The sequence below is a fragment of the Enterobacter sp. DC4 genome, from assembly GCF_000568095.1.
GTDB lineage: Bacteria > Pseudomonadota > Gammaproteobacteria > Enterobacterales > Enterobacteriaceae > Enterobacter > Enterobacter pseudoroggenkampii.
Window position 1 is genome coordinate 1 of sequence record NZ_AZUB01000002.1, and the last position, 454,240, is coordinate 454,240.

The window sequence follows — 454,240 nt, forward strand, 5'->3', positions numbered from 1 at the left end:
GGTCTCCGCTAATAAATTTTGTTGTTTTGTCCGTTGGGGTATTGGTTCTACGTAATTATATTTTTCAAGCGATAGCTAAAATTAATTTAAAAAATATTAATATTTAAATCAGTGAGATGGAAAATGAAAATCTTACATTTGTCGACAGGTGATAGCAAAGGTGCATTCTATGGCGCTTATCGTACACATACAAACCTTAAAAAATATAATCATGACTCTGTAATGTGTGTATTAGATAAAACATCAAATGACCCTGATGTTATCGAATTATCACAAACTAAAAGAAAGATATTTAGTTTTATAAATAAATTACTTCGCCGTTTGATAGTTAATCGTGATATAAATGAAGATAAAACCTATCTAATATATAATACAACATTCAGCGTTAATGACATATTTAAGAAATACACACAAAAGCCTGATTTGATAATTGTATACTATGTAGCTGATTTTCTCTCTGATAAGGATCTGCACAAAATACAAAGATATTATCAATGTCCAATCGCTTTCTACCTTATGGATGCAGGGATGATCACTGGTGGTTGCCATTATCCGTGGCAATGTGAAGGCTTTAAAAGTGAATGTAAAAATTGTCCTGCAATGCTGTATCCTAAACTTATAAAAATGCCACAGCGTGTGCTCAATAACAGAAAAAAATATTATTCAGAAATGGACTGTTTTTACTTATCTGCAAGTAAATGGCTAGATGAGCGCTGTTCGATGAGTGCAATAAAAGCCAGGCACGGAATGAAAAAAGCGCTGATTGGCATTGATGAAACTATTTTTACTCCACGACCGGCACACATAGCAAGTAAGCATCTCGGCATTAGCATTCCGGAAAAAAATCGGGTTATTTTTTTAGGAGCCCAGTCATTAAATGATCCAAGAAAAGGCGTTAAGTATGTTCAGCAATCGCTAGAATATATTAAAAAAACTTATCCAGAACTTTTGGAAAATGTAACTATTTTAACTGTTGGCGCCCAGTCTCAAAATATGATTATAGAAGATGTATCATTAGTCAATATTGATTTTGTCCATGATAAGACTAAATATCCATATCTATATAACATTGCTGATGGATTCATTTGTTCCTCCGTTGAGGATGCAGGACCGATGATGATAAACGAAGCTTTAATGTCCGGCACGCCTGTTATTTCATTTAAAATTGGTGTGGCCGAAGATCTTATTATTAACGGGGAAAATGGTTTTCTTGCTGACAACATTAGTGCTAATGCACTGGCAGATGCTATAGTTAATTTTTTAAAAATATCTGTTTCTGAATTAACAGTAATGAAAAATTCCAGCAGAAATGTAGCTCAAAAAAAATGCTCATCATTATCACAAGTAGAAGCAATTGAGTCATTGCTAACAGGTACATTAAATTAAAAACAATCCATTTATGTGCAATGAACTTTAAAGAGAAAAAAGTTAATCAAATAAGGTTGGTATATGATAGGTTATAAATTACGTATAAAATTGATTAGCCTTATTTTTCTTGCATCGAAGTGTAAAAGAAAATTAAATGCGCTTTGTTTTAATATGATAACTGGGCATAAATTCAAAACGGTTGGGAAAAACTTTAAACTCAATGTTAAGCCTTATAATAAGAATAAAGATGGTGACACCAGATGGATAGATGGGCGAATCGGCGACAATTGTTGGATTGAGGCTGTATATTATTACGGTGAGCAATGTCTAGATCCACGAATGAATATTGGCAAACGATTATGCTTAAGTGATAATGTTCATATTTCATGCGCTGATGAAATAACTCTTGGCGATGATATACTTATTGGGAGTAAAGTATACATTGGAGATCACAGCCATGGAAGTTATAAAAAAGATCATTATGAATTTGCTCCTCCTGCCACAAAAATTTTAGGAGATGCAGCAGCTGTAAAAATCGGGAATTGTTGTTGGATTGGTGATAATGCCGTTATTTTGGCAGGAAGTGAAATATCTGATGGCAGTGTGATTGCTGCTAATTCAGTTGTTAAAGGATTGAAAGTTAGTAAACCAAGTTTAATTGGTGGGATCCCCGCTAAAGTTCTTAAGGTATTTTAACATGAATGTTTTTATCAGTATCTGTATACCGTCATATAATCGCGCAGAATTTTTAGAGCCTTTATTGGAAAGCATATATAACCAAGATTATGCTATTAATAATACAGACTTTGAGGTGATTCTTTGTGAAGATAAGTCTCCACAAAGGGAACAAATAGCTCATATTGTTGAAGAATATAAAATAAAAAACAATAGAACAAACTTACATCTTAATTTAAATAAAGATAATCTTGGTTATGATAAAAACTTAAAAAATTGCATAAGTTCTGCTACTGGTAAATATTGTATGATTATGGGTAATGACGATCTTCTGGCAGAAGGAGCATTATCAAAAATCGTTAGTGTCTTGAAAGCTAATCCTGAAATCGTATTGGCTACTCGTGCTTATGGCTGGTTTAAGGAAAACCCGAATGAATTATGTGATACCGTCCGTCATTTAACACAAGATACATTATTCCAACCTGGTGCTGAGGCCATTAAATTTTTCTTCCGAAGAGTTGGTGTAATTTCCGGTTTTATTGTTAACGCTGAAAAAGCAAATAAATTATCTTGTGATAAATTTGATGGCCGTTTGTATTATCAAATGTATCTTGCTGGAATGCTCATGGCTGAAGGACAGGGTTACTATTTCAGCGATGTTATTACTTTATCCCGAGATACAGAGGCTCCAGATTTTGGGAATGCAGGAACAGAAAAAGGCATTTTCACCCCGGGTGGTTATAAACCTGAGGGGCGAATACATATGGTTGAGGGACTTCTCCTCATCGCAAAACATATCGAAGATGCAACAAAAATAGATGGGGTTTATGATGGGATTAAAAAGGACTTGGCCAACTATTTCTATCCTTATATCCGCGATCAACTTAATCTACCATTTTTAGTCTATTTAAAAATGATAAATAGCTTCCGTAAAATCGGATTCTCAAATGAAAAGTTTTTCTATATACATGCCTTTTTGGGGTATATCTTGAAACGGAGAGGCTATGATGCATTAATAAAATACATTCGTAGTAAAAATGGCGGCACACCGCGTCTCGGTATTTAACCTTACAAAATTAAAATAGTAGTTATATGAATATATTCTTTGCTGCGATATTATGTATTAATTTATTTTCTCCATACATCAGTTCATGGATGGTCGGAATCTTGCCATTTCCTCCTGGTGCCATCCTTAGAGATGTGTTGAACGCACTGTTTGTATTATCTGTACTTTTGCGTTTTGTCATTGATAGAAAAAAATCTCCTGTATCACTGATTTTTACCATCTTTGTATGGATAGCATTAATTTCATGGGTTGCAGCATTGATTATTTTTTCATCTGACAAAGTACAAGCAATAATGGGGGCTAGAAGTTATATTTTATTCCCCGCAGTCTTCATCTCTTTAGCAATATTGAACGTATCGTACCCAGAATCGTTAAATGTTAAAAAAATTGTTGTCTATATTATCCTTTTAATGTCTGCTGTTGCCGTCATATCGATTATCGATGTGTTAATGAAAGGTGAGTTAGTTAAATTACTTGGTTATAATGAGCATTATGCTGGTGATCAATTAAATCTTATTAACAGCTATGATGGAATGATTCGGGCCACTGGTGGCTTTAGCGATGCACTGAATTTCGGATATATGTTGGCGCTAGGTATCTTGTTATGTATGGAGTGTTTTTCGCAAGGATATAAAAGGACATGGATGCTAATTGCTAGCTTGGTTATTTTTACTGCAATCTGTATGACCCTAACAAGAGGGGCTATCCTCGTTGCGGTTATCATCTATGCTTTTTACATTATTTCAAATCGAAAGATGCTACTAAGCGGTATTACGTTATTTGTCATCTTTATACCTATTCTGGTCGTGTCCACAAATATCTTTGACAATTATATTGATACCTTAGTGGGCAGGTTTACAGACTCCTCGCAGAGTTCTCGTGGATCGACACAGGGACGAATAGATATGGCGATAAATTCATTGAGTTATCTTTCAGAGCATCCATCAGGTATAGGCTTAGGCACACAAGGTTCTGGAAATATGCTTTCAGAAAAAGATAATAGACTGAATACTGATAACTACTTTTTCTGGATGGCACTCGAAACTGGTATTGTTGGTTTATTTATAAATATGTTCTATATGGCAAGCCAATTTTATTCTTCGGTTTTTTTGGATAAAAAATATGGTTCACATCGAAACTATACTCATTTAAGAATCTATTTTTTGCTTGGAGTCGCTTTCTTTATAAGTGCTGCGTTAAGTTCTGCCCCTTCATCATCAACTTTTTCAATTTTTTATTGGTCGGTTCTTGCATTAATACCTTTTCTTAACCTAACCAACAACAGGTTCAATACTAATGAATAATAAAAAAATATTTATGGATGTTAGTTGGTCTAACATGGGCGGGATTGGGCGTTTTACTGATGAGATCGCTAAAAGACTCCCGGATATATCTCTCAAAAAAATATATAAAAAATGTGCTTCTCCTATAGCTCCCTTGGGTTTGGCTATTAATATTGCCTTACTTAATAAAGCCGATTTGATTTTTCTTCCTGGCTATATACCTCCTTTATTCTCCTCAAAACGGTATATTGTGACAATTCATGATTTAAATCATCTCGATATAGATGATAACTCATCTTTTTTTAAAAAATTATTTTATAATTATTTTATTAAGCGCGGATGTCATAAAGCCTATAAGATTTTCACGGTTTCTGAATTTTCTAAAGAAAGAATAGTAAAGTGGTCAGGTGTTGAACCGGATAAAATTATAACTGTATTTAATGGCGTTTCTGAGGAATTTAATATCGATGTCCGACCAATGGAACTTGGATATGAATATCTATTATGCATTGGAAATAGGAAAACTCATAAGAATGAGCACCGTATAATTTCCGCTTTTGCTAAAGCTGAAATTAATCCTTCTATTAAGCTCGTTTTTTCAGGAAATCCTAGCGATAATTTAGAAAAACTAATAATAGAGTATGGGTTAGGTGAGCGTGTTAATTTTTTGGGGTTTATTTCCGACAATGACTTACCATCATTATATAAAGGCTCGAAAGGGTTAGTTTTCCCTTCATTATATGAAGGATTTGGATTACCAGTAGTTGAGGCTATGGCTTGTGGTATCCCCGTATTAACTTCAACTACTTCATCCTTGCCAGAGGTCGCAGGAAACGCTGCTATACTGGTAGAACCTACTTCGGTAGAGGCTATTACAGATGGCATTACAAAATTAGTTAATGATTCGATACTACGCGAGCAATTAATCTCTGAAGGCCTTATTCGTGCCCAAAAGTTTACTTGGCAAAACGTTATAAATAAGATCGAAATGGCATTTAAAGAGGCATGCAATGAAACTAAATGAGGCGAAAATATCTCTTGTCCATGAATGGTTATTAAGCTACGCGGGTTCTGAACAGGTCTCATCAGCGATATTACATGCTTTTCCTGAAGCTGAACTTTTTTCAGTTGTTGATTTCTTAACAGAAGAACAAAGAAAGAATTTTCTGGGAAAACATGCAACGACATCATTTATTCAAAAGTTACCAAAAGCTAAAAAATACTATCAAAAATACCTTCCATTGATGCCTTTAGCTATTGAACAGTTGGATCTTTCTGAAGCAGATATTATCATTAGTAGTGCTCATTCTGTTGCGAAAGGAGTTATTACAGGGCCAGATCAACTACATATTAGCTATGTTCATTCTCCAATCAGATATGCATGGGATTTACAGCATCAATATCTGCGAGAGTCTGGTCTGAATACTGGCGTTAAAGGGTGGTTAGCTAAATGGTTTCTTCACAAAATACGGATTTGGGATTATCGTACAGCTCATGGAGTTGATCACTTTATTGCTAATTCACAATACATCGCGCGTAGAATAAAAAAAGTATACGGACGAGACGCTTCTGTAATATATCCACCTGTAGATGTTGAAAATTTTGAAGTAAATAACGAAAAGCAGGATTATTACTTTACTGCCTCTCGTATGGTTCCGTATAAGCGTATTGATCTCATTGTCGAAGCTTTCAGCCAAATGCCAGATAAGAAATTGATAGTTATTGGTGATGGACCTGAAATGAAAAAAATACAAAGCAAGGTAAAAGATAATATAACTTTGCTTGGATACCAGCCATTTTCTGTTTTAAAAGAACATATGCAGAATGCGAAAGCGTTTGTGTTTGCAGCAGAAGAAGATTTTGGAATAATTCCTGTTGAAGCTCAGGCCTGTGGGACACCAGTCATTGCATTTGGCAAAGGTGGTGCTTTGGAAACTGTTCGACCGGTGGGTATCGAAAATCCAACAGGTATTTTCTTTAAGCAACAGACAGTTACTTCATTGCAGGACGCAATCGATGAGTTTGAGAAGACACAATCACTATTCACACCTACTGCATGTAGAGAAAATGCCGAAAGATTTTCGCGTGCAAGATTTGATCAGGAATTCAGAAACTTTGTAGAAGAAAAGTGGAGTCTTTTCTCTACAGAGAAAATTATTAAACGTTAATAATGGTTTATTAAATGTCTAAATTAGTACCAGTAATTATGGCGGGGGGGACGGGTAGTCGCTTGTGGCCACTTTCGCGTGAACATCATCCGAAACAGTTTTTAACTGTAGAGGGTGAATATTCGATGTTACAAAATACCATCAGACGGCTGTCTCCACTTTTAGCTAGTGATCCAGTTGTCATCTGTAACGACAAACATCGCTTCCTCGTTGCTGAACAACTTCGTGCGCTTGATAAACTAGCTAATAATATTATTCTTGAGCCTGTTGGGCGTAACACAGCGCCTGCTATTGCCCTTGCCGCCTTTTGTGCTCTCCAAAATTCAGATGTGGAAGATCCGCTCTTGCTGATTCTGGCTGCGGATCACGTCATCCAGGATGAGAAAGCCTTTATCGGGGCTATTAATCATGCTGAATCTCTGGCTGCTCTCGGTAAGTTAGTCACGTTCGGTATAGTCCCAACACATGCTGAAACGGGTTATGGCTATATTCGTAGAGGTGATGCAATTGGGGGCGATGCATTTGCTGTAGCGGAATTTGTTGAAAAACCAGATTATGATACCGCACGTGATTATATCGAATCAGGGCAATATTACTGGAATAGCGGAATGTTTTTATTCAGTGCAAAATCTTATCTGCATGAATTAAAACATCTATCACCCGATATATATGATGCTTGCCAGAAAGCTGTAGGATATATCAACCCGGATCTGGATTTTATTCGTATCGATAAAGAGGCCTTTACTGCATGCCCAAGTGATTCCATAGACTATGCAGTCATGGAACATACACAGCATGCAGTGGTTGTACCAATGGATGCCGGCTGGTCAGATGTCGGATCGTGGTCTTCATTATGGGATATATCAAAAAAAGATCAGCAAAAGAATGTTTTGCACGGAGATGTGTTTGCACACTGCAGTGAAGGTAACTACATATATTCCGAAAACGCCTTTATTAGCACAATTGGTGTAAATAATTTAGTTATTGTTCAGACCTCTGATGCTTTATTGGTAGCCAATAAAGATTCAGTACAAGATGTTAAAAAAATTGTTGATTATCTAAAAGATAATAACAGAAAAGAGCATGTACAGCATTTAGAAGTGTTTCGCCCGTGGGGCAAATATACTGTAATTGACAATGGTGTTAATTACCTGGTCCGACGTATAAATGTTAAACCGGGTGAAAAATTTGTCGCACAACTGCATAAGCATAGAGCAGAACACTGGATAGTCGTGTCGGGTACCGCTCGTGTTACAAAAGGCGAAAAGACTTTTTTAGTTTCAGAAAATGAATCAACGTTTATACCCGTTAATACTATCCATGCACTTGAAAACGCTGGCGTAATCCCGTTAGAGCTTATTGAAATCCAGTCAGGAAATTACCTTGGCGAGGATGATATTATTCGCATGGAAACGCGTTTTGGATATTCAGAGTGAGAGATAAATGAACCAGGTTTATAATAGTCGAGATATTATCAAAAATTCAGGCATCGCTTTTGGAACTAGCGGTGCCCGTGGTCTTGTTAGCGATTTTACACCTGAAGTTTGTGCTGCTTTTACTGTTTCATTCCTGACCGTAATGCAGCAACAGTTCTCGTTCGATACAATAGCACTTGCAATTGATAATAGACCAAGCAGTTACCAAATGGCTCAGGCTTGTGCCGCGGCGCTAAAGGGCAAAGGAATTGATACTGTATTCTATGGGGTTGTACCTACTCCAGCCTTGGCTTATCAATCTATGTCAGATTATGTGCCTGCGATCATGGTCACGGGTAGTCATATCCCGTTTGATCGCAATGGCCTAAAGTTTTATAGACCTGACGGTGAAATTACTAAAGAGGATGAAAATGCTATTGTTCAAGCTGAAGCTTCGTTCGGATACATTAAGACAGAAGAGTTATTGACTTCCTCGCTTGCCGCTGAAAATTATATCGCACGATATACCTCGTTATTTTCAACACCATTCCTGAAAAATAAACGTATTGGCATTTATGAGCATTCAAGTGCGGGCCGGGATCTTTATAAGCCTTTGTTTAATGCTTTAGGTGCTACTGTTATCAGTTTAGCCAGAAGTGATGAATTTGTTCCCATTGATACTGAAGCAGTAAGTGAAGATGATAGTCGTAAGGCAATAAAATGGGCAAAGGAATTACAACTAGATGCAATATTTTCTACTGATGGAGATGGTGACAGGCCTCTTATCTCAGATGAAAATGGAAATTGGTTACGGGGTGATGTTTTAGGCTTATTATGTTCACTGGAATTAACCGCGGATGCTGTAGCGGTTCCTGTGAGTTGTAATAGTATCATTTCTTCACATAATTACTTTAAGCATGTGATGCGAACCAAAATTGGTTCTCCTTATGTTATTGCTGCATTTGCTGAGCTAGCTGCAAATTATGATTGTGTTGTAGGTTTTGAAGCTAATGGTGGTTTTTTATTGGGCAGTGATGTCTTTATTAACCAGCACTTGCTTAGAGCGTTACCAACTCGTGATGCAGTCCTCCCTGCTATTATGCTACTTTACAGAGCAAAAGATAATGGCATTGGTGAACTTGTTTCACAACTGCCAGCACGTTATACCCATTCCAATAGATTACAGAATGTAGATTCTGTAACAAGCGTGTCATTAATTAATTTGGGACTATCAGACCACGTTAAGTTTATGGAGTATATCGGATTAAATGATTGTCAGATATTGAACTCAGATATTACTGATGGGTTTCGAATTACATTGGACAATAATAGTATTGTACACTTGCGCCCTTCAGGCAATGCTCCTGAGCTACGTTGTTATGCAGAGGCTGACACTCAAGATGCAGCATACAAACTTGTTGAAACTGTCCTTGCTAATATCGAAAAGCAGGTTGGGTAAAATCTTCAAATATAGTAAACCTTAAGCGTTTATCTTGTGAACGCTTAACTAGGCTATTTGGTACCCATTTAGAGGGCGTGAGTTTAATGGATAGTATTGATAACAAGTATAATCCACAGTTATGTAAGATATTATTGGCTATTTCAGATTTATTTTTTTTCAATGTAGCGTTGTGGCTATCTTTAGGGTGCGTATATTTAATTTTTAATGAGGTTCATCGTTTTATTCCGCAAGAACAATTAGACTCGCGCTTCTTTTCCCATTTCTTACTTTCAATCGTCTGTGTAGGATGGTTTTGGATACGTTTGCGTCATTACACTTATCGCAAACCATTCTGGTATGAATTAAAAGAAATTATTCGAACTATTGTGATTTTTGCCGTGTTTGACTTGGCGCTTATTGCGTTTACAAAATGGCAGTTTTCTCGTTATGTTTGGGTATTTTGCTGGTCGTTTGCGCTGATTTTGGTACCCTTTTTCCGTGTACTCACAAAGCACTTGCTCAATAAATTAGGCATCTGGAAAAAAACAACCGTCATTCTTGGCAGTGGTGAAAATGCGATCGGCGCATACAATGCCTTGCAGAGTGAAGAGATGATGGGTTTTAATGTTGTGGCTTTCTTTGATGCTGATGCTGCAACGTCTGAAGTTTGCTCTCTACCTGTAATACAAGATGCAGAGAAAATTTGGAGTTTAAATCGCACCGGAGATATTCATTATATACTTGCCTATGAATATACCGAGCTTGATAAAACACAATTATGGCTTCGTGAGTTATCTAAACACCATTGTCGTTCAGTTACAGTTGTGCCTTCTTTCCGCGGATTGCCCTTATATAATACCGATATGTCCTTCATTTTTAGCCATGAAGTGATGTTATTGAGGATACAAAACAATCTTGCCAAAAGGACCTCTCGTTTTCTTAAGCGTACTTTCGATATTGTTTGCTCTTCATTAATATTGTTAGTCGCATCACCACTCATGATTTACCTGTGGTACAAAGTGACACGTGATGGTGGGCCAGCCATTTATGGTCATCAGCGCGTAGGGCGAAACGGTAAGTTATTCCCGTGCTACAAATTCCGCTCAATGGTGATGAATTCTCAGGAAGTGTTAAAAGAGCTTCTGGATAGCGATCCGGAGGCGAGGGCTGAGTGGGAAAAAGATTTTAAATTAAAGAATGATCCACGTATTACCGCTGTGGGACGTTTTATTCGTAAAACCAGCCTTGATGAATTACCGCAATTATTTAATGTGCTTAAAGGCGAAATGAGCCTTGTCGGCCCACGGCCTATTATTTCTGATGAGTTGGAGCGGTACTGTGATGATGTTGACTATTATCTGATGGCGAAGCCAGGCATGACGGGCTTATGGCAGGTGAGTGGCCGTAATGACGTAGATTATGATACACGCGTCTATTTTGATGCATGGTACGTCAAGAACTGGACACTATGGAATGACATAGCCATTTTGTTTAAAACGGTGAAGGTTGTTTTACATCGCGATGGCGCATACTGAGATCCTCAGTCGATACTTTACTAGAAAATATGCTGTTTTGTGATGAGTGCATCAATTGCTACCCTCTTACCTCTCCCTTGAGTTAACATGTTTTTTACTTAACCCGTCGCTTTCATTCCGGCGGGGTATCCACACCTGACAGGAGTATGTAATGTCCAAGCAACAGATCGGCGTTGTCGGTATGGCAGTGATGGGGCGCAACCTGGCGCTCAACATCGAAAGCCGTGGTTATACCGTCTCCGTTTTCAACCGCTCCCGTGATAAGACCGAAGAAGTGATTGCCGAGAATCCAGGCAAAAAACTGGTTCCTTTCTATACGGTGAAAGAGTTTGTTGAGTCTCTGGAAACGCCTCGTCGTATCCTGTTAATGGTGAAAGCAGGCGCAGGCACCGATGCCGCTATCGACTCCCTGAAGCCTTACCTTGAAAAAGGTGACATCATCATTGATGGCGGTAACACCTTCTTCCAGGACACCATTCGTCGTAACCGTGAACTGTCCGCAGAAGGCTTCAACTTCATCGGTACCGGTGTTTCCGGTGGTGAAGAGGGCGCGCTGAAAGGCCCATCCATCATGCCTGGCGGCCAGAAAGATGCATACGAACTGGTTGCGCCTATCCTGACCAAAATCGCAGCCGTGGCTGAAGATGGTGAGCCTTGCGTAACCTATATCGGTGCGGACGGTGCAGGTCACTATGTGAAAATGGTGCACAACGGTATCGAATACGGCGACATGCAGCTGATCGCTGAAGCTTATTCACTGCTGAAAGGCGGTCTGAACCTCTCTAACGAAGAGCTGGCTGAAACCTTCACCGAGTGGAACAAAGGCGAGCTTAACAGCTACCTGATCGACATCACCAAAGATATCTTCACGAAGAAAGATGAAGAGGGTAAATACCTGGTTGATGTGATTCTGGATGAAGCAGCAAACAAAGGTACCGGTAAATGGACCAGCCAGAGCTCTCTGGACTTGGGCGAACCGCTGTCTCTGATCACCGAATCTGTCTTCGCGCGTTACATCTCTTCTCTGAAAGAGCAGCGCGTTGCGGCATCTAAAGTGTTGTCTGGCCCACAGGCTAAACCAGCAGGTGATAAAGCAGAATTCGTTGAAAAAGTGCGTCGTGCCCTGTACCTGGGTAAAATCGTTTCTTACGCGCAGGGCTTCTCTCAGCTGCGTGCGGCGTCAGACGAGAACAACTGGGATCTGAACTACGGTGAGATCGCGAAGATCTTCCGTGCGGGTTGCATCATTCGTGCGCAGTTCCTGCAGAAAATCACCGATGCCTATGCTGAAAACGCCGGTATCGCTAACCTGCTGCTGGCACCGTACTTCAAGAAGATTGCGGACGAGTATCAGCAGGCGCTGCGTGATGTAGTTGCCTATGCTGTTCAGAACGGTATTCCGGTTCCAACCTTCTCTGCTGCAGTAGCCTACTACGACAGCTACCGTGCTGCCGTTCTGCCTGCTAACCTGATTCAGGCACAGCGTGACTACTTCGGTGCGCATACCTACAAGCGTACCGATAAAGAAGGTGTATTCCATACCGAATGGATGGAATAAGTAAACTGACTCGCTGTCATCAAAACCCGGAGCCTGTCTCCGGGTTTTTTTTATGCAAAAAATGTCGCGTGTTATTCGAAGTAGTCTGAATCTCGCCCCGCTCGTCGTGATTACTCCGGGTTTGCCTTGACAGCTCAGTTTGCCAGGAGGTACAAAGCCCAACAGTTATGTTTATCGCGATGGTCAGGTGGCCATCAGTACAGTTAACTCATAGAAGTCATTAGCGAATGAAAATAACAATTTCCGGAACAGGGTATGTCGGTCTCTCTAACGGCATTCTGATTGCTCAAAACCACGAAGTGGTTGCACTGGATATCGTGCAGGCCAAAGTGGACATGCTTAATCAGAAAAAATCGCCGATTGTCGACAAAGAAATCCAGGACTATCTCAGCAATAAGCCGCTGAATTTCCGCGCCACGACTGACAAAGAAGATGCATATCGCGATGCGGATTACGTCATCATTGCGACGCCTACTGACTACGATCCCAAAACCAACTACTTCAACACCTCAACCGTCGAAGCGGTGATCAAAGACGTTATCGCGATCAACCCTCGTGCGGTAATGGTCATTAAGTCAACGATTCCTGTTGGTTTCACGAAATCCATCAAAGAGAAGTTTGGTATTGAAAATATCTTCTTCTCGCCGGAGTTCCTGCGCGAGGGGAGAGCACTTTACGATAACCTGCATCCTTCGCGTATTGTTATTGGCGAACGCTCTGAGCGTGCTGAGCGCTTTGCCGCGCTGCTTCAGGAAGGGGCCCTGAAGAAAGATATTCAGGTGTTGTTTACCGACTCCACTGAAGCTGAGGCGATTAAGCTCTTCGCGAATACCTATCTGGCAATGCGAGTAGCTTATTTCAATGAACTCGACAGCTACGCAGAAAGCCTTGGACTGAATACTCGCCAGATTATTGAAGGGGTGTGCCTCGATCCGCGCATTGGCAACCACTACAACAACCCTTCATTTGGCTACGGTGGCTATTGCCTGCCAAAAGACACTAAGCAACTGCTGGCAAACTATCAGGCGGTGCCGAATAACCTGATATCGGCGATTGTTGATGCCAACCGTACGCGTAAAGACTTCATCTCCGATTCTATCCTTGCACGTCAGCCGAAAGTGGTCGGTGTGTACCGTCTGATCATGAAGAGTGGTTCCGATAACTTCCGTGCCTCTTCCATTCAGGGGATCATGAAGCGTATCAAGGCGAAAGGCGTTGAGGTTATTATCTATGAACCTGCCATGTCGGAAGATCAGTTCTTCAATTCACGGGTGATCCGCGATCTGGACGCCTTTAAGAAAGAAGCCGATGTCATCATTTCAAACCGCATGGCGGAAGAGCTGGCTGACGTGGCGGATAAGGTTTATACCCGCGATCTGTTCGGTAGCGACTGATTCTCAGCTTTACCCTGTAAAAAACCCGGCTGAATTGCCGGGTTTTTTATTTTCAGACCTTGTAGAAATCGCGATACCAGTCAACGAAGTTCTTTACTCCGTCTTTGACTGAGGTTTGCGGTTTAAATCCGATCGCATCATAAAGTGGCCGGGTATCGGCGCTGGTTTCCAGAACATCTCCTGGCTGAAGAGGCAGCATATTTTTCTCGGCTTTTTTACCCAGAGCCTCTTCCAGAGCGGTGATGTAATCCATCAGTTCTACCGGTGAACTGTTACCAATGTTGTAAACCCGATAAGGCGCTGAGCTGGTCGCAGGTGAGCCGGCCTCAACGGTCCAGTTTGTGTCAGGCTGGGGAATAACATCCTGCAGGCGAATAATCGCTTCAGCGATGTCATCAATATACGTGAAGTCGCGCTTCATCTTACCGTAGTTATAGACATCAATGCTTTTGCCCTCAATCATCGCCTTTGTAAACTTAAACAGGGCCATGTCCGGGCGTCCCCACGGACCGTAAACTGTGAAGAAACGCAGGCCGGTGGTTGGCAGATTGTAAAGATGCGAGTAAGTATGCGCCATGAGCTCATTGGCTTTTTTGGTCGCGGCATAGAGTGATACCGGGTGATCCACGGAATCGTCAGTCGAGAAGGGCATCTTGCGGTTGAGGCCATATACGGAGCTGGATGAGGCATACAGCAGATGCTGAACGTTGTTATGGCGGCAGCCTTCCAGTACGTTGAGATGGCCGATAAGGTTGGCGTCCGCGTACGCGTGAGGGTTTTCAAGGGAGTAGCGCACACCCGCTTGAGCGGCCAGATGAATCACACGATCAAACTTCTCACCGGCGAAAAGCGTGGCCATACCTTCCCGGTCAGCTAATTCCAGCTTGTGGAAGGTGAAACCCTCAGAGTTTAGCAGTTCCAGGCGTGCCAGCTTCAGGTTGACATCGTAGTATTCATTAAGGTTATCAATACCGACAACCTGATGACTGGCCTCCAGGAGGCGTTTACTGACATTTGCACCGATAAAACCAGCTGCACCCGTTACCAGAAATTTCATCTCTTCCCTCATAGCCTATATTCTTACAGATGCCATAGCGCATCACATGGCCTCTATGATAGCGCGAAGGGGGGTAAGTTACATAACCGATCTTTCCGATATAACTCATCGGATTCTTATAGAAAAATCCGCAGTAATAGATAAACTATGCAAACATAATTATGTTTCCCCTTTTTCTTCAGTTAGGGATTGTATGACGCAAAACAACAATAGCCAGGTCAGCCGAAGCAACGACCCTGAGCAAATTGATTTACTTGATTTAGTGTTACAGCTGTGGCGTGGGAAGTGGATGATAGCAACGTTTGTTGTTGTTTTTATTGCCCTGGCCGTGGGATATCTTTCAGTTGCTAAGGAAAAGTGGACCTCAAGCGCGATCATTGCCCAACCTGATGCAGCGCAGATAGCGACCTACTCAAACGCATTGAACATCCTCTACGGCAGCGCTGCTCCTTCAATGCTGGACATTCAAACGCGCGCGATTGACCGTTTTAACGCCTCTTTCTCTGCGTTATCCCAGGCGCTGGACAACCAGGATGTGCCTGAAAAACTGACCATTGAGCCTGCTGTTAAAGGGCAGCCGCTGCCGTTAAGCGTCTCCTATGCCAGTACATCAGCTGAAGCGGCGCAAAAGCAGCTGGCGCAGTACATCCAGCAGATTGATGAACAGACGGCAAAAGAACTTGCCCTTGACCTCAAGGACAATATCAAGGAGCAGATTAAAACCCTGAACGATTCTCTGGTTAACCAGGAGAAGGTCGCTCAGGAGCAGAAAGATCTGCGTATTAAACAGATTGCAGAAGCATTGAAGAATGCTGAAGCGGCGAAAATCTCCTCGCCACAGATTCAGCAAACCCAGGATGTCACCCAGGAAACGATGTTCCTGCTGGGAAGTGAAGGGCTGAAATCGATGATAGACAATGAAGCGTCGCGCCCGCTGATCTTCTCTACCGCATATTACCAGACCAAACGAAACCTGCTGGACATCCAGAATCTGAACGTAAACCCGGACACAATCCACGTTTACCGTTACGTCATGAAGCCGGATCTTCCTGTTCGCCGTGACAGCCCGAAAAAAGCCGTGATTCTGGTTCTTGCCGTTCTGCTGGGTGGAATGATTGGTTCAGGTGTGGTACTTGGCCGTAACGCCTTACGAAACTACAAACCAAAAGCCTGATTTGCAGATAAAAAAAACCGGGGAATATCCCCGGTTTTTTTTATTTATGACGTTTGCGAAGATTTTCAATCACCGCTGTCAAATCCAGCTTCTGATCCTGCAGCAGCACCAGCAGGTGATACATCAAATCAGACGCTTCATTCGTCAGTTCCTCGCGGTCATGCACCGTCGCGGCCAGCGCGGTCTCAACGCCTTCTTCACCCACCTTCTGCGCAATACGCTTGGTCCCGCTGGCGTACAGCTTCGCAGTATAAGAACTCTCCGGATCCGCCGTTTTACGCTCTGCCAGCAACTGTTCCAGTTGATACAGGAACAACCACTGGTGGCTCGTTTCACCGAAGCAGCTGCTGGTGCCCTTATGGCAGGTCGGTCCGATTGGGTTTGCCAGCACCAGCAGGGTATCGTTATCGCAGTCAGGCGTTATGCTGACCACATTCAGGAAATGACCCGAGGTTTCCCCTTTGGTCCACAAACGTTGTTTCGTGCGCGAGAAAAACGTGACTTTGCCGCTGTCGATCGTTTTTGCCAGCGCGTCCTGGTTCATATACCCCAGCATCAGCACTTCGCCTGAGACGGCATGCTGGACAACTACCGGCAGTAATCCGTCCGTTTTTTTCCAGTCCAGCTGCGCCTGTTGTTGCTCTGTTAACATACCCTGATCTCCACGCCCTGGTCGGCCAGGTACGTTTTTAACTCACCAATATTAATAATCTGTTTGTGGAAAACGGATGCGGCCAGCGCACCGTCCACGTTGGCATCGCGGAAGGCTTCGAGGAAGTGTTCCATGGTACCCGCGCCGCCGGAGGCGATCAGCGGAACGTGGCAGACCGCACGGACTTTTTTCAGCTGCTCGAGGTCATACCCGTTACGTACGCCATCCTGGTTCATCATGTTGAGGACAATCTCGCCCGCGCCACGCTTCTGCACTTCCTGCACCCAGTCGAGCGTTTCCCACTGCGTCACGCGCGTACGGCTTTCATCTCCGGTGTACTGGTTGACGTGATATTTGCCCGTTGCGGCGTCATACCAGGTGTCGATCCCAACCACAATACACTGCACGCCAAAACGATCGGCAAGACGGGTGATCAGCTCCGGATCGGCCAGGGCAGGGGAATTGATGGAAATCTTGTCGGCACCAAATGAGAGAATTTTGGCGGCGTCGTCTGCGGATTTAATCCCGCCCGCCACGCAGAACGGAATATCGATCACTTCCGCCACGCGCGCCACCCAGCTTTTGTCGACCACGCGTCCATCGCTGGAGGCGGTGATATCATAAAAGACCAGCTCGTCTGCCCCTTCATCGGCATAGCGTTTTGCCAGCGGGACGATGTCGCCAATGATCTCGTGGTTGCGGAACTGCACGCCTTTCACGACCTGACCATCGCGTACGTCCAGGCAAGGGATTATCCGTTTTGCCAGCATTGAATCGCCTCCGTCACAGTAAATTTACCTTCCAGCAGGGCTCGGCCCACAATCACGCCCTGTACGCCCGTTCCACGCAGCGCGGCAATATCGTTTAAATCACCAATTCCGCCAGAAGACTGGAAGGCTACCTGCGGATAACGCGTACAGACCTCTTCATACAGCGAGACGTTGGAGCCCGCCAGCGTACCGTCGCGAGAGATGTCCGTGCACAGCACGTGCTTCAGGCCAACGGGGAGATACATCTCGACCAGCGCTTCCAGCGTCACGCCGGAGTTTTCCTGCCAGCCGCTGACCGCCACCTGCTTATTACCCTGTTCATCAATGCGCACGTCCAGCGCCAGCACCAGAGCGTCGGCGCCAAAGCGGCGGAACCAGCCTTTTACAATCTCAGGCTCTTTCACGGCGGTTGAACCGACCACCACGCGCGCTACGCCCGCGTCCAGCAGCGCCGCAACGTCATCTTCCGTACGCACGCCGCCGCCGACCTGTACCGGCACATCAACACCGGCGACCAGATTTTTCAGCAGGGGGATCTGGCGTTTTGCCGGATCTTTCGCGCCCGTCAAATCCACCAGATGCAGCACCTGCGCACCCTGGGCGGCATAATCCTGCAGACGCGGCAGCGGGTCGTTTCCGTAGTCTCGCTGCTGGCCATAATCGCCCTGGTGGAGACGAACAACCGTGCCGTCAATTAAATCTAAAGCGGGAATAATCATCACATCTCCAGGAAGTTTTTCAGCAGCTGCGCGCCTGCGGCGCCAGAGCGCTCCGGGTGAAACTGCACGCCGAAGAAATTGTCTTTCTGTACGGCCGCGGTAAACGCCTCGCCGTAGGTGCACTGGGCGATCGTATTTACGTTCACCGGCATGGCGTAGCTGTGTACGAAGTAAAAATACGCGCCGTCTTCAATGCCGCGAAAAAGCCTGTCGCCCGCTTTGGCGTACACGCGGTTCCAGCCCATATGCGGCAGAGGCAGACCGTGGTCGGTCATCTTCGGCACGTCTTCGTCGATGATGCCCAGCAGGTCAACGCCGTTGCTCTCTTCGCTGCGGCGGCCCAGGATCTGCATACCCAGGCAAATGCCCAGCACCGGTTGGGTACAGGCTTTGATCAGATCGACCAGCTCGCGCTCGCGAATCTGATCCATCGCGGCCTGCGCAGTGCCTACGCCCGGCAGAAATAATTTGTCGGCACGCAGCACCACGTCCGGGTCACGGCTCACCACCGGCTCATAGCCGTGGCGAGCAATGGCCGATTTTACGGAGTTCAGGTTGGCGCATCCGGTATCCAGAATCACCACGTTCATTACAGCACTCCTTTTGATGAGGGCAGGGCGTCACCTTCCACGCGAATTGCCTGACGCAGCGTGCGGCCGAAGGCCTTGAAGAGACTCTCTACGCGGTGGTGGTCGTTCTTGCCTTTGGTCTTCAGGTGCAGCGTCAGGCCCATGGTGTAGGACAATGAACGGAAGAAGTGCTCCACCATTTCGGTGCTCAGATCGCCCACGCGCTGGTAATTGAAGTCTGCTTTATATTCCAGGTGCGGGCGTCCGGAGATATCCATCGCACAGCGCGCCAGACACTCGTCCATCGGCAGGACAAAGCCAAAACGGTTGATGCCGCGTTTATCACCGAGCGCCAGCTTGAGGGCTTCACCCAGCGCCAGGCCGGTATCTTCCACGGTGTGGTGATCGTCAATATAAAGATCGCCTTTTACCGTGATCTCCATGCGGAAACCGCCGTGGGTGGCAATCTGGTCCAGCATGTGGTCGAAGAAACCCACGCCGGTGTGGATCTTGCAGCCGCCTTCGCGGTCCAGCCAGACCTTCACATCAATCTGCGTCTCTTTGGTGTTACGTTCAACGTGCGAGTAGCGGTCACGTTTTGTCAGCTGTTCGCCAATCATCGCCCAGTTAAGGTTGTTGCGGTCGTAGCGAAGCCCCGCGATGCCCATGTTTTCCGCGAGCGTAATATCGGTGATGCGATCGCCGATGACATAGCTGTTGGCCTTATCCAGCACATCCTCCGCCAGATAGCGCTCGACCAGCTTCACCTTTGGCTTACGGCAGTCACACTCGTCGGCCGGCATGTGAGGGCAAATCAGTACCTCATCAAATATCACACCCTGAGAGGTCAGAACCTGCATCATCAGATTATGCGGGCCGTCAAAGTCTGCCTGCGGGAAGCTGTCGGTACCCAGACCGTCCTGGTTGGTGATCATCACCAGCTTGTATCCGGCTTTTTGCAGCTTAAGCAGCACCGGGATTACGTCAGGTTCAAACGCCAGCTTGTCGAATCGGTCGACCTGAAAATCAGCTGGTGGCTCCGAAATAAGGGTGCCGTCACGATCGATGAAAAGGATCTTCTGGGTCATACTTTCTCCGCTTTCAGGGCGTCAATCACGCGCTGGCTCTCTGCACGGGTGCCGACGGTAATGCGCAGGCATCCGCTCAGAGAAGGTTGTTTATTCTGGTCTCGTAAGATAATGCCCTGATCCCATAAAGATTTAAATACGGCGCTGGAAGCGGTAAAGCGTACCAGGATGTAGTTGGTTTCCGAGTCGAACACCTGCTCCACACACGGGATATTTTTCAGGGCCGTCACCAGATACTGACGCTCTTCCAGAATTTGCGCCACGCGTTCACGCATGGCGTTGATGCCCTGCGGTGCCAGCGCCTGTGCGGCAATGTCGGCAACCGGCGTGGAGAGCGGGTACGGAGCGATCACCTTCAGCAGTAGGTCGATGACCTCTTTATTGGCCAGCGTAAAGCCGCAGCGCAGGCCCGCGAGGGCGAAAGCCTTCGACAGCGTACGCAGCACCACCAGGTGCGGATACTCTTCAATCCAGCCTGCCAGCGTCGCCTGCGGGCAGAACTCGATGTAGGCTTCGTCGGCCACCACCAGGGCTTTACCGCGCGTCATCTCCAGCAGGGTGCGGATATCCTGCGGGTTGATAATCTGTCCGGTGGGGTTGTTCGGGCTACAGACAAACACGACTTTTACGCCGTCAAGATTGTCGGCAATGCCCTGCAGATCCAGCTGCCAGTTCTCCAGTGAGAGCACGTTGCGGCACGCCACCCCGAAGGTTTCCGCGCTGACGCTGTACATGCCGTAGGTCGGCTGGCAGTACATCACCGCGTCTTTGCCCGGCTCGCAGAAGGCGCGGATCAGCAGTTCAATGCCTTCATCCGCGCCGCGGCTGACCAGCACCTGCTCCGGCTTCACGCCCGCGTACTGCGCGTAGTTTTCAATCACCGCTTTTGGCTGACACTCCGGATAGCGGTTCAGCGTTTGCTGCGACAGCTCAAACTGCACCGCCGTTGGATATTCGTTGGCGTTCAGCCAGACATCCCCTTTACCGCCCAGACGACGCGCAGACTGATAGGGCGTCAGGCGACGGACATTTTCGCGGGCTAATTCTTCAATGTTCATGCTTGCTCCTTCAGGGCTGCAACGCGCAGCGTAACGGCATTTTTGTGGGCGGTCAGGCGCTCGGCGGCGGCCAGGGTTTCAATAGTAGACGCCAGTGACGCAAACCCGTCGCGGGAGAGCTCCTGCACGGTCATGCGTTTCTGGAAATCCGCCAGGCCCAGGCTGGAACAGGTTGAGGTATAGCCATACGTTGGCAGCACGTGGTTGGTGCCGGAGGCGTAATCGCCCGCAGACTCCGGTGACCAGTCGCCGAGGAACACTGAGCCCGCGCTGGTAATGCTGTCGACCAGATCGCGCGCATTGCGGGTCTGAATAATCAGGTGCTCCGGGCCGTACTGGTTAGAAATGGCAATGCACTGGTCCAGGTCGCGCGCCACAATCAGGCGGCTGGCCGCTAACGCCTGGCGTGCCGTGTCGGCGCGGGGCAGATCGGCAAGCTGACGCTCCACGGCTTCGCCTACGCGTTTTGCCATATCGGCATCTGGCGTCAGCAGGATGACCTGCGAGTCCGGGCCGTGTTCCGCCTGGGAAAGCAGGTCAGACGCCACGAAGTCCGGCGTGGCGCCGCTGTCGGCAATCACCAGCACCTCAGACGGGCCGGCAGGCATATCGATGGCCGCACCGTCCAGACGCTGGCTGACCTGGCGCTTAGCTTCGGTCACGTACGCATTGCCAGGGCCAAAGATTTTGTCGACCTTGGGAATGGATTCTGTGCCGAACGCCAGGGCGGAAATCGCCTGCGCGCCGCCCACCTTATAGACCGCCTGCACGCCGCACAGCTTCGCCGCATACAGAATCTCGTCGGCAATCGGTGGCGGTGAGCAAAGCACCACTTTCTGACACCCGGCAATGCGCGCGGGTGTCGCCAGCATCAGTACGGTGGAGAAAAGCGGGGCAGAGCCGCCGGGAATATAGAGACCGACGGACGCAACCGGGCGGGTTACCTGCTGGCAACGTACGCCGGGCAGGGTTTCCACATCTACGGTCTGCAGCTTTTGCGCGGTGTGGAAGGTATCAATATTTTTCACCGCAACGGCCATCGCCTGCTTGATGTCGTCGCCCAGACGATCGCTGGCATCAATGATTTCCTGCTCGGTTACCTGTAATGCGCCGACTTCCGTCTTATCAAACTTTGCGCTGTATTCCCGCAGTGCGTCATCGCCACGGGCTTTGACGTTATCCAGGATCTCCGCCACGGTGCGTGAGATGCTCTCTGAGGCGGAAATCGCCGGACGCATCAGCAGCTCGCGCTGCTGTGCGTCGCTACAGGTATTCCAGTCGATGATTGTGTTAAAGCTCATGGCCATTACTCCATCATCTTCTCAATCGGCAGCACCAGGATGGAGCTTGCGCCCAGCGCCTTCAGTTTCTCCATGGTTTCCCAGAACAGGGTTTCGCTGCTCACCATGTGCATCGCCACGCGCTGCTGATCGCCCGCCAGCGGCAGGATGGTTGGACGCTCGGCGCCAGGCAGCAGGGCAATCACTTCATCCAGACGCTCGGTCGGGGCGTGCATCATGATGTACTTGGACTCACGCGCCTGAATCACGCCCTGAATACGGGTCAGCAGTTTGTCGATCAGCTGCTGCTTAGCGTCGGCCATCTCGCCGTCACGCTGAATCAGGCACGCTTTGGAGCGGTAGATCACTTCCACTTCGCGCAGACCGTTCGCTTCCAGCGTCGCGCCGGTAGAGACCAGGTCACAGATAGCGTCCGCCAGACCCGCTCGCGGGGCCACTTCAACAGAGCCGTTCAGCAGACAGGATTTAAACTGCACGCCTTTCTGATCCAGATAACGCTTTAACAGGTGAGGGTAGGAGGTGGCGATACGTTTGCCGTTCAGCGCGGCCGGACCGTCCCAGGCTTCATCAACCGGCGTCGCCAGCGACAGGCGGCAGCCGCCGAAGTCCAGACGACGCAGGGTGAAGTAACGTGGGTCTTCGCCCTGCGCGCGGCGGGTTAGCAGCTCTTCTTCCAGCACGTTTTCCCCGATGATGCCGAGGTCAACGACGCCATCCATGACCAGGCCGGGAATATCGTCATCACGCACGCGCAGAATGTCGATGGGCATGTTTTCAGCCAGAGCAATCAGGCGCTGGGTGTGCAGGTTAATTTTAATCCCGCAGCGGGCCAGCAGTTCGCGTGAATCGTCACTTAAACGGCCTGATTTTTGAATAGCTATGCGTAAACGTGAGTTATCTAACATTCTTTATTCCTCGTTAACCTGTTTTAACCTGTCTGAATTCGGTCCAAAAAAAAGCCCCCGGAAGAAGATCTTCCGGGGGCTTTCTCATGCGTTCATGCACCACTGGAAGATCCAAACGTCTTCCAGCACACATCGCCTGAAAGACTAGTCAGGATGATGGTGATGATGGTGGTGTTTAAATTGAACGCGTGTCATATAAATTCTCGATGAATGCTTATTCATTTGATGTCTTTTAACGTAAACCAGTTGTACGACATATTGCAAGGGCTTTTTTTGATCATTAATTCATTTCATATTGATGCTATGAATTGTGTGTTCTGCCGGGCTGGCGTAGCCTTATAAAAGACGAGTGAGAGTCAGGAGAATTCGCATGAAAAAGGTCGCGATTGTCGGTTTAGGATGGCTGGGAATGCCGCTGGCGATGTCATTAGCCGCGAAAGGCTGGCAGGTGACCGGGAGCAAAACCACGGCGGATGGGGTAGAGGCAGCGCGCATGTGCGGTATTGATGGCGTTGAACTGCGTCTTGAACCGGAACTGGTGTGTGATGCTGACGACCTGGACACGCTGATGAACGTCGATGCGCTGGTGATCACTCTCCCCGCACGGCGCAGTGGCCCGGGCGAGTCGTTTTATCTGCAGGCGATGCAGGAGATTGTCGACAGCGCGCTGGCGCATCATGTTCCGCGCATCATTTTTACCAGCTCGACCTCGGTCTATGGTGAGGTTGAGGGCGTGGTGAAAGAAAATTCCGAGCGCCGTCCCGTTACGGCCAGCGGTCAGGTTCTGAAAGAGCTGGAAGACTGGCTGCATAATCTTCCCGGCACGCAGGTTGATATCGTACGTCTGGCGGGGCTGGTGGGCCCTGGCCGTCATCCGGGACGCTTTTTCGCCGGGAAGTCTGCGCCAGATGGCCAGCATGTTGTCAATCTTGTGCATCTTGACGATGTTGTTGCCGCGATTGAGCTACTCTTACAGGCTCCGAAAGGTGGACACATCTATAATATATGTGCACCGTCTCATCCGGCGCGCAGCACGTTTTACCCGCTGATGGCACGTCAGCTGGGCCTGGCGCCGCCGGTCTTTGGTGAGGCAAAGGATGACAGTAAAGGCAAAATTGTTGATGGCAATCGCATTTGTCATGAGCTGGGGTTTGAGTATCAGTATCCCGATCCGCTGGTGATGCCCATGGAATAAGTCCCGCAGCGGAGACGATCGCACACCAGAAGGGGGCGAGCATGAAACCGCTGCTGGATGTTCTTATTATTCTGGATGCACTGGAAAAAGAGGGGAGCTTTGCCGCTGCGTCGGCAAAGCTCTACAAAACCCCATCTGCGTTGAGCTATACCGTTCAAAAACTGGAAAGCGATCTCAATATCCAGATCCTCGATCGCTCCGGGCACCGCGCGCGGTTTACCCGTACCGGGCAAATGCTGCTGGAAAAGGGACGCGAAGTCCTCCACACCGTTCGTGAACTCGAAAAACAGGCCGTAAAACTCCATCAGGGCTGGGAAAACGAGCTGGTGATTGGTGTGGATGATACCTTTCCCTTTTCTCTCCTGACGCCGCTGATTGAGGCCTTCTATCAACACCACAGCGTGACGCGGCTGATCTTTATCAACGGCGTGCTGGGAGGCTCCTGGGATGCCTTAACTCAGGGCAGGGCGGATATTTTTGTCGGTGCACTCCACGAGCCTCCCCAGTTGAGCGAGTTTGGTTTTGCGCGTCTGGGCGTGCTGGAGCAGGTGTTCGCCGTAGCGCCCCATCATCCGCTGGCTCAGGAGCCTGAGCCGCTTAACCGCCGCGTGATTAAAGGCTACCGCGCGATTGTGGTGGGGGACAGCTCTCGTCCGGAATGTGCGGTTTCCTCGCAGCTGCTTGACGAGCAGGAGGCCATCACCGTTTTCGACTTTAAAACCAAGCTGGAGCTGCAAATCAGCGGCCTGGGCTGCGGCTATTTACCCCGCTATCTGGCACAGCGGTACATTGACAGCGGTGCGCTTGTTGAAAAACAGGTACTTGCTCAAAACAGCCATGAATCGGTGTGGGTGGGCTGGAATGAACAGACCTCCGGGCTGGCCAGCGCCTGGTGGCGGGACGAAATTTTAGCAAATAGTGCTATCGCCGCTGTATATGCTCAGGGCAGTGTCGAGAAATCAGCCAGTTAGGAAAAAGAAAATTACCCGCTGCGTTGCAAAGTATTGCCTTTTGTATCCGATGTGGGGCAAAATGCCGCCGCTGCAACCAAATGAATAATCGACGATATAAAAGGCGTCGGTTATTTTTTTTTGCATGTACGAAACGAAACTAAAAACCAAGAGGCCGGGCTTCGTACCGGATAGATATTTACTAAAATCCGACAGTTGTTGTCGCTGAGGAAGAAAGAAATGGGGCAATTTTTCGCTTACGTGGCGGTTATTACCGTAAAGGAGAATAACTATGTCGCATAACGCAACTCCAAACACCTCTCGCGTGGAATTACGTAAAACGCTTACGTTGATTCCGGTTGTTATGATGGGCCTGGCCTATATGCAACCAATGACGCTGTTCGATACATTCGGTATCGTATCGGGCCTCACCGACGGTCATGTGCCGACGGCTTACGGCTTCGCGCTGATTGCGATCCTCTTTACCGCGCTGAGCTACGGTAAGCTGGTGCGTCGCTATCCTTCTGCGGGTTCCGCCTACACCTATGCCCAGAAATCCATCAGCCCGACGGTTGGCTTTATGGTCGGCTGGTCTTCGCTGCTCGACTACCTGTTCGCGCCGATGATCAACATTCTGCTGGCAAAAATCTATTTTGAAGCGCTGGTTCCGTCGATTCCATCCTGGATGTTCGTCGTGGCGCTGGTGGCCTTTATGACGGCCTTTAACCTGCGCAGCATCAAGTCCGTTGCCAACTTTAACTCCGTTATCGTTGTGCTTCAGGTTGTCCTGATTGCCGTTATTCTTGGCATGGTGATCTATGGCGTGTTCCACGGTGAAGGCGCTGGCACGCTGGCGAGCAGCAAACCGTTCTGGTCTGGTGATGCGCATGTGATCCCGATGATTACCGGGGCAACCATTCTGTGCTTCTCCTTTACCGGTTTTGACGGGATCAGCAACCTGTCTGAAGAAACGAAAGATGCAGAGCGCGTGATCCCGCGCGCCATCTTCCTGACGGCGCTGATTGGCGGTCTGATCTTTATTTTCTCGACCTATTTCCTGCAGCTGTACTTCCCGGATATCTCTCGCTTCAAGGATCCGGATGCATCTCAGCCGGAAATCATGTTGTATGTGGCGGGTAAAGCGTTCCAGGTCGGCGCGCTGATCTTCTCCACCATCACCGTACTGGCGTCCGGTATGGCCGCGCATGCAGGCGTTGCGCGTCTGATGTACGTGATGGGTCGCGATGGCGTATTCCCGAAAAGCTTCTTCGGCTACGTGCATCCAACCTGGCGTACCCCGGCGATGAACATTATCCTGGTCGGTGCGATCGCGCTTCTGGCGATTAACTTTGACCTGGTGATGGCAACGGCGCTGATTAACTTCGGTGCGCTGGTGGCGTTTACCTTTGTTAACCTGTCGGTTATCTCTCAGTTCTGGATCCGTGAAAAGCGTAACAAGACGCTGAAAGATCACTTCCAGTATCTGTTCCTGCCGATGTGTGGTGCCCTGACCGTGGGCGCGCTGTGGGTTAACCTGGAAGAGAGCTCGATGGTGCTTGGCCTGATTTGGGCGGGTATCGGCCTGGTTTACCTGGCCTGCGTCACGAAGAGCTTCCGTAACCCGGTTCCTCAGTACGAAGACGTCGCGTAAGACTGTGTCGGGTGGCGGCTACGCCTTACCCGACCTACATACCCCGTAGGCCCGCGTAAGCGAAGCGCCACCGGGCAAAAAAAAGCCGGAGACATCGCCTCCGGCTTTTTTATACCCATCGATCAAACTATCTCTTGCGCGTACTGGAACAGGGATTTCAGCAGTGCCTGTTTCTCAGCATTCCCTTCATACTGGCCATAAAGCATTTCCAGCTCCTGGGCGTAGCTGTGCAGATACTCTGGCGTAAACACGTTGCGACGGTGCTGCAGCCAGCGTTCCTGCTCTGCTTCATCCAGGGTTCCCGGGTAGTTACGCGCGCGGTAATTAAACATCAGCTTTTCAATGCGTTTATCGGCGAAGGTGATATCCAGGGCAGGCAAGTTACGCGGCTCGGTTTGCAGAACGATATTCATTGCAGCGCGATCGGCATCGCTGAAGAAACCATTATAGAGCTGGGCATCTACGTTTTCTGACGGTACGAACGGCTCCGCCTCGGCAAAGATGGCGACCACCTTCTCGCGCACCTGCGGGTTTTCGCGCAGCACTTTCAGGTTATCGAGGCAGTGCTGCCGGTTAATGCCCAGCCTGTCTGCATCTTCCGGGCGCAGCGTATTGGCCTGCGCCAGAACCGGACATTTATTGATATGCACCAGTTTGACTGGCACCGCAGGCAGATCGCCGAGTTCATTCTTCGGCGTGTACAGCCGTTCGCGCAGGGTATCGCTGTCAAGCTCCAGCAGCGGCGAAATATCGCCGGCCAAATCCACCATGATCACCGCATTGCGGTTGTCCGGATGCCAGGCCAGCGGGGCGACCCAACTGGTATTACCGCGCCAGGCGCCAAACATGCCGGAAATATGCACCAGCGGCTTCATCTGCGGCACATCAATCAGCGTGGTCAACTTCTGTTTACTGCGGTGGCTCAGCAGATACTCGAACAGTCGTGGCTGCGCGCTTTTCACCAGCTTCGCCATGGCAATGGTGGCATAGACGTCCGCCATCGCGTCGTGGGCATTGCTGTGCTCAATACCGTTGGCGCGGGTCAGGTGTTCCAGCCGGAAGCTGGTCAGCCCTTCCTCATTTTCCGGCCAGTTAATGCCTTCGGGACGCAGGGCGTAGCAGGCGCGCATGATGTCGAGCAAATCCCAGCGCGAATTGCGGTTCTGCCAGCTCCAGGCATAGGGATCGTAGAAGTTACGATAGAAGATATTGCGCGTCACTTCGTCATCGAAGCGGATGTTGTTGTAACCGACCACGCAGGTATTGGGGACGGTAAACAGGTCGTGGATGCGTCGTGCGAATTCTGCCTCGTTAACGCCTTTTTCTCGCGCTTCCTGAGGAGTGATTCCGGTGACCATCACCGCGCCGGGCTGCGGCAGGTAGTCATCCGCAGGCTTGCAGTAAAAGACCTCTGGCTCGCCAATGATGTTGAATTCGTCGTCGGTACGGATGGCGGCAAACTGCGCCGGTCGGTCCAGCGCCGGGTGAGTGCCAAAGGTCTCATAGTCATGAAATAAAAAAGTCGGGCGAGCGGCAGAGTCAGACACCAGTAATACCATCCTGTTAAAAAATGACGTCACTATGGTAAACGATCGTGCGGTCGAGACCGAATAAAAAGCACCTCCACATTGCAGATTTGCGCGCCAGCTTCAGAGAAAAATCTGCGTTCTGTCACATTTTTTTGCAATTAAGCCAGGTAACGACATCAGAACTCCCGTAAAAAGGTCATCGATTTTTAATGACCTGAGGATATACCGTTGAAACGCCGTCTGTTTATTGCTGTTTCTTTACTCGCTTCGAGTGTCTCATCTGCTTTTGCGGCCGAACCACTGGATTTTTCGCCGCAGCCTCCGGCCATTCAGGCTGGCTCCTGGGTGCTGATGGATTACACGACTGGTCAGATCTTAACGGCGGGCAACGAACATCAACAACGCAATCCGGCGAGCCTGACCAAGCTGATGACGGGGTATGTGGTTGATCGGGCCATTGATAGCCACCGCATTACCCCGGACGACATCGTCACCGTAGGGCGCGATGCCTGGGCAAAAGGGAACCCGGTGTTTGACGGTTCATCGCTGATGTTCCTGAAAGAGGGCGATCGCGTCTCCGTGCGCGACTTAAGCCGTGGCCTGATTGTCGACTCCGGCAACGACGCCTGCGTGGCGCTGGCCGATCACGTGGCGGGCGGTCAGCCGCAGTTTGTGAAGATGATGAACGACTACGTGCAGAAGCTGAACCTGCGCGATACGCATTTTGAAACCGTCCACGGGCTGGATGCGCCGGGCCAGCACAGCTCGGCCTATGACCTGGCCGTACTCTCCCGCGCCATCATCCACGGTGAGCCCGAGTTTTATCATATGTACAGCGAAAAGAGCCTGACCTGGAACGGGATCACCCAGCAAAACCGTAACGGCCTGCTGTGGGATAAAACCATGAACGTGGACGGGCTGAAAACAGGGCATACCTCGGGGGCGGGTTTTAACCTGATTGCGTCCGCCGTTGACGGCCAGCGCCGGTTAATCGCGGTAGTGATGGGGGCGGACAGTCCGAAAGGGCGCGAAGACCAGGCCCGGAAACTGCTGCACTGGGGGCAGCAGAATTTCGATACGGTGCAGATCCTGCATAGCGGTAAAAAAGTGGGGACAGAGCGGATCTGGTACGGCGATAAGGAGCAGGTGAAACTGGGTACCGACCAGGACTTCTGGCTGGCCCTGCCGAAAGCGGAAGTGCCTAACATCAAAGCCAAATACGTACTGGATAAAAAAGAGCTGGAAGCGCCGATCGCCGCGCACCAGCGGGTCGGGGAGATCCAGCTCTACGACCGCGACAAAGTGGTGGCGCACTGGCCGCTGGTGACGCTGGAAGCCGTTGATAAAGGCGGCCTGTTCTCTCGGCTGAGCGATTATCTGCACCACACGCTCTAACGGCAGATGAGCAGACTGGCAGGGTTGCGAGTCTGCTCACATAATAAACACTCCTCGTTTGCTGATAATAGTAATCCGGTTTTATAGTGTATAAATATACAGTAATAAGCGGAGGCAGCATGGACTACAGCATTAAGCAGCAACAGAAACGTAAGATTGCCGGTTTTCATTTGGTCGGACCGTGGGAACAAACGGTAAAACAAGGCTTTGAACAGCTGGTGATGTGGGTCGATGGGCGTCACATTGAGCCGCTGGAGTGGGTGGCGGTCTACTACGATAACCCGGATGAAGTCCCGGCAGAAAAACTGCGCTGTGATACGGCCGTTACGGTACCGGATGATTTCGTTATCCCGGAAAACAGCGAAGGCGTCATGATGACGGAAATCGCGGCCGGGGATTATGCCGTGGCGACGGCGCGCGTGGAAAACTACGACTTCGCCACGCCGTGGTATCAGTTCTTTAATTCCCTGCTGCAGGACAATAAGTACCAGATGGCGCTCAAACCTTGCTTCGAACGCTATCTCAATGACGGCAATGCGGACGGTTACTGGGATATCGAAATGTATATCGCGGTAGAGCATAAAACGGTTTAAGCCTGCTAAGTGAAGGGTTTTTCAGCCGGGAGCGATCCGCCCGGCTGAAAACACAGTACAATTGTGATTTGCCGTGTAGCTGGAGAGCGGGTGTGCGTCCCGACAAATCATTAACCCCTTTTGAAATTCGGTTGTACAAACACTACCGCGTGGTGCATGGATGCCGCATCGCGCTGGCTTTCGTGCTGACGTTTGTACTGGTGCGTTTATTGGATGTTCCGGAAGGGACGTGGCCGCTGATCACGCTGGTGGTGGTGATGGGGCCCATCTCGTTTTGGGGGAACGTTGTTCCGCGCGCCCTGGAGCGCATTGGCGGGACCGTGTTAGGTTCGGCTCTGGGGCTTATCGCCCTCAAGCTGGAGCTTATCTCGTTTCCGGTGATGCTGGCATGGTGCGGTGCCGCCATGTTCCTGTGCGGCTGGCTGGCGTTGGGTAAAAAGCCGTATCAGGCGCTGCTGATCGGTATTACGCTCGCGGTGGTGGTCGGTGCGCCCGCCGGGGATATGACCACGGCGCTGTGGCGAAGCGGGGATGTCATCCTGGGTTCACTGCTGGCGATGCTCTTCACCGGTATCTGGCCGCAGCGTGCTTTTCTGCACTGGCGTATTCAGATGGCCAGCTACGTCACCGCGTTTAACCGCGTCTATCAAGCCGGTTTTTCCCCGAATCTGGTTGAACGCCCACGCCTGGAAAAGCACCTGCAGACCATCCTTAACGACGTGGTCAAAATGCGCGGCCTGATCACGCCCGCCAGCAAAGAAACCCATATTCAGAAATCAATTTTCGAAGCTATCCAGACGGTAAGCCGCAATCTGGTCTGCATGCTTGAGCTGCAAATCAACGCCCACTGGGCCACGCGCCCCAGCCATCTGTTGATGCTTAACGCGCAGACCCTCAAAGAGACCCAGCAGATGACGCAGCAAACGCTGTTGACCATCGCTCATGCGCTCTATGAAGGGAACCCGCAGCCGATACTGGCCAACAGCGAGCGACTGAACGAGATTGTCGCGGAGCTGAAGCAGTTAATCAATGAACGCCAGAGCGATAACGTGGCGGAAACGCCTATTCATGGCTACGTCTGGCTGAGCATGGAACTGGCGCGGCAGCTTGAGCTGTTATCGCATCTGATTTGCCGGGCGCTGCGCAAATAAAAGGCGTATGTGACGGCTGCTGCTTCGATTCAGCAGCAATTGGGGTTATGATAGCTTTAAACGATATACTCATTGTCATTCGCAGCCGCTGTCAGTAAGGTTATTGTCACAACGGTTGCCTTAACGAATCCGAATCTCACATTATCAGGGGTGTAAAAATGGAAACTACCAAGCCTTCGTTCCAGGATGTTCTGGAATTCGTCCGCCTGTTCCGCCGCAAAAACAAACTGCAGCGTGAAATCCAGGACGTTGAGAAGAAGATCCGTGACAACCAGAAACGTGTTCTGCTGCTCGACAACCTGAGCGACTACATCAAGCCAGGTATGAGCGTTGAAGCTATTCAGGGCATCATCGCCAGCATGAAGAGCGACTATGAAGACCGTGTTGATGACTACATCATCAAAAACGCTGAGCTGTCCAAAGAGCGTCGCGACATCTCCAAGAAGCTGAAAGTGATGGGCGAAATCAAAAACGGCGAAGCAAAAAGCGAGTAATCGCAGCGAATAGTGAAAAAGGCTCTCTGGTGACAGAGAGCCTTTTTTTATGACGCAGAATGGGGCTGTAGCTGATAAATCCAGGCCTGGACCTGCTTGCCTTCAGCAGTGGTCACCGTGACCTCAACCCGATCGTAGCCGTCTTCAAACTCATCCAGCATTGGCCAGTGTGCGGCAAGGCTATCAGAGATAAACAAATAGCCTTCGACACGGGGTCCGTTAGGGTGGAGCACGATCCCCGGAAAGTCCGCCGCAGCACCCCAGCCGCGTTCGTAAAACGTACCGGATACGGAACCGGTCAGCCATTCGCCGCCAATGTTTTCAAGAATATGCGCATTTGAGTGGCCCGGGCGCAGCGTGCCGTAGACAAACAGAGCGTTCATTTTCCCTCATCCGCAAAGCAAAAAGCCTGCTTTAAAAGCAGGCTTTTCAAATTTGGCTCCTCTGACTGGACTCGAACCAGTGACATACGGATTAACAGTCCGCCGTTCTACCGACTGAACTACAGAGGAATCGTTGTGGAGGCTTATCTTAGCGGCGAAAAAAGTTTTGTCAAACCTGATCTTAGGGAAAATCGACTGATTGCTGATTCTGTCGTCAGTTTGTTGTAAATCCACACATCTTTTTCCGGAAAATACTTTGCAGGATGAGCATTTCTCCCCCATCATTTGAAATGGAGTTTCAACTTTTCTCGCTAAGGTCCATTTTGAACGTTACTGCCTCCTTACGCCAGGCGATCGTGCGCACGCCATGGTATGCAAAACGTAAAAGCTATCGGGTTCTCTTCTGGCGTGAAATCACCCCTCTTGCCGTGCCTATCTTCCTGGAAAATACCTGCGTTTTGCTGATGGGGGTCCTGAGCACCTTCCTGGTGAGCTGGCTGGGGAAAGAGGCGATGGCCGGGGTGGGGCTGGCGGACAGCTTTAACATGGTGGTGATCTCGTTCTTTGCCGCCATAGACCTCGGGACGACGGTGGTGGTGGCCTTTAGCCTCGGCAAGCTTGACCCCAAACGTGCACGCGAGGCGGCCCGCCAGTCGCTGATGATCATGACCATTTTTTCGATTATTCTGGCGGCGGTAATCCACTATTTCGGCAAAGAGATTATCGACTTTGTCGCCGGGGAGGCCACGAATGAGGTTAAAGACCTGGCGCTGACCTATCTTGAGATGACCGTCATCAGCTATCCGGCGGCGGCCATCGCCCTGATTGGTAGCGGTGCGCTGCGCGGGGCGGGCAACACCAAAATTCCGCTGCTGATCAACGGCGGAATGAATATCCTGAATATCATTATCAGCAGCGTGCTGATCTACGGTGTGTTCTCGTGGGACGGGCTGGGGTTCGTCGGCGCCGGACTGGGGCTGACCATTTCACGCTATATCGGTGCGGCTGCCATCATCGGGGTGCTGATGGCGGGGATCACTCCCTCGCTACGTCTGACGCTGAAAAGTTATTTCCGCCCCTTTAATTTCGCCATTATCTGGGAAGTGATGGGGATCGGCATTCCTGCAAGCATTGAGTCGGTGTTGTTTAACGGCGGGAAATTGCTGACGCAGATGTTTGTCGCCGGCATGGGCACCGACGTGATCGCCGGTAACTTCATCGCCTTCTCCATCGCCTCGCTGATTAACCTGCCGGGTAACGCGCTGGGCTCTGCATCAACCATCATCACCGGGAAACGGCTCGGGAAAGGGCAGATAGGCCAGGCGGAGCGACAGCTACGGCACGTCTTCTGGCTGTCGACTATTGGACTGACCGTGATTGCCTGGGGAACCGCCCCGTTTGCCGGGCTGATGGCCTCGTTCTATACCCACGAAGACGACGTTAAAGAGGTCGTTAAGATCCTCATCTGGCTCAATGCGGCCTTTATGCCCATCTGGGCGGCCTCATGGGTATTGCCCGCCGGGCTAAAGGGCGCGCGCGACGCCCGCTTTGCGATGTGGGTGTCGATGCTAGGCATGTGGGGATGTCGCGTCGTGGCGGGGTATACGCTCGGGGTGATGCTCGGATGGGGAGTGGTCGGCGTCTGGCTGGGGATGTTCCTCGACTGGGCCGTGCGGGGCGCGCTGTTCTACTGGCGGATGGTCAGCGGGCGCTGGCTGTGGAAATATCCGCGAAAAAATGCCTGACAATTGCGCGAAATGGAGAATAATTCGGCAAACGATCGGAAATATGCATTCTGCCTTTGACATCCCGGGGAGGCATCGATAATATGCGCCCCGTTCACACGATTCCTCTGTAGTTCAGTCGGTAGAACGGCGGACTGTTAATCCGTATGTCACTGGTTCGAGTCCAGTCAGAGGAGCCAAATTTGAAAAGCCTGCTTTTAAAGCAGGCTTTTTGCTTTTCTGCGCCGGGTAAAATTGTCGGGTGGCGGCTTCGCCTTACCCGACCTACGGGACTGTAGGCCCGGTAAGCGCAGCGCCACCGGGCAAAAGCCGCACTATCGATCCAAACTAATCGGCGTCGTCGCCTCTACCAGCCACGGACGCGCATCGCTGTTCACCAGAGGTGACAGCGCCTCGCGTACCTGCTGGTGATACGCATCCAGCCACTGCTTCTCCTGCTCGCTCAGCAAATGCAGCTCAACCTGACTTAAGTCGATCGGGATCAGCGTCAGCGAGGCAAACCTGCAGAACCCCGGACGGCTCTCCACAATTTCCACCTGGTTTTCAATACGAATACCATGGCTGTCGCCCAGATAGTAGCCCGGTTCAATCGTCATGATATTGCCCGCCACCAGCGGCCACGGGTTGACCTTTTTGGCGATGCGATGTGGGTTCTCATGGATAAGAAGCTGATGACCGACGCCATGCCCCGTGCCGTGATCGTAATCCAGCCCCATTTCCCACAGCGGACGACGCGCGAAGGCATCCAGCTGATGCCCCTGAGTCCCGGAAGGGAACTGCAGGGTAATCAGCGACAGGAAGCCTCTCAGCACGGCGGTGTAGTGCAGTCGCTGCTGCGGATCGACCTTACCCCATGCCAGCGTGCGCGTGGCGTCGGTGGTGCCATTCACATACTGGCCGCCAGAATCGTTCAGGTAAAAATGATCGTGGCCGATATGCTTATTGCTGGCCTCGCTCGAATGGTAGTGACACATCGCTGCATTGCTCGAAGAGGCGGAGATGGTTGCAAAACTCTGCTCGATGAACCCAGGCTGCTGTTGACGGAACGCAAGCTGCTGCGCCTGAACTTCCAGCTCTGTTAGCGGATTCCCTGCCGCCTCGCGCAGCGGCACTTCGCGGCTCAGCCAGGCCAGGAAGTTGACCCAGGCGGCACCGTCATGGTGATGACACTCGCGATAACCTGCCAGCTCGACCGGGTTTTTGGTGGCCTTTATCAGGGTGATGGGGTCAGTACGCCAGACAATTTCTCCCCGTGGCTCAATGGCGAAGCGCAGAGCCACCGGTGCGGAATCGGCATCAATCATCACCCGTTTGCCTTCAGCAATCTGCTGACAGCGTTCGATAAAAGCGTCCTGCGGCGCAATGGTAAACGCATTGCGCACCTCTGCTGGCAGGGCGCTGAGCTTATTGTCGTTAACAAACCACTCAACGCGACCGTCACGACCAAGAAGGGCAAAGGAGAGCGGTACCGGGCTGTAAGGGATATCCGCGCCACGCACGTTCAGCAGCCAGGCAATGTTATCCGGCAGCGTAACGGCGAGATAATCGGCATTGTTTGCGGCCAGCACGGCGGCGACGCGCAGACGTTTGTCCTCGCTGCTTTCACCGCAGTGTTCAACCGGCATTTCCCGGATAAGCCCCGCCGGTGCGGCAGGGCGGTCAGTCCATAGGGCGTCAAACGGCGAGGCCTTGAGAGGAACCAGCTCGCACGGCGTGGCAGACAGTTGCTCAAACTCCGAGTTGGTCATCAGCAGCGGATCAAAACCAATGCGCGTCCCGGCCTCCACGTTGTCCGCCAGCCATTCTGCCAGCGGCTCGTTGTGCAGGTGGTGGATCTCAACCTCATCCGTATTGACCTGAACGCGAGCCTGAACCTGATAGCGCCCGTCGACGAACAGCAGCGCTTTGTTTTTCAGCACCAGCGCCACGCCGGCCGAACCGTCAAAGCCCGTCAGCCAGGCCAGCTTTTCGTCGTATGGCGCGCAGTATTCGCTCTGCCAGGCATCCGCACGCGGGACGATCATCCCGTCGAGACGGCTGGCCTCGAGCCAGTGGCGCAGGGCAGAGAGCGGAGATGTGCTGGACATGGTTATTCCTTATCGTTATTAGCGGAATGGCGGCTCGTTGAAGGTGCGCAGCTTGCGGGAATGGAGCCTGTCACCTTCCGCCCGCAGCAGGTCAATGGCGCGAATACCAATCTGCAGATGCTCTGAGATAGCCCCCTCATAGAAGCGGTTGGCCTGCCCCGGCAGCTAAATTTCGCCGTGCAGCGGCTTATCGGAGACGCACAGCAGAGTGCCGTAGGGAACGCGGAAGCGATACCCCTGTGCGGCGATGGTGGCGCTCTCCATATCAATGGCCACCGCGCGGCTCAGGTTGAACCGCAGCGCGGAGGCGGAGTAACGCAGCTCCCAGTTGCGGTCATCCGTCGTGACGACCGTACCGGTGCGCAGGCGCTGCTTAACTTCTTCACCCGGCATGCCGCTGACCTCTTTGGTCGCGTCATACAGCGCGCGCTGTACCTCTGCGATGCTCGGGATTGGGATATCCGGCGGCAGCACCGCATCCAGCACGTGGTCATCACGCAGATAGGCGTGGGCGAGCACGTAGTCGCCAATCAGCTGGCTTTCACGCAGGCCGCCGCAGTGGCCGATCATCAGCCACACGTCCGGACGCAGCACCGCCAGATGGTCGCAGATGGTCTTGGCATTTGACGGGCCCACGCCAATGTTAATCAGCGTGATGCCCTGACCGTCGGCGGTGATCAGGTGCCAGGCGGGCATCTGGTGCTTTTTCCATGCCAGGTCGGAGATAGCCTGCTCAGGCGCTTCGGTCTCCGCGGTGATCCAGATCCCGCCCGCGCAGGACAGCGCGATGTACGGGCTTTCCGGGTCGAGGATCTGGCTGCAGCCCCAGCGGACAAACTCGTCAACGTAGCGGGTGTAGTTGGTAAAGAGGACGAACGGCTGGAAATGTTCGACGGGCGTGCCGGTGTAGTGGCGCAGACGCGCCAGGGAGAAATCGACCCGGCGGGCATCAAAGTGCGACAGGGGAGAAAATTCTGCCGGGTGATAGATCCCATCGGCCGTCTCATCGCCAATCTGTGAAAGCTCCGTCGTCGGGAAGTGGCGGGTCAGCCCCGCACTCATTGAGCGATCCAGCGTTAGCGCCGAGCCGTCTATCACGTACGGATAAGGGATTTCATGCTGCGAGGGCTCAACGTGAATGTGCGCGCCGTAATCCTGATACAGCAGCGTCAGCTGTTCTTCAAGATACGGGCGGAAAAGTGCCGGGCGGGTAACGGTGGTACTGTAGCAGCCGGAGTGGGTAAAACGGGCGTAGGCGCGGGTTTTCGGTGTCGTGCTGGCGCTGCCGTCCCAGGTCACAGAGAGCGATGGATAAACAAAAAGGCCCTCGGTTCTGGCCTTTTCGTCGGGAAGTTTCCCTGTTTCGATATATTCGCTGATGGCGCCGCGCAGCGCGTTGACGGACTGTTCGTACAGCGCGTCGAGTTTTTCCAGCGCCTGAGCCGGGGTCAGGCTGGAGCCCTTATTATTCATCTCTGTCTCCTTGTTCCACAGGTATGCGACTCTATCCGATAGTATGTCACACGCCTGTGAAACAAAAGTGAGATCAGCGGTGGCTCGTCTCTTTCATCAGTAGCGCCGTCGCCGCCGACAGCAGGCAACCGGCCAGCAGATAAATCGCCACGCTGTGCCAGTTGCCTCCGGAGAAGGTCACCAGCGCGGCGGCTATAAACGGCGTAAACCCGCCGCCGACCACGCTTGCGACCTGGTAACCCACGCCCGCGCCGCTGTAGCGGTAGCTGGCGCCGAACAGTTCGGTAAACATCGGCTGCTGTACGGAGACCACCATATCGTGAGCGATGTTCGCGAGCATGATGGCAAAGAAGACAATCCAGAAGATCGACTGCGCCTCCAGCGCCATAAAGAATGGCCAGGCGCTGAGGCTCCCAATCAGCGCGCCGGTGATGTAGACGCGACGGCGGCCAAACCGGTCCGCCAGCCAGGCGAAGCAGGGTATCGTCAGGCAGCTGATCCCGCCGACCAGCAGGCCGATATTCAGGAACAGCTCGCGCGGTAGGCCGAGATTCTGCGTCGAGTAGTTCAGGGCAAAGGCGGTGACGATATACATCGTCAGCAGCTCGCACAGGCGCAGGGCGATAATTTTCAGAAAAGCGCCAGGGTGCCGAATCAGGGCTTCCATCACCGGCAGCCGCTTTTTGACGGCAGGTTTTTCCTGCTGCTTTTCGAACTCTGCCGACTCCTCCATTCCGTTACGGATCCACAGTGCGGCAATAACCAGCACGATGCTGAAGATGAACGGAAGGCGCCAGCCCCAGCTCAGGAACTGCTCGTCGGTGGTGAGCTGGCTGATTAACGATACCAGCCCTGTGGAAAGCAGCAGCCCTACGCCGTACCCGACCTGCACGCCGCTGCTGTAAAACGCTTTCTTATTTTTTGGCGCGCTCTCAACGGATAACAGCGCCGCGCCGCCCCATTCGCCACCCACGGCGAAGCCCTGAATGGCGCGTAATGTCACCAGCAATACCGGTGCCCACCAGCCAATGGCGGAAAACGACGGGAGAATGCCAATCAATGCGGTGGCGATCCCCATCATCCAGACGGTGAGCATCAGCATGCGCTTGCGGCCAAGACGGTCGCCGAAGTGGCCGAAGATCACCCCGCCCAGCGGGCGAAACAGAAAGCCGACGCCGAAGGTGGCAAACGCGGCGAGAGTGCCCATCGCAGGGCTGACCTGAGGGAAAAACTCGCGGTTGAACACCAGCGCGGCAGTGATGCCGTAAAGCAGAAAATCATACCAGTCGACGACGGCACCCGCGAAGCTGCCGAGTGCGGCGCGGCGGGCACGATTGAGCGAAGGGGTCTCCTCGTTGGGACGATCGGAGATGAGGGTGGAGTCCATAGTTGTCCTGTCCGTACTGATTTTTTAATTATTGGTATAAGAAAAGGTCACTCACATTGCGCCCGTCATATAAACGGAACCTATGAGACTACCGCGACAAAACGCCTGAGAAAACGTTTTTATCTTTCCGGAAGGTGCTGAATAAATAAATTTCATCTCCACCTGCGGCGAGATAATGGTGTCTTCTGGCTGCGCTCAGGCTTTTAAAGGGTGATCACTTTTTTTGCCACGGCGTTAGACAACACCAGCATGGAGAAGAGAACAGAGGTGACGAACGTGAGCACAATCAGCGCCAGCTTCATACCGAGAGAGGTCACCGGTATCAGCGCCGTCAGCAGATGAAACACCGAGTAGTGCACAATGTACACGCCCGTCATCGTTTTGCTGATGGCGGCCAGAATGGACTCCTTTAATTCAGCATTGCGGCGAAAGCGCACGCCGTTCGCCGCGATCACCAGCGCGATGATCAGGATGTAAATTTGAGAGCCGGTGAGGATAAAGGCGTTTCTGTCGGCCTTAAACAGGGCAAAAAAGAAGTGGCGCTCGTAAAACCAGGTGAAGAGGTAGATAAACGGGATGGCGATAACCGCTGCCCGGACCACCTTTTTGCGGCTTATCCACTCGGCGACTTTTGGGTCGCAGAAGAGTTGCCCCGTCAGATAAAACAGCAGCCATGTCCAAAGCCGATACTGCGGTGAAAGAGAAAGGACGTGCGTGTCAGGATAAAGCGCCGATAGCAGATCGTATCCGTAGGAAAAGAACAGCAGGGCGGCAATCGCGCCCCAGAACAGCCCTCGCCGCTGGCTAAGCCACTCCACCGCCGGGTGGAAGGTGTAAATCACCACAAAGGCGAACACAAACCAGGGCTGGATTAAATACCCGCGCTGATAGGGCTCCCACAGGTAGTAGATCGTTATCCAGAACAGAAAAACAATCACCAGGCTTTTAATTTTACCCAGCTGCCAGCGGGTGCCGTGTCGGGATTGTCCGTCGAGATAGCCCGCAACCACAAAAAAAAGCGGCGTGGCGATGGTCGAAATAAAGGTTAAAAACCCCAGGATCCAGTGATAGTCGTAATCATAATGATCCCAGGTGTTGTAGATGGTAAAGAAGGTGACCGCCGTCATACAGCCCAGCGTCTTGATAATGTTCAGCCCTGTCGCATTCATTGTTGTTTGGCTTCGTCCTTACGGTGGAAACACGCATAGATCACGGGAAGTACCAGCAGCGTCAGGATTGTAGCAAACCCCAGTCCAAACATAATCACAACGGCCATGCTCTGGAAGAAAACGTCCAGCAGCAGCGGCGCCAGGCCAAGTACGGTCGTAAACGCGGTGAGCAGGATAGGGCGCAGGCGCGAGGTGGCGGCATAAACGATCGCGCTGTGCTGATCCTTTTGCGCTTTCTGCTGTTCGATCTCTTCCACCAGCACGATGCCGTTGCGGATGAGCATTCCGCTCAGGCTCAGCAGGCCAATCAGCGCCATAAAGCCGAACGGGATACCGGTGATCAAAAACCCCGGCGTGACGCCAATCAGCGCCAGCGGTACGGTCAGCCAGATGGCGACGGCATTTTTTACCGAACTGAACATCAGAACCGTAATCACGAACATCACCAGATACCCGAGAGGCAGCGTAGTGAACAACCCTTGCTGCGCTTCACTGGAGTTTTCCGCATCGCCCCCCCACTCGATGCTGTAGCCGTGTGGCAGGGGAAGGGCATCCACCTGCGGCTTCACGCGGGCGAGAATATCGCCGGAGGTTTGCTGGCTCAGCGGGTCCGGGTCCGTCTGAACCGTCAGTACCCGCGAGCGGTCGCGTCGAAGGATGAGCGGATCTTCCCATTCCAGCGAGAAGCTGCTGACGACGTTACTCAGCGGGATATACTGCTGCCGCGTCTGGCTCCACACCAGCACGTTGTTCAGGTGATTGGCGTCCAGCCTTTCGCTTTCCGGAGGCCTCACCACGACGGGCAGCAGATCACTGCCTTCCCGATACAGCCCCGCGCGGCTGCCGGAAAAGTTCATCTCCAGCGCGTTATCAACGTCCTGCTTATCCACGCCAAGCTCGCGCCCCAGGGCGGCAACGTACTGCGGGCGGATCACCTTGCTGCGGTTTTGCCAGTCGTTCCTGACGCTGTCCGTGGCCGGATCTCGCGTGAGGATGTCGTCCACCTGGCTGGCAATCAGACGCAGCCTGTCAGGGTCGGGGCCTTTAATGCGCACCTCAATGGCGCTGTCGCCGGAGGGGCCAAACATCACGCGTTTGGTGCTGGCGTTGACCTGCGGATAGTTTCGCGCGATGTACTCGTCCACGTGGCGCGTCAGGGCAGAGATGTTGCGCTGGTCGTCCATGCGCACCATGATCTGCGCATAGTTGCTGTACTGCCGCTGTCCGCTGTAGGTCAGAATAAACCGCATACTTCCCTGCCCAATGGTTGAGACGGTGGTCTCCACGCCTGGCTGGCCATTGATCGTCTTTTCAATATCGCCGGTCATTTTCTCGGTCCATTTGATATCGGTCCCGTAGGGTAACCAGAGGTCGACAAAGAAAATCGGCGTATTAGACGACGGGAAAAAGTTTTGCCGTACGGCACCAAAACCCCAGACAGATGCTGCCAGCAGCGCAGCCATCACAATGAGCGTCGGTGCCTTATGGTGCAGCAGCGTGTTAAGCAGTCGCTGGTAGAGGCGGTAGAGACGCTTGTCGTAAGGATCGGACTCGTCAGCGTTGTCCGGCGCGCTGTCGTTTTTAAACAACCACCACTTGATCAGCACCGGGGTGAGGGTGAGCGCCGAGAACCAGCTCAGCATCAGGGAAATCAGCAGCACCTGGAACAAGGATTTACAGTATTCCCCGGTGGAATCCTGCGACAGCCCGATAGGCGCAAACGCCAGGATGGCGATCACCGTCGCCCCCAGCAGCGGCAGGGCGGAGCGGCGGATGATATTGTTAACAGCGGTTAACAGCGGGGAGCCCTGCTGTCGGGCAATCAACACCCCTTCGACAATCACGATGGCGTTATCCACCAGCATGCTGAGGGCGATAATCAGCGCCCCGAGCGAGATGCGCTGCAGCTCGATGCCACAAAGATACATGATCAGCAGCGTGCCCAGCACGTTAAGCGCGAGAGAAACCGCGATGATGATCCCGCTGCGTACCCCCATAAAGATCAGCAGCACGCCGATGACAATTGCCAGCGCCATCAGGAAGTTAATAATAAAACCGTTAACAGAGTGGCCCACTTCGGCAGCCTGATCGTAAAACAGGTCTATCTGTATACCCGCCGGTTTTTCCGCCGACATCTGGGTTAGCTTCGCCTCCAGCGCGTGGCCCACGTCGATCACGTTCACGCCGGGAATAAACGAGACGCCCATGGTGACGGCTTTTTTGCCGTTGGCATGGTAGATACTGGCTGGCGATTCGTTCAGCCCGCGCGACAGCGTGGCGATATCCCGCAGACGCGTCGCCGCCCCGGTGCCGGAAGGCGTGATGATGAGATCCGCCAGTTCATCAAGATCCTCGAACTCACCGGTCGGGTGCAGGCGAATGGATTCGGTGCCGGAGGTGATTTCTCCTGCGCTGGAAACGACGTTGAGCCTGCTGAGCAGGGCGGAAAGCTGGTTTAGCGTGATGCCGCGCGCGGCCATTTTGGTCAGGGAGATATCAATGTTGACCTGCTGGCTAATCGCTCCGCCGATGGCGACCTTCGCGACGCCGGGGACCAGAATCAACGCGCGGCGCAGCTGCTCCGCGTATCTCACCAGTTCAGGATTACTGAATTCATCTCCGGAAATGGCGAAGAAGAAGCCGAACACATCGCCGAAATCGTCATTCACAAAGGGCGTGACGACGCCGGGCGGGAACTGACGCGAGGCATCGCCCACGCGGCGGCGCAGTTCATCCCAAATCTGCGGCAGCTCGTTCGAGTGATAGCGTGAAGCGATGTTAACGGTGATTTGTGACAGACCGTTTGAAGAGATGGAGCTCACGTTGTCCAGATAAGGCAGTTGCTGAAGGGCATTCTCCAGCGGCAGCGTCACCTCTTCTTCAACCTGCTGAGCGGATGCGCCGGGGTAGTGGGTGACCACCACTGCGGTTTTGATGGTAAAAGCGGGATCTTCCAGCCTGCCGATATTCAACAGGGCGAAAATACCCCCTATGCCCAGCAGCAGGATCGTTAGCCAGACGCGAACAGGGTTATTAATAAATTGACGAGAGATATCCATTACAGTCCCCGTTCACGCGTCCAGATACGTACCGGCTGGTTAGCATGGAGTTCCCCAACGCCTGCGGCCACCACGCGCTCGCCCGCCTTAAGCCCGCTGGTGATTACCACGCCTTCGGTACTCACTTGCCCCACGCTGACCTTGCGGTCTTCAAGGTGGAGCGCGTCGCCTTCCCCCGTCACGACCCAGACGTGTGGCTCATTGCGCGGGCTGTTGTCCGGATTAAAGACCGCCTCAACCGGTACGACCAGCGCCTGAGCGCCCGCGCCAGCCGGGAGGTTGGTTAAATTGATGGTCACCGTACCGCTTACGCCACCGACGGCGGGGAAATCATCTGGCCGCGGCATGGTCAGTATCACCTGCCAGGTCAGGGTATTACTGTCGCTGCTGCCCGAATGCTCTTTGTAGACAGCGGTAAATTCCCGATCCGGCATGGCGTTAATTCTCACCACGGGGCGATACTGCGCGTTACGAATGTCAAAAGTTTTGAACAGGCTCTCAGGAATACTAAACACCACGTCCAGCAGATCGGTACGGGTTAACGTTGTAATGGGCTGACCGGCAGACACCACCTGATGGTTTCGCACGTGCACGCTGGCCGCCGTCCCGCTAAAGGGCGCAACGAGCGTCATCTGATTTAGCTCTTCTCGGGCAATCTGTAGCGCCGCATTCGCCGAATCGCGGTTCGCGCGCTGCACGTCCATTTCGGCTTTCGATATCGCCTGGCGGCCCGCCAGCGTCTGGAAGCGGTCAAACTGCCTCTGGGCCAGCGTCGCCGCCGTTTGTCTGTCGTTAACCCGCTGCTGGGCTTCTCGGGCGTTCAGTCTGGCAAGCTGTTGCCCCTGTTTGATGACGGCGCCCTGACGGACATCGAGCGCTTCGATTTGGCCTGCGCGCTTGAAGGAAAGGTCTGTGGCATCGCCCGATTCAATGCGGGCGGGAAAAACGCGCTGCTGGGCATGGCCGGGAACCGTCACCTCCGCCACTTTTACCATTCTGGGCAGGGGAGAGGCTTGCTTGGGTTTCGGGTCGCACGCTGTGAGCGTTAACAAAACGAACGGTAAAAGAGAGAGGTAGCGGTTCACTGTATTCCCCTAATAAATAACTGCTTTATTTATTCCGTAGCAAGGGCAGGGGTGACACTATTCGGCCAGAACAGTGACGACCATATAGGTAAATAAACCAATCGCCGTGCTGGCGATAATGGCAAGTGCAATAAACATACCCAGGCGGAGCAGGCTTAAACCGTACATACATTCCTCCATGAGCCGAAAGCGGGGGCTGACTATGAGCATAGTCGGCGAAAAGATAAATGTTAAATAACCATTATCAGTGGGGAAGCGCGAAACCTGATATTCCTGTGCTACGTTTAATGTTATCCATCTTTTTTTACCGTAACTGGCATTAAGGGCAACCCCTGCATTTAATGCGTTTTTTGGCTCCACTCACTCTCGTGTTGGTTATAAAAAGGATGCTCGATATGTATAAAAACATTCTCGTTCCGGTGGATGTCTACGAGACAAGCCTGGCGGATAAAGCGTTGCAGCATGCACGGTTTCTGGCGCAAAGCGCATCGGGTGACATTCATTTGCTGCACGTCATGCCCAAATTTTCAGCCGAACTGACGCGTGGTTTTATTTCAGATGCGCGCAAGATGGATGAATATATGATTAATAATTCTAAAGAAAAACTGTCTGACCTGGTCAAAAAATTGAATCTGCCAGAAGAGCGTGTTCATCTCCATGTTCGTAGCGGAAATGTTCGTGATGAGGTTATTAAGCTGGCGGATGAACTTGCCGCTGGCGCGATTATTGTCGGCTCCCGGAATCCAAATATTCAAACCCATTTGTTAGGATCGGAGGCGGCAAGTATTGTTCGTTACGCCCATGTTCCTGTTTTCGTTATTCGTTAATGACATAAAAGCAAGGTGGTTTCTGAACAGAACCTGAGGAAGGAACGATGAAAACAGGAAAACCTGAACGTCCATATTATCAACAAACCGTTGACGAAACCCTGTCGAATATCCACTCTACCCTGGAAGGCCTTAGCGGCACTGAGGCATCAGCCCGACTTCAGCAGCATGGTGAGAATGCGTTACCGCAAAAAAAGGGTAAACCCGCCTGGCTGCGCTTCCTGGCGCATTTTAACGATGTGTTGATTTACGTTCTGCTGGTGGCCGCGTTGCTTAAGCTCTTTATGGGCCACTGGGTAGACATGTTTGTGATCCTCGGCGTTGCCATCATAAACGCGCTGATTGGCCATGTTCAGGAGAGCAATGCTGAAAAATCGTTGCAGAGTATTCGCAATATGCTCTCCAGCGAGGCCGTGGTGGTACGACAGGGAAATCATGAAACGATCCCCACCACGGCGCTGGTCCCGGGCGATATCGTGGTGATCCGTGCCGGGGACCGTATCCCTGCGGACCTGCGCGTGATTGAAGCGCATAATCTTCGCGTGGAGGAGGCCATCCTGACCGGCGAATCCACCGTTGTTGAGAAAAACAGCGATGCGTTAAGCGGGGAACTGCCTTTAGGTGACCGGTATAATCTGCTCTACTCAGGCACCACCGTCAGCTCCGGCGGCGGTAAAGGCGTGGTGGTGGCTACCGGGGGCGAGACCGAGCTGGGTCACATCAACCAGATGATGTCCGACATTGAAAAGCACCGCACGCCGCTGATGGTGCAGATGGATAAGCTCGGTAAGACCATCTTCATCACTATCCTGGTAATGATGGTGGCGCTGTTTGTCTTCAGTCTTCTGTTCCGTGATATGCCGGTTTCTGAGCTGGTGCTGTCGCTTATCAGCCTCGCCGTTGCCGCCGTGCCGGAAGGCCTGCCGGCCATCATTTCCATCATCCTTTCGCTTGGCGTACAGGCCATGGCGCGTCGCAAGGCCATCATTCGTAAGCTGCCTACGGTGGAAACCCTGGGCGCAATGACGGTCATCTGCTCGGATAAAACCGGCACCCTGACGATGAATGAAATGACGGTCAAAGCGGTGATTACCGCTGACACGACCTATCGCGTGGAGGGCGACAGCTACGAACCGGTGGGGAATATTCACCCCATAGATGACCCGACGCCCGTCAGCGTGACGCAGGGCTCCCTGCTGGAACGCTACCTGCGCACCATTGACCTCTGTAATGACAGCCAGCTGATCAAAGACGAGCAGGGGCTGTGGAAAATCACCGGCGGTCCAACCGAGGGCGCGCTGAAGGTGCTGGCGGCGAAAATTCCGCTCCCACCGCTCGATACCGAGATGCGCAGTAAAATCCCGTTTGATTCGCAGTATAAATACATGTCCACGCTGTACCGGCTGGGCGATGAAGAGGTGATTTTAATCACCGGCGCGCCGGACGTCCTGTTCCGCCTGTGCCAGTACCAGCAGACGAATGACGGACTGCAGCCATTCGATCAGCCATACTGGGAAGGTAAAATTGAAGAATATGCCCGGGAAGGGCTACGTATGGTGGCTGCGGCCTGGAAACCTGCCCGCGAGGGACAACGCGAGCTGGACCACCCGGACCTCCATGATGGCGTGATCCTGCTGGGTATTGCCGGAATGATGGATCCGCCGCGTCCGGAGGCCATTACCGCCATTGCCGACTGTCTGCAGGCCGGGATCCGCGTGAAAATGATCACCGGCGACCATCCGCAAACGGCCATGAGCATTGGGCAAATGTTGGGGATTGGTAACGCCGCAAGCGCTATCACCGGACGTGAGCTGGAGGCGATGGACGATCGTCAGCTGAGCGACGCCGCGCAGCAGTACGATATTTTCGCCCGTACCAGCCCGGAGGATAAATTCCGCCTTGTGCAGGCCCTGCAAAGTAAACAGGAAGTGGTGGGCATGACCGGGGATGGCGTAAATGATGCCCCGGCGCTCAAGCGGGCGGATGTGGGTATCGCCATGGGGATTAAGGGGACGGAAGTCACCAAGGAAGCCGCCGATATGGTGTTAACGGATGATAACTTTGCCACCATTGCCAGTGCGGTACACGAGGGACGTCGGGTTTACGATAACCTGAAAAAGACCATTCTGTTCGTTATCCCCAGCAACATCGCGCAGGCCCTGCTGATCATCATCGCGCTGCTGGCGGGGAACCTGATCCCGCTGACGCCGGTCCTGATCCTGTGGATGAACATGGCGACGTCAGCAACGCTGTCGTTTGGCCTGGCGTTTGAAGCGGGTGAGAAGGACATCATGAACCGGCCACCGCGCAAGGCGAATCTCCATGTGATGGACGGCTATGCCATCTGGCGCGTGGTGTTTGTCGGTCTGATGATTGCCATCAGCGCCTTCGTGCTGGAAGCCTGGCTCCAGCCGCGCGGTTATTCGGCGGAATTTATCCGCACCGTGCTGCTGCAAACCCTGGTGACCGCGCAGTGGTTCTACATGCTCAACTGCCGCGTGAATGACGGCTTCTCGCTGAGCAAAGGCCTGCTGGCGAACAAAGGGATTTGGATCGTGAGCGGCGTACTGCTGGCGCTACAGCTTCTTATCATTTACGCCCCCTTCATGCAGATGCTGTTCGGCACCGAAGCGCTGCCGTTCCGCTACTGGGTCATCACCTTCCTGATTGGTTTTGTGATGTTCCTGATTGTCGAGGCGGAAAAAGTGCTGACGCGCAGATGGCGCAAAACCGAGGCGTGATAGCGTAAACTGAGAAAGCCTGCCTGAGTCCAGGCTTTCTCTTTTTTGAGCACAGGAAACTATGATTCGACTGACCTGGTTCGTCCTTACGCTGTGTGCCGCTGTTCCCGGCGCGTTTGCCGTAACCTATACCCTACCGCCGGAAGGCAGTCGGCTGGTGGGAACCCCGATTATCATCACCGTTCCCGAGCACAATACATTACCGCTTGAGGCCTTTGCCGCACAGCACGGGCAGGGGCTAAGCAATATGCTGGAAGCGAACCCGGGGGTGGATCCTTTTTTACCCAAATCCGGCACCCGGCTGGTGATCCCTCAGCAGCTGATTTTGCCCGACACCGTTCGCGAGGGGATTGTCGTTAACGTGGCGGAAATGCGCCTCTACTATTATCCACCCGGCAGCAATACCGTTGAAGTGCTGCCCATCGGCATCGGTCAGGCCGGGCGTGAAACCCCGCGTAACTGGGTGACGGCCGTTGAGCGTAAGCAGGTGGGGCCAACCTGGTCTCCGACGCCGAATACGCGCCGTGCCTATGCGGCAGAAGGGAAAACGCTTCCGGCATTCGTGCCCGCCGGGCCGGATAACCCGATGGGGCTGTATGCCATCTATATCGGCAGGCTCTATGCCATTCACGGCACAAACTCGAATTTTGGCATCGGGCTGCGGGTGAGCCAGGGCTGTATTCGTCTGCGTAATAACGACATCAAATACCTTTTCGATAACGTTCCCGTAGGAACCCGCGTGCAGCTTATCGATCGGCCCGTAAAAATGACCACGGAGCCGGACGGCAGCCGCTGGGTGGAGGTTCACGAGCCATTATCACGTAACCGCGCGGAGTTTGAATCGACCCGGAAAGTGCCTCTGCCAATGTCAGCTGCGCAGCGGACGCAGTTGATAAACGAGGGGGCGGGAGCCGAACTGGAACGGCGGTCAGGGATGCCGGTGAAACTTGCTTATTGAGACTGTGTTACCCGGTGGCGCTGCGCTTACCGGGCCTACTGCCCCGTAGGTCGGGTAAGGCGCAGCCGCCACCCGACAATTTTACCCGGCGCAGAAAAGCAAAAAGCCTGCTTTAAAAGCAGGCTTTTCAAATTTGGCTCCTCTGACTGGACTCGAACCAGTGACATACGGATTAACAGTCCGCCGTTCTACCGACTGAACTACAGAGGAATCGTGTGAACGGGGCGCATATTATCGACCTGCGTTCACCTTGTCAAAGGGTGGATCGCCGCCTTTCGATCGTTTGCTGACAAAATCGGCAAAGTGATGTTTTTGGCAGCGGAATGCACCGTCATGGTGCGGGTATACCCCTAATGGGGCAGATCATAAACTGCTGTTTCGGTAATTAAATCCCCCTCTGTAATTAGGATTCCTTATTTTCAGACGCTTAGCGAACAATTCAGACCGCCTGTTAAAAGTGGCATTCATATTGCAAAACCTGTTCAACAACGACAGCCGGTTCCGGCACAGCATTTCGAACAGGGGGCAAAATGAACTTAAGACGACTGAAATACTTCGTAAAAATCGTCGATATCGGCAGCCTGACTCAAGCGGCAGAAGTGCTGCATATCGCGCAGCCTGCGCTGAGCCAGCAGGTGGCTACTCTGGAAGGCGAGATGGATCAGCAATTGTTGATCCGCACCAAACGCGGCGTCACGCCAACGGAAGCCGGTAAGATCCTGTATACCCATGCGCGCACCATTCTTCGCCAGTGTGAACAGGCGCAGCTGGCGGTGAATAACGTGGGTCAGACCCTGAGCGGACACGTTTCTATCGGCCTGGCGCCGGGAACGGCCGCGTCCTCAATTACCATGCCGTTGCTGCAGGCCGTTCGCGCTGAGCTGCCTGAAGTGCTGGTATACCTGCATGAAAACAGCGGTTCCGTACTGAATGACAAACTGCTCAGCGGCCAGCTGGATATGGCGGTCCTTTACGATCGCTCCCCGGTCGCCGGCATCACCAGCCAGCCGCTGCTGAAAGAAGATCTCTACCTCGTGGGCACCCGCGACTGCCCGGGCCAGAGCGTCGACCTTGCCGCCGTGGCAGAGATGAACCTCTATCTGCCGCGCGACTACAGCGCCGTGCGCGTACGCGTGGATGAAGCGTTCTCCCTGCGCCGCCTGACGGCCAAAATCATCGGCGAAATCGACTCGATCTCCACGCTGACCGCAGCCATTGCTAGCGGCATGGGGGTGACCGTTCTGCCGGAATCCGCAGCCCGCTCGCTGTGCAGTGCGGCAAACGGCTGGATGGCGCGGATCACCACGCCTTCGATGAGCCTGCCGCTATCGCTGAACATGTCCGCACGCGGTTCGCTGTCGCCACAGGCGCAGGCGGTAAAAGAGATTTTGATGTCGCTGGTCAGCAAGCCATCGCTTGAGAACCGTGAACTCCAGCTCGTGAGCTGATATTCCATAAAAGCATAAGATGCTGGTTTTTATTATTTGTTCTGCAGCTCGGCTGACTCTAACAATAGAGCTATGTCAGATGCGCCGGAGTGAATCGTGAATTTCCAGCAACTTAAAATTATCCGTGAGGCGGCCAGGCGGGACTACAACCTGACCGAGGTCGCCAATATGCTTTATACCTCTCAGTCCGGCGTCAGCCGCCATATCCGCGAGCTGGAAGAGGAACTGGGTATAGAGATCTTTATCCGTCGCGGCAAGCGGCTGCTCGGCATGACGGAGCCGGGTAAGGCTTTGCTCACCATTGCAGAGCGGATCCTCAACGAGGCCAGCAACGTGCGTCGTCTGGCGGATCTCTTCACCAATGACGCCTCAGGCGTACTCACCATCGCCACCACCCACACCCAGGCGCGCTACAGCCTGCCGCCGGTGATCAAAGCGTTCCGCGAACTTTTCCCTGACGTCCGTCTGGAGCTCATCCAGGGCACACCGCAGGAAATCGAAGTGCTGCTGCAAAACGGTGGGGCGGATATTGGCATCGCCAGCGAACGCCTGAGCAACGACCCGCTGCTGGTGGCTTTCCCCTGGTTCCGCTGGTACCACAGCTTATTACTTCCGGTCGATCATCCGCTGAATCAGGTCTCTCCCCTGACGCTGGAAGACGTTGCCAAATGGCCGTTGATCACATACCGGCAGGGGATTACGGGACGTTCGCGCATAGACGAGGCCTTCAACCGCAAAGGGCTAACGCCGGACGTGGTGCTGAGCGCGCAGGATTCTGATGTGATTAAAACCTACGTCGAGCTGGGTCTGGGCATTGGCCTGGTGGCGGAACAGTCCAGCGGAGAACGCGAGGACGGGAACCTGGTGCGCCTTGATACGCGTCATCTGTTTGACGCCAATACCGTATGGCTTGGCCTGAAGCGCGGGCAGCTGCAGCGCAACTATGTGTGGCGCTTTATCGAGCTGTGCAATGCCGGGCTGTCGGTGGATGAGATTAAACGCCAGGTGATGGAGCCGGAAGAAGTGGCGATTGATTATCAGATATAGCTGCTGGCTTGCCCGGTAGCGCTGCGCTGACCGGGCTCGTCATTTAGTTGAACGGATATTTTTTAAAAACTGCCTGTGATTCGAATGATTCGGCAAACGCCTGAATCTCTCTAAAATCCGCTGCGTTAACGACGTGCGGGATCATCGACTGAATAAACGTCCAGACAACCGTGCTCGTGACGGCAACCTGATCGGGAGTTGCGGTCGCCGGACGCGTCTCCAGTAAGGCATTCCATTCCCTGCAGGCCGCCAGCAGCTGGACTGTAATGCGTTCGATCCATAAAGCGTGCTGCTTTTCCGCCGGACGCTGGTTGTGTTCATACACATTTTGCACCGCTTTTTCAGCGGCGGCGAGGATAAAGCCCAGCGCCTGAAGATCCTTTGCCAGCGCATCCGGCGCGACGGGCAGGAGTTTCCGCTCGGGGGCGGCCTGAGCCTCAAAATAGTTCAGTATCAGCGAGGAGTCCATCAGCCGTATTCCGTTATCCAGAACCAGCGTCGGGGCTTTTACCGCGGGGTTGATCCGGGAGAACGCGTCGAAGGTGCTAAAGACTGACAGCGGCTGGCTTTCAAACTCAACGCCATAAAGCTCAAGGGAAATCGCCACGCGCCGTACATAAGGTGAATCCATCATGCCAACAAGCTTAATCATCGTTCCCGTTTTCCTGTCTCTGTGAAATAAGGCGTCATTGAAGAGGATGACCAGACATTACAATACAATTTGCATAGCGAATATCTTCAGTATCTTACCGTAAGGGTTAGTATTACTGACATATGGTCAGGTTGCCGCTGTATATCCAGCGCAGATAAGGAAGTGCTTTCATGTCGGATTTTCCACCCATTGCCAGTTTGCGAAGCTTTGAAGCCGTCGCCCGTCTTGGCAGCGTGACGCTGGCGGCGAAAGAACTCCACGTTACCCATTCCGCTATCAGTCAGCAGATCAAAGTGCTGGAGGAGATGGTGGGCGTAAAGCTGTTTATCCGTCAGGGGCGAGGAGTGCAGATCAACGAAGAAGGGCGGCTCGATGCCTTACAGGTACGCGAGGCGTTGAACCACATCGCGGATGCTACCCGACTCGTACAGGTGAAGCCGAGAAAGCAGGAGCTGACGCTGGCGATGGTGCCGTCATTTGGATGCCACTGGTTATTACCGCGTCTGACTCCTTTTCGGGCGAAATATCCGCTTATCACCCTGCGGATCCAGGCCAGCCTGACGGTCACCAGCCTGCAGCAGGAAGGGATAGATATCGCGATACGGATGGGGCAGGGGAACTGGGAAGGGAGTGAAAGCCATTACCTTTTTTCCGACGAACTCATTGTGGTGGCCGCACCGGGCTATAACGACGGTGTGCTGCCCGCTACGCCAGAGGAGATTGCAAAGAGTCATATTATTTTCTCTATGGAGTCGTGGAAAACGTGGTGCATGAATGCGGGTCTTGAGAAAGAGATCGTGCCTGACGGTTTATGCATTAACGACTCCAATATCATTATCGAAGCCGTTCGGCTCGGGAAAGGTATCGCGCTGGAGCGTCGCTCTCTGGTTCAGGATGCCATCACCCGAGGTGAACTGGTCCAGCTAACCTCCATCACCGCACCATATCCCTGGCCTTACTGGTTGGTAACGGCGCAGCCAACGGAGGCGAAGCCGGAGGTGACACTCTTTAAGGCATGGCTGGAGGAGGAAGTGGCGGCCTGGCGGCAGTTGACCGGATCCTGAGTTTTTTTCGATGCTGCTCGTAACAAAATGAATTCAGATAAGAGATACACAGAATTACTCCTACACGCATTCAGTATTCCCGTGACCCCACAAGAATCTTCTTTCCATCTCTGCATAATCATTGCTATAGCTTTGCATGTATATAGTTTTTGATCTATATTGGATGGGAGGCCTTGTGTGGGCAATTAACACGACGGACAGGTTTGATCGCTGGTTCACTTCGCTTGACGATACGGATCGCGCCAGCGTACTTGCAGCGCTGCTTGTTTTGCGAGAGAAGGGGCCGGGTTTATCGAGACCCTACGCTGATACGCTTAAAGGCTCTCGTCATAGCAACATGAAAGAGTTACGTATTCAAAGTAAGGGTGATCCATTGCGGGCGTTTTTCGCCTTCGACCCAAACCGTACTGGCATCATGCTTTGTGCTGGCAATAAGGTCGGTAATGAAAGGCGATTCTACGATGAGATGCTTCTCGTTGCTGATCGGGAATTCACTCACTGGCTGAATACATTAAAAGAGAGGGAATAGCGCGATGGGAAGAACCCTTGAGCAGCTTATAGCGGATGAAAAGCCTGAAGTTGTCGCCAGCGCTCAGGCGATAGCAACGGATATTTTGCTCAATATTCATCTGGCTGAGTTACGTGAGAAAGTACAAAAAACGCAAGTAGAGATGGCACAGGCTCTGGGTATCAGGCAGCCTACCGTTGCGGTAATGGAAAAGCCCGGGCGCGATTTGAAACTCTCTTCTCTCAAGCGTTACGTTGAGGCTGCGGGCGGAAAGCTGCGGCTTGATGTTGAGCTGCCAGATGGCTCGCACTATGAGTTTATGCTGTAGGGCAGAAAAGCGAAAAGCAGCTTCAAAACCGCAAAAATAACCATCAATCGGCGGTGATGAGCGAATTGATGTCGTTACTTATTGATGGTAGTGGGGACATGCTGCTGCATCAATTCAACGATCCAATCAATAAAAACGCGCAGTCTGGCGTTGACATGGCGGTTCGGCGGAAACGCCAGGTAAAGGGGCATTGGGTTAATCCGCCATTGTTCGAATAGCGGAATCAAGGCGCCACAAGCCTGATGTGCTGCCGCCATATAGACGGGTAGCGCAATCACGCCTAACCCGGCTAACCCAGCTTCGAGGTAAGCATTGCCATCATCCACGGCAAGTACATAGTTGCCCGTGATTTCAATATGTTCACTCGCACCGTGCAGTACCAGAGGATCAACCTTACCGGTGCGTGAAGATAAGAATCCCACAATGCGATGGTCGGTGTTTTCCAGCTCTCGCGGGTGCGCAGGGGCGCCGAGGCGTTCCACATAACTCGGTGCGACGTAAACACCGATTTGCAAATCGCCAACATGGCGTGCGATCAGGGACTGGTCGTTGATTTCGCCGCCCCGCAGGACGCAATCCACATTGTCGCCGATCAGATCCACCACCCGGTCGCTCACGCCCATGTCGAACTGGATATCAGGGTAGCGTGCATGAAAAGCCGGTAGCGCGGGCAACAGAACAAAGCGGGCGAGAGGAGTGGGCACATCTATCCGCAGGCGTCCCCTGGGGGTCATCGTCGCACTGGAGAGGCTGTTTTCAGCATCTTCCATGTCCGCCAGCAGACGGATGACGCGCTCATAGTAGACCGCGCCATCAGGAGTCACGCCGAGCCTGCGGGTGGTGCGATGGAGCAGCCTGACGCGCAGGCGCGCTTCCAGTTGCTGAATAAGCTGCGTCACCGTGGTTTTGCTCATATGAAGCGTTTGGGCAGCCTTTGTGAAACTGCCTGCTTCCACCACGCGAGCAAAGGCGCGCATCGCATCGAAACGATCCATCCCTTGTCCTCTCTTTTCACCGATTGTTTGGATATTACAAACAATGATGGACAAAGTCGCTTGTTTATCTGCCCGATCCAGCACCTGTAAAGTGGCTTTATATTTACCGGGCAGATTTCGCCCCATTGCAAAGGTACAGACATGACAACACGCGAAGCCGTTTTTCCCTTCGGACGCCAGGCGCTCTATGAGCGCAATCGGTATTCACCCGCCATCAAATCTAACGGCTTCCTGTTTGTTTCGGGGCAGGTGGGTAGCCGGGAGGATGGTTCGCCTGAAGAGGATCTCAACGCGCAGATCCGGCTGGCATTCGATAACCTTAATGCTGTTCTGACGGCTGCGGGCTGCACGTTCAGTGACGTGGTTGATGTGACCCTCTTTGTCGTCGATCCCGAGTCAAACCTCGACGCTATCTGGAGTATCCTGCCAGAATATTGGGGGGAAGCGCCTTACCCTACGTTGACGGGGATCGGCGTGACGTGGCTGTACGGATTCCAGTTTGAGATTAAGGTGATTGCCCGGCTGCCCACGAGTCATGATAAGACAGAGGTAAATTGATGAAAGCAGCGGTTTATGACGTGGAAGGTGCTCCCGGCGTCCTGCAGTATGTCGATGTCCCGGATCCGGTCGCAGGGCCTGACGACGTCCTGATTTCTGTCGAGGCTATCTCAATTGAAGGGGGAGATTTGATCAACCGCCGCTCAACTCCGCCGCCTGGCCCTTCATGGATCGTCGGCTACGCGGCCGCGGGCACAGTGGTTGCCGTCGGATCGAAAGTCCGTAGCCGTAAGGTTGGAGACAGAGTGGCTGCTTTTAACATGCAGGGATCGCATGCGGAACGTTGGGCCGTGCTCGCGCAACGCACATGGCTTATACCGGACGGGGTGGATGCAGCAGAAGCGGCGGTGGTACCGATCTCTTTTGGAACCGCGCATCATTGCCTTTTCACACGAGGCATGCTCCGGCACGGAGAAACCGTCCTGATTCAGGCTGCAGCGGGGGGCGTGGGGCTCGCGGCCGTTCAGCTTGCCTCACAGGCAGGCGCGACGGTCATCGCCGTGGCAAGCGGAACGCAGCGAATAAACCGGCTGCTGGAACTTGGCGCCGATCACGTCGTGGATCGTGCAAAGAATAACGTCGAGGACAGTGTCCGAGAGTACACCCATGGCGCCGGAGTTGACCTCGTCATCGATCCGGTAGGGACGACGTTGCCTGACTCGCTTGCTGCACTCGCTCCGGAAGGGCGTCTCGTCTTCGTCGGTAATGCGGGCGGCGGTGGTAGCCTGACCGTCGACCTGTGGTCGCCAATGCAGTCTAACCAGACGCTCATGGGGGTATTCATGGGGCCTCTTTTTGAAAGGCCTGGCGTTCGGACAAGCGTGGACGACCTGTTGCAGGCTGTGGCAGAAGGGCGCATCAGGATTGTCATTGACCGCATCTTCCCCCTGGCTAACGCCGCCGCGGCCCATCAATACGCTGAGGCAGCGAAACCGCTTGGCCGCATTGTTATGAAGCCATGAGAAGGGAGGGCTCAATCTGGCCCCGATACAGCTCCGATCCGGAAGCCGCCTCGCATTTCGTTTATCCGATCCGCCATAATCCTTTGAACCGCAAAAACAGTTTTCTATTATCAGCCTTGTTAGTGACGCACTTTGTTCCCACCTGCACTGCGATGGATTACGGCTTTATGGACACTTAATTACGAAAAGGAAATCACCATGAATCTGATGACTAATTGTACACCCCCCTCTATGGATGTTATATTAAAATATAATATTCGGAGGTGCGCTATGTATAAAACTCGCCTGAAAAAGGTCGGCGGATCCATCATGCTGGCGGTTCCTCCCGCCGTGCTGAAAACGCTGGAACTCTCGACGGACAGCGAAGTCGGCATGACCATCAATAATGGCTGCCTGATTATCGAACCCCAGAAACGGCCCCATTATTCGCTTGAGGAACTGCTGGCGCAGTGCGATCCGCATGCTGAAATGAGCGAAGAGGATCGGGAATGGATTGATTCGCCTGCGGTGGGCAAGGAGATCCTGTAAATGGAGAGAGGGGAAATCTGGCTTGTTTCACTGGATCCGATTGCTGGCCACGAGCAAAGTGGAAAACGTCCGGTACTCATCGTATCGAAGGCATCGTTTAACAAGCTGACCCGGCTACCGGTAGTGGTTCCCGTCACCAGCGGCGGTAACTTTGCACGTACAGCAGGTTTCACCGTCTCACTGGAAGGGGCGGGGACAAAAACAATCGGCGTTATTCGCTGCGACCAGCCCAGAACTATTGATATGGCTGCCCGGAACGGCATGCGGCTGGAACGCATACCTGACGCCATTGTAAATGAGGTGCTTGCCAGGCTGGATGCGATTCTGAGTTAACATCAGAGACGCAGAAAAGCAAAAAGCCTGCTTCAAAAGCAGGCTTTTCAAATTTGGCTCCTCTGACTGGACTCGAACCAGTGACATACGGATTAACAGTCCGCCGTTCTACCGACTGAACTACAGAGGAATCGTGTGAACGAGGCGCATAGTAGCGACCTCGGTACGCCTTGTCAAAGGGTGAAAACGCACTTTTCGTTCGTTTGCCGACAATTTCAGCAAATCGCTGATTTTATGGCAAATTCGCGTTGAAATTACACAACAAAATGCGCCGCCCGCAGGCGGCGCGCAGGATCAGAACAGTACGGAGTAGTTCAGGCCAAAGGTACGTCCGCGGCCTTTGTAGGTATACAGACCCGGTGCACCGTAGGTTGGGCTATACAGCCCCGGCGCGCGCTGGCCCCAGGCGGTGGTGTAGTCTTTGTCCAGCAGGTTTTCCACGCTGAAGCTGACTTTACCCACCGGCAGGGCGTAGCTGCCCAGGAAGTCGACCGTGTTATAGCCATCGATCTTCTTGCCGTCGGAGTCTGACACGTCAAAGGTCTGCGTGCTCTGCACGCGCAGGGTCCAGTCGCCCGGCGCCCAGTTGACCCACGCGCTGGCTTTCGACGGGCTGGCGCTGTCGACCGTCAGCTTCTCCCATTTCCCGTTTTCGCGGGTTTCCGACTTAATGGCGTTAAAGTTCGCCCCGGTGCTCCAGTCGCTGTCGGTGAAGAAATAGTCCACCTGACCTTCCACCCCGTAAATACGACGCTTGTCGTCTTCCAGGTTGATGGTCATATCCGTCTTGTTGATGGTGATGGTTTTATCCGAGAGCGAGTAATACGCCGCGACCTGCGTGCGCAGGTTGTCGCCGGTGTAGCGCCAGCCCAGCTCATAAGCGTTGACCTTGATACCGTCCAGCTTCGAGTCGTTCACGTTGACGCTGTTCAGCAGGCGATAGTGACCGTTGCTGAGCTGATAGGTGCCCGAGCCGTAGTACTTCGCCAGGTCCGGAATTTCGAAGCCCTGGGAGAAGTTAAACCACACCTGCTGCTGTTCGGTCAGGCGACCGAGGATCCCGGCGTTAAACAGGAAGTTGTTGTAATCGGTTTTCCCACCCGGCACCGCGTCGGCGGAGGTGGCTTTCCCGGTAGCGATGGCCTGCTGCTGGGTGTAACCGACAAAATCGTCTACCTTGTTCTCGGTGTACTGGTAGCGCACGCCGCCGCTCAGGGTGATGGCGTCAATATCGTAGCTGGCCTGCAGGAACGGGGCGAGGTTGGTGATGCTGTAGCCCGGGTAGCGGCCCACGTTGTAGGCGTTATCCAGCTCCATGCCGCCGCTCGCTGCAGCTTTGCTCAGGTTAAAGAACTGCTGGTTGGCGTCGAAGGTTTCGTGGTCGGCATCCATACCCCAGGTCAGCGTTAAATCGTCCACCGGCTTGCTGTTCAGCGTCAGCTTGCCGCCGTAGAAATCGGTTTTCTGCTGTGACGCGCCGATGCTGCTCACCACGCCTTTGGTCAGGGTCGGGAACGGATAGTAGGTCAGGCTCTCGTCACGATAGTAAATCTGCGCGACCAGATCCTGGCCCCAGAAGTCGGTGTTGGAGTACTGCAGGTTAATCAGATGGCGCTCGGTACCCGGCACGCGGTCAGAATCGAGGTTACCTTTGTTGTAGGCGGTCGCATCCCCCGTTACCGCCGAGAAGTTCTTCCCGAGATACAGCCCATGCTTGCCGTCGGACTCGCTCTTGTAGTACTGCGTCGTCAGCTGCAGCTGCTGATGATCGTCAATGTTGATGGTGCCTGTGCCCATCACATCGATACGGTCGGAATACTGGAGGCCGGTCTGGGTGTTATCAATGATCACCTCGTCGCCGTTGCCGTCATACCAGCCGCCGTAGCGCTGATACGACACCGACAGACGACCGGAAGCGTTGTCGTTGCCGCCGCTGACCGCTGCCGACACGTTCTCATCGTGGTCGTTGTGGCTGTTAAACCCGCTCTTTGTCCCGGTCTGGAACTCAACTTCGGTTTCCGGCTGGCCTTTTTTGGTTACGATGTTCACCAGGCCGCCGGTGCTGCCGCCGCCGTAGAGTGAGGTGGCACCGGAGATGACTTCGATACGGTCAATGTTGAACGGATCGATAGAGTCGAGCTGGCGGCTGTCGCTGCGGGACGAGTTCAGGCGCACGCCGTCCACCATCACCATCATGGAGCGGCCGCGCAGATTCATGCCGTAATTGGTACGTCCCTGGCTGCTGACGTCCATGCCCGGGATCAGCTGCGCCAGCACTTCTTTAATCTCTTTCCCGCCCTGAACCTGCTGCTCAATTTCAGCCCGCTCAATGACCCAGGTGGTCTGCGCCATCTCCGCCACGCTGCGGTGCGCGCGGCTGGCGGAGACAACGATATTTTCTTCCTTTTGTTCTTCCGCCCACGCAGAGGTAGAAAGCATTGCAAGCAAACAAGGATTTAAAACCCAAAGATGAGAACGTTTCATTGTTATATTGACCCTGATTGTGTGTGTCAGTACTCGGTGGTTTTTGCTAATGATTTAAAAACCTGACTGTTCTCCGGGCTGGTGGTGCTTCGCCAGTGGATAACGCCAGGAGTGGTGGCCAGCTCAAACGGCTCGTCGGCGTGCGCGCGATTCAGAATTCGCGCCGCGCGCCAGGCCATCAGGCTGAGCTGGGGTTCGGCAATGCCGAGACGGTGCATCCCGGCATTCACGGCGAACAGGCGGTTGCTCTGCGGACCGTCCCATTCGAGGGTGAAATCGTTGTTGATGCAGAAGGCTTCGTCCGTATCCAGATGCAGACGGTGAGACAGCGGCGCCAGGAATGCAGGCTGCACGGCGCGGTAGCCGGTGGCGAAGATCGTCACGTCGCTCTCCAGCTGCTCGCGGCCGCCGTCGAGGTGGTGCTGAATGCTCAGACGATGCCCGTTTTCCTGGCGCGTCAGGGACGTCACCGAGCGGGACGGCAGGAGATGCGCCCAGGGTTTTTCACGCAGCACTTCGAAGCGGTGATACATGGCGCGGTAAATCGCCAGCAGGGACTCGGTGGTGATGCCGTCGGAGGTCATCTTCTGCTCGTGCAGCATCTGACGACGCGCCTCTTCACCCAGCGTGGAGAAGCTGTCCACGTACTCCGGCGTGAAATACTCGTTAGCAAAGGCGGCTTCATCCAGCGCGTTGTAGTTGTTGCGGCGTGAGACCCAGTTCAGGCTCAGCGGCTGGCCCCATTCGCTGCGGAAGATATTCAGGAACAGGTCGGCGCCGCTCTGGCCGCCGCCGACGACGGTGACGCGCTTGCCCGTAAGATCCGGCGTGCGCAGCATCATCTCGCTGGCGTGGAAGCAGGTATCGTCCTGCGTCGTGACGCAGTCGGGCAGGTTGATCTGTTTGCCAATCCCCACGCAGACGTGCCGCGCCAGGAAGCGGTCGCGCTGGGTCACCACCTCAAACAGGCCGTTTTTCTCATCAAAGCTCACCTGCTGCACCTGCTGGCTAAAGGACAGGTTGGTGAGGTTGTCCGCCGCCCAGCACAGATAGTCCGCAAACTCCTCGCGAGAAACGGTGCGCTGCTCGGTGGTCAGGAAGCGATAGAACTTTTTGCGCTGCACCAGGTAGTTCAGGAAGCTGTGGCGGTTGGTCGGCTCCACGGCGCTGACCAGATCCTTCAGGAAGCTGGTCTGCATGTGGCAGTCCGGCACCATCATGCCGGGGTGCCAGGAGAAGTGCGGTTTACGCTCAAGAAACAGCGAACTAAAGCCGTCCAGCCCTTCCGCCAGCGCGGCGATGCTGAGGTTAAACGGGCCAATACCAATGCCGATGAAATCATAGGTTTTCATTGCGCTGACTCCCGGGAGGCGAGAAAAAGAGGGTTATCAAGGTCGGTGACGTAGTTCGGCAGCATGCGGCTGCCGCCGTCGTGTTCGGAGAAGGTCAGTTTGACCGGGTTGAGGATCACGCGAATAATCTGCGGCTTAAACAGGTCGAACTTCGCGAAGCGCTCAGCAAGCTCGGGGTGCGCGGCCATATAGCGGTGCAGCACTCCGGCGAGGATCTGATAGAAACGCGTTTCGCTGACGCCGCTTTGCAGGGTGAGGCGTGAGATAAAACGCAGCACCGTCACAAAGTTGCCGGTTTGCAGGTCGTGAATAATGTAATCCGCGCTCAGGCGCGCCGTGACGGCCTTCACCTGCTCCGGCAGGCTCTGCGCCTGCGGGAAATCCTCATCCACCAGGCGCATATCGCCCTGGAAATCTTTCAGCAGGATGCGCTGCGGGACGTAGTCCTTCATCACCAGCGTCACGTTCTGGCCGTGGGCGATCAGCGCCACGCCGTAGCGGCAGAGCAGGTGATAGAACGGGATGACCGATGCCTCAAACAGTTTTTCCAGCCATGCGTCGGCGCTTAACCCGGAACGGTTGATCCACGCGTCGATCAGCGCACACCCGGCGTTGTCGGTTTCCATTAGCGCCGCCAGCAGCACCGCCTGTTCGCCGTCCTGCAGATAGCAGGACGGGTTCTCGCGCCAGATCACGCCCAGCATCTCCTGATAGCGATAGGGCGCTTTCGGCAGCGCCGCATAGCCCGGGTGCGACAGGTATCCGGCAGCGGGTTCGCCAAGCACCTGCGCGCCAGAGTGGGCAAGCGTGGCGTCGCTGGCGAACTGCTGCTGTAGCCAGCGCGAGGCCAGCGGCCCGGCGGCAATGTACTTGCCCGGAATGCCGCGATAGCAGGAGGTGTTGTAGATGGTCAGCGGGAGCTTGATGTCAAACGGCGCGCGACGGCTGGCGTTGGTGAGCGTGCGCAGAGACTGCTGCGCCAGGTACTCATCGCCAAACTCGCCCAGCTCAACCATCTCACCGCGCGCCAGTTGCGCCAGGAAATGAATGGCGATCTTCTGCTGCCACTGCCACGGGTGCAGCGGCACGGGCAGCCAGCTGTCGTCGAGACCCAGCGCCTGCCAGCGGGCGTCAAAGCGGGCGTGCTCGGCATTGTCCATGGCGCTAGCCAGCAGGGTGCTGATATCGCAATCGCCATCGCTGCTCCAGACCAGATGCTCCCGCTGAACGGCAACCCAGTGCAGACGAAAACGTCCGCGGTATTCCGGCGCGTACTGACGCAGCGCGTCCAGCCCCCATCCGCGGCGACCTTTGTTGAAAATAAACTTCGGGTGACCGCGCATCAGACACTGTAATTCGTCCGGGTCGAGGTGGATCAGCGCGTCCGCGTCCAGCGCTTCACGCGCATGCAGCAGCTGCATGTCGCCGCGCAGCGTGGCGTAGAGATCTTCCATGTGCTCTGCCGTTTGCGCGTCGCTCATCTCCAGCACCGTTGCCAGCTGCAGCAGCGCGCTTTCCGCTTCGACGGCATCGCCGCTGGCAGTGGTCAGGCTGTCCGGGTCGATATGCAGCCAGCCCCAGATCCCTCGCGTGGCGCAAAACTGCCAGGACTCGTTGCCCATGGTGATGCGCCAGGCGTCAGTCGCAAGCGGCTCGGCGCGCAGGGTGCGTTCGTATTCCAGCTCGGCGAGGATCTTCGCCACCATCTCGCGGTTCACTTTTTCCCAGAGCGTGTTCACAGGCCCACCTCGCTGAAGAAGCGGTGACGCTGGCTCATGATGAGACGCGAGCGTTTATGCGGGAAGTCGAACTCTTTCACCGTGTCGAAACCGGCGGAGGCCAGATGGCGGAACAGGCGCTGGTTGTCGAAGCGCGGCTCGGCAACAATCCGCGTGGTGCGCGGTTCATCGAGATACAGGTAGTGGCTCAGGCCGCGCAGCCAGCTGCGGATATACTGCGCGCCGCGCCAGTTCTCTTCGCCCACCAGCATGTGCAGGCCGCGGTCAAACGGCTGCCAGCGGTAGTGGCGGCCAATGCGGTCTTCCGCCGCCCAGTAAAGTTCAAAATAGCCGAACGGCTGGTCGTCGAAGCAGCCGATAACCGGGTAACAGTAGGTCGAGTCAAGCTGACGACGCAGGTAGCTTTCCTGCTCGGCCTGCGGGCCCGCCATCTCCCAGAAGGCGTTCACGCGCGGGTTGTTCATCCAGCGGGTAAAGCGTTCGCCGTCCAGCGCCACGTCGGCGACGCGGAAGCTGAGGGTGCGCTTAATTTGCGGATCGTAACGGCGGTACACTTCGCCCTGCGGACGGCGAGGGCGCAGCGGGAAGTACAGCTGACGGCTCTCGTCAAACTGCATGCCGCCGCTGGCCTGATGCCGTTCGCCTTTCAGCCACAGCGGCAGCTGCCAGAAGGCATCGCGGGCCAGATAATCCCCGCTTGCCAGACGAAACAGCGCCTGCGCCTGGGGTTCATCCTGCCAGTCCGCCCAGGATAACATAATGCCGGTCAGCGCGGGGGCGGCCACAAACAGCTGATCCAGGGCTTCCACCAGCCAGCCGTCCGGGATCCCCTTCAGACGCTCCAGCACCGCGCTGCCGTCGAGACCCAACGCCAGCGGCAGGGCGCGATCCGTTGCGTTGCAGCGAAAGCCGTAGCCGGAATGGACGATATTCGCGATAGCCATCACGCCTTCTCCTTGTAGAACGGGTTGCTAAAGTCGAAATAGATCACCGCCGGATCGGCGATGGTGTTTTCATTACGATCGTGCAGGTAGCAGAAGAAGTTGCCTTTGCAGTTCCAGGTCGGGCTGTCGAGCACGTAGTCGAGGCAGCGGGTCTGCGCTGCCGTCTTGCGCAGTTCCGCCAGTGCGTCGCGTACCCGGGACATCAGGCTCTCCTCGCTGTCAAAACCGGCGGCAGCAAGGGCGGCGGTAACGGCAAGGGTAGAATTCAGCAGCAGGTAATAAGGGAAGTAGCGCAGCAGCTGGCTCTCACCGAAGCGGTTTTCTACCTCCGTTTCACCCGCCTCTTTCAGCCACGCGTCGGCGCCTTCGGTCCACGCGCTGCCCTGGCAGTCGCGGTAGATAAGCCCGACCGGGAAATCCTGCTGCATCTCAACGAGGATATTTTGCTGGTGCGCCAGCAGGACCAGACCGTAGTCCGCCTCGGCGCTGAACAGCGGAAGCAATACGCGATCGCAGTAGGCGTCCAGCCAGCAGCGGGCGGCCTGGGCGAGCGGTAGATCAAGACGCTGACTCAGACGGCGCACTGCCGCGGCGAGCAGGCTGTCACCGCCGTCCGGCGCGGCCTGCGTCAGGCTCACCAGCACGTTGGTCTGGGTGTCTGGCGTATCGAACAGCAGATTAACGCGCAGGGCCATCAGGCTCTCTTCCTGAATGACGCCACTGTCATCGCGCAGTCCCGCCCAGCCGTCTTCCTGCATCACGCGCATGGTCGGGTAGCGCGCCTGTAAATCTTGCCAGCGTTCCGTTTTCGCCAGGCGCGCCAGACGCATGCCGCGCTTAACTTCTTTCACCGACAGCGTGCGCACGGAGTTGGTCAGACGCACGCTGAGGGAGAACTTAATCATGTCGCTGTTGGTCTCGCTGTACAGCGAGCGTGACGAGCTGGTGGGCAGCCACTGTGCGCCCGCTTCACCCAGGTCCTGCAGTGAACCGTTTTCCGCCAGACGCTGGCACCACTCCTGCTCCAGCAGATAGTCGGCCTGCCACGGATGCATCGGCAGCAGCCAGCGGGTGTCCGTGAAGTGGCCGAGCAGCTCGGGCGCGCTCTCGGCCGCGAAGCGCAGCAGACGCTCACGCAGGGAGACGTTCAGGCTGTCGCCGGCAACGAGCGTGCTCTCAACGGCAAACCAGCGCAGCGGGAAGCGGGAGGCGAAATCGGGCAGATAGCGACGCGCCTCGGTTTCGTTGAACGGCTCGTGCGACTTCGGTGCCGGATGAAACGCATGGCCGACCAGCAGCGCCTGTTCCGCGTCGGCAAACGTCAGAGGCTTATCGCGCAGGGTTGCCCAGCGGTGGCGTAAATCAATCGCCTGCCAGGTGTGGACATGGCTTTCGAGAACGCGCTGCTTAAAACGCGCCAGCGTATCGGCATCCAGCGAGCCTTTTACGGACGGTTTTTCAAGAATTAAACCAACCAGTTGAGAGAATGTGACAGCGTCACTGCGGTCGCTGTTGCTCTGAATAAGCGTTGCCGGGAAATGGTACTGATGATGCTGGGTAGGAGAGAAATAGCGTACCGGCACCCGAAGCGCCTGGGTTTGGGAAAGCGGGATATGGATCTCAGATAGCGCATCCGCATCGGTAGCGGGGAGATAGCGCCAGTCCTTCGTTTCGCGCAACAGGGCGTTCAAAAAACACTGGGCTGCAACGTCTGTACCGGCGGCGCGGAGCAGAGCACGCATAGATGTACCTCATTCCATGATTGATAATAATTCTCGTTATGATATTCATTCTGTTTACAGTCGCAACCATTTTTGCAATATTTGTTTTCATAAACTTCATAATTTCCACACATTTATTGACACTATGTTCACATTCTCATGCGCACTGACTCTGAAATATTGACCGAAAACGTCACCTCAAAAGCTAACTGGCCCCTGGCGCTATCTGCGGGTTTACTGGGCATCGGGCAAAACGGTTTGCTGGTGATGCTCCCGCAGCTGGTCACCCTGACCGGGCTGTCACTCTCGGTCTGGGCCGGGCTGTTGATGTTTGGATCCATGCTCTTTTTACCGGCATCACCCTGGTGGGGGCGTCAGAGCGAGCGGCGGGGGTGTAAGTCCGTCATGCTGGCCTCACTAAGCGGCTATCTGGCCAGTTTTGTCGTGATGGCGCTGGTGGTCTGGGCGATGGCGGCCGGAAGGCTGGATACGGTCTGGGGGCTGGCGGGGCTTATTTTCTCGCGCCTGCTCTACGGACTGACGGTCTCGGGGCTGGTGCCTGCGGCCCAGACGTGGGCGATTCAGCGTGCGGTGCTGGAGAAAAGAATGGCGGCGCTGGCGACGATAAGCTCCGGCCTCAGCTGCGGACGTTTGCTCGGCCCACCGCTGGCGGCGCTGATGCTCAGCGTTAATCCGGTGGCGCCGCTCTGGCTGATGGCGGTTGCGCCGCTTATCGCTCTGCTGCTGGTGCTTCGCGAAGTCGCTGACCCGCCGCTGCCGCCGGTAGCCCACCAGGCAACCCGCCTGCAGGTCTCCATGCTACCGTTCCTGCTGCTGGCGCTGCTGCTGGCGGCGCTGGTGAGCCTGATGCAGATTGGCCTGTCACCGCATCTTAGCCCGTTGCTGGACGGTAACGCCCGGGAGATCAGCCATCATGTCGCGCTCCTGCTGAGCCTGGCCGCGCTGGCCACGCTCGCGGCACAGTTTCTGGTGGTACGCCCGCAGCATTTCAGCCCGGTGACATTGCTCTGCATCGCGGCGGTGTTAATGGTGGCAGGGCTTGGGCTGATGTCTGTCGCCGGTTTAGCGTTGTTCTACGTAGGGATTGTTATCACGTCACTCGGGGCGGCGATGGCCACGCCGGGCTACCAGCTGCTGCTGAACGACAGGCTGACCACCGGGAAAGGGGCGGGCGTCATCGCCACCAGCCACACGTTAGGCTACGGCGTCAGCGCACTGCTGGTGCCGGTCGTGACGCGCTTTTACGGGGAGCAGGCTTTAACGGTGGCCGCATGGGGAATGGCGGTGCTGTTTTTAGCCCTGAGCATAGGGGTACGGTCAACCGAGCGTCCCCCTGCTGAAAAACCTTAATGGATCTGGCGGGAGGCATGGCCGCCAGACTCCTCATGTTGCCGCAGACGCTGCAGGGGATCCTGCTGATAAAACTGGCAGAAACGCTGCCACAGCGCCGGGAAACGGGGCGCGAAAAGCTCGGGCGCGCTGAAGAAATACTCCGAGAGCACCGCGAAGCATTCGGCCGGGTCGGTTGCCGCATAGGCGTCAATGCTGGCCGCGCTTTCGCCGACCAGGTCTATTTCATCCTGGATGTTATCCATCGCCGCATGCAGGTCGTGCTCCCAGCCCGCCACCTCGCGAAGCGGGATCAGCGGGACGCCGCTGGCGCGATCGCCGTTGCGGGTATCCAGCTTGTGCGCCACCTCATGGATAACCAGATTAAAACCGGAGGCGTCGAACGAGTCCTGAATGTCGAGCCAGTTGAGGATTATCGGCCCTTGCTGCCAGCTTTGTCCGGACTGCACCACGCGCTGGTTGTGCACCAGCCCGATATCGTCCTGCCATTCGTCATCCACCACGAACGGTGCGGGATAGATAAGCACTTCGTGGAAACCGTCCAGCCACTCAATGCCGAGCTCAAGCACCGGCAGACAGAAAAGCAGGGCGATGCGGGCGTTTTTCAGGGGATCGAGTTCGAAACCCTGCAGTGGAACCAGGCGTTTTTGCTGTAAAAAACGATCCGCCAGCTGAACCAGTTTCGATTGTTCATCCGGTTTAAGATTAGCCAGAACAGGGATCGTCAGTGCGTCATCCCATGGCAGCGCCATATCCCGGCCAGCCTCATTCGTTTTCCAGGGCCACTTTATCATCGCTTTGCTCGCAAACTCGTCACTTGAACAAAAATGGGAAAGTCAGGTTCGGTTAAGATGCCAGAAAATCGCTCACTGCGACAATTCCAGCCTGAATAAACTATCATTCGTACGTAGCGGTGGGTAGCGGTTTGCGGGCATCACCTTCATTTTGTGAAGTCTGTCGTAGCCTTGTCTGTAGTCTCAGTGAATTCACCGACAAAGAGAAACCATCGTTACCTTGACTACAACGAACACTAATCTGAATTTCAACACCTCACCGGTTGCGGCTGGTCAATAAGACGCTATTATTTTTGACTTTGTTGCGTATTCCCTGACAGGACATCCAGACGCTATGCCCGTGAATTTTGACCTTAACGATCTTTATGCTTTCAGAGCGTTAGTGGAATACGGTAACTTCCGTGTCGCCGCTGAATCTATCTGTTTATCCCAGTCGGCGCTGAGCCGCAGGATTGAAAAGCTGGAAGCCGCGCTGGGAAACAGGCTGTTCGATCGCACCACCCGCCGCGTGGCGCTGACGCTCTACGGACAAAACTTTGCCGAGCGCTCCGCGCAGCTGCTCGACAGCGTTGAGTCAATGCTGGCGGATGTCGATAAGGCCAGCGAAGAGCGGACGGGGCTGATCACGGTTGCCACGGTTCCTTCCGCGGCCTGTTACTTTATGCCTGACGTGATCCGGCGTTTTCAGTCTCGCTATCCGCGCGTTCGCATTAAGCTCATCGACAGCAGCGCGGGCAATGTGATTGACGCCGTGGCCCGCAGCCAGGCGGATTTTGGTATCTGCTTTGCAGGAAACCTGCCGTCTGAAATCGAATTTTTCCCGCTGGTGGAGGATGTCTACGTCGCGGCGTGCAGAAAGGATCATCCGCTGGCGCAGAAGAGTCACCTGACGTGGAAGGCGTTTTACCAGCAGGATTATATCTCCCTCGATAAAACGTCAGGTAACCGTAACCTGCTCGATCGGATGCTGGGGGATATTGTTCCCGAGCGGCCCAGCGTCTGCGAAACACGCCACGTCACCACAATGCTCGGTATGGTAGAGGCGGGGATCGGCATCGCTGCCGTCCCCGCCATGTCGATGCCGACCTCAGAGCACACGCTGCTGACGCATCTGCCGCTGGTGGCGCCAGAAGTGAAACGCACCGTGGGGCTTATCCGGCGCCGGGGGCGCATCCAGTCTTACATTGCGGCTGAACTGGAAAAGCAGATCACCGAGCAGTATCGCCGGACGTAACGGGGATCATCCCCGTCTCCGTAATGACGGCCCTTGAAGGCGGTGAGGCGAGATAGGTCAACAGCGCTTTCCCCTCCGCAGAATGTTCTGCATGGCGGGTGACCGCACCCGCGAAGCGCGTGATGTACTGTAGATTGTCAGGGATTTTCCCGACAAAGGTGACGCCCTGAACCGGCAGCAGCTCGCTGACCTGCTGGAAGCCCACGGCGTATTTTCCTTTCGCCACTTCTGAGGCAACCGGAATACGCTCGACCTTTGTCGCTTTACCGGCCACCTCTTTTTCTATTCCCAGCTTTTTGAACAACGCCTGGCTGACATACCTGCCGCTGGCGCTGTCAGAGTAGGCGATGGAGCTCGCCTGCAGCAGCGTTTCACCCAGTTTCGCATCGCTGCTGATATCCGGTACTTTCGCTCCTTTTTTTACCACCATGCCAACGGGAGAATCCGCGAGTTCCGTTCGCGAACCCGGCTGGGTCTGGCTGGCCTTTTCGAGCTTCTCCAGCGCATCGCCCACCATAATCACCACGTCGGCCTTCTCGCCGCGCGCCAGTCGGTTTGGGATCGCCTGCGGCGTATTGCCCATTGAGGGGCCAGGGATGATCACAATTTTATCCCCGGTCCGGTGTTCATATTCCGGGGCCAGCTTTTCAAGGGCGGCTTTAAAACCCCCTGAGATCATCACCTTCACGTCCTGGGCAAAGGCATTGACGCTCAGGAACGTCAGCACCAGCGCGCTGGCGGTATAGCGATAAGTGCGTTTCATACTGCCCCCTCTGACTTGACGGTGTTTTGCAGCGATACCGCGCGGCGGCGGTAGAGGTAGAGCGTCGCCAGCAGGGCACATATCGCGGCGAAGCTCATCCAGTAGCCCGGCGAGGCTTTGTCGCCGGTGTATTCAATCAGCGCGGTGGACATCACCGGGGTAAAGCCGCCAAAGACCGCCGTTGCGAGGCTGTAAGCCAGCGAGAACCCCGCCACGCGCACTTCAGCCGGCATAATCTCCGTCAGGGCCGGGATCATCGCGCCGTTATAGAGGCCGTAGAGGAAGGAGAGCCACAGCAGGACGCTTAGCATCATCGAGAAGCTGGGCGCGTTCGCCAGCAGCGTCAGGGCCGGGTAGCTGGTCGCCAGCGCCAGCAGAGTCATGGCAATCAGCACCGGCTTGCGCCCGAAACGATCCGACAGGGCACCGCCCACCGGCAGCCAGATAAAGTTAGAGATCGCCACCAGCAGCGTGACCAGCAGGCTGTCCGAGGCGCTCAGCATCAGCACCTTTTTGCCAAAGGTGGGGGCGTAGACGGTGATTAGGTAGAACGCGGTAGTGGTCATCGCTACCATCAGCATGCCCGCGACCACCACCTGCCAGTTGCCAAGCAGCGTTTTAAAGACCTGACGCATCTCCAGATGATGGCGGCGCGCGCTGAACTCTTCCGTCTCCTCCAGCTTGCGGCGCAGGAAAAAGATAAACGGCACAATTAAACAGCCGAACAGGAACGGGATGCGCCAGCCCCATTCGCGAATAGCGCTCTCCTCCATCAGGGCATTTAGGGCAAAGCCCATCGCCGCGGCGACCATAATGGCGACCTGCTGGCTACCGGACTGCCAGCTGGTGTAAAAGCCCTTGCGGCCCGGCGTGGCGATTTCAGCCAGATAAACTGAGACGCCTCCAAGCTCGGCACCGGCGGAAAAACCCTGCAGCAGACGCCCCGTCAACACCAGCAGCGGCGCCCACAGGCCGATGCTTTGATAAGAGGGGATAAGCACAATCAGGAATGTCCCCGCCGCCATGATGGACAGCGTGACAATCAGCCCCTTTCTGCGCCCCACCTTGTCGATATACGCGCCAAGCACGATTGCACCGATCGGACGCATTAAAAAGCCCGCGCCGAAGACGGCGAAGGTCATCATCAGCGACGCAAATTCACTGCTCGCCGGGAAGAACGTGTGGGCGATGTAGGTGGCATAGAAGCCGAACAGAAAGAAATCGAACTGCTCAAGAAAGTTGCCGGACGTCACGCGAAGTATCGCGCCCGCCTTCGAACGTACGGTTGCAGGTGAGGTTGAGGAAAACATGGTTATCTCCAGTTTATTGTTGACGTTTTACGCGTCTGTTTCTGAAAACTGGATCAGGATGAGGAAATAGATAAGCGCAAATGCCGCATCGGCTGATGCATTTTTTGCATGAATATTATTCGCCGGAAAAATACAATTAATGGCAACAATAACTTAACAACTAATTGATTTTTAATTCACCTAATGTAGCTAAGTGGCTGATATCTCGGTTTTGTGACATAACGCAGACGCAGAGTAACCAGTTACCGCCGGGCAGCGTTGCGCCGCCCGGCATCTCTTACTCAGCGCTGTGAACAGCCTTTACACTGCTGGTTCTGGATCTGCTGGAAGAAATCGTTGCCTTTGTCATCCACCAGGATAAACGCCGGGAAGTTCTCCACTTCGATCTTCCAGATGGCTTCCATTCCCAGCTCCGGATACGCGACGCATTCCAGGCTCTTAATGCTGTTTTGCGCCAGCACCGCCGCCGGGCCGCCAATGCTGCCCAGGTAGAAGCCGCCGTGCTTATGGCAGGCGTCGGTTACCTGCTGGCTGCGGTTGCCTTTCGCCAGCATGATCATGCTCGCGCCGTGGGACTGCAGTAAGTCCACATACGAGTCCATACGTCCCGCCGTGGTCGGGCCGAGTGAGCCAGACGCGTAGCCTTCCGGCGTTTTGGCCGGGCCTGCGTAGTAGATCGGATGATCTTTGACATACTGCGGCAGTTCCTCACCGTTATCCAGCAGCTCTTTCAGCTTCGCGTGGGCGATGTCGCGCGCCACGATGATGGTACCGTTCAGCGACAGGCGGGTAGAGACCGGGTGAGCGGAGAGCTGCGTCAGGATCTCATTCATCGGTTTGTCCAGATTGATGCTCACCACGTCGCCTTCACCCTGCTGGCGGAGTGATTCAGGAATGTACTGGCCCGGGTTGTGCTCCAGTTTTTCAATCCAGATCCCGTCGCGGTTGATTTTCGCTTTGATGTTGCGATCTGCGGAACAAGAGACGCCCATGCCGATAGGACAGGAGGCCCCGTGGCGCGGCAGGCGGATCACGCGGATATCGTGGGCGAAGTATTTACCGCCAAACTGCGCGCCGAGGCCGAGGTTCTGCGCTTCCTGGAGCAGCTCCTGTTCGAGCTGAACGTCGCGGAATGCCTGGCCGTGTTCGTTACCTTCGGTTGGCAGCGCGTCGTAGTAGCGCGTGGAGGCCAGCTTCACGGTTTTCAACGTGCTTTCCGCTGACGTACCGCCAATCACAAACGCGATATGGTAAGGCGGGCAGGCCGCAGTTCCCAGAGTGCGCATCTTCTCAACCAGATAGTTTTTCAGCTTTGCCGGGGTGATCAGCGCTTTGGTTTCCTGGTACAGATAGGTTTTGTTGGCAGAACCGCCGCCTTTTGCCATGCACAGGAATTTGTATTCGTCCCCGTCCACGCTGTAGAGATCAATCTGCGCCGGCAGGTTGGTGCCGGTATTCACCTCTTTATACATGTCCAGCGCCGCATTCTGCGAGTAGCGCAGGTTATCTTCAATGTAGGTGTTATACACGCCCTGGCTCAGGGCCGCTTCGTCACCGCCGCCGGTCCAGACGCGCTGGCCTTTTTTACCCATGATGATAGCGGTGCCGGTATCCTGGCAGGTCGGCAGCACGCCTTTGGCCGCGATTTCGGAGTTGCGCAGGAACTGCAGGGCAACGTACTTGTCGTTCTGGCTGGCTTCCGGGTCGTTGAGGATGGCGGCAACCTGCTTCTGGTGGGAAGGACGCAGCATAAATGCGGCGTCGTGGAAGGCCTGCTGCGCCAGCAGGGTCAGCGCTTCCGGCTCCACTTTCAGGATCTCCTGGCCTTCGAACTCGGCAACGGAGACGTGCTCTTTGGTCAGCAGGTAGTATTCGGTGTCGTCATGGGAAAGAGGGAAGGGGTTCTGGTAGATAAACGGTTTGTTTGACATAGCGTATTGCTCCACAAAAATAAAACCGCCGGAGGAGAAGTCCGGCGGTCAGGAATCAGAACATCATGGACATCCACGGATAGCCAATCAGCAGCAGGGCCGCCAGGAAGATGGCACCGAAGATGGTGCCGAGGCGCCAGTAGTCTTTGGTTGGCAGGTAGCCGCTACCATAGTAAATCGGGCTTGGGCCAGTACCGTACGGGGTGATGATCCCCATCACGCCCAGCGAGGTCACCATCAGCAGAACAAACACTTCCATATTCATGCCCGGAATGGTGGAGGCGATGGTCAGCATCGCTGGCAGCAGCGCCGTGGTGTGCGCGGTGGTGCTGGCAAACAGGTAGTGCAGCAGGTAGAACGCCAGCAGCAGGACGATGGTCGCCACGCCCGGAGAGATACCGCTCATCAACAGACCGCCTTCTTTGCCTAACCAGCTGATAAAGCCGGTAGAGGAGAGGCCATCCGCCAGCGCAACCAGGGTCGCGAACCAGACGAAGGTGTTCCATGCGGCTTTGTTACCGGTGATATCGTTCCACTCCAGCACGCCGGTCCACAGCATCAGGCCCACGATGAGCAGGGCAGCCATAGCGGGTTCAATCCACGCAGCGGCGAAGATCCACATCAGCAGCGCGCAGCACACGAACACCAGCAGCAGGATTTCATTGCGGGACAGTTTGCCCAGTTTTTCCAGCTCACGGGTCGCCCACAGCGGCACTTCGTTGTTCACCTTCACTTCTGGTGGGTAGAACCAGTAGGCCAGCAGCGGCATGGCCAGAATCAGCAGGATACCCAGCGGCAGGAAGGCGAGGAACCAGGTGCCCCAGGAGATGTCGATACCAACCGTACTTTTCACCAGCGCCAGGGCCAGCAGGTTCGGCGCGAGGGCGGAGAGGAACATTGAACTGGTGATACAGGCCGCGGTGATCGCCACCCACATCAGGTAAGAACCAATCTTACGCGCGCTTGGGTCGTTCGGTTTTGAACCGTACAGCGGCGGCAGGTTAGCGATAATCGGGTAGATGGTCCCGCCGCTGCGCGCGGTGTTGGATGGGGTGAACGGTGCCAGCAGCAGGTCAGCAAACGTAATCGCGTAACCGAGCGTCAGGCTGCGACGGCCAAGGTATTTCACCAGAATCAGCGCCAGACGGCGGCCGAAGCGGGTTTTGTCATAGCCTGCGGCGAACATAAAGGCACCGAAAATCAGCCAGACGGTAGAGTTACCAAACCCGCTCACCGCCCACTTAAAGGAGGCGCCTGCCAGCTTGAATTTCGGGTCAGCCAGCTGCTCAGGGCTGAACAGCACCCACTGGCTGCACAGGGCAATGGCGACCACGCCGGTCAGACCGATCACCGCACCCGGCAGGGGTTCGAAGATCAAACCGACGATCACGCCGACGAAGATGGCGAAGTAGTGCCATGCGTAAGGAGGCAGTCCTTCTGGTACCGGAACAAACAGCAGCAGTACGGCGACGACGATGGGTAACGCCATCATCAGCAATCGTTTTGCGTTTCCATTTGATGCCTGGTTCGCCACAGGGGGCGTTACAGCAGTTTTTGTATTCATAGTTTCACGTCTTAAGTTGTCAAAAATTCGGCTGCACTGAAAAACAAAATCACTTTCTTAAGTTTCTTTGCTTTTTTTAGTTATTAAAGATGCTGTTTTGTATTTTCAGTAATAGCAATTTAACGCTTTTATTGAGGCGCTAAATTAAAAAATGATGATGTTTTTATATTGCGCTTTTGGATGCCATAACTATTGATCGGGATCAAAAAAACAGAATTGCAGCGTTATTTTTATGCTTTTATTAATAACCACTCAGGCGTATGTGGGTATTACGTATTTTATGAGTAAATTTTATCATTCTTGTAACATGTTTACCTTTTGTTATTTTTCATTGTATTGATTTTAAACGGTTTTTATGTGTTATGGTGAAATGGTTTTACCATTAACCATTTAACGAATTTTAAATTATTGTGAATGACTGAATTACATTCGCTAACACCAATGTGTTATTTGTGTTATTGCAGGGATTAAATAGTTTTTTAACTAACGTAATAACTTTAGAAGCTAAAAAAATCATTATATTAATATCATGACATCGGCAAATAACGACGAACTAAAAAACCAATCCGATAACGAATTCTTAATTTTTAAAGTTTGGAGTTTCTATTATGAGCACTAACGAACGCATTCTTAGCCCCTTCACATTACCGAATGGTACTGAACTGAAAAACCGTTTGTTAATGGCCCCTATGACCACCTGTACCGGCTATTACGACGGCACCGTTACCAGTGAACTGGTGGAGTACTATCGTGCCCGTTCCGGCAGTATCGGCACCATTATTGTGGAGTGCTGCTTCGTCGACGATCTCGGCCTCGCCTTCCCGGGCGCAATCGGTATTGATAATGACGAGAAAATTGCCGGGCTGGCGAAAATCGCAGAGGCCATTAAGTCCAAAGGCTCCAAGGCTCTGCTGCAGATCTACCACGGCGGCCGCATGGTTGACCCGAAACTGATTGGTGGCCGTACCCCGGTTGGCCCGAGCGCCGTAGCTGCGCCGCGTGAAGGTGCCGCTACGCCAGTAGCTATGACCGCTGAAGAAGTTGAAGGCATGATCGGCAAGTTTGGTGAGGCCGTGCGCCGCGCCATCCAGGCCGGTTTCGACGGCGTGGAAATCCACGGGGCGAATACCTATCTGATTCAGCAGTTCTATTCGCCAAACTCTAACCAGCGCGATGACGAGTGGGGCGGCAGCCGCGATAACCGCGCGAAGTTCCCGCTGGCGGTGCTGGATATCACCCATAAGATGGTGCGTCAGTACGCTGACGACGCGTTTATTATTGGCTACCGCTTCTCCCCTGAAGAGATGGAAATCCCGGGCATCCGCTTTGACGACACCATGTACCTGCTGGAGAAACTGGCGGCGCGCGGCGTGGACTACCTGCACTTCTCCGTCGGCGCGACCCTGCGACCTTCCATTGTCGACACCCAGGACCCGACGCCGCTTATCGAAAAATACTGCGCGATGCGTTCTGAAACGCTGGCGCAGGTTCCGGTCATGGGCGTGGGCGGTGTGGTAAATGCTTCAGACGTGAATGAAGCGCTTGACCACGGTTACGACCTGATTGCCGTGGGCCGCGCCACCATCGCTTATCCTGACTGGACAGACCGCATCGCGGCTGGCGAAAGCCTTGAGCTGTTTATGGACAGCACCAAACGCGAGGCGTTGAGCATTCCTGAACCGCTGTGGCGCTTCTCGCTGGTAGAAGCGATGATCCGCGACATGAGCATGGGCGAATCCAAATTCAAACCGGGTACCTTTGCTGAGAAAGTGCAGGATGACGCTAACGAACTGGTGATTAACGTCAGCCTGGAAACCGACCGCATTGCGGACATCGAGCTGGCCTCTGGCCCGAGTGAAGACGTTGAGTTTGTGACCAGCTTTGAAGAGATCCGCACCCGCATTCTGGATGCCAATACCCCGCACGTGGATGCCATCACCGGCGCAACCAGCCAGAGTGAAGCGGTGAAGAAAGCGGTCTCTAAAGCGATGCTGAAATCCAGCAAAGCGCTGGCAGCGGAAGAGGGCGTTGACCCGAACGAAACCCGCAGCGTGGACGTGGTGGTTGTCGGTAGCGGCGGCGCCGGTCTGGCGGCGGCGATTCAGGCGCACGACGAAGGCGCGAGCGTGCTGATTGTTGAGAAAATGCCAACCATCGGCGGGAATACCATTAAAGCCTCTGCCGGTATGAATGCCGCCGAAACCCGCTTCCAGCGCGTGAAGGGCATTCAGGACAGCAAAGAGCTGTTCTACCAGGAAAGCCTGAAAGGCGGCGGCAACAAGAACAACCCTGAACTGCTGCGTCGCTTTGTCGAGAACGCGCCACAGGCGATTGAGTGGCTGGCAACGCGCGGCATTATGCTGAACGACATCACCACCACCGGCGGGATGAGCATCGACCGTACTCACCGTCCAAAAGACGGTTCTGCGGTGGGCGGTTACCTGATTAGCGGCCTGGTGCGTAACGTGAACAAACGCAACATCGAGGTGATGCTGGATACCTCCGTCAGCGACATTATCTTCGAGAACGGCGAAGTGACCGGCGTACGTCTGACCACCGAAGAGAACGAAACCGTCACCGTGGCAACCAAAAGCGTGATTGTCGCTACCGGTGGTTTCAGCGCCAACAGCCAGATGGTTGTGAAATACCGTCCGGATCTGGAAGGGTTCGTCACCACCAACCACAAAGGGGCTACCGGCGGCGGCATCGCTCTGCTGGAGCGTATCGGGGCGGGCACTGTGGATATGGGCGAAATCCAAATTCACCCAACCGTCGAGCAGAAAACCTCGTACCTGATTTCCGAATCCATTCGCGGCGGTGGGGCGATTCTGGTCAATCAGAAAGGGGAACGCTTCTACAACGAAATGTCGACCCGCGATAAAGTCTCGGCGTCAATCATCGCGCTGCCGGAGAAATACGCTTACATCGTCTTTGACGAGCACGTACGCGCCAAAAACAAAGCCGCGGATGAGTACATTGCCAAAGGCTTCGTGACCAGCGCCAGCTCGCCGAAAGCCCTGGCAGAAGCGCTCGGCATGGACTACCACGCTTTCCTCGCGACCCTGGAACGTTACAACGGTTTCGTTGAGAAACAGCACGATGACGATTTTGGTCGTACCACCGCGCTGCGTGCACCGATCAACGAAGGGCCGTTCTACGCCATTCAGATTGCGCCGGGCGTGCACCACACCATGGGCGGCGTGACCATCAACATCGAAACCTGCGTGCTGGACAGCAACCACAACGTGCTGCCAGGGGCGTTTGCGGCCGGTGAAGTGGTCGGCGGGATCCACGGCGGTAACCGTATCGGCGGTAACGCGGTGGCAGATATCATTATTTTTGGTACCCTTGCAGGACATCAGGCGGCTCTGCGTTCGAAAAAGAGGTAAGGCACCTGCTATGTAGGCCGGATGCGCGCAGCGCTATCCGGCATTTTCCCCGGCGGCGCGGTGCTTGCCGGGGCTACATCTGAGGACTCATACCATGCCTGATAGCCATCGCGTTTACAGCTACTCCGCCGTCCTGATGGGCTCACCCATCCTCCTGAAGCTCTTCTCCCATGACGAAGCCCTCGCGTCCAGCGTGTTTCGCCTGATCAAACAGTACGAAGACCTGCTAACCGTTAACCGCGCGCACTCGCAGGTGATGGACATCAATCACGCGGCCGGCCAGCATTCGGTTACCGTCAGCCGACCGGTGTTTGAGCTGATCCGCTGTGCAAAAGCGGCAAGCCTGCTCAAGGACAGCGCCTTTAATCTGGCGATCGGTCCGCTGGTGAAGCGCTGGAAGATTGGTTTTCAGGGGGACAGCGTTCCGCCTGCCGATGAAATCGCGTCGCTGCTGGCGATGACCCGCCCAGAGGATGTTCTCCTTGATGAGGCCAGCAGCAGCGTGTTTCTGACCCGGGTGGGGATGGAGATCGATCTGGGGGCCATCGCCAAAGGCTATATCGCCGACAGGGTGCGTGATTACCTTCGTAAAGAGGGGGCTGAGCTGGGGCTGATCAACCTTGGCGGAAACATCCAGACGTTAGGCTCGCCAGAAGGCGGCTGGGGCGTAGGGCTGAAAAAACCGTTCGCCGGTGACGCGCTGATCGGCACGATGACCGTAGAGAACCTGTCCGTCGTGACGTCGGGAACGTACGAGCGCTACTTCGAACAAAACGGCAAGCGCTATCACCACATTCTCGATCCGCGCACCGGGTATCCGCTGGACAACGAACTGGACAGCGTGACGATTATTTCGAAAGACTCCATCGACGGCGATATCTGGACCACGCTGATGTACGGCATGGGCGTGGAGAAGGGCTGTGCCGCCCTGCGCGCGCGCCCCGATATTGAAGCAATCTTTGTGACCAAAACAAAAGAAGTGGTGATCTCCTCGATGCACCACTTCCGCTTTACTCTGCTGGATAACGACTACCGCGTTACTGACAGTATTGCTTGAGCAGGCCGGTTTGCTCCGGCTGGAGACGGTAGCGATACACCGGCCGGCCGGTGGCACCGTAATGAATGCTGGTGAACAGAATATTGATTTGCGCGAGCCAAATCAGGTATTTACGGCAGGACACGCGGGAAATATTGACGGCGTTTGCCAGGTCATCGGTAGAAAACTCCGTCTCCGGATGAGCGTCAATCCACTGGCAAATCGTGCGCAGCGTTTGCGGCGTTAACCCCTTCGGCAGCTTTTTACTGTCGGCCAGTTCCGGCGCCCCGCCGTGGATCAGCCGGTCGACGTCGGCCTGCTCATAATACTGGTGCGAACCCATCAGATTGTGCTTTGCCTTCCAGCCGTTCAGCGCCTCTTCAAAGCGGGGGAACTGGAACGGCTTGATCAGATAATCCACCACGCCGTAATGAATGGAGGTCTGGATCGTGGCGGCGTCGGCAGCGGACGAGATCATAATCACATCGATTGGGCGACCGGATGCGCGAATAACGGGCAGCAGATCCAGACCGTTATCCTGCTGCATATAGACATCCAGCAGCACCAGATCGACAGGCTGGCTGGGGTTATTAATGATGGCCTCGGCCTGGTTTAGCGTGGAGGCGACGCCGCAGCAGCTAAAACCTTCAACACGGTTGACATACAGACGGTTGAGGTCGGCTACCATGGCGTCATCATCGACAATTAATACATTTATCACGCGATATTCCTCTCGCTATCCCAGGGGATGTGAACAAAAAATTGGGTAAATACGCCTGGCTCAGACTCGACGCTGATATCGCCGCCGAGGTTCTGGATTTGCTGGCGAGCAAGGAACAGCCCAACGCCGCGGTTTTCACCTTTAGTTGAGAAGCCCTTGGTAAAAATAGACTCCAGCTGAGCGGGATCAATGCCAGGGCCATCGTCGCTGACTTCACAGCTTAGCCAGCCATTCTGATAATGCAGCAGCAGGCCGATCTCACCTTCCTGCTGTCCTTCCATCGCGTCAAGCGCGTTTTCAATGAGGTTACCCAGCGCGGTGATCAGCACCGCGACCTGTTCTTCACTCGCGGTATCCGGTATCTGGCATTCATCTGCCAGCGTCAGGGTGACGCCCGCTTCTTTCGCCCGGTTGATTTTACCCAGCAGGAACCCGGCGATAACCGGGGATTTTACCTTGCTCTGTATCGTACCGATATCCGTCTGGTAATTTTGTGCCGTCTGAATGATGTACTCTTCCAGCTTGTCGTAGCGCTTCATGTGCAGCAGGCCCAGAATCACATGCAGTTTATTCATAAACTCGTGCGTATGGCTGCGCAGGGCGTCGACGTAATTGACCATGCCATCAATACGCTGCATCAGCTGGCTGATTTCCGTTTTATCACGGAAGGTGGTGATGGCGCCGATCACCCGATCCTGACTTTTAACGGGCACCATATTGCACAGCAACAGACGCCCGTTACAGCTGATCTCCTGATCCTGGCGCGCGACGCCCGTCTTTGAGACTTCACGCAGGCTGGCCAGCAGGGGCGCGCTGGCGTTTTCGGTCTGCTTGCCGGAGGGGAGAAGCAATATTTCTCTGGCGGTCTGGTTGATCATCGTCACCCGTCCGTGAATATCGACGGCCAGCACCCCCTCCCGAAGCGACTGCAGCATTGCCTGACGCTGTTCGAACAGGGCGGAAATTTCGTAAGGTTCGAGTCCGAACAGGATGCGTTTCAATACCCGCACCAGGCCCCAAATTGCCATAGAGCTCATAAAAATACTGAATAAAATGGTCCAGACGGCGTTTAGCCGCCCGCGGGCAATCTGCTCTTCAACCTTATTCAGGGAGATACCGACCACCACTACGCCGATCTGCTCGTGCTGGCCGTCGTAGACGGGTGTAAAAACGCGCAGCGCTTCGGCGAGCGCGCCCCGGTTAACCGATACGTTCTCTTTGCCTTCCAGCGCGGGGGTTAAATCATCGCCGATAAAATGCAGCCCCAGCAGCGCCTCGTTCGGGTGTGAATAGCGGATCCCGCGCATATCGGTGACCACGGTGAACAGCAGATCGTTTCGCTTCGTCACCGCCTGGGCGATAGGCTGAATAATATTCTCCTGCGGTGCCTGCATCAGGCCGCGCTGTATCTCGGGGCTGTCGGCGAGGGTGCGGGCAATGCCGAGCGCGGTGTCTTTAACATCATCGCGGGTCGCCCGGGTGATTTGAACGGAGTAGAGCGCAAAGACCACCAGCAGCACAGAGGCAATAATCGCGCACACCATCAACGTGACCAGCGTGTTCAGTTTCATGGGGCGCTTGCGCGTCGAAAGGAAAGGCTGCAAATCGCTCATCAACACTCCGCGAGGATTAAGAAAGGGGTAATTATCGCCGATGACGCGCTTTTCTTAAAGCCATGTAAAGGCGTGGATTTGGTCCTCTTTTCGTGACCCTCCTCGCAGGTCATCTATATAAAACACTTTATAGTGTGTGGGTACTCATAATAAGGAGGCTGTTTATGAGCATTATGCTTACCGGTTCGGTCAAGGAAAGACGGCACGCCAGCACGATGAATATTGATAGATTGTCCACGCTGGACATGCTGAAAGTCATTCACCAGGATGATGCACTCATTTCTGCTGCGATTACCCCCTGTTTACCTACTCTCGCCCGCGTGGTGGACAACGCCGCTGCGACGCTCAGCCACGGCGGTCGACTGGTCATCGTTGGCGCTGGGCCGTCAGGGCGCATTGCGCAACAGGTTGCCGATGATTATGCGCCGGGCAAAACTCCGGTGGTGGCCGTTACGGCACAAGAAGGGGAAGGGAGCTACGAGCGCGGCGTTGCCGATTTGCAGGCCATCAAGTTTGGTGAACACGATATGATGCTGGCCGTGACCGTCAGCGGAAAAACGCCGTGGGTCTGGGGGGCAATGCGCCATGCGTGGTCGCTGGGTTCACCGGTCGCCATTATTACCGGTGATGCGCAAAGTGAAGCTGCACAGCTGGCGAGCATGGTTATCGCGCCGGAGCTGGGGGCCGACGTCGTCGCAGGCTATCTCAGCACCAAAGCGGGGATTGCGCAGAAAATGATCCTCTCGATGATCGCTACCGGGCTGGCCGTTCGAACCGGACGGGTTTACAGCAACTTGCGGGTGGATCTTGAGGCAGGCACAACCAAATGGGCTGAACGACAAATCGCGATTGTGATGGAAGCGGGGGGATGCAGCCGGACGGAGGCAAAAGCCGCGCTGGAGAGCTGTAACCATCACTGTAAAACGGCGGTATTAATGGTGCTGACAGGGCTGGATGCGTGGAAAGCCCATGAACTGCTGGCGCAGAATAACGGGTTTATCCGCGTGGCGCTGCAGGAAGCGCCGTAATATAAAGTGAAGATATAAAAAAGGCCGCAATTGCGGCCTTTGGTATTTTTGGAGATTAGAACTGGTAGGTCATGCCTACGCCAACGATGTCATCGGTGGAAATACCATTGGCTTCGTAGAAGCTATCATCGTTGTCCAGCATGTTGATTTTGTAGTCAACATAGGTAGAGAAATTCTTGTTAAAGCTGTAGGTCATACCCAGGTCGATATAGTTAACCAGGTCCATGTCGCCATGTTGACCCTGAGGGTTGCTGGCGTTGCCTGGATAAGTCATGTCCTTGCCCCTGGAGTAAACCCATGCCAGGGATGGACGCAGGCCGAAGTCGAACTGGTACTGTGCTACCGCTTCGAAGTTCTGAGTCTGATCTGCAATACCATTATCACCGTATGGCGTCATGTTGCGGGTTTCAGCATACATCATCGCCAGGTAGACGTTATTGGCGTCATATTTCGCACCAATGGTCCATGCTTCTGCTGTTTTACCGCTGGCAAAGCGCGCATTATTCACCCCCGCAGCTTCTTGTGCGTTAGTACGGTCAGAAGACGAGTACGCAGCACCCAGGCTCAGGCCGGAGAGATCGCCAGAGAAGTCATAAGAGGTAGACATGCCGAAGCCGTCGCCGTTCTGGAAGCGTACGTCTTTATGACCGTTTTTAGTACCTTCCTGATCTTCTGAAGGATCCTGAAATTCATTCGCGCCCTGATACTGCAGCGCGAAATTCAGACCCTCAACCAGGCCGAAGAAATCCTGGTTACGGTAAGTTGCCAGACCGTTCGCACGACCGTTCATAAAGTTATCGGTCCAGGTGTAAGAGTCACCGCCAAATACAGGCAGCATATCGGTCCAGGCTTCTACGTCATACACGACGCCGTAATTACGACCATAATCAAATGAACCGTATTCGCCATATTTCAGGCCAGCGTATGCCAGACGGTTAAATGATTTGTCACCCGCGCCTTCGGTATCGTTAGCGTAGGTTTTGTATTCCCACTGGCCGTAACCGATCAGGTCGTTAGCGATCTGGGTTTCGCCTTTAAAGCCAATCTGCACATAGGTTTCGTCACCGTCGTCGCCAGCGTGGTCAGAGAAGGTGTGACGCGCATCGACTTTGCCGTACAGGTCAACTTTGTTGCCGTTTTTGTTGTACATCTCAGCCGCATTTGCTGCGCCTGCCATTAATAACGCGGGTACCAGAATTGCCAGAACTTTTCTTTTCATTATATATTCCCTTAAAAGATAATTTATATGAATATATGTAATTACTCTCCGTAATTACAGGATCGATACTATTCCAGAAGATGTCATTTAGTTTCAAAAATAAATGTAATTAAATTCGATGAAATATTTCTAAATATTTCCATTAATCTCTTTATTTTTCCAGTGAATTAATTCATTGAATTTATATGATGTAATTATTATTAAGTATTTCGGAATTCTATTTTTAAATTGTTTTAATTCAGCTATTTTATATTTCATTCTCATTGAAACAACAGGACATGACGATGGAACTTGCCCGGTGGCAGCACAGATTTGAGCGCTGGCTCGAGGAAAACCACAGCACCGACGATACCGCACATGATATTTCACATTTTCGACGGGTCTGGATGACGGCGCAAAAAATCATGGTTCACCATACGGTGGAGCCGCTGGTGATCCTGACCGCATGCTATTTTCACGATATTGTCAGCCTGCCGAAAAACCATCCCGAACGCAGCCGGTCATCAGAGCTGGCAGCACGCAAGACGGGTGACATTCTGCGCCGCGACTTCCCGGACTTTCCGCCAGAGCACGCTGCCGCCGTTGCGCACGCGGTTGAGGCACACAGCTTCAGCGCCGGGATTGCGCCGCAGAGTATGGAAGCCAAAATTGTGCAGGATGCTGACCGGCTGGAAGCGTTAGGCGCTATCGGCCTGGCGCGCGTCTTTGCCATCTCGGGCGCGCTGGGCGTGCCGCTTTTTGACGCCGACGATCCCTTTGCCGATGCGCGTCCCCTCGACGACCGTGCGTTTGCCCTCGACCATTTTCAGACCAAGCTGCTGAGATTGCCTGATACAATGCAAACGGAAATGGGCCGCGAACTGGCACGTCACAATGCCGATTTCCTGATCCAGTTTATGGCGAAACTCAGCGCCGAATTACACGGCGATTGCATCGGGCTGGATAGCCAGGTGTTGAACCGCTTCCGTCGCAGTTTGCGCAACTGAACTGTGGTAATCTGTTCCCAGTCTTTATTCTCCGGTTAAAAGAATGCAGGAAAATCGATCAGTGACAGAGCCCGCGCCCGCGCAGGCTGAGAAATCAACGGCAACGGTGCAGGCCTTACTGCGCCAGCTGTTGGATATCTATGATGCTAAAACGCTGGCCAGTCTGCTGGTGGCGCACGGCGAGAGCCACTGGAGCCCGGCGATCCTTAAACGTCTGCTGACCAGCGAGCGAGCAGGGCGTCGCCTGAGTGAAGGCGAGTTTCGTTATCTGCAAAACCTGCTTCCGCGTCCTTCTGCCGCGCACCCGAACTATGCCTTCCGGTTTATCGATCTGTTTGCCGGTATCGGCGGCATCCGACACGGTTTTGAAGCTATCGGCGGACAGTGCGTGTTTACCAGCGAGTGGAACAAACACGCCGTGCGGACCTACAAGGCCAACTGGTACTGCGATCCGCACGAGCATCATTTCAACGCGGATATCCGCGATGTCACCCTGAGCCATAAAAGCGGCGTGAGCGATGAACAGGCCGCTGAACACATCCGTCAGACGATCCCGGCGCATGATGTGCTGCTGGCCGGCTTCCCGTGTCAGCCTTTCTCGCTGGCCGGTGTCTCTAAAAAGAATGCCCTTGGACGCGCCCACGGTTTCGCCTGTGATACCCAGGGAACGCTGTTTTTTGACGTGGCGCGCATTATTGACGCCCGTCGTCCGGCCATTTTTGTACTGGAAAACGTCAAAAACTTAAAAAGCCACGACGGCGGGAAAACCTTCCGCATTATCATGCAAACGCTGGATGAGCTGGGCTATGACGTAGCCGATTCACAGAACATGGGCGCGGACGATCCCAAAATCATTGATGGGAAACATTTCCTGCCCCAGCATCGCGAACGTATCGTGCTGGTGGGTTTCCGCCGCGATCTCAATCTCAAGGGGGATTTCACCCTGCGGGATATCCCGTCTTTGTATCCCGAGCGGCGTCCTACCGTGGCCGACCTGCTGGAACCCGTCGTCGACGCGAAATTTATCCTCACCCCGGTGCTGTGGAAATACCTCTACCGCTATGCCAAGAAACATCAGGCAAAGGGTAACGGCTTCGGTTTTGGGATGGTAAACCCGAACGATCCGCACAGCGTGACCCGCACGCTGTCTGCTCGCTACTACAAAGACGGCGCGGAAATCCTGATCGACAGAGGGTGGGACAAGGCGCTGGGTGAAAAAGATTTTGACGATCCGCAAAATCAGCGTCACCGTCCGCGACGCTTAACGCCGCGGGAATGCGCCCGGCTGATGGGATTTGAGACCCCGCAGGGTTATCGCTTCCGCATTCCGGTCTCGGATACCCAGGCGTACCGCCAGTTTGGTAATTCGGTGGTGGTTCCCGCGTTTGCCGCTGTGGCCAAACTGCTGGCCTCGCGCATCAGACAGGCGGTGGCGCTCCGTCAGGGTGAGGCCGTCAATGACGGATGTTCACGATAAGGCGACGCGCAGCAAAAACATGCGTGCCATCGGCACGCGTGACACCGCCATCGAAAAGCGCCTGGCCGGGCTGCTGACGCAGGCGGGGTTTGATTTCCGCGTGCAGGATCCCTCGCTTGCGGGTCGCCCCGATTTCGTCATCGACGCCTGGCAGTGCATCATCTTTACCCACGGCTGTTTCTGGCACCATCATGACTGCTATCTGTTTAAAGTCCCGGCGACGCGCACCGATTTCTGGCTGGATAAGATTGGCAAGAACGTCGAGCGCGACAAGCGGGATCTGACCACGCTGCTGGCGCAGGGCTGGCGGGTGCTGATCGTCTGGGAGTGTGCGCTGAGAGGCAGATTAAAGCTGAACGATGCCGATCTGAGCGAACGGCTGGAAGAGTGGATCTGCGGCGGCGGCCAGACCGCGCAGATCGACACGCAGGGCATTCACCTGCTTACGGTTTCTCCACCTCGCAAGGGGTGACGACCGGTTTTGCCGGAAGCAGATATTTGCCCAGCGTGACCAGCACGACGGCAAACACGATGATCCCAAGAGCAATCCATTCCACAGGTGAGAGCGTTTCTCCCCCCAGTCCCGTCCCGAGCAGTACGGCCACGACCGGGTTGACGTAGGCGTAGCTGGTGGCGACAGCCGGGGAGACGTTGCGGATCAGGAACATATAGGCATTAATGGCGATGATAGAGCCAAACAGCGCCAGATACCCTACCGCGAGAAAGCCCGACAGGTCCGGCAGTGCGGTCAGCGTTTCTCCCGTCAGCGCGGAGGCTAGCAGCAGGACAATCCCCGCGGCGAGCATCTCTATCGCGCCTGCCATCATGCCGGTCGGCAGTTCGATACGCGAACCGTAGACGGAACCAAACGCCCAGCTCATCGAGCCAATCAGGATAATCACCGCGCCCCACGGATTCCCGCTCAGGTTACCGCCGCTGTTGAGCAGAACAATGCCGGCCAGGCCAATACCGATCCCCAGCCATTCCAGCTTGCGGGTGCGGATACCGAAAAGGCGGCTAAAGCAGAGGGTAAACAGCGGTACGGTGGCAACGACCACGGCGGCGATCCCGGACGGGACCTTCTGGTGCTCGGCAATCGTCACAAACCCGTTACCCACCGCCAGCAGCAGCAGGCCGATCAGGGCGGCGTTCAGCAGCGGGCGCAGCGGGGGGAGCTTGTGCCCGCGCAGGAGCAGGAAAGCCAGCAGCAGGATGCCCGCCGAGAGGAAGCGAATGCCCGCCATCATCAGCGGCGGCCAGCTTTCCACGCCGATGCGAATGACAAAGTAGGTTGAACCCCAGATGATGTACAGCGAAAAGAGTGCCCCGATGAGCGGTAGCAGTTGCCGGAAACGCATAATCCCTCACGACGAAATAAAAAGTTCGCTGATAGTAAACGCGAAAACTATCGCGCTGGCGAGCCCTTTAATTGTGTAGCGGATGTGAATTTTTTGTTGACGTCAGGTGCCTGTTTCCGGGTTGGCGCTTTTGCTCCATACTATTCACTTAATTACCAAAAAATGAAGGATTAAGATTTTGGCAGGAAGTAGCTTATTAACATTGCTGGATGATATTGCCACCTTACTGGATGACATTTCAGTGATGGGAAAACTGGCGGCGAAGAAAACCGCAGGCGTGCTGGGAGATGATTTATCGCTTAACGCCCAGCAGGTGAGTGGGGTGAGGGCAAACCGTGAACTGCCGGTGGTGTGGGGCGTAGCAAAAGGTTCCTTCCTGAATAAGGTGATTCTGGTGCCGCTGGCGCTGCTGATCAGCGCATTCATTCCCTGGGCCATCACGCCGTTACTGATGATTGGCGGGGCATTTCTCTGCTTCGAGGGCGTTGAGAAGGTTCTGCACTCCTTTAGCGCACGCAAGCAGAGCGATACGCCGGAGGTGCGCCAGCAGCGTCTTGAAGCGCTGGCCGCGCAGGATCCGAAAACCTTCGAGCGCGATAAGGTCAAAGGCGCCATTCGGACCGACTTTATCCTGTCCGCGGAGATTGTCGCCATTACGCTGGGCATCGTGTCCGACGCACCGCTCCTGAATCAGGTTCTTATCCTCTCCGGCATCGCCATTCTGGTCACCGTCGGCGTGTACGGCCTGGTGGGACTGATCGTGAAGCTGGATGATATCGGCTACTGGCTGGAAGAAAAGTCGAGCGCGGTAGCAAGAGGCATCGGCAAAAGCCTGCTGGTGCTGGCTCCGTGGCTGATGAAGAGTTTGTCGGTAGTGGGCACGCTGGCGATGTTCCTCGTTGGCGGCGGGATCGTGGTTCACGGCATTGCGCCGCTGCACCATGCTATCGAACATTTTTCCTCGACGCAGGGTGCCGTTGTCGCGGCGATTCTGCCCACGCTGCTGAATCTGGTGCTGGGCTTTATCATTGGCGCTATCGTGGTCGCGGCGGTGAAGCTGGTTGAAAAAATACGCGGCACGTCGCACTAATTGTTACCCGCTGTGGGATGCAAAAAGACCATTCCTCGTCTAAATTGAAACAGTTTCACCCTGATACAGGAGGCAGGTATGGTCTTTTTGGTCAGTGATGAAGTTAAGCCTAAGAAGGGCGGCCCACGTATGATTGTCACCGGGTATTCCAGCGGAATGGTGGAATGTCGGTGGCACGATGGCTATAGCATCAAGCGGGAAGCATTTCGTGAAGATGAGCTTCAGCCGGGGGACGGGCAGCACCAGCGGGACAAGGCTTAATCACATAACGCCCGGCTTTGCCGGGCGTTTTTATCTCACGTACCGGGTGTAAGGCCGTCATCATGGAGTGTGTGTGCAGCGCGATACTTTTGTTGTAAGACAATCATTTTTGCAATGGCTGCATAAGCGTAGCAATCCGGGGTTGATTGTTAATCTCTGTTTTCTGGTCGTTTTGGTGTTTTCCACGCTCCTGACCTGGCGTGAGGTGGTGGTCCTCGAAGAGGCGTATATCTCCAGCCAACGCAACCATCTGGATACGGTGGCCAGTTCGCTGGACAGGCAGTTACAGAACAGCGTGGACAGGATGCTGTTGTTTCGTCAGGGCATGCGTGATGCAATCCAGACGCCGCTGGCATTTGATGCATTACAGAACGCCGTGTCACGCTTTAACACCGTCCGCACGCTCCCCACCTGGCAGCTTGCCGTTGATAAAAAACGCACCCTTCCCATTAATGGCGTTTCGGACGCGTTCGTCGAAAAAACCACGCTTCTGAATCGTGACGCCGAGCGCCTCAGCCACGAAATTTCTGCCGCGCTCGAAGTGGGGTATCTGCTCAGGCTGGCGTCATCGAGAGCGCAAACGGAAGCGCGCGTGATCTACGTGTCCCGCGCCGGATTTTTCGTTTCCACGGATACACCTGACCAGGCGGGTGATATCACCTCCCGCTATTATCATCTGGTCACGCAGTCCTGGTTTACCCAGCAGTCGGAACGGAACAATCGCGCTCGCGCGGTGCGCTGGTTTATCTCTACCCCTTCATCCTGGACCAATGATGAACGTACGATCACCGCCAGCGTTCCCATCTATTTCGATCATTACTGGTATGGCGTCGTGGCGATGGATTTTACGTTGAGCACGATGCAGCGTCTGCTGGCCGATGCGACGGAAGATCGAACGGAGGGGGAGTATCAGCTGTACGATACCCGGCTCAATATGATTGCCACCTCAGCCCACGCGGAAAACGCGGTTAACCATTTTGACGAACGCGAAACGGCGCAGATTGCGCAGGCGATTGAGCACGCTACCGGCGGCGGGATCCGCCTCGGTAGCCGTTTCGTTAGCTGGGAGCGGCTCGATCACTTCGATGGCGTTGTCCTGCGGATCCACACCCTGCACGAAGGAGTGCAGGACGACTTCGGCAGCATCAGTATTGTTCTGGCGCTGCTGTGGGCGCTCTTTACCGCCATGCTGTTGATCTCGTGGCTGGTGATCCGTCGGATGGTGAGTAACATGTACACGCTTCAGCACTCGCTCCAGTGGCAGGCCTGGCATGATCCGCTTACCCGGCTGAATAACCGCGGCGCGCTGTTCGATCGCGCCAAATTGCTGGCGGAAACCTGTCGCCAGCAGTCGCTGCCGTTCTCGGTGATTCAGATCGATCTCGACCATTTTAAGAACATCAACGACCGTTTCGGCCATCAGGCCGGTGATAAGGTGCTATCGCATACAGCAGGACTGATTGCCAGCGCGCTACGCAAAAATGATGTGGCAGGGCGTGTAGGCGGGGAAGAGTTTTGCATCGTCCTGCCGGGGATTGGTCTGGAAGAGGCGAGAGGCGTCGCCGAGCGCATTCGCTGCCGGATCGACAGCAAGGAGATCCTGGTGAAGAAGAGCACAACCCTGCGCATCAGCGCATCGCTGGGGGTCAGCAGCGCGGATGAAGCGGGTAACTACGAGTTTGAACAGCTGCAGTCCGTGGCGGATGCCCGGCTGTACCAGGCCAAACAGTGCGGCCGTAATCGGGTCGTCTGGCGGGATTAGGACAGGAAGTGATCCAGTCCCTCCTGCCAGCCCGCGGGGCCGGGCTGCCGGGTGTGATAAACCCGCCCGGGGTTATCATCCCGTAGCGTGATGCCCTGGCGGTTAATACCCTTGATGACCACCGCGAAGTCAACGCTGTCGAGCAACGGTGCATCATTAGGGCCGTCACCGAGCCCCAGCGTGGTGGGTTCGATCTCTTCCTGCTCGCGGTACTGCGCAATCAGCCAGTTAACCGCCACGTCCTTACCGCAGCGGGCGTCCAGAATATGCCAGAAGCGCGCTCCCTGCAGGCATTTCAGACCGCTGTGCGCCAGCTGCTCTTCAAACTGAACCAGTTTCTCGTCGGTATCGCGCCAGATGAGCGTGACGGATGCTTCATGCTTGCGGGCAAGCGCCGAACGGTAGCGCGTCAGTCCGGTCCACTCGCTAATAACGCGATCGTCCACGTCGTCAAAGGTGGTGAACTTAAAGCCCGTCTGCAGGCGAATGTGCTCGACCCGCGGGCGAATATCCCGGTGCGTCATCCCCCTGATCTGGCGCTGTACTTTATCCCATCGCACGTCAGGCTGAATCACCGCGCCGTTCTCGGCAATAAACGGTAAGCCTTCCAGCCCCAGATCCTGCTGAATATCCAGCATCTCTGCCGCGGTCTTGCTGCTGCAGAGAATGACCGGTATCTGATTATCCAGTAGCCTGTCCAGCCAGGGCATTGCGGGCTGCCACTCATAGGTATGAATATCCAGCAACGAGCCATCCAGGTCAGAAAAAATCAGCAAGGTATCCCGCAGTGAAGGCATAGTGACTCCCGTGATAGCTGCGCTTCGCTCTAAGAAAATTCCTAAAAAATAACCGAAGTGTTAACAGGAGAAATGGGAACAGTCCCTGGCAAACCCGCATTCGGCGTATGTTATTGCTCATAACAAAAGCATTATGTTAAAAATATTATATTCATCCTAAGAATATATGCTTGTCAGACAAATTCGTTGGGGATAGTGTGGCGTGTACATCAGATTTCCTGGTGTAACGAATTTTCAAGTGCTTCTTGCATAAGCAAGTTTTGATCCCGGTCATCCCCATGACCGGGATTTTTTTCGCCCTACCGATTGGCTTCAGACACGCTAAAGTCGTGAATATCAAGCTCGAAGGCCTCGGCCAGCTCACGATAGGTGTGATAATCCCTTCCGTTAACAATGACGCGGTCCGAATTGTCGTCCGTCCTGCGGACTTCTGACTCACTGATCTCATTGATGGCGGCCAGCAGGGCATCGACATCCACCTCGACTTCGCGCTTGATGGTGTCGCTGTACTCTTTATCGGTCTTCATTGCGGGGTTCCTCATTCAGCCGGGTCCATCGCTAAGTATAGACTGTAGATAAAAACGCCATTCACGCCGGGCGGCGATGTGTGTTTTTGCGTTTTGTTCTACACTGGCTCAAAACCAGAGGAGGAATGTATGAAGGTCAACGATCGGGTAACGGTTAAAACGGACGGTGGGCCACGCCGCCCTGGCGTGGTGCTGGCAATTGAAGAGTTTAGCGAAGGTACAATGTACCTGGTATCACTGGAAGACTACCCGCTCGGCATCTGGTTTTTTAACGAACTGGGGCATCCGGACGGCATTTTTGTTGAGAAGGCAGACTAGTACGGCGTCGGGTAGCACATTGCGTGCCCGACAACCTCATAGAAGCAAAAATCTCTGGCCAGGCCAGAGATCAAAGGTAGGGTGCACAGGGTCTTAAGCGACTAACGCATGTTGACGAAAATCCCGTTCGTCACATTATCGGTCAGGCGTACCACGTGGTAGATCACTTGCTTATTATGCGTTTTAATTTTCCGTTTAATATTTCCTTTGTGTGACGAAACGGTTTTCGCTTTAATATTCATCTGGTCCGAGATCTGAATAGTTCCTTGTCCCGCCATCCACATTCGCAGCATACTTGATTCAGTCCTGCTTAATGATAGGGTGGGTAAGTTAACCGCTCCTACATTCTTAACTTCTTTATTCAAATAATCACCCAGAATGTCATCCAGCGACTCGGGTTTAATCGATTTAGAACTGATCAATAAATTTTTACGGACCAACAAATACTCATCGAAATGGATATTCGCGATCGCCATAAAAACAATAAACAGGGTTTTAGGATGCTGATTAATGATTTGCTTAATGTGCTGACTGTTGGCTGGATCGTGAATGAAACAGTCCTCATTAATAAACACCACGCCTGGTTTTAGTTCGTCACAAGCGGCTGCGAGTTCGTCAACGGTGTGTGCATCGTTGATGTCTCTCTTTCTTACCCCTCTGCTTGCCAGGTACCCGGTTAACCCTAGCCGGGTGTAGCTGCATAAATCCATAATGATCGTTGACATGGCATACCCTCACTCAATGCGTAACGATAATTCACCATCTGCCTGAGAGCTCAAAACAGCCATACGGGATGGAAAAAAATAATAAACCTGTGAGCATGACAAAGACTTTCAGGCGGACTCACTATCCCGTAAAGTTACGTATAATTTGCCAGGAATCTTCTTAAAGTAAAGTAAATATTAAGTATTGTGAGATGGTTAGAAACAATTAAACCGCGTCAGATATATCCTGGAAGATGTTTTTCGCGTTTTATTTTAGGAATATCCTCAGAAAGACAGTAGCAACAGTGCGGGCTATTATTTACGAGGCAGTTCGCTGACAATATCCGCTAACAGGTTGAATATCTCGCCGAATAAATGTTCACAGAAGGGAGCGATAAGTGGCATCAGTAATGACATTAATAAAATTCCAACCGTCAGCGTCAGCGGAAAACCAATGACAAACACCGAAAGCTGCGGCGCCATTCGGTTCAGTAAACCTAATGCCAGGTTGACGGTCAGCAGCAGGGTGATGATCGGCAGCGCCAGCATCAGCCCGTTCAGGAAGATCAGCCCCGCCGCGCGGGTGAGCGCCAGGAAAGCGTTGCTGTTCACCGGATTTTCGCCAATCGGCAGCGTATGGAACGTATCCACCAGCATGGAGATAAGCCACAGATGGCCGTTGAACGACAGGAACAGCAGCATGGCGAGCAGATCGATAATGCGCGCCAGCACGGGCATGTTGAGATGACTACCGGGATCAACAAACGTGGCGAACGATAACCCCATCTGCAGGCCGATCAGTTCCCCTGCGGTACGCACCGCGGCGAAGGCGAGCTGCATGGTAAAGCCGACGGCGACGCCAATCATCACCTGCTGCAGGGCGACCCACACCGCGTTCGCCGAGAAGATCGGAATATCCACAGGGGGGAGAGAGGGGGCGACGATAATGGAGATGATAATGCCCAGTCCCACCTTGACGCGCTTGGGTATCGATTTCTCGCTAAGAATGGGGGCGGTGGAGATCAGCGCCATGATGCGCAGCATCGGCCAGAAATAGACGCCGAGCCACTGAACCCACTGGTCGCTGGTGAAATGTAGCATCGTCAGGTCAGCCGATGATGTACGGCAGATTGGTAAACAGGTTGCGCATATAGTCCAGCAACAGGTTCAGCATCCACGGTCCGGCCACGATAATCGCCACGAAAACGGCGATGATTTTCGGGATGAATGACAGCGTCATTTCGTTAATCTGCGTGGCGGCCTGCAGAATACTGATAATCAGACCGGTAACCAGCGCGACAAGCAGCAGTGGAGCGGCAACGGCAATCGCGATTTTCATCGCCTCCGTGCCCATCATCATGACCGATTCGGGTGTCATTGCCGTTCCTTAACTGTAGAAACTCTGCGCCAGCGAGCTGACCAGCAGCTGCCAGCCGTCGACCAGCACAAAAAGCATGATCTTAAAGGGCAGGGCAATGGTCGCGGGCGGCACCATCATCATCCCGAGCGCCATCAGGACGCTGGCGATCACCAGGTCGATAATCAGGAACGGAATAAAGATGGTAAAGCCAATCTGGAACGCGGTTTTCAGCTCGCTGGTGACATAGGCAGGCAGAAGAATACGCATTGGCACAGATTCCGGTCCCTGCAGCTCGCCGGTGTTGGACAGGCGGGCAAAGAGGGCCAGGTCGGCTTCGCGCGTCTGGCGCAGCATAAATTCTCGCAGCGGCTGCGCGCCTTTATCCAGCGCCTCCTGCATGGAGATTTTATCTTCGCTGAACGGCTGGTAGGCGTCGGTATAAATCTTATCGATCACCGGCGACATTATGAAGAAGGTCAAAAACAGTGCCAGCCCAAGCAGAACCTGGTTTGGCGGTGCGGAAGGGGTGCCCAGCGCGTTTCGCAGCAGACCAAAGACGATGATGATGCGGGTGAAGCTGGTCATCATCAGCAGGATAGCCGGAATAAACGTCAGCGAGGTGATGAACACCAGCGTCTGGACCGGAAGGGACCAGCTTTGTCCGCCGCCCGCGAGAGGGGTGGAGACCAGACCGGGCAGCTGTGCATAAACCGCGGGAGCAAACAGGCCAACGCCCGCAAGCGTCAGGGATAACAAACGGCGCATCAGGATCTCCCGGAACGCTTAAGCAAACTCTTCATGACGGACTGAAAATCCGCAGGGGCCTCTGCGCGCTCGTCCACCACAGCAGGGGCGGGCGGCAGTTTATGTAATACGCTGATGTTTGAGGCCGTTACGCCCAGAACCAGACGCGCGTCGTCCACCTCGACGATGACCACGCGTTCGCGTGGCCCCAGCGTGGTGCTGGCGCTGACCTTCAGGCCGCGGGCACCGGCGGTTTTACCCGCAAGGCCAAAGCGCTTCGCCAGCCAGGCGGCGATAAGAATAAAGGCAATAATACCGAACAACGCCCCGCTCACCTGGAGCAGAGGCGAGCCGGGAACGGCAGAAGGTTGCGATAGTGTTGCCTGGGTTTTCATGCTTAACGGCTCAGACGACGCATACGTTCAGACGGGGTAATGATGTCGGTGATACGTACGCCGTATTTATCGGCCACCACCACCACTTCACCCTGAGCAATCAGATAGCCGTTGATCAGAATATCCAGCGGCTCACCGGCCAGACCGTCAAGGGCCACCACGGAGCCCTGCGTCAGGCGCAGTAGCTCTTTAATAGTCATGCGGGTGCGTCCCAGTTCAACGGTCAGCTTAACCGGGATATCCATAATCAGGTCGATGTCCTGCAGCGTGCCGCTGACATCACCGCCGCCGAGCTGCTGGAATACGGCATCCGCTGCGCTTTTGGCCGGGGTCGCTTTTTGCTCGTTTAACGCGTCAGCCCACAGATCGTCCAGTGCTCCGCTGTTTTCATCGGACGGATTGTTCATGTCACTCATTTGGGCTGTTCCTCATTCAGCGAATTCAAAATCGGGTTGATCAAGTGCTCAACGCGTAACGCATACTGACCGTTAATCGTGCCGTACTGGCTTGTCAGCACGGGGACACCATCCACATGGGCAATAATGCGGTCGGGTTTTTCTATCGGCAAAACATCACCGGGTTGTAATTTCAGGATCTGAGATAACCGCAGCGGGATATCGGCGAAGCTCGCCACCAGCTCAAGCTGCGAATGCTGGACCTGGCGGACCAGGTTCTCACGCCAGTTCTGGTCCTCGTTGCGGGAGTTCTCCAGCGGCGGGTTAACCAGCAGCTCGCGCAGCGGTTCGATCATGCTGAACGGCAGGCAGATGTTGAACTCGCCGGTCAGGTTACCGATCTCTACGTGGAACGGGGTGTTAACGACGATATCGTTCGGGGAGGTGGTGATATTGGTAAATTTCACCTGCATCTCAGAACGGACGTACTCCACTTCCAGCGGGTTAATCGCTTTCCACGCGTCGCTGTAGGACTCCAGCGCCAGCTTCAGCATGCGGTTAATGACGCGCTGTTCGGTGTGGGTGAATTCACGACCTTCTACTTTGGTCGGGAAACGCCCGTCGCCGCCGAACAGGTTATCCACCGCGATGAACACCAGGCTTGGGGAAAACACCACCAGACCGGTGCCACGCAGCGGCTTCAGATGAATCAGGTTAAGGTTGGTTGGCACCGGCAGGTTGCGGGCAAACTCATGATACGGCTGAATGCGGATCGCACCGACCGTGATATCCGGGCTGCGACGCAGCAGGTTAAACAGCCCCATACGGAACTGACGTGCAAAACGTTCGTTAATGATCTCCAGCGCCTGCAGACGTTCACGTACCACGCGACGCTGGGTATTCGGGTCATAGGGACGAATATCGCTATCGCCGCCAATACCCGGTTTAGGATCATCATTGTTATCGCTGTCGCCGTTGAGCAGCGCATCGATTTCTGCCTGAGAAAGAATACTGTCGCCCATGTCGTTACCGCAGAATGAATGCTGTATACAGAACGTCAGTGACTTCCTGCTTAGGTTGGCCGTTTACCAGCGGGGTCGCCAGCGTTTGTTTAATGGCGTCGACCAGCTTTTGCTTACCCACATCGGTGGCCAGCGTCGAAGCGTCCTGACGAGAGAACAGCAGCAGAAGGCGGCTGCGCACTTCCGGAAGGTAATCGTTCAGACGTGAACGAGTGGCTTCATCTTTCAGGCGCAGCGTAATGCCAACATAAAGCACACGATCCGCATCACCCAGATTGACGGTGAAGGTATCCAGCGGGAAGAAAACTGGAGCCGGCGGAGGCGGCGCTTCAGCTTTGGCTGCAGCGGTGGTAGGTTTCTGCTGCATACGCCAGTAACTATAGCCCGCGGTGGCGCAGGCGGCGAGCGTGATCAACACCAGCAGCGGGATCCAGATGGAGCGCTTACTTTTTTTGGTGATAGCGGAGTCAGTCATCTGATACGAGCTTCCTGTTTCGGTACAGCTTAATAAGGTGATTATCCCGTGTCCTGCTGTCGTCAAAGCGTGGAAAAGACGGGGATAATCACGCTACCTCTGGCGTTTAGGCGAAGATGTCTACGGCACTGTTACCGCGTGCGGCGGATTGCAGGGCAGCAGGAACAGGCAGTAGTTCATCGCTCTCTTCATTAAAACCACCGGCGTTGCCGGAACGCGAAGCCTGGTGCTGCTGCTGGGATGAGGACTGCTGCTGCCCGGCAAAGCTCTCGCTGCTGACGCTGCTCTGCGCAAGCTGAATGCCGTTCTCCGCCAGTGAGGTCCGCAGTACCGGCAGCGCGGCTTCCAGCGCCGCACGAACATGGCTGTGCGCAGAGACCATCTGCAGCTGCGCCTGGTTATCATCCAGCTTAAGCGAAATTTGCACCTGACCCAGATCTTCCGGGTGCAGACGCAGCTCGGCTGTCTGCTGGCCCTGCTTAGTGAACAGGGTGATGTGCTGGCTCAGGGATTGCTGCCATTCGTGGGTGCCCAGAGGCTGGCTTAACACCGGCGCGGTGGCGACGGTGGCGGCCGTCTGACTGGTCGCATGGCTGGACATAATCGGTGCCAGGGTAGCCGTTGGGGAGGCTGAGGAGGAAGAACTGGCGAGCTCCTGCTTCTCTGCCGCCGCGGCCAGGGCTGGGGTTGTCGGCGCGTTGCCCGACAGGGCAGGTTCGTTATTTTTCACCTGGCTCTGATAAGGCGTAGAATTCTGCGCTTTATCATGGCTTCCCGCAGGCGCGTTCAGGGACGGTTGGTCCGCACCATTGTGCGAAAGCGTCGCGGAATTCAGCGTTGCGGTGGCCGAAACGCCGTCACTGCCCGCCACGCGAGAGGCGGTAGTTTGCTGGTGCGGCAGCATCGCCATCAGGGCGCTCAATCCGGCCAGTTCTTCTTCGCTCAGCTCGCTTTTGCCGTCATCTTTGCTGTTCGCCGCATTGAGCGTCTTCAGTGCGTCACCTTTAGACAGCGGTACCAGCCCGGAAACCAGCGTATCAAGCGAGGTGATAGGCGACGTTTCATTGCCATTCATGGCGGTTTGGCGCGAGAGCAGGTCGGCGATTTTGGCCTGCAGGGTGGTATCCCCTTTGGCGTCCTGAGCCACTTTCGACAGCTTACTGCCGGCGGCTTTCAGGTCAGCCAGGGTCAGCGGCGCATCTTTGCCCTTGCCCGTTGCGTCCGACAGGGCGCCCGCCAGCAGAGAGAGAAAGTCCTGTGCACCGTCGGTGCCTTTCCCTGTTTGCGTGCCGCCTGACAGGTCGCTGTCGCTCATCAGCAGTTGTTGCAGTGTGATCATTCCGGTTTCCTCATTGATGCGCGCTGGGCAAACTCATCCATTTTCTTCTGATCCAGACGGTTTTCCGCCAGGGTCGTTGCCGCGATCTGTCGGTCCTGTAAAGTCTGCCAGGCCTGCAGCCGCTGCTTCTTCTCACGCCAGAAATTCAGCGCGGTATCGACTTTCTGGGTCCACTGGTTAAGCTGCTGGCGATGCTGATCTATCGCCTTCTCCAGCGTCTGGATAAACTGCTGATAGTTAATCCAGCGCTGGCTTCCAATGCCCTGTGTCATATCGGTATTGAGGTTGGTGCGATATTCATGCTGATAGTCGATCAACATCTTCAACTGTTCTTCAGCCTGTTGGCACCCGCGTCGCATTGCGCCAAGCTGCAATGCGGCATCATCAACTTCTTTTTCAGCCAGATCTTTCAGCGTTGATAACGCGCTGTTTTGCGCCATGACCTTCGCCCTCCACCTGTGTTACACCTGCGGGAAAATCAGCTCCAGTGCCTGAATTGAATCTTCCCAGTCGGCGCGTTCAAAAATGCCTTGTTGCAAAAATGCCTCCAGCTGCGGCCACAGGGTAATCGCTTTGTCGAGCATCGGGTCGCTGCCTTTGGCATACGCCCCCACGCTGACCAGATCGCGGTTGCGCTGGAAGCTGGAGAGGAGTTGTTTAAAGTTACGCACGCGGGCGTAGTGCTTCTCGGTTATCAGCGCCGTCATTGCGCGGCTGATAGAGGCTTCAATATCAATGGCCGGATAGTGTCCGGCTTCGGCGAGACGACGCGACAGCACAATATGACCGTCAAGGATCGCGCGCGCGGAGTCGGCAATCGGATCCTGCTGGTCATCGCCTTCGGTCAGCACCGTATAGAACGCGGTGATGGATCCGCCGCCGCTGATGCCGTTCCCCGCACGTTCCACCAGGGCAGGGAGTTTGGCGAAGACCGAAGGCGGGTAGCCTTTGGTCGCCGGTGGCTCACCGATGGCCAGCGCGATTTCACGCTGCGCCATCGCGTAGCGGGTCAGGGAATCCATGATCAGCAGCACGTGCTTGCCACGGTCACGGAAATCTTCGGCAATACGGGTGGCATACGCGGCACCCTGCATACGCAGCAGCGGCGACACGTCCGCCGGCGCGGCGATGACCACCGAGCGGGCGCGGCCTTCCGCTCCCAGAATGTTTTCAATAAAGTCTTTTACTTCACGACCACGTTCGCCAATCAGACCTACAACGATTACATCAGCCTGCGTGTAGCGCGCCATCATACCGAGCAGGACGGATTTACCCACGCCTGACCCGGCGAACAGGCCCATACGTTGCCCGCGTCCCACGGTCAGCAGGGCGTTAATCGGGCGCACGCCGGTGTCGAGCACATGCTCGATAGGGGTTCGCTGCAGAGGGTTAAACGGTTGGGTGATCAGCGCGCCGGTTTCGGTGGTGTCCGGGGAGGGCAGTCCGTCGAGCGGCTTCCCGCTGCCGTCCAGCACGCGGCCCAGCAGGGCAGGGCCAAGCGGCAGCTGCTTCCCGCTTTGCAGCCCGTCGCCAGACGTGTTTTTGGCATACACGCGCGCGCCGGGCAGAATGCCTTCCACCTCTTCAAGCGGCATCAGGAACAGGCGCTGGCCGTTGAACCCGACCACTTCGCTTTCCACTTCACGCGTTTCCAGACCGTCCTGACGCTCGATCACGCAGGTCGCGCCCAGCGGCAGCTGCAGGCCGGTGGCCTCCAGTACCAGACCGGTGGCGCGCGTCAGTCGCCCATAACGACGAACAGATGGCAGTTGCGCCATCTTAGTCTCAAAGTTGTCGAGCGTGGTGAGCCAGCGGGTGAGGCGCGCAGTCATCAGACGACTCCCGGTGCCGCCAGGCGGCACAGTTCCTGCCAGCGGGTGGCGACGCTGGCATCCAGGTCACCTTCGTCGGCAGAGACTTTGCAGCCGCCGTGATGTAACGACGGGTCACCGCGCAGGCGCCAGCCGTGCAGGTTTAGCGTCGCCCCCAGGCTCTCTTCCACGCGTTGCAGGTCGTCCGGATGGACGCGCAGCTGAGGCTTCCCACTGAACAGCGGCTCCTGCTGCAGCAGGCCCTGAATTTGTTTGATAAGCGCCGTGTTATCCACTACGGGCGTCTGGCCGATCACCTGACGCGCGGCTTCCAGCGCCATCTGCATCAGTCGCGAGGCAATCACGCTGTCCAGCGCGTCCAGCGTGTGCTGAAACTCGCTGACCAGCTGCTGCATGCGGGCATGGATCGGCGCCTGCTGCTGGCGCGCCTGATCGATACCGTGCTCTAACCCTTTCGACAGACCTTCCTGGTACCCCAGCTCGTGGCCTTTCTGCCGGCCTTCGTTCAGACCGGCATTGTAGCCCTGCTCGTGCGCCTGCATTTGCAGCTGAGCCAGCATTTGAGCTTGCTGCTCTTCTTCGCTCAGCTCGGGCTGCTCGACGTCCGGGGCAAGCTCCTCGGTCGGGAGCGCGGCTGGCGTGAACTCGGAGAGGGGAGGAGCCAGATCGTCCGGCGTCCAGCGCTTCCACGGCAGCTCATTAGACATAGGTGTCGTCTCCGCTGCCAATCACCATCTCGCCGGTTTCCGCCAGACGACGAACAATAAGCAGAATGGCTTTCTGTTCGTTTTCCACCTGAGACAGACGAACCGGGCCGCGGTTGGCAAGGTCGTCGCGCAGGATATCGGCCGCACGCTGAGACATGTTGCGCAGGAATTTCTCGCGCAGCGGCTGCTCGGCACCTTTGAGGGCAATAAGCAGCGACTCGGAATCCACTTCCTGGAGCAGGCGCTGGATGCTGCGGTCGTCCACTTCCACGAGGTTCTCGAACAGGAACATCTCGTCGATGATTTTCTGTGCCAGCTCGCCGTCGAATTCGCGAACCGCCGTAATGACCGCCTCTTCCTGCTGCGTTTTCATCAGGTTGATGATTTCCGCCGCCGTTCTTACGCCGCCCATTTTGCTGCGCTTGAGGTTCTGGCCGTCGAGCAGGTTGTTCAGCACCTCGGTCAGCTCCGCCAGCGCGGCAGGCTGGACGCCGCCGAAGGTGGCGATACGCAGCATCACGTCGTGACGCAGGCGCTCTTCGAACAGCGCCAGAATATCGGCCGCCTGACCACGTTTAAGGTGGACGAGGATGGTGGCGATAATCTGCGGGTGCTCGTCGCGAATAAGGTCGGCAGCACTCTGTGGTTCCATAAAGTTGAGCGTTTCGATACCGCTGGCGGTATCGCGGGTTTCCAGAATGTCTTCCAGCAGGCTGGAGGCACGCTCTTCGCCCAGCGCCTTGACCAGCACGGAACGGAGGTAGTCGTTGGCGTTGATGTTCAGCGCGGCAAACTGTTCGGCTTCCTGTTCAAACTCTGCCAGCACTTCAGTCAGCTGCTTGTTGGAGATCTGACGCACGTTGGCCATGGCCGCACTGAGAATTTGCACTTCTCGCTGGGAGAGGTGTTTAAACACCTCTGCCGCGCGATCTTCGCCAATGGTCATCAGCAGGATGACGCTTTTATCGGTGCCCGTAAGCGTATTACTCATGTTCGTTACCCATCCACTGGCGAATGACCAGCGCCACGACGCGCGGATCGTTATCTGACATTTCGCGAATGCGCTGGCTCATGACCTCAGCGCCCATGCGCTGGTTAGCACGACGCTGCTGCATCTGTTCATCTTTGCTGAGACGCACTTCAACCGCTTCTTCCGTTTCCTGACGCGCATTCATCTGCTCGCGAGCCGCTTTTTCGGCTTCAGCGCGGCGCTGGAGCTGCGGACGAACGCCCTTACGCCACAGCAGCCACGCGACAATCAGCACCAGCAGCCAGCGGCCTGCGGACATCAGCTGGTCGATAAACGCCTGCTGTTGCCAGAACGGCAGTTCACCGCCGGTCTCTTCAACCGAGTTGAACGGTGAGTTCACCACGTTGAGGGTATCGCCGCGCTTCTCGGAGTAACCCATCGCTTCACGGGTCAGGTTTTCAATCTGCTTCATCTGCTCGGCGGTCAGCGGCAACGGTTTGCCATCCGCCAGCGTTTTGTAGTTCACCACTACCGCAACGGAAAGACGCTGAATATCGCCCACGTTCAGTTTAGTGTGGCGAATCGTCCGGTCCACTTCATAGTTCGTGGTTTCGTTACGACTGCTGGTACGCGGACCGGCGTTACTGGCCGTTGAGGTGGTCTGCTGATTATTTTGCTGACCGTTCTGCTGATTGGCCGGAGGCGTAGAGATAGGCGCCGCGTTAGCCGGGGCCGGCTGGTTAGACAACGCACCCGGCACGCCGCCTGGGTATGCACCGCCGACCTGTTCGTTCGAATTGATCTGGCGTGAACGCATTACCGCCTGAGCCGCATCGCCGTTCGGGCTGTATTGTTCTTCAGTTTGTTCTTTATTAGCGAAGTCGATCTGCGCGGTAACCTGCGCGTGCACGTTGCTGTTACCCACGACCGGGCCGAGGATCGCTTCAATACGACGCTGGAGACGGCTTTCGACATCGGCGGCATATTTCAGCTGCGCGTCATTGAGATCGCGACCGGCGGTATTGGATTGCGTCAGCAGGTGACCGCTCTGGTCAACCAGCGTTACGTTACCCGGCGGCAGACCGGCGACGGCGCTGGAGACGAGATGCGTCACCGCGCTGATTTGCCCTTCGTCCAGCGCGCGGCCAGGTTCGAGGTTCACGGTAACGGAAGCCGAAGGTGATTTCTGTTCACGGACAAATAAAGAAGGTTTAGGCATCGCCAGGTGCACGCGGGCACTCTTCACCGGGCCTAATGTTTCAATGGTGCGGGCCAGTTCACCTTCCAGCGCACGCTGGTAGTTCACCTGCTCGCTGAACTGGCTGATACCGAATTTTTCCTGATCCAGCAGCTCAAAGCCCACCGCGCCGCCCTTCGGCAGCCCCTGCTGAGCCAGACGCAGACGCAGTTCGTGCACCTTATCTGCCGGTACCTCAAGCGCACCGCCATTATCGGCAAAGCGATAAGGGATGTTCATCTGGGTAAGCTGGGTGACGATGGCGCCGCCATCCTGATCGGAAAGGTTACTGTAGAGCGTCCGGTAATCAGGGCTTTTCGCCCACAGGACCATCGCTACAAGGATCGCAATTGCGGCAGCGCCTGCCACGATCAACGGGATTTTAGGATTCGCGCGAAGGCGGTTCATCCACTCGAGTGATTTATTCTGCGGCGCTGTCGATGCTGTTGCACTCATTGCGCACCTCTTAAATCCTGGTGGTTTACGTTATTCGTGTAGAGAAACAAAACTGACTCCCGGGTCGGCAAACACGACAAAAGTTCCATATTGATGGCCCTGCCATTATTTGATGATTCGTGATTTTCTATGGGTCAAATAACCTGGTTTTTTCATGCTATTTACCGCCATTATCTTATTGACAAGCTGTTAGTCTTGACCGCGTAAAAAACCATCCAGGGGAAAGTCATGGCTATACAGGGCATTGAAGGGGTAATCAGTCAGTTGCAGGCAACGGCGATGACGGCCCGTAATCAGAATGTGGCAGATCAGCAGCCGAGCATCAGCTTCGCAGGGCAACTGCATGCCGCTCTTGACCGTATCAGTGATACCCAGACCGCAGCGCGCACTCAGGCAGAAAAGTTCACCCTCGGTGAGCCGGGCGTGGCGCTGAATGATGTGATGACCGATTTGCAAAAAGCCTCGGTTTCTCTGCAGATGGGGATCCAGGTGCGTAACAAGCTGGTGTCGGCCTATCAGGAAGTGATGGGCATGCAAGTTTAGGTTATCTAATCTAATGATATTTATAATTAATAACCATCCGATCCCACTGCGTGGGGCATGGATGGGGCAAACTCACTCAATTTCTGGTTGAGGATGAGTATCTGGTCCTGGTTATTTTCAGCCATCCAGGATCCGTATACTCGGTAAACCATTTGCGCGTCGGTGTGGCCCATTTGCTTCGCGATGAAGTTCGGGTTAGCACCGGCAGCCAACGACCAGCATGCATACGTGTGTCGGGACTGGTATGCTCTGCGATAGCGAATCCCGGCGCGTCGCATTGCCGCTTCCCACGACTGGTTAATGGACCCCACTGCGTAATGATGCCCGGCACGGCCATTGCGCAATCCTTTTTGTGGGTTAAACACGAATGTGCACGGATGCACTTCTGTGCGACCAAATTCTCGCAGTTTCACCTCTACCTGATACTGCTTACCCAGGCGGGTTAATTCGGCCTGGTTCTTCAGCACGTCTATGGCTGGCTGAATAAGGTTGATGATGCGGTTTGTCCCGGCCTCGGTTTTCGGAAGGGTAAACTCCTTCGTCAACGTGTGGTTTCGGCGGATCATCATCGTTCCTGCTTTCAGGTCGATATCTTCCCAGGCCAGCGACACCAGTTCACCGTGGCGCACGCCGGTGTATACGGCAAGCGACCACATGTTTTTCAGCTGCTGGTTGGCGCAGGCGTTAATCATCCTGACAAACTCCTCACGCGTCAGTGGGTCAGGCTCGCAACGCGAACGTTTGAGAAGGGCTATTCCGGTGAACGGGCTCACCTTCACATAACCACTTTCAGCAGCGAACTTGAACATGCCAGCCATGGTCTTCATGTAATTGTTGACCGTTCTGACTGTGCGGCCCTTAACCGGTGTTTTGTGTCCAGCTTTCAACGTCTGATACCCGGTCAGCAGTTCCTTTCTGATAAACAGCAGGTCTTCCTGCGTCACCGCAGAAACCAGCCTGTCCCCGCCGATCCTCGGCACCATATTGCGCGTTATAGACGTATAACGTGACATCGCGTTGGTGCTGATCTCCATACGCTTCAGTTCAAGCCATTTGTTCGCCAGTTCGAGCACGGTAATCTCCTTGCTCTCTACCCCAAACTTTCTCAGGTTCGGCGAGTCAGGGAACTGGGCCGCATAATTGAAGTTGCCTGTCTTTATCGCGAAGCACACCGACGCGCGTAACTCGCCAGCTACTTTTCTATTTTTTGGTGTATCTGGCACGCCGAGGTTTTCACGCACCCGGCTTCCTTTATAGATGAACCATATACGGAGTGTTCCGCCGTGGTTCTCCACGCCTGTTGGGTATGCTGACTTAGCCATTATTCCCTCCTGACGTCCAAGAGCCCGCTAAGCATAAACGGATCCTCATTGGCGCGCACCTGGCTGTTTCTTTTTGAGGCTTTCAACCCACTGGTCGATCGCTTTGTGGTTATACAAGCACTCGCTGTTTTCTTTAGGGATGCTGTCAGGCGACATGTGGACGTACTCCCTTCCACATAGCCAGCTTTTCTTGCGGGCCCGCGCTATCGTTCCCGGGCGAAGCCCTGTCATTTTCACAAGTAGGTCTTCTGTCACCCACTCGCTGGGCACGATTTGAATAATCTCGCTCATGATCGCTCCTATGACATCGTTTTATAGAACTGCGGCTGGTCTGGCGTGGCCGCGCGTAATTCGTTTTCCGCGTGCACTGAATAATTGCCGTCATCCCATCGCACCCAGGCTTTCGGGTGATCGCCTTCCGGCTCCAGTTGGCTATCCACCACGCCATGAATACCGCCGGTCTTCTTCTGGACTAATGCGCCCACATTAAAAGCAGCCATTGCACACCTTCCGGTTCGTGAAGAAATGAGATGAGAGCGCCCAGCGCCATAAGTGCGGCGATGAGCCAGGTCATGGGGTTTGATTGCATGATTAACTCCCAAAAGAAAACCCGCTCAATGGCGGGTTCTATTTAGGTGAGGCAGGGATGTGGCGAACGGTCTATTCGGGCATTAAAGCGAGGAAATCTTTTTTATAAAGTTCTTTCAATTCAGACATAACCTCGGCAGAGGCCATTTCATGGGTAAGCAAAGTTCTGCCCAGACGTTTCTCAGCATCCTGCTGAAAATCAGAAAAACTCCCGATCAATACCCCAGTGTAGCCAGTTAGGATGGTGCACTGCTGTTGTGTCAGTTTCATCTAATTCCTCCTTTATGATGTCGGTATTCTATCGCACTAAGTTTTCGTACCCAATAGCCAGCTCATAACTGGCTATCAGTTGCGTCATGGCTTCGATGCGCGGTAATCGTCTAGCGCTTTAGCAATCGTCTCAATTGGGTCATGCTCCTGGCTGATAATTTCACGGATGCTTTCCTCGCTTGGGTTTAGGCCTTCCCCATCGCCGAAGTAGAAGGCGAGTGCTTTCATAATTTCATCATATGCTGACATATTCTCTCCTCATGCCGCGCGCTGGGCGCGCAGCGTCAAATTACTTCCGCCAGGCGAAGCTAATTGGCTCCGGCGTAATCCACAGGTGACGCATGTTCGCCACGTTCACCACATCAGAATCCCGCGGGTAAATCTCCACGGCATCACGATCGCCATAGCCAACAGCTGACTTTATCTCCTGCAGCGCATCCCAACTGATGCCATCCTTCCACCGGCCAGAGCTCCCAATGCTGGTGGTATTCACCGTCAGGCGAATGACACCGTTGTCTTCCTTAAACTCCTGAACCAGAAAGTAAGCGTTAGCCCACACGTTGCTCCGCTTGGGGTCGTGGCATCGTACCGGCCATTGCGATTCCGGTACCAGCTTGAGTATTCCGATCACTTTTAAACTCCCCTCTGCTTATTCTTCAGCCCTATAACGCTCTGGCACTCCGCGCAAGTTTGGCAGCCGGGAACGGCAGCGCGCCGCGGCGCTGGGATATCCTCGCCGCATTCCGCGCAATACTCAGCTGATACAGCGTTACGGTCTATGCGGTGAACGGAAAGGGCGGCGTTACGCTGAAGCTCTTCAATCTCTGCTGCTGTGTCGATGATGTCTGCCATGGTCAATGCTCCCGGAACTGTCGGTTAATTCGGTTGAAGGTGAACGCCAGCAATAAAAAAGGAGCCTTAAGCTCCTGGGTGATTAGTGCCTTCATGCATCTGGCACCGGAGGTGTGGGTGCCCAATGAGTAATATTCATTTCCTCATCATCCAAGCTCTCAATCTGATAGCTCCATTCCCAGTCACCAGTTTCAGTCATGCAGTCTGAAAGCCAAACTGAGCGCCAACCAATGACCCAGCCTTCTCCGTTAGCGTCAAATAACAAACACTGCTGATTAGGAGCGGGCAGCCCATCATTTACGGATACAACCTCGGATTTAATCGCATCTTTCCACGCAACTGCCGCCAGCTCTCCGCCGAGAATGTTCATGCGGGAATGCACTGCTGGCTCTTTCCCGTCCTCAAAATCTACGACAAAAGTTACCTTGCTCATTGTTCTGCTCCGAAGCGGCGATTAAGCCGCCCTGTGTATACGACGAACTCCAGAAGGCTAACTCCAAGAGCTTCAATTTTCTTGTGATGCTTGTTGATGATGGGAGGCACCGTTTCGTTCCAGTTAGGCTTTGGCTTCTTGCGCATGGCCTGCTGGATTTCCTCGGTGCAGCGGCGGCAGGCGGCGCGGATGGCATTTTCATTTGCCGGCGTCATGCGGCCTCCCGTTTATCTTTGATGTGAGGTGCGTTCGAAAGAAAAACCGCTTTCGCAAAGCCCAGAGGGGTTGCGCTTCGAATGTTTGCGCGATCGTCACTGGGTGGGCATTCGTGAATACGGTTGTCCGGATACCAGTCAGTTACCAAACCTGCGAAAGATGTTCCAGAGAGGGAACCGACCGCCTTCTTCTTCGGCACCATCCGGCCGCAGGCCAGCTTCACGGCGTCGATAGCAGCTTCCACCATCGGGTGCATATTCTCTGCGGGCGCCTTGAAGCCGTTACCCATCCAGAGGCAGGTCTGCTTCGTGTAGTTGTCATTCGCGCACAGACCAGTGAACTGGTACGGATGGAACGTGTAATCGGACGAACCGAAGATGCTACTGAACACGCTCACCGGGTTTTCGAATGCCCACGGGCAGCCGGCCGCCAAGCCAGTCATCCGGCATTGCTCGGCGACCAGCGCGGCCTTGGCTTGAAAGTGAGGGTCTTTTGCTCGTTTAGCCTCGAACCACCGGGAACCAGAGACCGCAACCTCAGTGCATGGCGGAAAGCCCATGACCATGACGACGTTCTCAGAGCGGATGATTTGAGATAGCCGCGGCATTGCCTCAAGGATGGTTGACGATATGCGCTCAACAGGACCGTCGATCGAAGTCTCTGGATGCTGCGGGTCAACCAATACCGCACGGTAACCGGCTTCAACCCATGGTTCAGACATGACGCCAGTGATATCGCACAGGCAGATAATGGTACCTTTGCTCATGCGGCCTCCGTTTTCACAACATCGATGGCGCAGCCGGGCAGCAATTCAACCGCGGCAGTAGCACACTGATTTCCCCAGTGTTGCCAGCCCGGCGCTGCGCTACGGCTAAACAGCTCAATGCGCTGAACATCACCGTAAAGCAGCTCCAGCCGGTGGCGTACTTCCCAGGGCTTTTCGCTGTGCGCGCCGAGCGGGCTGTAGACCACCTGCTTAATCCCGGCGTGCTTTCGCTCCAGCCCGGCGCCACGGGTTGCAATAAGCAAGTCTTCAGTGTTGGCCCGGGTGTGGTTGCCGCCGTTCATGCGCGTCTCGGCGTTCAGCAGGTCGAGAAAAACGTAAAAGTCGGTGACTTCACCCTCGTCCAGCGCCTTGTTGATGCGCAACTCGGCGTTCTGATTCAGCTTCACCCAGGTAAAGCCCTTCATCGTGCGAACGGTAAAACCCCAGGCCTCGGCCAGTTCGATAGCCTCCTGGTTATGCGTGCCGGTGTACCACATCGCCAGCACCGCGTTTTCGGCAGCCAGTTCCCACACAGGCAGACGCTTCAGGTCGATGAGCTTCATGGTGGAGTAGTGCTCGGCGGCAGCGCCGTTGCTGATGGTGTTGCCGTAAGACCAGGGCGGATCTGCGTAGATAAGCGAGTATTTTCCTGTCATGGAATTACACCTCGAAAGCAAGTTGTGGCGTGAACCGATCGCGTTCTGCGTCGTAGTTCAGCGAACTTGCAGAATTAAAGGCTTCAATGCGCTCTACCAGCACCGCAGCGCGTGTTTCTTTGCTTGCTGGCGCGTAGGATGATTTATCCCACGCCTTGTCGATTCCGATGTTGCGCGCGACATTAGTGCTGTCGGCTGAAGATAGTGGGATGTGGCGGAAGATATCGGCATTCAGCATACGCAGGCCGTGAAGCTTCGTTATCGGATACCCGTTTTTGTCGACAATGTGCTGAATTAGATCACGAAGCTTTGCGCGGCAGGCGCGCGGTCGCTTGGCGTCGTATTCACCCATGCTACCGATGCATACGCGCGGAAATTCTCGACACAGGCGGAAGAAACGTTCATCTGGCTCGTTCATGTGCCAAACCGGCGCACCAACTACTTTTCCATGCGGCCACTCGGCTATTAACGCGTCATTCTCTTCACTGGTCCCGCCGATCACGTCAGGGATAACAGAAAAAGCAAAGCGAGGGTGGTTCATCCAGCGGCCTACAAACGTGTAGTAGTCATTCCAGTTAACTACGCGCTTTTTTGTCCAGAAACTGAATGCGCCGTTATCCAGCGCGAAAGACTGGGTGACTTCGCTGGCCAGGGCTAATTGGCCGGGGTTAGCGAAGGATATGAAAGCGTGCCTGCCTTTCCATGCCTTCAGCGCGCATGTGTCTGGCGTAATAGGGCCGCCGTGAAAATGAATCATGCCGCCTCCTGCCTTTCCCGATATTCCTCAGCCAGCCGCTGCGCCTTTAATGGGTTGCTGACCACTTCACCCCATGGCATTAGCCAGCCGTTACCAATGAAGGGAAGGCACAGAGTGCCAACCCTGATGTCGTCGTGAGCGTGAGTCATAACGAGGTGTCCTAGAATGGAATGTCGTCGTCGAACGGAGGGTTCTGGTTGTTATGCGAAACCTGACGGTTTGCCTGTTGCAGTCGGGAATCCGGTACCGAGTTTGGATCGGTCTGATTATTCCCCCATCCGCCATTGTTATTCGAAGGCGCACCCCAGCCTCCGCGTGAAGAATCGTGAGGTTTCCGGTCGTCTTTATCTTTCATGGTGCGCTCAAGCGTAGCGATCGCTTCTGCTGGCGTTTTGTCGGTGAACTCTTTATAGGTCAGGCGTGAACCAGGTTGGAAAACATGGCGCACTTCAAACTTATAGCTGTCACTCCCGTCAGTTTTGGTGGTGAGGATTTTTTGCAGGAACAAGCCGACTCGCTTACCTTCCAGTGCCGGCAGACACCATTCATGACCGCTTTGCCCCTGTCGCTGTTGCGCCTGAGCGTCTTTAACCTGCGCAGCCCACATGATGGCGGCGATCAAACCCATACCAAAAGTCTGTGTGCCATCGCGACCGAGGAAGTTGATGCGCAGGAAATTTGCTTTCTGGCCGTCAGCGTCGAGCGAAAGAACAAGTGCCTGCGACTGTGATCCATCCTTGCCGAACTCATACACAGCGGAGGTGATCACGCCTTCGTATGCGCCGGTTTCAGAAATGCCAGCGGAGGATCCTGCTTTGAGTGCTGCTTCTGCCGACTGCTGGTTCCAGGTAAAGCTGATTGGTTGGTTCATCGTTATCTCTCTTATAAGTCAGTGAATTCAGAAATTGCGTTGTCGAACGCCGCCAGGTCGTTATCCATGTCAGTCACTTCTGGACCGAAAAGGTCAGGAGGACATTTCACGGTGTCGTTGTCGTCGCCCTTCAACAGGAAAAGGTGTTGGCCGTCGCGCTTGATAATGCGCAGAACGATAGGGAAGTAGCCTTCGGGTGTGAGCTTTTCGTTAAGCATCTTGCCGACGGTCTTCATCCTGATTTTTCCTTCGCTCTCTTCGGTGTGGGCGAGGAAGTAAACGCGGAAGTCGTCAGGGAGCTGGGTTGCAGCTTCAATGATGCGCCAGGCGTGCTCCGCCATTTCAGTAAACTTGGTGTAGCCGGTCTCGTAGGCCCGATCCATGTTCTCGTGCTGCATTACGGCCTGAAAATCATCGATAATCAGAATCTTTCGCCCACTCATCGCAGCGTTACGGATCACGTCAAGAAGATGCCGGCCATTGCGGATATCAACAACGTTCCCGCGCTGGATTGAGTTATCTGGCAGGCGTTTACCGTGGAGTTTCCAGCCGGTATTGCGGAACGGAAGGGCCTTACGAATACAGCGAGCGAGAATGGCATTTTCCGGGTTAACGTTGCGGATGCTGTACGTTTTGCCATACCCGGAGTCGGCAAGGATGAGAGTCATCACCGCCATAAATCACCCCTTAAGCCAGTGTTGGATTGTGAAGAGAATGTCTTCGTCGTCGCTGTTGCTGGACAACCAGCGGAGATAGCCAGGGTCGACCTTCGCAATTTCTTCAAACGTCATGCCCTTATGCTTGCCGAACCGGATCGCCTTAATCAGTGATGGGCTGTTTGAAATGGCGCGCATTTCGCCAAACGTCCATTTCGCCAGGCGGCCCATGTACAGAAGCAATTCAGCAGTGACGTAGCAGTCATACAGCGCGCGGTGCGCATACAGACCTTCCGGAAGTTCAGGTTTCAGGCCCAGGCTGTAACGCAGGTACTGGTTACTGTGGCTTGGGTGATCCGGGAGAAGAGCGCGGGCCAGCTTAGCGGTGCAAATCCATGGTGCATCGATTTGTGGCAACTTCGATTTATCGAACTTCGCGTTGTGCGCGACGTAAGCCTGCGCGCCAAGGTAACGACCGATAATTTCGCCAATCAACGGGGCGTCAGCGACCATATCTTCAGTGATATGGTGGATAGCCATAGCCTCGAAGCTTATCGCCTCAGCGGGCTTCACAAAGTCGCTCATGGGGTTGCAGATAACGCCGTCAACGATATCCACGCTGGCTATCTCCAGCACACTGCCTTCCAGGCTGGTAGTTTCGGTATCAATAACTCGCAACATGCTTAATCTCCGTAAGGTGGTCGTTAACTGCGTCAAATTCTGCGAGCTGGTGGGCCAGTGATTCGAGGTCTGCCGGCTGGAGGTCATACAGCAGGCAGAGCATGGCAACCATCAGCAATCCGGTTTGCTGAGTTACCATCGCGTTCTCCGTGATGTCTTGGCGCGTGAAGGGTTCTGGCGGAAGAACTTCTCAGCGCAGCCTTTGTCGGTGCAGAAATGCTTTTGTGACGTCGACATGTAGGTCGATACCGTCTGAACAGTGCAATCGCTCTTATGGCGCCGCGCGCCGCAGTAAGCACACATTACAGAGCTGAGGTACTCGGTAGCTGAGTCGAGAATGATGCTTTCTGCAAAACTGCCTGGCACACCACGTGAATCGACATACTCGATCATGTTCTCGGTGCGTCCGGCGCTGTTAGTAAATGACCCTCGCCCGGTAAGCTTGATAATTTGGCCGCCGAGTTTGAGTCGGGATCCTTCTGGCAAACTTGCCAGTCGTTCAGAGGTTAATCGCTCGTAAGGTTGCATAAAGACTCCTTAAAAAGTGCGTGCGAAGGCCGCCCGCGTAATGCCAGGCCGATCGGTTGAATAGGGTGGTTAGTGCTGGATAGGGTTGCCGTGACCGTCGAGCAGTACGTCAATCATCACGCAGTCACTGAGGCGGATGATTTCGGCGTCGGTGTGCAGGTAAACACATTTGCGCTCCTGGATAACCGCTGAGACGCGATAGGTTCTGCCCTTATGCATCGCCATCATTCCCGGCGTTAAGCACTGGCGAATGAGTGGCGTCGTACCGTAGTGATGCATCATTTTTTACGCTCCAGTTGCTCAAGGATGCCAGCGATGTGCAGCTGCCAGCGGTTCATGGTTATCTTTTCGCGGGGCTTATCAGCTGAAGCCAGCTGCCAGTGGTGGCCATCTGCCATTTTTTTGATTGTGTACAGCTTGCCGTTGTGAGTGACTTTCATGATTCACCATGCTCCGTCCCACCTATGAATCGCTCTGGCATTTCATCAAAAATTGCCATACTCAACACTGCAACCTTTCCGTCTCTCAAGGGGAATGCGTATTCCTTTTTTACGACGTAGAGGTGGTCAGCTGTTGCTCTGAGAACCATGTCGGTAACATCAGTTTTCTTTCCAACCCAGCAACTCTTAACTGGGTTGAGACGACCTTCAAAAATCGTTCCAGTTAACGGGCTGGCCCCAATCATTTTTACAGTGCCCATAATCATCTCCGCGCTTAAGGCCGCGCCGCCGAACGGTTAATACAAGACTTCTGCGCTTGTACGAAAATATGCTGGCGGTGGATGGCCGCCGGTTGTCATAACTAACCGCACTCATCGAGAACGGTGAGGTATGAAAAAAGCCGCTGGTTAGGCGGCCTATTTTTGTTTGGACTTGTGCTTTCCAGCCCACTGCTTAGCGATATAAAGGCAGTCGTCGAAAATCCTCCCCTTGCGGCTTGCCTGAGAGCAGCGACGGTAATGATCCACCGCCATGTCCGCGCCGGTCATCGCCGCATTCTCGTCGTAGCCCAGCTTTATTAGCTCGGACGTGATGTTTTTGTGAATGAACTCCTGCGGGCTCATACAGGGAGACCTTCTGAGAATTCGCCAAGATCTGGGATGCTGAACTGAGTTAACTGGAGCGCGAGGAGAGTCGCTTCCTTAACGCGCTTTTTGTCTTTCTTACGCTGCGCGAGCAAGCCACTGCCTTTTTGTCCGCGATGTTTAAAAGACAACTCATCGAATGATGCGATCTGATCGTGAATCTGCTGCCCGGTCAGTTTGGCAAGGCCTGAGACATTCAATGGGGCTATCTGAATGCCAGATTCTTTTTCAACCAGGTCAAGCATCCAGATACGCAGGTCTTTGGCTACTTTGGTACGAGAGACCATGCCGATGAGGTGCGCACCTCTCGGGGAGAAAATACGCATTTCAACTTCACGTAAGCTATTGTTTATCCCATCCTTCCTCACTTTGGTCACGGTCGTCATACTATCCGTGAACTCATCTTTGTGGCGGTTGTAGATGTTGGAAACCTTATTGGCGTTTGCATAACCAAGAAGGTCGGCCAGCGCTTCTGTTGTGAACCAGATTTTCCCGTCACCGTTATCAAATGGCACGACAGTGCGATCCTGAAACGTTAACTCGCTTCCCATATTCACCTCTCTTTGTTTACCGTCAGCCCCTCGCAAAGAGCTGCTGGTAAAGGTTCCCCGATGTTCGGGATCTGAGCAGCAAACCATTCCGGTGCGGAGTCCTCTTCGTGTGCTATACCCGCCACGCGTTACACACCTGCCTCAATCCCATTGGGCGCCATTTCAATTTGCCAGGAGCGCTCCGGGTGATTTGCTGCTTGACTGAATTCTTAATGAGCAGGCGGCTTGCTGTCCGCCGCTGGCTAACTTCGCTCAGCTGTCGATGTTTCGTTTCGATGGATTAAAGATAACCTTAGTTATGAGTGATGGCAATAACCTAATTTATAATTATCATCACAAAAGTTATAATGGCATGATAACTAAAAGAATTTATTTTTGTAAAAAGGTGGGGTTGATGGATTTTGGGCAATAAAAAACCCCGCATTGCGGGGCTTATAATCAAATGGGGGTTAGAAATAACCGTTGTCTTTGCAGACTGATATCGTTGATAGGGTCTCGGCATCATCACCACCCATACCTATAAAGCCAGCGTGTGGTTTGCCATTATTAATAAGCATGACCATGAATGGGGTGTTTCCAGCATAGCCGCCGTATGAGTTTTTCGAGTTAACTAGGCCGCAGTAGGCCCCTTTCCCGTTGCTCACAAACTTTGAGTGCTTGAACCTGGCGCTTTCAGGATCCTTCAATTGGTCTTTTACTGCGTTCTCAACAGCATTAATCTCCTGCTTCGTGAGAGATCTATATTTCCAGACAGTTGCCGGTTTCTCGTTATCAGAAGTGTTAGGTGTTGGACTTACATCAATGCAGTTAGCCCATTGCTCAGTTATTCGAGCAATACGGTCTGAGATGGCGAATTCAGTTTTAGAAAGGCTTGCGGCGAACACTTTTGTCTTATCATCAAGAAAAAGCATTCCGTTTTTTTGTTCACTGATTATCGGGGAAATGACCACGCCGCCAGCTGGACGGGTGGCTTTAAAGGATTTGCCATCAAATTCTACAGTACCCTTACCGCCGGGAATCATAGGTGCATTAGCACCTTTGCTTATGTCGGACTTAGCGTAATCGCAGCTCAGAATGCTTGACCCGATTGCGTTCGTTGTTAAGGCCAGAAAAGATAATGCTATAAGTTGTAATTTCATCCATGCCCTCTGAATTACCAGATAGTAGACGTCCAGAACATGCGCCCAAGGATCTCTACGCTTTCAATGTCAGCCTCTTCATCAGGGTACTCTTCACTGTTGAAGCTGCGAATCACGATACGAGTAGGGCTCACACGATAAATGGATTTTAGTCTTTTCCATCCATCCTGGCTGATTGCATAGACTTTGCCATCGACGATTTTTTTATCGTTCGTGTTAATAGCGATGGTTGTTCCCTCTGGGATCATAGGCTCCATGCTATTTCCTGATGCCGGGAAGCACAGCACACTATCTTTCTGGGCTCCAACCTTACGCAGGGTAGACTTCGCAAAACGGAGTTTGAATCCGTTATAGTCATCTTCCAAGCAGGAACCATCACCACAAGCAAGTTCTATGTCTTTCAGATATGGCACTTCGACCTCGTCATCTGGCAGATCTGTTTTGCTATCCCAAGCGTCAACTTTACCCCATTCCGATTCTGGTGGGATAGCGGATTCCTTGCGTACTTCGTCCTGCATTGAGCCTATGCCAGAACTGAGCCATTCCGGACGCACATTCAATGCATGAGCAAGCTCAACCATCTTACGGCTTCCTGTGGTTTTGCCTGATGTCATTTTCTGAATTGCAGGTTGAGATATGCCAACTTTCTCAGCCAGCTGCCCTTGGGATATGCCTGCGGCGCTCATAGCCGCGTTTAGTCGATCTGCGAATGTTTTCATAGCGCCAATATATAACTCAGGTTATGCAGAGTAAAATAACAAAGGTTATGGACAATGCTCATAACTTGAGTTATCTTTTCATTAATCCAGTAATCGGATAGGTAAAATCCATGAACAAAGTTATTCAACGAGCTTTAGAAATCGTTGGCAGCCAGAAGCGACTCGCAGATATTTGCGGCGTTAGCCAGCCAGCGGTTCACAAGTGGCTTAACGGTGGTTCCGTATCTCCGGAAAAAGTAACAGCCATCGTAAACGCTACTGGCGGCGAGATTAAGGCACACGAAATTCGACCTGATCTTCCCGACCTGTTTCCACACCCAGAGAACCATGCCGCTTAACGGCGGCCCTAACCACGAAAGGGAAAGCAATGCATTCACTTGCGTATCAACACAATACCGGAATACACCCGGGAGCGGTGATAAACCGCGCTCAACCTAAAGCGGCGCCAGACCACGAAAATATCCGCGATGCGGTCCGGGCATGGTCTTCGGCGCTGGACAATCAGGACGTCGTCTCGGCGCTGATCATCAACGAATACCGGGAGCAGGGCGGGACCGCCATCAGCTTTCCGGAAGACATCAGCCGGGCGCGCCAGAAGCTGTTCCGCTTCCTGGATAACCGTTTCGACTCCGAACAGTACCGCGAGAACGTGCGCCAGCTGACACCGGCAATCATGTCCGTCCTGCCGCTGGAGTATCGAAACCGCCTGGCGCCGCAGAACGACACTATGTCTCTGATCGCCTCTGCGATGAAAGAGTGTGCCGAAGCTAAACAGGCAGTGCTTCTGGACGCTCCAGAGCATCAGAAGCTGAAAGAGGTAAGCGAGGGTATAGCGTCGCTCTTCCGCCTCATGCCGGAGCAGGTAGGGCCGCTGATGACGATGGTTACGTCGATGCTGGGGGTCATGTGAGAGGAACCAGAAAAGAAAAAGCCCTTGAAGCGGTCACTTCAAAGGCCTTCCAAACACTGTGTTACGCCAAGTAACGGGAGTAATTATGGCAGAGAAATTGATGCATAACACGATGTTTTTGCCGCTCAGCCTGGAGAAAGAGAAGGTTAAGCATCTTGATATTCCTAGCGGACTCAGATCTCAAGGGTGGATTTACGCGCTCAAAAATCCATACATGCCGGGAATCTTCAAAATAGGAATGACAGTAAATGAGCCTGAAATACGTGCTGCTCAGATTTCACAGGGCACTGGCATACCGGCGCCATTTGAAGTCCATAGCGCCTACTTTTCCGATAACCCGAGAGGCCATGAACAGGAGTTTCATCAATACCTGTCCAACTGCCGAATCAATCCTGGTCGTGAGTTTTTCAGATGCACTGAAGAAGAAATCGCTGAAGCAGCTGATGCAATCGGTTTAATCAGCCGTAGCGCCACGATAGAGGAACTTGCTGATTCCTATGACGTTATTTGCATTGAGCAGAGCGAACCTTTCTCTTTGCAAGAACTGTTTGACGATCTCGATATATCAGTTTTCGGCTGCCAGTACGCGGCGACAAAAAGGTTGGTAGAAATCGGAAGGGAATATCTGCATCTCGTCAATAGGGGTGGTTGCTCGTTAGCGTTTATGGATGGGAGGGGAATACCTGTCGTCCGTGAGTACATTCAACATCGCGAAGCATACATTGCATCCCAAGAAGCTGCGGGTGTGTATGGTCCGCAGAAACCAGGAGGATTTTGATGGCTCGCTCACGAAACATCAAGCCAGGCTTTTTCACTAATGACGAGCTCGCAGAATGTCAGCCACTGGCTCGCATTCTCTTCGCTGGTCTGTGGACTATTGCCGATAAAGAGGGTCGCCTGGATGACCGACCGAAGAAAATTAAAGCCATGGTACTGCCGTTCGATGATGTCGATTGTGACGCTTTGTTGCAGCAGCTGCATCAGCATAAATTCATCAATCGATACCAAGTGAATGGTGATTCCTACATTCAAGTTTCTAACTGGAAAAAGCACCAGAACCCGCACTGCAAAGAAGCGGCAAGTGAGATACCAGAACCGCCTAAGAACCAAAATGGCACCGAACAAGGACAGTGCAATTCAGATGCAAAAGAGGAAAAGGAAGAAGAGGGAAAGACTCAAGTAATTGAAAATAATGAAGCACAAGAAAAGCACGGTGCTAGTAAGGTGCAAGAACAGGTTCAGAACAGTTTAAATCCTGCTGATTCCCTTAACCTGATTCCTGATTCCCCTATCCCTGATCCGGATTCCTTGGTTAACACCCAAGCCGCTGACGCGTCTTGCGAAGAGGCCAATGCAGATATTCATGAAATATCGAGTCGGTACGCATTCGAGGGCCAGATCGTTCGGCTGAACCACAAGGACTACCAGGCATGGTTAAACCTGTACCCGCTGATAGACCTGAATTACGAACTTCAGAAGCTGGATATCGAGTTCACGCATGAGAAGCCAAAAAATTGGTTTATCACTGCCAGCCAGAAGCTGAGTTATCAGAACAAGCAGGCGGCAGTACGCGGCAAACCAGCCGCTAAGCCGGATCTGGACTTCAACAACACTGACTGGGCTTATGGGGTGATTCGATGAAATCTCTTGCAGAGCAGATGCGTAACCACGATCGCGAGCAGATGAGCCGCATGGCCCATAACCTGCCAGAGCAGTATCAGGAGCGTGCGCCGGTAGATCAGGTGGCTCAGGTATTCAACAAGCTGTTCAACGAGCTGCGCGCCGCGTTCCCGGCCAGCATGGCGAACTTCCGTGAGCAGCGTGATTTAGACGAATTTCGCCGTCAGTGGCTGCTGGCGTTTCAGGAGAACGGGATCCACTCAATGGCCCAGGTCGATGCCGGTATGCGCATTGCCCGCCGCCAGGAGCGTCCATTCCTGCCGTCTCCGGGCCAGTTCGTCGCCTGGTGCAAACAGAGCGGCGGCGCGCTGGGTATCACCGTTGACCAGGTGATCACCGAATACTGGGACTGGCGTAATCGTTCGTTCGAGTTCACTTCCAGTGAGCAATTCCCCTGGTCGCAGCCGGTCATGTACCACATCTGCGTTGAACTGCGCCACCGCAGCACAGAGCGCCAGTTGACTCATGGTGAACTGGCACGCGAGGCGGGTGATCTGCTGGACATGTGGGAGAAGCGCGTCACCGAGGGTAAGCCAGTTCCGCCGGTACGCCGGGCGATTGCAGCACCGGCTGCCGAGCACGGGCCGACGCCGATCCAGCTGCTGCTGGCGAAGTACAACCGCAACAAGTCGAACGGGATGGTGTGAGATGACCATAACAATCCGTGAGCAGGTGCTGGCAGACCTGCGCAATAACCCAGGACTGAACAACGCAAAACTGGCAGGGCTTATCGGCATGGACACCAAAAAGATATCCGGGACGGTGAGTACGCTACTGGCCGATGGGCTGATCAGCTGCGAAGGAAAATACGGCCAGCGCCTGTACAGCTTAACCAGCTACGGCATGCGATTCGCCCCTGACACGATACCGGGCATGAAGCACGGCAAGTCGAAGTTAATTCAGCGGGCGGACACGAACGTGATCTGCCAGGAGTGCCGCAACAGCGCTGTTATGAAAAGGATTCTTTCCGTCTATGGGAGGTGTGGAAATGTGTGAATTAACCCAAGATAAGCTGAAATCTTTACTTCATTATGACCCTGAAACAGGCATTTTCACGCGCAAGAAAGGTGGTGGCGGGGTTGCGGCTGGGAGTATTGCCGGCGGCCTTAATGGACACGGATATATAAATATAAAAATAGGCGGGAAAACATTCAAGGCACACCGGCTCGCATTTCTTTATGTCTATGGGTATATGCCTGAAATGGTTGATCATAAAAATCTAAACAGGGCGGACAATCGACTCTCAAACTTACGCGCTGCAAATCGCGCGCAAAATGGTCAGAACTCAAATATGAGAAGCGATAATGCCAGCGGAGTTAAGGGTGTGTCCTGGGATAAAAGAATAAATAAATGGGTTGCTCGATGCACCTGCAACGGCCATGAAAACTGGATAGGCTCATTTGAAAACAAAGAGTGTGCGATTGAAGCTGTGAGGTTATTTAGAGGAAAAACACACGGTGAATTCGCTAACCACGGGGAGGCCGCCCAATGAGCAACACCACCAAAGTGCTGAATTATGACCCATCCGACCCAGATAAAATGCGCCTGCCAGAGGGTATTCGCTGTGGTAATTGCCATCACATGCGCCGCTGTAAATTTCTGTGTGGTCATACAGAGACCGATACCTATTGCGACTGGTCACCATCGCGCTTCATACCAGCAAAGACAGAAGGATCCGCACAATGAGCAATACAGCAAAACTTCAACTCGGTTTCTCACCACTGTGCAAAACTATCACGTTGGCAAAAATGCGTGATTTGGAAGGTGGTGGTCGTCTGCGTGTGGGCAATGATCGCGGGCGTGATGTGACCAACGAAGCTGCACAGCTCGTCTGGCAACTGGTTATGGCAGAGGGTGGGGAAATAGGCTGGGAGCTTGATGATGGTTCTCGCATGATTCTGAAGGCAGAGAAGAAGGAGGCCGCCCAATGAGCAACATCGACAAACAGGCGCTGCAAGCAGCAGCAGAGAAAGCACTTCAGGGTAAATGGGATTACGAGGCAGGGGCAATCTGGCATACCGATGAGAGCGGCATGGTTCAGCACATGGCGGTGGTCGAAGCCGGTGATGATATCAGCGATGAAGAGCATAAGAGCAATATGCGTTTTATCACGCTCGCCACGCCTGCTGTTGTCCTGGGATTGCTTGATGAGCTGTATGAATCTAAAGCTGCGGAAGCTAACGAGTCCAGCTGCGCTAACAGCGTTATCGACAGCGCTATCAAATGGCAGACGCGCGCCAAAGATGCAGAGGCAAAGCTGGAAGCCGCAGAGAAGCGGATTGCTGATCTGGAGGCGAGTCACAACAATCTACGCGAGGCAATGGCCGGCATTCACAACACAATCGCAGGCGGAGGCGCTTACACGCCGCTTGCTGCAATTCTGAATGGCTCCAAACGCGCATACGAAGAGTCGGCCGCCGCAGCCGATAAAGGGGCGTAAGCATGGCACTGACGAAAAAACAGCGCGCAGAGTTGCGCATGAAGTTCGGTGGTCGCTGTGCTTATTGTGGCTGCGAGCTTGGCGACAAATGGCACGCTGACCACGTGAAGCCGGTTATTCGTTTTGAAGGACAGATGCTTTACCAGGAGAGGGATGAAATCGACAATCTTGTCCCGGCCTGCCACCCATGCAACCTGCATAAGCACTGCAGTAGCCTGGATGATTACCGCCGAATTATTGACGATGGTCGCAGGGAGTTTCTGCGTTCCGGTAAGGGGAAGGCTCTGGTGCGCATGGGGTTGGTTAAGATGAAGCCGGACCCGATTGTGTTCTGGTTTGAACAGTATCAGGAAGGAGCGACAGCATGAGCACTATTACCACAGAGCGACTGACAAAAATTCTCTCTGAAACCCAGGCAGTAATTACCGAATGCAACTCTCGTGGTGTTCATGGTTCCGTAGAGGTGAACGCCCGCTTGTTTGAAAATGTGTTGATGGAGTTACTACGGCGCCGTGCCGCCATGCTTCAGGGTGTCGAAATCGTCGAGTCGCGCTGCAGCAACTCTCCGGTGATTCCGGATGGCTGGGTTATGGTTCCGGTTGAGCCTACTGATGACATGATCGTCAATGGCTTTGAATCAGAGCCTGATGAGAGCTTCAGCGACGAGAAGGAGTGGGAAGCATACGATGCTATGAGTGGATGCCAGCAGGCGGCGCACCGGGCTAAGTTGTGCTGGGCAGCGATGATAGCAGCAGCGCCGAAGTTAGAGTGATTCTTGATAATCATTTTTCAAAAGTGATGTTATAATTAAGTCGCAGTCGGTCTGAACAGCCGGTTGCGACTTCTGCGCATTTAAGGGGACTTAAATGCGACCACAATCTGAACTCCTCACCTTGTCACAGATGCAGAAATGCACCTGCGATTTTCTGCATTCTGCGTTATCTCTTGGAGGTGGCGTATGAAGCAGCAATTCCACCTCGTCAACGACGCCATCAAGCAAAACGCTATCAACTTCATCCGGGAGCTACCGGTGGACGCCAAGCGCCCGTTGGTTCTCGATATCAAGGAGATGACCCGCACCCTCGATCAGAACAAAAAAATGTGGCCACTGCTTAAAGACCTCTCCGACCAGGTTACATGGTTTGGCAATAAGTACGATTCTGACGACTGGAAAGACCTGATCACCGCTATGGTCGCCAAGTCCAAAAAGCAAGAGCAGCGCATGGCACCCGGTCTTGATGGTGGCGTTGTGATGTTCGGTCAGCGAACCAGTAAGATGACTGTCCGCCAGATGGTCGAAGTCATTGAGGCTATCTACTGGTTTGGCACTCAGCAGAACGTCAAGTTCAGCGAAAAATCTCGCCTTGAAATTGAATGGGCTAAACGCTGGGGTGAGCGCAATGAGTAGCCCACTTTCCCGCGTCATCACAAACGAAATCTTCCGCGTTCCGGCGCGCCGCCAGCGCAAGCCCGCGGTTAAGCCGTCCGATATCCCGACGCTGAAAGACTACACCGCCCGCCTGGTGGATCAGAAATGGCTGCGTCTCGCGGCGAGGAGAACGCATGGCTAATTTATGCAAAGCGGCACGCGGCCGCGAATGCCAGGTACGCATCCCGGGCGTATGCAACGGAAATCCTGAGACATCTGTACTGGCTCATATCCGCCTGGCTGGGCTGTGCGGAACCGGAATCAAGCCGCCTGACCTGATCGCCACCATCGCATGCAGCAGTTGCCACGACGAGATTGATCGCCGCACCCGCCTGGTCGATGCGGAATATGCAAAGGAGTGCGCGTTGGAAGGCATGGCTCGCACGCAGGTCATCTGGCTTAAAGAGGGGCTCGTAAAAGCATGAATGAATACCGCATTAGCCTCCCGTGGCCGCCGAGCAACAACCGCTACTACCGGCATAACCGCGGGCGCACGCATATCAGCGCAGAAGGGCAGGCGTACCGCGACAGCGTCGCCAGAATCATCAAAGACTCAATGCTGGATATCGGCCTGACCACGCCCGTGAAAATCCGTATCGAGTGCCACATGCCGGATCGCCGCCGCAGGGACCTGGACAATCTGCAAAAGGCCGCATTTGACGCACTGACTAAGTCCGGGTTCTGGCTCGATGACCAGCAGGTCGACTACTACAGCGTGAAGAGAATGCCGATCGTCAAAGGCGGCAAGCTTGAACTGACCATCACCGAACTGGAGGCCGCATGAGCACAGAAACCGAAATAGAGCTGGGCAAAGTTGTCGCGTTCCCTACTAAGAATAACGATCTGCAAGATGGGCTGGTTATTCAGCGCGAAGGTCAGAAGGTCATGTGCCTGCACTCCACTGTTTGGGTGAACGAAAAGGACAGAACCTTACGCTGCCGTAGATGCGAAACGCTCATCGAACCTTTCGACTTTCTAATGACGCTCTGTGACCAGGAGTCTCGCTACATGGAGAACGTGAAATATCTCCGCCGGGAAGAAAAGCAGCGCCGACAGAACATCGAAAAGCTCATTCAGATTGAGAAGAACGCCAAGTCCCGAATTCGCCGCGCCGGGGATAAGTCTCCACTTCCTCTCTGGCAGAACGAGAGGGTGGATGAATGACCCGTGACCAGATTCTCCGGTATCAGGCAGAAAGCGTTAAGCGCGCCAACCTGCCACCAGTAGCAAAGCACAGCCAGACCAAAACCAACCAGCCAAATAAGGAAGCCGCATGAACAGTCAGCAACTGGAATACGTACGTCAGCAGCTCATTGTGGCGACCGCTGATCTGAGCGGGGCGACGAAAGGGCAACTGGTAGCTTTCGCCGAGAACGCGCAATTCACCGCGACGGCGCGCAGCCGGGGCCGAAAAAAGGTATTCGACAAGGATAAGCAGCGCATGGTCAACCCTGATGGTCCGCCTATGAGCGGCAGCCAGTCCCGCGCAAAGGGATCGTCTATCGCGCTGGTGGGTCCGGTTGAGTTTGTTACCGCCTCATGGCGCCGCGCTGTTCTGTCGCTGGAAGACCACCAGAAAGCATGGCTGCTGTGGAGCTATAGCGAGAATATCCGCTTCGAGTACCAGGTGGCGATCACTCAGTGGGCGTGGGCAGAGTTCCGGGATCATCTCGGCACGAAGAAGGTGGCCGGCAAGACGCTGGAGCGACTGAAGAAGCTGATCTGGCTGGCGGCGCAGGATGTCAAAGCGGAGCTGGCAGGGCGTGAGACGTACGAATATCAGGTGCTGGCGGAACTGGTCGGTGTAACGCCAAAGAACTGGTCTGAGACGTTTACGGATCGCTGGGTTGAGATGCGGCGCATCTTCCTGCGCCTGGACAGCGGAGCTTTGTTGAAGGTTACGCGATCACGTTCACAACAAAAGGCGACAAATTTAGACTCAAGTCTTGCAAAACTGGATTGAAACGCATATATTTCATGTAAATCTGATATCGTCGCCATAGCTTTGATTGTCGACACAAAGAATTCAAGCCCGAGGTTAACGCCTTGGGCTTTTTCGTATCTGCACAACAGGAAAGAGCATTGAACAAGGCGAAAACCGGTAGACGCGACTAATGCCATCCGGGCGTCCAGTGCTCTATCCGTTGTGGTGTAACTCAATTCCCGCTTGCGGGTTAGATGGGTAGAGTAACGCATCAACTGGCATAGCCAGCAGGGCAGGCATGATGCTAATGCTGAACCTGAGTATCGGTTCGAGTCCGATCGCCACACACTAAACCCAGCCAGGGTATTTACGGCCAGAGAGCCGACATTGCCTTACCCTCATCTTCCTGGCTTGTCGCCAGGTTTTTTATTCAGGCCGCAGACAATCAATTCCAGATGCCACGTAGCTATCGTGTCTGACGGCCTTCCCCCACTACACAAACAGCACCCCGTTCTTTCGGAGGTGATATGGCTAAACGTATGCAAGATAAAGAAAGCATTGCCGGAGTGTCATGGCTGATTGTCCTTGCTCTGTCATGCTGGGGCGGACTGGTCCGATACCTTATTGACGTTAAGCAGAACAAAGCCACCTGGAGTTGGATCAATGCACTGGCACAAATTGCAGTGTCAGGATTTACCGGTCTCATTGGTGGTCTGATTAGCGTTGAAAGCGGGCTTAGCCTTTACATGATTCTGGTTACGTCAGGTATCAGCGGAGCGATGGGCTCCGTGGCGCTGACGTACTTCTGGGAACGCCTGACGGGGATGAAGAATGCAAACCAGTGATAAAGGCATTGCCCTGATCAAGCAGTTCGAAGGCTGCAAGCTCACCGCGTACCAGGACAGCGTAGGAGTGTGGACGATCGGATATGGCTGGACTCAGCCTGTCGACGGCAAACCAATCCGAGCCGGTGTGACGATTAAGCAGGAGACTGCAGAACGCCTGCTGAAGACAGGACTGGTCAGCTACGAAAGTGACGTGTCCCGCCTGGTTAAAGTCGGTCTGACTCAGGGGCAATTCGATGCTCTGGTGTCGTTCACGTACAACCTCGGAGCCCGGTCATTGTCGACATCGACTCTTCTGCGAAAACTTAACGCCGGTGATTACGCTGGCGCTGCCGATGAGTTCCTGCGCTGGAATAAAGCTGGTGGCAAGGTCCTGAATGGGCTGACCCGTCGGCGTGAGGCGGAGCGCGCTCTGTTCCTGTCGTGATTGGTGCACTGGTTAAGCGTTACTGGCTGCAGCTGCTGATGGTGGCGTTAATCGGCGTGCTGGCGTTCTTAGTGAATCACTACCGCGACAACGCCATCACCTACAAAGACCAGCGCGACAAAGCCACCAAGAGCCTCCGCCTGGCTAACGACACCATCAAAGACATGCAGACCCGCCAGCGAGATGTGGCTGCGCTGGATGCCAAATACACGAAGGATTTAGCTGATGCGAAAAAGCAGCTTGATGATCTGCAGCGTTGTGTTCGTGATGGCAAGTGCGGGCTGCACGTCAACGCCAAATGTCCCACGAACGGAGCGGCCAGCACCGGCGGCATGGTCGATGCTTCCGGCCCCCGACTTACTGACTCCGCTGAACGGGATTATTTCACCCTCAGAGAGCGAATCGCCACAGTGACGAAGCAGGTCGGCTACCTGCAGGACTACATCAAAGAACAGTGCCTTAAATGATTTGTGTAACCCCGCAAGGATGGTGATCACATCTTGCTGACGGGTAAGCCGTAAGTGGCTAAGCACTTCTGAGAAGCAGGGCAACAGCTGCGACAAGGCAAAGAGGTAATCATGTCAGATATCTACCAAATCACGCTAACCACCCAAACAGGCGAAACCTTCGCGGGCAAGATGTCACGACGTCAGCCTGAGCTGGTAAACGGCTTTGTGCCGCTGGCTACCGAGACGGGCGACTGGCTTTACTTCGCTCCGGCCGATGTGAAGCGCGTGCAGTTCACGCCAGTACCGGAAGAGCAGACCGAACAGCCAGCAGAACAAACGACGGAGTAAGCCATGGCTAACGATGACGAGCGCAGGCCATATCCGCCAGTTAACTTCATCGACTCCGAGAGCTGGCAGCCATACACCAGGCTCATACCCGCCAACGAAGTACATGAGTGGATAAACCGCCAAATCCTCAGTGATACCGGCAGCATCCATAACCCTGACCACGGACACCTGTTAGAGGCTGATCTCTGCTTCATGTGGGCATCTGACTCTTTCGCGAAGAAAGGGCGCTACGTTCTCGGCCAGGCCGAACAGGTAATGCTCCGCGCCGGTGGATGGCAGAAAGCCAGAATGGAACAGCAGATGCATGAATGGTTCGGTCGAATTCCGAAGTTCATCATCACGCTGGCGGCCGATTACTGCTCTAAATGCAGTGACCTTGAATTCTGCGCACTGGTAGAGCATGAGCTTTACCACATTGCCCAGGCCACCGATGATTTCGGCGCGCCAAAGTTCAACAAAGAGACCGGGCAGCCAGTGCTTACACTGCGCGGGCACGATGTCGAAGAATTCACTGGTGTCGTACGTCGATACGGTGCCAGCAAAGAAGTACAGGAGCTCGTTGATGCGGCCAATACGCCAGCAGAGGTGGCTCACATCGATATAGCCAGGTCATGCGGCACATGCATGCTAAAGTTGGCCTAACAATATGACTGATTATGACAGGCAGGTAATCCATGGCGACACTGAAAGGTGAGGTCAAAGCCTTCATCGTTCAGTCCCTTGCCTGCTTCGATACTCCATCCCAGGTGGTTGAGCTGGTCAAAAAAGAATTTGGCCTGAGCATCACTCGTCAGCAGGTCGAATCCCACGACCCGACGAAAGCAAACGGCAGGGGGCTGGCGAAGAAATGGGTTGAGCTATTTCACGAAACCCGTAAGCGCTTCCAGACCGAATTAAGCGACATCCCGATCGCCAACAAAGCCTATCGTCTCCGCGCGCTAGACCGGATGATGACAAAGGCCGAGAGCATGCGCAACATGGCGCTGGCGGCATCACTTATGGAGCAGGCCGCCAAAGAGTGCGGGGATGCGTACAGCAACAAACAGAAGGTCGAGCACACCAGCCCGGATGGAACCATGACTCCGCAGCCGACCATCATCCAGCTACTCCCCGTTGAGCCGAAAGCATGAGTGAAGCTGTTCAACTGCCGATCCCCGCCAAGCTTGCGCCACTGTTCACCGCCGTGAATAAGCGTTACCGGTGCTCGCATGGTGGGCGTGGCAGCGCTAAGACGCGAACCTTCGCACTGATGACAGCCGTGAAGGCGTATCAGTCGATGATGAACGGCGAGAGCGGAGTGGTGCTCTGCGCGCGTGAGTTCATGAACTCACTGGAAGAGTCGAGCATGCAGGAGGTGAAACAGGCGATCCTGTCTGTTCCCTGGCTGGCCGCCAACTTTGATATCGGCGAGAAGTACATCCGCACCATCGACAAGAGCGTTAACTATGTCTTTTGCGGTCTGCGGCACAACCTCGACAGCATCAAGTCGAAAGCGCGCATTCTGCTGTGCTGGGTTGATGAGGCTGAATCAGTCAGCGAAATAGCCTGGCAGAAGTTGAGCCCGACAGTTCGTGAAGAGGGGTCAGAGATTTGGGTGACGTGGAACCCGGAGCGCGACGGTAGCGCCACGGATAAGCGCTTCCGCAAAGAAACTGGCGACGACTGCATTACCGTTGAGATGAACTACACGGATAACCCGTGGTTCCCGGATGTGCTGGAAGGTGAGCGACAGAACGATCAGCGCCGCCTCGACCCGGCAACATACGCATGGGTGTGGGAGGGTGCTTATCTCGAAAACTCTGACAAGCAGGTGCTGGCCGGCAAATACCGGATCGCTGAGTTCTCGGATAACCTCTGGAAAGAAGCGGAGCGTCTGTTCTTCGGTGCTGACTTCGGTTTTGCCAAAGACCCTAACACGCTGGTGCGTTCGTTCATCCTGCACAACCGGCTGTACATCGAGTACGAGGCATACGGCCAGCAGACTGAGCTCGACCACATGCCTGAGCTATACGACACGATTCCAGGCGCGCGGGACTGGCCCATCAAGGCCGACTCTGCGCGACCTGAGACAATCAGCTATCTCAAACGGCAGGGATTCAATATCTCGGCTGCTGAAAAATGGCAGGGTAGCGTTGAGGACGGGATCGCCCATCTTCGTGGGTTCGACGAAATCATTATCCATCCTCGCTGTAAGAATGTGGCTCGTGAGGCTCGCATGTGGTCCTACAAAACGGACCGCATCACCGGTGAGGTATTGCCGAAACTCGCTGATGGTTATGAGCACTGCTGGGACGGCATCCGCTACAGCCTCGACGGACACATTAAGCGCAAAGGTCAGATGGCCGGGATGATGATTCCGAAACGCCTTCGCTAACCAAACGGACAAACCATGACTGACAAATTAACTCTCGCCGTCAACCATGCGTTGAACGATGCGCGGATGGCGCGCGCCCGAATGGGGCTGATGGCGCCAACAATGGGGCTGGACAATAAGCGCCATTCTGCATGGTGCGAATATGGCTTCCCTGAGCAGGTCACCTACGAAAACCTCTACGCTCTATACCGGCGCGGTGGCATAGCTCACGGCGCAGTTGAGAAGCTGGTGGGCAAGTGCTGGCAGACGAACCCGGAAATCATCGAGGGTGATCAGGCAGACAAAAAGCGCAAAGAAACCGCCTGGGAGAAAAAGTCCAAACAGGTATTCACCAACCGGTTCTGGCGCTCATTCTCTGAGGCTGATCGCCGCCGTCTTGTCGGTCGTTATGCAGGCATCCTTCTGCACATCCGCGACGAAAAAGACTGGAGCCTACCGGTAACCAAAGGCCGGGGCCTTCAGAAAATATCCGTGGCATGGGCAGGATCGCTTACGGTGAGCGAGTGGGACACTGGACTTAACTCGCAGACGTACGGACAGCCGAAAATGTGGCAGTACGCCGAGCGGTTGCCGAATGGCTCAAGCCGCCGCGTCAATATCCACCCTGATCGCGTTTTCATCCTTGGCGATTACTCAGACGATGCTATTGGCTTTCTTGAGCCAGCTTATAACGCCTTTGTGAGCCTGGAAAAAGTAGAGGGGGGGTCTGGAGAGTCATTCCTGAAGAACGCCGCGCGGCAGCTTAATGTCAACTTTGAGAAGGAAATCGACTTCAACAATCTTGCGTCGCTTTATGGCGTGAGCATTGACGAGCTGCAGGATAAGTTTAACGACGTTGCCGGGGAAATGAACCGCGGTAACGATGTTCTGATGACAACTCAAGGGGCCACGGTCACACCGCTGGTGACTGCTGTAGCTGATCCGTCAGCGACATATAACGTCAACCTTCAAACAGCCTCCTCAGGAGTGGATATTCCCACGCGCATCTTGGTTGGAAACCAGCAGGCTGAGCGATCCAGCACCGAAGATCAGAAGTACATGAATGCACGCTGCCAGTCACGCCGCGTGGACCTCTCTTTCGAAATAGAGGATTTCTGCGACAAGCTTATCGACCTGCAGATCGTCGACTCAGTCAGCCAGAAGGCTGTTATCTGGGATGACCTGAACGAGCAGACCGGTACTGAGAAGCTCACCAACGCTAAGACCATGGGCGAGATTAACCAGACCATGCAGGGCAGCGGAGACGAACCGGCGTTTAGCCGTGAAGAGATTCGCACAGCTGCGGGCTATGACAATGACGACGAAGAGCCGTTAGGAGAAGAGGATGGCGACGAAGAAGGCGAAGCCACCGATTCTGCCGCGTAACTACCAGGATCCGACCGGAGCCGATGCGCTGGAACGCCGGGCAATGAAAGACTTCGCCAGGCGGATGAATAAGATTGGCAAAGCGTACAAATCAGCACTCGACAAAATACCTTCCTCCCTCGCAGTAAACGCCAGATACGAATACCAGCTAAACCCAACGCTACTCTCAATCATCCTGAATGATGCCAGTTACCTGGTAGATCAGGTCCTGCTTGAGGGGGGCGATTACGACCTGTGGTTTTACGAGTACATCGATCTGGCTTCGGAAAAAGGGACCGGTCAGTCGTTCTACAACCTCCGCCAGCAGTCACCGGTGTACGCCGCCGGACGTGAGTCGCTGGCCACCATCCTCGCAAGCGACCCATATCAGCAACGTATGGCGCTGGTGCATGCTCGTGTATTTGAGGAAATGAAGGGGCTGACGGCTGACGTTAAGCGCGACATGGCGCGCGTGCTGACTGATGGCGTAGGCCGTGGACTCAATCCACTGGACATTGCCCGCAACCTGACAGACCAGACCGGCATCGAGAAGCGCAGGGCCAACCGGATAGCGCGAACCGAAGTGACTACAGCGCTGCGCCGGGCCAAGTGGGATGAAGACCAGGAGGCGAATGACCTCTTCGGCCTGAAAACGCTGCTGGTTCACATCTCGGCGCTGTCACCGACAACGCGACATACCCACGCAGTTCGCCACGCCCATCTCTACACCAACGAAGAGGTCCGCGACTGGTACAGCAAAGATGGCAACTCCATCAACTGCAAATGCAGCCAGCAGTCGGTGCTGGTGGATGCGGAAGGGAACCCGGAATACCCGGAAACCATCACGAAACTCAAACAGGAATATAAATCGATGCAGGCGCGCGGTTACGCCTGGGCGGAGAAATAGCTATGCCTATGCAGGTAAACATCACCACGAAGGTGAACAGCCAGTCTATCCGGCGCGAAACATACAACGGCCGCGAGCACCTGGTGCTGCCGAGCTACACGCTGCCGGCGAACGTCGTCATGAATGGCGGGTTGTATACGCAAGAACAAATCGACGCCCACTATCAGGGTCTGGAAGGCACCCTGGCGCCGCTGGGCCACCCTCAGGTTAATGGTCAGTTCGTGTCTGCTTTCTCGCCAGAGGGGATTAACGCAGGCCATATCGGCGCGTGGAACCGCAACGTTAAGAAGTCCGGTAATCGCATCTATCTCGAAAAGTGGGTTGATGTGGCCCGCGCCAGCGAGTCGGAAGGTGGCAGGGAACTGCTTGAACGCGTCGCTGCGATTGAGCGCGGTGAAGACGTTCCGCCGATTCATACTAGCGTGGCCGCATTCCTCGACCAACTTGAGCCTAACGAGCAACAACGCGCAACGGGTGCCGAGTGGGTAGCTGATATCCACGGCATGGACCACGACGCAATCCTTCTGCACGAAGTCGGAGCGGCCACCCCTGAGCAAGGTGTTGGCCTGATGGTCAATGCCGATCTGGCGCAGCCGCTTAAGGCAAACTCCGGCGCGCTGGTGGGCGAATCCTACCGGGAGCGCGAGCAGCGTCTCGATCGCGCAGCCAAAGCGAAGTTTGCGGCGGGTGCCGAAGAATACGCCTGGATTGCTGACTTCACCGACTCGCAGGTGGTTATCGTGCGAAATGGCGGAGATGCGCAGGTTTACGGTTATTCCGCTGATGGCGGGAAGATCACTATCGACGATACCGGCACCTCAGTAGCGCGTCAGGAGTCGTGGGTGGCAGTCGTCGCTAACAAATTCAAAGCACTATTCACACCGCAGGAACAGCCTGCACCAAACCACAAAACGGAGGGCGACATGCCTTTAACCAAAGAAGAACTGGAACAAATCGGCAGCATGATCGGCCAGGCTGTTGCGACCAACACGGAAGCGGCTATTAAGCCTCTCGCGGAGAAGGTTGATGCGCTGCAGGCCAATCAGCAGCAACTCGCTGAAACCCTGACCGCCAACTCTCGTGCCGAAGAGAAAACAAAGCGCGAAGCGGTTGCCAAGGTTCATGGCGATATCGTGGCTAACGCGCTGTCTGGCGAAGCTCTGGACGCGATGTTCAAATCGCTGGGCGAAGCTGCGCCGCTGGGCACCAACAATGCACAGCAGCACAAAGAAACCGGCGCACCTGCCGCTGACGAACACTTCAAGTAAGGAGCCGGAATAATGCCACGTTATCGTCGCGTTAATATCGACGGTCAGTCTCTGTACAAGACCGAAACCCGCACCACGGCCGCCGCGCTGCTTCCGGGCACCGCCGCAACCATCAACTCTTCCGATAAATTCGCTCAGGCCACCGCGCTAACCGGCCGCCTGTACATCATTGATGTCGGTTACCACCAGGGGCTGACCATCACTGAAGAAATCCCTGCCGGTGATTCAGCTGTTGGCAACTACGTCGAAGAAGGGCGTGAGTTGGCGTTACGTTGCCTGCCTGGTGCGTATAAGAAAGACAGCCCTATCAAGCTGGGCACGGCTGGTCAGTTCACCCTTGCCACCTCCGACACCGATTCAGTGATCGGCTACAGCCAGGATGAATACACCATCGCGGCCAGCACCACCGACTTCATTCGCGTGCGCATGCGCGTTGGCACTGTCGCCGCAGCTGGCGCGTAACAAAAGGACAAACACATATGTACTTCTCTAAAGAGACGCTGGCGTCTAACTCCCGCCTAGGAGGGCACTGGAGCGAACTGTGGGCAAACCGCAACATGTGGAACCTGCAGAACGATTCCATCATCGCGGCTAACCGCGCAATGATGACGCCTGACATGCTGGCCTGTAACGCCGTTGGCGGGTTCTCCCGTGATTTCTGGGCTGAGATCGACAACCAGGTGCTGCAGCTGCTCGATCAGGAAGTCGGTATGGAAATCGTGAACGACCTGATCGGCGTTCAGACGGTGCTGCCGGTCGGTAAGACCGCCAAGCTGTATAACGTGGTTGGCGACATCGCTGACGACGTGTCAGTAAGCATCGATGGTCAGGCGCCATTCTCCTTCGATCACACTGACTACGCGAGCGACGGTGATCCGATTCCGGTATTCACTGCTGGCTACGGTGTTAACTGGCGTCATGCTGCTGGTCTTAACTCTGTAGGCATTGATCTGGTGCTGGATTCGCAGATGGCGAAGATGCGCAAGTTCAACCAGAAGCGCGTTAACTACTACCTGAACGGCGATTCAAAAATTCAGGTTCAGTCCTATCCGGCGCAGGGTATCAAGAACCACCGCAACACCAAGAAGATTAACCTCGGTTCTGGTGCGGGTGGCGCGAATATCGACCTGACCACCGCCGACATGACTGCGATCTTTGCGTTCTTCGGTAAAGGCGCATTCGGTACCACCGCACGCACGAACAAGGTCGCCGCTTACGATGTGATGTGGGTTTCTCCGGAAATCTGGGCGAACCTGGCGCAGCCGTACGTGGTGAATGGCGTTGTAAGCGGCACTGTATTGCAGGCTGTTCTGCCGTTCGCGCCGGTGAAAGAAATCCGCATGAGCTTCGCACTGTCCGGTAACGAGTTTATCGCGTACGTTCGTCGCCGTGACGTGATCTCTCCACTGGTTGGTATGGCAGTCGGTGTTGTTCCGCTGCCGCGTCCACTGCCTAACGTTAACTACAACTTCCAGATTATGTCTGCTGAAGGTCTGCAAATCACCGCAGACGATCAGGGCCTGTCTGGTGTTGTCTACGGCGCTAACCTGGCTTAAGGAAACAGCATGGCTAAATACGAAGTTGTGCGCCCATGGTTCGGCGTGAAGGTAGGACAGGTGGTGGAGTTGAAAGAGCTTCACCCGGCGCTGAAGTCTAACGTCCGCCTCATGAATGGTGAGGCAGGCGGAGAACTTACCCCGTCTACGCCTGACGCCGGTACCGGTGAGAAATCCCGCAAAGAGGTTATCCGGGCTCGTCTGACTGAACTCGGCATCGAGTTTAAAGGCAACCTTGGCGCTGAAAAGCTCAGTGAGCTGTTGCCGGATGGTGAGCTCGAAAAGCTTTTCCCTGCAGAATAACAGCCGCCGCTAAGGCGGTTTTTTTATGCCCCGCTCCGGCGGGGTATTTCACGGAGTCGATAATGGTAACTCTCGAACAGGCAAAGGAGTATCTGGAGAGCCAGGGAATTACCATTCCCGATTTTGTTCTTCAGGCTCTTGTCGACCAGGCCAACAGCATCCAGGAGTGTCTTGATGCGCATTATCCGGCATCGACCGCGCTGCTGATTCAGCTTTATCTGCTGGCGCTTATGGGGCTCGGGCAGGGGGATAAATACATCTCCAGCCAGACGGCTCCGAGTGGTGCGTCGCGCTCGTTCCGATACCAGTCATTCACCGATCGCTGGAAAGCATCAGTGAACCTGCTGCGCGGGCTGGATAAGTACGGCTGCGCCACCTCGCTAATTCCTGCCGATCCTACCGCCGCCCCGGCATTTGCTGGTATCTGGATCGGTAAGGGCGGCTGTATGTGCGGGGGCAAGTGATGACGTACAAATCAGTTAAGCACGGCCTGCCGCGCTCATTCGTACGCGTCTGGGTGATGACCGACACCGGGCGGGAGACTACTGGCTACGTTAAATCGGACGGCGAGTGGTTCATCAACTGCCCGCGCATCCGGGCGACTGGCGCGAAGGTGCTGAGGTGGAAAGATGGCTGAACGATACGATGTGCATGCCCTTAAGTGCGAAGACAACTGGTCGCTGTTCATCTGGATAAACGACTCCGGAGTTAAGTTTATTGGCCGACATGCTGAAACTTACGAGAAAGCCAAATTTGACTTTCTGGAGCAGGCTGATGCTAGGCGCCTCGCCAGTCAATCAGGCTCGATGCGGCCTCTTGATGATTTCAAAATCGTTGAGAGGGTGGAGGTATTCACTCTATGAGCAGCGTTGCCAACTGGTCTTACACCGCCACCGCAACCATCTGGCGAAAGCTGGAAGGCAATGACGAATACGGCGACCCGCTTGGCTATGCAGAACCTGAGCAAATCCTCTGTGATTATGAGGGCGGACTCAGCAAAAAGTTAGCCAGCCTGGGCGCTGAAATCGTCGTGAAAAATACCGTCTGGACGGAGTTTGCGCTGGCGGCCGCCGGTGATTATCTGCTGATTGGCGTATCGACCGAAGCCGATCCAGTTGTGGCCGGTGCCGATGAGGTGCGGCAGGTTATCCGCTACGCCGACACGTTCGAGCGCCTGGCGGATGATTATGCCGTCATTACTGGGATTTGATAAACCTGTGTAATAATGGACAAAATTCATTAAACGGAATGGCGTGTGATGGGGTTTGATTACTGGCTGGTAATAGGGTGCTCGCTCCTGTTCGGCCCGATTGCTTTAGTGGAGGCTGTCGCATACGTAAGGCGGGGGATTTACACTAAAACATTCAAAGGGACCAGGCGGAGAGAATACATCCAAAAAAACATGCAGCCAGTGGAGTACTGGTTTAGTGTGATTTTTCACTTCGCAATGAGCTTTGCGATGATTGGACTTGGGTTATGGTTTCTGGACTACATTCCAATTTTCCATGATTTTTATTCTGAAATGCGCGCGATGTTACCCTTTTAGCGTTATTCATAACCATCTTCATCAAAAACACAAACACTCAACTGATAGAAGCCTCGCCCCGGCGAGGTTTTTTATTATCTGGAGAAAACCATGGGCATCAAAGTGAAGGGCATCAGCCAAGCGAAGAAGCACCTGAATGATGTCATCAACGACGTGAAGGGGCGCAAGGTAATCCGCGCGTTGCAGTCGGCGATGATTCTTATCGGTGCCCGGGCGGCCTATTACACCCCAATCGACACCTCCACGCTGATTAACAGCCAGTTTCGGGAAATTGACGCTGGCGGCGTGTTCATTACCGGGCGCATAGGCTACTCAGCCAACTATGCCGCCTATGTGCATGAGGCGTCAGGAAAACTGAAAGGACAGCCGCGCGCGCACTTTGGTACGACCCGTTCCGGGCAGCAGTTCGGAGGCGGGACCGGAACGGGCAACTATTGGGATCCGCACGGCGAACCGCAATTCCTGACCAAAGGCGCGAATGACGAACGCGATAACGTTGACGCGGTGATGCGCAAGGAGCTTTCGCTATGACACCCATGATGCACGAGCGGGTGCGCAACATGTTCGGCGACGCCGGGCTAACGACCGGCTTCACGGTGCAGCAGTTGATGTACGACGACCCGGGCGACCTGTCGAAGGCGATCATGGTGTTCAGGCCAAACGGCGGGTCGAATATTCGGACTGACCTCGGCTCTGAGTATCACGTCCTGGTCGACGTCGTGGGCGCAAAAGATAAGCGCAAAGACGCACTCAATGCCGTGCAGCGCATCGTCGATTACGTCCAGGCCAACCCCATGGCTGACGAGTGTGTCGGCTACATCCAGAACATGGGCGCAATCCCCGCGCCGGTGCTCACAGAAGAAGGGCGAATAGTCTTCCGGCTCCAGTTCGCCTGCACTTACGGCGAATAGCCATCCACAACCAAATAACCCGCTTCGGCGGGTTTTCTTTTATACGTCAAAGAGGAGTTTCACATGGCTAATTGCCAGAACTCGAACGAGCGCCTGTTCGGCGGTGCGGTCGTGCTGGAAGTCGCCGATGGCTGCCCGGACGTCAAACCACTCGAAGGTGAGTGGATGGCGCTGGCCGCTGGTACGTCGAAGGGCTTCGACTTCAACCCGAACTCGGTTACCTCTGATGCGGATGACGGCGGCGGCTATGTCGAGACCATCATCACCAACAGTGACTTCACGCTGAGCTTTGAAGGCGAGGTACGTAAGAAGGACAAGCTGGATCAGTACGGTGTCGGCAAATTCATCAAGTATTTCGCTGACGAGCTGAAGGCCAAGCGCCAGCCTGGGATCTGGGTGCGCATGGACTACGGCCCGGTCGAATTCATCGGCTATATGAACATCACGGCGCTGAGCTCTGACGGCGGTACAAACGACATCGTCACGTTCTCCACCGAGTTCAAAGTCGGCGATGCAACCACCATCGAAGTGAACGAACTGACTGCTGTAGCAGTGACTGGCGTGACCGTGACCCCGACAACCAGCACCGGCACGGCGGGCGGTACCAGCACCTTCACGGTGAATGTCGCACCAACTGGCGCAACAAACAAAGACTTCACTGTAGCGACTACCGATGCGACCAAGGCTACGGCCACCGCCTCCGGCAATACCGTGACCGTGACGCGAGTCGCCACCGGCAGCGCACAAATCATCATCAACACCGAAGACGGCAACTTTGTGGCCGTGCATACGGTTACCGTTACCTAACTGACATTCCAAAGGGCAGCGTGCTGCCCTTGATAATGTCCGTTTACTGGAAGGCTTATGACCGCTTTAACCGATATTGGCGAACTCTCGATCAGCGACAGCCGCGAAGGTGGGAAAGACTACCTGTTGCGACCTTCATTCGAGGCTATGACGAGGATCGGCACTCCGGAAGAGATTGTGCAGGCGTACGCCATCATCCACGGCAATGACGTTGCTCAGTTGATTGAGGTATGCGCTGGCACGCTGGGGCGCTTTCCTGACTGGCTATCTCCATCATTCAACCGCGCTGCCGAGAAGCTGTTATCAACGTGCATGCTGGTGATGCAGGCATGCTGCGAGGAAGACCTGACGCCAATGATCGGCGAGTGGAAGGGGTGGCGACACTGCGTCGTCTACCGCCCGGGCCAGATGCCGAAGAACGACATCATAGTGCTGGCGCAGCACCTCATGCAGCACGGCGTCGTCGGCAAAGCCAAGGTCCGGCAGTTACAGCGCCACGAAACCGGCGCGAGGACGAACGAATTTAAAGCCTTCGACTACATCAGCGCGGCGCGCAGCCACTTTGAAATGAACCGAGCCGAAGCATCTCAGTTAACGATGACCGAATTCCAGATGCTGCTGGCGGCAAAATACCCAGACCAGAAAGGCTTCACTCGTGAAGAGTACGACAGCATCGCCGACGAGTACCTGGCTAAACAGGCCGCGCGCAGGGCAAAAGCAAAGCAATAACCGGAGAATGACATGGCAGGTGAGAAGAACGCCGGTAGCATCGTTTATGAAATCAGCGCCGACGTTGAGCCGCTGCTGCAGGGCGGGAAACAGGCCATTGATGCTCTGGATAAACTGGATGCTGCAGCCCAGCAGTCCGGCAAGGGAATGGATAACCTCGACCAGAGTACGTCTCAAACTGGATCCGCTTTTACTGAACTGGCCGGTTATGCCAACTCCATGGATAACCAGCTGCGCAAGCTGAACACAAACGTGAGCGGAATTGCCCGCGCAATGGAAGAGGCCCGCAGCGGTACCGGCGGCGCTAGCAGTGAATTCAGCCGTGCCGAATCCATCATCGAGGCGCTGGGTAACCAGTTGGCGGTGCTGGATGAAGCGCAGGAGAATGGCGCGCGCAGTGCTGCCGTGCTGGCTGCCCAGCTGCGCGCCGGGTCAAAAGCGACCGACGAAGAAAAGCAGAAGATCGGCCAACTGACTGGTCAGCTGTATGACATGAAGACTGGCGTCGACAACGGTTCTAAAAGTCACGGCTCCTGGAAAAACAGCATGCAGCAGGCTGGCTATCAGGTTCAGGACTTTGTCGTGCAGGTTCAAGGCGGCCAGTCGGCCCTGGTTGCATTTGCGCAGCAGGGTTCTCAGCTGGCAGGCGCTTTTGGGCCAGGTGGCGCGGTTGTTGGTGCAATCATCGCGTTAAGTTCTGCGGTTGCCGGTGTGCTAATCACTTCGCTGAATGGCGGAAAGAACGCGATGGACGCGCTGAAAGATGCGGCTGAGGCAATGGATAAGGTCATCACCATTTCACAAAATGGTGTGGCCGCGCTATCGGACAAATATGCCTACTTGGCGAAGACTAACGCTGAAGTTGCTACTTTAATGCGCAACCAGGCGATGCTTGAATACAACCAGGCAATTGCCAAAATCCCGAAATCTATCAGTGATGCCACTGATTCCTTCATCTCATTTGGCGATAAAGCTCTTTCTGCATTGTCTGGTGGTTATGCCTCAGTAGAGGGTTTTAACGATCGGCTTGGTAGCCTCAATATCACTACCAACGATTACGCCCAGGCTCTTAAGCAGATAAGCGCCGCAGGAATGGAATGGAATGCCACCGGCTCTACTATCACAAACACCGTCGGGGCACTGGCATCAAAGCTTGGAATTAGCGATCAGGCCGCGTTTGATCTTGCAAAGGAACTCTCGGATTTAAGCAAGAACCCATCACCTCAAGCGCTTCAGGATCTGGCAACTAAATTACAGGGCATGACCTCTTCAACAAAAGAGGGGCAGCAAGCGATTACTGAACTTCTTAGCCCTATAATTCAGCTTGCTGGTGTTGCGGCTGACGCGGCTTATAGGGTGGACAGACTTAAAGAGTCGACAGATAACCTCACCGCAGGGCAGAAAAACCTTATCCAGCAATCAGAGCGAAACCTTGCGCTGTCGAAGCTGCAGGGCGAAGCACGCGCGCGGTTGCAGGCTCAATACGCAGCCGAAGATGCCGGTTTTGCGAAGGATGATCCGCATGCTAAGAAGATGCAGGATGACGCTGCCGCTACGTACAAAAATACGCAGGCGCAGAAGACGCTTCAGTCCGAGCAGAAGAAGGGAGCCTCCCAGGCTGATTCTATTGCCCAGAAGTTGGCGAATCTGAAACAGCAATCAGAACTTGCCGCCTACTCAACCAATAAGCTGAGCCGCGAGCAGGCGATCTTGAATGCGCAGCAGTCTCTCGGAAAAGGAGCGACAAAAGAGCAGATCGCGCTGGCTGGTCAGTACGCCGCAAAAAAATGGGACACTGCCAACGCCATTAAGGCGCAAGCAGCAGCAGAGAAGCTTCTTCCTGAAGCACGCGAGAATGCCAGCTACAGACAGGATGTAGAGGATCTGAATACCGCACTGGCTGCGAAGAAAATAAGCCAGGAGCAGTTCAATCAGACATCCGAGAGACTGGAAGCCACCCACCAGGCGAACCTTGCGAAAATCCGTGCTGATCAGGCCGTAACGCCACAGCAGGAGGCTGTCGGCGGAGTTGACCCTGTTCAGCAGTTGGCTAACGAGAACGCTAAGAAACTCGCGCTTATTCAGGCATACGAGCAGCAGGGACTGATTACTCACCAGAACGCCATGGCATTGCGTGCTGCAACTGACACGCAGTATGAGCAGGCGCGCATCGCTGCCCAATGGGAGATTTTCCGTAACCAGAGCCAGGCAAATGAGCTGTTGGCTGCTTCGGTTGATGGTTTCCAGAGCGGTGCGACGAACGCCATCACCGGTCTTATTAATAGAACCCAGAGCTTGCAGGAGGCGTTTGCGAACATTGGAACGACGATCCTTGGCAGTGTTGTTGGCGCGCTGGTTGAGATGGGTATGCAATGGGTCAAGAGCCAACTGATGGGGCAGGCTGCTGCTGCTGCATCGTTGGCATCCACGATGGCACAGGCTACGGCAGCAGCTTCAGCATGGGCACCTGCTGCTGTTAGTGCCTCAATTGCCACATATGGGACGGCAGCGGCGGTTGGGCAAACGGCATACGCAGGGTCATTGTTGGCGGCAAAGGGAATGGCTCTTGCCGGTGCGCGTGAGCACGGTGGTCCTGTAAACGCTAATAACATGTATCGCGTGGGTGAGGGTGGTAAGCCGGAGATATTTAAGGCCAGCAACGGTAGCCAGTACATGATTCCCGGCGATAACGGGAGCGTTATCAGCAACCGTGACATGCAGGGCGGGGGTGGTGGCAGTAGTGTCATCCAGCATATCAGCTTTGAAATCAACACTACCGGCGGCATCGACCAGGCCACAATAAAGCAAATGGAAGGGATGATGAAGAAGGTAGCGTTGTTTCAGATAAACGATCAAGCCAACCGCCCGAATGGTATGATTCAGCCCAGGACGAAGAGATAAGGTTTTCGTGACAACTAAAACAGGAGCCAAGCAAATGGCAATGGAAACAGAAGTTGGCAACATCACAGCTTTCGATAACGCGAATGGGCAGGGTGTTCTGGTGACGGTTGAGTTTAAGGACTACGACCTTCGCCACGAAGGCATTCGTGTCTTTGTAAAACTCCCTCTCGATAAAGATGCCTCATTGTCGAACATTGAGGCTCGGGCCATTGAGGATGCCAAGCAACAACTGAAAAAATTGGTTTCTGGCTTCTAATCAGCCATCGAGATTTGCATAACCCGCTCCGGCGGGTTTTTTATTGGGAGCAACCATGCCAGAAACATTCACCTGGCCCCCACAGAAGGGCTACAGCGTCGAACGAACGCCTAACGTAGCAGTCGTCAAGCTAGGCGATGGCTACGAGCAGCGCCAGACGAAGGGCATTAACCCTCTGATGGATAAATACTCGCTGACATTCACAGGCGTGGATGATGCGAAATGCTCAAGGCCTAATGCTGCGAAAGCTGCCGATGCTTTCCTCAAGGCACGTATGGCGGTGCAGTCTTTCTACTGGACGCCATCTGATACTGGAGTGCAAAAACTGTTTGTTTGCCGCTCATGGAGCATGACAAAGACCGGGCCGCTATACGAACTAACGGCCACATTTGAACAAGTGCCAAGATAAGCCACCCCAGGGTGGCTTTTTAAATGGGAGTTTGCCGTGCGCGACATACCAGTGAATTTAATTATCGATAGTGTCGATGCGGGAGTCGGGGCTTTCATCGACCTTTTTGAAGCAGACCTGCAGCCATACGGCGGCGACCTTATCCGCTTCCATTCTGGAACGAACGGCTACTACGGCAACGTTATCTGGAAAGGTAACCAGTACCAGGCATATCCGATAGCGGTGGAGGGATTCGAGTCAAAGAACGAAGGAACGTATGCCCGCCCGTCAATGGCAGTGGCGAACGTTACCGGATTATTGACGGGCATTAACCATGACTTTGATGACATGCTGGGAGTTGTTATCACCCGGCGACAGGTTCCTGTGAAATACCTGGATGCGGTGAATTTCCCGAACGGGAACCCAGACGCAGATCCGACACAGGAAGCGGTTTCCCGCTACGTCGTTGAAGAGATGACGGAAGAGACGTTCGAGCAGGTGACCTACACGCTGGCGACACCGATTGACTGCGATAACGCCATCATCCCGGCCAGAACTATCCTTGCAGACGTATGTCAGTGGCAGTATCGGGGTGTTGGGTGCGGCTATGACGGCCCCCCTGTTGCAGACGAGCGCGACAAGCAAACCACTGACCCGGCGAAGGACAAATGCTCACATCGACGTACTGGTTGCCGGTTCCGCTATCCACGGCCTGAACCAATGCCAATAAGCAGTTTCCCCGGCTCTCAAAAGGTCTCCTGATGCAAGAATTACTCGATTATGCGGCATCGTCGCAGGATGAAGTGTGCGCGCTAATCCTGAACGACGAGCGAGTGTTTCGCTGTCGGAATGTGCATCCAGAGCCCTGGCATCACTTCCGCATAAGTGACGACGACTGGCTTGCAGCGGAGGAAGAAGGGGAGATTATCGCAGTATTCCATTCGCATCCGCAAAGCCAGCCAGCGCTTTCTGGTGCTGACCGGCAGATGCAGGTAATGACGGCGCTACCATGGTGGCTGGCATCTGGCGGGGAGATCAGGAAATACAGGCCTGTGCCACTCCTGCTGGGGCGCAGGTTCGACCACGGCATTATGGATTGCTACACGCTTTTCCGGGACGCATATCATCTTTGCGGCATCGACCTGCCGGACTTTGGGAGGACTAACGGATGGTGGTTGCGGGGAGAAAATCTCTATCTCGCCAATATGCAGGTCAATGGCTTCTATCAGGTGTCCATGCAGGATGCACAACCGGGCGACGTCATTATCAGGCAGCCATTCCCGGGCGCCGACCCATGCCACTCAATGATTCTTCTTCATGACAACCTGGTGCTTCACCATGACCATGCAGGACACCTCAGCAGACGAGAACAAATGCGCCCGGCATACATCAAGCAGACGCACTCAATCTGGAGACACGAACAGTGCTCATCTTTAAATTTGCAGGCAATTTACGCCGATTTTACCGCCAGATATCCCTGAATGTTGATACGCCAGCGCAGGGGTTGCGCCTTCTGCTAGCGCAGGATTTTGAATTTAAAAAAGCCTTTCTCAATACAAAGCTGCGGGTGCGGGTGGCGAGCGAGGATGTTGAGGCATCTGCGATGCAATGGCATCTGGACCGCCACCTTAAAGATGGCTCAGTGGTCCTTTTCGTTCCGATAGTCGAGGGGGCGATTACCGGCACTGTTGCGGCATATGTCGCGCTTGCAGTGGCTGTAGCATCGGTAGCTTACTCGGTTTACATGTCACGCAACATGAAGACCAAAACCTCCGCAGAAGCCGCAGAGACCAATACGCTCACAAACAACTCTTTTACCAGTGCTGAGAACCGGGTAGGCCAGGGCCGCGCGGTGCCACTCCTATTGGGAGAAATGGAGGTCGGTTCGAACGTAATTTCACTCGGTATCGACACAAGCAACAACCAGGACTGGACGGAATCTATTAGCTAAGGTGGCATTATGTCTTCAGGCGGCGGAAAAGCATCAACCCCCAAACTCCTCGACGATAACCTCAAATCAAAGCAATTTTACCGGGTGCTCGACCTCATCAGCGAAGGGCCTATCTACGGGCCCGTAGACCAGGAACACCTCTCATCTTTCAAGCTCAATAAGACGCCTGTGACCGACGCGACAGGCAGTGTCAGCGTAAATGGTGTCAGTGTCGCATGGCGTCCGGGCTCTGAAACGCAATCTCCCATCAATGGCTTCTCTGCTATTGAAGCGACCACCATCGTAAACACCGAAGTAACCTATGATACTCCGCTGGTTCGCACCATAACCGATCAGGGCGTTACCCGGGTGCGGTTTAACGTTGGTGTGACCGGACTGGTCGAGCAGGACACCAAAGGCAATCAGAAAAACACGTCCGTCACTCTGGTGTTGGAGAGCAGAACTGGCGCTTCAGGCTGGGTTATTGAAAAGACCGTGACCATCACCGGGAAGATATCAGGCGAATATCTTGAGGCCCATCTTATTGATGCTCCGGATATCAAGCCGTTTGATATTCGCGTTCGCCGCATTACACCGGACAGCAGCAGCGATTTGCTGTCCAACGGCACTACCTGGAATAGCTACAGTGAAATCACCGACGACAATCTGAGCTATCCATTTTCAGCCATCGCTGGAGCAGTAATCGATCGCGACCAGTACACTGATACTCCAAGCCGCACTTACCATCTGCGCGGGCTGATTGTATCCGTACCAGACAATTATGACCCTATAGCCCGCACTTACTCAGGGCTGTGGACAGGTGGCTTCAAGCAGGCATGGACCAATAACCCGGCCTGGTTGTTCAGAGAGCTGGCAAAGAATTCCCGTTTCGGACTGGCTAAACGTGCCGGCTACATAGATGTGGATGACGGTGCACTGTATGCGCTGTCTCAGTATTGCGATCAGCTTGTTGACGATGGGTACGGCGGAAAAGAACCACGCATGACGCTAAACGCCTACATCACAGAGCAGGCTAGTGCGAGAGACATTCTCGACAAGATAGCGAGCATGTTCCGTGGAATTGCATTGTGGGACGGTATGCGCCTGTCTGTCATGCTGGACGCGCCACAAGATCCGATTGCGACAATCACGAATGCTAACGTGGTTGATGGCAACTTCAAGCGAAGCTCTGTGAAGCGCTCTGAGAAATACAATGCAGTGGTGGTGTCATGGACCGACCCGGATAACGGTTGGGAGCAGGTAAAAGAGTACGTATCCGATGACGACATGATTGCACGTGGAAATTACAACGAGACTACCCTTGAGGCTTTCGGGTGTACCTCTCGCGGGCAGGCATGGCGAGCAGGGAAGTGGCTACTGGAAACTGCAAAGCGTGAGAGCAGTCGATTAACATTCCAGATGGCCCGAGATGCCATTCATTTCACGCCCGGTGACATAGTTGAAATCATGGACAATAACTATGCTGGCGCGCGGCTCGGCGGCAGAATTATGTCACATTCAGGCAATAAAATTACCGTTGATGCTGTCGAATCATCGCTTATAGCTGGCGGCGATATCATGTCTATCATGGGGAGCAACGGTAAATTCGTGAAGTACGTCATTGATGGCGTTGCTAACAACGTGGTAACCCTGAAGACGACTCCATCATGGGTGCGTGATGGAACAGTGTTTGCTATCTCTACCAGCAACGTCTCAACTCGGTTATTTCGTATCCTCAGCGTCGCAGAGACAGAAAGCAATTCCGTATACAGTATTACTGCGTCACAGCATGATCCGAATAAACAGGCCATTGTGGATGAAGGCGCAGTGTTCGAAATTCCTAACGACACGCTTAATGGCTACCGCGTTCCGAACGTTGAAAACCTGCGGATTATTAACACCAATTCGGAAACAGTACAGGTCACGGCAACCTGGGAAACAGCCACGACGACCAAAAAGCTGTTTTTCGAATTGTATGTCTATTCGGCTGATGAGAAAGTGGTTTCTCAGTACGAAACCGACCAGTTCCGGTATGAGTTTTATGGGCTGGCCGCCGGTAGCTACACGCTGGGTGTTCGTGGCCGCAATGAAAACGGGATGAAAGGTGTTGAAACGCAGATCAGTATGATTATCGGTGCGCCACCTGCACCATCCAGCATTATCTGGACGCCTGGCCTGTTTTCTGCTGATCTGGTTCCTGTTATGCGCATTACGGCAACGACAGACACCTCGTTTGAATTCTGGTACTCCGGACAAAATCAGGTCGTCAATCCGGCAGACATTGAAGACCAGACTCAGTTCCTTGGGCGCTCTAACCAGTGGACCCTTCATGGTCTACAGGCTGATAAAACATATTACGTTTATGTTCGTACCAGGAATGCTTTTGGGGTATCTGAATTTGTTGAGGCATCTGGGCAGGCGTCATCTGATATTCCAGGAATGATAGAGCTTATTGATGAGCAAATACGAGAGTCAGATGCGTTTAAAAATGTTCAGGAGGGTGTTGATACTAATCTGGAAGGTATCATGTCAAATACGCTGGCAAACCACGGAACCGTGGAACACCAATGGGCTCAGTATGGCGAAGTTCGTGCTGACATCCTAGAGGTTAAAACAACCGTTGCTACAGCCGAGCAGGGACTCGCTGACCTGTCAACCTATGTTCAGGCATCAATCGGACCAGAGGGCAGTCTGACGGCTGCGGTTAACCAGAAATTGACGGCAGAGGTAAACAGTGATGGGACAGGAAAGGCATCCTATACGCTCAACCTTGGGATAGTCAGAAGTGGGGTAAAGTACAACACTGGTTTCGGGATGTCTATTGAGCCATCTGGCGGGTCTTACAAATCCACAGTGGTCTTTGCTGCTGACCAGTTTGGTATCTACTCGGGAAGTGATCCGGGAAATTACCAGGCAGCATTTTTTGTCTATAACGGCCAGGTGTTCATCCGTGATGCCTTTATTCAGGACGGCAGCATTACGAACGCGAAGATTGGAAATTACATCAGATCTTCAAACTATGTCGCTGGTCCCGGCGGCGCAGGCTGGAATATAGATAAATCAGGGAACTGTGAGATGCACGGCGCGCTGTATGCCGCCAGCGGTAATTTTGCGTTCACCGGGAATGGCAACGGCGTCACCATTGACGGAAGGGGCGTAAGAATTGATCTCGGTGGTGGGAACCTGATTGTTCTTGGAGAGTGGTGACAATGCCAAAAGGATTACGTATTACCTACGACGACGGCGGCCCAGCAATGGAAATAACTGCCGGGCTCCGCTGCCCTTCGTTTTGCCAGAACGTCAGCGAAGCATGGGATGTTAACCAGTACACCATTAATCAGCGGGTGGATGGCAGCCAGATCGTTGTTATCCCGCGTAATACGGTTTACAAACTTAACCGGGGTACAAACCTCATTCCCACTATCGGCATGCTGGATGGATTTACCGTATCAGGTAACACCATCACCATGAATACCTGGTGGAGTGATAACTGGGGGCGCGCAAAAACATTTGACGCGTCTATCTGGCAAATACTCCCGGCATCATCCGGGAGAGGGCTGCTGATTCAGGACAGCACTGATTTCCTCTCAATCACTGACGCCACAATGTCGGGCTACTGCGTCTGGCGCGGCACCATCACTTTCACCGGGAGCTGGGCGACTCCGACGACAAATATCTCACGTGATCGCTACATGGTATTTGCCAAATGGAGTGCCGATAACGTCACCATCGAGTTTGACGGCTCAAACATTCTAGCAACGGTAGATCATGCTGGCCTTGATCAGGCCGCGACCGTCACCATGCAGATCGCGATTTTTGCCAGTGGCGTAAGCCCGACACCGGGAAGGGGGCTGAATATCATCAAAGGCGGTGTTTGTGTGTTCTCCACCACGCGCAGGCCGTTTGTCTACCGGAACCAGACCTATTCGCCGTCTTGGTCAAATACTGATATTGGTGAGGGAATGATACTGCTCGGTCGATATGGCTATAACAGCGAGGTTTACACAGGATGGGATTATCTGAAATGGGCTGGTCTGATCCGCAGCGGTAATCTGGTGCGTGCCGGGAGGGGAAGAAATGCTGCTTCATGGACATCTCAGTACAGCGTAGTGGGGCGAAGACTGACAAATCTCACCATCCCCGTCATTGATGCAATTTACTGACAACCCGCTTCGGCGGGTTTTTTATTATCTGAATTCAGGAGTCTTTTATGTCGGCAGGAACTATCACCCTGACAAACGGGTCCGCTGTTGTTGGCGGTTCCGGAACCTCATTCGCAACCGAACTCGCCGCAGGTGATTTCATTGTTTCGACTGTGGGCGGTGTGCCCTACACGCTGCCGGTGAAAACAGTCGACAGTAATACCCAACTGACGCTAGTCAGCAACTTTACCGGGCCAACGCAATCCGGCGCTGCCTGGTCAGCCGTTCCTCGCGTGGCTCTCAACATGGTAACGGCCGCGCTGGTGGCCCAAAGTGCTGAAGCGCTGCGGGGTCTGAACTACGACAAACAGAACTGGCAGCAGGTTTACAGCGCAGCTGGAAACATCACAGTGAAGCTGCCAGACGGCACTACCTTCACCGGCCCGTCATGGAAATATCTGTCCGATAAACTATCCAACTTAGGAAACAGCGCCACCAGGAACGTCGGCACAGCGGCGGGAACGGTGGCCGCCGGTGATGATTCTCGCCTGACAACCATAGATGGTAAAACCGGTGGCGCGCTTACATCCTCCCTTAACATCACGGGTAACACCGCATCTTTCATAAACCAGGCTGGTTCTCCGTCTACTGGCACATTAGTGTTTGGCGGTTCAATGCGCTCATCTTTCCGGATTGCAAACCAGGAGCGTGCAGCTGCGAGTTTACAGGCGAGATATGTTTGGGGTAATTCAAGTTCATACGCTGAATTAAGCGTTGCTACCTTTACAGCCTCCGGGGCGGTAGGGGTTGCAGCGGCCTTCAACTTTGATGGTAATGGTTCGGCAACTGCTCCTGGGGCATGGGTGCCAAACTCAGACGGACGCCTTAAATATGATATCGAGAGAATTCAGGACCCGTTGGGGAAAATGGTTAAGCTTCGCGGGGTCACATGGAAGCGTCTCGACGACATTGCTCCTGGTATTGGGTTTGTCGCACAGGATGTGCAGGAAGTATTTCCTGAATTCGTTTTCGAGGGTGGTGACCGTACTCTGGACGATGGTACCGTTGTGGAAAAGGTCTTAAGCCCAGATACCTACGGAGTTGCCGCAGCACTACACCATGAAGCGATTTTGGCTTTAATGGAGCAAATTGAAGATTTAAAGAAACAGGTCAAAGCGTTGCAGTCTGGAAGCTGAGAAAACCGCCACCCATTGTATGCAAGAATGAGCGGCGGTTGATTGCTCAGTGTTCATGCCCGAGGAAATGTCGGAAATATTACCCGAACAAGATTTACAGCCCAACCTGTCGAACAGTCGGGAACTCTGAAACTAACCACATCTCGGATTCTTCAAACATTTCCTCCAACTGCTACTCTGGTGGGCTTTTTGCATTTTGTGCGATCGCTACATCTTCATACCTATTCAAATTACCTGACAGGTAATTTCTGCAATTGTGGCTCTATCTTTCAGCACTAACAGACGCTTTAATCACTCCAGCAGGCGCTCTTTAACAATTAGGTTGGTTTAAGTGGCGGGTAATCCGCTTTCGTTACTACTTGCTGATAAACACCATATAAGAGCGCATGGCTTTGAATCAGGTTTACTTCTGCATAGACCGCAGTAGCTAATATCGTGCCATTTCCTTTGTTCAGTACGAGATCGCTATAATTTTTATTCAACGCCTTAAGTGTCACTTGGAACAGATCTGAGAAATATTGCTTAAAGGTCATTTCTTCTTCATACCCGTAAAGCACAAAGCTACCCTGCATCGGCTCCACTTGAGGGTCAAAGATAACAATACAGCCATCCGGGAAGCTAAATCCACCCGAACCGATCATAGATTCCCCTGCAATTTTCATCGCAAAAGCACTTTCGCTAACAGCAACACTGCAAGGATGAAATGTAGTGGTCGATTTTAAGACTTCTTCCAACCTATTAGCGAACGCCCCCATAGTTACAAGGGGAAGTTGGCGAACTGAAGTGTATGGTATGAAATTTTTGAGATTTGGTTCTTGCCCGTCTCCGGAGGCTAACCATCCAGCGGTAGTCCCCAAAGCAGATGCCAGACGCAGCAAGACAGCGTCTCTTGGTTTCGATTCGCCACCCTCATACGCAGCAATTTGCCGCTGAACAATACCAACCTGTTTGGCGAGTTCCGTTTGAGTGAGCCCCAAGGACCTCCTCAGCGTGGATACCCTTTCATTAAATTGGGCGTCAAAGTTCACAATTTCACCATAAAAGAGATGTTGACATATGAAGAATTCATATTAATATCTCTACAAGTTCATATGAGTTTTTATGTAGAGAAAAAAGAGGAGTTCATGATGTCCGAAAATATTTCCGCGATCAAGCCACGTCAGGTCCGATTTGTCGAGAAACTGGATTCTCATATTCGAGAGTCCGCCAAGCGTTGCCATCGTTCCATTCAGGCAGAGATTGCTTACCGAATGGAATTATTGATGAAGCTTGAGGAGAAGGGTGATGTTGTCATCCAGTAGAAAAGACGAAGCTCCAGAGGCGGCAACCTCTAGAGCTTCAATTTTACCAGTCAATCGCGAGACTACTGATATGAAAAGTATAGCAACCGCAGTATCGACTATCAATGTGCCTTTCCATGGTGACACCCTTTATGTTGTAAATTATGAAGGTACCGCACAAGTACCGATGCGTCCCGTGGTTGAGGGCATGGGGCTTGATTGGGCCTCTCAATTTACCAAGATTAAACAAAGGTTTAATACCTCCGTTGCGATGATCACAATGCAGCTTCCTGGCGATAAACAGCGTCGAGAAGTCGTTTGCTTAAGCCTGAGGAAACTACCTGGCTGGCTCCACACGATCAACGTCGGTAAGGTTCGCCCTGAACTGCGCGATAAAGTGGCTCGTTATCAGGAAGAATGCGACGACGTTCTTTACGAGTACTGGACGAAAGGTGTAGCAGTTAATCCACGCCACAGAACCACCGTAAACGAACGCACCCCGCTGCGTGACGCAGTTAATCTCCTGGTAGGCAGGAAAGGACTCCGCTATGACGATGCATATAACATTGTCCATCAGAGGTTTAACATTGAAAGTATTGATGAGCTCGATCTTGAGCAAATCCCGATGGCTGTAGAGTATGTTCACCGTATGGCCTTGGAGGGGGAGTTCCTGGGTAAGCAGCTGGAGCTTCCAATGCCAAAACTGGACATAAATCTTCCCCTCCAGTGGTGGATCGAAAATAATCCGGTTGTTCGCAGTGGCAATCTGGGGTTCGGGAAATCGTTATGTGCACCGGCGTTAGACGTAACCATGCCAATGCTGTGCGGAGACAACTCAACATCATCGGCCATTCGCCTGATAAATATCCTGGAAGAAGCTGGATGTGATGTTTCTGCACCAAAAGCAGAAATCGTTGCCATGCGCGGCCACCTTGCAAATGTTGAGTATGGCATGAAAGCCATCTCTGACGCTTGCCGCCGGGCTGGTAATAAAACTATCTCCTTCCGTGGGGCTAAAGCTGAATTCGTAATTAACTAAGTTTCAAAAATCGCAGCCACCTTAAAACCCGCTTCGGCGGGTTTTTTACAAAACCTCCACACATAGAAACCTCCAGTCAGTCAGACTGAAAGTATAGGGTAGGGAGAAAAAACAGGTGCGCACCGAAACGTTATGATTTTGAACAGTGACATGATGATGGAAGTCAGCGTGGCGCTAAAGAGAGGCGTTGCGAAACTGGAAGAAGCTACGCAAAGTTTTACGGTGGGGCATGGATGGGACATAAAACAGCACTCGCTCTAAGGTGAACTTAGACGACTGACGTTTTAGACGACTCTAACCATCTGTTATTTAGTGCGCTCTTGGACGATCTTTGTCGATTATGAAAAATGTATGCTCATGTGATGGGGATGCAGGTTTAAGACCTGTCGATCTTCGCTGGCAGCCGCAGCGCTTTAATGCCACAATATTTTTTTCTTCGATTGCAGGAAAGATGATGAAAAAAATAGCAATTGCTGGCGCGCTGCTGGCACTGACCGGGTGCGTTCAGGTCGATAACTATAACGACGTGATTAAGCATCCTGTCCCGGCGCATCTGGCGGGGTACTGGCAGTCGAAAGGGCCGCAGAGCAACATGGTCAGCCCGAATGCGATTGCCACGCTGGTGGTGACGGAGGAGGGCGATACGCTGGACTGCCGTCAGTGGCAGCGCGTGATTGCCGTGCCGGGTAAAATCATGCTGCGTTCAGACAGTTATTACAACGTGACGCGTAAGCTCGATATCTATCCGCTGGAGCGCGATGGCTTGACGCTTGAGTACGACGGGCTGGAGCTGCAGAAGGTCGATCGCCCAACGGTTGAATGCGCCGATTACCTGAGCAAGAATCCGCTGGCGAGTAAGCTTCCGTAGCCGTTTTTTTGCCGGGTGGCGGCTTCGCCTGACCCGGCCTACAAATGTACCGTCCCGTAGGCCGGGTAAGCGTCAGCGCCACCCGGCATTGTTTCTACAGCGCATCCTCTATTACCCAAATGCTGACGCTCCCCCCATTACAGGTAAAAGTGCCTTCGCCATCCGCCGCCGTAGTGATGGTTTCTTCGCGATTGCCGAGAAAATCCCGCCACGTTTTGTTGCCGTAGTTTTCCCCAAGACAAATCACTTTTTCACCGTCGTCCCCGTTTGACATCACCACCACGCAGCCGGGATCGTCATCCGTACCGCTGCGGCTGAAGGCAATGCAGTTAGGATGGTCGAAAAACAGCGTCTGCACGCCGTGGGCAAAACGCTGACGCGCGAGGATCAGCTCGTGAAGCTGCTCAATGACCGGCATATCAATATGGTACGTTTCTCCGTCTCCTCCCGTGTCGTCATAGCTGGCGCCGAAGAGGTCCGGATAAAAGACGCTCGGCACGCCATTTTCCCGCAGCAGGATCAGCGCGTAGGCCAGCGGCTTGAACCAGGCTTCGACCGGCGCTTCGAGCGCCTGCAGAGGCTGGGTGTCATGGTTCGCGACGAGGGTGACCGCATGAAATGGATCGGCTTCCACCAGGGTACCGGTGAAGATTTGGCTCATGTCGTAATCCCGACCCTGACGTGACGCCTCGTGGAATTTCATCTGCAGGGGGGCATCAAACAGCATGGTTTTGCCTTCGACCTGGTCAATATAGGCCTGAAGTTTATCCACCTCGTGGGACCAGTATTCCGCCACGATAAACAGCGGCTGGTCGGCGACCTCCTGGACGTGCTCAATCCACTCTTTGTAAAACCAGGCGGGAATATGCTTAACGGCGTCCAGACGAAAACCGTCGCAGCGCGTCTGTTCCATGACCCAGCGGGCCCAGTATTTGATCTCCTCGGTCACGGCGTGATTGCGAAAGTCGATATTTTCGCCCATCAGGTAATCGAAATTACCCATCTCATCATCAACCTGATCGTTCCAGCCTTCGCCGGTGTAGTCGTTGACGATTTTAAAGATGCCGTCTTCATCGGGGTTTTCAATGTGGTCGACGCCGCTGAAGCATTTGTAGTCCCAGATAAACTGGGAATATTGCCCGGCGCGGGCAGGGAAGGTATAGCGGGTCCAGGCTTCACACTCGATGACCTCGTCATCGATTTGCGTGCGGTCCTGTTCATTCACACGCTGAACGCGGACAGATTCTTTCTCATCGGCACCCATTTTGTGGTTGACCACCACGTCCAGCAGCACGGCAATGTCGTTGCTTTTGAGGGCGTTAATGGCCTCCAGCAGCTGCGCTTTGTCGCCGTATTTCGTGGCAATACTGCCTTTCTGGTCAAACTCGCCGAGATCGAACAGGTCGTAAGAGTCATAGCCAACAGAATACCCGCCGGACGCACCTTTATAGGCGGGCGGCAGCCAGATCATGTTGATGCCGATTTCGTTAAGATTGGGAGCTAACGCCGTGACCTCTCGCCACAATTCACCGCCAGCAGGGTAATACCAGTGAAAACATTGTAACAGGGTGGGGTTTTTCATCATCCTTGCTCCAGAAGCCGGTTGGCAGACTTCTGGAGTATGGATGAAGAAATCATAGTTGTGTGTCGCGGGTAAAACTTTCTGGATAAAGAATATTCCCTGACAGCTTTCCATAGGTAGAAGTGATGGATTGCTGTTTACCGGTTTGATCAATCAGACTGCGCAGTTCGTCCATGCGGACTTTCAACAGTGCCTTTAGCGCATTCTCATTTTCAAGGATCATTTCCAGCAGCGCACGCGCTTGCTCAACCTGAGCCGGAGGGCATGACATGATGGGCGTTTGCGAAATCTTTTCCACCAGTTGAACGTAATGCATTTCCTGCTCGATAAGCGCATCCCATTGACCAGAATGTGCGAGATTTAGCATAGCAATGCTCTGAGCATGTAGCGCCTGCCAGTGGCTAAGCGCTGCGCTGGGATTATTCATCAAAAATTATCCTGATATAGAGGACGCATTGGGGCCGATTTGCTTCCACGCATCCGCAATGTTGTTTAATAAACCCTCGACTTCAACAATTGCGTCTACGTCATTACTGACATTCGCCAGTAACAAACGTCGAACCATATATTCGTACAAGGAGGCAAGGTTACCGGACAACTCGCTCTCAACCTCCATGTTCAGTCCTGCTTTTAAACCGTTGTCGATGATGTTGATGGCTTTGGATAAGGCTTCGCCTTTTTCGCGAATTTGTCCGGCTTCCATGAACAAACGCGCGCGAACAAGGGCGCTATGCGCCCCGTCGAACAACATGACAATCAGCTGGTGTGGACTGGCATTCATGACTGCGCTTTCGACTCCTATCTGCTGATAGGATTGAACACCAGAGGTCTTATACATATCCACTCCTGAAGGCTACGACTACTTTTGTGAGAACTGTTGGGTCAGGTAGTTGGCTGTACTGGTCATTTTGGTGACTAATACGTCCAGACTGGTGAACTGGGTTTTGTAACGTGCCATGGTGGCTTCAATTTGAGCATCCATGGCATCGTAACGTTCGCCCAGCGTTTTCAGCGTTTTGTTGATCCCGTCTTTCGCGTTCTGGATCACCCCGGCGCTGCCGGTACTGGTGCTGAGCATGGTGGTCAGCGTGTTGTTCATCTGGGTCGCCATACCGGTTTTCTTTCCGTCACCGACAAAATACTGCTGTACAGCGTTCGGGTTGTCGGTCAGCGCTTTTTTCAGCTTATCGGTGTCGACTTTCAGGTTACCGACGGTACCGTCCGCGCCTTTCACCGGGTCCTGGGTAATCCCCAACTGGGCCATGATCTGAATGGAGCCGGTCTGCACTTCGGTCAGCAGGCCGCGCAGCTGAGACTGAACCCCACGCACGTTCGCATCACCGACCAGCGCGCCGTTGCTGGTAGACTGGCTGCCGGAGCCTGCATCGACCGGAACATACTTCGTCAGGCTGTTAATGGTAGACTGCAGCGAGTTATACGCTGTGACCCAGTCCGTGATCGCCTTCTGGTTCGCATCCGTTGCGCGTGAAACCTCAAGGGTTTCGTCTGCCGTGCTTTGCGCTTTCACGCTGAAGGTGACCCCAGGCAGCGCATCGGTAATGGTATTTGACTGGCGCTCGATCGAGATGTTGTTCACCACCACAATCGCGTTCTGTGCGGCGGTATTCACCGTCAGCGCGCCCGTTTTGGTGGTTGAATCGTAGCCAATGGCGCTTTGCAGCTTGGCGTCGCCGGTAACGCTTACCGTCATCGCACCATCGGTACCGGTGGTTTTTGATGACAGCATCAGGCGGTAATCACCGTCTTTCGCTTTAATGACGCTGGCGGTGACGTTGCCGTTCGCTTTATTAATGGCGCTCGCGATCCCGGCCAGCGACGTATCGCCATCTGCCAGGGTGACCTCTAAAGGCGTTGTGGTACCCGGCTGGGTGATGGTGATTTTACGCGTTGTACCTGTCGTATCGCCCAGCAGGTCCGTGTTGTTAGCATAGGAGCCGGTAGTGAGTGCCTGCGCTTTCGCAACCTGGTTGACGTTGACAACAAAGGAACCCACGGACGCGTCAGCCGTTGTGGTGGCAGTAAAGGCCGTGTTGGTGCTGCTAACGGACGTTGAGTTCCAGGTGGTTGCTTTACCCAGTGCAGCGGTCGCAGTCTGCAGCGATGTCATGGCGCTCTGCAGCTTGCCGTAAGCACTTAGCTGTGCGTTATACGTTGATTGCTGGGAAGTAATCGTCGTCAGCTTGGTTTTCTCTGCCGCTTCCAACTGATTATATAAATCCCCGAGTCCTGCAGAACCTATCCCGAGGTTACTGATAGTAGCCATGCATATTTTCCTTAAAATACGAAAGTAGTTCAGGACTCTTATCGGCCTCTCAAGGTAAAAGTTTACGATGGCGAGAAAAAAATAATCCAAAGAATAGACGCGTCCTGGCGGGGTAAATGAAAGGATTGCACTTTAGGGTCATTATCACAGCATTGAAAACACGAATAAGTGTGTGCCTTTTTTGTCATCTCTTTGTGCATTTAAAAAGCGTAAATAATAAGCCGCTGGCGGACCTTAATTGATTTTTTAAAAATAAAATTATTAATAATCATATGCTTGTAATTTTTTCAAAATTGATTCTAAAGTCTTTTGGGGACCCGTCGATAACCTTGTTGACGGTGAGAGACGCTGTGAGTGTTAGGCACCGGACCTAAAACCCAATTTTTGAAGGAAACAAAATTATGGCAGTTATCAATACTAACCTGTTGTCCCTGACCACTCAGAACAACCTGAACAAATCTCAGTCTTCTCTGGGCACTGCTATCGAGCGTCTGTCTTCCGGTCTGCGTATTAACAGCGCGAAAGACGATGCTGCTGGCCAGGCGATTGCAAACCGCATGACCGCTCAGATCAAAGGGATGACCCAGGCTGCACGTAACGCCAACGACGGTATCTCCATGGCGCAGACTGCTGAAGGTTCTCTGAACGAAATCAACAACAACTTGCAGCGTGTTCGTGAACTGGCTGTTCAGGCAAGCAACGGCACCAACAGCGCATCTGACCTGGCTTCTCTGCAGGATGAAGTTACCGCTCGTCTGGCTGAAATCGACCGTGTTGCGGGCAAAACTGACTTCAACGGCATCAAACTGCTGGACGGCACTGCAGGTACTGCTGGTGTGGTTAAAATTCAGGTTGGCGTTAACGACGGCGACACCATCAACCTGGATCTGAGCGGCGCTAAAGCTGACTCTACTACTCTGGGCGTGAACGCTATCGACCTGAAAGCAATGACCGCTACTGACCTGAACACCATCGACAAAGCTATCGCTACCGTTGATAAAGCACGTTCTGGTCTGGGTGCTGTGCAGAACCGCTTCACTTCTGCAATCAACAACCTGAACAACACCTCTAACAACCTGTCTGCTGCTCAGTCCCGTATCCAGGACGCTGACTACGCAACTGAAGTTTCCAACATGTCCCGCGCGCAGATCCTGCAGCAGGCTGGTACTTCTGTTCTGTCTCAGGCAAACCAGGTTCCACAGACCGTTCTGTCTCTGCTGCGTTAATATTACGCGTGAAACCCCGCTTCGGCGGGGTTTTTTTATCTCTGCTATTTGAGAATCCGCCTGTGAAACAAATCAGTGTCACTCAACCAAAGCTGGTCGCAGATTTTTCATGTGTCGGTGGGGAATGCCGTGAACATTGTTGTCAGGGCTGGACCATCGCGTTTGATAAATCCTCCGTTAACCGTTACCTGAACAGCAAAAATGCCGCCATTCGTCATACGGCGAAAACGGCGATAAAAGTTACCAAAAAACAGTATGGCAACTGGGGCGAAGTGATTTTCCATACGGAAAGTAAAAACTGCCCGTTTATGGATACGGAAAAACTCTGTTCTATTCATAGCGCCATGGGCGCGCAGGCGTTAAGCCCAACCTGTTCGTCGTTTCCACGAACAAACCGGGTCTATAAAAATGAAATCGAAAAATCGCTGAACCTCTCGTGTCCGGAAGTGACCCGACTTCTGTTGAACGATCGGGAGTCTATGTCGATGATGGAATCTGTCATTGTCCAGCAGGACGTCAATACTGCGCCAATGATTGATTTAAAAGCAAAGGTCATCAATCTCTTCTGCCAGAACCTTTTCAGCGTTGAAGCGGTCTGCGTTGAAGAGCAGGTTTACGCCGTGGTGAAATTCCTCATGGTGGCTGAAAAGCTCGAGAATCTCGAAGAGAATATCGGCACGCTTGAAACGGTTTATTTCTCACTGGTTAACGAACTGGTGAGCGGTAAAATCAAAACGGAACTGGGCGGGTTTAATCAGAACTACAGCCTGAAATTCGCGTTAATTTCGCTTATCCAGAGCTACTTTACGAAGAAAGCGACCGCTCGCGGCGGCGCGGTATTAAACCGTTATTTTACTCAGCTTTATCAACAGTTCGAATCTGTCGGTGATGCCGTACCGGCAGAGAAGGTCATGGAGAACATCGAGTCCGTCTGGCGCGATGTGGCGGGCAGTTACCTGGCGACCAATGACCATTTATTTAAGAACTTTTTTAAATACAAACTCTGGGAGCAGGGCTTCCCACAGAACAATGGCCGCAGCATGTTGAATAATCTTTATTTAATCGTTGCGGAGTTCTATTTCCTGAAAACGTTACTTGCCGGTCAGGCTCTCGTGGCGGGAAAAATTGAACAAGATAATATTATTGATGTTATTTACAGCTTCCACTCCCTTAGCCAGCATAATCAGGAAGCGGGAAAGCTCTTTCATCAACATATAGATAGCGTCAAACTGGGCGACGATCTTTCATTGTTACAACTGTTAATTTAGGCAGAAAAGTTGCCCCTGTTGTGGGCAACCTCAGAATAACCTCATTTTATCCCCCTTTTTCATCCAATTGAACGCCCTGCAGAATCGGATAATCATGCCGATAACTCAACTAACGCAGGGCTGTTTATCGTGAATTCACTCTATACCGCTGAAGGTGTAATGGATAAACACTCGCTGTGGCAGCGTTATGTCCCGCTGGTGCGTCACGAAGCATTGCGCCTCCAGGTGCGCTTGCCGGCGAGCGTGGAACTCGACGATCTGCTACAGGCGGGCGGTATCGGGTTATTGAATGCAGTTGACCGATACGACGCTCTGCAAGGAACGGCATTTACGACTTACGCAGTTCAGCGTATTCGTGGTGCGATGCTGGACGAGCTGCGCAGCCGCGACTGGGTGCCGCGCAGTGTTCGCCGCAACGCGCGCGAAGTGGCGCATGCGATGGGGCAGCTGGAACAGGAACTGGGACGTAACGCAACGGAAACCGAAGTGGCGGAACGTCTTGGCATTGCTGTTGAAGAGTATCGTCAGATGTTGCTCGATACCAATAATAGCCAACTCTTCTCTTATGACGAGTGGCGTGAAGAGCATGGCGATAGCATCGAGCTGGTGACGGATGAGCACCAGCAAGAAAACCCGTTACACCATTTAATGGAAGGGAATTTACGCCAGCGCGTCATGGAGGCTATTGAAGCTCTGCCTGAACGCGAACAGCTGGTATTGACCCTTTATTACCAGGAAGAGCTTAACCTCAAAGAGATTGGCGCTGTTCTGGAGGTGGGAGAGTCGCGGGTGAGCCAGCTGCACAGCCAGGCCATTAAACGCTTACGAACCAAGCTGGGTAAGTTATAGGTGATTGATTCACCTGAAAAATGCCGCACAACGTATTGACAACCAGGAGTTATCATGACGGTGCAGCAATCTAAAAGACGGCCTTTAAGCCGCTACCTGAAAGACTTTAAACACAGCCAGACGCATTGCGCCCACTGTAACAAGTTACTCGATCGTATCACGCTGGTTCGCCGGGGCGAAATCGTCAATAAGATTGCGATTTCGCGTCTCGACACGTTGATGGACGAAGCAGCATGGCTCGAAGAGCAAAAAGAGTGGGTGGCGCTTTGCCGTTTCTGTGGGGATCTCCACTGCAAAGAGCAAAGCGACTTCTTCGACATCATCGGCTTCAAGCAATTCCTGTTTGAACAAACGGAGATGAGCCACGGCACCGTTCGCGAATATGTGGTTCGCTTGCGTCGCCTTGGGCAACATCTGACCGTAAACAATATTTCTCGCGATCTGCTGAAAACCGGTTATCTGGATGAAAATCTGGAGCCGTGGCTGCCTGCGACCAGCACCAATAACTACCGAATTGCGCTGCGCAAGTATGCGCAATACAAGGTACAAATGCCGGGTGCCATAAAGCAGAAAGCCCACGCCGGAACAACTTCTGATATATATTAAAAAAGAATAAGATGTAGCGCAGTCGCCTTTGACGTTGCAGGCGATTTCTCTACACTACGTAAAAATTCCACTATATCGGGGTATTTATGAAATTTGCACTTCTGGGTCGTCAGGCGCTGATGGGTGTTATGGCCGTTGCGCTGGTTGCAGGCATGAGCGTGAAAACGTTCGCCGCAGAAAACCTGCTGAATAAAGTAAAAGAGCGCGGTACGCTGCTGGTCGGGCTGGAAGGAACCTATCCTCCGTTCAGCTTCCAGGGCGATGACGGTAAGCTGACCGGTTTCGAAGTGGAGTTTGCTGAAGAGCTGGCGAAGCACCTCGGCGTTAAAGCGTCACTGAAACCGACCAAATGGGACGGTATGCTGGCGTCGCTGGATTCCAAACGTATTGATGTGGTGATTAATCAGGTGACCATTTCTGACGAGCGTAAGAAGAAGTATGACTTCTCTACGCCGTACACCGTGTCCGGTATTCAGGCGCTGGTGAAGAAAGGCAACGAAGGCGGGATTAAAACTGCCGCAGACCTGAAAGGGAAGAAAGTCGGTGTTGGTCTGGGGACTAACTATGAAGAGTGGCTGCGCCAGAACGTGCAGGGCGTGGATATCCGCACCTATGATGATGACCCGACGAAATACCAGGATCTGCGCGTGGGCCGTATCGACGCCATTCTGGTTGACCGCCTGGCAGCGCTGGATCTGGTGAAGAAAACCAACAACACCCTGGCGGTAGCGGGTGATGCGTTCTCTCGTCAGGAATCAGGCGTGGCCGTGCGTAAAGGTAACGAAGACCTGGTCAAAGCGATTGATTCCGCGATTGCTGACATGCAAAAAGACGGAAGCCTGAAAGCGCTCTCCGAGAAGTGGTTCGGTGCAGACGTCACGAAATAAGTTTCTGACGTAAAAAAAGGCGCTTTTAAAAGCGCCTTTTTTATTTCTTTCGCGTCTGCGTGCATAATGAAAAATATCACATTTTGTCAGAGTTACCGGAGAACCCATGTCACTACAGAATTTAACGCGCTTTCCTCGCCTGGAGTTTATCGGCGCGCCGACGCCGCTGGAGTACCTGCCGCGATTTTCTGATTATTTAGGGCGCGATATTTTTATTAAGCGTGATGACGTGACGCCCATGGCGATGGGGGGCAATAAGCTGCGTAAGCTGGAGTTTCTGGCGGCGGACGCCCTGCGCGAGGGCGCGGATACGCTCATCACTGCCGGGGCTATCCAGTCCAACCACGTTCGTCAGACGGCGGCAGTGGCGGCAAAGCTCGGACTCCATTGCGTGGCATTGCTGGAAAACCCGATTGGCACGCGGGCAGAAAACTATCTCACCAACGGTAACCGTCTGCTGCTGGACCTGTTTAATGTACAGGTCGAAATGGTGGATGCGTTGACCGACCCGACCGCCCAGCTCGATGAGCTGGCGACGCGTCTGGAAGCGCAGGGTTTCCGCCCCTACGTTATCCCTGTTGGCGGTTCGAATGCGCTGGGCGCGCTGGGGTATGTGGAAAGTGCGCTTGAAATTGCCCAACAGTGCGAGGGCGCGGTGGGCCTCTCCTCCGTGGTTGTCGCGTCCGGCAGTGCAGGCACGCATGCCGGGCTGGCGGTAGGGCTGGAGCAACTGCTGCCGGACGTCGAGCTGATTGGCGTGACGGTGTCCCGCAGCGTCGCGGATCAGAAGCCAAAAGTGGTCACTTTACAGCAGGCGGTCGCCGCGCAGCTGGAGCTGAAGGCAAAGGCCGATATTCTGCTCTGGGATGACTATTTTGCGCCGGGTTACGGCACGCCGAACGAAGAGGGCATGGAAGCGGTGAAACTGCTGGCCCGCCTCGAGGGGATACTGCTCGATCCGGTGTATACCGGCAAAGCGATGGCCGGACTGATTGATGGCATTGCGCAGAAACGCTTTAAGGATGAAGGGCCGATTTTATTTGTCCATACAGGCGGGGCGCCTGCGCTGTTTGCCTACCATCCTCATGTCTAAAAGTCAGGTCGAAAAATAATAATGCAAGAAAGTATTCAACTGGTTATTGATTCTCTGCCGTATCTGCTGAAAGGTGCGGTATTTACGTTACAGCTCAGTATCGGCGGGATGTTCTTCGGGCTGGTACTGGGATTTGTGCTGGCCTTAATGCGCATGTCACCCATCCTGCCGGTGCGCTGGCTGGCGCGTTTTTATATCTCCGTCTTTCGCGGTACGCCGCTTATCGCCCAGCTCTTTATGATCTACTACGGCTTACCGCAGTTTGGTATCGAGCTGGATCCGATTCCCGCAGCGATGATTGGTCTGTCGCTCAATACTGCGGCGTATACCTCTGAAACCCTGCGTGCGGCCATCTCCTCCATTGACAAAGGCCAGTGGGAAGCGGCGGCCAGTATCGGGATGACGCCATGGCAGACGCTTCGCCGGGCCATTCTGCCGCAGGCGGCGCGCGTGGCGCTTCCACCGCTGAGCAACAGCTTCATCAGTCTGGTGAAAGATACTTCCCTGGCGGCAACGATTCAGGTACCGGAGCTGTTCCGTCAGGCACAGCTCATCACCTCCCGTACGCTTGAAGTTTTTACTATGTATCTGGCTGCCTCGCTGATTTACTGGGTGATGGCGACGGTGCTGTCTGCCCTGCAAAACTATTTCGAAAACCAGCTTAACCGCCAGGAGCGTGATCCAAAATGAGTGCTATCGACGTCAAAAACCTGGTGAAAAAATTCCACGGTCAAACGGTGCTCCACGGGATCGATCTGGAAGTCGAGCAGGGCGAAGTGGTGGCAATCATTGGGCCTAGCGGCTCAGGGAAAACCACGCTGCTGCGCAGCATTAACCTGCTTGAACAGCCGGAAGGTGGTACCATCCGGGTCGGGGAGATAACGATTGATACCGGGAAATCTATCAGCCAGCAGAAAGGGTTGATTCGCCGTCTGCGCCAGCATGTCGGCTTCGTTTTCCAGAACTTCAACCTCTTCCCGCACCGTACGGTGCTGGAGAACATTATTGAAGGGCCGGTTATCGTTAAAGGTGAGCCTAAAGAGGAAGCGACGGTGCGCGCTCGCGAGCTGCTGGCCAAAGTCGGGCTGGCGGGGAAAGAGACCAGTTATCCGCGGCGTCTGTCGGGAGGGCAACAGCAGCGCGTGGCGATAGCGCGCGCGCTGGCGATGCGCCCGGACGTGATCCTGTTTGATGAACCGACTTCAGCGCTCGATCCGGAACTGGTGGGTGAGGTGCTGAACACCATTCGCCAGCTGGCGCAGGAAAAACGGACGATGGTGATCGTGACGCATGAGATGAGCTTCGCCCGCGATGTTGCTGACAGAGCCATCTTCATGGATCAGGGGCGGATTGTGGAGCAGGGGCCGGCGAAAAGCTTATTCGCCAACCCTCAACAGCCGCGAACCCGTCAGTTCCTTGAAAAATTCCTTATGCAGTAGCATTTTTGCACGCATTTGCTCCAGAAAATTACCCTGGAGCAAATTATTCTCCCTCTTTCTGAAGGCCTCTGTTTTTTTATTCCATCCGGCTCGGGTAAACCTTATCGATAGTAAAGTTAATTGTGCTATTGCCGATATTTTGTGGTTAGAAAAAAGTTTTCTGTGTTAGCTTATATTCACCATAATAATGATTATCTGTTCAGAGGCTTCATTTAGTAAGTATGAAGGATTTAGACTTTTTCACCTGGCGACGGGATTGCTCCCTCCGGTTTCAGGAGTTGACCTGTGCCGCCGAGGTATATCAGGAGCTGGAGCGACAAACTCAGGCGCTGGAATTCGATTATTACGCGCTCTGCGTGCGCCATCCCGTGCCATTTACCCGCCCTAAGATCTCCCTGCAAACCACTTACCCCAAGCTGTGGATGGCGCAATATCAATCCGCGAACTATTTCGCGATCGATCCGGTTTTAAAAGCGGAGAATTTCATTCAGGGGCATCTCCCCTGGACAGACGCATTATTCGCTGAGGCGCAGGAATTATGGCATAGCGCCCAGGACCACGGTTTACGCGCGGGAATAACGCAGTGCCTGATGCTCCCGAATCATGCGCTCGGCTTCCTCTCTGTTTCTCGTACACGTGTACAGGAAGGGCCATTATCCCATGAGGAAATAGAACTGCGGTTGCAAATGCTGGTGCAAATGGCCTTAACCTCTCTGATGCGTTTTGACCATGAGATGGTCATGCCACCCGAAATGAAATTCAGCAAGCGCGAACGTGAAATTCTGAAATGGACTGCGGAAGGGAAGACGTCAGCGGAAATAGCGATCATTCTCTCGATCTCAGAGAATACCGTTAACTTCCATCAGAAGAATATGCAGAAGAAATTTAACGCGCCCAATAAGACCCAGATCGCATGCTATGCGGCGGCAACGGGACTGATCTGACTCCGTAAAACGTTCTGCGTGACAGACGAGCGAACGGCTGAATGCACTGCATCCAGCCGTTTTTTGTTACTGGCGGTACGCTTGCTTGATTTGCTTAACGGTGTTAGCAAATACCGCTGATTCAGCCTGGTCTTCCATCTCCGCGATTTGTTTTTCCATTTTAATGATCACACGACCAGCATCAGCCTGGCCCATCGCCTGCAGCATCAGCGTCAGCAGTGCTTTCAGGCAGTTTACTTCCTGTGCCAGTTCCTGGTTATTCTCCGCAGTGGCAAATTCAGGTGTGCTCATTTATTTTCCTCATTATTAAACGGCGCTAAAGCGCGACGACGAAAGTCAAGGCGGCGGAGTATACCACAAGCTGAAGCAAAAAATGCAGCGGTTGTTTTTCGTACTTTTACGTGGATGTTTAATTGCGTAAACAGAACGTACCGGTAAACTGAAGCGCTGTTACAGGCTATTAATTGCTTATGCCCGACTCGCTTGCCGTTAATTATTGTTACAAAAATTTGAGAACTGTTTTTTTTGCAGGGAAAGCCTGCAAGTTTTTTGTAACTTTTTGAATACAGATGATTAAAAAAAGCCGCAAGAGCCCTAAAAACACGGCCTCTCTTTCCACCGCCTGTACAGGCTAATTTCCAAAAACGAGAGCAAAATCGAATAGCCGGTTTTTTAACGTTTTAATCTTGTCATGAAAACCGTTAATATAAACCAAATTATCACTCAGTAGCGTTATCCCTATTCTGGAGACATTTCCTTTGATCAACGTCCTTCTTGTTGATGACCACGAACTGGTGCGCGCAGGGATACGACGCATTCTTGAAGATATTAAAGGTATTAAAGTTGCCGGTGAGGCATGCTGTGGTGAAGATGCGGTAAAATGGTGCCGTACTAACTCCGCCGATGTGGTGCTGATGGATATGAACATGCCCGGTATCGGTGGTCTTGAGGCAACACGCAAAATCGCGCGTACCTTTGTAGACACCAAAGTCATCATGCTGACCGTGCATACCGAAAATCCACTGCCCGCGAAAGTGATGCAGGCGGGGGCCGCGGGTTACCTGAGTAAAGGTGCTGCACCGCAGGAAGTCGTCAATGCTATCCGTTCCGTGTTTGCCGGACAGCGTTATATTGCGTCCGACATCGCTCAGCAGATGGCGCTGAGTCAGATTGAGCCCGAGAAAACCGAATCACCGTTTGCCAGTTTGTCCGAGCGTGAATTGCAGATTATGCTGATGATCACCAAAGGTCAGAAGGTGAATGAGATCTCGGAACAGCTGAATCTCAGCCCGAAAACGGTAAACAGCTATCGTTATCGGATGTTCAGTAAACTGAACATTCATGGTGACGTCGAACTGACGCATCTGGCCATCCGACATGGTTTGTGTAATGCGGAGACGTTGTTAAGTCAGTGAGTGATGTGTTCGATTCAAAAGCATTTCTGAAAACCGTAACCAGCCAGCCTGGCGTCTATCGCATGTATGACGCTGGCGGTACGGTTATCTATGTGGGGAAGGCAAAAGATCTTAAAAAACGCCTTTCCAGCTATTTTCGCAGCAACCTGGCCTCCCGTAAGACCGAAGCGCTGGTCTCACTCATTCAGAATATTGATGTTACCGTCACGCATACAGAGACAGAAGCGCTGCTGCTTGAGCACAACTATATTAAGCTCTACCAGCCGCGCTATAACGTCCTGTTGCGGGATGATAAATCCTACCCGTTTATCTTTCTGAGCGGCGACACCCATCCGCGCCTCGCCATGCATCGCGGGGCAAAACATGCGAAGGGTGAATATTTCGGGCCGTTCCCTAACGGTTATGCCGTGCGCGAAACGCTGGCGCTGCTGCAAAAAATCTTCCCGATCCGCCAGTGTGAAAACAGCGTTTACCGTAACCGCTCGCGCCCGTGCCTGCAGTACCAGATTGGCCGCTGCCTGGGACCGTGCGTGGCCGGACTGGTGAGTGAAGAAGAGTATGCCCAGCAGGTGGATTATGTGCGCCTGTTCTTAGCCGGAAAAGACGATCAGGTCTTAACGCAGCTGATCGCGCGGATGGAAAAAGCCAGCGCTGCTCTGGAGTTCGAAGAGGCAGCGCGTATTCGCGACCAGATTCAGGCGGTGCGCAGAGTTACAGAGAAACAGTTTGTCTCGAATACCGGTGACGATCTTGATGTCATCGGCGTCGCCTTTGACGCCGGGATGGCCTGCGTGCACGTTCTTTTCATTCGACAGGGGAAAGTGCTCGGCAGCCGCAGCTATTTTCCGAAGGTCCCTGGCGGTACCGAGCTGGGTGAAGTGGTGGAAACCTTTGTCGGCCAGTTCTATCTGCAGGGGAGCCAGATGCGCACGTTGCCTTCTGAGATCCTGCTCGATTTTAATCTTGACGATAAAACCCTGCTGGCCGATTCGCTCTCTGAACTGGCGGGCCGCCGGGTGAATGTTCAAACCAAACCGCGCGGCGATCGTGCGCGTTATCTCAAGCTGGCGCGAACCAACGCGGCGACGGCACTCACCACTAAGCTGTCGCAGCAGTCGACGGTGCACCAGCGTTTAACGGCCCTGGCGGCGCTGCTGAAGCTTCCGGAAGTGAAACGGATGGAGTGTTTCGACATCAGTCATACGATGGGGGAACAGACGGTAGCGTCCTGCGTGGTGTTTGATGCGAATGGCCCACTGCGCGCCGAGTATCGCCGCTATAACATCACCGGGATCACGCCGGGTGATGACTATGCGGCGATGAATCAGGTGCTGCGCCGTCGCTATGGTAAAGCCATAGAGGAGAGCAAAATTCCGGATGTGATCCTGATTGACGGCGGGAAAGGGCAGCTCGGCCAGGCGAAAGCAGTATTTGAGTCGCTTGATGTCAGCTGGGATAAAAACCATCCGCTGCTGCTGGGTGTCGCAAAAGGGGCCGATCGTAAGGCCGGGCTGGAGACATTGTTCTTCGAGCCGGAAGGTGAGGGCTTCAGTCTGCCACCGGACTCCCCGGCGCTGCACGTCATCCAGCATATTCGCGATGAATCGCACGATCACGCCATCAGCGGTCACCGCAAAAAACGGGCGAAGGTGAAAAACACCAGTTCACTGGAGACGATCGAAGGCGTGGGGCCAAAACGTCGTCAGATGCTGCTGAAGTATATGGGCGGATTGCAAGGATTACTCAACGCCAGCATGGAGGAAATTGCAAAAGTGCCGGGTATTTCGCAAGGGCTGGCAGAAAAGATCTACTACTCGTTGAAACATTGAGGGCTCTGTAGCAACATAGAGCTAAATTTTACTGACAACAAATAGTTACCGTCACTATGCAATATAATATCCCTACGTTGCTCACTCTTTTTCGTGTTGTACTCATCCCGTTCTTTGTGCTGGCGTTTTACCTGCCGGTTGTCTGGGCACCTTTTGCCTGCGCATTGCTCTTCCTGATCGCAGCGGTAACAGACTGGTTTGATGGCTATCTGGCGCGCCGCTGGAATCAAAGCACCCGTTTCGGTGCCTTCCTCGATCCGGTGGCGGACAAAGTGATGGTCGCTATCGCCATGGTGCTGGTGGCCGAGCACTATCATACCTGGTGGGTAACGCTGCCTGCGGCAACCATGATCGGCCGTGAGATCATCATTTCTGCACTGCGCGAGTGGATGGCGGAGCTGGGGAAACGCAGCAGCGTAGCGGTCTCGTGGATTGGTAAAGTCAAAACGACGGCGCAAATGGCGGCGCTGGTCTGGATGCTCTGGCGTCCGAACGCCTGGGTTGAGTGGGCGGGGATTGGCCTCCTGTGGGTCGCGGCAGTGCTAACCCTGTGGTCTATGCTTCAATATTTGAACGCTGCGCGCGGGGATTTGCTTGATCAGTGATCGTTTCGCCGTAAATTTCAGCAAACGATCCGGGGATGTAAAAAATAACGTTGACTCATAACGTCATATCAGTAGAATGCAACGCATCGAACGGCGGCACAGTCAGCCGGACGATAATGAAATCAAGTGGTTAGACAATTACTTGATGGCATGCGGGAATAGCTCAGTTGGTAGAGCACGACCTTGCCAAGGTCGGGGTCGCGAGTTCGAGTCTCGTTTCCCGCTCCAGATTAAAGACATGCGCAGTAGCGGGTGTCAGCTTTAAAGATTTTACGGCGCGTTAGCAAAGCGGTTATGTAGCGGATTGCAAATCCGTCTAGTCCGGTTCGACTCCGGAACGCGCCTCCACTTTCTTCCCTGGCCGGATGGTGGAATCGGTAGACACAAGGGATTTAAAATCCCTCGGCGTTCGCGCTGTGTGGGTTCAAGTCCCACTCCGGCTACCATGGGAAAAGTAGAATAAAATCAATGATAAGCAGTGTCGTATAAACCACCGTAAGGTGGTTTTTTTATGTCTCCAATTTGAGGTAGTGGCAGCAAAATGGCAGCAGCATGGCAGCACACCTTTAATTTTTCTCTGCCCGATTATCAAAGGGGTTGAGTGCCACGGCTGCATCAAGATGATTTGGAGCGAAGTGAGCGTATCTCATCGTCATCATGATCGTGCTATGCCCGAGAATTTGCTGTAATACAAGAATGTTTCCTCCACGCATCATAAAGTGGCTGGCAAAGGTATGTCTGAGCACATGGGTGCGCTGACCTTTAGGCAACTCTATTCCGGCTCGCGTAAGTGCTGATTTGAATGCCTCATATGCCGGGGAGAAGAGTGAACCGCGTTTTTTGGGAAGCATTTCTTGTAACTGCGGCGAAATGGGTACTGTTCGGTTTTTTTTGCTTTTGGTCTGCGTAAAGGTCAGACGTCCGGGAAGAATTTGAGATTGTTTTAAATCCTGCGCTTCACTCCAGCGTGCACCTGTGGCCAGGCAAATACGCACGATAATTCCCAAATCTTTGTTTGCTGACTGGTCACAAGCTTCAAGTAGCCGATCAATCTCCTCCTCGTAAAGAAAAGCCAGCTCCTGATCTCCTTCCTTAAACTGCCTGATACCTGAAAGCGGGTTATCTCCTTCCCACTCACCCAGCCGTTTCATCTCCGAGAATACAGCATGCAGGTATGACTGCTCGCGGTTTACTGTCGCTTCACTTAACTTCTTCTTGCCTTTCTGATTCCACTCCCCGCTTAAGCGCCGTTCGCGGTATACAGCAAACGTATTTTTATCGAAGTGGGAGGCGAGGGGGTCACCGAGGCGCTCACAAATAGCCAATAGCTTCACTTTTCGCTCATCGCCAGAAGAGAGCGTTTTGCCATGCATTTCGTACCAGCGTTCAACAAATGCCGAAAGAGTCACAGCATTGTCATTTACAGGCTGGTTTAAAGAGTTATTCATTAAACGGCGCTCATAGGAGAGCGCCTCGCCTTTGGTAGCAAATTGCTTACGTATGCGTTTCCCATCACGTCCGTATGGGAAGCATTGCAACAGCCATTTGCCAGAGGGAAGTTTACGTACGGTCATTTATAAAAGCTCTTCCATTGCTCCTCGCTGATTATCTTCAACGGAATACCTTTCTCATCCCTGTAAGACACCGCCTTTTCAATTTTCCGACCGTGTGCTTTGTATCTCCAGTCTTTTGAACTCAGAGTGCCTACAATCAGGAAATCCAATTTCTGAGTGATATTGTCAATCACATTAGCTCCATGACTCCGGATCTCCTCAGCACACACGGAGCGCTTACCATGCAGAAATTCTCCTGTCAGACAAACGTTAGCTCCGGCAAGATTTAAAGATTCAATCGTATCTATGGGGAGCTGAGTCGATAGGCCATCCACAATTCCTGATTCCAGATCGCATCCAGTAAATGAGATAAGGGCCTGGCGAAGTTGAGCTCTTTCATCTTCGGTGATCTCACCGTCACGAAGGATATCTTCTACGAGGGTGTAGAGCTCCTTGCCGGGGTAGTTGTTTTTGAGCGCTCCATTGACTGATAAAAACCATCGAAGATATTTGATTTCGTCGTCATTAAGCTGAGCATCAGCCAAGATCCCCTTGCATAACCCTTCAAGCAAGTGCCTGTCTGATTCAATGGAGTCGAGTTGAAGATAAGGGAGGTCGATTAAGTCTTTCTGTATTTTAATGAGGTCTGCTTTGAGGAATTTCATTTCTGTCGGATCGATGACACCGTCAGAGAGAACATCTGCTATGCGATGCCGTATGGCTTTAACGCAATAGTTATCACTTATTTCCTGTGATTCAAGTAGCCAGGTATCGAGATAAAGCATTTCTTTTTGGGTCACTTCGCCATCACTAAGTATTCCATCAATGATACTGATGAGATTAGTGAAAGCTTTATCCCTGTTACTGAAGTAATGGAAACGAGAGTGCTCACTCATATCAAGACCTCTATGCATGTGTAGAAAATTAAAAGAAAAAGGAACCCACAAGGAAGCCAGCAATAAAGCAGGCAGCAATTTCTTTCGGATAAGTTTTTAAAAACTCAATGTAATTGAGCTTCGATGTGGTTAGCTCATCAGTAACGTGCGATGCCGCTTGAGTTTGTTGATCGAGCCAGGAAAGAGTCATTTGGAGTTGTGGCCGGGTAAGATCATTCAGTCTGCCGGTCCCGAAATTCACGTGACAGAAACGGATTAACTTTTGGCGCAAATCGTTATCAGTGCTGTTACGCAGCAGTAAACTAACAAGTGCCTTGCTCGCATCCTTGTCTTTACCGCGATCAGCCATTGCTTGCAGGTAGCTAACAGCTGTCTGATATTGATTGACGGTCATCTCTTCGATACTTGAAACACCAATCTCAGCATGTACTTTTTGCCAGACTTCATATGCTTCAGAATTAGAGATCTCAGAGACTGCCGCGACAAGGGCATTCAGCTCTTTTCTTTGCGCCTTGACGAGCGGCCGCTCGTCATGAGTATCTGAGGGGATCGCGATGTTGATGGTGTGACGACCATCAAATTTTTCTATTTGAACGCGGTTTTCTGTGAAGTCGCGTCCAGCTATCCGGTTTTGATCTCCTGAGGAGTTCACTTCCATACTGCTTCCCTATTTATTGTTTTCGTTGTAATCCCTGCCAGCCACTCGGTTACCACTACCAGACACAGTTATTGAATCCGAAGCGGCATTGCCTGCGTTTAACGCTGCTAGCGCCGCTGCTTTGACCGCTAGCGGAGCTTGTCTAAATAGATTAATCAACTCCTGCTCATCTGGAGAAAGGCTCTCCGCAGACCTTATCCCTGTAACGATGTACTGGATATCCGCACCAAATTTTGCTATTGCGGAAAGGTATGTGGAATCAGGATTTCGCTCTCCTTTTTCATAATTGAGCTGAGCTTGTTTTCTAACACCACCTATCTCGCCAAGCGCAGCCTGACTCAGTCCCAAGCGTACGCGCTCTTCTTTGAGACGTTCTCCTGTACTCGTTTGCATTCAATAATCCTTGACAGGTACTCGTTTGAGTACCAGAATGTAAATCACAGACACTTAGCAGATCACAATATACCACTATGACACAAGTACAAAACACACAGCGGGCGCGTACGCCCAAAAACAGCGTAGCTGGCGGTTCTTTGCCACTGCGTTTGTCCCCTGAAGAACGATCAGAAATTGAGGCCATGGCAGAGGCTGAGTGCCGCTCAGCATCAAACATGGTACGCATCGTCTTTCTGCGTGGCCTTGAATCCATGAAATCTGAGCCGCAACAGCATCCTGGTAATTAACATCGGAAATCGAGGTAAAAATGACGGGCGTAACCATCAATATGAATGTTGCAGCTCCTTATATATCTCTGAAGGAGTATTCCAGGATAACCGGGATTCCATTCGAAACATGTCGGCTAATGGTTCGTGACGGAAGAATAATTATCAGACCTAAAGAGTTAACGGGGGGCAAGGTGGAAGTAAATATGATAGCCATGCTCAAGGATGCTATTGCAAACAGTTAACAGGATAACCATGCATCAGCTCATTCAACTTAGTCGACATAGTTATGTCTATCGTGGATTCACTATTCATATGTGTCCAAGAAGATCGCGCACTATGCAGAGAGCCTATAGCGTTTTAAATGACGGTAACTACTTCGGCAGAGACTTTGCATTAGCAGAGGCAATACAGACAATTGATAAACTAAGAAGTGGTGGAAGAAATGAAGCTTGAAATGATTGTTGGGCTCCTATTTTTCTCAATTGTAGTAATAAGCCTGATTCAGTTTCTAATCAGATTGCACTGTAAGAAGGTTAGGCAGAAAAGAGAAAAAGCCTTATCAGAATTTAAAGCGCGCCGGTAAGAAGAAGTGCGCAAAGCACGCGGGCAACTTTAACAGGTATACGATATGAACGAAGAGATCCCATCATTTGCAAGCCTCCTGAAAAATGGTTGTCAGGTTACGCACTACCGTAATACGCGGGGCTGGATTGAATGCCCGGACGGACGTTTCTTTAAGCCGGAGCCTAATAAGGTTCGTTTTGTTAAGGGAATGAGCAAACCTTTTATTTATACAAAAAAGATAAATAAAGGCGTGCTGGCTACCCTGGCAAGAGCATTTAAAAAACTCTTGTAACAAGGAAAGGGGCTTACATGTTTACTGAAGAGAAAACATCGTGGGAACGGGAAATGCTGATCCGCGAGGCGGTAGAAAATGCGGAGCAGGGTTTTACCGTAATTTTGAAAAACGGAAATCGCATTATCGTTGCACCAGATAGCCCATCTATTGATCTGATTATTTACGGGCTGGAGAAAACAATTAGAGGTAATCACGAGCGTGCGCGAATGACCTTTATTGATTTTCTTTATTACTGGCACGAAAGGTTGTTTAAACAGGTTAAAAGAAAACCTCGCCCTAACCACTAATTAAGCAGGCTTAAATTAACGGCATTCATTTTGCCGGGGATTCGTTTTGCCTTTTTCAGGAGGTTGCATGTCGGTTAAGTCAATAAAGCTGGATGGCGAAATAAGTGATCCGGAGTTTGTAGAGATAAGCACCAACGCACGAAAACACGAACGCGCCCACATTTTGGGGTTGCTTCGTATTTTTGTCAGCCAGCTGAAAAAGGAAAGCGCCACACCAGAAGAGATTTATTCATCAGTCGAGCGGTGGATCGCAAGCCGCGAATTAACCATTAACGAGGGTAGCAAACAATGAATAACTTCATGTTAGATATTCGCGCGCTGGGGAAAGACCCAGACTCGCCGATCTTTGCAATTGAGTGCGTATTCTTCGAGCCATCAACGGGGAAGATTGGACCGCAATACTATCGAGCAATCGACATTAGAACTGTGGGTAGCGTTAATCCTGAGGCTGTTTTCCAACTCATGAAGGGGGACTCAGCACAGCGAGCAGAGATCATCCACGCAACCTGTAGCGAGGCCGGAGCTGTGGAGGGGGCATGTCGGTTTATTAGTGAAACGGCATCAAAACATGAAACCCTCATTTGCTGGACCGCCGGAGACTCCGCAGATGTTACTAAGCTTGCGTACGCTCTGTCTCGCTATGAGATGGGCCCGCGTCTGCCATCCTTCGAAATTCGTTATCTCTCAACGTTAATCCACATCGCCGGTGTCACCGGATATACACCGCACCCGCGCCGCTCGACGGCAACCTACATGCTGACCGATGCCGTATATCGGGCAGAGCAGGTTTGCGAGGTCTGGCAGCGTCTGACCAGCCCTCACTTTGAATCCCTGTGAGGCCCGCCATGCATACGCGTCTTTCAGTCGTTTGCAGCGCGCCATTGCCTGTATGCACCAGGGCGATTGCCGCCCTGAAATGTTTTTCACGTGGTCAGCGCAACTTCACCCGCATCAAGCCGCACGCCTATCTCGTGATACGTATTGGCCGCCGCTGGCGCTTGCTTAGCAAGAACGGCGGCGCTCAGTGGCGACTCATGACCCATGAAACCTACAACCAGGAGTTTCGCAAATGATCAGATCGCCAATTAAATGGGCGGGAGGAAAAACCCGCGTTATGCCGCAGTTGCTTAAGCATTTGCCGAAAGCGGATTGTCTGATTGAGCCGTTTGTGGGTAGTGGAACTGTGTTTATGAACACGGATTACCGCCGCTACGTTCTCTGCGACAGCAATATCGCGCTGATTAATTTTTTCCGACAATTAACCGGCCGCAAAGAAGACGCTATTGCCGCCTGCCGCTGGGCTTTCAAAGGCGGAAACAGTGCGGAGGAATACTACAGACGGCGCACAGAGTTCAATTCACTGGCCCGCCAGGCTGACTCCGATCCGGACGCAGCAATGCTTTATGCCGCGTATTTCCTGTATCTGAATCGCCATGGCTATAACGGTCTGTATCGCGTTAACCAGAAGGGTGAATTCAACGTTCCATTCGGTAAGTATGCCGAACCTTACTTTCCTGAAGCGGAAATGCGCTTATTCGCCGAAAAGGCCAGCGACACAAAAGCGGTCTTTATCCATAGTGATTTCCGCCAATCTATCCCTGACGTTATGCAACTCGCGCATGACGCGGTGATTTATTGTGACCCACCCTATATCCCTGCGAGCGACACCGCCAATTTCACCGCATACGGCAAACCCTTTACCCTAGATGATCATCGCGCTCTGGTAGCGGCTCTTGTGGCTGTTGACCGTCAGTACGCCACCCGCTCGATCATCTCAAACAGCGACACGCCTGATACCCGCGAAATTTATTCCGCCTTCAACCTTCACTCCCTGAGTGTCCGCCGCTCTGTGAGCGCCAAAAGCCGCGATATGGCTGGCGAGGTTATTGGCGTTCTTCGCGTGTGTGATGGCTGCGATCGTGCTGGCGGTGGTTGCTGTCCGGATTGTGGGCCGGTAATGGGGAATGCGACTTACGGCGAGATGTTTTTAGGCTTCGACCCTGCCAAGGGCTGTGAAACGCAGGAGCCTTTCTGATGACCATTAAAAAGACTCATACGGGCATCGTTATTACCAAAGACGGCCCGCAGCGCAAGAAGCTGCACCAGACGGAATCCATGTGGGTAGTCGGCAAAACAGAGTGCTACCGGAAAGACACCGGCAAACGTCACTTTGCCGAACATATCCGCCGTCGATTGCTGCTTGACTCAATCGAAGAGATTCGGGAGGTCGCCACCCGATGAACACAGTTGATGCAGTGATCACTCGCGTGCTCGACGTTCGCCCATACCGCCATTTCTGGATCGTTGAGGTGGAGGTATTGAGCTGGGGCAGGTACAGCCGTACGACCATTATCCGTGATACCGAAAAAGATGCTCGCCAGGTTCAGCCCGGTGACACAGTGACGGTTTAGGTGGTGTATGTCAGGTCTCACCGCCTTAGCATGGGAATGGAATACCAAACGGCAGGCCATCAACCCCCATAAAACCGAAAGTTCAGCCATTGAGTATCTGACACCGAAAGGCGAGCGCAGGGCGCTCGCTTATGGTGATCTGGTTGATACGGTCTACCGCGCACCATTGCGCCCGCGCGAGGGCGATGCGCGTGAGGCATTTGATCGAAATGGCCGCGCTAACTACCTCCGCCGCCGGGTGCAAACGCTCCCGGCGTTTATCCGTAAGCGATTCTCGCAGCACCTTGAAAACCTCGAACGCAGCAAACCAAAAGACGTCGTGCGTTGGCTGTTCGGTACGTTTGAGCGTCATGTCTTACGCCGTGTTGATGCGGTTAACGCGCAATACCTCCCACAAAGTACGCTCCCGGCGCTTCTTCTTCCGCTGCGTGATGAATTTCACCTGCTGCCGTGGGCGGACAAAAAGCGTCTGAAAAGACTGGCGTATAAGCTTGCGAACTTGATGAAAAGCGAGTTTATGCGCGAGTTTGATTTTCAGTATGAGCAAACATCCGATCTCGAGTTTTCGTCGATTTACGCGTACGGGGCTATAGCGAGCAAAGCGGCGACGCTCAATATCGCGATCCCCGGATGGGCGCGTTATTGCGACGAAGAACTGGACGCCGACGAGGCGCTGCGTGCCGCTGGCAGACTTCATTCCGAAAAATGGTGGCTTAACAAAATCCGCCGCATCCATGACTGCTGGCGCGAACATCTAATGATCGCGACCGGCTACGTCAGCAAAGTGGCTTCACCATATTGCTCTGATCCCTGCTTCAGGGAATGGGTGGCGCAGAAAAAAGCGAACTTCGAATTCCTTCAGGCGATGGAGCTGGAAGACCAGGACACCGGCGAGCGCAGCTCATTACTGGATAAGGTGATGGGTAGTGTTTCCAACCCGAAGATCGCGCGGCATGAGCTGATGGTGCGCATGCGCGGGTTTGAGGATATGGCGAATGAAATGGGGCTGGTTGGCATGTTCTACACGCTGACAGCGCCGTCGCGTTACCACTCAACGCATGTCCAGTCAGGCAGACGAAACGATAAGTACCAGCACACCAGCCCGCGACAGACGCAAAAATACCTTTGCAAAGTCTGGGCGCGCGTCAGAGCCAAATGGAGTCGTGAAGGTATCCGCACGTTTGGTTTTCGTGTTGCAGAGCCACACCACGATGGAACCCCTCACTGGCACCTGCTGCTCTTCCTCCGTCCTGAGGAGGTGGAGTATGCAACAGCCATTTTCCGTAAGCATGCCATGAGAGAAGACGGGCAGGAGCCGGGGGCACAGGAGCACCGCTTTACCGTTAAGCCAATCGACGAGCAATTTGGCTCGGCGACGGGCTACATCGCCAAATACATTTCCAAAAATATCGATGGATACGGCATGGATGGTGAGCTTGATCTTGAGTCAGGCCAGCCAGTCAGGGATATGGCAAAGCGCGTGCGTGCCTGGGCTTCACGATGGAATATCCGCCAGTTTCAGCAGATTGGCGGCGCGCCGGTGACCACCTGGCGGGAGCTGCGCCGGTTAGGTGACCGTGAGCTGGTATTGCATCCGGAGCTGGAAGCGGCACGCGCCGCAGCCGATGCGCCAGACTGGCCGGGATATACCAACGCTCAGGGCGGGCCATTTGTCGCGCGCGATTGCCTGCGCGTTCGGCTTAACTATGAATTCACCGAAAACGGCAATGATTATGGTGACACGGTCGCCAAAATTACTGGCGTTTATTGCCCTTATACGGGCAGCGAATCAGTCATTTTCACCCGTACCACCGCTTACAAGATTGTGCCGAAGCGTAAGCCGTCGTCGGTCGAGATTTTGACCTTAGAAGGCCGCGCAGCGGCCCCTCGGAGTTCTGTCAATAACTGTACGGGGCGCTCCGGAACGGACGAAAAACCACCATTAAAAGTGGTGGTGCCAGATGGTACAGCACCGTCAAAACCGACGATACATGCCGGTATTGATCACCCCGACAGTGAAATGACAGAACTTCCGTTGAATATCGAAGATTTGCGCCGATATTCACGCCAGCAGCGGCAGGAAATCACCAGCAGACTGAAAAACTTTAGCCGCGAAAGCTCAGATCAAGCCTTCGAGCGTACCGCGCGTGGCCTGCGCACGTCTGTTGATGATGAAACTGCGTTGACGTGGGGGCCAAAAGTGGCCGCTGCGAAAGATATGAGTCTGACACCGGAAGAGGCAGAACAGCGTTGGCGCGAACAGTTGTGGACCGAAGCGGAGCGGCGTGCAGATAACTATGCCGCCGCAGTTGCGGAATACCAGAAGAAAAAAGCCGAAGCGGCACTGCGGCAGGTACAGAAAAAAGAGGCAACGAAACAAGGCGGAGTCAGCCAAGAAACCATCGCCAGCATTGGCTCGCAGTTGCGTAGTTGCAGAATTTTCGTCAGTGATGGTGTTGTGAGGTCGATAGCTGAAGGTGCCCGCGTTCGCAAAGGTAGCGGGTTACTAGCGATGATCAACGGCAAGTTGCGAGAAGTAAAGGCATGGCGCGCGGGGGAGCAAGGTAAAAAAACGTCAGAGTATAGAGCAGTGAGTGACCTGATCACTCGATGGAAGAGAGTTTTGAAGCGGAAATAGAAGACGCTCAAAAAGGGCGCTAGTACATATTCTACTATTGACGTCCATTTGTAACCTTCTTAGAGTGTACCCTTGAGATGTACGGTGTCTCTATTTTTCTCAGGGGATTTATGAGAATGGAATTAAAAAGTAAGAAAAAAATCACCTTCGCATGGTGGAACACAAGTATGTCACCGTACTCAAAAGAAAATATGGCTAGTGATGAACATAAAGATTATGTATCTCTAACATTGTTGCGTCTAATAAAATCTAAAGATGTGGATGTTCTATGTCTATGTGAGGTCTCTGATGATGATGTACTTTTGATTTACAAGTACGTATCTCTACTTGGCTTCTCTATGTATGATGGAACGATAAAGGATGGAAGAAAGAAATTCGATTTATGTGTTTTTTATAAATCTGATATTCTTGAGTTAACTAATTCAGAGATAATTAGTAAGCCGTATGTGGAAAATAAAATATATGCCGGGCAGGAAATAGATTTTAGAATAAAAGAAACAGGTGAGCCAATTACACTGTATTTGGTTCATTGGTCTAGTCGTTTGTATGATCCAGAAGATTCTGCAAAAAAACATTTCGTAGCTGTTGCTCTCAGGGATGCTGTCCTTTCCAGTATTGAACAAAGGAATATAAAAAATGTTATTATACTTGGGGACTTTAACGAGGAGCCGTTTAATAAAAGTTTGACAGATATATTATGTGCCTCAAGGGATATAAACCTAGTAAAGAAATCACCAAGGCTTTTGTATAATCCTTTTTGGCGACATTTAATAAATGGAAGAATGTTCCCTGAACATGAGGAGTTCGAAGGGTGCGGGACATATTACTATAAAGGAGACGAAATTCATCGTTGGCGAACGTTTGATCAGATGATATTTTCTTCAAGCTTTGTGAGGGATGGCAATTGGTTTCTTGATGAGGCTAATACGGAGGTTTTTTATGATGAGACGTTTATTAAATTTATTTATAGCTCAAAGTCGAAATTTGATCATCTACCAGTAGTTTCATCTATAGAGAGGCGTTAATATGAAGGATTTTAAGGATTCTTTACTTGCGGGAATCGCTGCTGCACAAAAAGCTGAAAATAATAGAAATGAGATTCGTTCAATATTTTGCAGCGTAGATGAACAAATTAAAGATATCAGCGATCATAAGGCTAGTCTCGGGCTTACTCGCCTTTATAGAAAAGATGAAAGTTATGCAACCCAGGCGTTTATAGCTTTGTCACAGCAATTGAATTTAGGACATAAGCGGGAGGAGTATACTGCAATCGCGATATTTGATGTTGAAGGTAAAAACGGAATAGAGATTGCAGAGTGGTCAGAGGATGACTCTGGGTATCCTTGTTCGATAAGATATAATGGCGAAAAGGTATTTTGTTCAAACAAGCAGGAGCTTGAGCAAGCTTTATCTAACCTTCTGATGGAAGTGAAAACAGGCGAGGCTATTCTGACGCAAATTAATGCGCACGATAAAAAAAACAAATCTCAAGATGCAGATCCTGTGTAAGTGGTTCATTTTTTGTGACAATTTTCGAAACGACAATTGTTTCATAACGTTGAGGTCTGTGAGAGTTGCACAAAAAAGAACAATTAATGAAACAACATTTCTCCCATGCCTACCCAGCGTTGGCGAGGTCTAGACAGCCAGCATAAAAAGAGGGCGATTTTCGCGCCACCGAACTTCGCTCCTGCTTCGTTTTCGGTTTGTTGTGTGATTTGTGGCAAAAGAAAAGCCCCTTCAAGCGGGCTGCTGAGGGGCTTATGTGCGATGTGGTTGGTTGTTGCCGTGCTTGTTGCCATAGAAGATTATCGACTAACAGTAAAACCCTCTAACTTTTCGGACATTGTTTCGAACCATTTAACTCGTCTTCCTGTCATACCTGTCATGAATGCGTAACGTTCCCTCATCTCAGCTTTCGAAAGCTGTTCATCTGTTGAACGATGATAGTTTAACAACATTAAAATATAATGAATTTCAGCGGTGCTCATTATGCTTGTTGATATTGAGAGTCGGGCTAAGATATCTTCTAGGGTTATACTTTTACGACCGATTTCGATTAGCAGAGATTGGTCGAATACTTTTATGAAAGCAATCAATCCAAAAGCAACTAAATATATATCGTGTCTATAGAAGTTGATTTCCTGTGGCTCAGTCATAACAGCAAAAGTTGAATAGCAACGCTCTGCTTCACGTAACGAACAGTTATTTGCTTCTAGAAGGTATGCTAGAGTTTTTACGAGAGATCCATTGCCTGTAAGTAAATTATTTCCTTTATCTAGAGTTAAAAGATATTGTGTTAGCGTTGAACGCTCATACCCTTCTTGACATCCATCAGAAAAAATGCTTTTCTTTGGTAGAGTAAACCAGTAATGAATGAACTTATTGAGGTATAGTCGTGCATTAATATTCCCATACCTGCATTCAATACTCTTTTCAAATTGTTCGCGATTAACAACCAGAAGGAAAACGAAACCTTCAACAGAGAAAATATGTTTTATCTTCTCTAGTAGGTCAAGGGCGAAGTCTGGGCGTGCTCTATCTAGTTCATCTATTATAAATATAACTTTTTTATCACTTTTTGTGTGAATTTTAGTTAATAACTCTCTGAATTGTTCAATTGTGGCTAATTCACTTTCGCTTTTTTTATTTTTTCCTCTATATATTCTTCTATAGGTGATGAGATGGCGTCATTTATAGCATCATTAGCTTTTTCTAAAGTGCTTCCAGAAACCAGTCCACTTGTGAGAGTGCTTACAGCAAATTTAGCACCATTAAGCGCAAAAGAGGCCCCTAATTTTTTACCGATTGCTAATAACTCTTGGCCAAGATTTTTTAGCTTCCCTTCATCTTTTTTTATGAGTGAATAAATTTTTGATGTTAGGGAAACGAAAGGATCTGATTGATAGTCATTTTCAAAAGCATCAAAATATATCACATCGAATTTATCTGAGGCGTTATTAATTATTTCTGAGGACATCATTTTCACAAACGAAGTTTTTCCATTACCCCATTCGTCATTAAGAGCGAGGACTAAACTTTTATCTGGAGCATTTGTCACTACTCTCATGATTGTGTCATGTAGCTTTTTTCGACCAAAAATGTCATCGCATTCACTAAAACCATCTGAGAACTTCTTCACAGGTGCGGTCAATCGCATTTTTTATTACCCTCATTTAGCCAAGAGACAACTACATCATAGCGATTAGAAATATAAAACTTCAACAGACAAAGAGCCGCAAAGTTGTGCACAAATTTGCACAATTTTTGAAACAGCGTTTTTTCCATGCCGTCCCAGTGCTGGCGGGGCTTGGGAGGCCTGCACAAAGTGCACAAAAAGAGGTCGGTTTAGCGCGCAGGCGAGGCGGGGGAGCAAGCGCGCGCAAAGGGGGTCAGGCAGGGGGGCATATCCTTCGCCATTCGCCGCCTGCTGGGCGCTCATGTTGATGGTTGAACGAAGCGGCAGCGCGAGAGAAGTCGCGCCAGAAGCCCGCAGGCTGCGTCTGGTAGGGGGAGTGATTTATTTGTGTTTCGTGAGTGGCCGATATGGCCGGAAATGATGGTGCTGCGGGTTGTACCGCACCGCCAGAAATGACGATGCGGCCAGGAGATCACTTCGTGGGCTCAAGCAATGCGTAAGGGTTGAAGCGAATCACCTCCTCACCCAGCCAGTCGTTAACATGCTTCATGGCCTCCATGCAGGGTGTCAGCTCGTTGACGGCGAACACGCGGGCCGCTTTCTCAATATCACCGAATGAACCGTTCCCTTCCGGAATGGCGCCCATCAGTTGCGGCGGTACCCGGTGCGCTGCCAGCATGTCATCGCGGGTGGAAGACTTCACCCCCACAAACTCATCCTTAGCCGATATCTGGCTGAATGGCAGTATTTGCACGGAGTCTTTGCCGCCGTTAGGTGCGTGCAGAAGGATGTTCTTAAACGCACCGCCGCGCCGGGTGTCCGTCAGCGTCTTTTTGAGCTTATCAAGGCTCTCCTGGTCGGCCATCGCGCTGTTAACGTAGACGATGCAGCCAGCGTGTGAGCCGTTGTCGTAGTAGAGCTTTCTGAACTTGTCAGCAGAATGGGACAGGTTTGCAGACAGCAGGCCAGCGAAATACTCAGGCATGCCGTATATTTCCTGGTGAATATCCGGGCTGAGAACGTGACATACCGAACCCGTTGAAAACATGTGATCCTGTAGCCCGGCCTGAATAAACCAGTAAGTGTCCAGGTCAGAACCACGGCGTGTGTATTTCGCCAGCGAGTGACGAAAGCCAAAGGAACCACCAAGCCGGTTTTTTCGCATCTCAAGATAGCCATTCCCGAAGACAAACCAGTCCAGCGCGAAGGCGGAGAACACCTGGCGGGAAAGAAGTTTGTGCGGGATAAAGCATCCGGCAAGGACGTTGCGCTTGAAATAAAGCGCCGACTGGTGCCAGCTCGCATAGCCAAACTGACGGGCGAGGCCATACCAGTCAATGGGGGTTTCGTAGTATCGCCCGTTGTCTGCGCAATACATGTTATCAAGCAGGTCGCTGGCACCACTCACCGGCCATGGGCCGTCGAAGGTGAATGAGTTCAGCTCCGGTGACGCTTTCAGTGAGGCGGCGAGATCTGCCTGCTCCCTGGCATACTTCCTGCCGCGTGTGGGTCTTTGTTTGCTCAAGGTTAATACTCCGTAACTGTCATACTGCTGCCGCCTTCTTGTCCCAGCGGTTCGTTAATGGTGGCAAGCATCGTCGCCCATGCGAGATCGCCATGACTGACGCCGCGAGAGCGGTCCGTGTCGTAAGTGACAACGCCGCCAGGGGTAACGATCTTGCGGACAGAGTTGAATGCACCAACCAGGTCAAGTTCACCACGGTCAAACTCCCAGCGCCCGCCACGAATCAGCTGTTGCATCTTCAGCACGAGCATTCGCTTGCTGGACGGTGAGAACTGGTAACAAACCGCTGCCGGGAAATGCTTTTTAACCAGCTGATAAACCGCTTCACCAATACCGGTGCCATCGATCCCAATGTGCTGCACGTTGTACCGGGTGAGCATGCCGATAATGAGATTGGCCTGCTCTTCGAACTCCATCCCTCGTATGCGTAGTGTCTCAATCGTGCGGAACTTGCCGCCGGGCACCATCGGCACAGCGTTAACGGATATGGCTCCACTGTCCCCCTTGCCGCTGGCGCCGTTCGGGTCGTAGCCAATCCAGACGGGACGATCAGCCATGGGGCGGGCCGCATATGGCCGCCAGTCGGGCCAGTCGTCATAACCATCAGCGCCGCATGCCAGTAGCCTGTTATAGTCAAAGGCGCTTTCACCGCTTTTGATGAACTGGCATCCGTACAGGTTGTCGTATTCCTCCGGGCTGTTCTCTTCCCGGATTTCGTCGATATCAGTCAGATCCCATCCATGGTCGATAGCATCCTGCAACGTGACAATCTGCCTCCAGATCTTGTCCGGGCACATCAGGCCGCTGTTAAGTGTTTTCCAGGATGTATCAAACTCAATGCGCTTGCCATGGCTGCGACCTTTGTTAAATGCTTCACCTGTCCAGAATGGATAAGCCTCATGGCTTTCGGCTGAAGGGGTGGAGAAATAGGTACGCGTTAGGCCTTTTAGCGTTGCCATGGCGCCCGCGACTTTTTTCAGGTTGGCAAACTGGCCTACCCAAAAGAATTCGTCGAAATACAGGTTGCCCGTGTATGACTGAGCGGTAGCCGCTGACGTGCCAAGAAAATGCAGCTCGGCGCCGTTGAACAGCTGGATCATGTCGCCGCCCTTGAGCTCCACGTCAACTTCTTCGGCGGCCGAGCGAATGAAACTACGAAACTGGTACGCCTGGCGGCGGCTTGCCGATAAAAAGATTTGGTTGCGCTGATGCTTGTATTTCACATCCTCAGACAGGGCGCGCACCAGAGCTTCACGTGCGAAATACCACGTCGCGCCAACCTGACGGCTTTTCAGGATCATGCGGTTGCGCCAGTGGTGATTGTCATACCACCCTTTCTGGTGCCAGTGCAGAGAGCCGAGAATGTTCTCCCGCAGCGCGGCAATCTGCGACTCTGAGAAATAGTTTTGCTTTTTGCGGATCTTTTTCTTCGGCTGGGTGGCTGCTGTGCCGTTATCCAGCTTTTTCAGCTGACGGGTGAGCAGGTCAATCTCTTTGAAATCACCGCCGGTCTTTTTGTCTTTGCCAGTGAGCTGAATTAGCCTGGCATCAATGGATGTTGTCACGCGCTGGATCGGCGGTGTGGCGTCCCATTCATCTCGCTTTTTCCATGAGTAAACCGTGTTCTGGTTGATCCCCATCAGGCGTGCGATCTCTGCTGGCGGGTAGCCCTGCCAGTAAAGCTGTCGTGCACGCTGCATGATGAATGCTTCTTCAATCGCCATTAATCCTCCTCGCTTCCTGCCGGGGAGATTAACCCGCGCGCGCGTACCCTTGCGCTCGCTTTAGGTTGTAGTGCTCCGCTCACAACAACAACGCGTTGAGGGGGGATGCGTCCCCCTGCCATCATCTCCGGGAACTCAGAAAACAAGCGAGTAAACGAACATGGCAGGCACAGCAAAACCACGTAAGAAGTTTCGCGTGGCCGTCTCCGGAAATACCGTTGACGGGCGCGAAATTCAACCGCAGCACCTTCGCGATGCGGCAGCAAATTACAACCCAGAGGTGTATGGCGCGCGGGTCAACATTGAGCACTATCTCTCTATGTTCCCGAACAGCGATTTTGGGGCGATGGGGGATGTGGTAGCCCTCAGCACTGAAGACATCACCGAAGGTGCACTGGCGGGGCGCACCGCGCTTTATGCCGAAATCGAACCATCCGAGCGCATGGTGCAGATGACCGACAAAGGGCAAAAAGTCTATTCCAGTATTGAGCTGCATCCGCAGTTTGCCCTCAACGGCAAAGCCTATGTTGTCGGGTTGGCAATGACCGATACCCCGGCGAGCCTGGGCACTGAGCGTCTTAAATTTGCCTCACAGCAGCGTGCATCGGTGATGGCCTTCAATAACCAGCAGGGTGAGGCGCCGATGTTCACCGAAGCGCTTGAAGCAGAGGTGATCGAGCTGACCGCCCAGCGCAGCGATGAAGGTGCCAGGTGGTTTAATCGCGTGATGAGCATTATTGGAAAAGGTCAGAAAACGGACGATCAGCGCTTCAGTCAGATGCATCAGGTCGTTGAGGCCGTGGCTCAATCGCAATCCGAGCAAATTGATCGCTTCAGTGCCGCAGAGCAGGAGCGCCAGGAGGATAAGGCCGCTATCCAGAAGCTGACCACTGAGCTTGCGGAGCTGCGCCAGAAGCTGGGGAGCACTGAAGCTTCCTTCAGTCAGCGACCACCTGCGAACGGCGGCGCCAACGCGCAGCTGGCTGATTACTGATATCCACTACGAGAGCAGAGAACATGGAAAACAATACCCGCCAGCTGTTTGATCAGTACATTGCGCGCCAGGCGCAGTTAAACGGCGTATCGACTGCGGCAGTCGCTGCGAAATTTGCGGTAGACCCGGCGCGTCAGCAGCGCCTGGAGCAGGCCGCACAGGAGAGTGATTCTTTCCTGAGCAAAATTAACGTGTTTGGCGTTAATCAGCAGATTGGTCAGAAAGTGCTGATTGGCAGCAAAGGCCCGATGGCTGGCGTTAACAACAGCACCACCAACCGTCGTAATCCAGGGGCTAACCATTCAATGGAGCCGTTTGATTACATGTGCCGCAAGGTCAACTACGACTACGGGATCAGCTATGAACAGCTTGATGCCTGGGCGCACATGCCGGAATTCCAGCCTCTAATCAGCAAGGCGATGGCTCGCCAGATGTCACTTGACCGCATCATGATCGGTTTCAACGGCACCAAATACAGCGATCCATCAGACCGCGCGGCTAACCCGCTGTTGCAGGACTGTGGCATTGGCTGGCTGGAGAAAATCCGTACTGAAGCCTCACACCGCGTGATTTCCGGCGTCACGATCACCTCCCGTGATGAAGATAACAAGGTTATTGCGAAAGGGACTTACGGCAACCTGGGCGCGGCGGTGTACGACGCCAAAAACAGCCTGATGGATGAATGGCACAAACGTAATCCTGACAACGTGGTGATCCTGGCGGGCGACCTGTTGACCACCGGCAACTTCCCGGCGATTAACGCCATGAGCCAGACCAACCCGAACACCGAAATGCTGGCCGGTCAGCTGATTGTTGCGCAGGAACGTGTCGGCAACATGCCGACCTTCATCGCGCCGTACTTCCCGGTCAATGGCGTACTGATCACGCCATTTAAAAACCTGTCCGTGTACTACCAGCGCGGTGGACTGCGCCGGACGATCAAGGAAGAGCCGGAATACAACCGTATTGCGACCTATCAGTCATCGAATGATGACTTTGTGATCGAGGACTACGGCAACGTCGCATTTATTGACGGCATTACCTTTGCCGAGGCGCCGGCAGGCGGCGCATAACCGCACACTGGCGGGCTTCGGCCCGCCGTTCATCGGGGAAGAAACAATGCTGACACCGGCACAACGACATTTTCAACGCGTCATGGCTGAACGCCATGGCAAGGCAGATGATCTATCAGAAACGGCGCGTACTGCGCACGAGCAAATTCTGCACCGCATGCGTATGGATATGAGTGCGCTGAAGAAAATTCAGGGCGAACAGGCAAAAGCCGCGCTTAAACGCCAGCTGCTACCCAATTACGAGGGGTGGATTGAAGGGACGCTGGAGGGAGACAGCGGGCGACAGGATGAAGTGATCACACGCCTGATGATTTGGGCGATTGATATTCGGGAGTATCCGCTGGCCGTGCGCATCGGGCGGTATGTCATCGCGCACAACCTGGCAATGCCAGACCGGTTTAACCGCACGGCTGCGACAGCTCTGGTCGATGAGATTTGCGATCCCATCTTAGTGCAGGTCAAGGCGGATGACAGCACTGATGTTAAGCCATATCTGGCGGTGCTCGATGAGGTCCAGGAGATCACTGAAAACAGCGATATGCCTGATGTCGTCCGGGCCAAGCTGTATAAAGCCCGGGCTTTTGCATTGTGCAACGGCACTGCGGATGAACAGGCGACTGCGCTGGAGCTGTTGCGCCGCGCGCTGAATCTCGACTCTGGCGCCGGGGTGAAAAAGCTGATCGATAAGCTTGCCAGGCAGGTAAAAAAAGCCTCTGCGGAAAATGCATCAGGCGGTGAGGGGGCAGACCAGAGCGGGGACGAAGGGGGCAATAATCAGGCTGCAGCAACGCCGGAAGTGACGGTGCCAGCTGCCAAAAAGCCAGCCACCAAAAACAACCCTGGCAGCGCAACACGTAAAACGGTGGCCCGCAAAAAAACGACGAAAAAGCCCACCGCCGATAAAAAATAACCGACTTGCGCCCCGTGCGCTGGCGGCGTGGGCGGAGATCTGCAACGCATCGCGTTAGCTTTTCTCCGTCCGCTCACCGCCAACCTTTTCTGGAGACTACACGATGAGCCTTGTGGCCCCTCGCACAGTTACCTCCTCTGCGGAGGATGTGCCGGACGTGGATGACGGCGGAGAGAAAGTCACCGCCGGGGAGTTCTGGCCCGAGATAGTGCTGAGCAACGTCCGTAAGGAGATGCGGATCACCGGTGCGGTTACCACTTCGCGTTTAAAGCAGGTGGTCATTGAAGCCGTAGCCCACACAGCTGACCAGCTGAAGCAATGGCAGGCTGAACAGATTGGGGCCGGATATGCCAGTTTGGCCGCCGTACCGGCCATGGTGATTAACGACGAGAGCGTAAAGGTATATCGCTGGCGCCGCGCAGTTTACAGCATCTCGCGTGCCCTGCTGATCGAGACTTTCCGCGATGTTGACACCACGGGCGACGCGGGCGAGAAGCGCGCCGCCGCACTCGCAACCCAGGCGAATGATCACTGGCGTGATGCGCGCTGGGCTATCTCGGATATTCAGGGCGTGGTCCGTAACTCTGCGGAGGCGTTCTGATGAAAGTGAAGGCATTGCAGGGCGATACAGTGGAATTGTTGTGCCAGCGTCACTACGGCATCACCCAGGGCGTGACCGAGATCGTACTGGCTGCGAATCATTCGCTGGCCGGTCAGATCTTCCTTGATGCAGGGCAGGAAGTTGAACTGCCTGACGTCGACACCTCTGCGACAAAGGAGACTGTTCAATTATGGAGCTGATAAACCGCCTCTGGAACTGGACGGTGTACCTCTGGTCGATGCTGCTGACGGGCGTCGGCATGATGACGCAGAAGGACTGGCTGGCTTTCATTGCTGCGCTCACCGGGATCGTGGTTGCCGTGCTGGGTGAGCTCCATCGCCGCCGGATGTCCCGCATCCATGAAACCAATAATGTTCTGCTGAATGAATTGATCGATGCGATTCGGGACGATACCGAGAACCGGCAGGACGTGAAGGAGTTAATTCGGACTATCAGGGAGTCACCGCGATGAAAAGAGGAATTATTGCCTGTTCTGTTGCGGCGATTGCCTCTCTCGCAGCGGCACTCTGGCCGCAGACGCTGCGTACAAGTCCTGAAGCGCAGCTGAAGATGGCGAAATACGAGGATTGCCGAAAGACGCCGTATTACTGCCCGGCAGGTGTGCTGACCGTAGGCATGGGGTCGACCAGCAACGTGCAGAACCGCGAATACGCCGAGCGCGAGATCGCCGAGCGATGGGTGAATGACCTGTTTCGTGCTGAGAAATGCGTAAACCGCGAATTTAATGGCACAGCTGCACCACAACGTGTTTTCGAAGCGCTGACTGACGGCGTATTTAATGTCGGTTGTGGTGGTCTTGGCTGGTACACCAACAAAAAGGGCCAGAAGGTCAGAACAACAATCTGGCGCAATGCGCAGGATGGCAACTGGCAGGGCGTTTGCGAGCGACTCACAGACTTTGTCAACTCCGGCGGAAATCGTCTGCCGGGGCTGGTAAAGCGCCGGGAAGAGTTTCGGGACTGGTGCCTCTCAGAGCCTGAACTGAAGGGGACGAAATGAAAGCGCTGGGTGTTTTTACCGTTTTTATTTCCCTTCTGCTGGTCATCGCAGGTGTCAGGCTGACGCTGGAGAGCAGTAAGCGAGAGGCTGCAGAGACGGCCCTTGGAGAAGCCAACCAGAAGCTTAAGCAAACCGGTGATGTGCTGGCCGAGGTCAGGGCGTTACGTAACGACGTGAACGAAGTGGCCGCTGGTCTGAAAACACTGACTCAGAAGCGTAGCGATACAGGGGAAAAGCGCCGTGAAAATATCAAAACTGAGCTGGCCGGTGATAAATGCGCCGCTGTGCCTGTGCCTGACCGTGTGGCTGACAGCCTGTACCAGCGAGCCGCCGAAGTCAGCGCCGGTGATTATTCAGGAACCTTTACCGGAAAGCCTGACGGCAAAAACTGAAACGCCAGCACCGCCAAAACCAATGACATACGGGAGCCTCGCTCCGTGGTCCGATGCGCTGCTGGATGCGCTGGACACATGCAACGCCGATAAGGCGGGTATCAGAGAGCTGGAACTGCGGCGAATCGCCAGGGGGATAAAGTGAAAAAAGCAGAGTTGATGCGTGAAGCCCTGATAGCCGGTAACACCTGGTGTAAGGCCAACCCGGAGCAAATCACCGTCTGGGTGGAAAAAGGCAATATAGGGATTGAAGCGACCGGCGAACCGTCTTTCATGTACCTCTACACCATCAATATTCTCGCCGTGGAATTCCCAGGGGCGGTTGATGACCTGATGCTGCCGATCATGGCCTGGGCCTGGCAATATCAGCCTGATTTACTGCTGAATCCTGACAATAACCGCAAGGTGGAGTTTGACGCTGACATTATCAGCGACGACCTGGCCGATCTTCTGTTCAAGGTGCCGGTCTGGGAGCGCGTCATGGTGGAAACCGTTGACGGGAAGCCCGTCGCGAAGCACCTGAGCGAAGACCGCCCGCGCATCTATGGCGGTGAGTGGGAAGTGGTATTTGGCGGAGGAGAGCTGGCATGACCGATGATGCCGCGCTGTTTCATCAACTCGATCAGGTTTTTGCAGACATCCTGTCTGCAATGGCACCAGCACGCCGGTTGCGTACAGCGCGCGGAATAGCGACTGCCCTACGTCGAAGTCAGAGCCAGCGCATCGGTAAGCAGACGGATCCGGATGGTACGAAATACCCGAAGCGCCGCCGTCGCGTACTGAAGTCACGCGCTGAGATCGGCTTTATCTGGGAAGGGGAAGAGCGCCATCTGCGCAACTGGCGGGCAACCCGTGGAAGTCGCGGGCGTATGCTGACCGGATTTGATGAAGGGAAAGGTGCCGTGCGTTCGTTCTATCGTGCGGATATTGAGCGTTACCTTGAACTCAACGCCAGCGAGACGCGCCGCGATACCACGAAAAGCGATCCTATGTTTCGCCGACTGCGCACAGCTCGCTTTCTGAAAGCAAGCGCCACTTCTGAGGGGGCTGTAGTTGGTTTTTCTGGTGCAGTTGCCCGCATTGCCCGCGTTCACCAGTACGGACTGCGGGACCGGGTAAACGACAGTGGCGCGATGGCAAGCTATCCGCGCCGTGAGTTGCTCGGCCTGAGCAAGGCGGACCGCATGGCTATTGCCAGGCAGGTCATTGATTCTCTGGGGGTGAGCTGATGGATCTGGCTGAAGTCATTCGCCTGCTGGAAAACATCGTTCGCACCGGTACGGTGACGGAGATTGACGAGGAAAAGTGGCGGGTAAGGGTAAAAAGCGGAGAACTGGATTCCACCTGGCTGCGCTGGAATGCACAGCGTGCAGGCGCTTTCAGCTTCTGGGTGCCGCCGTCTGTTGGCGAGCAGGTATGGTTCCTGTGCCTTGGGGGTAACACTACCGCTGCGATCATCGGGGGAAGTCTTTACAGCAACGACAATCCGGCGCCAGGCATATCGGCAAAAGAAATGATCGTGACCGCGCCGGATGGCGCGAAGTTTCGCTATAGCGCAGAAGCAGGGGCTTTGCAGGTCAGCGGTATTAAATCAGCAACGGTTGAGGCGTCGGTTAAGGTCTTGCTGAAAACGCCGCTGGTCGAGTGTACCGAGATGCTGAAAACCAAAAATTTCACCGTTACGGAAGGCGGCAAAATGCAGGGGGACTTTACGCATACTGGCGGTGCTTTCATCTCAAACGGTGTCCAGGTTGATGATCATGGTCATGGTGCCGTGCAGCGTGGCGGAAGCTGGACGGAGGGCACGAAGTGACGGTGCGCTATACCGGGATGAATCCTGATGGCACGGGAACGCTGACGGATGCCGCCCACGTGTGGCAGTCAGCCAGTGACATTCTTAACACCCCGATTGGATCGCGGGTCATGCGCCGTGACTACGGCTCTCTCGTTCCTGATCTGATTGATGGTCCGCAAAACGACGTTACACGCATGCAGCTGATGAGCGCAGTGGTTATTGCGCTGGCGACATGGGAACCGCGGATCACGCTGAGCATCGTGGATGTGCGTTATTCGCAGTCCGGAGCAGTGGAGGCGGGATTGTCAGGGGCTCTGACGGAATCTATGGAACAGCAGACGACAACCTTAACACTCAGGAAAAGCAGCAATGGCAACAGTTGATTTGGCGCAGCTACCGCCGCCGCAAATTATTGAGGCGCTGGATTTTGAAGTGATTCTGGCGGATGTCAAAGCCGTCATGATCGCGGCTTTCCCTGATGAACAACAGGCTTCTGTTGCCGCTGCGTTAAAACTTGAGTCTGAACCCCTGACCATACTGGCGCAGGTAATTGCCTACCGGGAATTAATGCTGCGCCAGCGAATCAATGAGGGTGCTGCGGCCTGCATGTTGAGCCATTCCGTCTCCACCGATCTTGATAACCTTGCGGGAAACCTGAACACCGAGCGCCTGGTTCGCATTCCGGCTACCGAAACCACCGATGCAGAGATGGAAAGCGATACCGCACTGCGTCTGCGTGCGCAATCCGCTTTTGAAGGGTTGAGCGTTGCTGGCCCTACCGGGGCATACGAATATTTTGCGAAGAGTGCCAGCGGTAAAGTTGCAGATGCCAGGGCAACCAGCCCCTCACCCGCTGTTGTCGTCGTGTCCATTCTGTCTACCGAAGGGGATGGCACGGCGAGCGACGAGCTGATCGCAACAGTAAACGACACGCTCTCAGCGGATGATAAGCGGCCTGTCGCCGACCGGCTAACCGTCCAGTCAGCGGAGATTGTGAATTATGAAATTGACGCTCTGCTTTATCTCTATCCGGGGCCGGAATCTGAGCCGATCCTGAGTGCGGCAGATGATGCACTGCGGACATGGCTGGGAGCGCAGGGGAAAATCGGTCGCGATGTTGCGCGTTCGGCAATTATGGCCGCTCTGCATGTGCAGGGGGTGCAGCGCGTAGTCTTGCTGAACCCTCAGGAAGACATTGTGATCGATGATACCCAGGCGGCACGGTGTATTTCGCACACCATCGGCGTAGGAGGAACGGATGAATAACAGCCTCCTGCCGCCTTCGGCCAGCACTTTCATGCGGAATGCGGAGAAACCGGCGGCGCGGATCAGCAGTATTCCTGTCGACCTTCGAAAACTCTGGAATCCGGATGAATGCCCCGTGGAGTTTTTACCCTATCTGGCCTGGGCGCTGTCTGTTGATCGCTGGGATAAGCGCTGGTCTGAACAGACCAAGAGGCAGGTAATAAAAGCCTCCTGGCTTGTCCATCGCCACAAAGGCACGATTTCAGCGCTGAGGCGCGTTGTTGAACCTTTCGGCTATTTGCTGAGGGTGATTGAGTGGTGGCAGAACGGCGAGGAGCCAGGCACTTTCCGGCTTGAAATCGGCATTCAGGATGGGGGGATCACCGAGGAAACTTATCGGGAGCTTGAGCGCCTGATCGACGATGCGAAACCGAGAAGCCGTCATCTCACTGGCCTTTCACTTTCGCTTCAGTCGCAGGGTTATATCGAGATAGGGGCGGGGTGTTACGTGGGCGATACGCTGACGGTATATCCCTATTTTCCTGAAACTATCGCTGTGGGTGGCAATGACTACACCGGCGCAGCAATCCATTTAATTGATACCGTGGAGATCGCAAGTGGCGACTAAATATCTTGCCCTGTTAACCAATATCGGGGCGGCAAAGCTGGCAAAAGCCACGGCGTTGGGTACGAAAGTTGAGATTACCCAGATGGCCGTTGGTGATGGCAATGGTGTACTGCCTACACCGAATCCGGCACAGACTGCCCTCGTACATGAGTTGCGCCGCGCCCCTCTGAATATGCTGACGGTGGACCCGGAGTACGCCAGCCAGATCATTGCAGAACAGGTTATACCGGAAGACGTCGGCGGGTGGTGGATTCGTGAGATCGGTCTTTTCGATAAAGATGGTGATATGGTGGCGATTGCCAATTGCGCTGAAACCTATAAGCCTCAGTTGCAGGAGGGGAGCGGGCGCGTTCAGGTTATTCGCGTGATCCTGATTGTCAGTAGCACCGAAGCCGTTACATTGAAGATTGATCCGGCTGTTGTACTGGCAACACGCCAGTATGTTGACAGTCAGCTGCGCGCGCATGAGCAGTCACGTAATCACCCGGATGCGTCAACGACAGAGAAAGGGTTTGTGCAGCTCAGCAGCAGTGTGACCAGTGACAGCGAATCGCAGGCGGCAACACCGAAGGCCGTTAAAATTGCGATGGATAACGGGAGCGCACGGCTGGCAAAAGATCGCAACCTGTCGGACTTACCCAATACCGCATTAGCACGGCAGAATTTAGAGCTGGGTGACAGCTCGACGCGAAATGTCGGAACAACGGCCGGAACGGTAGCCTCGGGGGATGATGCTCGAATTACCGGGGCGATGCAGAAAAGCCAAAACGGTGCGGATATTCCTGACGTGGCGAAGTTTCTCCAAAACCTTGGTTTAAACGAAACCCTGAACCCATCAAAGCGTATCAGTATTGGTACATTAGGTGCAGGCTTATTTGATGGTTCGAAACCTGCGATCAATATCGGGGATTCAGATAGTGGTTTTATCTTTGAGTCAGACGGCGTAATTGGCATTTACGCAAACAATCAAAAAATTGCTGAATTAACAAATACTGGCATTAAGTCTATCGGCTACATGACCATTTTATCAGGAGCTTTAATTCTTGATAATGATACCTATTTTTTACGGCACTCTTCAGAGGATAACGCAGGGTTTTCAGGGAATAATATTGAACTCGCCTCATGGAATGGTATCGGCTTTCCATGCACGTATGATCAGATTACACGCATCTATCTTAATACCCGCACCGGGGTAATTGGATTAACAGGGGACTTAAAGGCAGGTGGTAATGTCTATAGTGGTTCCAATGCCTGGCTAGACCAGACCGGAAATCTTTTTGGTAGTGCATGGGGGGCAGGCGTTAGCCTGAAACAGTACATTGCAAGCCAGATCGCAAACCAAAAGTCATACATTGATAATGGGTTCAACAAAAAAAATACAGCAAGTCTCGCTGTGAATGGTTGGCATAAAGATGAGAGCACCGGGATTATTACTCAATGGGGGGCTGGAAACACAACAACCAACGGCGCTAATGTGACGTACCCTATACCGTTCCCGAATGCATGCACGTCAATCGCCGCAAATGAAAGAAATAATAACATTACCCCAGTGATTATTAACTTTTCTGGAGTTGGGAAAACTGGTTTTACAGTGCAGGCATGGAATAACAATGCCACAAGGGTTGATTCTTCCATCAGTTGGGTTGCAACAGGATACTAATATGTACGCATATTCAAACGGTTTTTTTTACCCATTATCAATGCAGGATGATTATGAGGCCGCTAAATCTTGGCCCGATTCATTTGTTGAGGTCAGCGAAGAAGTATATCTTAAATTCACGGCCAACCCACCCCAGGGGAAAATGCGAGGTACTGATGTCGAAGGAATGCCTTGCTGGGTAGATGTACCTCCACCAACCAAGGAAGAGCTTATACAGGCCCTCCAAATTGAGCGCCAGCAACTCCTTACTCAAGCAGATGATGTAATGCGTGACTGGAGAACTGAGCTGATGCTCGATGAAATCAGCGAAACAGACAAGTCAAAATTATCAGCCTGGATGGCTTATAAGAATGAGGTTAAGTCGGTTGATGTGCTAACAGCCCCTGATAAGGTTGTCTGGCCTGCCTCTCCAGAGGTTTAAACCATCCGGGTTTTGCTGTATACGCGCATCAGCAATGCCCGATATTTTTCCATCTAAGAAACATCGTCTTTCGTTGCCTCCTCCCCGCCTCAGTTAGAAGCGAACGTTTTCCGGAAGACATGGTTACTTCTGACGGTGCGGTACCTAACCTGCAGTACAGCCAGAAATAACGATGCTCGATACAATGCGAGGGGCTATGGCATCCAGGCGGGAAGACTGATCGCCGCAGGGGAGAAAAGACAGCGGGTGGCTATTATTTTTGATGTCGGAATGTCGACGCTTTATAAAATGTTCCCTTCAGCAAGAAGGGAACATGAAGGGGCTTAAGGCATCACTAAAACAGACCGTTGAGCGAGTCTTTCACCTGGTTTATCGCATTATTTGCACTCGTCTTTAACCCGGCAAGGGCATCGCTGACGGTCGAGCTTTGCAGCTTCTCCCTGTAATCCGCATCGACACGGCTCAGGCTGAGGGTAAATTCGATTTTTTTTGGATTCCCAAATCGGTCGAACTCGGACTTGCCCCGCTCCAGACGTGTTAAAACGTACATTCCATAAATACGCCCCGTACCCTCAATAAGGGGCCATGGGCGCCCTGCGTAGCCAATAGTTTCAAGGGCTGACAGCGAGAGATTTCCACCGGTGATTTCCGGGTAAAGGACGCCTGACAGCGTTATATTGTCATCACCAGCGCCAATGTACTGCCAGCCAGCTGACTGGTTAACTCGCTCGTTTTTTACGTGCCTCCACTCCTGCGAGTGCTGGAGTTGCTGGTAAGGGGTGGTGCGAAGCATAAAAACGAACATTCCAAAAACCATCATCATAATCGTCACCTAATCTCTGTCGCGGAAAGAACCACGGTTAATTCTGCCGGTGCTGGCCATTGCATCACGCAAAACATTGCGCATCATTCTTTCCAGCTCCTGATCCGTGCGCTTACCAACATCGTTAAAGATAATGTTAAAAATTGGGGCGCCGCCGGTCGGAGCGGTACCGGGAGCTGTTACCGGGGCCTGTGTGGCTGCTGTCGCTGAAATAATGCCGCCAGCTGCGGGCGTTGCCACTCGCGGTACTGATTGCGGTGTAACGCGCGCTTCCTGATATGCGCCACGCAAAGCCAGAGCACGCGGCAGGTTTTTGAAAATAATGTCACCCGGCCCGACTTTCTTGGTGTTGTCAGCGGTTGCTTTTGTATTGTCTGCGATGCTTTGCAGGCGTCGTTGCGTACCGGTATTTCCTGATAGCGGCGAGGCCGCAGGTGGTGCGCCAGTAGCAACTGGCGACTCTGCTTTTTTGGGGGACCAGTTCCATTCCTTCTGGACCATTTTCTTTTGCTGTGGGTCCCACTCCCATGAAACTGGTTTTTTGGGCGCGAGATCGTTGACTTTGGCTCTCGCAGCGTCAATTCCAGATGGAATTAAACCCAGCTTTTCCAGCAAAAGGCTGACTCCTTCAGTCAGCAGTCGCAGGGGGGTAAAGAGTAAATTCAATGCGGCACCGAGCACCTCACCAAATGTTTTCCCGGCACTGGCGCATTTGTCCAGCGCATCACGAGAAAAGTCTATAGGGGTGAATAACTGGCTAAACCAGCTCCATAACTTAGATACGCCGACGCCAATTGCATCAAACAATGGGATTAAAAACGAAAACGACTGAATCAGTGGTGACAGACCCAGACTGATACCAGTAAACAGACCAGAGAAAAACGCCTTGATAGGCTCCCAGAATCGCAATATAAGCAGGCCAGCGGCAACAAATGCCGCAACAATCAGGCCTGGGACGCCGAGTAACGAGGCGAGAATGACCCGTAACCCTGAGAACGCAACGCTAAGCGTTGATACGCAGCTGGTCGCCGTGATCGATGATATGCCAATCATTCTTAAGGCCAGTCGGAGCTTCGCCAGCGGACCGAGAATGAAGCTCGCTGTGAAACTTGCGATACCAAGAGCGCCGACAAATACCATGATTGCGCCGCCAATCAGGATAAATGTCTGTGTCAGAAGGGGGGTTTCTTTAACCCAGGCGCTGGCGGCCGTAATTAAATCACTGAGCCCCTGAGTGAGAGAGCGTAGTGGGCCATCGGTTGTTTCCTCAACCTGAATGCGGAAACCCTCCCATGCGCTGTCCAGGTTTTTCAGATCACCGCTGAGGTTGTCAGCCATGACCTTCGCTGCCTTCTGAGCTTCACCCTGAGAGCCGCGCAAATCGGCAAGGAGTTTTTGTAGCTCACCGCTACCAGCCGATCTAACCAGCGCCTGAAATGACTTTGCTGCTTCCTCACCTGCTATGTCTTTGAAGAATGACAGCTGGTCTGTGTCACCGTACTTTTTGATAGATTTATAAATATCAGATAAGACCACTTCGGCCGGTCGCATTTTTCCGGTGGCATCGGCAACAGAAACGCCCAATTCTTTCAGGGCTGCCTGAGCTTTGCCTGTTGGCGCGGCCAGGCGCGAGAAGGTGGTTTGCAGTCCCGTACCTGCAATACTGCCGCGCAGGCCAACGTTCGCCATTACACCGATCATGGCGGTTGTGCGTTCAACATCAACGCCAAGACCGGCCATCCCGGTTCCTGCGTACTTCATCGCCTCACCGATGTTCATTAAATCGGTGTTGGTACGGGTAAATGCTGCGGTCAAAACATCACTGACCCGATCCATTTCCTTTGGATCGAGACGGAACTGCGAAAGAATGTTGGAGCTGATGTCGGCACTTTCACCAAGATCCATGCCACCGGCCAGCGCCATATTCAGAACGCCGGGCAATGCCGCCTGAATAGCTTCTGGGGTAAAGCCAGCCATTGCAAGAAACGCCTGACCGCTGGCTGCATCGCGTGAGGTGAATGCGGTTTCTGCACCGAGTTTTTTAGCCTGCGCGCGCAGATCTCCCATCTGGGAAGAGTCTTTATTAAGGCGGGTTAAGGCCTGGACGCGTGACATTTCCTCGTCGAAACCAATCGCAGGCGCCAGGAATGATCCGCCAGCGTAGCCCGCAGCAGCGGTGCCGAGCATCATCCCCATGCCTGCCCCGCGAAGCTTGCCAGCAGTTTCTTTAGCTCGATCATACCCGGCCTGTGCTTTTTGGGTAGCTGCCAGCTGGCGATGTTCGCGCTCAAGTGTCTGGTTGTATTGCTCCGTACGCCTGATGGCACTCTGAATGGCGCCGCTGCCGGTGGTGAGGTTAACCCCATGCTGGCGCACTGCCTGCGCAGCTGTGCGCAGCTGCGTCGTTTGCCTGCTGTAGGTTTCAGTCAGCCGGGAAAGTTTGGTGCGAAGTGACTCAAGTCGCGCCGTCTGGGCTTCAGTAAGCTGGCCGCCTTCGCGTTGTTTCTGGTTGAGACCGTCAAAGGCCCGCTGGGTGCTTTTCAGCTTCTGCGCAGTGTCATTGGCTTGCGAGCGCAGCTTATCAAATGACGTTGCGCTTTTTTCCAGGTCTCTGATGGAAGACTGTGTTTTTTTGAGGGAGTCAGAAAGGCCGCCAATGGCTTTACTGGCGGCGCTGACCGGGCGGGTGAGCTTGTCAATTGCACTGAACGCAACGCGAATACTAAGATCCATCGTCGTCATCCTCCTTCTCATGGTTACCGCTTCTGATGGCCGCCCGTTCGCGCCAGGCCATCAGCTCGCGCAACTCCATGCTGTGCATTTCGGAGGGCGGCCAGTGAAATATCACAGCGATGTCGGCGATCAGATCGTCGACATCGCTGAATACTGCCTCTCTTACTTGCTCGCCGTCGCCGCCTCGCTCGGTGCGGACGGCGCCGCTTTCGTCAAAAAAGGCGTAATTTCTTCGCACAGCGCCGTAAAGTCGCCGGTCGCCATTGAGGAAATATCAGTGGTTGTCAGCTGAGGCGCGGTGACGCGTGTCAGCAGAGTTGATACCGCGTCATAGTCGAAGTTGAGAACATCAACCAGCCGCAGCCCGCGCAGTGAGCCAGCCTGCTTGATTGTGTCGGTGATTGCGACGGATTTGATTTCCTGGTCGCCGCGTTTAATGGGTTGGCTGAGAGTTACTGACATTATTCTTTCTCCGGGCGGCCACGCTGGCCGCCATTGGTAGTGGTTAAAAAAAAGATTACTGGCCGAGACCCAGGGCGGACGCAATGCGGTCCGGGTAGAGACTCTTGCCGTTGCGCTTGTAGATGAAGTTCAGCAGGTCGATTTCCAGCAAAGGCTTGTCATCCACGAAGAGCTTGTAATACGTATTTTTGAGCGCATAAGTATGGCTGGTGTCATCACCCTGCTTGGCTTCGCCCTGGTCAACTTCGGTAATACGCCCGCGCATCTCGACCTCAAGCAGGGAACTTGTTCCACCGCTGTATATCTCACCGACAAAGCGCGTGCGTAATTCGTCAATATCCCCGCCCCATTTCAGGATCAGCTCTTCGACCATGCCGCCAACAACCATTGATGCATCCAGTGCACCTGAATCAAGGCCGAGGTCAACAGCAGCGGAGCCAAGCATCCCGCCACCCTGATAATCTTCCGTTTTACGGGTAATTTTCGGGAGCGTGACGCTGGGGATCTTCCCGATGTAGTTGTCGCCATCGACAAACATCGTGAACAGGCGGAGTTTCTTCGGAATAGCCATTTATGCACCTCCCAGCGATGCAAAGGCTGGTTCGTAATACTGATCGGTAAACGTCTGGATCAGCGTCAGGTTTTCCAGCGGTGGTACGGGGCTGTAGTTGTAGCGAACAACGGCTTTACCCTGGCGAATACCGGTGGTCGGGTTATCGACAATATCAAACCAGCATGCCGCACCAATCAGTTTGCCAGCAGTGACCAGTGCCTGAAGTTTGGCATTGATCCCGCTTACTACGTCTTTGACGTTAGCCGGGGTAAGCGGTTTATCCACGGTGGTGAATTGTGCTTCCGCAATGCTGTCCGCAAGAATTTGGGCCGTCCGGGTAAACACCTCGTAAATATACTCTTCGGTGTCGGTGGTACGGTTACCCCAGAACCGGAAGCCATCGCGTTTGATCAGCGTGGTAATCTCGTTAGCGTTCAGCTCGTTAGCGTCGGAGTCCTCCGCCTGTAACGCCCAGAACACGTCTTTAGAGATACCCAGGACGTTTTTCACCGCAACGTTAGAAAGTGATTTGTGCCAGCCCTGCTCATTATCAATCAGTGCCCGCAGGCCAAGCGCATAGGCAACAGCCGGGAATTCTTCATTAACGCCGGTCTGCGGGTTGTAGGCGATGAAGTTAGGCCAAATCATCATCCCTTCACGTTCGGCAAACTGCTCGCGGTAGGTTTTCGCTTCGGCGATAGTCTCGCAGCCATCGCAGTAGCTGTAAGAGAATGCACGCAGCTGCTTCGCAATTACGCGCAGCTGTGCGGTCACTTCCTGCGTGTCGTACATCGGAATACCGAGGATGCGAGGGCGATAACCGGTTTTCTGCTCTGCGGTCAACAGGGCAAACATCCCGGTATAGCTTCCGTCAGCCTGCGTGCCACCGATAATGAGCTGGGATTGCGTTTTGGCATTTTCTCCTTCCTTTGCTGCAGCGACACGAACAACAATTACACGTGTGCTGACCTGGTCGGAAATAGCCTTGAGAGATTTATACAGTGAGCCTGTTTTGCCCGCCTTACCCAGCACGCTAATCACGCGAGTGATCAGGACTGGCGTATCAAGTGGAAAGGTGAGGGGATCGGCATCATCGGCCACCGCAACCAGACCAATGACCGTTGAATCAATGTCATTGATCGCGGTCTGGAGGTCGGTGTTTTCTTTGGTGCGCGCCCCGTGGAAAAAGTTGTCGGTCATACTCTACCGCCATCATGTTTAGTGAGTTCATGGTGATATTCGCTGAATTCCGTGCGGCAGACACGTCACGATGGATGTCACAGAAAGGCGACAACAAAAGGCTGTTTGTCCTATCGCGCGCGCATGGAAATATTTGCGGGAGGAGAAAGCGATGACACTGACAACTGACGCGATAGAGAGCGCAAAAAGCCTGCTGAATGCAGGTGCTGAGAAATTCAAGAATTACCCAGGCGACCTGTCACGTGTGCCAGCGTTTAACGTCATGCTTGGCGGCAAGGCGCTGATCATGCTGGATGAGAAACTGCTCTCGTTAGAATTAACAGATAACAGGGGCTTTAATGCTGATGAACTGACTATCACTGTTGATGACAGCCAGGGAGATATTGAGTTACCGCCACGTGGCGCTGAATTATCGGTAGCGATAGGCTGGCAGGGAGAAAAACTGGTACACAAAGGGATTTTCATCGTGGATGAAATTGCGCACTCAGGGCCGCCGGACCGTATCGAGATCACGGCCAGAAGTGCAGATTTCCGCGATGAATTTAACGTCAAGCGGGAGGTGTCATGGCATGACGTTACAGTCGAGCGCATCGTCTCTGCTATAGCTCACCGATACAAACTTAAACCCCTTATCTCAGAGCAACTGATGTCCGCCGAGATCGACCATGCAGATCAGACACAGGAAAGCGACATGTCGTTTCTGACGCGCATGGCGGAAATGCTGGGCGCTATTGCAACTGTGAAAAATGGTTACCTGCTCTTCATCCTGCCTGGTGGCGGTGTCAGCGCAAACGGCAGAGCGTTGCCGGAATTTTCCATCACGCGCAGCAGCGGAGATCGCCATTCTTTCCGGATTGCAGATCGCGACGCATACACTGGCGTGCAGGCGTACTGGCTTGATATGGAATTCGGAAAAAAGAAAAAGGTTACTGTTAAAAAGCGTAAGAAAACCGCAGACAAAAAGCCGCGAAGCAGCAGCCGGGAAGGGGACTATATTGCCGGTGAAGATGGTAACGTTTTTGTACTCCGTACGACGTACAGCAGTGAGATGGCCGCACAACGTGCAGCGGCTGCAAAATGGCAACAACTCCAGCGCGGAGCTGCTGAGTTCTCTTTAACCCTGGCTTACGGGCGCGCGGATCTGTATCCGGAGATGCACGGAACGGTAGCGGAGTTCAAAGACGTCATTGACGGGCAGGACTGGATAATTGCGAAGGCAAGCCACACTATCGACGATAGTGGGTTTAAAACACGTCTGGAGCTGGAAGCAAAAATACCTGAATGGATTGCAGAAACCGAATCATAGCGGCCATAATATGAGCGAGTTCAACTCCCGCCATGGGAGGCCATTATGTTTAAGTGTCCTGTTTGTGGTGCCGTCGCACGTACGCGCACCAGTCGCCCTCTTAGCGAAATGACAGTCCGGCATTATCACCAGTGCCAGAATTTCGAATGCAGTATTACGTTTACTACGCTCAACAGCGTTGAGAAGCTGGTAACCAAACGCGCCCCCCGCGAAAAGTTACCGGCTGATTTCATTCCATCCGATGCTTTTCCCGCTTCGCACTATGGGAGGGATCAGCTTAATTTGGCCCTCTAAATAGTGGCAGCAAAAGTCCAGCCATTACCTGTGATTACCAGCGATTACCATCAGAGAGAGTCTTATTTATCATAAGCTTATGATAAATAAGACTCTCTAATAGTTTTTAAAATCCCTCGGCGTTCGCGCTGTGTGGGTTCAAGTCCCACTCCGGCTACCATGGGAAAACTAGAATAAAATCAATGATAAGCAGTGTCGTGTAAACCACCGAAAGGTGGTTTTTTATTGCCTGTTTTTCGCCATTGTTTCGCCATTCAGCTTCGCCATAAGAAGAGGGCATTACTGCCCCCAACTACCGGAACAATAGGAATCTTTCTATCATAACGCGCGGTCTGAGACGCGTTTTTGTGACCAGCGATTCCCTGTTTTTCGTTAAGCGTGCCTTCCAGATCTGATATCCCTTTTGCTTTTAAATCGTGGAAAGTGAATTTGAAGTCAAGCTCAGGAAATTTTTCTGAGGCCATGGTTTTAGCTTTTCCCCACTGCGCGTTAAACGCACTCTTGTATATCTCAAACCAGACGGCTGGTGGATCAGGTATATACTAACCATTCCTGTATTTAGCGGGATAGATTCAGCAAGCCTGACTGCTTTATCCAGTCGCCCCGTCCATGCTTTAATTTGAGGTACAGCTGTTTTGCTCTGCTGAATCATTATGCTTTCATTGAGGATCTGGCTTTTCTTCAGGTCCAAGATATCTCCCTGTCTGGCACAACATAAATAAGCAAGTTCCATAGCCACCTTCACGGGGGGTCCAGCAACGCTTAACAAAGCTTCGTATTCCTTATCAGTGACATAGCGAGTTCTGGCCTTTTCCTTAAATTGCTTCACTCCCTGACAAGGATTCATCTTCACTTTTCCGCGCTCATATGCCCACCTGAAAACCCTCGATATAAACGCTTTCTCTCGGTTAGCCTGAACCCTGCTTTTAACACCTCTCTTATCCATATACTTCCTGATATGCTCAGGTTTAGTGTTGTCTGGCTTCATCTTCCCGAAAACGACATTCACCTTTGCGCCATATTTTCTGTAGTCCTTTCAGGTTTCGGTGGCCAGCTCATGAAACTCGCCAGAGTTAAAGAACTCTTCGCAAAGTGCGTGGAAGTTGGAAGGCGGTCAAAGAAATGGCCTGAGGGCAGCCCCATCGCATCACATATCTGATAGGTCGGTTCAACCGGCACCGCCACCCAACCCTCTGGCAACTTTTAAGCCGTCGTTACAGGTTCAGCACCCTGAAGTGATGGTTGCGTAATCGCGCGAAGTGCCGAGGCCAAAGCCGCTGGAATTACTATGGGAGAGCCGTTTTTTAAGCAAAAGGATCTCTTCCGGCGCGCCGGGGTTGTTTGCTTCAGCAGTAACTACGAATTCTATGCCGACATGTCGAACCGGGTAATGACGACGCTTGAGGAAATGAGCCCCCGCGTCGAAATTTACAGCATCGACGAAGCTTTTTGCGATCTGACAGGTGTTCGCAACTGCCGGGACCTGACGGAGTTCGGCAAAGAGATCCGCGCTACGGTTCTGAAGAGCACGCATCTAACTGTCGGGGTTGGTATTGCACAGACAAAGACACTCGCTAAGCTGGCAAACCACGCCGCCAAGAAATGGCAGCGTCAGACCGGCGGGGTGGTCGATTTGTCCAATATCGATCGGCAACGTCGGTTGTTGGCTATAGTACCTGTTGAAGATATATGGGGCGTTGGCAGGCGCATCAGTAAGAAGCTGAACGCCATGGGCGTCTAAACTGCTCTGGTCCTCTCAGAACAAAGTACGTGGATTATCCATAAACACTTTAACGTGGTACTCGAGCGAACGGTTAGGGAACTACGCGGAGAGCCATGCCTCGATCTGGAGGAGTTTGCACCTGCAAAACAGGAGATTGTTTGTTCCCGGTCTTTTAGCGAACGCGTTACAGAATACGAGCAGATGCGCCAGGCTATTTGCAGTTATGCTGCCCGAGGTGCAGAAAAGCTACGTGGTGAGCATCAGTATTGCCGTTTTATCTCGGCGTTCGTGAAGACGTCACCTTTTGCCCTAAATGAGCCATATTACGGCAACAGTGCGTCAATGAAGCTTCTCACGCCAACACAGGATTCACGAGACATCATCAACGCCGCGGTAAATGCCTGGACAAAATCTGGAAGGATGGCCATCGCTATCAAAAGGCTGGAATCCTGCTAGGAGATTTTTTCAGCCAGGGAGGGCGCAGCTAAACCTTTTCGATGAGAACGCGCCGCGGGCCGGCAGTGATAAACTGATGGAGGTGCTCGATCACCTGAACGCCAAAGATGGGAAAGGAACGCTCTACTTTACCGGGCAGGGCATTCAGCAGCAATGGCAAATGAAGCGAGAAATGCTTTCGCCGCGTTATACGACCCGCTTTCAAGATTTATTAATTGTTAAATAGATGCAGGACATTATTGTCAAAATAAAGTATCTTATTCAGGCACTTATAAATACTTAAATGGAATTGATATGTTAAAACCTATTCTCGCATTAGCAGTTCTTACCTTATCTGGATGTGCAATTATCCAGGAGCCTCCAAAACATGGTACTCCTGACGCTGTATATACGACTAAGAGCGATACAAAAAGCGTTGCATTATGCATTGCTGATGTCTTTGCAGATTACGACCCTTACATTTTACCTGGCTATAAAGAAGAATTCTGGGGTTATAAGATTAATTATTCCGCCGGGCCATATGGCGAAGCTGAAATTTACAAGAAAAATAACGTTACCACTGTAAATTATTTTGATCAGAATAATTCAGACAGGAAAATGGTAAAGCATCTTAAAGACGGCATCCAAAAATGTGTAAATAAGGTATACGACATGTCTCCAGTGGGTGGTAAACAGCCAGATGGAAGCGTAAAACTCTGGTAATATCTGTCAGGATATCACTGAATATTATCAATCAATTCAGCACCCTGATTTTTTTGATTACCAACGGCACGCGACACTGCGTGCCAGATAAACTTGTCGGCGTCCACTGTGCCGTCGGCAACTATCTCTTCCGCTTCTTTCCCGCCTATATCCTGACGCATCCACTCCCTGGCCGCTTCTGGTGATAGTACCAGTGACTGTCGGTCGTGAATATCGATCAGCCCTTTGTCAGCAGCATACGTCACTATCAGAAAACCTTCTGCTTCATCGCCGCGTTCGAACGGTGTGCTGCCGATCGCGGCCATAAATATGGGCTGGCCGTCGGCACGGTGAATGAAGTAGAGCTGCTTCTTGTCGCCTTCTTTCTTCCACTCGAACCACCCATCTGCGAAACAAATCGCCCGGCCATGCTGCCAGAGAGGTTTGAACATTCGGCTTGTGGCCGCGGTTTTGACACGCGCGTTAATAAGAGGCGGCTTATCCCACCACCCGGGAGCGTAACCCCAGAAAACAGGATCGAGGTGCAGCCGCTCGTCGCGTTCGCTCAAAAGCAGAACTTTGGTACCGGGCGCCATGTTGTACCGGCCAATGGGTTCCGGGTCGTATGCGATGTCGCGATCGGCTTCATCGGCCAGGTAAGCCAGATATTCTTCACGGGTTTGTGCTTGTGCAAAACGACCACACATAGAAACCTCCAGTCAGTCAGACTGAAAGTATAGGGCAGGGAGAAAAAGTAACGCCCGCTGGTTAAGTCTTACAAACGGATTCGTGGCGATTATGCTGACGATGACGAGAGGCGTAAAGCGATACGTTGTGAAACAGGAAGGAGCTACGCAAAAGTGTCATTTTTGGGGGGCAAATTTGGGGGCAAAATTGAGCCGGGGGCATGATTTGGGGCGTTAAAACGACCTATATTGTCCGATAAAGTCCACACAGTAGTTTTTGTAAGTCGCTGATTAATAATTAAGTTACTGATTTCATGGTGAGTGTGATTTCTACCAAACAGTTTAACGCTGATTATATAGTTTGAAACCAGCACATTGAAATTAAATGAGTTTTTCATGAGATTACTCAGACGAAAGGGGGCATGCGGGCCAACTGGTTGCGAACGGCGTGGACAGAAAGCAAGAGGCGATCATCTACGATGTAGTTGCATTTCCCGCCTTATTGAAAACACTGGGGCCACAGCTCCAGCCGCAGTAAACCTACCGGCGACCGAGGCTATGACCGGCCTCCGGCAGAAGGAGATTTTTCAGGAGGCGAAATCCAGCAGAGGGGCATTTTTGAATTTCAGCCAGGTCTCTTTATCCGGGGCTGGTGGGATTTTCGCGCGGGTTATTGCTGAGAGAACGTCCTGGCAAAACTCAGGATCACCCTTCTCAATCTCTGCACTCAACAGCAATCCGTCCGGCGCTATGGAAATCCTGACTGTGCATTTTTTCCCCTTATGTGACGATCTGTCCGAAAACTGTTCAATTACTGCCTGATGTATCTGTGCAGCATAGTCCTGGTTTTGCTCTTGTTCCGCTAATCTCGTTACTGAATGTTCCTGAGCCTGAGAAACAGATTTTCCGTCGCTGGTGCAGGCGTTCAGGAGAAATGGAAGGAGTAAAAGAACAGGTTTAATAAGTCGTGATGTCACGTAGGAAAGTCCCTGTAGTTGCTAAAAAACACATACTAATATCTTTTTTTAGCAGCCGTAAACTCCTGAAAATAGGCTTTGCATACACTTCGCTTCTGTTGTCCTTCTCTGCGCAGTAACTTGCAAGCCCTTTCGCCATGACACGCTACAACTGGGAGCGCGAACAGCCAGTGAATTTGATGTGTCATGAACGGTACATGCCATAAAAAGTGACAGCGTCTCCTGTTTCCTTTTATCTATCGTAGAGCTTAAAGGCGGTCTGACATTTGTTGTTTGCACATGGCAAATAATGGTAGGGGAAATCCTGTTGACGATGTGAGATAGCCAAGCGTAATATCGTGAGTGCTGTATATAAACACATTGTTATATATACAGTATTTTTGGTGTGCAGTGGATTTCAACAGCGTGCCGCTAACAAGGCAGGCAATAAACCGCGCACCTGATTATTAAACGTCAAAGAGGATATTTTTATGAGCACTGAGTTAAATAGCGGTTCTGTCGGTGGCTTTGGTCACATGGGGAAAAATGACCCTTACAATGATGGTCATAGCGGATCTGGCAGTTCTGGTGGCAGTGGTAACGGTGGTGGTAATGGTGGCAATCATTCTTCGTCGGGCAGTTCGTCATCAAATGTTGAACATACTCCCTGGGGAGATGTTATAGCCGGTGCTGACGGTTTTAATTATATGAATGGTATTAAAATGACGGGAGAAAACTCGCAACTTGCATACGTTTCTTCAACACGTCTTGTGCGAGTGCTTAATTCTCTCCTTGATCGTTCTTACATGAAACCTGAACCTGGTGAACATAATGGTGTTACTGGTGTCCCTGCAACATCACCAAGCCGTCAGGAATTAGCTGATAATGCCCTTACAGCTGCGCAAACAAATGCTAAAACAGCGGCTGATAATGTTGCGAAAGCAAATGCTGCTATTAATCAGGCGCAGACTCGACTGAATACGGCAAAATCGAAAATCCCAGGTCTGGAAGCTAATGTTACAACTAAGCAACAGGCTTCAGATAAGGCTACCGCTCGTGCTCATGAACTGGGACATTTCCTGAATGATATGGGAGGGCCTGGTCGCTATCAGGCCTTGCAGGCGGGTTATCAGGCTGATGTCGCACAGAATGAACTGAACAGTGCTAAAAAGGCTTTGACAAACGGGCAGGCTGAAATTGCCGCAGCTCAGAAAGCTCTGGATGATGCTCAAAAGGCATTACCTGTTGCGACATCGAACAAACAGAACGCAGATGCTGCTGTTGCTTCAGCTGCTGAAATGAAAGATGCGATAACGACTGCGACAGCATTTTTCGAGTCAGTTTCGAAAAAATTTGGCGAACGCTCCGCTCGTCTGGCACAGGAGTTAGCTGCACAGGCGCGCAGTGCAAAAATTCGTAGTGTGCCTGAGGCTGTGGCATTGTTTGATAAATATAAAGGTTCTGCCGTAAACAAGCTTAATGCAGCGGATAAAGCGGCCATTGCTAATGCATTTAAATCTCTCGACCAAGCTGCTATGGCGAAACAGCTAGCTGCATATTCTAAGTTGTTTGGACGTTTTAATGCTTTCGCTGATTTAGCGGATCTTTCTAATGCAGTATACAAAGGTTTGACTACTAATGATTGGAAAGATGCATTTAACAAACTGGAATCAATGGCTGTAAGTAAAGTTGCTGGTGAGTTGATTACGGTAGCGTTTGCTGCTGCAGGAGCACCACTTGGTATTGTTGGTTTTGGTATGGTAATGATGCTAAGCGGAGCACTGTTCGCGAATGAAAATGTGCTGAGTGCAATCAATAAGTCTTTAGGTCTTTAGTAGATATAGAAGGCCATTTCAAATGGCCTTTTTATTATAGGATATGAGTGGGTATAATAATGATAAGGGAATGGCAAAAGCGAAGCACAGTACCGGTATTATTACAGAAAAAAATTTTGATGGGGTTTGTTCATTCACACATTGGTTTTCCCAGAAGGTCGGCAAGTATTTCATACCTGCTCTTTCTATTACGTTATAAGAAATAGGGAATAAAATAAGACTGATAGAGGAAAGGATGAAAACGATCTTTTCACGATCCGATAGTTCGACCCATTCGTGACTGTATAATGTGTTGTAAAATACAACTACCCACATGATGGCGCCCCACCAAATTTTGGTTATATAGTATTTAGTACTCATGCCATCTCCTTTCTCTCAGCTCTGGTTATTATAATTCAAATCGAGTAGGGTGGATAGACTACTATAAATCACAAGCTCTTTGTCGGTCCCGGCTTGTTTATTGGCTTTGCGGTTATCGAGTCGTGAGTGAAAACCAGCGAAGGGGATATCCTTCTGATTTTGAGCGATGGGCTTACGCAGTTTGTCAAGCTGATAGGAAAAGCGCTCATTACGGATGAAGGTGAGGCGATAGAGGGAACCGCGCATGCAGAGGTGAAGGTTCTTGGGCTTTATCAATCGGGTTAGAGATGATGATTGCACGGCTATTTAATTAACGTTTCACCGCGCTTCATTGCAGATATTAAAAATCATTAGTAAGCGACTGGTTTTAAGACATATTTTGGTTGGTGTGAGAGTATTTTAACCTCCGCCCCCCGACACCCCATGATGGTGTGTTAGGCAAAATTTAAGAGTACTTAGCCAGTACCGAGATAGACTCGGAGTGGCCAGGGATGGCACCAGCAGCGACGCTTACTATTCCAGCCCAAAGAGTTTCACAGATGCATGAAGCGAATATTAGGATACCGCGGAATACTTTATTCATAGGCTTTTCCTTATTTATATGATTCATCAAGACGACACTTACGAGACGTAGGAGCGATATGACTGACATTATGATAAGAGCCGGAATAAAAGGCATGCTCATGAGAATCGAACTCATGTTACTGGCTAAATACTCTTAAATGAAAATTAACAATTTTCTTCAATCAGATCAACGCCTTTGGGGCAAGGGTTCGCCATTGTGACTTTTCGATAAACGTAAGCTATTGATTCATTTGATCTTAAAATTATGAGTTAATGGCGAAAAATAAACGTATCTATCTGATTATCATAGATAACACGCATGATTTAAAATCCCTCGGCGTTCGCGCTGTGTGGGTTCAAGTCCCACTCCGGCTACCATGGGAAACAAAGAATAATCAAAGCAATAAGCAGTGTCGTGAAACCACCGAAAGGTGGTTTTTTTGTGCCTCTAGTTTAGCGCGAAGTGAGCGTATCTCATCGTCATCACGATCGTGCTGTGCCCGAGAATTTGCTGCCATACCAGAACGTTAAGCCTAACTCTCTAATATCAAGCCCGGAAAGCAGGGCGATTTTCAGCTAACCTGCAACCAATCTTAAACAAACATTTCACTCCCCAGACACAGGTTGCCGCCGCTGATAAACTGGTTGGTATCCACCCTGGAGAGCGGAAGGTTATTGTCATGCAATATGAAGAACAGCAGCTTATCAACGGCCTTTTCGAGCGTCTGAAACAGGCCGGACAACAAAACAGCCAACGGGACGCAGATGCAGAGCGTCAGATCGCTGAATTCGTCAGGCAGCAGCCTGCGGCCCCCTACTATATGGCGCAATCGATTTTGATTCAGGAAGCGGCCCTGAAACGCCTGCAGACCCGCGTTCAGGAGCTTGAAAGCGAATTAGCCGCGCAAAAAAGCACACCCTCGACGGGCGGCAGTTTCCTCGGCGGCCTGTTTGGTGGTGGGAAAAGTAACCCGCAGCCTGACAACAGCTGGAATGCCCAGCCGCAGCAGCCACCGGCGCAGGATTACTCACGGGCGCCAGCGCCAGCTAATCGCGGCGGCGGTTTTATGGCTGGCGCACTCCAGACAGCCGCTGGCGTGGCCGGTGGCATCGCGCTGGCCGAGATGCTTACCAGCATGTTCCATCAGTCGCGGCCGGAAGAGATCGTGAACATTATCGAAGAACCGACAATGCCTGTCGGTGGTGAACCGTTGGTCGGTAATCAATACGGCGACGTTAATAACGTCTCTGACACCCGTTTCCTCAACCAGAACGATCCGTTCGGCAATAATAACGACACCTGGCAGAACGACTATGTAGATGACGACTACAGCAATGACGACGACAGTTTTATTTAACAACGTTATCATGAAACCACAGAAATGAAGTGCCCCCCGAAAGTTGGGTATCCAACTTTCGGGGTTTTGCGTTTCCGAGTCAAAAAAACCTTCGAGGCGACGCATGAAGGCTCATAAATCACATTCGTTTTACTACTTTCCTTACTAACAAACCTGTAAGAATTGCCGGAAGCAATCCAAACAAAGAGGCGATATCGACTAACGTATCCTCCAGTGCTTCTATCCCGTATGTGCCGAAAAGATCCTTCACTGCATAAGCCCATTCGGCAGGTTTCACATCACACCCCGCCCAAATACGCCTTCCTCACCTCCTGATTCCCCAGCAGCTCCTCACCGCTGCCGCTCAGCCGGATCTGCCCGTTAACCATTACATACCCGCGGTCAGACAGCTTCAACGCATGGTGCGCATTCTGCTCCACCAGAAAGATGGTCATGCCGCTGCGGGCCAGCTCACGCAGCGTCTGGAAGATCTGTTTAACCACAATCGGAGCTAAGCCCAGGCTCGGTTCATCCAGCAGCAGCAGCTTCGGACGGCTCATCAGCGCCCGGGCGATCGCCAGCATCTGCTGTTCCCCGCCGGACATGGTCATCGCGCGCTGTTTACGCCGCTCTTTAAGACGAGGGAAAAGGTCAAACATGGTTTGCATATCTTCAGCGGCAAACTGGCTGCCGATGGGAATGGTCCCCATCAGCAGGTTCTCTTCAACGGTCATATCCGGGAATATTCGTCTGCCTTCCGGCGCCTGCGCAATGCCGCCGGACGCGACGTAGTGGGTGGATTTATGGCTGATATCTTCACCGCCGAAAAGGATCTGTCCGTTGCGGATACGAGGCTGACCAAAGATGGACATCAGCAATGTCGATTTACCCGCGCCGTTTGCGCCAATCAGCGCCACGGTTTCCCCCTTATTCACCTCAAGAGAGACCTGCTTCAGCGCCTGAATGACGCCGTAAAACACATCCACCTCGCGAAAAGCCAGCAGCGGTTCGCTCATAGGGTGACCTCGCTTTCGTCCGTGCCCAGATAGGCGGCAATGACCTTTTCGTCATGCTGGATCTGCTCGGGTTTTCCTCTGGCAATCACATCGCCGTGGTCGAGCACGATAATGTCGTCCGAAATCTCCATCACCATCCCCATATCATGCTCAATCAGTAATACCGTGATGTCATGGTGATCCCGCAGAAAGCGAATAATGCTGCTCAGCTTATGCGTTTCAACCGGGTTCAGCCCTGCGGCGGGTTCATCCAGACAGATCATTTCTGGCCCGGTGCACATTGCCCGTGCAATTTCCAGACGCCGCTGCTGGCCGTACGACATCTCTCCCGCCAGGCGATTGGCGCACTCCACCAGATCCACCACTTCCAGCCAGTAGAAGGCTCTGTCCAGGGCGTCGCTTTCCGCCCGCCGGTAGGACGGCGTGTTCAGGATCCCGGCGAGCAGATTGCGGTTCACCCGCATATGCTGCGCGACCAGCAGGTTTTCCACGACCGACATCTCGCGAAAAAGACGAATATTTTGAAACGTGCGCGCCAGCCCGGCTCGGTTGACCAGGTGGGTTCCGCCAAACATTTTGTAGAACAGCCGTTGCCCGAACTGCGCGGGGTTAATCCAGTCACCCGGCTGGAATTTTTGTCCAAGGACCTGAATCACGTTGGTCGTTTTATTGCGGGTGTTAAACAAAATGTTGCCGCCGGAGGCTCTGTAGAAGCCCGTCAGGCAGTTAAACACGGTTGTTTTTCCCGCCCCGTTTGGCCCAATCAGGGCGGTAATGGAGCCGCGCTGTACGTCCAGGTTGACATCGTTTAGCGCCTTAATCCCACCAAAGTGCATCATAAGATGCTCAACGCGTAATATCGTTTCGTTCATGGTGCGACGCCCTTACGCACGGCAAACCCGCTGCGGTTAATGCGGATCAAACCGCGTGGACGCCAGATCATCATCACCACCATCAGCATGCCAAACAGCAGGACGCGATACTCGGCAAAACTGCGCAGCAGTTCCGGCGTGACCGTGAGCACAAAGGCGGCCAGCACCACGCCCAGCGTCGAGCCCATACCGCCCAGTACCACAATGGCGAGGATCAGTGCCGATTCAAAGAAGGTAAAGGAGGTTGGATTCACGAACCCCTGATAGGTGGCGAAGAACACCCCGGCAATGCCCGCGGTCGACGCGCCCAGTGTAAAGGCGGAAAGCTTAACCAGAACATGATTTAACCCCATTGAGCGGCAGGCAATTTCGTCTTCACGCAGGGCTTCCCACGCACGACCAATCGGCATCCGCGTCAGGCGGTGCTTGATATAGAGCACCAGCATTACCACCAGGAACAGCACCGCGTAGATAAAAATAAACTTCATGTTCGGGTTGTAGGTCAGGTGGAAAAATTCGTGGAAGGGCACGCCGCCTTCTTTCGCGCGTCGTCCAAATTCCAGGCCGAAAAAGGTGGGGGGAGGGGCCGACACGCCGTTAGGTCCGCCGGTGAAGGTCAGCCAGTTGTTCAGTATCAGGCGAATAATCTCCCCGAACCCGAGGGTGACGATGGCCAGATAGTCACCGTGCATGCGCAGTACCGGGAAACCGAGCAGGGCGCCTGCGGCGGCGGCCATGATTGCCGCCAGCGGCAGCATACTCCAGAAGCCTAAGCCGAGATACTGGTACCCCAGCGCCAGACCGTACGCCCCAATCGCGTAGAACGCGACATATCCCAGATCCAGCAGACCGGCCAGGCCTACGACGATGTTCAGCCCCAGACCGAGAAGCACGTAGATCAGCCCGAGAATGGCGACGGTCAGCACATATTTAGTGGCGACAAACGGAAAGCAAATCGCAAGGGTAATCACCAGAGGAATAATCCAGCGCATGCGGCTTTTGTATTCCGGCGGCCGGACATATACGCCCGCGCTGTCGGCCTCGAAGCGCGCCTGGAAACGGGCCCCCGGGGCGGTACCTAAAAAGGCGCTCAACAGAAAGCGTCCGAGCATGACGATGCCAACCATCCAGGCCAGTCGCTGCCCGGCGAAGTTAAAGCTGTACCCGTCCAGCACCACGCCCGCGATGGGGCCGAAGATAATCAGCGCAATCAGCCCGGATAAAATCGCGTCCAGAATGCAGCGTTTAAGTGAAAAACCGTGTGATGTCATCATTCTCTCCCTCACACTTTGGCCACAATTGGGCGTCCAAGCAGGCCCTGAGGACGGAAAATAAGGATCATGACCAGCAGGCCGAACGAGAAGACATCTTTATAGTCCGAGTTCACCATGCCCGAGAACTGCGCTTCCGCCACGCCCAGGATAAGGCCACCGAGCATCGCGCCGGGAAGGGAGCCGATGCCGCCGAGTACTGCTGCAGTAAAGGCTTTAATGCCGATCACGAACCCGACGTAGAAATCAAAGGTGCCGTAATTCATGGTGATCAACACTCCCGCCAGACCGGCCATCGCCGCGCCGATGACAAAGACCAGCGAAATAATCCGGTCGGTATTAATGCCCAGAATGGAGGCCATTTTGCGATCCTGCTGCACCGCGCGGCACATCCGGCCCAGCCGGGTACGGTTGATTATCCAGGTGAGCACCAGCATGCCGGCAAACGAGGCAACCAGGATAAACACTTTGGTGTAGGTTATCTGCACGAACCCTTCGCCCAGATGCAGGCGAATGACGCCGTCCAGCATGGTCGGTACCCCTTGCTGGCGCGGGCCCTGGCTCAGCTGCGCGTAGTTTTGCAGGATAAGCGACATCCCGATGGCGGAGATCAGCGGCGCCAGGCGCGTGGAGTTGCGCAGCGGCTTGTAGGCGATACGCTCGATAGTCCAGCCGTACACCCCGGTGACAACAATGGTGAACACCAGCGTGCCGAGGATCAGCAGCGGGAAGGACTGCAGGCCGAAGAACGAGAGCAGCGCCAGGCCAATAGCGCAAAGATAGGCGGAAATCATATACACTTCGCCGTGGGCGAAATTGATCATCCCGATAATGCCGTACACCATGGTGTAGCCGATGGCGATCAGGCCGTAGACGGAACCCAGCGTTAAGCCATTGATTAACTGTTGCAGGAAGAATGTACTCATCTTAGCGCGCTCGTTTTATAGGCTGCGCGAGCCGCGCAGCCTGATGTTTATTACGCGCCGACGGGCAGGCCCGCCGACGTTGAGCGTGACTCCGTCCCGTTACTGCACTTCCTTATATTTTCCTTTGTCGTCCCACTGGTAAACCACGTAGTCAGACACTTTCAGATCGCCTTTGCTGTCCCAGGCTTTTTTGCCCATCACCGTGTCGACGGAATTGGCCTTCAGCCACTCGCTGGCTTTGGCGGAGTCCTTGCCGCCGGTGGCCTTGAAGGCCGCGGCAATGGCCTGTACGGAGGCATAGGAGTAGAGGGTGTAACCTTCCGGCTCGAATTTACCGGCGCGGAATTTCTCGATAACCGCTTTACCGTCCGGGATCAGGCGCGGGTCTTTACCGAAGGTCATGTAAATGCCATTGGTATACTGCGGGCCGCCCGCGGCGGTCACCATCTCCTCGTTGACAATACAGTCCCCGGAGAAGAATTTTGCCTGTACGCCCTGCTCACGCATCTGGCGAACCAGCGGACCGGCTTCCGGGTGACAGCCACCGAAGAACACGACGTCCGGTTTTTGCGCGCCGATCTTGGTGACCAGCGCGTTAAAGTCTTTTTCACCGCGGGATAACCCCTCGTACATCACATCCTGAACCCCGCGTTTCGCCAGCGCCGCTTTGGTGGCGTCAGCCAGACCCTGACCATAGGTGTCTTTGTCGTGAATGATCACCACGCGCTTGGCTTTCAGCTTGTCGATGATGAAGTCGCTGGCAACCTGACCCTGCTGGTCGTCGCGGCCGCACATGCGGAACATATCGCTCATGCCGCGTTCGGTGATCAGCGGGTTAGTTGAGCCGGGGGTAATCGCAATAATGCCTGCGTCGCTATACACCTCGGATGCGGGCATTGTTGAAGAGGAACAGAAATGGCCGACCACGGCATTGACTTTATCCTGGTCAACTAAACGGTTGGCGACGGCTACGGCCTGCTTGGGCTCGCAGGCATCATCCCCCTGAACCAGTTTGATTTTCTCACCGTTAATGCCGCCTGCGGCATTAATGTCTTCAGCGGCCTGCGTAGCGCCGTGCCAGTACTGATCGCCATAGGTGGCGTTCGGACCCGTGAACGGTCCGGCCACGCCAATCACAATATCTGCCCGGGCGGAAAACGCCGTCACCAGGCAACCGGCCAACACAAGAGAAAGAGGAGTTCTGATAAATTTCAGCGACATTATTATGTTCCTTAGCAAAGAGGTTTTTGCACCACGGCGTAAACCCGAACGCCCGACGGCGCAGCCAATCCGAAACACGAGCAAGAACAAAATGCACTAAACGAACAAGATACAGACGGCATCCTGCATATTACGGCGAGATTTCCCTGCGCAGGGACGCGCGAAGAACGTTAAGCAAAAACGTTGCCAGAATGGTTAACCCATTGACGAGCATGCGACATGTTTGAGTATAGAGCGCCGCATTATGCCGCCTTGCGGGAGGAGAAGAAATTACAGCGGAGATCACATATCGTTAACAATAAAGCCCATAAGTTGTGCAAAGGTCACGGTTTGCACGTTTTTGCAGCAATAAAGACCTAAACTTCAGCCCGGAGAGGGGTGAGATATGTGTTAGGATCGTTTCCTTTTTTGCAGGAGTATCAGCGATGACTGAAGGCCCATTGAATGAAAGCGAAATGGCGTGGCTTGAAGAGACGTTAATGTCTTACGGTCATGATGACGCGTCCGTGATTGACGTGTCCGAACTGGACGGCATGCTTACCGCAGTGCTTTCCGGTCCTGTTGTCGTTGAGCCAGATGCCTGGCTGGTGGCGGTTTGGGGTGGCGAGAAGTACATTCCGCGCTGGAAAAACGATCGTGAGATGAACCGTTTTATCGATCTCTGCTTTAAGCACATGAACGATATTGCCGAGCGTCTGAGCGAATACCCGGATCAGTTCGAACCGATGTTTGGCTATAACGACGTTGACGGTGAGAGCTATACCGTGGTGGAAGAGTGGTGCTACGGCTACATGCGCGGCGTGGCGCTGACGGACTGGTCAGCCTTGCCGGAAGCGCTGAAGGCCGATCTTGAAGTGATTGCGCTGCACGGAACGGAAGAGAACAGCGAAAAGCTGGATGAACTGTCCGAAGAGGAGTACATCGCCAGCATCGAGAGCATCCAGCCTGCGGCACTGCGTTTATATCAATACTGGGTAAACAACCCGCAGCAGCCGGAAGCGAAGAAGCCGATTGTAAACGGCACAAAGGTCGGGCGTAACGATCCGTGTCCTTGCGGCAGCGGGAAGAAGTTTAAGAGCTGCTGTTTGCACTGATAAAAAAGGGGCTGATGACAGCCCCTTTTTTTATTTAACCCACTTCCGGCAGCATCCCGGCTGCAATCAACACCTGCACCAGAATAATCACCACCCCGCAGCCAAACACAACGCACAGCAGCGGTTTTCCCCCCGCCACGCGATACCCTTGCTGAGGATGCTGCTGACGGCTTTTCCACGCCAGCAGGGAAGGGAGGAGGAGGGCAAGGATCGATAGCGCTACCCCTGCGTACCCCAGCGCCATCACAAATCCGCGCGGATAAAACAGCGCGAACGCCAGCGGCGGCAGGAAGGTAATTGCGCCCGTCTGTAACCGTCCGGCCGCGGTATTGCGGCGCTGGAACAGGTCGGCCAGATAATCAAACAGGCCGAGCGCCACGCCCAGGAATGAGGTTGCCAGCGCCAGGTCGGCAAACAGGTGTACCGCCAGCTCCACGTGTGGGGAGGTGACGACCTCGCGCAGTGCCAGCAGAAAACCGTTCAGGCCAGCGTGTTGCGCCATCAGCCCAATAAAGGTTGAAGAGTCAATGCTGCCCAGCGTCACCAGCTGCCAGAAAATATAGGCAATCAGCGGGATCGCGCTGCCGATAACAAAGACGCGGCGCAGTTTTCGGATATCGCCGTTCATATAGCTGACGATGCTCGGCACGCTGCCGTGGAAGCCAAACGAGGTGAAAATGACCGGGATCGCGGAGAGCGCCAGCCCTTTTTCCAGCGGCAGCGTCAGCAGGTTAACCTTGTGCACGTGCGGCGCCAGCAGCACCAGCATGACAATCAGGAAGAGAATTTTAGCGCTGAACAGAAAACGGTTAAACAGATCGACCAGCGATGTGCCCACGCAGACCACGCCGCCGCCGATGAGCGCAAAGAAGATGGCGCCCGTCGCAGGGGTAATGTCAGAGCCAAACCAGTCGTTGACGCTGGAGGCGATGAGCTCCCCGGCACCGCTGATATAGGCGGCGGTCAGGGCGTACATGAGGAACATCATGCTAAAGCCGGTTATCCACTGACCGTAGCGTCCGAGATAGCGCGCCGCAAGCGAACCCAGACCGGTGTCAGCGGGTACGTGCTGGTAAACCTCAAGCAGCAACAGGGCGGTGTAACACATCAGCGCCCAGAGCGTTCCCAGCAGCAGCAGGGTCATGCCAAATCCCACGCCTGCGGCTGCCAGAGGCATTGCCAGCATTCCTGCGCCAATTGTCGTTCCGGCGACGATAAAAATACTTCCCAGAGTTCTGTTTTTCACGCTTTCCTCTACAACGCTTCTTAACCGCGACAAAATCTGCGGCGCAGAGTAAGGGAAAAGCCGTTACTCGTCAAATCACCGTTACAAGTGGTGTAAAAAATTATTTACGTATTAATGACCCAGGCCTATGCCTACCTCATAAGGGCAATACTGCTGCCCGACATTCCGGCGTAACGTAAACAATAAATACAAATTATCAAATTAAGTGAGGGTCTTATGGCCGGGGAGAATCCCTTTACCGCGGCATGGAGCCGGGGAGGTAACCTGTTGTGCCATGGTCACTGGATAATCAGCTGGCAGAATCAGCCCCTGAACCTTCCCGAGTCCCGCCGCGAAAAGGATATGGGCACCTGGGCAATCTATTCGGTTATTGATCCTGAAGATGAAACCTTTGCACAAGGATTACAGGAAGATGAGTGGATCATCGAGAATGTCGACTGGTTAACGGATCTGTTTTTCGAAGTGGGTATTCCGCTGGAGACGTCCAGCTACCGCTATTTTTACCAGGCCGTGAATCCCCATGACTGGCGTTGCACCAGCTGTGCGGGGTGTATGTAAATTAACGCGGTGCCGGAAGCCGGCACCGCGCTGAAATTAATTCTGCGTATCAAGAGTGGAGAGTTCTTTATCGATAAAGTAAAGACCTTCGCCGGATTTCCCGACCAGAGATAATTTATCCAGCACGGATTTAAACAGCTTCTCTTCTTCGTGTTGCTCAGCGACGTACCACTGCAGGAAATTAAAGGTTGGATAATCCTGGCTGGTCATCGCGGCATGAACCAGTTCGTTAATTTTCTGCGTGATAAGCTGCTCGTGCTCGTAGGTGGCGCGGAACAGTTCATCGAGAGAATTATACTCAGCGAACGGTGATGCCACGGTTTCAATGCGCGGCAGGCTGCCCGTATCTGTCAGATAATCAAACAGACGCTGCATGTGGGTCATCTCTTCCTGAGCGTGACGACGCAGAAACGCGGCAGCGCCCTCGAAACTGTGGTAGCTGCACCAGGCGCTCATCTGCTGGTAGAGCAGGGATGAAAAAAGCTCAAGGTTCATTTGTGCGTTGAGCTTGTCGATCATTTCAGTTTTCAGCATGGTGACGCTCCGGATTATTATTTCTGGTTCACAATGAGCGACACTATAATTTGTTATTTAATTATTTGCAAAACGTAAAATTTTTATTTTATTTATTAAAAATACGAATGGGAATAAAACGCATTGGCGATTTTTATAACTTATTAATGAGAATTGTTTTTGTTCGTAATGAAATAAACTGCCAGCATGCGCTGGCAGCTTCGATTAATACCACGGATTAGTTGACTTAGGATTAACGGCGTAACCCATACATTTATACTGGATAGTTACGCTCTCGTTCAGGCACAAAGAGCCGCTGGTCAGAGTGCAGGTTTTAATGGGCTGACCATAGGCTGAGGCAGTGGCATACCCCATGCTCTGACACGCTTTTGCCGCCGTGCCGTTATTCACATACTCATCGGAATACGCATTTTGCAGCGCAGCCTGGCCGTAGTCGAGGCGGACGATGCCGTTCGGCGCGTCGAGACTGCTGACTTCAGCCTGGCGGTTAATAGTACATCCCGCGAGCAGCAGGATTGTGCCGGCTACAATGACTCTTTTCATGATTCGCTCTGAGTGGATGGAAATACGTTATCGTACCCGCAGATGCCCGCTGCAATGGCTGGAATAGCCGGACAATCTGCCCTCACTCTTCGCAACGGGTCCGCGGTGAGCGCTTTCAGGCCATGCTCTGATATAAATGTGATGTGTATCACAAAAGTGTTGATTTTTGTGATGGTGGTCATATTATAGGCACGTTGACGATAAAGTTGTATAACAAGTTAATGGAGCATCATCGTGAAACTGCGCAAAATCCTGAAAAGTATGTGGGCCAATTACTGCCGCACCTTCAAAGACGTGCCGCCGGGCGCCATGTTCTGATAAAAAAACCTGCTTCGGCGGGTTTTTTTATACCTGAAGGCGATGAAGGGGAGATGCCAGGGGTGTGTTTTGCTACTATGGCGGCCTTTAAATAAGGAGAAAACCCCATGTCACAAAACCTGAGCGCCGATCAGGAACTGGTCTCTGACGTTGTCGCCTGTCAGCTGGTTATCAAACAAATCCTTGATGTTCTTGACGTGATTGCGCCGGTTGAAGTGCGCGAGAAGATGTCTACGCAGCTGAAAAACATCGATTTCGCCAGCCATCCCGCTGCCGCCGATCCGGTTACGCTTCGTGCGATCCAGAAAGCCATCGCCCTGATTGAACTGCGATTCACGCCGCAGGGTGAATCCCACTAAAACCGGGAAATGGGCGACGGCATGTGTCGCCCCTTGATACTGTCAAAAGAACGTCTGGACCAGCAGGTAGCTCGCCGCGCACGCGCAGCTTACCCCAATCAGCCCAGGCAGAATAAAGCTGTGGTTGATGATAAATTTGCCGATGCGGGTGGTGCCTGAACGGTCAAAGCCGATGCAGGCCAAATCACTTGGGTAGGTCGGCAGGACGAAATAGCCGTATGACGCAGGGAAAAAGGCGATCAGCATTTTCGGGTCGATGCCAAGCATGAGGCCCATAGGCGCAACGGCCGTCAGCGCAGCCGCCTGGCTGTTCACCAGTTTTGACACCAGAAACAGCACAATAGCATACGTCCACGGGTGGCTTTTCACGACGCCTTCCAGCGCCAGCTTTAACTCGTCGAGATGCGCCTGGAAAAAGGTATCGCTCATCCACGCCACGCCGAACACCGAGAAGATCGCGACCATACCGGCCTTAAACACCGCGCCGTTGGAAATCGCCGACGCATTGACCTTACAGGCCATTAGCATCACGGCCCCTGCAATTAACATCATCATCTGAATAACAAGGTTCATCGACAGCGCCGTCATTTTGCCTTTCAGCTCAAAGGCGGGGCGCAGCTCAGGGAACGCACCCAGCAAAACAACCACGGCAATACCGGCAAAGAAAATCCACGTGGACCAGTAGGCCTGTTTAGGGAAACGCTGATTCATTAACGTCTCTGTTCCACCGTAGATAAACTCGCGCTGCTTAGGATCTTTCAGCTTTTCCTGAAACTCCACGTCATCCGCCAAATCTTTTCCGCGGCGTAAACTCCACAGGGCAGCAATAGCTACGCCGAAAAGTGAAGCGGGAACCGACACGGCGAGAATTTCCAGGATTCCCCACGCGTGGCCGATGCCATGCTGGGCCGCCAGGATGGACACCAGCGACACCACGGCAACGGACACGGGGGAGGCGGTAATCGCCATCTGCGACGCGACCGATGCCACGGCCATAGGGCGCTCGGGGCGGATCCCTTTTTTCAGGGCGATATCCGCAATGATGGGGAACATGGTATAGACCACATGCCCGGTGCCGCACAGAAAGGTCAGCATCCAGGTGGTGAATGGAGCGAGTAGGGTGATGTGCTGTGGGTGTTTGCGCAGCAGACGTTCAGCAAACTGCATCATGACGTTGAGGCCACCCGCAGTCTGCAGCGTAGCGGCACAACCAATCACCGCGAGGATGGTCAGCATAACGTCTACCGGCGGCTTACCCGGTTGCAGACCAAAGACAAAACATAAAATAAAAAGACCAATACCGCTGATTAACCCGAGCCCCATACCGCCGAAACGCGTACCCGTCAGCAGGCAGAGGAGAATGACAACAAACTCAATGGTGATCATGATGCTCCCTCGTCAATGATTATGTAACTAAATAAATCATCACACGTTGTGTGGTTAATCATTGGGAGCCAGATCTGATTTGTTAAATTTCAGCAAAAGCAGAAGGTTGGAGACGTGAAGGGAGCCTGCTCCTCCGAATGGGAGCAGGCCAAAAAACTCAGTGGTGCTGCACCGCCACGATGTCGAGCAGATGACGGTCGGTTTGCTCAGGACATAAACCTGCCTGCTGCGCATTATGGATCTCATCCGCCAGCGTCTTCAGCAGCAGGCCATCCTGCTGCTGTTCTTTATCCATATCGCGTAAGAATCTGAGTGTCGTAATGTCCTGCTGCGCTTTGGCTTCATCGGCCAGTTTGTTGAGGGTGCTGCAGCGTTGTTCATACTCTTCAAGCGTCTTCTGAAACAGTTCTTCCAGGCAAGAGTAATTTTCATTGATCCCATCAAGGGCTTTAACGACAGGATTTGCCCCTGCGGCTTTCAGGAAGTTAAAGACACGCATCATATGGGTGACGTTACTTTGCGCCTGAGAGCGAAAGAATGTAGCAGATCCCGTGAGGCTATTCTCGGCACACCACGCACTTAAGTGAAGGTGCAGATTCGAGGCGTAGAACTCAAGGTTCATCTGCGCGTTAAGTTTTTGCATCATCGTTTGGGTAGCCATACTCATATCCTTATTGACTGTGGGACGTGATGTCCGTTGCTTAACCTGAGCGTCAGGCAAATATGAAGAAAAGAGCAGAAATACACATTCTGCCGTGACCGAAGTCGACCGAAATTCACTTCCTGTGTTCGATATAAATAAGCATACCCTTGTCTTTGGTCTAAGAAAACTCTTAATTAGGCTGTATTTACCATACATTACAAAGTTTAATATAGTACAGAAATGCAATCAGCTCGCCATGAATTAAATATGGTTTAATGCTCTAATAATTAACAATTTTTATTGCAGTGATACACTGTTACTCTTTCGAAAATATTAAGTTGGAATAATACTCCGTGAAAAAGAGAAATACGGATTAATCGTTTCGAATATATCATGTGCTAATAAAATTGCGCTAAATCAAATTCTGCGGAATAACCGTGTTCAGATGCCTGGTGCATTTTTGATGAAAAACATCTTGAACCCCTTTAACACCGGGTGACGTTTAGTCCGCTGAGGGGTATCAGGGATTTCTTAGCTAATCTTATGGATAATTCTGCTTAACCCACTTTCATTTGTCTGACAAATCCTGCCTTTTTTATGTCATTTTTCGCTGAATTTATGTACGCAATTACTGTAATTCTGCGGTGTGATGGGGCTCTCTTATGGATGATTAATTTCCCGCTAAAACTATCACCAGCAATAACGCTTATGACGAGGTAAGCGCTAATGCCTTGTTTTAAGTCCGATTAAATAAGAAGCACGCACATATTCCCTACAGAAAAGAATGCTAAAGCTGGAGTTTACCATGCACAAATTTACTAAAGCGCTGGCGGCCATCGGTCTGGCTGCCGTTATGTCACAATCCGCTATCGCTGAGAATTTAAAACTCGGTTTTTTGGTAAAACAGCCCGAAGAGCCCTGGTTCCAGACTGAGTGGAAATTCGCCGATAAAGCCGGGAAAGATTTAGGTTTTGAAGTGATTAAAATCGCTGTGCCTGACGGTGAGAAAACCCTGAACGCCATCGACAGCCTGGCGGCCAGCGGTGCGAAAGGTTTCGTTATCTGTACTCCGGATCCAAAACTCGGTTCGGCCATCGCGGCGAAAGCGCGCGGTTACGATATGAAGGTCATCGCGGTTGACGATCAGTTCGTTAACGCCAAAGGCAAACCGATGGACAGCGTCCCGCTGGTGATGATGGCGGCGACCAAAATCGGCGAACGCCAGGGGCAGGAACTCTATAAAGAGATGCAAAAGCGCGGCTGGGATGTCAAAGAGACTGCGGTGATGGCCATTACCGCAGACGAGCTGGACACGGCACGTCGTCGTACGACCGGGTCAATGGACGCGCTGAAAGCAGCCGGCTTCCCGGAAAAACAGATCTATAAAGTCCCAACCAAATCCAACGATATCCCGGGCGCATTCGACGCCGCGAACTCCATGCTGGTGCAGCATCCAGAAGTCAAACACTGGCTGGTGGTCGGCATGAACGACAACACCGTGCTGGGCGGGGTGCGCGCGACGGAAGGTCAGGGCTTCAAAGCACCTGACGTGATCGGGATTGGCATCAACGGCGTTGACGCCGTCAGCGAGCTGTCCAAAGCGCAGGCAACCGGCTTCTATGGTTCACTGCTGCCAAGCCCGGACGTTCACGGCTACAAATCCAGCGAGATGCTCTACAACTGGGTCACCAAAGGGGCTGAACCGCCGAAATTTACCGAAGTGACCGACGTGGTGCTGATCACCCGCGACAACTTCAAAGAGGAGCTGGCGAAAAAAGGACTGGGCGGGAAGTAATACGCGGTGATTGTGCCCCTCATCCTTCGTGAGGGGCCTGACGTACACACTACAGGAATCACGGAGACGTTATGCGACAGTCTGATCCGTATCTCTCTTTTCGCGGCATCGGGAAAACCTTCCCCGGTGTTAACGCGCTGACCGATATCAGCTTCGACTGCTATGCCGGCCAGGTTCATGCCCTGATGGGGGAAAACGGTGCGGGAAAATCCACGCTGTTGAAAATCCTCAGCGGCAACTACTCGCCCACGACCGGCACGCTGGCGATCCGCGGCGAAGAGGTGGCGTTTGCCGATACCACGGCGGCGCTCAATGCAGGGGTGGCGATCATCTACCAGGAGCTGCACCTCATTCCTGAGATGACCGTGGCGGAAAACATCTATTTAGGACAGCTCCCGCACAAAGGCGGCGTGGTAAATCGTTCGCTACTTAATTATGAAGCGGGGCTGCAGCTTAAACACCTGGGTCTGGATGTCGATCCCCAGACGCCGCTGAAATATCTCTCCATCGGCCAGTGGCAGATGGTTGAAATTGCGAAGGCGCTGGCGCGTAACGCCAGAATTATTGCCTTCGACGAACCTACCAGTTCGCTCTCTAAGCGTGAAATCGAAAATCTGTTCCGCGTGATCCGCGAATTGCGTCAGGAAGGCCGTACGATTTTGTATGTCTCGCACCGTATGGAAGAGATTTTTGCCCTGAGCGACGCCATCACCGTCTTTAAAGATGGACGCTATGTGCGCACCTTTACCGACATGGCGCAGGTGAACCATGACCAGCTGGTTCAGGCGATGGTCGGACGCGATCTGGGCGATATTTATCACTGGCAACCGCGCCCGTACGGCCCGGAACGCCTGCGCCTGGATAACGTCAAAGCCCCGGGCGTCAGAACACCGATTTCGTTATCCGTACGCAGCGGTGAAATCGTCGGCCTGTTTGGTCTGGTGGGGGCGGGGCGCAGCGAATTGATGAAAGGTCTGTTCGGCGGTACCCGTATTACCGATGGTCAGGTCTCTATTGACGGCGAACGGGTAGATATCCAGAAACCGGCCCACGCGATCGGGGCGGGGATGATGCTCTGCCCGGAAGACCGGAAAGCCGAGGGGATCATTCCGGTGCACTCGGTGCGCGACAACATCAATATTTCTGCCCGTCGTAAGTTTATTCGCGCCGGTTGCCTGATAAACGATAGCTGGGAGTCGAGTAACGCCGACCACCATATTCGCTCGCTGAATATCAAAACGCCGGGTCCGGAACAGCTGATCATGAATCTGTCAGGCGGAAACCAGCAGAAGGCAATTTTAGGCCGCTGGCTGTCAGAAGATATGAAGGTCATTTTGCTGGACGAGCCGACGCGCGGTATCGATGTGGGGGCAAAACACGAGATTTATAACGTGATCTATGAGCTGGCAAAACGCGGCGTGGCGGTGCTCTTCGCCTCCAGCGATCTGCCGGAGGTGCTTGGCGTGGCCGACCGCATTGTGGTGATGCGTGAAGGCGAAATTGCCGGCGAATTACTTCATGAACAGGCGAATGAACAACAGGCGTTGAACCTCGCCATGCCTAAAGTTAGCCAGGCTGTCGCCTGAGTAAGGAGTTAATGATGTCCTCTGTTACTACATCCGGAGTGCCGAAGTCGAAGTCGGCGCTGAGTATTGGACGTATCTGGGATCAGTACGGCATGCTGGTGGTTTTTGCCGCACTGTTCCTTGCCTGCGCGATCTTTGTCCCTAATTTTGCCACCTTCATTAATATGAAGGGGCTGGGGCTGGCCATTTCCATGTCCGGGATGGTGGCCTGCGGGATGCTGTTCTGCCTGGCCTCCGGCGATTTCGACCTGTCGGTGGCGTCGGTGATTGCCTGTGCGGGCGTCACGACGGCCGTGGTGATCAACATGACGGAGAGCCTGTGGATTGGCGTCTTAGCCGGTCTGTTACTCGGCGTCATCAGCGGTCTGGTGAACGGTTTTGTTATCGCGCGCCTGAAGATTAACGCCCTGATCACCACGCTTGCGACGATGCAAATTGTCCGCGGGCTGGCCTATATCATCTCCGACGGTAAAGCGGTGGGGATTGAAGACGAGCGCTTCTTCACGCTGGGTTATGCCAACTGGCTGGGTCTGCCTGCGCCTATCTGGCTGACGGTGGCCTGCCTGATCCTGTTCGGCTTCCTGCTTAACCGGACCACCTTTGGCCGTAATACGCTGGCGATTGGCGGTAATGAAGAGGCCGCCCGTCTGGCTGGGGTGCCGGTCGTACGCACTAAAATTATTATCTTTGTGCTCTCAGGGCTGGTTTCTGCCGCAGCGGGGATTATTCTGGCGTCGCGTATGACCAGCGGTCAGCCGATGACCTCTATCGGTTACGAGCTGATCGTCATTTCGGCCTGCGTGTTAGGGGGCGTTTCCCTCAAGGGCGGCATCGGAAAAATCTCATATGTGGTGGCCGGTATCCTGATTTTAGGGACGGTGGAGAACGCCATGAACCTGCTGAATATTTCACCGTTCTCGCAGTACGTGGTTCGTGGTCTGATCCTGCTGGCAGCGGTGATTTTCGACCGTTACAAGCAAAAAGCGAAGCGTACCGTGTAACCCTTTTTCCTGTCTTTTATTGCTCAACTTATAACCTTAGTTGACCTCTTAACCGCCCCGCCAGTAATACTGGCGGGGCGGTTGTCAAATGGCGAGCCACGTCACACTGTCTATACTTACATGGCTATGAAAGAGGTAAAGGCGTTTACCTCTCGTAAACCGTAAGGAGGAAAAGGGTGGCTGACACGTTAACCGCACCGCCTGTACTGCCCGGACACTATGCTTTCTTTTTTGATCTCGACGGCACGCTCGCCGGGATAAAACCGCACCCCGATCAGGTGTCTATTCCGGAGGCGGTGTTACAGGATTTGCATCAGCTCTCACTCATGAATGAGGGAGCACTGGCATTGATATCAGGGCGCTCAATGGCCGAGCTGGATCTGCTCGCCAGTCCATACCACTTTCCGCTAGCCGGTGTACACGGAGCGGAGCGCCGCGACATCCATGATCAAACGCATATCGTTTCACTCCCCGACGCACTCACGCAAACGCTACATAAGCAGCTTTCTGACGCGCTGGAAGCGCTGCCTGGCACCGAGCTGGAAGCCAAAGGCATGGCCTTTGCCCTGCATTATCGTCAGGCACCGCAGCATGAGGAGGCCGTACTTGCGCTTGCTCAGAGGGTGGCAGATGCGCATCCGCAGCTGGCGTTGCAGCCCGGCAAATGCGTGGTTGAGTTAAAACCGAAAGGGATTAATAAAGGCGCGGCCATCGCCGCGTTTATGGCGTCGCCGCCTTTCAAAGGGCGAACGCCCGTTTTCATTGGGGATGACCTGACCGACGAGGCCGGGTTTCGCGTGGTGAATCAGGCCGGAGGGATCGCCGTCAAGGTGGGGCCTGGTGACACTGTTGCCGAATGGCGACTGGCGGATGTCGCCAGCGTCTGGCAGTGGATATCTGACATCGCTAACCAGCAACAACAACAAATAGCGCAAAGCAAAGGGGGAAACCATTATGGGTCGCTTAGTCGTCGTCTCTAACCGAATCGCACCGCCTGACGATAAAAAAGCCAGTGCAGGTGGCCTGGCGGTAGGGGTATTAGGTGCCTTAAAAGCCGCTGGCGGGCTGTGGTTTGGCTGGAGTGGGGAAATCAGTGAAGAAGAGAAACCGCTCAAAAAGGTGACGCGCGGAAACATTACGTGGGCTTCATTTGCATTGAAAGAGAAAGACTACGACGAGTATTACTCGCAGTTCTCGAATGCCGTCCTGTGGCCCGCGTTTCACTATCGTCTTGACCTGGTCAAATTCCAGCGTGAATCCTTCGAAGGCTACACGCGCGTGAATGCGCTGCTGGCGGATAAACTGCTGCCATTAATTGAAGAAGACGATATTTTATGGATCCACGATTATCATTTGTTGCCCTTCGCCAGAGAGCTGCGAAAAAGAGGGGTAAATAACCGGATTGGCTTCTTCCTGCACATCCCGTTCCCGACGCCGGAAATTTTTACCGCGCTCCCGCCGCATGAAGAGCTGCTGGAGGCGCTGTGTGATTACGATTTGCTGGGCTTCCAGACCGAAAATGACCGCCTCGCATTCCTTGACTCCGTGTCAGGTAAAGCGCGTCTGGTGACCAAAGGCGGGAAAACCCATACGGCGTGGGGGAAAACGTTCCACACCGAAGTGTATCCAATTGGGATTGAACCTGACGAAATCGCGGAGCAGGCTTCCGGCCCGCTGCCGCCGAAGCTGGCGCAGCTTAAGAATGAACTCAAACACGTGAAAAATATCTTCTCGGTTGAGCGTCTTGATTATTCCAAAGGGCTGCCGGAACGCTTCCTGGCGTATGAAACGCTGCTGGATAAATATCCGCAGCATCACGGTAAAATCCGTTATACCCAGATTGCGCCGACGTCTCGCGGTGAGGTTCAGGCCTATCAGGACATTCGCCATCAGCTGGAGACAGAAGCAGGGCGCATTAATGGCCGCTACGGGCAGCTGGGCTGGACGCCGCTGTTTTACCTGAATCAGCACTTTGACCGTAAGATCCTGATGAAGGTCTTCCGCTATGCGGATGTTGGCCTGGTTACGCCGCTGCGCGACGGGATGAACCTCGTCGCGAAAGAGTATGTGGCGGCCCAGGATCCTGCCGACCCGGGGGTTCTGGTGCTCTCCCAGTTTGCCGGCGCCGCAAATGAGCTCACGTCGGCGCTTATCGTTAACCCTTATGACAGGGACGATGTGGCAAACGCGTTGAATCGTGCCCTGACTATGCCGCTCACGGAACGTATTTCCCGTCATGCTGATATGATGGAGACGATCCGTAAGAACGACATTAACCACTGGCAGGCACGTTTTATTCAGGATCTCCAGGATATCACCCCGCAAAGTCATGAAGGCGATCTGCAAAAAAAGATCGCGACCTTCCCTAAACTCGCCTGATTTTCCACTGGGGGGTTAACTCCCCCCAAGTGGCACTAACAGCACATCAACCTGGCTCGATGCGACAATGGATTTCGCCGCACAGGCTGCGCGCGATAAAAAGCTGTGGTTATGATTCCCGCAAATCACCAAATCAATATGTTGTTTACGACACATGTCGAGAATATGGGCGTTAAGTTCACCGGTCGCAATAATTGTCTCATAAACCGGATATTGTGCCTTTTCCACCAGTTCGCGCAGAAATTGCTGCGTTTCTTCCTGAAGGACCTCACGAATATCCTCCAGCATGGGGGCGGCCAGCTGATTATACATCTCTGGCTCTGCGGCGAGCGTGATGAGGCTGATGCGGGCATTGTGGGGTCTGGCAATGGAAACGGCCCGGGCAACGAGTTGATGACTTTCTGGAGAAACTGCAACGGAAACAAGAAGATGGGAGTAACTCATGGCGCACTCCTTAGGTGTCTGTCAGACAGCGTTTGATCACCTTTACCGCGAATTCCCTGGTTCTGCAAGAGCTGATTACGACATTAGTGTGAAGCTTATCATAATTATTCATTAATTATTCTTATAAGAAGAATAACTGAAAAATGCGCCTAAATGAAAAAAATTAACAACTTAACGTAAATCACACAAATTCACGCTTTAACTGTTAAATCGTTTTGGTGCGTTACAAACTCATTTCGAATGATCACGTCCTGAAACATCTTTTTTGTGCTACCTGCATAACTATATGTTTTTTCACGGTAAGAAAAATGTTTCCCGGAGAGGGGGTTGTTGTAAATGTTTCAGCGTAGCGCTTACGGCGGTAAAAGCACGTTGCGTGCCAGTTCGGATCGCCCGTCTGCATGAGTATTCGTCAATTAAGAATACAAAACAGTACTGATTGGTTAAAAAACAAACAAATTACAAGTCATACTGATGGATTTATGGGTCATATTCACTTAAATTGTGTGATGTGGATCACATTTTTTTTAAATTTGAGGGTGGTTGGATTGTATGTGACAAAACTGACGAGTAGAGTTTGCGTCGAATTAGGAAAAATCTTAGTTATTTGTAAGAAATGATAAAACATGTAAGAGACGCATTCGCGGTTTCTCTCTTACGTGTTTCAGTGAATACAAACCTAAATTCAACTATGCATTTAGCCTTTTCTTTTTTATACCGGGTGATTTCCCGGCGACATCACGGGGTGCGGTCTTTCCGCATAAAAATAATAGTTGGTTATTCGGGATGGGAACAATGCATACATCCGAGTTGCTAAAACATATCTATGACATCAATTTGTCGTATTTACTGCTCGCGCAGCGTTTGATTAGTCAGGACAAGGCGTCCGCGATGTTTCGTCTGGGTATTAACGAAGAGATGGCAACCATGCTGGGCGGCTTAACCCTCCCGCAGATGGTTAAACTGGCTGAAACGAATCAACTGGTTTGCCAGTTCCGTTTCGATGATTCGCAGACAATAACGCGTCTGACGCAGGATTCCCGTGTGGACGATCTTCAACAGATCCATACCGGTATTCTTCTCTCCACTCGCTTGCTTAACGAAATCAGCCAGCCTGATGACGCAGCCCGTAAGAAAAGGGCCTAGCAATGAGCGAGAAAAGCATTGTTCAGGAAGCGCGTGACATACAGTTGGCCATGGAGCTGATTACACTGGGTGCTCGTTTACAAATGCTGGAAAGCGAGACTCAGTTGAGCCGTGGTCGTCTCATCAAGCTGTACAAAGAGTTACGTGGTAGTCCCCCGCCGAAAGGCATGCTGCCGTTTTCTACCGACTGGTTTATGACGTGGGAGCAGAATATTCACGCTTCCATGTTCTGTAATGCCTGGCAGTATCTTCTCAAAACCGGTTTGTGTAGCGGCGTTGACGCCGTAATCAAAGCGTACAAACTTTACCTTGAACAATGCCCACAGCAGGAAGAAGGCCCTCTGCTGGCGCTGACCCGCGCATGGACGCTGGTGCGTTTTGTTGAGAGCGGAATGCTTGAGCTGTCGCGCTGCAACTGCTGCAACGGCAATTTTATTACCCACGCTCATCAGCCTGCAGGCAGCTTCGCCTGTAGTTTATGTCAGCCTCCATCCCGCGCAGTAAAAAGACGTAAACTTTCCCGGGATGCTGCCGATATTATTCCACAACTGCTGGATGAACAGATCGAACAAGCTGTTTAACCCGAACGTGTGGGAAAGATTCCAGCAGCGGTAAGCAATTACCGCTGCTTTTTTTTACCCCGCAAACGGTAAACGCTGCGAGCTGGACGTCCTTGCCATAGTCACTAGCGGAAGGATGATGTCGTGCTTATCTTATTAGGTTACCTGGTAGTTCTCGGTACAGTTTTCGGCGGTTACATGATGACCGGCGGGCACCTTGGAGCACTCTATCAACCGGCTGAACTTATTATCATCGGCGGTGCAGGGGTAGGGGCTTTTATCGTTGGCAACAACGGTAAATCGATCAAGGGCACGCTGAAAGCAATTCCGTTGCTGTTCCGTCGCTCGAAATACACCAAAAGCATGTATATGGATCTGCTGGCACTGCTCTATCGCCTGATGGCGAAGTCGCGTCAGCAGGGGATGTTCTCGCTTGAACGGGATATTGAAAACCCGAAAGAGAGCGAAATTTTTGCCAGCTACCCGCGCATTCTTGCTGACGCCATGATGCTGGACTTCATCGTCGACTATCTGCGACTCATCATCAGCGGCAACATGAATACCTTCGAAATCGAAGCGCTGATGGACGAAGAGATCGAAACTCACGAAAGCGAATCTGAAGTGCCGGCCAACAGCCTGGCGCTGGTCGGCGACTCGCTTCCGGCATTCGGTATCGTTGCTGCGGTAATGGGGGTGGTTCACGCTCTGGCCTCGGCAGACCGTCCGGCAGCCGAGCTCGGTGCGCTGATTGCCCATGCGATGGTGGGGACTTTCCTCGGTATTTTGCTGGCGTACGGCTTCATCTCTCCGCTGGCAAGCGTTCTGCGCCAGAAGAGCGCGGAAACCACCAAAATGATGCAGTGCGTGAAGATCACGCTGCTCTCTAACCTCAATGGTTACGCGCCACCGATCGCGGTTGAGTTTGGCCGTAAAACGCTTTACTCCAGCGAGCGTCCGTCGTTTATCGAGCTTGAAGAACACGTGCGTGCGGTGAAAAACCCAAACCAACAGACGACAACTGAGGACGCATGAAAAACCAGTCCCATCCGATCGTCATCGTAAAAAAACGCAAGCACAAGGGCGGCGGGCATGGCGCACACGGCTCGTGGAAAATTGCGTACGCCGACTTTATGACAGCAATGATGGCGTTCTTTCTGGTGATGTGGCTGATCTCCATCTCCAGCCCAAAAGAACTGATCCAGATTGCCGAATATTTCCGCACACCGCTGGCAACGGCGGTGGCCGGCGGGCCGCGTATTTCTAACAGCGAAAGCCCGATCCCGGGCGGCGGCGATGATTACACCCAGCAGAAGGGTGAGGTGAAAAAAGAGCCGAACATCGACGAGCTAAAAAGAAAGATGGAGCAGGCGCGTCTAAAGAAACTGCGTGGCGATCTCGATCAGCTGATTGAGGCGGATCCGAAGCTGCGCGCGCTGCGCCCACATCTGAAGATCGACCTGGTGCAGGAAGGGCTGCGTATTCAGATTATCGACAGCCAGAACCGCCCAATGTTTAAAACCGGGAGTGCGGAAGTCGAACCGTACATGCGCGACATTCTGCGCGGTATTGCACCGGTGCTGAACGGCATTCCTAACCGAATCAGCCTGTCAGGACACACGGATGATTTCCCGTACGCCAATGGGGAGAAGGGATACAGCAACTGGGAGCTTTCTGCCGATCGTGCCAACGCCTCGCGTCGCGAGCTGGTGGCAGGTGGGCTTGATGATGGCAAGGTACTGCGCGTAGTCGGCATGGCCGCAACCATGCGCGTTTCCGACCGCGGGCCGGATGATGCCATCAACCGTCGTATCAGTCTTTTAGTGCTGAACCAGCAGGCGGAGCAGGCCATCCTGCATGAAAACGCCGAAAGTCAGAATGAGTCACTGGACGATTTAAAACAGCCTGGGGCCGTTCCTTCGGCTGCCGTTCCAACATCGCCACCAGCCAATCCGAGGTGATAGCGTGAGCATGGATATTAGCGATTTTTACCAGACATTCTTTGATGAAGCCGACGAATTGTTGGCCGATATGGAACAACACTTGCTCGACCTGGTGCCCGAAGCACCGGACTCCGAGCAGCTCAATGCCATCTTCCGTGCGGCGCACTCTATTAAAGGCGGAGCCGGAACGTTTGGATTTACCATCCTGCAGGAAACGACCCATTTAATGGAAAACCTGCTTGATGAAGCACGACGCGGTGAGATGCAGCTCAATACCGACATTATCAACCTGTTTTTGGAAACCAAAGATATTATGCAGGAACAGCTCGACGCCTATAAAAGTTCGGCAGAGCCTGATGCCGCCAGCTTTGAATACATCTGCAATGCGTTGCGCCAGCTCGCGCTGGAAGCAAAAGGTGAGGTTGCCGCAGCCGTTGTTCCGGCCGCGAAACTGAGCGTTGTCGATGCGGTTGCTGCCGACGAGGCCGCGCCAGCCGCTGCGCAGGCGGGCAAACTGCGCGTTGTGCTGTCGCGCCTGAAAGAGAATGAAGTTAACCTGCTGGAAGAAGAGCTGGGTAACCTGGCGAAATTAAGCAACGTGGTAAAAGGCAAAGACAGCCTGGCCGCGACGCTTGATGACGGGATTGGCCAGGACGATATCGTGGCGGTGCTGTGCTTTGTGATTGAAGCTGACCAGATCGCTTTCGAAACCGAAACGGCTGCGGTCGACGCCCCTGCGGCTGCGGAAGAGGTGGCTGTTGTCGCTCAGGCCGCGGCACCGGCTGTGACGCCTGCGGCCCCGGCGCTGAAGGCAGTGCCAAAAGAGGCCGCTGCGCCTGGCCGTGGTGAAAAACCTGCCGCGCGCTCCAGCGAGTCAACCAGTATCCGCGTTGCCGTTGAGAAGGTTGACCAGTTGATTAACCTGGTGGGCGAACTGGTGATCACCCAGTCGATGCTGGCGCAACGTTCAAACGAACTCGACCCGGTCACCCATGGCGATCTGATCACCAGCATGGGCCAGTTGCAGCGTAACGCCCGTGACCTGCAGGAATCGGTCATGTCCATCCGTATGATGCCGATGGAATATGTCTTCAGCCGCTTCCCGCGTCTGGTCCGTGACCTTGCCAGCAAGCTGAATAAACAGATTGAACTGACCCTGATGGGCAGCTCAACTGAACTGGATAAGAGCCTGATCGAGCGCATCATCGATCCGTTAACGCACCTGGTGCGTAACAGTCTCGACCACGGTATCGAACTGCCGGAAAACCGTATTGCCGCCGGAAAATCCCCGGTCGGCAACCTGATTCTCTCTGCGGAACATCAGGGCGGGAACATCTGCATCGAAGTGACCGATGACGGCGCCGGTCTGAATCGCGAGCGCATCCTGGCAAAAGCAATTTCGCAGGGGATGGCGGTCAATGAAAACATGACCGACGAAGAAGTGGGCATGCTGATCTTCGCACCGGGCTTCTCTACCGCAGAGCAGGTGACCGACGTCTCCGGGCGCGGCGTAGGCATGGACGTGGTGAAACGTAACATCCAGGAGATGGGCGGCCACGTTGAGATCCAGTCTAAACAGGGTTCCGGCACTACCATTCGCATTCTTCTGCCGCTGACGCTGGCGATCCTCGACGGCATGTCAGTCAAAGTGGCAGACGAAGTCTTTATCCTGCCGCTGAACGCCGTGATGGAATCCCTCCAGCCGCGTGAAGAAGATCTGCATCCGCTGGCGGGCGGCGAGCGCGTTCTTGAAGTGCGCGGTGAGTACCTGCCGCTGGTGGAACTGTGGAAAGTGTTCGAGGTAGACGGGGCGAAGACAGAAGCCACGCAGGGTATCGTTGTGATCCTGCAGAGCGCGGGCCGCCGCTACGCGCTGCTGGTTGATCAGCTGATTGGCCAGCACCAGGTGGTGGTCAAGAACCTCGAAAGTAACTACCGCAAAGTGCCGGGTATTTCTGCCGCCACCATTCTGGGTGATGGTAGCGTGGCGCTGATCGTCGATGTGTCGGCGCTTCAGGGATTAAATCGTGAACAACGTGTGGCGTACACAGCCGCCTGATTAAGTAGAAGGTAATAACATGACCGGTATGAGTAATGTAACGAAACTGGCGGGCGAGCCATCAGGGCAGGAATTCCTGGTCTTCACTTTAGGCGATGAGGAGTACGGCATCGATATCCTGAAAGTGCAGGAAATCCGTGGTTACGACCAGGTTACCCGCATCGCTAACACACCTGCTTTTATTAAAGGTGTCACCAACCTGCGTGGTGTTATTGTGCCAATCGTGGACCTGCGCGTGAAGTTCAGCCAGGGCGATGTTGACTACGACGACAACACCGTGGTGATCGTCCTCAACCTGGGGCAGCGCGTGGTCGGTATCGTCGTGGACGGTGTATCTGATGTGCTATCCCTGACCTCAGACCAAATTCGTCCTGCGCCGGAGTTTGCGGTCACGCTGTCGACCGAATACCTGACCGGTCTGGGCGCGCTCGGCGAGCGTATGCTGATTCTGGTGAACATCGAGAAGCTGCTGAACAGCGATGAGATGGCGCTGCTGGATATCGCCGCGAGTCACGTGGCATAAAAACAAAGCCGGGTGGCGCTGACGCTTACCCGGCCTACGTGTTCGAGCCATTTGTAGGCCGGGTAAGGCGAAGCCGCCACCCGGCTTTTTCATGCCATTACGCTTCCTGCTTTACCAGCTCAGCTTCCCGCGCACCTTCATTCTGCGACAGCATCGCGGTCGCAATACCATTCCCCAGAACGTTAATTGCGGAACGGCCCATATCCAGGAAGTGGTCGATCCCCATCAGCAGCAGAATACCCGCCACCGGAATGTTAAAGCTTGGGATCGTCGCGGCCAGCACCACCAGGGATGAACGCGGTACGCCCGCTATCCCTTTGGAGGCCAGCATCAGCGTCAGCATCAGAACCGTCACTTCCGAGAAGCTCAGGTGAATGTTGTACGCCTGAGCGATAAACATCGAAGCGAAAGAGCAGTACACCATCGAACCCACCAGGTTGAAGGAGTAGCCAATCGGCAGAACGAAAGAGGCGATGTTGCGCGAGCAGCCAAAACGCTCCAGCTGCTCCAGCGTTTTAGGGTAGGCGGCTTCAGAGCTGCTGGTGGTAAACGCCACCAGGACCGGATCTTTCAGCATGCTGACCAGGCGGAACACCTCTTTTTTCAGCACCATGTAACCCACGGCCAGCAGCACCATGCAGGTGAGAAGAATGGCAACATAGTAGCCGCCAATAAAGGAGGCGTAGTTCAGCAGAATGCCCAGACCCTGCGTGGCAATCACGGAGGAGATCGCCGCAAAAATGGCCAGCGGAGCAACGTACATCACGTAACCCGTGACCTTCAGCATGATATGGGAAACCACATCCAGCGCGGCCACCAGCGGCGCGTTGAATTTCTGCCCCAGCGACGCGCCGCCGATGCCGAAGAACATCGAGAACACCACAATCTGCAGGATCTCATTGTTCGACATCGCCCCTGCGATACTGGTTGGAATGGTGTGCGACAGGAACGCTTTCAGCGTCATGCCGCCAACGGCCAGACCGGTATCCACCGCTTCGGTTGGGATCGTCAGGTTCAGACCGCTTCCCGGATGCTCCAGCGTGACGATAAACAGGCCAACCAGAATAGAGAGTACGGATGAGCTGATAAACCACACCATCGCTTTACCGCCAACGCGGCCAATAGTGGAGGTTTCGCCCAGCTTCATAATGCCGACGGTAAGCGTGCTGAAGACCAATGGTGCAATGACCATTTTGATCAGACGGAGGAAAATATCGGTCAGAAGGGTAATGTTATCCGACCAGGCTGTGATGGCATCCGCAGATGCATATTCATGAATTGCTGCCCCTGAAAGAATACCCGCCAGCATGAATATCACGATGAAGAGTGTGAGTTTGTTTGCACTTGCCACGAAAAAAGACCCTCTATGCGCTTCAGATGTAGCCCGCATCGATACATATAAATTTTTTATTACGATGCAGGAAATTATTCGGCACATAAATTGACGCAAAGTGTAGGGGGATACAACACCTTTTTAAGTTTTATTAATTTTGTTGTTATTGCCCTGACGATATATTGTGATCTGTATCACACTTTAATGGATATATTCTCTCCGGAAAAAATAAAATCGCGGATTAAATAAATTTAACTCTCTGTTAATAATAGGGAAATTAAGTCAATAAGACATATGACTTATGCGTTGAGGGGCGGGTGGTCGAAGCGATATCCGTAAACTAAATTCTCAATAACCCCCTCAAAGGAACCTTAAGCGGGGCTAACATCTTGAACGACAAAAATAAAATGTGGCAAGGGAACGGAGACGTCTTCTGGAGGGTGGTAAATGAAAAGAAAACTCCTTTTGATCTGCGCAGGCACCTTACTGACTGCGACTACGGCCCATCAGGCGCTGGCCGTCACCAGCAGTGGCACCATCGGCGCGACGCTGACGCTGACAAACGGCTGTCTGATAAACGGATCGCCCGCGCAAAGCGGCATTAATTTCGGTACGCTCGATTTCGGTACCCATCCGGCAACCTTTTCCACTCTTACGACGCAGCTGAGCGGCGCCAGCGGCGGAAACACCTTCACCATTCAATGTACGACCGCCAGCTATACGGTGGCGATCACCGGTAATACCCATTCTACGGCACCCGGAACCGTTGTCGGTTCGCCGGGGACGCCTGAACGCTATCTGGTTAATACGGCCAACGCGGCCCAGGGCGTGGCTTACAGCCTGTACAGCGACAGCGGGTTTAACACCGTGATTGCCAACAACGCCGCGTTGCCGATCGCCTCAACGGCCGGAGGGGTAGACAGTTACACCCTCTACGGACGTATTACCGGCGGTGGTAACAGCGTGACGGTCGTCCCGGGAACCTACACCGACACGATTAACGTCAGCGTAACCTATTAGTCCCGAATAGCCATGAAGGCAACTCTCACAGGTCTGCGTACATGCGCAGAGGGACACGTGCAGCCTTTTTTCGCGCTGCTCGTCGGATTGCTCATGATGCCCGCGGCGAATGCGGTGACATCACAGTCGTTTAAGGTCAGCGCGACGATTGTACCGGGATGCGCGGTAGCCACCGGTAGCGGAGGGCTTCTCGGTACGCTGGATTTTGGCACCCATAACGGCGTCGAGAGCGCGCCGGTCAGCACCAGCTTTGTGCCAAACGGGGCGTTGTCTATCGCCTGTACGCCGGGCGTGGCGCTGAGCATGAGCATTAACGGCGGGCAGAATTACGCCTCCGTCCGCCGGATGAAGAGGTCAGGCGGAACAGAACTGGTGCCGTACCGGCTCTACAGCAGCAGCTCGCTGGCCGCGAACAGCGAAATTGGCGTCAACCAGGCGATACCGGTGACCTATAGCAACAGCAATAACATCGCGCTGCCGCTTTTTGGCGTGGCGCTACTGACCGGATTTAGCCCGGCAGGAACCTATTCCGATCAGCTCACCGTGACCTTGTCATGGTAATAAAGGGAGAGTGTTGATGAAGCCAATTTTCAGACCTGTTTGTCTGGCGGGCGCGTTGGGCATGGCTGCGGCAATCGGCCAGGTACAGGCGGCGGCCACTATCCTGCTCTGGCCGATCGATCCGTGGCTTGCTGCGGACGCCAATGCCACGGAACTGTGGATCCAGAACCAGGGAAACAGCGCCACGACGATGCAGGTCCGCATCGTGCGCTGGAAGCAGGAGGACGGACACGAGCGTTATACCGCGCAGCAGGACGTGGTCGCCAGCCCGCCGATCGTCACGATTGGCACGGGCAGCAAGCAGCTTATTCGCCTCATCAAACAGACTTCAGTCCCCGCAGGCGTCGAACAGGCCTACCGCATTATTGTCGATGAAATCCCCCAGCCTGATGCCAAAGCCGAACCCTCCATTGGCCTCAAATTGCAGATGCGCTACTCCATTCCTCTGTTTGTGTATGGACAGGGGATACCGACGATAAAAGAGGGCGCGCACCACGCGCTGGTGGAGACCCGAAACCTGAGCTGGCGGGTGACGCAGGCGGGTGGACAGCCTGCGCTTGAGGTCCGAAATCGCGGGGATGTCCATGTCAGGCTAAGCCAGGTGGCGCTGGAGCAGGGAGGGCAGAAACGCACGGTTGCGGAGGGATTACTGGGTTACGTCCTTCCGGGCAGCACCCGCAGCTGGCCGGTACCCGCTGGCGTTCGTCAGCCAGAGCGGATGAGCGCGCAGATTAATGCCAGGGACGCACAATGGCAGTCGACGCCCGTCAACTGAAGCCGGCGATGATGATACTGCTCTGCGTCAGTTCCGCAACCTGGGCTGAGCCCGGTGACGACAGTTTACCGCCGCCGCCCCAGGCAAAGGCGATACATGATGAAGCGGTTTTCCAGCTTGCCCTCGTGGTCAACCACTACGACACCGGTCTGGTCGTGCCCGTGACGCAGCGTAAAGGCGCTTTCTTTATCTCCAGCGCCGATTTGCTGCGCGCGGGGCTGCCCCCGGCGCATGTTCCCACCGGAGAGGTGAATCTCTCCTCGCTTGCCCTGGTTCGGGTGGAGTACGACAGCGCCGCGCAGCGCCTGCTGCTGACCGTTCCCCGCGACTGGGTGACGGCCCGGGTGACGCCGTTCAGCGCGCAAGCGACGCAGGCCAAACCGCACTACGGGCGCGGGGCGCTGCTGAATTACGATCTCTACACCAACCGCACGGAACATATCGGCGGTCAGGCGTCGCTCTGGCATGAGTTCCGCTACTTCAACGAGAACGGCTCCTTTTCCTCCACCGGCTACGCGCGCGAAAATTTCAGCGGTAACGACGGCCAGCAGGAAGGGTATGTTCGCTATGACACGACCCTGCTGTTCACTAACGAAGATGACGCGATGAGCTGGAGCGTCGGGGACGTGATCAGCGATGCCCTGAGCTGGAGCTCCAGCGTGCGGATGGGGGGGATCAGCGTCGGGCGGGATTTCTCCCTGCGCCCCGATCTGGTGACGTGGCCGCTGCCCGAGTTCGCAGGGGAGGCCGCGGTACCCACCTCGGTCGATCTCTTTATCAATGGCTATCGTTCCGGCTCAACCCAGCTTCAGCCGGGTCCCTTCACCCTGACCAATCTGCCCTATATCAACGGCGCCGGGGATGCGGTGCTGGTCACGACGGATGCGCTGGGGCGCCAGGTGAGCACTACGCTACCGTTTTACGTCACCAGCGACCTGCTTAAGCAAGGGCTCAGCGACGGTGCCGTGACCCTGGGCAGCCTGAGGCGTAACTACGGCATCAAGAATTTTGACTACGGTTCCGCGGCGGGCAGCGGCTCGTATCGCTACGGTCTAACAGACTGGCTAACGCTGGAAGGCCACGCGGAAGGGGCGCAGGAGCTGGCGCTGGGTGGGGCGGGGACCGTGATAAAACTCGGCCAGTTTGGCGTGGTGAATACCTCATACTCGCAGAGCCGCATGCGCGATGATGCGGGCGGGCAAATCAACTGGGGTTACCAGTACAGCACCAGTGCGTTTAGCGTCGCCACCCAGCACACGCGTCGCGGTCGCGGCTTTGGCAATCTGGCCCTTTACGACCAGCCGACGGTGTATGATGAAAACGATAAACCCATCGCCAGCTTCAGCCGTAATACGGACCAGTATTCTCTGACCTTCAATCTGGGGCAGTACGGCAACATCGGTGCGGCCTGGATCGGCGTGGAGAGTTTCGACAGCCAAAAAACCGAGCTGCTCAATCTCTCCTGGAGCCGCAATCTGTGGGGGGCGAGCAGTATTTACCTGGCCGGCAGCCGGGATCAGCAGCGGGGAGACTGGACGGTCGCGCTGTCGCTGCAGGTGCCACTGGGTGCACGCGACAGCGCTGCCGTCACCGTTGAAAATACCCCGGATGCAGGCAGTACCCAGCGTATTAACTATAACCATTCCATGCCTTCTGACGGTGGGTTTAGCTGGAACATGGCCTGGGCCAACCAGTCAAGATCCAGTGATTATCAACAGGGGACGCTGGGCTGGCGCAATAACAATATAGAGCTGCAGGGCGGCGGTTATGGCGAAAGGGATACCATGACCTGGTGGGGCGAGGCGATGGGCGCAATTGTCCTGATGGACGGCGAACTGTTTGCAGCGAATAAAATCAACGATGCGTTTGTGGTCATCAGTACCGACGGTCATCCGGATGTGCCCGTCAGCTACGAGAACCAGCCCGTCGGTAAAACCAATAACAACGGCTATCTGCTGGTGAGTGGGGTGTCGGCGTATTACCCCGCAAGCTACCGGATTGATACCCTGAATCTGCCGGCGGATACCCGTCTGAAAGAGACCGAGCGACGGATCGCGATCCGCCGTCACAGCGGCTATCTGGTTGATTTTCCTATGGAGCAGGAGCGGGTGGCAAGCGTTATTCTGCATGATGCGCACGGGCAGGCGCTGCCGGTGGGAAGCCAGGTCCGACGGGTCTCGCGCAGCAATGCGGTGGTGGGGTATGACGGCATCGCCTGGCTGGAAAATCTTAGTGATGTGAACCCGCTGGAGGTGATAGCGCCTGACGGAAAACGCTGCACGGCTACCCTGACCGTGGGGGCCAATCCGGAACACAAGCTGAAAACCTACGGGCCGCTGATTTGTCGGGAGGCACCATGACGCGCCTGCTGCTGTTGATTCTGCTGCTGTTTTCCGGCGGCGGCTGGGCGGCGTGTACCGTCAGTACGGTCAATGCCTCATTTGGCAGCGTCACCTCCTTCGCGCTCAGCGGAACAGGCGAGGTGGAAACCACCGGCACGCTGGTGGTGTCCTGTGATGCCATACTGAATCTGCTGACCAACGACTCGGTGACGCTGACCTACACCGCGGCATCGGTTTCGGGCAGCAGCCGGGCCACCATGAAACGGACAGATGATGCGACCATCACGGACGTGATCCCCACCCGGCTGTGCGGACTCTCGGGCTGCGCGAGCAGCAGCGAGGTACAAATAAGTAAATCGTATACCTGGAGTGGGAATACCTTGCTGGGGCTGCTGGGGTCAAAGCAGTACAACATTCCGCTCTATTTTCGCACCGTCGCCGGACAAAACGTCACTGCCGGACCATATCAGGTGCAGTTAACCTTCAGCGTTAACTACAGCGTGTGCTCCGTGGGCGCGCTCGGCATTTGCACAATCAATCAGGCGGGCACCGCGACGACCACCATTCTACTGAACATGACTGTTACCAACGATTGCAGCGCCATGACCACGCCGGACGTGAACTTCAACAGCGCACCGCTGGTACAAAGTTTCCCTACCGTTTCGCAGGCGATTGCCGTCACCTGTACCAAAGGCAGTACGTATACCATCGGCATTAACAACGGGGCTAACGCGCTGAACAACGTGCGGCGTATGGTGAGCGGCAGCAACGCCATGAGCTATGACATCTATAAAGAAGCCACCAGTAACCGCTGGGGCGGCAGCGGCAGCGAGCGCTGGTCCAGCGCGGTATCGTCACAGGTCAGCACCGACGGCTTGCTGCGCACCTACAATTACACCGCGAAAGTCCTGACCAATCAGACCACGCCACCCGCCGGAACCTACACCGATACGCTGATTGTTGACGTGGCGTTTTAGCCCCGCGCTTTTCCCTTTCTCAAATGTAAAGTTCCTGTGGGTAGTGCCGATAACACCGTTAATAAATCTATGAGAAGGTGTTGTATGTTGAACCGTATCCGCGTTGTCACAATGCTTATGATGGTGCTGGTCATTTTCGCACTTCTTCAGCTTATCTCCGGCGGGCTTTTTTTCTCGTCATTAAAACAGAACCAGGACAGCTTCGCGGCCTCGAACGATCTCCGTCTGCAGCAAAGTGAACTCACGTCAACGTGGGATCTGATGCTGCAAACGCGTATCAACCTGAGCCGCTCGTCCGCGCGCATGATGATGGATCCCAACAATCAGCAGAGCAGCGCGAAAACCGATCTGTTGAAAAATGCCCGTGCCACCCTTGCTGACGCCGCTAAACACTACGACGCCTTCAAAAAGATCACCCCGCAGCCTGCGATGGAGCAGGTGAGCCAGAATATCGATGAAAAATACAGCGCCTACCATGCCGGTCTGACGGAACTGATTCAGTTCCTGGAGAGCGGCAATATGGACGCCTATTTCGCACAGCCTACGCAGGGGATGCAAAACGCACTCGGCGCCGCGCTGGGGGAATACGCGAAGGTCAGTGGCGATCTCTATCACTCGGCCTTTACCGCAAGCCAGAATGACTATCGTTTTGCGAAATGGCAGATGGCCGTGATGGCGCTGGCGCTGGTCATTGTGCTGGTCGCGGTCTGGTACGGTATTCGTCATATCCTGCTGAATCCTCTTGGCCGCGTCATTGCCCACATTCGTGAAATTGCCGGCGGCGATCTGACCAAAACGCTCACCGTTTCCGGGCGTAATGAGATCACCGAGCTGGCAAATAGCGTTGACCACATGCAGCGTTCGTTAATCGACACCGTCGCCAACGTGCGCAACGGGTCGGAGGCTATTTATACCGGCACCAGCGAAATTGCGATGGGGAATAACGATCTCTCATCTCGTACCGAGCAGCAGGCTTCCGCCCTGGAAGAGACGGCCGCCAGCATGGAGCAGCTTACCGCGACCGTGAAGCAGAACGCCGATAACGCCCGTCAGGCGTCTCAGCTGGCAGAAAGCGCCTCCGAGACGGCGCAGCGCGGCGGTCGCGTGGTGGATGGCGTGGTGAAAACCATGCACGAAATCGCCGACAGCTCGAAGAAAATCGCCGACATCATCAGCGTCATTGACGGTATTGCCTTCCAGACCAACATTCTGGCGCTGAACGCCGCCGTGGAAGCGGCGCGTGCGGGCGAACAGGGACGCGGGTTTGCCGTGGTGGCCGGGGAAGTGCGCAATCTGGCCAGCCGCAGCGCCAACGCGGCAAAAGAGATCAAGTCGCTGATCGAAGATTCCGTCTCCCGCGTGGATACCGGCTCCGTACTGGTGGAAAGCGCCGGGGAGACCATGAATGACATCGTGAATGCCGTCACCCGCGTGACGGACATCATGGGTGAAATCGCCTCTGCGTCTGATGAGCAGAGTCGTGGTATCGACCAGGTTGCCCTGGCGGTATCGGAAATGGATCGCGTGACACAGCAAAACGCCGCGCTGGTGCAGGAGTCCGCTGCGGCGGCCGCTGCGCTGGAAGACCAGGCGAGCCGTCTGAAGATGGCCGTCTCGGCGTTTCGTCTCGCTTCACTCGCTGGAAACACGGTCACCCCGCAGGCGACGTATCGCGCGCCAGCCGCTGAATCGGCTGCTAACCGTACGCGCACCGCGACGACCGGACAAGATGAAAACTGGGAAACATTTTGACTGACAATTAAACCGCGGCTGCTTGCCGCTTGATGGGAGCGTGGATGTTAAATCGTATTCGTATCTCGACCACACTGTTTTTGATTCTGATCCTTTGCGGTGTGTTGCAGGTTGGCAGTAACGGGTTGTCTTTTTGGGCGTTTCGCGATGGCTATCAGAATTTGCAGGAAGTTGAGGCGAGTAATCAGCAGCGCTCCGCACTGGCACAAACGCGTGCCGTGCTGTTGCAGGCAAGCACTGCGCTGAACAAGGCAGGAACCTTAACCGCGCTGAGTTATCCGCCGGATGACATTAAAGCGCTGATGGCGACCGCGCGCGACAGCCTGAAACAGGCTGACGCACAGTTTAAAGCTTTTACGGCGCAGGCCGCCGACAGCGAGAAAGAGAAAGCGCTGAAGGCCGCCATGAAGACGAACTTTGAACAGTGGTACAGCGATCTGGACCATCAGGCGACGTGGCTTGAGAACAACCAGCTGTCGGACTTTATGACCGCGCCGGTTCAGGCCTCGCAGGCGGCGTTTGATGGCAGCTTTAACGCGTGGCAGCAGGATATTAACCAGTCTGTTCAGCGTGCCGGTGAACAGAGCCGTCAAAGCTATCACATGTCGGGCGTCATCTTTGCCGTGGTGGTGATTCTGGCAGGGCTGCTGACCGGCGCCGCACTGCTCTGGTCGCGCAGAATGATTGTCCAGCCGCTGGCGATTATCAGCAGCCACTTCGACAGTATTGCGAAAGGCGATCTGGCGCGTCCGGTAGCGGTGTTCGGCAGGAACGAAATTTCGGCGATCTTTGCCAGCCTGAAGGCGATGCAGGGATCGCTGCGGGAAACGGTGAGCGACGTGCGGCAGGGCAGTTATGCCATGCACACCGGGATCTCAGAGATTGCGGCGGGCAATAACGATCTCTCGTCCCGCACCGAGCAGCAGGCGGCTTCGCTGGCGCAGACGGCGGCCAGCATGGAGCAACTGACCGCGACGGTAAGCCAGAACGCCGATAACGCGCGTCAGGCGTCTGACCTGTCAAAACAGGCGGCGATGACGGCGAAGAAAGGCGGAGACCAGGCGTCCCATGTCGCCAGCACCATGCAGGAGATTGCCACCAGTTCGCAGAAAATTGGTGACATCATCAGCGTGATTGACGGTATCGCGTTCCAGACCAACATTCTGGCGCTGAATGCCGCCGTTGAAGCGGCGCGCGCCGGGGAGCAGGGGCGAGGATTTGCGGTGGTGGCAGGGGAAGTGCGTAACCTGGCGAGCCGCAGCGCCAACGCGGCGAAAGAGATTAAGGTGCTGATCGAAGAGTCGGTCTCGCGCGTTCAGCATGGCTCAACGCTTGTGGATACTGCGGCGAAAACCATGCACGAGATCGTCACCTCCGTCACGCGGGTGAACGACATTATGGGCGAAATTGCCTCGGCGTCGGACGAACAGCGTCGCGGCATTGAGCAGGTTGCACAGGCCGTCAGCCAGATGGATCAGGTGACGCAACAGAACGCCTCGTTAGTTGAGGAAGCGGCAGCGGCAACCGATCAGCTGGCCAGCCAGGCAGATCGTCTGACCGGGCTGGTCGCGGTGTTTAATGTGAAAGAGCACGTTGAAGCAGTAACAGAAGTCGGGCGGTCGCAGGCCGTGCCAGTTGTATCCTGAATGTAATTAAGAAGGCGCTATGACATCACCAATGCCCCCTGGGCAAACGTCATTATTGTTGCAGATGACACAGCGCCTCGCGCTGTCCGACGCGCATTTTCGTCGGATATGTCAGTTAATCTACCAGCGTGCGGGGATCGTGCTTGCGGATCATAAGCGCGACATGGTCTACAACCGTCTGGTGCGGCGCTTGCGCACGCTGGGGCTGGATGATTTTGGCCGCTATCTGAGCATGCTCGAGGCGAACCAGAACAGCGCAGAGTGGCAGGCTTTTATTAACTCGTTAACCACCAACCTGACGGCGTTTTTCCGTGAAGCCCACCACTTCCCGGTCCTGGCCGAGCACGCACGCCGTCGCACCGGGGAGTATCGCGTATGGAGTGCGGCCGCCTCGACGGGCGAAGAGCCGTATTCGCTGGCGATCACCCTGGCTGACACCCTGGGCATGACGCCCGGACGCTGGAAAGTCTACGCCAGCGATATCGATACCGAGGTACTGGAGAAGGCGCGTAACGGCGTTTATCGCCAGGATGAACTGAAAACGCTGTCACCGCAGCAGCTGCAGCGTTATTTCATGCGCGGTACGGGCCCGCATGAAGGCCTGGTACGCGTACGCCAGGAGCTGGCGAACTGCGTTGAATTCGCGCCCGTAAACCTGCTGGATAAGCAGTACAACGTGCCGGGGCCGTTCGACGCTATCTTTTGCCGTAACGTCATGATCTATTTTGATAAAACGACGCAACAGGACATTCTGCGTCGGTTTGTTCCGTTGCTCAAGCCTGACGGTTTACTGTTTGCAGGGCACTCGGAAAACTTCAGCAACCTCGCGCGTGAGTTTAGCCTGCGTGGGCAAACGGTATATGCGCTGAGTAAGGAAAAAGCATGAGTAAAATCAGGGTGTTGTCTGTCGATGATTCAGCGCTGATGCGCCAGATCATGACTGAAATTATCAATAGCCACAGCGACATGGAGATGGTGGCAACCGCGCCCGATCCGCTGGTAGCGCGGGATTTAATTAAAAAATATAACCCCGACGTGCTAACGCTGGATGTCGAGATGCCGCGCATGGATGGCATAGATTTCCTCGAAAAATTAATGCGGCTTCGGCCCATGCCGGTGGTGATGGTCTCCTCCCTGACCGGAAAAGGCTCGGAAATCACCCTGCGCGCGCTGGAGCTGGGGGCGGTGGATTTTGTCACCAAACCGCAGCTCGGCATTCGCGAAGGGATGCTGGCCTACAGCGAAATGATCGCCGAGAAGATCCGCACCGCGTCTCGTGCGAAGCTTGCCGCCCACACGCCGATGGCCGCGCCTGCGACCCTGAAGGCCGGTCCCTTACTCAGCTCGGAAAAACTGCTGGTGATTGGCGCGTCAACCGGAGGAACAGAGGCAATTCGTCATGTACTCCAGCCATTGCCGCTTTCAAGTCCGGGTATTCTGATCACTCAGCATATGCCGCCAGGCTTTACCCGTTCGTTCGCCGAACGCCTGAACAAGCTGTGCCAGATCAGCGTGAAAGAGGCGGAAGACGGCGAGCGCGTGCTCCCGGGACATGCCTACATCGCCCCGGGCGACAAGCATATGGAGCTGGCGCGCAGCGGCGCTAACTATCAAATCAAAATTCATGACGGACCGCCGGTCAACCGGCACCGTCCGTCGGTGGATGTGCTGTTTCATTCGGTGGCGAAACATGCGGGGCGCAACGCCGTCGGGGTGATCCTGACGGGGATGGGCAACGATGGTGCCGCCGGAATGCTTGCAATGCACCAGGCTGGCGCCTGGACGATTGCGCAGAATGAAGCAAGTTGTGTGGTGTTCGGCATGCCGCGCGAGGCCATCAATATGGGTGGCGTGAGCGAAGTGGTCGATCTTAGCCAGGTAAGCCAGCAGATGCTGGCGAAAATCAGTGCCGGACAGGCAATACGTATTTGACTCAGGAGTATTATTTTATGGCGGATAAAGAGCTTAAGTTTTTGGTTGTGGATGACTTTTCCACCATGCGTCGCATCGTGCGCAACCTGCTGAAAGAGCTGGGCTTCAACAACGTTGAAGAAGCAGAAGACGGCGTTGATGCGCTGAACAAGCTGCAGGCTGGCGGGTTTGGTTTTGTTATCTCCGACTGGAACATGCCTAACATGGACGGTCTGGAACTGCTGAAAACCATTCGTGCCGATGCGGGAATGGCGTCTATGCCGGTTCTGATGGTCACTGCAGAAGCGAAAAAAGAGAACATCATTGCCGCTGCACAGGCGGGCGCAAGCGGCTATGTGGTGAAGCCATTCACCGCGGCAACCCTGGAAGAGAAGCTCGGTAAGATCTTCGAGAAACTCGGCATGTGAGGTGATGGAAATGTTGCAACCTGCTATGAAACCCGTTGAAGAACACTCGCCGAGCGATATCATCGTCCGCATCGGCAGCCTGACGCGCATGCTGCGTGACAGCCTGCGCGAGCTGGGTCTGGATCAGGCGATTGCCGAAGCCGCGGAAGCCATTCCTGATGCCCGCGATCGTCTGGACTATGTTGTGCAGATGACCGCTCAGGCCGCGGAACGTGCGCTGAACAGCGTTGAAGCGTCACAGCCGCACCAGGATGCGATGGAAAAGGGGGCGAAAGCGCTGAGCAAACGCTGGGACGAGTGGTTTGAGAACCCTATCGAGCTGGCGGATGCCCGTGAGCTGGTGACGGATACCCGTCAGTACCTGGGTGATGTGCCGGGTCACACCAGCTTCACCAACGCCCAGCTGCTGGACATCATGATGGCGCAGGATTTCCAGGACCTGACCGGTCAGGTGATCAAGCGCATGATGGATGTTATCCAGGAGATTGAACGTCAGCTGCTGATGGTTCTGCTGGAGAACATTCCGGAGCCGGCAGCCCGTCCAAAACGCGAGAATGAAAGCCTGCTCAATGGTCCTCAGCTCGACGCCAGCAAAGCGGGCGTTGTGGCAAGCCAGGATCAGGTCGACGACCTGCTGGACAGCCTCGGCTTCTGATGGTCCGTTCCGCCTCAGGAGGTGAACGCCACCTGAGGCGGTATGCGACAAAATCACCGAAAAGAGCCCGAATAAACGGGCTTTTCCCGCCATTGGATTTCCGCTGCGCTGGCATGATACCCGTGACGTAACGGGCTGAGCATGCACTGTGGCAGAAGAGAACGACGACAAAACGGAAGCCCCCACACCCCACCGACTAGAAAAGGCGCGTGAGGAAGGGCAGATCCCCCGATCCCGAGAATTGACCTCCCTGCTGATCCTTATCGTAGGGGTGTGCATTATCTGGTGGGGCGGGGAGTCGCTCGCCCGCAAACTGGCGGGAATGTTGTCCACCGGCTTACGCTTTGACCACAGCATGGTCAACGATCCGAATCTGATCCTCAGCCAGATTATTCAGCTTATTAAAGGGGCCATGGTTGCGCTGCTGCCCCTGATTACCGGGGTTGTGCTGGTCGCGCTGGTCTCTCCGGTGATGCTCGGCGGTCTGGTTTTTAGTGCCAAATCGCTGCAACCGAAATTTTCCAAACTGAACCCGCTGCCGGGCATTGCGAAAATGTTCTCTGCGCAGACCGGGGCTGAGCTGCTCAAAGCCGTTCTCAAATCGGTGCTGATGGGCAGTTCCGCAGGGTTTTACCTCTGGTACCACTGGCCGGAAATGATGCGTCTTATCAGCGAATCACCGCTCACCGCGATGAGCAACGCGCTGAATCTGGTCGGGCTCTGCGCGCTGCTGGTGGTGCTCAGCATTATCCCGATGGTGGGTTTTGACGTGATCTTCCAGCTTTATACCCACTTCAAAAAACTACGCATGTCACGGCAGGATATTCGTGACGAATATAAGCAGATGGAGGGTGACCCGCACGTGAAAGGGCGCATCCGCCAGATGCAGCGTGCCGCCGCCCGTCGCCGCATGATGGAAGATGTGCCGAAGGCCGACGTCATTGTTACTAACCCGACGCACTATTCCGTTGCGCTGCGCTATGACGAAAACAAAATGAGCGCGCCGAAAGTGGTGGCGAAAGGGGCGGGGCTGATCGCTCTGCGTATCCGGGAAATTGGCACCGAACACCGCGTGCCGATCCTGGAAGCCCCTCCGCTGGCGCGTGCCCTGTACCGCCATGCGGATATTGGACAACAGATCCCGGGACAACTCTACGCCGCCGTGGCGGAAGTGCTGGCCTGGGTATGGCAGTTGAAGCGCTGGCGTCTGGCCGGCGGTCAACGGCCTGTGAAACCTGAGAACCTTCCGGTGCCTGCCGCGCTGGATTTTATGAACGAGAAGGACACTGATGGCTAATCTGGTGGCAATGTTGCGCCTGCCCGGCAACCTGAAATCGACCCAATGGCAGATCCTTGCCGGGCCGATTCTGATCCTGCTAATTCTGTCGATGATGGTACTGCCGCTCCCGGCGTTCATCCTCGACTTGCTTTTCACTTTCAATATCGCGCTGTCCATTATGGTGCTGCTGGTGGCGATGTTCACCCAGCGTACCCTGGAATTCGCCGCGTTCCCGACCATTCTGCTGTTTACCACCCTGCTGCGACTGGCGCTGAACGTGGCGTCCACGCGTATCATCCTGATGGAAGGTCACACCGGGGCGGCAGCGGCGGGTAAAGTGGTGGAAGCGTTCGGCCACTTCCTGGTGGGCGGCAATTTCGCTATCGGTATCGTGGTGTTCGTTATCCTCGTTATCATCAACTTTATGGTTATCACCAAAGGTGCAGGGCGTATCGCGGAAGTGGGCGCGCGTTTTGTGTTGGACGGGATGCCGGGCAAGCAGATGGCGATCGACGCCGACCTGAATGCCGGTCTTATCGCCGAAGATGAAGCCAAAAAACGCCGTTCGGAAGTGACGCAGGAAGCGGACTTCTACGGCTCCATGGACGGGGCGAGTAAGTTTGTGCGCGGTGACGCCATCGCAGGCATTCTGATCATGGTGATTAACGTGGTCGGCGGCCTGCTGGTGGGGGTACTACAGCACGGGATGGACATGGGCCACGCGGCGGAAAGCTATACGCTGCTGACCATTGGTGACGGTCTGGTTGCGCAGATCCCGGCGCTGGTTATCTCCACGGCGGCGGGTGTTATCGTGACCCGCGTGAGCACCGATCAGGACGTTGGCGAGCAGATGGTGGGCCAGCTGTTCAGTAACCCGCGCGTCATGCTGCTTGCCGCGGCGGTTCTCGGGTTGCTCGGTCTGGTGCCGGGGATGCCAAACCTCGTCTTCCTGCTGTTTACGGCAGGTCTGCTGGGGCTAGCCTGGTGGATGCGCGGCCGTGAAACCAAACCGGCTGCAGAACCTGTTCCGGTAAAAATGCCGGAGAATACCCAGGCCGTCGAAGCGACATGGAACGACGTTCAGCTGGAAGATTCCCTGGGAATGGAGGTCGGGTATCGCCTGATCCCGATGGTCGATTTCCAGCAGGACGGCGAGCTGCTTGGCCGTATCCGCAGCATCCGTAAAAAATTCGCGCAGGATATGGGCTTCCTGCCGCCGGTTGTTCACATCCGCGACAATATGGACCTGCCGCCCGCGCGCTATCGCATTCTGATGAAAGGCGTTGAAATTGGCAGCGGTGATGCCTATCCGGGCCGCTGGCTGGCGATTAACCCCGGCACCGCCGCAGGCACGCTGCCGGGCGAGCAAACCATCGACCCGGCCTTTGGTCTGGCCGCTATCTGGATTGAAAGTGCCCTGAAAGAGCAGGCGCAGATCCAGGGGTATACGGTTGTTGAAGCCAGTACCGTGGTGGCGACCCACCTTAATCACCTGATTGGGCAATTCTCGGCAGAGCTGTTTGGCCGTCAGGAAGCGCAGCAGCTGCTGGACCGCGTCACGCAGGAGATGCCGAAGCTGACGGAAGATCTGGTCCCGGGCGTGGTGACGCTGACCACGCTGCACAAGGTGCTGCAAAACCTGCTCGAAGAAAAGGTACCGATCCGCGATATGCGCACTATTCTGGAAACGCTGGCAGAGCATGCGCCAATCCAGAGCGATCCGCACGAGCTGACGGCGGTGGTGCGCGTGGCGCTGGGGCGTGCAATCACCCAGCAGTGGTTCCCGGGAACTGGAGAAGTGCAGGTTATTGGCCTCGATACGCCGCTTGAACGCCTGCTGCTTCAGGCCCTGCAGGGCGGGGGCGGGCTGGAGCCGGGCCTGGCGGACCGTCTGCTGGCGCAAACCCAGGAGGCGCTGGCGCGTCAGGAGATGCTGGGCGCGCCGCCGGTGCTGCTGGTGAACCATGCGCTGCGTCCGCTGCTGTCGCGCTTCCTGCGTCGCAGCCTGAATCAGCTGGTCGTACTCTCGAATCTGGAGCTGTCGGACAACCGTCATATCCGCATGACCGCGACGATTGGAGGAAAATAATGCGTAAATGGCTTTGGATTTTGCTCTTCCCGCTGATGGCACAGGCTGGCGGGGAGGGGACCTGGCAGGCAAGCAGCATGGGGGTGACCCTCAGCAACCGGGGCGTCGCCATGTCCTCTAACCCGCTTTCGCCTTCTGAAGGCGTTTCCGGTCAGATGGGCCTTGTGGTCTGGAACTACCGGCTGATTGGCCCTACGCCAGCCGGACTGCGGGTACGTCTCTGTTCTCAGACGCGCTGCACGGAAATCGACGGCGAAAATGGTACGACGCAGGCGTTCAACGGCGTACCGGCCATTGAGCCTTTGCGTTTCATCTGGGAAGTGCCGGGCGGGGGACGTTTGATCCCGGCGCTGAAGGTGCAGAGTAATTCTGTCATCGTGAACTACCGCTGACGGTTGCGTGAGCAGGACTGCAAAAAACAAAACCCGGCGCTTGCCGGGTTTTTTGTATTACATACGTTCTACGGTTTCGATACCCAGGGTATCAAGACCCAGCTTCAGGGTCTTCGCCGTGAGCTGCGCCAGCTTCAGGCGGCTGTTGCGGACCGATTCGTTTTCTGCAGACAGAATAGGGCAGTGCTCGTAGAAGCCGGAGAACAGACCCGCCAGATCGTACAGGTAAGCACACATCACGTGCGGCGTGCCGTCACGCGCGACCACCGTCAGCGTCTCTTCGAACTGCAGCAGACGTGCCGCCAGCTGCGCTTCACGATCCTCCGTGATGGTCACGGCAGCATTTGCCAGCACGCTTTCGTCGATATTAGCTTTACGGAATACCGACAGCACGCGGGTGTAAGCGTACTGCATGTATGGCGCCGTGTTGCCTTCAAACGCCAGCATGTTATCCCAGTCGAAGATATAGTCGGTGGTACGGTTCTTGGAAAGATCCGCGTATTTCACCGCACCGATACCCACGGCGTTGGCCAGTTTTTCCAGTTCGTCAGCAGGCATGTCCGGATTCTTCTCGGCCACCAGACGGCGGGCGCGTTCCAGCGCTTCGTCCAGCAGGTCGGACAGCTTCACGGTACCGCCCGCACGGGTTTTGAACGGCTTGCCGTCTTTACCCAGCATCATGCCGAACATGTGGTGTTCCAGCGGAACGCAATCCGGCACGTAACCGGCTTTACGCACGATGGTCCACGCCTGCATCAGGTGCTGGTGCTGACGGGAGTCGATGTAGTACAGCACGCGGTCGGCATGCAGCGTTTCGTAACGGTATTTTGCGCAGGCGATGTCGGTAGTGGTGTAGAGATAGCCGCCATCCTTTTTCTGGATGATCACGCCCATCGGTTCACCTTCCTTGTTTTTATACTCATCAAGGAACACAACCGTTGCGCCTTCGCTCTCAACCGCCAGATTTTTCGCTTTCAGGTCCGCCACAATGCCGGGCAGCATTGGGTTATACAGGCTTTCACCCATCACGTCGTCACGGGTCAGGGTGACGTTCAGGCGATTATAGGTAAGCTGGTTCTGAGACATGGTGATGTCAACCAGCTTGCGCCACATCTCGAGGAAGTATTGATCGCCACCCTGCAGTTTTACCACGTAGCTGCGCGCGCGCTCGGCAAAGACTTCGTCTTCGTCGTAGTGTTTTTTGGCTTCGCGATAGAACCCTTCCAGGTCCGCCAGCGCCATTTCACCCGCGTTTTCCTGCTGCTGTTTTTCCAGGTAAGCAATCAGCATGCCGAACTGGGTACCCCAGTCGCCCACGTGGTTCGCGCGGATCACCTTGTGACCGAGGAACTCGAGCGTGCGCACTGCGGCATCACCGATGATGGTGGAGCGCAGGTGGCCAACGTGCATCTCTTTCGCCACGTTCGGCGCAGAATAGTCGATCACGACGGTCTGCGCTTCCGGCTGGGACACACCCAGACGATCGGATTTCAGCGCCGCGTCAACGTTGCGGGCCAGGAACGCAGGTTCCAGGAAGATATTGATAAAGCCCGGGCCAGCAATTTCGGTTTTGCTGGCAATGCCGGTGAGATCCAGATGCGTCAGTACCTGCTCAGCGAGCTGTCGCGGCGGCATGCCCAGTTTTTTAGCCACTGCCATCACGCCATTAGCCTGATAGTCGCCAAACTGTACTTTTGCTGACTGACGAACCTGCGGTTCGCAATCCGCAGGCGCACCTGCGGCAATCAGTGCCTGACTGACTTTTTCGGAGAGAAGAGCCTGAATATTCACCTGGATACCTTACGTTTTTGATGCGGGCTTACAACCGCCCGCGCCAGTTAAAGAATTTAGGGCGGGAGTATACTGCAAATGCCTTCTGTCGTCAGCATCGCGGGGCCTGAAGATTGCTCAGAATCCAGGCAGTGAAGGTGTGCATAAACATGCAGTCATAAAAAGCCGGATTATGCGGTTGGTCAAAACAGGGCAACAGAGTAAATTAGCGGCTTTGCGACACGAAAAGAGAGTGAATTATGGCGAACTGGCAATCCATTGACGAACTGCATGATATTTCCGCAGATTTACCGCGCTTCACCCAGGCGTTCACAGAACTTGCCACCCGTCTGGGTCTGGATATCGCACCGCTTGAGGCCGATCACATCTCTTTGCGCTGTCATCAGAATGCCACCGCAGAGCGCTGGCGTCGCGGTTTCGAACAGTGCGGCGTGTTGCTCTCCGAGAACATCATCAATGGTCGCCCCATTTGCCTGTTTAAACTGCATGAACCGGTGAACGTGGCCCACTGGCACTTCACCGTGGTTGAGCTGCCGTGGCCAGGCGAGAAGCGCTATCCGCACGAAGGCTGGGAGCATATCGAAATTGTCCTGCCGGGTGAGCCGGAGACGTTGAACGCGCGCGCGCTGGCCCTGCTTTCTGACGACGGCTTAAGCAAGCCAGGAATTTTTGTGAAGACCAGTTCTCCCAAAGGCGAGCGCGAGCGGTTACCTAACCCGACGCTGGCCGTCACGGACGGACAGGTCACGGTGAAATTTCATCCGTGGACCATTGAGCAGATCGTTGCCAGCGAAGCGTAAGAGATGTGAGTTCACGCCGCGACTGAAAACGGACGGCGTGGCATGATGATTCGTTTAGTGGGATTTCAGGAGGATTAAATGGCGCTGCTGGAGATTTGTTGTTACAGCGTGGAGTGTGCTGTGACCGCACAAAAACACGGGGCTGACCGCATTGAACTGTGCGCGGCACCCAAAGAGGGCGGGCTGACGCCGTCCTTCGGCGTGTTGAAGTCTGCCCGTCAGGCCGTCACCATTCCCGTTCACCCGATTATTCGCCCGCGCGGCGGTGATTTTTGTTACACGGCGGGCGAGTTCAGTGCCATGCTTGAAGACATCGCCCTCGTGCGCGACCTGGGGTTCCCCGGGCTGGTCACCGGTCTGCTGGATGAAGACGGCAATATCGATCTCCCGCGCATGCGTCAGGTGATGAGCGCCGCGCAGGGGCTGGCCGTCACTTTTCATCGTGCATTTGATATGTGTAAAGATCCGCTTCAGGCCTTTGAAACGCTTGGAGAACTTGGTGTGGCGCGCATTCTGACATCGGGTCAACAGGCGTCAGCTGAAAAAGGACTGCAATTAATTACGGAACTAAAAGCACATTCCGGTGTTCCAATAATAATGGCGGGTGCGGGAGTCCGCGCCAGCAATCTGGAACGGTTTTTAAACGCTGGGGTAGAAGAGCTGCACAGCTCCGCGGGTAAATGGATACCTTCGCCCATGCGTTATCGCAATACAGGGTTGTCAATGTCGACGGATGCTGAAGCAGATGAGTATTCACGCTACGGCGTAGAGGGAGAGTCGGTTGCGGAAATGAAGTCGCTGATTGAGCGCCATCACGTGTAGCAACGTACCGATTTTTACCGCGCATCATGTCGCCCAATATGATGCTTGCTTGTACCAGGCCCCTGCAATTTCAACAGGGGCCTTTTTTTCTCCTTCATATTTCAAGCCGCAGCCGCGTTGGCCGCCTCGCTCACCCCGGTCACTTACTGATGTAAGCTCCCGGGGATTCGCTGCGTTGCCGCCTTGCTGCAACTTGAACTATTTTGGAGAAAACGTGCGACGCGTAGGCCGGGTAAGGCGCAGCCGCCACCCGGCTAACAGGCTACGGCTTGGTCGCAATCAACACCGCACGCATCGGCGCCGGATAGCCTTCAATGGTTTTGCTGTGATCGGTCGGGTCGAGGAACTGCTCCAGCGATTCGGTAATCATCCAGTCGGTGCGGCGCTGCTCTTCGAGAGAGGTCACGCTGACATCGGCAATTCGCACATCCACAAACCCGCACTTCTCCAGCCAGTTCTTCAGCGCCAGCGCGGAAGGAATAAAGTAAACGTTGCGCATCTGCGCGTAGCGATCGCCCGGCACCAGAACAGCATGTTCATCGCCTTCAATCACCAGCGTTTCCAGCACCAGCTCGCCGCCGCTGACCAGCTGATCCTTAAGTTGCCACAGGTGTTCAAGCGGAGAACGGCGGTGATACAGCACGCCCATGGAGAAGACGGTATCAAACGCTTTCAGGGCAGGGAGCTGTTCAATGCCCAGCGGCAGCAGGTGCGCGCGCTGGTCGTTACCCAGCAACTTGCGCACCGATTCAAACTGGCACAGGAACAGCTGCATCGGGTCAATACCGACCGCCAGGTGCGCGCCCGCGCCAATCATGCGCCACATGTGGTAACCGCTGCCGCAGCCCACGTCCAGAATGGTACGTCCGGTCAGGTCGGAAAGGTGGGGCAGAACGCGATCCCATTTCCAGTCCGAGCGCCATTCGGTATTGATGTTCACCCCGTACAGCGAGAACGGGCCTTTGCGCCACGGCATCAGATTGCGCATCAGCGTTTCGATGCGGTTGATCTGCCCGGCCGGAAGCGGCTCTTTGCTTTCGGCGGTTACGCTGTGCAGAAGATCCAGACGATGCGGGGTCAGCTCGGGCAGAAACTCCACCGCGTTTGACCACTGCTTTAACAGGCCGTGCTGCTGATCGCGCTGCCAGGCGGCAATCTGCGCGGGCAAGGTTTCCAGCCAGTGGGAGAGCTGGTTTTTGGCAATCAGCTGATAGAAGTTACTGAATTCGATCATGCGGATTCTCCCGCTTTCAGCGCCACCAGAGAGCCAAAGTTAAAGCACTGGAACCACAGTTCGCTGTGCTCAAACCCGGCTTTGCTCAGACGCGCTTTGTGGGTTTCTACGGAATCCGTCAGCATCACGTTTTCGAGCATGCTGCGCTTCTGGCTGATCTCCAGCTCGCTGTAGCCGTTCGCCCGTTTGAAATCGTGGTGCATGTTGAACAGCAGCTCGCCAACCTCGGCATCTTCGAAGCTGAATTTCTCCGAGAGCACCAGCGCGCCGCCAGGATTCAGCCCCTGATAAATTTTGTCCAGCAGCAGCTGGCGGTCTTCCGGCACCAGGAACTGAAGGGTGAAATTCAGCACCACCATCGAGGCGTTATTGATCTCAATCTCGCGGATATCACCTTCCACCACGTCCACCGGAACAGGGGCTTTGTACGCGTCAATATGGCGACGGCAGCGCTCAACCATGGCCGGGGAGTTATCGACGGCAATGATTCGGCAGCCTTCCTGGTGAATATTACGACGAACCGACAGCGTTGCCGCGCCGAGCGAGCAGCCCAGGTCATAGACCTGCGTGCCGGGTTGAACGAAGCGCTCAGCCAGCATGCCGATCATAGAGATAATATTGGAATAACCGGGAACAGAGCGCTGGATCATATCCGGGAAGACTTCGGCTACCCGTTCATCGAAGGTCCAGTCGCCCAGGCTGGCGATAGGCGCGGAAAAAAGCGTGTCGCGATCTGACATAACGTAAAAATCCGGGAAAAATAAAGTGGCGTATTGTGCGCTAATGGAGGGAGAAAACCAACTCCCACGGCATATACCACAGGTTAGCCAGCACCATCAGCAAAAGCGAACACCAGGTCGCACTCATGCCGGAGCGACGCCAGCGGATTAAGCGGTGGTGAAAGCCGTAATAATGCATCAGGCGGCCAGCAATAAGAAGCAGGCCACAGATATGCACCATCCAGGTTTCTGCGCCATTCATCTCCATAAAAAGCAGCAGGATTAAGGCTGCGGGAATGTATTCGACCGCGTTGCCATGAATGCGAATAGCGCTTTGTAGCTCTGAAAATCCGCCGTCACCGTAAGAGACACGGTACAGCGTTCTGAGGCGCACAACATCAAATGAAAACTTAATCAGCAGTAATGCACCTAACACCGCATACAGCGCGCTGACCATACAAACTCCCTGTTTTTGGCAGATGGCACTTCACTATGATAGGGGGTGATATCAGAAAAGAGAAGATTGTTGTGGGATGGAAGGGGCGCTGCCCACGGACGGCACCGCAGTCTGCAAGGCCTGCCACAGAGCATCGACCAGTTCGGGGGCCTGGGCAATATCCGGCGTGTGCAAAAAGAGATACGGCGTGGTGGTGTGTTCCCACGAGGCCAGTTTTTCCAGCCAGACGGCGAACAGCGCCTGGTTTTGCTGCATGTTATCGCTGCCGATAAACCTGACCATCGGGTTCTGCGCAGTCACGATGGCGTGGACCGGCACTTTCGGTTTTTTTCGCTGCGCCTCAATGATGGCCTCACTGTGCGGTATTGCGCTGTGCACAGGACGGCTGTCGAGGATCACCCGGTTGACGGAACGCTCGAGAAGGCCGCGGTTGAGCGCTTTTTCTGCTTCGCCCTTCGCAAAGAAGTCCTGGTGTCGGACCTCCACCCCATAGGTAAACTCCCGGGGCAGGGCGTCCAGAAACGTCCACAGTGCGGGCAGGTCGCGAGGGCCAAAGACGGCCGGAAGCTGCAGCCAGTACTGGCCGATGCGGTTTGCCAGAGGCGCCATCCGGGCAAAGAATTCGTCGGTCAACTCACCGCAGTTTCGCAGTGCGGCCTGGTGAGAAATGGTCGCCGGAAACTTAAAACAGAAACGGAAATCGTCGGTTGTTTGCTCCCGCCAGCGTGCAACAATCTCGGCTTTGGGGAGCGCATACAGGGTGGTGTTGCCCTCGACACAGTTGAAGTGTCGGGCATACTCTTCAAGGCTGGTGATGCCAAGGCGCACCCATTTCGGGTGCGACCACTGGGGCAGGCCCACATACATCATAGTGCGCGAAGGATCTCATCCGTGCTGCGCACGCGGCCGATGCGCGGGAAGATGTGCGTCATGCTGCCCTGATGCTGTTCCGCGGAGGCCGCGCTGCAGGCATCTTCGGCGATCACCAGATTAAAGCCCAGTTCCCAGGCGTTGCGGGCGGTTGACTCCACGCCGATATTGGTGGAAATGCCGCACAGGATGAGGGTGTCAATGCCGCGACGGCGGAGCTGCAGCTCGAGATCGGTACCGTAGAAGGCACCCCACTGGCGTTTGGTCACTTCAATATCGCTGTCGCGTTTGCCGAGTGAGACCGGGTACGTCCACCAGTTTTCCGGCAGGGCTCGCGCGGGTGCCTGCGCATCAACGGGCTGTTTTAACGCTTCGGCGTAATCCGAGGACCAGCCGACGCGCACCATGACTACCGGCGCACCGCTGGCACGGCATTTCTCCGCCAGGCGAGCGGCGCGGTTGACCACATCGTCTGCGGTATGCGGGCCACCGGCAAAGGGCAAAATGCCTTCCTGTAAATCAATCACTACAAGCGCGGTTTTTTTGGCATCAAGGGTTAACATCGTTACTCCCGTTAAATTAATCACTTCTGGACACCATACGACGTGATGGCCTGTTATTGGTCGCATAATTTTGTTAATTTTTGTGAGAATGCGCAATAAGAGTGCAGCAAACGACCGCCTGGCCGTGGTTCGCTCTTATCGTCCGGCGGAATTTCCAGTATAATAGCCGCCTTTTTTCATCCAGTTGTGACATACAGAAAGCTGCGACATAGTAGCCTGCATACCAGGCGACATTTAGCCTGCGGCTAATTAAGGGATATCTCATGCGTACAGAATATTGCGGGCAGCTGCGTCAGTCCCACGTCGGACAGCAGGTCACCCTGTGTGGTTGGGTCAATCGTCGTCGTGATCTTGGTAGCCTTATCTTCATCGATATGCGCGACCGCGAAGGTATCGTTCAAGTGTTCTTCGACCCGGATCGCGCAGATGCGTTGAAGCTGGCCTCTGAGCTGCGTAATGAGTTCTGCATTCAGGTTACTGGCACCGTGCGTGCGCGTGACGAGAAAAACGTCAACGCCGACATGGCGACGGGTGCCATTGAAGTGCTGGCGTCCGATCTGACGATCATCAACCGTGCTGAAGCGCTGCCGCTGGACTCCAACCACGTCAACACTGAAGAAGCGCGTCTGAAATACCGCTACCTGGATCTGCGTCGCCCGGAAATGGCTCAGCGCCTGAAAACTCGTGCGAAAATCACCAGCCTGGTGCGTCGCTTTATGGATGATCACGGTTTCCTCGATATCGAAACCCCGATGCTGACCAAAGCCACGCCGGAAGGCGCGCGCGACTACCTGGTCCCATCCCGCGTTCATAAAGGTAAATTCTACGCGCTGCCGCAGTCTCCGCAGCTGTTCAAACAGCTGCTGATGATGTCCGGCTTCGATCGCTACTATCAGATCGTTAAATGCTTCCGCGACGAAGACCTTCGCGCTGACCGCCAGCCAGAATTTACCCAGATCGACGTGGAAACCTCCTTCATGACCGCCGAGCAGGTGCGTGAAGTGATGGAAGCCCTGGTGCGTAGCCTGTGGAACGACGTAAAAGGTGTTGAGCTGGGCGATTTCCCAATTATGACCTTCGCTGAAGCCGAGCGTCGCTACGGCTCCGACAAACCTGACCTGCGTAACCCGATGGAGCTGGTGGACGTTGCAGACCTGGTGAAAGGCGTTGAGTTTGCCGTCTTCGCTGGCCCGGCTAACGATCCTAAAGGCCGCGTGGCGGCCCTGCGTGTACCGGGTGGTGCAGCACTGAGCCGCAAGCAGATCGACGACTACGGCAACTTCATCAAGATCTACGGCGCGAAAGGTCTGGCCTATATTAAGGTGACCGAGCGTGCGAAAGGTCTGGAAGGTATCACCAGCCCGGTAGCGAAGTTCCTGAACGCGGACATCGTGGAAGCGATCCTTGAGCGCACCGGCGCGCAGGACGGCGACATGATCTTCTTCGGCGCAGACAATAAGAAAGTCGTGGCGGATGCGATGGGCGCGCTGCGTCTGAAGCTCGGCAAAGACCTGAGCCTGACCGACGAAAACAAATGGGCGCCGCTGTGGGTTATCGACTTCCCAATGTTTGAAGACGACGGTGAAGGCGGCCTGACGGCGATGCACCACCCGTTCACCTCGCCAAAAGACATGTCGGCAGCAGAGCTGAAAGCGGCGCCGGAAGACGCGGTCGCGAACGCTTATGACATGGTTATCAATGGCTACGAAGTGGGCGGTGGTTCCGTGCGTATTCACAGCGGTGAAATGCAGCAGACCGTGTTCGGCATCCTGGGCATCAACGAGCAGGAGCAGCGCGAGAAGTTTGGCTTCCTGCTGGACGCGCTGAAATACGGTACGCCTCCGCACGCAGGTCTGGCCTTCGGTCTTGACCGACTGACCATGCTGCTGACCGGCACCGATAACATTCGTGATGTTATTGCCTTCCCGAAAACCACTGCCGCAGCGTGTCTGATGACCGAAGCGCCAAGCTTTGCTAACCCAGCCTCTTTGGCTGAGCTGGGCATTGAAGTGGTGAAGAAGGAAGAGAAAAACTGATATGGAATATAAGCTTCCCGTTTCGGTTCTGGTGGTCATTTATGCAGAAGACACGAAGCGGGTGCTGATGTTGCAGCGGCGCGATGACCCTGATTTCTGGCAGTCGGTAACCGGCAGTCTGGAAGAGGGAGAAACCGCGCCGCAGGCCGCCGCGCGTGAAGTAAAGGAAGAGGTCGCCATTGACGTTGTCTGCGAGCAACTGACCCTGAAGGACTGTCAGCGCACGGTGGAGTTTGAAATTTTTAGCCATTTACGTCATCGCTACGCGCCGGGTACCAGGCGCAACACGGAGTCGTGGTTCTGTCTCGCGCTCCCCCATGAACGGGAGATCGTGTTTACCGAACACCTGACCTACCGCTGGGTGAATGCGGCGGAGGCCGCCGCACTGACCAAGTCGTGGAGCAACCGGCAGGCGATTGAAGAATTTGTAATTAACGCTGCCTGAAAAGGCGCGCTCTTTGAGGATATTTTTATGGCAGGTCATAGTAAGTGGGCCAACACCAAACACCGCAAAGCGGCACAGGATGCCAAGCGCGGTAAGATCTTTACCAAAATCATTCGCGAGCTGGTGACGGCAGCGCGTCTGGGCGGCGGTGACCCGGCTTCTAACCCGCGTCTGCGCGCGGCGGTTGATAAAGCGCTGTCCAACAACATGACGCGTGACACCCTGAACCGTGCTATCGCACGTGGCGTGGGCGGCGATGAAGACGCGAACATGGAAACCATCATTTATGAAGGTTACGGTCCTGGCGGTACGGCGGTGATGGTTGAGTGCCTGTCCGACAACCGTAACCGTACCGTTGCGGAAGTGCGCCACGCGTTCACCAAAACCGGTGGCAACCTGGGCACTGACGGTTCCGTTGCTTACCTGTTCAGCAAAAAAGGCGTCATCTCCTTCGAGAAAGGCGATGAAGATGCGATCATGGAAGCGGCGCTGGAAGCCGGTGCGGAAGACGTGGTGACCTTCGATGACGGTGCTATCGACGTTTACACCGCATGGGAAGAGATGGGTGCCGTGCGCGACGCGCTGGAAGCGGCTGGCCTGAAAGCGGACAACGCTGAAGTATCCATGATCCCGTCCACCAAAGCGGACATGGATGCGGAAACCGCGCCTAAACTGCTGCGTCTGATCGACATGCTCGAAGACTGCGACGACGTGCAGGAAGTGTACCACAACGGTGAAATCTCTGATGAGGTTGCAGCGACTCTCTAATGAGAGCGTGTAAATCCGTTACAGGAGACGCGTGATGTCGATTATTCTCGGGATTGACCCAGGCTCACGCGTCACCGGTTATGGCGTTATCCGTCAGGTGGGACGCCAGTTAACCTACCTCGGCAGCGGCTGTATTCGCACCAAAGTGGACGATCTGCCGTCGCGCCTGAAGCTCATTTATGCGGGCGTGTCGGAGATCATCACCCAGTTTCAGCCGGACTATTTCGCTATCGAGCAGGTCTTTATGGCGAAAAACGCCGATTCGGCGCTAAAGCTCGGTCAGGCGCGCGGGGTGGCCATTGTGGCTGCGGTCAACCAGGATTTGCCGGTATTTGAATACGCGGCACGTCAGGTCAAGCAGACGGTGGTGGGCATTGGTAGCGCGGAGAAAAGTCAGGTGCAGCACATGGTGCGTACCCTGCTGAAGCTGCCAGCGAACCCGCAGGCCGACGCCGCGGATGCGCTGGCGATTGCGATTACCCACTGTCACGTCAGCCAGAACGCGATGCAGATGAGCGAATCGCGGCTTAATCTGGCGCGAGGCAGGTTACGATAATGAGAAATCAGGCTGGATAAACATCCAGCCTTTTTTTATTATGTCGGCAGTTAATTTCTCCCAGAACGCAGGAGCGTCACGTGATAGGCAGACTCAGAGGCATCATCATTGAAAAACAACCCCCGTTAGTGCTGCTGGAAGTGGGTGGCGTTGGCTATGAAGTCCATATGCCGATGACCTGCTTCTATGAGCTGCCGGACGCGGGCAAAGAGGCGATTGTCTTTACTCAGTTTGTGGTGCGTGAAGATGCCCAGCTGCTGTACGGCTTCAATAACAAGCAGGAGCGGACCCTGTTCCGCGAGCTGATTAAAACCAATGGCGTCGGGCCAAAGCTGGCGCTGGCGATTTTATCCGGCATGTCAGCACCACAGTTTGTGAATGCCGTTGAGCGCGAAGATCCTGCTGCGCTGATTAAGCTTCCGGGCATCGGTAAGAAAACCGCCGAGCGCCTGATTGTCGAGATGAAAGACCGCTTTAAAGGCCTGCATGGCGATCTGTTCACGCCGGCTGCCGATTTGGTACTGACCTCGCCAGGCGGTCCTGCCACGGATGATGACGCCGAGCAGGAAGCGGTTGCCGCGCTGGTGGCGCTGGGCTATAAACCTCAGGAGGCCAGCCGTATGGTGAGCAAAATTGCCAAACCGGACGCCAGCAGTGAAACCCTGATTCGCGAAGCGCTGCGCGCTGCATTGTGAGGTAAAGGATGATTGAAGCAGACCGCCTGGTATCGGCAGGCACTATTCAGGCAGATGACGTGGTGGATCGCGCGATCCGCCCAAAACTGCTTGATGAGTATATCGGCCAGCCGCAGGTTCGTTCCCAGATGGAGATTTTCATCCAGGCGGCAAAGCTGCGCGGCGATGCGCTCGATCACCTGCTGATTTTTGGTCCTCCGGGTTTGGGGAAAACCACGCTGGCGAATATCGTCGCCAATGAAATGGGCGTCAACCTGCGCACCACCTCCGGCCCGGTGCTGGAGAAGGCGGGCGATCTCGCTGCGATGCTGACCAACCTCGAACCGCATGACGTGCTGTTTATCGATGAGATCCACCGCCTGTCACCGGTGGTGGAGGAAGTGCTCTATCCGGCGATGGAAGATTACCAGCTGGATATCATGATCGGCGAAGGCCCGGCCGCGCGCTCCATCAAAATCGATCTGCCGCCGTTTACCCTGATTGGTGCAACGACCCGCGCCGGGTCGTTGACCTCTCCACTGCGCGACCGTTTCGGTATCGTGCAGCGTCTTGAGTTTTACCAGGTAGCGGACCTCCAGCATATCGTTGGCCGTAGCGCCCGCTATATGGGGCTGGAAATGAGCGAAGAGGGGGCGTTTGAAGTGGCGAAGCGTTCCCGCGGTACGCCGCGTATCGCCAACCGCCTGCTGCGCCGCGTGCGTGACTTTGCCGAAGTGAAGCACGATGGCTCGATTTCCGCCGAGATCGCCGCTCAGGCGCTGGATATGCTGAACGTCGATGCCGAAGGCTTTGACTATATGGACCGTAAACTGCTGCTGGCGGTGCTGGATAAGTTCTTTGGCGGCCCGGTCGGGCTGGATAACCTGGCGGCGGCAATCGGGGAAGAGCGCGAAACCATCGAGGACGTGCTTGAACCATATCTGATCCAGCAGGGCTTCCTGCAGCGCACCCCGCGTGGACGTATGGCAACGGTGCGGGCGTGGAATCATTTCGGCATTACGCCACCGGCAATGCCGTAAATAATGCCGGGTGGCGGCTACGCCTTACCCGGCCTACAATTTGGCCTTTGTAGCCCCGGTAAGCGAAGCGCCACCGGGGAAAAGCCAACTACTGCGCTGTCTTCTTCATCATACTGAAGATAAACAGCACCGCTGCACTCAACACCACAGACGGCCCCGCTGGCGTGTCATAGAACGCTGAGAAGGTGAGTCCACCCGTTACCGCAATCATTCCGACAATCACGGCCACACCGGCCATCTGCTCCGGCGTACGGGCAAAGCGACGCGCCGTAGCCGCAGGGATGATCAGCAGTGACGTAATAATCAGCGCGCCGACAAACTTCATCGCCACGCCTATGGTTAACGCCGTTACCAGCATCAGCAGCAGCTTAACGCGCTGCAGCTTCACGCCGTCGACAAACGCCAGGTCCGGGCTGACGGTCATGGCCAGCAGGTTACGCCACTGCCAGAGCAGAATAGCGAGCACCACCACAACGCCAATCGCGATTGCGATGAGATCGTCTGGCGTGACGGCCAGCAGGTCACCGAAGAGGTAGGCCATCAGATCCACGCGGATATTCGACATCAGGCTGACCACCACCAGGCCCAGTGACAGGGCACTGTGCGCCATAATGCCAAGCAGCGTATCAATTGCGAGGTGAGGGCGCTTCTCCAGCCAGACCAGACCGGCGGCCAGCAACAGCGTGACGACGATCACCGCGTAAAACGGGTTCACATTAAGCAACAGACCAAAGGCAACACCCAGCAGAGACGCATGCGCCAGGGTATCGCCGAAATAGGACATTCTGCGCCAGACGACAAACGAGCCGAGCGGACCCGCGGCGCAGGCAAGCATAATCCCGGCCAGCCAGCCGGGCAGTAACAGTTCAATCATGAGTGTCCATTTCCCCGACGCAGTACGATTCGTCCCTGTAAATCATGGCGATGATTATGATGATGGCGATAGATGCCCAGCTGTTCAGCGCCGCGAGGGCCGAACATAGAGATAAACTCCGGGTGCATTGACACCACTTCAGGCGTACCGGAGCAGCAGATATGGTGGTTAAGACACAGCACTTCGTCGGTTTTTGCCATCACCAGATGGAGATCGTGAGACACCATCAGCACTGCGCAATCAAGCTCTCGACGTAGCTGGTCGATCAAATCATAAAGCGCAACCTGACCATTCACATCCACACCCTGAGTCGGCTCATCCAGCACCAGCAACTGCGGGCTGCTCAGCAGCGCGCGGGCAAGTAAGACTCGCTGGGTTTCACCGCCGGACAGTTTTTGCAGCGGCGCATCGACAAGATGGCCCGCCTGCACGCGTTTCAGTGCCGGGAGAATATCGGCTTTACGCGTGCCGGGGCGCAGACGCAGGAAGCGGCTGACCGTCAGCGGCAGCGTGGCGTCGAGATGAAGTTTTTGCGGCACATAGCCGATACGCAATTTTTCCTCGCGCGTGATCACGCCTTCATCGGGGGCGACCAGACCCAGCACCACGCGCACCAGGGTGGATTTGCCTGCGCCATTGGGGCCGAGCAGCGTCAGAATTTTGCCGGGCTTCAGATCGAGCGACACGTCAGAGAGGACGCGGCGCTGGCCAAATGAGACCGAAATATTTTCAAGGGAAACCAATGTCGTCATGTCATTTTAAGCTTGAAGAAGTCAACGAATGTTATAATATCACATTTCACGCATTCACTACGATGATTAGTCGCATTATGTTACATAAAAATACGCTTCTTTTCGCAGCTTTATCCGCTGCCCTTTGGGGTACAACCGCACAAGATGTTAACGCTGCGGTTGTCGCTTCGCTTAAACCACTCGGATTCATCGCGTCGGCCATTGCAGACGGGGTCACGGAAACCCAGGTTCTGCTCCCTGATGGTGCATCCGAGCATGACTATTCCCTGCGCCCGTCAGATGTAAAACGCTTACAAAACGCGGACTTAGTCGTCTGGGTTGGCCCGGAAATGGAAGCGTTCATGCAGAAGTCAGCAAAACAGGTTGCTGGCGAAAAGCAGGTCGCGATTGCAGACCTCCCCGGCGTGAAACCGCTGCTCATGAAAGGGGCGGATGACGACGGTGACGAACATGACCATCACGCTGCAGAGGGTGAAAAAGGTGATGGAGATCACCATCACGGCGAGTACAACATGCATCTTTGGTTATCCCCAGAGATAGCGCGGCTTTCAGCGGTTGCAATCCATGACAAATTAGTGGAACTTATGCCGCAAAGTCGAGCCAAACTAGACGCCAACCTGAAGGATTTTGAGGCACAATTAGCCGCAACCGATAAGCAGGTAGGTAATGAGCTCGCACCGTTGAAAGGTAAAGGGTATTTCGTTTTTCATGACGCCTATGGCTATTACGAAAAACACTACGGTTTGACCCCGCTGGGCCATTTTACCGTCAACCCTGAAATTCAGCCTGGTGCGCAGCGTTTACATGAAATCAGAACACAGCTGGTTGAGCAAAAAGCGACATGCGTTTTTGCTGAGCCACAGTTCAGGCCAGCGGTCGTAGAAGCCGTGGCCAGGGGGACATCCGTGCGCATGGGGACCCTTGACCCGCTAGGTACGAATATCCAGTTGAGCAAAGCGAGCTATTCGCAGTTCCTCAGCCAACTGGCGAACCAGTATGCGAGCTGCCTGAAAGGAGATTAACGAGGAAGTGAATACGTGCAACAGATAGCCCGCTCTGTCGCCCTGGCATTTAACAATCTGCCTCGACCCCACCGCGTTATGCTGGGGTCGCTTACAGTACTCACCTTAGCGGTCGCCGTCTGGCGGCCCTATGTTTACCACCCGAGTTCTGCCCCTATCATCAAAACCATTGAGCTTGAAAAGAGCGAAATCCGTTCTTTGCTGCCTGAAGCCAGTGAGCCTATCGACCAGGCGGCTCAGGAAGATGAAGCCATCCCGCAGGATGAGCTGGACGATAAAACCGAGAACGAAGCCGGTATTCACGAATATGTTGTGTCTACCGGGGACACGCTGAGCAGCGTGCTGAACCAGTACGGCATCGACATGGGCAATATCAGCCAGCTGGCGGCTGCGGATAAAGATCTTCGTAATCTGAAAATCGGACAACAGCTCTCCTGGACACTAACGGCGGATGGCGATCTCCAGCGTCTGACCTGGGAAATGTCCCGCCGCGAAACCCGCACCTACGATCGCACTGCAAACGGTTTCAAGATGACCAGCGAAATGCAGAAGGGTGACTGGGTTAACAGCGTTCTGAAAGGTACCGTGGGCGCGAGCTTTGTCTCCAGCGCACGAGATGCGGGCTTGACCAGCGCTGAAATCAGCTCGGTGATCAAAGCCATGCAGTGGCAGATGGATTTCCGTAAGTTGAAGAAGGGCGATGAGTTCTCCGTCCTGATGTCCCGCGAAATGCTGGACGGCAAGCGCGAGCAAAGCCAGCTCTTGGGCGTACGTCTGCGCTCTGAGGGCAAAGATTACTACGCGATTCGTGCCGAAGACGGTAAGTTCTATGACCGCAGCGGTACGGGCCTTGCGAAAGGCTTCCTGCGTTTCCCCACGGCAAAACAGTTCCGCGTCTCCTCGAACTTTAACCCGCGTCGTCTGAACCCGGTAACCGGGCGCGTCGCGCCGCACCGTGGCGTTGACTTTGCCATGCCGCAGGGCACGCCGGTACTGGCGGTAGGGGATGGCGAAGTGGTGGTGGCCAAGCGTAGCGGTGCCGCCGGATATTACGTCGCGGTACGTCATGGTCGGACTTATACGACCCGCTATATGCACCTGCGTAAGCTGCTGGTCAAACCGGGCCAGAAGGTGAAGCGTGGTGACCGTATTGCGATCTCCGGCAATACCGGACGTTCTACCGGCCCGCACCTGCACTATGAAGTGTGGATCAACCAACAAGCAGTGAACCCGCTGACCGCGAAACTGCCGCGCACTGAAGGCCTGACAGGTAAAGATCGTACTGATTATCTGGCGCAGGTGAAAGAGGTGATGCCGCAGCTGAGCTTAAACTAAGTTCTCTGTTTTTGTTAAAAAAGCCGGCGCACACTGACGCCGGCTTTTTCTTTTGTGCGTGGACGACTGCCTCGCTACACTATCTGAATAAAATTTTGCGTCATCAGACCCTGGATCCAGCATGGAAACCCAAAAAAACAATATTGAATACATTCCTGAGTTTGAAAAATCCTTCCGCCATCCGCGCAACTGGGGCGCCTGGCTTGGTGTTTACGCCTTTGCGGGGATGGCGATGCTGCCTGCCTCTGTTCGCGATCCCGTTCTCGGTAAAATTGGCCGTCTGGCCGGGCGTTTAGGCAAGAGCGCCCGCCGCCGCGCGCAGATCAACCTCTACTACTGTTTTCCTGAGAAAAGCGACGCCGAGCGCGAGGCAATCATTGATGAGATGTATACCACCGCGCCGCAGGCCATGGCGATGATGGCGGAACTGGCGCTGAAAGGGCCGGATAAAATCGTCGATCGCGTTGACTGGAAAGGGTTGGACATCATCGAGGAGATGCGCCGCAATGACGAGAAAGTCATTTTCCTCGTCCCCCACGGCTGGGGCGTTGATATTCCGGCGATGCTGATGGCCTCTCAGGGCCAGAAGATGGCAGCGATGTTCCATAACCAGGGAAATAAAATCTATGATTTTGTCTGGAACACGGTGCGTCGTCGTTTTGGTGGACGCCTGCATGCCCGTAACGATGGCATTAAGCCCTTCATTCAGTCGGTGCGTCAGGGGTACTGGGGCTACTATCTGCCGGATCAGGACCACGGCCCCGAGCACAGCGAGTTTGTCGATTTCTTTGCAACCTATAAAGCGACGCTCCCCGCGATTGGTCGCCTGATGAAAGTCTGTCGTGCCCGCGTGATCCCGCTATTCCCGGTCTATGACGGCAAAACGCATCGTCTGAGTATTGAGGTCCGTCCTCCGATGGATGATCTGCTGACCGCAGACGACCACACCATCGCGCGTCGAATGAACGAAGAGGTAGAGATACTGGTGGGGCCGCATGCCGAACAGTACACGTGGATTCTGAAGCTGCTTAAAACGCGTAAACCGGGCGAAACAGAGCCGTATAAACGCAAAGAGCTGTATCCAACGAAATAAAAAAAGCCCTCTCCATCTGGAGAGGGCTTTTTAACAGAGACGTTATTACTCGACGGTCATAACGCGGGTGGTGTTGGTTGAGCCGATGGTGCTCATCACATCGCCCTGGGTGACAATGACGATATCACCGGACACCAGATAGCCTTTGTCGCGCAGCAGGTTTACGGCATCGTGCGCGGCGGCCACGCCATCATTGGTGCTGTCGAAGTGAACTGGCGTCACGCCGCGGTACAGCGCCGTCAGGTTCAGGGTACGCTCATGACGGGACATGGCGAAGATCGGCAGACCCGAGCTGATACGCGAGGTCATCAACGCGGTGCGGCCAGATTCGGTCATGGTGATGATCGCGGTAACGCCTTTCAGATGGTTTGCCGCGTACATCGCAGACATCGCAATCGCTTCTTCCACATTGTCGAACTGTACGTCCAGACGGTGTTTAGAGACGTTGATGCTTGGGATCTTTTCAGCGCCCAGGCAGACGCGCGCCATAGCTGCCACGGTTTCTGCTGGATACTGGCCCGCGGCGGTTTCCGCAGAGAGCATCACCGCATCGGTACCGTCCAGCACGGCGTTCGCCACGTCCATGACTTCTGCACGGGTTGGCATTGGGTTGGTGATCATAGATTCCATCATCTGAGTGGCGGTGATCACCGCGCGGTTCAGCTGACGTGCGCGACGAATCAGCGCTTTCTGGATACCGACCAGCTCAGGGTCGCCAATTTCCACACCCAGGTCACCGCGCGCAACCATCACCACGTCAGACGCGAGGATCACATCGTCCATGGCATCCTGATCGCAAACGGCTTCCGCACGCTCAACTTTGGCGACGATTTTGGCATCGCAGCCTGCATCGCGCGCCAGGCGACGCGCATAGTTCAGATCTTCGCCGCAGCGCGGGAAGGAGACGGCCAAGTAGTCAACGCCGATCAGCGCAGCCGTCACGATGTCCGCTTTGTCTTTATCGGTGAGCGCCTCTGCAGAGAGGCCGCCGCCCAGCTTGTTGATGCCTTTATTGTTGGAGAGCGGGCCGCCGACGGTGACTTCGGTGAACACTTTCATGCCCTGAACTTCCAGCACTTTCAGCTGTACGCGACCGTCGTCAAGCAGCAGGATATCGCCAGGCACCACGTCAGCCGGCAGGCCTTTATAGTCGATACCGACTTTTTCTTTATCGCCTTCGCCTTTGCCCAGGTTGGCATCCAGCAGGAATTTGTCGCCGATATTGAGGAAAACTTTACCTTCTTTAAAGGTTGAGACACGGATTTTGGGACCCTGCAAATCACCGAGGATAGCCACGTGGCGGCCCAGTTTTGCTGCGATTTCACGCACTTTGTCGGCACGTAACTTATGGTCTTCTGGCGTACCGTGAGAGAAGTTCATACGCACCACGTTGGCACCAGCGGCGATAATTTTCTCAAGATTATTATCGCGATCGGTGGCCGGGCCTAAGGTGGTTACGATCTTGGTTCTGCGAAGCCTTCTGGACATGTAATACTCCGTTGACTGAAACAACTTTGGTGTTGCGTGAACATTGAATCGGTCTTCATCTGCTGCAAGGCAGCGGAGAGTGGACCGAATGCCGTAAATCGTTACATCGTCATTATTCGTGACGTATTCGTTATCAACTATCAGGGAACATCGCTCTTTATAAGCAATTCTTTATCAAAACGCGATTCCTTCAGCGCTTCCTTGACCCGCTTCAAGTTATCCCGGAATTTTGCCCCCCGACGTAAGGTAAAACCGGTCGCCAGCACGTCAATCACGGTGAGCTGTGCCAGTCGGGAAACCATCGGCATATAAATGTCGGTGTCTTCCGGCACGTCGAGGGTGATCGCCAGCGTTGCTTCACGCGCCAGCGGCGTGCCTGCCGTTGTGAGGGCAATCACCATGGCATCGTTTTCACGGGCCAGTTGCGCCAGCTCTACCTGACTCTTGGTGCGGCCGGTATGCGAAATCAGTACCACGACGTCATCTTCACTGCAATTCATACAGCTCATGCGTTGCAGCACAATGTCATCGGAATAAATAACCGGGACGTTAAAGCGGAAAAATTTGTTCATCGCGTCATGCGCCACGGCCGCTGACGAGCCGAGACCGAAGAACGCAATTCGCTTGGCCTGGGTGAGTAAATCCACCGCGCGATTCACGGAGCTCATGTCCAGTGACTGACGGACGTGGTCGAGCGAAGCCATGGCCGACTCAAAAATTTTCGCGGTATAGGCATCAACGCTGTCGTCTTCATCCACATTACGATTAACATAAGGGGTGCCGTTAGCCAGACTTTGCGCCAGATGCAGTTTAAAATCAGGAAAGCCGCGCGTTTCCAGGCTGCGGCAAAAGCGATTGACCGTGGGTTCGCTAACACCCGCTTCCTGTGCCAGAGCGGCGATGCTTGAATGAATCGCCTGAGCGGGGGAGGCGAGAATGACCTCGGCCACTTTTCGCTCGGATTTGCTAAGGTGTTCCAGTTGAAACTGGATTTTTTCCAGCATGTTCATGTTAACAGGATGCTCATGGGTGTAAACGATTTCATAAATTGATGAAATCGTGATTCGATTTAGCCGATATTACCCTTGTGGCTTCCATTAAGGGTAACAATCGACAAGATAATGTTGTTGTTTTTTTTCATTACTTGATCGGTGTCGGGTTTTGCTGTGACCCTGTTGCGCAAAGAAACGACGGTTGTTGCGTCATTAAGCCGTCGTAATCATCCAAAGGGTGAAAAATCGCGGTATCGCACGCGACGATAAGCGCTAATGGTTTCGGGAATGACGTAAAAGCAGTACAGTGCATTGTAATAAAATTACAACGATACCTGGCAGAAGTACCAGGTGATCCAACTGAGGAGAATGACATGGCGGTAACGCAAACAGCCCAGGCATGTGACCTGGTCATTTTCGGCGCGAAAGGCGACCTTGCACGCCGAAAATTGCTGCCTTCCCTGTATCAACTGGAGAAAGCGGGTCAAATTCATCCGGATACCCGTATCCTGGGTGTAGGGCGCGCCGACTGGGACAAGGACGCTTATACCAAAGTCGTCCGCGAGGCGCTCGAAACTTTCATGAAGGAAAAAATTGATGAAAGTTTGTGGGATACCCTGAGCGGACGTCTCGATTTCTGCAACCTGGACGTCAATGACGTCAGCGCGTTTACCCGCTTAGGCGCGATGCTGGATCAGAAAAACCGTGTCACCATTAACTATTTCGCCATGCCGCCAAGCACCTTCGGCGCCATCTGCAAAGGTCTGGGCGAAGCCAAACTGAACGCCAAACCGGCGCGCGTCGTGATGGAGAAGCCGCTGGGTACCTCGCTGGCAACCTCGCGTGAAATCAACGACCAGGTGGGCGAGTTCTTTGAAGAGTGTCAGGTCTACCGTATCGACCACTATCTCGGTAAAGAGACGGTACTGAACCTGCTGGCGCTGCGTTTTGCTAACTCCCTGTTTGTAAATAACTGGGATAACCGCACTATCGACCACGTGGAAATCACCGTGGCGGAAGAGGTGGGGATTGAAGGTCGCTGGGGTTACTTTGACCAGGCCGGTCAGATGCGCGACATGATCCAGAACCACCTGCTGCAGATCCTGTGCATGATTGCCATGTCTCCACCGTCTGACCTGACGGCGGACAGCATCCGTGACGCGAAAGTGAAAGTGCTGAAGTCACTGCGCCGCATCGACCGCTCCAACGTGCGTGAGAAGACCGTTCGTGGTCAGTACACCGCCGGGTTTGCGCAAGGCAAAAAAGTGCCTGGCTATCTGGAAGAAGAGGGCGCGAACAAGTCCAGCAATACCGAGACGTTCGTGGCGATCCGCGTGGATATCGACGACTGGCGTTGGGCGGGTGTTCCGTTCTACCTGCGCACCGGTAAACGTCTGCCGGCCAAATGTTCCGAAGTGGTTGTTTACTTCAAAAACCCGGAACTGAACCTGTTCAAAGAGTCCTGGCAGGAGCTGCCGCAGAACAAACTGACCATTCGTCTGCAGCCGGACGAGGGCGTGGATATCCAGATCCTGAACAAAGTGCCGGGCCTGGATCATAAACACAATCTGCAAACCACCAAGCTGGATCTGAGCTACTCTGAAACCTTTAACCAGACGCACCTGGCCGATGCTTACGAGCGTCTGCTGCTGGAAACCATGCGCGGTATCCAGGCGTTGTTCGTGCGCCGCGATGAAGTGGAAGAGGCGTGGAAATGGGTCGACTCCATCACCGAAGCCTGGGCTGCCGACCAGGATGCGCCAAAACCGTATCAGGCGGGCACCTGGGGACCGGTCGCGTCGGTGGCGATGATCACCCGCGATGGCCGCTCCTGGAACGAGTTTGAGTAAGATAATCCGCTAGCCCGAAAGTGTTATTTTACCGGTAACATGATCTAACTCAGCTAGTGGCACAATTTTCAACTTTTAAGCTCCGCGTGGATTCACCCGCGGAGCTTTTTTTATTACACTGCCGGAAGTGATTTTGCCCCTGAGCTCCGGACAGCAAGCGTTTCAGCGTTGTTAACAACTGCCAGCGACTTTGTAAACTTCCGAGCCCGGACAGATAAATTAGAGGAGCTTTTATGAATCCGACATTGTTACGCGTAACACAACGCATTATTGAGCGCTCGAAAGAGACCCGCTCGGCCTACCTCTCCCGGATTGAACAGGCAAAGAGCAACACCGTCCACCGATCTCAACTGGCCTGCGGTAACCTGGCGCACGGTTTCGCCGCCTGCCAGCCTGATGATAAAGCGTCGCTGAAAAGCATGTTGCGTAACAATATCGCCATCATTACCTCCTATAACGATATGCTCTCCGCGCACCAGCCCTATGAGGTTTACCCGGATATCATCCGTAAAGCGCTGCACAGCGTGAATGCGGTCGGCCAGGTGGCGGGTGGGGTACCCGCCATGTGCGACGGCGTGACGCAGGGCCAGGACGGTATGGAGCTCTCCCTGCTGAGCCGCGAAGTGATTGCTATGTCCGCGGCGGTTGGCCTGTCGCACAACATGTTTGATGGCGCGCTGTATCTCGGCGTGTGTGACAAGATTGTCCCGGGCCTGGTAATGGCGGCGCTGTCGTTTGGGCATCTGCCTGCGATCTTCGTGCCGTCAGGCCCAATGGCGAGCGGTCTGCCGAACAAAGAAAAAGTGCGCATCCGCCAGCTGTACGCGGAAGGGAAAGCAGATCGTCAGGCGCTGCTGGAGGCGGAAGCCGCGTCCTATCATGCGCCGGGGACCTGTACGTTCTACGGTACGGCTAACACGAACCAGATGGTGGTGGAATTTATGGGGATGCAGCTTCCGGGCTCGTCCTTTATCCAGCCGGATGCGCCGCTGCGCAAGGCGCTGACCGAGGCCGCGGCCCGTCAGGTTACGCGTCTGACCGGCAACGGCAACGAATGGATGCCGATGGGCAAAATGGTCGACGAAAAAGTCATCGTCAACGGGATTGTCGCGCTGCTGGCAACCGGGGGGTCAACCAACCACACCATGCACCTGGTGGCCATGGCGCGTGCGGCGGGCATTCTCATTAACTGGGATGACTTCTCCGAGATCTCTTCCGTGGTGCCGCTGATGGCACGCCTGTACCCGAACGGTCCGGCGGATATTAACCACTTCCAGGCCGCAGGCGGCGTACCGCTGCTGATGCGCGAGCTGCTGAAAGGCGGACTGCTGCATGAAGACGTAAATACCGTGGCAGGCTTTGGCCTGCAGCGTTACACCCAGGAGCCGTGGCTGAACAACGGCGAGCTGGACTGGCGCGACGGGGCGAGTGCGTCTCTTGATGCGCAGGTGATCGCCACCATCGACAAACCGTTTTCTCCACACGGCGGCACCAAAGTGCTGAGCGGCAACCTCGGTCGTGCGGTAATGAAGACCTCTGCCGTCCCGGAAGAGAACCAGATTATCGAAGCGCCGGCGGTGGTGTTTGAAAGCCAGCACGACGTATTACCCGCCTTTGACGCCGGTCTGCTCGACAAAGATTGCGTGGTGGTGGTGCGTCATCAGGGGCCTAAAGCTAACGGGATGCCAGAATTACATAAACTTATGCCACCACTTGGTGTATTATTGGACCGCCGTTTCAAAATTGCGTTAGTAACCGATGGACGCCTCTCCGGAGCATCCGGTAAAGTGCCTTCAGCCATCCACGTGACGCCTGAAGCCTACGACGGCGGGTTGCTGGCGAAAGTGCGTGACGGTGACATGATCCGCGTGAACGGTCAGACAGGCGAGTTAACCCTGCTGGTGGATGACGCCGAGCTGGCGGCACGTCAACCCCATATTCCTGACCTGAGCGCATCGCGCGTGGGGACCGGACGCGAAATGTTCAGCGCGCTGCGTGAGAAGCTCTCCGGTGCGGAGCAGGGCGCAACCTGTATTACGTTTTAAGACGACTTGATTTTAACGATCTGGCGAGAGAAAACTCTGATGAAAAACTGGAAAACAAGTGCAGAAGCAATCCTGACCACTGGCCCTGTCGTGCCGGTTATCGTGGTAAACAAGCTGGAGCACGCTGTACCTATGGCGAAAGCGCTGGTTGCGGGCGGCGTTCGCGTTCTGGAAGTGACCCTGCGCACCGCCTGCGCGATGGATGCCATTCGCGCGATTGCTAAAGAAGTGCCGGACGCCATCATCGGTGCGGGTACCGTGACGAACGTAAAACAGCTGGCTGAAGTGACCGAAGCGGGCGCGCAGTTTGCCATCAGCCCGGGCCTGACCGAGTCGCTGCTGAAAGCCGCGACCGAAGGCACTATTCCGCTGATCCCGGGCATCAGCACCGTCTCTGAACTGATGCTGGGCATGGACTACGGTCTGAAAGAGTTCAAATTCTTCCCGGCGGAAGCAAACGGCGGCACTAAAGCGCTGCAGGCGATTGCGGGTCCCTTCTCTCAGGTACGCTTCTGCCCGACGGGGGGTATCTCTCCTGCCAACTACCGTGACTACCTGGCGCTGAAAAGCGTGCTGTGCATCGGTGGCTCATGGCTGGTTCCGGCGGATGCGCTGGAAGCGGGCGACTGGGATCGCATCACAAAACTGGCTCGCGAAGCGGTGGAAGGCGCGAAGCAGTAAGCCATTCGCCGCATGAAAAACGGGCCTTTCGGCCCGTTTTTTTTATCCCGTTACCTTAACGCTTGCTGCGGCTGCTTTCGCTCTCGCCACGGCGTCGTCAACGTTATCCCCGGTGGCTAATGCCACGCCAAGACGACGGGTACCGTCGATCTCCGGCTTGCCGAACAAACGTACCTGCAACCCGGCACCCACTGCCGCGTCGACGTTATCAAACGTAACGTTCTGGCTGGTTAACTGCGGCAGGATGACCGCCGAGGCGGCCGGGCCGTACTGACGGATACCGCCGACGGGCAGGCCGAGGAAGGCGCGCACGTGCAGGGCGAACTCGGAAAGATCCTGCGAAATCAGCGTGACCATGCCGGTGTCATGCGGGCGAGGGGATACTTCGCTGAAAATCACCTCGTCGCCGCACACAAACAGCTCTACGCCGAACAGGCCATAGCCGCCCAGCGCGAGGACGGTTTTACGGGCGATCGCCTGCGCACGCTCCAGCGCCAGGGCGCTCATCTGCTGCGGCTGCCAGGATTCGCGGTAATCGCCATCTTCCTGACGGTGGCCAATCGGATCGCAGAAATGGACGCCGTCAACGGCGCTGACGGTCAGCAGGGTGATCTCGAAATCAAACTTCACGACGCCTTCAACGATGACGCGACCGGCGCCGGCGCGGCCACCCTGTTGGGCGTAATCCCACGCCTTATCGAGCGTGCTGCTGTCGCGAATGAAGCTCTGTCCTTTACCGGAAGAGCTCATCACCGGCTTAACGATGCACGGGTAGCCAATCTCCTCTACGGCCTGCAGGAACGCGGCCTTATCGCCCGCAAAACGGTAGCTCGAGGTGGGCAATCCCAGCTCTTCTGCCGCCAGGCGACGAATGCCTTCGCGGTTCATGGTCAGCTTTGCGGCTTTCGCACAGGGCAGCACGCGCTGGCCTTCCTGCTCCAGGGCGATCAGCGTATCGGTGGCAATCGCTTCAATTTCCGGTACAACGAAATCGGGCTTCTCGCGCGTAATCAGTTCGCGAAGGGCATCGCCATCCAGCATGTTAATCACATAAGAACGATGGGCGACGTGCATGGCGGGTGCGTCGGCGTAACGGTCTACGGCGATGACTTCCACACCTAAACGTTGGCACTCAATGGCGACCTCTTTTCCCAGCTCGCCCGATCCCAACAGCATCACTCGCGTCGCCGCAGGTCGCAGCGCAGTTCCTAAACGAATCATAACAATCCCCCTAAAAAAGTTGCGCGCAGTATAAACGAAAACGTTTGCGTCTGTCTTGCGCAGGGATAAACGCGAGGGCAGAAATTTGCGCTTCTTTAGCCCGACCAGACATTTCCTGACGCCCGCTCGCTTACGCTGTGGAACATGTTCACCGTTAAGTGAGGGAAACCATGTCTGGCTGGCTAAATCAATTGCAATCCCTGTTAGGGCAGAAAACATCGTCTTCCGGCGAGCGGGACCTCAGTAAACTGCTGGTACCCGGGGCGCTCGGCGGGCTGGCTGGCCTGCTGGTCGCGAATAAATCCTCGCGCAAGCTGCTGGCAAAGTACGGGACAGGCGCGCTGCTGGCCGGCGGCGGCGCCATCGCGGGCACCGTGCTGTGGAATAAGTACAAGGACCGGGTACGGACCGCGCACTGCGATGAACCGCATTATGGCGAGCACACCTCGCCGCTGGATCTGCGTACCGAACGGCTCATTCTTGCGCTGGTTTTTGCCGCGAAAAGTGACGGGCATATTGACGACAAAGAACGATCGGCGATCGAGCAGCAACTGCGCGAAGCCGGCGTTGAAGAGAAGGGAAGAGCGCTGGTGGCGCAGGCCATCGAACAGCCGCTCGAGCCGCAGCGTCTTGCGCAAAGTGTGAAAAATGAGGAAGAGGCGCTGGAGCTCTATTTCCTCAGCTGTGCCGCCATCGATATCGACCATTTTATGGAGCGGAGCTACCTTAACGCCCTGGGCGATGCGTTAAAGATCCCTCAGGACGTGCGCGAGGGCATTGAGCGGGATATCCGCGAACAAAAACAGGCGTTACAGGGATAGCCTCCGCCGTCGCGACGCTGTTTCGCTTGCATCATGCGTGGGTTTTGCCAACCTTATAGGGTGTAAAACTTAAAAGAATGATGACATGCCACCGAAAGCCCGACGTACTCCTTATGCGATCACCACGCATGGCGATACGCGCATAGACAACTATTACTGGCTGCGGGACGATTCGCGCTCCCGGCCAGAGGTACTCGACTACCTGCACGAGGAAAACGACTATGGCCGCAAGGTCATGTCCAGCCAGCAGACGCTTCAGGACCAACTGCTGAATGAGATGGTGCAGCGTATTCCTCAGCGTGATATCTCCGCGCCCTGGACCAAAAACGGCTATCGCTATCGCCATATTTACGAGCCCGGCAATGAGTATCCCATCTACCAGCGTCAGTCGGTATTAAGCGCCGAATGGGATGAGTGGGATATTCTGCTGGATGCCAACCAGCGCGCCGCCCACAGCGAATTTTATACTCTGGGCGGCATGTCCATTTCGCCGGATAACGCGGTGATGGCGCTGGCGGAGGATTATCTCTCCCGTCGCCAGTACGGCCTGCGTTTTCGCAATCTGGACACCGGCAACTGGTATCCGGAAATGCTGGAAAACGTTTCCCCGGATTTTGTCTGGGCGAATGATTCCGAGACGGTTTACTACGTCAAAAAGCACGCCTCGACGCTGCTGCCTTATCAGGTGTGGCGACACACCGTGGGAACAGACTCCGCTGACGACGAGCTGGTCTATGAAGAGAAAGACGAAACGTTCTATGTCAGCCTGCATAAAACCTCCTCGCGCCACTATGTGATTATCTTCCTGGCCAGCGCGACGACCTCGGAAGTTCTGCTGCTGGATGCCGAACTTCCCGACGCCCAGCCGCTCTGTTTCCTGCCGCGCCGCAAGGATCACGAGTACAGCCTGGATCACTTCCAGCACAGCTTTTATTTGCGCTCTAATCGCGAGGGCAAAAACTTTGGTCTCTATAAAACAAAAGTGCGCGATGAGCGCAAATGGGAGGTGCTTATCCCCGCGCGGGATCAGGTGATGCTTGAAGGGTTCACCCTGTTTACCGACTGGCTGGTGGTGGAAGAGCGTCAGCGCGGGCTGACCAGTATCCGGCAAATCAACCGTAAAACGCGGGAAGTGGTGGGGATCGCGTTCGACGACCCGGCCTATGTGACGTGGATTGGTTTCAACCCTGAACCCGAATCATCGCGGCTGCGATACGGTTACTCATCGATGACCACGCCGGACACCCTGTTTGAGCTGGATATGGATACCGGGCAGCGTCAGGTGATTAAACAGACCGAGGTCAAAGGGTTTGAGTCTGAAAACTACCGCAGCGAGCACCTGTGGGTCACCGCCCGGGATGGCGTCGAGGTCCCCGTCTCGCTCGTCTATCACAAAGCCCACTTCCAGAAAGGCAAAAACCCGATCCTGGTGTACGGTTACGGCTCGTATGGCTCAAGCATGGACGCCGATTTCAGCAGCAGTCGGTTAAGCCTGCTCGATCGCGGCTTTGTCTTCGCCATCGCCCATATTCGCGGTGGCGGTGAGCTGGGGCAGCACTGGTATGAAGACGGGAAATTCCTGAAAAAGAAAAACACCTTCAATGACTACCTCGACGTCTGCGATGCGCTGATTGAGCAGGGCTACGGGGATCCGCAGCTTTGCTTTGGGATGGGCGGCAGCGCGGGCGGCATGCTGATGGGGGCGGCGATCAACCAGCGTCCCGACCGCTTTAAGGGGATTGTCGCGCAGGTTCCGTTTGTCGATGTGGTGACGACCATGCTCGATGAATCCATCCCGCTTACGACAGGGGAGTTTGAAGAGTGGGGGAATCCGCAGGATGAGATGTACTACCGCTATATGAAAACGTACAGCCCGTACGATAACGTGGAAGCGAAAGCCTATCCCCACATGTTGGTCACCACCGGTCTGCATGATTCTCAGGTGCAATACTGGGAGCCGGCAAAATGGGTGGCAAAACTGCGGGAGCTGAAAACCGATGACAACCTGCTGCTGCTGTGTACCGATATGGACTCCGGTCACGGCGGGAAATCGGGACGATTTAAATCCTACGAAGGAGTTGCCCTGGAATATGCCTTTTTAATAGGCCTGGCGCAGGACACGTTGCCAGGCCGTGCAGAGCGTTAAGCGTCGCCCAGATAATGTTTCAGCGTTAAGCGCAGTTCCGGGCTCATTCTGTCGAGGTTGTTATACAGCCAGCGCAAATAGCCCGGGTCTTTATCCGCCACCTCGGACACCGGCTTCCCGCGATATTTACCAAAGGTAAATGTGGTCAGAAGTGCAGGACGGCCGGTGATGGTCGCCATATCATCCGGCGTCCAGCCAGAGATATTCATAATATCTATCAGTAACGCGGCGGTGATATAGCAGTCATACAGGGCGCGGTGATGGTGCAGTCCCTCAGGCGTTCTGACGCTGAGCTTGCGGGATTTATACAGCGCCATATTGCTGTATTTAATCCCCGGCCACAGTCGACGAGCCAGCTTCATGGTACAAATCCATTCCCCCGGCATTTCAGGTAACACCCGGCGGTCAAAACTGGCGTTATGCGCGACGTACCACGGGCTACCGTAGTAGTGCGGAATGATCTCTTCGATCCACGGCTTATCCGCTACCATCGATTCGGTAATGCGATGGATAGCCATCGCCTGAGGGCTGATGGGGCGGTCGGGACGCACCAGATGGCTCATTGGGTTGACGATTTTACCATCAACCACGTCGACAGAGGCCACTTCCACTATTCCGCCCTGAAGATCGCAAGTTTCGGTATCGATGACGCGCAGCATTGAACACTCCTGAGCTTAAAACGCCTAGCCTAAAGGAATGACATCGCCTTGCCAACCCTCTCCGCCGAGCGTACCGGTCACCAGAAGCTCGCCCTTATCCGCGCGCACGATCAGTTGGCCTTTTTCATCCCACAGCGCACTGCCGCCGCAGGCGTTCGCCATCAGCACCGCAATAGCATACTTATGCGCGAAGCGCTGCAGGGTACTGATGGACTGCCGCCAGCGGTGATCCTCTACGGACTGACTGCTGGTAAACAGCGAAGCTCTGGGATCGAGATTGGGTGAATCAGCATGCGCATCAATAATGCTGAGGTGTTTATCCCCCGGCACCAGGCTGGCACCGCTACCTTGCGGGTAGCGCAGGATGCGGTTACGGGCGGGCGTGAAGAGCGCGAGGCCTTTCTGGCGTTGACCATTCCGTTCCAGGGGGAGCCCGGCAATCACGGTAATCCGGTAAAAATGTGCCGCGTCAAGCAGCGGTTCCAGCTGCGCGTCATCGGGTGGGGGAGGTAACGTCGGTGCGCCTGAGCCCGTTAATGAGAGTTCAGGGAAGACCAGCAAATCACAGCGCTGCCGTGCTGCTTCGGCGATGAAGCGCAGGTGGTGCGTAACATGGTCATTCACACTCTGGTGCTGACCGCCATACTGAGCTGCCGCTATATTCCAATGTGACATCGTGACTTCCTTATACACTGAGTCGCAGAGATTTAAGAATACACCTAAATTTATCAGGGTTTTCTTATCCTGCCAGATTCCGCGTAAGGAAGTGTAACGACTCGTTAAGCTTATTTAACTTTAGGTTCGTACGGTAAACGGGAGAGGTTAACCGAGGCGAGACGGTGGGCGATTAATCTTTCGCGAAACCAGTCGCGCAGATGGGCGGGCTGTTCCCGTTCAACGACTTCAGCCACGACAGGCATGTTGTAACGCTCTTTAAACGCGACGCCAGCGGCAGCGAGATCGACATTTACTTTATCCATCTCGTCCTGCGGAAGGGCGGCCAGATTGATCTTCATTTCCTTCTCCTTTTTCTGCGGCGGCAACGTTACCGCGATTGCACGACGATGACAAGCGGAGGCAGGATGTTCCTCGACTCGCTTATTATACAGCGTTATTCTTTAGCATACAGACATAACAAAAAGGAATGATTGCGATGGGTTTCTCCACCTCCCGCGCGGTATGCGCACTGGTTTTTGTGGCTTCAACGATGATGACGCCCTCCGTGCTGGCACATGCACATCTTACACAGCAGATCCCGGCAGCAGACAGCGTAGTGACCGCACCGCAGGCACTGACGCTGAATTTTTCGGAAGGTATCGAACCTGGATTTAGCGGTGTGGTGGTGACGGACGTGCAAAAGCAGGTCATCAAAACGGGTACCGCTACGCGAGACGAAAAGAACAAGGCGCAACTCACCGTTCCGTTGGAACAAACGCTGACGTCAGGGACGTACCAGGTGGACTGGCATGTCGTCTCCGTAGACGGTCATAAAACCAAAGGCAGCTATCACTTTAGCGTGAAATAGCATGCTGGCGCTGTGTTATATCGGGTTGCGCTTTATCCATTTTGGGGCGCTGATGCTGGTTTTTGGTAATGCGCTTTACAGCGTCTGGTTTGCGCCTTCCTCTCTCCAGCGACTGATGTCCCGGCGTTTCCAGCTGCAGCAGAAAGTGGCGGCCTTGTTGAGCCTGGCGGCTGCACTCCTGATGTTTATGCTTCAGGGCGGACTGATGGGTAACGGCTGGGGAGATGTATTTGCTCCGCAGGTCTGGTACGGCGTACTGAGGACACAGTTTGGTGGCGTCTGGCTGTGGCAAATTATTCTTGCTGTGATGACGGTCGGTGCGGCATGGCTCGCGCCGCTGAAGGGGTCGCGGCTGCTGCTGCTCGCCATGGGCCAGCTTATCCTGCTGGCTGGGGTAGGTCACGCGGCGATGAACGACGGTCCGATGGGGGCATTGCAGCGGCTTAACTATGCTTTTCACCTGATCTGCGCGGCAGCCTGGCTTGGCGGATTACTGCCCCTGTTGTTCTGCATGCGTCTGTCGAAAGGACGCTGGCAGAATGCCGCCATCTATACCATGATGCGCTTCTCGCGTGTGGGGCATTACGCCGTTGCGGGCGTGCTGCTCACCGGCGTGATAAATGCGCTCATGATACTGGGCATCCATGTACCCTGGCAGGCTGGCTACGTGCAGTTTTTGTTGTTCAAATGTGCGCTGGTGGCGTTGATGGTGGTAATTGCGCTGGCAAATCGGTATTTTCTGGTGCCACGGTTTCGTCCGGAGACCGGGCGAGCACAACAGATTTTTATCAGGATGACACAGGCAGAAGTGGTGCTGGGCGCGCTGGTACTGGCAACGGTCAGTCTGTTCGCTACCTGGGAACCCTTCTGACAAGGTTAAATATCATATGAAAAAGACAGTACTTTCTCTCATATTGCTGGCCTGCACGGGGAGCGCGCTTGCCGCACCGCAGGTTATTACCGTCAGCCGTTTTGAAGTCGGTAAGGACAAATGGGCGTTCAATCGCGAAGAGGTGATGCTGACCTGCCGTCCGGGCCATGCGCTGTATGCCATTAACCCGAGCACGCTGGTGCAATACCCGTTAAATGATACCGCAGAGCAGCAGGTAGCCAGCGGCAAGAGTAGCGGCCAGCCGATCAGCATTATTCAGATCGATGACCCGGCGCATCCGGGACAAAAGATGAGTCTGGCGCCGTTTATCGAGCGTGCCGACAAGCTCTGCTAACGCTCAGGTTTCCAATAAAAAACCGCAGATGCTTGCGAAAGCACTGCGGTTTTTCACATTTTATGATGCTCTGGCGCTTTTTTTCCGACCGCTTTAGCTGTGGACTGGAAAACCTGGCGTCGTCATCTATTCTTAAAAGGCAAGGCGACTTAGCCTGCATTAATGCCAACTTTTAGCGCACGGCTCTCTCCCAAGAGCCATTTCCCTGGACCGAATACAGGAATCGTATTCGGTCTCTTTTTATCTATTTGTTTCTCAAGGGTTTTCCGGTCTTTGCACGAAATGCCCCGAAAATTACTCGAATATTCCATATCCTGTCTAAACCATAACATAATCTGCACCGCGTACGTCCAGGTATTTTTGGGTCATTGTTAAATTTTTGTGGCCGAGTAAGCATTGAGCAAACTCCTCTCCGCGCTCCTTTTCATAGGGTCTGTTCGCGAGGCTTCTGCTCTCATGGAAAGGTGGCGAGTTAGGTCCGAATTTCAACCCGGGTGAATCCCTTATCTCTTGAACGCCCGGGGAAGACCGTCAGGAGTTAGCGGTCCAGGTTTTCTTTCTCCACGGAGCGGGGTTCGAACATTTGGATAAAATAAGTTGGGTAAATCCAAAATCTGCCGATATGTTAAGAGATATTTTTAGGGAATGGCTTCCATGAAAACAAAGAATGTACTCCTGTTTATACTCTTAACTGTGGCCCAGAGTAGTGATGCTCAAGAACAATACAATTTTGAAGCTGTAAAACCTGCAGTGATTGAATTCTTTAAGCGCGGGGCAGGAAATCCTGATAGTTGCGATGTGTTCAAAGAGCAGCTTGCAAGAAATTTTGAAGATAAGCAAACAAGGAAAATGATGATTGGTCTCTGTGACAGCGACTTAGATACAACCAAGCCAGTTTCTTTTACGGAAATGTCATTACATCATTCTGAAGGGCATCCCTATGTTTGCGGCATTCTCTCTGGTGAGACTCAACTAGGCCGAAATATAGGTGCTCGTTTTATTGCTGCCGAACCATATCATTTGGTTCTGGGCTTCAAGTATTCACGACGACCGATAGCTTACGCGACTGATGATAAATTTCTGGTCGATGAAGTTCGATCTCAGATCAAAGCATTTAATGAACTTTATGCAAAAGCATGTAAGTGAATTAAAGCTCTCTGCTTGTTCTTCAGTTTGATAATATTTTGGAACTCAGCGCACACCGACATTCAGACCGAATGGATGTATTGGTAAGCATTAAAAACCCGTACTTGACGGGTTTTTAATGCTTAACTCTTTGAATAATAAAAGGTTAATTATGGCGTAAAAGAAATCGTTTTCGAACACTACCTTTACGATACAGAGCATCCCTTAAGAACTTTTTTGTAATTCACAATACGGCATAGCTAAATTCAGCCCGTTTGCCTGCCTTGTTAATTTTCTATTGCAATTCAACAAAGTGGGTACGGGGTCTAAAAGTGCGACTTAACCGATGCCTCAATTTCATCAAGCAGCTCAAAGCGACGGCGGTATTCAGCGCGTTTTTTACTGGCGATCTCTTCAAGGGTTTTGCGTGACATCTGCAGCGGCAGCTGCCAGCAGAAAGCGGAGAGTTTTTTACCGTCCAGAGATGCCCAGAATTCATCATAGCTGGCGTGGAAATGGCGGCCTTTGCTGAGGCGATAGCGCAACGCGCGGAAAACGTGTCCCTCATCGCTGACAGCAAAAATCGCCCGGACAGAGGAGTGCACGGCCAGCTGGAAGAGGACTTCCATCAACACGCGCTTAGGGAACAGGCCGTGGCAGGCGCGGGTGGCCTGTTTAATGACGTCACGCGATACGCAGCGACGAGGTCCCTGAAGGCCGCCGATGACCATGACTTGCTGACCGTTGCTGCGTGCGACGCTAAAGGTCAGGCTGGCCAGCAGCGTATCATCGTTGTCGCGAAGCCACAGCGTGCTTTCGCCTTCGCGCTCGGCTTTCCCCGCAGAGGACGCATTGACCGTATAGATAACACCGTCTTTTGCATGGAACTGCGCAACGGGTTGCTCCTGCGGGCTGGTCAGGGCCTGGGCGAGGCCGCTCTCTTTCAGGCTATCAATCCAGTAATAATGGCTAACGATAGCGTCGGCGCGATCGTTAGCCGTCAGGCCGCGCATCAGGTACTGCCGGTGGGTTTTGCTCGGCAATGTAATTTGAGAGGCCAGCAGTTTGTCGAAATCGTCGCGACCAGAAAGGGCTTCCAGCATGCGATGGGTAGAAGACCAGAAAAGAAGCGAGCGTAAAAGGAACTTCAGGCGATATTCGCGTTTCCGCCAGATTGGCCCCGGTACGCGTTTACCGTTCACCAGCTCGGAAATAATATTTGTGCGATGCGGATAAAAAACATCGTTATGCAGGTGCGTATTAGACACGTGAAGACCCCTCTTTTTTTTCTAGCCTTATTCTAAAGAGTCAATAAAAAGGGATTAATAGCGCGAGGATCTTTATTTCTGTTTGGTTTACCGTTTGTTTCACTTTGTGAGGACCGCGCCCGTCAGTGGCCTTTTCTGCGGTAGCTATACTGTTAAAAGGAGGTCCTATGTATCAGCGAATTGAAGGTGGTGAGTGGCGTCACGTCTGGGTTGTCAGCGATATACACGGCTGTTATCAGTGGCTTATGGATGAGCTTAAACGCCGTCATTTTAACCCGTATGAGGATTTGCTTATTTCTGTCGGGGATATCATCGATCGTGGCCCTGATAGCGTGAAATGCCTGCAGTTAATACATGAAAAATGGTTTCGTGCCGTGCGGGGCAACCACGAGCAAATGGCTCTCGACAGTCTGGATAATAACGATTTTTCGCTCTGGACGATAAATGGTGGAATGTGGTTTGCGCAACTTGAACGGGACCAGCAACAGTTTGCGCTGTCGTTGCTCAATGCCTGTCGCGATTTACCGCATATCATCGAGATAACCTGTGCGAACGGTCTGAATGTGATAGCCCATGCGGATTATCCGGCTGCGGAATACCAATGGCAAAAACCGGTCAGCGCCCAGCGCGTCTTATGGAACCGCGACAGGTTGATGGGATTTATGGTGGGCAAAGGGCAGGGCATCAGCGGCGCGGATCATTTCTGGTTCGGACATACGCCCCTCGACAGAAGGTATGATTTTAATAATCTCCACTACATTGATACGGGCGCCGTATTTGACGGTTACTTTACGCTGGCGCAGCTGCAGTAATAAATAACCCGCCTTCGGGCGGGTTCTCTTTAGGTCAGGCAAGACGCATGACCCAGGCATCGGTTTTACTATCGTAATGCTCACGGTAAAGGACAGAGTGTTCGCCATCAAGTATTGCCGGGACGCTGGTATCTGCATCCCATGCATCGAGCTGCATGCACAAATCCGGGTCGGATTTGCAGGGAATACTTAACGTTCGATCGCCTTGTGCTTCGCCGCGCAGCTCTGCGTCGTCGATCTCAAAAGCGCCAATACGCACGCTGGTTTTCGTCATAGTGCTCTCCGGGTCGGTTGTCAAAATCTGGTATGACCAGTGCAGTCACCCATTTTTGATCGTAGACAAGGAGAGCAAAATCGCCAGTAAAAAAATGCGCTTTTTTTCAGGCAGTGCGATCGTTACCGGTAAACAGCCGACCATCCCGAACCAACTCGCGCGGATAGCTGTTTTTCAGCCTTGAGCCGACTTTTTTTGCCAGCCCCAGCGGGTATCCCTGATACGTCACTATCACTTCATCGCCTGACGGCGTGTTTTCGGGATAAACATCGCGACCGCGATACCACTCTTCCGCTTCCTGATGCGTCAGGGCAAAGGTATTCTCGCGTCCGGCAAGGGCGATAACGGCCTCATGCTGCCAGCGATACCCTTTATTATGCACTTCCGCCAGGCGGATCCCGATGCGGGAAAAACGGACCTTTCCGATGAGCGGCTCGATCTGTGCCGGGAACAGCCATATCTCTTTATCACGCATCCAGGGGCGCAGGCTCTCATCCCAGACCAGCCCAACCTTTTTGGCGGCGGCTTCAAGCTGTGCTGCATCGCGGCCTTTAAGAGGGGCAAACGGGAAGTTACCGACCTTGAATTTAGGTGCGGGCAGGGGAGCAACCGCCTGCGTTTTACGCAGACGCGCCACAAAGAACCCTTCGCAGTCGTAAATCTGCGGGAACACGTGGAGGAAACCTTCGGGGGTGACAGCCTCTTGTGCTGAGGCAAACAGATCGTTCAATGGCAGGAACTCGACCGCATCCGGGTAGTTCGCTTTCAACCACAGGCAGACGTCTTCGTTTTCATCGCGGTTTAAGGTGCACGTTGAATAGACCAGCGTGCCGCCAGGGCGCAAAGCGTGAAATGCGCTCTCGATCAGCTCTCGCTGCGTGGCGGCGATCTCCTGGTTGCTTTCCACGGACCAGTTCTTTAACGCATCGGGATCTTTGCGCACCACCCCTTCGCCGGAGCAAGGGGCGTCCAGCAGAATGGCATCGAAGGCTTCCGGTAGGGCGGCGCCAAACACGCGTCCGTCGAAGTGCGTCAGCGCAACGTTATGAATACCGCAGCGGCTGATGTTGGCATGCAGCACCTTCACGCGGCTGGCGGAAAACTCGTTAGCAAGGATCGCCCCCTGGTTACCCATGCGGGCTGCAATTTGCGTGGTTTTTGAGCCAGGCGCCGCAGCCACATCCATAACGCGATCGGGCGCGTTGCCCTCTGCGAACAGGGCAGCAACCGGCAGCATTGAGCTGGCCTCCTGGATATAGAACAGGCCGCTCAGATGTTCCGCGGTGCTTCCAAGCGGCACGGCGTCTTCGTCATCGCGCTCGATCCAGAACCCCTCTGCGCACCACGGTACCGGCGTAAGCTGCCAGCCGTACGGCGAGACCAGTGCCAGAAAATCTTCGACGCTGATTTTCAACGTGTTGACGCGAATACTTCGGCGTAACGGACGCTGGCAGGCGGCGATAAAATCGTCTAACGACAGGTGAGAAGGAAGCGCCTCGCGCATCTGCGCCAGGAATTGTTCAGGAAGAAATACGGAGTTTTGAGCCACGGGCACACCACAGGGAAAAGTTCAGGTGCGCAGTGTAACATAAAGGCTCCGGTGCGTTGACACCGGAGCCTTGCTGTTTAACGTGGCAGGGCGGTTCCCCATTCGCGCCACTCTTTCGGTTCGCTTTCGAGCAGCAGGAAGTGTTTACCTGGCTGCGCTTTCGGCGCCAGCGGCGTTCCCGGCGGCGTGGCAAACGCGATACCGCCGCGAATGAACTGGTTGAAGGTGCCGGTTTTCACCACGCCACCCGTCAGGCCGAAGTCCAGCGAGTAGCCGGATGCCAGCCAGAATACCGAGTTATTTCGAACCAGGTGCTGGTAGCGTTCGCTGATGCGTAACGCCACCATCACGCGATCGGAGAGTGTACCAAGCGTCAGGCCCGTGACCGCACCCACCTCAATGCCGCGGAACAGTACCGGCGTGCCGATGTTCAGCGAGCCTGCTTCCGGCACTTCCACCACGATGCTCAGGCCGCCAAGGTAGCGCGAGTCGGTGATCGTGGCTTCCTGCAGCTCGAAATCGCGACGGGCATTGCCCTGGCCGGGCTCAACGTTGATGTACGGCTGCAAAATGGTGTCGAGGTGCTCAACGCCCGCGGCCGAGATCTGCGGCGTGACCACCGAGAAGCGCGAGCCCGTGCGGGCGAAGGTCTGCACATATTCCGGGTAAAGCACGGCGGTGGCCTGCACCTCGTTACGTGAGGTAATCAGCGTCAGCTTCTGGATCTGCCCGATATCAATACCCAGATAGCGAATTGGCATGCCTTCCGCCAGCTTACCGGCATCAAACGCGTGCAGGGTTATCTGTCCGCCCACTGCACGTGCGGCGGTTTCGGACGGGAAGAGAATACGCTTATCACCTTTGCGCAGATTCGCACCTGCGCCGCTGAGATTATCGAAGCTAATCGCCCCGCGCAGCGCGCGTGAGAGCGGGGAGGCCTGCACGGTCAGCCCGTTACCGTTAAGCTGAACTTTCGCGCCGCCTTCAGCCCAGAAGACGCTGTTTGGCGTCAGCAGCTTGCGGTACTCCGGCTTGATGTGCAGTTCGATATCAAAGGCGTCCGCACGCGGGCGAACGGTGATCACTTCCCCGACTTCAAACTTGCGATACAGCACCACGGATCCCGCCTGTACGTCCGGCAGCGTTTCGGCGCTTAGCGTCAGCGTGGTGGTCGGAAGATCGCTCAGGCTGTTTTCAATCGCTTTCTCCAGGTTGGCATACAGCGGATAGCTGTCGCGCACGGGGCCTTTATCGCCAGGCAAAATACGGATTCCGCCGTTCACCCATTCGCTGGCGCTGGCGCCGAGGAACTCCACGCCGTCCAGACCCACCTTCACATCGACGCGACTGTTCACCACGAATTTGCTGTCACCGTGCACCAGGTCGCTGTATTGCGGATCGATGGCGACCGAGAACGTCACGCCATCCGCGGAGAGCTTACGCTCCAGCACCTGACCGACCTGCACGCCGTGTAAAATTAGCGGCTGTCCGGCTTCGATACCGTAACTTTCTGGCGCATTCAGCGTGACGGTTACCACGCCCGGCTTTTGCAGCAGGGCTTTATCCGCCGGGGCAATTACGAAGCTATTGCTGGGTTCACCTTCACCGGGGATGAGCTCAAACGTATTGCCGGTCAACAGCGTGCTGAGGCTGGCATCGTTCAGAGAGAGCTTTGGACTGCGCATTTCGATGCGCGTTTTCTCGCGCAGGAGATCGACCACGCTCGGATCGACCGTCATTTCGCCGGTGACCGACCCGCCCGGGTTAAGCGTCATTTTGGTGAGCTGGCCGACCTGCAGACCCTGATACATCAGCGGCGTTGAACCCGCTTTTAGCCCCTTAGCATCGGGCAGGGCAAGTTTGACGATCACGCCGCGCTGGCTGTGCGCCAGGTCGGCGTACAATCCAAATGAGTCATCAGCGGTGGCAGGGCTTGAGTTTTCCGGGGAGTCAAAGGCAATAGCGCCATTCACCAGCGCGGCCAGACTCTCCAGCTTCACTTTCGCACCGCTCAGGCTGAGGTCCGCATCCACGCCGGAGACGTTCCAGAAGCGGCTGCCTTTTTTCACCAGATTGGTGAAGCGACGCTCGATCAGCACGTCGATGGTGACGCCCTGTTTATTCGGGTTAATCGCGTAGTCGTACACGCGGCCAACCGGGATTTTGCGGAAATAGACCAGTGAGCCACTGTTCAGAGAACCGAGATCCGGCGCCTGCAGATGGATCATTAAATCGCCGTTATTGAGGCGGTACTTGGGCTGCGTATCCAGAGCAACAAAGTGATCCTGCGGCTCGCCTTTACCCGGCATCATGCCAATATAGTTACCGCCCACGAGCGCATCCAGCCCGGACACGCCGGCCAGAGAGGCTTTAGGCGTCACCAGCCAGAACTGCGTTTCGCTGCGCAGGGCATCCTGCATGTCAGATTTAATACTGACCCGCACCTGAATCTTGTTCAGCCCTTTTCCAAGGGAGATGTCCTGAACCGTACCCACTTCAACCCCCTGGAAGCGAACAGGCGTTCGCCCGGCGACGATGCCGTCGGCGGTCTGGAAATCAATGGTGACCGTACTCCCGCGATCTTCATAGCTCGTCCAGATGAGCCAGCCTGCAATCATCAGGGCGATGACGGGCAGCAACCAGAATGGCGAAATGCGGCGTTTTGTTTTAATTCTCGCTTCAGTCGGCGAAGCGGGGGTTTCCTGACTCATGTGCATCCCAAAGTAAGCGGCTATCCAGCCATTCCACAGCAAGAATAGTCAATATCACCGCAGAGCCGAAATAAAAAGCCGCGGGTCCCATTGTAAAAGCAAGTAGCTGGTCGCGATTGATGAGCGACATCATCAGCGAAATCACGAACAGATCTAACATTGACCAGCGGCCAATCCAGGTGACGAACCGCAGAAGCAGAATGCGTGTTCGTAAGCCTTGTTCACATTTAAAGTGAATGCTGATGAGCAGGGTAAACATCACCACCACTTTGGTAAAGGGAACCAGGATACTGGCAATAAAGACGATCGCCGCCACCCCGACGTTACTGTGTGCAAGGGAGATAATCCCGGAGAGGATAGTATCCTCCTGACGCCCGCCATTCACGTAAATGATAGAAATCGGCAGCATATTGGCTGGGATCAGAAACACCAGGGAGGCGATCAGCGCGGCCCAGCATTTTTGCAGGCTATTGTTGCGGCGCAGTCTCAGCGGAATGTGGCACCGCGGGCAGCGTCCACGCGCGTCGGGTAAGCCGGTATAGTGGCATCCCAGACAGACGCGCAGATTTTCATCGGGGCGTGTAGCGGGGCGCTGAGGGTAAAACCGTTCCCAGAGCTGCTCAACGTTCAGGTGAATCAGCGTCAGGATGCTTAGCAATACCAGGCAGATGAAAGCAAAGAGCCCGATACCGGGCTGCAAAAAGGCGTAGTCCTGTACCTTTATTGACGCAACGCCCACGCCCACCAGATAAATATCCAGCATCACCCACTCTTTGAGCTTATCCAGCATCAGCAGCACCGGGCGAAGGTTCATGCCGAGAATATTGCCAAACCAAAGATAGGCAATGGCGGCAACCAGCACCAGCGGCGCGCCAACGGTGCAGAACAGCACCATGGCGGCGGTGATGGGATCGCCCTGACGGGTCATCTGCCAGATACCCTGCAGCACATTGGCGTCAATGCGCACGCCAAGCAGGTAGAGTTTCAGCAGCGGTTCGCTCCAGGCGAAGGGCATCAGCAGCAGCATGGTGACGGCCATGGCGGCGAGACGGGTTAACGACCAGTCTCGGCCGTCGCGAATTTTGGCGTCGCAGCGGGGACAGAAGGCACTTTGGTGCGATTTCATCTTCGGCAACATAAAAAGCGTATCGCACTGGGGGCAACGCTGATAATGTGCACGTGGCAAAGCTTCGCTTACCGTATGGACAGTTATCTTTCTTGTCGGCGTAATTTTGGTTGTTTTTAAGGCCATCAGCTGCGCACAAATAAGTATTGTTGAAAGTTATAATAACTCATGAACGGATTCATCTTGAGCATGAGCGCATTTAATGCTTATTTTAATAGGCTATGCGGTAAATTTGTAAGACAACTAAGTGATTGAATAATGAACAAAACAGAATTCTACGCGGATCTGAACCGCGATTTTAAGGCATTGATGGCGGGTGAGACCAGCTTCTTAGCCACTCTGGCAAATACTAGCGCATTGCTGTTTGAACGTCTCTCTGAGGTGAACTGGGCCGGCTTTTACCTTCTGGAAGGTGAAACGCTGGTGCTCGGTCCGTTCCAGGGCAAACTGGCCTGCGTGCGTATTCCGGTAGGGCGCGGCGTATGCGGCACGGCGGTGGCCGAGAATCAGGTCCAGCGTGTGGAAGATGTTCATGCATTTGACGGGCACATTGCCTGCGATGCCGCCAGTAATTCTGAAATCGTTCTGCCTCTGGTGGTCAAAAATCAGATTATTGGCGTTCTGGATATCGACAGTACGGTCTTCAGTCGCTTTACAACCGAGGACGAACAGGGGCTGCGCGAGCTGGTGGCTAATCTGGAAAACGTACTCGCGGCAACCGATTATCAAAAATTCTTTGCGAGCGTCGCAGGATAATCAACGGATAACGTAGCATTTACTGATAGCGTCATTATAATGACGCCTGTTCATGCCTGCGCTTGTTGGCAACGTCCGTTGTAATCAGGAAATTTCATGGAAAATCAACCTAAGTTGAATAGCAGTAAAGAAGTTATCGCATTTCTGGCCGAGCGTTTCCCGCAGTGCTTCAGCGCGGAAGGTGAAGCGCGTCCCCTGAAAGTCGGTATTTTTCAGGATCTGGTGGCACGTGTTGAAGGGGAAATGAACCTCAGCAAAACTCAGCTGCGTTCCGCCTTACGTCTTTATACTTCGAGCTGGCGTTACCTGTACGGTATCAAAGCTGGCGCGACCCGCGTGGATCTCGACGGCAACCCGTGTGGTGAGCTGGACGAGCAGCACGTTGAGCACGCGCGCAAGCAGCTCGAAGAAGCCAAAGCACGCGTTCAGGCACAACGTGCAGAACAGCAGGCGAAAAAGCGCGAAGCCGCCGCGGCAAACGGCCAGGAAGAAGCGCCTCGTCGTGAGCGTAAACCACGCCCTGCGCCGCGTCGTAACGATAATAACGATCGCAAACCGCGTGCAGACAAACCAGCAGCAAAAGCCCCGCGTGCCCCTCGTGAAGAGCCGCGCCATACGCCGGTTTCTGACATTAACGCCCTGAGCGTAGGTCAGGCGCTGAAGGTAAAAGCGGGTAACAATGCTATGGACGCCACCGTACTGGAAATCACCAAAGATGGCGTTCGTGTACAGCTGACTTCTGGTATGTCAATGATTGTACGCGCAGAACACTTGTTGTTCTGAAACGGAGGCCAAGCCTGGCATGAACACTTTTTTTAAGCTCACCGCGCTGGCGGGCCTGTTTGCCATAACAGGTCACGCTTTTGCAGTGGACGATATCACGCGTGTTGATCAAATTCCGGTTCTCAAGGAAGAGACGCAGCACGCGACGGTGAGCGAGCGCGTGACCTCACGTTTTACCCGCTCGCACTATCGTCAGTTCGATCTCGATCAGGCCTTTTCGGCCAAAATCTTTGACCGCTATCTGAACTTGCTGGATTACAGCCATAACGTTTTGCTCGCCAGCGATGTCGAGCAGTTCGCTAAGCGCAAATCCGAGGTGGGTGATGAGTTGCGCTCAGGCAAGCTGGATCTGTTCTACGATCTCTACAACCTGTCGCAAAAGCGCCGCTTCGAACGCTATCAGTACGCGCTGAAAGTGCTGGAACGTCCGATGGACTTCACCGGCAACGACACCTTTAATCTGGATCGCAGTAAAGCACCCTGGCCGAAAGATGAAGCCGAGTTGAATGCGCTGTGGGACGGTAAAGTTAAATACGATGAACTGAGCCTCAAGCTTACCGGCAAAGACGAAAAAGAGATCCGTGACACGCTGACGCGTCGTTACAAATTCGCCATTCGTCGTCTGGCGCAGACCAACAGTGAGGATGTCTTCTCGCTGGCCATGACGGCCTTTGCTCACGAAATCGATCCGCACACCAACTATCTCTCTCCACGCAACACCGAACAGTTCAATACCGAGATGAGCCTGTCTCTTGAAGGTATCGGCGCGGTGCTGCAGATGGACGATGATTACACGGTGATCAATTCGATGGTTGCGGGTGGCCCGGCATCCAAAAGCAAAGCGATTAGCGTAGGCGATCGTATTGTGGGTGTAGGACAAACCGGACAGAACATGGTCGACGTGATCGGCTGGCGTCTTGATGACGTGGTTGCGCTGATCAAAGGTCCGAAAGGCAGCAAGGTTCGTCTGGAAGTCCTGCCAGCCGGAAAAGGCACCAAAACCCGTATCGTTACCCTGACCCGCGAGCGTATCCGTCTGGAAGACCGCGCGGTGAAAATGTCGGTGAAAACCGTGGGTAAAGAGAAGGTGGGTGTCCTGGATATTCCTGGTTTCTACGTTGGGCTGACTGACGATGTGAAAGTTCAGCTGCAGAAACTTGAAAAGCAGAACGTCAGCAGCATTATCATCGACCTGCGCAGTAACGGCGGCGGAGCGCTGACGGAAGCGGTTTCACTCTCTGGTCTGTTCATTCCATCGGGTCCCGTGGTGCAGGTGCGCGATAACAACGGTAAAGTGCGTGAAGATGCCGACAACGACGGTGTGGTCTACTACAAAGGCCCGCTGGTGGTCCTGGTTGACCGCTTCAGTGCTTCCGCGTCTGAGATCTTTGCCGCTGCCATGCAGGATTATGGCCGTGCGCTGATCGTCGGTGAGCCAACCTTCGGGAAAGGCACCGTTCAGCAGTATCGTTCTCTTAATCGTATCTACGATCAAATGCTGCGTCCGGAATGGCCTGCACTGGGCTCGGTTCAGTACACCATTCAGAAATTCTACCGCGTGAATGGCGGCAGTACGCAGCGTAAGGGCGTAACGCCGGACATTATGATGCCGACAGGCACGGAAGAGACGGAAACCGGCGAGAAGTTTGAAGATAACGCGTTACCGTGGGACAGCATCAATGCCGCGACCTACGTGAAAGCGGGTGATATGACGCAATTTGGCCCTGAACTGCTGAAAGCGCATAACGACCGCATCGCGAAAGATCCGGAATTCCAGTACATCATGAAGGACATCGCACGCTTCAATGCCCTGAAAGATAAGCGGAATATCGTTTCTCTGAACTACGCACAGCGTGAGAAAGAGAACAACGAAGACGATGCAACCCGCCTGGCGCGTATCAACGATCGCTTCAAGCGTGAAGGCAAGCCTCTGCTCAAAAAACTGGACGATCTGCCAAAAGATTACCAGGAGCCGGATCCGTATCTGGATGAGACGGTGCATATCGCTCTCGACCTGGCGAATCAGGAAAAAGAGAAACCTGCCGTACAGCCCGCTCCGGCAAAATAATCTCCCAACAGGCACAAGAAATTGTGCCTGTTTCTTTTTGTTCTTCATCCTTCCGTCAGCCAGATTTCCAATTGTGTAAAGTTGTGTCTTTCTGGTGACTTACGCCCGCCGGATGCTTGAAAATAGCCGCAATACCCATACGATGTGGGTAATCGCATAGTGCGTTTTGTTAAACTGAGGTAAAAAGAAAATTATGATGCGAATCGCGCTCTTCCTGCTCACCAACCTGGCGGTCATGGTGGTTTTCGGGCTCGTGCTAAGCCTGACAGGAATTCAGTCGAGCAGCGTTCAGGGTCTGTTGATTATGGCGCTGCTGTTTGGTTTTGGTGGCTCGTTCATCTCCCTGCTGATGTCGAAGTGGATGGCACTGAAATCGGTAGGGGGTGAGGTCATTGAGCAACCCCGTAACGATATGGAACAGTGGCTGATGAATACGGTGGCTCAGCAGTCCCGTCAGGCCGGGATCGCCATGCCGCAGGTGGCCATTTACCATGCTCCGGATATCAACGCGTTCGCCACGGGTGCCCGTCGCGATGCGTCACTGGTTGCTGTCAGCACCGGACTGCTGCAGAACATGAGCCGTGACGAAGCCGAAGCGGTTATCGCCCACGAAATTAGCCATATCGCTAACGGTGACATGGTGACCATGACCCTGATTCAGGGCGTGGTAAACACCTTCGTGATCTTTATCTCCCGTATTCTGGCGCAGATTGCCGCGGGCTTCATGGGCGGCAACCGCGACGAAGGCGAAGAGAGCAACGGCAACCCGCTGATCTACTTCGCCGTGTCGATGGTTCTGGAACTGGTATTCGGTATTCTGGCCAGCATTATCACCATGTGGTTCTCTCGTCACCGTGAATTCCACGCGGATGCCGGCTCTGCGAAGCTGGTTGGTCGTGAGAAGATGATTGCCGCGCTGCAGCGTCTGAAAACCAGCTACGAGCCGCAGGAAGCGAACAGCATGATGGCCTTCTGCATTAACGGTAAATCCAAATCGCTGAGCGAGCTGTTTATGTCTCACCCGCCGCTGGATAAACGTATTGAAGCGCTGCGCAGTGGGGAATACCTGAAGTAACGCCAGGAACCCTAATAAGCCGGGCAGGAGAACACTCTGCCCGGCTTTTTTTATGCCTGAACCCTGGGCTGGGTCACCCGCAGGCCGCTGACGACCGCCGCGAGGGAAGCAAGGGCACCTGCGGTGAGAAGCGCAATGTGGTTACCGTTTTGTCCGGCAAGGTTAAACATCAGGGCGACCAGTGCCGCACCGCTGCTTTGGCCCAGAAGGCGCGCGGTCCCCAGCATACCGCTGGCTCCTCCGCTGCGATGACGCGGCGCGGAGGTGATAATGGTGTGGTTGTTAGGGGACTGGAACAGGCCAAATCCCGCGCCGCACAGGATCATGCGCCAGATGATGTCCAGATCGGTTGGCGATGACGGTAGCAATGCCAGCGCGAAAAGGCCTGTCGCCATCACCGCCAGCCCCAAAGCGCCCAATAAACCGGCATGGACGCGTTCAATTAAATAACCTGCCAGCGGTGCCATCACCATGGTCGCCAGCGGCCAGGGGGTGAGCAGCAGACCGGTCTCCACCTCTGAACGTCCGACCACGCTCTGCAGAAAGAAGGGTAGGGAGACCAGAGCCAGCATCTGGGCGCAGAACGAGCAGACAGACGTGCAAATGGAGAGGGAAAAGAGGGGAATACGCAGCAGATCAACAGGCAGTAGAGGCACAGGGAGAGTGATCTGGCGGCGAACAAAGAAGAAGCCGATCGCCAGCAGGGCGATAAGCTCCGCGCCGGTAAGCATCAGAGACTGTCCCTGCGCAAAGCCGCTCAGCGCCGTAATCAACAGGCCAAAGGTCAGGGCATTCATCACCGCACTCGCCACGTCGAAGCGCGGCATGGTGCTTTTGGGACCGTTAGCGGGAAGAAAGCGCAGGGCAAAGAAGATGGCGACGATACCCAGCGGCACGTTGATGGCGAACAGCCACTGCCATGACGCAACGGAAAGGATCGCCGCCGCAATAGTTGGCCCGGCGGCAGAAGAGACGGCGACAATAAACGAGTTTATCCCCATTCCTCGCCCCAGATGACGCTGCGGATAAATTAAGCGGATCAGCGCCGTGTTTACGCTCATGAGCGCCGCGCCGCCAAAACCCTGCGCAATGCGGGCAAGCGTCAGGGTATGCAGTGAATCTGAAAGTGCACAGAACAAAGACGTAAAGGTGAAAACCACCAGACCGCACTGATACACCCGACGGTAACCGAACATATCGCCCAGGAAAGAGAACGAGAGCAGGGAAACCACAATCGCAATCTGATAGGCGTTAACAATCCATATCGAACTGGCGGGAGAGGCGTGCAGGTCGCTGGCGATGGTTGGCAGGGCAACGTTTGCGATTGCGCCGTCAAGGACCGCCATTGATATACCGATAATGATGGTCGCTATCGCGCCATACCGCTGGGGTAAAGGCAGGCCATCGGAAAGGGTCTTTTCCATTAGGGTTAAAAAAGCTCAGCGTGAAATTATTCTCAGGGTAACTATTTTAGCATTGTTACAGCCGCGATATGTCGCAGATTTGTAACGAAGTAAACGGGGATTGATTGCAGGTGACATGACGGGAACTTATAATAAAAACCGGTTCTGATTTTTATAAAACACTCGCTATGAGGTGGTAAATGGCTATTGCGGATTTGGATAAACAGCCAGATTCTGTTTCTTCCGTGCTGAAGGTGTTTGGCATCTTACAGGCGCTGGGAGAGGAGCGTGAAATAGGTATTACAGAGTTGTCGCAGCGCGTGATGATGTCAAAAAGCACCGTATATCGCTTTTTGCAAACTATGAAATCGCTGGGTTACGTTGCCCAGGAAGGCGAATCTGAAAAATACTCCCTGACGCTGAAGCTGTTTGAGCTGGGTGCCCGCGCGCTACAAAATGTTGACCTGATCCGCAGCGCCGATATTCAGATGCGTGAAATCTCTCGCCTCACTAAAGAGACCATCCATCTCGGCGCGCTGGATGAAGACAGCATAGTTTACATCCATAAAATCGACTCCATGTACAATCTGCGCATGTATTCGCGCATTGGTCGTCGCAACCCGCTCTACAGTACCGCCATTGGTAAAGTTCTGCTGGCGTGGCGCGATCGTGAGGAAGTGAAGCAGATCCTCGAAGGCGTGGAATACAAGCAAAGTACCTCACGAACCATTACCAGCACGGACGCGCTGCTAACGGTGCTCGATCGCGTACGCGAACAGGGGTATGGCGAAGATAACGAGGAGCAGGAAGAGGGACTGCGCTGCATCGGCGTTCCGGTATTTGACCGTTTTGGCGTGGTGATCGCGGGCTTAAGTATCTCCTTCCCAACCTTACGTTTTTCCGAAGAGCGTCTGCATGAGTATGTGGCTATTCTCCACACTGCCGCACGTAAGATTTCTGAACAGATGGGGTATCACGACTACCCGTTCTAATCTCTGTTCACATAAAAAAACGCCGCATCTGTTGCGGCGTTTTTTGTCGGTCATTTACCCGGCTGACTAGCCATTATCAATCACGACGGAAGTCTTACGCAGGACCGGACAGTGGGTTAAGCCAACAATCCCGCTCTCAGTATGCAGATATTGCGCAGTGCTCATTCCTTGTGCTGTTAAGTATTTACACTGAATGCCTAACCCGGCAGCATTTTCGGTGCTTCCCACAAGTACGCCATAACCCGTTAGCAAAAGGCCAATCCAGACAATGGCCAGTGCAATAATTGTTCGAATGATTAAGCGCATCATTACCTCTTTTATCGTTGTTATCATAATGCTAGCGTAAACGGTTTACGAAACGAAACAAGTGCAGGATTCTGAAAAAAGCGCGATGGCGGCACAGTTAGCCCTTGTTTAAGATAAGCGTGATAACCTCGTTACATCAGGTCATTAGACGGAGTGTGGAGTGAAAAAAATACGCTGGGTAATTCTGATTATCGTGCTGATAGCGTGCGTGGTGTTATGGACGCAGACGATCAATGTGATGTGCGATCAGGATGTACAGTTTTTTAGCGGCGTTTGCGCAATCAATAAATTTATTCCGTGGTAACACGCATTTTTTCTCAAGGTGATGTCCTTCCTTCGCGCCAGTGGTAAAATAGACGTTTTTATTGAGGTGGTGAAATGGGTGAGTTACTGAATTCAGGGCTGCTGAATATAGCATCCCTGATGATTTCTTTGGTTGTTCTGCTTGTCGGGCTGGTCATTTGGTTTTTCGTGAATCGCGCCAGTTCCCGTACTAACGAGCAGATTGAACTGCTGGAAGCGCTGCTCGATCAGCAAAAACGTCAGAATGCGCTGCTACGCCGTCTGTGTGAGGCTAACGAACCGGAAGAGAAAGACGCGCCGAAAGACGCAGTCGCTGAAGATAACAAAGACGAAGACGACTTTATCCGCCTGGTGGCTGAGCGTTAATCTTTTTGTCCTGGGAGGTGGCTGTGGTCTGGAAAAACCCCTGGTATGACCCCTCCCTGAAACATCACACCCCGAACGGTTTTCGTAATACCGATCCTGTCGGACATCAACCCGGCGACCTCGACCGCTGGCGTAAAGCGCGTAAAGAGGCCGGTTTACCGAAGCCGCCCGCGCTGGGTTATGAAGACTTTATCCGCCAGTGGTGGCAACCGGTTGAGTTTACGCAACCTCATGAAGATGGGGTGTGGTGGCTCGGACACGCGAGCGTGTTGCTGCGGCTGGACGGCAATATCATCCTTACCGACCCGGTGTTTTCACGGCGCGCTTCTCCGCTCCCTTTCTTGGGACCACAGCGCAAAACGCCTCCCGCGCTGTCAGTCGATCAGCTTCATCAGCTTGATGCGGTCGTCATCTCCCATAATCATTACGATCATCTTGATGACGCAACCATTCGCCGTGTCCTCAAACGCTTCCCCGACGTCAGTTTTTTTGTTCCGTTGGGGCTGGCCGACTGGTTTCGTCGCCGGGGAGCAAAACGCGTGATTGAGCTCGACTGGTGGCAGAGTTTCACCTGGCAAGGGATGACGCTGACCGCCGTACCGGCACAGCACTGGAGCATGCGCACGCCATGGAACCGCAATCGTTCCTTATGGTGCGGCTGGGTGATGGAAGGACGGCATCACCGTTTCTGGTTTAGCGGTGATACCGGTTATTCACCTGAGCTGCTGTTAATTCCTGAACGCCTGGGCCAGATAGATGCCGCCGCGCTACCGATTGGTGCCTATGCCCCACGATGGTTCATGGCTGTCCATCATATGGATCCGCAATCTGCGGTGGCATTGTGGCAGCAGCTGGGCTCACCTCTGGCGTTCCCTATTCACTGGGGCGTGTTTGAACTGGCAGATGAATCCTTAGATGAACCTGTGCAGGAGTTAACTCACGCACTCGATAATTTAGCACCAGTTAACCATTCTTTCAGGATACTGAAGATTGGTGAATATTTATCCTTATAAACGAAGCGATAAATTGTTGCATATATTGTTGATGTAAAGGCGCGCAGGAATGTTTTATTTTTATCGAAACGTTTTGCTTGCCTTCTTTTGATGCAGAGTCATAAAAATTTCATTATTTTGGTGCATAACGCTGTTTATTCGCTGGTGCATTTTAATACAGCTGGGCGCGGGTTATTAACACTGTTTTTTCTCTGAAACAATTTGGTCGCGTTACAATGATTTAAGCATAAGTTTTCACAAATTGTTCTAACTCAATCAAGACGTAAGATTTCTTTTCCTGTTTGCTGGACGGTTCGTAATGATTGAGCTATGTTAAAAAAGTCTTAGATTACAGCGGTTGTGAAAGCAACGCTGGGTCTTTGTTACGCAGCAGGGCTGTCTGGACGTGATGCGCATAATTGTGCAAAACCTGACAGGCACTGTTCGAATTTGTGCGGCGGATCGAGACATGTTTAAAAATGGCTTGCCATATTAAACATAGTGTGTGATAACACGTTTTGGGTCAAACGAGGTACAGTTCTGTTTATGTGTGGCATTTTCAGTAAAGAAGTCCTGAGTAAACACGTTGTCGTTGAATACCGCTTCTCTGCCGAACCTTATATTAGTGCCTCATGCAGTAATGTCTCAGTTTTATCTCAGTTAATGCCTGCGGGCTAAGAAAACACTCTAAGGAATTTTGCAAAATGGCAAAGATTAAAGGTCAAGTTAAGTGGTTCAACGAGTCTAAAGGTTTTGGTTTCATTACTCCTGCTGACGGCAGCAAAGACGTGTTCGTACACTTCTCTGCAATCCAGGGTAACGGCTTCAAAACTCTGGCTGAAGGCCAGAACGTTGAGTTCGAAATTCAGGACGGCCAGAAAGGCCCAGCTGCAGTTAACGTAACTGCTATCTGATCGAACCGCTGCTGACTGAAGCGCTTAGCACTTCACTCTCAGACATAAAGCCTCGCATAACGCGGGGCTTTTTTATGTCCTTAATCTTTCAAAATATTACCATTCACGGTCTTGTTAGTAACTTGTTGCAAAGCTGCGAGGTTAGTAGCACTGTTTTACCACCCTAAACCCATCTTTTCCCGTTAAATCAGGGCGTTGTTTAACAGTCCTGGGGTTCAGGTGAAGAAGAAATTAATAATGACCGCTGGCAATTTCACGCCAGCGCGTTTTGCGCTGCTCTGTTTAGCTATTTTCTGTAGTCTGGCCTTTTTACTTGGCCGCGTAGCCTGGCTGCAAATCATCAAGCCTGACAATCTGGTGAAGCAGGAAGATATGCGCTCCCTCCGCCAGCTGGCGATTGATGCGCCGCGCGGCATGATAATGGATCGCGAAGGTCGTCCCCTGGCGGTGAGCGTGCCTGTACGGGCCGTTTGGGCCGATCCTAAAACGGTGCTGGCAAAAGGAGGCGTTGGCGTCGACGAACGCTGGCAGGCGTTGGCAAACGCGCTACATCTCTCCCTGGGCGCACTCTCGGCGCGAATCAACGCCAACCCGCAGGGCCGTTTTATTTATCTTGCCCGTCAGGTCGATCCGGCACAGGCAAAGTGGATCGATAAACTCAATCTGCCCGGCATCAATTTACGCGATGAATCCCGCCGTTTTTATCCTGCCGGCCATGTGGCAGCGAACCTGATTGGCTTCACCAATATTGACGGGCAGGGCATTGAGGGCGTGGAAAAAAGCTTCAACGCGCAGCTGACCGGTAAGGCGGGTGTGCGCCAGGTAAGGGAAGATCGCTATGGACGCGTGGTTGAAAACCTGACGGAAGTTGCGCCTGCGCCAGCGCATAACATCCAGTTAAGTATCGACGAGCGTCTGCAAACCATCACCGAGGATGCGCTCGATAATGCCGTGGCCTGGAACAAGGCCGAGTCTGGGGCCTCGGTGCTCATTAATATCCCCACAGGGGAAATACTCGCCATGGCGAGCTATCCGGATTTCAACCCCAATAACCGGGAAGGCGCAACGATAAACGATTTTCGCAACCGTGCGATCAGCGATACGTTCGAACCGGGTTCCACGGTCAAGCCGCTGGTGCTGATGACGGCCCTGCAGCAGGGGCTGGTCCAGCCGGACAGCGTGATTGACACGCATCCGTATACCCTCGACGGGCATCGTATCCGCGATGTGGGCTATTATCCTGAACTGACAATGACCGGGATCCTGCAAAAATCGAGCGACACCGGCGTGTCCCGACTGTCCCTGGCAATGCCTGTCCAGCATCTTATTGATACCTATCGAAATTTTGGATTCGGCACGAATACGGGGCTTGGCTTAACGGGTGAGAGCGCGGGGCTTTTGCCCCAGCGTAAATACTGGAGCCAGCTCGACCGCGCGACATTTGCCTTCGGCTACGGGCTGATGGTGACGCCGCTCCAGCTGGCGCACGTCTACGCCACGATTGGCGGCTTCGGGCTTGAGCGACCTCTCTCGATTACGCGTATCGATCCCCCTGTTATCGGGCAACGCGTCATGCCAGAAGAGATTGCGCACGAGGTGGAGCACATGATGGAGAGCGTTGCGCTGCCGGGCGGCGGAGGGGTTAAGGCCGCCGTTCGTGATTACCGGGTGGCGGTGAAAACCGGTACGGCGAAGAAAATTGACGATAGCGGGAAGTATGTCGATAAATACGTCGCCTACACCGCAGGGGTTGCACCTGCCAGCAATCCGCGTTTTGCCCTGGTGGTGGTGATTAACGATCCGCAAAATGGTGCCTACTACGGCGGGGCCGTCTCCGCCCCTGTCTTCAGTGAGATTATGGGTAACGTGCTGCGTCTGGAAAATGTGAAACCTGACGGGTTACCGGCAGGGTCCGATCACCTTATCGTTATGCGTTAACCGGGCGTTTATAACCAGGGCGAATAGCGGTACACTTCGCCCTTTGATTATGCTCCGGAGTCACCATGTCCTTCAGCTGTCCCCTTTGCCACGCCCCCCTGACGCACTCAGATAAAAGTTATACCTGTCCGCAGGGGCATCAGTTTGATAGGGCAAAAGAAGGCTACGTGAATCTTCTGCCGGTGCAGCATAAACGCTCCCGCGATCCAGGCGACAGTGCTGAGATGATGCAGGCACGACGCGCGTTTCTTGATGCCGGGCACTATCTGCCGCTGCGGGAGACCGTCGCGCAGATGCTGAATGACATTCTGCCGGATTCAGCCACCGCCATGCTCGATATCGGCTGCGGGGAGGGGTACTACACCGCGCGGTTTGCCGAGATCGCCCGTGAGAAGGGCGCACAGACGTTCGGTCTGGACGTGTCGAAAGTGGCGATTCGCGCAGCGGCAAAGCGTTACGCGGACGTGACGTTCTGCGTAGCATCCAGCCACCGACTGCCGTTTGACGATGCCAGTATGGATGCAGTTATTCGCATTTACGCACCCTGCAAGGCGGAAGAGCTGGCTCGCGTGGTAAAACCGGGCGGATGGGTAGTCACCGTGACGCCGGGCCCGCGTCATCTGATGGAGCTGAAAGGGCTGATCTACGACGAAGTGCGTCTGCATGCCCCGCATTCTGAGCAGCTGGCCGGTTTTAGCCTGAAGCAGGAGCAAACCGTGGCGTATGAAATGACGCTGAAAGGGGAAGAAGCTACCGCGTTGCTGCAGATGACGCCGTTCGCGTGGCGGGCAAAACCGGAAGTATGGGAAGCGTTAGCGGCACACTCAACATTTCGCTGCCAGACGGATTTCAGCATCCACGTCTGGCAGCGCGAAGATTAACCGGCGAAGTGTGCCCAGAGGATTTGGGCACCAATGCCAATCAACACAATCCCCCCCAGGATCTCGGCGCGTTTACCCAGCAGCGGGCCGATAAACCGTCCGACCATCATGCCCAGCGTGGACATAATCAGGGTTGCGCAGCCGATGGCCAGCGCGGTGGCGATGATATTGACCTGCAGGAATGCCAGACCGACACCGACGGCCATCGCATCAAGGCTGGTGGCAATGGCCGTGGTGACCAGCAGCCAGAACCCGTGGCGGTGCTGAGGCTCCTCGTCTTCTTCATCGCCGCCGCGAAAACCTTCAATCACCATTCGGCCACCGAGAAATACCAGCAGGACGAAGGCAATCCAGTGGTTCCACTCCAGCACGAACTGGCTGGCGAGCATGCCAAGACCCCAGCCGATAAGCGGCGTCAGCGTTTCGATAGCGCCAAAAATCAGACCGGTACGCAGGGCTTCTGAGAACTTAGGTTTGTGGAGCGTGGCGCCTTTTCCGATGGAAGCAGCGAATGCGTCCATGGACATGCCAAAAGCGAGAAGGATCGTAGCGGAGATATTCATAACAGCGTCCAGACCGGGGATATCCATATGACACATCACTGCCCCCAGTAAACAGCAGTTGATGTATCTATGGTCTCGCCTGATCGCGCTGCACATAGATGTGCTGTCAGCGATCCGTACGTGCCACGTTTTTCAACGAGTATGTTGACACGTACATTTCCTGCGAACAGGAAATCGGCTACTCCCCAACGACGGGCGCAACCTTAACATATTTTGAGAATATAAAACAACAATGAAGAGGCATTATTTAAAATGCTTGTTGATAACGATTTTCATTTGTCTTTAAGCGTGAAAATATCGTTAACAAATAGATATAAAATTAACGAAGTAGATATAGCTTTGGCTATATTTCTTGCGCCAGATAAACGCAGTATATAGCCATTGCTATATATCTAACTCATTGAGTTTTAACAAGTAACTTGTATATCTTTTCCAGGTCGTCAATATTCTTCACCCGAATAAGTAGGCGGCGTTGTTCTAATTGCATCACCAGCACACCGTCTTCGGATAAATTCATCTCTTTAATACGGTTATATTCTATCCACACATTGGCGAAGAAAAATCCGCGGGATTTAAAAAGGATTTTCGGCGTGCGGATCCAGAACAGATAAATCGCCATTAATGCCAGCGCACATAATAACCATGTGGTTAATAATGCACCATGGCTGGTAACGTTATTGTAAATAAGAATGGCGATGAGACCCACGAAGATAAAGGCATCCACGCGTCCGCGTCGCAGAAGGGGAAGGGAGAGCAGCGTCTCGCCGTGACGGCGGGGCATGATGAACTCGTCATAGATCGCGTAAGCCAGAAGGGCAACAACAAATAAAACCAGTACGATGTCCGTGACAGTCATTCATCCTCCAGATAAAAAAACCGGGGGCAAGCCCCCGGCCTATAGCATTGAAACTTACAGACCCAGCAGGCCGACAGCGTAGCCCGCGATACCGATGACGAAGAAGCCAACGATAATCCACAGCGGGTTCACTTTCTTACGCAGCAGCCACATACAGGCGAAGGTCAACAGCAGCGGTACCAGGCCCGGCATCAGCTGGTCCAGAATCGTCTGCACGGTGGTGACGCGGGTCTGACCATCCTGTCCGGTGATGGTCGATACCACCAGCGGGATGTTCACGTGCGTCCACTTGTTAACCAGCGCGCCCATGACAAACAGGCCAAGGATTGACGCCCCCTCAGTCAGTTTCTGCAGGAAGCCGCCGCCCATGTCCTTAACGATGTCCACCCCTTTACGGTAGCCGTAGGCCACACCGTAGTAACGGGTCAGCAGACGCACGGCGTTGAACAGGATGAAGAACAGCAGCGGGCCAAGCAGGCTACCGCTCATCGCGATACCGGCACCCAGTGCCGCGAAGACCGGACGCACGGTACCCCAGAAGATAGGGTCACCGACACCGGCCAGCGGACCCATCAGACCGACTTTGATACCGTTGATAGCACCATCGTCAATCTCTGCGCCGTTTGCACGCTGTTCTTCCATTGCCAGCGTTACGCCCAGTACGGGAGCCGCAACGTAAGGATGGGTGTTAAAGAATTCCAGGTGACGCTTGATGGCCTGACGGCGCGCTTCGTTGTTTTCCGGGTACAGGCGTTTGATCGCCGGTACCATGGAGAAGCAGAAGCCCAGCGCCTGCATACGTTCGAAGTTCCATGAACCCTGAAACAGGTTAGAACGGATGAACACGCCACGAATATCACCCGGAGTGAGTTTTTTCTCGGTGGTAGTTTTTGTCATATCAACCATTTCGCTCACCTGTTAGTCCAGTTCGTTATCGAGATCGTTGTTACCAGCAGCCTGCGCTGGGGCACCCGCGACGCGGTTATATTTCGGGCTGAGCTGGATGTAGAGAATCGCCATCACCGCACCAATCACGCCCAGTGCAACCAGGTTGAAGTTGGTGAAGGCTGCGGTCACGAAGCCGAGGTAGAAGAACGGCATCAGGTAGCCTGCGCGCATCATGTTGATGACCATCGCATAACCAACAACCACGATCATACCGCCCGCGATGTTCAGACCGCCGGTGACCACTTCAGGAATGGCGTTCAGCATGCTCTGGACTTCACTGGTACCCACAGAGATCGCGACGATAACCGCCGGGATCGCAATACGCATCGCCTGCAGGAACAGGGATGAAACGTGGATCCACGACAGTGCCGTGAGGTTGCCGTTTTCGGCCGCCTTATCCGCCGCGTGCTGGAAGGCAACGGTGATAGTACGAACGATGATGGTCAGAACCTGGCCTGCGGCTGCCAGCGGGATCGCCAGGGCGATACCGGCACCAATACTCTGGTGACCGGCAATAACCAGAACGGTCGAAATGATAGAGGCCAGCGCGGCATCGGGCGCAACCGCCGCGCCGATGTTCATCCAGCCCAGGGCGATCATTTCCAGGGTACCACCGATGATGATACCGGTTTTCATGTCACCCAGAACGGCCCCAATCAGCGTACAGGCCACCAGCGGGCGGTGGAACTGAAATTCATCAAGTACGGATTCCATACCCGCAATACATGCGACCACGAACACCAGCACAATCTGAAGAGTGGTAATCTCCATTGCACTTCTCCTATTACGTAAACTTTATATGAGAACCGGCGCGGGCTTATTTCCCAACTTTGCCGATCAAATCCATCATTTTCAGTTTTTGATCCGTGGAAACCTTACGGGCTTCCAGCTCAATACCGCGCGCATTCAGCTTGTTGAATGCCTCGATATCTTTCGCATCGACTGAAATGGCGTTGTTGACCTGCGTTTTGCCCTGACGGAATGCCATACCACCAATGTTCACGGAGGTGATTTTCACGCCGCCTTCAACAATGCGCTCAACGTCTGTCGGGTTAGTGAACAGGAGCATCACGCGTTCACCCGCGTATTTCGGGTTGTTGTAAACGCGGATCATCTTGGCGACATCCACGACGTGCGCGGTAACGCCAGGAGGAGCAACCTGAGTCAGAAGGGTTTTACGAACGGTATCGGCGGCCACTTCGTCGCTGACCACGATAATGCGTCGAACGTTGGTCTCTTTGGTCCAGCGCGTGGCGACCTGGCCGTGGATTAAACGGTCATCAATACGCGCAAGGCCGATAACCATGTAATCGTTCGGGCCCATCGGTTTTGCCGGTGCTGCCGCTTTCGGTGCCGCTGCAGGCGCAGGGGCAGGTTTTTCAACCGGCTGCGCTTTCAGGGCCTTAACCCCTTCGCGACCGGTTTCAACGGCCAGTGCCACTAGCTCATCGAACGCCGGATTGTCGTCGCGCGCCATGAAGGTTTCCACCAGCATGGGAATGTTGACCCCGGCGACAACTTCATAGTGCTCTTTATCGACGACAATGCGGCTGGCAGCATTGAACGGGCTGCCGCCCCATGTATCAACGAGAAACAGCACGCCTTTGCTGGTATCCAGCTTCTCGAGTTGAGCGTTGTACTTCTCAATCAGCGTCTCGGCGTTTTCACCGGGAACGAAATCGATCCAGCCGACGTTTTCCTGCTCGCCCAACAGCATCTCTGCCGTTTTGAGTAGCTGCTCAGCAGCCCAACCATGTGTGCCTATGACAATAGCAATGGTCACTTGCTACCTCCTTTTATTATCATTAATACGCCTGCCAGGCAGTCGTACTGAGAATCGTATTGGCGAACCGAATCGATTCAGATAAGGGTTAGAGTTCAAAAAACTAAGACTTCCGCGAATTATTTTAGATAGTGAAAAAATAATTTATGTGATGAAGATCCGTAATTTAGCCACGCGTTACAGATTTATCTGTAGCGTAAAGCGGCTGTGTTACAGAACTTTGCAAAGGAACGTAAATCTTTGCTAAAAACACAGTCTCTCTGATATGTTTAGCCTCCGTTTAATTGTTCAGGAGTATAGGGCTACAGCCCACTATATGGACCGTCACCGACGTCAGTCATCTACCAGGCCATTTCGCGCCTTATTCACCGGCGATCCTCGCCACGTATCGACTCTATTTACCTCTGTTTTGCCCACATTGAGTGGGGCACCGTTTCGTCATTCCTTTAGCAGGAGCTTGTCATGGAATTCTTAATGGACCCGTCAATCTGGGTGGGATTGCTCACGCTGGTGGTGCTGGAGATTGTTCTCGGCATTGATAACCTGGTGTTTATCGCCATCCTTGCGGACAAACTGCCGCCAAAACAGCGTGATAAAGCGCGTCTGATTGGTCTCTCGCTGGCGCTGGTCATGCGACTGGGGCTGCTCTCCGTCATTTCCTGGATGGTCACACTGACCAAACCGCTGTTCTCCGTCATGGATTACACCTTCTCCGGGCGTGATTTAATCATGCTGATCGGGGGGATATTCCTGCTCTTCAAAGCGACGACAGAGCTTCACGAGCGGCTGGAAAACCGTCAGCACGATGATGGGCATGGTAAAGGCTATGCCAGCTTCTGGGTGGTGGTACTGCAGATCGTGGTGCTTGATGCGGTCTTCTCGCTGGATGCGGTGATCACGGCGGTCGGCATGGTGAACCATCTGCCGGTAATGATGGCGGCTGTCGTTATTGCAATGGCGGTTATGCTGCTGGCCTCGAAGCCGCTGACGCGCTTCGTCAACCAGCATCCAACGGTGGTGGTGCTGTGTCTGAGCTTCCTGCTGATGATTGGTCTGAGCCTGGTGGCGGAAGGCTTTGGCTTCCATATTCCGAAAGGCTACCTGTACGCCGCGATTGGCTTCTCGATCCTGATCGAGCTGTTCAACCAGATTGCGCGTCGTAACTTTATTAAGCAGCAGTCGAATCAGCCGCTGCGTGCCCGTACCGCAGATGCCATTCTGCGCCTGATGGGCGGTCGTCGTCAGGTGAACGTTCAGTCTGATTCCGAAAACCATAATCCGGTTCCGGTCCCGGAAGGGGCGTTTGTGGAACAGGAACGCTACATGATTAACGGCGTGCTCTCCCTGGCCTCCCGTTCGCTGCGCGGCATCATGACGCCGCGCGGGGAAATCAGCTGGGTCGATGCTAACCTGAGCGTGGATGAAATTCGCCAGCAGCTGCTCTCTTCACCGCACAGCCTGTTCCCGGTGTGTCGTGGTGAGCTGGATGAGATCATCGGCGTCGTGCGGGCGAAAGAGATGCTGGTGGCCCTGGAAGAGGGCGTCAACGTGGAAGCCGTTGCTGCGGCGTCGCCTGCGATTGTCGTGCCGGAAACCCTGGATCCGATCAACCTGCTCGGGGTGCTGCGTCGCGCTCGCGGTAGCTTTGTTATCGTCACCAATGAGTTTGGTGTGGTGCAGGGGCTGGTTACGCCGCTGGACGTGCTGGAAGCGATTGCCGGTGAGTTCCCGGATGCAGACGAAACGCCAGAGATTGTTGCCGACGGTGAAGGCTGGCTGGTTAAAGGTACCACCGACCTGCACGCGCTCTCGCACACGCTGGGGCTGGAAAACGTGATTAACGATGAAGAAGACATCGCGACCGTTGCTGGTCTGGTGATCGCGGTTAACGGGCAAATCCCGCGCGTCGGAGATGTGATCGAGCTTTCGCCGCTGCACATTACGATCGTTGAAGCCAACGACTATCGCGTTGATATGGTTCGTATTGTTAAAGAACAATCAGCCCACGACGAAGATGAGTAAGCCGGCTTAGCGCAGCGGCATTAAGGGCACGATGTGCCCGTTATGATGCGCTGGCGGGGGCGCGCTCCCCGCCAGCCACTTCGGAAAATCCCGTAGCGGCATGGGCCGCGCATAGAAAAAGCCCTGCAGGACAGGTACGCCGTGGCGGCGCAAATAGCGCGCCTGCTCCTCTGTCTCGACCCCCTCAGCAACCAGTTCAATATCAAGCCGCTGGCCCAGCGCAATAATCATATCCGTCACCGTCGAGTTCACGGCGTCGGTACCGATGGCGGTGGTAAACGACTGGTCGATTTTCAGGACGTCCGGGTGCAGCTTCTCAAGCCAGGAGAGGGAGCTGTTTCCGGTGCCAAAATCGTCAATAGCAAGCTTTACCCCTTTGCGATGCAGTTCGCGCACGATGCGATAATCCGCATCCAGCAGCGCATCCCGTTCCGTGAGTTCTATCACCAGCTGCTGACGCGGACAGGCGCTGAACCAGAGACGGTTCAGGTCCTGTATCAACACCGCGTGACGGAAATGGCTGGCGGCAACGTTAATGCCGATGTGAAAACCGGCGCTGGAAGGGAAGTAGCCTATCTGGCGCACCGTTTCGGCGATGACATAGCGGGTCAGGGGGACAATCTGGTTATGTTCTTCTGCCAGAGGGATAAACACCTCCGGGGTGATCCAACCCTGACGGGGGTTGTTCCAGCGCAGCAGGATCTCCACGCCAGTACACGCCTGGGTGCGGGCATTCACCAGCGGCTGGCAGAAAAGCTCAAATTCCCGCCCCGCAATGCCCATATCAATCTCCCACGTAAAGCTCATCCGGTTTGCCGTCGCCAGCCAGGCGAGATAGCCCAGCAACAGGCTCAGCATAAGCCCCAGCGGCAGCTGGGCTGGCAGGCTTTTTAAGGCTAATGCTCCAGGACCTGGCCCGCTGACCGTAATGGTGAAAGGATTTCGGGTTGATGACTGCTGGAAAAGAGAGTCTTCATCATCAAACGTCAGGCTGTCGCTGACGCGTTGACCATAGCGCAGAAAGCGATCGCCCACGGTTAGCGCCACGTCATTGATAAGCGGGCGCTGGGGCTCGAGGATCATTTTGGCGATCAGATCGATATTGATGATCTCGATGACGCCTGCTTCACCGTCCTGAGAAACGGGATACCACTGAATCAATATCGGGCTGTCCTTAAGCAACCACTGGTCGGTGGATAAAATCAGCTTCGTCGTGCTGGCGGGGAGTTCTTTCAGGAAGTCACGAACGGGCACATCGCGGCTTCCGAAAATACTCGAGCAGTACAGGATACCGTCTTTAATCAGGGCGATAGAGCGTACCGTCTGCAAAATGGCGGCCTGCTTTCGCAGCGCCAGGTGCGCCTGGGGACAGGGCTGTCCCACCAGGGGCTGCAGCACGCTGCGGCGGTTCTCCAGAGAAAGCAGTATGTTATCAAGGGCGCGGACGGTGTGGCTGGTAAAATCGAGGATCCGCTGTTGATTAACATTGCGCTGTGAAATAAAGCGAATGCCTAACGTCAGGATGAGTGTGAGGAGCGCAACCGTGACACAGACGATAACGCGTTTTCGGCGATAGTTTTTAATGATCGTTTGTGCAGTTTGCATGAACGGTCGCCTGATAAGCCACCAGCCACAAAAGCCGGACGCAACAGTGAAAGTGTAGTGGGGAAAACAGCGGGAGACGAGGAAGAAGAGGGAAATTCGCCCATCCGTTGCAGATGGGCGAAAGGCAGTATTAGTCGCACTGCACCTTAATGGCCAGGCCACCACGGGACGTCTCGCGGTATTTCGCGTTCATGTCTTTGCCGGTTTCGTACATGGTTTCAATCACCTTATCCAGCGATACGCGAGGTTCGCTGGTACGGCGCATCGCCATACGTGAGGCGTTGATGGCTTTCACCGAGGCAATCGCGTTACGCTCGATGCACGGCACCTGCACCTGGCCCGCGACCGGGTCACAGGTCAGACCGAGGTTATGTTCCATACCGATTTCAGCCGCCACGCAGACCTGCTCAGGGCTTGCGCCCAGCAGCTCTGCCAGACCTGCCGCCGCCATGGAACAGGCCACGCCGACTTCACCCTGACAGCCCACTTCCGCACCGGAGATGGAGGCGTTCATCTTGTACAGCGCGCCGATGGCACCTGCCGCCAGGAAATAGCGGATATAGATATCCGGCGTCACGGGCTCAATAAAGTGATCGTAGTAGGCCAGCACTGCCGGGACGATACCGCAGGCGCCGTTGGTTGGCGCCGTCACGACGCGACCACCGGCGGCGTTCTCTTCGTTAACGGCCAGGGCAAACATGTTTACCCAGTCAACCACGTTCATCGGGTCGTTGGAGAACTTGTCCGTGGTCACCAGCATACGGCGCAGGGCGGAGGCACGACGCGGTACGCGCAGCGGACCCGGCAGAACGCCTTCGGTGTTCATCCCGCGATCGATACAGGCGCGCATGGTTTGCCAGACGTTCGCAAAATAGTCTTCAATCTCTTTTTTGCTGTGCAGGGCCAGCTCGTTCTGCATCACCATACCGGACAGTGAAAGACCGGTCTCTTTGCAGTAGCCCAGCATTTCGGTAGCCGATTTGAATGGGTACGGTACGCTGACGTCGCCGACGCTGTCTTTGCCAAAATGCTCTTCATCCACGATGAAGCCACCGCCGATGGAGTAGTACGTCTTGCTGTAGATCTCTTTTTCACCGCTCCAGGCGTGAATGGTCATGCCGTTTTCATGTAGCGGCAGGTTGTCGCTACGGAAACGCATGCCGTCATCCTGCGGAAAATCGACTTCCTGCTGGCCGTTTGCCAGCAGCAGGCGACCACGTGTTTCCACGTCGCGGATAAATGCCGGGATGGCATCAATATCAACGGTATCCGGCATGTTGCCTGCCAGACCCATAATAATGGCGATATCGGTGTGGTGGCCTTTACCCGTTAATGACAGCGAGCCGTAAACATCCACGGCGACACGGGTAACGCTTTCCAGTAATCCTTTTTCGACCAGATCATCGACGAACTGTTTACCGGCCTTCATCGGGCCAACAGTATGGGAAGACGAAGGGCCAATTCCCACTTTGAACATGTCGAATATACTAATCACTTTCACACTCCTGACAGGGTTACCGGGGTTCCAGTAACGATGTTATAACTGCGCATAGTGTAAGAGGGAACACCGACCTCGGCTTAACTATTCACATGAATTAAACTAATGGTTAACGATGGGTTTTGCTAATAGCGCGACGCAGATCGCAAACCTGGCAGAAGAGGGCGGAATGTAAAGTATAGTCAAGGCTTCAGGCCGATTTGCAACGCCAGCTCACGAATAATGCCCGCCGTCATGCCCCAGACAAAATAATGCTGATACCAGGACAACCAGACCCGATGGTCATGCCCACGACGCTGAATATCCAGCGGGTGGTAACGACTCAGTCGGAGGGCTTCATCCAGCGGCATTTCAAACACCGCGGAGACTTCATCGACGCTGGCGTGATACTGCAGGCCCGGCGGGATAATGCCCACCACCGGCGTGACCTGAAAACCGGTGACGCTGTCGACGGGCGGCAGCACGCCGATGACCTCAACGGCCTCCGGCGGAATGGCCACCTCTTCCTGCGCTTCGCGCAGCGCGGCGGCAATCAGCGAGGCGTCGGAGCTGTCTACCGCGCCACCCGGAAAGGCAACCTGACCCGCGTGCTTGCGTAAATGGGCGGAACGCTGGGTGAGCAGCAGGCCCGGCTGCGCGCGACGCACGACCGGGATCAGCACGGCCGCCTGACGTTGATTCAGCGCTTCGCGGTTAACCTGCGGTCGTAATAGCTGAAAACGCGATAAAAAGTCATCCAGCGTCAGGTTCTCTTTTTTCACCCGTGATTACTCCAGTTGTTTCAGGATACGGTTAACTTTATCAAAGGTTTCCTGATATTCCGCATCGACCTCACTGTCGGCAACAATGCCGCCCCCGGCCGAACAGTAAAGGTTTCCGTTGCAGGCGGTCAGCGTACGAATGGTAATGCTGGTATCCAGCGTGCCGCACAGGCTGATATAGCCGATGCTGCCGCACCAGGCGTTGCGGCGGTGCGGCTCCAGCTCATCAATGATCTCCATCGCCCGCACCTTTGGCGCGCCGGTGATGGAGCCGCCCGGGAACGCGGCACGCAGCAGGTCGCAGGCCGTGCGCGAGTCAGGCAGCCGCGCGGTAATGGTGCTGACCAGATGATGCACCGCCGGGAAAGGCTCGACGACAAACAGTTCCGGCACGCGGACGCTGCCCGGAATGGCCACCCGGCCAATGTCGTTACGCATCAGATCGACAATCATCAGGTTTTCGGCGCGGTCTTTCGGCGAGGCGGCGAGTTTTTCCGCCTGCTGGCGGTCGGCGTCGGGATCGGCAAGACGCGGCAAGGTGCCTTTAATCGGACGGGTTTGAATCGTGCCCTCGGCCAGATGAATAAAACGCTCGGGCGACAGGCTGAGGATCGCCCCCTGTTCCAGACGCACAAACGCGCTAAACGGCGCCTTATTGCTGGCATTAAGACGGGTAAACGCCTGCCACTCATCTCCCCGGTATGTCGCCTGGAAGCGCTGGGCAAGGTTAACCTGGTAGCAGTCACCGCTTTGCAGATACGCCTGAACGCGCGCGAATTTTTCGCCATACTCTGCGGCGCTCATGTTCGAGCGCCAGTCGGAGGTCAGCGTGAATGGCCCGGCAGGTGCAGGCTGCTGTGCCTCAAGCCACGCCAGACGCGCCTGCACGTCACGATGGCTCAGCAGGGAAACCGTTTTTTTCTGGTGATCAACAATTAACGCCCAGTCATACAGCCCGACGGCCATGTCGGGCAGGGGAATATCAGCCTGCGCATGCTCGGGCAGCGTTTCGAAACGGCGACCCAGATCGTAGCCAAACAGGCCCAGCGCGCCCCCCTGAAAAGGAAGGTCCGGGTTGGGTGTGGCAGATAAGCCCAGCGCGTTAATGTCGTGCTGAAGCTGCACCAGCGGCTCGTCCGTCAGCGACAGGTCATCGGTTGTCAGCGTCTTCAGCGGATCGGCGACCAGAATATCAAAGCGGCTATAGGGATGATCCGCATGGCCGGAATGCAGCAGCATCGCAAACGGAAGATGGCTCAGGCGGGCAAACCAGTATTCAGCGGCGTCTGTCCGCCAGGGCAGGGTAATAACAGTGGGGAAGCGCATGTTCATGTATGGCATACTACCGGGCAGCGTGAAATAATTAGCGCGAATAATTTAGCAGGAGTTGACGATGTTTGCAGGTTTACCTTCTCTGAGCCATGAACAGCAGCAGAAAGCGGTTGAGCGAATTCAGGAACTGATGTCCCAGGGGATGAGCAGCGGACAGGCGATTTCCCAGGTGGCGGAAGAACTGCGCGCCACGCATACCGGCGAGCGGATCGTGGCGCGTTTCGAGGATGAAGATGAAGAGTAATCGGGCTTAAACCGCCGCGATAATCTTAATCTCGACCTTGTATTCCGGCTTCATCAGCGTGGCCTGTACGGTGCAGCGTACAGGCGCGTGACCCGCCACCACCCACGCATCCCAGGCTTTGTTCATTGCCGCGAAGTCATCTTTGTTTGCCAGGAAAATCGTCGCATCCAGAATGCGGGATTTGTCGCTGCCCTGTTTTTCCAGCACCGCGTCAATCTGCGCCAGGGTATTTGCCGTCTGCTCGAACGCATCCGCGTCCAGGTTAGCCGGGACGCCGGTGTAGTAGAGCGTCTGGTTATGGATCACCACATCAGACCAGCGGGCTTCGGCATCAATGCGCACAATTGTCATAAACGTTTCCTCGTTATTTTTCGTCATCAGGCGGCAAGACTGCCATATTGTTCTCCTGTCGTCACTATTTGGGGTGGCACATGAGAGGATGGGCTGACATAATCCCTGTGCAAAAATACAGTGAGAGAGCACCGTGGCAGACGATTTTTCCCCTGAAGGTCAATTAGCGCAGGCTATCCCCGGCTTCAAACCCCGTGAGCCTCAGCGACAGATGGCGCACGCCGTTGCACACGCCATCGATAAGGCTCAGCCGCTGGTGGTTGAAGCCGGTACCGGCACGGGTAAAACCTATGCTTACCTTGCGCCGGCGCTGCGGGCGAAAAAGAAGGTGATTATTTCCACCGGTTCAAAAGCGCTGCAGGATCAGCTCTACAGCCGCGATTTGCCCACGGTAGCTAAGGCGCTGAAATACAAGGGACGTCTGGCCCTGCTGAAGGGGCGCTCCAACTATCTCTGCCTGGAGCGCCTTGAGCAGCAGGCGCTGGCGGGCGGCGATCTGCCGGTACAGACGCTGAGCGACGTCATTATCCTTCGGTCATGGGCGAACCAGACCGAAGAGGGCGATATCAGCACCTGCGCGAGCGTGCCGGAAGATTCCCCGGCCTGGCCGCTGGTGACCAGCACCAACGACAACTGCCTCGGCAGCGACTGCCCGCTGTATAAAGACTGCTTCGTGGTGAAAGCGCGCAAAACGGCGATGGACGCGGATGTGGTGGTGGTGAACCACCATCTGTTTCTCGCGGATATGGTGGTCAAGGACAGCGGTTTCGGCGAGCTGATCCCCGAGGCGGACGTGATGATCTTTGATGAAGCGCACCAGCTTCCGGATATCGCCAGCCAGTATTTCGGTCAGTCGCTCTCCAGCCGTCAGCTGCAGGATCTGGCGAAAGATTTCACCATTGCGTACCGGACCGAACTCAAAGATACCCAGCAGCTGCAGAAGTGCGCCGACCGCCTGGCGCAGAGCGTGCAGGATTTCCGTTTACAGCTCGGCGAGCCGGGCTATCGCGGCAACCTGCGCGAGCTGCTGGCGGACAAAAATATCCAGCGCGCGCTGCTGCTGCTCGATGACGCCCTGGAGCTCTGCTACGACGTGGCGAAACTGTCCCTCGGCCGCTCCGCGCTGCTGGATGCGGCCTTCGAGCGCGCTACGCTCTATCGCGGTCGGCTCAAACGGCTGAAAGAGATCAACCAGCCGGGGTACAGCTACTGGTACGAGTGCACCTCGCGGCATTTCACGCTGGCGCTCACGCCGCTGACGGTGGCCGATAAATTCAAAGAGGTGATGGCGCAAAAGCCGGGAAGCTGGATCTTCACCTCGGCAACCCTGTCGGTGAATGACGATCTGCACCACTTCACCGAGCGCCTCGGCATTGAGCAGGCGGAATCGCTGCTCCTGCCCAGCCCGTTCGACTACGAAAAACAGGCGCTGCTCTGCGTTCCCCGTAATCTGCCGCTGCCGAACCAGCCGGGTGCGGCGCGCCATCTGGCTGCAATGCTAAAACCGATGATCGAGGCCAACAACGGCCGCTGCTTTATGCTCTGTACCTCCCACGCCATGATGCGCGATCTCGCCGAGCAGTTCCGCGCCACGATGACCCTACCGGTGCTGCTGCAGGGCGAAACCAGCAAAGGCCAGCTGTTACAGCAGTTTGTCAGCGCCGGTAATGCCCTGCTGGTCGCAACCAGCAGCTTCTGGGAAGGGGTAGACGTGCGCGGCGACACGCTTTCGCTGGTGATCATTGATAAGCTGCCGTTTACCTCCCCGGACGATCCGCTGCTGAAGGCGCGGATGGAAGACTGCCGTCTGCGCGGCGGCGATCCGTTTGACGAGGTACAGCTGCCGGATGCGGTCATCACGCTTAAGCAAGGGGTAGGGCGCTTAATCCGTGACGTCACCGATCGCGGCGTGCTGGTCATCTGCGATAACCGGCTGGTGATGCGTCCTTACGGGGCGACTTTCCTTGCAAGCCTGCCGCCCGCGCCGCGGACGCGGGACATAAAACGCGCGGTGCGTTTCCTGGCAAACCCAACGGCGGAGTAATTTACCCCGGAGTGTGCTAAGATGCGCGCCATTTTGTGACTGACCCTTGCGAGAGCGCGACGACTGATGCGAATTCTGGCTATTGATACCGCGACAGAGGCTTGCTCTGTTGCTCTGTTGAACGACGGTGCTGTTTCTGCCCATTTCGAAGAGTGCCCCCGGGAACACACCCAACGCATTCTGCCCCTGGTAAAAGCCATTTTAACCCAGGGCAACACCTCCTTAACCGACCTCGACGCGCTGGCCTTCGGCCGCGGCCCCGGCAGCTTTACGGGCGTACGTATCGGGATTGGCATTGCTCAGGGGCTGGCGCTGGGCGCCGAACTGCCGATGATCGGCGTCTCTACCCTCGCCACCATGGCGCAGGGCGCATGGCGCATGACCGGGGCAACGCGCGTCCTGGCAGCGATTGATGCCCGCATGGGCGAAGTCTACTGGGCCGAATACACCCGCGACGAGCAGGGCGTGTGGCACGGCGAAGAGACGGAAGCCGTGCTTAAGCCAGAAGCTGTGACAGAACGACTGAAGCAGCTGTCCGGTGAGTGGGCGACCGTCGGCACGGGCTGGCCAGCGTGGCCTGAGATGGCGAACGACACCGGATTGACGCTGGTGGACGGCAACATGCTGCTCCCGGCTGCTGAAGATATGCTTCCGATTGCCAGCCAGCTGCTCGCAGCAGGAAAAACCGTGGCCGTTGAACAGGCGGAACCGGTTTATTTGCGAAACACCGTCGCGTGGAAGAAACTTCCGGGCCGCGAGTGAATCTCAGTAACAGGAACTGAGAAAAAGGAGTCGCATCATGGCGGTTCAGACTAAAGTAGTACGCCTTATTATGGCAGGCGCAGTTGCCATAGCACTGAGCGGATGCGTTTCCGTTCCTGATGCGATTAAGGGCAGCAGCCCGACGCCACAGCAGGATCTGGTTCGGGTGATGAATGCCCCTGAACTGTACGTCGGCCAGGAAGCACGCTTTGGCGGTAAGGTCATAGACGTACAAAACCAGCAGGGGAAAACCCGTCTGGAGATCGCCACCGTTCCGCTGGACAGCGGCGCGCGGCCTGTACTGGGCGAGGCCTCCCGGGGACGTATCTACGCGGACGTCAGCGGTTTCCTCGATCCGGTCGATTTCCGCGGACAGCTGGTGACCGTCGTCGGGCCGATTACCGGCGCCGTGCAGGGCAAAATCGGCAACACGCCGTACAAATTTATGACCATGCAGGTCAACGGGTATAAACGCTGGCGGCTGGCACAGCAGGTGATCATGCCGCCTCAGCCGATCGATCCTTGGATGTGGGGTCCACATCCTTATCGTTATGGCTACCCGGGCTGGGGCTGGTACAACCCGGGCCCTGCACAGGTTCAGACGATCGTTACTGAGTAACTTACTGTTATTGTTAGAAAAGAGACAGCGGCTCAGCCGCTGTCTCTGTTTTTTTACGGATAAAACGAAAAAAAAGAGTGACGCGCTTCGCAACCTTAAATCTGAACAATTAATAAACTGGTACGCTGAGTTAATATAATGTTAACAAACTGTTTATTATCGGGGTTGTGATGACGACGAACACTCATTTCAGAGGTGATGCATTGAAGAAGGTTTGGCTTAACCGTTATCCCGCAGATGTTCCTGCTGAGATCAATCCTGACCGTTATCAATCCCTGGTGGAATTATTTGAACACTCGGTAAGGCGCTACGCGGACCAGCCCGCATTTGTGAATATGGGCGAGGTGATGACGTTCCGTAAGCTGGAGGAGCGCAGCCGGGCGTTTGCGGCGTATCTGCAGGAAGGGCTGGGGCTGCAAAAAGGGGATCGCGTCGCGCTGATGATGCCGAACCTGCTGCAATACCCGGTGGCGCTGTTCGGTATCCTGCGTGCCGGGATGATCGTCGTCAACGTCAACCCGCTGTATACCCCGCGCGAGCTGGAGCATCAGCTGAACGACAGCGGCGCGGTTGCGATTGTCATTGTGTCCAACTTTGCCCATACGCTGGAAAAGGTGGTCGACAAGACCCAGGTTAAACACGTCATCCTGACGCGCATGGGGGACCAGCTCTCCACCGCCAAAGGCACGCTGGTTAACTTTGTCGTCAAATACGTCAAACGTCTGGTGCCAAAATACCATCTGCCGGACGCCATCTCCTTCCGCCGCGCGCTGCATGCGGGCTACCGTATGCAGTATGTGAAACCCGAAGTGGTCGCGGAAGATCTTGCGTTTCTGCAATACACAGGCGGGACCACCGGCGTCGCCAAAGGGGCCATGCTTACCCACCGCAATATGCTGGCAAACCTTGAACAGGTAAACGCCACCTACGGGCCGCTGCTGCATCCGGGCAAAGAGGTGGTGATCACCGCGCTTCCGCTGTATCACATCTTTGCGTTGACCATGAACTGCCTGCTGTTTATTGAACTGGGTGGTCAGAACATCCTCATCACCAACCCGCGCGATATCCCGGGCCTGGTGAAAGAGCTGGCGAAATACCCGTTCACCGCCATGACCGGGGTAAATACTCTGTTTAACGCGCTGCTGAATAACAAAGAGTTCCAGCAGCTGGACTTCTCCACGCTGCATCTCTCTGCGGGCGGAGGCATGCCGGTTCAGCAGGCGGTCGCCGAGCGCTGGGTGAAGCTCACCGGTCAGTATTTGCTGGAGGGCTATGGCCTGACGGAGTGCGCGCCGCTGGTCAGCGTTAACCCGCATGACATCGACTATCATAGCGGAAGCATTGGTTTGCCCGTTCCTTCCACTGAAGCGAAACTGGTCGATGATAACGATAACGAAGTCGCGCCGGGCGAGCCGGGGGAGCTGTGCGTCAAAGGTCCGCAGGTGATGCTGGGCTACTGGCAGCGCCCCGATGCGACCGACGAAATCATCAAAGACGGCTGGCTGCACACCGGTGATATTGCGGTGATGGATGACGAGGGCTTCCTGCGCATCGTCGATCGTAAGAAAGACATGATCCTGGTCTCCGGTTTCAACGTCTATCCGAATGAGATCGAAGACGTGGTTATGCAGCACAGCGGCGTGCTCGAAGTGGCGGCAGTCGGCGTGCCTTCCGGCAGCAGCGGTGAAGCGGTGAAGATATTTGTGGTCAAGAAAGATCCTTCTCTCACCGAGGAAGCGCTGGTAACGTTTTGTCGTCGTCAGCTGACGGGCTACAAGGTGCCGAAGCTGGTGGAATTCCGCGACGAGCTGCCGAAATCCAACGTCGGGAAGATATTACGACGAGAATTACGTGACGAAGCCCGTGGCAAAGTAGACAATAAGGCCTGAGCTTCACGCTAATCGCCCAGACGCCGGTTAAGCCGGCGTTTTTTATGGGCGCAAACAAAAGAGAACCCGTTTTGAATTACCAGATGATCACGACCAACGACGAGCTGGCTTCGCTGTGCGAAGTGACGCGCGACTTTCCTGCCATTGCCCTGGATACCGAGTTTGTCCGTACCCGGACCTATTATCCGCAGCTGGGTTTGATTCAGATGTACGACGGTAAACACGTGTCGCTGATCGACCCTCTCGGCATTACCGACTGGACGCCGATGCGTGACCTGCTGCTCGATACCGCCGTGACGAAATACCTGCACGCAGGCAGTGAAGATCTGGAAGTCTTTCTGAACACCTTTGGCATCATGCCTCAGCCGCTGATTGACACGCAGATCCTCGCGGCATTCAGCAATCGTCCGCTCTCATGGGGCTTTGCTGCCATGGTAGAGGAGTATACGGGCCTGACGCTGGATAAAAGTGAATCCCGTACCGACTGGCTGGCGCGTCCGCTAACTGAGCGTCAGCTGGAGTATGCGGCGGCAGACGTGTTTTACCTGCTGCCGATTGCCGGACAGTTAATGAAAGAGGCAGAAGCCTCCGGATGGCTGCCTGCGGCGCTCGACGAGTGCCGTATGACCCAGCAGCGTCGTCAGGAAGTAGTTGACCCGAAAGAGGCCTGGCGCGACATCAGCAACGCCTGGCAGCTGCGTACGCGTCAGCTGGCGTGCCTGCAGCTGCTGGCAGACTGGCGTTTGCGTAAAGCACGCGAGCGCGATCTGGCCGTTAACTTTGTGGTTCGCGAAGAACATCTCTGGGCAGTGGCGCGCTATATGCCGGGCAGCCTGGGCGAGCTGGACAGCATTGGGCTTTCGGGCAGCGAGATCCGCTTCCACGGCAAAACCCTGCTGGCGCTGGTCGCAAAAGCGCAGGAGCTGCCGGAAGATGCGCTGCCGGAACCGCTGCTGAACCTGTTGGATATGCCGGGCTATCGCAAAGCGTTTAAGGAGATTAAAGCGCTGGTGCAGAACGTTGCAGCGGAAAGCAAACTGAGCGCTGAACTGCTCGCCTCACGTCGTCAGATTAACCAGCTGCTGAACTGGCACTGGAAGCTGAAGCCGCAGAATGGCGTGCCGGAAATGATGGCGGGGTGGCGCGGGAAATTGATGGCCGATCGCCTGAATACGCTGCTGGAAGGTTATCCGCGATAAAAAATATGCCGGGTGATAAACCCGGCATATTCCCCCGGTGGCGCTGCGCTTACCGGGGCTACGAAATCACAAACCTACGGACGCGACTCTTCCGCTTCCGGGAGCGTCACGTTCAGCTCCAGAATCGAAATATCCCCGTCTTTTTGTTCCAGCTGCACCGTCACCATCTCCGGGTCAATCTGCACGTACTTACAGATCACTTCCAGGATGTCCTTACGCAGCTGCGGCAGGTAGTGAGGCTCGGCGTCGCTACGACGACGCTCCGCAACGATAATTTGCAGACGTTCTTTTGCGATGTTGGCGGTGTTCTTTTTCCGCGAGAGAAAAAAGTCCAGTAATGCCATAACTTATCCTCCGAACAGGCGTTTGAGGAAACCTTTCTTCTCTTCTTCAATGAAGCGGAAAGGACGTTCTTCTCCCAGCAGACGGTCAACGGTATCGGCGTAAGCTTTACCTGCATCTGCCAATGTATCAAGGATCACTGGCTCGCCCTGGTTAGAAGCGCGTAACACGGACTGATCTTCCGGGATAACGCCCACCAGCTTAATGCGCAGGATCTCCAGCACGTCTTCCATGCTCAGCATGTCACCTTTGTTCACGCGGCCCGGATTGTAGCGGGTGAGCAGCAGGTGTTCTTTAATCGGGTCTTCGCCATTTTCCGCACGACGGGATTTAGAGGCGAGGATCCCCAGAATGCGGTCTGAATCACGCACGGATGAAACTTCAGGGTTAGTGGTGATGATCGCTTCATCAGCGAAGTACAGTGCCATCAGGGCACCGGTTTCGATGCCGGCAGGGGAGTCACAGACGATGAAGTCGAAATCCATTTTTTTCAGCTCATCGAGCACCTTTTCCACTCCTTCACGGGTCAGGGCGTCTTTGTCACGCGTCTGAGAGGCCGGGAGAATGTAGAGGTTCTCGGTGCGCTTGTCTTTAATCATCGCCTGGTTCAGCGTGGCATCGCCCTGAATGACGTTCACGAAGTCATACACGACGCGACGCTCACATCCCATGATGAGGTCGAGGTTACGCAGACCGATATCGAAGTCGATAACGATGGTTTTCTTTCCCTTCTGGGCCAAACCAGTAGCGATGGCCGCGCTGGAGGTGGTCTTGCCAACGCCTCCTTTACCCGAAGTAACAACAATAATGCGTGCCATAGAAATTCCTTGTTAAAAAGGGATCAATTCAACGGTTGAACGGTCAACGCGTCGTCTGCCAGAAGCAGGCGAGCCGCTTTGCCATAAAATTCGGCTGGGATCTTGTCGCTCAGCCAATATTCACCTGCGATGGACACCAGTTCCGCCGTCAGGTGAGTACAAAATATTTGCGCGTCTCGATCGCCACTTGCACCCGCGAGCGCACGTCCACGCATCATACCGTATACGTGAATGTTGCCATCTGCAATCAGCTCAGCGCCAGCACTGACGTGGCTTGTAACAATCAGATCACAGTTTGGTGCATAAATGCGCTGACCGGAACGAACCGGCACATCAATCATTCGCGTTTTTGTGACGGTAGTAACGTTTTGCACCGCAGGAGGGGGCGTTTGCACGGCAACGGGTGCCGCACGCGAGGCTTTTTCTTTGCCCTCATTCAGAAGAGGCAGCCCCGCACGCTCAATTTCCGCTTTCAGCTCAGTATCTTTGCAGCCGCTGATGCCCACGATACGCAGTCCGGTCGAGGAGACGGCCTGCTGGAGAAGTTTCCAGTTAACCGGAGCCTCAAGACCGCTAACGTTGATCACAACAGGGGCGTGCTTCAGAAAGGCGGGAGCCTGGGCGATTTTGTCCTCTAACGCCTGACGAATAACCTCGGGTTTTGCATCATGCAAATGTACCACTGATAAGGTGAAGCTACTGCCTTTAAGCTCGATGGGCGTGTTTGACATCCTGGCCTTACTCAATTTGCTATTAACCGCAACCACTCGCTGCGATATTCCGAAGAGTATCAGGCATGTTATAGTCAGGAGTATATTGAGGCAAGCAACCACCCATTAATTCAGAGTAAAAACATGTTTTGTGTGATCTACAGAAGTACAAGCCGTGACCAGACCTATCTTTATGTCGAAAAGAAAGACGATTTTTCACGCGTGCCTGAAGAATTAATGAAGAACTTTGGCCGACCACAGCTGGCGATGCTGCTGCCGCTTGATGGTCGTAAGAAACTGATTAATGCCGATCTGGATAAAGTAAAAACGGCCTTAGCCGAGCAAGGCTATTATTTACAGCTTCCACCGCCACCCGAGAATTTATTAAAACAGCATCTTGAGGCGAACGGTAAAAAATAGTCTCAACTGTTTTTGGGCACAACACATCAACCGTTTAGGGGTCGACCATGTATCAACATCACAACTGGCAAGGTGCATTACTGGATTATCCCGTCAGCAAAGTCGTCTGCGTGGGCAGCAACTATGCAAAACATATTCAGGAGATGGGCAGCGCGACGCCAGAAGAGCCGGTTCTGTTCATTAAGCCTGAAACGGCGCTTTGCGATATCCGCCAGCCGCTGGCCCTGCCGCAGGGGCTCGGCTCGGTGCATCACGAAGTTGAACTCGCCGTGCTGATCGGCGCAACGCTGCGTCAGGCCTCCGAAGAGCATGTTCAGAAAGCGATTGCCGGTTACGGCGTGGCGCTGGATCTGACGCTACGTGACGTGCAGGGCAAAATGAAGAAAGCCGGGCAGCCTTGGGAAAAAGCCAAAGGGTTTGATAATTCCTGCCCGATCTCGGCGTTTGTGCCGGTGAGCGAATTTACCGGCGATCCGCAGGACACCCCGCTCAGCCTGAAGGTTAACGGTGAAATCCGCCAGCAGGGCACCACGGCAGACATGATCCATAAGATTGTGCCGCTGATCGCCTACATGAGCCGCTTCTTTACCCTGAAACCGGGCGATGTGATCCTGACCGGAACCCCAGAAGGTGTTGGCCCGCTGCTCAGCGGTGACGAGCTTGAGGTCGGTTTTAACGGCCTGTCGCTGAAAACCCGCGTGCTGTAACCTCCTCTTGCCGCCTGAAAAGGGCGGCAAAACTTGCATCGACGTGCCAGACTCGTTATAAGGTGCGCTTTCTTTTGACGTGTGGACATCCTGATGAACGACATCCCCTTCTGGCAAAGCAAAACTCTCGACGACATGACGGACGCGGAATGGGAATCCTTATGCGACGGCTGCGGTCAGTGCTGCCTGCATAAGCTGATGGATGAAGATACGGACGAGATTTACTTCACCAACGTTGCCTGCAAGCAGCTAAACATAAAGACCTGCCAGTGCCGCAACTATAAGCGCCGCTTCGAGTTTGAGCCGGACTGCATCAAGTTAACCCGGGATAATTTGCCCACCTTTGAATGGCTGCCGCATACCTGCGCGTATCGCCTGCTGGCGGAAGGGAAAGGTCTGCCTGACTGGCATCCGCTGTTAACCGGTTCAAAAGCGGCGATGCACGGTGAGCGCATTTCAGTGCGCCACATCGCGGTGAAAGAGTCCGAGGTGCGTGACTGGGAAGACCACATCATGAACCACCCGACCCGTTGAGATTAAAAAACCCGCCGAGGCGGGTTTTTTCTTGTGTTTGTGCGGCCTGATGCCCTCACCCCAACCCTCTCCCACGGGAGAGGGCGCAAACACTAAAAACGGCAACCGAGGTTGCCGTTTTGCTTTTACCTTCCAAACAGATCGCGTTTTTTCGGTTTGAACGGCTGGGCGATCAGCACCAGCAGCGCCACGACGAAGTAGGCGGCAAAAATACCCACCAGCCACTGCGGCATCTCCAGCGTCAGGAATTCCCACTGACGAACGGAGCAGTCACCGGATGCGACAAACACTTGCGGCAGCCATTTGTCCAGCGGCAGCCAGCTCGGGAAGCGGGCGGCAAAATCACAGGTCATAAACGGTGACGGATGCAATTGCATCATGGTGTGCTGCCAGGAGAGTTCAATCCCTTTCCAGGCGCTGTATATCCAGATGGCAATACCGGCATAGCGAAGCGGCGATTTTGGGGCAATCGCGCCCACCAGGCCCGCACCCATAATGCCGAACAGTGCGCAGCGTTCATAAATACAAAGCACGCAAGGTTTGAGTCCCATTACATGCTGGAACCACAGCGCGACCATTTCCAGCGCAAAGGCGGTCAGGGCCATTAACAACCACGCTCCGCGACCGCGGGAGCACTGGTTTAAAAATCTCAACATAATCATTTCCCTGGAACATGCTTAGAAATCGCAGTGTAAACGAATTCGTTTTTCGCGCCACCTGTACCTGGCGAAATAAAACGTAATTGGATGTTTATCGTGCGAAAAGGCAAACGGGCAGCGAACTGCCCGAGATGCAGTGTTTATTGCGCCGCAAGTATACCCGCTTGTATCAACCATTGCGTACAGGGAATGAGGGTAATTTTGACGCAAAGCAATCCCACGATCGTGAGCACCAGCGTATAGGGCAGCGCCATCCACACCATCCTGCCATAAGAAAGTCGTATGAGCGGCGCGAGGGCGGAGGTCAGGAGGAACAGGAAGGCGGCCTGGCCATTTGGCGTCGCCACCGACGGCAGGTTGGTGCCGGTATTGATCGCCACGGCCAGCAGCTCAAACTGTCCGGCGCTGATAACGCCTTGCTCCAAAGCCGCTTTGGCCTCGTTGATATAGACCGTCCCGACGAAGACGTTATCTGAGATCGACGAGAGCAGGCCGTTGAACAGGTAAAACAGCGACAGCTGAGCATCCGGCGATGCCTTTAAGACAAAGGCAATAATCGGCGCGAACAGATGCTGGTCGATTATCACCGCCACGACGGCAAAGAACACCGCCAGCAGGGCGGTAAACGGCAGGGCTTCGGTAAACGCCTTACCGATGGCATGCTCGTCCGTCACGCCGGTAAAGGTGGTGGCGAGAATAATGACCGACAGGCCAATCAGCCCCACTTCAGCCAGATGGAACGCCAGCGCGGCGATCAGCCAGACGCCGATGATCCCCTGGGCAATCAGACGCAGCGTCTCCTGGCGCGTCCGCTGGCGTCGGCTCTGCAGATCGAATTTATGCAGCTCCTGACGTACCGGCTCCGGGAGCTGGGCCCCATAGCCAAAGAGGCTAAACTTCTCCACCAACAGACAGGTCGCCAGCCCGCAGAAAAGCACCGGTACGCTCACCGGCGCCATTCTCAGGAAGAACTCACCGAAGTGCCAGCCCGCCGCTTTGGCAATGATCAGGTTTTGCGGTTCGCCCACCATGGTCATCACGCCGCCCAGCGCGGTACCGACGCCAGCATGCATCATCAGGCTGCGCAGGAAGGCGCGAAACTGTTCCAGTACCTCACGATTATGCGCATCGACGTGGCTGTCATCCTGCAAATCCTCGCCCGGACGAGAGGAGGCCACGCAGTGATAAATACCGTAAAACCCCACCGCTACGCTTATCACCACCGCGACGACCGTCAGCGCATCCAGGAAGGCCGACAGGAAGGCGGCCGCCAGGCAAAACGCCAGCGAGAGCAACATTTTCGACGGAATGCTGAGCAGCAGGCGCGTGAAGATAAACAGCAGCAGCTGTTTCATGAAGTAGATGCCCGCCACCATAAACATCAGCAGCAGAAGCACTTCGAGATTGGATGCCAGCTCGGCTTTGACGTGCTCGGCGCGGGTCATGCCGATGACGACGGCCTCAAACGCCAGCAGCCCGCCCGGCAAAAGCGGATAACATTTCAGCGCCATGGCCAGGGTGAAGATAAACTCCGCCACCAGCAACCACCCGGCAATGAACGGGTTTACGCTAAAGAGGAGGGGGTTAACGACCAGGAACACCAGAAGTATAAGTTTGTACCAGTCCGGAGACTGGCCTAAAAAGTTGCGCCACAGTGCGCGCCCAAAAGAAATTTCCACGACAGACGTCCATCCCCGTCAAGTAAGACAAAACATCAGTATACGCAAAAATCGCGGTCTGGAGGCGGATAAGGCTGCATTGTAAATTTCACAAAAATGAAACGGCGATCCCTCTTTTCTCTCTTTGCCGTGCTACCTGCCACTGGCTGCCTCTGGTATGATGAGTCCAATTTGCTAAAGCTGTGTAATGGAAATCTCACTATGGTCATTAAGGCGCAGAGCCCGGCGGGTTTCGCGGAAGAGTACATCATTGAAAGCATCTGGAATAATCGTTTCCCTGCGGGGTCCATCCTTCCGGCTGAACGCGAACTCTCTGAACTGATTGGCGTCACTCGCACCACGCTGCGTGAAGTGCTCCAGCGGCTGGCGCGCGATGGCTGGTTGACTATCCAGCACGGCAAGCCGACGAAAGTAAACAACTTCTGGGAAACGTCCGGGCTGAACATTCTTGAAACGCTGGCGCGTCTCGACCATGAAAGCGTGCCGCAGCTCATTGATAATCTGCTCTCCGTTCGCACCAACATCGCGACGATCTTTATTCGTACCGCTTTCCGTCAGCATCCGGAAGACGCCCTTGCGGTGCTGGCCACAGCGAACGAGGTGGAAGATCACGCCGATGCTTTTGCCACCCTCGATTACAACGTGTTTCGCGGCCTGGCGTTTGCCTCCGGCAACCCGGTGTATGGCCTGATCCTCAACGGTATGAAAGGGCTTTATACCCGCATCGGCCGCCACTACTTTGCCAATCCGGAAGCGCGTAGCCTGGCGCTGGGCTTCTACCATAAGCTGAGCAAGCTCTGTACTGAAGGCCTGCACGATCAGGTTTATGAGACGGTGCGCCGCTACGGTCATGATTCCGGTGAAATCTGGCACCGCATGCAGAAAACGCTGCCGGGCGATTTGGCGATTCAGAGCCGCTGAAATAAAAAACCTCTCGTATGAGAGGTTTTTTTTCGCCCGGTGACGCTTCGCTTACCGGGCCTACAAAACCCGTAGGCCGGGTAAGGCGTAGCCGCCACCCGGCAAAAAAACTACAGTGTATTCAACCGCGCCGGGCAGCGTTCCAGCAGCTCGACGCTCCCGTCTTCATTCTGCTGCTCCAGCTGCACGTCAAAGCCCCACAGGCGATGCACATGCTTCAGCACCTCTTTGCGCCCTTTATCCAGCGGCGCGCGATTGTGCGGGATATAGCGCAGCGTCAGGGAGCGGTCACCGCGCAAATCCACGTTCCACACCTGAATATTCGGCTCAAGGTTGCTCAGGTTGTACTGGGAAGAGAGGCGAGAGCGGATCTCACGGTATCCCTCCTCGTTGTGGATTGCGGAGATCTCCAGATAGTTGTTACGGTCGTCGTCCAGCACGGTGAAGAAGCGGAAGTCACGCATGATCTTCGGCGACATAAACTGGCTGATGAAGCTCTCATCCTTGAAGTCGCGCATCGCAAAGTGCAGCGTTTCCAGCCAGTCAGAGCCGGCGATATCCGGGAACCAGTACTTGTCTTCTTCCGTTGGCGACTGGCAGATACGCTTAATGTCCTGGAACATGGCAAAGCCAAGCGCATACGGGTTAATGCCGCTGTACCACGGGCTGTTGTAGGGCGGCTGGAACACCACGTTGGTATGGCTGTGGAGGAATTCCATCATGAACCGCTCGGTAACTTTACCCTCGTCATACAGATGGTTGAGGATGGTGTAGTGCCAGAAGGTCGCCCAGCCTTCGTTCATCACCTGCGTCTGCTTTTGCGGATAGAAATACTGGCTCACCTTGCGCACGATGCGCAGGATCTCACGCTGCCACGGCTCCAGCAGCGGGGCGTTCTTCTCCATAAAATAGAGCAGGTTTTCCTGTGGCTCGGACGGATAACGACGCGCTTCGGCGACCGCTTTTTCTTCCTCACGTTTCGGCAGGGTACGCCACAGCATGTTCACCTGGCTCTGCAGATACTCTTCGCGGCTTTTTTGTCGCGCTTTCTCCTCCTGCAGGGAGATTTTCTGCGGACGTTTGTAGCGGTCCACGCCGTAGTTCATCAGCGCGTGGCAGGAGTCGAGCAGTTTTTCCACTTCGTCCACGCCGTAGCGCTCTTCGCAGTCGGTAATATATTTACGGGCGAAGATCAGGTAATCGACGATGGAGCTGGCATCCGTCCAGCTGCGGAACAGGTAGTTATTCTTGAAAAAGGAGTTGTGCCCGTAGCAGGCGTGCGCCATCACCAGCGCCTGCATGGTAATGGTGTTCTCTTCCATTAAATAGGCGATACACGGATTGGAGTTAATGACAATCTCATACGCCAGCCCCTGCTGGCCGTGCTTATACAGCCGCTCCGTTTCAATAAATTTTTTACCAAACGACCAGTGTGGATAGTTAATCGGCATCCCGACGCTGGAGTAGGCGTCCATCATCTGTTCGGACGTAATGACTTCAATCTGATGGGGATAGGTATCCAGACGATACAGTTTTGCGACCCGGTCGATTTCGGCGAGGTAAACATCCAGCAGCTCGAAGGTCCAGTCGGGTCCATCGCTCAGACGTGTGTTGTCCTTGTTCAGGGAATCAATAGTAGCCATTAGCGCGCCCTCGTTGTGGGTGCTCTCTCTGTCTGGAGAGCCTCCTTTCAAGCATAGATCAACGTGTTAAAAAGCGTGCTGGGGCAGAAATTTTTTCTTTGCGATTTCGCGTTTTTGATACGGCAAAAAAACGGTATGCCTCAGCATATTATGCTGGTTAAAAATAACGCGCAGCAGGAGATCCCAAATTAGCACTATCCCCTGATGCTGGGGGATGTGTGAGGTAAGTCACCATAAAAAAGTCATATGTTGAATAATATTTTCAACTAGGTTATCAATCTGTAATTAGAAGATTGTTCTTTTGCACATAATGGAGTGGCTATGCGTGTTGTCATACTGGGAAGTGGTGTCGTTGGGGTAACCAGCGCCTGGTATTTAAGTCAGGCGGGACATGACGTAACCGTTATCGATCGTGAATCCGGTCCGGCGCTCGAAACCAGCGCGGCGAACGCCGGGCAAATCTCTCCCGGCTATGCCGCTCCGTGGGCTGCGCCGGGCGTTCCGCTGAAAGCGATTAAATGGATGTTCCAGCGCCACGCGCCGCTGGCCATCAGCCTTGACGGCACGCAGTTCCAGCTGAAGTGGATGTGGCAGATGCTGCGCAACTGCGACACCCGCCACTACATGGAGAACAAAGGGCGCATGGTGCGCCTGGCGGAATACAGCCGCGACTGCCTGAAAGCGCTGCGCGCGTCGACGGGGATTGAGTACGAAGGCCGTCAGGGCGGAACGCTGCAGCTGTTCCGCACCGAGCAACAGTACGAAAATGCCACCCGCGATATCGCCGTGCTGGAAGATGCCGGCGTACCGTATCAGCTGCTGGAAGCCAGTCAGTTAGGGCAGGTTGAACCGGCGCTGGCGGAAGTGGCGCATAAGCTGACGGGCGGCCTGCGCCTGCCGAATGACGAAACCGGCGACTGCCAGCTCTTTACGCAGCGTCTGGCGCAAATGTGCGAGCAGGCGGGGGTGAAGTTCCGCTTCAACACCTCTGTCGACAAGCTGCTGTCGGAAGGGGAAAAAATTTACGGCGTGAAGTGCGGCGACGAGGTGATCAAAGCCGATGCCTACGTGATGGCGTTTGGTTCGTACTCCACCGCCATGCTGAAAGGTATTCTCGACATTCCGGTCTACCCGCTCAAGGGCTACTCGCTGACCATTCCGGTGAAAGAAGAGAGCGGTGCTCCGGTATCGACCATTCTGGATGAAACCTACAAAATCGCCATTACCCGCTTCGATAACCGCATTCGCGTAGGCGGCATGGCGGAGATTGTCGGCTTCAACACCGAACTGCTACAGCCGCGTCGTGAAACGCTGGAGATGGTTGTGGGCGATCTCTTCCCGCGCGGTGGCTTTGTGGAGCAGGCGACGTTCTGGACCGGCCTGCGTCCGATGACCCCGGACGGCACGCCTATCGTGGGCCGCACGCCGTTTAAAAACCTGTGGACCAATACCGGCCACGGCACGCTTGGCTGGACGATGGCCTGCGGATCGGGCCAACTGCTGAGCGACCTGATTTCCGGGCGCACGCCGGCAATTCCGTTTGACGATTTAAGCGCCGCACGCTATCAATCGGGGTTTACGCCTTCGCGTCCACAGCATCTGCACGGCGCGCATAACTAAGGAGCTGTCATGTCCCGTCCTGTTCTGGCCCAGCTGAACCTGCAGGCCCTGAAGGATAATCTGCAAATTGTTCGTCGGGCGGCACCTGGTTCGCGCGTCTGGTCGGTGGTGAAAGCGAATGCCTATGGCCACGGCATTGACCGTATCTGGAGCGCCCTGAGCGCCACCGATGGTTTTGCCTTACTCAATCTGGAAGAGGCCATTCTGCTGCGCGAGCGCGGCTGGAAAGGGCCTATTCTGCTGCTGGAAGGGTTTTTCCACGCCGACGATCTGCCGCTGCTGGATAAGTACCGTCTGACTACCAGCGTGCACAGCAACTGGCAGATTAAGGCGATTCAGGATGCGAAGCTCCATGCTCCGCTGGATATCTATCTTAAGGTGAACAGCGGCATGAACCGCCTGGGCTTCCAGCCTGAGCGGGTGCATACGGTCTGGCAGCAGCTGCGCGCGCTGAAGAACGTAGGTGAAATGACGCTGATGGCGCATTTTGCCGACGCGGAAAGACCGGACGGCATTGCCGATGCCATGGTCCGCATTGAGCAGGCGGCAGAAGGGCTGGACTGCCCGCGCTCGCTGTCGAACTCGGCGGCCACGCTGTGGCATCCCGAGGCGCACTATAACTGGGTGCGTCCGGGGATCGTTCTGTACGGCGCGTCTCCCTCAGGCCAGTGGCAGGATATCGCCAACAGCGGCCTGAAGCCGGTCATGACCCTGCGCAGTGAAATCATTGGCGTGCAGACGCTGAAGGCCGGCGACACGGTGGGCTACGGCAGTCGCTACCGGGCAAAGGGCGAGCAGCGGATTGGCATCGTGGCGGGCGGCTATGCCGACGGCTACCCGCGCATCGCGCCGACCGGTACGCCGGTCTGGGTCGATGGGGTTCGCACGGGAACGGTGGGCACCGTATCAATGGATATGCTGGCCGTTGACCTGACGCCATGCCCGCAGGCGGGCATCGGTTCACCGGTCGAGCTGTGGGGTAACGAAATTAAGATTGATGACGTTGCTGCCGCGGCGGGCACGGTGGGGTACGAATTGATGTGCGCGCTGGCACCGAGAGTGCCGGTTGTGACGGTGTAACGAATGTTTGTGTCGGGTGGCGCTAACGCTTACCCGACCTACGTTCGAGGGTTTTGTAGGCCGGGTAAGGCGAAGCCGCCACCCGGCAAAAAAACCGCTACTCCGCTTCCTCTTCCATCGGCCTCAAACCGACTTTCCGCACCGCGTTATCTTCTTTTTCGGCAACGGTCCAGATCATCCCGGCAAACTCCACCTGGTCTCCCACGACCGGGGCAGCGCCAAGCCGCTGCTGGATGATTTCGCCCAGCGTTTGCTGGTTATCTCCGTCTTCAGCACCTTCATCCAGGCCGTAGATCAGCGCGACATCGGCAAACCTGGCGCTGGCTTCCAGAATAAAATCGCCAAAGAAACGCTGATCCAGCGCCACCGGAGGCGACTGGCTGAACAGTTTGCCCAGCGCGGGCAGGTCGCGCTCGCGGCCAATCACGCAGAGAATATCCCCTTCGCGCAGGCGGGTGCTGCCGGTAGGGTGCAGCAGAACGTTGTCGCGGAACAGAGCGGCAATGCGCGTTTCGGCCGGCATGTGCAAATCGCGCAGTGAAGCCCCCACGCACCATTTGTCGGCGCTCAGCTGATAGACGAACTGTTCCCACGGGTTCTCCGGATGAATGTCGAGCCCCACGCGGGAGACCGGCCAGCCCACGGGAGGGACCACCACTTTGGCTTTTTTAGCCGCCCACCCGAGCGAGGTTCCCTGGAACAGCAGCGAAATCAGTACCACGAAGAACGCCACGTTAAAGAACAGCCGCGCGTTATCCAGACCGGCCATCATCGGGAACACCGCAAGGATAATCGGCACCGCGCCGCGCAGGCCCACCCAGCTGATGAAGATCCGCTCGCGCAGGTTGAAGCCACGAAACGGCAGCAGGCCTGCAAATACCGACAGCGGACGGGCAAAGAAGATCATCCATGCAGAGAGCAGCAGCGCCGGAACGGCGATCGGCAGCAGGTCCGATGGCGTAACCAGAAGACCCAGCACCAGAAACATGCCGATCTGCGCCAGCCAGGCCAGGCCGTCGAAGTTCTGCAAAATGGCATGCCGGTTACGAATAGGGCGGTTGCCCATCAGGAACCCGCAGAGGTAGACGGCGAGAATGCCGCTGCCGTCCACTGCGGTAGTGACGGCAAAAATGAGAATGCCGCCGCTCAGCGCCAGCAGCGGGTACAGCCCCAGAGGAAGCGATATACGGTTGATCGTCTGCTGGAGCAGATATCCCCCTGCCAGGCCGATGACAATCCCCAGGCCAAACTGCTGCAGAATATGTAACGCAAACGTCCAGCTCAGCCCGCTTTCATGCTGCTGAATCATCTCGATAAGCGTAATGGTGAGAAACACCGCCATCGGGTCGTTACTGCCGGATTCAATCTCAAGCGTGGAGCCAACGCGTTCGTTAAGCCCTTTTCCGCCGAGCAGAGAAAACACCGCTGCCGCATCGGTTGAGCCAACAATCGCGCCAATCAGCAAACCTTCCATGATATTGAGATGGAAAAGCCACGCGGCCATCATTCCGGTGAGGCCAGAGGTAATCAGCACGCCGACCGTGGCGAGCGACAGCGCGGGCCCCAGGGCCACGCGGAAGGAGCTCGCCTGAGTGCGCATCCCGCCGTCCAGCAGGATCACCGCCAGCGCGAGGTTACTCACCATGTAGGCGAAAGGGTAGTTATCGAAAGGGATACCGCCAATGCCATCAATGCCGGCCAGCATGCCGATGGCGAGGAAAATGACAAGAATAGGTATGCCGAGACGCGATGAAAATGAACTTAATAAAATACTGCTGGTTACAAGGACCGAACCCAAAATGAAAAGGCTGATTATCGCTGCGGCATCCAATGTTCTCTTACTCCCACCTCAATGTTAACGCTGTTACTAAAACCCTAACATATTAACGACGGCAACAGCGTTTTATTAAGGGGGTATAACGGCTTTTTTATGCCTTTATGACAGGATGGCCGCTGATGGTCAGCCGACTGCCGGAATCATTGTGGATCAGCGAGGCGTGTGCCCCCAGTGCCAGGGTCACGGTGCGCTGCTCATGGCCGAAATCCAGACCGGTAATGACCGGAATATCCAGCCGCGAGCGAATGAACTCAACCATGGTCTCCAGGGAGTAACCCGCGTCATAGTCATTCGGCGCAGAACCGCTGAAGCTGCCCAGCACAATCGCGGACTGGCGTTCAAGAATACCGGCATGATAGAGCTGCAACAGCATGCGCTCGACGCGGAACGGATGTTCGTTGATATCTTCCAGCACCAGAATGCCGTCCTCAATGTGCGGCATCCACGGCGTGCCGATAAGCGAAACCAGCATCGCCAGGTTGCCGCCCCAGAGCTGACCTTCGCATTCCCAGTGCGGCCCATTGCCTTGCCACTCCACGCTGTAGGTGGAATTGCGCAGCGCGCGCCAGAAGTGTTCCATGGTAAACGCATTCAGCTCCGGGGCACCGAAGTTACCGGCCAGCATCGGGCCGCTGAAGGAGATAACGTTATGCAGCGCCAGCAGCCCTAGCTGGATGACGGTGAAATCGCTGTGGCCGCAAATCAGCAGTGGATCATGCTGCTGGCGCTGCGCCAGACCCTGCCAGTCAATGCTCTCCAGCAGCCGGCTCGCGCCATATCCGCCGCGCACCGCCAGCACAATCCGGTTTTCACCCTTCAGGTTCACCAGGCTGTTGATATCATTCAGCCGCTGCGCTTCTGTACCGGCAAAACGCTGCTGGCGGCGGGGGATAATCGTCTGATTTTCTACCTGATGACCCGATTCCAGCAAACGCTGAACGCCCCGCTGCGCCGCGTCCTGGTTAATGCAGTAGCCCGACGGCGCGATGAGATGAAACTGAGACATGGCAATTCCTTGCTGAATGAGAAACTAATTGTCTATATCATGCCGCGTATACGACGCCTGCTTCAAGAGGCGGCGCACCGCGATGACCGGCTATAAGGATAGATGACGTGAAATTGAGATGGTTTGCTTTTTTGATTGTGTTGCTTGCTGGCTGTAGTTCAAAACATGATTATCAAAACCCACCCTGGAACCCGGAAGTGCCGGTGAAACGGGCCATGCAGTGGATGCCGATCAGTGAACAAGCCGGGAAGGCCTGGGGCGTCAGTCCGCGTCTTATCACGGCGATCATTGCGGTGGAGTCCGGCGGTAACCCTACGCTTGTCAGCAAATCCAACGCGGTGGGGCTGATGCAGCTTAAAGCGTCAACGGCGGGGAAAGAAGTTTACCGCTATATGGGCTGGAGCGGTCAGCCGTCAACCAGCGAGCTGAAGAACCCGGAACGTAACATTTCAATGGGCACGGCTTATCTGAGCATCATGGAGCACGGCGTGCTGAAGGGCATTAAGGATCCGGAGGTGATGCAGTACGCGCTGGTGGTGTCTTACGTTAACGGTGCCGGCGCGTTGCTCAGAACCTTCTCCTCTGACCGCAAAGAGGCGATAGAAGAGATTAACGGCATGGACAAAGACGAATTCTTTGAGCATGTGGCGAAAAATCACCCGGCACCACAGGCGCCTCGTTATATCTGGAAAGTACAGAAAGCGATGGATGCCATGTAATGCCGCAGACGGGCGGCGGTCACGCTGCCCGATTTTCTTACAGAACTTTATTTGCGCGTTCCCGCGCCTCCCGCTCCAGCGAATAGATGATGCGCTGAAGCTCACGCTCTGCACCGGGCCCGACGTTCAGGAAGCGGAAGCTCAGACGCGGGGTGGTGATGGTTTCATTTTTGCTGTCCACGACGGTACGGTCGCTGATGGCAATCAGCTGTGCATCGAAATAAAAACGACCCCAGCCCCCCATATCCAGTTCAATTTGCGTAAACCGCATGCCTTCTACCAGTCCGTCGGGTTTCGGCGTATCCATCAGCGCACCCATGCCGCCCAGCGACAGATCGAAGAGGCGGAAGCGGATCTCTTTTTTATCCGGCATTTTGGCCTTACAAAAATAGGCGGGGTGAAGCGGAGCGCTAATGCGGAAATATTCACGACGCTGAACAAACCAGAGATTGGTGGGAAGTGGGGTAGCAAAAGCAGGGAGTCCCTGGTACTCGCTCAGTTCCAGTCGCGACAGGACAAACTCCACTTTGGCGCCCTGCGTTTCGGCCATCACCGCGATATTCTCCGCCTTCAGCGCCGCGCGGTTTTCATACTCCTGACTGCCTAAATCAATCACCAGCCGCTCCTGCGAGGCGTCAAGGATCTTGCTGATGAACTGATTATTCGACCAGCTGATGCGCAGCGGCACTTCACCTTTTTGCAGGTCGCGTAATACCCCTAATACAGCCAGCGGATTTTGCTTGAGGAACTGCTCACTGTAATGACTCACGCCGGATGGCTCCTTGATTGATGACAGACTGTCTTAGCGTTATCGGCAATCTGCAATGAAACTTAATACAAACCGGTGAGTTTTTTTTGCCTGTTTACGTAAAGATAAGTCGGTGAGATGAAAATGGTTTTCCGGCGATGACCTATACTTAAGTTAGCTGTGCAGAAGGTTTTCTGCGCACGCGTTAAACCTGCAAGAGGGCATCGCTATGGGTATCATCGCCTGGATTATCTTTGGTCTTATTGCTGGCGCTATCGCGAAATTGATTATGCCGGGAAACGATGGCGGCGGCTTTATTTTGACCTGTGTACTCGGGGTCGTTGGTGCGGTTGTGGGCGGCTGGCTGGCGACGATGTTTGGCTTCGGAGGCAACATAAGTGGTTTTGACCTGCACAGTTTTCTGGTCGCTGTCGTGGGCGCCATTGTGGTGCTGGGCATATTCAGGTTACTGCGACGAGCATAACATAACGTAAACGGCTCTCTGCGGAGGGCCGTTTTTTTGCCTGTGTATTGATTTGTTAATCTAAATGATAATAATTGTCGTTCCGTATCGCATCTAACAACAAGACGACATTATGACTCCCTCACGTTTTACGCTATGCGCCCTGGCAGGCGCCGTCACGTTCGCACTGCACGTTCCGGCATTCGCCGAAGAATCCACTATCGTCGTCACCGGCGCAGAGCAGGGCAGCGCGCTGCCGGCCTGGACGAACAGCGCCACGAAGTCGGCCGTTGCTGAAAGTAAAACGCCGCAGGTCATCACGACCGTCTCTGCGCCGGAAATTGAAAAACGCCATGCGAATTCGGTGAATGAAATCCTGCGCTATGCTCCGGGCGTCTCAACCGAGGTGCGGGGGAATACCTCCTACATGAGCGAATATAAAATTCGTGGCTTTACCGTCGACCAGGAGTTCTACAACGGGCTGCAGCTGCCCTATAACGTCACCGGCAATACCAAAGCGCGCATCGATCCGCTGTTGATTGACAGCGTTGATATCCTGAAAGGTCCCTCATCGGTTCTTTACGGCGGTGGTTCGCCGGGCGGGCTGGTGAATATCCAGAGTAAAAAGCCGCAGCGTGAAGCGCGAACCGAATTCGGTTTTAACACCGGCAATCGCAACCTGAAAGAGGGCTATCTCGACTCAACCGGGCAGATTGCCGACAGCGACTGGAACTACCGTCTGCTGGGTAAAGCGACGGAAAACGACGATCAACCGCACACCACCCGGTATGAAAACTATCTGGTTGCTCCGTCCGTCACCTGGCAGCCCGACAGCAAAACCCGCCTGACTCTGGATGCGCTGGCGCAGAACTCTCCGAGCCTGACGCCGTCAAACCCGCTGCCATTCGCCTATCTGCGCTCGAAATACGCGGGCAAGCGCGATTACGCCGGTGATGAGTGGAATGGGTTTAAGCAGCGTCAGTGGATGCTGGGCTACAGCTTTGAACATGCGTTCGACAGCGGCTGGGGCTTTAACCAGAAGGCGCGCTATTTCGACGTCGATACGCATCAGCGCAGCGTCTATGCGACGGGCACGGGAAGCGAGGTCTATCAGCTCAACCGCTTTGCCTACACCACCGATGAAGATCTGCATAGCTTCAACATCGATAACCAGGTGACTAAAACCGTGGCGCTGGGCGACTGGAAACACCATCTGCTGGCCGGGTTTGACTACCAGAAGCTGAACTCCCATTTCCACTACCGTTACGCGTCGACCACGCCGGGCATGGATATGCGTCATCCTGACTATTCGCAAATCAGTGAAAGCGCATTAGGGCTGTATACCGCCCAGAAAAACCGGCTGAGCTATCAGCAGAACGGCTACTACCTGCAGGATCAGGTGGAGTGGGATGGCTTAAATCTGCTGGGTAGTCTGCGCTACGACGATTATCGCTCCGTCACCACCAATTATCTGCAAAACGGTGATAAGGACTGGGTATCGCAGGATCGCGTCACCAAACGTCTGGGCGCGCTTTACGCCTTTGATAATGGTCTGTCACCGTTTATCAGCTATTCCGAAGGCTTTGCGCCGGTGTCGCCGAAGGGAACGCTCGCGGCGAAAGACGTCAAGCCGACCACCAGCAAGCAGGTGGAAGGTGGAGTGAAATATCTGCTGGCCGACTACGCCACCACCTTTACCGCTTCGGTGTTCAACATCCGTCAGAAAAATGTCGTCACCTCCGATCCGGGCTTCCTGAACTATCGTCAGACCGGGGAGGTGGAATCCAAAGGGGCAGAGCTGTCTGCCATCAGCCGCCCGGCGGACAACCTGACGCTGATTGCTAACTATGCCTACACCCACGCGATCAATACGGAAGATGATAAATACAAAGGGAAACGTCCAACGCAGGTGCCGGAGAATGCCTTCAACCTCTGGGGGGATTACACCTTTGAAAACACGCCGCTGAAAGGGCTGATGCTGGGAGCGGGCGCACGCTATACCGGCCCGATGGAAATCTCTCCGGCAAACGATGCGGGTAAGCTGGGCGGCACCACCCAGTACGATCTGGCGGCCTCGTACCGGATGGGCGAGATCCTGCCCTCGCTGGCAGGGCTAACGCTTAAAGCCAGCGCGCAGAATATCACCAATAAAGAGACGCTGACCTGCTACGACGCGACCAACTGCTGGATTGGGCGTGACAGAACGTATCAGCTAGGGGCGAGTTACAGTTTCTAAGGAACCAGGGGAGCCCCAACAAAATACGCAATCGGACTGCCCCCTCTCCTCTTAGGGGAGAGGGCTGGGGTGAGGGGGAACATACGGCTGTGGTGGTCATTCCGTTCACTTTATGTTCCTTGCTACTCTTTAACGACATGGTCTGTGAACGTGCCAGGGTGGCTCAGTCGCCACCACCCTGGCGACCCGGGCTCCCGGCGGTAAATCGCCGCTTCGCGGTGCCCTCGGCGTATTCCTTCCGGCTTATCGGGGACGGGCGGAGGTAACATCCCTGTAAAGCCCGCCCTCTCGGCGCATCCATGCGCCTCGCCCCGGCCGGAAGGCAAACGCCTCAGCGATTTACAGCCGGACCAGAGCATCGCTGAAAGCCTTCAGTCGTTCTGAAACAACGTTATTGCTTCTGCTTAAAAATTACTGGGGATCCCTTTCCCGGTGTGAAGAGGGTTAGCAAAAGTAGGCCGGGTAAGGCGTAGCCGCCACCCGGCAATACTCACTTACTGCGCCGTCGCTTTTACCGGCGCCACCTCATCATTCGCCGCAGGCCGATTCTCCGGCACGCTGTCGCACGGTTTCTCTTTCGGGCAGACCCGATCCAGCATCTTCAGCGTCACGCCGTTGCTCCAGCCAAAGCCGTCCTGCAGCGGATATTCGCCGCCGCCGCCGCCCGTACCGGTTGTCGACACGTCATATTTCTCGACCAGTTTCTTTTCCCGGTCGTAAGTATGCTGAACGTTTTTCAGGAAGCGCCAGGTCACATCCATCGAGACCTTCTCTTGCCCGTAATTCTGCAGCCCTTCCGCGGCCACCCATTGCAGCGGGGCCCAACCGTTTGGTGCATCCCACTGCTGGCCACTGTTGACGGTGGTGGTCGCAATACCGCCCGGTTTCAACAGGCGCGATGAGGTTGCCGCGGCGACTTTATCGGCCCGATCCTGCGCCGCCGCCTTCACGTAAAGCGGGAACAGGGCTGCTGCCGTGAGCTGATTGCGTACCTTTTTGCTCTTCAGATCGTAATCCGCGTACCAGCCCTCTTTGTCATTCCACAGGTGGCTCTCGATGGCTTTCTGGCGCGCGGTGGCCAGCGCCTCGTATTTGCTTGCGCTGGCGGCGTCGCCACTCTCCTGGCCTGCCCGCGCCAGCAGTTTTTCCATCTTGAACATCAGGGCATTCAGGTCCACGGGGATAATGCTGGTGGTCCGAATGGTGCCGAGTTTTTGCGGATCGTCCATCCAGCGGGAGCTAAAGTCCCAGCCTGAGGCCGCGGCGGAACGCAAATCACGGTAGATCTCGGTTGCCGGTCGGTTAGGGTTACTTTTGGCGGTATTCACATCGTCAAGCCAGGACTCCGGGCGCGGAGTGTCGCGGTCATCCCAGTAGCGGTTGAGGACAGCGCCGTCATTCAGCTTCACCACGCGCTTGTTGGCCTGACCCGGCTGAAGGGCGTCGACGCCGTCCATCCAGTAGGCATACTCTTTCTCCATCTGCGGACGATACTTCTTCAGCGCATCGCTGTCGTGCGTTGCCAGCAGTTCCACCATCAACGAGAAGAACGGCGGCTGGGATCGGCTCAGGTAATAGCTGCGGTTGCCGTTGGGAATGTGGCCGAAGGTGTCAATCTCATAGGCAAAGTTATCCACCATGTCGCTGATTTTGTCCCAATGATCGCTCTCTGCCAGGCCCAGCATGGTGAAATAGCTGTCCCAGTAGTAGACCTCGCGGAAACGTCCGCCGGGCACAACGTAAGGTTTGGGTAACGGCAGCAGGGAATCCCATTTGTTGCTGGCTTTATCCGTGGTGCGCGTCAGTACGGGCCAGAGATCGTCAATATGCTCACGTAGACTTTGTCCAGCAGGCGGAACATATTTTTCCCCTTCCGCAGGGAGCGTAAAGTTCATCTCGACAAAGTGGCGTAAGTCAAAGCTGGACTGTGTGTGCTGCATCCGATAGTCCGCCAGAATCATCAGCGGGTCGCTTTTGGGGACGGCATCCGCAAAGGTTTTCTGATCGGGAAACAGTTTGGCGCTCTGCACATCATTAAACAGCGGGCCCAGCAAAATATCGGGTGAGGCTGTCTGGGCTGCGGGGCTATCGTCGGCATAACCGAATGTCGTTACGCCGAGCAGCGCGCCGCCTAACGCAAGGGTCAAGAACGCGGGGCGTAGTGTACGAGGTGTTATCATCAGTTCGTCTCCTGTCTTCACTAAACAGCGTGACCGCTGTTGTCAATCACCTGAAAACCTTAGACGAATATTGCCCGCTTCGCGTTAAATATTGCTGGCCAGTCAGACCTCTTCCGGCGTCTGGCTGGCTTCCCGCAGCGTGCCCGGCGCATGTCCAATAATACGCTTAAATGCCCGGCTAAATGCCGCCAGAGAGCCGTACCCCAGCCGCAGCGCGACGGTTTCTATCGGCTGATTTTCATGGCGAATGTACTGAATGGCCAGGCGCATCCTCAGCTCGCTGAGATATTTTGCCGGAGTGGTTCCCGTCGCGGCCAGAAACCGTTCGGCGAACACGGAGCGGGACGTGCCCGCTTCTTTTGCCAGATCCGCCACGCTCCAGTTCAGGCCCGGCTGCTGGTGCATGGCGTAAATGGCCCGGCTCAGGCGCGGGTCGTGCAAAACCTGCACCCAGCCGGTGGCTTTACCACAGCCGCCTTCAACCCAGCCGCGCACAATTAAGGCCGCTACCACGTCGGCCAGTCGCGCAAGGATCCCGGCAAACCCGGCCTGACGTGCCACGGACTCCCGCTCCATCGCCGCCAGCAGCGGGTGGATCTCCGGCCAGGTGGACATTAACCGGCTGACCATCATCACTTCCGGCATTGCCTTGATCAGCGGCTGCATTCCGCCCAGCTCAAAATCCATGCACCCGCTAAAGATGAGGGTGTTCTCGCTCTCCGGGCAGGGCTCGCAGGTGATGGCGCAGACCGAGCTGCAGATAGGCTCGCTCGGAAAGGCGTTGACAGGGGTAAGAGGAGCCTGCTCGTCAGAGAGCAGGGCATGGGAATTCCCGCCGGGAATAAAGAGGGCGTCGCCACCGCTCAGTTCGAACGTTGCTCCGCTCTCCATGCGCAGCAGAGCGCTACCGTGGCTCACAAAATGAAACTGCGCCCGGCCGGGAGCCTGATGAAACGCGACGCCAAATGGCGCACTGGCTTCAATCCGCCGGTATTTCACGCCTGACAGGCGCATGCCGCGTAAAAGTTCGCTGATCAAATCGGGTGACTGTACGGTCATGGCGCAACTCCGGACGAATAATCAATAAGTGGAGATTATATGTCATAGATCGTCCAGGGTGAACCTTCTATTCTTTTGCGACTGTAGTCACATTTTTATAACGGGAGATCAACAGATGAGTTCATGTGTCGCGGCGAGCGAGGCGGTAGCGCCTGCAAAACCCGCCTGGCGGGCCGTTTATTCACTGGGGCTGGGGGTATTTGGTTTGATTACGGCAGAATTTCTGCCGGCCAGTTTGTTAACGCCAATGGCCGCGAGCCTGGGCGTGACCGAGGGGATGGCCGGACAGGCCGTCACCGCCACCGCGCTGGTGGCGCTGGTGACCGGGCTGCTGATCACCCCGGCAACCAAAAGTATCGACCGCCGCTGGGTGCTGATGTTTTTCTCGGTGCTGCAAATTATCTCCAGCCTGCTGGTGGCCTTTGCGCCCAATCTGCACGTCCTGCTGATGGGGCGCCTGCTTCTGGGGATAGCCATCGGGGGATTCTGGGCGATGTCGACGGCCACGACAATGCGTCTGGTTCCGGCGGATAAAGTGCCGAAAGCACTGGCGGTGATCTTCTCCAGCGTATCGATTGCCACGGTAGTCGCGGCGCCGCTCGGCAGCTATCTGGGCAGCCTGATCGGCTGGCGCAACGTCTTTATCCTCTGCATTCTGCCAAGCATGCTGGCGCTGCTGTGGCAGCTCTGGGTCCTGCCGTCCATGAAGCCGGAGAGCAGCGGCAGCCTGAGTACGCTGTTCCGCGTGCTGCGTCGTCCGGGGATGATCGGCGGCATGCTGGCAACTATTCTGATCTTCAGCGGCCATTTCGCCTTCTTTACCTATCTGCGTCCGTTCCTGGAAACGGTGGGGCAGGCGAGCGTGGAAACCATTTCACTGATCCTGCTGGGCTTTGGTATTGCCAACTTTGTGGGCACCTCCGTTGCCGGGCATCTGCTGGCACGCAATCTGCGCCTGACGCTGGCGCTGGTGCCGTTTGCGATGGGCGTTCTCGCGCTCATGATGGTCGCCTTTGGTCATCTGGCCATGCTGGACGGTCTGCTGGTCGCGCTGTGGGGCTTTGCATTTGGCCTGGTTCCGGTGGGCTGGTCAACCTGGCTTGCCACCACTGTCCCGGATGAAGCCGAAAGTGCGGGGGGGCTGCTGGTGGCCTCAATCCAGCTGGCGATAAGCGCCGGTGCGGCCGGAGGCGGGGCAGTATTTGACCTCAATGGCGCCAGCGGCGTATTCGCGGGCAGCGGTTTCCTGCTGGTGATGGCGATGGTGATTGTGTTTATGGGTGTGAAAGTGAAAGCGGAATGATTTTTTGCCGGGTGAGCGTTAGCGCCACCCGGCCTCAGGCTTACAGCCCTTTCTTATCCATCAGCACCGCCAGATCCACCAGGCGGTTGGAGAAGCCCCACTCGTTGTCATACCACGCCAGGATCTTCACCATGTTCCCGCCAATCACCAGCGTGGAAAGCCCGTCGATAATCGACGATCGCGGGTCACCCTGGTAATCGCTGGAAACCAGCGGTTCATCGCTATAGCCCAGAATGCCTTTCAGGGGCCCGCTGGCGGCCGCGTTGCGGAACGCGTCATTCACCTCTTCGGCGGTCACGTTGCGGCTCAGCGTCACGGTTAAATCCACAATCGACACCACCGGCACCGGCACGCGCAGGGAGTACCCGGTCAGCTTGCCGTCCAGGGAGGGGATGACTTTCCCCAGCGCTTTCGCCGCGCCGCTGGAGTAGGGCACAATCGACAGCGCCGCCGCGCGTGCGCCGCGCAGATCTTTCTCCGGCTGATCGTGCAGCGCCTGACTGTTGGTGTAGGCGTGCGTCGTGTTCATCAGGCCATGCTCAATCCCGAACTGCTGGTGCAGCACCTGAGCGGCCGGCGCCAGACCGTTGGTGGTGCAACTCCCGTTGCTCACCACTGTGTGCCGGGCGGGATCGTACTGGTCATGGTTAACGCCCATCACAATCGTCAGGTCGTCGTTCTTCCCGGGGGCGGAAATGATGACGCGCTTAGCGCCGCCGTGGGTGATATGTACCGCCGCTTTCTCCCGCTCGGTAAAGAAGCCCGTGGCCTCAATCACCACGTCGGCGCCGACATCACGCCACGGAATATTCGCCGGATCGCGTTCGCTAAACACCGTGATCCGCTGCCCGTCTACCTGCAGCGCGCCGTCAGCCGCTTCAACGGGCGCGGGCAGCTTGCCCAGAAGGGAATCATGTTTCAGCAGGTGGGCGAGGGTTTTACTGTCCGTCAGATCGTTGATGGCCACAATCTGCAGATCCGGGTTACCTAGCGCCGCGCGCAGGAAATTACGTCCGATACGGCCGAAACCGTTAATACCGACCTTAACCATGATGCACTCCTTATCTCTGTTGTCTGGAGTCACTGTAGGCGTCGGGCCGGTTGGCGTAAACGACAAAAAAGGATCAGATTACGCCATCTTGCGGCAGTGGAATCGCTGGCGGTACTCGCCGGGGGTAAGGTGAAGCTGTTTCTCAAAGATGCGGCGCAAATTAATGCTGGTGCCAAACCCGCTTTGCTCAGCAACGCGCTCCAGGGAGTCATGGGTCTGCTCAAGCAGCTGGCGGGCGGCGGCCAGACGCGCTTCGGTCACGTAGCGGGCAGGAGAGATCCCGGCCTCGCGGGTAAACACGCGGGTGAAGTTACGCGGGCTCATTGCCGCTTTCTCGGCCAGATTTTCCACGCACAGATCGGCGGTGAGGTTCTGCAGGATCCAGGTTTGCAGTTCGCTTATCGGGCCCGATGCGCCGGGCTGCTGCAGGCTGTAACGACTGAACTGCAGCTGGCCGCCGGGACGACGCAGATACATCACCATATCCTGCGCCACGTCGCGGGCGAGGGTAAATCCGTAGTCGTCCTCCACCAGCGCCAGGGTCAGATCGAACCCGGAGCTTACGCCGCCGGAGGTCCAGATGGGGCCGTCCTGAATATACAGCGGACCGCCTTCGACGTGGATAGCCGGATACTGGGTTTGCATCGTCTCCAGCAGCCGCCAGTGGGTGGTGGCGCGACGACCGTCCAGCAAGCCGGTCTGGGCCAGCAGCATCGCGCCGCCGCAGATAGAGGCTACCCGCCGGGCATGCGGCGCAGCGAGGTGCAGCCAGTCGACCACCGCCGTGCTCTCCAGCTCGTTCATGCCGCGTCCGGTAATGATAATGGTATCCAGCGGTTCACGCGGATCCAGCTCCGGCAGACGATAGTCCGCCAGCAGGTTCAGGCCGGACTGGCCGTGGATCACCTGGTGAGGCTGCGTGGTAGCAATGATAATTCGGTAGCGGGGCTGCGCAAGCCCTTCCGGATGCAGCCGATTGGCCTGCATCAGAATGTCGGCGATACCGGCGGCTTCAAACAGCATGCCGCCGTCGGGAACGATAATCAGGATCTTCTTCATGTCCTGAAAAGTACCTTTAATACAGAATAAGTCAAGCGACGCGTGCGCTCTGTGTTTCTGGCAAAGCAAAGCGATTTAAGTTCTTTGTTATTTCAGGCGTAATCCCCGATCGTCAGGGCTCTGTCTCTGGCGAAACGGCGTCTGAAGGAATGAGTCAACGAAGCTCCCTCTATTTACATCCGCAACAACGCGAACAAATCCGCCATCTTGCATCGGGTTTTATATGGCGAAGCGAGCTGCCCACCTGGCTGTTGATAATCACTGTTTATGCAGGCTGGTTTGGCACGCTTACGTTCTGGCAAACGCTCGGCCTGCTGCCCGCCACGCTGCTGCTCGTCTGGTTTAGCACCTGGTACATGTCCCTGCAGCATGAGCTGATCCACGGACACCCCACGCGTTTTGCCTGGCTTAACCAGCTGTTTGGCACGCTCCCGCTGGCGGTCTGGTATCCGTACGGCCTGTACCGGGACTCCCATCTTGCCCATCATCGGCACCATAGCCTGACCCATCCGGTGGATGACCCGGAGTCGTACTATTTTACCGACGAGAGTTGGGGGCGCTTTTCCCCCAGGCAGAAGCGCCTGATCCGGGCCCGAAATACCTTTGCCGGGCGGCTTCTGCTGGCGCCGCTGCTGGATATCGTCCAGACGCTGGGCAGCGCCGCGGCGGCGTTTCGTCATCTTCACCTGAGGGCGATGACGATGTGGCTGGTTCACATCACGCTGCTGGCGGTACTCTTCGTCTGGATGACGCATATCGATTTTTCACCCGTCTGGTTCGTGCTTGCGGTCAGTTATCCCGCGCTCGCGCTGACCAAGGTGCGATCGTTTTTCGAACATCGCGCGGCGGACGATCCGCTGGCGCGCTCCGTCATTAACGAGGCCGGGGTGTTCTGGCGGGTGCTGTTTTTGAATCTCAACTACCATTCAGTACATCACGATCTGCCGGGCGTTCCCTGGTACGGGCTGAAGACGATCTACCAGCAAAACCGGGAGGCGTACCAGCAGCGAAACCGCGGTTTTCTCGTCAGAGGCTACGGTGAATGGCTGCGCCAGTTCTGGGTCAGACCCGTCGACGTCACCGTTCACCCCGGAAAACAACAGGGGGAAGGGTATGAGTAACCTGCTGGCGTTTCCCATGTATGCGGTGGATCGCGCCGATACCCGCGCGCTCTGGCTGGCGGTTAAGGGATTGCTGGCTGCACGCGGTGTGCCCGTCGATGATGTCCCCGACGGGCCGGAGTCCGATCTGCTCACGCACTGGCAACAGCCCGGGCTTATCCTTAGCCAGACCTGCGGTTACCCGCTGGTCACGCAGCTCCCGGACGTGCAGGTGGTCGGCTGTTTTCACTACACGGCACCGGGCTGCGAAGGGATCCAGTACCGCAGCTTTCTGGCGGTGCGCGAGGAGGATCGGCACCTGACGCTCGCGGAGTTTCGCGGACGACGGGCGGTCTGTAATTCACCAGACTCCCAGTCCGGCTACAATGCGCTGCGAAAAAAAGTGGCTCCCCTGTTGAGTGGCGGTCCATTTTTCGCGCAAACGTCCTTTAGCGGCAGCCATCGCCAGTCGCTGATTGATGTGAAACGTGGGGCAGGGGATATCGCGGCCATCGACTGCGTGACCTGGGCACTGCTGCAGCGCCACGAGCCGGAACGGCTTGCGGGGCTGGCGATCATTGACCATACCCCGCTGACGCCGGGACTGCCGCTAATCACCTCGCATAACACCTCGCCTGAAACGCTTAACGCCATTCGCGATGCTCTCCATGCGCTGGTCAGTTCACCGGAACACCGGGCCGTTTGCGACGCGGTGCTGATCGGCGGTTTTAGCGTGGTGACGCGCCAGGCCTACGCCTCATTGTTGGCTTGATAAATTTCCTGCGCGTCGGTAAAGCAGCGCAGCGCCAGTGAGGAGACCGGTTTTTGCCTGCGCATAATCAAGCCGACAGGGGCCTCAATGTTCGCGTCAGCGATGGGGACAATCCTGAAATGGCTGTTCAGATCTTCCAGGCCGTTGTTCAGCGGCATGACGGCGCAGCACACGCCGCTCTGCACCGCCTGAATGATCTGGAACGTCGAGTCGCTCTCGAAAACGGACGTCGGTTCAATGCCCGCAGATTTCAAGCTGGCCTCCATATGCGCCCGGTAGTGCATCCCTTTGGTCAGGAACCCCAGCGGAAAATCCGTCAGATCGCGCCAGGTCAATGTCTCCTGGCCGAGCTGGAAATGACGGACGTCGTGCAGCAGGCCCATTTTCGTTTTGGGAAGCTGGATAATATCGAACTGGCTGGTGTCAATGCTGTTGAGGTAGCAAATTCCCAGCTCAAGCTGATTGCGGCTGACGCCGTCGGCAATCTGCGCGGAGGACATAGAATAGAGGCTGTAGGTCAGCTCCGGGTATTTTTGCGTCAAATGGCGAATAAAAATCATCGGATCCACGCTCGCCAGCGGCACCATCCCCAGACGGAGTTCACCCACCACCTGGCCTTTGCACAGCGCGGCCTCCGCCTGTAGCCCGTCGTGCGCAGCCAGCAGCGCGCGGGCCCACGCGAGGATGCGTTCACCCTCCGGCGTAAACCCTTCAAAGCGCTGCCCGCGCACAATCAGCACCAGCCCGAGCTCCTCCTCCAGGCTGCGGATGCGCATGGAGAGGGTCGGCTGGGTGATGTTGCACTGCGAGGCAGCCTTGCCAAAATGGCGGGTCTCGTCGAGGGCGATTAAATATTTTAACTGTTTAATATCCATCTTTTTCTCTGCGCGAACAGCCTTACAGCATGCGGATCTCTTTTGAGCGCAGGGTGATGCGAACCGGAACGGATTTATACGACGGCGTACCGCTGTCCTTATCCAGATAATCAAGCGGTACCAGCACGTTGGCTTCCGGATAATAGGCGCCGACGGTCCCCGGTGCGATGTTGTACGCCACTACGGTAATGTCTTTCAGACGCTGAGCGCTACCGGGCAGGGCGGTTTCGATATCCACGCGGTCGCCGTGTTCCAGCCCTGACTGCGCCATATCGTCTTCGTTCATAAACAGCACGTCGCGACGGCCAAATACGCCACGGTAGCGGTCGTCCAGGGCGTAAATGGTGGTGTTGTACTGGTCGTGGCTGCGCAGCGTGATCAGGCGCAGAACATGCTCACCTTCACCGCTGGCGTTCTCGTGAACCCCGTCGAACACCGAGAACATCGCTTTTCCCGTCGCCGTTGGCCAGATACGTTGCGTCGGTGGCAGCGGCATACGGAAACCACCGGGAACGCGGATCCGCGCGTTATAGTTCTCAAACCCCGGAATGGTCTGCTCGATCAGATCGCGGATCCGGTCGTAATCCTCAACCAGCGTCATCCAGTCCACGCGGGTATCCGGCAGGGTGGCTTTCGCCATGCCCGCGACGATAGCGGGTTCTGACCGAAGCAACGGCGATGCAGGCTTCAGCTTGCCGGATGAAGCATGCACCATCGACATGGAGTCTTCGACGGTAATGGACTGGCGGCCGGTCGCCTGAATATCCAGCTCGGTACGGCCAAGACACGGGAAAATAAAGGTCTCTTTGCCCACCAGCAGATGGGTACGGTTGAGCTTGGTGCCGACGTGCACGCTCAAATCCAGGGATCCCATAGCCGGAAAGCCGCGTTCATGATCGGGCATCGCCACCGCAAAATTACCGCCGAGGCAAATGAGCGCTTTTGCGCGGCCGTCGATCATCGCCTGCGTTGCCTGCACCGCGTCGTGTCCGTGGTGCGACGGCGGCTCAAAGCCGAACACGTCCTTCAGGCGATTAAGGAATGCCGGTGTGGGTTTCTCGCTAATCCCGACGGTACGGTTCCCCTGAACGTTTGAGTGGCCGCGCAGCGGGCATATTCCCGCGCCGGGCTTGCCGATATTCCCGCGCAGCAGCAGCACGTCGGCAATCAGGCGGACGTTCGCCGTACCTTTGTTGTGCTGCGTAATCCCCATCCCGTAGGTAATGATGGTGGCCTTCGATTTTGCATAGGCTTCGGCGACCTTTTTGAGCGCCGCCTGGCTCAGACCCGACTCGCGCTCGATCTCGTCCCATCGGGTTTGCGCGATATCGGCGGCGAACGCCTCAATGCCCTGGGTGTGTTCGGCAATAAATGCGTGGTCCAGCACGTCACCGCGTTCGGCTTCCATTTCCAGCAGGTGTTTGGCAATGCCTTTCAGCGCGGCGGCATCGCCCCCGGCCTTCACCTGGAAATAGGTCGAAGCGATATCCGTGGAGCTGTAGGTTGCCATTTCAATCACGCTTTGCGGGTCGGCGAAACGTTCCAGAGCACGTTCGCGCAGCGGGTTAAAGACGATAATCGGCACATTGCGGCGGGCCAGCTCGTGGAGGGTCCCCATCATTCGCGGATGGTTGGTGCCGGGGTTGTGACCAATGGAGATCACCAGCTCGGTCTTATCGAAGTCGTCCAGCGAAACGGTGCCTTTTCCGATGCCAATCGAACGCGGTAAACCGACGCTGGTGGCCTCGTGACACATATTCGAGCAGTCGGGGAAGTTGTTGGTGCCGTATTCGCGAGCAAACAGCTGGAACAGATACGCCGCTTCGTTAGAGGCGCGTCCTGAGGTATAGAACTCGACCTGGTCCGGTTCGAGCCCGCGCAATACTTCGCCGATGCGTTGAAACGCCTCGTCCCAGTCGACGGGGCGGAAGGTGTCGCTCGCCCGATCATAGCGCAGGGGGTGCGTGAGTCGACCGTAGCCTTCCAGCTCAAAGTCCGATTTTGCCAGCAGCGAGGAGACGCTGTTTTCAGCCAGAAACGCGGGGGTGACGCGTTTGCTGGTCGCTTCCCAGGTCACCGCTTTGGCGCCGTTCTCGCAGAACTGGAACGTCGATTTGTGTTCTTTATCAGGCCACGCGCAGCCCGGGCAGTCGAAGCCGTCAGGCTGGTTGGTGCGCAGCAGCGTCGCGGGAGCGTCAAGGGTATCCATTTGGGTACGTACCGCGATGGCCGTCGCTTTTAGTGCCCCCCAGCCGCCGGCAGGGCCGTCATAGTGTCTGATGCCTGGCACCGAGCGTCTTTTCTTGTTCATACCCACTCCTGATTTGTTCGGTCAACAACATCTGAACCCATAAAAGCGCTGCACAGGACAATAAGCAAAAGCAATGACGACCGTATGGCTACGCGCATGCGGTGCGGGAAGGTGCTTTATCTTAAATTCTTTTTATTACAGCGGTTTATGGGATTTGATGTTTAAATATTTAAAGAAATTATAACGAAATTTTATCATTTTAATAATAAATCTTATCTATCGGTCGGTAGGCGAGATAGATGGCGGTGAGTAAGGAAGGATGTAGTACCAGTAAAATTTCGAATGAAGCTGATGAGTGGTAGGCATAGACACTATTCGCGTCTGACGGGCAATTGCGAGTATATTCCGTTTGCGATGATGGCAGGAAGGTTAACTGAGGCTTAATGATTAATGGATATAATTTATACCTGACAAGGCAATTATCACATAGTGAAATATAAAGTTATTTTGAGCCGTGAAATTAACGTGGTGTTGCATAAGTGAAAATAGAGCCATTCTGAGCGCACGTTACGATCGATATTAAAGATACCCTGTTAGTGCAACAAATAATTCATGGTCAATATATTCTTCTGACATCACCAACACACGAATTCTACTAATTATGGTAGTGGCGGTAATAGTAGTATTGCGTTAATGAAAGTGGTTCTCTTTTGTGTTTTTTGCTTATAAAACATGTTGTTGCTGTGTTCTTTGGTGGGGAAATAAGAGAGTGTAAGTCATATCGAGTTTTTTCTTAAGATTAATCCTATAATTTTCCGACTGCTTCATTTACCAACAGTTACGCGGCGGTAAATATTGAATTGATGCGAAGCTCATGTAAACTTGCTTACCGTTTGTCAAAATATGTCAGGAAGATGCTGGGCCTTATTCTGAAGGGCTCGTGCGGTAGCTATGCCCTTAACATAGTAACGCCCCGAAAATATCCTGGCTATTTTAACAATAGCACTTAAGTCAAACTTCATCCCCTTATCTCCATCATCGAAATATCGCTACGGAAAAGCATATGAAAATGCGCGTACTGTTTTCACTTCTGTTTGTAATGGCGGTGGCGGGCTGTAAAGCGCCGCAAAAACCTGTGATCAACGACGATACGATCGAGACCAGTCAGGTCAACGGCGTTACCTTAACCCACCGTCACGCTGTGACGCCGCCGACGGAGTTCACGCCGGTCAACGAGCCGTATCGTGCCATGTATCCGGCTTCCCTGATGAGCCGACCTGACTTCGGCGGCAAAGTTATCCGTAATCTCGAGACCGGAAAAACGTACGTGGTGCTGGGGCAGGTTGAACACTACTGGATGGCGCTTGCCGACGAAGGCAACGATCAGCTGATTGGTTACGTCCCGATGCGCGCTGTGATCAAGGCCGACCAGTACGACGCCGCCGTGCGTAAACAGGCGATTCGTCCAAAGGCGCGTAAAAAAGCGACCTGTGTCGATGTCGATGGCAACAGCAAAGCCTGCAAAGACAGCGCTAACGGCACCTGGATCCTGAACTAAACGGCTTTCATGAGCGCATTTTTATGAATAATAAAAATTTTCATAAGCTGTGGTTATTCTTTTACGCGGCGATTTTCGCCCTGGTCAGTGGTTGTACGTCGTCTTCACACAGCGACCCCTCCCGCTACAATCTGCAGTTTCAGGCTCATCCACAAATCAATGAATCTGCGCCGCTTAAGGTCCGGGTGCTGTTGCTGAAATCCGATGCGGATTTCATGTCCAGCGACTTCTACTCCCTGCAGAACAACGCGTCGGCCACGCTTGGCGCGAATCTGCTGAACAGCGACGTGTTCTTCCTGATGCCGGGACAGCTGTCCAAAACCCTCAGCGGGCAAAGCTCTCCGGAGGCCCGCTACATCGGCGTGATGGCGGAGTATCAGGTGCTGGATGGCAAAAAATGGCGCGTTTCACTCCCTCTGCCTGTGCCTGGCGAAAATCATATCTACCAGTTCTGGAAATGGTCCGCAGATGAACTTCAGGCCAACGTTTTTCTCGACGTGAACGGTATTCGTGTCATCAGCCAGTAACGCGCTTCAAAACAGGAAACACATCATCATGACGAAAGCAGAAAAGGTCGTCTGGACCGAAGGCATGTTCCTGCGTCCACACCATTTTCAGCGGACTGAAAGCTATCTGCTCAACCATGTTCGTGAATGGGGCGCACTACAGCGGTCGTATCTCTGGGGCTTTCTCGACGTTGAACTGGATGAAGCGATGCTTCGTCAGGGATGCATTGCCCTGAGCTACTGCAGCGGTTTGCTGCCGGACGGCACCTTTTTCCAGGTACGTAACGGGCGCAACGGCCCTGCACCCCTGAAAATTCCTGACAATCTCACTAACGAAAAGGTGGTGCTTGCGCTGCCGGTACGTCGTGGCGAGAGAGAAGAGGTGATTTTTAGCGAAGAACCGGCCTCGCTGGCGCGCTTCATCGCTTTCGAGCAAGAGGTGGAAGACGATAACGCCATGTCGGTGGGGGATGCCACCGTCCAGTTTGGTCGCCTGCGTCTGACCCTGATGCTGGAAAAAGACCTCACGGCAGAGTGGACCGCCATCGGCGTGGCGTTTGTGACCGAGAAGCGTAACGACAACCACGTGCGGCTCGACAGCAGCTACATCCCGCCGATGCTCAACGCCAACAACAGCCCGCAGATCTACAGCATGATCAACGATCTGCACGGTCTGCTGGTGCAGCGTAGCCAGCAAATTGGCGGTCGTTTGCGCCAGCCCGGCCGCTTTAATACCTCCGAGCTGATTGAGTTCACGCTGCTGTCGCTGGTTAACCGTCATCTGGGCGAGGTTTCTCATTTAAAAACCCTCCCGCTGCTGCATCCGGAAACGCTCTGGCGCAGCTGGCTGCCGTTTGCGACCGAGCTTGCCACCTGGACGTCCCAGCGTACCGCTGAAAGCGTGCTGCCGATTTACGATCATGACGATCTGGCAAACTGCTTCAGCAAGCTGATGCTGATGCTGCGTCAGGGGCTGTCGCTGGTGATGGAAGACCACGCGATTCAGCTGCCGCTTAACGAACGCTCTCACGGCCTGAACATTGCCACGGTGCCTGAAACCAGCATGGTGCGTGAGTTCGGCTTCGTGCTGGCGGTTAAAGCTAACGTGCCAGGCGAACACCTGCAAACCCATTTCCCGGCGCAGATGAAGGTCGCGCCGGTCTCGAAAATCCGCGATCTGGTTCAGCTTCAGCTGCCGGGCATTATGCTGCGCGCCATGCCGGTCGCGCCGCCGCAGATCCCGTGGCATGCCGGCTATAGCTACTTTGAACTGGAGAAGGGCAGCGAGCTGTGGCACGAGATGGATAAGTCCGGTGCATTCGCCCTGCATCTTGCAGGGGAATTCCCGGGGCTGGATATGGAGTTTTGGGCCATCCGTAGCCCGACAGAATAATAAAGCGAGCGCTTAATATGCAGGAACGACAGGACACCGGCAGTGATGCCGCCTTTACCGGAGCCAGTAGCAACAATCAGCTGGTGGCGGCCGCCAATCCACTGCTCAATGCGATTCCGCAGATCCGTCACTCGATCTCCCATGACGATCAGGTGGCGTTACGCCAGCGCCTGATTGATGAGATTCGCCGTTTCGAAGTCCGCTGCCAGCAGGCGGGGCTGCCCTACGAAGTGATCGTCGGGGCACGTTACTGCCTGTGCACGGCGCTCGATGAGGCCGCCGCGCTCACCCCCTGGGGCAGCAGCGGCGTCTGGTCAAGCAACGGTCTGCTGGTGACGTTCCATAACGAAACCTGGGGCGGCGAGAAGTTCTTCCAGCTGCTGGCGCGCCTGTCGCAAAACCCGCGCGAGCACATTCTGCTGCTGGAGATGATCAACTACTGCCTGCTGCTGGGCTTCGAAGGACGCTATCGGGTGCTGGATAACGGCCGCACCCAGCTTGAAACCATCAAGCAGCGTCTGTGGCAAATGATCCGCGGCGTGCGTGGCAGCTATCCGCCGCCGCTTTCACCCCATCCGGAAGATCGTCCGGTGCTGCGCAAGCTCTGGCGGCCGATGGTTCCCCTGTGGGCCTGCGTGGCGCTGGCCGGGTTTATCGCCTGTCTGTTTTATATCGTGCTTAACTGGCGTCTTGGCGATAACACCAACCCGGTGCTGGCGAAGATTTATCAGTCCCAGCTGCCGGAAACCACTATTCAGCAACCGGCGCGTCAGCTTCCGGCTGTGCTGAACCTGCGCGGCTTCCTGAAACCTGAAATCGAGGCTGGCCTGGTCGTGGTGAAAGATGAAGCGGATCGCAGCGTCGTTATCCTGAAGGGTGACGGGCTGTTTGCTTCTGCCTCTACCGTCGTGCGTGACCGCTATGAGCCGGTCATCCACCGCATTGCGCAGGCGATGAATAACGTCAGCGGCAAAATTCTGGTGGTGGGCTACAGCGACAACGTGCCGATCCGCAGCGCGCGCTTTGCCTCTAACTATGAACTCTCTCTGGAACGCGCCCGCTCGGTACAGAAAATGCTGCAGGGAAGCCTCTCTCAGCCTGGCCGCGTGAAAGCGGAAGGGCGGGGCGAGATTAACCCGGTGGCGCCGAACACGACGCCTGAAAATCGCGCCCGTAACCGCCGTGTGGAAATTACTCTGCTGGTGTCGCCTGAAAACACTCAGGCTGAGCTGAACGGATTGCCGCAAGGAAACTAAGGAATGCTGACTACACTTCTTTCCATTATGACCAACCGCATTCTGTGGAGCTTCCTCGGCGTCACGGCGCTGGCGGCGGTGATCTGGATGATTGGTCCCCTGTTGTCCATCGTGGACACTCGACCGCTTGAGTCTGAACAGAACCGTATTATCAGCATTGCCGTGGTCTATCTGCTCTGGGCGCAGGGTCACATTCTGCCGCGCCTGTACAACGCCTGGTTGAACCGCAAGCTGATGGACAAGCTCAAGGAGAATACCGCCAGTCCGGAAGCGGCGGATCCGCAGAAGCGACTGAACAGCGAGGAGCAGATCCTCGCCAGCCGTTTTGATGAAGCCGCGCAGATGCTGAAAAAAGCGCACTTCAGCAAAGCGGGCCAGGGCGCCCAGTGGACGCAGCGCTTCAGCACGCAATATCTCTATCAGCTGCCGTGGTACGTCATTATCGGCGCGCCGGGCTCCGGTAAAACCACGGCGCTGGTCAATTCCGGGCTGCAGTTCCCGCTGGCCGATCGTTTCGGTAAGACCGCGCTGCGGGGCATTGGCGGCACGCGCAACTGCGACTGGTGGTTCACCAATGAGGCGGTGCTGCTGGACACGGCGGGCCGCTATACCACCCAGGAGAGCGAGCAGGTGCAGGACGCCGGCGAATGGCTGGAGTTCATGGAGTTACTGCGTAAGTATCGCCGCCGCCAGCCGATCAACGGCGTCATCATCACCATCAGCATTTCTGACCTGCTCACCCAGTCCGCCGAGGCGTCCCGCCAGCAGGCGGTGAACCTGCGTCAGCGTCTGTCCGAGCTGCATGAACAGCTGGGTATCCGCTTCCCGGTGTACGTGATGGTGACCAAGGCCGACCTGCTTAAAGGCTTCCGCGCGTGGTTTGCCGACTACGATAAAGCGCAGCGCGACCAGATCTGGGGCTTTACGCTGCCGTGGGAGCAAACCAAGCACGCTGATTACGACCTGATGGGCAACTTCCAGCAGGAGTTTTCTCTGCTACAGCAGCGCCTTGATGCCGGGCTGCCGGAAACCATGCTGAAAGAGCATGACGCGAAAACCCGCGCAGAAGCGTATCTCTTCCCGCAGGAGTTCGCCGCGCTACGTCCGCTGCTGGCAGACTACCTGAGCACGGTCTTTGCCCGCTCCAACTTCGAAACCGAGTTCTCTCCGCGCGGGATCTACTTCGCCAGCGGGACGCAGGAAGGCATGCCGTTCGACCGGGTGATGGGCGAACTGAACCGCGCCCTGTCGCTGCCGGAAGGGGGCGAGGCGGATAACTGGGATTCGGTCAGCAAAGAAGCGCCTATCCCGGGTGCTAAAGGCCAGAGTTTCTTCATTAAGAACCTACTGCAAAACGTCATCTTCCAGGAAGCCGGGATCGCAGGTGAAAACCGCTGGTGGGAGCTGCGCAACCGGGCGGTGATCTGGTCCGGTTACGCGGCGCTGCTGGCCCTGCTGGTTATCCTCGGCGGTCTGTGGCTCACCAGCTATGCCAGGAACAAAACCTATCTGGCAGAGGTGGATGCGAAGGTTCCGCTGCTCGACCAGCAGAGCAAAGCGCTACAGAACCAGCCGCAGCGCGATCTGTTCGATCTGCTGCCGCTGCTGAACGGGCTGGTCGACCTGCCGAAAAGCGACGCGTTTGATGTGAACGATCCGCCCGTATCCCGCCGTATGGGGCTCTATCGCGGGGATGACGTCAGCGATGCCGCGCAGTCTCTGTACCAGAAAGCGCTGGATCAGATGCTGCTCCCTGCCGTTGCCATGCACATCACTACCTGGCTTCGCAACGACAACGGCAGCGATGTGGAATACAGCTATGAAGCGCTGAAAGCCTATCAGATGCTGTATCAGCCGAAGCACTATGACGGCAAATTCCTGCATTCGTGGGTGATGCTCAATCTGCAGCGGAATCTGCCGCAGAACGTCACGAAGGCGCAGCTGCAGCAGCTTGAATGGCACCTGACGCAGCTGCTGGAACCGAAAATTCAGGCCTCGCCGTACGCGCAGGATGAATCTCTGGTTGCCCGCGAAAGAGCGATGATCAACCAGCAGCCGCTTTCAACCCGCGTCTACGGTCGTCTCAAGCGCCTGCTGGAACATGATGACAACCTGAAGCCGGTCTCCCTTTCCGACCTCGGCGGACCGCAGAGCGAGCTGGTATTTTCCCGCAAAAGCGGCAAGCCGGTGAGCGAAGGCGTACCGGGTCTCTATACGCCGGACGGCTACTGGAAAAGCTTTAACGGCCAGATTGACAGCGTGACCACCGCCCTGCACGAGGACGACGCCTGGGTGCTGGGGGCCGCCACAGCGCAGGAGGATAAACAGCAGATCGATAACGCCGTGCGCCAGCTCTACATGCGCGACTTTATCGCCAACTGGGATCGCTTCCTCGCCGACATTCAGCTCAATAACAGCGCCGACCTTTCCCAGCGCATCAATACCGCGCGCCTGCTCTCCGGCGGCAGTTCGCCGCTGCGCCGTCTGGTGCAGAACCTGAGCCAGGTCCTGACGCTGTCACGCAATGCGCCAGCGCCAGAAGATGCAGGCAAAGCGCAGGATCAAAGCAACCGAGCCACCCGTACGCTGGAAGCCCTGTTCAGCAACAATGACGCAGCGCCGACCCAGGCCGCCGTGGTCACCCAGGCGCCGGAACAGCTGGTCACCGACCACTATGCGCCGATGATTGAGCTGGCGCAGCCGCTGGAGAAGGGGGGGAAGACCATCGTATTTGATGATTTTCTCAAGCAGGTGGATGAACTCTATCGTTACCTGACCGCCGTCCAGGACGCGGCCAACAGCGGGATGCCGGCACCGGGCGGCGAGGCGATCAGCCGTCTGCAGGCCAGCGCCGGTCGTCTGCCGGGCGGGCTGCAAACCATGTTCAGCAACATGGCGGTGGGCGCCAGCAGCGATACCCAGCGTCGTGATCTGGAAAACGTGCGTAAGCGGATTAACGTTGAAGTGGGCGGTTTCTGCCGTCAGGCGATTGCCGGTCGCTACCCGCTGGTACGCAGCGCCAGCACCGAGGTCACCCCTGACGATCTCGCGCGCATGTTTGCGCCGGGAACCGGGCTCATGGACGCCTTCTTCCGCGACAATCTGACCAATAAGGTAGACACCACGCAGGCTAACTGGCGCTTTATGCCGGGCATCGACGGGAAAACGCTGCCGGGAAGTGAAGGGCTGCTGAGACCGTTCCAGCAGGCCCAGTCGATTCGCGACGCCTTCTTTGCTAATGGCGCAACGACGCCGTCCTTCAAGGTGACGGTTCGCACCGTGCGAATGGATAACACCATTCTGAACCTGACCCTGGACGTTGACGGCCAGCTGCTGCGCTACAGCCACGGTCCGCAGGCCGTGCAGATCATGAACTGGCCGGGGCCGGGCGGCACCAACCAGGTACGCATGCAGCTGGGGCTGGCGAACGGCAGCACGGCGACGCTGGTCACCAACGGCGCCTGGGCGCTCAACCGCTTCTTCGATAAAGCGAGCACCAGCCCGGGCGCGGGTAGCCTGAGCCGTCAGGCCACCTTCAACGTCGACGGACATCAGGTCACGCTGGAGTTTGCGCCAAACAGCATTCGCAACCCGTTCCAGCTTCCCCGTTTCTCATGCCCATAACCGCAAGGACAGCCGTATGACGAATACCCCTGCGATGAACCGCTACAGCTGGTATGGCAAATTACCCAGCGCCGGAGATTTTTTGCAGCGTCGCTTTCCTGACACTTTACAGCGCCAGTGGTCACACTGGTTTCAGGTCGGTCTGCTGGCCTGGCAGCAGGAAGAGCAGCGCAGCGGCGAGCGCCAGTTCCAGAAAGCGCCAGTCTGGAATTATGTGGTACCGCCCATGCTGGGCAGCCAGATGATCCAGATGGGCTGTCTGCTGCCCGGCCGCGACAGCGTTGGCCGACAGTACCCGGTTTGCCTTCAGCTGAGCTTCGCTCCGTCAGAGTGGTCGACCAGCCTGCTCAGCCAGGCCGAAAGCTGGTACCAGCAGATTGGGCGCCTGGGGCTGCACGCGGTGCGCAACAGTTTTTCCGCCTCGCAGCTGGATGAGATGCTGATGACCATTCCGGTGCCGCAGCCGGTCGAGCCGCAAAAGCGCTCCGACATCCTGGATGTGATTGGCTATGACGAGGACGGCCAGAGCACGCTGGGCTGGCCTCAGGCGGCGGAGTGTTTTGATCCGCTACGTCAGACCAGCTACTGGTGGACCAACCGCTGCGACGGTTACCCGCTATACACCCACGTGCACAGCGGTAACTTTACCGGGCAGCTTTTCACCCTGCTGTTCGACCCGGCAGGGGGCGCCCGTCCGGGGCGTCACGGTCTCTATCCGCCCATGTTTGAATAAGCAGGGATCTTATGAATATCGAAGAATTTCTCGCGCCAATAAGCCCCGACAAACCCTGCGGCGAAAACCTGGAGTACGACGCCGACTTCCAGATCATGAATCAGGCAAGTCTTGGGAAAGCGGAACAGCAGTTTGGCGACACCATTATCCCGGCAGAGCCCGCAGACTGGAACACGGTAGAAAAATACGCCACTAGCCTGCTGACCCGCACCAAAGATCTTCGCGTCCTGCTGGCGTTAACCCATGCCTGGACGCGCCGCCGCGGGCTGGCGGGCTACGCGGACGGATTATTGCTGGTGCAGGAGGCGATCGCCCGTTACTGGGAACCGCTCTATCCGCTGCTGGAAGAGTATGGCGAAACCGATCCGTTCTATCGCATTAACGCCCTGGCGGGGCTCAGCGATAAATCCGACCTCACCGTCGCCGTGCGAAACGCCTCGCTTCTGCGTTCAAACGGCGATGAAATTTCGCTCCGGGATGCCCAGGCCCTGCTGGACGGCAGTAAGACGGAATGTCCGGACTATCCCGGCGGCCGTCCACGGCTGATTGACGAGCTGGCCCGCGGCGACCAGCCGGGAACCGCAGCGGTTATCGTCATTAACGAACGGCTGCTGGCGATTCGCGAGCTGCTCACCGGGCATCTCGGTGAAAGCGGCGTGCCCGAGATGGAGCAACTGCTGAAAACCGTCGGACTGGTAGCCAGCGCGTGTCAGGTGACCGACATCAGCAAGCTGCTGCCGAACCGTGAGGTGCAGGCAGAACCACAGGCCGAGCAGCAATCGGCGGCAACGCAGCCCGCTCAGCTGGTCACCGACTGGCGAAGCGTGCAGGTCACCAGCCGCGCCGACGCGCAGCTGATGCTGGAAAAAGCGAAGCAGTATTTTGCGCAGTACGAACCGAGCCACCCCGCACCGCTGATGATTGAACGGGTGCAGCGGCTGTCAGAACTTAACTTTATGGACATTATTCGCGACCTGGCGCCAGACGGCGTTAACCAACTGGAAAACATCTTTGGGCGCCGCGAATAGCGCGTCCAGGCATTATGACGACAGGCATGGAGCCTGCCGTTTCACCTTCACCGCGCATCTTTGATGGAGAACATCATGGCAATGAGTAACAGTGGGCAGAAATTCATCGCACGTAACCGTGCTCCCCGCGTGCAGATCGAGTACGACGTAGAGATCTACGGTGCAGAACGTAAAATTCAGCTGCCGTTTGTGATGGGCGTCATGGCCGATCTGGTCGGCAAACCGGTGGAAAACCTGCCGGCCGTAGACGAGCGTAAATTCCTCGAAATCGATATCGACAACTTTGACGAACGCATGAAGGCGCTGAAGCCGCGCGTAGCGTTCCAGGTGGATAACACCCTGACCGGCGAAGGTAAGCTCAACGTGGATCTGACCTTCGACAGCATGGACGACTTCCTGCCGGATGCGGTGGCCCGCAAGGTTGAGCCGCTGAACAAGCTGCTGGAAGCGCGTACCCAGCTCTCTAACCTGCTGACTTATATGGACGGCAAAAACGGTGCGGAAGAGCTGATCGCTAAAATTCTGCAGGATCCGACGCTGCTCAAATCCCTGAGCCAGTTGCCGAAAAATGACGAAAGCGCGAAAGGTAGCGAGGAATAATCGATGAGCAACCAGACTCAACAACATGAGCAGCAGGCGGGTCAGGCGTTCAGCCAGGATGAATTCAGCGCGCTGCTGAACAAAGAGTTCCGCCCGAAAACCGATCAGGCCCGCTCCGCCGTCGAAAGCGCGGTCAAAACCCTGGCGCAGCAGGCGCTGGAAAATACCGTCACCTTCTCGAACGATACCTACCGCACCATTCAGAACCTGATTGCCGGTATCGACGAGCAGCTGTCGCAGCAGGTGAATCAGATCATTCACCACGAAGAGTTTCAGAAGCTGGAGAGCGCCTGGCGCGGTCTGAGCTACCTGGTGAACAACACTGAAACTGACGAGATGCTGAAGATCCGCTTTATGAGCATCTCCAAGCAGGAGCTGGGCCGTACCCTGAAGCGCTTCAAGGGCGTGGGCTGGGACCAGAGCCCGATCTTCAAGAAAATCTACGAGCAGGAATACGGTCAGTTTGGCGGCGAGCCGTTTGGCTGCATCGTGGGCGACTACTACTTCGACCACAGCCCGCAGGACGTTGAGCTGCTGGGTGAAATGGCGCGCATCGGCTCTGCGGCGCACTGTCCGTTCATTACCGGTACCGCACCGGGCGTGATGCAGATGGAGTCCTGGCAGGAGCTGGCTAACCCGCGCGACCTGACCAAGATCTTCCAGAACACCGAATACGCAGCCTGGCGTTCGCTGCGTGAATCCGAAGATGCCCGCTATCTGGGTCTGGTGATGCCGCGCTTCCTGTCGCGCCTGCCGTATGGCATTCGCACCAACCCGGTCGACAGCTTTGACTTTGAAGAGCAGACCGACGGCGCGAACCACAACAGCTACTCGTGGGCGAACGCCGCGTACGCGATGGCAGCCAACATCAACCGCTCTTTCAAAGAGTACGGCTGGTGCACCTCGATTCGCGGCGTGGAGTCCGGCGGGGCGGTGGAAAACCTGCCGTGCCACACCTTCCCGAGCGATGACGGCGGTGTGGACATGAAGTGCCCGACCGAGATCGCCATCAGCGATCGTCGTGAAGCCGAGCTGGCGAAAAATGGCTTTATGCCGCTGGTTCACCGCAAAAACTCCGACTTTGCCGCCTTCATCGGCGCGCAGTCCCTGCAGAAACCGGCGGAGTACCATGACCCGGATGCGACCGCTAACGCGCGCCTGGCATCACGCCTGCCGTACCTGTTCGCCTGCTGCCGTTTTGCCCACTACCTGAAGTGCATCGTGCGCGACAAAATCGGCTCCTTCCGCGAGCGCGAAGAGATGGAACGCTGGCTGAACGACTGGGTCATGAACTACGTCGACGGTGACCCGGCGAACTCCTCCCAGGAGACCAAGTCCCGTAAACCGCTGGCAGCTGCGGAAGTGCAGGTGCAGGAGATTGAGGACAACCCAGGCTACTACGCCGCGAAGTTCTTCCTGCGTCCGCACTACCAGCTGGAAGGTCTGACCGTTTCCCTGCGTCTGGTTTCTAAACTGCCGTCGCTGAAGACGAAAGACGCGTGATGATAATTGCCGGCCCGCAGGGGCCGGCCATTTGTGCGTACGAGCTTAACTTATTTCTGTCAGTGAATAAGGATATACAGTGAAATATATACTTTTGATCGCAACCAGTTTGCTGGCAGTTTCTACTCTGGCAAGCGCGGACGCTGGAAATTATAAATACCCTCAAGCGGAAGCATTGCCTCAAGATGACACATCAAACTTCCAACGCGATCCGACGTTGTTAACGGGATACGATTTAAATTTGAGTGCAGATCGTTTCGCTAAAGCCTGGCTGTCGAAAACGAATGAACGTGAACGCATCAAGGCAAATATGTATCTTCTCGGCGTAGTCGACGCGTCTGAGGGCACTGCATGGTGCAAGGGCAGGCCTTTTTTGCCAAATACGCTACATGAGTTTCTCTATTCTCGTTTTGCGAACTTATCGAAACAGCAAGGCGAGGAACGCGCTTCAAAAATCATCATTGACGGAATGAAAGAATTACGCCCGTGCAAAAAGGAGAGTGACAAATGAGACCATTATACGAACAACTAAAACGTCAGCATTACTCTTCAAATCATACCCGCGCGGGTTTTGCCTCGGGTGAACAGGTCTTCTCAGAAATTGGCTATGATTATTCAACGATTATCAAGCAGCAACCGGCATACGAAAATACCTGTGCGGTAAGAATGAGTCTGGCATTGTTAAAATGTAATGTTGAATTCACAGGGCGTTTACCCATAAAGTCGGGCCCCTATAAAGGAAAAACAATCGAACCCGGCGCAAAATTACTTGCGGATCAACTTTATAAATCCCATGTGTTTGGCAAGGCAGAAATCTTTACCGATCGCGAGGCGGGTGCGCGATCGATGTTGGGCCGAAAAGGCGTTGTTTTCTTCAATAAAATTGATGGGTATGGCGGTGGTCATATCGACCTTATCGAGCCTCTGAGTAATAATTCGTTTATATGTAACTCCGATTGCTTTCCGTACTGTCAGGAAATCTGGTTTTGGGAATTAAAATAGTTTCATCCAGGCAGCTAAAGACAGCATTTCTTTTGCTCGCTTGCTTATGTTTTTCTGCTCGCGGCGATAACCCATACGTTGATTTTTATCAGCAGCAAACATACCGGCAGGTAGTTAAAGATTTTGCCCTTGCGCGCTGCCTTGCGCAGGTGGCAGATAAAGGCAGCCAGTTTTCTGCTGACGCCGCTCGCACTGCGAGTGCATTCATTGAGTGGATACCTTTTGATGCTGAAAATGGCACTGAGAAAATGGATGCGCTCATTGGAAAATATAAAGATCACATTAACGGGTTTCATGCTGAGCGAAAGCCCGACGTAAAAGGTGTCACGTTAAATTGTCTGCGTCTTTATCATAGCGACGAACTGAATAAACTGGTTCCTCAGGTAATAGTTGGCGATCCTGACCGTAGCTGGATCCAGGATAACCCAGAGTAGTAAAAGACTTCACATTCTTTCCATTTATTCCGGGAGAATGTAAGACTGTCAAATGACACGGGTCATTTGATATGAGGCAGAGGTAAAATATGGACGGTTTTATTCAGCCCCATGCTTTCCTGTTTGCCATATAAGTGCTTTTTCGAAAGCAATATTGTTCATCCACGAAGAGTAGATATTATGGCTATTGATATGTTTCTGAAGGTCGAGGGTGTTACGGGCGAATCGAAAGATTCTAACCACACCGGCTGGACTGATATTACCTCCTTCTCCTGGGGCGCTTCCCAGCCAGGTAATATGAGCGTTGGCGGTGGCGGCGGTGCCGGTAAAGTTAACTTTAACGACCTGCACGTTAATGCGCTGATCGACAAATCCACCACCGCTATCCTGAAACACTGCGCCAGCGGTAAACACCTGACCAAAGTTGAGCTGTCCGTCTGTAAAGCCGGTGGCCAGCAGGTGGAATACTCCCGCATCACGCTGGAAGATGTGCTGGTAACTTCTGTTCAGTACACCGGTGCAGATAACGGCGATACCGTTGGTGTGACCTATGCATTCCAGGCTGCGAAAGTGAAACAGCAGTACTGGGAGCAGACCACGTCGGGTGGTAAAGGTGCTGAAAGCAGCGCTGGCTGGAACATCAAAGAAAACAAAGAAGCGTAATTGCGCATGTGGCCGGGGAGTTTTCCCCGGTCATTATCAACCTCAAGAGCCCTCAGGATTGGCGGGCATGATTATGCAAAAGTTATTCGGTGTGTTTGCAGTCACGTTAATGGTCAGCGCCTGTTTGTCTCATCCAGAACAATATCAGTCGCTTTCGGTTATGCTGAAAAATAATGAACCCTGCTTTGCTATCCCTGCTCATTCCGGGTTAGAAGCGCCGGTCACCAGCCATTCACCCACCATTATGAAACGAGTGGGAAATAAATGGAAAACGATATCGCCGCCGTCAACATATAGCCCTGTAGTGACGTTAAATACTCAGCAGTGCAAGCAGTGGCGTGGTATCGCATGGCAAACCGGCGAATATGATGTGGCACAGACAGTGTCGGCTAAAAACGATTTTGTTCGTTATGCCGCGCGATTCACTCTGGAAGAGAATGCGTCGGGCCAATTTACGATCTCTCAGACCGAATAGAATGTGTTATCACCCAAACGCCGCCGTTTTCAACCCCGAGAGCGGCAGCGTTTGAGCGCTAATCATACCAGCAGGAATACGCCATGCGATTCACGATTATTTCTACGAAACCCGGTCATCAGCCGCCGCAAAGCAGCTGTGATTTTTACGCCCCGGGCGGCACCATTGGGCGCGGTACGGATAACAATCTGGTATTGCCGGATAATGACCGCACCATCTCTCGACTGCAGGCCATTGTTCACGTGGACGCCCAGGGCGAATGCCGCGTGACCAACCGTGGCAGCGTCACCCGCGTGGTATTAAATGACATTCCGCTGGAGCGAGGGCGTCAGGTTGAACTGCAGGATGGCGACATTCTCGGTATTGATGACTACCGTATCGAAGTGACCGAACTGATCCACGATACCCAGCCCGTGAGCCGTATGGCGGCCAGCATGCATCAGCAGGCGCGTCCGACAGCCGCACCCGCGACCGCGCCAGCTCCTCAACCGAAACCGGCAAGTGCCGCACCGCGCGGGAAAGCCGAGCCGACCGCCGTGCCAACGGAGATCTGGGATAGCCTGATGCAGGAGTTCTCCATCTCCGACAGCATCTCCAGCAACCGTACAAAAACGCAGCCTGCTACATCGCACGATCCGTTCTCCCAGCCTGCGGCCCCGGAGCGTAACGCCGAAGATCCGCTGGCGATGTTCAACGACAGCGATCCAAAGCTCGAGCGTAAGCATGTCGATCCGGACACGCTGTTCAGTGACGAGGCGTTGTTCAAAAAAGAGAGTATTTTTGACGACCTCACCCCGTCAACGCTGGTGCCGCCGGGCGAGACGAGCCCCGTGAAGCCAGAAGAAGAGGCGACGGATGAGCTCGATCCGCTGGCCCTGTTTGGCGGTAAGGCCAGCGCACCAGCCGCGCGTAATGACGACCCGCTCGGGCTGATGGGCGGCGCGCCACTAACCCATCCGGATGACATTATTGCCGAGAAGCCTGCGCCAGTGCCGGAACCTGAACCTGAACAGGAAGAGGACGTGCTGGCCGATTCCCCGCTATTCGCCCCTGAGCCGCAGGAAGAACCGCGTGCTGAAGAAGAACCCGCGCGACCGGATTACGCAGGCTTCACCATGCCTACGCCGCAGGCCGTTGCGCGCAGCAGCGCGCAGGCCCCGAAGGGCCGCCTGCGCATCGACCCGGTCAATAACGCCGCCTCGCCAGCCGCCACGGCAAACAGCGGTGAGAAGGGCGAAGTGCTGCAGGGTGAGCTGCTGGAGGCACTGCTGGAGGGGATGGGGCTGAGCGAAATGCAGCCCGTCCCGCAGTTTGACCGTGAAAATATGCGTCAGCTGGGGCAGATCCTCGGCATGTTCTCTCAGGGGACCGTGGCGCTGCTCTCCTCGCGCTCCATCCTCAAGCGCGGCGTAAAAGCCGACATGACCATGGTGCTGGACGATGCCAACAATCCGTTCAAGCTGTTGCCGACCGGCAAAACTGTCCTGATCCAGATGTTTGGCACCCCAATGCCGGGCTTTATGCCGCCGACAAAATCGGTGCGCGACGCGCTGATCGATCTGCAGGCGCACCAGCTGGGCATGATCTCCGGCATCCGCGCCATTATCGCCGCGATGCTGCAGTCCTTTAACCCGGAACAGCTGGAAGAGCAGGCGAAGCAGAACGGGATGACCTCTCGTCTGGCGCTGCCGGGCAGCCGCAAAGCGGCCCTGTGGGACTACTTTGTTCGCAGCTATGGCGAGACGGCGGGCGAGATTGAGGATGACTTCCACACCCTGTTCGGCGAGGCCTTCCTTCATGCGTATGACATGGAGGTCAATCAGTACAAAGACTCACAGAGCGGATCGGAAGACAAATGAATATCGCAACGGCTTCTCTCTCCCGCCAGGGGACGCGCGCCAGCAACCAGGATCAGACGGGAGAAACCATAGGGGAACGTTCAGCCTGCTTTGTCGTCTGCGACGGCATCGCGGGGCTGCCGGGCGGCGAGGTGGCCGCAGCGCTGGCCCGCAATAGCATTATCTCCCGCTTCGATGGCGACAAACATCTTAATGCGCAGCACATCCGCGACTACGTGCAGACGGCGAATCGCACCATTCTCAGCGAACAGCAGGCCGTGCAGGACTATCGCCGGATGGGCACGACGCTGGTCAGCCTGTTCATTGACCGTGATTACGGGCTGGCCTACTGGGCGCACGCCGGAGACAGCCGCCTGTACCTGTTTCGCCGGGGATGGCTGTGGCATGTGACTACCGACCACAGCCTGGTGCAGCAGATGAAAGATGCCGGGCACCAGACCGACAACCTGAACAGCAACCTGCTCTATCTGGCGCTGGGGATTGAAAACGGCGGGCCGGAAGCGAGCTACAGCGATGTGGTGCAGGTTGAGGACGGCGATGCCTTTTTACTGTGCACCGACGGGTTCTGGCACGGCGTCAGCGAAGAGCAAATGAAGCAGTCGCTGCATATGGTCAATACGCCGCAGGAGTGGCTGACCTTAATGAACCAAATCATTCAAAAGAATGGCGAACAAGAGGGGAATGCTCAGGATAACTATACTGCCCTGGCGGTATGGATGGGCAACCCTCAGGACACCACTTTGCTGCACACCCTCTCTGACGCAGCACAATTTCTTCCCTGCGGAACTGATTAGACACACAAGGAACGATATGAAACTTTGGCTATCGGGTTTGGCACTTCTGGCGGCGACCTCCACCGCTCAGGCTGAAAATTTCCGCATCGTGCAGTCTCCTGCGCAGAAGCTGGATATCTGGATCGACAACATCAAAGACAACACGCCGCAGAGCTGGTGTAAGCCTGAGGTGGCGCTGCGCATTGTGGCAAACGGCAAGAAAGACGTCTCCGTGCTGGAGAACTTTGTGCCGCGTCTTGGCTCACTGCTGGAACACCAGTGCAGTAAAGTGAATAAGCTTAGCTGGACGCTCAACGATCCGGCGGGTACTACGCTGGCGCAGGGCACGGCTGGCAAAGCGCAGGACTGGGCGCTGGTGGTGAAACAGGAGCAGGCCGCACCTGCTGCGACCGTCACCGCAACCCCAGCCAGCGGCGCGTTACTGCCGCCAGACCAGAACGCTGCATCCCGCACTGTCGCGGCCGACCGCACGCCGTGGCAGGAATTCACCCTGCAGGACGGCTGCCACCTGCGCACCTTCTGGGAAGGTGGCGCTTCCGCTCCGGCGCTCTTTATTCCGGATTCTGACACCACCCGCTGCGGTAACGGCAGCTGGCTGAGCGGACACACCGTTGTGTCGCAGTCCCGCAACGGCGGACAGAAAGAGATGGCGGTGACCTACATCCATGGCTTCCCGGTGACCGGACTGAATCAAAGCGCCGACCCTGAAAACGCGCTGATCACCTCCGTCAACAAAGAGCGCATGGTATTCAGCACCCCAAACAGCGACCAGAGCTGGATGATCCTGCCTTACGACAATGCCCTGAACAGCTGGAAGAGCAACGGCACGGTCGCGGTGGAGATTTCCCGTGAAACCGCCAGCGATGATGCAAAGCTGCAGGCGCGTATCGCGGCGGTGAAAAAAACCTGGAGCGCCTGGGTGGCACCCGGCACTCCGCTGAATATCGTTCTGATTGACACCCTGCGTCCTCAGCTGCGCGATCCGGCCGTCGGCGCATGGCGCGCGGCGAATTAAGGAATGGCTATGAATACGCTCTATCAACACCTGGCGGGTGAGTCGCTCAACGACGCCCTCGCGCGCCTTGAAGCTGAAATCAAAGCCCGTCCGGCGGATGCCGACCTCCGCGCCGCGTTCGTGCAGTTTTTAACCCTCAGCGGCAACTGGACGCGCGCCCTGACCCAGCTGAAAAGCTGGCTGGCGCTGAAGCCGCAGGCGAAACCCACCGTCACGCTGCTGGAGCAGTCCATCCAGGGCGAGCTGCAGCGCGCGCAGGTGATGGCGGGACAGGCGCGTCCGGCCATGCCTGAAACCCAGTGGCCGTGGCTGACTACCCTTGCCGCGGCGCTGAGCGAGGAGGGCGAGCGCGCCCGGGCGTTGCGTCTTGAAGCGCTTGAACAGGCTCAGGCAAACCCTGGTCATATCGCCCTCGAAAATGAGGAGACGCAGGCTTTTGACTGGCTGATGGACGGCGACGCCCGTCTCGGCCCGGTCTGCGAAACCATCGTGAACGGCCGCTATTTCTGGCTGCCGTTTAGCGCTATCGCGGAGATCCGTTTCCAGGCACCCGCCAGCGTGACCGATCTGGTCTGGCGTCACGCCCTGGTGCGCCTGACGGACGGGACGGAGCAGGTGTGTCAGATCCCAGCGCGTTACCCGTTTGCAGACGACGCCTCTGATGCGGTCAAACTGGGGCGCACCACCGACTGGCACCCGCTCGATACTGACGGCACGTTGTATGAAGGCCAGGGCCAGAAGGCCTGGCTGAGCGAGCAAAGCGAAAGCCCGCTGCTGTCGCTCAGCCTCGTGACGTTTGCGACGGATGGAGCCGATGAGTAATCCCGCTGGCGAAGGCGATCTGCTACGCAGCGGCTGGCAAGCCCGCAGCAAGCAGGAGAAGGTGGGGGCGCGCGACAAAATGCAGCCCTCGCTGCTCGATCGCCTCACCGATAACGACCCGGAAAAAAAGCGCGAGTCGGCCAATAGCAATCTGATTACCCACGCCGCCCTGCGCCGCAATGTTCTGCGGGATCTGCAGTGGCTGTTTAATACCATCAACCACGATGCCTCCGGTGATTTGAGCTCGTTACCGCACGTGAGCCGCTCGGTGGTTAACTTCGGCGTCGCGCCGCTGGCCGGGAAAAGAATGTCGGACATCGAATGGCACGACATTCAGCGCAAGCTCACCGAGGCCATCATCAATTTTGAACCGCGCATTTTGCCGCAGGGGCTGCAGGTCCGCTGCGTGTCGGATACCTCCTCGCTGGATCTGCACAACGTGCTCTCCATCGAGATCAAAGGGCGTTTATGGTGTGTGCCTTACCCGCTGGAGTTTCTGTTTCGTACCGATGTCGATCTGGAAAACGGCCATTTTGAACTGAAAGATGCGGGGTAATCATGGAAAGTAAACTGCTCGAATACTACAACCGTGAGCTAGCCTACCTGCGCGAAATGGGGGCCGAGTTTGCCGAACGCTATCCTAAAGTCGCCGGGCGGCTGGGCATGCGCGGCATCGAGGTGGCGGACCCGTATACCGAACGTCTGATGGAGGGCTTCGCCTTCCTGACCTCCCGCGTGCAGATGAAAATGGACGCGGAGTTTCCGCGCTTCTCTCAGCGTCTGCTGGAGATGATTGCGCCGAACTATCTTGCGCCCACGCCGTCGATGGCGATCGCGGAGATTGAGCCCGACAGCAGCAGGGGTGACCTGAGCAAGGGCTTCATTGTGCCGCGCGGTACCATGATGGACAGCCTGGCGCTGAAAAAAACCGGCGTGACCTGCAGCTATACCACGGCGCACGAGGTCAACCTGCTGCCGCTGAAAATCGACAAGGTCGAGCTGGGCGGCGTGCCCGCCGATCTGCCGCTCGCGCAGCTGGGGCTGAGCCAGCGGGGGATCGGCAGCGCTCTGCGGATCCGCATCGCCTGCGACGGCCCGCAAAACTTCGGGCACCTGGATTTCGACCGTCTGGAATTTTTCCTCGGCGGTCCGGACATTGAAGCGCTGAAGCTGCTGGAGCTGGTGATGGAGCACCACGTTGGGATCGTCTGTCAGACGGTCGGCCCGCAGCCGCAGCGACAGCTGCTGGCGTCGGATGCGCTGCGCCAGGAGGGTTTTGAGCTTGACCAGGCGCTGCTTCCGGACGATCTGCGCAACTTTGACGGCTATCGCCTGCTGCAGGAGTATTTCGCCTTTCCGGCCCGTTTCCGCTTCATTAGCCTCAGCGGCCTGAGCACGCTTATCCAGCGCTGTGAAGACGAAAAAGCCTTCGATATCTTTATTCTGTTGGATAAGTCGGATGAACAGCTGGAGCGCGTGGTCGATGCCAGCCACCTGGCGCTGCACTGCACGCCGGTCATCAACCTGTTCCCAAAGGTCGCGGCGCGTCAGAAGCTGAATGAAGGCCAGCATGAATACCATCTGGTGGTCGATAACATTCGTCCGCTGGATTATGAAATTTACGCGGTCAAAAAAATCTATGGCAGCGCGGACGGCCAGCGTGATGACCAGACGTTTCGTCCGTTCTGGAGCACCTGGAGCGGCGATGCGGGCAACTACGGGGCCTATTTTTCCCTGCGCCGCGAACAGCGCGTGCTGTCCGAGCATGCCCTGCGCTACGGCACCCGTACCGGCTATATCGGCTCGGAGGTCTTTGTCTCGCTGGTGGATGAACAGCACGCCCCCTGGCAGGAAAACCTGCGCTATATCTCTGCCGAGGTGCTCTGCACCAGCCGCGATCTGCCGCTGATGCTGCAGCAGGAGCTCGGGCAGTTCATTATGGCCGATTCCATGCCGGTGAAATCCCTCACGCTGCGTAAAGGCCCGACGCCGCCGCGTCCGGCGCTGGCCGAAGGGTTCAGCACCTGGCGGCTCATCAGCCAGCTGCAGATGAACTACCTCAGCCTGATGGACAGCGAAAACGAAGAGGGCGCAGCCGCGCTGCGACAGCTGTTAGGGCTGTACGCCAACCTGGCAGAAACGCCCGTGGCGCGTCAGGTGGAAGGCGTTCGTCACTGCGTGCTGGAACCGGTTCACCGCCGCGTGCCTGAACCCGGCCCGGTCGTTTTCGCCCGCGGGATCGGTATTACCCTGACGGTGGATGAGCGAGCCTTTTCCGGCGCCAGTCCGTGGCTCTTCGGCAGCGTGATGGAGCGTCTCTTTGCCCGTCTGGTGTCGATCAACAGCTTTACGGAGTTCACCCTGAAAAGTCAGCAGCGCGGCGAGATTGGCTACTGGGAGCCGCGCATGGGTAAAAGGGCGCTGATATGAGTGACACCGCTGCACCGCTGCGCGTGCATCGCCTGACGAAGCTGCCGGATGCGTTCTGGCACGGGGTCCGCGAGACGCCCTGGCGCTACGATCTGTTTCAGCTGTTAAGGCGCATTGATGCCCAGGGCGGCGAGCGCTACCCGCTGGGCCGCGCGCCGCTGCCAAAATTTGAACCGCTGCGCATCGGCCAGCAGCCGTCGATGAGTTTTGCCCCGTCGACGCTGGCTCAGGTACGTCAGCGGGAGGAAAGCGGGCTGCATGAGGTGTCTATCCTCAGCTTCGGCCTGTTTGGCCCGAACGGCCCGCTGCCGGTCCACATGACCGAATACGCCCGCGAGCGTATTTATCATCATCAGGACACCAGCCTCAGCGCGTTTGCCGATCTGTTCCATCACCGCCTTGCGCTGCTGTTTTACCGCGCCTGGGCGGATGCGCAGCCCACCGTCTCGCTGGATCGCGCCGATAACAGGCGCATTGAAGGCTACCTGGCGTCGCTGATTGGCATGGGGCAGCCGGGTCAGATGAACAAAGGCAGCCTGAGTTCTCATGCCCGCTTTACCCACGCCGGGCACCTGACCCGTCACGGACGAGATCCGGAGGGGCTGGAGAAGATCCTGCGCAGTTATTTTAAAGCGCCGGTCAAACTGGTCAGCAATGTGCCGCAGTGGATGCCGCTTTCCACGCGCGAGCAGGCGCAGCTGGGAGCAGGGCGCCGCATGCCGCGCATGGGTGAGTCCGCCTTTCTCGGCGTCGCCGTCCGCGACGTGCAGCATAAGTTTCGCATCGACATTGGCCCGCTGAGCGCGGAGGAGTACAACCGTTTTCTGCCGGGGGAAGCGTGGGTCACCGAGCTGCGTGACTGGGTGCGTCAGTACGCCGGGGTGGAGTTTGAATGGGAAACACGGGTGATCCTGCGTGAAGACGCGGTGCAGGGCACCACGCTCGGCGGTGCCGGGCGATTAGGCTACAACACCTGGCTGGGCCTTCAGCCGCGGCCTGTCCCGCGTGGCGATCTGGTGTATTGCGCAGAGCGATAATTTTTCTAACGCATTGTTATCAATGGAACCGAACATGTCAGAAATAAGCCGTGCCGTGCTTTTCGGCAAACTGGATACGCTGTTATTTACCTCTCTGGAAAGCGCCACTGCGTTCTGCAAGCTGCGCGGCAACCCCTATGTTGAGCTGGTGCACTGGCTGCATCAGCTGATGCAGCAGCAGGATGGCGATCTGCAGCAGGTCATCCGCCACTTTGCTCTTGATGAACAGCAGCTGACGCGCGATATCGTTGCGGCGATGGATGTCCTTCCGCGCGGGGCGAGTTCCGTTTCCGATCTCTCCGAGCATATCGACAGCGCCGTGGAGCGCGCCTGGGTCTTCGGCTCGCTGAAGTTTGGCGTCAGCCGCATTCGCGGCGGCCATTTGCTGATCGGCATGCTGAAAACCTGGAATCTGGCCAACGTGCTGAAAAGCATCTCGTCGCAGTTCACCCGCCTTAACGTTGAGGTGCTGATTGAGCAGTTCGACGCTATTTGCGCCAACAGCAAAGAGACGCAGCAGGCCGCTGCCGCCGTCGATGCGCCGGCGGGTGCGGTACCGGCTGCGCAGGGGACGCTGGCCCAGTACGGCCAGGATCTGACCGCCCGCGCCCGCGACGGGAAGATTGACCCGGTTGTCGGGCGCGACGAGGAGATCCGCCAGATGGTCGATATCCTGATGCGTCGTCGCCAGAACAACCCGCTGCTGACCGGGGAAGCCGGGGTCGGCAAAACAGCGGTGGTGGAAGGTCTGGCGCTGCGTATCGCCGACGGCGACGTGCCGGAGCCGCTGCAGAACATTCAGCTGTGGCTGCTGGATATCGGCATGCTGCAGGCTGGCGCAGGCATGAAAGGCGAGTTCGAGGCCCGGTTGCAGGCGCTCATTAATGAAGTCCAGTCCAGCGCCACGCCGATTATTCTGTTTATCGATGAGATCCACACCCTGATTGGCGCAGGCGGCCAGCAGGGGACCGGCGATGCGGCAAACCTGCTGAAGCCCGCGCTGGCGCGCGGTCAGCTGCGCACCATCGGCGCCACCACCTGGGCGGAATACAAAAAGTACATCGAGAAAGACCCGGCGCTGACCCGTCGTTTCCAGACGGTGCAGGTTCACGAGCCGGACGAAGCGAAAGCCATTCTGATGCTGCGCAGCACCGTGTCGCCGCTGGAGACGCACCACCAGGTTCTGCTGCTCGACGAAGCGGTCAGCGCGGCGGTGAAGCTGTCGCATCGCTACATTCCGGCGCGTCAGCTGCCGGACAAAGCCGTTGCACTGCTCGACACCGCCTGCGCCCGCGTCGCGGTCAGCCAGAGCGCGCCGCCGGCGCAGCTGGAAGACTGCCTGCGCCATCTTGCCGCGCTGGACGTGGAAATTGAGATCGCAGAACGCGAGGCGCGCGTCGGTGCCGGAGACGCTGAGCGCGTAGCAACGTTACGCGCCGAACGCGACGCGTATGAGACAAAACGCGAAGCCCTGTCCCGGCGCTGGGAAGAAGAGCGCAGTCTGGTGCAGGAGATTATCCGCCTGCGCGCCGCGCTGTTCGCGGCGGGCGAAGAAGATACCGCTGAGCTGCGCGGCAAGCTGACGGAACAGCAGCAGGCGCTGAACGCCTTGCAGGGTGATGAACCGCTGCTGTTTGCGGCGGTGGATGAAAACGTGGTTGCCGCGGTGGTCTCTGACTGGACCGGGATCCCGCTGGGCCGGATGGTGAAAAACGAGATCGACGCGGTGCTCAACCTTGCCGACACGCTGAACCAGCGCGTTATCGGCCAGCGTCACGGTCTGGATCTGATTGCCCGCCGCGTGAAAACCTCACGGGCGAAGCTCGACGATCCCAACAAACCGGTGGGCGTCTTTATGTTGTGCGGCCCGTCCGGCGTCGGTAAAACCGAAACCGCGCTGGCGCTCGCGGAGTCGCTGTACGGCGGCGAGCAGAACGTTATCACCATCAACATGAGTGAGTTCCAGGAAGCACACACCGTCTCCACCTTAAAAGGTGCGCCTCCGGGATACGTAGGGTATGGTGAAGGCGGCGTGTTGACCGAGGCCGTGCGCCGCCGCCCGTACAGCGTGGTGCTGCTGGACGAAATTGAAAAAGCGCACCCGGACGTCCACGAAATCTTCTTCCAGGTCTTTGATAAAGGCTGGATGGAAGACGGCGAGGGGCGCCACATTGATTTCCGTAACACCATCATTATTCTGACGTCTAACGTCGGCACCGACCTGATTAGCGCCATGTGCGCCGATCCGGAGCTGGTGCCGGAGCCGGACGCCTTGAGCGGCGCGCTGCGCCAGCCGCTGCTGGAGGTCTTCCCGCCCGCGCTGCTGGGCCGTCTGCTGGTGGTGCCGTATTACCCGCTCAGCGACGAGATGCTGGGGCAGATTGTTCGCCTGCAGCTCAGGCGCATTCAGCGTCGTCTGGAAGAGAATCACAGCATTATTTCTGAGTTTGACGACAGCGTGGTGGAACAAATCGTTCAGCGCTGTACCGAGGTGGAGTCCGGCGGCCGCATGGTGGACGCTATTCTGACCAACACTCTGCTGCCTCAGATGAGCCAGATCTTACTTACCGCCAGCCGCAGCGACGAGCAGTACCGACGTCTGCACGTCACCTGCGAGCAGGGCGAGTTTCACTGTCAGTTTGCCGCGTAATAATCATCAAGAGAACTGTAAAAGATGACGGATAATGATAACAATCGGACTGTCCCAAACGCGCTCCCGGTCGGGTACCGCTTCAACGAGTTTGAAATCAAAGAGGTGATCGGCGGCGGCGGTTTTGGCATTGTCTATCGCGCGTGGGATCACCAGCTCGAACGCACTATCGCTATCAAAGAATTTATGCCTTCCTCGCTCGCCGTGCGCGGCGACGACATGACCCTGGTGCTGCGCAGCGAGCGCTTTGGCAAAGCGTTCTCCGCGGGCCTGAACAGCTTCATTCAGGAAGCGCGTCTGCTGGCGCGCTTTAACCACCCGAACCTGCTGCACGTCCTGCGTTTCTGGGTGCAAAACGACACGGCCTATATGGGGACGCTGTTTTACAGCGGCACCACGCTGTCGCGCCTGCGCGAAGAAAAGCCGGAGCTGATCAACGAAGTCTGGATCCGCCGCACGCTGCCGATGCTGTTCGGTGCGATCAAGACCATCCACGACGAAGGCTACCTGCACCGCGATATCTCTCTGGATAACATTCAGATCCAGGATAACGGCCTGCCGGTGCTGCTCGATTTCGGCTCCGCGCGACGCACCATCGGTAATCTCTCCGACGAAACGGAAACCATGCTGCGTCCGGGCTTTGCGCCGATTGAGCAATACACCGATGACAACGAAAGCGAGCAGGGCCCGTGGACGGATATTTACGCCCTCGGCGCGGTGCTGCGTACTCTGATTGTGGGGTCTCCGCCGCCGGTCAGCGTAGTGCGTTCTATTCAGGATACCTGCAAACCGCTGGTGGAAATCATGCCGCAGGGCTATTCCATTCCGCTGCTGCAGGCCATTGACCGCGCGCTGGCGCTGCACATGGAGGACCGTCCACAGTCCATCGACGAGTTCGCCGCGCTGATAGAGATGCCGGTCGCCGGGATTAACGACGTGCTGACGGCGAAAAAGCCCGGCACGATGCTGGTACCGGTGGAGGAGGAACAACCTGCTTCGCTACTCGACTGGCGCCGCTACAAGATCCCGGGCATGGTTGCCGCAGGGGCGCTGGTGGGTATTGTCGCCGGGGCGATGCTGTTCAGCGGCGGTAACGATACGCCTGAGCAGGCTGCACAGGCACCGGCAGAGACGCGTTCGACCGAAACCGCCGCGAACGCGCCAGACGTGAAGCCGGAAACGGCGAAGGTGAGCGAGCAGGCGACGGCGCAACAGACGCCACCGCCTGTCGCGAGCCCTGTTGCGTTGGTCTATATCCGCATCCTCGACGGCGAAACGCTAAAAGTGAACGGTGAGACAAAAGCGCTGCGTCCGGCGACCAACGGCTATGCATCGCTCAAGCTGCCAGCCGGTGAGGTGAAGATTGAACTGCAGGGCAACGGAAAAACGCGTGGCCAGACGCTGGATATTGCCAAGCCGGGCACCTGGCTGGTGAATCCGTAGGAATTTAAACAGGAGAGACTATGGAAGTGTACGATCTTCGAAGCCAGAGGCTTCATCCAGGGAATGCGAGAAGATTGTCTCTCCTGTTTATGCGTTTTGAATTTAATCCTAACCCGGAGAGTTGAGTTGAAGCCAACATGTGCCTCCCCATTTTTGTAAATAACAATATCGGGCGTACACAAGATAACCTCGCTCATTTAAATAGCAAATTATGGTGTTTCTGGGGAAGCATGGATCTTCTCGCAATATTGCTTTATTGCGTGAATTCAGTTCGCCACGACAGAATTCCATTCATTTCTGACGCAAAAGCAGTTAGTGATTCGTTGCATTATTATGCAGGTGATGGTTTCAGCATTTTGGTCATGCTTTTTTTTGTGCTTGACTTACTTTTATTACTCTCTTTGTTTACTTCGGCTTGGTTATTCTTCAAGCGAAAGATCGGAGCGATTAAATTTGCCCTTGCTCAGGAATTATTTCGCTTGATTTCATTCAGATGTTCGGTCTCATTTTTCCCTCTTTTGGTAAGTATGTTTGATATTTCAAACATCTGGTTGAATGTAGGCTTATATGTCACTTCAGAGTTACTGAAAATCTACTCTCTTGTTTTTTGGATGATCAAGAGGGAAAAGCCCCTTTCTTGAATGACGCTTTATCACAGATGCGAACCCCTTTTCTGCATCGCATAAGCTAGATGGAATAAAGATTATGCTCAACCGAATTACCGTTCAGCTCCCGGTGGAGGGGCTTCTGTTCTGGAAACTGACGGGCCGTGAGTCGATGTCCGAGTCGTTCGCGCTGACGCTGACCGTGCTCGGCACGGACGCGCGCATTGACCGCAGTAAGCTGCTGGGCCAGCCGGTCACGGTGACCATCCCGACGCAGAATCTGCTGACGTCCCGCTATATTAACGGCAAGATTACCCGCGTGGCGGTCAGCGCCGTTGAGCTGACGGGCACCCGCTATGCGGTGTACCAGCTGACGGTGGAGCCGGACCTGTGGCCGATGAAGCGCGACCGTAACCTGCGTATTTTCCAGGGGCAGACGGTGCCGCAGATTGTGAAAACCCTGCTCGGTGAGCATCAGGTCAACGTTGAGGACAAACTCACCGGCAGCTACCGGGTGTGGGACTACTGCGTGCAGTATCAGGAGTCGAGCCTGGACTTCATCAGCCGCCTGATGGAGCTGGAGGGGATTGCGTATCACTTCCGCCATGAGGCGGACAAGCACACCCTGGTGCTCACCGACGCCGCCACGCAGTACCAGCCGTTCAGCGGCTATGAGGTCATTCCGTACCACCAGACGCCGTCAGGCGGCAGTACGGATGAAGAGGGCATCAGCCAGTGGGCGCTGGAGGACAGCGTGACGCCGGGGATTTACAGCCTCGACGACTATGACTTCCGCAAGCCGAACGCGTGGCTGTTCCAGGCCCAGCAGAACCCGGCGTCGCCGAAGCCGGGCAGCATCGACGTGTACGACTGGCCGGGTCGCTTTGTGGACAAAGGGCACGGGGAGTTCTATGCCCGTATCCGTCAGGAGCGCTGGCAGGTGGAGCATCAGCAGATTCAGGCCACCGCGACGGCGGCGGGGATTGCGCCGGGGCACACCTTCACGTTAACCAACGCGCCGTTCTTCAGCGACAACGGTGAATATCTGGTGACGGCGGCGGGTTACCACCTCGAAGAAAACCGCTATGCCAGCGGCGAGGGGGAGACCATTCACCGCACCGATTTCACGGTCATCCCGTCGGCGGTGGTGTACCGTCCGGCGCAGAGCACGGCGTGGCCGCGCACCTACGGCCCGCAGACGGCGAAAGTGGTGGGGCCGAACGGGGAGAGTATCTGGACGGACAAATACGGCCGGGTGAAGGTGAAGTTCCACTGGGACCGTCTGGCGAAGGGCGATGACACCAGCTCCTGCTGGGTGCGCGTGTCGAGCGCGTGGGCGGGCCAGGGCTACGGCGGGGTGCAGATCCCGCGCGTGGGCGATGAGGTGGTGGTGGACTTCATTAACGGCGACCCGGACCGTCCGATTATCACCGGACGCGTGTACAACGACGCGAGCATGCCGCCGTGGGCGCTGCCGGCTGCGGCGACGCAGATGGGCTTTATGAGCCGCACGAAAGACGGTTCCGTGGACAACGCCAACGCCCTGCGGTTTGAGGATAAAGCGGGCGCAGAGCAGGTGTGGATCCAGGCCGAGCGCAATCTTGATATTAACGTCAAAAACGACGAAACACATTCTACTGAAAAAAATCGAACCCAGTTTGTTGGCGAAGATGAAACCTTACGGGTAGCGAAAAATCAGAAATCAGGGATTAAAGGCGATGTGGTATGCCTGACGGGGAACAGTCGAAACGATAAAGTCGTTAATAATTTTATACTTTCCGCAGGAAATACGCTGAGACTGGAATGTGGTGAAAGCGCCATCGAGCTATCAAAAGACGGCAGCGTCCATATCATTGGTAATAACTTTAACTTTACTGCGAAACAGAATGCGCAAATTAATACGCTTTCCGGCGAATTACACTTGAATCCTGATGAGGGACAAAATGTCATCGATCCGCCTGGCGCATCCCTTCAGGGTGAAATCCAGCAGGAAGTGGATAGTTTTTTTGTTATTAATGGCAATAAGTAAGAGTAACCCGAATGGCTGAATATATTCTTCAGGAAGCATCCCTTGCCTTACCCGATGTATTTAAAGACAGAACCATGAATTTATTTACCCTGAGTGATAACGGAGCCAGCGAGTTTACTTTTGTTGTTTCTCGTGCGAGTGCTAAAAACGAAGATAAAGTCCATGATGCGGCAACCCGTTTGGTACGTGAACTGGAAATTACGGTGCCCGACTTTCGTCTCGAATCCTCGCAGATGACCTCTGTTGATGGTCTCCCGGCGGTTGAGCTTTTTTATCAATTCAAAAATGATAATGCGATCATTTTCCAGAGGCAGACCGTTATTTTGCTCGCTGACCATCCTGCCGGGCAAAAAATGGTATGTTACATCGGCACATGCCCGGGTGAATTTAGCGATTATTATCATAATCAATATCAGGAAATTATCCGCAGTATTAAGTTCCACAAACCGACTCAGACTGAAACTAAAGAAATGCTCGCTGCCGACAGCCAGGGGCCATTTTTTGCGCTTGATAGTGAGAGTAAGGAATTGAGTGTCTTTGAAAACATTCAGGAACTGTATGGACATCTTTCGCTTCAGCGGGCGAAAGAGGGGCAATATTTGCTTTTTGAAAAGCAGGGTAAACCACTCAGTATTGCACCCGTTCCGGACAGCCAACCCCTTCGTTACGCGCTATGGACGACTTTCGCAGACAAATCGCATCACCTACTTTCACAGCTTTCCGTATGCCGCCAGGTGTCTGGTTCTGACCCCCTTGATACAGCCGACCGGATCCGTGAGTATCTGATGGCACAGCGAGCCGAATAGCCATGTCCGAATGTCAGGCTGCTCGCGTAGATGATGAGATTGCACATACAGCCTCAAAAGGCTGGATGATCGCAGGATTGGTGGGTGGGGCAATTCTGGGCGCAGCTGCCGTTGTCGTCACCGGAGGGACCGCGCTGATTGCTGTTTCTGCCGTTGCGGCCGGGGCCTGTGCTGCAGGTGGGTTGGGTGAGCTCCTCGGCAGTATGTCATGGGCTCCACGCCATACTACCGGTACGCTAAAAGAAGGTTCACCCAATGTTTTTATCAACAGCCGAAAGGCGATCCGCGCTCACCTGTCAGCCGGAGAGTGTGATGAGCACAGCGGTAGCCTGCAACGGGTTGCGGAAGGTTCGATAAAAGTTTACATCAACAACTTTCCCGCCTCTCGCACAGGCGATAAGTTGACTTGCAGCGCTGAGATTAGTCAGGGATCGCGAAATGTTATTATCGGTGGAAGCAAGGTTCAGACCGATGAAATAAGTCCTGAAATCCCGGAATGGGTGAACTGGACGATGCTCGCCGTTGGTGCCGGAGCCATGGCGGTGCTGGCCAGTCCGGCAATCGCACTTCTGAGTACCCTAGGTGCGATGGGCGGTGGGACTGTTGGTAGCTATGCGGGGGGAATGATGTTTGGCGAAGGCAGCGACGGTCAGAAATGGGGGATGCTGATCGGCTCCGTTATCGGCGGCGGGGCTGGCATGAAGGGTGGGGCAAGATTTGATGCGTGGCGGGCTGGTAAGCCTGTTCTCGAACCGGTTAAGCCAAATATCTCGGCCCGAAGAGCTGAACTTAATGAAAAATTTGGACGTACGGGCGATCTTAATAGAGATATTAATATCCGTGCAAATCAAAAAATTGTTGATGATTTTATGCGTTCTCAGGGTGTTGAAGAAAGTAAAATACCAGCTTATCGCAGCGGTATAGATCTTGAACAGAGAGTGACAATTGAAACAATCAATAAAGGGAAAATAGCTTATCAGAATCAATCCCCAGGGAATTGGCAAGGAAACTGGTATTCTCTTGACGAATCGACCCCTGCCACAAAACTTGGCATTAACCCAGAGGGACAGGTCAGGGATACGGGGTTAATTGTTCCTAAAGAAGTAAAAGCTTATCAAGCGCAACAAAAAGTAGAGATGCTTCGAAGTAGTGCCACACCAGCCTTGGACACCTGGTCTGTACCAGACAAACCTTTCCAGACAGAAGGCGGTGGGATACAATGGTTTACTACTAAGCGTGATATTTGGACTCCATATAATGAATAACATGACAGCTCTAAATTATGTTGAAAAAGCATTAACTTTAGCAGAAAAGAGATATGCTGAGGTAAAACATCTTAACCCCCACTCCCCACTTTTACAAATGTACGATTCTATTGTACAACAATTAATATTTCTACGAGATTTAATCGAAGGCAAGGAAAAGGATAAAGCAAAGTTATGGAAAATGACTTTCGGTATGTATGCAGCGAAGGAGTTTGATAATTCTGATGAGTTGTTTTTTGAAAGGTTGTCGGATGCCTGGTTTATTGTGGATCAAATACGTCGAGGGTTAAAGGTTAGGCTACCGCACGAGGTTGACACCAATTACGCAATAAAGCAACAAAACCTAAAGATGAAATATCCTGATGAGTTTTAGGATGCGATATTGAATGTAACTATATTTTAGATGATGGATGATAGATTTACATGCTAATTTGAATGCCCTGATAAAATATGTGGATAAATATCGCGAATACTTACCGATTAGCAATCCTTCCGTCCAGCGGAGGATGCAGTATACTTATGATAATAAACCCTTAGAATCACCCTCAAATAGTGATGTACAAAAACAATGGGACTTAACACCATCATGTAACATCTCCCTGGCTGAATCACGGGATCGTGCTGTCGGTGCGCTTATTGGTCTTGCTGTAGGAGATGCTGTAGGTACTACGCTTGAGTTTTTACCTCGAGACAAAGTACACGTCAACGATATGACAGGTGGTGGGCCATTTCGACTTCGCGCAGGCGAATGGACGGATGATACATCCATGGCATTATGTCTTGCGGAAACGCTTCTTGAGAAAGGTGATGCTGATACTATATGCTTCAGGAATAAGCTTCTGGAATGGTATCGGCATGGTTATAACAGTTCAAATGGCATCTGTTTTGATATAGGTAATACAACTCGCTTTGCTTTAGAGCAATATTTAACTGTTGGTCCTGGGTGGAGCGGTAATACAGCGCCAGAGACTGCAGGTAATGCTTCCATTATCAGACAAGCACCTGTCTCTATTTTTTTTAGAAAATCATTAAGCAAAGCGTTTTATGAAGCTAAAAAACAAAGTATCGCAACACACGGTGCCGCGGAAGCAATAAATAGTACACAGTATTTAAGTTATTTGCTTGTGCATATGATTAACGGTAGCAATAAAGATTTTGTTTTTTCTCCGCACGTCATGCCGCTTCAGCCACGTGTAATGATAATCAACGCGGGTGAGTATAAGCAAAAAACTCGCGATCAGATTCGTTCAAGTGGTTATGTTATCGATACGCTTGAGGCCGCGATGTGGTCCGTATGGAATACTGATAATTTCCGTGATGCCATTCTACTGGCAGCTAACCTTGCCGATGATGCTGACAGCGTTGCAGCGACGGCGGGACAAATCGCGGGGGCATTATATGGTTATTCCGGTATTCCGCAGGACTGGAAAGATAAACTCGTGCAACACGAACGTATCGCCACAATGGCAGGTGAGTTATACGATAGAGCACCTGAGGACAATTTATTATAATTGAATAATTCCTATGGCACGGCTATTGTAGCGTGCCATTCAGTTGAACAGAAAATGTTGTGTTAATGTGAAGTTATATGTGAGAAAAAACTCACCTAGCCAGCACTGAAAATATATTGAATTGCTCAGCAATAAAATACAACTGTTAGGTAATGTTGTTTTCTCGCACCTTATATTTTCGGTTAAAAAACGACCTCGCCAGCAAAAAGATGGAAGGATAGAGTATTTTTCAAGATGAAATCGGTGTAAGATTGCACATGAATAAAGAAAGCTATACCGGTCTGGATTACATTAATGATGCCATTGATATAATCAATCAACGATTGGAAATAAAACCTGATTTTTCACTATATGTTATGGTGAAGTGTCAGTTGGATTATATTAAATCTCTTTTAATCGGTGCTGAAAAAGATAAAAGTAAATTACATGCATTGAACTTAGGAGCACTCGCGTCCAAAGAATTTGATACAACAGATGCCGAACTTGCTGAACATTTATCTAATGCTAATTATATAGCTTCGCAGATGGGACAAGGATTAAAAATTATTCTTCCGCATGAACAAGATTTGGAGTATTTGAAAAGACAAAAAAGATATCGCAATTGATTAATTTTTTGTTTTTATATCTGATAAGATGTGAACATCCAGGTCCTGGTTGATTTGTTTTACTGTTTGTATGGTCACAAATAAAAATAGTGGAGAATGAAAGGTGAAATGGATTGGTTGTATATTTTTCATTTTCATCACTTTGGTTTATATCTGGAATGGAAAAGACTTATTCAGTAAAAAACAATGGTTCCTTGCTGGGTTGATGTTCGTTCTGGTGCTAGTGGTTACGGTTGTTATTGGTTTTACGTTGAAATGGCTCGCTCAGTCAATGTCATTATTCTCCGTCGCAACGGCGAAACAATATTCGATTATCTTTTCCATGTCTTTCCTGTGCGTATGGGGATTAAAAGTTACCGTTGTGCTGCTATGCACGATCTTTTCCGGGATTATAGGGGGGCAAAAAAAATACAATGCTGAAAATTATGAAGCAATATCGTCTATAACACGCGTCGTTGCGCCTGGCTTACTTATCGTTGCTAAAAGCGTAGTTTCCCTGGGTTGTGTCCTCATGTTTTCAGGTTTATGGCTTAAATAAGCACGATTTAAAAAATATCTCAATGAACACCGAGATTAGTCCATAGTGGAATAAAGATTATGCTCAACCGAATTACCGTTCAGCTCCCGGTGGAGGGGCTTCTGTTCTGGAAACTGACGGGCCGTGAGGCGATGTCCGAGTCGTTCGCGCTGACGCTGACCGTGCTCGGCACGGACGCACGCATTGACCGCAGTAAGCTGCTGGGCCAGCCGGTCACGGTGACCATCCCGACGCAGAATCTGCTGACGTCCCGCTATATTAACGGCAAGATTACCCGCGTGGCGGTCAGCGCCGTTGAGCTGACGGGCACCCGCTATGCGGTGTACCAGCTGACGGTGGAGCCGGACCTGTGGCCGATGAAGCGCGACCGTAACCTGCGTATTTTCCAGGGGCAGACGGTGCCGCAGATTGTGAAAACCCTGCTCGGTGAGCATCAGGTCAACGTTGAGGACAAACTCACCGGCAGCTACCGGGTGTGGGACTACTGCGTGCAGTATCAGGAGTCGAGCCTGGACTTCATCAGCCGCCTGATGGAGCTGGAGGGGATTGCGTATCACTTCCGCCATGAGGCGGACAAGCACACCCTGGTGCTCACCGACGCCGCCACGCAGTACCAGCCGTTCAGCGGCTATGAGGTCATTCCGTACCACCAGACGCCGTCAGGCGGCAGTACGGATGAAGAGGGCATCAGCCAGTGGGCGCTGGAGGACAGCGTGACGCCGGGGATTTACAGCCTCGACGACTATGACTTCCGCAAGCCGAACGCGTGGCTGTTCCAGGCCCAGCAGAACCCGGCGTCGCCGAAGCCGGGCAGCATCGACGTGTACGACTGGCCGGGTCGCTTTGTGGACAAAGGGCACGGGGAGTTCTATGCCCGTATCCGTCAGGAGCGCTGGCAGGTGGAGCATCAGCAGATTCAGGCCACCGCGACGGCGGCGGGGATTGCGCCGGGGCACACCTTCACGTTAACCAACGCGCCGTTCTTCAGCGACAACGGTGAATATCTGGTGACGGCGGCGGGTTACCACCTCGAAGAAAACCGCTATGCCAGCGGCGAGGGGGAGACCATTCACCGCACCGATTTCACGGTCATCCCGTCGGCGGTGGTGTACCGTCCGGCGCAGAGCACGGCGTGGCCGCGCACCTACGGCCCGCAGACGGCGAAAGTGGTGGGGCCGAACGGGGAGAGTATCTGGACGGACAAATACGGCCGGGTGAAGGTGAAGTTCCACTGGGACCGTCTGGCGAAGGGCGATGACACCAGCTCCTGCTGGGTGCGCGTGTCGAGCGCGTGGGCGGGCCAGGGCTACGGCGGGGTGCAGATCCCGCGCGTGGGCGATGAGGTGGTGGTGGACTTCATTAACGGCGACCCGGACCGTCCGATTATCACCGGACGCGTGTACAACGACGCGAGCATGCCGCCGTGGGCGCTGCCGGCTGCGGCGACGCAGATGGGCTTTATGAGCCGCACGAAAGACGGTTCCGTGGACAACGCCAACGCCCTGCGGTTTGAGGATAAAGCGGGTGCAGAGCAGGTGTGGATCCAGGCCGAGCGTAACATGGACACCAGCGTTAAAAATGATGAAACGCACAGCGTCGGCGGCGAGCGCAGCCATTACGTGAAGAAAAATGAACTGCATCGCGTGGAAGCGAACCAGACACAGGCCGTGAAAGGTGGCACCGAGATCCTGACGGGTAAAGGCAAGCTGGATGCGGCGGTGGAGCAGTATGTTATCGCTTCCGGGACGAAGCTGCGGCTGGTCTCCGGTGAGAGTGCCATTGAACTCAACGCGAACGGCAAGATTAACCTGATCGGCAAAGAGTTTAACTTCTTCGTGGAAGGGGATGGGTATATCACCACGGGCGGTAAGCTGCATCTGAATACCTCTGGTACAAAACCGGGCACCACGGCGCCGGGTTCTGGACATAAAGGGGATATTGATGCGGCGGTGCAGGCGAAATTTACGGCCAAAGATGAGTAAGGCAGGTGCGGTGCTTATCGCGTTACTAACGACGGGAATGGCTGGAGGAGATGCGCAGAAAAAGGATCTTTGGATGTTTATTTCCGGGATGAGTGCATCGCTTAAGACGTTATCCGTTACAACCCTTAGTAACGCGCCGTTATCGTTTAAGATGACCAGGCAAAATGAATATATCAATTTCTACAATGCCGACGATATCAAACTCGCTGATGGAACGAACATAACCGCAATTGGGTTACGTTTAAGCAAACAAAACGACGGCATGGCACCTTTACTGAATTTTTCACCTTCCTCAGGTCAATGTATAACGCTTGATACCGTTAAAAAGCGCTATCCGGAGCTGAGGTTAACTGATTATCCGCGCGGCCGTTCGGAGAACGAAGTAACCAGCTATACAGCCCGAAAAGATATGAATGGACAAAAAGTGAGCTTCAGTTTCACCGTGAAAAATCCTCACTGTCTGGGTTCAGTCGTCATTAGCGCCGACTAAGAAATACATGCACTCATGACCTGACGGTTTCTTCAGGGTGATAATGGCCATACACATTCAATAAATGACGATTAACGTGAAAAAACATACGCCAATATTTCTTTGTTCGGTCCTGATGTTTAGCTGTCCTGGCAGCAATGTGGTTTTCGCTCAAGGTAAGCCATCCATTCTGACTAAACAGGATTTTTCCGTACAGATCAAAGACCAGCCTGTCGCCCTGGGCGACAGATGGACGCCTGATATTGCCCGTAAAATTGGCGTGCCGGTGGAAGGCAGTTTTACCGGTGAGGTTCCTTTTGATGGAGTCCGATATAAATTCTTTCAGCATCAAAACGCTGGAGTAGAAATATTCACTTCCAACCTCTGGTGGGATAAAGCGGAAAGAAGCGTTGATGATTATATCGTGTCTCAAATTACACTGACTGCCGAAGACTTCTCAACGCCGCGCGGTGTCCATGTGGGTTCAACGAGAAAGGAACTGAACAGCGCATACGGTACCGGTGAGGTCGAAAATGATGCCGGGGAGCAGTGGATTACCTACGAAGTGGATAAAAAACTGCTCTCTTTTGAGATAAAAGGCGACAACGTTATAAAAATAACGATGAATTACAACAATGATTCTCAAGAATAATTTATGACCAAAAAATATGTTGCAGCCGTATTGTTCACGGTTTTATTGACAGGCGCAGTTGAAACGTCATCTGCGTTAGAGTTATCGCAATACAATAACCTCGATACGGTCAATCGCATCGTTAACGACAGTGAAGTGACAGACAATCTCAGGAAGACGTTGGGAGATCATTACCAGACCTTTATTGATAACTTTGATGTCTTCGGCGAACCGCATACCACCACAGGTGGAGGATTGTTTGTTGAGGGCTGGCTAAAAGATCTTTATCAGGAGAACGCATCCGCGCTGGTCATCAATCCTGACGGCAAAATCTTTGCGGCCTGGGTGGTTCCAGAATCAAACGTTATCCATTACCAGTCATCTGATAATAGTCAGGCCATTAATGCCGATATTCAGCAATGGGCCGCCAGATTCAATACGATGCAGTTTGTAAAAAGCAGCCAATCAGGACTCGCGTTTGACGGGGAATGGGCTGGTGAATTCGAGAACGACTCGACGTTAACCCTGCGGCTAGCTGAATCAGGCAACCGTATCACCGGGTCTTATTGCTATGTCTCCCGGAGAGGCAACCGCATTGACTGCCCGGAAGAGGATGAACGTAATCTTAGCGGTACGATCGCTGGCAATCGTGCCAACGTTGAGTTCAACTCATCGTTTGGCGGCGTAGGCGGACGGGCTGTTCTGGAAATAAAGGGGAGTGAGATGGAATGGCTTTTAGTTACTCCTCCTCAAAAAGGAAATGATTATGCTCCGCTGCGTTATACATTACGTAAAGCCGCTTCGGTTCAAAACGCGGAAACCAGAAAACTGGACACCGAAAAGTTCGCTATTTCGCTGATAAACAAGTGCGGGCGTTTCGAGGGTGAATGTGACCAGATGGTTTATCTCGGTGTGCGCAAAAGCGATAACAGTACGATCTCCTTAAAGGGAAAAACGTTACACGACCCCGCAGGTAAAATAATCGGCTCAACGTACAAGAATGGCGAGATCGCTTATACCGTGACGTATGCACCCGTGAAATTGGTTGTCAGCAAAGGCAACCATGTTTTAGTCGAACAGTCAGGCCAGTGGCTTAAATAACTATAGCCAACCAAAAGGCCAGCATCGATTGGTCTTCTTGTTTCTCTCAATATTAATCATCCCGAGTTCACTTATGAAATACACCCTCCAGGAAGGTTCGTTTTCCCTTTTTCCTGCTGCCTGGCAGGATAACAGCATGAACATTATTCGCGATGACGAAAGCGGGCTGTCCGTGGTGGTCAGCCGCGGTGTTATCCCGGATGGCAGCGACTACGAACAAGAGTTCCACCGCCAGTGGGATGTGTTGCGCCCTCAGATGGGTGAGATCGCCCAGAGCGAATTCCGGGACGTAAAAGCCGGGCCTGACGGAAAAATTAACGGGCTGGAAGTTGAAACCACGTTTGACCGTAACGGGCAGCGCCTGTGGCAAAAACAGCTGGCCGTGCAGACGCCGGGCAAACCGGTATTGATGATTTTTACCCTCTCGGCACTCAGAGCCTTTACCGAAGAGGACGAGGTGCGCTGGAGCGCGCTTAAGCAGAGTCTGACGCTAAACGACAACCGGAATGTGTAAGGCATGAGCGATAACAACGCGGCCCGTAAGGGCGACGAGATTATTCACTCCAGCATTTTTGCTGATATCACAAGCATTGTGGCGGAAGGTGCTGCCTATGCGGTGATCGGCGCGGCGGTGGGGCTGGCGGCTACGGCCGCCGCGCCACTCCTCGGTGCTGGAGCCGCCGCAGCAGGCGTGGCGGCAGTTGGATCCAGCTGTCTGTTAAGCGGGATTATTGGCGGCGTGCTGGCGAACGTGGCGGGGATCACCGACGATATCAGCAACGCCGCGGAAGGGTTAGGCAATGCGCTCTTCCCGCCGTCGCCTGCGGGTAAAATTACCACCGGCTCGAACAACGTTCTGACCAACGCAATCCCCGCCGCACGCGCGGCAGGCACGTTGACGCCTGCCGATACACCGTCTCCTGAGCCGCAGTCGCCGGGCAGCTTTGCCGATTACGCGGGCATGCTGCTTTCCGCCGCCGGACAGTTTGGCAGCGAAATGTGGCAGCCGAGCGTGGCCTCTGCCGCCGCGGGAACCTCGCCGCTGGAAGAAGACAAGGTGGCGTGTGAAAAGCACTCCGGGCCGCAGTATCTGGCGGAAGGTTCTAAAAGCGTCTTCATCAACGGGCAGCCAGCGGTACGTGCGAAAGATCGCACCACCTGTGAAGGCACCGTTTCCGACGACGTCTCCCCGAACGTAATCATCGGCGGGGACACGCTCACGGTCCGCGATATCAAAAGCGGTAAAACGCCGGGTCTGGCGCTGGGGATGATTGCGCTCTCCCTGCTGCGCGGGCGTCCGGGCAAGATCCTGAAAAACATGCCCTGCGCGCTGGCGGCGGCCGGCGGCGGGATGCTGGCGGATATGGCCGTCAACGCCGTGTTTGGCTCCTCGCACCCGGTTCACGCCGCCACCGGCGTGAAGGTGCTGAACGACGACGATGAGCTCGACTTCACGCTGCCGGGGCGCTTCCCGCTGCGCTGGCAGCGCAGCTACAACAGCCTGACGACCCGCGAAGGGCTGTTTGGTCTGGGCTGGGCAACGACTTTTGACAGCTATCTGACGCTGGAAGATAACAATGCGACCTGGTTCGACGAAACCGGGCGCGAGCTGAGCTTCGAGCTGCCGCCTGTCGACCGCGCGTTTTACAGCATCAGCGAAGGCATCATTATCCGCCGTAATGAGAACGGCGACGTGGCGATTGCCGACGATGACGGTGCGGTGTGGCGTCTGTATAAACCGACCCGGGCGAATCCCTCCATCCTGCGTCTGGCCTCCCTCAGCGACGAATACGGTAACGCGCTGCTGACGGAGTGGGACGAGCAGGGCAGGCTGGTTGGTATCCATGATGAGCCGCGGGCAATCGACGTCACCCTGCGCTATGAAGATGAACGATTCCCCCAGCGCGTTACCGCTGCCAGCCATTTCGACGGCAGCCAGACATGGCCGCTGATGCAGTGGGGCTACGACGCGCGCGGACAGCTGGCGAGCGCCACGGATGCCTCCGGCGTGGTGACGCGTGAATACCGTTATAACGAGCACGGGCTGATGGTCTGGCACAGGATGCCGGGCGGTCTGGAGAGCGAATACCGCTGGCAAAAATTCGACCACTGGCGCGTGGTGGAAAACCGCACCAGCACCGGCGACGGCTGCCGCTTTAGCTACGATTTGGCCGCCGGGCTGACGACCGTCGAGCACTACGATGGTCAGACGCGCCGCCACTACTGGAACGCGCAGAATCTGATTGTCCGCTACGTTGACGAGCGCGGTGAAAACTGGCGCTACGAGTGGGATGATAACGAGCTTCTCACGCGTCGCATCGATCCGCTCGGCAACGCCGTCACCTTCGTCTACGACGAGATGGGCAACCGGGTGCAGGAGACCGATGCCGACGGCAATACCCGCACCACCACCTGGCTGGAGCACCGCGCGCTTCCCGCGGCTATTATCGAAGCCGACGGCAGCGCCACCCGGTTCTGGTACGACGAACACCACGGGCTGAAGCGCGTGGTGGATCCGATGGGGCAGACTACGCAGCTGCGCCGGGACGCGTTCGGCCTGGTCGTGGAAGAGGTCGATGCCGCCGGAAATAGCCGCTACCAGGAGTACAACGAGGCCGGGCAGATCGTTCGTGCGACGGACTGTTCCGGGCGAATTACCCGCTATCGCTATCATCCGCTGGGCTGGCTGGTGGCTGAGACTGGCGCCGACGGTGAAGAGACGCGCTACCGCTACGACGCCGCAGGGCGTCCGGTGCAGCTTGAGCACCCGGAAGGCTGGACGGAATCGCTCAAATGGAACGAACGAGGTCTGCCGGTGAAGCATGCGGGCGCCGACGGGAAAGAGAGCGAGTTCAGATACGATGAGGCGGGGCGCTTAACCGCCACCCGTAATACGCAGGGTGAAGAGGTGCGCCGTCGCTGGGACAGCCGCGGGCGTCTGATTGCCCTGGAAAATGAGAACGGCGAAGCGTATCAGTTCCGCTGGGGGCCAGATTCGCTGCTGCTGGAAGAGGTGGGGCTCGATGGCGTGGCCTCGCAGTATCGCTACGACGCCTGCGGGCGCACGATTGCGCGCACCTTTGCCGCCGGCCATCCGGAGGCCATCACCCACGCCTTCGCCTGGAGCGCGAGCGGCCAGCTGGTCGCCCGCACCACGCCGGAAGGCCAGACCCGCTACCACTATACCCCGTCCGGGCTTTTAAGCCGGATTGGGCTGCATCCTGCGCTTTCAGCCGACGTGTGGACCACCGAGGCAGAGCAGGAACTTGCCTTTGAGTATGACGCACTCGGTCGCGTCACCCGCGAAGCGGGCGAGCACGGTGAGCTGGCGTGGGAGTATGACGCGCTGGGCAATCGCACCTCCGTCACGCTGCCCGATGGCCGCGAGCTGAAGCAGTTTTACTACGGCAGCGGGCATCTGCTCAGCATTGCTCTCGACAAGCTGTCGGTCTCTGATTTTACCCGCGACGAACTCCACCGCGAGACCAGCCGCACCCAGGGGCTGCTGACCACCCGCAGCGAGTACGACCGCCTCGGACGCCTGCATCGGCGGGACGTCTTTACCGGCAATGCTCAGCGCCCGTCGCCGCGCCGCTGGTCCCGCCGCTGGGATTACGACTACCGCAATAACCTGGTGCGCGAAGAGCGGGACGATAACCCGTTCAGCTGGTACCGCTGGCAGTACGACAGCGCCGGGCGCCTGCTGGTTCAGGACGGCACGCTGCCCGGCCAGGAGCAGTGGCGCTGGGATGCTGCCGGTAATCCGCTGGAAGGATCTGCTGAGAAGGTCACGCACAACCGCCTGATGCAGCTGAACGGCATTCGCTGGCGCTATGACATCCACGGCCGCACCGTGGAGAAAGATAACGGCCAGACCCGCTGGCACTACCGCTACGATGGCGAACATCGCCTGACGGAAGTCATCAGCCAGCCGCGGGATCGCAATAAACCTCAGACGCAGGTCAGCTTCCGCTACGATCCGCTCGGGCGACGCATCAGCAAAACGCGACGCCAGATGCTGGGCGGACAGCCAACCGGCAAGCCGGTCACCACCCGGTTTGTCTGGGAAGGGTTCCGGCTGCTGCAGGAAGTGCACGGGGATGTGCCGCTGACCTACGTTTACAGCGATCAGGACAGTTACGACCCGCTGGCGCGTATTGACGGCGTTGATGCTCCGGAGATTTTCTGGTTCCACTGCCAGCCCAACGGCACGCCGGAGCGGATGACGGATATCGAAGGGCAGGTGCGCTGGGAAGGGGTAAACAGCGCCTGGGGCAAGCTGCTGCGGGAAAGCGAGACGCAGGTATCAGGATATTCTCAGAACCTGCGGATGCAGGGGCAATACCTGGACCGTGAGACAGGGCTGCACTACAATCTGTTCCGGTATTACGACCCGGACTGCGGAAGGTTTACGCAGCAGGACCCGATAGGGCTGGCGGGGGGGATAAACCTTTACCAGTATGCGCCGAATGCGCTGGGGTGGATCGATCCGTGGGGATTAACGAAATGTAGTAGTGGAGGACCTAATAAAAAAACTAGTTATGAAGGAGTTAGTCGAAGAGATGCATTCAGGCAGGCTAAACGTGATGCGGGAATTCCTATGAATCAGCACCCTAGAACTATTTCCAGACCAGACCTATTAGATGGGGAAGGCAACAAAATACTTAACTCAAAAGGTTTGCCGATAAAAACTCGACAATACGAATTTAGAGATTCAAATAACAAGCCTGTTTTTATCCAGGAACATAGTTTGGGACATGATAAAGCAACCTCTGGTCATGGTGCTGAACCCCATTTCAATGTTAGGCCGCCACAAAACTTGAATACAGGTAGTGTTCCGGGTACTCATGGTCATTATAATTTTGAGGGTTTATAAATGTGGTTTGACAACGCAATAGGGAAAGAAAAAATTAATTTCATGTTTGGTGGGGAATTAAGCATGGAATTAGTCGAGTTCGATGGTTTTACCTTTGAAAGGTTTTCTGATGTTTCATGTCGATTTTTTACAAGAAAAATTCCTACTAACTACCCAAAAAAATGGAAAGAGAGTAAATTCAATACCCTTTGTATTGTGTTGACATTTGGGGGTGTAGTTAAATTTGATGTTAAAGGAATGAAGGTGGGTTTTGTTTGCTCTCCAGAAATTATTTCGACGGGGAATTATAGTGAAATATTTATAAAAGATGAAAAATTAAATTTCCATTGCCAATCAAAATTTCTTACAATTGAAGGTGTCACGCCTTATCTGGACGAACGTTGGGATTGACGAAAATTAAGTTGAAGAGTTAACAAATGGATATATACTTCATGCTTTCCATTTGAATCTTCATTATTATTTTAGTTTGTAAGTTCGGCAGGTATTCATAAAATAACGTATTGTCCCCTCTGCAAGTGTGCGTCTTTACGCTGCAGGATGATGGCGAGTTGAAGCAATCAAACTACGACAGAGGGAGTTCACTCCGTATAGTCACAGCATCTCTCCCGGCAATGTGCAATCTTTATCACCAGCGAATTATCAAATTAAGCAGCAGTCATATTTGATACTTGTAAAGTAAAAGTTGGCGTAAAGGGTAATGAAAGTTATCGATGGTATCCGATTTAATGATTCTAATGAAAGTGTTGTTTTTAATTACTATAGTTGGGTTGAGTTAATTAAAGCGATTATTGTTAAATATGCGAATAAAACAGAGGGTGAGGCTGAGCGTATAGTGTTAGCCTCTCCACTTGTTCATATGAATGAAAATGATTACATGTCTGTAGCTTTGCGCAGTCATGAAAGTGAATATCATTGGGCAATGCTAATTGCTTATGGTGATCAATATTGGACAAAGGGAGTTTCTCCAGATGAACCTGACGGATACTTCGAGTGGGAAAAGGAATACAAGAAGAAAAATAAACTGACAGAAGATAACTTTATTTTTAGTTATTGCATGAATTAAAAAGCTTAAAAAGAAAGATCTTGCCAGTTTTTTATACGTTATGGCATAAGAGGATCTGTTTCTGTAGATCCAACGAACGTCATAATTATTATTTTGAGAAAAGCCTTACTGAGAGGCAAAAGATGAGCACGGTTCACATTGTCATTTTGACCTATATAAAACCACTCGAAGAGATTGACGCAGCGATACCTGCTCATGTTGAATGGCTTAAAAAGGGGTATGCAGAGGGGATTTTCCTGGCGTCCGGTAGACGGATCCCAAGAAACGGTGGGGTCATTCTCGCGAAAGGTGAGAGCCTTGCCTCTCTTGAAGAGCGCCTACGCGAGGATCCTTTTCAGAAGTTAAAGCTTGCGACTGTTGAGATCATTCCCTTTGAACCCAGCATGAAGACAGATCTCTTAGACAATGTGTTTTGACTCCGCAATAAAAAAATCCACGCAAAGCGTGGATTTTTTTCGCTCAAAACTAATCAAACGTTAAACAGGAAGTTCATCACATCGCCATCTTTAACGATGTAATCTTTCCCTTCTGCACGCATCTTGCCTGCTTCTTTCGCGCCTTGCTCACCCTTGTAGGTGATGAAGTCTTCAAACGCGATAGTCTGCGCACGAATAAAGCCTTTCTCGAAGTCGGTGTGGATCTTACCGGCCGCCTGAGGCGCAGTCGCACCCACAGGAATCGTCCACGCACGCACTTCCTTCACGCCAGCGGTGAAGTAGGTCTGCAGGTTCAGCAGCTCATAGCCAGCGCGGATCACACGGTTCAGGCCCGGCTCTTCCAGACCCAGCTCGGCCATGAACTCTTCACGGTCGGCGTCGTCCAGCTCGGCGATGTCGGATTCAACGGCAGCACATACGGCCACAACCACAGAACCTTCCGCCGCAGCGATTTCACGCACTTTGTCCAGATACGGGTTGTTCTCGAAACCGTCTTCGTTAACGTTGGCGATGTACATGGTTGGCTTCAGGGTCAGGAAGCTCAGGTATTTGATCGCAGCCTTGTCTTCTACAGTCAGGTTTTTCAGCGCGCGCAGCATGCCGGCGTTTTCCAGCTGTGGCAGGCATTTTTCCAGCGCAGCCAGTTCCGCTTTCGCATCCTTGTCGCCGCCTTTGGCTTTCTTCTGCACGCGGTGAATCGCGCGTTCGCAGGTGTCGAGGTCAGAGAGCGCCAGCTCGGTGTTGATGACGTCGATGTCGTCAGCCGGATCCACTTTGTTGTTAACGTGGATGATGTTGTCGTTCTCGAAGCAGCGCACAACGTGGCCGATCGCTTCGGTTTCACGAATGTTGGTCAGGAACTGGTTACCCAGACCTTCGCCTTTGGATGCCCCTTTTACCAGGCCCGCGATGTCCACGAATTCCATGGTGGTTGGCAGAATGCGCTGAGGCTTCACGATTTCCGCGAGCTGGTCCAGACGCGGGTCCGGCATTGGCACAACGCCGGTGTTAGGTTCGATGGTACAGAACGGGAAGTTCGCCGCTTCGATACCCGCTTTGGTAAGCGCGTTAAACAGGGTGGATTTGCCCACGTTTGGCAGACCGACGATACCGCATTTGAATCCCATTTCTAAATCACCTTAATATCTTGATAATCAATCCGTTAACGATAACCGATTGATGAAAAGTGAATAACTACGCCTATTATACACGTAACCCGCATGACGCGCGGTAAAAAAGCCGGATCGGGCAGATTATTGCGCTTTGAAAGCGTGTAAGCGGTTTGTCGCTTTGGTTAGCCCGTCTTTCAGCCAGATTTCGGTGCAGCGCGCCGCTTCGTCTACCGCTTCGTCAATCAGTTTCTGCTCAGAAACCGGGGGTTTACCAAGTACGAAACCGACAACTTTGTTTTTATCACCCGGATGGCCGATTCCGACGCGCAAACGGTGGAAATTCGGGTTATTGCCCAGCTTGCTGATGATGTCTTTAAGACCGTTGTGGCCGCCGTGCCCGCCGCCCAGTTTGAATTTTGCTACGCCAGGCGGGAGATCCAGCTCATCGTGAGCCACCAGAATTTCATCCGGGTTGATGCGATAAAACGTTGCCATTGCCGCCACGGCTTTACCGCTCAGGTTCATAAAGGTGGTAGGCACCAGTAAACGAACATCCGCGCCAGCAAGGTTGATACGTGAGGTATATCCGAAGAATTTAGGTTCTTCACGCAGGGGAGCACGTAACCGCTCGGCCAGCAGATCAACGTACCATGCCCCGGCATTGTGGCGGGTAGCCGCATATTCTGCGCCCGGGTTGGCGAGGCCGACAATCAGTTTAATCGTCACGATTCAATTCCTAATGGGTTCCAGATCTGGAGCGTAGTTTACTGTCTGGCGCGCCGCTTGACAAAATTCTGCGATCGTCGAAGCGAAATACGAATAATTTCTGATTTGAACAATTAGAATTTCAAGCTGTTCAAAGTGTTATTTGTAAACTTTTGTTTGGGAGTTATCTGTAATTGTGATCATTCACGCAACTCATAAAAGGGGCGTTGTCTATACTTTACACACAAGGATTAGGGGCTTTCCCCCTGACAACCCAAAGTTCCGGAGGTGACACATGAAACGCAAAAACGCTTCGTTACTCGGTAACGTGCTGATGGGGTTGGGGCTGTTCGTGATGGTAGCCGGCGTGGGTTATTCAATTTTAAACCAGCTGCCGCAGCTTGATCTTCCGCAATACTTTGCGCATGGCGCGATATTGAGCATCTTCATTGGTGCAGTGTTGTGGCTGGCGGGAGCACGCGTGAGTGGCCATGAGGAAGTGTGTGACAAATACTGGTGGGTGCGCCACTACGATAAACGCTGTCGTCGCGACCAGCATAAGCACAGCTAGTGCTACGATAAAGAACACCGAAACGGCTCCTGAGGGAGTCGTTTTTTTTTGCATCAAGGGTTGACCCTCACGTAACGTAAGGCTCCAGAGTGATGCCACTGGCAAAGAAAGAGGAGCAGTTATGTTGATTCAGGTGGGTGAGCTGGCGAAACGTGCCGGGATCACCGTGCGGACATTGCACCACTATGAGCAAACAGGGTTGTTACTGCCTTCTGCCAGAAGCGCGGCAGGTTATCGGCTTTACAACCTGGCGGATGTCCAGCGTCTGCACATGATTCAGGCGCTGGCAAAAGCGGGGCTGGAACTTGCTGAAATCAGGGATTTCCTGGAACAGGAGTCGCTGTCGTTAACCGAGTTACTCGATGCGCAAATCACGCTGCTGGATAAACAGCTGCGCAGCATACATACGCTGCGCGACCGGCTGGTGGAGCTGCGGACCGGGCTTCTCGACGATGCGACGCCGGATCTGGAATCCTGGCTACAGACTCTGGAGTTAATGAACATGTACGATCGCTGGTTTAGCAAAGAAGAGTTACAGCAGCTCCCGTTTGCGGTGCAGAAGGATGCGCTGGCGGCTATCTGGTCAGGGCTGGTTGCAGAGGCAAACACGCTGTTGAAACAGTACATACCCGTTACGGACCCGCGGGCCATGGACCTGGCGACGCGCTGGATGGAACGCCTGGAGCAGGATACGGCGGGCAAGCCGGAATTTCTCACCCGGCTGAACGAAATGCATAGCGTTGAACCGCAGATGCAGGTGCAGACCGGTATCACGCCTGAGATGACGGATTACATCACGCGCGCGTTTGCGGAATCAAAGCTCAGCATATGGGACAAGTATCTCACTGCCGAAGAGATGGCCTTTACCCGGGCACACTACTTTGACCGCATGATGGAGTGGCCGCCGCTGGTGGCAAAACTGCATCAGGCGCAGCGGGAAAATATCGACCCCGCCTCGGAGGAGGCGCAAAAGCTGGCTGAAAACTGGCTGACATTGTTCCAGTCTTACGCGGGCACCAGCCCGGAGACTCAGCAAAAGTTTCGCACGGCCATGCAGCAGGAGCCGCATCTGATGAAGGGAACCTGGATGACGCCTGCCGTGCTTGCATGGCTCCAGCAGGCGATCGGGGTGATGATGCAAAGACGTTTCTCTGCATCAGGTGGCTCACAGATCCGCTAATGCGGCTTCACGGTTAGGATAAAAGGCAAGGCGGCCAGGGATCGGCTGCACGCCCGCCCGCGCCATGGTGCGCAGTGGCTGAAACTCCAGGTTACTCACCCGCAGTTCACAGCCTTCCGGCAGACGTGCAACAAAGCGCTGGAAGGCATCCAGGCCGCCTGCATCCAGCACCGGTACGGCATCCCACTTCAGCACCACAACCCGTTTACCCGCGATGCGGGATTCCAGATCGCTGAACAATCCTTCAGCCGCAGCGAAAAACAGCGGGCCAATCACGCGTAGCACCAGCACATCGTCAGGCACCTCCACGTTAACCGGGGAAAGGCGCGTCATCTGCGCAATGCGGCGCATAAACAGCAGAGAAGCCAGCACGATCCCGACGCTGATGGCGATAACCATATCGAACAGCACGGTCAGCGACATGCAGATCAGCATCACGATGATGTCGTCTTTCGGCGCGCGACGCAGCAGGTTCACCACCTTATGCGCCTCACTCATGTTCCAGGCCACCATCAGCAGCAGGGCGGCCATGGCGGAAAGCGGTAGCCAGGAGAGCAGCGGGGCGAGGATCAGCAGGGCGAGGATCACCAGCACGGAGTGGATAACCGCCGAAACGGGTGAGGTTGCCCCCGCGCGCACATTTGCAGCTGAACGGGCGATGGCTGCCGTTGCGGTAATACCGCCGAAGAACGGCGCGACAAGGTTGCCTAATCCCTGGCCGACCAGCTCGCTGTTGGCTTTGTGCTTGGTGCCGGTCATGCCGTCGAGCACCACGGCACAGAGCAGGGATTCAATCGCCCCCAGCATCGCCATCGAGAACGCGGCGGGAAGCAAAGCGCGCAGGGAATCCCAGCTTAGGGTAAAGCTGGAGCCGGGCATATCCCACGGCAGCACCAGCTGCGGCAACAGTTGCGGAATGCCGCTACCCTGTGAACCGTCCGCCAGAACATAGTGGAACTGCGAGCCGATAGTCGCGACGTGACCACCGAACATATTGACGATGGCCATCACCGCGCAGCCCAGCAGCAGCGCGGGAAGATGGCCCGGCAGACGGATCCCCAGACGAGGCCAGACGATCAGCGTACCCAGCGTCACCATCCCGATGGCGGCGTCGCCGAGGTTCGCAGTCGGCAGCGCCATAAACAGGGCCCCCACTTTTTGCAGGTAGTGTTCCGGTACGTGGGGCATCTGCAGGCCGAGAAAATCCTTGATCTGCATGGTTCCGATGGTGATACCAATCCCCGAGGTGAACCCCAGCGTCACGGAAAGGGGGATGTACTCAATCAGCCGCCCAAAGCGGGCCAGGCCAAACAGAATCAAAAAGACCCCGGACATCAGGGTGGCGACCAGCAGCCCTGCCAGACCAAACTGCTGCGAAACGGGGTAGAGGATCACCACAAAGGCGGCGGTCGGGCCGGAGACGCTGAAGCGCGAGCCGCCCGTAAGGGCAATGACTATCCCGGCAACGGCCGAGGTGTACAGGCCATACTGCGGGGCAACGCCGCTGCCAATCGCCAGCGCCATCGCCAGCGGGATGGCAATAATGCCTACGGTGATCCCGGCAATCAGGTCACGCACAAAGCGTGAGGAGGTGTACTTCTCTTTCCAGCAGGCGTCGATGAGGGCGCGAAAGGGCAGAACATGTGAGGAGGTTACGTTTTTCACAATTATCTATCATCCGTATGCGCATCATCTGTCATGTGAATGGCAGGTGAAGGAGGCATTAATCATACAAATAAAACTCAGAGACAAAAAAACCCGCCGCAGCGGGTTTTTCGGCCGTGTTCGATTAGTGTTCGAACATTGCTGAGATAGATTCTTCGTTGCTGATACGACGAATCGCTTCGGCCAGCATCCCGGACAGGGTCAGGGTACGCACGTTTGGCAGTGCCTTGATCTCGTCGCTCAGTGGGATGGTATCGCATACCACAACTTCGTCAATAACGGAGTTGCGCAGGTTGTTTACAGCATTGCCGGAGAAGATCGGGTGGGTCGCGTAAGCGAATACGCGCTTAGCACCACGCTCTTTCAGCGCTTCAGCCGCTTTACACAGCGTACCGCCGGTATCGATCATGTCGTCGACCAGCACGCAGTCGCGGCCAGCCACGTCACCGATGATGTGCATCACCTGAGAAACGTTAGCGCGCGGACGACGTTTGTCGATGATCGCCATGTCGGTATCGTTCAGCAGCTTCGCGATAGCACGGGCACGTACCACGCCGCCAATATCCGGAGAAACCACGATTGGGTTATCCAGGTTCAGCTGCAGCATGTCTTCCAGCAGAATTGGGCTGCCGAATACGTTATCAACCGGGACGTCGAAGAAGCCCTGGATCTGCTCTGCGTGCAGGTCAACGGTCAGTACGCGGTCAACGCCGACGCTGGACAGGAAGTCAGCGACAACTTTAGCGGTAATTGGCACACGCGCGGAACGGACGCGACGGTCCTGGCGGGCATAACCGAAGTAAGGGATTACAGCAGTGATACGGCCTGCGGAAGCGCGACGCAGGGCGTCGACCATAACAACCAGTTCCATCAGGTTGTCGTTCGTTGGAGCACAGGTGGACTGGATGATGAAAATATCACCACCGCGTACATTTTCGTTGATTTGTACGCTGACTTCGCCGTCGCTAAAGCGACCTACGGCGGCGTCGCCGAGGGAAGTGTACAGGCGGTTGGCAATACGTTGTGCTAGTTCCGGGGTGGCGTTACCAGCAAAAAGCTTCATATCAGGCACGAGAAGAACCTCAGGCATGCGTCCAGTGGTGGATAGCGTTCGCCGTAAACTGTGCGGGCCAGGCAAAGGCTATCCAGGCGGTGTATTAAAGAGCGCGATGCAACGTCTGGAACAGGGTGACGTTGTCACCGAAACTCAGTCTGCGCCAGAATGGCCTGCTGTAGGGGGGAAATGTTCATCCCACGCGCTACAAAACCATGCAGCCAAACCGGCGCTTGCTCAAGCACCTGACGAGCGGCGGATTCGGTGTCAAATTCAGCAAAGACACAGGCCCCTGTACCAGTCAGGCGCGACGGCGCGTATTCTAACAGCCAGGAAAGCACCGCATCAACCTCGCGAAAACGTTTTCTTGCGATATCCTCGCAATCGTTGCTGAATTCACAATTTAATAACGTTTCTATTGACCGAACCGGGGTATTCCTTTTCAGGTCAGGATCTTTAAAGATGACCGGCGTCGGAATGCTCACGCCAGGGTGAGCAACCAGATACCATTTTTCCGGCGGTTCAGCCGGGGAGAGGATTTCACCCACGCCCTCGGCAAAGGCCGCATGACCGCGCACAAATACCGGGACATCCGCCCCCAGCGTCAAGCCCAGGGCTGCCAGTTCGTCCGTCGACAGCCCGCAGCCCCAGAGGTGGTTCAGCGCAACCAGCACGGTCGCGGCGTTAGATGAGCCGCCGCCCAGACCGCCGCCCATCGGCAGGCGCTTCTCGATACGGATATCCGCACCGCTTCCCGCAGGAAGGCGGCCCGATTCCGCTGCGGCTTTCATCAGCAGACGCGCGGCGCGCACGATGAGGTTGTCCTCATGCGCCACGCCATCGACCGGCGTCAGGAGGCAAATCTGCCCGTCCTGGCGCAGTTCAATGGAGATCGTGTCGCCATAGTCAATAAACTGAAACAGCGTCTGCAGGGTGTGATAACCGTCAGCGCGCTGGCCGGTGATGTATAAGAACAGGTTCAGCTTTGCCGGAGAGGGCCATTGGGTCATCATTTAACGATCCAGTTGTCCATTTTCAGCTTGATACGCTGGCTGCCCTGGGTCAGCTCCATATTCGATGGCAGCGACGGTTTACTCTTACTGTCATAGGCGCTGTACACCACTTTCCAGGTTTTGCCATTTTGGGTGTAGTTCACCTGGCTCAGACGATACTGATCGTCCAGGGTGTAGTCGGTGGCGTCACCTGGCAGGCCGAGGATCCACTGGCGCAGGCTGTTGAGCGGGATAGGCATCCCGGTCAGCTTGCCAATCATCTCTTCGGCATCGGTCGCGGTGTAGTGCTGGCCTTTGTTATCGGTGATCTGCGCTTCGCCCGGTTTAGCGATAAGCTCCAGCTCGGTGCTGCCCAGCGGGTTCAGCAGCAGCAGGCGATAGTGGTCCTGACCCGTCTGCTGCCAGAAGAAGCGGGCATAAACTTTTTGTTCGTCAGAGAGATAAGCGAAAGCGCCGCGAGTCTGGTACTGGTTCAAATTACGGACGTCCTGCTGGTGCTGACGCCACTGCGGTGAATCAGGGCTTTTGCCCGGGCCTTTTGGCTGGGTGACGGTACACGCGGTCAGAACCAGTGCTGCCAGCGGCAGCAGGCGAATCAGTCGGGTCATAATGAGGACAAATCCTTGAGATACGTTGCAGTTATAACTGTTAATGCTAGCGTCGAAGGGGGCTACCGTCTACGTTCAAATTATCTCAAAGCGTTGTGTAACCTATTACTCCGAAAGGGGGCTGTCTCTTTTATTGATCTCGCGCATCCTGTATGATGCGTTCTGCTAACCTTATTAACGCTGGTACTACTCCCGCTCAACATGACCCTATTAGCACTCGGCATCAACCACAAAACAGCCCCGGTTTCGCTGCGAGAACGCGTAACGTTTTCGCCAGATACGCTTGACCTGGCGCTGGACAGCCTGCTTGCACAGCCGATGGTGCAGGGTGGCGTGGTGCTCTCGACGTGCAACCGTACCGAGCTCTATTTAAGCGTGGAAGAGCAGGACAACCTGCATGAAGCGCTTATCCGCTGGCTATGCGATTACCACAATCTCAATGAAGACGAGCTACGCAATAGCCTGTACTGGCATCAGGACAACGATGCCGTCAGCCATCTGATGCGCGTCGCCAGCGGGCTGGATTCGCTGGTGCTCGGCGAACCGCAGATCCTGGGGCAGGTGAAAAAAGCGTTTGCGGACTCGCAAAAAGGGCATCTGAAGGCCAGCGAGTTGGAGCGCATGTTCCAGAAGTCGTTCTCCGTGGCGAAGCGTGTGCGAACCGAAACCGACATTGGTGCCAGTGCGGTTTCCGTTGCTTTCGCGGCCTGCACCCTTGCGCGCCAAATCTTTGAATCCCTCTCCACCGTCACCGTGATGCTGGTGGGCGCGGGCGAAACCATCGAACTTGTGGCGCGCCATCTGCGCGAGCATAAAGTGAAAAAGATGATTATCGCTAACCGCACCCGCGAACGCGCGCAGGTGCTGGCGGATGAAGTGGGCGCAGAGGTGGTTGCCCTGAGCGACATCGATGAACGACTGAAAGAGGCGGACATTATTATCAGCTCGACCGCCAGCCCGCTGCCGATTATCGGAAAAGGGATGGTGGAGCGTGCGCTGAAGTCCCGTCGTAATCAGCCGATGCTGCTGGTGGATATTGCCGTCCCGCGCGATGTTGAGCCGGAAGTGGGCAAGCTGCCTAACGCCTACCTCTACAGCGTGGATGACCTGCAAAGCATCATTTCGCACAACCTCGCCCAGCGTAAAGCGGCGGCGGTGCAGGCGGAAACCATTGTTGAGCAGGAAACCAGTGAGTTTATGGCCTGGCTGCGCGCGCAAAGCGTCAGCGAGACCATCCGCGAGTATCGCGGACAGGCGGAGCAGGTGCGGGATGACCTGACTGCCAAAGCGTTAGCGGCCCTTGAACAGGGCGGCGACGCACATGCAATTATGCAGGATCTGGCATGGAAACTGACCAACCGCCTGATCCATGCGCCAACCAAATCTCTTCAGCAGGCTGCCCGTGACGGGGATGATGAACGCCTGACTATTCTGCGCAACAGCCTCGGGCTGGAATAGCGCCCTATACCCATTTTCTAAGACAAGGTGCACTTACGCCTATGAAGCCTTCTATCGTCGCTAAACTGGAAGCTCTGCACGAGCGCCATGAAGAAGTCCAGGCGCTGCTCGGCGATGCCGGGACCATTGCGGACCAGGAGCGTTTTCGCGCGCTCTCACGTGAATACGCGCAGTTAAGTGATGTTTCTAAATGCTTTACCGACTGGCGACAGGTTCAGGAAGATATCGAAACCGCGCAGATGATGCTCGACGATCCTGAAATGCGCGAGATGGCGCAGGAAGAGTTGCAGGATGCGAAAGCGCGTTCTGAGGAGATGGAGCAGCAGCTTCAGGTGCTTCTGCTGCCAAAAGATCCAGACGACGAGCGTAACGCGTTCGTGGAAGTCCGCGCCGGGACCGGCGGTGACGAAGCGGCACTGTTTGCCGGGGATCTGTTCCGCATGTACAGCCGCTACGCCGAGTCGCGTCGCTGGCGCGTGGAGATCATGAGCGCCAACGAAGGCGAACATGGTGGCTACAAAGAGGTTATCGCCAAGATCAGCGGCGACGGCGTGTACGGTCGTCTCAAGTTTGAATCCGGCGGTCACCGCGTGCAGCGCGTACCGGCCACCGAATCCCAGGGCCGTATCCACACTTCCGCTTGTACGGTGGCGGTGATGCCGGAGCTGCCGGAAGCGGAACTGCCGGACATCAATCCGGCGGACCTGCGTATTGATACTTTCCGCTCCTCTGGCGCGGGTGGTCAGCACGTTAACACCACCGACTCCGCCATCCGTATTACCCACCTGCCAACCGGCATTGTCGTCGAATGTCAGGACGAGCGTTCACAGCACAAAAACAAAGCCAAAGCGCTGTCCGTGCTGGGCGCGCGTATCCACGCGGCCGAAATGGCGAAACGCCAGCAGGCGGAAGCGTCTACGCGTCGTAACCTGCTGGGGAGCGGCGATCGCAGCGACCGTAACCGCACCTACAACTTCCCGCAGGGCCGTGTAACCGACCACCGCATCAACCTGACGCTGTACCGTCTGGACGAGGTGATGGAAGGGAAGCTGGACATGCTGATTGAGCCTATCGTGCAGGAATACCAGGCTGACCAGCTGGCGGCACTGTCCGAGCAGGAATAATGGATTTTCAGCGCTGGTTACGTGAGGCGGCCGGTGAGCTTTCCGAAAGCGAAAGCCCGAAACGCGATGCCGAAATTTTGCTTGAGTATGTGACGGGTAAAGCCCGGACGTATCTGCTGGCTTTTGGTGAAACCGAACTGACCGCGGAGCAGGAAGCGCAGCTCGCCGCGCTGCTTGCCCGTCGTAAAACCGGCGAGCCGGTGGCGCATCTGGTCGGGGAGCGCGAGTTCTGGTCGTTACCCCTGTTCGTCTCGGCGGCGACGCTGATCCCGCGTCCGGACACCGAGTGTCTGGTGGAGCAGGCGCTGGCGCGTTTACCGGCGGCGGCCTGCAGTATTCTCGATCTCGGGACGGGAACAGGTGCTATCGCGCTGGCGCTCGCCACCGAGCGGCCCGACTGCGCGGTGACGGCGGTGGATGTCATGCCCGACGCGGTGGCGCTGGCGCAGCGTAACGTGGAACGTCTCGGGGTCCGCAACGTGACGGTGCTGCAAAGCAGCTGGTTTTCCGCGCTGGAGAATCGCACATTTGCGATGATTGTCAGCAATCCTCCTTACATCGATGAACATGACCCGCACCTTGCGCAGGGAGATGTTCGCTTCGAACCGCTGACGGCGCTCGTGGCCGCCAACGCGGGATTAGCCGATCTTGATCACATTGTGACAACGTCACGGGAACATTTACTTCCCGGCGGCTGGCTGCTCGTGGAGCATGGCTGGACGCAGGGAGAAGCCGTGCGGGCACTGTTTATGCAAGCAGGTTATGACGCTGTCGAAACCTGCCGCGACTACGGCGGCAACGAACGCCTGACGCTGGGGCGGTGGTCTTGAGTTCCGGCTATCTGCCATTTACTGATAAAGGCGTAAGGCTGACTGAAAGGCAGTTTGGCGTTATCATCTACATCGTTTTGAGTTTTATCGCGCCTAAGCGTCATTGTTCGCTCAGGCGTTACTGGGGTAAGTCATGAGGTCCTTAGCCGATTTCGAATTTAATAAAGTGCCGCTTTGCGATGGCATGATCCTGATTTCAGAGATGATTCGCGACGATTTTACGTCGCAGTTTGTCTATGATGAGCTGGAGAATCTGGTCAGCCTGGCGCGTGAAGAGATTAATCAGGCTCGCCCGCAAGACTGGCAACTAGAGAAGCTGCTGGAGCTTTTCTACGGCGAATGGGGTTTCTGCGACACGCGGGGCGTATATCGCCTGTCTGACGCATTATGGCTGGACCAGGTCTTAAAAAATCGTCAGGGCAGCGCCGTGGCGCTGGGGTCTATTTTACTATGGGTCGCACAGCGTCTGGATATTCCGCTGGTCCCGGTCATTTTCCCGACGCAGATGATCCTGCGTGCAGAGTGGCTGGACGGCGAAATGTGGCTCATTAATCCCTTCAACGGCGACACGCTGGATGAACATACGCTGGACGTGTGGCTGAAAGGCAATATCAGCCCGGTGGCCGAACTCTTCAACGAAGATCTCGACGAGGCGGACAACGCAGAGGTCATTCGCAAGCTGCTGGATACGCTGAAGTCTGCATTAATGGAAGAGCGTCAGATGGAGCTGGCCTTGCGCGCCAGTGAAGTACTGCTGCAGTTCAACCCGGAAGACCCGTACGAAATTCGCGATCGCGGGCTGATCTATGCCCAGCTCGACTGTGAGCACGTGGCGCTGAATGATTTGAATTATTTCGTCGAGCAGTGTCCGGAAGATCCTATTAGCGAAATGATTCGTGCGCAGATCAACGCGATCTCGCACAAGCAAATTACACTGCATTAATCTTAATTCCGATTCACACCTGAATAAGGCGATCCTATGAAACAAAAAGTGGTTAGCATTGGTGATATCAAGGTAGCAAACGACCTGCCGTTCGTCCTGTTTGGCGGCATGAACGTGCTGGAATCCCGCGATCTCGCCATGCGTATCTGCGAACACTACGTGACCGTGACCCAGAAGCTGGGCATCCCGTACGTGTTTAAAGCCTCTTTTGACAAAGCCAACCGCTCCTCCATCAACTCTTACCGTGGCCCGGGCCTGGAAGAGGGGATGAAGATTTTCCAGGAGCTGAAGCAGACCTTTGGCGTGAAAGTGATCACCGACGTGCATGAAGCCTCTCAGGCGCAGCCGGTGGCAGACGTGGTTGACGTGATCCAGCTCCCGGCATTCCTGGCTCGCCAGACTGATCTGGTGGCGGCGATGGCGAAAACCGGTGCCGTGATTAACGTGAAAAAACCGCAGTTCGTCAGCCCGGGTCAGATGGGTAACATCGTTGATAAGTTTATCGAAGGCGGTAACGATCAGGTGATCCTGTGTGACCGTGGCGCTAACTTCGGTTACGACAACCTGGTTGTCGACATGCTGGGCTTCAGCGTGATGAAAAATGTCTCCGGCCAGTCTCCAGTGATTTTCGACGTGACGCACGCTCTGCAGTGCCGCGACCCGTTCGGTGCTGCGTCCGGTGGCCGTCGTGCCCAGGTGACCGAGCTGGCGCGTGCCGGTATGGCGACCGGCCTGGCAGGTCTCTTTATTGAAGCGCACCCGGATCCTGCTAATGCGAAATGCGACGGCCCATCTGCGCTGCCGCTGGATAAGCTGGAGCCGTTCCTGAAACAGATCAAAGCGATTGACGATCTGGTGAAGAGCTTCGATGAGCTGGATACCAGCAACTAATAAAAAAACCCGCTTCGGCGGGTTTTTTATTTGCCCGGCGGCGCTACGCTTGCGCGGGCCTACGGGTTTTGTAGGCCGGGTAAGCGCAGCGCCACCCGGCAAAAAGGCTACGCAAATATCGTCATCAGGTACGCAATAAACAAGGCCATATGCGCCGCGCCGTTCAGCACGTTGGTGCGCCCGGTGGAGAACGAAATCTGGCACAGCAGCAGCGAGGCCACCATCACAATCATTTCCGGTGCACCCAGCGCAAACTGCAGCTCGTTGCCCGTCATAAAGGCAATCAGCGTCACCACCGGTACGGTAAGTGATATTGTCGCCAGTACGGAGCCGAAGAACAGGTTCATTGCGCGCTGTACCTGATTGTTTAAGACGGCTTTCAGCGCACCCAGCCCTTCAGGAGACAGGATCAGCAGCGCCACCAGGAAGCCGGTAAACGCTACCGGCGCGTTCAGCTCGGTTAATAGCGTTTCCAGCGGGTTGGCGTTCATCTTGGTGACGGCAATCACCGCAATCAGATGTACGATCAGCCAAACCGTATGCCACGCGCTGCTGTGGGCCGACGGCTTACCGTGGTGCGGGTCATCGTCGTCGCTGTCGTCTTCATGCTCATACACAAACAGGCTCTGGTGCGTTTTGGTCTGAATCAGCAGAAACACGCCGTACATGGCGGCGGAAATCAGTGCGACCAGCAGTGCCTGACCGGTAGAGAAATTTGCGCCCGGCAGCGCCATCGGGAAGACCAGCACGATAATGGCCAGCGGGAAGAGGGCAATCAGATACTGTTTAATGCCGAACAGGTTCATATACTGGGTCGCGAACTTGCGCCCGCCCAGCAGCAGAGAGAAGCCCACCAGGCCGCCCGTCACAATCATAATGATAGAGTAGAGCGTGTCGCGCATCAGCGTCGGCGCGGCATCGCCGGTCGCCATGAGCGCGGAAATCAGGCTGACTTCGAGAATAACGACGGAAAGGCTGAGAATTAACGATCCGTACGGCTCGCCCAGACGGTGGGCCAGGACGTCCGCATGGCGAACGACGCTAAATGCGCTGGTTAAGATGCCGACCAGGGCAAGAATATTGATACCAACGACCACTGGCAGTGACTGACTGCTTCCCCAGAAGAGCAGCACAGCCAGTGCCAGAACCGGGAAAATGAGTGACGTCTCCTTGTGGCGGGTCTTTACCGCCTCGTGTGTTGCTGTCATGTGCTTCTCCATCAATGCAGGTGCTTGTAATTATAGATAGATTTTTGAGGTCATTAAACTAACAGATCTCTGTTAAATACCCTTTATTTTTTACTTAATTTTACCCTTTGTCATAAATTTAATACCTGACTCCTGTAATTGACGGTTTTCATATAATATTTATTAAATAACAATAAATTATATTTGGTTTTAATCCATAAATTAAGGCCGGGTGGCACGTTGCCATATCGTCGTCCACACTTATCTCTTTAAGCAAAAGAGAGGTGAGTGATGCCATATAAAACGAAACGCGAATTACCCGACAACGTGCAAAACGTGCTGCCCGCTCACGCGCAGGATATCTACAAAGAGGCGTTTAACAGCGCCTGGGATCAATACAAAGATAAGGACGATCGCCGGGATGATGCCAGCCGTGAAGAGACGGCACACAAAGTCGCCTGGTCCGCCGTAAAACATGAATATGAAAAAGGAGACGACGATAAATGGCATAAAAAGAAATAGCCGTGAAATAATTCGCTGCCTTCATTTTGACTTTTCAGGCGGTTGAACTGCCGTTGTATTGCAACTGGTCCGCTAATTGCTTATCGTTATTTAACTGCTGGCAAAATGACCAGCACATAATGCCGGGAAGGCGAATTACAGATGTCGCAAGGAAGCATGCAGTGGCGGAGGTGTAAAGTGTTAACGCGTGATTTCTTAATGAAGGCAGATTGTAAGACGGCATTTGGTGCTATTGAGGAATCGCTTCTCTGGTCAGCTGAACAACGTGCGGCGTCACTTGCTGCCACGCTTGCCTGCCGCCCGGATGATGGCCCGGTATGGATTTTTGGCTACGGTTCACTGATGTGGAACCCGGCTCTGGAATTTGTCGAATCGGCAACGGGAACGCTGCCTGGCTGGCATCGCGCATTTTGTCTGCGTCTGACGGCCGGACGCGGCAGCGCGTGCCAGCCGGGACGTATGCTTGCACTGAAAGAGGGCGGACGCACCACGGGGGTGGCGTATCGCCTCCCGGATGCCTCGTTGGAAGAGGAGCTTACGCTGCTCTGGAAGCGCGAGATGATTACCGGCTGCTATATGCCGAGCTGGTGCAAGCTGGAGCTGGACGACGGACGCACCGTCAATGCGCTGGTGTTTATTATGGACCCGCGTCATCCGCTGTATGAAGCGGACACCCGCACGCAGGTCATAGCCCCGTTGATTGCTGCCGCCAGCGGACCGCTGGGGACTAATGCACAATATCTCTTCTCCCTGGATCAGGAGCTGACCCGCCTCGGCATGAAAGACGATTGTCTGAATGAGCTGGTGGTAAAGGTGAAGGCGTTGCTGGAAGGGAACCCGCTCAACGGCACGCTGCGACCGGGCTTTGCCTGATGATACGCCCGGCTCGCCGGGCGTTTATTATTATGCAGCCACGTAGCTGACGGAATGCTCCAGCGACTGGCTGTGGCTGTCGATCAGCACATCCCACGTGCCGGTATACGGTACGGTAAGCCACGCTTTATCATCCTGCACGGTGAGAATATCCGCCTGGGATTGTTTATGTGCTTTCGCACTCATCAGATGAATACGACAGCGCTCTGAGCAACGCACCACTACCGTATCCCCGCCAAACAGCTTCAAACTTGTTTTTACCAGTGCCATTTTTTACCCCGTCGATTTTGCCCATCCCGAGCGTGATATTGTTCACAAATTACTCATTGCATAACACCAAAGCGGGGGGCGAGGGATGATGATTTTGATCAAAAAATGGCATAACGTTTAAACAAAAATGACAAAATTCCTGAAAGCATTCAGCTGGCGCGGGTTTTACCCGGGAAACCCGCGCCGGAATAAAATTAAATGCGGAAATGGCCGGCGGTTTCAGCAAGGTCCCCAGCCTGGCTCTGCAGGGCTCCCGCGGCGGCGGCGGATTCCACTACCAGCTCGGCGTTCTGCTGGACCATCCTGTCGAGATGGGTCACCGCATGATTGATCTCATGAATGCCTTTCATCTGCTCGCTGGTGGCGATGGAGATTTCGCGCATGATGCCGGAGACGCTGCCGATGCTGGAGCGGATCTCGTCCATGCTTTCCCCGGCCAGATGCACGTAGCGGGAGCCGGTGGCCACGCTGTCGGTGGTGGAATCGATCAGCGATTTGATCTCTTTCGCCGCCTGGGCGCTGCGGCTTGCCAGGTTACGCACTTCGCCTGCCACCACGGCAAACCCGCGACCCTGCTCCCCGGCACGGGCCGCCTCGACGGAGGCGTTCAGCGCCAGAATGTTGGTCTGGAAAGCAATGCCGTCAATCACGCTGGTGATATCGCCAATTTTAGCCGACGCGACTTCGATGGACTGCATGGTGCTGATCGCCTGGGATACCACCTCGCCGCCGCGCGCCGCGGCCGCTGAGGCCTTGCTCGCCTGATCGTTCGCTTCTGCCGCCGACTCGTTCGACTGCGTCACGGAGGCGGTGATCTGCTCCACGGCGCTGGCCGTCTCGCGCAGGCTGGACGCCGCCTGCTCGGTACGTCCGGAGAGATCCTGGTTACCTGCAGCAATCTCCTGGGCGGCGTTTTTCACCGATTCACTGGCGTCCCGGAGCTGCACCATCACCACCGACAGCTTATCGCTGAAGGCGTTAAAGGCCTGCGCAATCTGCGCGACTTCGTCCTCGCCGCTGTCCGGCAAACGCTGGGACAGATCGTTAGTCCCGTTGGCAATGTTGTGCATCGCGTCGCGAATGTCGGACAGACGCTTCAGCAAACGGGCAATCAGGAGGTGAACAATGGCCGCGCTCAGCAGTGCCAGGATCACCAGCGAAATCGCCGATGCTTTAAGCAGGGAACGCATGCCGGAGGTGGCGTCGCCGTTGTCGAGGGCGACGACTAGCAGCCAGTTTGTGCCCGGCACGGCTGTCGCCACGAAGGTTTTTTCAGCATCGTTCAGCGTGCCGTCAACCGGGTTACCGCTTTTCAGCGCAGCAAAATCGATGCCTTTGATGGTCTCAGCAAACGGTTTAAGCGTCAGAGCCGGATCGTTAGCGGCAATAACGCTGCCGTCACTGTTCAGAAGCAACCCGCTGCTGGCCGGGGTTGGATGGATCCCGCGTACGTTCGCCACCACGCTGTCCATGGCTACATCGCCTGCCACCACCGCTTTCAGTGTGCCATTCTCTTTCACCGGTATGGCGAAGGTCACCACCAGTTTACCGGTCCCCGCGTCAACGTAGGGCGCGGTGACAACCGGACCGTCCGTACTGACTACCTGCTGATACCACGGGCGAATGGTCGGATCATAATCCGCCGGAACGCCCGCCGGTTCAGAGAATTTCGCCGTTTTGCTGGCGTAGCCGACATAAACGTTGGTGAATCCACCCGCCTGTGCAAGCTGTTTAAACACCGGAACCGGATCGTCACTCAGTGCGACGGTCTGCGCGGAGGCGATCACCGTCATCTTGCTTTTTACCCAGTCGGCAATCGCCATGTTATGGCTGGCGCTGGTGCTGGTCAGGATATCGCGCTGTGACTGCTGGTTATCCTGGCGTGTGACCTGGAAGTTAATAACGGTGTTGAGGAGAAGGGCGACGACCAGACAGCCTGCCGTCGCCGCGATGATGCGTGCACGAATCGATCTGAACATAAGTGAAATACCTGCTGTGTTGTTTCCATGCCTATCGGCAACCCAGCAGGTAAACTTGATGCTGAAACCGCGTCCATAAGAAAATAATATTTTTACGTGTTTATTATTAAAAAGTTAATACTTTATCTGCGGACAGCGTCCACTCGGCCAGCTCAACCAGCGTACCAATTTCTACGCCATCAATCAGCGACAGTCCGGTAATGCCGCGCCCGTCGGTGCAGGTCTTACATAATTTCACCGGCACGTTTTGCGCGGTCAGGATCTCCAGCATCTGCTGAATATTATAACCCTCTGCCGGTTTTTGACCTTTCAGCCCCGCAGTAACCGCGTCGGACATTAAAAAGAGGCGTAACGCCAGGTCGCTCTCTTTTTCACGCAGCGCAATGGCCAGGCGCAGGCTGTTAAAAAGGGATTCACTCCCGTAGGCCGCACCGTTGGCGACGATAACAATCTTTTGCATGTTGACTCCTGTTCTTATAAAGGCACGAATAATATAGGGTTTACCGAGTTTACGCTGCCTGCAGCCGTCAATAAACTTCAGGATATTCCTGAAATTTCCCGTAAGGCTGCAATTCTTTCTTAATAGCGTTAAGGTAAGACGTCTTTTACAAAAATCCAGGCGCTAAACCCGACGTTGATGGCTGTATCGTCTCGCATTCGTTCTCTGCTATTACTCTCCCTTTTGTCGGCCGGAGCCGTTTACGGTGCGCCGAATTCCTTTATGCATCAGGCACAGCACCCCTTTGATAATAACGGGGACAGTCTGCCCGACCTCGGCCTTGCGGCGCCTACGGGCGAGGGGGAGAAGCATCTGGCCGAAATGGCGAAAGCCTTTGGTGAAGCCAGCATGACCGACAATGGCCTGACGACCGGCGAGCAGGCGCGTCAGTTTGCCTTTGGTCAGGTGCGCGACGCGGTAAGCGGGGAAGTGAACCAGCAGATTGAGTCCTGGCTGTCGCCCTGGGGAAACGCCAGCGTGAACCTGCTGGTGGATAACGATGGCAAATTTAACGGCAGCAGCGGGAGCTGGTTTATCCCGTGGAACGATACTAACCGCTACCTGAGCTGGAGCCAGCTTGGCCTGACCCAGCAGACGGATGGCCTGGTCAGTAACGCTGGAATCGGTCAGCGCTGGGTCGCCGGGAAATGGCTGCTGGGTTACAACACTTTTTACGATAATCTTCTGGATGAAAATTTGCAGCGTGCCGGGTTGGGGGCGGAAGCGTGGGGGGAAAATCTGCGCCTGTCAGCGAACTATTATCAGCCCTTTGCCGGATGGCGCGAGCGCTCTGACGTCCAGGAGCAGCGCATGGCGCGCGGATATGACGTCACCGCTAAAGCCTGGCTGCCCTGGTTCCATCATCTGAATACCAGCGTTAGCTTCGAGCAATATTTTGGCGATAACGTTGACCTCTTCAACAGCGGCACCGGCTATCACAATCCTGTGGCGGTGAATCTGGGGCTTAACTATACCCCCGTTCCGTTGGTGACGCTGACCGCTGGGCACAAGCAGGGCGAAAGCGGCGAGAGCCAGAATAACCTCGGGCTGAAGCTCAACTATCGCTTTGGCGTGCCGCTGGCTAAGCAGCTTTCCGCCGATGAGGTCGCCGCCACGCGCTCCCTGCGCGGCAGCCGCTATGACTCGCCCGAGCGCACCAGCCTGCCGGTTATGGAGTTCCGCCAGCGGAAAACGCTGTCCGTGTGGCTGGCCACGCCGCCGTGGGATCTGAAAGGAGGCGAGACCGTTATGCTGAAGCTACAGGTTCGCAGCACGCACGGCATCCGTCAGATCCACTGGCAGGGGGATACGCAGGCATTGAGCCTGACCTCACCGGCGAAAAGCAACAGCACCGATGGCTGGAGCGTGATTATCCCTGCCTGGGATGACCGGGAAGGGGCGACAAACCGCTGGCACCTGTCGGCGGTGGTGGAAGATGAGAAAGGCCAGCGCGTCTCGTCCAATGAGATCACGCTTGCCGTGGTGCAGCCGCTGGTCGCATTGCCTGACGACGATCCGCGCTGGAAGCTGCTGCCGGATGAGTAGTCCTTAAAAAATGCGTTCCTGATGCACCCACACGGCGGCTTCAACGCGAGATTTTAGCTTCATTTTCTTCAGCATATGCTTCACGTGCACTTTGACCGTGCTTTCAGTGATGTCCAGACGGCGGGCGATCATTTTGTTCGGCAGCCCCTGGGCAATGAGCTTGAGAATGTCGCGCTCGCGCGGCGTGAGCTGGCTGACGTCACGGTCAGAGGTGGCGCGGTTGGCACGCAGGCTGGCGGCCAGAACCGGCGTTAAGGCTTCGCTGAGCACCATTTCGCCCGCCGCCGCCTGCTGTAGCGCCTTAAGCAAGTCTTCCGGCTCCATATCCTTCAGCAGATAGCCATCCGCCCCGCGCTTCAGCGCCGTGACTACGTCCTCCTCATGGTTCGACACGCTAAAGACGACGATACGCCCGGAAAGCGATTTTTCCCGCAGCTTGTCGAGGGTCTCCAGACCGTTCATGCCCGGCATATTCAGATCGAGCAGGATCAGATCGGGATCGAGGGATTCGGCAAGCTCAATGCCCTGTTCACCGTTGCTGGCTTCGCCCACCACGGTGATATCGGGTGCCATGCTGACCAGCTGTTTCACGCCAGTACGCAGCATCGGATGGTCGTCGATCAACAGGATGGATGCCGGTTCCTGATTAGTCATGGGTTTCTCCTTGAGCAGTTGTGAGCGGTTTCTCGGGAATAAAGGTGACGACAACTTCCGTGCCGCCCGTCTCTCTCCGGCGAACCTGGCAATCACCGCGCAGGCTTTGGGCGCGGTCTCGCATAATAATTAAACCATAATGGTTAGTGCGTTCGGCATTTTCCGGCACGCCGCGGCCGTTATCGTGAATCGTCAGTTTGACCTGATTATCGTGCTGGCTGACGGTGACCGTGACCGCCGTCGCGTCAGCGTGTTTAAGCACGTTGCTCAGCGCTTCGCGGGCGATCTGCAGTAGATGGATGGCCTGATGGGAGGGGACAAACCGCGGCGGCAGCTGGTAATCCAGCTTCACCGGGAACCCCAGCCGGGCGCTAAATTCGTGACAGCTGGCTTCCAGCGCCGGGCGCAGGCCCGGCTCGGTCAGCTGCAGGCGGAAGGTGGTCAGCAGCTCGCGCAGCTGCACCCAGGAGGTGTTCAGCTCGTTGCGGATCTGGCTGAGCAGCTGCTTGTTGCTTTCGGGCATCTCCGCATCCTGCATCTGCAGGCAGCTCACCTGCATTTTCATACAGGAGAGCGACTGAGCGATAGAGTCGTGAAGCTCGCGGGCGATGGTCGCGCGCTCTTCCATGACGATCAACTGCTGCTGCTTTTCCTGATGCCTGTCGAGCGCCAGCGTGGCCGTCAGCTGTTCAACCAGTGTATCCACCAGCTGCTGCTGGTCGTGGCTGAGGTGACGCCCGGCTGGCAGCGTTGCCAGCAGAATGCCGTACTGAGTGTGGCTGTCCGTCAGGCGCCACTTCAGGGTGGTGCCGCCGGTCGTCAGCGGCGGCAGGCCGCGAGGGCAAAGATGGCAGCCTTTGTCATCGCAGGACATATCCGACTGACAGGTGAATTCCTGGTGGTTATCTTCGTCTTCCACATCGTAGACCCGCAGCTCAAGGTCGTGAAGCAGGGTCAGATTTTGCAGGCCGTTCAGCACCGGCGAGAGACGTTCACATAGCGGTACCTGCATGTGCAGCCGACGGTTGGCCTGCCAGAGGAAGGAGAGGATCTCGTTTTTCTGCTCCAGCCCGGCCGTTTTTTCCTGAACGCGCTGTTCCAGCACCGCGTAGCTTTCGGAGAGCTCTGCCGACATGGTATTAAGCGCCTGGCCGAGCATGGCCATCTCGTTGCGCCCGCTGATGTGCGTGCGCTGGGTAAAGTCGCGTGCGGTGACCGCGCGGGCCATGGCCAGCAGCTGTTTCCACGGGTTCAGCAGCCGCGCGCGGAGCCAGACGATGGTGAAGATCAGCAGCAGCCCCATAAACAGCGCCATGGCCCGGTGTACCATCACCACCCGGTCGATGCGTAATTCGGTGGTCTGGTCGAAAGCGGAGACCAGCGCATCAATGCGGGAGACAAACCCCGCCACGTCCTGCGCAACGGTTTCTGTGCTGCGCGCCTGTTTCAGCCCGGGCTGCAGCTGGGTATGCCAGTAGCCCTGAAGGGCGTTAAGCTGGGATTGCTGACCGGCGCGGATAGCGGCGTTTTCCAGCTCGGGGCTGAAGACCGTGCGCTCCATTTCATCAATCAGGGGACGATCGTCCTGCGTCAGGGGAACCGATGCCAGCAGGCGATAGCTCTGCATGCGTAGCGAGCCTGCCTCGTTGATGGCATGCGCATTACCCTGTACTCCCTGTACCAGCCAGCCGGAGATCGCCATGCCGGTCACACCGATGGCGGTGGACAGCAAAACGATCAGGGCGAGCTGATTCACGAGCGTCAGCGGAGATAAACATCTTTTTAACATAGAGGTGGCGTGCTCCTGACGTGGCCTGCTTGCAGGAATGGCGCTATTCTGGTGCATACCCTGGAGTATACCCATACCAATAAAGGATTACCCCTAAATTGCCAACGGAGTAGGGGGAAGGAGGTGGGGGTAGCCAGGAACCGTCAGCACCGTGAAAAACCACGTCTTTTTTACCGAATTAGCCTACTCACTTAGGGTGAGGCCTTACTTTTCGCCGCAAATCCTCCCACTTTTCCTTTGATTTATATCAACTTACCGCCGCCCTAAAACCCTAATGTTTGCAGCATCATTCGAGAATCAGAGGTGTCTATGAGTCACTCATCCGCTCCCGAAAGGGAAAATGGTGCCGTTATTACAGACTGGCGTCCAGAGGATCCGGCGTTCTGGCAACAGCGCGGCCATCGTGTAGCAAGCCGGAATCTGTGGATTTCCGTGCCGTGTCTGTTATTAGCGTTTTGCGTATGGATGTTGTTTAGCGCGGTGGCGGTCAACCTGCCGAAAGTGGGTTTTACGTTTACCACCGATCAGCTATTCATGCTGACCGCGCTGCCGTCGCTGTCAGGCGCGCTGCTGCGTGTGCCTTACGCGTTTATGGTGCCGGTGTTTGGCGGTCGTCGCTGGACGGCGTTCAGTACGGGCATCATGATCGTTCCCTGCGTCTGGCTCGGCTTCGCGGTGCAGGATACCTCTACGCCATTTAGCGTATTCGTGATTATCTCCCTGCTGTGCGGTTTTGCGGGTGCAAACTTCGCCTCCAGCATGGCGAACATCAGCTTCTTCTTCCCGAAAGCGAAGCAGGGCGGCGCGCTGGGGATTAACGGCGGTCTGGGGAATATGGGCGTGAGCGTGATGCAGCTCATTGCCCCGCTGGCGATCTCGGTCTCCATTTTTGCAGCCTTTGGCGGCGGTGGCGTTGAGCAGGCGGATGGTTCTTCCCTCTATCTGCAAAATGCAGCCTGGATCTGGGTACCATTCCTCGTGGTCTTCACCCTCGCAGCCTGGTTCTTTATGAATGACCTGTCCGCGTCGAAGGCGTCGCTGAGCGAACAGCTGCCGGTGCTGAAGCGTGGACACCTCTGGGTGATGGCGCTGCTGTATCTGGCCACCTTCGGTTCGTTTATCGGCTTCTCAGCGGGTTTCGCGATGCTGTCGAAAACGCAGTTCCCGGAGATTCAGATCCTGCACTTTGCCTTCTTCGGGCCGTTTATTGGTGCCCTGGCACGTTCGCTGGGCGGCATGGTGTCTGACCGCCTGGGCGGTACCCGCGTGACGCTGGTTAACTTTGTCGTGATGGCGGTCTTCTGTGCGCTGCTGTTCCTCACACTGCCAGCCGACGGACAGGGCGGTAACTTCATCGCCTTCTTCGGCGTGTTTATGGTGCTGTTCCTGACGGCCGGGCTGGGGAGCGCGTCAACCTTCCAGATGATCTCCGTGATCTTCCGTAAGCTGACCATGGACCGCGTAAAAGCACAGGGCGGGAGCGAAGAGCAGGCCATGCGCGAAGCGGCGACGGATACGGCTGCGGCGCTGGGCTTTATCTCTGCCATCGGCGCGATTGGCGGCTTCTTTATCCCGAAAGCGTTCGGTATCTCTCTGGACCTGACCGGCTCTCCGGCCGGTGCCATGAAAGTCTTCCTCGTCTTCTATATCGCCTGCGTTGTGATCACCTGGGCGGTATACGGGCGTAATTCTAAAAATAAAAAGTAAGTTGATTATCCGTTTACGCGGCCTTCGGGCCGCGTTTTTTTTGTGCTGGTAATAGTTACAACATACTGGTGGGTTTACAGAGGAAGCCCGCTAGTAACGCTGTGATCGCCATCGCTTTACAGGTCGCTCTACCCCTTAATACCTGAGAGGTTAAATTCTGCCTGGCGGTTTGTACGATAAAATAAAAATAACGATATATTTCATGTGGATATGAATTTTCAAAAGATACCGCTTTGGTGGTATTCGGTGTAATCCCTCGCCTGAAAGTCCCTCCTCGTCTTGATCGTTATCAATTCTCCCCCTCTTTCAGGGCGTTACCTTCGATGCAAATCAGCAATGTCGATTTAGAGAGCCACAGGCTCCACACAGGAGATACCCGATGAGCAAATTTTTGGACCGGTTTCGCTACTTCAAGCAGAAGGGTGAAACGTTTGCCGATGGGCACGGCCAGGTTCTGGATACCAACCGGGACTGGGAAGACGGTTACCGCCAGCGCTGGCAGCATGACAAAGTCGTCCGTTCGACCCACGGCGTGAACTGCACTGGCTCATGTAGCTGGAAGATTTTCGTTAAAAACGGTCTGGTGACCTGGGAAATGCAGCAGACCGACTATCCTCGCACCCGCCCGGATATGCCGAACCACGAACCGCGCGGCTGCCCGCGTGGCGCCAGCTACTCCTGGTATCTCTACAGCGCGAACCGTCTGAAATACCCCCTGATGCGCAAGCGCCTGATGAAAATGTGGCGTGAAGCGAAAGTGCAGCACAGCGATCCGGTGGATGCCTGGGCCTCCATCATTGAAGACGCTGACAAAGCAAAAAGCTTCAAGCAGGCCCGCGGTCGCGGAGGTTTCGTTCGCTCCTCATGGAAAGAAGTGAACGAGCTGATTGCCGCTTCCAACGTCTACACCGTCAAAACCTACGGTCCTGACCGCGTGGCGGGCTTCTCGCCGATCCCGGCGATGTCGATGGTCTCTTATGCCTCCGGCGCGCGCTATCTCTCTTTAATCGGCGGTACCTGCCTGAGTTTCTACGACTGGTACTGCGACCTGCCGCCCGCGTCTCCGCAGACCTGGGGCGAGCAGACCGACGTGCCGGAATCCGCGGACTGGTACAACTCCAGCTACATCATCGCCTGGGGCTCTAACGTTCCTCAGACCCGTACGCCGGACGCGCACTTCTTTACCGAAGTCCGTTACAAAGGCACCAAAACGGTGGCGGTGACCCCGGACTATGCCGAAATCGCCAAGCTGTGCGATCTGTGGCTGGCGCCGAAACAGGGTACCGATGCGGCGATGGCGATGGCGATGGGTCACGTCATGCTGCGCGAGTTCCACCTGGATAAACCAAGCCAGTACTTCACCGACTACGTCCGCCGCTATACCGACATGCCGATGCTGGTCATGCTGGAAGAGCGTGAGGGCTACTATGCCGCTGGCCGTACGCTGCGCGCTGCCGATCTGGTGGATTCGCTGGGCCAGGAAAATAATCCTGAGTGGAAAACCGTTGCGTATAACAGCAACGGCGAGCTGGTGGCGCCAAACGGCTCTATCGGCTTCCGCTGGGGCGAGAAGGGCAAGTGGAACCTTGAGCAGCGTAACGGCACGACCGGCGAAGAGACGGAGCTGCGCCTGAGCATGCTGGGTAGCCAGGACGAGATCGCCGAGGTGGGCTTCCCGTACTTCGGCGGTGAAGGTTCCGAGCACTTCAACAAGGTTGAACTGAAAAACGTACTGATGCACAAGCTGCCGGTGAAACGCCTGCAGCTGGCCGACGGGTCTACCGCTCTGGTCACCACCGTCTATGACCTGACCATGGCGAACTACGGCCTGGAACGTGGTCTGGGCGATGAAAACTGCGCCACCGGCTATGACGATGTGAAAGCCTACACCCCGGCATGGGCAGAGCAAATCACCGGCGTTCCACGCGCGCAGATCGTGCGTATCGCCCGCGAGTTTGCGGATAACGCCGACAAGACCCACGGTCGCTCCATGATCATCGTCGGTGCGGGTCTGAACCACTGGTATCACCTCGATATGAACTACCGTGGCCTGATCAACATGCTGATCTTCTGCGGCTGCGTCGGCCAGAGCGGCGGCGGCTGGGCGCACTACGTGGGCCAGGAAAAACTGCGTCCGCAGACCGGCTGGCAGCCGCTGGCGTTTGCCCTCGACTGGCAGCGCCCGGCACGCCACATGAACAGCACCTCGTACTTCTATAACCACTCCAGCCAGTGGCGCTACGAGACGGTCACCGCGCAGGAGCTGCTGTCGCCGATGGCGGATAAATCCCGCTACAGCGGCCATCTGATTGACTTCAACGTGCGCGCCGAGCGCATGGGCTGGCTGCCGTCTGCGCCGCAGCTGGGCACGAACCCGCTGCGCATTGCGGAAGCGGCGAAGAAAGCGGGCATGTCACCGGTGGATTACACCGTGAAATCGCTGAAGGATGGCTCAATCCGCTTCGCGGCGGAACAGCCAGAAAACGGTAAAAATCACCCGCGTAACCTGTTTATCTGGCGCTCCAACCTGCTGGGCTCGTCCGGTAAAGGCCACGAGTACATGCTGAAATACCTGCTCGGTACCGAAAACGGTATCCAGGGGAAAGATCTCGGCAAGCAGGGCGGCGTGAAGCCGGAAGAGGTGGAGTGGAAAGACAACGGTCTCGACGGCAAGCTGGATCTGGTGGTCACCCTCGACTTCCGCCTGTCCAGCACCTGCCTCTACTCCGACATCGTGCTGCCTACCGCCACCTGGTACGAAAAAGACGACATGAATACCTCGGACATGCATCCGTTTATTCATCCGCTGTCTGCGGCCGTTGACCCGGCGTGGGAATCGAAAAGCGACTGGGAGATCTACAAAGACATCGCGAAGACATTCTCAGAAGTCTGCGTGGGGCACCTGGGCAAAGAGACTGACGTGGTGACGCTGCCCATCCAGCACGACTCCGCTGCCGAACTGGCGCAGCCGCTGGACGTGAAGGACTGGAAAAAAGGCGAGTGCGACCTGATCCCGGGCGTGACCGCACCGCACATTATTCCGGTTGAACGCGACTACCCGGCAACCTACGAGCGCTTTACCTCTATCGGCCCACTGATGGAGAAAATCGGTAACGGCGGGAAAGGGATCGCCTGGAACACCCAGAGCGAGATGGACCTGCTGCGCAAGCTTAACTACACCAAAGCGGACGGCCCGGCCAAAGGCCAGCCAATGCTGAACACGGCGATTGATGCCGCAGAGATGATCCTGACTCTGGCACCGGAAACCAACGGCCACGTGGCGGTGAAGGCCTGGGCGGCCCTGAGCGAGTTCACCGGTCGCGACCATACCCACCTGGCGACGAATAAAGAGGAAGAGAAAATCCGCTTCCGCGATATTCAGGCCCAGCCGCGCAAGATTATCTCCAGCCCGACCTGGTCAGGCCTGGAAGATGAGCATGTGTCCTATAACGCGGGCTATACCAATGTTCACGAGCTGATCCCATGGCGTACCCTGTCAGGCCGCCAGTCGCTGTATCAGGATCACCAGTGGATGCGCGACTTCGGTGAAAGCCTGCTGGTGTACCGTCCGCCAATCGACACCCGCTCCGTGAAAGCCGTGATGGGGGCGAAATCGAACGGTAACCCTGAGAAGGCGCTGAACTTCCTGACGCCGCACCAGAAGTGGGGTATTCACTCCACCTACAGCGATAACCTGCTGATGCTGACCCTGTCGCGCGGCGGTCCGATTGTCTGGATGAGCGAAACGGATGCCAAAGATCTGGGTATTGAAGATAACGACTGGATCGAAGTGTTCAACAGTAACGGTGCCCTGACGGCGCGTGCGGTGGTGAGCCAGCGCGTACCGGCCGGGATGACCATGATGTACCACGCGCAGGAACGTATCGTTAACCTGCCGGGGTCAGAGATCACCGAGCAGCGCGGCGGGATCCACAACTCCGTGACCCGCATTACGCCGAAGCCGACCCACATGATCGGTGGCTATGCGCAGCTGGCCTACGGCTTTAACTACTACGGCACCGTAGGATCGAACCGCGATGAGTTCGTGGTGGTACGTAAGATGAAGAATATTAACTGGTTAGACGGCGAAGGTAATGACCAGGTACAGGAGAGCGTAAAATGAAAATTCGTTCACAAGTCGGCATGGTGCTGAATCTGGATAAATGCATCGGCTGCCATACCTGCTCGGTCACCTGTAAAAACGTCTGGACCAGCCGTGAAGGTATGGAATACGCCTGGTTCAATAACGTGGAAAGCAAGCCGGGCACCGGCTTCCCGACCGACTGGGAAAACCAGGAGAAGTGGAAGGGCGGCTGGATCCGTAAAATCAACGGCAAGCTGCAGCCGCGCATGGGTAACCGCGCTTGGCTTCTGGGAAAAATCTTCGCTAACCCGCATCTGCCGGGCATCGATGATTACTACGAGCCGTTTGATTACGACTACCAGAACCTGCACAACGCGCCGGAAGGCAAACACCAGCCGATCGCCCGTCCTCGCTCGCTGATCACCGGCCAGCGCATGGACAAAATTACCAGCGGTCCAAACTGGGAAGAGATTCTGGGCGGCGAGTTCGAGAAACGCGCCAAAGACCAGAACTTCGAGAACATGCAGAAGGCGATGTACGGCCAGTTCGAAAATACCTTCATGATGTATCTGCCGCGCCTGTGCGAGCACTGCCTCAACCCGGCGTGCGTGGCGACCTGCCCGAGCGGCGCCATCTACAAGCGTGAAGAAGACGGCATCGTGCTGATCGACCAGGACAAGTGCCGCGGCTGGCGTATGTGCATCACCGGCTGCCCGTACAAAAAGATCTACTTCAACTGGAAGAGCGGCAAATCCGAGAAGTGCATCTTCTGCTATCCGCGTATTGAAGCCGGGATGCCAACCGTCTGCTCCGAAAGCTGCGTAGGCCGTATTCGCTACCTCGGCGTGCTGCTGTACGACGCAGACGCGATTGAAAACGCAGCCAGCACCGAGCACGAGAAAGATCTCTATCAGCGTCAGCTGGACGTGTTCCTCGATCCGAACGATCCGAAGGTGATTGAGCAGGCGCTGAAAGACGGCATCCCGCAGAGCGTGATTGACGCCGCGCAGCAGTCGCCGGTGTACAAAATGGCGATGGACTGGAAGCTGGCCCTGCCGCTGCACCCGGAATACCGCACTCTGCCGATGGTCTGGTACGTGCCGCCGTTGTCGCCGATTCAGTCTGCGGCTGACGCGGGCGAACTGGGCAGCAACGGCATTCTGCCGGACGTGGAGAGCCTGCGTATCCCGGTTCAGTATCTGGCAAACCTGCTGACCGCAGGTGATACCCAGCCGGTACTGCTGGCGCTGAAGCGTATGCTGGCAATGCGCCACTTCAAGCGTGCCGAAACCGTGGATGGCGTAACCGATACCCGCGCGCTGGAAGAGGTCGGTCTGACCGAAGCGCAGGCGCAGGAGATGTACCGCTATCTGGCGATCGCTAACTACGAAGACCGTTTCGTGGTGCCGAGCAGTCACCGTGAGCTGGCCCGCGAAGCCTTCCCGGAAAAAAATGGCTGTGGCTTTACCTTTGGCGACGGTTGCCACGGGTCAGACAGCAAATTCAATCTCTTCAACAGCCGCCGCATTGATGCCATGGATGTGACCAGTAAAACGGAGCCGCACCAATGATTGAACTCGTCATTGTTTCGCGTCTGCTCGAGTACCCGGATGCTGCGCTTGCGCAGCATCAGCAGGAACTCTTTGATGCACTCGCGTCATCTGAAAACCTGGATAAGGACGATGCCCAGATGCTGGGTGTTTTCCTCCGCGACCTGCTGGCGCGCGACCTTCTGGATGCCCAGTCGGACTACAGCCAGCTGTTTGACCGTGGTCGTGCAACGTCCCTGCTGCTGTTTGAACACGTTCACGGCGAATCCCGCGACCGCGGTCAGGCGATGGTGGATCTGATGGCCCAGTACGAACAGCACGGCCTGCAGCTTGACAGCCGCGAGCTGCCGGATCATCTGCCGCTCTATCTGGAGTATCTGGCACAGCTGCCGAAAGAAGAGGCGCTGGGTGGTCTGCAGGACATCGCGCCGATCCTGGCGCTGCTCGGCGCGCGTCTTCAGCAGCGCGAGAGCCGCTATGCGGTGCTGTTCGATCTGCTGGTGAAGCTGGCCAACGCCGCGGTCGACCGTGAAAAAGTGGCGGAGAAAATTGCGGATGAAGCCCGCGATGATACGCCACAGGCGCTGGATGCGGTCTGGGAAGAAGAGCAGGTGAAATTCTTTGCTGACCAGAACTGCGGCGAGTCTGAAATCTCCGCTCACCAGCGTCGTTTTGCCGGCGCGGTTGCCCCGCAATATTTGAATATCTCTAACGGAGGACGGCACTAATGCACTTCCTGAATATGTTCTTCTTTGACATTTACCCGTATATCGCGGGCACCGTGTTCCTGGTGGGAAGCTGGCTGCGTTATGACTACGGGCAGTACACCTGGCGTGCTGCCTCCAGCCAGATGCTGGATCGTAAGGGAATGCATGTGGGCTCTAACCTGTTCCACATCGGTATTCTGGGGATTTTTGCCGGTCACTTCCTGGGAATGCTGACGCCGCACTGGATGTATGAAGCGTGGCTACCGATTGAGGTGAAGCAGAAGATGGCGATGATCGCGGGCGGTGCCTGCGGGGTGATGACTCTGGTCGGTGGCCTGCTGCTGCTGAAACGTCGTCTGTTCAGCCCGCGCGTGCGTGCGACCACGACTGCAGCGGACATCCTGATCCTCTCCCTGCTGATGGTGCAGTGTGCGCTGGGTCTGTTGACCATTCCGTTCTCGGCGCAGCATATGGACGGGAGCGAAATGATGAAGCTGGTGGGCTGGGCGCAGTCCGTGGTGACCTTCCACGGCGGAGCCTCCGCGCACCTGGACGGCGTGGCGTTTATCTTCCGCGTTCACCTGGTGCTGGGGATGACGCTGTTTGTGCTGTTCCCGTTCTCCCGTCTGGTGCATATCTGGAGCGCGCCGGTGGAGTACCTGACGCGCAAATACCAGATAGTACGCGCCCGGCGCTAATTTGCCGTTTTGATACCAACCCCGCACTCGCGGGGTTTTTTTTCGCCCCAGCCCAGGTTGTTCCCAGCGGCAGCAAACAGGATCAGCGCGCCGCCCGCCAGCTGCGTCAGGTTCAGCGCGTGTCCGAACACCAGATTATCAACAACAATTGCCACCACCGGATAGATAAACGACAGGGAGCCGGTAATGGGCGTCGGCAGCTTCTGAATCGCGCTGTAGAGCAGCTGGTACATAATGCCGGTATGGACAATGCCCAGCGTGAGCAGGATCGGCCAGGGGAAATCACCGGAAAATGACGGCATATGAGCAAACGGCAAAAGCATCACGACGCCAGTCAGTACCTGGATAAAGGCAATATGCTGCGGCGCAACGGATCTGAGTTTGCGGGCAATAATGGCCGTGACCGCATAGAAGAACGCCGCGGCCATCGCCAGACCGATTCCGGCGAGCCATTCACCGCCATGCGCGCCGGTCAGCTCGCTGGAGAGCAGTATCACCACGCCGCCAAAGGCGAGGAACAGCCAGCCCCATTTCACCAGGCTGACGCGTTCACCTAAAAACATTCCCATCAAGACCAGCATAAACGGCTGAGTGTTATAGACCACGGTCGAAAGGCCAATTGAGATCCGCTCATAGGCTGCGAAGAGCAGCAGCCAGTTCACCACTAATGCCACGCCGCCGAGAATAGCCAGCAGCAGCGTGGTGCGGGTGAGGGGACTGAAGGGTTTTTGACTTCCCCGGATAAAAATAAAAAGCGCCATAGCCCCGATAAGACAGCGCCAAAACACCACTTCCGTCACCGGCAGACCGGAGAGCAAAACAAACGCGCCGATAGAGCCGGAAATTAACATCGCCAGGCTCATTTGCCAGACGCCTTTATGTAAATCACGCATCATCCACCTCCTGATTAATGACGCTATTGTCGAAAATCGCTGTCGGGTTTTACAGGGGTGATATAAGGTTGAATAGGTAAATCACTTTTTAAAATTAGGTGAAAAGAATGGAATGCCTTATCGATGATATCGACCGACAAATTTTAGCCTGTCTGGTTGGGGATGCGCGCATGTCGTTGAAGGTGCTCAGCGGCCGCATCGGTCTGTCGTCCCCCAGCACGGCAGAACGCCTGAAGAGGCTGGAAGAACGGGGTGTGATTCAGGGTTATGGTGCACGGGTGAATCTGGCGGCGCTGGGGTATACGCTGCAGGCGCTGGTGCGCGTGCGGCCTTTGCCGGGGCTGTTGCATAAGGTGGATAAGTACATTCAGGCGATGCCGGAGTGTATTGAGAGCGACAAAGTCACCGGGGAAGATTGCTTTGTGATTAGGCTGGTGGTGCGGTCAATCGAACAGCTTGATGCGTTGCTGGACGGCCTGGCAGAACATGCCCAGTGTAATACGTCGATTGTTAAGAGCTCGCCGGTGAAGCGCCGTTTGCCGACGATGTAGGTTTTTGTCGCCGGGTGGCGGCTGCGCCTTACCCGGCCTACAAAGGCGGACTCGGTTTTTTATGTTGGGAAAGTGATGGTGGTGGGGGAAGGATTACTCGGCGCGTTGCGCCTCGCCCTTCGGGTCGTCGCCTGCGGCAACGCTTTCTCGCTACGCTCGAATCGAACCTTAGTCGAAGCTTCTCATCCTTCCCCGTTACGGAAATGTATGATGCCCGGTGCGAACAGAAGGTTTAGCGTCGTTTGGAAGTGATGGTGGTGGGGGAAGGATTCGAACCTTCGAAGTCGATGACGGCAGATTTACAGTCTGCTCCCTTTGGCCGCTCGGGAACCCCACCAGGGGTAATTCAAATTTTGAGGTCGTGCTGAGAGATGGTGGTGGGGGAAGGATTCGAACCTTCGAAGTCGATGACGGCAGATTTACAGTCTGCTCCCTTTGGCCGCTCGGGAACCCCACCACGGGGTAATGCTTTTTACTGGCCTGCTTCCTGCTGGAAGCGGGGCGCATCATATCAAATGAGACGCCCCTGTAAAGCATTCCTTTAGGGAAATGAAGTTGTTTGCCTGCTTTTTATCCGTAAAGGCGCAAAGCTAATCAATTCATTTTCCGAAAGATTAAAGAATGATGGTCCTGTTGCCGTACACGAAGACCCGCTGCGCCAGCACCTGATACAGCGCACGACTCAACACATTCTTCTCAACGTCACGACCCGCACGCATCATGTCCTCAGCAGTGTAAGTGTGATCCACATGAATGACGTCCTGCATGATGATTGGACCTTCATCCAGGTTGTCATTCACGTAGTGCGCGGTCGCACCGATGATCTTCACGCCGCGCTCGTACGCCTGGTGGTAAGGACGCGCACCAATAAAGGCCGGCAGGAACGAGTGGTGAATGTTGATGATCTTGTTCGGGAAACGCGCTACGAAGGATGGCGTTAACACGCGCATGTATTTCGCCAGCACCACGTAGTCCGGGTTATGCGCTTCAATGGCCTGCGCCATCAGATCGTCGTGTTCTTCACGGGTATGGCCTTCGTGGCTCACCAGCTCGAACGGAATATCAAAACGCTCGACCAGCGTGCGCAGCGTCTCATGGTTGCCAATAACGGCAGCAATTTCAACGTCCAGACCGCCGTAGTTGGCTTTCATCAGCAGGTCGCCCAGACAATGTGCTTCTTTGGTCACCAGGATCACGATGCGGCGTCGACCCGCTGGGGTCAGTTCGCGCACGGAACCTTCCGGAAGCGCGCTGTCCAGATCGGCAAGCAGGGTGGTGTCGTTGAAAATACCTTCCAGCTCGGTACGCATAAAGAAGCGACCGGTACGGTGGTCAACGAACTCGTTGTTCTGCACGATATTCAGTTCATGCTTGTAGCAAATGTTGGTAATTCGTGCGATCAGTCCTTTTTGATCGGGACAGATGGTGCGCAGAACTTTACGTTGTAATGATTGCATCGCCGGGAAATCCTGTTTGTATTTGCGAAGTCTGGGTTGTCAGGCATTACTGCCCGCAACACTTTTTAAATTTTTTACCTGAACCACACGGGCAGGGATCGTTACGACCAAACTGTGGGCGCGTTCCGTCAATATAATACCATTGCCCGCTTTCCTTTAAGAACCGGGAACGCTCGATAATGGCACCCGGTTTATTATTCTCGGTAAAACGGGCAACAAAGCTGACGTAACCTTCGTCAACATGACTGCCTGTTGCGGATTCATAGACGGTAAGGCCGAGCCACTGCGTGTTCGCGAACCCGGCTTCGATGTCCTGTTTGAAATCGGCTGCGCGGCAGGATGGATGCCAGGTTTTAATCAGGTAGTCTGCGTCCTTGATCACAAAAGCAGTGTACCGTGAACGCATGAGGTGTGACGGGTCTGGTGCAACCTGATCGCCAGACAGATATCGCTGGCAACATAGGCTATACTCCAGAGCGCTACCACAGGGGCAGAGTTGAGACACGATTCTCTTCCTGGAACAAAAAATAAAGGCGTTAAACGCTTCGGGTAGCACTATGTTAACTGAGCTGTTGCGTTGACGCTATGTCAGGAATCCAGGGGAAGTAAAACAGGGCTAATGAGAAAGGTTAAAATTGGACTGGCGCTGGGCTCAGGTGCAGCCCGGGGGTGGTCACACATCGGCGTAATTAATGCCTTAAACAAGATGGGCATTGACATTGATATTGTCGCAGGGTGTTCAATAGGATCGCTTGTCGGCTCCGCTTACGCGTGCGGGAAGCTTCCGGAACTCGAGACGTGGGTGCGCTCCTTCAGCTACTGGGACGTGCTGCGTCTGATGGACCTCTCATGGCAGCGTGGTGGGCTGCTGCGCGGCGAGCGCGTGTTTAACCAGTTCCGCCAGGTTATGCCTCTCGAAGACTTCACCGATTGTCAGATGCCTTTCGGCGCCGTCGCGACGAACCTCAGTACAGGACGCGAGCTCTGGCTCACCGAAGGGGATATCCATCTTGCCGTGCGTGCCTCCTGCAGTATGCCGGGGCTCATGGCGCCTGTCCCACACAACGGTTACTGGCTTGTGGACGGTGGCGTCGTTAACCCGGTTCCCATCTCTCTGACGCGCGCAATGGGGGCGGATATCGTGATTGCCGTCGACCTGCAGCACGACGCCCACCTGATGCAGCAGGATCTCATGCCGGTCAATCTCCAGAGCGAAGATGTTGAGGGCGAGAAACTGGCCTGGCATGAACGCCTGCGCGGAAGAATCGGGCGTATGGCCGCACGTCGCTCGGTTACCGCACCAACGGCGATAGAAATCATGACCACGTCAATTCAGGTACTCGAGAACCGCCTTAAACGTAACCGTATGGCAGGCGATCCTCCGGATATTCTTATTCAGCCGTACTGTCCGCAAATCTCTACCCTTGATTTCCATCGGGCTGAGGCCGCCATCGCAGCGGGCTCGTTAGCCGTCGAAAAGAAAATGGACGAATTGTTGCCTTTTGTGCAGACCGCACGTTAAGCACCTTTTTTTGACTACTTCAGCAAAATCCGACAGGCGATAGTGCCGATCGCATGCCACTATTTAGTTACTGTCAGCCAGGGGAGGAACCATGACGCAGCCATTGGCCGGAAAACACATTTTGATTGTTGAAGACGAGCCCGTTTTCCGATCGCTACTGGATTCGTGGTTATCCTCGCTGGGCGCAATGACGTCACTGGCTGAAGATGGCATCGACGCCCTGGAAAAAATGATTAGCATTACGCCCGATTTGATGATTTGCGACATTGCGATGCCGCGCATGAATGGACTGAAGCTGGTTGAACATCTGCGTAACGAAGGCAATCAGACGCCGATTCTGGTGATCTCTGCCACCGAGAACATGGCGGATATCGCCAAAGCATTACGTCTTGGGGTACAGGATATTCTGCTCAAACCAGTCAAGGATTTGCATAGATTGCGGGAAACGGTCTTAGCGTGCCTTTATCCGAATATGTTTAATTCCCGGGTAGAGGAAGAGGAGCGTCTTTTCCAGGACTGGGACGCTCTGGTGAGTAATCCGCCTGCTGCGGCGAAGCTGTTGCAAGAACTCCAGCCTCCCGTCCAGCAAACTATTTCACACTGCCGTGTAAATTATCGCCAACTGGTGGCCGCTGATCAGCCAGGACTGGTGCTGGATATTGCACCTCTGTCAGATTCCGACCTTGCGTTTTATTCTCTGGATGTCACCCGGGCGGGGGATAACGGTGTATTAGCCGCGTTACTTCTTCGTGCGCTATTTAATGGCTTGTTGCAGGAACAGTTATCCCATCAGGGACAACGGTTGCCGGAGTTAGGCAGTTTACTCAAACAGGTAAACCAGCTTTTTCGTCAGGCCAATTTGCCAGGACAGTTCCCGCTGCTGGTCGGCTATTACCACAGCGGTTTAAAGAATCTGATCCTCGTTTCAGCCGGTCTCAATGCATCACTGAATACCGGTGAACACCATATTCAGGTGAGTAACGGTGTGCCGCTTGGGACATTGGGAACAGCGTATCTTAATCAAATTAGCCACCGCTGTTCCTCCTGGCAGTGCCAAATTTGGGGCGCCGGGGGACGGCTACGCTTAATGTTGTCCACGGAATAAGCAATTGGGTCGTAATTTTAAGATTGCTTTACCTGTGTTTTGCGGGGAGTGCTACTATCGCTGCCCGGTTTCATGCGTATTTATCCTAATTGATCGGCAACGCGTTCTTTTCAGACCCGGACTGCGGGGCGAGGCTGATATACTCAACGCGTTATTTATTGCATAAAAGTTCAAAACTTGAACAGCTCAGGAGAATTTGAATGGCTGCCCTAAATTCGAAAGTCAGAAAGGCCGTTATCCCGGTAGCGGGATTGGGGACCAGGATGTTACCAGCAACTAAGGCGATTCCTAAAGAGATGTTGCCTCTGGTTGATAAGCCATTAATCCAGTATGTCGTTAATGAATGCATTGCAGCCGGCATCACTGAAATTGTGCTGGTTACGCATTCATCTAAAAACTCTATCGAAAACCATTTCGATACAAGCTTTGAACTTGAAGCCATGCTGGAAAAGCGTGTTAAGCGTCAGCTGTTAGAAGAAGTTCAGTCTATTTGCCCTCCACACGTCACCATTATGCAGGTTCGTCAGGGGCTGGCTAAAGGTCTGGGTCACGCTGTTATGTGCGCGCATCCTGTTGTGGGTGATGAGCCTGTAGCGGTAATTCTGCCTGACGTTATTCTGGACGAATACGAATCCGATCTTTCTCAGGATAACCTGGCTGAAATGATCAAACGTTTCGACGAAACCGGCAGCAGCCAGATTATGGTTGAGCCTGTTGAAGACGTAACGGCATACGGTGTGGTTGACTGCAAAGGCGTTAACCTTGAGCCGGGTGAAAGTGTGCCAATGGTTGGCGTCGTAGAGAAGCCTAAAGCCGATGTAGCCCCTTCAAACCTTGCTGTTGTAGGTCGCTATGTCCTGAGTGCTGAAATCTGGCCTCTGCTGGCTAAAACGCCTCCAGGAGCGGGTGATGAGATCCAGCTGACGGATGCCATCGATATGCTGATCGAGAAAGAGACCGTTGAGGCCTACCATATGAAAGGTAAGAGCCATGACTGCGGTAATAAGCTCGGTTATATGCAGGCGTTTGTTGAATATGGTATCCGCCACAATACCCTTGGCGAAGAATTTAAAACCTGGCTCAAAGAGAGCGTAGGTATTAAGAAATAAGCCACGGTTGTAAATGTTCGAAACCGGTGAGGCGCTGCCCACCGGTTTTTTTATGCCTATACCACTCCCGAAAACCTGTCTGAAAGTACAGTCGATAAAGTTGTTAAATAATGCTTTATGACAGAGTGTAAGAGGATGTTTGGGACAAATTTAGGTTAAAAAAAATCCCGCAATATGCGGGATTTCTCTGAATGTGCCGTGATTAATCCTTGATCAGGAAGTCATCCAGCTGTTTACCTTGCTCATCCATGGCTTTCTTGATAACAGCAGGAGTACGACCCTGGCCAGTCCAGGTTTTAGTTTCGCCGTTCTCGTCAACGTAGCTATATTTAGCAGGACGAGCAGCACGCTTGGCTTTGGTACCGGTTTTAGCCGCAGCCATGCTGTTCAGCAATTCATTTGGATCGATACCATCAGCAATCAGCATTTCACGATATTGCTGCAGTTTACGAGTACGCTCTTCGATTTCAGCAGCAGCAGCGCTTTCTTCTTCGCGACGTTCATTAACTACAACTTCTAATTTTTCCAGCATTTCTTCAAGCGTTTCGAGGGTGCATTCTCTTGCCTGCGCACGAAGAGTACGGATGTTGTTCAGAATTTTAAGTGCTTCGCTCATTGTAGTAATCTCAAACTTATAATGGGGGGGTGGTTTGTTGACCTAATAATAGAGCCATAAATTCATATGTGCAATAGCCAGGAATGTAAGGAATTCAAAAAATACTAAATCGTCTCACTATTATTAATTACGCTAACTTAAATTTCATCACCCGACAGTCTCGCTTGTTATCACATCAACCTGCTTTGTCCGGTTGATTGCCTCTTTTTTTTGTGACATTTACCGCAGGAATTATAGTTGCGGCGGATAAATATCAGCCTTTTGTATTAGTTCCCCCCGTGATGTTAAGGCTGAAATAGTTAATAAATGGTGAATTTTAATGAACGGTGATTCCACTATAAAAACAAGTGTTATGTTGGGCTTAACATATAACATATTGGCCTGGCTGCATGCGTTTACTTCATGTTTTAACGGATTATTTTCGAAAACAGAAGGTTCTGAACGCCGCGCTGAACTACATCCTCTGTGCGCTGTATCGCTGATGACCTGACAAAATATGGTACAATGACTCATCGGGAATATTACACATTGATTAGGGTTTTACGGCCAATGGCACAACTGTATTTCTACTATTCGGCGATGAATGCCGGTAAATCCACCGCGCTGCTGCAATCCTCGTACAATTACCAGGAGCGCGGGATGCGTACCGTTGTTTATACGGCTGAGATTGACGATCGCTTTGGCGCAGGGAAGGTGAGCTCCAGAATAGGACTCTCGTCACCTGCCAGGCTGTTTAACCCGAAAACCGATCTGTTTGAGGACATTCGCACGGAACATGCTGAGCGGCCTATTCACTGTGTCCTGGTCGATGAAAGCCAGTTTCTGACGCGTGAACAGGTTCACGCACTGTCCGAGGTGGTTGATGAGCTTGATATCCCTGTTCTGTGCTATGGGCTGCGGACGGATTTTCGCGGTGAGCTCTTTGCCGGGAGTCAGTATTTGCTCGCCTGGTCGGATAAACTCGTCGAATTAAAAACGATCTGCTTCTGCGGTCGCAAAGCCAGTATGGTGCTTCGTCTCGACCAGGCAGGAAAACCTTATGCAGATGGTGAGCAGGTGGTTATAGGCGGTAATGAACGCTATGTATCGGTCTGTCGTAAGCATTATAAAGAAGCGCTGTCTGTAGGCTCGCTGACAGCGATTCAGCACGACAATAGAAAATAACGTCAGCTTTATTATTCAGACATAAAAAAACCCGCCATAAAGGCGGGTTTTTCATTTGCGGTCAATTAAGCGCTTTTCTTCGCTTTCTTGTCAGCTTTGATGACAGGCACTTCTGTTTTCACAGCGGCAACGTCACCTTCTTTGAACTCACGACCGTAGAAGGTATCCAGCAGAATCTGTTTCAGCTCGGAGATCAGTGGGTAGCGCGGGTTGGCACCTGTACACTGGTCATCGAATGCATCTTCAGACAGCTTATCTACATGAGCGAGGAAGTCAGCTTCCTGTACGCCCGCTTCACGGATAGATTTAGGAATACCCAGCTCAGCTTTCAGACTTTCCAGCCATGCCAGCAGTTTCTCAATCTTCGCAGCAGTACGGTCGCCCGGTGCGCTCAGACCAAGGTGGTCTGCGATTTCAGCATAACGACGACGTGCTTGCGGACGGTCGTACTGGCTGAAAGCAGTCTGCTTGGTTGGGTTGTCGTTAGCGTTATAACGAATAACGTTGCTGATCAACAGGGCGTTCGCCAGACCGTGAGGAATGTGGAACTGTGAACCCAGCTTGTGCGCCATAGAGTGGCAAACACCCAGGAAGGCGTTCGCAAATGCGATACCGGCGATAGTTGCTGCACTGTGAACGCGTTCACGTGCTACCGGGTTTTTAGACCCTTCGTTATAGGACGCAGGCAGGTTTTCCTTCAGCAGTTTCAGAGCCTGCAGAGCCTGACCGTCAGAGAACTCAGACGCCAGTACAGAAACGTAAGCTTCCAGGGCGTGAGTTACCGCATCCAGACCACCGAACGCACACAGTGACTTCGGCATATCCATGACCAGGTTCGCATCGACGATAGCCATGTCTGGGGTCAGGGCATAGTCAGCCAGCGGGTATTTCTGACCTGTCGCATCGTCCGTTACTACCGCGAATGGCGTGACTTCTGAACCGGTACCGGAAGTGGTGGTGACCGCGATCATCTTCGCTTTTACGCCCATTTTCGGGAACTTGTAGATACGTTTACGGATGTCCATAAAGCGCAGCGCCAGTTCTTCGAAGTGGGTTTCAGGATGTTCGTACATGACCCACATGATCTTCGCGGCGTCCATTGGGGAACCACCACCCAGTGCGATAATCACATCTGGTTTGAAGGAGTTAGCCAGCTCAGCACCTTTACGCACAACGCTCAGGGTAGGGTCAGCTTCAACTTCAAAGAACACTTCAGTTTCAACGCCAGCCGCTTTCAGCACAGAGGTGATCTGGTCAGCGTAGCCGTTGTTAAACAGGAAACGGTCAGTCACGATGAGCGCACGTTTGTGGCCATCAGTAATCACTTCATCCAGCGCGATTGGCAGAGAGCCACGGCGGAAGTAGATAGATTTCGGAAGTTTGTGCCACAACATGTTTTCAGCTCGCTTAGCAACGGTTTTCTTGTTGATCAGGTGTTTTGGACCAACGTTTTCAGAGATGGAGTTACCACCCCATGAACCACAACCCAGAGTCAGGGAAGGTGCGAGTTTGAAGTTGTACAGGTCACCGATACCACCCTGAGAAGCAGGGGTGTTAATCAGAATACGGGCAGTTTTCATCATCTGACCGAAGTGAGCAACACGCTCTGGCTGGTTATCCTGGTCAGTGTACAGACAAGAGGTGTGACCGATACCCCCCATGGCAACCAGCTTCTCGGCTTTTTCTACCGCGTCTTCGAAATCTTTCGCACGGTACATTGCAAGCGTTGGAGACAGTTTTTCATGTGCAAACGGCTCGCTTTCGTCGACAACTTTCACTTCACCGATCAGGATCTTCGTTGTTGCCGGAACGGTAAAGCCTGCGAGTTCAGCAATCTTGTACGCTGGCTGACCCACGATAGCGGCGTTCAGCGCGCCATTTTTCAGGATGATGTCCTGAACTGCTTTCAACTCTTTGCCCTGCAGCAGGTAGCCGCCGTGGCTGGCGAAACGTTCGCGAACGGCGTCGTACACGGAGTCAACCACAACAACAGACTGTTCGGATGCACAGATCACGCCGTTATCGAAGGTTTTAGACATCAGTACAGACGCAACGGCACGTTTGATGTCAGCGGTTTCGTCGATAACAACAGGGGTGTTACCGGCGCCCACACCGATGGCTGGTTTACCGGAGCTGTATGCCGCTTTAACCATGCCGGGACCACCGGTCGCCAGGATCAGGTTAATGTCCGGGTGATGCATCAGGGCGTTGGAGAGCTCAACGGAAGGTTGGTCGATCCAGCCGATCAGGTCTTTTGGGGCGCCAGCAGCGATCGCCGCCTGCAGGACAATATCTGCAGCTTTGTTAGTCGCGTCTTTCGCACGTGGGTGTGGAGAGAAGATGATTGCGTTACGAGTCTTCAGGCTAATCAGTGATTTGAAGATAGCGGTAGACGTTGGGTTAGTAGTCGGAACAATACCGCAGATGATGCCGATAGGTTCAGCGATGGTGATGGTACCGAAGGTGTCGTCTTCGGACAGCACGCCACAGGTTTTCTCATCTTTATAGGCGTTATAGATATACTCGGAAGCGAAGTGGTTTTTAATCACTTTATCTTCCACGATACCCATGCCGGATTCGGCAACGGCCATTTTAGCGAGAGGGATTCGAGCATCTGCAGCAGCCAGTGCGGCCGCGCGGAAGATTTTATCAACCTGTTCTTGGGTGAAATTGGCATATTCACGCTGGGCTTTTTTAACGCGCTCGACGAGGGCGTTCAGTTCAGCGATATTAGTAACAGCCATAATGCTCTCCTGATAATGTTTAAACTCTTTTAGTAAACCAGCGCTCGATACGTCACACAGTATAGACAGAGCCGATACGACTTGCGTAACACAAAGTAAAACAAAGAGTTACTTTCTGCGTCAGCACACTAATTTACTAAAAGAGCCTTACCTTGGCATCATCCCTTTTGTCAGGTGACCTCCCTGGGGGTGTAACCAAGATTACTCACTTCTGAGTACGGAAATCATGATCTGTGTCAATTTTCCCCCAAGCTGATACCTTTCAGCAGGGTTATTTCGTGCTGATTTTTCCAGTGTTAAATAATTACGTAAGTATTGGAAGCGGCGCTATCATTGATTATACATATGTTTAACATCCTGAAATGATAACGTTTTGGCACAGATTTCGAGTGAAGTATGCTAATAAAAAGGGTATCTTCAGCGCGATTTCTCATGACGAATTGTCAGTCCAGGGCATGTGTATAAGCGGAGCAAAACGTGATCCAAACGCTCTTTGATTTTCCAACGTACTTTAAATTTTTTATTGGTTTGTTTGCCCTGGTCAACCCGGTGGGGATCATTCCTGTCTTCATTAGTATGACGAGTTACCAGACGGCGGCGGCCAGGAACAAGACCAACCTGACCGCTAACCTGTCAGTGGCGATCATATTGCTCACCTCTCTTTTTCTGGGTGACGCCATTCTCCAGCTCTTCGGGATTTCGATCGACTCTTTCCGCATTGCGGGTGGGATCCTGGTGGTGACCATCGCCATGTCCATGATCAGCGGTAAGCTGGGCGAGGATAAGCAGAATAAACAAGAGAAGTCAGAAACCGCTATCCGCGAAAGCATTGGCGTAGTGCCGTTGGCCTTACCGCTGATGGCCGGTCCTGGTGCCATCAGTTCAACCATTGTCTGGGGGACGCGCTATCATAGCCTGATGCACCTGATTGGTTTTTCAGTGGCGATTGCCATTTTCGCGCTCTGCTGTTGGGGCGTGTTCCGCATGGCACCCTGGCTGGTGCGCTTGCTGGGTCAGACGGGCATTAACGTCATAACGCGTATCATGGGCCTGCTGTTGATGGCGTTAGGGATTGAATTTATCGTTACGGGTATTAAAAGCATTTTCCCCGGTTTGCTGCACTGATATTGCATATGAAAGAACGGAGCCACGGCTCCGTTTTTTTACGTCATTATCAGTAAATCCTATAACTAAAGTTGAAATGCTCACATATCATAATAAATTCTACTAATAATGTTCATTGCTTGTATTTCAACAAGTTATTAATTCCCCTCAAACCCGCCTGCGCAGAAAATATTCGATCGCTCTGTTATTTTACTCACATGATACTCTGGGGCTTGCTGAGAGATAACCGAAATGATATTAGTAATTTCAACATTCCCCTAGATGAATGTGCTAAATAATAACCAGTTGTTAAATTTTTGTACAAAGTCACTCGATGATAGCGCAGCGACGCGCTTGGAGAGAGAATTTTCTCTATTCTGTTGAATGTCATGTTGTTTTTCTGATGTTCAATGTCCGGCAGGGCTGCCCTCAACGATGCGGTACTCACCGTAAAAGAGAATTGCTTAACAAATTTGCAAAATGTATTGGCGCACGTTTACGCCATTTGATACTTTCCGGCCTAATATTTTGCAGCATAAAACAAGCAGATGAGAATTATTTTCATATGGTTCTCTTCTCAGATATCCAACGCAGGTCTCAAACAGGGTGGCCTGTAAAGAATCGACGCAAGACGGCCATACGAGCGGTCAGTAATAAAAAAGTCGGTGATAGCAAGCAGTAAAAAGAAGAACCTGACAGCAGCAAAAAAAACTCCTGCGCTGTACAGGCCCCAACAGGGGATTACACAGCTGGCGAAGGCCAGTCATTATAATGAGTGGAGTACCAACACAATGTCCATCATCACAAAAAAAAATCTGGTAGCGGCGGGGATTTTAACTGCGCTAATCGCGGGCAACGCTGCAATGGCTGCGGACGTTCCTGCAGGTGTTCAACTGGCTGAGAAACAGACGCTGGTGCGTAACAACGGTGCGGAAGTTCAGTCTCTTGACCCGCACAAAATTGAAGGTGTTCCTGAGTCTAACGTTAACCGCGACCTGTTCGAAGGTCTGCTGGTAACGGACGTAGACGGCCACCCGGCACCGGGTGTAGCCGAAAAATGGGAAAACAAAGATTTCAAAGTCTGGACCTTCCATCTGCGTAAAGATGCGAAATGGTCCGACGGTACACCGGTCACGGCCGAAGATTTCGTTTATAGCTGGCAGCGTCTGGCGAACCCAACAACCGCCTCTCCGTATGCGAGCTACCTGCAATATGGCCACATCGCCAATATTGATGACATCATCGCGGGTAAAAAACCTGTTACCGACCTGGGCGTAAAAGCGATTGATGCGAATACCTTTGAAGTGACGTTGAGCGAACCTGTTCCGTACTTCTATAAGCTGCTGGTTCACCCGTCCGTCTCCCCGGTACCAAAATCCGCCGTGGAAAAATTTGGTGAAAAATGGACGCAGCCTGCCAATATCGTGACCAACGGTGCCTATAAGCTGAAAGACTGGGTGGTCAACGAGCGTATGGTGCTTGAGCGTAACCCGCAATACTGGGACAACGCGAAAACCGTCATTAATCAGGTGACCTACCTGCCAATTTCGTCCGAAGTGACTGACGTTAACCGCTACCGCAGCGGTGAAATCGACATGACCTATAACAACATGCCGATTGAACTGTTCCAGAAACTGAAAAAAGAGATCCCTAAAGAAGTTCACGTCGATCCGTACCTGTGCACCTACTACTATGAAATCAACAACCAGAAAGCACCGTTCACCGACGTACGCGTTCGTACTGCGCTGAAGCTGGCTCTGGATCGCGATATCATCGTAAACAAAGTGAAAAACCAGGGCGATCTGCCGGCATACAGCTACACCCCTCCATACACCGATGGTGCAAAACTGACCGAGCCAGACTGGTTCAAACAGACTCAGGAACAGCGTAACGCAGAAGCGAAGAAACTGCTGGCCGAAGCGGGCTATACCGCAGATAAGCCGCTGACCTTCAGCCTGTTGTACAACACCTCCGATCTGCACAAAAAACTGGCTATCGCCGTCGCTTCGATCTGGAAGAAAAACCTGGGCGCGAACGTGAAGCTGGAGAACCAGGAGTGGAAAACCTTCCTCGACAGCCGTCATCAGGGCACCTTTGACGTGGCGCGTGCTGGCTGGTGTGCGGACTATAACGAACCGACCTCTTTCCTGAACACCATGCTGAGCGACAGCTCGAACAACACCGCGCACTATAAGAGCCCGGCGTTCGACAAGCTGATCGCCGACACGCTGAAAACCACTGACGAAGCACAGCGTACAGAACTGTACTCTAAGGCCGAGCAGCAGCTGGATAAAGATTCCGCGATCGTTCCGGTTTACTACTACGTTAACGCCCGTCTGGTGAAACCGTGGGTAGGTGGATATACCGGTAAAGACCCGATGGATAATATCTACGTTAAAAACTTGTATATTATCAAGCATTAATGGCAATGAGTGGGGCGGGCGTGCTCGCCCCACGGTGTCTAACCAACGTCACATAATATAGGCACACGCCAGAAGGTACGGGCAATGTTGAAATTTATCCTACGTCGCTGTCTTGAAGCGATTCCAACGCTATTTATTCTCATCACGATTTCCTTCTTCATGATGCGCCTTGCGCCGGGAAGTCCATTTACCGGTGAGCGTACGCTGCCGCCAGAAGTCATGGCGAATATCGAAGCGAAATACCACTTAAACGATCCCATCTCCACCCAGTACTTCAATTATCTGAAGCAGCTGGCTCACGGTGATTTTGGACCGTCATTTAAATATAAAGACTATTCCGTTAACGACCTTGTGGCGTCCAGCTTCCCGGTTTCGGCTAAGTTGGGGGCTGCGGCATTCATTCTGGCCATCGTTTTCGGGGTCACCGCAGGCGTTATCGCCGCGCTCAGACAAAATACCAAATGGGATTATGCCGTAATGGGGGTGGCAATGACCGGGGTAGTGATACCCAGCTTCGTTGTCGCGCCATTACTGGTGATGATATTTGCCATTACGCTGAAGTGGCTGCCGGGCGGCGGCTGGAACGGCGGGGCATTGAAGTTCATGATTTTGCCTATGGTGGCATTATCTCTGGCGTACATCGCCAGTATCGCGCGTATTACCCGTGGTTCAATGATCGAAGTGCTGCACTCAAACTTCATTCGTACCGCGCGCGCTAAAGGGTTGCCGATGCGTCGGATTATCTTCCGCCACGCGCTTAAACCGGCGCTGTTGCCCGTGCTTTCCTACATGGGACCGGCATTCGTCGGGATCATCACCGGCTCGATGGTTATCGAAACCATCTACGGCCTGCCGGGCATTGGTCAGCTGTTCGTTAACGGCGCGCTTAACCGCGACTATTCGCTGGTACTGAGCCTGACCATTCTCGTCGGTGCGCTGACCATTCTCTTTAACGCAATCGTCGATGTTCTGTACGCCGTCATCGACCCGAAAATCCGTTACTAACTGGAGCACGCCATGATGTTGAGTAAGAAAAACAGCGAGGCGCTGGAAAACTTCAGTGAAAAACTGGAAGTGGAAGGTCGTAGCCTCTGGCAGGACGCGCGCCGTCGCTTTATGCACAACCGCGCGGCGGTGGCGAGTCTGGTGGTTCTGGTTATCATCGCACTGTTTGTGACCCTGGCGCCGATGCTGTCGCAATTTACCTATTTCGACACCGACTGGGGCATGATGTCCAGCGCGCCGGATATGGAATCAGGCCACTATTTCGGCACGGACTCCTCGGGACGCGATCTGCTGGTGCGTGTCGCTATCGGTGGCCGTATCTCGCTGATGGTCGGTATTGCTGCCGCGCTGGTGGCGGTGATCGTGGGGACGCTCTACGGCTCACTGTCCGGCTACCTTGGCGGTAAAGTGGATTCGGTAATGATGCGTCTGCTGGAAATCCTGAACTCCTTCCCGTTCATGTTCTTCGTCATTCTGCTGGTGACCTTCTTCGGTCAGAATATTTTGCTGATCTTTGTGGCCATCGGGATGGTTTCCTGGCTGGATATGGCGCGTATTGTCCGCGGCCAGACGCTGAGCCTCAAACGCAAAGAGTTTATCGAAGCCGCGCAGGTGGGCGGTGTTTCTACCGGGAATATTGTGGTTCGCCATATCGTTCCTAACGTGCTGGGCGTGGTGGTGGTCTATGCCTCACTGCTGGTGCCAAGCATGATCCTGTTTGAATCTTTCCTGAGCTTCCTCGGTCTGGGTACGCAAGAGCCGCTGAGCAGCTGGGGCGCGCTGCTGAGTGACGGTGCAAACTCAATGGAAGTGTCTCCGTGGCTGCTGTTATACCCGGCGGGTTTCCTGGTCGTTACCCTGTTTTGTTTTAACTTTATCGGCGATGGCCTGCGTGATGCCCTCGACCCGAAAGACCGTTAAGGAGCGCCGTCATGACAATGATTGAAACGGCAACCGCGCCACAGGCGCAGCAGCGGAGCGACCTTCTGCTGGACGTAAAAGATCTTCGCGTCACCTTTAAGACCCCAGACGGGGATGTGACCGCCGTGAACGATCTCAACTTCAACCTGCGCGCGGGCGAAACGCTCGGCATCGTGGGGGAATCCGGATCCGGGAAGTCCCAGACTGCCTTTGCGCTAATGGGCCTGCTGGCCGCTAACGGTGTGATTGGCGGTTCCGCGAAATTCAACGGTCGTGAAATCCTCAACCTGCCGGAGCACGAGCTCAACAAGCTGCGCGCCGAGCAGATCTCGATGATTTTCCAGGATCCGATGACCTCGCTGAACCCGTACATGCGCGTCGGTGAGCAGCTGATGGAAGTCCTGATGCTGCACAAAGGCCTGGGTAAAGCCGAAGCCTTTGAAGAGTCTGTCAAAATGCTCGATGCGGTGAAAATGCCGGAGGCGCGCAAGCGCATGCGCATGTTCCCGCACGAGTTCTCTGGCGGTATGCGTCAGCGCGTGATGATTGCGATGGCGCTGCTGTGTCGGCCAAAACTGCTGATTGCCGACGAACCGACCACCGCGCTGGACGTTACCGTTCAGGCACAAATCATGACCCTGCTGAACGAGCTGAAGCGTGAGTTCAACACGGCGATTATCATGATCACCCACGACCTGGGCGTGGTGGCGGGCATCTGTGACAAAGTGCTGGTGATGTATGCCGGTCGTACCATGGAATACGGCAAAGCGCGTGACGTGTTCTATCAGCCTGCTCATCCTTACTCGATTGGCCTGCTGAATGCGGTGCCACGTCTTGATGCGGAAGGGGAATCCCTGCTCACCATTCCGGGCAACCCGCCAAACCTGCTGCGCCTGCCGAAAGGCTGTCCGTTCCAGCCGCGCTGTCCGCACGCGATGGAAATCTGCAACAGCGCACCGCCGCTGGAAGAGTTTGCACCAGGCCGTCTGCGCGCCTGCTTTAAGCCGCAGGAGGAGCTGGTATGAACGCATTAGATGAAAAACGCAATGTGCTGCTCGAGATTGCTGACCTTAAGGTGCATTTCGACATCAAAGACGGCAAACAGTGGTTCTGGCAGCCGTCGAAGACCCTGAAAGCGGTGGACGGCGTCACGCTGCGCCTGTATGAAGGGGAAACCCTGGGCGTGGTGGGCGAGTCCGGCTGCGGTAAATCGACCTTTGCGCGCGCCATTATCGGTCTGGTGAAAGCCACCGACGGTAAAGTGGCCTGGCTGGGTAAAGATCTGCTGGGCATGAAACCCGACGAGTGGCGCGAGGTGCGCAGCGATATCCAGATGATCTTCCAGGATCCGCTGGCGTCATTAAACCCGCGTATGACCATCGGTGAGATTATTGCCGAGCCGCTGCGGACCTATCATCCGAAGATGTCCCGTCAGGAAGTGCGCGATCGCGTTAAGGCGATGATGCTGAAAGTCGGCCTGTTGCCTAACCTCATCAACCGCTATCCGCACGAGTTCTCAGGCGGTCAGTGTCAGCGTATTGGTATTGCGCGCGCCCTGATCCTCGAACCGAAGCTGATTATCTGTGATGAGCCGGTTTCCGCGCTGGACGTGTCCATTCAGGCGCAGGTGGTTAACCTGCTGCAGAAGCTGCAGCGTGAAATGGGGCTGTCGCTGATCTTCATCGCGCATGACCTTGCCGTGGTGAAACACATTTCCGACCGCGTGCTGGTGATGTACCTCGGTCACGCCGTGGAGCTGGGCACCTATGACGAGGTGTACCACAACCCATTGCACCCATACACCAGAGCGCTGATGTCCGCGGTACCGATCCCCGATCCCGATCTGGAAAAGAATAAGACTATCCAGCTTCTGGAAGGGGAATTACCCTCACCCATTAACCCGCCGTCGGGCTGCGTCTTCCGCACGCGCTGCCCAATGGCCGGGCCGGAATGTGCAAAAACGCGACCGGTTCTCGAAGGCAGTTTCCGACATGCGGTTTCCTGCCTGAAAGTAGACCCGTTATAATCGCAAGGGCTGACATGATGTCAGCCCTTATTTTTTGCGAGGTTACTGTGTCGCGTTTATTCACGTCAGCCCGTCGGCGGCTTTATCATGTTTTATTCGATCCTGAAACGGTATCCGGACGACGATTCGAAGGTCTTTGCGGTTTATTTGCGCTTCTTAGCGTGGTGGTCATCTTTATTGAATCGGGCGCTGGGACGCAATACCACCTGACGTTTGACGAATGGCATGTCTTTGTCTGGCTTGAGCTGGCGATTACCCTGGTTTTTACCGCTGAATATCTGCTCAGAGTAATTGCGTGGCCCAACCCGGCCCGATATGTTTTCAGCTTCTGGGGATTTATTGATTTAGCCACTATTCTGCCGCTCTACGTCATGTGGCTGTGGCCGGAAATCAGCCTGAGTTATGTCTTTGCCTGGCGGGCGATGCGCGTAATTCGGGTATTACGTATTCTGAAATTACTGCGTTTTATGCCCTCACTGCGCGTGTTCTGGAGCGCAATTGTCAGCGCGCGGCATCAGCTTATTCTCTTCTACTCGTTTATTGCCATCGTCATGATCGTTTTTGGCGCGCTGATGTATCTGATAGAGGGGCCGAAATATGGTTTCACGACGCTCAATGCGTCCGTTTATTGGGCGATAGTAACCGTGACGACCGTGGGGTACGGTGATATCACGCCCCATACGCCGCTGGGCCGCATTGTGGCCTCAGTGCTGATTTTGATTGGCTATTCGGTCATTGCTATTCCGACCGGGCTTATTACCACGCACATGAGCAGCGCATTTCAGAGCCGCAAGCAGCAGCGCAAATGTCCGGCATGTCACCAGGGTGACCATGACCTTAACGCGCGGTTTTGTCACCGCTGCGGCAGTGAATTGCCGGAGTAAATAAAAAAGGCTGCAATCGCAGCCTTTTTTATTATTCGCGCCAGAGGATATGGCACAGCTTGTGGTCTTTCTCTCGACAGAGCAGGACGCGGGCGAAAATATCGTTAATCTCGCCACCGTCTTCATCGGCCAGCCCGATGACCACTTCGGCAAAGAAGTCAGGATTCAGGTCGAAATCCACATGTTCAGCCCAGTCTTCTGAAGGGTCGAACAGTTCGGCACCGCCGCGCTCTTCGAACTGCAGATTAAAGAGGATCACGTCTGCGGGATCGAGGTTATCAACCGCCAGTTCGAGAAAAATGTCATAGGCCTGCTCGAGCGTTTCGTCTTCGGTCAGGCGATTGTTCAGATCCATTTCCATGATGACTACCTGTTTAACATCGTTGGGCACGTTTTACAGCAACGGACTAAAGAAGTAAAACAGTCGTTCGGCAATTCTCTGCCACAGTGGCCGTTTTACCCACAGTCTGGCATCCAGCAGCCGCGAGCGGGAGATATAATCATCCTGCACCGCGGCGAGATCGCCACCAAAGCCGGCATCATCAATAACCAGCGTGATTTCAAAGTTGAGCCACAGGCTGCGCATATCCAGGTTGACCGTTCCCACCAGGCTTAACTCGCCGTCGACAAGCACGCTTTTGGTGTGGAGCAATCCACCTTCGAACTGGTAAATTTTCACCCCGGCGGCCAGCAGTTCGCTAAAGAATGCCCGGCTGGCCCAGCCCACCAGAAGGGAGTCATTTTTGCGCGGCAATATAATGCTCACATCGACGCCGCGCTGCGCCGCGGTACAGATCGCGTGCAGGAGGTCATCGCTGGGAACAAAGTAGGGCGTCGTCATGATCAGGTATTCACGCGCCGAGTACGTTGCCGTCAGCAGCGCCTGGTGAATCAAATCCTCCGGGAAGCCCGGCCCGGAAGCAATGGTATGAATGGTGTGACCGCTGGCCTCTTCAAACGGCATAATATTGCCGTCCGGCGGTGGCGGCAGAATGCGTTTGCCGGTTTCTATCTCCCAGTCGCAGGAGTAAACGATGCCCATCGAGGTGGCAATCGGCCCCTCCATTCGCGCCATCAAATCCACCCACTGGCCCACCCCCGAGTCCTGCTTGAAGAAGCGCGGATCAACCATGTTCATGCTACCGGTGTAGGCAATATAGTTATCGATCATGATCATTTTGCGATGCTGACGGAGATCCATCCGGCGCAGAAACACGCGCAGGAGATTGACCTTCAGCGCCTCGACCACCTCGATCCCAGCATTACGCATCATGCCTGCCCAGGGGCTACGGAAAAATGCCACGCTGCCTGCGGAGTCAAGCATCAGACGGCAGTGAATGCCGCGTCGCGCCGCGGCCATCAGCGATTCAGCGACCTGGTCAGCCATTCCGCCGGGCTGCCAGATATAAAAAACCATCTCGATATTATGACGCGCCAGTTGGATATCGCGGATTAATGCCTGCATGACGTCGTCGGACGAGGTCAGCAGCTGGAGCTGATTGCCCTTAACGCCACCAATCCCCTGACGGCGCTCGCACAGCTTAAACAGTGATGATGCGACGCTACTGTTCTCCTCGGCAAAGATATGTTTGCAGGCTTTAAGGTCGTTCAGCCACTTTGCGGTGGAGGGCCACATGGCACGGGCCCGCTCTGCGCGGCGTTTACCCAGATGAAGCTCACCGAAAGAGAGATAGGCAATAATTCCCACCAGCGGGAGGATGTAGATTATCAGAAGCCAGGCCATGGCAGAGGGAACGGCTCTGCGCTTCATCAGGATGCGTAATGTCACACCTGCGATTAACAGCCAGTATCCCAAAATGACCAGCCAACTCACCACGGTGTAGAAGGTTGTCATAGGTAAAAAAATCCTTTTGAAAGCGTATTGTTATGAGTGTACGCATCAGGATTCATCTGGCAAATAAAAA

Annotated in this window: 469 protein-coding genes, 9 tRNA genes, 1 other RNA gene, 10 pseudogenes, 1 riboswitch and 1 other annotated feature; of the genes and pseudogenes, 303 read left to right on the forward strand and 186 right to left on the reverse strand. The window is 54.5% G+C overall.

Annotated elements, in window-relative coordinates:
• The first annotated feature begins 123 nt into the window (after positions 1-123).
• The 11 genes from P349_RS18355 (at position 124) to ugd (ending at position 13,903) form a co-directional block, all read left to right on the forward strand.
• Positions 124-1,386: a glycosyltransferase gene (locus tag P349_RS18355; protein WP_081758188.1), complete on the forward strand. Its 1,263-nt coding sequence runs from the start codon at positions 124-126 to the stop codon at positions 1,384-1,386.
• Between the two features lie 63 nt (positions 1,387-1,449).
• Positions 1,450-2,064 (forward strand): acyltransferase, encoded by a 615-nt coding sequence (locus P349_RS18350; RefSeq protein ID WP_032646459.1) that lies wholly within the window; start codon positions 1,450-1,452, stop codon positions 2,062-2,064.
• A gap of 1 nt (position 2,065) precedes the next feature.
• On the forward strand, positions 2,066-3,109 hold the full coding sequence (locus tag P349_RS18345) for a glycosyltransferase family 2 protein (RefSeq protein ID WP_032646458.1): 1,044 nt from the start codon (positions 2,066-2,068) through the stop codon (positions 3,107-3,109).
• A 26-nt stretch (positions 3,110-3,135) separates the two neighbouring features.
• Positions 3,136-4,413, forward strand: coding sequence for an O-antigen ligase family protein (locus tag P349_RS18340; protein ID WP_274518278.1), 1,278 nt, complete (start codon positions 3,136-3,138; stop codon positions 4,411-4,413).
• Positions 4,406-5,416 carry a glycosyltransferase family 4 protein gene (locus P349_RS18335; RefSeq protein WP_050597472.1) on the forward strand — a complete coding sequence of 337 codons (1,011 nt, stop codon included), beginning with the start codon at positions 4,406-4,408 and terminating at the stop codon, positions 5,414-5,416. Before P349_RS18340 ends, P349_RS18335 begins: the two co-directional genes overlap by 8 nt.
• Positions 5,403-6,560 carry a glycosyltransferase family 4 protein gene (locus tag P349_RS18330; RefSeq protein ID WP_032646457.1) on the forward strand — a complete coding sequence of 386 codons (1,158 nt, stop codon included), beginning with the start codon at positions 5,403-5,405 and terminating at the stop codon, positions 6,558-6,560. Before P349_RS18335 ends, P349_RS18330 begins: the two co-directional genes overlap by 14 nt.
• A gap of 14 nt (positions 6,561-6,574) precedes the next feature.
• A complete protein-coding gene (locus P349_RS18325) occupies positions 6,575-7,996 on the forward strand; it encodes a mannose-1-phosphate guanylyltransferase/mannose-6-phosphate isomerase (RefSeq protein WP_032646456.1) in 1,422 nt (473 codons plus the stop codon).
• Positions 7,997-8,003: 7 nt separating this feature from the next.
• Positions 8,004-9,434 carry a phosphomannomutase gene (locus tag P349_RS18320; RefSeq protein WP_032664068.1) on the forward strand — a complete coding sequence of 477 codons (1,431 nt, stop codon included), beginning with the start codon at positions 8,004-8,006 and terminating at the stop codon, positions 9,432-9,434.
• Positions 9,435-9,520: 86 nt separating this feature from the next.
• Positions 9,521-10,951 (forward strand): undecaprenyl-phosphate galactose phosphotransferase, encoded by a 1,431-nt coding sequence (locus P349_RS18315; RefSeq protein ID WP_032646453.1) that lies wholly within the window; start codon positions 9,521-9,523, stop codon positions 10,949-10,951.
• A 151-nt stretch (positions 10,952-11,102) separates the two neighbouring features.
• On the forward strand, positions 11,103-12,509 hold the full coding sequence (gene gndA / locus P349_RS18310) for an NADP-dependent phosphogluconate dehydrogenase (protein WP_024908082.1): 1,407 nt from the start codon (positions 11,103-11,105) through the stop codon (positions 12,507-12,509).
• Between the two features lie 227 nt (positions 12,510-12,736).
• Complete coding sequence (gene ugd / locus P349_RS18305) at positions 12,737-13,903, forward strand: UDP-glucose 6-dehydrogenase (protein ID WP_032646452.1); 1,167 nt, start codon at positions 12,737-12,739, stop codon at positions 13,901-13,903.
• Positions 13,904-13,955: 52 nt separating this feature from the next.
• Here the strand turns inward: ugd and P349_RS18300 are convergent, their stop codons facing one another.
• Positions 13,956-14,960: an NAD-dependent epimerase gene (locus P349_RS18300; protein ID WP_032646451.1), complete on the reverse strand. Its 1,005-nt coding sequence runs from the start codon at positions 14,958-14,960 to the stop codon at positions 13,956-13,958.
• 193 nt (positions 14,961-15,153) lie between these two features.
• Between P349_RS18300 and wzzB the strand changes: the two genes are divergently transcribed.
• The gene (gene wzzB, locus P349_RS18295; RefSeq protein WP_032646449.1) at positions 15,154-16,134 is read left to right on the forward strand and encodes an LPS O-antigen chain length determinant protein WzzB; all 981 of its coding nucleotides are present in this window, start codon (positions 15,154-15,156) and stop codon (positions 16,132-16,134) included.
• A gap of 40 nt (positions 16,135-16,174) precedes the next feature.
• Here the strand turns inward: wzzB and hisIE are convergent, their stop codons facing one another.
• From hisIE to hisL, 9 genes are all read right to left on the reverse strand, one after another.
• Positions 16,175-16,786 (reverse strand): bifunctional phosphoribosyl-AMP cyclohydrolase/phosphoribosyl-ATP diphosphatase HisIE, encoded by a 612-nt coding sequence (gene hisIE / locus P349_RS18290; RefSeq protein WP_032646448.1) that lies wholly within the window; start codon positions 16,784-16,786, stop codon positions 16,175-16,177.
• Positions 16,780-17,556, reverse strand: a complete 777-nt coding sequence (hisF, locus tag P349_RS18285) for an imidazole glycerol phosphate synthase subunit HisF (RefSeq protein WP_023330862.1) — start codon at positions 17,554-17,556, stop codon at positions 16,780-16,782. Before hisF ends, hisIE begins: the two co-directional genes overlap by 7 nt.
• Entirely contained in the window at positions 17,538-18,275 is a 738-nt protein-coding gene (hisA, locus tag P349_RS18280; protein ID WP_024908077.1) for a 1-(5-phosphoribosyl)-5-[(5-phosphoribosylamino)methylideneamino]imidazole-4-carboxamide isomerase, read from the reverse strand. Before hisA ends, hisF begins: the two co-directional genes overlap by 19 nt.
• A complete protein-coding gene (gene hisH, locus P349_RS18275) occupies positions 18,275-18,865 on the reverse strand; it encodes an imidazole glycerol phosphate synthase subunit HisH (protein ID WP_032646447.1) in 591 nt (196 codons plus the stop codon). The genes hisA and hisH overlap by 1 nt, the downstream gene beginning before the upstream one ends.
• Positions 18,865-19,932, reverse strand: a complete 1,068-nt coding sequence (hisB, locus tag P349_RS18270) for a bifunctional histidinol-phosphatase/imidazoleglycerol-phosphate dehydratase HisB (RefSeq protein ID WP_032646445.1) — start codon at positions 19,930-19,932, stop codon at positions 18,865-18,867. Before hisB ends, hisH begins: the two co-directional genes overlap by 1 nt.
• On the reverse strand, positions 19,929-20,990 hold the full coding sequence (hisC, locus tag P349_RS18265; protein WP_032646444.1) for a histidinol-phosphate transaminase: 1,062 nt from the start codon (positions 20,988-20,990) through the stop codon (positions 19,929-19,931). The genes hisB and hisC overlap by 4 nt, the downstream gene beginning before the upstream one ends.
• Positions 20,987-22,291: a histidinol dehydrogenase gene (gene hisD / locus P349_RS18260; protein WP_032646842.1), complete on the reverse strand. Its 1,305-nt coding sequence runs from the start codon at positions 22,289-22,291 to the stop codon at positions 20,987-20,989. Before hisD ends, hisC begins: the two co-directional genes overlap by 4 nt.
• A 5-nt stretch (positions 22,292-22,296) precedes the next feature.
• The gene (gene hisG, locus P349_RS18255) at positions 22,297-23,196 is read right to left on the reverse strand and encodes an ATP phosphoribosyltransferase (RefSeq protein WP_000886595.1); all 900 of its coding nucleotides are present in this window, start codon (positions 23,194-23,196) and stop codon (positions 22,297-22,299) included.
• Positions 23,197-23,241: 45 nt separating this feature from the next.
• Positions 23,242-23,365: a sequence feature (His leader region), on the reverse strand.
• Positions 23,341-23,391: a his operon leader peptide gene (gene hisL / locus P349_RS26225; RefSeq protein ID WP_001364200.1), complete on the reverse strand. Its 51-nt coding sequence runs from the start codon at positions 23,389-23,391 to the stop codon at positions 23,341-23,343. Its footprint overlaps the feature before it by 25 nt.
• Before the next feature lie 175 nt (positions 23,392-23,566).
• Between hisL and P349_RS18250 the strand changes: the two genes are divergently transcribed.
• The 4 genes from P349_RS18250 (at position 23,567) to plaP (ending at position 26,992) form a co-directional block, all read left to right on the forward strand.
• Positions 23,567-24,391 carry an SDR family oxidoreductase gene (locus P349_RS18250; RefSeq protein ID WP_032646443.1) on the forward strand — a complete coding sequence of 275 codons (825 nt, stop codon included), beginning with the start codon at positions 23,567-23,569 and terminating at the stop codon, positions 24,389-24,391.
• Between the two features lie 41 nt (positions 24,392-24,432).
• Entirely contained in the window at positions 24,433-25,362 is a 930-nt protein-coding gene (locus P349_RS18245; RefSeq protein WP_024908071.1) for a LysR substrate-binding domain-containing protein, read from the forward strand.
• Between the two features lie 219 nt (positions 25,363-25,581).
• Positions 25,582-25,644, forward strand: coding sequence for a membrane protein YoeI (gene yoeI / locus P349_RS26230; protein ID WP_099458931.1), 63 nt, complete (start codon positions 25,582-25,584; stop codon positions 25,642-25,644).
• Entirely contained in the window at positions 25,634-26,992 is a 1,359-nt protein-coding gene (gene plaP / locus P349_RS18240; protein WP_008499462.1) for a putrescine/proton symporter PlaP, read from the forward strand. Before yoeI ends, plaP begins: the two co-directional genes overlap by 11 nt.
• A 122-nt stretch (positions 26,993-27,114) precedes the next feature.
• On the opposite strand, the gene sbcB is transcribed toward plaP, so the two are convergent.
• Positions 27,115-28,551: an exodeoxyribonuclease I gene (sbcB, locus tag P349_RS18235; protein ID WP_425340243.1), complete on the reverse strand. Its 1,437-nt coding sequence runs from the start codon at positions 28,549-28,551 to the stop codon at positions 27,115-27,117.
• Positions 28,552-28,749: 198 nt separating this feature from the next.
• Between sbcB and dacD the strand changes: the two genes are divergently transcribed.
• The 4 genes from dacD (at position 28,750) to P349_RS18215 (ending at position 32,154) form a co-directional block, all read left to right on the forward strand.
• Positions 28,750-29,916, forward strand: a complete 1,167-nt coding sequence (dacD, locus tag P349_RS18230) for a serine-type D-Ala-D-Ala carboxypeptidase DacD (RefSeq protein WP_032646438.1) — start codon at positions 28,750-28,752, stop codon at positions 29,914-29,916.
• A gap of 119 nt (positions 29,917-30,035) precedes the next feature.
• Complete coding sequence (gene sbmC / locus P349_RS18225; RefSeq protein WP_032646437.1) at positions 30,036-30,509, forward strand: DNA gyrase inhibitor SbmC; 474 nt, start codon at positions 30,036-30,038, stop codon at positions 30,507-30,509.
• A 92-nt stretch (positions 30,510-30,601) separates the two neighbouring features.
• On the forward strand, positions 30,602-31,660 hold the full coding sequence (locus P349_RS18220) for an FUSC family protein (protein ID WP_024908067.1): 1,059 nt from the start codon (positions 30,602-30,604) through the stop codon (positions 31,658-31,660).
• A gap of 158 nt (positions 31,661-31,818) precedes the next feature.
• Positions 31,819-32,154, forward strand: coding sequence for a DUF496 family protein (locus P349_RS18215; RefSeq protein ID WP_008499467.1), 336 nt, complete (start codon positions 31,819-31,821; stop codon positions 32,152-32,154).
• A 47-nt stretch (positions 32,155-32,201) separates the two neighbouring features.
• On the opposite strand, the gene P349_RS18210 is transcribed toward P349_RS18215, so the two are convergent.
• Together P349_RS18210 and P349_RS18205 are read right to left on the reverse strand one after the other, a co-directional pair.
• The gene (locus tag P349_RS18210; RefSeq protein ID WP_032646436.1) at positions 32,202-32,537 is read right to left on the reverse strand and encodes a gamma-glutamylcyclotransferase family protein; all 336 of its coding nucleotides are present in this window, start codon (positions 32,535-32,537) and stop codon (positions 32,202-32,204) included.
• Between the two features lie 53 nt (positions 32,538-32,590).
• Positions 32,591-32,666: transfer RNA gene (locus P349_RS18205), tRNA-Asn, on the reverse strand.
• A gap of 161 nt (positions 32,667-32,827) precedes the next feature.
• Here P349_RS18205 and emmdR point away from each other — a divergent pair.
• The gene (gene emmdR / locus P349_RS18200; RefSeq protein WP_152540057.1) at positions 32,828-34,282 is read left to right on the forward strand and encodes a multidrug efflux MATE transporter EmmdR; all 1,455 of its coding nucleotides are present in this window, start codon (positions 32,828-32,830) and stop codon (positions 34,280-34,282) included.
• Positions 34,283-34,385: 103 nt separating this feature from the next.
• Positions 34,386-34,461, forward strand: a tRNA-Asn gene (locus P349_RS18195).
• A gap of 135 nt (positions 34,462-34,596) precedes the next feature.
• Here the strand turns inward: P349_RS18195 and P349_RS18190 are convergent.
• The 6 genes and pseudogenes from P349_RS18190 to P349_RS18165 all read right to left on the reverse strand — a co-directional run bounded on the left by P349_RS18190 (position 34,597) and on the right by P349_RS18165 (position 44,542).
• Positions 34,597-36,369, reverse strand: coding sequence for an aminopeptidase P family protein (locus P349_RS18190; protein WP_032646434.1), 1,773 nt, complete (start codon positions 36,367-36,369; stop codon positions 34,597-34,599).
• Between the two features lie 18 nt (positions 36,370-36,387).
• Positions 36,388-37,842: pseudogene (locus P349_RS18185) on the reverse strand (AMP nucleosidase).
• Between the two features lie 73 nt (positions 37,843-37,915).
• Positions 37,916-39,229 carry a shikimate transporter gene (gene shiA / locus P349_RS18180; protein WP_032646433.1) on the reverse strand — a complete coding sequence of 438 codons (1,314 nt, stop codon included), beginning with the start codon at positions 39,227-39,229 and terminating at the stop codon, positions 37,916-37,918.
• A 203-nt stretch (positions 39,230-39,432) separates the two neighbouring features.
• Positions 39,433-40,398: an acyltransferase gene (locus P349_RS18175; RefSeq protein ID WP_032646432.1), complete on the reverse strand. Its 966-nt coding sequence runs from the start codon at positions 40,396-40,398 to the stop codon at positions 39,433-39,435.
• Positions 40,395-43,457 carry an efflux RND transporter permease subunit gene (locus P349_RS18170; protein WP_032646431.1) on the reverse strand — a complete coding sequence of 1,021 codons (3,063 nt, stop codon included), beginning with the start codon at positions 43,455-43,457 and terminating at the stop codon, positions 40,395-40,397. The genes P349_RS18175 and P349_RS18170 overlap by 4 nt, the downstream gene beginning before the upstream one ends.
• Positions 43,457-44,542 (reverse strand): efflux RND transporter periplasmic adaptor subunit, encoded by a 1,086-nt coding sequence (locus P349_RS18165; protein WP_050597473.1) that lies wholly within the window; start codon positions 44,540-44,542, stop codon positions 43,457-43,459. The genes P349_RS18170 and P349_RS18165 overlap by 1 nt, the downstream gene beginning before the upstream one ends.
• Positions 44,543-44,937: 395 nt before the next feature.
• Between P349_RS18165 and P349_RS18160 the strand changes: the two genes are divergently transcribed.
• From P349_RS18160 to ldtA, 3 genes are all read left to right on the forward strand, one after another.
• Positions 44,938-45,369, forward strand: a complete 432-nt coding sequence (locus P349_RS18160; protein ID WP_032646428.1) for a universal stress protein — start codon at positions 44,938-44,940, stop codon at positions 45,367-45,369.
• A 47-nt stretch (positions 45,370-45,416) separates the two neighbouring features.
• Complete coding sequence (locus P349_RS18155) at positions 45,417-48,110, forward strand: cation-transporting P-type ATPase (protein ID WP_032646427.1); 2,694 nt, start codon at positions 45,417-45,419, stop codon at positions 48,108-48,110.
• Positions 48,111-48,171: 61 nt separating this feature from the next.
• Positions 48,172-49,068: a L,D-transpeptidase gene (gene ldtA, locus P349_RS18150; protein WP_032646426.1), complete on the forward strand. Its 897-nt coding sequence runs from the start codon at positions 48,172-48,174 to the stop codon at positions 49,066-49,068.
• A 134-nt stretch (positions 49,069-49,202) separates the two neighbouring features.
• On the opposite strand, the gene P349_RS18145 is transcribed toward ldtA, so the two are convergent.
• Positions 49,203-49,278, reverse strand: a tRNA-Asn gene (locus P349_RS18145).
• A 320-nt stretch (positions 49,279-49,598) separates the two neighbouring features.
• On the opposite strand from P349_RS18145, the gene nac reads away from it, so the two are divergent.
• On the forward strand, positions 49,599-50,516 hold the full coding sequence (gene nac / locus P349_RS18140) for a nitrogen assimilation transcriptional regulator NAC (protein ID WP_024908060.1): 918 nt from the start codon (positions 49,599-49,601) through the stop codon (positions 50,514-50,516).
• 96 nt (positions 50,517-50,612) lie between these two features.
• Complete coding sequence (cbl, locus tag P349_RS18135; protein ID WP_023336219.1) at positions 50,613-51,563, forward strand: HTH-type transcriptional regulator Cbl; 951 nt, start codon at positions 50,613-50,615, stop codon at positions 51,561-51,563.
• A 43-nt stretch (positions 51,564-51,606) separates the two neighbouring features.
• Here the strand turns inward: cbl and P349_RS18130 are convergent, their stop codons facing one another.
• Positions 51,607-52,215, reverse strand: coding sequence for a glutathione S-transferase family protein (locus P349_RS18130; protein WP_081758189.1), 609 nt, complete (start codon positions 52,213-52,215; stop codon positions 51,607-51,609).
• A 170-nt stretch (positions 52,216-52,385) separates the two neighbouring features.
• Here P349_RS18130 and P349_RS18125 point away from each other — a divergent pair, with 170 nt between their 5' ends.
• The 3 genes from P349_RS18125 to P349_RS18115 all read left to right on the forward strand — a co-directional run bounded on the left by P349_RS18125 (position 52,386) and on the right by P349_RS18115 (position 54,115).
• Entirely contained in the window at positions 52,386-53,279 is an 894-nt protein-coding gene (locus P349_RS18125; protein WP_032646425.1) for a LysR substrate-binding domain-containing protein, read from the forward strand.
• A 175-nt stretch (positions 53,280-53,454) separates the two neighbouring features.
• The gene (locus P349_RS18120) at positions 53,455-53,808 is read left to right on the forward strand and encodes a type II toxin-antitoxin system RelE/ParE family toxin (RefSeq protein ID WP_032646424.1); all 354 of its coding nucleotides are present in this window, start codon (positions 53,455-53,457) and stop codon (positions 53,806-53,808) included.
• A 4-nt stretch (positions 53,809-53,812) separates the two neighbouring features.
• Positions 53,813-54,115, forward strand: a complete 303-nt coding sequence (locus tag P349_RS18115) for an XRE family transcriptional regulator (RefSeq protein WP_032646423.1) — start codon at positions 53,813-53,815, stop codon at positions 54,113-54,115.
• A gap of 74 nt (positions 54,116-54,189) precedes the next feature.
• Here the strand turns inward: P349_RS18115 and P349_RS18110 are convergent, their stop codons facing one another.
• Positions 54,190-55,110: a LysR family transcriptional regulator gene (locus P349_RS18110; protein ID WP_032646421.1), complete on the reverse strand. Its 921-nt coding sequence runs from the start codon at positions 55,108-55,110 to the stop codon at positions 54,190-54,192.
• Between the two features lie 141 nt (positions 55,111-55,251).
• Here P349_RS18110 and P349_RS18105 point away from each other — a divergent pair, with 141 nt between their 5' ends.
• From P349_RS18105 to P349_RS18090, 4 genes are all read left to right on the forward strand, one after another.
• Positions 55,252-55,668 (forward strand): RidA family protein, encoded by a 417-nt coding sequence (locus P349_RS18105; protein WP_032646419.1) that lies wholly within the window; start codon positions 55,252-55,254, stop codon positions 55,666-55,668.
• Positions 55,668-56,630: a quinone oxidoreductase family protein gene (locus P349_RS18100; protein ID WP_032646418.1), complete on the forward strand. Its 963-nt coding sequence runs from the start codon at positions 55,668-55,670 to the stop codon at positions 56,628-56,630. The genes P349_RS18105 and P349_RS18100 overlap by 1 nt, the downstream gene beginning before the upstream one ends.
• A gap of 270 nt (positions 56,631-56,900) precedes the next feature.
• Positions 56,901-57,158 carry an AbrB/MazE/SpoVT family DNA-binding domain-containing protein gene (locus P349_RS18095; RefSeq protein WP_032646417.1) on the forward strand — a complete coding sequence of 86 codons (258 nt, stop codon included), beginning with the start codon at positions 56,901-56,903 and terminating at the stop codon, positions 57,156-57,158.
• Positions 57,159-57,491, forward strand: coding sequence for a type II toxin-antitoxin system PemK/MazF family toxin (locus tag P349_RS18090; RefSeq protein ID WP_032646416.1), 333 nt, complete (start codon positions 57,159-57,161; stop codon positions 57,489-57,491). It abuts the gene before it with no gap.
• A 54-nt stretch (positions 57,492-57,545) separates the two neighbouring features.
• Here P349_RS18090 and P349_RS18085 read toward each other — a convergent pair.
• The 6 genes from P349_RS18085 to P349_RS18060 all read right to left on the reverse strand — a co-directional run bounded on the left by P349_RS18085 (position 57,546) and on the right by P349_RS18060 (position 65,752).
• Positions 57,546-57,621, reverse strand: a tRNA-Asn gene (locus P349_RS18085).
• 164 nt (positions 57,622-57,785) lie between these two features.
• Entirely contained in the window at positions 57,786-59,975 is a 2,190-nt protein-coding gene (locus P349_RS18080) for a TonB-dependent siderophore receptor (RefSeq protein WP_032646415.1), read from the reverse strand.
• A gap of 26 nt (positions 59,976-60,001) precedes the next feature.
• Entirely contained in the window at positions 60,002-61,327 is a 1,326-nt protein-coding gene (locus tag P349_RS18075) for a lysine N(6)-hydroxylase/L-ornithine N(5)-oxygenase family protein (RefSeq protein WP_032646413.1), read from the reverse strand.
• Positions 61,324-63,066, reverse strand: coding sequence for an IucA/IucC family protein (gene iucC / locus P349_RS18070; RefSeq protein ID WP_032646412.1), 1,743 nt, complete (start codon positions 63,064-63,066; stop codon positions 61,324-61,326). The genes P349_RS18075 and iucC overlap by 4 nt, the downstream gene beginning before the upstream one ends.
• Positions 63,063-64,010, reverse strand: coding sequence for a GNAT family N-acetyltransferase (locus tag P349_RS18065; RefSeq protein ID WP_032646411.1), 948 nt, complete (start codon positions 64,008-64,010; stop codon positions 63,063-63,065). Before P349_RS18065 ends, iucC begins: the two co-directional genes overlap by 4 nt.
• Entirely contained in the window at positions 64,010-65,752 is a 1,743-nt protein-coding gene (locus P349_RS18060) for an IucA/IucC family protein (RefSeq protein WP_032646408.1), read from the reverse strand. Before P349_RS18060 ends, P349_RS18065 begins: the two co-directional genes overlap by 1 nt.
• Before the next feature lie 138 nt (positions 65,753-65,890).
• Between P349_RS18060 and P349_RS18055 the strand changes: the two genes are divergently transcribed.
• Positions 65,891-67,102, forward strand: coding sequence for an MFS transporter (locus P349_RS18055; RefSeq protein WP_032646407.1), 1,212 nt, complete (start codon positions 65,891-65,893; stop codon positions 67,100-67,102).
• On the opposite strand, the gene mtfA is transcribed toward P349_RS18055, so the two are convergent.
• The gene (gene mtfA / locus P349_RS18050) at positions 67,099-67,896 is read right to left on the reverse strand and encodes a DgsA anti-repressor MtfA (RefSeq protein ID WP_032646406.1); all 798 of its coding nucleotides are present in this window, start codon (positions 67,894-67,896) and stop codon (positions 67,099-67,101) included. The genes P349_RS18055 and mtfA overlap by 4 nt on opposite strands.
• Before the next feature lie 334 nt (positions 67,897-68,230).
• On the opposite strand from mtfA, the gene P349_RS18045 reads away from it, so the two are divergent.
• Positions 68,231-69,130: a LysR family transcriptional regulator gene (locus P349_RS18045; protein ID WP_032664070.1), complete on the forward strand. Its 900-nt coding sequence runs from the start codon at positions 68,231-68,233 to the stop codon at positions 69,128-69,130.
• Here the strand turns inward: P349_RS18045 and P349_RS18040 are convergent.
• The 4 genes from P349_RS18040 to P349_RS18025 form a co-directional block, all read right to left on the reverse strand.
• Complete coding sequence (locus P349_RS18040) at positions 69,105-69,893, reverse strand: substrate-binding domain-containing protein (RefSeq protein ID WP_032646402.1); 789 nt, start codon at positions 69,891-69,893, stop codon at positions 69,105-69,107. The two genes, P349_RS18045 and P349_RS18040, sit on opposite strands and share 26 nt — an antisense overlap.
• Positions 69,890-71,203, reverse strand: coding sequence for an MFS transporter (locus tag P349_RS18035; RefSeq protein ID WP_032646401.1), 1,314 nt, complete (start codon positions 71,201-71,203; stop codon positions 69,890-69,892). Before P349_RS18035 ends, P349_RS18040 begins: the two co-directional genes overlap by 4 nt.
• A gap of 281 nt (positions 71,204-71,484) precedes the next feature.
• Positions 71,485-73,134, reverse strand: coding sequence for a class I fumarate hydratase FumA (gene fumA / locus P349_RS18030; RefSeq protein WP_032646400.1), 1,650 nt, complete (start codon positions 73,132-73,134; stop codon positions 71,485-71,487).
• Positions 73,135-73,189: 55 nt separating this feature from the next.
• A complete protein-coding gene (locus P349_RS18025) occupies positions 73,190-74,698 on the reverse strand; it encodes an anion permease (protein ID WP_073961501.1) in 1,509 nt (502 codons plus the stop codon).
• 608 nt (positions 74,699-75,306) lie between these two features.
• On the opposite strand from P349_RS18025, the gene P349_RS18020 reads away from it, so the two are divergent.
• On the forward strand, positions 75,307-78,087 hold the full coding sequence (locus P349_RS18020; protein ID WP_032646397.1) for a flavocytochrome c: 2,781 nt from the start codon (positions 75,307-75,309) through the stop codon (positions 78,085-78,087).
• A gap of 94 nt (positions 78,088-78,181) precedes the next feature.
• Positions 78,182-79,144: an FAD:protein FMN transferase gene (locus P349_RS18015; RefSeq protein ID WP_032646396.1), complete on the forward strand. Its 963-nt coding sequence runs from the start codon at positions 78,182-78,184 to the stop codon at positions 79,142-79,144.
• Here P349_RS18015 and dcuR read toward each other — a convergent pair.
• Positions 79,125-79,844, reverse strand: coding sequence for a two-component system response regulator DcuR (dcuR, locus tag P349_RS18010; RefSeq protein WP_024909745.1), 720 nt, complete (start codon positions 79,842-79,844; stop codon positions 79,125-79,127). The genes P349_RS18015 and dcuR overlap by 20 nt on opposite strands.
• Complete coding sequence (locus P349_RS18005) at positions 79,841-81,457, reverse strand: sensor histidine kinase (protein WP_032646394.1); 1,617 nt, start codon at positions 81,455-81,457, stop codon at positions 79,841-79,843. Before P349_RS18005 ends, dcuR begins: the two co-directional genes overlap by 4 nt.
• A 164-nt stretch (positions 81,458-81,621) precedes the next feature.
• On the opposite strand from P349_RS18005, the gene P349_RS18000 reads away from it, so the two are divergent.
• Positions 81,622-82,485, forward strand: a complete 864-nt coding sequence (locus P349_RS18000) for an N-acetylmuramic acid 6-phosphate etherase (RefSeq protein ID WP_032646392.1) — start codon at positions 81,622-81,624, stop codon at positions 82,483-82,485.
• 55 nt (positions 82,486-82,540) lie between these two features.
• On the opposite strand, the gene ompC is transcribed toward P349_RS18000, so the two are convergent.
• Entirely contained in the window at positions 82,541-83,704 is a 1,164-nt protein-coding gene (gene ompC, locus P349_RS17995) for a porin OmpC (protein WP_032646391.1), read from the reverse strand.
• Positions 83,705-83,988: 284 nt separating this feature from the next.
• Between ompC and P349_RS17990 the strand changes: the two genes are divergently transcribed.
• The 3 genes from P349_RS17990 to P349_RS17980 all read left to right on the forward strand — a co-directional run bounded on the left by P349_RS17990 (position 83,989) and on the right by P349_RS17980 (position 86,639).
• Positions 83,989-84,690, forward strand: coding sequence for a phosphohydrolase (locus P349_RS17990; RefSeq protein ID WP_032646390.1), 702 nt, complete (start codon positions 83,989-83,991; stop codon positions 84,688-84,690).
• 61 nt (positions 84,691-84,751) lie between these two features.
• Positions 84,752-86,167, forward strand: a complete 1,416-nt coding sequence (locus tag P349_RS17985) for a DNA cytosine methyltransferase (RefSeq protein WP_032646389.1) — start codon at positions 84,752-84,754, stop codon at positions 86,165-86,167.
• Positions 86,148-86,639 (forward strand): very short patch repair endonuclease, encoded by a 492-nt coding sequence (locus P349_RS17980; RefSeq protein WP_032646388.1) that lies wholly within the window; start codon positions 86,148-86,150, stop codon positions 86,637-86,639. The genes P349_RS17985 and P349_RS17980 overlap by 20 nt, the downstream gene beginning before the upstream one ends.
• Here P349_RS17980 and yedA read toward each other — a convergent pair.
• Positions 86,611-87,525: a drug/metabolite exporter YedA gene (gene yedA / locus P349_RS17975; RefSeq protein ID WP_032646387.1), complete on the reverse strand. Its 915-nt coding sequence runs from the start codon at positions 87,523-87,525 to the stop codon at positions 86,611-86,613. The genes P349_RS17980 and yedA overlap by 29 nt on opposite strands.
• 178 nt (positions 87,526-87,703) lie before the next feature.
• On the opposite strand from yedA, the gene P349_RS17970 reads away from it, so the two are divergent.
• From P349_RS17970 to dgcQ, 3 genes are all read left to right on the forward strand, one after another.
• Positions 87,704-88,615 carry a DUF808 domain-containing protein gene (locus P349_RS17970; protein ID WP_032646386.1) on the forward strand — a complete coding sequence of 304 codons (912 nt, stop codon included), beginning with the start codon at positions 87,704-87,706 and terminating at the stop codon, positions 88,613-88,615.
• A 78-nt stretch (positions 88,616-88,693) separates the two neighbouring features.
• Positions 88,694-88,876, forward strand: coding sequence for a YodC family protein (locus P349_RS17965; RefSeq protein WP_023618677.1), 183 nt, complete (start codon positions 88,694-88,696; stop codon positions 88,874-88,876).
• Positions 88,877-88,949: 73 nt separating this feature from the next.
• The gene (gene dgcQ / locus P349_RS17960) at positions 88,950-90,638 is read left to right on the forward strand and encodes a cellulose biosynthesis regulator diguanylate cyclase DgcQ (RefSeq protein WP_032646385.1); all 1,689 of its coding nucleotides are present in this window, start codon (positions 88,950-88,952) and stop codon (positions 90,636-90,638) included.
• Here dgcQ and P349_RS17955 read toward each other — a convergent pair.
• A complete protein-coding gene (locus tag P349_RS17955; RefSeq protein ID WP_032646384.1) occupies positions 90,635-91,435 on the reverse strand; it encodes a mannosyl-3-phosphoglycerate phosphatase-related protein in 801 nt (266 codons plus the stop codon). The two genes, dgcQ and P349_RS17955, sit on opposite strands and share 4 nt — an antisense overlap.
• Positions 91,436-91,734: 299 nt before the next feature.
• A complete protein-coding gene (gene yodD / locus P349_RS17950; RefSeq protein WP_013097742.1) occupies positions 91,735-91,962 on the reverse strand; it encodes a YodD family peroxide/acid resistance protein in 228 nt (75 codons plus the stop codon).
• A gap of 129 nt (positions 91,963-92,091) precedes the next feature.
• On the opposite strand from yodD, the gene dsrB reads away from it, so the two are divergent.
• Positions 92,092-92,280 (forward strand): protein DsrB, encoded by a 189-nt coding sequence (gene dsrB / locus P349_RS17945; RefSeq protein ID WP_008500312.1) that lies wholly within the window; start codon positions 92,092-92,094, stop codon positions 92,278-92,280.
• A 101-nt stretch (positions 92,281-92,381) separates the two neighbouring features.
• Here dsrB and rcsA read toward each other — a convergent pair whose 3' ends face one another.
• From rcsA to fliF, 14 genes and pseudogenes are all read right to left on the reverse strand, one after another.
• Positions 92,382-93,005 carry a transcriptional regulator RcsA gene (rcsA, locus tag P349_RS17940; RefSeq protein WP_008500313.1) on the reverse strand — a complete coding sequence of 208 codons (624 nt, stop codon included), beginning with the start codon at positions 93,003-93,005 and terminating at the stop codon, positions 92,382-92,384.
• Between the two features lie 287 nt (positions 93,006-93,292).
• Positions 93,293-94,085, reverse strand: a pseudogene (fliR, locus tag P349_RS17935) (flagellar biosynthetic protein FliR); the annotation flags it as partial.
• Positions 94,086-94,092: 7 nt separating this feature from the next.
• Positions 94,093-94,362 (reverse strand): flagellar biosynthesis protein FliQ, encoded by a 270-nt coding sequence (fliQ, locus tag P349_RS17930; protein WP_008500315.1) that lies wholly within the window; start codon positions 94,360-94,362, stop codon positions 94,093-94,095.
• 9 nt (positions 94,363-94,371) lie between these two features.
• A complete protein-coding gene (gene fliP, locus P349_RS17925) occupies positions 94,372-95,109 on the reverse strand; it encodes a flagellar type III secretion system pore protein FliP (protein WP_024909733.1) in 738 nt (245 codons plus the stop codon).
• Entirely contained in the window at positions 95,109-95,483 is a 375-nt protein-coding gene (gene fliO / locus P349_RS17920) for a flagellar biosynthetic protein FliO (RefSeq protein WP_028016024.1), read from the reverse strand. Before fliO ends, fliP begins: the two co-directional genes overlap by 1 nt.
• A gap of 2 nt (positions 95,484-95,485) precedes the next feature.
• Positions 95,486-95,899, reverse strand: coding sequence for a flagellar motor switch protein FliN (gene fliN / locus P349_RS17915; RefSeq protein WP_008500318.1), 414 nt, complete (start codon positions 95,897-95,899; stop codon positions 95,486-95,488).
• Positions 95,896-96,900, reverse strand: coding sequence for a flagellar motor switch protein FliM (gene fliM / locus P349_RS17910; RefSeq protein WP_023336184.1), 1,005 nt, complete (start codon positions 96,898-96,900; stop codon positions 95,896-95,898). The genes fliN and fliM overlap by 4 nt, the downstream gene beginning before the upstream one ends.
• Before the next feature lie 4 nt (positions 96,901-96,904).
• Entirely contained in the window at positions 96,905-97,375 is a 471-nt protein-coding gene (gene fliL, locus P349_RS17905) for a flagellar basal body-associated protein FliL (RefSeq protein ID WP_024909761.1), read from the reverse strand.
• A gap of 106 nt (positions 97,376-97,481) precedes the next feature.
• Positions 97,482-98,714 (reverse strand): flagellar hook length control protein FliK, encoded by a 1,233-nt coding sequence (fliK, locus tag P349_RS17900; RefSeq protein ID WP_032646383.1) that lies wholly within the window; start codon positions 98,712-98,714, stop codon positions 97,482-97,484.
• A complete protein-coding gene (gene fliJ, locus P349_RS17895; protein ID WP_023312304.1) occupies positions 98,711-99,154 on the reverse strand; it encodes a flagellar export protein FliJ in 444 nt (147 codons plus the stop codon). Before fliJ ends, fliK begins: the two co-directional genes overlap by 4 nt.
• Positions 99,155-99,175: 21 nt before the next feature.
• The gene (gene fliI, locus P349_RS17890; protein WP_008500325.1) at positions 99,176-100,546 is read right to left on the reverse strand and encodes a flagellar protein export ATPase FliI; all 1,371 of its coding nucleotides are present in this window, start codon (positions 100,544-100,546) and stop codon (positions 99,176-99,178) included.
• Positions 100,546-101,253 (reverse strand): flagellar assembly protein FliH, encoded by a 708-nt coding sequence (gene fliH, locus P349_RS17885; RefSeq protein WP_032646381.1) that lies wholly within the window; start codon positions 101,251-101,253, stop codon positions 100,546-100,548. The genes fliI and fliH overlap by 1 nt, the downstream gene beginning before the upstream one ends.
• Complete coding sequence (gene fliG / locus P349_RS17880) at positions 101,246-102,244, reverse strand: flagellar motor switch protein FliG (protein ID WP_023312301.1); 999 nt, start codon at positions 102,242-102,244, stop codon at positions 101,246-101,248. The genes fliH and fliG overlap by 8 nt, the downstream gene beginning before the upstream one ends.
• A complete protein-coding gene (gene fliF / locus P349_RS17875) occupies positions 102,237-103,916 on the reverse strand; it encodes a flagellar basal-body MS-ring/collar protein FliF (RefSeq protein ID WP_024909764.1) in 1,680 nt (559 codons plus the stop codon). The genes fliG and fliF overlap by 8 nt, the downstream gene beginning before the upstream one ends.
• Before the next feature lie 228 nt (positions 103,917-104,144).
• Here fliF and fliE point away from each other — a divergent pair, with 228 nt between their 5' ends.
• Positions 104,145-104,459 (forward strand): flagellar hook-basal body complex protein FliE, encoded by a 315-nt coding sequence (fliE, locus tag P349_RS17870; protein ID WP_008500329.1) that lies wholly within the window; start codon positions 104,145-104,147, stop codon positions 104,457-104,459.
• Positions 104,460-104,485: 26 nt separating this feature from the next.
• Here fliE and P349_RS17865 read toward each other — a convergent pair whose 3' ends face one another.
• The 25 genes from P349_RS17865 to P349_RS17765 all read right to left on the reverse strand — a co-directional run bounded on the left by P349_RS17865 (position 104,486) and on the right by P349_RS17765 (position 116,548).
• Positions 104,486-105,781: a tyrosine-type recombinase/integrase gene (locus tag P349_RS17865; protein WP_032646380.1), complete on the reverse strand. Its 1,296-nt coding sequence runs from the start codon at positions 105,779-105,781 to the stop codon at positions 104,486-104,488.
• 45 nt (positions 105,782-105,826) lie between these two features.
• Positions 105,827-106,072, reverse strand: coding sequence for an excisionase family protein (gene xisR / locus P349_RS17860; protein ID WP_025913358.1), 246 nt, complete (start codon positions 106,070-106,072; stop codon positions 105,827-105,829).
• Between the two features lie 8 nt (positions 106,073-106,080).
• On the reverse strand, positions 106,081-106,281 hold the full coding sequence (locus tag P349_RS17855; RefSeq protein ID WP_032646379.1) for a hypothetical protein: 201 nt from the start codon (positions 106,279-106,281) through the stop codon (positions 106,081-106,083).
• A gap of 160 nt (positions 106,282-106,441) precedes the next feature.
• A complete protein-coding gene (locus tag P349_RS17850) occupies positions 106,442-106,639 on the reverse strand; it encodes a DUF7736 domain-containing protein (protein ID WP_032104950.1) in 198 nt (65 codons plus the stop codon).
• Between the two features lie 84 nt (positions 106,640-106,723).
• Complete coding sequence (locus tag P349_RS26590) at positions 106,724-106,888, reverse strand: hypothetical protein (RefSeq protein WP_193745653.1); 165 nt, start codon at positions 106,886-106,888, stop codon at positions 106,724-106,726.
• Positions 106,889-106,928: 40 nt separating this feature from the next.
• Positions 106,929-107,270 carry a DUF7694 domain-containing protein gene (locus P349_RS17845; RefSeq protein WP_032646377.1) on the reverse strand — a complete coding sequence of 114 codons (342 nt, stop codon included), beginning with the start codon at positions 107,268-107,270 and terminating at the stop codon, positions 106,929-106,931.
• 2 nt (positions 107,271-107,272) lie between these two features.
• Positions 107,273-107,491 (reverse strand): TraR/DksA family transcriptional regulator, encoded by a 219-nt coding sequence (locus P349_RS17840; protein WP_032646375.1) that lies wholly within the window; start codon positions 107,489-107,491, stop codon positions 107,273-107,275.
• Positions 107,492-107,582: 91 nt separating this feature from the next.
• The gene (locus P349_RS17835) at positions 107,583-107,924 is read right to left on the reverse strand and encodes a DUF551 domain-containing protein (protein WP_032646374.1); all 342 of its coding nucleotides are present in this window, start codon (positions 107,922-107,924) and stop codon (positions 107,583-107,585) included.
• Positions 107,921-108,139, reverse strand: coding sequence for a hypothetical protein (locus P349_RS17830; protein ID WP_023313983.1), 219 nt, complete (start codon positions 108,137-108,139; stop codon positions 107,921-107,923). The genes P349_RS17835 and P349_RS17830 overlap by 4 nt, the downstream gene beginning before the upstream one ends.
• Positions 108,136-108,906, reverse strand: coding sequence for a hypothetical protein (locus P349_RS17825; protein WP_032646373.1), 771 nt, complete (start codon positions 108,904-108,906; stop codon positions 108,136-108,138). The genes P349_RS17830 and P349_RS17825 overlap by 4 nt, the downstream gene beginning before the upstream one ends.
• Complete coding sequence (locus P349_RS17820) at positions 108,903-109,562, reverse strand: MT-A70 family methyltransferase (RefSeq protein ID WP_032646372.1); 660 nt, start codon at positions 109,560-109,562, stop codon at positions 108,903-108,905. Before P349_RS17820 ends, P349_RS17825 begins: the two co-directional genes overlap by 4 nt.
• A 4-nt stretch (positions 109,563-109,566) precedes the next feature.
• Positions 109,567-110,319, reverse strand: a complete 753-nt coding sequence (locus P349_RS17815; RefSeq protein WP_032646371.1) for a hypothetical protein — start codon at positions 110,317-110,319, stop codon at positions 109,567-109,569.
• The gene (locus P349_RS25205; protein WP_006809793.1) at positions 110,316-110,468 is read right to left on the reverse strand and encodes a DUF1317 family protein; all 153 of its coding nucleotides are present in this window, start codon (positions 110,466-110,468) and stop codon (positions 110,316-110,318) included. The genes P349_RS17815 and P349_RS25205 overlap by 4 nt, the downstream gene beginning before the upstream one ends.
• 11 nt (positions 110,469-110,479) lie before the next feature.
• Positions 110,480-111,190 carry a hypothetical protein gene (locus P349_RS17810; RefSeq protein WP_032646370.1) on the reverse strand — a complete coding sequence of 237 codons (711 nt, stop codon included), beginning with the start codon at positions 111,188-111,190 and terminating at the stop codon, positions 110,480-110,482.
• Between the two features lie 11 nt (positions 111,191-111,201).
• A complete protein-coding gene (locus P349_RS17805) occupies positions 111,202-111,867 on the reverse strand; it encodes a hypothetical protein (RefSeq protein ID WP_032646369.1) in 666 nt (221 codons plus the stop codon).
• Between the two features lie 3 nt (positions 111,868-111,870).
• Entirely contained in the window at positions 111,871-112,527 is a 657-nt protein-coding gene (gene exoX / locus P349_RS17800; protein WP_032646367.1) for an exodeoxyribonuclease X, read from the reverse strand.
• Positions 112,511-112,666, reverse strand: a complete 156-nt coding sequence (locus P349_RS26595) for a hypothetical protein (protein WP_162876078.1) — start codon at positions 112,664-112,666, stop codon at positions 112,511-112,513. The genes exoX (P349_RS17800) and P349_RS26595 overlap by 17 nt, the downstream gene beginning before the upstream one ends.
• Positions 112,660-113,055, reverse strand: coding sequence for a hypothetical protein (locus tag P349_RS17795; RefSeq protein ID WP_032646366.1), 396 nt, complete (start codon positions 113,053-113,055; stop codon positions 112,660-112,662). The genes P349_RS26595 and P349_RS17795 overlap by 7 nt, the downstream gene beginning before the upstream one ends.
• A 69-nt stretch (positions 113,056-113,124) precedes the next feature.
• Positions 113,125-113,337: a cell division protein FtsZ gene (locus tag P349_RS17790; protein ID WP_032646365.1), complete on the reverse strand. Its 213-nt coding sequence runs from the start codon at positions 113,335-113,337 to the stop codon at positions 113,125-113,127.
• Positions 113,334-113,495, reverse strand: coding sequence for a hypothetical protein (locus tag P349_RS26600; RefSeq protein ID WP_032646363.1), 162 nt, complete (start codon positions 113,493-113,495; stop codon positions 113,334-113,336). Before P349_RS26600 ends, P349_RS17790 begins: the two co-directional genes overlap by 4 nt.
• On the reverse strand, positions 113,492-113,755 hold the full coding sequence (locus tag P349_RS17780; RefSeq protein WP_032646362.1) for a DUF7446 family protein: 264 nt from the start codon (positions 113,753-113,755) through the stop codon (positions 113,492-113,494). Before P349_RS17780 ends, P349_RS26600 begins: the two co-directional genes overlap by 4 nt.
• 156 nt (positions 113,756-113,911) lie before the next feature.
• Positions 113,912-114,118: a hypothetical protein gene (locus tag P349_RS17775; protein ID WP_032646361.1), complete on the reverse strand. Its 207-nt coding sequence runs from the start codon at positions 114,116-114,118 to the stop codon at positions 113,912-113,914.
• The gene (locus P349_RS24935; RefSeq protein ID WP_050597475.1) at positions 114,115-114,690 is read right to left on the reverse strand and encodes a BRO-N domain-containing protein; all 576 of its coding nucleotides are present in this window, start codon (positions 114,688-114,690) and stop codon (positions 114,115-114,117) included. The genes P349_RS17775 and P349_RS24935 overlap by 4 nt, the downstream gene beginning before the upstream one ends.
• A gap of 449 nt (positions 114,691-115,139) precedes the next feature.
• The gene (locus P349_RS17770; RefSeq protein WP_032646359.1) at positions 115,140-115,829 is read right to left on the reverse strand and encodes a hypothetical protein; all 690 of its coding nucleotides are present in this window, start codon (positions 115,827-115,829) and stop codon (positions 115,140-115,142) included.
• 14 nt (positions 115,830-115,843) lie between these two features.
• On the reverse strand, positions 115,844-116,548 hold the full coding sequence (locus P349_RS17765; RefSeq protein WP_032646358.1) for an XRE family transcriptional regulator: 705 nt from the start codon (positions 116,546-116,548) through the stop codon (positions 115,844-115,846).
• A gap of 110 nt (positions 116,549-116,658) precedes the next feature.
• Here P349_RS17765 and P349_RS0124155 point away from each other — a divergent pair, with 110 nt between their 5' ends.
• From P349_RS0124155 to P349_RS25220, 49 genes are all read left to right on the forward strand, one after another.
• Positions 116,659-116,886 (forward strand): transcriptional regulator, encoded by a 228-nt coding sequence (locus P349_RS0124155; protein ID WP_016042179.1) that lies wholly within the window; start codon positions 116,659-116,661, stop codon positions 116,884-116,886.
• A gap of 29 nt (positions 116,887-116,915) precedes the next feature.
• Entirely contained in the window at positions 116,916-117,458 is a 543-nt protein-coding gene (locus tag P349_RS17760; protein ID WP_032646357.1) for a toxin YdaT domain-containing protein, read from the forward strand.
• A gap of 85 nt (positions 117,459-117,543) precedes the next feature.
• Entirely contained in the window at positions 117,544-118,236 is a 693-nt protein-coding gene (locus P349_RS24940) for a GIY-YIG nuclease family protein (protein ID WP_049012403.1), read from the forward strand.
• Positions 118,236-119,099: a hypothetical protein gene (locus P349_RS17755; RefSeq protein WP_032646356.1), complete on the forward strand. Its 864-nt coding sequence runs from the start codon at positions 118,236-118,238 to the stop codon at positions 119,097-119,099. The genes P349_RS24940 and P349_RS17755 overlap by 1 nt, the downstream gene beginning before the upstream one ends.
• The gene (locus tag P349_RS17750; protein WP_032646354.1) at positions 119,096-119,785 is read left to right on the forward strand and encodes a replication protein P; all 690 of its coding nucleotides are present in this window, start codon (positions 119,096-119,098) and stop codon (positions 119,783-119,785) included. Before P349_RS17755 ends, P349_RS17750 begins: the two co-directional genes overlap by 4 nt.
• A 1-nt stretch (position 119,786) precedes the next feature.
• Positions 119,787-120,134, forward strand: a complete 348-nt coding sequence (locus P349_RS17745) for a Ren protein (protein ID WP_032646352.1) — start codon at positions 119,787-119,789, stop codon at positions 120,132-120,134.
• Positions 120,127-120,630 carry an HNH endonuclease gene (locus P349_RS17740; RefSeq protein WP_050597476.1) on the forward strand — a complete coding sequence of 168 codons (504 nt, stop codon included), beginning with the start codon at positions 120,127-120,129 and terminating at the stop codon, positions 120,628-120,630. Before P349_RS17745 ends, P349_RS17740 begins: the two co-directional genes overlap by 8 nt.
• Positions 120,627-120,824, forward strand: a complete 198-nt coding sequence (locus tag P349_RS26740) for a hypothetical protein (RefSeq protein ID WP_071995279.1) — start codon at positions 120,627-120,629, stop codon at positions 120,822-120,824. Before P349_RS17740 ends, P349_RS26740 begins: the two co-directional genes overlap by 4 nt.
• A complete protein-coding gene (locus P349_RS17735; protein WP_032646350.1) occupies positions 120,821-121,069 on the forward strand; it encodes a DUF7446 family protein in 249 nt (82 codons plus the stop codon). The genes P349_RS26740 and P349_RS17735 overlap by 4 nt, the downstream gene beginning before the upstream one ends.
• Entirely contained in the window at positions 121,066-121,578 is a 513-nt protein-coding gene (locus tag P349_RS0124165) for an ead/Ea22-like family protein (protein ID WP_071995280.1), read from the forward strand. The genes P349_RS17735 and P349_RS0124165 overlap by 4 nt, the downstream gene beginning before the upstream one ends.
• 2 nt (positions 121,579-121,580) lie before the next feature.
• On the forward strand, positions 121,581-121,946 hold the full coding sequence (locus tag P349_RS17730; RefSeq protein ID WP_032646349.1) for an HNH endonuclease: 366 nt from the start codon (positions 121,581-121,583) through the stop codon (positions 121,944-121,946).
• Positions 121,943-122,350 carry a hypothetical protein gene (locus P349_RS24945; RefSeq protein ID WP_050597477.1) on the forward strand — a complete coding sequence of 136 codons (408 nt, stop codon included), beginning with the start codon at positions 121,943-121,945 and terminating at the stop codon, positions 122,348-122,350. Before P349_RS17730 ends, P349_RS24945 begins: the two co-directional genes overlap by 4 nt.
• Positions 122,351-122,536: 186 nt before the next feature.
• Positions 122,537-122,986, forward strand: coding sequence for a recombination protein NinB (locus P349_RS17725; protein WP_023330681.1), 450 nt, complete (start codon positions 122,537-122,539; stop codon positions 122,984-122,986).
• Positions 122,979-123,149: a NinE family protein gene (locus tag P349_RS17720; RefSeq protein ID WP_032646348.1), complete on the forward strand. Its 171-nt coding sequence runs from the start codon at positions 122,979-122,981 to the stop codon at positions 123,147-123,149. Before P349_RS17725 ends, P349_RS17720 begins: the two co-directional genes overlap by 8 nt.
• Positions 123,142-123,432 (forward strand): DUF1364 domain-containing protein, encoded by a 291-nt coding sequence (locus tag P349_RS17715; protein ID WP_015964709.1) that lies wholly within the window; start codon positions 123,142-123,144, stop codon positions 123,430-123,432. The genes P349_RS17720 and P349_RS17715 overlap by 8 nt, the downstream gene beginning before the upstream one ends.
• Positions 123,429-123,791, forward strand: a complete 363-nt coding sequence (gene rusA, locus P349_RS17710) for a crossover junction endodeoxyribonuclease RusA (RefSeq protein WP_032646347.1) — start codon at positions 123,429-123,431, stop codon at positions 123,789-123,791. The genes P349_RS17715 and rusA overlap by 4 nt, the downstream gene beginning before the upstream one ends.
• Complete coding sequence (locus P349_RS17705; protein ID WP_032646345.1) at positions 123,788-124,171, forward strand: hypothetical protein; 384 nt, start codon at positions 123,788-123,790, stop codon at positions 124,169-124,171. The genes rusA and P349_RS17705 overlap by 4 nt, the downstream gene beginning before the upstream one ends.
• A complete protein-coding gene (locus tag P349_RS26235) occupies positions 124,168-124,284 on the forward strand; it encodes a hypothetical protein (protein ID WP_152540056.1) in 117 nt (38 codons plus the stop codon). The genes P349_RS17705 and P349_RS26235 overlap by 4 nt, the downstream gene beginning before the upstream one ends.
• Positions 124,281-124,970, forward strand: a complete 690-nt coding sequence (locus P349_RS17700; protein WP_032646344.1) for a bacteriophage antitermination protein Q — start codon at positions 124,281-124,283, stop codon at positions 124,968-124,970. The genes P349_RS26235 and P349_RS17700 overlap by 4 nt, the downstream gene beginning before the upstream one ends.
• Positions 124,971-125,470: 500 nt before the next feature.
• A complete protein-coding gene (locus P349_RS17695; RefSeq protein WP_122008274.1) occupies positions 125,471-125,776 on the forward strand; it encodes a phage holin family protein in 306 nt (101 codons plus the stop codon).
• The gene (locus tag P349_RS17690; RefSeq protein WP_032646342.1) at positions 125,763-126,203 is read left to right on the forward strand and encodes a lysozyme; all 441 of its coding nucleotides are present in this window, start codon (positions 125,763-125,765) and stop codon (positions 126,201-126,203) included. Before P349_RS17695 ends, P349_RS17690 begins: the two co-directional genes overlap by 14 nt.
• A complete protein-coding gene (locus P349_RS25955) occupies positions 126,200-126,670 on the forward strand; it encodes a lysis protein (protein WP_032646341.1) in 471 nt (156 codons plus the stop codon). The genes P349_RS17690 and P349_RS25955 overlap by 4 nt, the downstream gene beginning before the upstream one ends.
• Before the next feature lie 111 nt (positions 126,671-126,781).
• Positions 126,782-127,000, forward strand: a complete 219-nt coding sequence (locus tag P349_RS17680; protein ID WP_032646340.1) for a hypothetical protein — start codon at positions 126,782-126,784, stop codon at positions 126,998-127,000.
• A 3-nt stretch (positions 127,001-127,003) separates the two neighbouring features.
• Positions 127,004-127,642, forward strand: a complete 639-nt coding sequence (locus P349_RS17675) for a putative metallopeptidase (RefSeq protein WP_032646339.1) — start codon at positions 127,004-127,006, stop codon at positions 127,640-127,642.
• A 32-nt stretch (positions 127,643-127,674) separates the two neighbouring features.
• Complete coding sequence (locus tag P349_RS17670; protein ID WP_032646338.1) at positions 127,675-128,130, forward strand: DUF2280 domain-containing protein; 456 nt, start codon at positions 127,675-127,677, stop codon at positions 128,128-128,130.
• Positions 128,127-129,374: a PBSX family phage terminase large subunit gene (locus P349_RS17665; RefSeq protein WP_032646336.1), complete on the forward strand. Its 1,248-nt coding sequence runs from the start codon at positions 128,127-128,129 to the stop codon at positions 129,372-129,374. The genes P349_RS17670 and P349_RS17665 overlap by 4 nt, the downstream gene beginning before the upstream one ends.
• Before the next feature lie 15 nt (positions 129,375-129,389).
• Entirely contained in the window at positions 129,390-130,739 is a 1,350-nt protein-coding gene (locus P349_RS17660; protein WP_032646334.1) for an anti-CBASS protein Acb1 family protein, read from the forward strand.
• Positions 130,699-131,625: a phage minor head protein gene (locus tag P349_RS17655; RefSeq protein ID WP_032646333.1), complete on the forward strand. Its 927-nt coding sequence runs from the start codon at positions 130,699-130,701 to the stop codon at positions 131,623-131,625. Before P349_RS17660 ends, P349_RS17655 begins: the two co-directional genes overlap by 41 nt.
• Before the next feature lie 2 nt (positions 131,626-131,627).
• Entirely contained in the window at positions 131,628-132,893 is a 1,266-nt protein-coding gene (locus tag P349_RS17650) for a hypothetical protein (protein ID WP_032646332.1), read from the forward strand.
• A gap of 12 nt (positions 132,894-132,905) precedes the next feature.
• On the forward strand, positions 132,906-133,355 hold the full coding sequence (locus tag P349_RS17645) for a gp53 minor capsid family protein (RefSeq protein ID WP_016245427.1): 450 nt from the start codon (positions 132,906-132,908) through the stop codon (positions 133,353-133,355).
• A gap of 17 nt (positions 133,356-133,372) precedes the next feature.
• Positions 133,373-134,449 carry a major capsid protein gene (locus P349_RS17640; protein WP_032646330.1) on the forward strand — a complete coding sequence of 359 codons (1,077 nt, stop codon included), beginning with the start codon at positions 133,373-133,375 and terminating at the stop codon, positions 134,447-134,449.
• Positions 134,450-134,458: 9 nt separating this feature from the next.
• On the forward strand, positions 134,459-134,752 hold the full coding sequence (locus tag P349_RS17635) for a hypothetical protein (RefSeq protein WP_032646329.1): 294 nt from the start codon (positions 134,459-134,461) through the stop codon (positions 134,750-134,752).
• A gap of 62 nt (positions 134,753-134,814) precedes the next feature.
• Complete coding sequence (locus tag P349_RS17630) at positions 134,815-135,216, forward strand: DUF7370 family protein (protein WP_032646328.1); 402 nt, start codon at positions 134,815-134,817, stop codon at positions 135,214-135,216.
• A complete protein-coding gene (locus P349_RS17625; protein ID WP_032646326.1) occupies positions 135,216-135,389 on the forward strand; it encodes a hypothetical protein in 174 nt (57 codons plus the stop codon). The genes P349_RS17630 and P349_RS17625 overlap by 1 nt, the downstream gene beginning before the upstream one ends.
• Positions 135,382-135,615 (forward strand): hypothetical protein, encoded by a 234-nt coding sequence (locus P349_RS17620; protein ID WP_032646325.1) that lies wholly within the window; start codon positions 135,382-135,384, stop codon positions 135,613-135,615. Before P349_RS17625 ends, P349_RS17620 begins: the two co-directional genes overlap by 8 nt.
• Positions 135,612-135,962 (forward strand): hypothetical protein, encoded by a 351-nt coding sequence (locus P349_RS17615; protein ID WP_032646324.1) that lies wholly within the window; start codon positions 135,612-135,614, stop codon positions 135,960-135,962. The genes P349_RS17620 and P349_RS17615 overlap by 4 nt, the downstream gene beginning before the upstream one ends.
• Before the next feature lie 426 nt (positions 135,963-136,388).
• The gene (locus tag P349_RS17605; protein WP_032646322.1) at positions 136,389-136,829 is read left to right on the forward strand and encodes a hypothetical protein; all 441 of its coding nucleotides are present in this window, start codon (positions 136,389-136,391) and stop codon (positions 136,827-136,829) included.
• Positions 136,826-137,209, forward strand: a complete 384-nt coding sequence (locus tag P349_RS17600) for a phage tail termination protein (RefSeq protein WP_032608745.1) — start codon at positions 136,826-136,828, stop codon at positions 137,207-137,209. Before P349_RS17605 ends, P349_RS17600 begins: the two co-directional genes overlap by 4 nt.
• Positions 137,210-137,272: 63 nt before the next feature.
• Positions 137,273-138,016: an Ig-like domain-containing protein gene (locus P349_RS17595; protein ID WP_032646321.1), complete on the forward strand. Its 744-nt coding sequence runs from the start codon at positions 137,273-137,275 to the stop codon at positions 138,014-138,016.
• A 57-nt stretch (positions 138,017-138,073) separates the two neighbouring features.
• On the forward strand, positions 138,074-138,745 hold the full coding sequence (locus P349_RS17590) for a DUF6246 family protein (RefSeq protein WP_032646319.1): 672 nt from the start codon (positions 138,074-138,076) through the stop codon (positions 138,743-138,745).
• A 12-nt stretch (positions 138,746-138,757) separates the two neighbouring features.
• On the forward strand, positions 138,758-141,646 hold the full coding sequence (locus tag P349_RS17585; protein ID WP_032646318.1) for a phage tail tape measure protein: 2,889 nt from the start codon (positions 138,758-138,760) through the stop codon (positions 141,644-141,646).
• 34 nt (positions 141,647-141,680) lie between these two features.
• Positions 141,681-141,902 (forward strand): hypothetical protein, encoded by a 222-nt coding sequence (locus P349_RS17580; protein ID WP_032646317.1) that lies wholly within the window; start codon positions 141,681-141,683, stop codon positions 141,900-141,902.
• A gap of 55 nt (positions 141,903-141,957) precedes the next feature.
• A complete protein-coding gene (locus P349_RS17575) occupies positions 141,958-142,311 on the forward strand; it encodes a phage tail protein (RefSeq protein WP_025913430.1) in 354 nt (117 codons plus the stop codon).
• Between the two features lie 36 nt (positions 142,312-142,347).
• Positions 142,348-143,052, forward strand: a complete 705-nt coding sequence (locus P349_RS17570; protein ID WP_032646316.1) for a phage minor tail protein L — start codon at positions 142,348-142,350, stop codon at positions 143,050-143,052.
• Positions 143,052-143,771 carry a C40 family peptidase gene (locus P349_RS17565; RefSeq protein WP_032646314.1) on the forward strand — a complete coding sequence of 240 codons (720 nt, stop codon included), beginning with the start codon at positions 143,052-143,054 and terminating at the stop codon, positions 143,769-143,771. Before P349_RS17570 ends, P349_RS17565 begins: the two co-directional genes overlap by 1 nt.
• Positions 143,714-144,241 carry a tail assembly protein gene (locus P349_RS17560; protein ID WP_032646313.1) on the forward strand — a complete coding sequence of 176 codons (528 nt, stop codon included), beginning with the start codon at positions 143,714-143,716 and terminating at the stop codon, positions 144,239-144,241. Before P349_RS17565 ends, P349_RS17560 begins: the two co-directional genes overlap by 58 nt.
• Positions 144,242-144,250: 9 nt before the next feature.
• Positions 144,251-147,427 (forward strand): host specificity protein J, encoded by a 3,177-nt coding sequence (locus tag P349_RS17555; RefSeq protein WP_032646312.1) that lies wholly within the window; start codon positions 144,251-144,253, stop codon positions 147,425-147,427.
• 2 nt (positions 147,428-147,429) lie between these two features.
• Positions 147,430-148,383, forward strand: coding sequence for a DUF6453 family protein (locus P349_RS17550; protein WP_032646310.1), 954 nt, complete (start codon positions 147,430-147,432; stop codon positions 148,381-148,383).
• 47 nt (positions 148,384-148,430) lie between these two features.
• On the forward strand, positions 148,431-149,558 hold the full coding sequence (locus tag P349_RS25220) for a tail fiber domain-containing protein (RefSeq protein WP_032646309.1): 1,128 nt from the start codon (positions 148,431-148,433) through the stop codon (positions 149,556-149,558).
• Positions 149,559-149,652: 94 nt separating this feature from the next.
• On the opposite strand, the pseudogene P349_RS26975 reads toward P349_RS25220, so the two are convergent.
• A pseudogene (locus P349_RS26975) lies at positions 149,653-149,727 on the reverse strand (DinI family protein); the annotation flags it as partial.
• Positions 149,728-149,875: 148 nt separating this feature from the next.
• Positions 149,876-150,586: a LexA family protein gene (locus tag P349_RS24955; protein ID WP_050597479.1), complete on the reverse strand. Its 711-nt coding sequence runs from the start codon at positions 150,584-150,586 to the stop codon at positions 149,876-149,878.
• 99 nt (positions 150,587-150,685) lie between these two features.
• Here P349_RS24955 and P349_RS26605 point away from each other — a divergent pair, with 99 nt between their 5' ends.
• From P349_RS26605 to yedD, 3 genes are all read left to right on the forward strand, one after another.
• A complete protein-coding gene (locus P349_RS26605; protein ID WP_193745654.1) occupies positions 150,686-150,859 on the forward strand; it encodes a hypothetical protein in 174 nt (57 codons plus the stop codon).
• Between the two features lie 70 nt (positions 150,860-150,929).
• Positions 150,930-151,877, forward strand: a complete 948-nt coding sequence (locus tag P349_RS17540) for a phage antirepressor N-terminal domain-containing protein (RefSeq protein WP_032646830.1) — start codon at positions 150,930-150,932, stop codon at positions 151,875-151,877.
• A 454-nt stretch (positions 151,878-152,331) separates the two neighbouring features.
• Complete coding sequence (gene yedD / locus P349_RS17535; RefSeq protein WP_024909765.1) at positions 152,332-152,745, forward strand: lipoprotein YedD; 414 nt, start codon at positions 152,332-152,334, stop codon at positions 152,743-152,745.
• 94 nt (positions 152,746-152,839) lie between these two features.
• Here the strand turns inward: yedD and amyA are convergent, their stop codons facing one another.
• The 4 genes from amyA to fliD are packed head-to-tail and all read right to left on the reverse strand — an operon-like array spanning position 152,840 to position 156,611.
• Positions 152,840-154,327, reverse strand: coding sequence for an alpha-amylase (gene amyA / locus P349_RS17530; RefSeq protein WP_032646827.1), 1,488 nt, complete (start codon positions 154,325-154,327; stop codon positions 152,840-152,842).
• Positions 154,328-154,379: 52 nt separating this feature from the next.
• On the reverse strand, positions 154,380-154,754 hold the full coding sequence (gene fliT, locus P349_RS17525; RefSeq protein ID WP_024909767.1) for a flagella biosynthesis regulatory protein FliT: 375 nt from the start codon (positions 154,752-154,754) through the stop codon (positions 154,380-154,382).
• Positions 154,755-154,760: 6 nt separating this feature from the next.
• Positions 154,761-155,165 carry a flagellar export chaperone FliS gene (fliS, locus tag P349_RS17520; RefSeq protein ID WP_023312296.1) on the reverse strand — a complete coding sequence of 135 codons (405 nt, stop codon included), beginning with the start codon at positions 155,163-155,165 and terminating at the stop codon, positions 154,761-154,763.
• Positions 155,166-155,186: 21 nt separating this feature from the next.
• Positions 155,187-156,611: a flagellar filament capping protein FliD gene (fliD, locus tag P349_RS17515; RefSeq protein WP_024909768.1), complete on the reverse strand. Its 1,425-nt coding sequence runs from the start codon at positions 156,609-156,611 to the stop codon at positions 155,187-155,189.
• A gap of 401 nt (positions 156,612-157,012) precedes the next feature.
• On the opposite strand from fliD, the gene P349_RS17510 reads away from it, so the two are divergent.
• The 9 genes from P349_RS17510 to sdiA all read left to right on the forward strand — a co-directional run bounded on the left by P349_RS17510 (position 157,013) and on the right by sdiA (position 164,923).
• Positions 157,013-157,837 (forward strand): flagellin N-terminal helical domain-containing protein, encoded by an 825-nt coding sequence (locus tag P349_RS17510; RefSeq protein ID WP_023312294.1) that lies wholly within the window; start codon positions 157,013-157,015, stop codon positions 157,835-157,837.
• Positions 157,838-157,899: 62 nt separating this feature from the next.
• Complete coding sequence (gene fliB, locus P349_RS17505) at positions 157,900-159,105, forward strand: flagellin lysine-N-methylase (protein ID WP_032646306.1); 1,206 nt, start codon at positions 157,900-157,902, stop codon at positions 159,103-159,105.
• 129 nt (positions 159,106-159,234) lie between these two features.
• Complete coding sequence (locus P349_RS17500) at positions 159,235-159,954, forward strand: RNA polymerase sigma factor FliA (protein WP_014170714.1); 720 nt, start codon at positions 159,235-159,237, stop codon at positions 159,952-159,954.
• Positions 159,955-160,008: 54 nt separating this feature from the next.
• Positions 160,009-160,560: a flagella biosynthesis regulatory protein FliZ gene (fliZ, locus tag P349_RS17495; RefSeq protein WP_008500339.1), complete on the forward strand. Its 552-nt coding sequence runs from the start codon at positions 160,009-160,011 to the stop codon at positions 160,558-160,560.
• Positions 160,561-160,646: 86 nt separating this feature from the next.
• Positions 160,647-161,447, forward strand: a complete 801-nt coding sequence (gene tcyJ, locus P349_RS17490; protein WP_023336163.1) for a cystine ABC transporter substrate-binding protein — start codon at positions 160,647-160,649, stop codon at positions 161,445-161,447.
• A gap of 106 nt (positions 161,448-161,553) precedes the next feature.
• A complete protein-coding gene (gene dcyD / locus P349_RS17485) occupies positions 161,554-162,540 on the forward strand; it encodes a D-cysteine desulfhydrase (protein ID WP_032646305.1) in 987 nt (328 codons plus the stop codon).
• Positions 162,541-162,561: 21 nt separating this feature from the next.
• A complete protein-coding gene (tcyL, locus tag P349_RS17480; protein ID WP_014884380.1) occupies positions 162,562-163,230 on the forward strand; it encodes a cystine ABC transporter permease in 669 nt (222 codons plus the stop codon).
• A complete protein-coding gene (gene tcyN, locus P349_RS17475; RefSeq protein WP_032646304.1) occupies positions 163,227-163,979 on the forward strand; it encodes an L-cystine ABC transporter ATP-binding protein TcyN in 753 nt (250 codons plus the stop codon). The genes tcyL and tcyN overlap by 4 nt, the downstream gene beginning before the upstream one ends.
• Positions 163,980-164,200: 221 nt before the next feature.
• Positions 164,201-164,923, forward strand: a complete 723-nt coding sequence (sdiA, locus tag P349_RS17470) for a transcriptional regulator SdiA (protein WP_024909771.1) — start codon at positions 164,201-164,203, stop codon at positions 164,921-164,923.
• Positions 164,924-164,989: 66 nt separating this feature from the next.
• On the opposite strand, the gene P349_RS17465 is transcribed toward sdiA, so the two are convergent.
• Both P349_RS17465 and P349_RS27005 read right to left on the reverse strand, forming a co-directional pair.
• On the reverse strand, positions 164,990-165,214 hold the full coding sequence (locus P349_RS17465) for a DUF2594 family protein (protein ID WP_008500345.1): 225 nt from the start codon (positions 165,212-165,214) through the stop codon (positions 164,990-164,992).
• A 25-nt stretch (positions 165,215-165,239) separates the two neighbouring features.
• Positions 165,240-165,308, reverse strand: a pseudogene (locus P349_RS27005) (hypothetical protein); the annotation flags it as partial.
• 373 nt (positions 165,309-165,681) lie between these two features.
• Here P349_RS27005 and uvrY point away from each other — a divergent pair.
• The 6 genes from uvrY to P349_RS17435 all read left to right on the forward strand — a co-directional run bounded on the left by uvrY (position 165,682) and on the right by P349_RS17435 (position 169,218).
• Positions 165,682-166,338 (forward strand): UvrY/SirA/GacA family response regulator transcription factor, encoded by a 657-nt coding sequence (uvrY, locus tag P349_RS17460; protein ID WP_013096026.1) that lies wholly within the window; start codon positions 165,682-165,684, stop codon positions 166,336-166,338.
• Positions 166,335-168,167, forward strand: a complete 1,833-nt coding sequence (gene uvrC, locus P349_RS17455; RefSeq protein WP_024909772.1) for an excinuclease ABC subunit UvrC — start codon at positions 166,335-166,337, stop codon at positions 168,165-168,167. Before uvrY ends, uvrC begins: the two co-directional genes overlap by 4 nt.
• Positions 168,168-168,223: 56 nt before the next feature.
• Positions 168,224-168,772, forward strand: coding sequence for a CDP-diacylglycerol--glycerol-3-phosphate 3-phosphatidyltransferase (gene pgsA / locus P349_RS17450; RefSeq protein WP_023336158.1), 549 nt, complete (start codon positions 168,224-168,226; stop codon positions 168,770-168,772).
• Between the two features lie 152 nt (positions 168,773-168,924).
• Positions 168,925-169,000 (forward strand) — tRNA-Gly (locus P349_RS17445).
• A gap of 46 nt (positions 169,001-169,046) precedes the next feature.
• Positions 169,047-169,120, forward strand: a tRNA-Cys gene (locus P349_RS17440).
• 11 nt (positions 169,121-169,131) lie between these two features.
• Positions 169,132-169,218, forward strand: a tRNA-Leu gene (locus P349_RS17435).
• 120 nt (positions 169,219-169,338) lie between these two features.
• Here P349_RS17435 and P349_RS17430 read toward each other — a convergent pair.
• Genes P349_RS17430 through P349_RS0124185 form a run of 4 tightly spaced genes read right to left on the reverse strand, consistent with a single transcriptional unit; the run spans position 169,339 to position 172,272 of the window.
• A complete protein-coding gene (locus P349_RS17430) occupies positions 169,339-170,346 on the reverse strand; it encodes a phage integrase (protein ID WP_032646302.1) in 1,008 nt (335 codons plus the stop codon).
• Positions 170,343-171,221, reverse strand: coding sequence for a BRCT domain-containing protein (locus P349_RS17425; protein WP_032646300.1), 879 nt, complete (start codon positions 171,219-171,221; stop codon positions 170,343-170,345). The genes P349_RS17430 and P349_RS17425 overlap by 4 nt, the downstream gene beginning before the upstream one ends.
• Positions 171,222-171,249: 28 nt before the next feature.
• Entirely contained in the window at positions 171,250-171,879 is a 630-nt protein-coding gene (locus P349_RS17420) for a membrane protein (protein WP_032646299.1), read from the reverse strand.
• 9 nt (positions 171,880-171,888) lie between these two features.
• Positions 171,889-172,272: a helix-turn-helix domain-containing protein gene (locus tag P349_RS0124185; RefSeq protein WP_032646298.1), complete on the reverse strand. Its 384-nt coding sequence runs from the start codon at positions 172,270-172,272 to the stop codon at positions 171,889-171,891.
• Positions 172,273-172,582: 310 nt separating this feature from the next.
• Here P349_RS0124185 and P349_RS26750 point away from each other — a divergent pair, with 310 nt between their 5' ends.
• The 13 genes from P349_RS26750 to P349_RS17365 all read left to right on the forward strand — a co-directional run bounded on the left by P349_RS26750 (position 172,583) and on the right by P349_RS17365 (position 180,248).
• Positions 172,583-172,786: a hypothetical protein gene (locus P349_RS26750; RefSeq protein ID WP_008500353.1), complete on the forward strand. Its 204-nt coding sequence runs from the start codon at positions 172,583-172,585 to the stop codon at positions 172,784-172,786.
• 10 nt (positions 172,787-172,796) lie between these two features.
• A complete protein-coding gene (locus tag P349_RS25230) occupies positions 172,797-172,997 on the forward strand; it encodes a DUF4761 family protein (RefSeq protein WP_071995283.1) in 201 nt (66 codons plus the stop codon).
• Positions 172,998-173,172: 175 nt separating this feature from the next.
• Positions 173,173-173,400 carry a phage filamentation protein Fil family protein gene (locus P349_RS17410; RefSeq protein WP_032646297.1) on the forward strand — a complete coding sequence of 76 codons (228 nt, stop codon included), beginning with the start codon at positions 173,173-173,175 and terminating at the stop codon, positions 173,398-173,400.
• 17 nt (positions 173,401-173,417) lie between these two features.
• The gene (locus tag P349_RS17405; RefSeq protein WP_023305085.1) at positions 173,418-173,690 is read left to right on the forward strand and encodes a hypothetical protein; all 273 of its coding nucleotides are present in this window, start codon (positions 173,418-173,420) and stop codon (positions 173,688-173,690) included.
• Positions 173,691-173,757: 67 nt separating this feature from the next.
• Positions 173,758-173,982 carry a hypothetical protein gene (locus P349_RS17400; RefSeq protein WP_032646296.1) on the forward strand — a complete coding sequence of 75 codons (225 nt, stop codon included), beginning with the start codon at positions 173,758-173,760 and terminating at the stop codon, positions 173,980-173,982.
• Entirely contained in the window at positions 173,979-174,527 is a 549-nt protein-coding gene (locus P349_RS17395; RefSeq protein ID WP_032646295.1) for a 3'-5' exonuclease, read from the forward strand. The genes P349_RS17400 and P349_RS17395 overlap by 4 nt, the downstream gene beginning before the upstream one ends.
• 8 nt (positions 174,528-174,535) lie before the next feature.
• The gene (locus tag P349_RS17390; protein WP_032646293.1) at positions 174,536-174,763 is read left to right on the forward strand and encodes a ParE family toxin-like protein; all 228 of its coding nucleotides are present in this window, start codon (positions 174,536-174,538) and stop codon (positions 174,761-174,763) included.
• Positions 174,760-175,725 (forward strand): DNA adenine methylase, encoded by a 966-nt coding sequence (locus P349_RS17385; RefSeq protein WP_032646292.1) that lies wholly within the window; start codon positions 174,760-174,762, stop codon positions 175,723-175,725. Before P349_RS17390 ends, P349_RS17385 begins: the two co-directional genes overlap by 4 nt.
• Positions 175,725-175,931, forward strand: a complete 207-nt coding sequence (locus tag P349_RS17380) for a hypothetical protein (RefSeq protein WP_032646291.1) — start codon at positions 175,725-175,727, stop codon at positions 175,929-175,931. The genes P349_RS17385 and P349_RS17380 overlap by 1 nt, the downstream gene beginning before the upstream one ends.
• Positions 175,928-176,101, forward strand: a complete 174-nt coding sequence (locus P349_RS26610) for a hypothetical protein (RefSeq protein ID WP_001098742.1) — start codon at positions 175,928-175,930, stop codon at positions 176,099-176,101. Before P349_RS17380 ends, P349_RS26610 begins: the two co-directional genes overlap by 4 nt.
• Positions 176,102-176,108: 7 nt before the next feature.
• Positions 176,109-178,739 carry a replication endonuclease gene (locus P349_RS17375; protein WP_032646290.1) on the forward strand — a complete coding sequence of 877 codons (2,631 nt, stop codon included), beginning with the start codon at positions 176,109-176,111 and terminating at the stop codon, positions 178,737-178,739.
• 116 nt (positions 178,740-178,855) lie between these two features.
• Positions 178,856-179,764: an endonuclease/exonuclease/phosphatase family protein gene (locus tag P349_RS17370; RefSeq protein WP_193745655.1), complete on the forward strand. Its 909-nt coding sequence runs from the start codon at positions 178,856-178,858 to the stop codon at positions 179,762-179,764.
• A 1-nt stretch (position 179,765) separates the two neighbouring features.
• On the forward strand, positions 179,766-180,248 hold the full coding sequence (locus tag P349_RS17365) for a hypothetical protein (RefSeq protein ID WP_032646288.1): 483 nt from the start codon (positions 179,766-179,768) through the stop codon (positions 180,246-180,248).
• An 83-nt stretch (positions 180,249-180,331) separates the two neighbouring features.
• On the opposite strand, the gene P349_RS26245 is transcribed toward P349_RS17365, so the two are convergent.
• The 5 genes from P349_RS26245 to P349_RS17350 all read right to left on the reverse strand — a co-directional run bounded on the left by P349_RS26245 (position 180,332) and on the right by P349_RS17350 (position 185,127).
• Positions 180,332-180,541, reverse strand: coding sequence for a hypothetical protein (locus P349_RS26245; protein ID WP_152540055.1), 210 nt, complete (start codon positions 180,539-180,541; stop codon positions 180,332-180,334).
• Between the two features lie 6 nt (positions 180,542-180,547).
• On the reverse strand, positions 180,548-181,420 hold the full coding sequence (locus tag P349_RS27010) for a P-loop NTPase fold protein (protein WP_081758197.1): 873 nt from the start codon (positions 181,418-181,420) through the stop codon (positions 180,548-180,550).
• A complete protein-coding gene (locus tag P349_RS17360; RefSeq protein WP_032646285.1) occupies positions 181,366-181,899 on the reverse strand; it encodes a P-loop NTPase fold protein in 534 nt (177 codons plus the stop codon). The genes P349_RS27010 and P349_RS17360 overlap by 55 nt, the downstream gene beginning before the upstream one ends.
• 451 nt (positions 181,900-182,350) lie before the next feature.
• Positions 182,351-183,403 carry a phage portal protein gene (locus tag P349_RS17355; RefSeq protein ID WP_032646284.1) on the reverse strand — a complete coding sequence of 351 codons (1,053 nt, stop codon included), beginning with the start codon at positions 183,401-183,403 and terminating at the stop codon, positions 182,351-182,353.
• A 2-nt stretch (positions 183,404-183,405) separates the two neighbouring features.
• Entirely contained in the window at positions 183,406-185,127 is a 1,722-nt protein-coding gene (locus P349_RS17350; protein ID WP_008500365.1) for a terminase large subunit domain-containing protein, read from the reverse strand.
• Positions 185,128-185,287: 160 nt separating this feature from the next.
• On the opposite strand from P349_RS17350, the gene P349_RS17345 reads away from it, so the two are divergent.
• The 18 genes and pseudogenes from P349_RS17345 to P349_RS26615 all read left to right on the forward strand — a co-directional run.
• Positions 185,288-186,121 carry a GPO family capsid scaffolding protein gene (locus P349_RS17345; RefSeq protein WP_032646283.1) on the forward strand — a complete coding sequence of 278 codons (834 nt, stop codon included), beginning with the start codon at positions 185,288-185,290 and terminating at the stop codon, positions 186,119-186,121.
• 23 nt (positions 186,122-186,144) lie between these two features.
• Complete coding sequence (locus tag P349_RS17340) at positions 186,145-187,194, forward strand: phage major capsid protein, P2 family (protein WP_000430111.1); 1,050 nt, start codon at positions 186,145-186,147, stop codon at positions 187,192-187,194.
• Between the two features lie 46 nt (positions 187,195-187,240).
• Entirely contained in the window at positions 187,241-188,104 is an 864-nt protein-coding gene (gene gpM / locus P349_RS17335) for a phage terminase small subunit (protein ID WP_032646825.1), read from the forward strand.
• Between the two features lie 103 nt (positions 188,105-188,207).
• Positions 188,208-188,705, forward strand: a complete 498-nt coding sequence (locus P349_RS17330) for a head completion/stabilization protein (RefSeq protein WP_023305074.1) — start codon at positions 188,208-188,210, stop codon at positions 188,703-188,705.
• The gene (locus P349_RS17325) at positions 188,705-188,905 is read left to right on the forward strand and encodes a tail protein X (RefSeq protein ID WP_032646281.1); all 201 of its coding nucleotides are present in this window, start codon (positions 188,705-188,707) and stop codon (positions 188,903-188,905) included. The genes P349_RS17330 and P349_RS17325 overlap by 1 nt, the downstream gene beginning before the upstream one ends.
• Positions 188,896-189,177 carry a hypothetical protein gene (locus P349_RS17320; RefSeq protein ID WP_000420349.1) on the forward strand — a complete coding sequence of 94 codons (282 nt, stop codon included), beginning with the start codon at positions 188,896-188,898 and terminating at the stop codon, positions 189,175-189,177. Before P349_RS17325 ends, P349_RS17320 begins: the two co-directional genes overlap by 10 nt.
• Positions 189,174-189,725, forward strand: a complete 552-nt coding sequence (locus P349_RS17315) for a lysozyme (protein WP_032646280.1) — start codon at positions 189,174-189,176, stop codon at positions 189,723-189,725. Before P349_RS17320 ends, P349_RS17315 begins: the two co-directional genes overlap by 4 nt.
• Positions 189,722-190,117 carry a hypothetical protein gene (locus P349_RS25965; RefSeq protein WP_032646279.1) on the forward strand — a complete coding sequence of 132 codons (396 nt, stop codon included), beginning with the start codon at positions 189,722-189,724 and terminating at the stop codon, positions 190,115-190,117. The genes P349_RS17315 and P349_RS25965 overlap by 4 nt, the downstream gene beginning before the upstream one ends.
• Entirely contained in the window at positions 190,071-190,262 is a 192-nt protein-coding gene (gene lysC, locus P349_RS27015; protein ID WP_000586620.1) for an Rz1-like lysis system protein LysC, read from the forward strand. Before P349_RS25965 ends, lysC begins: the two co-directional genes overlap by 47 nt.
• Entirely contained in the window at positions 190,259-190,708 is a 450-nt protein-coding gene (locus tag P349_RS17305; RefSeq protein ID WP_032646275.1) for a phage tail protein, read from the forward strand. The genes lysC and P349_RS17305 overlap by 4 nt, the downstream gene beginning before the upstream one ends.
• Positions 190,705-191,346, forward strand: coding sequence for a phage virion morphogenesis protein (locus P349_RS17300; RefSeq protein WP_032646274.1), 642 nt, complete (start codon positions 190,705-190,707; stop codon positions 191,344-191,346). The genes P349_RS17305 and P349_RS17300 overlap by 4 nt, the downstream gene beginning before the upstream one ends.
• Positions 191,346-191,930 carry a phage baseplate assembly protein V gene (locus tag P349_RS17295; RefSeq protein ID WP_032646273.1) on the forward strand — a complete coding sequence of 195 codons (585 nt, stop codon included), beginning with the start codon at positions 191,346-191,348 and terminating at the stop codon, positions 191,928-191,930. Before P349_RS17300 ends, P349_RS17295 begins: the two co-directional genes overlap by 1 nt.
• Positions 191,927-192,295 (forward strand): GPW/gp25 family protein, encoded by a 369-nt coding sequence (locus tag P349_RS17290; protein ID WP_010835080.1) that lies wholly within the window; start codon positions 191,927-191,929, stop codon positions 192,293-192,295. The genes P349_RS17295 and P349_RS17290 overlap by 4 nt, the downstream gene beginning before the upstream one ends.
• Positions 192,282-193,178 (forward strand): baseplate assembly protein, encoded by an 897-nt coding sequence (locus tag P349_RS17285; protein WP_032646272.1) that lies wholly within the window; start codon positions 192,282-192,284, stop codon positions 193,176-193,178. Before P349_RS17290 ends, P349_RS17285 begins: the two co-directional genes overlap by 14 nt.
• Positions 193,171-193,785, forward strand: coding sequence for a phage tail protein I (locus tag P349_RS17280; protein ID WP_032646271.1), 615 nt, complete (start codon positions 193,171-193,173; stop codon positions 193,783-193,785). The genes P349_RS17285 and P349_RS17280 overlap by 8 nt, the downstream gene beginning before the upstream one ends.
• Positions 193,775-195,445 (forward strand): phage tail-collar fiber domain-containing protein, encoded by a 1,671-nt coding sequence (locus P349_RS26755; protein ID WP_238550716.1) that lies wholly within the window; start codon positions 193,775-193,777, stop codon positions 195,443-195,445. Before P349_RS17280 ends, P349_RS26755 begins: the two co-directional genes overlap by 11 nt.
• A 1-nt stretch (position 195,446) precedes the next feature.
• Positions 195,447-195,866 (forward strand): tail fiber assembly protein, encoded by a 420-nt coding sequence (locus tag P349_RS17275; RefSeq protein ID WP_032646270.1) that lies wholly within the window; start codon positions 195,447-195,449, stop codon positions 195,864-195,866.
• A gap of 204 nt (positions 195,867-196,070) precedes the next feature.
• Positions 196,071-196,193 (forward strand): annotated as a pseudogene (locus P349_RS26615) (helix-turn-helix domain-containing protein); the annotation flags it as partial.
• A 7-nt stretch (positions 196,194-196,200) separates the two neighbouring features.
• Here P349_RS26615 and P349_RS17270 read toward each other — a convergent pair.
• From P349_RS17270 to P349_RS17250, 6 genes are read right to left on the reverse strand one after another with little or no spacing between them, the layout of a single operon-like run.
• A complete protein-coding gene (locus P349_RS17270) occupies positions 196,201-196,689 on the reverse strand; it encodes a phage tail protein (RefSeq protein WP_023307196.1) in 489 nt (162 codons plus the stop codon).
• Between the two features lie 9 nt (positions 196,690-196,698).
• Positions 196,699-199,422, reverse strand: a complete 2,724-nt coding sequence (locus P349_RS17265; RefSeq protein ID WP_050597480.1) for a phage tail tape measure protein — start codon at positions 199,420-199,422, stop codon at positions 196,699-196,701.
• Entirely contained in the window at positions 199,412-199,555 is a 144-nt protein-coding gene (locus tag P349_RS25250) for a GpE family phage tail protein (RefSeq protein WP_039268621.1), read from the reverse strand. Before P349_RS25250 ends, P349_RS17265 begins: the two co-directional genes overlap by 11 nt.
• Before the next feature lie 29 nt (positions 199,556-199,584).
• On the reverse strand, positions 199,585-199,884 hold the full coding sequence (locus tag P349_RS17260; RefSeq protein WP_010835089.1) for a phage tail assembly protein: 300 nt from the start codon (positions 199,882-199,884) through the stop codon (positions 199,585-199,587).
• 55 nt (positions 199,885-199,939) lie between these two features.
• Positions 199,940-200,455, reverse strand: coding sequence for a phage major tail tube protein (locus tag P349_RS17255; RefSeq protein WP_032646265.1), 516 nt, complete (start codon positions 200,453-200,455; stop codon positions 199,940-199,942).
• Positions 200,456-201,637: a phage tail sheath subtilisin-like domain-containing protein gene (locus P349_RS17250; RefSeq protein WP_032646264.1), complete on the reverse strand. Its 1,182-nt coding sequence runs from the start codon at positions 201,635-201,637 to the stop codon at positions 200,456-200,458.
• Between the two features lie 151 nt (positions 201,638-201,788).
• On the opposite strand from P349_RS17250, the gene P349_RS17245 reads away from it, so the two are divergent.
• Together P349_RS17245 and P349_RS25255 are read left to right on the forward strand one after the other, a co-directional pair.
• Positions 201,789-202,943, forward strand: coding sequence for a phage late control D family protein (locus tag P349_RS17245; RefSeq protein ID WP_032646263.1), 1,155 nt, complete (start codon positions 201,789-201,791; stop codon positions 202,941-202,943).
• Between the two features lie 45 nt (positions 202,944-202,988).
• Complete coding sequence (locus P349_RS25255; protein WP_071995285.1) at positions 202,989-203,237, forward strand: ogr/Delta-like zinc finger family protein; 249 nt, start codon at positions 202,989-202,991, stop codon at positions 203,235-203,237.
• Between the two features lie 254 nt (positions 203,238-203,491).
• Here P349_RS25255 and P349_RS0124205 read toward each other — a convergent pair.
• Positions 203,492-204,339: pseudogene (locus P349_RS0124205) on the reverse strand (tyrosine-type recombinase/integrase); the annotation flags it as partial.
• A 132-nt stretch (positions 204,340-204,471) separates the two neighbouring features.
• Between P349_RS0124205 and P349_RS0124210 the strand changes: the two are divergent.
• Both P349_RS0124210 and P349_RS0124215 read left to right on the forward strand, forming a co-directional pair.
• A pseudogene (locus P349_RS0124210) lies at positions 204,472-205,642 on the forward strand (Y-family DNA polymerase); the annotation flags it as partial.
• A gap of 68 nt (positions 205,643-205,710) precedes the next feature.
• On the forward strand, positions 205,711-206,118 hold the full coding sequence (locus tag P349_RS0124215) for a hypothetical protein (protein WP_032646261.1): 408 nt from the start codon (positions 205,711-205,713) through the stop codon (positions 206,116-206,118).
• 14 nt (positions 206,119-206,132) lie between these two features.
• Here P349_RS0124215 and P349_RS17240 read toward each other — a convergent pair whose 3' ends face one another.
• Together P349_RS17240 and tolA are read right to left on the reverse strand one after the other, a co-directional pair.
• Positions 206,133-206,804 (reverse strand): SOS response-associated peptidase, encoded by a 672-nt coding sequence (locus P349_RS17240; protein ID WP_032646260.1) that lies wholly within the window; start codon positions 206,802-206,804, stop codon positions 206,133-206,135.
• Positions 206,805-207,370: 566 nt separating this feature from the next.
• On the reverse strand, positions 207,371-207,760 hold the full coding sequence (gene tolA / locus P349_RS0124220; protein WP_032646259.1) for a cell envelope integrity protein TolA: 390 nt from the start codon (positions 207,758-207,760) through the stop codon (positions 207,371-207,373).
• 470 nt (positions 207,761-208,230) lie between these two features.
• On the opposite strand from tolA, the gene P349_RS25970 reads away from it, so the two are divergent.
• Positions 208,231-209,574, forward strand: a complete 1,344-nt coding sequence (locus tag P349_RS25970; protein WP_081766794.1) for a colicin-like pore-forming protein — start codon at positions 208,231-208,233, stop codon at positions 209,572-209,574.
• Positions 209,575-209,592: 18 nt separating this feature from the next.
• Here the strand turns inward: P349_RS25970 and P349_RS17235 are convergent, their stop codons facing one another.
• Positions 209,593-209,934 (reverse strand): hypothetical protein, encoded by a 342-nt coding sequence (locus P349_RS17235; RefSeq protein ID WP_032646258.1) that lies wholly within the window; start codon positions 209,932-209,934, stop codon positions 209,593-209,595.
• A 126-nt stretch (positions 209,935-210,060) separates the two neighbouring features.
• On the opposite strand from P349_RS17235, the gene P349_RS25975 reads away from it, so the two are divergent.
• Together P349_RS25975 and P349_RS17230 are read left to right on the forward strand one after the other, a co-directional pair.
• Positions 210,061-210,219 (forward strand): hypothetical protein, encoded by a 159-nt coding sequence (locus tag P349_RS25975; protein WP_238550715.1) that lies wholly within the window; start codon positions 210,061-210,063, stop codon positions 210,217-210,219.
• Between the two features lie 959 nt (positions 210,220-211,178).
• Positions 211,179-211,856 (forward strand): DUF2076 domain-containing protein, encoded by a 678-nt coding sequence (locus tag P349_RS17230; RefSeq protein WP_032646255.1) that lies wholly within the window; start codon positions 211,179-211,181, stop codon positions 211,854-211,856.
• A 118-nt stretch (positions 211,857-211,974) separates the two neighbouring features.
• Here the strand turns inward: P349_RS17230 and P349_RS26620 are convergent, their stop codons facing one another.
• From P349_RS26620 to P349_RS17205, 6 genes are all read right to left on the reverse strand, one after another.
• A complete protein-coding gene (locus P349_RS26620; protein ID WP_193745656.1) occupies positions 211,975-212,133 on the reverse strand; it encodes a hypothetical protein in 159 nt (52 codons plus the stop codon).
• Position 212,134: 1 nt separating this feature from the next.
• Positions 212,135-212,851: an ABC transporter ATP-binding protein gene (locus P349_RS17225; RefSeq protein WP_032646253.1), complete on the reverse strand. Its 717-nt coding sequence runs from the start codon at positions 212,849-212,851 to the stop codon at positions 212,135-212,137.
• Positions 212,848-213,723, reverse strand: coding sequence for an ABC transporter ATP-binding protein (locus P349_RS17220; RefSeq protein ID WP_032646252.1), 876 nt, complete (start codon positions 213,721-213,723; stop codon positions 212,848-212,850). Before P349_RS17220 ends, P349_RS17225 begins: the two co-directional genes overlap by 4 nt.
• Positions 213,720-214,994 carry a high-affinity branched-chain amino acid ABC transporter permease LivM gene (livM, locus tag P349_RS17215; RefSeq protein ID WP_032646251.1) on the reverse strand — a complete coding sequence of 425 codons (1,275 nt, stop codon included), beginning with the start codon at positions 214,992-214,994 and terminating at the stop codon, positions 213,720-213,722. Before livM ends, P349_RS17220 begins: the two co-directional genes overlap by 4 nt.
• An 11-nt stretch (positions 214,995-215,005) precedes the next feature.
• Positions 215,006-215,920 (reverse strand): ABC transporter permease subunit, encoded by a 915-nt coding sequence (locus P349_RS17210; RefSeq protein WP_032646250.1) that lies wholly within the window; start codon positions 215,918-215,920, stop codon positions 215,006-215,008.
• A 99-nt stretch (positions 215,921-216,019) separates the two neighbouring features.
• Positions 216,020-217,141, reverse strand: coding sequence for a branched-chain amino acid ABC transporter substrate-binding protein (locus P349_RS17205; RefSeq protein ID WP_023312277.1), 1,122 nt, complete (start codon positions 217,139-217,141; stop codon positions 216,020-216,022).
• A gap of 425 nt (positions 217,142-217,566) precedes the next feature.
• On the opposite strand from P349_RS17205, the gene P349_RS17200 reads away from it, so the two are divergent.
• Positions 217,567-218,235 (forward strand): YecA/YgfB family protein, encoded by a 669-nt coding sequence (locus P349_RS17200; protein WP_032646248.1) that lies wholly within the window; start codon positions 217,567-217,569, stop codon positions 218,233-218,235.
• Between the two features lie 34 nt (positions 218,236-218,269).
• On the opposite strand, the gene tyrP is transcribed toward P349_RS17200, so the two are convergent.
• Positions 218,270-219,481 carry a tyrosine transporter TyrP gene (tyrP, locus tag P349_RS17195; RefSeq protein WP_024909783.1) on the reverse strand — a complete coding sequence of 404 codons (1,212 nt, stop codon included), beginning with the start codon at positions 219,479-219,481 and terminating at the stop codon, positions 218,270-218,272.
• 216 nt (positions 219,482-219,697) lie between these two features.
• On the opposite strand from tyrP, the gene P349_RS17190 reads away from it, so the two are divergent.
• On the forward strand, positions 219,698-220,039 hold the full coding sequence (locus P349_RS17190; protein ID WP_032646247.1) for a hypothetical protein: 342 nt from the start codon (positions 219,698-219,700) through the stop codon (positions 220,037-220,039).
• Between the two features lie 36 nt (positions 220,040-220,075).
• On the opposite strand, the gene ftnA is transcribed toward P349_RS17190, so the two are convergent.
• Complete coding sequence (gene ftnA / locus P349_RS17185; protein WP_014884366.1) at positions 220,076-220,573, reverse strand: non-heme ferritin; 498 nt, start codon at positions 220,571-220,573, stop codon at positions 220,076-220,078.
• Positions 220,574-220,777: 204 nt separating this feature from the next.
• On the reverse strand, positions 220,778-221,116 hold the full coding sequence (yecR, locus tag P349_RS17180) for a YecR family lipoprotein (protein ID WP_024909785.1): 339 nt from the start codon (positions 221,114-221,116) through the stop codon (positions 220,778-220,780).
• Between the two features lie 234 nt (positions 221,117-221,350).
• On the opposite strand from yecR, the gene azuC reads away from it, so the two are divergent.
• Positions 221,351-221,434: a stress response protein AzuC gene (azuC, locus tag P349_RS26260; RefSeq protein ID WP_014884364.1), complete on the forward strand. Its 84-nt coding sequence runs from the start codon at positions 221,351-221,353 to the stop codon at positions 221,432-221,434.
• 107 nt (positions 221,435-221,541) lie between these two features.
• A complete protein-coding gene (locus P349_RS17175) occupies positions 221,542-221,793 on the forward strand; it encodes a DUF2766 family protein (protein WP_008500405.1) in 252 nt (83 codons plus the stop codon).
• 42 nt (positions 221,794-221,835) lie between these two features.
• On the opposite strand, the gene P349_RS17170 is transcribed toward P349_RS17175, so the two are convergent.
• Both P349_RS17170 and P349_RS17165 read right to left on the reverse strand, forming a co-directional pair.
• On the reverse strand, positions 221,836-223,179 hold the full coding sequence (locus P349_RS17170; protein WP_023336144.1) for an anaerobic C4-dicarboxylate transporter: 1,344 nt from the start codon (positions 223,177-223,179) through the stop codon (positions 221,836-221,838).
• Between the two features lie 157 nt (positions 223,180-223,336).
• Entirely contained in the window at positions 223,337-223,840 is a 504-nt protein-coding gene (locus P349_RS17165; protein WP_024909786.1) for a non-heme ferritin-like protein, read from the reverse strand.
• A 787-nt stretch (positions 223,841-224,627) separates the two neighbouring features.
• Between P349_RS17165 and araF the strand changes: the two genes are divergently transcribed.
• The 5 genes from araF to otsA all read left to right on the forward strand — a co-directional run bounded on the left by araF (position 224,628) and on the right by otsA (position 230,583).
• Positions 224,628-225,617, forward strand: a complete 990-nt coding sequence (gene araF / locus P349_RS17160; protein WP_008500409.1) for an arabinose ABC transporter substrate-binding protein AraF — start codon at positions 224,628-224,630, stop codon at positions 225,615-225,617.
• Positions 225,618-225,688: 71 nt separating this feature from the next.
• Positions 225,689-227,203 (forward strand): L-arabinose ABC transporter ATP-binding protein AraG, encoded by a 1,515-nt coding sequence (araG, locus tag P349_RS17155; RefSeq protein ID WP_032646246.1) that lies wholly within the window; start codon positions 225,689-225,691, stop codon positions 227,201-227,203.
• Between the two features lie 11 nt (positions 227,204-227,214).
• Positions 227,215-228,204: an L-arabinose ABC transporter permease AraH gene (gene araH, locus P349_RS17150; RefSeq protein WP_193745657.1), complete on the forward strand. Its 990-nt coding sequence runs from the start codon at positions 227,215-227,217 to the stop codon at positions 228,202-228,204.
• Between the two features lie 176 nt (positions 228,205-228,380).
• Complete coding sequence (gene otsB, locus P349_RS17145; protein ID WP_024909666.1) at positions 228,381-229,184, forward strand: trehalose-phosphatase; 804 nt, start codon at positions 228,381-228,383, stop codon at positions 229,182-229,184.
• A complete protein-coding gene (gene otsA / locus P349_RS17140) occupies positions 229,159-230,583 on the forward strand; it encodes an alpha,alpha-trehalose-phosphate synthase (RefSeq protein ID WP_032647820.1) in 1,425 nt (474 codons plus the stop codon). Before otsB ends, otsA begins: the two co-directional genes overlap by 26 nt.
• 15 nt (positions 230,584-230,598) lie before the next feature.
• Here otsA and uspC read toward each other — a convergent pair whose 3' ends face one another.
• Positions 230,599-231,027, reverse strand: a complete 429-nt coding sequence (uspC, locus tag P349_RS17135) for a universal stress protein UspC (RefSeq protein ID WP_024909668.1) — start codon at positions 231,025-231,027, stop codon at positions 230,599-230,601.
• 795 nt (positions 231,028-231,822) lie between these two features.
• Between uspC and flhD the strand changes: the two genes are divergently transcribed.
• The 6 genes from flhD (at position 231,823) to cheW (ending at position 237,255) form a co-directional block, all read left to right on the forward strand.
• Positions 231,823-232,173 (forward strand): flagellar transcriptional regulator FlhD, encoded by a 351-nt coding sequence (gene flhD / locus P349_RS17130; protein ID WP_023336137.1) that lies wholly within the window; start codon positions 231,823-231,825, stop codon positions 232,171-232,173.
• Positions 232,174-232,175: 2 nt separating this feature from the next.
• Positions 232,176-232,754, forward strand: coding sequence for a flagellar transcriptional regulator FlhC (gene flhC / locus P349_RS17125; RefSeq protein ID WP_008500416.1), 579 nt, complete (start codon positions 232,176-232,178; stop codon positions 232,752-232,754).
• Between the two features lie 123 nt (positions 232,755-232,877).
• A complete protein-coding gene (gene motA / locus P349_RS17120; protein WP_008500417.1) occupies positions 232,878-233,765 on the forward strand; it encodes a flagellar motor stator protein MotA in 888 nt (295 codons plus the stop codon).
• Complete coding sequence (gene motB, locus P349_RS17115) at positions 233,762-234,691, forward strand: flagellar motor protein MotB (protein WP_024909669.1); 930 nt, start codon at positions 233,762-233,764, stop codon at positions 234,689-234,691. The genes motA and motB overlap by 4 nt, the downstream gene beginning before the upstream one ends.
• A 4-nt stretch (positions 234,692-234,695) precedes the next feature.
• Complete coding sequence (gene cheA / locus P349_RS17110; protein WP_024909670.1) at positions 234,696-236,732, forward strand: chemotaxis protein CheA; 2,037 nt, start codon at positions 234,696-234,698, stop codon at positions 236,730-236,732.
• A 19-nt stretch (positions 236,733-236,751) separates the two neighbouring features.
• A complete protein-coding gene (gene cheW, locus P349_RS17105; RefSeq protein WP_023312262.1) occupies positions 236,752-237,255 on the forward strand; it encodes a chemotaxis protein CheW in 504 nt (167 codons plus the stop codon).
• Between the two features lie 97 nt (positions 237,256-237,352).
• Here cheW and P349_RS17100 read toward each other — a convergent pair whose 3' ends face one another.
• Entirely contained in the window at positions 237,353-238,606 is a 1,254-nt protein-coding gene (locus tag P349_RS17100; protein WP_032647818.1) for a dicarboxylate/amino acid:cation symporter, read from the reverse strand.
• Between the two features lie 429 nt (positions 238,607-239,035).
• On the opposite strand from P349_RS17100, the gene P349_RS17095 reads away from it, so the two are divergent.
• The 14 genes from P349_RS17095 (at position 239,036) to flhE (ending at position 254,415) form a co-directional block, all read left to right on the forward strand.
• Entirely contained in the window at positions 239,036-239,608 is a 573-nt protein-coding gene (locus P349_RS17095; protein WP_032647817.1) for a Csu type fimbrial protein, read from the forward strand.
• 12 nt (positions 239,609-239,620) lie between these two features.
• Positions 239,621-240,169 carry a Csu type fimbrial protein gene (locus tag P349_RS17090; protein ID WP_032647815.1) on the forward strand — a complete coding sequence of 183 codons (549 nt, stop codon included), beginning with the start codon at positions 239,621-239,623 and terminating at the stop codon, positions 240,167-240,169.
• A 16-nt stretch (positions 240,170-240,185) separates the two neighbouring features.
• Positions 240,186-240,944, forward strand: a complete 759-nt coding sequence (locus P349_RS17085; RefSeq protein ID WP_032647813.1) for a fimbrial biogenesis chaperone — start codon at positions 240,186-240,188, stop codon at positions 240,942-240,944.
• Entirely contained in the window at positions 240,920-243,304 is a 2,385-nt protein-coding gene (locus P349_RS17080) for a fimbria/pilus outer membrane usher protein (protein WP_032647811.1), read from the forward strand. The genes P349_RS17085 and P349_RS17080 overlap by 25 nt, the downstream gene beginning before the upstream one ends.
• On the forward strand, positions 243,301-244,263 hold the full coding sequence (locus P349_RS17075; RefSeq protein WP_032647810.1) for a Csu type fimbrial protein: 963 nt from the start codon (positions 243,301-243,303) through the stop codon (positions 244,261-244,263). Before P349_RS17080 ends, P349_RS17075 begins: the two co-directional genes overlap by 4 nt.
• A gap of 84 nt (positions 244,264-244,347) precedes the next feature.
• A complete protein-coding gene (gene tar / locus P349_RS17070; protein ID WP_032647808.1) occupies positions 244,348-246,015 on the forward strand; it encodes a methyl-accepting chemotaxis protein II in 1,668 nt (555 codons plus the stop codon).
• 44 nt (positions 246,016-246,059) lie between these two features.
• Positions 246,060-247,661, forward strand: a complete 1,602-nt coding sequence (gene tap, locus P349_RS17065; protein ID WP_032647806.1) for a methyl-accepting chemotaxis protein IV — start codon at positions 246,060-246,062, stop codon at positions 247,659-247,661.
• Between the two features lie 19 nt (positions 247,662-247,680).
• Positions 247,681-248,547 (forward strand): protein-glutamate O-methyltransferase CheR, encoded by an 867-nt coding sequence (gene cheR, locus P349_RS17060; protein WP_023312253.1) that lies wholly within the window; start codon positions 247,681-247,683, stop codon positions 248,545-248,547.
• Entirely contained in the window at positions 248,544-249,593 is a 1,050-nt protein-coding gene (locus P349_RS17055; protein WP_008500430.1) for a protein-glutamate methylesterase/protein-glutamine glutaminase, read from the forward strand. Before cheR ends, P349_RS17055 begins: the two co-directional genes overlap by 4 nt.
• Positions 249,594-249,610: 17 nt before the next feature.
• Positions 249,611-250,000 (forward strand): chemotaxis response regulator CheY, encoded by a 390-nt coding sequence (cheY, locus tag P349_RS17050; RefSeq protein ID WP_008500431.1) that lies wholly within the window; start codon positions 249,611-249,613, stop codon positions 249,998-250,000.
• A gap of 10 nt (positions 250,001-250,010) precedes the next feature.
• Complete coding sequence (gene cheZ / locus P349_RS17045) at positions 250,011-250,655, forward strand: protein phosphatase CheZ (RefSeq protein ID WP_023312251.1); 645 nt, start codon at positions 250,011-250,013, stop codon at positions 250,653-250,655.
• A 148-nt stretch (positions 250,656-250,803) separates the two neighbouring features.
• Positions 250,804-251,952 carry a flagellar biosynthesis protein FlhB gene (gene flhB, locus P349_RS17040; protein WP_024909679.1) on the forward strand — a complete coding sequence of 383 codons (1,149 nt, stop codon included), beginning with the start codon at positions 250,804-250,806 and terminating at the stop codon, positions 251,950-251,952.
• Positions 251,945-254,023, forward strand: a complete 2,079-nt coding sequence (gene flhA, locus P349_RS17035) for a flagellar biosynthesis protein FlhA (protein WP_024909680.1) — start codon at positions 251,945-251,947, stop codon at positions 254,021-254,023. Before flhB ends, flhA begins: the two co-directional genes overlap by 8 nt.
• The gene (gene flhE, locus P349_RS17030) at positions 254,023-254,415 is read left to right on the forward strand and encodes a flagellar protein FlhE (RefSeq protein WP_032647804.1); all 393 of its coding nucleotides are present in this window, start codon (positions 254,023-254,025) and stop codon (positions 254,413-254,415) included. The genes flhA and flhE overlap by 1 nt, the downstream gene beginning before the upstream one ends.
• Positions 254,416-254,472: 57 nt before the next feature.
• Here flhE and argS read toward each other — a convergent pair whose 3' ends face one another.
• Entirely contained in the window at positions 254,473-256,206 is a 1,734-nt protein-coding gene (gene argS / locus P349_RS17025; RefSeq protein ID WP_032647802.1) for an arginine--tRNA ligase, read from the reverse strand.
• A gap of 239 nt (positions 256,207-256,445) precedes the next feature.
• On the opposite strand from argS, the gene P349_RS17020 reads away from it, so the two are divergent.
• Entirely contained in the window at positions 256,446-257,006 is a 561-nt protein-coding gene (locus P349_RS17020; RefSeq protein WP_032647800.1) for a VOC family protein, read from the forward strand.
• A gap of 78 nt (positions 257,007-257,084) precedes the next feature.
• Positions 257,085-257,828 carry a copper homeostasis protein CutC gene (gene cutC / locus P349_RS17015; RefSeq protein WP_032647799.1) on the forward strand — a complete coding sequence of 248 codons (744 nt, stop codon included), beginning with the start codon at positions 257,085-257,087 and terminating at the stop codon, positions 257,826-257,828.
• Between the two features lie 262 nt (positions 257,829-258,090).
• Here the strand turns inward: cutC and cmoB are convergent, their stop codons facing one another.
• The 5 genes from cmoB to P349_RS16990 are packed head-to-tail and all read right to left on the reverse strand — an operon-like array spanning position 258,091 to position 261,671.
• Positions 258,091-259,062, reverse strand: coding sequence for a tRNA 5-methoxyuridine(34)/uridine 5-oxyacetic acid(34) synthase CmoB (cmoB, locus tag P349_RS17010; protein WP_032647797.1), 972 nt, complete (start codon positions 259,060-259,062; stop codon positions 258,091-258,093).
• Positions 259,059-259,802, reverse strand: coding sequence for a carboxy-S-adenosyl-L-methionine synthase CmoA (gene cmoA / locus P349_RS17005; RefSeq protein WP_032647795.1), 744 nt, complete (start codon positions 259,800-259,802; stop codon positions 259,059-259,061). The genes cmoB and cmoA overlap by 4 nt, the downstream gene beginning before the upstream one ends.
• Before the next feature lie 40 nt (positions 259,803-259,842).
• Positions 259,843-260,238 (reverse strand): MAPEG family protein, encoded by a 396-nt coding sequence (locus tag P349_RS17000; protein ID WP_021240443.1) that lies wholly within the window; start codon positions 260,236-260,238, stop codon positions 259,843-259,845.
• Positions 260,239-260,289: 51 nt separating this feature from the next.
• Positions 260,290-261,108, reverse strand: a complete 819-nt coding sequence (locus P349_RS16995; protein WP_032647794.1) for a DUF72 domain-containing protein — start codon at positions 261,106-261,108, stop codon at positions 260,290-260,292.
• Positions 261,105-261,671 carry a hydrolase gene (locus tag P349_RS16990; RefSeq protein WP_032647792.1) on the reverse strand — a complete coding sequence of 189 codons (567 nt, stop codon included), beginning with the start codon at positions 261,669-261,671 and terminating at the stop codon, positions 261,105-261,107. The genes P349_RS16995 and P349_RS16990 overlap by 4 nt, the downstream gene beginning before the upstream one ends.
• Positions 261,672-261,934: 263 nt before the next feature.
• Here P349_RS16990 and aspS point away from each other — a divergent pair, with 263 nt between their 5' ends.
• From aspS to ruvB, 6 genes are all read left to right on the forward strand, one after another.
• Positions 261,935-263,707, forward strand: coding sequence for an aspartate--tRNA ligase (gene aspS, locus P349_RS16985; protein ID WP_032647790.1), 1,773 nt, complete (start codon positions 261,935-261,937; stop codon positions 263,705-263,707).
• Position 263,708: 1 nt separating this feature from the next.
• Positions 263,709-264,152, forward strand: coding sequence for a dihydroneopterin triphosphate diphosphatase (gene nudB, locus P349_RS16980; RefSeq protein WP_032647788.1), 444 nt, complete (start codon positions 263,709-263,711; stop codon positions 264,150-264,152).
• A 27-nt stretch (positions 264,153-264,179) separates the two neighbouring features.
• Positions 264,180-264,920: a YebC/PmpR family DNA-binding transcriptional regulator gene (locus P349_RS16975; protein WP_008500447.1), complete on the forward strand. Its 741-nt coding sequence runs from the start codon at positions 264,180-264,182 to the stop codon at positions 264,918-264,920.
• Positions 264,921-264,954: 34 nt separating this feature from the next.
• Positions 264,955-265,476, forward strand: a complete 522-nt coding sequence (ruvC, locus tag P349_RS16970) for a crossover junction endodeoxyribonuclease RuvC (RefSeq protein WP_003859749.1) — start codon at positions 264,955-264,957, stop codon at positions 265,474-265,476.
• A gap of 80 nt (positions 265,477-265,556) precedes the next feature.
• The gene (gene ruvA, locus P349_RS16965; protein ID WP_023312236.1) at positions 265,557-266,171 is read left to right on the forward strand and encodes a Holliday junction branch migration protein RuvA; all 615 of its coding nucleotides are present in this window, start codon (positions 265,557-265,559) and stop codon (positions 266,169-266,171) included.
• Between the two features lie 8 nt (positions 266,172-266,179).
• A complete protein-coding gene (gene ruvB, locus P349_RS16960) occupies positions 266,180-267,190 on the forward strand; it encodes a Holliday junction branch migration DNA helicase RuvB (RefSeq protein WP_023312235.1) in 1,011 nt (336 codons plus the stop codon).
• An 88-nt stretch (positions 267,191-267,278) separates the two neighbouring features.
• Here ruvB and znuB read toward each other — a convergent pair whose 3' ends face one another.
• A complete protein-coding gene (gene znuB / locus P349_RS16955; RefSeq protein ID WP_032647785.1) occupies positions 267,279-268,064 on the reverse strand; it encodes a zinc ABC transporter permease subunit ZnuB in 786 nt (261 codons plus the stop codon).
• The gene (gene znuC, locus P349_RS16950; protein WP_028018633.1) at positions 268,061-268,816 is read right to left on the reverse strand and encodes a zinc ABC transporter ATP-binding protein ZnuC; all 756 of its coding nucleotides are present in this window, start codon (positions 268,814-268,816) and stop codon (positions 268,061-268,063) included. Before znuC ends, znuB begins: the two co-directional genes overlap by 4 nt.
• Positions 268,817-268,893: 77 nt before the next feature.
• On the opposite strand from znuC, the gene znuA reads away from it, so the two are divergent.
• From znuA to lpxM, 3 genes are all read left to right on the forward strand, one after another.
• On the forward strand, positions 268,894-269,838 hold the full coding sequence (znuA, locus tag P349_RS16945; RefSeq protein ID WP_032647874.1) for a zinc ABC transporter substrate-binding protein ZnuA: 945 nt from the start codon (positions 268,894-268,896) through the stop codon (positions 269,836-269,838).
• A 15-nt stretch (positions 269,839-269,853) separates the two neighbouring features.
• Complete coding sequence (gene mepM, locus P349_RS16940) at positions 269,854-271,173, forward strand: murein DD-endopeptidase MepM (RefSeq protein WP_024909694.1); 1,320 nt, start codon at positions 269,854-269,856, stop codon at positions 271,171-271,173.
• 121 nt (positions 271,174-271,294) lie between these two features.
• A complete protein-coding gene (gene lpxM / locus P349_RS16935; protein ID WP_032647783.1) occupies positions 271,295-272,266 on the forward strand; it encodes a lauroyl-Kdo(2)-lipid IV(A) myristoyltransferase in 972 nt (323 codons plus the stop codon).
• A 45-nt stretch (positions 272,267-272,311) separates the two neighbouring features.
• Here lpxM and pyk read toward each other — a convergent pair whose 3' ends face one another.
• Together pyk and P349_RS16925 are read right to left on the reverse strand one after the other, a co-directional pair.
• The gene (pyk, locus tag P349_RS16930; protein WP_008500455.1) at positions 272,312-273,754 is read right to left on the reverse strand and encodes a pyruvate kinase; all 1,443 of its coding nucleotides are present in this window, start codon (positions 273,752-273,754) and stop codon (positions 272,312-272,314) included.
• 140 nt (positions 273,755-273,894) lie between these two features.
• Complete coding sequence (locus P349_RS16925; protein WP_023312229.1) at positions 273,895-274,764, reverse strand: MurR/RpiR family transcriptional regulator; 870 nt, start codon at positions 274,762-274,764, stop codon at positions 273,895-273,897.
• Positions 274,765-275,120: 356 nt separating this feature from the next.
• Here P349_RS16925 and zwf point away from each other — a divergent pair, with 356 nt between their 5' ends.
• The 3 genes from zwf to kdgA all read left to right on the forward strand — a co-directional run bounded on the left by zwf (position 275,121) and on the right by kdgA (position 279,322).
• Positions 275,121-276,596 (forward strand): glucose-6-phosphate dehydrogenase, encoded by a 1,476-nt coding sequence (gene zwf / locus P349_RS16920; protein WP_023312228.1) that lies wholly within the window; start codon positions 275,121-275,123, stop codon positions 276,594-276,596.
• Between the two features lie 233 nt (positions 276,597-276,829).
• Positions 276,830-278,641, forward strand: a complete 1,812-nt coding sequence (gene edd, locus P349_RS16915) for a phosphogluconate dehydratase (RefSeq protein WP_032647781.1) — start codon at positions 276,830-276,832, stop codon at positions 278,639-278,641.
• Positions 278,642-278,680: 39 nt separating this feature from the next.
• Positions 278,681-279,322 (forward strand): bifunctional 4-hydroxy-2-oxoglutarate aldolase/2-dehydro-3-deoxy-phosphogluconate aldolase, encoded by a 642-nt coding sequence (kdgA, locus tag P349_RS16910; RefSeq protein WP_024909698.1) that lies wholly within the window; start codon positions 278,681-278,683, stop codon positions 279,320-279,322.
• Positions 279,323-279,364: 42 nt separating this feature from the next.
• Here kdgA and purT read toward each other — a convergent pair whose 3' ends face one another.
• Positions 279,365-280,543, reverse strand: a complete 1,179-nt coding sequence (purT, locus tag P349_RS16905; RefSeq protein ID WP_032647780.1) for a formate-dependent phosphoribosylglycinamide formyltransferase — start codon at positions 280,541-280,543, stop codon at positions 279,365-279,367.
• A 170-nt stretch (positions 280,544-280,713) separates the two neighbouring features.
• Between purT and P349_RS16900 the strand changes: the two genes are divergently transcribed.
• A complete protein-coding gene (locus tag P349_RS16900; RefSeq protein ID WP_032647778.1) occupies positions 280,714-281,364 on the forward strand; it encodes a tellurite resistance TerB family protein in 651 nt (216 codons plus the stop codon).
• 85 nt (positions 281,365-281,449) lie between these two features.
• The gene (ptrB, locus tag P349_RS16895) at positions 281,450-283,510 is read left to right on the forward strand and encodes an oligopeptidase B (RefSeq protein ID WP_032647775.1); all 2,061 of its coding nucleotides are present in this window, start codon (positions 281,450-281,452) and stop codon (positions 283,508-283,510) included.
• Here the strand turns inward: ptrB and exoX (P349_RS16890) are convergent.
• The 3 genes from exoX (P349_RS16890) to P349_RS16880 all read right to left on the reverse strand — a co-directional run bounded on the left by exoX (P349_RS16890) (position 283,507) and on the right by P349_RS16880 (position 285,185).
• Positions 283,507-284,169 carry an exodeoxyribonuclease X gene (exoX, locus tag P349_RS16890; protein WP_010432611.1) on the reverse strand — a complete coding sequence of 221 codons (663 nt, stop codon included), beginning with the start codon at positions 284,167-284,169 and terminating at the stop codon, positions 283,507-283,509. The genes ptrB and exoX (P349_RS16890) overlap by 4 nt on opposite strands.
• 24 nt (positions 284,170-284,193) lie before the next feature.
• A complete protein-coding gene (locus P349_RS16885) occupies positions 284,194-284,844 on the reverse strand; it encodes a carbon-nitrogen hydrolase family protein (protein WP_032647774.1) in 651 nt (216 codons plus the stop codon).
• Between the two features lie 110 nt (positions 284,845-284,954).
• Complete coding sequence (locus P349_RS16880; RefSeq protein ID WP_008500465.1) at positions 284,955-285,185, reverse strand: DNA polymerase III subunit theta; 231 nt, start codon at positions 285,183-285,185, stop codon at positions 284,955-284,957.
• 137 nt (positions 285,186-285,322) lie between these two features.
• Here P349_RS16880 and yobA point away from each other — a divergent pair, with 137 nt between their 5' ends.
• The 4 genes from yobA to P349_RS16860 all read left to right on the forward strand — a co-directional run bounded on the left by yobA (position 285,323) and on the right by P349_RS16860 (position 288,066).
• Positions 285,323-285,694: a CopC domain-containing protein YobA gene (gene yobA, locus P349_RS16875; RefSeq protein WP_032647771.1), complete on the forward strand. Its 372-nt coding sequence runs from the start codon at positions 285,323-285,325 to the stop codon at positions 285,692-285,694.
• Position 285,695: 1 nt separating this feature from the next.
• Positions 285,696-286,565 carry a copper homeostasis membrane protein CopD gene (gene copD / locus P349_RS16870; protein WP_032647769.1) on the forward strand — a complete coding sequence of 290 codons (870 nt, stop codon included), beginning with the start codon at positions 285,696-285,698 and terminating at the stop codon, positions 286,563-286,565.
• 16 nt (positions 286,566-286,581) lie between these two features.
• Complete coding sequence (locus P349_RS16865) at positions 286,582-286,920, forward strand: YebY family protein (RefSeq protein ID WP_024909705.1); 339 nt, start codon at positions 286,582-286,584, stop codon at positions 286,918-286,920.
• A gap of 654 nt (positions 286,921-287,574) precedes the next feature.
• Positions 287,575-288,066, forward strand: coding sequence for a hypothetical protein (locus P349_RS16860; RefSeq protein ID WP_032647767.1), 492 nt, complete (start codon positions 287,575-287,577; stop codon positions 288,064-288,066).
• Positions 288,067-288,371: 305 nt separating this feature from the next.
• Here the strand turns inward: P349_RS16860 and P349_RS16855 are convergent, their stop codons facing one another.
• Entirely contained in the window at positions 288,372-289,313 is a 942-nt protein-coding gene (locus P349_RS16855; RefSeq protein WP_032647766.1) for a VirK/YbjX family protein, read from the reverse strand.
• 167 nt (positions 289,314-289,480) lie between these two features.
• Between P349_RS16855 and pphA the strand changes: the two genes are divergently transcribed.
• A complete protein-coding gene (gene pphA / locus P349_RS16850) occupies positions 289,481-290,125 on the forward strand; it encodes a protein-serine/threonine phosphatase (protein WP_032647764.1) in 645 nt (214 codons plus the stop codon).
• A 34-nt stretch (positions 290,126-290,159) separates the two neighbouring features.
• Here pphA and P349_RS16845 read toward each other — a convergent pair whose 3' ends face one another.
• From P349_RS16845 to yebS, 4 genes are all read right to left on the reverse strand, one after another.
• Positions 290,160-290,399 carry a YebV family protein gene (locus P349_RS16845; protein ID WP_008500472.1) on the reverse strand — a complete coding sequence of 80 codons (240 nt, stop codon included), beginning with the start codon at positions 290,397-290,399 and terminating at the stop codon, positions 290,160-290,162.
• 106 nt (positions 290,400-290,505) lie between these two features.
• Positions 290,506-291,948: a 16S rRNA (cytosine(1407)-C(5))-methyltransferase RsmF gene (rsmF, locus tag P349_RS16840; protein WP_032647762.1), complete on the reverse strand. Its 1,443-nt coding sequence runs from the start codon at positions 291,946-291,948 to the stop codon at positions 290,506-290,508.
• 77 nt (positions 291,949-292,025) lie between these two features.
• Positions 292,026-294,659, reverse strand: a complete 2,634-nt coding sequence (locus tag P349_RS16835; protein WP_032647760.1) for a PqiB family protein — start codon at positions 294,657-294,659, stop codon at positions 292,026-292,028.
• The gene (gene yebS, locus P349_RS16830; protein ID WP_032647758.1) at positions 294,628-295,911 is read right to left on the reverse strand and encodes a membrane integrity lipid transport subunit YebS; all 1,284 of its coding nucleotides are present in this window, start codon (positions 295,909-295,911) and stop codon (positions 294,628-294,630) included. Before yebS ends, P349_RS16835 begins: the two co-directional genes overlap by 32 nt.
• 132 nt (positions 295,912-296,043) lie before the next feature.
• On the opposite strand from yebS, the gene P349_RS16825 reads away from it, so the two are divergent.
• The 4 genes from P349_RS16825 to htpX all read left to right on the forward strand — a co-directional run bounded on the left by P349_RS16825 (position 296,044) and on the right by htpX (position 300,467).
• The gene (locus P349_RS16825) at positions 296,044-296,541 is read left to right on the forward strand and encodes a GAF domain-containing protein (RefSeq protein WP_032647756.1); all 498 of its coding nucleotides are present in this window, start codon (positions 296,044-296,046) and stop codon (positions 296,539-296,541) included.
• 96 nt (positions 296,542-296,637) lie between these two features.
• Complete coding sequence (gene proQ / locus P349_RS16820) at positions 296,638-297,324, forward strand: RNA chaperone ProQ (protein ID WP_014170612.1); 687 nt, start codon at positions 296,638-296,640, stop codon at positions 297,322-297,324.
• A gap of 19 nt (positions 297,325-297,343) precedes the next feature.
• The gene (gene prc / locus P349_RS16815; protein WP_024909720.1) at positions 297,344-299,392 is read left to right on the forward strand and encodes a carboxy terminal-processing peptidase; all 2,049 of its coding nucleotides are present in this window, start codon (positions 297,344-297,346) and stop codon (positions 299,390-299,392) included.
• Positions 299,393-299,585: 193 nt separating this feature from the next.
• Positions 299,586-300,467 carry a protease HtpX gene (htpX, locus tag P349_RS16810; protein ID WP_014884290.1) on the forward strand — a complete coding sequence of 294 codons (882 nt, stop codon included), beginning with the start codon at positions 299,586-299,588 and terminating at the stop codon, positions 300,465-300,467.
• 50 nt (positions 300,468-300,517) lie between these two features.
• On the opposite strand, the gene P349_RS16805 is transcribed toward htpX, so the two are convergent.
• Complete coding sequence (locus tag P349_RS16805) at positions 300,518-301,891, reverse strand: MFS transporter (RefSeq protein WP_032647754.1); 1,374 nt, start codon at positions 301,889-301,891, stop codon at positions 300,518-300,520.
• A gap of 179 nt (positions 301,892-302,070) precedes the next feature.
• On the opposite strand from P349_RS16805, the gene kdgR reads away from it, so the two are divergent.
• Positions 302,071-302,862, forward strand: a complete 792-nt coding sequence (kdgR, locus tag P349_RS16800) for a DNA-binding transcriptional regulator KdgR (RefSeq protein WP_023312208.1) — start codon at positions 302,071-302,073, stop codon at positions 302,860-302,862.
• Between the two features lie 66 nt (positions 302,863-302,928).
• Here kdgR and P349_RS16795 read toward each other — a convergent pair whose 3' ends face one another.
• Positions 302,929-303,168 (reverse strand): YobH family protein, encoded by a 240-nt coding sequence (locus P349_RS16795; RefSeq protein ID WP_032647752.1) that lies wholly within the window; start codon positions 303,166-303,168, stop codon positions 302,929-302,931.
• A 160-nt stretch (positions 303,169-303,328) separates the two neighbouring features.
• Between P349_RS16795 and mgrB the strand changes: the two genes are divergently transcribed.
• From mgrB to rlmA, 7 genes and pseudogenes are all read left to right on the forward strand, one after another.
• Positions 303,329-303,472 carry a PhoP/PhoQ regulator MgrB gene (gene mgrB / locus P349_RS0124240; RefSeq protein ID WP_006175995.1) on the forward strand — a complete coding sequence of 48 codons (144 nt, stop codon included), beginning with the start codon at positions 303,329-303,331 and terminating at the stop codon, positions 303,470-303,472.
• Between the two features lie 74 nt (positions 303,473-303,546).
• Complete coding sequence (locus P349_RS16790; RefSeq protein ID WP_024909723.1) at positions 303,547-303,837, forward strand: YebO family protein; 291 nt, start codon at positions 303,547-303,549, stop codon at positions 303,835-303,837.
• A 23-nt stretch (positions 303,838-303,860) separates the two neighbouring features.
• Complete coding sequence (locus P349_RS16785; protein WP_032647750.1) at positions 303,861-304,850, forward strand: MBL fold metallo-hydrolase; 990 nt, start codon at positions 303,861-303,863, stop codon at positions 304,848-304,850.
• Between the two features lie 525 nt (positions 304,851-305,375).
• Positions 305,376-305,520, forward strand: a pseudogene (locus P349_RS0124245) (DUF2627 domain-containing protein).
• A 13-nt stretch (positions 305,521-305,533) separates the two neighbouring features.
• Complete coding sequence (gene cspE / locus P349_RS16780) at positions 305,534-305,743, forward strand: transcription antiterminator/RNA stability regulator CspE (protein WP_001062678.1); 210 nt, start codon at positions 305,534-305,536, stop codon at positions 305,741-305,743.
• Positions 305,744-305,980: 237 nt separating this feature from the next.
• Entirely contained in the window at positions 305,981-307,681 is a 1,701-nt protein-coding gene (ftsI, locus tag P349_RS16775) for a peptidoglycan glycosyltransferase FtsI (protein ID WP_090419808.1), read from the forward strand.
• 65 nt (positions 307,682-307,746) lie between these two features.
• Positions 307,747-308,562, forward strand: a complete 816-nt coding sequence (rlmA, locus tag P349_RS16770) for a 23S rRNA (guanine(745)-N(1))-methyltransferase (protein WP_032647748.1) — start codon at positions 307,747-307,749, stop codon at positions 308,560-308,562.
• Here the strand turns inward: rlmA and mntP are convergent.
• The 5 genes from mntP to manX all read right to left on the reverse strand — a co-directional run bounded on the left by mntP (position 308,559) and on the right by manX (position 312,712).
• Positions 308,559-309,125: a manganese efflux pump MntP gene (gene mntP, locus P349_RS16765; protein ID WP_032642447.1), complete on the reverse strand. Its 567-nt coding sequence runs from the start codon at positions 309,123-309,125 to the stop codon at positions 308,559-308,561. The two genes, rlmA and mntP, sit on opposite strands and share 4 nt — an antisense overlap.
• 10 nt (positions 309,126-309,135) lie before the next feature.
• A riboswitch (yybP-ykoY riboswitch) is annotated at positions 309,136-309,324 on the reverse strand.
• 198 nt (positions 309,325-309,522) lie between these two features.
• The gene (locus P349_RS16760; RefSeq protein ID WP_032647747.1) at positions 309,523-309,981 is read right to left on the reverse strand and encodes a DUF986 family protein; all 459 of its coding nucleotides are present in this window, start codon (positions 309,979-309,981) and stop codon (positions 309,523-309,525) included.
• A gap of 54 nt (positions 309,982-310,035) precedes the next feature.
• Positions 310,036-310,887: a PTS mannose transporter subunit IID gene (locus P349_RS16755; RefSeq protein ID WP_006810994.1), complete on the reverse strand. Its 852-nt coding sequence runs from the start codon at positions 310,885-310,887 to the stop codon at positions 310,036-310,038.
• Between the two features lie 12 nt (positions 310,888-310,899).
• Positions 310,900-311,700, reverse strand: coding sequence for a PTS mannose transporter subunit IIC (gene manY / locus P349_RS16750; protein ID WP_008500490.1), 801 nt, complete (start codon positions 311,698-311,700; stop codon positions 310,900-310,902).
• Positions 311,701-311,746: 46 nt separating this feature from the next.
• Positions 311,747-312,712, reverse strand: coding sequence for a PTS mannose transporter subunit IIAB (gene manX, locus P349_RS16745; protein WP_032647745.1), 966 nt, complete (start codon positions 312,710-312,712; stop codon positions 311,747-311,749).
• A 316-nt stretch (positions 312,713-313,028) separates the two neighbouring features.
• Between manX and P349_RS27020 the strand changes: the two genes are divergently transcribed.
• Both P349_RS27020 and yoaE read left to right on the forward strand, forming a co-directional pair.
• Entirely contained in the window at positions 313,029-313,187 is a 159-nt protein-coding gene (locus P349_RS27020; protein WP_370883520.1) for a protein YoaL, read from the forward strand.
• Positions 313,175-314,734: a CNNM family cation transport protein YoaE gene (yoaE, locus tag P349_RS16740; protein WP_032647743.1), complete on the forward strand. Its 1,560-nt coding sequence runs from the start codon at positions 313,175-313,177 to the stop codon at positions 314,732-314,734. The genes P349_RS27020 and yoaE overlap by 13 nt, the downstream gene beginning before the upstream one ends.
• Positions 314,735-314,740: 6 nt before the next feature.
• On the opposite strand, the gene P349_RS16735 is transcribed toward yoaE, so the two are convergent.
• From P349_RS16735 to pabB, 4 genes are all read right to left on the reverse strand, one after another.
• The gene (locus P349_RS16735) at positions 314,741-316,339 is read right to left on the reverse strand and encodes an EAL domain-containing protein (RefSeq protein ID WP_032647742.1); all 1,599 of its coding nucleotides are present in this window, start codon (positions 316,337-316,339) and stop codon (positions 314,741-314,743) included.
• A gap of 130 nt (positions 316,340-316,469) precedes the next feature.
• Complete coding sequence (gene sdaA / locus P349_RS16730) at positions 316,470-317,834, reverse strand: L-serine ammonia-lyase (RefSeq protein WP_032647740.1); 1,365 nt, start codon at positions 317,832-317,834, stop codon at positions 316,470-316,472.
• 185 nt (positions 317,835-318,019) lie between these two features.
• A complete protein-coding gene (locus P349_RS16725) occupies positions 318,020-318,598 on the reverse strand; it encodes a CoA pyrophosphatase (protein WP_032647738.1) in 579 nt (192 codons plus the stop codon).
• A gap of 6 nt (positions 318,599-318,604) precedes the next feature.
• A complete protein-coding gene (pabB, locus tag P349_RS16720) occupies positions 318,605-319,930 on the reverse strand; it encodes an aminodeoxychorismate synthase component 1 (RefSeq protein ID WP_032647736.1) in 1,326 nt (441 codons plus the stop codon).
• Positions 319,931-319,991: 61 nt separating this feature from the next.
• On the opposite strand from pabB, the gene P349_RS16715 reads away from it, so the two are divergent.
• Entirely contained in the window at positions 319,992-320,174 is a 183-nt protein-coding gene (locus P349_RS16715; protein ID WP_008500497.1) for a YoaH family protein, read from the forward strand.
• 6 nt (positions 320,175-320,180) lie between these two features.
• Here the strand turns inward: P349_RS16715 and P349_RS16710 are convergent, their stop codons facing one another.
• The gene (locus P349_RS16710; RefSeq protein ID WP_008500498.1) at positions 320,181-320,525 is read right to left on the reverse strand and encodes a RidA family protein; all 345 of its coding nucleotides are present in this window, start codon (positions 320,523-320,525) and stop codon (positions 320,181-320,183) included.
• 133 nt (positions 320,526-320,658) lie between these two features.
• Between P349_RS16710 and P349_RS16705 the strand changes: the two genes are divergently transcribed.
• From P349_RS16705 to rnd, 5 genes are all read left to right on the forward strand, one after another.
• On the forward strand, positions 320,659-322,569 hold the full coding sequence (locus P349_RS16705) for an ATP-dependent DNA helicase (RefSeq protein ID WP_032647734.1): 1,911 nt from the start codon (positions 320,659-320,661) through the stop codon (positions 322,567-322,569).
• A 66-nt stretch (positions 322,570-322,635) separates the two neighbouring features.
• The gene (tsaB, locus tag P349_RS16700) at positions 322,636-323,331 is read left to right on the forward strand and encodes a tRNA (adenosine(37)-N6)-threonylcarbamoyltransferase complex dimerization subunit type 1 TsaB (RefSeq protein WP_024909864.1); all 696 of its coding nucleotides are present in this window, start codon (positions 322,636-322,638) and stop codon (positions 323,329-323,331) included.
• Between the two features lie 37 nt (positions 323,332-323,368).
• Complete coding sequence (locus P349_RS16695; protein ID WP_028018678.1) at positions 323,369-323,950, forward strand: Slp family lipoprotein; 582 nt, start codon at positions 323,369-323,371, stop codon at positions 323,948-323,950.
• Between the two features lie 203 nt (positions 323,951-324,153).
• Positions 324,154-325,839, forward strand: coding sequence for a long-chain-fatty-acid--CoA ligase FadD (gene fadD / locus P349_RS16690; protein WP_073961507.1), 1,686 nt, complete (start codon positions 324,154-324,156; stop codon positions 325,837-325,839).
• A gap of 71 nt (positions 325,840-325,910) precedes the next feature.
• On the forward strand, positions 325,911-327,038 hold the full coding sequence (gene rnd, locus P349_RS16685; RefSeq protein ID WP_152540064.1) for a ribonuclease D: 1,128 nt from the start codon (positions 325,911-325,913) through the stop codon (positions 327,036-327,038).
• A gap of 74 nt (positions 327,039-327,112) precedes the next feature.
• On the opposite strand, the gene minE is transcribed toward rnd, so the two are convergent.
• Genes minE through minC form a run of 3 tightly spaced genes read right to left on the reverse strand, consistent with a single transcriptional unit; the run spans position 327,113 to position 328,929 of the window.
• Positions 327,113-327,382, reverse strand: coding sequence for a cell division topological specificity factor MinE (minE, locus tag P349_RS16680; RefSeq protein ID WP_008500504.1), 270 nt, complete (start codon positions 327,380-327,382; stop codon positions 327,113-327,115).
• Between the two features lie 3 nt (positions 327,383-327,385).
• Positions 327,386-328,198: a septum site-determining protein MinD gene (gene minD / locus P349_RS16675; RefSeq protein WP_024909869.1), complete on the reverse strand. Its 813-nt coding sequence runs from the start codon at positions 328,196-328,198 to the stop codon at positions 327,386-327,388.
• A 23-nt stretch (positions 328,199-328,221) separates the two neighbouring features.
• The gene (minC, locus tag P349_RS16670) at positions 328,222-328,929 is read right to left on the reverse strand and encodes a septum site-determining protein MinC (protein ID WP_023312186.1); all 708 of its coding nucleotides are present in this window, start codon (positions 328,927-328,929) and stop codon (positions 328,222-328,224) included.
• 123 nt (positions 328,930-329,052) lie between these two features.
• Between minC and P349_RS16665 the strand changes: the two genes are divergently transcribed.
• The 3 genes from P349_RS16665 (at position 329,053) to P349_RS16655 (ending at position 330,569) form a co-directional block, all read left to right on the forward strand.
• Positions 329,053-329,328 (forward strand): YcgL domain-containing protein, encoded by a 276-nt coding sequence (locus P349_RS16665; RefSeq protein WP_029742143.1) that lies wholly within the window; start codon positions 329,053-329,055, stop codon positions 329,326-329,328.
• Positions 329,329-329,375: 47 nt separating this feature from the next.
• Positions 329,376-330,035 (forward strand): fumarylacetoacetate hydrolase family protein, encoded by a 660-nt coding sequence (locus P349_RS16660; RefSeq protein WP_032647730.1) that lies wholly within the window; start codon positions 329,376-329,378, stop codon positions 330,033-330,035.
• Between the two features lie 93 nt (positions 330,036-330,128).
• On the forward strand, positions 330,129-330,569 hold the full coding sequence (locus P349_RS16655; RefSeq protein WP_032647728.1) for a YcgN family cysteine cluster protein: 441 nt from the start codon (positions 330,129-330,131) through the stop codon (positions 330,567-330,569).
• A 125-nt stretch (positions 330,570-330,694) separates the two neighbouring features.
• Here the strand turns inward: P349_RS16655 and dsbB are convergent, their stop codons facing one another.
• Entirely contained in the window at positions 330,695-331,225 is a 531-nt protein-coding gene (dsbB, locus tag P349_RS16650; RefSeq protein WP_024909807.1) for a disulfide bond formation protein DsbB, read from the reverse strand.
• 143 nt (positions 331,226-331,368) lie between these two features.
• The gene (gene nhaB / locus P349_RS16645; protein ID WP_032647726.1) at positions 331,369-332,907 is read right to left on the reverse strand and encodes a Na(+)/H(+) antiporter NhaB; all 1,539 of its coding nucleotides are present in this window, start codon (positions 332,905-332,907) and stop codon (positions 331,369-331,371) included.
• Positions 332,908-333,108: 201 nt separating this feature from the next.
• Between nhaB and fadR the strand changes: the two genes are divergently transcribed.
• Positions 333,109-333,828, forward strand: coding sequence for a fatty acid metabolism transcriptional regulator FadR (gene fadR, locus P349_RS16640; protein WP_024909809.1), 720 nt, complete (start codon positions 333,109-333,111; stop codon positions 333,826-333,828).
• Positions 333,829-333,938: 110 nt separating this feature from the next.
• Here the strand turns inward: fadR and P349_RS16635 are convergent, their stop codons facing one another.
• The gene (locus P349_RS16635; RefSeq protein WP_024909810.1) at positions 333,939-335,471 is read right to left on the reverse strand and encodes a SpoVR family protein; all 1,533 of its coding nucleotides are present in this window, start codon (positions 335,469-335,471) and stop codon (positions 333,939-333,941) included.
• 321 nt (positions 335,472-335,792) lie between these two features.
• Between P349_RS16635 and P349_RS16630 the strand changes: the two genes are divergently transcribed.
• The 3 genes and pseudogenes from P349_RS16630 to P349_RS27025 form a co-directional block, all read left to right on the forward strand.
• Entirely contained in the window at positions 335,793-337,091 is a 1,299-nt protein-coding gene (locus P349_RS16630; protein WP_032647721.1) for a D-amino acid dehydrogenase, read from the forward strand.
• Between the two features lie 9 nt (positions 337,092-337,100).
• Complete coding sequence (gene dadX, locus P349_RS16625) at positions 337,101-338,171, forward strand: catabolic alanine racemase DadX (RefSeq protein ID WP_032647719.1); 1,071 nt, start codon at positions 337,101-337,103, stop codon at positions 338,169-338,171.
• A 16-nt stretch (positions 338,172-338,187) separates the two neighbouring features.
• Positions 338,188-338,334, forward strand: a pseudogene (locus P349_RS27025) (hypothetical protein); the annotation flags it as partial.
• Here the strand turns inward: P349_RS27025 and P349_RS16620 are convergent.
• Both P349_RS16620 and ldcA read right to left on the reverse strand, forming a co-directional pair.
• Complete coding sequence (locus tag P349_RS16620; protein WP_032647718.1) at positions 338,269-340,002, reverse strand: potassium/proton antiporter; 1,734 nt, start codon at positions 340,000-340,002, stop codon at positions 338,269-338,271. The pseudogene P349_RS27025 and the gene P349_RS16620 overlap by 66 nt on opposite strands.
• Before the next feature lie 97 nt (positions 340,003-340,099).
• On the reverse strand, positions 340,100-341,014 hold the full coding sequence (gene ldcA / locus P349_RS16615; protein WP_032647716.1) for a muramoyltetrapeptide carboxypeptidase: 915 nt from the start codon (positions 341,012-341,014) through the stop codon (positions 340,100-340,102).
• Between the two features lie 107 nt (positions 341,015-341,121).
• Here ldcA and emtA point away from each other — a divergent pair, with 107 nt between their 5' ends.
• Complete coding sequence (gene emtA, locus P349_RS16610) at positions 341,122-341,733, forward strand: membrane-bound lytic murein transglycosylase EmtA (protein ID WP_024909815.1); 612 nt, start codon at positions 341,122-341,124, stop codon at positions 341,731-341,733.
• A 37-nt stretch (positions 341,734-341,770) separates the two neighbouring features.
• Here the strand turns inward: emtA and ycgR are convergent, their stop codons facing one another.
• Entirely contained in the window at positions 341,771-342,502 is a 732-nt protein-coding gene (gene ycgR / locus P349_RS16605; RefSeq protein WP_024909816.1) for a flagellar brake protein YcgR, read from the reverse strand.
• Positions 342,503-342,710: 208 nt separating this feature from the next.
• On the opposite strand from ycgR, the gene P349_RS16600 reads away from it, so the two are divergent.
• On the forward strand, positions 342,711-342,965 hold the full coding sequence (locus tag P349_RS16600; RefSeq protein WP_008502662.1) for a GlsB/YeaQ/YmgE family stress response membrane protein: 255 nt from the start codon (positions 342,711-342,713) through the stop codon (positions 342,963-342,965).
• 112 nt (positions 342,966-343,077) lie between these two features.
• Positions 343,078-345,180, forward strand: a complete 2,103-nt coding sequence (locus tag P349_RS16595; RefSeq protein ID WP_032647713.1) for a TonB-dependent siderophore receptor — start codon at positions 343,078-343,080, stop codon at positions 345,178-345,180.
• 494 nt (positions 345,181-345,674) lie between these two features.
• Here the strand turns inward: P349_RS16595 and P349_RS16590 are convergent, their stop codons facing one another.
• Together P349_RS16590 and P349_RS16585 are read right to left on the reverse strand one after the other, a co-directional pair.
• Positions 345,675-347,360 (reverse strand): alpha,alpha-trehalase, encoded by a 1,686-nt coding sequence (locus tag P349_RS16590; protein ID WP_032647712.1) that lies wholly within the window; start codon positions 347,358-347,360, stop codon positions 345,675-345,677.
• 102 nt (positions 347,361-347,462) lie between these two features.
• Entirely contained in the window at positions 347,463-348,419 is a 957-nt protein-coding gene (locus P349_RS16585; RefSeq protein ID WP_032647710.1) for an AraC family transcriptional regulator, read from the reverse strand.
• 115 nt (positions 348,420-348,534) lie between these two features.
• Here P349_RS16585 and P349_RS16580 point away from each other — a divergent pair, with 115 nt between their 5' ends.
• On the forward strand, positions 348,535-349,722 hold the full coding sequence (locus P349_RS16580; RefSeq protein WP_032647709.1) for an MFS transporter: 1,188 nt from the start codon (positions 348,535-348,537) through the stop codon (positions 349,720-349,722).
• 40 nt (positions 349,723-349,762) lie between these two features.
• On the opposite strand, the gene gap is transcribed toward P349_RS16580, so the two are convergent.
• Positions 349,763-350,773, reverse strand: a complete 1,011-nt coding sequence (gene gap / locus P349_RS16575; RefSeq protein WP_032647707.1) for a type I glyceraldehyde-3-phosphate dehydrogenase — start codon at positions 350,771-350,773, stop codon at positions 349,763-349,765.
• 78 nt (positions 350,774-350,851) lie between these two features.
• Complete coding sequence (locus P349_RS16570; protein ID WP_032647705.1) at positions 350,852-351,832, reverse strand: GlxA family transcriptional regulator; 981 nt, start codon at positions 351,830-351,832, stop codon at positions 350,852-350,854.
• A 149-nt stretch (positions 351,833-351,981) separates the two neighbouring features.
• Here P349_RS16570 and P349_RS16565 point away from each other — a divergent pair, with 149 nt between their 5' ends.
• Positions 351,982-352,953, forward strand: a complete 972-nt coding sequence (locus P349_RS16565) for a fatty acid desaturase (protein ID WP_032647703.1) — start codon at positions 351,982-351,984, stop codon at positions 352,951-352,953.
• On the forward strand, positions 352,946-353,704 hold the full coding sequence (locus P349_RS16560) for a phosphate/phosphite/phosphonate ABC transporter substrate-binding protein (RefSeq protein WP_032647701.1): 759 nt from the start codon (positions 352,946-352,948) through the stop codon (positions 353,702-353,704). The genes P349_RS16565 and P349_RS16560 overlap by 8 nt, the downstream gene beginning before the upstream one ends.
• Here P349_RS16560 and P349_RS16555 read toward each other — a convergent pair.
• Both P349_RS16555 and P349_RS16550 read right to left on the reverse strand, forming a co-directional pair.
• Positions 353,683-354,579: a LysR family transcriptional regulator gene (locus tag P349_RS16555; RefSeq protein WP_032647699.1), complete on the reverse strand. Its 897-nt coding sequence runs from the start codon at positions 354,577-354,579 to the stop codon at positions 353,683-353,685. The two genes, P349_RS16560 and P349_RS16555, sit on opposite strands and share 22 nt — an antisense overlap.
• Before the next feature lie 22 nt (positions 354,580-354,601).
• The gene (locus tag P349_RS16550; RefSeq protein WP_032647697.1) at positions 354,602-356,890 is read right to left on the reverse strand and encodes an FdhF/YdeP family oxidoreductase; all 2,289 of its coding nucleotides are present in this window, start codon (positions 356,888-356,890) and stop codon (positions 354,602-354,604) included.
• A 1,003-nt stretch (positions 356,891-357,893) separates the two neighbouring features.
• Between P349_RS16550 and P349_RS16545 the strand changes: the two genes are divergently transcribed.
• From P349_RS16545 to P349_RS16370, 40 genes are all read left to right on the forward strand, one after another.
• Positions 357,894-358,388: a hypothetical protein gene (locus P349_RS16545; protein ID WP_032647696.1), complete on the forward strand. Its 495-nt coding sequence runs from the start codon at positions 357,894-357,896 to the stop codon at positions 358,386-358,388.
• A gap of 23 nt (positions 358,389-358,411) precedes the next feature.
• The gene (gene tssJ / locus P349_RS16540; protein WP_024909828.1) at positions 358,412-358,915 is read left to right on the forward strand and encodes a type VI secretion system lipoprotein TssJ; all 504 of its coding nucleotides are present in this window, start codon (positions 358,412-358,414) and stop codon (positions 358,913-358,915) included.
• A 28-nt stretch (positions 358,916-358,943) separates the two neighbouring features.
• Complete coding sequence (tssK, locus tag P349_RS16535) at positions 358,944-360,287, forward strand: type VI secretion system baseplate subunit TssK (RefSeq protein WP_032647694.1); 1,344 nt, start codon at positions 358,944-358,946, stop codon at positions 360,285-360,287.
• Between the two features lie 17 nt (positions 360,288-360,304).
• Positions 360,305-361,543, forward strand: a complete 1,239-nt coding sequence (locus tag P349_RS16530; protein ID WP_032647692.1) for a DotU family type VI secretion system protein — start codon at positions 360,305-360,307, stop codon at positions 361,541-361,543.
• A gap of 3 nt (positions 361,544-361,546) precedes the next feature.
• Positions 361,547-365,167: a type VI secretion system membrane subunit TssM gene (gene tssM, locus P349_RS16525; protein ID WP_032647691.1), complete on the forward strand. Its 3,621-nt coding sequence runs from the start codon at positions 361,547-361,549 to the stop codon at positions 365,165-365,167.
• A gap of 16 nt (positions 365,168-365,183) precedes the next feature.
• Entirely contained in the window at positions 365,184-365,900 is a 717-nt protein-coding gene (gene tagF / locus P349_RS16520) for a type VI secretion system-associated protein TagF (RefSeq protein WP_032647689.1), read from the forward strand.
• An 11-nt stretch (positions 365,901-365,911) separates the two neighbouring features.
• Positions 365,912-366,928, forward strand: coding sequence for a type VI secretion system protein TssA (gene tssA, locus P349_RS16515; RefSeq protein ID WP_032647687.1), 1,017 nt, complete (start codon positions 365,912-365,914; stop codon positions 366,926-366,928).
• Between the two features lie 75 nt (positions 366,929-367,003).
• Positions 367,004-367,528 carry a type VI secretion system contractile sheath small subunit gene (tssB, locus tag P349_RS16510; RefSeq protein WP_008502644.1) on the forward strand — a complete coding sequence of 175 codons (525 nt, stop codon included), beginning with the start codon at positions 367,004-367,006 and terminating at the stop codon, positions 367,526-367,528.
• A 3-nt stretch (positions 367,529-367,531) separates the two neighbouring features.
• On the forward strand, positions 367,532-369,031 hold the full coding sequence (gene tssC, locus P349_RS16505; RefSeq protein ID WP_014884232.1) for a type VI secretion system contractile sheath large subunit: 1,500 nt from the start codon (positions 367,532-367,534) through the stop codon (positions 369,029-369,031).
• 79 nt (positions 369,032-369,110) lie between these two features.
• Entirely contained in the window at positions 369,111-369,542 is a 432-nt protein-coding gene (locus P349_RS25285; protein ID WP_032647686.1) for a Rap1a/Tai family immunity protein, read from the forward strand.
• The gene (locus P349_RS16500; RefSeq protein ID WP_021240383.1) at positions 369,539-370,033 is read left to right on the forward strand and encodes a T6SS effector amidase Tae4 family protein; all 495 of its coding nucleotides are present in this window, start codon (positions 369,539-369,541) and stop codon (positions 370,031-370,033) included. Before P349_RS25285 ends, P349_RS16500 begins: the two co-directional genes overlap by 4 nt.
• Entirely contained in the window at positions 370,018-370,467 is a 450-nt protein-coding gene (locus P349_RS0124260; RefSeq protein WP_081758192.1) for a T6SS amidase immunity protein Tai4 family protein, read from the forward strand. The genes P349_RS16500 and P349_RS0124260 overlap by 16 nt, the downstream gene beginning before the upstream one ends.
• Before the next feature lie 180 nt (positions 370,468-370,647).
• Positions 370,648-371,130, forward strand: coding sequence for an Hcp family type VI secretion system effector (locus P349_RS16495; RefSeq protein WP_008502640.1), 483 nt, complete (start codon positions 370,648-370,650; stop codon positions 371,128-371,130).
• A 67-nt stretch (positions 371,131-371,197) separates the two neighbouring features.
• Positions 371,198-371,605: a putative T6SS immunity periplasmic lipoprotein gene (locus P349_RS16490; protein ID WP_032647684.1), complete on the forward strand. Its 408-nt coding sequence runs from the start codon at positions 371,198-371,200 to the stop codon at positions 371,603-371,605.
• A gap of 83 nt (positions 371,606-371,688) precedes the next feature.
• Positions 371,689-373,464, forward strand: a complete 1,776-nt coding sequence (gene tagH, locus P349_RS16485) for a type VI secretion system-associated FHA domain protein TagH (protein ID WP_032647682.1) — start codon at positions 371,689-371,691, stop codon at positions 373,462-373,464.
• Complete coding sequence (locus tag P349_RS16480) at positions 373,461-374,258, forward strand: PP2C family protein-serine/threonine phosphatase (RefSeq protein ID WP_008502637.1); 798 nt, start codon at positions 373,461-373,463, stop codon at positions 374,256-374,258. The genes tagH and P349_RS16480 overlap by 4 nt, the downstream gene beginning before the upstream one ends.
• A gap of 16 nt (positions 374,259-374,274) precedes the next feature.
• A complete protein-coding gene (locus P349_RS16475) occupies positions 374,275-375,273 on the forward strand; it encodes a hypothetical protein (protein ID WP_032647680.1) in 999 nt (332 codons plus the stop codon).
• A 9-nt stretch (positions 375,274-375,282) separates the two neighbouring features.
• Positions 375,283-376,095, forward strand: a complete 813-nt coding sequence (locus tag P349_RS16470) for a type VI secretion system accessory protein TagJ (RefSeq protein WP_024909841.1) — start codon at positions 375,283-375,285, stop codon at positions 376,093-376,095.
• Positions 376,088-376,651, forward strand: a complete 564-nt coding sequence (gene tssE / locus P349_RS16465; RefSeq protein WP_032647678.1) for a type VI secretion system baseplate subunit TssE — start codon at positions 376,088-376,090, stop codon at positions 376,649-376,651. Before P349_RS16470 ends, tssE begins: the two co-directional genes overlap by 8 nt.
• Positions 376,652-376,653: 2 nt before the next feature.
• Positions 376,654-378,525, forward strand: a complete 1,872-nt coding sequence (tssF, locus tag P349_RS16460) for a type VI secretion system baseplate subunit TssF (RefSeq protein WP_032647676.1) — start codon at positions 376,654-376,656, stop codon at positions 378,523-378,525.
• Positions 378,522-379,562 carry a type VI secretion system baseplate subunit TssG gene (gene tssG / locus P349_RS16455; protein WP_032647674.1) on the forward strand — a complete coding sequence of 347 codons (1,041 nt, stop codon included), beginning with the start codon at positions 378,522-378,524 and terminating at the stop codon, positions 379,560-379,562. The genes tssF and tssG overlap by 4 nt, the downstream gene beginning before the upstream one ends.
• A gap of 34 nt (positions 379,563-379,596) precedes the next feature.
• Positions 379,597-382,212 (forward strand): type VI secretion system ATPase TssH, encoded by a 2,616-nt coding sequence (gene tssH, locus P349_RS16450; RefSeq protein ID WP_032647672.1) that lies wholly within the window; start codon positions 379,597-379,599, stop codon positions 382,210-382,212.
• Between the two features lie 24 nt (positions 382,213-382,236).
• Complete coding sequence (locus P349_RS16445) at positions 382,237-383,655, forward strand: serine/threonine protein kinase (protein ID WP_032647670.1); 1,419 nt, start codon at positions 382,237-382,239, stop codon at positions 383,653-383,655.
• Between the two features lie 230 nt (positions 383,656-383,885).
• Positions 383,886-384,296: a hypothetical protein gene (locus P349_RS16440; protein ID WP_238550729.1), complete on the forward strand. Its 411-nt coding sequence runs from the start codon at positions 383,886-383,888 to the stop codon at positions 384,294-384,296.
• Positions 384,297-384,360: 64 nt separating this feature from the next.
• Complete coding sequence (locus P349_RS16435) at positions 384,361-386,289, forward strand: type VI secretion system Vgr family protein (RefSeq protein ID WP_032664073.1); 1,929 nt, start codon at positions 384,361-384,363, stop codon at positions 386,287-386,289.
• Between the two features lie 11 nt (positions 386,290-386,300).
• A complete protein-coding gene (locus tag P349_RS24965) occupies positions 386,301-387,095 on the forward strand; it encodes a DcrB-related protein (protein WP_050597482.1) in 795 nt (264 codons plus the stop codon).
• Between the two features lie 2 nt (positions 387,096-387,097).
• Positions 387,098-388,360, forward strand: coding sequence for a polymorphic toxin type 46 domain-containing protein (locus P349_RS16430; protein WP_032647664.1), 1,263 nt, complete (start codon positions 387,098-387,100; stop codon positions 388,358-388,360).
• A complete protein-coding gene (locus P349_RS16425; RefSeq protein WP_032647662.1) occupies positions 388,353-388,733 on the forward strand; it encodes an immunity protein Tsi6 family protein in 381 nt (126 codons plus the stop codon). The genes P349_RS16430 and P349_RS16425 overlap by 8 nt, the downstream gene beginning before the upstream one ends.
• A 37-nt stretch (positions 388,734-388,770) precedes the next feature.
• Positions 388,771-389,871 (forward strand): ADP-ribosylarginine hydrolase Tri1, encoded by a 1,101-nt coding sequence (gene tri1 / locus P349_RS16420; protein ID WP_032647660.1) that lies wholly within the window; start codon positions 388,771-388,773, stop codon positions 389,869-389,871.
• Between the two features lie 257 nt (positions 389,872-390,128).
• Positions 390,129-390,476, forward strand: coding sequence for an immunity protein Tsi6 family protein (locus tag P349_RS0124270; protein WP_032647869.1), 348 nt, complete (start codon positions 390,129-390,131; stop codon positions 390,474-390,476).
• A 103-nt stretch (positions 390,477-390,579) separates the two neighbouring features.
• On the forward strand, positions 390,580-391,014 hold the full coding sequence (locus P349_RS16415) for a hypothetical protein (RefSeq protein ID WP_032647658.1): 435 nt from the start codon (positions 390,580-390,582) through the stop codon (positions 391,012-391,014).
• Between the two features lie 59 nt (positions 391,015-391,073).
• On the forward strand, positions 391,074-392,996 hold the full coding sequence (locus P349_RS16410) for a type VI secretion system Vgr family protein (RefSeq protein WP_032647656.1): 1,923 nt from the start codon (positions 391,074-391,076) through the stop codon (positions 392,994-392,996).
• Positions 392,989-393,486, forward strand: coding sequence for a hypothetical protein (locus P349_RS16405; protein ID WP_238550728.1), 498 nt, complete (start codon positions 392,989-392,991; stop codon positions 393,484-393,486). The genes P349_RS16410 and P349_RS16405 overlap by 8 nt, the downstream gene beginning before the upstream one ends.
• 76 nt (positions 393,487-393,562) lie before the next feature.
• Positions 393,563-394,117, forward strand: coding sequence for a hypothetical protein (locus P349_RS16400; RefSeq protein ID WP_238550727.1), 555 nt, complete (start codon positions 393,563-393,565; stop codon positions 394,115-394,117).
• Positions 394,118-394,120: 3 nt separating this feature from the next.
• Positions 394,121-395,197: a hypothetical protein gene (locus P349_RS16395; protein WP_032647649.1), complete on the forward strand. Its 1,077-nt coding sequence runs from the start codon at positions 394,121-394,123 to the stop codon at positions 395,195-395,197.
• Between the two features lie 73 nt (positions 395,198-395,270).
• The gene (locus tag P349_RS16390) at positions 395,271-395,711 is read left to right on the forward strand and encodes a DcrB-related protein (RefSeq protein ID WP_032647648.1); all 441 of its coding nucleotides are present in this window, start codon (positions 395,271-395,273) and stop codon (positions 395,709-395,711) included.
• 3 nt (positions 395,712-395,714) lie between these two features.
• Positions 395,715-400,073, forward strand: coding sequence for an HNH/endonuclease VII fold putative polymorphic toxin (locus tag P349_RS16385; RefSeq protein ID WP_081758193.1), 4,359 nt, complete (start codon positions 395,715-395,717; stop codon positions 400,071-400,073).
• Positions 400,074-400,463 carry an Imm50 family immunity protein gene (locus P349_RS16380; RefSeq protein WP_032647646.1) on the forward strand — a complete coding sequence of 130 codons (390 nt, stop codon included), beginning with the start codon at positions 400,074-400,076 and terminating at the stop codon, positions 400,461-400,463. It begins immediately after the preceding gene.
• 307 nt (positions 400,464-400,770) lie between these two features.
• On the forward strand, positions 400,771-401,136 hold the full coding sequence (locus tag P349_RS16375; protein ID WP_032647644.1) for a hypothetical protein: 366 nt from the start codon (positions 400,771-400,773) through the stop codon (positions 401,134-401,136).
• A gap of 122 nt (positions 401,137-401,258) precedes the next feature.
• Positions 401,259-401,552 carry a YciI family protein gene (locus P349_RS16370; protein WP_032647642.1) on the forward strand — a complete coding sequence of 98 codons (294 nt, stop codon included), beginning with the start codon at positions 401,259-401,261 and terminating at the stop codon, positions 401,550-401,552.
• 53 nt (positions 401,553-401,605) lie between these two features.
• On the opposite strand, the gene ychF is transcribed toward P349_RS16370, so the two are convergent.
• Entirely contained in the window at positions 401,606-402,700 is a 1,095-nt protein-coding gene (gene ychF, locus P349_RS16365; RefSeq protein WP_032647641.1) for a redox-regulated ATPase YchF, read from the reverse strand.
• A gap of 126 nt (positions 402,701-402,826) precedes the next feature.
• Positions 402,827-403,411, reverse strand: coding sequence for an aminoacyl-tRNA hydrolase (pth, locus tag P349_RS16360; protein WP_023336005.1), 585 nt, complete (start codon positions 403,409-403,411; stop codon positions 402,827-402,829).
• A 274-nt stretch (positions 403,412-403,685) separates the two neighbouring features.
• On the opposite strand from pth, the gene ychH reads away from it, so the two are divergent.
• Entirely contained in the window at positions 403,686-403,961 is a 276-nt protein-coding gene (ychH, locus tag P349_RS16355) for a stress-induced protein YchH (protein ID WP_024907062.1), read from the forward strand.
• A 121-nt stretch (positions 403,962-404,082) separates the two neighbouring features.
• On the forward strand, positions 404,083-405,141 hold the full coding sequence (locus tag P349_RS16350) for a MerR family transcriptional regulator (RefSeq protein WP_032647638.1): 1,059 nt from the start codon (positions 404,083-404,085) through the stop codon (positions 405,139-405,141).
• Here the strand turns inward: P349_RS16350 and dauA are convergent.
• The 4 genes from dauA to lolB all read right to left on the reverse strand — a co-directional run bounded on the left by dauA (position 405,127) and on the right by lolB (position 409,481).
• Positions 405,127-406,806, reverse strand: a complete 1,680-nt coding sequence (gene dauA, locus P349_RS16345; RefSeq protein WP_032647636.1) for a C4-dicarboxylic acid transporter DauA — start codon at positions 406,804-406,806, stop codon at positions 405,127-405,129. The two genes, P349_RS16350 and dauA, sit on opposite strands and share 15 nt — an antisense overlap.
• A gap of 124 nt (positions 406,807-406,930) precedes the next feature.
• Positions 406,931-407,878 (reverse strand): ribose-phosphate diphosphokinase, encoded by a 948-nt coding sequence (gene prs, locus P349_RS16340; RefSeq protein WP_003856663.1) that lies wholly within the window; start codon positions 407,876-407,878, stop codon positions 406,931-406,933.
• A gap of 125 nt (positions 407,879-408,003) precedes the next feature.
• A complete protein-coding gene (gene ispE / locus P349_RS16335) occupies positions 408,004-408,873 on the reverse strand; it encodes a 4-(cytidine 5'-diphospho)-2-C-methyl-D-erythritol kinase (protein ID WP_032647635.1) in 870 nt (289 codons plus the stop codon).
• Positions 408,870-409,481: a lipoprotein insertase outer membrane protein LolB gene (lolB, locus tag P349_RS16330; protein ID WP_024907066.1), complete on the reverse strand. Its 612-nt coding sequence runs from the start codon at positions 409,479-409,481 to the stop codon at positions 408,870-408,872. The genes ispE and lolB overlap by 4 nt, the downstream gene beginning before the upstream one ends.
• Before the next feature lie 201 nt (positions 409,482-409,682).
• On the opposite strand from lolB, the gene hemA reads away from it, so the two are divergent.
• From hemA to kdsA, 6 genes and pseudogenes are all read left to right on the forward strand, one after another.
• Positions 409,683-410,939, forward strand: a complete 1,257-nt coding sequence (gene hemA, locus P349_RS16325) for a glutamyl-tRNA reductase (RefSeq protein ID WP_024907067.1) — start codon at positions 409,683-409,685, stop codon at positions 410,937-410,939.
• Between the two features lie 41 nt (positions 410,940-410,980).
• Positions 410,981-412,063: a peptide chain release factor 1 gene (prfA, locus tag P349_RS16320; protein WP_021240360.1), complete on the forward strand. Its 1,083-nt coding sequence runs from the start codon at positions 410,981-410,983 to the stop codon at positions 412,061-412,063.
• Complete coding sequence (prmC, locus tag P349_RS16315; RefSeq protein ID WP_032647632.1) at positions 412,063-412,893, forward strand: peptide chain release factor N(5)-glutamine methyltransferase; 831 nt, start codon at positions 412,063-412,065, stop codon at positions 412,891-412,893. The genes prfA and prmC overlap by 1 nt, the downstream gene beginning before the upstream one ends.
• An 8-nt stretch (positions 412,894-412,901) precedes the next feature.
• Positions 412,902-412,985 (forward strand): annotated as a pseudogene (locus tag P349_RS26760) (siroheme synthase); the annotation flags it as partial.
• A 41-nt stretch (positions 412,986-413,026) separates the two neighbouring features.
• Positions 413,027-413,836, forward strand: coding sequence for an invasion regulator SirB1 (sirB1, locus tag P349_RS16310; RefSeq protein WP_032647631.1), 810 nt, complete (start codon positions 413,027-413,029; stop codon positions 413,834-413,836).
• A 36-nt stretch (positions 413,837-413,872) separates the two neighbouring features.
• Positions 413,873-414,727 (forward strand): 3-deoxy-8-phosphooctulonate synthase, encoded by an 855-nt coding sequence (kdsA, locus tag P349_RS16305; RefSeq protein ID WP_023335996.1) that lies wholly within the window; start codon positions 413,873-413,875, stop codon positions 414,725-414,727.
• A 107-nt stretch (positions 414,728-414,834) separates the two neighbouring features.
• Here the strand turns inward: kdsA and chaA are convergent, their stop codons facing one another.
• A complete protein-coding gene (chaA, locus tag P349_RS16300; RefSeq protein ID WP_024907071.1) occupies positions 414,835-415,935 on the reverse strand; it encodes a sodium-potassium/proton antiporter ChaA in 1,101 nt (366 codons plus the stop codon).
• Between the two features lie 270 nt (positions 415,936-416,205).
• Here chaA and chaB point away from each other — a divergent pair, with 270 nt between their 5' ends.
• Entirely contained in the window at positions 416,206-416,436 is a 231-nt protein-coding gene (chaB, locus tag P349_RS16295; protein WP_032647629.1) for a putative cation transport regulator ChaB, read from the forward strand.
• A gap of 177 nt (positions 416,437-416,613) precedes the next feature.
• The gene (locus P349_RS16290; protein ID WP_032647627.1) at positions 416,614-417,309 is read left to right on the forward strand and encodes a gamma-glutamylcyclotransferase; all 696 of its coding nucleotides are present in this window, start codon (positions 416,614-416,616) and stop codon (positions 417,307-417,309) included.
• Between the two features lie 30 nt (positions 417,310-417,339).
• On the opposite strand, the gene P349_RS16285 is transcribed toward P349_RS16290, so the two are convergent.
• From P349_RS16285 to P349_RS16275, 3 genes are all read right to left on the reverse strand, one after another.
• The gene (locus tag P349_RS16285; protein WP_024907074.1) at positions 417,340-417,579 is read right to left on the reverse strand and encodes a DUF1883 domain-containing protein; all 240 of its coding nucleotides are present in this window, start codon (positions 417,577-417,579) and stop codon (positions 417,340-417,342) included.
• A gap of 194 nt (positions 417,580-417,773) precedes the next feature.
• Complete coding sequence (locus P349_RS16280) at positions 417,774-419,558, reverse strand: methyl-accepting chemotaxis protein (RefSeq protein WP_032647625.1); 1,785 nt, start codon at positions 419,556-419,558, stop codon at positions 417,774-417,776.
• 106 nt (positions 419,559-419,664) lie between these two features.
• Positions 419,665-420,018 (reverse strand): DsrE/DsrF/TusD sulfur relay family protein, encoded by a 354-nt coding sequence (locus tag P349_RS16275; protein WP_032647623.1) that lies wholly within the window; start codon positions 420,016-420,018, stop codon positions 419,665-419,667.
• A 177-nt stretch (positions 420,019-420,195) separates the two neighbouring features.
• On the opposite strand from P349_RS16275, the gene P349_RS16270 reads away from it, so the two are divergent.
• Positions 420,196-421,602, forward strand: coding sequence for a YchO/YchP family invasin (locus P349_RS16270; protein WP_032647622.1), 1,407 nt, complete (start codon positions 420,196-420,198; stop codon positions 421,600-421,602).
• A 3-nt stretch (positions 421,603-421,605) separates the two neighbouring features.
• On the opposite strand, the gene narL is transcribed toward P349_RS16270, so the two are convergent.
• Entirely contained in the window at positions 421,606-422,256 is a 651-nt protein-coding gene (narL, locus tag P349_RS16265) for a two-component system response regulator NarL (RefSeq protein WP_008499531.1), read from the reverse strand.
• Positions 422,249-424,045, reverse strand: coding sequence for a nitrate/nitrite two-component system sensor histidine kinase NarX (gene narX / locus P349_RS16260; RefSeq protein WP_032647620.1), 1,797 nt, complete (start codon positions 424,043-424,045; stop codon positions 422,249-422,251). Before narX ends, narL begins: the two co-directional genes overlap by 8 nt.
• Before the next feature lie 309 nt (positions 424,046-424,354).
• Between narX and P349_RS16255 the strand changes: the two genes are divergently transcribed.
• From P349_RS16255 to narI, 5 genes are all read left to right on the forward strand, one after another.
• Complete coding sequence (locus P349_RS16255) at positions 424,355-425,752, forward strand: NarK family nitrate/nitrite MFS transporter (protein WP_032647618.1); 1,398 nt, start codon at positions 424,355-424,357, stop codon at positions 425,750-425,752.
• A gap of 379 nt (positions 425,753-426,131) precedes the next feature.
• A complete protein-coding gene (locus tag P349_RS16250) occupies positions 426,132-429,875 on the forward strand; it encodes a nitrate reductase subunit alpha (protein WP_032647616.1) in 3,744 nt (1,247 codons plus the stop codon).
• Positions 429,872-431,407: a nitrate reductase subunit beta gene (gene narH, locus P349_RS16245; RefSeq protein WP_024907086.1), complete on the forward strand. Its 1,536-nt coding sequence runs from the start codon at positions 429,872-429,874 to the stop codon at positions 431,405-431,407. Before P349_RS16250 ends, narH begins: the two co-directional genes overlap by 4 nt.
• A complete protein-coding gene (gene narJ / locus P349_RS16240) occupies positions 431,404-432,114 on the forward strand; it encodes a nitrate reductase molybdenum cofactor assembly chaperone (protein ID WP_032647614.1) in 711 nt (236 codons plus the stop codon). The genes narH and narJ overlap by 4 nt, the downstream gene beginning before the upstream one ends.
• Positions 432,114-432,791: a respiratory nitrate reductase subunit gamma gene (gene narI, locus P349_RS16235; protein ID WP_023312107.1), complete on the forward strand. Its 678-nt coding sequence runs from the start codon at positions 432,114-432,116 to the stop codon at positions 432,789-432,791. The genes narJ and narI overlap by 1 nt, the downstream gene beginning before the upstream one ends.
• Here narI and P349_RS16230 read toward each other — a convergent pair.
• The gene (locus P349_RS16230) at positions 432,788-433,684 is read right to left on the reverse strand and encodes a DMT family transporter (protein ID WP_032647612.1); all 897 of its coding nucleotides are present in this window, start codon (positions 433,682-433,684) and stop codon (positions 432,788-432,790) included. The two genes, narI and P349_RS16230, sit on opposite strands and share 4 nt — an antisense overlap.
• 107 nt (positions 433,685-433,791) lie before the next feature.
• Between P349_RS16230 and P349_RS16225 the strand changes: the two genes are divergently transcribed.
• Positions 433,792-434,235 (forward strand): Lrp/AsnC family transcriptional regulator, encoded by a 444-nt coding sequence (locus P349_RS16225; protein ID WP_032647611.1) that lies wholly within the window; start codon positions 433,792-433,794, stop codon positions 434,233-434,235.
• Between the two features lie 76 nt (positions 434,236-434,311).
• On the opposite strand, the gene P349_RS25300 is transcribed toward P349_RS16225, so the two are convergent.
• The 5 genes from P349_RS25300 to P349_RS16205 all read right to left on the reverse strand — a co-directional run bounded on the left by P349_RS25300 (position 434,312) and on the right by P349_RS16205 (position 436,197).
• Positions 434,312-434,442: non-coding RNA, RtT sRNA (locus P349_RS25300), on the reverse strand.
• 45 nt (positions 434,443-434,487) lie between these two features.
• Positions 434,488-434,572 (reverse strand) — tRNA-Tyr (locus tag P349_RS16220).
• Positions 434,573-434,607: 35 nt separating this feature from the next.
• Positions 434,608-434,692, reverse strand: a tRNA-Tyr gene (locus tag P349_RS16215).
• A 157-nt stretch (positions 434,693-434,849) separates the two neighbouring features.
• Positions 434,850-435,692: a formyltetrahydrofolate deformylase gene (gene purU / locus P349_RS16210; RefSeq protein ID WP_023312104.1), complete on the reverse strand. Its 843-nt coding sequence runs from the start codon at positions 435,690-435,692 to the stop codon at positions 434,850-434,852.
• A 46-nt stretch (positions 435,693-435,738) separates the two neighbouring features.
• A complete protein-coding gene (locus tag P349_RS16205) occupies positions 435,739-436,197 on the reverse strand; it encodes a YchJ family protein (protein WP_032647609.1) in 459 nt (152 codons plus the stop codon).
• 114 nt (positions 436,198-436,311) lie between these two features.
• Between P349_RS16205 and rssA the strand changes: the two genes are divergently transcribed.
• From rssA to galU, 3 genes are all read left to right on the forward strand, one after another.
• Positions 436,312-437,214 carry a patatin-like phospholipase RssA gene (gene rssA / locus P349_RS16200; RefSeq protein ID WP_032647607.1) on the forward strand — a complete coding sequence of 301 codons (903 nt, stop codon included), beginning with the start codon at positions 436,312-436,314 and terminating at the stop codon, positions 437,212-437,214.
• A gap of 91 nt (positions 437,215-437,305) precedes the next feature.
• Positions 437,306-438,319: a two-component system response regulator RssB gene (gene rssB / locus P349_RS16195; protein WP_032647605.1), complete on the forward strand. Its 1,014-nt coding sequence runs from the start codon at positions 437,306-437,308 to the stop codon at positions 438,317-438,319.
• A gap of 200 nt (positions 438,320-438,519) precedes the next feature.
• Positions 438,520-439,428 (forward strand): UTP--glucose-1-phosphate uridylyltransferase GalU, encoded by a 909-nt coding sequence (gene galU / locus P349_RS16190; protein WP_008502780.1) that lies wholly within the window; start codon positions 438,520-438,522, stop codon positions 439,426-439,428.
• A 202-nt stretch (positions 439,429-439,630) separates the two neighbouring features.
• Here galU and hns read toward each other — a convergent pair whose 3' ends face one another.
• Positions 439,631-440,044 carry a histone-like nucleoid-structuring protein H-NS gene (gene hns, locus P349_RS16185; RefSeq protein WP_008502781.1) on the reverse strand — a complete coding sequence of 138 codons (414 nt, stop codon included), beginning with the start codon at positions 440,042-440,044 and terminating at the stop codon, positions 439,631-439,633.
• Between the two features lie 549 nt (positions 440,045-440,593).
• On the opposite strand from hns, the gene tdk reads away from it, so the two are divergent.
• Positions 440,594-441,208, forward strand: a complete 615-nt coding sequence (tdk, locus tag P349_RS16180) for a thymidine kinase (protein WP_024907093.1) — start codon at positions 440,594-440,596, stop codon at positions 441,206-441,208.
• Positions 441,209-441,273: 65 nt separating this feature from the next.
• Here the strand turns inward: tdk and adhE are convergent, their stop codons facing one another.
• The gene (gene adhE, locus P349_RS16175) at positions 441,274-443,952 is read right to left on the reverse strand and encodes a bifunctional acetaldehyde-CoA/alcohol dehydrogenase (protein ID WP_032647603.1); all 2,679 of its coding nucleotides are present in this window, start codon (positions 443,950-443,952) and stop codon (positions 441,274-441,276) included.
• Between the two features lie 477 nt (positions 443,953-444,429).
• Between adhE and P349_RS16170 the strand changes: the two genes are divergently transcribed.
• The 7 genes from P349_RS16170 to P349_RS16140 all read left to right on the forward strand — a co-directional run bounded on the left by P349_RS16170 (position 444,430) and on the right by P349_RS16140 (position 452,315).
• Positions 444,430-445,077: a YchE family NAAT transporter gene (locus P349_RS16170; RefSeq protein ID WP_021240330.1), complete on the forward strand. Its 648-nt coding sequence runs from the start codon at positions 444,430-444,432 to the stop codon at positions 445,075-445,077.
• A gap of 770 nt (positions 445,078-445,847) precedes the next feature.
• A complete protein-coding gene (gene oppA, locus P349_RS16165) occupies positions 445,848-447,479 on the forward strand; it encodes an oligopeptide ABC transporter substrate-binding protein OppA (protein ID WP_025756555.1) in 1,632 nt (543 codons plus the stop codon).
• An 84-nt stretch (positions 447,480-447,563) separates the two neighbouring features.
• Positions 447,564-448,484 carry an oligopeptide ABC transporter permease OppB gene (gene oppB, locus P349_RS16160; RefSeq protein WP_008502786.1) on the forward strand — a complete coding sequence of 307 codons (921 nt, stop codon included), beginning with the start codon at positions 447,564-447,566 and terminating at the stop codon, positions 448,482-448,484.
• A 12-nt stretch (positions 448,485-448,496) separates the two neighbouring features.
• The gene (gene oppC / locus P349_RS16155; RefSeq protein ID WP_008502787.1) at positions 448,497-449,405 is read left to right on the forward strand and encodes an oligopeptide ABC transporter permease OppC; all 909 of its coding nucleotides are present in this window, start codon (positions 448,497-448,499) and stop codon (positions 449,403-449,405) included.
• A gap of 11 nt (positions 449,406-449,416) precedes the next feature.
• Positions 449,417-450,430 carry an ABC transporter ATP-binding protein gene (locus P349_RS16150; RefSeq protein WP_024907097.1) on the forward strand — a complete coding sequence of 338 codons (1,014 nt, stop codon included), beginning with the start codon at positions 449,417-449,419 and terminating at the stop codon, positions 450,428-450,430.
• A complete protein-coding gene (oppF, locus tag P349_RS16145; protein ID WP_024907098.1) occupies positions 450,427-451,431 on the forward strand; it encodes a murein tripeptide/oligopeptide ABC transporter ATP-binding protein OppF in 1,005 nt (334 codons plus the stop codon). The genes P349_RS16150 and oppF overlap by 4 nt, the downstream gene beginning before the upstream one ends.
• A 14-nt stretch (positions 451,432-451,445) precedes the next feature.
• On the forward strand, positions 451,446-452,315 hold the full coding sequence (locus tag P349_RS16140; protein WP_050597483.1) for an ion transporter: 870 nt from the start codon (positions 451,446-451,448) through the stop codon (positions 452,313-452,315).
• 31 nt (positions 452,316-452,346) lie between these two features.
• Here P349_RS16140 and P349_RS16135 read toward each other — a convergent pair whose 3' ends face one another.
• Both P349_RS16135 and cls read right to left on the reverse strand, forming a co-directional pair.
• Entirely contained in the window at positions 452,347-452,676 is a 330-nt protein-coding gene (locus tag P349_RS16135) for an HI1450 family dsDNA-mimic protein (protein ID WP_006810881.1), read from the reverse strand.
• 33 nt (positions 452,677-452,709) lie between these two features.
• The gene (cls, locus tag P349_RS16130) at positions 452,710-454,170 is read right to left on the reverse strand and encodes a cardiolipin synthase (RefSeq protein WP_008502791.1); all 1,461 of its coding nucleotides are present in this window, start codon (positions 454,168-454,170) and stop codon (positions 452,710-452,712) included.
• Positions 454,171-454,240 lie beyond the last annotated feature (70 nt).

What these genes read in the sequence shown, in the direction of transcription:
- prc (WP_024909720.1), top strand. Translation starts at nt 297,344, where the DNA reads ATGAACACTTTTTTTAAGCTCACCGCGCTGGCGGGCCTGTTTGCCATA.
- P349_RS18355 (WP_081758188.1), top strand. Translation starts at nt 124, where the DNA reads ATGAAAATCTTACATTTGTCGACAGGTGATAGCAAAGGTGCATTCTAT.
- aspS (WP_032647790.1), top strand. Translation starts at nt 261,935, where the DNA reads ATGCGTACAGAATATTGCGGGCAGCTGCGTCAGTCCCACGTCGGACAG.
- ispE (WP_032647635.1), bottom strand. Translation starts at nt 408,873, where the DNA reads ATGATGACCCAATGGCCCTCTCCGGCAAAGCTGAACCTGTTCTTATAC.
- gpM (WP_032646825.1), top strand. Translation starts at nt 187,241, where the DNA reads ATGCTGACACCGGCACAACGACATTTTCAACGCGTCATGGCTGAACGC.
- P349_RS17220 (WP_032646252.1), bottom strand. Translation starts at nt 213,723, where the DNA reads ATGAACGAAACGATATTACGCGTTGAGCATCTTATGATGCACTTTGGT.
- flhC (WP_008500416.1), top strand. Translation starts at nt 232,176, where the DNA reads ATGAGCGAGAAAAGCATTGTTCAGGAAGCGCGTGACATACAGTTGGCC.
- P349_RS26740 (WP_071995279.1), top strand. Translation starts at nt 120,627, where the DNA reads ATGAGCAACACCACCAAAGTGCTGAATTATGACCCATCCGACCCAGAT.
- rssA (WP_032647607.1), top strand. Translation starts at nt 436,312, where the DNA reads ATGAGAAAGGTTAAAATTGGACTGGCGCTGGGCTCAGGTGCAGCCCGG.
- P349_RS17235 (WP_032646258.1), bottom strand. Translation starts at nt 209,934, where the DNA reads ATGAGTACTAAATACTATATAACCAAAATTTGGTGGGGCGCCATCATG.
- P349_RS16860 (WP_032647767.1), top strand. Translation starts at nt 287,575, where the DNA reads ATGAAAACAAAGAATGTACTCCTGTTTATACTCTTAACTGTGGCCCAG.
- P349_RS16250 (WP_032647616.1), top strand. Translation starts at nt 426,132, where the DNA reads ATGAGCAAATTTTTGGACCGGTTTCGCTACTTCAAGCAGAAGGGTGAA.
- P349_RS17350 (WP_008500365.1), bottom strand. Translation starts at nt 185,127, where the DNA reads ATGGCGATTGAAGAAGCATTCATCATGCAGCGTGCACGACAGCTTTAC.
- fliT (WP_024909767.1), bottom strand. Translation starts at nt 154,754, where the DNA reads ATGAATAATCCCAGCGCAGCGCTTAGCCACTGGCAGGCGCTACATGCT.
- P349_RS0124215 (WP_032646261.1), top strand. Translation starts at nt 205,711, where the DNA reads ATGTTAAAACCTATTCTCGCATTAGCAGTTCTTACCTTATCTGGATGT.
- P349_RS16565 (WP_032647703.1), top strand. Translation starts at nt 351,982, where the DNA reads ATGAGTCAACGAAGCTCCCTCTATTTACATCCGCAACAACGCGAACAA.
- mtfA (WP_032646406.1), bottom strand. Translation starts at nt 67,896, where the DNA reads ATGATAAAGTGGCCCTGGAAAACGAATGAGGCTGGCCGGGATATGGCG.
- P349_RS16710 (WP_008500498.1), bottom strand. Translation starts at nt 320,525, where the DNA reads ATGACAATTGTGCGCATTGATGCCGAAGCCCGCTGGTCTGATGTGGTG.
- P349_RS18335 (WP_050597472.1), top strand. Translation starts at nt 4,406, where the DNA reads ATGAATAATAAAAAAATATTTATGGATGTTAGTTGGTCTAACATGGGC.
- P349_RS24965 (WP_050597482.1), top strand. Translation starts at nt 386,301, where the DNA reads ATGGCTGAATATATTCTTCAGGAAGCATCCCTTGCCTTACCCGATGTA.
- P349_RS18035 (WP_032646401.1), bottom strand. Translation starts at nt 71,203, where the DNA reads ATGTTTTCCTCAACCTCACCTGCAACCGTACGTTCGAAGGCGGGCGCG.
- kdgR (WP_023312208.1), top strand. Translation starts at nt 302,071, where the DNA reads ATGGCTATTGCGGATTTGGATAAACAGCCAGATTCTGTTTCTTCCGTG.
- P349_RS18125 (WP_032646425.1), top strand. Translation starts at nt 52,386, where the DNA reads ATGTCGGATTTTCCACCCATTGCCAGTTTGCGAAGCTTTGAAGCCGTC.
- P349_RS17780 (WP_032646362.1), bottom strand. Translation starts at nt 113,755, where the DNA reads ATGGGCACTGTAAAAATGATTGGGGCCAGCCCGTTAACTGGAACGATT.
- P349_RS17820 (WP_032646372.1), bottom strand. Translation starts at nt 109,562, where the DNA reads ATGACAGGAAAATACTCGCTTATCTACGCAGATCCGCCCTGGTCTTAC.
- P349_RS18300 (WP_032646451.1), bottom strand. Translation starts at nt 14,960, where the DNA reads ATGAAATTTCTGGTAACGGGTGCAGCTGGTTTTATCGGTGCAAATGTC.
- P349_RS24935 (WP_050597475.1), bottom strand. Translation starts at nt 114,690, where the DNA reads ATGGGAAGCGAGTTAACGTTTCAGGATCGCACTGTCGTGCCATTTGAT.
- P349_RS16735 (WP_032647742.1), bottom strand. Translation starts at nt 316,339, where the DNA reads ATGCAAACTGCACAAACGATCATTAAAAACTATCGCCGAAAACGCGTT.
- P349_RS18245 (WP_024908071.1), top strand. Translation starts at nt 24,433, where the DNA reads ATGAAACCGCTGCTGGATGTTCTTATTATTCTGGATGCACTGGAAAAA.
- fliQ (WP_008500315.1), bottom strand. Translation starts at nt 94,362, where the DNA reads ATGACACCCGAATCGGTCATGATGATGGGCACGGAGGCGATGAAAATC.
- P349_RS17680 (WP_032646340.1), top strand. Translation starts at nt 126,782, where the DNA reads ATGTCAGATATCTACCAAATCACGCTAACCACCCAAACAGGCGAAACC.
- P349_RS16435 (WP_032664073.1), top strand. Translation starts at nt 384,361, where the DNA reads ATGCTCAACCGAATTACCGTTCAGCTCCCGGTGGAGGGGCTTCTGTTC.
- lpxM (WP_032647783.1), top strand. Translation starts at nt 271,295, where the DNA reads ATGGAAACCCAAAAAAACAATATTGAATACATTCCTGAGTTTGAAAAA.
- P349_RS16495 (WP_008502640.1), top strand. Translation starts at nt 370,648, where the DNA reads ATGGCTATTGATATGTTTCTGAAGGTCGAGGGTGTTACGGGCGAATCG.
- P349_RS17665 (WP_032646336.1), top strand. Translation starts at nt 128,127, where the DNA reads ATGAGTGAAGCTGTTCAACTGCCGATCCCCGCCAAGCTTGCGCCACTG.
- wzzB (WP_032646449.1), top strand. Translation starts at nt 15,154, where the DNA reads ATGACGCAAAACAACAATAGCCAGGTCAGCCGAAGCAACGACCCTGAG.
- xisR (WP_025913358.1), bottom strand. Translation starts at nt 106,072, where the DNA reads ATGAGCGAGATTATTCAAATCGTGCCCAGCGAGTGGGTGACAGAAGAC.
- P349_RS17630 (WP_032646328.1), top strand. Translation starts at nt 134,815, where the DNA reads ATGGTAACTCTCGAACAGGCAAAGGAGTATCTGGAGAGCCAGGGAATT.
- P349_RS17210 (WP_032646250.1), bottom strand. Translation starts at nt 215,920, where the DNA reads ATGAGTACATTCTTCCTGCAACAGTTAATCAATGGCTTAACGCTGGGT.
- P349_RS18065 (WP_032646411.1), bottom strand. Translation starts at nt 64,010, where the DNA reads ATGGCTATCGCGAATATCGTCCATTCCGGCTACGGCTTTCGCTGCAAC.
- cheZ (WP_023312251.1), top strand. Translation starts at nt 250,011, where the DNA reads ATGTTGCAACCTGCTATGAAACCCGTTGAAGAACACTCGCCGAGCGAT.
- tssF (WP_032647676.1), top strand. Translation starts at nt 376,654, where the DNA reads ATGGAAAGTAAACTGCTCGAATACTACAACCGTGAGCTAGCCTACCTG.
- P349_RS18315 (WP_032646453.1), top strand. Translation starts at nt 9,521, where the DNA reads ATGGATAGTATTGATAACAAGTATAATCCACAGTTATGTAAGATATTA.
- P349_RS17425 (WP_032646300.1), bottom strand. Translation starts at nt 171,221, where the DNA reads ATGAGTGAGCACTCTCGTTTCCATTACTTCAGTAACAGGGATAAAGCT.
- P349_RS18020 (WP_032646397.1), top strand. Translation starts at nt 75,307, where the DNA reads ATGAGCACTAACGAACGCATTCTTAGCCCCTTCACATTACCGAATGGT.
- P349_RS17830 (WP_023313983.1), bottom strand. Translation starts at nt 108,139, where the DNA reads ATGACGCCGGCAAATGAAAATGCCATCCGCGCCGCCTGCCGCCGCTGC.
- P349_RS16425 (WP_032647662.1), top strand. Translation starts at nt 388,353, where the DNA reads ATGAATAACATGACAGCTCTAAATTATGTTGAAAAAGCATTAACTTTA.
- P349_RS16790 (WP_024909723.1), top strand. Translation starts at nt 303,547, where the DNA reads ATGGGTGAGTTACTGAATTCAGGGCTGCTGAATATAGCATCCCTGATG.
- P349_RS16660 (WP_032647730.1), top strand. Translation starts at nt 329,376, where the DNA reads ATGTATCAACATCACAACTGGCAAGGTGCATTACTGGATTATCCCGTC.
- adhE (WP_032647603.1), bottom strand. Translation starts at nt 443,952, where the DNA reads ATGGCTGTTACTAATATCGCTGAACTGAACGCCCTCGTCGAGCGCGTT.
- fliH (WP_032646381.1), bottom strand. Translation starts at nt 101,253, where the DNA reads ATGTCTAATGAGCTGCCGTGGAAGCGCTGGACGCCGGACGATCTGGCT.
- dadX (WP_032647719.1), top strand. Translation starts at nt 337,101, where the DNA reads ATGTCCCGTCCTGTTCTGGCCCAGCTGAACCTGCAGGCCCTGAAGGAT.
- P349_RS17365 (WP_032646288.1), top strand. Translation starts at nt 179,766, where the DNA reads ATGAAGGATTTTAAGGATTCTTTACTTGCGGGAATCGCTGCTGCACAA.
- P349_RS17465 (WP_008500345.1), bottom strand. Translation starts at nt 165,214, where the DNA reads ATGAGCACACCTGAATTTGCCACTGCGGAGAATAACCAGGAACTGGCA.
- P349_RS17825 (WP_032646373.1), bottom strand. Translation starts at nt 108,906, where the DNA reads ATGAGCAAAGGTACCATTATCTGCCTGTGCGATATCACTGGCGTCATG.
- P349_RS16715 (WP_008500497.1), top strand. Translation starts at nt 319,992, where the DNA reads ATGTTTGCAGGTTTACCTTCTCTGAGCCATGAACAGCAGCAGAAAGCG.
- P349_RS16555 (WP_032647699.1), bottom strand. Translation starts at nt 354,579, where the DNA reads ATGGATATTAAACAGTTAAAATATTTAATCGCCCTCGACGAGACCCGC.
- P349_RS16795 (WP_032647752.1), bottom strand. Translation starts at nt 303,168, where the DNA reads ATGCGCTTAATCATTCGAACAATTATTGCACTGGCCATTGTCTGGATT.
- P349_RS27020 (WP_370883520.1), top strand. Translation starts at nt 313,029, where the DNA reads ATGGACCGTCACCGACGTCAGTCATCTACCAGGCCATTTCGCGCCTTA.
- P349_RS18340 (WP_274518278.1), top strand. Translation starts at nt 3,136, where the DNA reads ATGAATATATTCTTTGCTGCGATATTATGTATTAATTTATTTTCTCCA.
- P349_RS16390 (WP_032647648.1), top strand. Translation starts at nt 395,271, where the DNA reads ATGAAATACACCCTCCAGGAAGGTTCGTTTTCCCTTTTTCCTGCTGCC.
- P349_RS17400 (WP_032646296.1), top strand. Translation starts at nt 173,758, where the DNA reads ATGTCGGTTAAGTCAATAAAGCTGGATGGCGAAATAAGTGATCCGGAG.
- htpX (WP_014884290.1), top strand. Translation starts at nt 299,586, where the DNA reads ATGATGCGAATCGCGCTCTTCCTGCTCACCAACCTGGCGGTCATGGTG.
- P349_RS17750 (WP_032646354.1), top strand. Translation starts at nt 119,096, where the DNA reads ATGAAATCTCTTGCAGAGCAGATGCGTAACCACGATCGCGAGCAGATG.
- P349_RS26610 (WP_001098742.1), top strand. Translation starts at nt 175,928, where the DNA reads ATGAACACAGTTGATGCAGTGATCACTCGCGTGCTCGACGTTCGCCCA.
- rusA (WP_032646347.1), top strand. Translation starts at nt 123,429, where the DNA reads ATGAATGAATACCGCATTAGCCTCCCGTGGCCGCCGAGCAACAACCGC.
- P349_RS17795 (WP_032646366.1), bottom strand. Translation starts at nt 113,055, where the DNA reads ATGCAACCTTACGAGCGATTAACCTCTGAACGACTGGCAAGTTTGCCA.
- cutC (WP_032647799.1), top strand. Translation starts at nt 257,085, where the DNA reads ATGGCGCTGCTGGAGATTTGTTGTTACAGCGTGGAGTGTGCTGTGACC.
- P349_RS17865 (WP_032646380.1), bottom strand. Translation starts at nt 105,781, where the DNA reads ATGGCTAAGTCAGCATACCCAACAGGCGTGGAGAACCACGGCGGAACA.
- ftsI (WP_090419808.1), top strand. Translation starts at nt 305,981, where the DNA reads ATGACCGCTGGCAATTTCACGCCAGCGCGTTTTGCGCTGCTCTGTTTA.
- sirB1 (WP_032647631.1), top strand. Translation starts at nt 413,027, where the DNA reads ATGAGGTCCTTAGCCGATTTCGAATTTAATAAAGTGCCGCTTTGCGAT.
- flhD (WP_023336137.1), top strand. Translation starts at nt 231,823, where the DNA reads ATGCATACATCCGAGTTGCTAAAACATATCTATGACATCAATTTGTCG.
- P349_RS17980 (WP_032646388.1), top strand. Translation starts at nt 86,148, where the DNA reads ATGACGGATGTTCACGATAAGGCGACGCGCAGCAAAAACATGCGTGCC.
- P349_RS17650 (WP_032646332.1), top strand. Translation starts at nt 131,628, where the DNA reads ATGCCTATGCAGGTAAACATCACCACGAAGGTGAACAGCCAGTCTATC.
- P349_RS16630 (WP_032647721.1), top strand. Translation starts at nt 335,793, where the DNA reads ATGCGTGTTGTCATACTGGGAAGTGGTGTCGTTGGGGTAACCAGCGCC.
- P349_RS17080 (WP_032647811.1), top strand. Translation starts at nt 240,920, where the DNA reads ATGGCAGTCGACGCCCGTCAACTGAAGCCGGCGATGATGATACTGCTC.
- P349_RS17170 (WP_023336144.1), bottom strand. Translation starts at nt 223,179, where the DNA reads ATGATCACCATTGAGTTTGTTGTCATTCTCCTCTGCCTGCTGACGGGT.
- oppA (WP_025756555.1), top strand. Translation starts at nt 445,848, where the DNA reads ATGTCCATCATCACAAAAAAAAATCTGGTAGCGGCGGGGATTTTAACT.
- tssK (WP_032647694.1), top strand. Translation starts at nt 358,944, where the DNA reads ATGACGAAAGCAGAAAAGGTCGTCTGGACCGAAGGCATGTTCCTGCGT.
- P349_RS17095 (WP_032647817.1), top strand. Translation starts at nt 239,036, where the DNA reads ATGAAAAGAAAACTCCTTTTGATCTGCGCAGGCACCTTACTGACTGCG.
- chaA (WP_024907071.1), bottom strand. Translation starts at nt 415,935, where the DNA reads ATGACAGCAACACACGAGGCGGTAAAGACCCGCCACAAGGAGACGTCA.
- oppC (WP_008502787.1), top strand. Translation starts at nt 448,497, where the DNA reads ATGATGTTGAGTAAGAAAAACAGCGAGGCGCTGGAAAACTTCAGTGAA.
- P349_RS16560 (WP_032647701.1), top strand. Translation starts at nt 352,946, where the DNA reads ATGAGTAACCTGCTGGCGTTTCCCATGTATGCGGTGGATCGCGCCGAT.
- P349_RS17260 (WP_010835089.1), bottom strand. Translation starts at nt 199,884, where the DNA reads ATGTCAGTAACTCTCAGCCAACCCATTAAACGCGGCGACCAGGAAATC.
- rssB (WP_032647605.1), top strand. Translation starts at nt 437,306, where the DNA reads ATGACGCAGCCATTGGCCGGAAAACACATTTTGATTGTTGAAGACGAG.
- P349_RS18190 (WP_032646434.1), bottom strand. Translation starts at nt 36,369, where the DNA reads ATGTCCAGCACATCTCCGCTCTCTGCCCTGCGCCACTGGCTCGAGGCC.
- prmC (WP_032647632.1), top strand. Translation starts at nt 412,063, where the DNA reads ATGGATTTTCAGCGCTGGTTACGTGAGGCGGCCGGTGAGCTTTCCGAA.
- cheW (WP_023312262.1), top strand. Translation starts at nt 236,752, where the DNA reads ATGACCGGTATGAGTAATGTAACGAAACTGGCGGGCGAGCCATCAGGG.
- P349_RS17740 (WP_050597476.1), top strand. Translation starts at nt 120,127, where the DNA reads ATGTGTGAATTAACCCAAGATAAGCTGAAATCTTTACTTCATTATGAC.
- tagH (WP_032647682.1), top strand. Translation starts at nt 371,689, where the DNA reads ATGCGATTCACGATTATTTCTACGAAACCCGGTCATCAGCCGCCGCAA.
- P349_RS16430 (WP_032647664.1), top strand. Translation starts at nt 387,098, where the DNA reads ATGTCCGAATGTCAGGCTGCTCGCGTAGATGATGAGATTGCACATACA.
- exoX (WP_032646367.1), bottom strand. Translation starts at nt 112,527, where the DNA reads ATGTTGCGAGTTATTGATACCGAAACTACCAGCCTGGAAGGCAGTGTG.
- P349_RS16835 (WP_032647760.1), bottom strand. Translation starts at nt 294,659, where the DNA reads ATGAGTCAGGAAACCCCCGCTTCGCCGACTGAAGCGAGAATTAAAACA.
- gap (WP_032647707.1), bottom strand. Translation starts at nt 350,773, where the DNA reads ATGGTTAAGGTCGGTATTAACGGTTTCGGCCGTATCGGACGTAATTTC.
- plaP (WP_008499462.1), top strand. Translation starts at nt 25,634, where the DNA reads ATGTCGCATAACGCAACTCCAAACACCTCTCGCGTGGAATTACGTAAA.
- purT (WP_032647780.1), bottom strand. Translation starts at nt 280,543, where the DNA reads ATGATTCGTTTAGGAACTGCGCTGCGACCTGCGGCGACGCGAGTGATG.
- sdiA (WP_024909771.1), top strand. Translation starts at nt 164,201, where the DNA reads ATGAAGGATTTAGACTTTTTCACCTGGCGACGGGATTGCTCCCTCCGG.
- P349_RS16530 (WP_032647692.1), top strand. Translation starts at nt 360,305, where the DNA reads ATGCAGGAACGACAGGACACCGGCAGTGATGCCGCCTTTACCGGAGCC.
- P349_RS17375 (WP_032646290.1), top strand. Translation starts at nt 176,109, where the DNA reads ATGTCAGGTCTCACCGCCTTAGCATGGGAATGGAATACCAAACGGCAG.
- livM (WP_032646251.1), bottom strand. Translation starts at nt 214,994, where the DNA reads ATGACATCACACGGTTTTTCACTTAAACGCTGCATTCTGGACGCGATT.
- P349_RS17390 (WP_032646293.1), top strand. Translation starts at nt 174,536, where the DNA reads ATGCATACGCGTCTTTCAGTCGTTTGCAGCGCGCCATTGCCTGTATGC.
- P349_RS18060 (WP_032646408.1), bottom strand. Translation starts at nt 65,752, where the DNA reads ATGCGTGCTCTGCTCCGCGCCGCCGGTACAGACGTTGCAGCCCAGTGT.
- otsA (WP_032647820.1), top strand. Translation starts at nt 229,159, where the DNA reads ATGGGTCGCTTAGTCGTCGTCTCTAACCGAATCGCACCGCCTGACGAT.
- P349_RS18320 (WP_032664068.1), top strand. Translation starts at nt 8,004, where the DNA reads ATGAACCAGGTTTATAATAGTCGAGATATTATCAAAAATTCAGGCATC.
- P349_RS16990 (WP_032647792.1), bottom strand. Translation starts at nt 261,671, where the DNA reads ATGTTAACCCTTGATGCCAAAAAAACCGCGCTTGTAGTGATTGATTTA.
- P349_RS16275 (WP_032647623.1), bottom strand. Translation starts at nt 420,018, where the DNA reads ATGCAAAAGATTGTTATCGTCGCCAACGGTGCGGCCTACGGGAGTGAA.
- P349_RS17600 (WP_032608745.1), top strand. Translation starts at nt 136,826, where the DNA reads ATGACACCCATGATGCACGAGCGGGTGCGCAACATGTTCGGCGACGCC.
- P349_RS18090 (WP_032646416.1), top strand. Translation starts at nt 57,159, where the DNA reads ATGGAGAGAGGGGAAATCTGGCTTGTTTCACTGGATCCGATTGCTGGC.
- P349_RS17295 (WP_032646273.1), top strand. Translation starts at nt 191,346, where the DNA reads ATGGATCTGGCTGAAGTCATTCGCCTGCTGGAAAACATCGTTCGCACC.
- P349_RS18015 (WP_032646396.1), top strand. Translation starts at nt 78,182, where the DNA reads ATGCCTGATAGCCATCGCGTTTACAGCTACTCCGCCGTCCTGATGGGC.
- cls (WP_008502791.1), bottom strand. Translation starts at nt 454,170, where the DNA reads ATGACAACCTTCTACACCGTGGTGAGTTGGCTGGTCATTTTGGGATAC.
- tssH (WP_032647672.1), top strand. Translation starts at nt 379,597, where the DNA reads ATGTCAGAAATAAGCCGTGCCGTGCTTTTCGGCAAACTGGATACGCTG.
- P349_RS16865 (WP_024909705.1), top strand. Translation starts at nt 286,582, where the DNA reads ATGAAAAAGACAGTACTTTCTCTCATATTGCTGGCCTGCACGGGGAGC.
- copD (WP_032647769.1), top strand. Translation starts at nt 285,696, where the DNA reads ATGCTGGCGCTGTGTTATATCGGGTTGCGCTTTATCCATTTTGGGGCG.
- fliS (WP_023312296.1), bottom strand. Translation starts at nt 155,165, where the DNA reads ATGTATAAGACCTCTGGTGTTCAATCCTATCAGCAGATAGGAGTCGAA.
- P349_RS17840 (WP_032646375.1), bottom strand. Translation starts at nt 107,491, where the DNA reads ATGGCAGACATCATCGACACAGCAGCAGAGATTGAAGAGCTTCAGCGT.
- P349_RS16285 (WP_024907074.1), bottom strand. Translation starts at nt 417,579, where the DNA reads ATGGCACTGGTAAAAACAAGTTTGAAGCTGTTTGGCGGGGATACGGTA.
- narH (WP_024907086.1), top strand. Translation starts at nt 429,872, where the DNA reads ATGAAAATTCGTTCACAAGTCGGCATGGTGCTGAATCTGGATAAATGC.
- ptrB (WP_032647775.1), top strand. Translation starts at nt 281,450, where the DNA reads ATGCCACCGAAAGCCCGACGTACTCCTTATGCGATCACCACGCATGGC.
- P349_RS17675 (WP_032646339.1), top strand. Translation starts at nt 127,004, where the DNA reads ATGGCTAACGATGACGAGCGCAGGCCATATCCGCCAGTTAACTTCATC.
- hisD (WP_032646842.1), bottom strand. Translation starts at nt 22,291, where the DNA reads ATGAGCTTTAACACAATCATCGACTGGAATACCTGTAGCGACGCACAG.
- P349_RS17955 (WP_032646384.1), bottom strand. Translation starts at nt 91,435, where the DNA reads ATGCCTTCACTGCGGGATACCTTGCTGATTTTTTCTGACCTGGATGGC.
- manY (WP_008500490.1), bottom strand. Translation starts at nt 311,700, where the DNA reads ATGGAGATTACCACTCTTCAGATTGTGCTGGTGTTCGTGGTCGCATGT.
- P349_RS17555 (WP_032646312.1), top strand. Translation starts at nt 144,251, where the DNA reads ATGTCTTCAGGCGGCGGAAAAGCATCAACCCCCAAACTCCTCGACGAT.
- minE (WP_008500504.1), bottom strand. Translation starts at nt 327,382, where the DNA reads ATGGCATTACTGGACTTTTTTCTCTCGCGGAAAAAGAACACCGCCAAC.
- P349_RS26605 (WP_193745654.1), top strand. Translation starts at nt 150,686, where the DNA reads ATGTCCGAAAATATTTCCGCGATCAAGCCACGTCAGGTCCGATTTGTC.
- tagF (WP_032647689.1), top strand. Translation starts at nt 365,184, where the DNA reads ATGACGAATACCCCTGCGATGAACCGCTACAGCTGGTATGGCAAATTA.
- fliJ (WP_023312304.1), bottom strand. Translation starts at nt 99,154, where the DNA reads ATGGCGCAAAACAGCGCGTTATCAACGCTGAAAGATCTGGCTGAAAAA.
- P349_RS17690 (WP_032646342.1), top strand. Translation starts at nt 125,763, where the DNA reads ATGCAAACCAGTGATAAAGGCATTGCCCTGATCAAGCAGTTCGAAGGC.
- P349_RS17625 (WP_032646326.1), top strand. Translation starts at nt 135,216, where the DNA reads ATGACGTACAAATCAGTTAAGCACGGCCTGCCGCGCTCATTCGTACGC.
- P349_RS25255 (WP_071995285.1), top strand. Translation starts at nt 202,989, where the DNA reads ATGTTTAAGTGTCCTGTTTGTGGTGCCGTCGCACGTACGCGCACCAGT.
- kdsA (WP_023335996.1), top strand. Translation starts at nt 413,873, where the DNA reads ATGAAACAAAAAGTGGTTAGCATTGGTGATATCAAGGTAGCAAACGAC.
- P349_RS17265 (WP_050597480.1), bottom strand. Translation starts at nt 199,422, where the DNA reads ATGGATCTTAGTATTCGCGTTGCGTTCAGTGCAATTGACAAGCTCACC.
- hisF (WP_023330862.1), bottom strand. Translation starts at nt 17,556, where the DNA reads ATGCTGGCAAAACGGATAATCCCTTGCCTGGACGTACGCGATGGTCAG.
- P349_RS18025 (WP_073961501.1), bottom strand. Translation starts at nt 74,698, where the DNA reads ATGAATACAAAAACTGCTGTAACGCCCCCTGTGGCGAACCAGGCATCA.
- gndA (WP_024908082.1), top strand. Translation starts at nt 11,103, where the DNA reads ATGTCCAAGCAACAGATCGGCGTTGTCGGTATGGCAGTGATGGGGCGC.
- P349_RS17990 (WP_032646390.1), top strand. Translation starts at nt 83,989, where the DNA reads ATGGAACTTGCCCGGTGGCAGCACAGATTTGAGCGCTGGCTCGAGGAA.
- flhE (WP_032647804.1), top strand. Translation starts at nt 254,023, where the DNA reads ATGCGTAAATGGCTTTGGATTTTGCTCTTCCCGCTGATGGCACAGGCT.
- galU (WP_008502780.1), top strand. Translation starts at nt 438,520, where the DNA reads ATGGCTGCCCTAAATTCGAAAGTCAGAAAGGCCGTTATCCCGGTAGCG.
- P349_RS17770 (WP_032646359.1), bottom strand. Translation starts at nt 115,829, where the DNA reads ATGAAATTACAACTTATAGCATTATCTTTTCTGGCCTTAACAACGAAC.
- P349_RS17085 (WP_032647813.1), top strand. Translation starts at nt 240,186, where the DNA reads ATGAAGCCAATTTTCAGACCTGTTTGTCTGGCGGGCGCGTTGGGCATG.
- P349_RS17775 (WP_032646361.1), bottom strand. Translation starts at nt 114,118, where the DNA reads ATGAGCCCGCAGGAGTTCATTCACAAAAACATCACGTCCGAGCTAATA.
- P349_RS16475 (WP_032647680.1), top strand. Translation starts at nt 374,275, where the DNA reads ATGAAACTTTGGCTATCGGGTTTGGCACTTCTGGCGGCGACCTCCACC.
- P349_RS26595 (WP_162876078.1), bottom strand. Translation starts at nt 112,666, where the DNA reads ATGGTAACTCAGCAAACCGGATTGCTGATGGTTGCCATGCTCTGCCTG.
- amyA (WP_032646827.1), bottom strand. Translation starts at nt 154,327, where the DNA reads ATGAAAAACCCCACCCTGTTACAATGTTTTCACTGGTATTACCCTGCT.
- P349_RS17055 (WP_008500430.1), top strand. Translation starts at nt 248,544, where the DNA reads ATGAGTAAAATCAGGGTGTTGTCTGTCGATGATTCAGCGCTGATGCGC.
- P349_RS24940 (WP_049012403.1), top strand. Translation starts at nt 117,544, where the DNA reads ATGGCAGAGAAATTGATGCATAACACGATGTTTTTGCCGCTCAGCCTG.
- ruvB (WP_023312235.1), top strand. Translation starts at nt 266,180, where the DNA reads ATGATTGAAGCAGACCGCCTGGTATCGGCAGGCACTATTCAGGCAGAT.
- P349_RS17725 (WP_023330681.1), top strand. Translation starts at nt 122,537, where the DNA reads ATGAAGCAGCAATTCCACCTCGTCAACGACGCCATCAAGCAAAACGCT.
- fliE (WP_008500329.1), top strand. Translation starts at nt 104,145, where the DNA reads ATGGCTATACAGGGCATTGAAGGGGTAATCAGTCAGTTGCAGGCAACG.
- P349_RS17805 (WP_032646369.1), bottom strand. Translation starts at nt 111,867, where the DNA reads ATGGCGGTGATGACTCTCATCCTTGCCGACTCCGGGTATGGCAAAACG.
- yecR (WP_024909785.1), bottom strand. Translation starts at nt 221,116, where the DNA reads ATGAAAAGAGTCATTGTAGCCGGCACAATCCTGCTGCTCGCGGGATGT.
- P349_RS17410 (WP_032646297.1), top strand. Translation starts at nt 173,173, where the DNA reads ATGAACGAAGAGATCCCATCATTTGCAAGCCTCCTGAAAAATGGTTGT.
- rcsA (WP_008500313.1), bottom strand. Translation starts at nt 93,005, where the DNA reads ATGTCAACGATCATTATGGATTTATGCAGCTACACCCGGCTAGGGTTA.
- tssA (WP_032647687.1), top strand. Translation starts at nt 365,912, where the DNA reads ATGAATATCGAAGAATTTCTCGCGCCAATAAGCCCCGACAAACCCTGC.
- motB (WP_024909669.1), top strand. Translation starts at nt 233,762, where the DNA reads ATGAAAAACCAGTCCCATCCGATCGTCATCGTAAAAAAACGCAAGCAC.
- P349_RS17075 (WP_032647810.1), top strand. Translation starts at nt 243,301, where the DNA reads ATGACGCGCCTGCTGCTGTTGATTCTGCTGCTGTTTTCCGGCGGCGGC.
- P349_RS18160 (WP_032646428.1), top strand. Translation starts at nt 44,938, where the DNA reads ATGTATAAAAACATTCTCGTTCCGGTGGATGTCTACGAGACAAGCCTG.
- minD (WP_024909869.1), bottom strand. Translation starts at nt 328,198, where the DNA reads ATGGCACGCATTATTGTTGTTACTTCGGGTAAAGGAGGCGTTGGCAAG.
- P349_RS18075 (WP_032646413.1), bottom strand. Translation starts at nt 61,327, where the DNA reads ATGAAAACCTATGATTTCATCGGCATTGGTATTGGCCCGTTTAACCTC.
- P349_RS17230 (WP_032646255.1), top strand. Translation starts at nt 211,179, where the DNA reads ATGCAATATGAAGAACAGCAGCTTATCAACGGCCTTTTCGAGCGTCTG.
- P349_RS17720 (WP_032646348.1), top strand. Translation starts at nt 122,979, where the DNA reads ATGAGTAGCCCACTTTCCCGCGTCATCACAAACGAAATCTTCCGCGTT.
- cspE (WP_001062678.1), top strand. Translation starts at nt 305,534, where the DNA reads ATGGCAAAGATTAAAGGTCAAGTTAAGTGGTTCAACGAGTCTAAAGGT.
- P349_RS17595 (WP_032646321.1), top strand. Translation starts at nt 137,273, where the DNA reads ATGGCTAATTGCCAGAACTCGAACGAGCGCCTGTTCGGCGGTGCGGTC.
- P349_RS18350 (WP_032646459.1), top strand. Translation starts at nt 1,450, where the DNA reads ATGATAGGTTATAAATTACGTATAAAATTGATTAGCCTTATTTTTCTT.
- araH (WP_193745657.1), top strand. Translation starts at nt 227,215, where the DNA reads ATGATGTCCTCTGTTACTACATCCGGAGTGCCGAAGTCGAAGTCGGCG.
- P349_RS17735 (WP_032646350.1), top strand. Translation starts at nt 120,821, where the DNA reads ATGAGCAATACAGCAAAACTTCAACTCGGTTTCTCACCACTGTGCAAA.
- P349_RS17330 (WP_023305074.1), top strand. Translation starts at nt 188,208, where the DNA reads ATGAGCCTTGTGGCCCCTCGCACAGTTACCTCCTCTGCGGAGGATGTG.
- P349_RS17175 (WP_008500405.1), top strand. Translation starts at nt 221,542, where the DNA reads ATGTCACAAAACCTGAGCGCCGATCAGGAACTGGTCTCTGACGTTGTC.
- ychF (WP_032647641.1), bottom strand. Translation starts at nt 402,700, where the DNA reads ATGGGATTCAAATGCGGTATCGTCGGTCTGCCAAACGTGGGCAAATCC.
- narJ (WP_032647614.1), top strand. Translation starts at nt 431,404, where the DNA reads ATGATTGAACTCGTCATTGTTTCGCGTCTGCTCGAGTACCCGGATGCT.
- dcyD (WP_032646305.1), top strand. Translation starts at nt 161,554, where the DNA reads ATGTCACTACAGAATTTAACGCGCTTTCCTCGCCTGGAGTTTATCGGC.
- P349_RS16600 (WP_008502662.1), top strand. Translation starts at nt 342,711, where the DNA reads ATGGGTATCATCGCCTGGATTATCTTTGGTCTTATTGCTGGCGCTATC.
- dsbB (WP_024909807.1), bottom strand. Translation starts at nt 331,225, where the DNA reads ATGTTGAGATTTTTAAACCAGTGCTCCCGCGGTCGCGGAGCGTGGTTG.
- P349_RS17255 (WP_032646265.1), bottom strand. Translation starts at nt 200,455, where the DNA reads ATGGCTATTCCGAAGAAACTCCGCCTGTTCACGATGTTTGTCGATGGC.
- P349_RS17855 (WP_032646379.1), bottom strand. Translation starts at nt 106,281, where the DNA reads ATGGCTGCTTTTAATGTGGGCGCATTAGTCCAGAAGAAGACCGGCGGT.
- P349_RS16500 (WP_021240383.1), top strand. Translation starts at nt 369,539, where the DNA reads ATGAGACCATTATACGAACAACTAAAACGTCAGCATTACTCTTCAAAT.
- nac (WP_024908060.1), top strand. Translation starts at nt 49,599, where the DNA reads ATGAACTTAAGACGACTGAAATACTTCGTAAAAATCGTCGATATCGGC.
- P349_RS17345 (WP_032646283.1), top strand. Translation starts at nt 185,288, where the DNA reads ATGGCAGGCACAGCAAAACCACGTAAGAAGTTTCGCGTGGCCGTCTCC.
- tcyJ (WP_023336163.1), top strand. Translation starts at nt 160,647, where the DNA reads ATGAAATTTGCACTTCTGGGTCGTCAGGCGCTGATGGGTGTTATGGCC.
- cmoA (WP_032647795.1), bottom strand. Translation starts at nt 259,802, where the DNA reads ATGTCAGATCGCGACACGCTTTTTTCCGCGCCTATCGCCAGCCTGGGC.
- P349_RS17585 (WP_032646318.1), top strand. Translation starts at nt 138,758, where the DNA reads ATGGCAGGTGAGAAGAACGCCGGTAGCATCGTTTATGAAATCAGCGCC.
- P349_RS18000 (WP_032646392.1), top strand. Translation starts at nt 81,622, where the DNA reads ATGAGCATTATGCTTACCGGTTCGGTCAAGGAAAGACGGCACGCCAGC.
- ompC (WP_032646391.1), bottom strand. Translation starts at nt 83,704, where the DNA reads ATGAAAAGAAAAGTTCTGGCAATTCTGGTACCCGCGTTATTAATGGCA.
- pgsA (WP_023336158.1), top strand. Translation starts at nt 168,224, where the DNA reads ATGCAATATAATATCCCTACGTTGCTCACTCTTTTTCGTGTTGTACTC.
- P349_RS17000 (WP_021240443.1), bottom strand. Translation starts at nt 260,238, where the DNA reads ATGGTCAGCGCGCTGTATGCGGTGTTAGGTGCATTACTGCTGATTAAG.
- P349_RS18250 (WP_032646443.1), top strand. Translation starts at nt 23,567, where the DNA reads ATGAAAAAGGTCGCGATTGTCGGTTTAGGATGGCTGGGAATGCCGCTG.
- P349_RS18215 (WP_008499467.1), top strand. Translation starts at nt 31,819, where the DNA reads ATGGAAACTACCAAGCCTTCGTTCCAGGATGTTCTGGAATTCGTCCGC.
- P349_RS18330 (WP_032646457.1), top strand. Translation starts at nt 5,403, where the DNA reads ATGAAACTAAATGAGGCGAAAATATCTCTTGTCCATGAATGGTTATTA.
- sbmC (WP_032646437.1), top strand. Translation starts at nt 30,036, where the DNA reads ATGGACTACAGCATTAAGCAGCAACAGAAACGTAAGATTGCCGGTTTT.
- P349_RS17245 (WP_032646263.1), top strand. Translation starts at nt 201,789, where the DNA reads ATGACACTGACAACTGACGCGATAGAGAGCGCAAAAAGCCTGCTGAAT.
- P349_RS17565 (WP_032646314.1), top strand. Translation starts at nt 143,052, where the DNA reads ATGCAAGAATTACTCGATTATGCGGCATCGTCGCAGGATGAAGTGTGC.
- fliO (WP_028016024.1), bottom strand. Translation starts at nt 95,483, where the DNA reads ATGAAAACCCAGGCAACACTATCGCAACCTTCTGCCGTTCCCGGCTCG.
- P349_RS17090 (WP_032647815.1), top strand. Translation starts at nt 239,621, where the DNA reads ATGAAGGCAACTCTCACAGGTCTGCGTACATGCGCAGAGGGACACGTG.
- fliF (WP_024909764.1), bottom strand. Translation starts at nt 103,916, where the DNA reads ATGAGTGCAACAGCATCGACAGCGCCGCAGAATAAATCACTCGAGTGG.
- P349_RS26235 (WP_152540056.1), top strand. Translation starts at nt 124,168, where the DNA reads ATGACCCGTGACCAGATTCTCCGGTATCAGGCAGAAAGCGTTAAGCGC.
- P349_RS17510 (WP_023312294.1), top strand. Translation starts at nt 157,013, where the DNA reads ATGGCAGTTATCAATACTAACCTGTTGTCCCTGACCACTCAGAACAAC.
- P349_RS16445 (WP_032647670.1), top strand. Translation starts at nt 382,237, where the DNA reads ATGACGGATAATGATAACAATCGGACTGTCCCAAACGCGCTCCCGGTC.
- P349_RS17270 (WP_023307196.1), bottom strand. Translation starts at nt 196,689, where the DNA reads ATGATGATGGTTTTTGGAATGTTCGTTTTTATGCTTCGCACCACCCCT.
- P349_RS17810 (WP_032646370.1), bottom strand. Translation starts at nt 111,190, where the DNA reads ATGAACCAACCAATCAGCTTTACCTGGAACCAGCAGTCGGCAGAAGCA.
- P349_RS18045 (WP_032664070.1), top strand. Translation starts at nt 68,231, where the DNA reads ATGCCCGTGAATTTTGACCTTAACGATCTTTATGCTTTCAGAGCGTTA.
- P349_RS24945 (WP_050597477.1), top strand. Translation starts at nt 121,943, where the DNA reads ATGAGCACTATTACCACAGAGCGACTGACAAAAATTCTCTCTGAAACC.
- lolB (WP_024907066.1), bottom strand. Translation starts at nt 409,481, where the DNA reads ATGACCCGACTGATTCGCCTGCTGCCGCTGGCAGCACTGGTTCTGACC.
- yedD (WP_024909765.1), top strand. Translation starts at nt 152,332, where the DNA reads ATGAAAAAAATAGCAATTGCTGGCGCGCTGCTGGCACTGACCGGGTGC.
- P349_RS16590 (WP_032647712.1), bottom strand. Translation starts at nt 347,360, where the DNA reads ATGATAACACCTCGTACACTACGCCCCGCGTTCTTGACCCTTGCGTTA.
- P349_RS16140 (WP_050597483.1), top strand. Translation starts at nt 451,446, where the DNA reads ATGATGTCAGCCCTTATTTTTTGCGAGGTTACTGTGTCGCGTTTATTC.
- oppF (WP_024907098.1), top strand. Translation starts at nt 450,427, where the DNA reads ATGAACGCATTAGATGAAAAACGCAATGTGCTGCTCGAGATTGCTGAC.
- P349_RS17370 (WP_193745655.1), top strand. Translation starts at nt 178,856, where the DNA reads ATGGAATTAAAAAGTAAGAAAAAAATCACCTTCGCATGGTGGAACACA.
- P349_RS17705 (WP_032646345.1), top strand. Translation starts at nt 123,788, where the DNA reads ATGAGCACAGAAACCGAAATAGAGCTGGGCAAAGTTGTCGCGTTCCCT.
- fliP (WP_024909733.1), bottom strand. Translation starts at nt 95,109, where the DNA reads ATGCGCCGTTTGTTATCCCTGACGCTTGCGGGCGTTGGCCTGTTTGCT.
- fliM (WP_023336184.1), bottom strand. Translation starts at nt 96,900, where the DNA reads ATGGGCGACAGTATTCTTTCTCAGGCAGAAATCGATGCGCTGCTCAAC.
- P349_RS17395 (WP_032646295.1), top strand. Translation starts at nt 173,979, where the DNA reads ATGAATAACTTCATGTTAGATATTCGCGCGCTGGGGAAAGACCCAGAC.
- P349_RS18110 (WP_032646421.1), bottom strand. Translation starts at nt 55,110, where the DNA reads ATGGATCGTTTCGATGCGATGCGCGCCTTTGCTCGCGTGGTGGAAGCA.
- P349_RS16570 (WP_032647705.1), bottom strand. Translation starts at nt 351,832, where the DNA reads ATGAAGAAGATCCTGATTATCGTTCCCGACGGCGGCATGCTGTTTGAA.
- P349_RS16405 (WP_238550728.1), top strand. Translation starts at nt 392,989, where the DNA reads ATGAGTAAGGCAGGTGCGGTGCTTATCGCGTTACTAACGACGGGAATG.
- ldtA (WP_032646426.1), top strand. Translation starts at nt 48,172, where the DNA reads ATGATTCGACTGACCTGGTTCGTCCTTACGCTGTGTGCCGCTGTTCCC.
- P349_RS17760 (WP_032646357.1), top strand. Translation starts at nt 116,916, where the DNA reads ATGCATTCACTTGCGTATCAACACAATACCGGAATACACCCGGGAGCG.
- P349_RS16975 (WP_008500447.1), top strand. Translation starts at nt 264,180, where the DNA reads ATGGCAGGTCATAGTAAGTGGGCCAACACCAAACACCGCAAAGCGGCA.
- P349_RS18040 (WP_032646402.1), bottom strand. Translation starts at nt 69,893, where the DNA reads ATGAAACGCACTTATCGCTATACCGCCAGCGCGCTGGTGCTGACGTTC.
- edd (WP_032647781.1), top strand. Translation starts at nt 276,830, where the DNA reads ATGAATCCGACATTGTTACGCGTAACACAACGCATTATTGAGCGCTCG.
- tar (WP_032647808.1), top strand. Translation starts at nt 244,348, where the DNA reads ATGTTGAACCGTATCCGCGTTGTCACAATGCTTATGATGGTGCTGGTC.
- P349_RS17250 (WP_032646264.1), bottom strand. Translation starts at nt 201,637, where the DNA reads ATGACCGACAACTTTTTCCACGGGGCGCGCACCAAAGAAAACACCGAC.
- P349_RS17430 (WP_032646302.1), bottom strand. Translation starts at nt 170,346, where the DNA reads ATGACCGTACGTAAACTTCCCTCTGGCAAATGGCTGTTGCAATGCTTC.
- P349_RS16595 (WP_032647713.1), top strand. Translation starts at nt 343,078, where the DNA reads ATGACTCCCTCACGTTTTACGCTATGCGCCCTGGCAGGCGCCGTCACG.
- P349_RS17835 (WP_032646374.1), bottom strand. Translation starts at nt 107,924, where the DNA reads ATGAGCAAGGTAACTTTTGTCGTAGATTTTGAGGACGGGAAAGAGCCA.
- P349_RS17240 (WP_032646260.1), bottom strand. Translation starts at nt 206,804, where the DNA reads ATGTGTGGTCGTTTTGCACAAGCACAAACCCGTGAAGAATATCTGGCT.
- uspC (WP_024909668.1), bottom strand. Translation starts at nt 231,027, where the DNA reads ATGAGTTACTCCCATCTTCTTGTTTCCGTTGCAGTTTCTCCAGAAAGT.
- P349_RS18170 (WP_032646431.1), bottom strand. Translation starts at nt 43,457, where the DNA reads ATGGATATCTCTCGTCAATTTATTAATAACCCTGTTCGCGTCTGGCTA.
- P349_RS16545 (WP_032647696.1), top strand. Translation starts at nt 357,894, where the DNA reads ATGAAAATGCGCGTACTGTTTTCACTTCTGTTTGTAATGGCGGTGGCG.
- P349_RS16995 (WP_032647794.1), bottom strand. Translation starts at nt 261,108, where the DNA reads ATGATGTATGTGGGCCTGCCCCAGTGGTCGCACCCGAAATGGGTGCGC.
- P349_RS18005 (WP_032646394.1), bottom strand. Translation starts at nt 81,457, where the DNA reads ATGAGCGATTTGCAGCCTTTCCTTTCGACGCGCAAGCGCCCCATGAAA.
- P349_RS26245 (WP_152540055.1), bottom strand. Translation starts at nt 180,541, where the DNA reads ATGGCAACAAGCACGGCAACAACCAACCACATCGCACATAAGCCCCTC.
- pabB (WP_032647736.1), bottom strand. Translation starts at nt 319,930, where the DNA reads ATGAACATGCGCTTCCCCACTGTTATTACCCTGCCCTGGCGGACAGAC.
- fumA (WP_032646400.1), bottom strand. Translation starts at nt 73,134, where the DNA reads ATGTCAAACAAACCGTTTATCTACCAGAACCCCTTCCCTCTTTCCCAT.
- P349_RS17815 (WP_032646371.1), bottom strand. Translation starts at nt 110,319, where the DNA reads ATGATTCATTTTCACGGCGGCCCTATTACGCCAGACACATGCGCGCTG.
- fliZ (WP_008500339.1), top strand. Translation starts at nt 160,009, where the DNA reads ATGACGGTGCAGCAATCTAAAAGACGGCCTTTAAGCCGCTACCTGAAA.
- narX (WP_032647620.1), bottom strand. Translation starts at nt 424,045, where the DNA reads ATGTTAAAAAGATGTTTATCTCCGCTGACGCTCGTGAATCAGCTCGCC.
- P349_RS18080 (WP_032646415.1), bottom strand. Translation starts at nt 59,975, where the DNA reads ATGAAACGTTCTCATCTTTGGGTTTTAAATCCTTGTTTGCTTGCAATG.
- dsrB (WP_008500312.1), top strand. Translation starts at nt 92,092, where the DNA reads ATGAAGGTCAACGATCGGGTAACGGTTAAAACGGACGGTGGGCCACGC.
- P349_RS16550 (WP_032647697.1), bottom strand. Translation starts at nt 356,890, where the DNA reads ATGAACAAGAAAAGACGCTCGGTGCCAGGCATCAGACACTATGACGGC.
- tcyN (WP_032646304.1), top strand. Translation starts at nt 163,227, where the DNA reads ATGAGTGCTATCGACGTCAAAAACCTGGTGAAAAAATTCCACGGTCAA.
- P349_RS16490 (WP_032647684.1), top strand. Translation starts at nt 371,198, where the DNA reads ATGATTATGCAAAAGTTATTCGGTGTGTTTGCAGTCACGTTAATGGTC.
- P349_RS25970 (WP_081766794.1), top strand. Translation starts at nt 208,231, where the DNA reads ATGAGCACTGAGTTAAATAGCGGTTCTGTCGGTGGCTTTGGTCACATG.
- P349_RS17965 (WP_023618677.1), top strand. Translation starts at nt 88,694, where the DNA reads ATGGTCTTTTTGGTCAGTGATGAAGTTAAGCCTAAGAAGGGCGGCCCA.
- P349_RS17755 (WP_032646356.1), top strand. Translation starts at nt 118,236, where the DNA reads ATGGCTCGCTCACGAAACATCAAGCCAGGCTTTTTCACTAATGACGAG.
- yebS (WP_032647758.1), bottom strand. Translation starts at nt 295,911, where the DNA reads ATGGCCTTAAAAACAACCAAAATTACGCCGACAAGAAAGATAACTGTC.
- P349_RS16480 (WP_008502637.1), top strand. Translation starts at nt 373,461, where the DNA reads ATGAATATCGCAACGGCTTCTCTCTCCCGCCAGGGGACGCGCGCCAGC.
- ruvC (WP_003859749.1), top strand. Translation starts at nt 264,955, where the DNA reads ATGTCGATTATTCTCGGGATTGACCCAGGCTCACGCGTCACCGGTTAT.
- hisH (WP_032646447.1), bottom strand. Translation starts at nt 18,865, where the DNA reads ATGAACGTGGTGATTCTGGATACCGGATGCGCCAACCTGAACTCCGTA.
- hisC (WP_032646444.1), bottom strand. Translation starts at nt 20,990, where the DNA reads ATGAACATTGAAGAATTAGCCCGCGAAAATGTCCGTCGCCTGACGCCC.
- hisB (WP_032646445.1), bottom strand. Translation starts at nt 19,932, where the DNA reads ATGACCCAGAAGATCCTTTTCATCGATCGTGACGGCACCCTTATTTCG.
- fliG (WP_023312301.1), bottom strand. Translation starts at nt 102,244, where the DNA reads ATGAGTAATACGCTTACGGGCACCGATAAAAGCGTCATCCTGCTGATG.
- P349_RS17590 (WP_032646319.1), top strand. Translation starts at nt 138,074, where the DNA reads ATGACCGCTTTAACCGATATTGGCGAACTCTCGATCAGCGACAGCCGC.
- P349_RS17670 (WP_032646338.1), top strand. Translation starts at nt 127,675, where the DNA reads ATGGCGACACTGAAAGGTGAGGTCAAAGCCTTCATCGTTCAGTCCCTT.
- P349_RS17605 (WP_032646322.1), top strand. Translation starts at nt 136,389, where the DNA reads ATGGGCATCAAAGTGAAGGGCATCAGCCAAGCGAAGAAGCACCTGAAT.
- P349_RS17420 (WP_032646299.1), bottom strand. Translation starts at nt 171,879, where the DNA reads ATGGAAGTGAACTCCTCAGGAGATCAAAACCGGATAGCTGGACGCGAC.
- P349_RS17550 (WP_032646310.1), top strand. Translation starts at nt 147,430, where the DNA reads ATGCCAAAAGGATTACGTATTACCTACGACGACGGCGGCCCAGCAATG.
- P349_RS17640 (WP_032646330.1), top strand. Translation starts at nt 133,373, where the DNA reads ATGTACTTCTCTAAAGAGACGCTGGCGTCTAACTCCCGCCTAGGAGGG.
- yobA (WP_032647771.1), top strand. Translation starts at nt 285,323, where the DNA reads ATGGGTTTCTCCACCTCCCGCGCGGTATGCGCACTGGTTTTTGTGGCT.
- tsaB (WP_024909864.1), top strand. Translation starts at nt 322,636, where the DNA reads ATGCGAATTCTGGCTATTGATACCGCGACAGAGGCTTGCTCTGTTGCT.
- chaB (WP_032647629.1), top strand. Translation starts at nt 416,206, where the DNA reads ATGCCATATAAAACGAAACGCGAATTACCCGACAACGTGCAAAACGTG.
- P349_RS16375 (WP_032647644.1), top strand. Translation starts at nt 400,771, where the DNA reads ATGAAAGTTATCGATGGTATCCGATTTAATGATTCTAATGAAAGTGTT.
- P349_RS17325 (WP_032646281.1), top strand. Translation starts at nt 188,705, where the DNA reads ATGAAAGTGAAGGCATTGCAGGGCGATACAGTGGAATTGTTGTGCCAG.
- P349_RS26750 (WP_008500353.1), top strand. Translation starts at nt 172,583, where the DNA reads ATGACGGGCGTAACCATCAATATGAATGTTGCAGCTCCTTATATATCT.
- yodD (WP_013097742.1), bottom strand. Translation starts at nt 91,962, where the DNA reads ATGAAGACCGATAAAGAGTACAGCGACACCATCAAGCGCGAAGTCGAG.
- fliN (WP_008500318.1), bottom strand. Translation starts at nt 95,899, where the DNA reads ATGAGTGACATGAACAATCCGTCCGATGAAAACAGCGGAGCACTGGAC.
- ldcA (WP_032647716.1), bottom strand. Translation starts at nt 341,014, where the DNA reads ATGTCTCAGTTTCATCTCATCGCGCCGTCGGGCTACTGCATTAACCAG.
- hns (WP_008502781.1), bottom strand. Translation starts at nt 440,044, where the DNA reads ATGAGCGAAGCACTTAAAATTCTGAACAACATCCGTACTCTTCGTGCG.
- P349_RS17655 (WP_032646333.1), top strand. Translation starts at nt 130,699, where the DNA reads ATGGCGACGAAGAAGGCGAAGCCACCGATTCTGCCGCGTAACTACCAG.
- P349_RS16755 (WP_006810994.1), bottom strand. Translation starts at nt 310,887, where the DNA reads ATGGTTGATATGACAAAAACTACCACCGAGAAAAAACTCACTCCGGGT.
- P349_RS0124155 (WP_016042179.1), top strand. Translation starts at nt 116,659, where the DNA reads ATGAACAAAGTTATTCAACGAGCTTTAGAAATCGTTGGCAGCCAGAAG.
- P349_RS0124165 (WP_071995280.1), top strand. Translation starts at nt 121,066, where the DNA reads ATGAGCAACATCGACAAACAGGCGCTGCAAGCAGCAGCAGAGAAAGCA.
- znuA (WP_032647874.1), top strand. Translation starts at nt 268,894, where the DNA reads ATGTTACATAAAAATACGCTTCTTTTCGCAGCTTTATCCGCTGCCCTT.
- P349_RS17635 (WP_032646329.1), top strand. Translation starts at nt 134,459, where the DNA reads ATGGCTAAATACGAAGTTGTGCGCCCATGGTTCGGCGTGAAGGTAGGA.
- P349_RS17320 (WP_000420349.1), top strand. Translation starts at nt 188,896, where the DNA reads ATGGAGCTGATAAACCGCCTCTGGAACTGGACGGTGTACCTCTGGTCG.
- P349_RS17700 (WP_032646344.1), top strand. Translation starts at nt 124,281, where the DNA reads ATGAACAGTCAGCAACTGGAATACGTACGTCAGCAGCTCATTGTGGCG.
- P349_RS17020 (WP_032647800.1), top strand. Translation starts at nt 256,446, where the DNA reads ATGGCGAACTGGCAATCCATTGACGAACTGCATGATATTTCCGCAGAT.
- P349_RS18105 (WP_032646419.1), top strand. Translation starts at nt 55,252, where the DNA reads ATGACAACACGCGAAGCCGTTTTTCCCTTCGGACGCCAGGCGCTCTAT.
- P349_RS17315 (WP_032646280.1), top strand. Translation starts at nt 189,174, where the DNA reads ATGAAAAGAGGAATTATTGCCTGTTCTGTTGCGGCGATTGCCTCTCTC.
- P349_RS17695 (WP_122008274.1), top strand. Translation starts at nt 125,471, where the DNA reads ATGCAAGATAAAGAAAGCATTGCCGGAGTGTCATGGCTGATTGTCCTT.
- P349_RS17540 (WP_032646830.1), top strand. Translation starts at nt 150,930, where the DNA reads ATGAAAAGTATAGCAACCGCAGTATCGACTATCAATGTGCCTTTCCAT.
- hisIE (WP_032646448.1), bottom strand. Translation starts at nt 16,786, where the DNA reads ATGTTAACAGAGCAACAACAGGCGCAGCTGGACTGGAAAAAAACGGAC.
- P349_RS17715 (WP_015964709.1), top strand. Translation starts at nt 123,142, where the DNA reads ATGGCTAATTTATGCAAAGCGGCACGCGGCCGCGAATGCCAGGTACGC.
- P349_RS18100 (WP_032646418.1), top strand. Translation starts at nt 55,668, where the DNA reads ATGAAAGCAGCGGTTTATGACGTGGAAGGTGCTCCCGGCGTCCTGCAG.
- znuC (WP_028018633.1), bottom strand. Translation starts at nt 268,816, where the DNA reads ATGACGACATTGGTTTCCCTTGAAAATATTTCGGTCTCATTTGGCCAG.
- P349_RS18210 (WP_032646436.1), bottom strand. Translation starts at nt 32,537, where the DNA reads ATGAACGCTCTGTTTGTCTACGGCACGCTGCGCCCGGGCCACTCAAAT.
- narI (WP_023312107.1), top strand. Translation starts at nt 432,114, where the DNA reads ATGCACTTCCTGAATATGTTCTTCTTTGACATTTACCCGTATATCGCG.
- tdk (WP_024907093.1), top strand. Translation starts at nt 440,594, where the DNA reads ATGGCACAACTGTATTTCTACTATTCGGCGATGAATGCCGGTAAATCC.
- sbcB (WP_425340243.1), bottom strand. Translation starts at nt 28,551, where the DNA reads ATGGTATTACTGGTGTCTGACTCTGCCGCTCGCCCGACTTTTTTATTT.
- P349_RS16270 (WP_032647622.1), top strand. Translation starts at nt 420,196, where the DNA reads ATGGCTGTATCGTCTCGCATTCGTTCTCTGCTATTACTCTCCCTTTTG.
- P349_RS16695 (WP_028018678.1), top strand. Translation starts at nt 323,369, where the DNA reads ATGGCGGTTCAGACTAAAGTAGTACGCCTTATTATGGCAGGCGCAGTT.
- znuB (WP_032647785.1), bottom strand. Translation starts at nt 268,064, where the DNA reads ATGATTGAACTGTTACTGCCCGGCTGGCTGGCCGGGATTATGCTTGCC.
- P349_RS25205 (WP_006809793.1), bottom strand. Translation starts at nt 110,468, where the DNA reads ATGACTCACGCTCACGACGACATCAGGGTTGGCACTCTGTGCCTTCCC.
- tssC (WP_014884232.1), top strand. Translation starts at nt 367,532, where the DNA reads ATGAGCAACCAGACTCAACAACATGAGCAGCAGGCGGGTCAGGCGTTC.
- P349_RS17300 (WP_032646274.1), top strand. Translation starts at nt 190,705, where the DNA reads ATGACCGATGATGCCGCGCTGTTTCATCAACTCGATCAGGTTTTTGCA.
- cmoB (WP_032647797.1), bottom strand. Translation starts at nt 259,062, where the DNA reads ATGATCGAATTCAGTAACTTCTATCAGCTGATTGCCAAAAACCAGCTC.
- P349_RS17285 (WP_032646272.1), top strand. Translation starts at nt 192,282, where the DNA reads ATGGCAACAGTTGATTTGGCGCAGCTACCGCCGCCGCAAATTATTGAG.
- P349_RS18175 (WP_032646432.1), bottom strand. Translation starts at nt 40,398, where the DNA reads ATGAATGCGACAGGGCTGAACATTATCAAGACGCTGGGCTGTATGACG.
- cheY (WP_008500431.1), top strand. Translation starts at nt 249,611, where the DNA reads ATGGCGGATAAAGAGCTTAAGTTTTTGGTTGTGGATGACTTTTCCACC.
- hemA (WP_024907067.1), top strand. Translation starts at nt 409,683, where the DNA reads ATGACCCTATTAGCACTCGGCATCAACCACAAAACAGCCCCGGTTTCG.
- tcyL (WP_014884380.1), top strand. Translation starts at nt 162,562, where the DNA reads ATGCAAGAAAGTATTCAACTGGTTATTGATTCTCTGCCGTATCTGCTG.
- ugd (WP_032646452.1), top strand. Translation starts at nt 12,737, where the DNA reads ATGAAAATAACAATTTCCGGAACAGGGTATGTCGGTCTCTCTAACGGC.
- tssM (WP_032647691.1), top strand. Translation starts at nt 361,547, where the DNA reads ATGCTGACTACACTTCTTTCCATTATGACCAACCGCATTCTGTGGAGC.
- P349_RS17850 (WP_032104950.1), bottom strand. Translation starts at nt 106,639, where the DNA reads ATGAAACTGACACAACAGCAGTGCACCATCCTAACTGGCTACACTGGG.
- ftnA (WP_014884366.1), bottom strand. Translation starts at nt 220,573, where the DNA reads ATGCTGAAAACTGAAATGATCGACAAGCTCAACGCACAAATGAACCTT.
- tssE (WP_032647678.1), top strand. Translation starts at nt 376,088, where the DNA reads ATGAGTAATCCCGCTGGCGAAGGCGATCTGCTACGCAGCGGCTGGCAA.
- P349_RS17200 (WP_032646248.1), top strand. Translation starts at nt 217,567, where the DNA reads ATGACTGAAGGCCCATTGAATGAAAGCGAAATGGCGTGGCTTGAAGAG.
- P349_RS25220 (WP_032646309.1), top strand. Translation starts at nt 148,431, where the DNA reads ATGTCGGCAGGAACTATCACCCTGACAAACGGGTCCGCTGTTGTTGGC.
- P349_RS16230 (WP_032647612.1), bottom strand. Translation starts at nt 433,684, where the DNA reads ATGCGTGATTTACATAAAGGCGTCTGGCAAATGAGCCTGGCGATGTTA.
- P349_RS16825 (WP_032647756.1), top strand. Translation starts at nt 296,044, where the DNA reads ATGAACAAAACAGAATTCTACGCGGATCTGAACCGCGATTTTAAGGCA.
- P349_RS17580 (WP_032646317.1), top strand. Translation starts at nt 141,681, where the DNA reads ATGGCAATGGAAACAGAAGTTGGCAACATCACAGCTTTCGATAACGCG.
- P349_RS18325 (WP_032646456.1), top strand. Translation starts at nt 6,575, where the DNA reads ATGTCTAAATTAGTACCAGTAATTATGGCGGGGGGGACGGGTAGTCGC.
- P349_RS16635 (WP_024909810.1), bottom strand. Translation starts at nt 335,471, where the DNA reads ATGGCTACTATTGATTCCCTGAACAAGGACAACACACGTCTGAGCGAT.
- P349_RS25965 (WP_032646279.1), top strand. Translation starts at nt 189,722, where the DNA reads ATGAAAGCGCTGGGTGTTTTTACCGTTTTTATTTCCCTTCTGCTGGTC.
- P349_RS16885 (WP_032647774.1), bottom strand. Translation starts at nt 284,844, where the DNA reads ATGTCACATTGGAATATAGCGGCAGCTCAGTATGGCGGTCAGCACCAG.
- P349_RS16470 (WP_024909841.1), top strand. Translation starts at nt 375,283, where the DNA reads ATGAATACGCTCTATCAACACCTGGCGGGTGAGTCGCTCAACGACGCC.
- ychH (WP_024907062.1), top strand. Translation starts at nt 403,686, where the DNA reads ATGAAACGCAAAAACGCTTCGTTACTCGGTAACGTGCTGATGGGGTTG.
- P349_RS16280 (WP_032647625.1), bottom strand. Translation starts at nt 419,558, where the DNA reads ATGTTCAGATCGATTCGTGCACGCATCATCGCGGCGACGGCAGGCTGT.
- P349_RS17225 (WP_032646253.1), bottom strand. Translation starts at nt 212,851, where the DNA reads ATGAGCGAACCGCTGCTGGCTTTTCGCGAGGTGGATGTGTTTTACGGC.
- flhA (WP_024909680.1), top strand. Translation starts at nt 251,945, where the DNA reads ATGGCTAATCTGGTGGCAATGTTGCGCCTGCCCGGCAACCTGAAATCG.
- P349_RS18115 (WP_032646423.1), top strand. Translation starts at nt 53,813, where the DNA reads ATGGGAAGAACCCTTGAGCAGCTTATAGCGGATGAAAAGCCTGAAGTT.
- prfA (WP_021240360.1), top strand. Translation starts at nt 410,981, where the DNA reads ATGAAGCCTTCTATCGTCGCTAAACTGGAAGCTCTGCACGAGCGCCAT.
- P349_RS0124185 (WP_032646298.1), bottom strand. Translation starts at nt 172,272, where the DNA reads ATGCAAACGAGTACAGGAGAACGTCTCAAAGAAGAGCGCGTACGCTTG.
- fliK (WP_032646383.1), bottom strand. Translation starts at nt 98,714, where the DNA reads ATGATCACACTGCAACAACTGCTGATGAGCGACAGCGACCTGTCAGGC.
- P349_RS16665 (WP_029742143.1), top strand. Translation starts at nt 329,053, where the DNA reads ATGTTTTGTGTGATCTACAGAAGTACAAGCCGTGACCAGACCTATCTT.
- P349_RS16370 (WP_032647642.1), top strand. Translation starts at nt 401,259, where the DNA reads ATGAGCACGGTTCACATTGTCATTTTGACCTATATAAAACCACTCGAA.
- mntP (WP_032642447.1), bottom strand. Translation starts at nt 309,125, where the DNA reads ATGAATATCTCCGCTACGATCCTTCTCGCTTTTGGCATGTCCATGGAC.
- zwf (WP_023312228.1), top strand. Translation starts at nt 275,121, where the DNA reads ATGGCGGTAACGCAAACAGCCCAGGCATGTGACCTGGTCATTTTCGGC.
- P349_RS16925 (WP_023312229.1), bottom strand. Translation starts at nt 274,764, where the DNA reads ATGAACATGCTGGAAAAAATCCAGTTTCAACTGGAACACCTTAGCAAA.
- nudB (WP_032647788.1), top strand. Translation starts at nt 263,709, where the DNA reads ATGGAATATAAGCTTCCCGTTTCGGTTCTGGTGGTCATTTATGCAGAA.
- emmdR (WP_152540057.1), top strand. Translation starts at nt 32,828, where the DNA reads ATGGAGTTTCAACTTTTCTCGCTAAGGTCCATTTTGAACGTTACTGCC.
- shiA (WP_032646433.1), bottom strand. Translation starts at nt 39,229, where the DNA reads ATGGACTCCACCCTCATCTCCGATCGTCCCAACGAGGAGACCCCTTCG.
- P349_RS18055 (WP_032646407.1), top strand. Translation starts at nt 65,891, where the DNA reads ATGCGCACTGACTCTGAAATATTGACCGAAAACGTCACCTCAAAAGCT.
- P349_RS17575 (WP_025913430.1), top strand. Translation starts at nt 141,958, where the DNA reads ATGCCAGAAACATTCACCTGGCCCCCACAGAAGGGCTACAGCGTCGAA.
- P349_RS16350 (WP_032647638.1), top strand. Translation starts at nt 404,083, where the DNA reads ATGTTGATTCAGGTGGGTGAGCTGGCGAAACGTGCCGGGATCACCGTG.
- P349_RS16580 (WP_032647709.1), top strand. Translation starts at nt 348,535, where the DNA reads ATGAGTTCATGTGTCGCGGCGAGCGAGGCGGTAGCGCCTGCAAAACCC.
- tssG (WP_032647674.1), top strand. Translation starts at nt 378,522, where the DNA reads ATGAGTGACACCGCTGCACCGCTGCGCGTGCATCGCCTGACGAAGCTG.
- oppB (WP_008502786.1), top strand. Translation starts at nt 447,564, where the DNA reads ATGTTGAAATTTATCCTACGTCGCTGTCTTGAAGCGATTCCAACGCTA.
- P349_RS16410 (WP_032647656.1), top strand. Translation starts at nt 391,074, where the DNA reads ATGCTCAACCGAATTACCGTTCAGCTCCCGGTGGAGGGGCTTCTGTTC.
- P349_RS17385 (WP_032646292.1), top strand. Translation starts at nt 174,760, where the DNA reads ATGATCAGATCGCCAATTAAATGGGCGGGAGGAAAAACCCGCGTTATG.
- P349_RS16655 (WP_032647728.1), top strand. Translation starts at nt 330,129, where the DNA reads ATGAACGACATCCCCTTCTGGCAAAGCAAAACTCTCGACGACATGACG.
- fliL (WP_024909761.1), bottom strand. Translation starts at nt 97,375, where the DNA reads ATGACTGACTCCGCTATCACCAAAAAAAGTAAGCGCTCCATCTGGATC.
- P349_RS16150 (WP_024907097.1), top strand. Translation starts at nt 449,417, where the DNA reads ATGACAATGATTGAAACGGCAACCGCGCCACAGGCGCAGCAGCGGAGC.
- hisG (WP_000886595.1), bottom strand. Translation starts at nt 23,196, where the DNA reads ATGTTAGATAACTCACGTTTACGCATAGCTATTCAAAAATCAGGCCGT.
- P349_RS16135 (WP_006810881.1), bottom strand. Translation starts at nt 452,676, where the DNA reads ATGGAAATGGATCTGAACAATCGCCTGACCGAAGACGAAACGCTCGAG.
- proQ (WP_014170612.1), top strand. Translation starts at nt 296,638, where the DNA reads ATGGAAAATCAACCTAAGTTGAATAGCAGTAAAGAAGTTATCGCATTT.
- P349_RS26600 (WP_032646363.1), bottom strand. Translation starts at nt 113,495, where the DNA reads ATGAAAGTCACTCACAACGGCAAGCTGTACACAATCAAAAAAATGGCA.
- P349_RS16380 (WP_032647646.1), top strand. Translation starts at nt 400,074, where the DNA reads ATGTGGTTTGACAACGCAATAGGGAAAGAAAAAATTAATTTCATGTTT.
- P349_RS16440 (WP_238550729.1), top strand. Translation starts at nt 383,886, where the DNA reads ATGGATCTTCTCGCAATATTGCTTTATTGCGTGAATTCAGTTCGCCAC.
- rlmA (WP_032647748.1), top strand. Translation starts at nt 307,747, where the DNA reads ATGTCCTTCAGCTGTCCCCTTTGCCACGCCCCCCTGACGCACTCAGAT.
- P349_RS17190 (WP_032646247.1), top strand. Translation starts at nt 219,698, where the DNA reads ATGGCCGGGGAGAATCCCTTTACCGCGGCATGGAGCCGGGGAGGTAAC.
- P349_RS16585 (WP_032647710.1), bottom strand. Translation starts at nt 348,419, where the DNA reads ATGACCGTACAGTCACCCGATTTGATCAGCGAACTTTTACGCGGCATG.
- tap (WP_032647806.1), top strand. Translation starts at nt 246,060, where the DNA reads ATGTTAAATCGTATTCGTATCTCGACCACACTGTTTTTGATTCTGATC.
- P349_RS16900 (WP_032647778.1), top strand. Translation starts at nt 280,714, where the DNA reads ATGTCTGGCTGGCTAAATCAATTGCAATCCCTGTTAGGGCAGAAAACA.
- P349_RS16385 (WP_081758193.1), top strand. Translation starts at nt 395,715, where the DNA reads ATGAGCGATAACAACGCGGCCCGTAAGGGCGACGAGATTATTCACTCC.
- pphA (WP_032647764.1), top strand. Translation starts at nt 289,481, where the DNA reads ATGTATCAGCGAATTGAAGGTGGTGAGTGGCGTCACGTCTGGGTTGTC.
- yoaE (WP_032647743.1), top strand. Translation starts at nt 313,175, where the DNA reads ATGGAATTCTTAATGGACCCGTCAATCTGGGTGGGATTGCTCACGCTG.
- narL (WP_008499531.1), bottom strand. Translation starts at nt 422,256, where the DNA reads ATGACTAATCAGGAACCGGCATCCATCCTGTTGATCGACGACCATCCG.
- araG (WP_032646246.1), top strand. Translation starts at nt 225,689, where the DNA reads ATGCGACAGTCTGATCCGTATCTCTCTTTTCGCGGCATCGGGAAAACC.
- fliI (WP_008500325.1), bottom strand. Translation starts at nt 100,546, where the DNA reads ATGACTGCGCGCCTCACCCGCTGGCTCACCACGCTCGACAACTTTGAG.
- P349_RS17790 (WP_032646365.1), bottom strand. Translation starts at nt 113,337, where the DNA reads ATGATGCATCACTACGGTACGACGCCACTCATTCGCCAGTGCTTAACG.
- P349_RS17660 (WP_032646334.1), top strand. Translation starts at nt 129,390, where the DNA reads ATGACTGACAAATTAACTCTCGCCGTCAACCATGCGTTGAACGATGCG.
- kdgA (WP_024909698.1), top strand. Translation starts at nt 278,681, where the DNA reads ATGAAAAACTGGAAAACAAGTGCAGAAGCAATCCTGACCACTGGCCCT.
- exoX (WP_010432611.1), bottom strand. Translation starts at nt 284,169, where the DNA reads ATGCTGCGCGTCATCGATACCGAAACTTGCGATCTTCAGGGCGGAATA.
- P349_RS17360 (WP_032646285.1), bottom strand. Translation starts at nt 181,899, where the DNA reads ATGCGATTGACCGCACCTGTGAAGAAGTTCTCAGATGGTTTTAGTGAA.
- minC (WP_023312186.1), bottom strand. Translation starts at nt 328,929, where the DNA reads ATGTCAAACACGCCCATCGAGCTTAAAGGCAGTAGCTTCACCTTATCA.
- P349_RS18130 (WP_081758189.1), bottom strand. Translation starts at nt 52,215, where the DNA reads ATGATTAAGCTTGTTGGCATGATGGATTCACCTTATGTACGGCGCGTG.
- P349_RS17275 (WP_032646270.1), top strand. Translation starts at nt 195,447, where the DNA reads ATGTACGCATATTCAAACGGTTTTTTTTACCCATTATCAATGCAGGAT.
- P349_RS17615 (WP_032646324.1), top strand. Translation starts at nt 135,612, where the DNA reads ATGAGCAGCGTTGCCAACTGGTCTTACACCGCCACCGCAACCATCTGG.
- P349_RS17340 (WP_000430111.1), top strand. Translation starts at nt 186,145, where the DNA reads ATGGAAAACAATACCCGCCAGCTGTTTGATCAGTACATTGCGCGCCAG.
- P349_RS17645 (WP_016245427.1), top strand. Translation starts at nt 132,906, where the DNA reads ATGCCACGTTATCGTCGCGTTAATATCGACGGTCAGTCTCTGTACAAG.
- tri1 (WP_032647660.1), top strand. Translation starts at nt 388,771, where the DNA reads ATGATAGATTTACATGCTAATTTGAATGCCCTGATAAAATATGTGGAT.
- P349_RS16255 (WP_032647618.1), top strand. Translation starts at nt 424,355, where the DNA reads ATGAGTCACTCATCCGCTCCCGAAAGGGAAAATGGTGCCGTTATTACA.
- cheR (WP_023312253.1), top strand. Translation starts at nt 247,681, where the DNA reads ATGACATCACCAATGCCCCCTGGGCAAACGTCATTATTGTTGCAGATG.
- P349_RS25230 (WP_071995283.1), top strand. Translation starts at nt 172,797, where the DNA reads ATGCATCAGCTCATTCAACTTAGTCGACATAGTTATGTCTATCGTGGA.
- P349_RS16395 (WP_032647649.1), top strand. Translation starts at nt 394,121, where the DNA reads ATGACCAAAAAATATGTTGCAGCCGTATTGTTCACGGTTTTATTGACA.
- P349_RS16225 (WP_032647611.1), top strand. Translation starts at nt 433,792, where the DNA reads ATGGAATGCCTTATCGATGATATCGACCGACAAATTTTAGCCTGTCTG.
- P349_RS16760 (WP_032647747.1), bottom strand. Translation starts at nt 309,981, where the DNA reads ATGACTGTCACGGACATCGTACTGGTTTTATTTGTTGTTGCCCTTCTG.
- P349_RS16845 (WP_008500472.1), bottom strand. Translation starts at nt 290,399, where the DNA reads ATGACGAAAACCAGCGTGCGTATTGGCGCTTTTGAGATCGACGACGCA.
- P349_RS17380 (WP_032646291.1), top strand. Translation starts at nt 175,725, where the DNA reads ATGACCATTAAAAAGACTCATACGGGCATCGTTATTACCAAAGACGGC.
- P349_RS17165 (WP_024909786.1), bottom strand. Translation starts at nt 223,840, where the DNA reads ATGGCTACCCAAACGATGATGCAAAAACTTAACGCGCAGATGAACCTT.
- P349_RS26590 (WP_193745653.1), bottom strand. Translation starts at nt 106,888, where the DNA reads ATGTCAGCATATGATGAAATTATGAAAGCACTCGCCTTCTACTTCGGC.
- araF (WP_008500409.1), top strand. Translation starts at nt 224,628, where the DNA reads ATGCACAAATTTACTAAAGCGCTGGCGGCCATCGGTCTGGCTGCCGTT.
- yedA (WP_032646387.1), bottom strand. Translation starts at nt 87,525, where the DNA reads ATGCGTTTCCGGCAACTGCTACCGCTCATCGGGGCACTCTTTTCGCTG.
- tssJ (WP_024909828.1), top strand. Translation starts at nt 358,412, where the DNA reads ATGAATAATAAAAATTTTCATAAGCTGTGGTTATTCTTTTACGCGGCG.
- P349_RS18345 (WP_032646458.1), top strand. Translation starts at nt 2,066, where the DNA reads ATGAATGTTTTTATCAGTATCTGTATACCGTCATATAATCGCGCAGAA.
- P349_RS17745 (WP_032646352.1), top strand. Translation starts at nt 119,787, where the DNA reads ATGACCATAACAATCCGTGAGCAGGTGCTGGCAGACCTGCGCAATAAC.
- fadR (WP_024909809.1), top strand. Translation starts at nt 333,109, where the DNA reads ATGGTCATTAAGGCGCAGAGCCCGGCGGGTTTCGCGGAAGAGTACATC.
- P349_RS18155 (WP_032646427.1), top strand. Translation starts at nt 45,417, where the DNA reads ATGAAAACAGGAAAACCTGAACGTCCATATTATCAACAAACCGTTGAC.
- P349_RS17765 (WP_032646358.1), bottom strand. Translation starts at nt 116,548, where the DNA reads ATGAAAACATTCGCAGATCGACTAAACGCGGCTATGAGCGCCGCAGGC.
- P349_RS18095 (WP_032646417.1), top strand. Translation starts at nt 56,901, where the DNA reads ATGTATAAAACTCGCCTGAAAAAGGTCGGCGGATCCATCATGCTGGCG.
- P349_RS0124270 (WP_032647869.1), top strand. Translation starts at nt 390,129, where the DNA reads ATGAATAAAGAAAGCTATACCGGTCTGGATTACATTAATGATGCCATT.
- P349_RS17280 (WP_032646271.1), top strand. Translation starts at nt 193,171, where the DNA reads ATGAATAACAGCCTCCTGCCGCCTTCGGCCAGCACTTTCATGCGGAAT.
- pyk (WP_008500455.1), bottom strand. Translation starts at nt 273,754, where the DNA reads ATGTCCAGAAGGCTTCGCAGAACCAAGATCGTAACCACCTTAGGCCCG.
- purU (WP_023312104.1), bottom strand. Translation starts at nt 435,692, where the DNA reads ATGCAATCATTACAACGTAAAGTTCTGCGCACCATCTGTCCCGATCAA.
- P349_RS17730 (WP_032646349.1), top strand. Translation starts at nt 121,581, where the DNA reads ATGGCACTGACGAAAAAACAGCGCGCAGAGTTGCGCATGAAGTTCGGT.
- P349_RS16880 (WP_008500465.1), bottom strand. Translation starts at nt 285,185, where the DNA reads ATGAAGATCAATCTGGCCGCCCTTCCGCAGGACGAGATGGATAAAGTA.
- hisA (WP_024908077.1), bottom strand. Translation starts at nt 18,275, where the DNA reads ATGATTATTCCCGCTTTAGATTTAATTGACGGCACGGTTGTTCGTCTC.
- tssB (WP_008502644.1), top strand. Translation starts at nt 367,004, where the DNA reads ATGGCAATGAGTAACAGTGGGCAGAAATTCATCGCACGTAACCGTGCT.
- P349_RS17205 (WP_023312277.1), bottom strand. Translation starts at nt 217,141, where the DNA reads ATGTCGCTGAAATTTATCAGAACTCCTCTTTCTCTTGTGTTGGCCGGT.
- P349_RS17405 (WP_023305085.1), top strand. Translation starts at nt 173,418, where the DNA reads ATGTTTACTGAAGAGAAAACATCGTGGGAACGGGAAATGCTGATCCGC.
- P349_RS16805 (WP_032647754.1), bottom strand. Translation starts at nt 301,891, where the DNA reads ATGGAAAAGACCCTTTCCGATGGCCTGCCTTTACCCCAGCGGTATGGC.
- fliD (WP_024909768.1), bottom strand. Translation starts at nt 156,611, where the DNA reads ATGGCTACTATCAGTAACCTCGGGATAGGTTCTGCAGGACTCGGGGAT.
- P349_RS17620 (WP_032646325.1), top strand. Translation starts at nt 135,382, where the DNA reads ATGGCTGAACGATACGATGTGCATGCCCTTAAGTGCGAAGACAACTGG.